The sequence below is a fragment of the Mesorhizobium sp. SP-1A genome, assembly GCF_032460275.1.
In the GTDB taxonomy this organism is placed as follows: Bacteria; Pseudomonadota; Alphaproteobacteria; order Rhizobiales; family Rhizobiaceae; genus Mesorhizobium.
The window spans coordinates 221,769-669,764 of the sequence record NZ_JAVXZD010000002.1 but is presented as its reverse complement, the minus strand read 5'-3'; the positions used below and the strand labels follow the sequence as shown (position 1 = coordinate 669,764).

The 447,996-nt window shown below is 50.7% G+C and carries 511 protein-coding genes, 1 other RNA gene and 2 pseudogenes (2 of these 514 running past the window's edge); 309 read left to right on the top strand and 205 right to left on the bottom strand.

Features of this window, described 5'->3' with window-relative positions:
• Together QU595_RS12220 and QU595_RS12215 are read right to left on the bottom strand one after the other, a co-directional pair.
• Nucleotides 1–488, bottom strand: partial view of a hypothetical protein gene (locus QU595_RS12220; protein ID WP_315922282.1) — the 5' portion only. The gene continues 169 nt to the left of window position 1, outside the view; 488 of the gene's 657 nt are visible here — the first part of the coding sequence; the start codon lies at nt 486–488; its stop codon lies off the left edge, out of view.
• A 67-nt stretch (nt 489–555) separates the two neighbouring features.
• Nucleotides 556–1,131: a GNAT family N-acetyltransferase gene (locus QU595_RS12215; protein WP_315922280.1), complete on the bottom strand. Its 576-nt coding sequence runs from the start codon at nt 1,129–1,131 to the stop codon at nt 556–558.
• Between the two features lie 106 nt (nt 1,132–1,237).
• Between QU595_RS12215 and QU595_RS12210 the strand changes: the two genes are divergently transcribed.
• Entirely contained in the window at nt 1,238–2,173 is a 936-nt protein-coding gene (locus tag QU595_RS12210) for a LysR family transcriptional regulator (RefSeq protein WP_315922278.1), read from the top strand.
• Nucleotides 2,174–2,635: 462 nt separating this feature from the next.
• Here the strand turns inward: QU595_RS12210 and QU595_RS12205 are convergent, their stop codons facing one another.
• Nucleotides 2,636–3,052: a hypothetical protein gene (locus tag QU595_RS12205; protein ID WP_315922276.1), complete on the bottom strand. Its 417-nt coding sequence runs from the start codon at nt 3,050–3,052 to the stop codon at nt 2,636–2,638.
• 306 nt (nt 3,053–3,358) lie between these two features.
• On the opposite strand from QU595_RS12205, the gene parE reads away from it, so the two are divergent.
• The 5 genes from parE (at nt 3,359) to QU595_RS12180 (ending at nt 10,960) form a co-directional block, all read left to right on the top strand.
• Nucleotides 3,359–5,401 (top strand): DNA topoisomerase IV subunit B, encoded by a 2,043-nt coding sequence (gene parE / locus QU595_RS12200; RefSeq protein ID WP_315922274.1) that lies wholly within the window; start codon nt 3,359–3,361, stop codon nt 5,399–5,401.
• Nucleotides 5,402–5,790: 389 nt separating this feature from the next.
• Nucleotides 5,791–6,471: a response regulator transcription factor gene (locus QU595_RS12195; protein ID WP_315922272.1), complete on the top strand. Its 681-nt coding sequence runs from the start codon at nt 5,791–5,793 to the stop codon at nt 6,469–6,471.
• A 168-nt stretch (nt 6,472–6,639) separates the two neighbouring features.
• The gene (locus QU595_RS12190; protein ID WP_315922270.1) at nt 6,640–7,134 is read left to right on the top strand and encodes a chemotaxis protein CheW; all 495 of its coding nucleotides are present in this window, start codon (nt 6,640–6,642) and stop codon (nt 7,132–7,134) included.
• Nucleotides 7,124–8,830, top strand: a complete 1,707-nt coding sequence (locus tag QU595_RS12185; protein WP_315922268.1) for a methyl-accepting chemotaxis protein — start codon at nt 7,124–7,126, stop codon at nt 8,828–8,830. The genes QU595_RS12190 and QU595_RS12185 overlap by 11 nt, the downstream gene beginning before the upstream one ends.
• Nucleotides 8,831–8,836: 6 nt before the next feature.
• Nucleotides 8,837–10,960 carry a response regulator gene (locus QU595_RS12180; protein WP_315922266.1) on the top strand — a complete coding sequence of 708 codons (2,124 nt, stop codon included), beginning with the start codon at nt 8,837–8,839 and terminating at the stop codon, nt 10,958–10,960.
• A gap of 3 nt (nt 10,961–10,963) precedes the next feature.
• On the opposite strand, the gene QU595_RS12175 is transcribed toward QU595_RS12180, so the two are convergent.
• The 4 genes from QU595_RS12175 to QU595_RS12160 form a co-directional block, all read right to left on the bottom strand.
• Nucleotides 10,964–11,929 (bottom strand): type II secretion system F family protein, encoded by a 966-nt coding sequence (locus QU595_RS12175; protein WP_315922264.1) that lies wholly within the window; start codon nt 11,927–11,929, stop codon nt 10,964–10,966.
• Between the two features lies 1 nt (nt 11,930).
• Nucleotides 11,931–12,929: a type II secretion system F family protein gene (locus tag QU595_RS12170; protein ID WP_315922262.1), complete on the bottom strand. Its 999-nt coding sequence runs from the start codon at nt 12,927–12,929 to the stop codon at nt 11,931–11,933.
• On the bottom strand, nt 12,929–14,341 hold the full coding sequence (locus tag QU595_RS12165; protein WP_315922260.1) for a CpaF family protein: 1,413 nt from the start codon (nt 14,339–14,341) through the stop codon (nt 12,929–12,931). Before QU595_RS12165 ends, QU595_RS12170 begins: the two co-directional genes overlap by 1 nt.
• Before the next feature lie 76 nt (nt 14,342–14,417).
• Nucleotides 14,418–14,591 (bottom strand): Flp family type IVb pilin, encoded by a 174-nt coding sequence (locus tag QU595_RS12160; protein WP_315922258.1) that lies wholly within the window; start codon nt 14,589–14,591, stop codon nt 14,418–14,420.
• Between the two features lie 230 nt (nt 14,592–14,821).
• Here QU595_RS12160 and QU595_RS12155 point away from each other — a divergent pair, with 230 nt between their 5' ends.
• The gene (locus QU595_RS12155; protein ID WP_315922256.1) at nt 14,822–15,337 is read left to right on the top strand and encodes a pilus assembly protein N-terminal domain-containing protein; all 516 of its coding nucleotides are present in this window, start codon (nt 14,822–14,824) and stop codon (nt 15,335–15,337) included.
• On the opposite strand, the gene QU595_RS12150 is transcribed toward QU595_RS12155, so the two are convergent.
• From QU595_RS12150 to QU595_RS12130, 5 genes are read right to left on the bottom strand one after another with little or no spacing between them, the layout of a single operon-like run.
• Nucleotides 15,331–15,732, bottom strand: coding sequence for a pilus assembly protein (locus QU595_RS12150; protein ID WP_315922254.1), 402 nt, complete (start codon nt 15,730–15,732; stop codon nt 15,331–15,333). The genes QU595_RS12155 and QU595_RS12150 overlap by 7 nt on opposite strands.
• On the bottom strand, nt 15,729–16,181 hold the full coding sequence (locus QU595_RS12145) for a TadE/TadG family type IV pilus assembly protein (RefSeq protein WP_315922252.1): 453 nt from the start codon (nt 16,179–16,181) through the stop codon (nt 15,729–15,731). The genes QU595_RS12150 and QU595_RS12145 overlap by 4 nt, the downstream gene beginning before the upstream one ends.
• Entirely contained in the window at nt 16,181–17,437 is a 1,257-nt protein-coding gene (locus QU595_RS12140; RefSeq protein WP_315922250.1) for an AAA family ATPase, read from the bottom strand. The genes QU595_RS12145 and QU595_RS12140 overlap by 1 nt, the downstream gene beginning before the upstream one ends.
• A gap of 2 nt (nt 17,438–17,439) precedes the next feature.
• Complete coding sequence (gene cpaB / locus QU595_RS12135; protein WP_315922248.1) at nt 17,440–18,213, bottom strand: Flp pilus assembly protein CpaB; 774 nt, start codon at nt 18,211–18,213, stop codon at nt 17,440–17,442.
• A gap of 35 nt (nt 18,214–18,248) precedes the next feature.
• On the bottom strand, nt 18,249–18,749 hold the full coding sequence (locus QU595_RS12130; protein ID WP_315922246.1) for a prepilin peptidase: 501 nt from the start codon (nt 18,747–18,749) through the stop codon (nt 18,249–18,251).
• Between the two features lie 234 nt (nt 18,750–18,983).
• Here QU595_RS12130 and QU595_RS12125 point away from each other — a divergent pair, with 234 nt between their 5' ends.
• Nucleotides 18,984–20,261, top strand: a complete 1,278-nt coding sequence (locus QU595_RS12125; RefSeq protein WP_315922244.1) for a TadE/TadG family type IV pilus assembly protein — start codon at nt 18,984–18,986, stop codon at nt 20,259–20,261.
• A gap of 3 nt (nt 20,262–20,264) precedes the next feature.
• Here QU595_RS12125 and QU595_RS12120 read toward each other — a convergent pair whose 3' ends face one another.
• From QU595_RS12120 to QU595_RS12110, 3 genes are read right to left on the bottom strand one after another with little or no spacing between them, the layout of a single operon-like run.
• The gene (locus tag QU595_RS12120) at nt 20,265–20,744 is read right to left on the bottom strand and encodes a tetratricopeptide repeat protein (RefSeq protein WP_315922242.1); all 480 of its coding nucleotides are present in this window, start codon (nt 20,742–20,744) and stop codon (nt 20,265–20,267) included.
• A gap of 16 nt (nt 20,745–20,760) precedes the next feature.
• Entirely contained in the window at nt 20,761–21,006 is a 246-nt protein-coding gene (locus QU595_RS12115; RefSeq protein WP_315922240.1) for a hypothetical protein, read from the bottom strand.
• Nucleotides 21,006–22,430: a type II and III secretion system protein family protein gene (locus tag QU595_RS12110; RefSeq protein ID WP_410000506.1), complete on the bottom strand. Its 1,425-nt coding sequence runs from the start codon at nt 22,428–22,430 to the stop codon at nt 21,006–21,008. Before QU595_RS12110 ends, QU595_RS12115 begins: the two co-directional genes overlap by 1 nt.
• A gap of 221 nt (nt 22,431–22,651) precedes the next feature.
• On the opposite strand from QU595_RS12110, the gene QU595_RS12105 reads away from it, so the two are divergent.
• Nucleotides 22,652–23,062, top strand: a complete 411-nt coding sequence (locus QU595_RS12105) for a hypothetical protein (RefSeq protein WP_315922235.1) — start codon at nt 22,652–22,654, stop codon at nt 23,060–23,062.
• A 59-nt stretch (nt 23,063–23,121) separates the two neighbouring features.
• Here the strand turns inward: QU595_RS12105 and QU595_RS12100 are convergent, their stop codons facing one another.
• From QU595_RS12100 to QU595_RS12080, 5 genes are all read right to left on the bottom strand, one after another.
• Nucleotides 23,122–23,622, bottom strand: a complete 501-nt coding sequence (locus tag QU595_RS12100) for a hypothetical protein (protein ID WP_315922233.1) — start codon at nt 23,620–23,622, stop codon at nt 23,122–23,124.
• A 136-nt stretch (nt 23,623–23,758) separates the two neighbouring features.
• Nucleotides 23,759–24,088 (bottom strand): hypothetical protein, encoded by a 330-nt coding sequence (locus QU595_RS12095; RefSeq protein ID WP_315922231.1) that lies wholly within the window; start codon nt 24,086–24,088, stop codon nt 23,759–23,761.
• A 21-nt stretch (nt 24,089–24,109) separates the two neighbouring features.
• On the bottom strand, nt 24,110–25,378 hold the full coding sequence (locus tag QU595_RS12090; protein ID WP_315922230.1) for a type II toxin-antitoxin system HipA family toxin: 1,269 nt from the start codon (nt 25,376–25,378) through the stop codon (nt 24,110–24,112).
• The gene (locus tag QU595_RS12085; RefSeq protein ID WP_315922227.1) at nt 25,378–25,641 is read right to left on the bottom strand and encodes a helix-turn-helix transcriptional regulator; all 264 of its coding nucleotides are present in this window, start codon (nt 25,639–25,641) and stop codon (nt 25,378–25,380) included. Before QU595_RS12085 ends, QU595_RS12090 begins: the two co-directional genes overlap by 1 nt.
• Nucleotides 25,642–25,855: 214 nt before the next feature.
• Complete coding sequence (locus QU595_RS12080) at nt 25,856–26,176, bottom strand: hypothetical protein (protein ID WP_315922225.1); 321 nt, start codon at nt 26,174–26,176, stop codon at nt 25,856–25,858.
• 192 nt (nt 26,177–26,368) lie between these two features.
• Here QU595_RS12080 and QU595_RS12075 point away from each other — a divergent pair, with 192 nt between their 5' ends.
• Entirely contained in the window at nt 26,369–26,881 is a 513-nt protein-coding gene (locus QU595_RS12075) for a hypothetical protein (protein ID WP_315922223.1), read from the top strand.
• Between the two features lie 9 nt (nt 26,882–26,890).
• Here the strand turns inward: QU595_RS12075 and QU595_RS12070 are convergent, their stop codons facing one another.
• From QU595_RS12070 to QU595_RS12005, 14 genes are all read right to left on the bottom strand, one after another.
• Complete coding sequence (locus QU595_RS12070; RefSeq protein WP_315922221.1) at nt 26,891–27,094, bottom strand: hypothetical protein; 204 nt, start codon at nt 27,092–27,094, stop codon at nt 26,891–26,893.
• 115 nt (nt 27,095–27,209) lie between these two features.
• Entirely contained in the window at nt 27,210–27,464 is a 255-nt protein-coding gene (locus tag QU595_RS12065) for a hypothetical protein (protein ID WP_315922219.1), read from the bottom strand.
• A 3-nt stretch (nt 27,465–27,467) separates the two neighbouring features.
• Entirely contained in the window at nt 27,468–28,907 is a 1,440-nt protein-coding gene (locus QU595_RS12060; protein ID WP_315922217.1) for an ATP-binding protein, read from the bottom strand.
• A 76-nt stretch (nt 28,908–28,983) separates the two neighbouring features.
• Nucleotides 28,984–29,868 (bottom strand): hypothetical protein, encoded by an 885-nt coding sequence (locus tag QU595_RS12055; protein ID WP_315922215.1) that lies wholly within the window; start codon nt 29,866–29,868, stop codon nt 28,984–28,986.
• Complete coding sequence (locus tag QU595_RS12050; protein WP_315922213.1) at nt 29,865–30,734, bottom strand: hypothetical protein; 870 nt, start codon at nt 30,732–30,734, stop codon at nt 29,865–29,867. Before QU595_RS12050 ends, QU595_RS12055 begins: the two co-directional genes overlap by 4 nt.
• Before the next feature lie 99 nt (nt 30,735–30,833).
• Nucleotides 30,834–31,535, bottom strand: coding sequence for a hypothetical protein (locus QU595_RS12045; RefSeq protein ID WP_315922211.1), 702 nt, complete (start codon nt 31,533–31,535; stop codon nt 30,834–30,836).
• 147 nt (nt 31,536–31,682) lie between these two features.
• A complete protein-coding gene (locus QU595_RS12040; RefSeq protein ID WP_315922209.1) occupies nt 31,683–32,438 on the bottom strand; it encodes a DUF6339 family protein in 756 nt (251 codons plus the stop codon).
• The gene (locus QU595_RS12035; RefSeq protein WP_315922207.1) at nt 32,438–33,295 is read right to left on the bottom strand and encodes a hypothetical protein; all 858 of its coding nucleotides are present in this window, start codon (nt 33,293–33,295) and stop codon (nt 32,438–32,440) included. The genes QU595_RS12040 and QU595_RS12035 overlap by 1 nt, the downstream gene beginning before the upstream one ends.
• Complete coding sequence (locus QU595_RS12030; RefSeq protein WP_315922205.1) at nt 33,285–35,270, bottom strand: hypothetical protein; 1,986 nt, start codon at nt 35,268–35,270, stop codon at nt 33,285–33,287. Before QU595_RS12030 ends, QU595_RS12035 begins: the two co-directional genes overlap by 11 nt.
• A gap of 173 nt (nt 35,271–35,443) precedes the next feature.
• Nucleotides 35,444–36,172 (bottom strand): hypothetical protein, encoded by a 729-nt coding sequence (locus QU595_RS12025; RefSeq protein ID WP_315922203.1) that lies wholly within the window; start codon nt 36,170–36,172, stop codon nt 35,444–35,446.
• 55 nt (nt 36,173–36,227) lie between these two features.
• Nucleotides 36,228–37,298: a hypothetical protein gene (locus tag QU595_RS12020; RefSeq protein ID WP_315922201.1), complete on the bottom strand. Its 1,071-nt coding sequence runs from the start codon at nt 37,296–37,298 to the stop codon at nt 36,228–36,230.
• A 101-nt stretch (nt 37,299–37,399) separates the two neighbouring features.
• Nucleotides 37,400–38,272 (bottom strand): hypothetical protein, encoded by an 873-nt coding sequence (locus tag QU595_RS12015; RefSeq protein ID WP_315922199.1) that lies wholly within the window; start codon nt 38,270–38,272, stop codon nt 37,400–37,402.
• Nucleotide 38,273: 1 nt separating this feature from the next.
• On the bottom strand, nt 38,274–39,332 hold the full coding sequence (locus QU595_RS12010) for a hypothetical protein (protein ID WP_315922197.1): 1,059 nt from the start codon (nt 39,330–39,332) through the stop codon (nt 38,274–38,276).
• Between the two features lie 85 nt (nt 39,333–39,417).
• On the bottom strand, nt 39,418–40,479 hold the full coding sequence (locus tag QU595_RS12005) for a hypothetical protein (protein WP_315922195.1): 1,062 nt from the start codon (nt 40,477–40,479) through the stop codon (nt 39,418–39,420).
• Between the two features lie 140 nt (nt 40,480–40,619).
• Between QU595_RS12005 and QU595_RS12000 the strand changes: the two genes are divergently transcribed.
• Nucleotides 40,620–40,922 (top strand): hypothetical protein, encoded by a 303-nt coding sequence (locus tag QU595_RS12000; protein ID WP_315922193.1) that lies wholly within the window; start codon nt 40,620–40,622, stop codon nt 40,920–40,922.
• A gap of 112 nt (nt 40,923–41,034) precedes the next feature.
• Here the strand turns inward: QU595_RS12000 and QU595_RS11995 are convergent, their stop codons facing one another.
• Nucleotides 41,035–41,682: a hypothetical protein gene (locus tag QU595_RS11995; protein ID WP_315922191.1), complete on the bottom strand. Its 648-nt coding sequence runs from the start codon at nt 41,680–41,682 to the stop codon at nt 41,035–41,037.
• 230 nt (nt 41,683–41,912) lie between these two features.
• Here QU595_RS11995 and QU595_RS11990 point away from each other — a divergent pair, with 230 nt between their 5' ends.
• Entirely contained in the window at nt 41,913–42,512 is a 600-nt protein-coding gene (locus tag QU595_RS11990) for a hypothetical protein (protein ID WP_315922189.1), read from the top strand.
• Between the two features lie 2 nt (nt 42,513–42,514).
• Nucleotides 42,515–43,015, top strand: a complete 501-nt coding sequence (locus tag QU595_RS11985) for a hypothetical protein (protein WP_315922187.1) — start codon at nt 42,515–42,517, stop codon at nt 43,013–43,015.
• Here the strand turns inward: QU595_RS11985 and QU595_RS11980 are convergent.
• Nucleotides 43,012–43,986: a hypothetical protein gene (locus tag QU595_RS11980; RefSeq protein WP_315922185.1), complete on the bottom strand. Its 975-nt coding sequence runs from the start codon at nt 43,984–43,986 to the stop codon at nt 43,012–43,014. The genes QU595_RS11985 and QU595_RS11980 overlap by 4 nt on opposite strands.
• Complete coding sequence (locus tag QU595_RS11975; RefSeq protein WP_315922183.1) at nt 43,979–44,443, bottom strand: aminoacyl-tRNA hydrolase; 465 nt, start codon at nt 44,441–44,443, stop codon at nt 43,979–43,981. The genes QU595_RS11980 and QU595_RS11975 overlap by 8 nt, the downstream gene beginning before the upstream one ends.
• Before the next feature lie 113 nt (nt 44,444–44,556).
• Here QU595_RS11975 and QU595_RS11970 point away from each other — a divergent pair, with 113 nt between their 5' ends.
• From QU595_RS11970 to QU595_RS11960, 3 genes are all read left to right on the top strand, one after another.
• Complete coding sequence (locus tag QU595_RS11970) at nt 44,557–45,207, top strand: L,D-transpeptidase (RefSeq protein WP_315922181.1); 651 nt, start codon at nt 44,557–44,559, stop codon at nt 45,205–45,207.
• A 70-nt stretch (nt 45,208–45,277) separates the two neighbouring features.
• Nucleotides 45,278–46,192, top strand: coding sequence for a hypothetical protein (locus tag QU595_RS11965; protein WP_315922179.1), 915 nt, complete (start codon nt 45,278–45,280; stop codon nt 46,190–46,192).
• 74 nt (nt 46,193–46,266) lie between these two features.
• Nucleotides 46,267–47,553 carry a hypothetical protein gene (locus QU595_RS11960; RefSeq protein WP_315922177.1) on the top strand — a complete coding sequence of 429 codons (1,287 nt, stop codon included), beginning with the start codon at nt 46,267–46,269 and terminating at the stop codon, nt 47,551–47,553.
• Between the two features lie 85 nt (nt 47,554–47,638).
• Here QU595_RS11960 and QU595_RS11955 read toward each other — a convergent pair whose 3' ends face one another.
• Complete coding sequence (locus tag QU595_RS11955) at nt 47,639–48,247, bottom strand: MucR family transcriptional regulator (RefSeq protein WP_315922175.1); 609 nt, start codon at nt 48,245–48,247, stop codon at nt 47,639–47,641.
• Between the two features lie 265 nt (nt 48,248–48,512).
• Here QU595_RS11955 and secA point away from each other — a divergent pair, with 265 nt between their 5' ends.
• The 5 genes from secA to QU595_RS11930 all read left to right on the top strand — a co-directional run bounded on the left by secA (nt 48,513) and on the right by QU595_RS11930 (nt 53,010).
• Nucleotides 48,513–50,975: a preprotein translocase subunit SecA gene (secA, locus tag QU595_RS11950; protein ID WP_315922173.1), complete on the top strand. Its 2,463-nt coding sequence runs from the start codon at nt 48,513–48,515 to the stop codon at nt 50,973–50,975.
• 549 nt (nt 50,976–51,524) lie between these two features.
• Nucleotides 51,525–51,914 carry a hypothetical protein gene (locus QU595_RS11945; RefSeq protein WP_315922171.1) on the top strand — a complete coding sequence of 130 codons (390 nt, stop codon included), beginning with the start codon at nt 51,525–51,527 and terminating at the stop codon, nt 51,912–51,914.
• 6 nt (nt 51,915–51,920) lie between these two features.
• Entirely contained in the window at nt 51,921–52,349 is a 429-nt protein-coding gene (locus tag QU595_RS11940) for a hypothetical protein (RefSeq protein WP_315922169.1), read from the top strand.
• 17 nt (nt 52,350–52,366) lie between these two features.
• Complete coding sequence (locus QU595_RS11935; RefSeq protein ID WP_315922167.1) at nt 52,367–52,540, top strand: hypothetical protein; 174 nt, start codon at nt 52,367–52,369, stop codon at nt 52,538–52,540.
• Between the two features lie 23 nt (nt 52,541–52,563).
• Nucleotides 52,564–53,010: a Panacea domain-containing protein gene (locus tag QU595_RS11930; protein ID WP_315922166.1), complete on the top strand. Its 447-nt coding sequence runs from the start codon at nt 52,564–52,566 to the stop codon at nt 53,008–53,010.
• A 4-nt stretch (nt 53,011–53,014) separates the two neighbouring features.
• On the opposite strand, the gene QU595_RS11925 is transcribed toward QU595_RS11930, so the two are convergent.
• Together QU595_RS11925 and QU595_RS11920 are read right to left on the bottom strand one after the other, a co-directional pair.
• Entirely contained in the window at nt 53,015–54,160 is a 1,146-nt protein-coding gene (locus QU595_RS11925; protein WP_315922164.1) for a transglycosylase SLT domain-containing protein, read from the bottom strand.
• A 15-nt stretch (nt 54,161–54,175) separates the two neighbouring features.
• Nucleotides 54,176–54,457: a hypothetical protein gene (locus tag QU595_RS11920; RefSeq protein ID WP_315922162.1), complete on the bottom strand. Its 282-nt coding sequence runs from the start codon at nt 54,455–54,457 to the stop codon at nt 54,176–54,178.
• Nucleotides 54,458–54,669: 212 nt separating this feature from the next.
• On the opposite strand from QU595_RS11920, the gene QU595_RS11915 reads away from it, so the two are divergent.
• Nucleotides 54,670–55,122, top strand: a complete 453-nt coding sequence (locus QU595_RS11915; protein ID WP_315922160.1) for an Hsp20 family protein — start codon at nt 54,670–54,672, stop codon at nt 55,120–55,122.
• 91 nt (nt 55,123–55,213) lie between these two features.
• Here QU595_RS11915 and QU595_RS11910 read toward each other — a convergent pair whose 3' ends face one another.
• On the bottom strand, nt 55,214–55,546 hold the full coding sequence (locus QU595_RS11910; protein WP_315922158.1) for a hypothetical protein: 333 nt from the start codon (nt 55,544–55,546) through the stop codon (nt 55,214–55,216).
• A 218-nt stretch (nt 55,547–55,764) separates the two neighbouring features.
• Here QU595_RS11910 and QU595_RS11905 point away from each other — a divergent pair, with 218 nt between their 5' ends.
• From QU595_RS11905 to QU595_RS11870, 8 genes are all read left to right on the top strand, one after another.
• Nucleotides 55,765–56,058, top strand: coding sequence for a hypothetical protein (locus QU595_RS11905; protein WP_315922156.1), 294 nt, complete (start codon nt 55,765–55,767; stop codon nt 56,056–56,058).
• Nucleotides 56,059–56,205: 147 nt separating this feature from the next.
• On the top strand, nt 56,206–56,586 hold the full coding sequence (locus QU595_RS11900) for a hypothetical protein (protein ID WP_315922154.1): 381 nt from the start codon (nt 56,206–56,208) through the stop codon (nt 56,584–56,586).
• Entirely contained in the window at nt 56,583–57,011 is a 429-nt protein-coding gene (locus QU595_RS11895) for a hypothetical protein (protein WP_315922152.1), read from the top strand. The genes QU595_RS11900 and QU595_RS11895 overlap by 4 nt, the downstream gene beginning before the upstream one ends.
• A 119-nt stretch (nt 57,012–57,130) precedes the next feature.
• On the top strand, nt 57,131–57,415 hold the full coding sequence (locus QU595_RS11890; RefSeq protein WP_315922150.1) for a hypothetical protein: 285 nt from the start codon (nt 57,131–57,133) through the stop codon (nt 57,413–57,415).
• A gap of 34 nt (nt 57,416–57,449) precedes the next feature.
• On the top strand, nt 57,450–57,842 hold the full coding sequence (locus QU595_RS11885; RefSeq protein ID WP_315922148.1) for a thermonuclease family protein: 393 nt from the start codon (nt 57,450–57,452) through the stop codon (nt 57,840–57,842).
• A gap of 2 nt (nt 57,843–57,844) precedes the next feature.
• Complete coding sequence (locus QU595_RS11880; RefSeq protein ID WP_315922146.1) at nt 57,845–58,276, top strand: hypothetical protein; 432 nt, start codon at nt 57,845–57,847, stop codon at nt 58,274–58,276.
• The gene (locus QU595_RS11875) at nt 58,276–61,032 is read left to right on the top strand and encodes a hypothetical protein (RefSeq protein WP_315922145.1); all 2,757 of its coding nucleotides are present in this window, start codon (nt 58,276–58,278) and stop codon (nt 61,030–61,032) included. Before QU595_RS11880 ends, QU595_RS11875 begins: the two co-directional genes overlap by 1 nt.
• Before the next feature lie 28 nt (nt 61,033–61,060).
• Nucleotides 61,061–61,315 carry a hypothetical protein gene (locus QU595_RS11870; protein WP_315922143.1) on the top strand — a complete coding sequence of 85 codons (255 nt, stop codon included), beginning with the start codon at nt 61,061–61,063 and terminating at the stop codon, nt 61,313–61,315.
• A gap of 100 nt (nt 61,316–61,415) precedes the next feature.
• On the opposite strand, the gene QU595_RS11865 is transcribed toward QU595_RS11870, so the two are convergent.
• Together QU595_RS11865 and QU595_RS11860 are read right to left on the bottom strand one after the other, a co-directional pair.
• Nucleotides 61,416–61,727, bottom strand: coding sequence for a hypothetical protein (locus tag QU595_RS11865; RefSeq protein ID WP_315922141.1), 312 nt, complete (start codon nt 61,725–61,727; stop codon nt 61,416–61,418).
• Between the two features lie 13 nt (nt 61,728–61,740).
• Complete coding sequence (locus tag QU595_RS11860) at nt 61,741–62,364, bottom strand: hypothetical protein (protein ID WP_315922139.1); 624 nt, start codon at nt 62,362–62,364, stop codon at nt 61,741–61,743.
• Between the two features lie 130 nt (nt 62,365–62,494).
• On the opposite strand from QU595_RS11860, the gene QU595_RS11855 reads away from it, so the two are divergent.
• The 8 genes from QU595_RS11855 (at nt 62,495) to QU595_RS11820 (ending at nt 73,075) form a co-directional block, all read left to right on the top strand.
• Nucleotides 62,495–63,517, top strand: a complete 1,023-nt coding sequence (locus QU595_RS11855; RefSeq protein WP_315922137.1) for a hypothetical protein — start codon at nt 62,495–62,497, stop codon at nt 63,515–63,517.
• Between the two features lie 182 nt (nt 63,518–63,699).
• On the top strand, nt 63,700–64,785 hold the full coding sequence (locus QU595_RS11850; protein ID WP_315922135.1) for a porin: 1,086 nt from the start codon (nt 63,700–63,702) through the stop codon (nt 64,783–64,785).
• 135 nt (nt 64,786–64,920) lie between these two features.
• Nucleotides 64,921–67,989 (top strand): hypothetical protein, encoded by a 3,069-nt coding sequence (locus tag QU595_RS11845; RefSeq protein ID WP_315922133.1) that lies wholly within the window; start codon nt 64,921–64,923, stop codon nt 67,987–67,989.
• A 61-nt stretch (nt 67,990–68,050) separates the two neighbouring features.
• Nucleotides 68,051–68,686 carry a hypothetical protein gene (locus QU595_RS11840; RefSeq protein WP_315922131.1) on the top strand — a complete coding sequence of 212 codons (636 nt, stop codon included), beginning with the start codon at nt 68,051–68,053 and terminating at the stop codon, nt 68,684–68,686.
• Complete coding sequence (locus QU595_RS11835) at nt 68,676–69,038, top strand: hypothetical protein (protein ID WP_315922129.1); 363 nt, start codon at nt 68,676–68,678, stop codon at nt 69,036–69,038. Before QU595_RS11840 ends, QU595_RS11835 begins: the two co-directional genes overlap by 11 nt.
• 49 nt (nt 69,039–69,087) lie before the next feature.
• Nucleotides 69,088–69,603, top strand: coding sequence for a hypothetical protein (locus QU595_RS11830; protein WP_315922127.1), 516 nt, complete (start codon nt 69,088–69,090; stop codon nt 69,601–69,603).
• 139 nt (nt 69,604–69,742) lie between these two features.
• On the top strand, nt 69,743–70,783 hold the full coding sequence (locus QU595_RS11825; RefSeq protein WP_315922125.1) for a GNAT family N-acetyltransferase: 1,041 nt from the start codon (nt 69,743–69,745) through the stop codon (nt 70,781–70,783).
• Nucleotides 70,784–71,008: 225 nt separating this feature from the next.
• Nucleotides 71,009–73,075 carry a hypothetical protein gene (locus QU595_RS11820; RefSeq protein ID WP_315922123.1) on the top strand — a complete coding sequence of 689 codons (2,067 nt, stop codon included), beginning with the start codon at nt 71,009–71,011 and terminating at the stop codon, nt 73,073–73,075.
• Nucleotides 73,076–73,119: 44 nt separating this feature from the next.
• On the opposite strand, the gene QU595_RS11815 is transcribed toward QU595_RS11820, so the two are convergent.
• From QU595_RS11815 to QU595_RS11800, 4 genes are all read right to left on the bottom strand, one after another.
• Entirely contained in the window at nt 73,120–73,335 is a 216-nt protein-coding gene (locus QU595_RS11815; protein ID WP_315922121.1) for a hypothetical protein, read from the bottom strand.
• Between the two features lie 87 nt (nt 73,336–73,422).
• Nucleotides 73,423–73,674: a hypothetical protein gene (locus tag QU595_RS11810; protein ID WP_315922119.1), complete on the bottom strand. Its 252-nt coding sequence runs from the start codon at nt 73,672–73,674 to the stop codon at nt 73,423–73,425.
• 637 nt (nt 73,675–74,311) lie between these two features.
• Nucleotides 74,312–76,045 (bottom strand): Ig domain-containing protein, encoded by a 1,734-nt coding sequence (locus QU595_RS11805; protein ID WP_315922117.1) that lies wholly within the window; start codon nt 76,043–76,045, stop codon nt 74,312–74,314.
• 356 nt (nt 76,046–76,401) lie between these two features.
• Nucleotides 76,402–77,385 (bottom strand): CBASS cGAMP-activated phospholipase, encoded by a 984-nt coding sequence (locus QU595_RS11800; RefSeq protein ID WP_315922115.1) that lies wholly within the window; start codon nt 77,383–77,385, stop codon nt 76,402–76,404.
• 123 nt (nt 77,386–77,508) lie between these two features.
• Between QU595_RS11800 and QU595_RS11795 the strand changes: the two genes are divergently transcribed.
• From QU595_RS11795 to QU595_RS11765, 7 genes are all read left to right on the top strand, one after another.
• The gene (locus QU595_RS11795) at nt 77,509–78,651 is read left to right on the top strand and encodes a CBASS cGAMP synthase (protein ID WP_315922113.1); all 1,143 of its coding nucleotides are present in this window, start codon (nt 77,509–77,511) and stop codon (nt 78,649–78,651) included.
• On the top strand, nt 78,644–80,317 hold the full coding sequence (locus QU595_RS11790; RefSeq protein WP_315922111.1) for a ThiF family adenylyltransferase: 1,674 nt from the start codon (nt 78,644–78,646) through the stop codon (nt 80,315–80,317). The genes QU595_RS11795 and QU595_RS11790 overlap by 8 nt, the downstream gene beginning before the upstream one ends.
• Nucleotides 80,317–80,808, top strand: coding sequence for a Mov34/MPN/PAD-1 family protein (locus QU595_RS11785; protein ID WP_315922109.1), 492 nt, complete (start codon nt 80,317–80,319; stop codon nt 80,806–80,808). The genes QU595_RS11790 and QU595_RS11785 overlap by 1 nt, the downstream gene beginning before the upstream one ends.
• 168 nt (nt 80,809–80,976) lie before the next feature.
• Complete coding sequence (locus QU595_RS11780; protein WP_315922107.1) at nt 80,977–81,426, top strand: LexA family protein; 450 nt, start codon at nt 80,977–80,979, stop codon at nt 81,424–81,426.
• A 53-nt stretch (nt 81,427–81,479) separates the two neighbouring features.
• Nucleotides 81,480–82,760, top strand: coding sequence for a Y-family DNA polymerase (locus tag QU595_RS11775; RefSeq protein ID WP_315922105.1), 1,281 nt, complete (start codon nt 81,480–81,482; stop codon nt 82,758–82,760).
• A 56-nt stretch (nt 82,761–82,816) separates the two neighbouring features.
• Complete coding sequence (locus QU595_RS11770; protein WP_315922103.1) at nt 82,817–83,407, top strand: hypothetical protein; 591 nt, start codon at nt 82,817–82,819, stop codon at nt 83,405–83,407.
• 99 nt (nt 83,408–83,506) lie between these two features.
• A complete protein-coding gene (locus tag QU595_RS11765) occupies nt 83,507–83,773 on the top strand; it encodes a hypothetical protein (RefSeq protein ID WP_315922101.1) in 267 nt (88 codons plus the stop codon).
• 38 nt (nt 83,774–83,811) lie between these two features.
• On the opposite strand, the gene QU595_RS11760 is transcribed toward QU595_RS11765, so the two are convergent.
• Nucleotides 83,812–84,132: a hypothetical protein gene (locus tag QU595_RS11760; protein WP_315922099.1), complete on the bottom strand. Its 321-nt coding sequence runs from the start codon at nt 84,130–84,132 to the stop codon at nt 83,812–83,814.
• 202 nt (nt 84,133–84,334) lie between these two features.
• Here QU595_RS11760 and QU595_RS11755 point away from each other — a divergent pair, with 202 nt between their 5' ends.
• A complete protein-coding gene (locus tag QU595_RS11755; RefSeq protein WP_315922097.1) occupies nt 84,335–84,517 on the top strand; it encodes a hypothetical protein in 183 nt (60 codons plus the stop codon).
• Nucleotides 84,510–84,752 (top strand): hypothetical protein, encoded by a 243-nt coding sequence (locus QU595_RS11750; RefSeq protein WP_315922095.1) that lies wholly within the window; start codon nt 84,510–84,512, stop codon nt 84,750–84,752. The genes QU595_RS11755 and QU595_RS11750 overlap by 8 nt, the downstream gene beginning before the upstream one ends.
• Before the next feature lie 50 nt (nt 84,753–84,802).
• On the opposite strand, the gene QU595_RS11745 is transcribed toward QU595_RS11750, so the two are convergent.
• Nucleotides 84,803–85,396: a hypothetical protein gene (locus tag QU595_RS11745; protein WP_315922093.1), complete on the bottom strand. Its 594-nt coding sequence runs from the start codon at nt 85,394–85,396 to the stop codon at nt 84,803–84,805.
• A 134-nt stretch (nt 85,397–85,530) separates the two neighbouring features.
• On the opposite strand from QU595_RS11745, the gene QU595_RS11740 reads away from it, so the two are divergent.
• From QU595_RS11740 to QU595_RS11720, 5 genes are all read left to right on the top strand, one after another.
• Nucleotides 85,531–85,656, top strand: coding sequence for a hypothetical protein (locus tag QU595_RS11740; protein ID WP_315922091.1), 126 nt, complete (start codon nt 85,531–85,533; stop codon nt 85,654–85,656).
• An 84-nt stretch (nt 85,657–85,740) separates the two neighbouring features.
• The gene (locus QU595_RS11735; RefSeq protein ID WP_315922089.1) at nt 85,741–86,406 is read left to right on the top strand and encodes a hypothetical protein; all 666 of its coding nucleotides are present in this window, start codon (nt 85,741–85,743) and stop codon (nt 86,404–86,406) included.
• 303 nt (nt 86,407–86,709) lie between these two features.
• A complete protein-coding gene (locus tag QU595_RS11730; protein WP_315922087.1) occupies nt 86,710–87,180 on the top strand; it encodes a putative phosphothreonine lyase domain-containg protein in 471 nt (156 codons plus the stop codon).
• Between the two features lie 55 nt (nt 87,181–87,235).
• Nucleotides 87,236–87,484, top strand: coding sequence for a hypothetical protein (locus QU595_RS11725; RefSeq protein ID WP_315922085.1), 249 nt, complete (start codon nt 87,236–87,238; stop codon nt 87,482–87,484).
• Nucleotides 87,477–87,722 (top strand): hypothetical protein, encoded by a 246-nt coding sequence (locus tag QU595_RS11720; protein WP_315922083.1) that lies wholly within the window; start codon nt 87,477–87,479, stop codon nt 87,720–87,722. The genes QU595_RS11725 and QU595_RS11720 overlap by 8 nt, the downstream gene beginning before the upstream one ends.
• Nucleotides 87,723–87,724: 2 nt before the next feature.
• Here the strand turns inward: QU595_RS11720 and QU595_RS11715 are convergent, their stop codons facing one another.
• Both QU595_RS11715 and QU595_RS11710 read right to left on the bottom strand, forming a co-directional pair.
• Nucleotides 87,725–88,153, bottom strand: a complete 429-nt coding sequence (locus tag QU595_RS11715; protein ID WP_315922081.1) for a DUF983 domain-containing protein — start codon at nt 88,151–88,153, stop codon at nt 87,725–87,727.
• Nucleotides 88,154–88,165: 12 nt separating this feature from the next.
• Complete coding sequence (locus QU595_RS11710; protein WP_315922079.1) at nt 88,166–88,981, bottom strand: DUF1963 domain-containing protein; 816 nt, start codon at nt 88,979–88,981, stop codon at nt 88,166–88,168.
• 182 nt (nt 88,982–89,163) lie between these two features.
• Between QU595_RS11710 and QU595_RS11705 the strand changes: the two genes are divergently transcribed.
• The 3 genes from QU595_RS11705 (at nt 89,164) to QU595_RS11695 (ending at nt 92,759) form a co-directional block, all read left to right on the top strand.
• Entirely contained in the window at nt 89,164–91,041 is a 1,878-nt protein-coding gene (locus tag QU595_RS11705; RefSeq protein WP_315922077.1) for a hypothetical protein, read from the top strand.
• On the top strand, nt 91,031–91,543 hold the full coding sequence (locus QU595_RS11700) for a hypothetical protein (protein WP_315922075.1): 513 nt from the start codon (nt 91,031–91,033) through the stop codon (nt 91,541–91,543). The genes QU595_RS11705 and QU595_RS11700 overlap by 11 nt, the downstream gene beginning before the upstream one ends.
• A gap of 67 nt (nt 91,544–91,610) precedes the next feature.
• Complete coding sequence (locus tag QU595_RS11695) at nt 91,611–92,759, top strand: hypothetical protein (protein ID WP_315922073.1); 1,149 nt, start codon at nt 91,611–91,613, stop codon at nt 92,757–92,759.
• Between the two features lie 74 nt (nt 92,760–92,833).
• Here QU595_RS11695 and QU595_RS11690 read toward each other — a convergent pair whose 3' ends face one another.
• Both QU595_RS11690 and QU595_RS11685 read right to left on the bottom strand, forming a co-directional pair.
• Nucleotides 92,834–93,787 carry an NUDIX domain-containing protein gene (locus QU595_RS11690; RefSeq protein WP_315922071.1) on the bottom strand — a complete coding sequence of 318 codons (954 nt, stop codon included), beginning with the start codon at nt 93,785–93,787 and terminating at the stop codon, nt 92,834–92,836.
• A gap of 501 nt (nt 93,788–94,288) precedes the next feature.
• A complete protein-coding gene (locus QU595_RS11685; protein ID WP_315922069.1) occupies nt 94,289–95,464 on the bottom strand; it encodes a hypothetical protein in 1,176 nt (391 codons plus the stop codon).
• A 231-nt stretch (nt 95,465–95,695) separates the two neighbouring features.
• On the opposite strand from QU595_RS11685, the gene QU595_RS11680 reads away from it, so the two are divergent.
• The 4 genes from QU595_RS11680 to QU595_RS11665 all read left to right on the top strand — a co-directional run bounded on the left by QU595_RS11680 (nt 95,696) and on the right by QU595_RS11665 (nt 98,638).
• Nucleotides 95,696–95,923 carry a hypothetical protein gene (locus QU595_RS11680; protein ID WP_315922067.1) on the top strand — a complete coding sequence of 76 codons (228 nt, stop codon included), beginning with the start codon at nt 95,696–95,698 and terminating at the stop codon, nt 95,921–95,923.
• Nucleotides 95,920–96,831, top strand: a complete 912-nt coding sequence (locus tag QU595_RS11675; RefSeq protein ID WP_315922065.1) for a hypothetical protein — start codon at nt 95,920–95,922, stop codon at nt 96,829–96,831. The genes QU595_RS11680 and QU595_RS11675 overlap by 4 nt, the downstream gene beginning before the upstream one ends.
• A 174-nt stretch (nt 96,832–97,005) precedes the next feature.
• Nucleotides 97,006–97,680 (top strand): hypothetical protein, encoded by a 675-nt coding sequence (locus tag QU595_RS11670; protein WP_315922063.1) that lies wholly within the window; start codon nt 97,006–97,008, stop codon nt 97,678–97,680.
• Nucleotides 97,681–97,894: 214 nt separating this feature from the next.
• Nucleotides 97,895–98,638 carry a hypothetical protein gene (locus tag QU595_RS11665; protein ID WP_315922061.1) on the top strand — a complete coding sequence of 248 codons (744 nt, stop codon included), beginning with the start codon at nt 97,895–97,897 and terminating at the stop codon, nt 98,636–98,638.
• A gap of 86 nt (nt 98,639–98,724) precedes the next feature.
• Here QU595_RS11665 and QU595_RS11660 read toward each other — a convergent pair whose 3' ends face one another.
• The 6 genes from QU595_RS11660 to QU595_RS11635 form a co-directional block, all read right to left on the bottom strand.
• On the bottom strand, nt 98,725–98,997 hold the full coding sequence (locus QU595_RS11660; RefSeq protein ID WP_315922059.1) for a hypothetical protein: 273 nt from the start codon (nt 98,995–98,997) through the stop codon (nt 98,725–98,727).
• Nucleotides 98,998–99,110: 113 nt separating this feature from the next.
• The gene (locus QU595_RS11655; RefSeq protein ID WP_315922058.1) at nt 99,111–99,506 is read right to left on the bottom strand and encodes a hypothetical protein; all 396 of its coding nucleotides are present in this window, start codon (nt 99,504–99,506) and stop codon (nt 99,111–99,113) included.
• Nucleotides 99,487–99,636 carry a hypothetical protein gene (locus QU595_RS11650; RefSeq protein WP_315922056.1) on the bottom strand — a complete coding sequence of 50 codons (150 nt, stop codon included), beginning with the start codon at nt 99,634–99,636 and terminating at the stop codon, nt 99,487–99,489. Before QU595_RS11650 ends, QU595_RS11655 begins: the two co-directional genes overlap by 20 nt.
• Nucleotides 99,633–99,959 (bottom strand): hypothetical protein, encoded by a 327-nt coding sequence (locus QU595_RS11645; protein ID WP_315922054.1) that lies wholly within the window; start codon nt 99,957–99,959, stop codon nt 99,633–99,635. Before QU595_RS11645 ends, QU595_RS11650 begins: the two co-directional genes overlap by 4 nt.
• 101 nt (nt 99,960–100,060) lie before the next feature.
• Entirely contained in the window at nt 100,061–100,219 is a 159-nt protein-coding gene (locus QU595_RS11640; RefSeq protein WP_315922050.1) for a hypothetical protein, read from the bottom strand.
• Nucleotides 100,219–100,371 carry a hypothetical protein gene (locus tag QU595_RS11635; RefSeq protein WP_315922048.1) on the bottom strand — a complete coding sequence of 51 codons (153 nt, stop codon included), beginning with the start codon at nt 100,369–100,371 and terminating at the stop codon, nt 100,219–100,221. Before QU595_RS11635 ends, QU595_RS11640 begins: the two co-directional genes overlap by 1 nt.
• A gap of 147 nt (nt 100,372–100,518) precedes the next feature.
• Between QU595_RS11635 and QU595_RS11630 the strand changes: the two genes are divergently transcribed.
• Genes QU595_RS11630 through QU595_RS11615 form a run of 4 tightly spaced genes read left to right on the top strand, consistent with a single transcriptional unit; the run spans nt 100,519 to nt 102,024 of the window.
• Nucleotides 100,519–100,842, top strand: coding sequence for a hypothetical protein (locus QU595_RS11630; RefSeq protein WP_315922046.1), 324 nt, complete (start codon nt 100,519–100,521; stop codon nt 100,840–100,842).
• A gap of 18 nt (nt 100,843–100,860) precedes the next feature.
• Nucleotides 100,861–101,298, top strand: a complete 438-nt coding sequence (locus QU595_RS11625; RefSeq protein ID WP_315922044.1) for an HNH endonuclease signature motif containing protein — start codon at nt 100,861–100,863, stop codon at nt 101,296–101,298.
• Entirely contained in the window at nt 101,291–101,479 is a 189-nt protein-coding gene (locus QU595_RS11620; protein ID WP_315922042.1) for a hypothetical protein, read from the top strand. Before QU595_RS11625 ends, QU595_RS11620 begins: the two co-directional genes overlap by 8 nt.
• The gene (locus QU595_RS11615) at nt 101,479–102,024 is read left to right on the top strand and encodes a hypothetical protein (RefSeq protein WP_315922040.1); all 546 of its coding nucleotides are present in this window, start codon (nt 101,479–101,481) and stop codon (nt 102,022–102,024) included. The genes QU595_RS11620 and QU595_RS11615 overlap by 1 nt, the downstream gene beginning before the upstream one ends.
• Nucleotides 102,025–102,067: 43 nt before the next feature.
• Here QU595_RS11615 and QU595_RS11610 read toward each other — a convergent pair whose 3' ends face one another.
• Complete coding sequence (locus tag QU595_RS11610) at nt 102,068–103,345, bottom strand: hypothetical protein (RefSeq protein WP_315922038.1); 1,278 nt, start codon at nt 103,343–103,345, stop codon at nt 102,068–102,070.
• A 186-nt stretch (nt 103,346–103,531) separates the two neighbouring features.
• Between QU595_RS11610 and QU595_RS11605 the strand changes: the two genes are divergently transcribed.
• The 3 genes from QU595_RS11605 to QU595_RS11595 all read left to right on the top strand — a co-directional run bounded on the left by QU595_RS11605 (nt 103,532) and on the right by QU595_RS11595 (nt 106,137).
• Entirely contained in the window at nt 103,532–104,650 is a 1,119-nt protein-coding gene (locus QU595_RS11605; protein WP_315922036.1) for a hypothetical protein, read from the top strand.
• A 304-nt stretch (nt 104,651–104,954) separates the two neighbouring features.
• Nucleotides 104,955–105,551: a hypothetical protein gene (locus QU595_RS11600; protein WP_315922034.1), complete on the top strand. Its 597-nt coding sequence runs from the start codon at nt 104,955–104,957 to the stop codon at nt 105,549–105,551.
• A gap of 76 nt (nt 105,552–105,627) precedes the next feature.
• Entirely contained in the window at nt 105,628–106,137 is a 510-nt protein-coding gene (locus QU595_RS11595) for a hypothetical protein (RefSeq protein ID WP_315922032.1), read from the top strand.
• Nucleotides 106,138–106,206: 69 nt separating this feature from the next.
• On the opposite strand, the gene QU595_RS11590 is transcribed toward QU595_RS11595, so the two are convergent.
• From QU595_RS11590 to QU595_RS11580, 3 genes are all read right to left on the bottom strand, one after another.
• Entirely contained in the window at nt 106,207–106,560 is a 354-nt protein-coding gene (locus tag QU595_RS11590) for a hypothetical protein (RefSeq protein WP_315922030.1), read from the bottom strand.
• Nucleotides 106,557–106,946: a hypothetical protein gene (locus tag QU595_RS11585; protein WP_315922028.1), complete on the bottom strand. Its 390-nt coding sequence runs from the start codon at nt 106,944–106,946 to the stop codon at nt 106,557–106,559. The genes QU595_RS11590 and QU595_RS11585 overlap by 4 nt, the downstream gene beginning before the upstream one ends.
• A 277-nt stretch (nt 106,947–107,223) precedes the next feature.
• Nucleotides 107,224–107,463: a hypothetical protein gene (locus tag QU595_RS11580; RefSeq protein WP_315922026.1), complete on the bottom strand. Its 240-nt coding sequence runs from the start codon at nt 107,461–107,463 to the stop codon at nt 107,224–107,226.
• A 2-nt stretch (nt 107,464–107,465) separates the two neighbouring features.
• Here QU595_RS11580 and QU595_RS11575 point away from each other — a divergent pair, with 2 nt between their 5' ends.
• Nucleotides 107,466–108,431: a hypothetical protein gene (locus QU595_RS11575; RefSeq protein ID WP_315922024.1), complete on the top strand. Its 966-nt coding sequence runs from the start codon at nt 107,466–107,468 to the stop codon at nt 108,429–108,431.
• On the opposite strand, the gene QU595_RS11570 is transcribed toward QU595_RS11575, so the two are convergent.
• The 6 genes and pseudogenes from QU595_RS11570 to QU595_RS11550 form a co-directional block, all read right to left on the bottom strand.
• Nucleotides 108,406–108,663, bottom strand: a complete 258-nt coding sequence (locus QU595_RS11570) for a helix-turn-helix transcriptional regulator (RefSeq protein WP_315922022.1) — start codon at nt 108,661–108,663, stop codon at nt 108,406–108,408. The two genes, QU595_RS11575 and QU595_RS11570, sit on opposite strands and share 26 nt — an antisense overlap.
• A 77-nt stretch (nt 108,664–108,740) precedes the next feature.
• The gene (locus QU595_RS11565; protein ID WP_315922020.1) at nt 108,741–109,898 is read right to left on the bottom strand and encodes a Wadjet anti-phage system protein JetD domain-containing protein; all 1,158 of its coding nucleotides are present in this window, start codon (nt 109,896–109,898) and stop codon (nt 108,741–108,743) included.
• Complete coding sequence (locus tag QU595_RS11560; RefSeq protein WP_410000505.1) at nt 109,885–112,362, bottom strand: SbcC/MukB-like Walker B domain-containing protein; 2,478 nt, start codon at nt 112,360–112,362, stop codon at nt 109,885–109,887. Before QU595_RS11560 ends, QU595_RS11565 begins: the two co-directional genes overlap by 14 nt.
• Nucleotides 112,363–113,223: 861 nt before the next feature.
• Nucleotides 113,224–113,394: pseudogene (locus QU595_RS30205) on the bottom strand (ATP-binding protein); the annotation flags it as partial.
• A 10-nt stretch (nt 113,395–113,404) separates the two neighbouring features.
• Entirely contained in the window at nt 113,405–114,079 is a 675-nt protein-coding gene (locus QU595_RS11555; RefSeq protein ID WP_315922016.1) for a DUF4194 domain-containing protein, read from the bottom strand.
• Entirely contained in the window at nt 114,069–115,544 is a 1,476-nt protein-coding gene (locus tag QU595_RS11550) for a Wadjet anti-phage system protein JetA family protein (RefSeq protein WP_315922014.1), read from the bottom strand. Before QU595_RS11550 ends, QU595_RS11555 begins: the two co-directional genes overlap by 11 nt.
• 225 nt (nt 115,545–115,769) lie before the next feature.
• Between QU595_RS11550 and QU595_RS11545 the strand changes: the two genes are divergently transcribed.
• Nucleotides 115,770–116,264 carry a DUF4262 domain-containing protein gene (locus QU595_RS11545; protein WP_315922012.1) on the top strand — a complete coding sequence of 165 codons (495 nt, stop codon included), beginning with the start codon at nt 115,770–115,772 and terminating at the stop codon, nt 116,262–116,264.
• A gap of 13 nt (nt 116,265–116,277) precedes the next feature.
• Entirely contained in the window at nt 116,278–116,772 is a 495-nt protein-coding gene (locus tag QU595_RS11540; RefSeq protein WP_315922010.1) for a DUF4262 domain-containing protein, read from the top strand.
• Here QU595_RS11540 and QU595_RS11535 read toward each other — a convergent pair.
• The 3 genes from QU595_RS11535 to QU595_RS11525 all read right to left on the bottom strand — a co-directional run bounded on the left by QU595_RS11535 (nt 116,769) and on the right by QU595_RS11525 (nt 119,295).
• A complete protein-coding gene (locus QU595_RS11535; protein WP_315922008.1) occupies nt 116,769–117,236 on the bottom strand; it encodes a hypothetical protein in 468 nt (155 codons plus the stop codon). The two genes, QU595_RS11540 and QU595_RS11535, sit on opposite strands and share 4 nt — an antisense overlap.
• Complete coding sequence (locus tag QU595_RS11530) at nt 117,226–117,957, bottom strand: hypothetical protein (RefSeq protein ID WP_315922006.1); 732 nt, start codon at nt 117,955–117,957, stop codon at nt 117,226–117,228. Before QU595_RS11530 ends, QU595_RS11535 begins: the two co-directional genes overlap by 11 nt.
• 66 nt (nt 117,958–118,023) lie before the next feature.
• Nucleotides 118,024–119,295 carry a hypothetical protein gene (locus QU595_RS11525; RefSeq protein ID WP_315922004.1) on the bottom strand — a complete coding sequence of 424 codons (1,272 nt, stop codon included), beginning with the start codon at nt 119,293–119,295 and terminating at the stop codon, nt 118,024–118,026.
• Between the two features lie 225 nt (nt 119,296–119,520).
• Between QU595_RS11525 and QU595_RS11520 the strand changes: the two genes are divergently transcribed.
• Nucleotides 119,521–120,450 (top strand): hypothetical protein, encoded by a 930-nt coding sequence (locus QU595_RS11520; protein WP_315922002.1) that lies wholly within the window; start codon nt 119,521–119,523, stop codon nt 120,448–120,450.
• A gap of 220 nt (nt 120,451–120,670) precedes the next feature.
• Here QU595_RS11520 and QU595_RS11515 read toward each other — a convergent pair whose 3' ends face one another.
• Complete coding sequence (locus QU595_RS11515) at nt 120,671–121,291, bottom strand: EF-hand domain-containing protein (protein ID WP_315922000.1); 621 nt, start codon at nt 121,289–121,291, stop codon at nt 120,671–120,673.
• A gap of 223 nt (nt 121,292–121,514) precedes the next feature.
• On the opposite strand from QU595_RS11515, the gene QU595_RS11510 reads away from it, so the two are divergent.
• From QU595_RS11510 to QU595_RS11470, 9 genes are all read left to right on the top strand, one after another.
• The gene (locus QU595_RS11510) at nt 121,515–121,859 is read left to right on the top strand and encodes a hypothetical protein (protein ID WP_315921998.1); all 345 of its coding nucleotides are present in this window, start codon (nt 121,515–121,517) and stop codon (nt 121,857–121,859) included.
• Nucleotides 121,860–121,930: 71 nt separating this feature from the next.
• Nucleotides 121,931–122,182: a hypothetical protein gene (locus QU595_RS11505; protein WP_315921996.1), complete on the top strand. Its 252-nt coding sequence runs from the start codon at nt 121,931–121,933 to the stop codon at nt 122,180–122,182.
• A 295-nt stretch (nt 122,183–122,477) separates the two neighbouring features.
• On the top strand, nt 122,478–123,071 hold the full coding sequence (locus tag QU595_RS11500) for a hypothetical protein (RefSeq protein ID WP_315921994.1): 594 nt from the start codon (nt 122,478–122,480) through the stop codon (nt 123,069–123,071).
• A 227-nt stretch (nt 123,072–123,298) separates the two neighbouring features.
• Nucleotides 123,299–123,898: a hypothetical protein gene (locus QU595_RS11495; RefSeq protein ID WP_315921992.1), complete on the top strand. Its 600-nt coding sequence runs from the start codon at nt 123,299–123,301 to the stop codon at nt 123,896–123,898.
• A gap of 197 nt (nt 123,899–124,095) precedes the next feature.
• On the top strand, nt 124,096–124,254 hold the full coding sequence (locus tag QU595_RS11490; protein ID WP_315921990.1) for a hypothetical protein: 159 nt from the start codon (nt 124,096–124,098) through the stop codon (nt 124,252–124,254).
• Nucleotides 124,255–124,386: 132 nt separating this feature from the next.
• The gene (locus tag QU595_RS11485) at nt 124,387–125,097 is read left to right on the top strand and encodes a hypothetical protein (RefSeq protein ID WP_315921988.1); all 711 of its coding nucleotides are present in this window, start codon (nt 124,387–124,389) and stop codon (nt 125,095–125,097) included.
• The gene (locus QU595_RS11480; RefSeq protein ID WP_315921986.1) at nt 125,094–125,291 is read left to right on the top strand and encodes a hypothetical protein; all 198 of its coding nucleotides are present in this window, start codon (nt 125,094–125,096) and stop codon (nt 125,289–125,291) included. The genes QU595_RS11485 and QU595_RS11480 overlap by 4 nt, the downstream gene beginning before the upstream one ends.
• A 98-nt stretch (nt 125,292–125,389) precedes the next feature.
• Entirely contained in the window at nt 125,390–125,758 is a 369-nt protein-coding gene (locus QU595_RS11475) for a hypothetical protein (protein ID WP_315921984.1), read from the top strand.
• A gap of 4 nt (nt 125,759–125,762) precedes the next feature.
• Nucleotides 125,763–126,140: a hypothetical protein gene (locus QU595_RS11470; protein WP_315921983.1), complete on the top strand. Its 378-nt coding sequence runs from the start codon at nt 125,763–125,765 to the stop codon at nt 126,138–126,140.
• A 13-nt stretch (nt 126,141–126,153) separates the two neighbouring features.
• Here QU595_RS11470 and QU595_RS11465 read toward each other — a convergent pair whose 3' ends face one another.
• The 4 genes from QU595_RS11465 to QU595_RS11450 are packed head-to-tail and all read right to left on the bottom strand — an operon-like array spanning nt 126,154 to nt 128,256.
• On the bottom strand, nt 126,154–126,318 hold the full coding sequence (locus tag QU595_RS11465) for a hypothetical protein (protein WP_315921982.1): 165 nt from the start codon (nt 126,316–126,318) through the stop codon (nt 126,154–126,156).
• A 34-nt stretch (nt 126,319–126,352) separates the two neighbouring features.
• A complete protein-coding gene (locus QU595_RS11460) occupies nt 126,353–126,625 on the bottom strand; it encodes a hypothetical protein (RefSeq protein WP_315921980.1) in 273 nt (90 codons plus the stop codon).
• 9 nt (nt 126,626–126,634) lie between these two features.
• Nucleotides 126,635–127,600, bottom strand: a complete 966-nt coding sequence (locus QU595_RS11455) for a nucleotidyl transferase AbiEii/AbiGii toxin family protein (protein WP_315921978.1) — start codon at nt 127,598–127,600, stop codon at nt 126,635–126,637.
• Complete coding sequence (locus QU595_RS11450; protein ID WP_315921976.1) at nt 127,597–128,256, bottom strand: hypothetical protein; 660 nt, start codon at nt 128,254–128,256, stop codon at nt 127,597–127,599. The genes QU595_RS11455 and QU595_RS11450 overlap by 4 nt, the downstream gene beginning before the upstream one ends.
• A gap of 168 nt (nt 128,257–128,424) precedes the next feature.
• Between QU595_RS11450 and QU595_RS11445 the strand changes: the two genes are divergently transcribed.
• Together QU595_RS11445 and QU595_RS11440 are read left to right on the top strand one after the other, a co-directional pair.
• Nucleotides 128,425–128,670 carry a hypothetical protein gene (locus tag QU595_RS11445; protein ID WP_315921974.1) on the top strand — a complete coding sequence of 82 codons (246 nt, stop codon included), beginning with the start codon at nt 128,425–128,427 and terminating at the stop codon, nt 128,668–128,670.
• A gap of 114 nt (nt 128,671–128,784) precedes the next feature.
• A complete protein-coding gene (locus QU595_RS11440) occupies nt 128,785–130,242 on the top strand; it encodes a hypothetical protein (RefSeq protein WP_315921972.1) in 1,458 nt (485 codons plus the stop codon).
• A 31-nt stretch (nt 130,243–130,273) separates the two neighbouring features.
• Here the strand turns inward: QU595_RS11440 and tilS are convergent, their stop codons facing one another.
• Together tilS and QU595_RS11430 are read right to left on the bottom strand one after the other, a co-directional pair.
• The gene (gene tilS, locus QU595_RS11435; protein ID WP_315921970.1) at nt 130,274–130,912 is read right to left on the bottom strand and encodes a tRNA lysidine(34) synthetase TilS; all 639 of its coding nucleotides are present in this window, start codon (nt 130,910–130,912) and stop codon (nt 130,274–130,276) included.
• Between the two features lie 211 nt (nt 130,913–131,123).
• Nucleotides 131,124–132,482 carry an Ig domain-containing protein gene (locus QU595_RS11430; RefSeq protein WP_315921968.1) on the bottom strand — a complete coding sequence of 453 codons (1,359 nt, stop codon included), beginning with the start codon at nt 132,480–132,482 and terminating at the stop codon, nt 131,124–131,126.
• Nucleotides 132,483–132,862: 380 nt separating this feature from the next.
• Between QU595_RS11430 and QU595_RS11425 the strand changes: the two genes are divergently transcribed.
• The gene (locus QU595_RS11425) at nt 132,863–133,669 is read left to right on the top strand and encodes a transglutaminase-like cysteine peptidase (RefSeq protein WP_315921966.1); all 807 of its coding nucleotides are present in this window, start codon (nt 132,863–132,865) and stop codon (nt 133,667–133,669) included.
• Nucleotides 133,670–133,799: 130 nt separating this feature from the next.
• A complete protein-coding gene (locus tag QU595_RS11420; RefSeq protein ID WP_315921964.1) occupies nt 133,800–135,059 on the top strand; it encodes a putative Ig domain-containing protein in 1,260 nt (419 codons plus the stop codon).
• A gap of 42 nt (nt 135,060–135,101) precedes the next feature.
• Here the strand turns inward: QU595_RS11420 and QU595_RS11415 are convergent, their stop codons facing one another.
• On the bottom strand, nt 135,102–136,031 hold the full coding sequence (locus QU595_RS11415) for a nucleotidyl transferase AbiEii/AbiGii toxin family protein (protein ID WP_315921962.1): 930 nt from the start codon (nt 136,029–136,031) through the stop codon (nt 135,102–135,104).
• Nucleotides 136,032–136,132: 101 nt separating this feature from the next.
• Here QU595_RS11415 and QU595_RS11410 point away from each other — a divergent pair, with 101 nt between their 5' ends.
• On the top strand, nt 136,133–136,582 hold the full coding sequence (locus QU595_RS11410) for a hypothetical protein (RefSeq protein WP_315921961.1): 450 nt from the start codon (nt 136,133–136,135) through the stop codon (nt 136,580–136,582).
• Between the two features lie 59 nt (nt 136,583–136,641).
• Nucleotides 136,642–137,280 (top strand): hypothetical protein, encoded by a 639-nt coding sequence (locus QU595_RS11405; protein WP_315921959.1) that lies wholly within the window; start codon nt 136,642–136,644, stop codon nt 137,278–137,280.
• Between the two features lie 134 nt (nt 137,281–137,414).
• Here the strand turns inward: QU595_RS11405 and QU595_RS11400 are convergent, their stop codons facing one another.
• From QU595_RS11400 to QU595_RS11390, 3 genes are all read right to left on the bottom strand, one after another.
• Nucleotides 137,415–139,751: a hypothetical protein gene (locus QU595_RS11400; protein ID WP_315921957.1), complete on the bottom strand. Its 2,337-nt coding sequence runs from the start codon at nt 139,749–139,751 to the stop codon at nt 137,415–137,417.
• A 753-nt stretch (nt 139,752–140,504) separates the two neighbouring features.
• A complete protein-coding gene (locus tag QU595_RS11395) occupies nt 140,505–141,815 on the bottom strand; it encodes an HlyD family type I secretion periplasmic adaptor subunit (RefSeq protein ID WP_315921955.1) in 1,311 nt (436 codons plus the stop codon).
• A complete protein-coding gene (locus QU595_RS11390) occupies nt 141,808–143,526 on the bottom strand; it encodes a type I secretion system permease/ATPase (protein WP_315921953.1) in 1,719 nt (572 codons plus the stop codon). The genes QU595_RS11395 and QU595_RS11390 overlap by 8 nt, the downstream gene beginning before the upstream one ends.
• A 172-nt stretch (nt 143,527–143,698) precedes the next feature.
• Here QU595_RS11390 and QU595_RS11385 point away from each other — a divergent pair, with 172 nt between their 5' ends.
• Both QU595_RS11385 and QU595_RS11380 read left to right on the top strand, forming a co-directional pair.
• Nucleotides 143,699–144,301 (top strand): hypothetical protein, encoded by a 603-nt coding sequence (locus QU595_RS11385; protein WP_315921951.1) that lies wholly within the window; start codon nt 143,699–143,701, stop codon nt 144,299–144,301.
• A 4-nt stretch (nt 144,302–144,305) separates the two neighbouring features.
• The gene (locus tag QU595_RS11380) at nt 144,306–147,935 is read left to right on the top strand and encodes a M10 family metallopeptidase C-terminal domain-containing protein (protein ID WP_315921949.1); all 3,630 of its coding nucleotides are present in this window, start codon (nt 144,306–144,308) and stop codon (nt 147,933–147,935) included.
• Between the two features lie 214 nt (nt 147,936–148,149).
• Here QU595_RS11380 and QU595_RS11375 read toward each other — a convergent pair whose 3' ends face one another.
• Nucleotides 148,150–148,491, bottom strand: a complete 342-nt coding sequence (locus tag QU595_RS11375) for a hypothetical protein (protein ID WP_315921947.1) — start codon at nt 148,489–148,491, stop codon at nt 148,150–148,152.
• A gap of 148 nt (nt 148,492–148,639) precedes the next feature.
• Between QU595_RS11375 and QU595_RS11370 the strand changes: the two genes are divergently transcribed.
• Nucleotides 148,640–149,068 carry a hypothetical protein gene (locus QU595_RS11370; RefSeq protein WP_315921945.1) on the top strand — a complete coding sequence of 143 codons (429 nt, stop codon included), beginning with the start codon at nt 148,640–148,642 and terminating at the stop codon, nt 149,066–149,068.
• 131 nt (nt 149,069–149,199) lie between these two features.
• A pseudogene (locus QU595_RS11365) lies at nt 149,200–149,628 on the top strand (methylated-DNA--[protein]-cysteine S-methyltransferase); the annotation flags it as partial.
• Nucleotides 149,629–149,707: 79 nt separating this feature from the next.
• Here QU595_RS11365 and QU595_RS11360 read toward each other — a convergent pair.
• The gene (locus QU595_RS11360; protein WP_315921943.1) at nt 149,708–150,025 is read right to left on the bottom strand and encodes a hypothetical protein; all 318 of its coding nucleotides are present in this window, start codon (nt 150,023–150,025) and stop codon (nt 149,708–149,710) included.
• Between the two features lie 148 nt (nt 150,026–150,173).
• Here QU595_RS11360 and QU595_RS11355 point away from each other — a divergent pair, with 148 nt between their 5' ends.
• Complete coding sequence (locus QU595_RS11355) at nt 150,174–150,482, top strand: hypothetical protein (protein ID WP_315921941.1); 309 nt, start codon at nt 150,174–150,176, stop codon at nt 150,480–150,482.
• 57 nt (nt 150,483–150,539) lie between these two features.
• Here QU595_RS11355 and QU595_RS11350 read toward each other — a convergent pair whose 3' ends face one another.
• Complete coding sequence (locus QU595_RS11350) at nt 150,540–151,061, bottom strand: hypothetical protein (RefSeq protein WP_315921939.1); 522 nt, start codon at nt 151,059–151,061, stop codon at nt 150,540–150,542.
• Between the two features lie 212 nt (nt 151,062–151,273).
• Between QU595_RS11350 and QU595_RS11345 the strand changes: the two genes are divergently transcribed.
• The 14 genes from QU595_RS11345 to QU595_RS11280 all read left to right on the top strand — a co-directional run bounded on the left by QU595_RS11345 (nt 151,274) and on the right by QU595_RS11280 (nt 161,140).
• Nucleotides 151,274–153,112 (top strand): DUF6531 domain-containing protein, encoded by a 1,839-nt coding sequence (locus QU595_RS11345; protein WP_315921937.1) that lies wholly within the window; start codon nt 151,274–151,276, stop codon nt 153,110–153,112.
• A 121-nt stretch (nt 153,113–153,233) separates the two neighbouring features.
• The gene (locus QU595_RS11340) at nt 153,234–155,729 is read left to right on the top strand and encodes an RHS repeat-associated core domain-containing protein (RefSeq protein ID WP_315921935.1); all 2,496 of its coding nucleotides are present in this window, start codon (nt 153,234–153,236) and stop codon (nt 155,727–155,729) included.
• Between the two features lie 54 nt (nt 155,730–155,783).
• Nucleotides 155,784–156,281 carry a hypothetical protein gene (locus QU595_RS11335; RefSeq protein WP_315921933.1) on the top strand — a complete coding sequence of 166 codons (498 nt, stop codon included), beginning with the start codon at nt 155,784–155,786 and terminating at the stop codon, nt 156,279–156,281.
• Between the two features lie 101 nt (nt 156,282–156,382).
• The gene (locus QU595_RS11330; RefSeq protein ID WP_315921931.1) at nt 156,383–156,775 is read left to right on the top strand and encodes a hypothetical protein; all 393 of its coding nucleotides are present in this window, start codon (nt 156,383–156,385) and stop codon (nt 156,773–156,775) included.
• Between the two features lie 47 nt (nt 156,776–156,822).
• Nucleotides 156,823–157,110 carry a hypothetical protein gene (locus tag QU595_RS11325; protein ID WP_315921929.1) on the top strand — a complete coding sequence of 96 codons (288 nt, stop codon included), beginning with the start codon at nt 156,823–156,825 and terminating at the stop codon, nt 157,108–157,110.
• Nucleotides 157,111–157,139: 29 nt separating this feature from the next.
• Nucleotides 157,140–157,358 (top strand): hypothetical protein, encoded by a 219-nt coding sequence (locus QU595_RS11320; protein WP_315921927.1) that lies wholly within the window; start codon nt 157,140–157,142, stop codon nt 157,356–157,358.
• 67 nt (nt 157,359–157,425) lie between these two features.
• Nucleotides 157,426–158,178 (top strand): hypothetical protein, encoded by a 753-nt coding sequence (locus tag QU595_RS11315; protein WP_315921925.1) that lies wholly within the window; start codon nt 157,426–157,428, stop codon nt 158,176–158,178.
• A 53-nt stretch (nt 158,179–158,231) separates the two neighbouring features.
• The gene (locus QU595_RS11310) at nt 158,232–158,984 is read left to right on the top strand and encodes a hypothetical protein (protein WP_315921923.1); all 753 of its coding nucleotides are present in this window, start codon (nt 158,232–158,234) and stop codon (nt 158,982–158,984) included.
• 47 nt (nt 158,985–159,031) lie between these two features.
• A complete protein-coding gene (locus QU595_RS11305) occupies nt 159,032–159,295 on the top strand; it encodes a hypothetical protein (RefSeq protein ID WP_315921921.1) in 264 nt (87 codons plus the stop codon).
• Between the two features lie 368 nt (nt 159,296–159,663).
• Nucleotides 159,664–159,915 (top strand): hypothetical protein, encoded by a 252-nt coding sequence (locus QU595_RS11300; protein WP_315921919.1) that lies wholly within the window; start codon nt 159,664–159,666, stop codon nt 159,913–159,915.
• Nucleotides 159,916–159,928: 13 nt separating this feature from the next.
• Nucleotides 159,929–160,234: a hypothetical protein gene (locus tag QU595_RS11295; RefSeq protein WP_315921917.1), complete on the top strand. Its 306-nt coding sequence runs from the start codon at nt 159,929–159,931 to the stop codon at nt 160,232–160,234.
• A 9-nt stretch (nt 160,235–160,243) separates the two neighbouring features.
• Complete coding sequence (locus QU595_RS11290) at nt 160,244–160,480, top strand: hypothetical protein (RefSeq protein WP_315921914.1); 237 nt, start codon at nt 160,244–160,246, stop codon at nt 160,478–160,480.
• Nucleotides 160,477–160,665 carry a hypothetical protein gene (locus tag QU595_RS11285; RefSeq protein WP_315921912.1) on the top strand — a complete coding sequence of 63 codons (189 nt, stop codon included), beginning with the start codon at nt 160,477–160,479 and terminating at the stop codon, nt 160,663–160,665. The genes QU595_RS11290 and QU595_RS11285 overlap by 4 nt, the downstream gene beginning before the upstream one ends.
• Before the next feature lie 271 nt (nt 160,666–160,936).
• Entirely contained in the window at nt 160,937–161,140 is a 204-nt protein-coding gene (locus tag QU595_RS11280) for a hypothetical protein (protein WP_315921910.1), read from the top strand.
• 36 nt (nt 161,141–161,176) lie between these two features.
• On the opposite strand, the gene QU595_RS11275 is transcribed toward QU595_RS11280, so the two are convergent.
• The 3 genes from QU595_RS11275 to QU595_RS11265 all read right to left on the bottom strand — a co-directional run bounded on the left by QU595_RS11275 (nt 161,177) and on the right by QU595_RS11265 (nt 176,239).
• On the bottom strand, nt 161,177–168,388 hold the full coding sequence (locus QU595_RS11275) for a putative Ig domain-containing protein (RefSeq protein WP_315921908.1): 7,212 nt from the start codon (nt 168,386–168,388) through the stop codon (nt 161,177–161,179).
• Between the two features lie 156 nt (nt 168,389–168,544).
• Nucleotides 168,545–175,369, bottom strand: a complete 6,825-nt coding sequence (locus QU595_RS11270; RefSeq protein ID WP_315921906.1) for an Ig domain-containing protein — start codon at nt 175,367–175,369, stop codon at nt 168,545–168,547.
• A 165-nt stretch (nt 175,370–175,534) separates the two neighbouring features.
• Entirely contained in the window at nt 175,535–176,239 is a 705-nt protein-coding gene (locus QU595_RS11265) for a type IV toxin-antitoxin system AbiEi family antitoxin domain-containing protein (protein WP_315921904.1), read from the bottom strand.
• A gap of 85 nt (nt 176,240–176,324) precedes the next feature.
• Here QU595_RS11265 and QU595_RS11260 point away from each other — a divergent pair, with 85 nt between their 5' ends.
• On the top strand, nt 176,325–177,326 hold the full coding sequence (locus QU595_RS11260) for an RNA ligase family protein (RefSeq protein WP_315921902.1): 1,002 nt from the start codon (nt 176,325–176,327) through the stop codon (nt 177,324–177,326).
• A gap of 8 nt (nt 177,327–177,334) precedes the next feature.
• Here the strand turns inward: QU595_RS11260 and QU595_RS11255 are convergent, their stop codons facing one another.
• Nucleotides 177,335–178,150, bottom strand: a complete 816-nt coding sequence (locus QU595_RS11255) for a hypothetical protein (RefSeq protein WP_315921900.1) — start codon at nt 178,148–178,150, stop codon at nt 177,335–177,337.
• A 243-nt stretch (nt 178,151–178,393) separates the two neighbouring features.
• Between QU595_RS11255 and QU595_RS11250 the strand changes: the two genes are divergently transcribed.
• The 4 genes from QU595_RS11250 to QU595_RS11235 all read left to right on the top strand — a co-directional run bounded on the left by QU595_RS11250 (nt 178,394) and on the right by QU595_RS11235 (nt 180,586).
• Nucleotides 178,394–179,419 (top strand): hypothetical protein, encoded by a 1,026-nt coding sequence (locus QU595_RS11250; RefSeq protein ID WP_315921898.1) that lies wholly within the window; start codon nt 178,394–178,396, stop codon nt 179,417–179,419.
• A gap of 81 nt (nt 179,420–179,500) precedes the next feature.
• Nucleotides 179,501–179,782, top strand: coding sequence for a hypothetical protein (locus QU595_RS11245; RefSeq protein WP_315921896.1), 282 nt, complete (start codon nt 179,501–179,503; stop codon nt 179,780–179,782).
• A gap of 89 nt (nt 179,783–179,871) precedes the next feature.
• Nucleotides 179,872–180,261, top strand: a complete 390-nt coding sequence (locus QU595_RS11240; RefSeq protein ID WP_315921894.1) for a hypothetical protein — start codon at nt 179,872–179,874, stop codon at nt 180,259–180,261.
• Between the two features lie 79 nt (nt 180,262–180,340).
• Entirely contained in the window at nt 180,341–180,586 is a 246-nt protein-coding gene (locus tag QU595_RS11235) for a hypothetical protein (RefSeq protein ID WP_315921892.1), read from the top strand.
• A 15-nt stretch (nt 180,587–180,601) separates the two neighbouring features.
• Here the strand turns inward: QU595_RS11235 and QU595_RS11230 are convergent, their stop codons facing one another.
• The 4 genes from QU595_RS11230 to QU595_RS11215 form a co-directional block, all read right to left on the bottom strand.
• Nucleotides 180,602–181,615, bottom strand: a complete 1,014-nt coding sequence (locus QU595_RS11230) for a hypothetical protein (RefSeq protein WP_315921890.1) — start codon at nt 181,613–181,615, stop codon at nt 180,602–180,604.
• A gap of 367 nt (nt 181,616–181,982) precedes the next feature.
• Nucleotides 181,983–183,143, bottom strand: coding sequence for a type II toxin-antitoxin system HipA family toxin (locus QU595_RS11225; RefSeq protein WP_315921888.1), 1,161 nt, complete (start codon nt 183,141–183,143; stop codon nt 181,983–181,985).
• Nucleotides 183,144–183,244: 101 nt separating this feature from the next.
• Complete coding sequence (locus tag QU595_RS11220; protein WP_315921886.1) at nt 183,245–185,077, bottom strand: hypothetical protein; 1,833 nt, start codon at nt 185,075–185,077, stop codon at nt 183,245–183,247.
• A gap of 303 nt (nt 185,078–185,380) precedes the next feature.
• Nucleotides 185,381–186,001, bottom strand: a complete 621-nt coding sequence (locus tag QU595_RS11215) for a hypothetical protein (RefSeq protein WP_315921884.1) — start codon at nt 185,999–186,001, stop codon at nt 185,381–185,383.
• Between the two features lie 238 nt (nt 186,002–186,239).
• Here QU595_RS11215 and QU595_RS11210 point away from each other — a divergent pair, with 238 nt between their 5' ends.
• Nucleotides 186,240–186,467, top strand: coding sequence for a hypothetical protein (locus QU595_RS11210; RefSeq protein WP_315921882.1), 228 nt, complete (start codon nt 186,240–186,242; stop codon nt 186,465–186,467).
• On the opposite strand, the gene QU595_RS11205 is transcribed toward QU595_RS11210, so the two are convergent.
• Nucleotides 186,456–186,860: a hypothetical protein gene (locus QU595_RS11205; RefSeq protein WP_315921881.1), complete on the bottom strand. Its 405-nt coding sequence runs from the start codon at nt 186,858–186,860 to the stop codon at nt 186,456–186,458. The two genes, QU595_RS11210 and QU595_RS11205, sit on opposite strands and share 12 nt — an antisense overlap.
• Before the next feature lie 252 nt (nt 186,861–187,112).
• On the opposite strand from QU595_RS11205, the gene QU595_RS11200 reads away from it, so the two are divergent.
• On the top strand, nt 187,113–187,535 hold the full coding sequence (locus QU595_RS11200; protein ID WP_315921879.1) for a hypothetical protein: 423 nt from the start codon (nt 187,113–187,115) through the stop codon (nt 187,533–187,535).
• A gap of 90 nt (nt 187,536–187,625) precedes the next feature.
• On the top strand, nt 187,626–187,964 hold the full coding sequence (locus QU595_RS11195; protein WP_315921877.1) for a DUF5406 family protein: 339 nt from the start codon (nt 187,626–187,628) through the stop codon (nt 187,962–187,964).
• Here QU595_RS11195 and QU595_RS11190 read toward each other — a convergent pair.
• Nucleotides 187,961–188,215 (bottom strand): hypothetical protein, encoded by a 255-nt coding sequence (locus QU595_RS11190; protein ID WP_315921875.1) that lies wholly within the window; start codon nt 188,213–188,215, stop codon nt 187,961–187,963. The two genes, QU595_RS11195 and QU595_RS11190, sit on opposite strands and share 4 nt — an antisense overlap.
• Before the next feature lie 222 nt (nt 188,216–188,437).
• Between QU595_RS11190 and QU595_RS11185 the strand changes: the two genes are divergently transcribed.
• Together QU595_RS11185 and QU595_RS11180 are read left to right on the top strand one after the other, a co-directional pair.
• Nucleotides 188,438–190,234: a hypothetical protein gene (locus QU595_RS11185; RefSeq protein ID WP_315921873.1), complete on the top strand. Its 1,797-nt coding sequence runs from the start codon at nt 188,438–188,440 to the stop codon at nt 190,232–190,234.
• A 366-nt stretch (nt 190,235–190,600) separates the two neighbouring features.
• A complete protein-coding gene (locus tag QU595_RS11180) occupies nt 190,601–190,972 on the top strand; it encodes a hypothetical protein (RefSeq protein WP_315921871.1) in 372 nt (123 codons plus the stop codon).
• 82 nt (nt 190,973–191,054) lie between these two features.
• Here QU595_RS11180 and QU595_RS11175 read toward each other — a convergent pair whose 3' ends face one another.
• Nucleotides 191,055–191,789 (bottom strand): hypothetical protein, encoded by a 735-nt coding sequence (locus QU595_RS11175; protein WP_315921869.1) that lies wholly within the window; start codon nt 191,787–191,789, stop codon nt 191,055–191,057.
• A gap of 339 nt (nt 191,790–192,128) precedes the next feature.
• On the opposite strand from QU595_RS11175, the gene QU595_RS11170 reads away from it, so the two are divergent.
• A complete protein-coding gene (locus tag QU595_RS11170; protein ID WP_315921867.1) occupies nt 192,129–192,476 on the top strand; it encodes a hypothetical protein in 348 nt (115 codons plus the stop codon).
• A 28-nt stretch (nt 192,477–192,504) separates the two neighbouring features.
• Here QU595_RS11170 and QU595_RS11165 read toward each other — a convergent pair whose 3' ends face one another.
• The gene (locus QU595_RS11165; protein ID WP_315921865.1) at nt 192,505–192,954 is read right to left on the bottom strand and encodes a hypothetical protein; all 450 of its coding nucleotides are present in this window, start codon (nt 192,952–192,954) and stop codon (nt 192,505–192,507) included.
• A 176-nt stretch (nt 192,955–193,130) separates the two neighbouring features.
• On the opposite strand from QU595_RS11165, the gene QU595_RS11160 reads away from it, so the two are divergent.
• A complete protein-coding gene (locus tag QU595_RS11160; RefSeq protein ID WP_315921863.1) occupies nt 193,131–193,331 on the top strand; it encodes a hypothetical protein in 201 nt (66 codons plus the stop codon).
• Between the two features lie 66 nt (nt 193,332–193,397).
• On the opposite strand, the gene QU595_RS11155 is transcribed toward QU595_RS11160, so the two are convergent.
• Nucleotides 193,398–194,627, bottom strand: a complete 1,230-nt coding sequence (locus QU595_RS11155; RefSeq protein WP_315921861.1) for a transposase — start codon at nt 194,625–194,627, stop codon at nt 193,398–193,400.
• Nucleotides 194,628–194,751: 124 nt separating this feature from the next.
• Between QU595_RS11155 and QU595_RS11150 the strand changes: the two genes are divergently transcribed.
• From QU595_RS11150 to QU595_RS11105, 10 genes are all read left to right on the top strand, one after another.
• The gene (locus tag QU595_RS11150) at nt 194,752–196,188 is read left to right on the top strand and encodes a PcfJ domain-containing protein (protein ID WP_315921859.1); all 1,437 of its coding nucleotides are present in this window, start codon (nt 194,752–194,754) and stop codon (nt 196,186–196,188) included.
• 14 nt (nt 196,189–196,202) lie between these two features.
• On the top strand, nt 196,203–196,538 hold the full coding sequence (locus QU595_RS11145) for a hypothetical protein (RefSeq protein WP_315921857.1): 336 nt from the start codon (nt 196,203–196,205) through the stop codon (nt 196,536–196,538).
• A gap of 155 nt (nt 196,539–196,693) precedes the next feature.
• Nucleotides 196,694–197,068: a hypothetical protein gene (locus QU595_RS11140; protein WP_315921855.1), complete on the top strand. Its 375-nt coding sequence runs from the start codon at nt 196,694–196,696 to the stop codon at nt 197,066–197,068.
• Between the two features lie 76 nt (nt 197,069–197,144).
• On the top strand, nt 197,145–198,455 hold the full coding sequence (locus QU595_RS11135) for a hypothetical protein (RefSeq protein WP_315921853.1): 1,311 nt from the start codon (nt 197,145–197,147) through the stop codon (nt 198,453–198,455).
• 60 nt (nt 198,456–198,515) lie between these two features.
• Entirely contained in the window at nt 198,516–199,820 is a 1,305-nt protein-coding gene (locus tag QU595_RS11130) for a PcfJ domain-containing protein (RefSeq protein ID WP_315921851.1), read from the top strand.
• Between the two features lie 2 nt (nt 199,821–199,822).
• Entirely contained in the window at nt 199,823–201,130 is a 1,308-nt protein-coding gene (locus QU595_RS11125; protein WP_315921850.1) for a PcfJ domain-containing protein, read from the top strand.
• Nucleotides 201,131–201,378: 248 nt separating this feature from the next.
• The gene (locus tag QU595_RS11120) at nt 201,379–201,732 is read left to right on the top strand and encodes a hypothetical protein (protein ID WP_315921848.1); all 354 of its coding nucleotides are present in this window, start codon (nt 201,379–201,381) and stop codon (nt 201,730–201,732) included.
• 311 nt (nt 201,733–202,043) lie between these two features.
• Complete coding sequence (locus QU595_RS11115) at nt 202,044–203,882, top strand: hypothetical protein (protein WP_315921846.1); 1,839 nt, start codon at nt 202,044–202,046, stop codon at nt 203,880–203,882.
• Nucleotides 203,883–203,912: 30 nt separating this feature from the next.
• Nucleotides 203,913–205,604 carry a PcfJ domain-containing protein gene (locus QU595_RS11110; protein ID WP_315921844.1) on the top strand — a complete coding sequence of 564 codons (1,692 nt, stop codon included), beginning with the start codon at nt 203,913–203,915 and terminating at the stop codon, nt 205,602–205,604.
• 78 nt (nt 205,605–205,682) lie between these two features.
• Complete coding sequence (locus QU595_RS11105; RefSeq protein ID WP_315921842.1) at nt 205,683–206,945, top strand: hypothetical protein; 1,263 nt, start codon at nt 205,683–205,685, stop codon at nt 206,943–206,945.
• Nucleotides 206,946–207,117: 172 nt separating this feature from the next.
• Here QU595_RS11105 and QU595_RS11100 read toward each other — a convergent pair whose 3' ends face one another.
• On the bottom strand, nt 207,118–210,357 hold the full coding sequence (locus QU595_RS11100; RefSeq protein ID WP_315921840.1) for a DEAD/DEAH box helicase: 3,240 nt from the start codon (nt 210,355–210,357) through the stop codon (nt 207,118–207,120).
• Between the two features lie 160 nt (nt 210,358–210,517).
• On the opposite strand from QU595_RS11100, the gene QU595_RS11095 reads away from it, so the two are divergent.
• Both QU595_RS11095 and QU595_RS11090 read left to right on the top strand, forming a co-directional pair.
• Nucleotides 210,518–211,147 (top strand): hypothetical protein, encoded by a 630-nt coding sequence (locus QU595_RS11095; RefSeq protein WP_315921838.1) that lies wholly within the window; start codon nt 210,518–210,520, stop codon nt 211,145–211,147.
• Nucleotides 211,116–211,577, top strand: coding sequence for a hypothetical protein (locus tag QU595_RS11090; RefSeq protein WP_315921836.1), 462 nt, complete (start codon nt 211,116–211,118; stop codon nt 211,575–211,577). The genes QU595_RS11095 and QU595_RS11090 overlap by 32 nt, the downstream gene beginning before the upstream one ends.
• Before the next feature lie 40 nt (nt 211,578–211,617).
• Here QU595_RS11090 and QU595_RS11085 read toward each other — a convergent pair whose 3' ends face one another.
• Nucleotides 211,618–212,361, bottom strand: coding sequence for a hypothetical protein (locus QU595_RS11085; protein WP_315921834.1), 744 nt, complete (start codon nt 212,359–212,361; stop codon nt 211,618–211,620).
• Nucleotides 212,362–212,541: 180 nt separating this feature from the next.
• On the opposite strand from QU595_RS11085, the gene QU595_RS11080 reads away from it, so the two are divergent.
• The gene (locus QU595_RS11080) at nt 212,542–213,393 is read left to right on the top strand and encodes a HigA family addiction module antitoxin (RefSeq protein WP_315921831.1); all 852 of its coding nucleotides are present in this window, start codon (nt 212,542–212,544) and stop codon (nt 213,391–213,393) included.
• Nucleotides 213,394–213,792: 399 nt separating this feature from the next.
• Here the strand turns inward: QU595_RS11080 and QU595_RS11075 are convergent, their stop codons facing one another.
• Together QU595_RS11075 and QU595_RS11070 are read right to left on the bottom strand one after the other, a co-directional pair.
• Nucleotides 213,793–214,209 (bottom strand): hypothetical protein, encoded by a 417-nt coding sequence (locus tag QU595_RS11075; RefSeq protein ID WP_315921829.1) that lies wholly within the window; start codon nt 214,207–214,209, stop codon nt 213,793–213,795.
• Entirely contained in the window at nt 214,206–214,811 is a 606-nt protein-coding gene (locus QU595_RS11070; protein ID WP_315921827.1) for a hypothetical protein, read from the bottom strand. The genes QU595_RS11075 and QU595_RS11070 overlap by 4 nt, the downstream gene beginning before the upstream one ends.
• A 151-nt stretch (nt 214,812–214,962) precedes the next feature.
• Between QU595_RS11070 and QU595_RS11065 the strand changes: the two genes are divergently transcribed.
• Nucleotides 214,963–215,301, top strand: coding sequence for a hypothetical protein (locus QU595_RS11065; RefSeq protein ID WP_315921825.1), 339 nt, complete (start codon nt 214,963–214,965; stop codon nt 215,299–215,301).
• Here QU595_RS11065 and QU595_RS11060 read toward each other — a convergent pair.
• Complete coding sequence (locus QU595_RS11060; protein WP_315921823.1) at nt 215,291–215,488, bottom strand: hypothetical protein; 198 nt, start codon at nt 215,486–215,488, stop codon at nt 215,291–215,293. The two genes, QU595_RS11065 and QU595_RS11060, sit on opposite strands and share 11 nt — an antisense overlap.
• Before the next feature lie 784 nt (nt 215,489–216,272).
• On the opposite strand from QU595_RS11060, the gene dsbD reads away from it, so the two are divergent.
• On the top strand, nt 216,273–218,057 hold the full coding sequence (dsbD, locus tag QU595_RS11055) for a protein-disulfide reductase DsbD (RefSeq protein ID WP_315921821.1): 1,785 nt from the start codon (nt 216,273–216,275) through the stop codon (nt 218,055–218,057).
• 314 nt (nt 218,058–218,371) lie between these two features.
• Here dsbD and QU595_RS11050 read toward each other — a convergent pair whose 3' ends face one another.
• The gene (locus QU595_RS11050; RefSeq protein ID WP_315921819.1) at nt 218,372–219,535 is read right to left on the bottom strand and encodes a helix-turn-helix domain-containing protein; all 1,164 of its coding nucleotides are present in this window, start codon (nt 219,533–219,535) and stop codon (nt 218,372–218,374) included.
• 302 nt (nt 219,536–219,837) lie between these two features.
• Between QU595_RS11050 and QU595_RS11045 the strand changes: the two genes are divergently transcribed.
• The 6 genes from QU595_RS11045 to QU595_RS11020 all read left to right on the top strand — a co-directional run bounded on the left by QU595_RS11045 (nt 219,838) and on the right by QU595_RS11020 (nt 227,417).
• Nucleotides 219,838–220,098 carry a hypothetical protein gene (locus QU595_RS11045; protein WP_315921817.1) on the top strand — a complete coding sequence of 87 codons (261 nt, stop codon included), beginning with the start codon at nt 219,838–219,840 and terminating at the stop codon, nt 220,096–220,098.
• A 1,043-nt stretch (nt 220,099–221,141) separates the two neighbouring features.
• Entirely contained in the window at nt 221,142–222,581 is a 1,440-nt protein-coding gene (locus tag QU595_RS11040) for a hypothetical protein (protein WP_315921815.1), read from the top strand.
• On the top strand, nt 222,574–223,392 hold the full coding sequence (locus tag QU595_RS11035) for a hypothetical protein (RefSeq protein WP_315921813.1): 819 nt from the start codon (nt 222,574–222,576) through the stop codon (nt 223,390–223,392). The genes QU595_RS11040 and QU595_RS11035 overlap by 8 nt, the downstream gene beginning before the upstream one ends.
• Nucleotides 223,389–224,684 carry a hypothetical protein gene (locus tag QU595_RS11030; RefSeq protein WP_315921811.1) on the top strand — a complete coding sequence of 432 codons (1,296 nt, stop codon included), beginning with the start codon at nt 223,389–223,391 and terminating at the stop codon, nt 224,682–224,684. The genes QU595_RS11035 and QU595_RS11030 overlap by 4 nt, the downstream gene beginning before the upstream one ends.
• Nucleotides 224,681–225,817 carry a hypothetical protein gene (locus QU595_RS11025; RefSeq protein ID WP_315921809.1) on the top strand — a complete coding sequence of 379 codons (1,137 nt, stop codon included), beginning with the start codon at nt 224,681–224,683 and terminating at the stop codon, nt 225,815–225,817. The genes QU595_RS11030 and QU595_RS11025 overlap by 4 nt, the downstream gene beginning before the upstream one ends.
• 91 nt (nt 225,818–225,908) lie before the next feature.
• On the top strand, nt 225,909–227,417 hold the full coding sequence (locus tag QU595_RS11020) for a hypothetical protein (protein ID WP_315921807.1): 1,509 nt from the start codon (nt 225,909–225,911) through the stop codon (nt 227,415–227,417).
• Nucleotides 227,418–227,482: 65 nt separating this feature from the next.
• On the opposite strand, the gene QU595_RS11015 is transcribed toward QU595_RS11020, so the two are convergent.
• The 4 genes from QU595_RS11015 to QU595_RS11000 form a co-directional block, all read right to left on the bottom strand.
• Entirely contained in the window at nt 227,483–228,148 is a 666-nt protein-coding gene (locus tag QU595_RS11015; RefSeq protein WP_315921805.1) for a thermonuclease family protein, read from the bottom strand.
• 123 nt (nt 228,149–228,271) lie between these two features.
• Nucleotides 228,272–228,523 (bottom strand): hypothetical protein, encoded by a 252-nt coding sequence (locus QU595_RS11010; protein ID WP_315921803.1) that lies wholly within the window; start codon nt 228,521–228,523, stop codon nt 228,272–228,274.
• A 46-nt stretch (nt 228,524–228,569) separates the two neighbouring features.
• A complete protein-coding gene (locus tag QU595_RS11005; protein ID WP_315921801.1) occupies nt 228,570–228,773 on the bottom strand; it encodes a hypothetical protein in 204 nt (67 codons plus the stop codon).
• Between the two features lie 3 nt (nt 228,774–228,776).
• A complete protein-coding gene (locus QU595_RS11000) occupies nt 228,777–228,965 on the bottom strand; it encodes a hypothetical protein (protein WP_315921799.1) in 189 nt (62 codons plus the stop codon).
• Nucleotides 228,966–229,184: 219 nt separating this feature from the next.
• Here QU595_RS11000 and QU595_RS10995 point away from each other — a divergent pair, with 219 nt between their 5' ends.
• From QU595_RS10995 to QU595_RS10980, 4 genes are read left to right on the top strand one after another with little or no spacing between them, the layout of a single operon-like run.
• Nucleotides 229,185–230,861 carry a class I SAM-dependent DNA methyltransferase gene (locus QU595_RS10995; protein WP_315921797.1) on the top strand — a complete coding sequence of 559 codons (1,677 nt, stop codon included), beginning with the start codon at nt 229,185–229,187 and terminating at the stop codon, nt 230,859–230,861.
• Nucleotides 230,862–230,863: 2 nt separating this feature from the next.
• A complete protein-coding gene (locus QU595_RS10990; RefSeq protein WP_315921795.1) occupies nt 230,864–232,057 on the top strand; it encodes a restriction endonuclease subunit S in 1,194 nt (397 codons plus the stop codon).
• Nucleotides 232,057–235,566 carry a type I restriction endonuclease gene (locus tag QU595_RS10985; RefSeq protein WP_315921793.1) on the top strand — a complete coding sequence of 1,170 codons (3,510 nt, stop codon included), beginning with the start codon at nt 232,057–232,059 and terminating at the stop codon, nt 235,564–235,566. Before QU595_RS10990 ends, QU595_RS10985 begins: the two co-directional genes overlap by 1 nt.
• On the top strand, nt 235,532–236,446 hold the full coding sequence (locus QU595_RS10980) for a hypothetical protein (protein ID WP_315921791.1): 915 nt from the start codon (nt 235,532–235,534) through the stop codon (nt 236,444–236,446). The genes QU595_RS10985 and QU595_RS10980 overlap by 35 nt, the downstream gene beginning before the upstream one ends.
• Nucleotides 236,447–236,476: 30 nt before the next feature.
• Here QU595_RS10980 and QU595_RS10975 read toward each other — a convergent pair whose 3' ends face one another.
• The gene (locus tag QU595_RS10975) at nt 236,477–236,905 is read right to left on the bottom strand and encodes a hypothetical protein (protein ID WP_315921789.1); all 429 of its coding nucleotides are present in this window, start codon (nt 236,903–236,905) and stop codon (nt 236,477–236,479) included.
• A gap of 79 nt (nt 236,906–236,984) precedes the next feature.
• Nucleotides 236,985–237,434 (bottom strand): hypothetical protein, encoded by a 450-nt coding sequence (locus QU595_RS10970; RefSeq protein ID WP_315921787.1) that lies wholly within the window; start codon nt 237,432–237,434, stop codon nt 236,985–236,987.
• A gap of 255 nt (nt 237,435–237,689) precedes the next feature.
• Between QU595_RS10970 and QU595_RS10965 the strand changes: the two genes are divergently transcribed.
• The 3 genes from QU595_RS10965 to QU595_RS10955 all read left to right on the top strand — a co-directional run bounded on the left by QU595_RS10965 (nt 237,690) and on the right by QU595_RS10955 (nt 239,918).
• On the top strand, nt 237,690–237,857 hold the full coding sequence (locus QU595_RS10965) for a YdcH family protein (RefSeq protein WP_315921785.1): 168 nt from the start codon (nt 237,690–237,692) through the stop codon (nt 237,855–237,857).
• Between the two features lie 554 nt (nt 237,858–238,411).
• Nucleotides 238,412–239,254 carry a nucleotidyl transferase AbiEii/AbiGii toxin family protein gene (locus QU595_RS10960; RefSeq protein ID WP_315921783.1) on the top strand — a complete coding sequence of 281 codons (843 nt, stop codon included), beginning with the start codon at nt 238,412–238,414 and terminating at the stop codon, nt 239,252–239,254.
• On the top strand, nt 239,217–239,918 hold the full coding sequence (locus QU595_RS10955) for a hypothetical protein (protein ID WP_315921781.1): 702 nt from the start codon (nt 239,217–239,219) through the stop codon (nt 239,916–239,918). The genes QU595_RS10960 and QU595_RS10955 overlap by 38 nt, the downstream gene beginning before the upstream one ends.
• A 124-nt stretch (nt 239,919–240,042) precedes the next feature.
• On the opposite strand, the gene QU595_RS10950 is transcribed toward QU595_RS10955, so the two are convergent.
• From QU595_RS10950 to QU595_RS10940, 3 genes are all read right to left on the bottom strand, one after another.
• Nucleotides 240,043–240,786, bottom strand: a complete 744-nt coding sequence (locus QU595_RS10950; protein ID WP_315921779.1) for a hypothetical protein — start codon at nt 240,784–240,786, stop codon at nt 240,043–240,045.
• Between the two features lie 36 nt (nt 240,787–240,822).
• A complete protein-coding gene (locus tag QU595_RS10945) occupies nt 240,823–241,587 on the bottom strand; it encodes a hypothetical protein (RefSeq protein WP_315921777.1) in 765 nt (254 codons plus the stop codon).
• A 158-nt stretch (nt 241,588–241,745) separates the two neighbouring features.
• Nucleotides 241,746–241,913 (bottom strand): hypothetical protein, encoded by a 168-nt coding sequence (locus tag QU595_RS10940; RefSeq protein ID WP_315921775.1) that lies wholly within the window; start codon nt 241,911–241,913, stop codon nt 241,746–241,748.
• 119 nt (nt 241,914–242,032) lie between these two features.
• On the opposite strand from QU595_RS10940, the gene QU595_RS10935 reads away from it, so the two are divergent.
• Genes QU595_RS10935 through QU595_RS10920 form a run of 4 tightly spaced genes read left to right on the top strand, consistent with a single transcriptional unit; the run spans nt 242,033 to nt 243,755 of the window.
• Nucleotides 242,033–242,470 (top strand): hypothetical protein, encoded by a 438-nt coding sequence (locus tag QU595_RS10935; protein ID WP_315921773.1) that lies wholly within the window; start codon nt 242,033–242,035, stop codon nt 242,468–242,470.
• Between the two features lie 14 nt (nt 242,471–242,484).
• A complete protein-coding gene (locus QU595_RS10930) occupies nt 242,485–243,105 on the top strand; it encodes a hypothetical protein (RefSeq protein WP_315921771.1) in 621 nt (206 codons plus the stop codon).
• Between the two features lie 23 nt (nt 243,106–243,128).
• Nucleotides 243,129–243,359 (top strand): hypothetical protein, encoded by a 231-nt coding sequence (locus tag QU595_RS10925; RefSeq protein ID WP_315921769.1) that lies wholly within the window; start codon nt 243,129–243,131, stop codon nt 243,357–243,359.
• Nucleotides 243,360–243,755, top strand: a complete 396-nt coding sequence (locus tag QU595_RS10920; RefSeq protein WP_315921767.1) for an MbcA/ParS/Xre antitoxin family protein — start codon at nt 243,360–243,362, stop codon at nt 243,753–243,755. It abuts the gene before it with no gap.
• Between the two features lie 57 nt (nt 243,756–243,812).
• On the opposite strand, the gene QU595_RS10915 is transcribed toward QU595_RS10920, so the two are convergent.
• Nucleotides 243,813–245,651, bottom strand: a complete 1,839-nt coding sequence (locus QU595_RS10915) for a putative Ig domain-containing protein (protein ID WP_315921765.1) — start codon at nt 245,649–245,651, stop codon at nt 243,813–243,815.
• A 144-nt stretch (nt 245,652–245,795) separates the two neighbouring features.
• Here QU595_RS10915 and QU595_RS10910 point away from each other — a divergent pair, with 144 nt between their 5' ends.
• The 4 genes from QU595_RS10910 (at nt 245,796) to QU595_RS10895 (ending at nt 248,292) form a co-directional block, all read left to right on the top strand.
• Nucleotides 245,796–246,251, top strand: a complete 456-nt coding sequence (locus tag QU595_RS10910; RefSeq protein WP_315921763.1) for a hypothetical protein — start codon at nt 245,796–245,798, stop codon at nt 246,249–246,251.
• A 28-nt stretch (nt 246,252–246,279) separates the two neighbouring features.
• On the top strand, nt 246,280–246,750 hold the full coding sequence (locus tag QU595_RS10905; protein ID WP_315921762.1) for a hypothetical protein: 471 nt from the start codon (nt 246,280–246,282) through the stop codon (nt 246,748–246,750).
• A gap of 195 nt (nt 246,751–246,945) precedes the next feature.
• Nucleotides 246,946–247,434, top strand: a complete 489-nt coding sequence (locus QU595_RS10900) for a hypothetical protein (RefSeq protein WP_315921760.1) — start codon at nt 246,946–246,948, stop codon at nt 247,432–247,434.
• Nucleotides 247,435–247,476: 42 nt separating this feature from the next.
• The gene (locus tag QU595_RS10895) at nt 247,477–248,292 is read left to right on the top strand and encodes an alpha/beta hydrolase (protein WP_315921757.1); all 816 of its coding nucleotides are present in this window, start codon (nt 247,477–247,479) and stop codon (nt 248,290–248,292) included.
• Between the two features lie 136 nt (nt 248,293–248,428).
• Here the strand turns inward: QU595_RS10895 and QU595_RS10890 are convergent, their stop codons facing one another.
• Nucleotides 248,429–248,836 carry a hypothetical protein gene (locus QU595_RS10890; protein ID WP_315921755.1) on the bottom strand — a complete coding sequence of 136 codons (408 nt, stop codon included), beginning with the start codon at nt 248,834–248,836 and terminating at the stop codon, nt 248,429–248,431.
• Between the two features lie 255 nt (nt 248,837–249,091).
• On the opposite strand from QU595_RS10890, the gene QU595_RS10885 reads away from it, so the two are divergent.
• On the top strand, nt 249,092–249,601 hold the full coding sequence (locus QU595_RS10885; RefSeq protein WP_315921753.1) for a DUF262 domain-containing protein: 510 nt from the start codon (nt 249,092–249,094) through the stop codon (nt 249,599–249,601).
• Between the two features lie 73 nt (nt 249,602–249,674).
• On the opposite strand, the gene QU595_RS10880 is transcribed toward QU595_RS10885, so the two are convergent.
• A complete protein-coding gene (locus QU595_RS10880) occupies nt 249,675–250,949 on the bottom strand; it encodes a HipA domain-containing protein (protein WP_315921751.1) in 1,275 nt (424 codons plus the stop codon).
• A 481-nt stretch (nt 250,950–251,430) separates the two neighbouring features.
• Here QU595_RS10880 and QU595_RS10875 point away from each other — a divergent pair, with 481 nt between their 5' ends.
• Nucleotides 251,431–251,946 carry a hypothetical protein gene (locus tag QU595_RS10875; protein WP_315921749.1) on the top strand — a complete coding sequence of 172 codons (516 nt, stop codon included), beginning with the start codon at nt 251,431–251,433 and terminating at the stop codon, nt 251,944–251,946.
• A gap of 26 nt (nt 251,947–251,972) precedes the next feature.
• Here QU595_RS10875 and QU595_RS10870 read toward each other — a convergent pair whose 3' ends face one another.
• From QU595_RS10870 to QU595_RS10860, 3 genes are all read right to left on the bottom strand, one after another.
• Entirely contained in the window at nt 251,973–252,197 is a 225-nt protein-coding gene (locus tag QU595_RS10870; RefSeq protein WP_315921747.1) for a hypothetical protein, read from the bottom strand.
• A gap of 141 nt (nt 252,198–252,338) precedes the next feature.
• Nucleotides 252,339–252,686 (bottom strand): hypothetical protein, encoded by a 348-nt coding sequence (locus tag QU595_RS10865; RefSeq protein ID WP_315921745.1) that lies wholly within the window; start codon nt 252,684–252,686, stop codon nt 252,339–252,341.
• Nucleotides 252,687–252,841: 155 nt separating this feature from the next.
• Nucleotides 252,842–253,570: a hypothetical protein gene (locus QU595_RS10860; RefSeq protein ID WP_315921743.1), complete on the bottom strand. Its 729-nt coding sequence runs from the start codon at nt 253,568–253,570 to the stop codon at nt 252,842–252,844.
• Nucleotides 253,571–253,732: 162 nt separating this feature from the next.
• Here QU595_RS10860 and QU595_RS10855 point away from each other — a divergent pair, with 162 nt between their 5' ends.
• The 12 genes from QU595_RS10855 to QU595_RS10800 all read left to right on the top strand — a co-directional run bounded on the left by QU595_RS10855 (nt 253,733) and on the right by QU595_RS10800 (nt 265,647).
• Nucleotides 253,733–254,296, top strand: a complete 564-nt coding sequence (locus QU595_RS10855; protein WP_315921741.1) for a hypothetical protein — start codon at nt 253,733–253,735, stop codon at nt 254,294–254,296.
• 9 nt (nt 254,297–254,305) lie between these two features.
• Nucleotides 254,306–255,802, top strand: coding sequence for a PcfJ domain-containing protein (locus QU595_RS10850; protein WP_315921739.1), 1,497 nt, complete (start codon nt 254,306–254,308; stop codon nt 255,800–255,802).
• 10 nt (nt 255,803–255,812) lie between these two features.
• A complete protein-coding gene (locus tag QU595_RS10845) occupies nt 255,813–257,333 on the top strand; it encodes a hypothetical protein (protein WP_315921737.1) in 1,521 nt (506 codons plus the stop codon).
• Nucleotides 257,334–257,484: 151 nt separating this feature from the next.
• On the top strand, nt 257,485–259,050 hold the full coding sequence (locus QU595_RS10840; RefSeq protein WP_315921735.1) for a hypothetical protein: 1,566 nt from the start codon (nt 257,485–257,487) through the stop codon (nt 259,048–259,050).
• A 93-nt stretch (nt 259,051–259,143) separates the two neighbouring features.
• A complete protein-coding gene (locus QU595_RS10835; RefSeq protein WP_315921733.1) occupies nt 259,144–260,649 on the top strand; it encodes a PcfJ domain-containing protein in 1,506 nt (501 codons plus the stop codon).
• A gap of 209 nt (nt 260,650–260,858) precedes the next feature.
• Nucleotides 260,859–261,539: a hypothetical protein gene (locus QU595_RS10830; RefSeq protein ID WP_315921731.1), complete on the top strand. Its 681-nt coding sequence runs from the start codon at nt 260,859–260,861 to the stop codon at nt 261,537–261,539.
• 118 nt (nt 261,540–261,657) lie between these two features.
• On the top strand, nt 261,658–263,175 hold the full coding sequence (locus tag QU595_RS10825; RefSeq protein WP_315921729.1) for a PcfJ domain-containing protein: 1,518 nt from the start codon (nt 261,658–261,660) through the stop codon (nt 263,173–263,175).
• 77 nt (nt 263,176–263,252) lie between these two features.
• Nucleotides 263,253–263,966 (top strand): hypothetical protein, encoded by a 714-nt coding sequence (locus QU595_RS10820; protein WP_315921727.1) that lies wholly within the window; start codon nt 263,253–263,255, stop codon nt 263,964–263,966.
• A gap of 103 nt (nt 263,967–264,069) precedes the next feature.
• Entirely contained in the window at nt 264,070–264,516 is a 447-nt protein-coding gene (locus QU595_RS10815; protein WP_315921725.1) for a hypothetical protein, read from the top strand.
• A gap of 368 nt (nt 264,517–264,884) precedes the next feature.
• A complete protein-coding gene (locus tag QU595_RS10810) occupies nt 264,885–265,076 on the top strand; it encodes a hypothetical protein (RefSeq protein WP_315921723.1) in 192 nt (63 codons plus the stop codon).
• A 54-nt stretch (nt 265,077–265,130) separates the two neighbouring features.
• Entirely contained in the window at nt 265,131–265,361 is a 231-nt protein-coding gene (locus QU595_RS10805; protein ID WP_315921721.1) for a hypothetical protein, read from the top strand.
• Entirely contained in the window at nt 265,351–265,647 is a 297-nt protein-coding gene (locus QU595_RS10800; protein ID WP_315921719.1) for a hypothetical protein, read from the top strand. The genes QU595_RS10805 and QU595_RS10800 overlap by 11 nt, the downstream gene beginning before the upstream one ends.
• A 77-nt stretch (nt 265,648–265,724) precedes the next feature.
• Here QU595_RS10800 and QU595_RS10795 read toward each other — a convergent pair whose 3' ends face one another.
• The gene (locus QU595_RS10795) at nt 265,725–265,898 is read right to left on the bottom strand and encodes a hypothetical protein (protein ID WP_315921717.1); all 174 of its coding nucleotides are present in this window, start codon (nt 265,896–265,898) and stop codon (nt 265,725–265,727) included.
• Nucleotides 265,899–266,084: 186 nt separating this feature from the next.
• On the opposite strand from QU595_RS10795, the gene QU595_RS10790 reads away from it, so the two are divergent.
• Genes QU595_RS10790 through QU595_RS10780 form a run of 3 tightly spaced genes read left to right on the top strand, consistent with a single transcriptional unit; the run spans nt 266,085 to nt 266,907 of the window.
• The gene (locus QU595_RS10790) at nt 266,085–266,363 is read left to right on the top strand and encodes a hypothetical protein (protein ID WP_315921715.1); all 279 of its coding nucleotides are present in this window, start codon (nt 266,085–266,087) and stop codon (nt 266,361–266,363) included.
• Nucleotides 266,360–266,707, top strand: a complete 348-nt coding sequence (locus tag QU595_RS10785) for a hypothetical protein (protein ID WP_315921713.1) — start codon at nt 266,360–266,362, stop codon at nt 266,705–266,707. The genes QU595_RS10790 and QU595_RS10785 overlap by 4 nt, the downstream gene beginning before the upstream one ends.
• On the top strand, nt 266,701–266,907 hold the full coding sequence (locus QU595_RS10780) for a hypothetical protein (protein WP_315921711.1): 207 nt from the start codon (nt 266,701–266,703) through the stop codon (nt 266,905–266,907). Before QU595_RS10785 ends, QU595_RS10780 begins: the two co-directional genes overlap by 7 nt.
• A gap of 206 nt (nt 266,908–267,113) precedes the next feature.
• Here QU595_RS10780 and QU595_RS10775 read toward each other — a convergent pair whose 3' ends face one another.
• Entirely contained in the window at nt 267,114–267,452 is a 339-nt protein-coding gene (locus QU595_RS10775) for a hypothetical protein (protein ID WP_315921709.1), read from the bottom strand.
• Between the two features lie 202 nt (nt 267,453–267,654).
• Here QU595_RS10775 and QU595_RS10770 point away from each other — a divergent pair, with 202 nt between their 5' ends.
• Entirely contained in the window at nt 267,655–268,311 is a 657-nt protein-coding gene (locus QU595_RS10770) for a hypothetical protein (protein ID WP_315921707.1), read from the top strand.
• A 732-nt stretch (nt 268,312–269,043) separates the two neighbouring features.
• A complete protein-coding gene (locus tag QU595_RS10765) occupies nt 269,044–269,592 on the top strand; it encodes a hypothetical protein (RefSeq protein ID WP_315921705.1) in 549 nt (182 codons plus the stop codon).
• 65 nt (nt 269,593–269,657) lie between these two features.
• Here the strand turns inward: QU595_RS10765 and QU595_RS10760 are convergent, their stop codons facing one another.
• Nucleotides 269,658–272,141: an AAA family ATPase gene (locus QU595_RS10760; protein WP_315921703.1), complete on the bottom strand. Its 2,484-nt coding sequence runs from the start codon at nt 272,139–272,141 to the stop codon at nt 269,658–269,660.
• A gap of 3 nt (nt 272,142–272,144) precedes the next feature.
• A complete protein-coding gene (locus QU595_RS10755) occupies nt 272,145–273,812 on the bottom strand; it encodes a hypothetical protein (RefSeq protein WP_315921701.1) in 1,668 nt (555 codons plus the stop codon).
• A gap of 814 nt (nt 273,813–274,626) precedes the next feature.
• Here QU595_RS10755 and QU595_RS10750 point away from each other — a divergent pair.
• The 10 genes from QU595_RS10750 to QU595_RS10705 all read left to right on the top strand — a co-directional run bounded on the left by QU595_RS10750 (nt 274,627) and on the right by QU595_RS10705 (nt 283,437).
• Nucleotides 274,627–275,172, top strand: coding sequence for a DotD/TraH family lipoprotein (locus QU595_RS10750; RefSeq protein WP_315921699.1), 546 nt, complete (start codon nt 274,627–274,629; stop codon nt 275,170–275,172).
• A 12-nt stretch (nt 275,173–275,184) separates the two neighbouring features.
• Nucleotides 275,185–276,285: a type IV secretory system conjugative DNA transfer family protein gene (locus QU595_RS10745; RefSeq protein ID WP_315921697.1), complete on the top strand. Its 1,101-nt coding sequence runs from the start codon at nt 275,185–275,187 to the stop codon at nt 276,283–276,285.
• 114 nt (nt 276,286–276,399) lie between these two features.
• Complete coding sequence (locus QU595_RS10740; RefSeq protein ID WP_315921694.1) at nt 276,400–277,602, top strand: type IV pilus twitching motility protein PilT; 1,203 nt, start codon at nt 276,400–276,402, stop codon at nt 277,600–277,602.
• A 53-nt stretch (nt 277,603–277,655) separates the two neighbouring features.
• The gene (gene icmT, locus QU595_RS10735; protein WP_315921693.1) at nt 277,656–277,994 is read left to right on the top strand and encodes an IcmT/TraK family protein; all 339 of its coding nucleotides are present in this window, start codon (nt 277,656–277,658) and stop codon (nt 277,992–277,994) included.
• Nucleotides 277,995–278,052: 58 nt separating this feature from the next.
• On the top strand, nt 278,053–279,147 hold the full coding sequence (gene parM, locus QU595_RS10730) for a ParM/StbA family protein (RefSeq protein WP_315921691.1): 1,095 nt from the start codon (nt 278,053–278,055) through the stop codon (nt 279,145–279,147).
• A gap of 109 nt (nt 279,148–279,256) precedes the next feature.
• Entirely contained in the window at nt 279,257–279,838 is a 582-nt protein-coding gene (locus tag QU595_RS10725) for a hypothetical protein (RefSeq protein WP_315921689.1), read from the top strand.
• Nucleotides 279,839–279,890: 52 nt separating this feature from the next.
• Complete coding sequence (locus QU595_RS10720) at nt 279,891–281,075, top strand: hypothetical protein (protein ID WP_315921687.1); 1,185 nt, start codon at nt 279,891–279,893, stop codon at nt 281,073–281,075.
• A gap of 78 nt (nt 281,076–281,153) precedes the next feature.
• Nucleotides 281,154–281,447, top strand: a complete 294-nt coding sequence (locus tag QU595_RS10715; protein WP_315921685.1) for a hypothetical protein — start codon at nt 281,154–281,156, stop codon at nt 281,445–281,447.
• A 108-nt stretch (nt 281,448–281,555) separates the two neighbouring features.
• Nucleotides 281,556–281,744, top strand: a complete 189-nt coding sequence (locus QU595_RS10710; RefSeq protein WP_315921683.1) for a hypothetical protein — start codon at nt 281,556–281,558, stop codon at nt 281,742–281,744.
• 1,258 nt (nt 281,745–283,002) lie between these two features.
• Nucleotides 283,003–283,437, top strand: coding sequence for a hypothetical protein (locus QU595_RS10705; protein ID WP_315921681.1), 435 nt, complete (start codon nt 283,003–283,005; stop codon nt 283,435–283,437).
• Between the two features lie 30 nt (nt 283,438–283,467).
• Here QU595_RS10705 and QU595_RS10700 read toward each other — a convergent pair whose 3' ends face one another.
• From QU595_RS10700 to QU595_RS10680, 5 genes are all read right to left on the bottom strand, one after another.
• Nucleotides 283,468–283,770 carry a hypothetical protein gene (locus QU595_RS10700; protein WP_315921679.1) on the bottom strand — a complete coding sequence of 101 codons (303 nt, stop codon included), beginning with the start codon at nt 283,768–283,770 and terminating at the stop codon, nt 283,468–283,470.
• 126 nt (nt 283,771–283,896) lie between these two features.
• On the bottom strand, nt 283,897–284,583 hold the full coding sequence (locus QU595_RS10695) for a hypothetical protein (RefSeq protein ID WP_315921677.1): 687 nt from the start codon (nt 284,581–284,583) through the stop codon (nt 283,897–283,899).
• The gene (locus tag QU595_RS10690; RefSeq protein WP_315921675.1) at nt 284,580–284,759 is read right to left on the bottom strand and encodes a hypothetical protein; all 180 of its coding nucleotides are present in this window, start codon (nt 284,757–284,759) and stop codon (nt 284,580–284,582) included. The genes QU595_RS10695 and QU595_RS10690 overlap by 4 nt, the downstream gene beginning before the upstream one ends.
• A gap of 39 nt (nt 284,760–284,798) precedes the next feature.
• Complete coding sequence (locus QU595_RS10685; RefSeq protein WP_315921673.1) at nt 284,799–285,092, bottom strand: hypothetical protein; 294 nt, start codon at nt 285,090–285,092, stop codon at nt 284,799–284,801.
• Nucleotides 285,093–285,155: 63 nt separating this feature from the next.
• A complete protein-coding gene (locus tag QU595_RS10680) occupies nt 285,156–285,386 on the bottom strand; it encodes a helix-turn-helix transcriptional regulator (protein WP_315921671.1) in 231 nt (76 codons plus the stop codon).
• Nucleotides 285,387–285,872: 486 nt separating this feature from the next.
• Here QU595_RS10680 and QU595_RS10675 point away from each other — a divergent pair, with 486 nt between their 5' ends.
• The 5 genes from QU595_RS10675 to QU595_RS10655 all read left to right on the top strand — a co-directional run bounded on the left by QU595_RS10675 (nt 285,873) and on the right by QU595_RS10655 (nt 289,421).
• Nucleotides 285,873–287,243, top strand: a complete 1,371-nt coding sequence (locus tag QU595_RS10675; protein ID WP_315921669.1) for a hypothetical protein — start codon at nt 285,873–285,875, stop codon at nt 287,241–287,243.
• Between the two features lie 7 nt (nt 287,244–287,250).
• A complete protein-coding gene (gene def / locus QU595_RS10670; RefSeq protein ID WP_315921667.1) occupies nt 287,251–287,766 on the top strand; it encodes a peptide deformylase in 516 nt (171 codons plus the stop codon).
• A gap of 7 nt (nt 287,767–287,773) precedes the next feature.
• A complete protein-coding gene (locus tag QU595_RS10665; protein ID WP_315921665.1) occupies nt 287,774–288,022 on the top strand; it encodes a hypothetical protein in 249 nt (82 codons plus the stop codon).
• A 179-nt stretch (nt 288,023–288,201) separates the two neighbouring features.
• Complete coding sequence (locus QU595_RS10660; protein WP_315921663.1) at nt 288,202–288,690, top strand: hypothetical protein; 489 nt, start codon at nt 288,202–288,204, stop codon at nt 288,688–288,690.
• Nucleotides 288,691–288,704: 14 nt separating this feature from the next.
• The gene (locus tag QU595_RS10655; RefSeq protein ID WP_315921661.1) at nt 288,705–289,421 is read left to right on the top strand and encodes a hypothetical protein; all 717 of its coding nucleotides are present in this window, start codon (nt 288,705–288,707) and stop codon (nt 289,419–289,421) included.
• A 140-nt stretch (nt 289,422–289,561) separates the two neighbouring features.
• Here the strand turns inward: QU595_RS10655 and QU595_RS10650 are convergent, their stop codons facing one another.
• Nucleotides 289,562–293,215 (bottom strand): hydantoinase B/oxoprolinase family protein, encoded by a 3,654-nt coding sequence (locus QU595_RS10650; protein ID WP_315921659.1) that lies wholly within the window; start codon nt 293,213–293,215, stop codon nt 289,562–289,564.
• A 168-nt stretch (nt 293,216–293,383) separates the two neighbouring features.
• Nucleotides 293,384–294,283 (bottom strand): LysR family transcriptional regulator, encoded by a 900-nt coding sequence (locus QU595_RS10645; RefSeq protein WP_315921657.1) that lies wholly within the window; start codon nt 294,281–294,283, stop codon nt 293,384–293,386.
• A 175-nt stretch (nt 294,284–294,458) separates the two neighbouring features.
• Here QU595_RS10645 and QU595_RS10640 point away from each other — a divergent pair, with 175 nt between their 5' ends.
• From QU595_RS10640 to QU595_RS10620, 5 genes are all read left to right on the top strand, one after another.
• Nucleotides 294,459–295,511, top strand: a complete 1,053-nt coding sequence (locus tag QU595_RS10640; protein WP_315921656.1) for an ABC transporter substrate-binding protein — start codon at nt 294,459–294,461, stop codon at nt 295,509–295,511.
• Nucleotides 295,498–296,286, top strand: coding sequence for an ABC transporter ATP-binding protein (locus tag QU595_RS10635; protein ID WP_315921654.1), 789 nt, complete (start codon nt 295,498–295,500; stop codon nt 296,284–296,286). The genes QU595_RS10640 and QU595_RS10635 overlap by 14 nt, the downstream gene beginning before the upstream one ends.
• Nucleotides 296,279–297,079: an ABC transporter permease gene (locus tag QU595_RS10630; protein WP_315921652.1), complete on the top strand. Its 801-nt coding sequence runs from the start codon at nt 296,279–296,281 to the stop codon at nt 297,077–297,079. Before QU595_RS10635 ends, QU595_RS10630 begins: the two co-directional genes overlap by 8 nt.
• A 107-nt stretch (nt 297,080–297,186) precedes the next feature.
• Nucleotides 297,187–298,953, top strand: a complete 1,767-nt coding sequence (locus QU595_RS10625) for a flavin monoamine oxidase family protein (protein WP_315921650.1) — start codon at nt 297,187–297,189, stop codon at nt 298,951–298,953.
• A 54-nt stretch (nt 298,954–299,007) separates the two neighbouring features.
• Nucleotides 299,008–300,369, top strand: a complete 1,362-nt coding sequence (locus tag QU595_RS10620) for an FAD-dependent oxidoreductase (protein WP_315921648.1) — start codon at nt 299,008–299,010, stop codon at nt 300,367–300,369.
• A gap of 43 nt (nt 300,370–300,412) precedes the next feature.
• Here QU595_RS10620 and QU595_RS10615 read toward each other — a convergent pair whose 3' ends face one another.
• Both QU595_RS10615 and QU595_RS10610 read right to left on the bottom strand, forming a co-directional pair.
• Nucleotides 300,413–301,834, bottom strand: coding sequence for an FAD-binding oxidoreductase (locus QU595_RS10615; RefSeq protein WP_315921646.1), 1,422 nt, complete (start codon nt 301,832–301,834; stop codon nt 300,413–300,415).
• 8 nt (nt 301,835–301,842) lie between these two features.
• Nucleotides 301,843–303,189, bottom strand: coding sequence for a VOC family protein (locus QU595_RS10610; RefSeq protein WP_410000504.1), 1,347 nt, complete (start codon nt 303,187–303,189; stop codon nt 301,843–301,845).
• Nucleotides 303,190–303,349: 160 nt separating this feature from the next.
• On the opposite strand from QU595_RS10610, the gene QU595_RS10605 reads away from it, so the two are divergent.
• Entirely contained in the window at nt 303,350–304,264 is a 915-nt protein-coding gene (locus tag QU595_RS10605; protein WP_315921644.1) for a LysR family transcriptional regulator, read from the top strand.
• Nucleotides 304,265–304,324: 60 nt separating this feature from the next.
• On the opposite strand, the gene QU595_RS10600 is transcribed toward QU595_RS10605, so the two are convergent.
• Genes QU595_RS10600 through QU595_RS10590 form a run of 3 tightly spaced genes read right to left on the bottom strand, consistent with a single transcriptional unit; the run spans nt 304,325 to nt 307,562 of the window.
• Complete coding sequence (locus tag QU595_RS10600) at nt 304,325–305,449, bottom strand: hypothetical protein (protein ID WP_315921643.1); 1,125 nt, start codon at nt 305,447–305,449, stop codon at nt 304,325–304,327.
• Nucleotides 305,446–306,900, bottom strand: coding sequence for a bifunctional DNA primase/polymerase (locus tag QU595_RS10595; protein ID WP_315921640.1), 1,455 nt, complete (start codon nt 306,898–306,900; stop codon nt 305,446–305,448). The genes QU595_RS10600 and QU595_RS10595 overlap by 4 nt, the downstream gene beginning before the upstream one ends.
• On the bottom strand, nt 306,897–307,562 hold the full coding sequence (locus QU595_RS10590; protein ID WP_315921638.1) for a hypothetical protein: 666 nt from the start codon (nt 307,560–307,562) through the stop codon (nt 306,897–306,899). The genes QU595_RS10595 and QU595_RS10590 overlap by 4 nt, the downstream gene beginning before the upstream one ends.
• 161 nt (nt 307,563–307,723) lie before the next feature.
• Here QU595_RS10590 and QU595_RS10585 point away from each other — a divergent pair, with 161 nt between their 5' ends.
• The 3 genes from QU595_RS10585 (at nt 307,724) to QU595_RS10575 (ending at nt 309,425) form a co-directional block, all read left to right on the top strand.
• Entirely contained in the window at nt 307,724–308,377 is a 654-nt protein-coding gene (locus QU595_RS10585) for a hypothetical protein (RefSeq protein ID WP_315921637.1), read from the top strand.
• Nucleotides 308,374–308,859 carry a hypothetical protein gene (locus QU595_RS10580; RefSeq protein WP_315921635.1) on the top strand — a complete coding sequence of 162 codons (486 nt, stop codon included), beginning with the start codon at nt 308,374–308,376 and terminating at the stop codon, nt 308,857–308,859. The genes QU595_RS10585 and QU595_RS10580 overlap by 4 nt, the downstream gene beginning before the upstream one ends.
• Nucleotides 308,860–308,936: 77 nt before the next feature.
• Entirely contained in the window at nt 308,937–309,425 is a 489-nt protein-coding gene (locus tag QU595_RS10575; protein ID WP_315921633.1) for a hypothetical protein, read from the top strand.
• Between the two features lie 340 nt (nt 309,426–309,765).
• On the opposite strand, the gene QU595_RS10570 is transcribed toward QU595_RS10575, so the two are convergent.
• Together QU595_RS10570 and QU595_RS10565 are read right to left on the bottom strand one after the other, a co-directional pair.
• A complete protein-coding gene (locus QU595_RS10570) occupies nt 309,766–311,067 on the bottom strand; it encodes a hypothetical protein (protein WP_315921631.1) in 1,302 nt (433 codons plus the stop codon).
• Between the two features lie 4 nt (nt 311,068–311,071).
• Nucleotides 311,072–312,208, bottom strand: a complete 1,137-nt coding sequence (locus tag QU595_RS10565) for a hypothetical protein (protein ID WP_315921629.1) — start codon at nt 312,206–312,208, stop codon at nt 311,072–311,074.
• A gap of 602 nt (nt 312,209–312,810) precedes the next feature.
• Between QU595_RS10565 and QU595_RS10560 the strand changes: the two genes are divergently transcribed.
• A complete protein-coding gene (locus QU595_RS10560; RefSeq protein WP_315921627.1) occupies nt 312,811–313,356 on the top strand; it encodes a hypothetical protein in 546 nt (181 codons plus the stop codon).
• A gap of 45 nt (nt 313,357–313,401) precedes the next feature.
• Here QU595_RS10560 and QU595_RS10555 read toward each other — a convergent pair whose 3' ends face one another.
• Nucleotides 313,402–313,818, bottom strand: coding sequence for a hypothetical protein (locus QU595_RS10555; protein WP_315921625.1), 417 nt, complete (start codon nt 313,816–313,818; stop codon nt 313,402–313,404).
• A gap of 206 nt (nt 313,819–314,024) precedes the next feature.
• On the opposite strand from QU595_RS10555, the gene QU595_RS10550 reads away from it, so the two are divergent.
• The 24 genes from QU595_RS10550 (at nt 314,025) to QU595_RS10435 (ending at nt 327,458) form a co-directional block, all read left to right on the top strand.
• Nucleotides 314,025–314,528 (top strand): hypothetical protein, encoded by a 504-nt coding sequence (locus tag QU595_RS10550; protein ID WP_315921623.1) that lies wholly within the window; start codon nt 314,025–314,027, stop codon nt 314,526–314,528.
• Between the two features lies 1 nt (nt 314,529).
• The gene (locus QU595_RS10545; RefSeq protein ID WP_315921621.1) at nt 314,530–315,213 is read left to right on the top strand and encodes a hypothetical protein; all 684 of its coding nucleotides are present in this window, start codon (nt 314,530–314,532) and stop codon (nt 315,211–315,213) included.
• Nucleotides 315,191–315,574, top strand: a complete 384-nt coding sequence (locus QU595_RS10540; RefSeq protein WP_315921619.1) for a hypothetical protein — start codon at nt 315,191–315,193, stop codon at nt 315,572–315,574. Before QU595_RS10545 ends, QU595_RS10540 begins: the two co-directional genes overlap by 23 nt.
• Nucleotide 315,575: 1 nt before the next feature.
• On the top strand, nt 315,576–315,956 hold the full coding sequence (locus QU595_RS10535; RefSeq protein ID WP_315921617.1) for a hypothetical protein: 381 nt from the start codon (nt 315,576–315,578) through the stop codon (nt 315,954–315,956).
• Nucleotide 315,957: 1 nt separating this feature from the next.
• Nucleotides 315,958–316,782: a hypothetical protein gene (locus QU595_RS10530; RefSeq protein WP_315921615.1), complete on the top strand. Its 825-nt coding sequence runs from the start codon at nt 315,958–315,960 to the stop codon at nt 316,780–316,782.
• Between the two features lie 226 nt (nt 316,783–317,008).
• Nucleotides 317,009–317,230: a hypothetical protein gene (locus tag QU595_RS10525; protein ID WP_315921613.1), complete on the top strand. Its 222-nt coding sequence runs from the start codon at nt 317,009–317,011 to the stop codon at nt 317,228–317,230.
• Nucleotides 317,227–317,373, top strand: coding sequence for a hypothetical protein (locus QU595_RS10520; protein WP_315921611.1), 147 nt, complete (start codon nt 317,227–317,229; stop codon nt 317,371–317,373). Before QU595_RS10525 ends, QU595_RS10520 begins: the two co-directional genes overlap by 4 nt.
• On the top strand, nt 317,363–318,712 hold the full coding sequence (locus QU595_RS10515; RefSeq protein WP_315921609.1) for a hypothetical protein: 1,350 nt from the start codon (nt 317,363–317,365) through the stop codon (nt 318,710–318,712). Before QU595_RS10520 ends, QU595_RS10515 begins: the two co-directional genes overlap by 11 nt.
• A gap of 116 nt (nt 318,713–318,828) precedes the next feature.
• Complete coding sequence (locus tag QU595_RS10510; protein WP_315921607.1) at nt 318,829–319,059, top strand: hypothetical protein; 231 nt, start codon at nt 318,829–318,831, stop codon at nt 319,057–319,059.
• Complete coding sequence (locus QU595_RS10505) at nt 319,052–319,315, top strand: hypothetical protein (protein WP_315921605.1); 264 nt, start codon at nt 319,052–319,054, stop codon at nt 319,313–319,315. Before QU595_RS10510 ends, QU595_RS10505 begins: the two co-directional genes overlap by 8 nt.
• A gap of 100 nt (nt 319,316–319,415) precedes the next feature.
• On the top strand, nt 319,416–319,667 hold the full coding sequence (locus tag QU595_RS10500; RefSeq protein WP_315921603.1) for a hypothetical protein: 252 nt from the start codon (nt 319,416–319,418) through the stop codon (nt 319,665–319,667).
• Nucleotides 319,668–319,737: 70 nt separating this feature from the next.
• Nucleotides 319,738–320,046 (top strand): hypothetical protein, encoded by a 309-nt coding sequence (locus QU595_RS10495; RefSeq protein ID WP_315921601.1) that lies wholly within the window; start codon nt 319,738–319,740, stop codon nt 320,044–320,046.
• 676 nt (nt 320,047–320,722) lie between these two features.
• Nucleotides 320,723–321,028 carry a hypothetical protein gene (locus tag QU595_RS10490; protein ID WP_315921599.1) on the top strand — a complete coding sequence of 102 codons (306 nt, stop codon included), beginning with the start codon at nt 320,723–320,725 and terminating at the stop codon, nt 321,026–321,028.
• Nucleotides 321,021–321,281 (top strand): hypothetical protein, encoded by a 261-nt coding sequence (locus QU595_RS10485; RefSeq protein ID WP_315921597.1) that lies wholly within the window; start codon nt 321,021–321,023, stop codon nt 321,279–321,281. The genes QU595_RS10490 and QU595_RS10485 overlap by 8 nt, the downstream gene beginning before the upstream one ends.
• On the top strand, nt 321,278–321,949 hold the full coding sequence (locus QU595_RS10480; protein ID WP_315921595.1) for a hypothetical protein: 672 nt from the start codon (nt 321,278–321,280) through the stop codon (nt 321,947–321,949). The genes QU595_RS10485 and QU595_RS10480 overlap by 4 nt, the downstream gene beginning before the upstream one ends.
• Nucleotides 321,946–322,989: a hypothetical protein gene (locus tag QU595_RS10475; protein ID WP_315921593.1), complete on the top strand. Its 1,044-nt coding sequence runs from the start codon at nt 321,946–321,948 to the stop codon at nt 322,987–322,989. Before QU595_RS10480 ends, QU595_RS10475 begins: the two co-directional genes overlap by 4 nt.
• Before the next feature lie 23 nt (nt 322,990–323,012).
• Nucleotides 323,013–323,138 (top strand): hypothetical protein, encoded by a 126-nt coding sequence (locus QU595_RS10470; protein ID WP_315921592.1) that lies wholly within the window; start codon nt 323,013–323,015, stop codon nt 323,136–323,138.
• 11 nt (nt 323,139–323,149) lie between these two features.
• Nucleotides 323,150–323,569, top strand: coding sequence for a hypothetical protein (locus QU595_RS10465; protein WP_315921590.1), 420 nt, complete (start codon nt 323,150–323,152; stop codon nt 323,567–323,569).
• 126 nt (nt 323,570–323,695) lie between these two features.
• The gene (locus QU595_RS10460) at nt 323,696–324,001 is read left to right on the top strand and encodes a DUF4326 domain-containing protein (RefSeq protein WP_315921589.1); all 306 of its coding nucleotides are present in this window, start codon (nt 323,696–323,698) and stop codon (nt 323,999–324,001) included.
• A 232-nt stretch (nt 324,002–324,233) separates the two neighbouring features.
• The gene (locus tag QU595_RS10455) at nt 324,234–325,031 is read left to right on the top strand and encodes a hypothetical protein (protein WP_315921587.1); all 798 of its coding nucleotides are present in this window, start codon (nt 324,234–324,236) and stop codon (nt 325,029–325,031) included.
• 4 nt (nt 325,032–325,035) lie between these two features.
• The gene (locus tag QU595_RS10450; protein WP_315921585.1) at nt 325,036–325,425 is read left to right on the top strand and encodes a hypothetical protein; all 390 of its coding nucleotides are present in this window, start codon (nt 325,036–325,038) and stop codon (nt 325,423–325,425) included.
• Nucleotides 325,385–325,726 (top strand): hypothetical protein, encoded by a 342-nt coding sequence (locus QU595_RS10445; RefSeq protein WP_315921583.1) that lies wholly within the window; start codon nt 325,385–325,387, stop codon nt 325,724–325,726. The genes QU595_RS10450 and QU595_RS10445 overlap by 41 nt, the downstream gene beginning before the upstream one ends.
• Nucleotides 325,727–325,839: 113 nt before the next feature.
• On the top strand, nt 325,840–326,202 hold the full coding sequence (locus QU595_RS10440) for a hypothetical protein (RefSeq protein ID WP_315921581.1): 363 nt from the start codon (nt 325,840–325,842) through the stop codon (nt 326,200–326,202).
• A gap of 95 nt (nt 326,203–326,297) precedes the next feature.
• Nucleotides 326,298–327,458, top strand: coding sequence for a hypothetical protein (locus QU595_RS10435; protein WP_315921579.1), 1,161 nt, complete (start codon nt 326,298–326,300; stop codon nt 327,456–327,458).
• A 61-nt stretch (nt 327,459–327,519) separates the two neighbouring features.
• Here QU595_RS10435 and QU595_RS10430 read toward each other — a convergent pair whose 3' ends face one another.
• Nucleotides 327,520–327,771 (bottom strand): hypothetical protein, encoded by a 252-nt coding sequence (locus QU595_RS10430; protein WP_315921577.1) that lies wholly within the window; start codon nt 327,769–327,771, stop codon nt 327,520–327,522.
• 568 nt (nt 327,772–328,339) lie between these two features.
• On the opposite strand from QU595_RS10430, the gene QU595_RS10425 reads away from it, so the two are divergent.
• From QU595_RS10425 to QU595_RS10415, 3 genes are all read left to right on the top strand, one after another.
• Nucleotides 328,340–328,525, top strand: a complete 186-nt coding sequence (locus tag QU595_RS10425) for a hypothetical protein (RefSeq protein ID WP_315921575.1) — start codon at nt 328,340–328,342, stop codon at nt 328,523–328,525.
• Between the two features lie 33 nt (nt 328,526–328,558).
• A complete protein-coding gene (locus QU595_RS10420) occupies nt 328,559–328,819 on the top strand; it encodes a hypothetical protein (RefSeq protein ID WP_315921573.1) in 261 nt (86 codons plus the stop codon).
• A 127-nt stretch (nt 328,820–328,946) separates the two neighbouring features.
• A complete protein-coding gene (locus QU595_RS10415; RefSeq protein ID WP_315921572.1) occupies nt 328,947–329,657 on the top strand; it encodes a hypothetical protein in 711 nt (236 codons plus the stop codon).
• A 42-nt stretch (nt 329,658–329,699) separates the two neighbouring features.
• On the opposite strand, the gene QU595_RS10410 is transcribed toward QU595_RS10415, so the two are convergent.
• Both QU595_RS10410 and QU595_RS10405 read right to left on the bottom strand, forming a co-directional pair.
• Entirely contained in the window at nt 329,700–330,263 is a 564-nt protein-coding gene (locus tag QU595_RS10410) for a hypothetical protein (protein WP_315921570.1), read from the bottom strand.
• A gap of 8 nt (nt 330,264–330,271) precedes the next feature.
• Complete coding sequence (locus QU595_RS10405; RefSeq protein WP_315921568.1) at nt 330,272–330,787, bottom strand: dual specificity protein phosphatase family protein; 516 nt, start codon at nt 330,785–330,787, stop codon at nt 330,272–330,274.
• A 288-nt stretch (nt 330,788–331,075) separates the two neighbouring features.
• On the opposite strand from QU595_RS10405, the gene QU595_RS10400 reads away from it, so the two are divergent.
• The 24 genes from QU595_RS10400 (at nt 331,076) to QU595_RS10285 (ending at nt 350,039) form a co-directional block, all read left to right on the top strand.
• On the top strand, nt 331,076–331,231 hold the full coding sequence (locus tag QU595_RS10400) for a hypothetical protein (protein ID WP_315921566.1): 156 nt from the start codon (nt 331,076–331,078) through the stop codon (nt 331,229–331,231).
• 82 nt (nt 331,232–331,313) lie between these two features.
• Nucleotides 331,314–332,477, top strand: a complete 1,164-nt coding sequence (locus QU595_RS10395; RefSeq protein WP_315921564.1) for a hypothetical protein — start codon at nt 331,314–331,316, stop codon at nt 332,475–332,477.
• A gap of 204 nt (nt 332,478–332,681) precedes the next feature.
• The gene (locus tag QU595_RS10390) at nt 332,682–333,356 is read left to right on the top strand and encodes a hypothetical protein (protein WP_315921562.1); all 675 of its coding nucleotides are present in this window, start codon (nt 332,682–332,684) and stop codon (nt 333,354–333,356) included.
• Complete coding sequence (locus tag QU595_RS10385) at nt 333,331–333,663, top strand: ASCH domain-containing protein (protein ID WP_315921560.1); 333 nt, start codon at nt 333,331–333,333, stop codon at nt 333,661–333,663. The genes QU595_RS10390 and QU595_RS10385 overlap by 26 nt, the downstream gene beginning before the upstream one ends.
• Nucleotides 333,664–333,912: 249 nt before the next feature.
• Nucleotides 333,913–335,250, top strand: a complete 1,338-nt coding sequence (locus QU595_RS10380; protein ID WP_315921558.1) for a hypothetical protein — start codon at nt 333,913–333,915, stop codon at nt 335,248–335,250.
• Between the two features lie 132 nt (nt 335,251–335,382).
• Complete coding sequence (locus QU595_RS10375) at nt 335,383–335,718, top strand: hypothetical protein (protein WP_315921556.1); 336 nt, start codon at nt 335,383–335,385, stop codon at nt 335,716–335,718.
• A 4-nt stretch (nt 335,719–335,722) separates the two neighbouring features.
• Nucleotides 335,723–337,237 (top strand): hypothetical protein, encoded by a 1,515-nt coding sequence (locus QU595_RS10370; protein WP_315921555.1) that lies wholly within the window; start codon nt 335,723–335,725, stop codon nt 337,235–337,237.
• An 88-nt stretch (nt 337,238–337,325) separates the two neighbouring features.
• Nucleotides 337,326–337,592 carry a hypothetical protein gene (locus tag QU595_RS10365; RefSeq protein ID WP_315921553.1) on the top strand — a complete coding sequence of 89 codons (267 nt, stop codon included), beginning with the start codon at nt 337,326–337,328 and terminating at the stop codon, nt 337,590–337,592.
• Nucleotides 337,593–337,679: 87 nt separating this feature from the next.
• Nucleotides 337,680–337,895 carry a hypothetical protein gene (locus tag QU595_RS10360; RefSeq protein ID WP_315921551.1) on the top strand — a complete coding sequence of 72 codons (216 nt, stop codon included), beginning with the start codon at nt 337,680–337,682 and terminating at the stop codon, nt 337,893–337,895.
• A gap of 20 nt (nt 337,896–337,915) precedes the next feature.
• On the top strand, nt 337,916–338,185 hold the full coding sequence (locus tag QU595_RS10355) for a hypothetical protein (RefSeq protein WP_315921549.1): 270 nt from the start codon (nt 337,916–337,918) through the stop codon (nt 338,183–338,185).
• Complete coding sequence (locus QU595_RS10350; protein ID WP_315921547.1) at nt 338,182–338,811, top strand: hypothetical protein; 630 nt, start codon at nt 338,182–338,184, stop codon at nt 338,809–338,811. Before QU595_RS10355 ends, QU595_RS10350 begins: the two co-directional genes overlap by 4 nt.
• A 184-nt stretch (nt 338,812–338,995) precedes the next feature.
• Nucleotides 338,996–339,262, top strand: coding sequence for a hypothetical protein (locus QU595_RS10345; RefSeq protein WP_315921545.1), 267 nt, complete (start codon nt 338,996–338,998; stop codon nt 339,260–339,262).
• A gap of 51 nt (nt 339,263–339,313) precedes the next feature.
• Entirely contained in the window at nt 339,314–339,700 is a 387-nt protein-coding gene (locus tag QU595_RS10340) for a hypothetical protein (protein ID WP_315921543.1), read from the top strand.
• 200 nt (nt 339,701–339,900) lie between these two features.
• Nucleotides 339,901–341,490, top strand: a complete 1,590-nt coding sequence (locus QU595_RS10335; RefSeq protein WP_315921541.1) for a Fic family protein — start codon at nt 339,901–339,903, stop codon at nt 341,488–341,490.
• A 107-nt stretch (nt 341,491–341,597) separates the two neighbouring features.
• A complete protein-coding gene (locus tag QU595_RS10330; protein WP_315921539.1) occupies nt 341,598–341,738 on the top strand; it encodes a hypothetical protein in 141 nt (46 codons plus the stop codon).
• 55 nt (nt 341,739–341,793) lie between these two features.
• The gene (locus QU595_RS10325; RefSeq protein WP_315921537.1) at nt 341,794–342,186 is read left to right on the top strand and encodes a hypothetical protein; all 393 of its coding nucleotides are present in this window, start codon (nt 341,794–341,796) and stop codon (nt 342,184–342,186) included.
• A 2-nt stretch (nt 342,187–342,188) separates the two neighbouring features.
• A complete protein-coding gene (locus QU595_RS10320) occupies nt 342,189–342,356 on the top strand; it encodes a hypothetical protein (protein WP_315921535.1) in 168 nt (55 codons plus the stop codon).
• A gap of 179 nt (nt 342,357–342,535) precedes the next feature.
• Nucleotides 342,536–343,630, top strand: coding sequence for an Ig domain-containing protein (locus tag QU595_RS10315; RefSeq protein WP_315921533.1), 1,095 nt, complete (start codon nt 342,536–342,538; stop codon nt 343,628–343,630).
• A 102-nt stretch (nt 343,631–343,732) separates the two neighbouring features.
• Nucleotides 343,733–344,047, top strand: coding sequence for a hypothetical protein (locus QU595_RS10310; RefSeq protein ID WP_315921531.1), 315 nt, complete (start codon nt 343,733–343,735; stop codon nt 344,045–344,047).
• 161 nt (nt 344,048–344,208) lie between these two features.
• Nucleotides 344,209–345,732, top strand: coding sequence for a BspA family leucine-rich repeat surface protein (locus QU595_RS10305; protein ID WP_315921529.1), 1,524 nt, complete (start codon nt 344,209–344,211; stop codon nt 345,730–345,732).
• A 149-nt stretch (nt 345,733–345,881) separates the two neighbouring features.
• The gene (locus tag QU595_RS10300) at nt 345,882–347,099 is read left to right on the top strand and encodes a BspA family leucine-rich repeat surface protein (protein WP_315921527.1); all 1,218 of its coding nucleotides are present in this window, start codon (nt 345,882–345,884) and stop codon (nt 347,097–347,099) included.
• Nucleotides 347,100–347,306: 207 nt separating this feature from the next.
• Nucleotides 347,307–348,638, top strand: a complete 1,332-nt coding sequence (locus QU595_RS10295) for a hypothetical protein (protein WP_315921525.1) — start codon at nt 347,307–347,309, stop codon at nt 348,636–348,638.
• Between the two features lie 154 nt (nt 348,639–348,792).
• Nucleotides 348,793–349,188, top strand: a complete 396-nt coding sequence (locus tag QU595_RS10290) for a hypothetical protein (RefSeq protein ID WP_315921523.1) — start codon at nt 348,793–348,795, stop codon at nt 349,186–349,188.
• Nucleotides 349,158–350,039 carry a DUF6036 family nucleotidyltransferase gene (locus QU595_RS10285; RefSeq protein ID WP_315921521.1) on the top strand — a complete coding sequence of 294 codons (882 nt, stop codon included), beginning with the start codon at nt 349,158–349,160 and terminating at the stop codon, nt 350,037–350,039. Before QU595_RS10290 ends, QU595_RS10285 begins: the two co-directional genes overlap by 31 nt.
• A 54-nt stretch (nt 350,040–350,093) precedes the next feature.
• On the opposite strand, the gene QU595_RS10280 is transcribed toward QU595_RS10285, so the two are convergent.
• The 3 genes from QU595_RS10280 to QU595_RS10270 form a co-directional block, all read right to left on the bottom strand.
• Entirely contained in the window at nt 350,094–350,492 is a 399-nt protein-coding gene (locus QU595_RS10280; RefSeq protein ID WP_315921519.1) for a hypothetical protein, read from the bottom strand.
• A 108-nt stretch (nt 350,493–350,600) separates the two neighbouring features.
• A complete protein-coding gene (recA, locus tag QU595_RS10275; RefSeq protein WP_315921517.1) occupies nt 350,601–351,692 on the bottom strand; it encodes a recombinase RecA in 1,092 nt (363 codons plus the stop codon).
• Nucleotides 351,693–351,805: 113 nt separating this feature from the next.
• A complete protein-coding gene (locus QU595_RS10270; RefSeq protein WP_315921515.1) occupies nt 351,806–352,222 on the bottom strand; it encodes a hypothetical protein in 417 nt (138 codons plus the stop codon).
• Nucleotides 352,223–352,359: 137 nt separating this feature from the next.
• Here QU595_RS10270 and QU595_RS10265 point away from each other — a divergent pair, with 137 nt between their 5' ends.
• The 3 genes from QU595_RS10265 to QU595_RS10255 all read left to right on the top strand — a co-directional run bounded on the left by QU595_RS10265 (nt 352,360) and on the right by QU595_RS10255 (nt 354,152).
• A complete protein-coding gene (locus tag QU595_RS10265; protein WP_315921513.1) occupies nt 352,360–353,154 on the top strand; it encodes a hypothetical protein in 795 nt (264 codons plus the stop codon).
• A gap of 532 nt (nt 353,155–353,686) precedes the next feature.
• A complete protein-coding gene (locus tag QU595_RS10260; protein WP_315921511.1) occupies nt 353,687–353,959 on the top strand; it encodes a hypothetical protein in 273 nt (90 codons plus the stop codon).
• Between the two features lies 1 nt (nt 353,960).
• Nucleotides 353,961–354,152, top strand: coding sequence for a hypothetical protein (locus tag QU595_RS10255; RefSeq protein WP_315921509.1), 192 nt, complete (start codon nt 353,961–353,963; stop codon nt 354,150–354,152).
• A 7-nt stretch (nt 354,153–354,159) separates the two neighbouring features.
• Here QU595_RS10255 and QU595_RS10250 read toward each other — a convergent pair whose 3' ends face one another.
• On the bottom strand, nt 354,160–354,813 hold the full coding sequence (locus QU595_RS10250) for a hypothetical protein (protein WP_315921507.1): 654 nt from the start codon (nt 354,811–354,813) through the stop codon (nt 354,160–354,162).
• Nucleotides 354,814–354,970: 157 nt separating this feature from the next.
• Between QU595_RS10250 and QU595_RS10245 the strand changes: the two genes are divergently transcribed.
• On the top strand, nt 354,971–355,138 hold the full coding sequence (locus QU595_RS10245; protein WP_315921505.1) for a hypothetical protein: 168 nt from the start codon (nt 354,971–354,973) through the stop codon (nt 355,136–355,138).
• A gap of 30 nt (nt 355,139–355,168) precedes the next feature.
• On the opposite strand, the gene QU595_RS10240 is transcribed toward QU595_RS10245, so the two are convergent.
• On the bottom strand, nt 355,169–355,429 hold the full coding sequence (locus QU595_RS10240; RefSeq protein WP_315921504.1) for a hypothetical protein: 261 nt from the start codon (nt 355,427–355,429) through the stop codon (nt 355,169–355,171).
• Nucleotides 355,430–355,588: 159 nt separating this feature from the next.
• Between QU595_RS10240 and QU595_RS10235 the strand changes: the two genes are divergently transcribed.
• The 9 genes from QU595_RS10235 (at nt 355,589) to QU595_RS10195 (ending at nt 363,547) form a co-directional block, all read left to right on the top strand.
• Entirely contained in the window at nt 355,589–356,056 is a 468-nt protein-coding gene (locus tag QU595_RS10235) for a hypothetical protein (protein WP_315921502.1), read from the top strand.
• On the top strand, nt 356,046–356,315 hold the full coding sequence (locus QU595_RS10230) for a hypothetical protein (protein ID WP_315921500.1): 270 nt from the start codon (nt 356,046–356,048) through the stop codon (nt 356,313–356,315). Before QU595_RS10235 ends, QU595_RS10230 begins: the two co-directional genes overlap by 11 nt.
• A gap of 99 nt (nt 356,316–356,414) precedes the next feature.
• Complete coding sequence (locus tag QU595_RS10225) at nt 356,415–356,594, top strand: hypothetical protein (RefSeq protein WP_315921498.1); 180 nt, start codon at nt 356,415–356,417, stop codon at nt 356,592–356,594.
• A complete protein-coding gene (locus QU595_RS10220) occupies nt 356,587–358,281 on the top strand; it encodes a hypothetical protein (protein ID WP_315921496.1) in 1,695 nt (564 codons plus the stop codon). The genes QU595_RS10225 and QU595_RS10220 overlap by 8 nt, the downstream gene beginning before the upstream one ends.
• Nucleotides 358,281–360,407, top strand: coding sequence for an AAA family ATPase (locus QU595_RS10215; RefSeq protein WP_315921494.1), 2,127 nt, complete (start codon nt 358,281–358,283; stop codon nt 360,405–360,407). Before QU595_RS10220 ends, QU595_RS10215 begins: the two co-directional genes overlap by 1 nt.
• Nucleotides 360,408–360,474: 67 nt before the next feature.
• Entirely contained in the window at nt 360,475–361,095 is a 621-nt protein-coding gene (locus QU595_RS10210; protein WP_315921492.1) for a hypothetical protein, read from the top strand.
• Between the two features lie 10 nt (nt 361,096–361,105).
• The gene (locus tag QU595_RS10205) at nt 361,106–361,819 is read left to right on the top strand and encodes a hypothetical protein (protein ID WP_315921490.1); all 714 of its coding nucleotides are present in this window, start codon (nt 361,106–361,108) and stop codon (nt 361,817–361,819) included.
• A 14-nt stretch (nt 361,820–361,833) separates the two neighbouring features.
• Entirely contained in the window at nt 361,834–362,496 is a 663-nt protein-coding gene (locus QU595_RS10200) for a hypothetical protein (RefSeq protein WP_315921488.1), read from the top strand.
• Between the two features lie 469 nt (nt 362,497–362,965).
• Nucleotides 362,966–363,547: a hypothetical protein gene (locus tag QU595_RS10195; protein WP_315921486.1), complete on the top strand. Its 582-nt coding sequence runs from the start codon at nt 362,966–362,968 to the stop codon at nt 363,545–363,547.
• A gap of 73 nt (nt 363,548–363,620) precedes the next feature.
• Here QU595_RS10195 and QU595_RS10190 read toward each other — a convergent pair whose 3' ends face one another.
• Nucleotides 363,621–364,091 carry a RidA family protein gene (locus QU595_RS10190; protein ID WP_315921484.1) on the bottom strand — a complete coding sequence of 157 codons (471 nt, stop codon included), beginning with the start codon at nt 364,089–364,091 and terminating at the stop codon, nt 363,621–363,623.
• Nucleotides 364,092–364,318: 227 nt separating this feature from the next.
• Between QU595_RS10190 and QU595_RS10185 the strand changes: the two genes are divergently transcribed.
• From QU595_RS10185 to QU595_RS10165, 5 genes are all read left to right on the top strand, one after another.
• Entirely contained in the window at nt 364,319–364,723 is a 405-nt protein-coding gene (locus QU595_RS10185) for a hypothetical protein (protein ID WP_315921482.1), read from the top strand.
• Nucleotides 364,720–364,998 carry a hypothetical protein gene (locus tag QU595_RS10180; protein WP_315921481.1) on the top strand — a complete coding sequence of 93 codons (279 nt, stop codon included), beginning with the start codon at nt 364,720–364,722 and terminating at the stop codon, nt 364,996–364,998. Before QU595_RS10185 ends, QU595_RS10180 begins: the two co-directional genes overlap by 4 nt.
• Nucleotides 364,999–365,073: 75 nt before the next feature.
• Nucleotides 365,074–365,472, top strand: coding sequence for a hypothetical protein (locus QU595_RS10175; protein WP_315921479.1), 399 nt, complete (start codon nt 365,074–365,076; stop codon nt 365,470–365,472).
• 229 nt (nt 365,473–365,701) lie between these two features.
• The gene (locus QU595_RS10170) at nt 365,702–366,067 is read left to right on the top strand and encodes a hypothetical protein (RefSeq protein ID WP_315921477.1); all 366 of its coding nucleotides are present in this window, start codon (nt 365,702–365,704) and stop codon (nt 366,065–366,067) included.
• A gap of 2 nt (nt 366,068–366,069) precedes the next feature.
• Nucleotides 366,070–366,612 (top strand): DUF1643 domain-containing protein, encoded by a 543-nt coding sequence (locus tag QU595_RS10165; RefSeq protein ID WP_315921475.1) that lies wholly within the window; start codon nt 366,070–366,072, stop codon nt 366,610–366,612.
• Between the two features lie 77 nt (nt 366,613–366,689).
• On the opposite strand, the gene QU595_RS10160 is transcribed toward QU595_RS10165, so the two are convergent.
• The 5 genes from QU595_RS10160 to QU595_RS10140 form a co-directional block, all read right to left on the bottom strand.
• Nucleotides 366,690–367,013 carry a hypothetical protein gene (locus QU595_RS10160; protein ID WP_315921473.1) on the bottom strand — a complete coding sequence of 108 codons (324 nt, stop codon included), beginning with the start codon at nt 367,011–367,013 and terminating at the stop codon, nt 366,690–366,692.
• Between the two features lie 70 nt (nt 367,014–367,083).
• Nucleotides 367,084–367,269 (bottom strand): hypothetical protein, encoded by a 186-nt coding sequence (locus QU595_RS10155; RefSeq protein WP_315921471.1) that lies wholly within the window; start codon nt 367,267–367,269, stop codon nt 367,084–367,086.
• A gap of 1 nt (nt 367,270) precedes the next feature.
• Nucleotides 367,271–367,663 carry a hypothetical protein gene (locus QU595_RS10150; protein WP_315921470.1) on the bottom strand — a complete coding sequence of 131 codons (393 nt, stop codon included), beginning with the start codon at nt 367,661–367,663 and terminating at the stop codon, nt 367,271–367,273.
• Nucleotides 367,664–367,845: 182 nt separating this feature from the next.
• Nucleotides 367,846–368,220 carry a hypothetical protein gene (locus QU595_RS10145; RefSeq protein WP_315921468.1) on the bottom strand — a complete coding sequence of 125 codons (375 nt, stop codon included), beginning with the start codon at nt 368,218–368,220 and terminating at the stop codon, nt 367,846–367,848.
• A 201-nt stretch (nt 368,221–368,421) separates the two neighbouring features.
• Nucleotides 368,422–368,679 carry a hypothetical protein gene (locus QU595_RS10140; RefSeq protein WP_315921466.1) on the bottom strand — a complete coding sequence of 86 codons (258 nt, stop codon included), beginning with the start codon at nt 368,677–368,679 and terminating at the stop codon, nt 368,422–368,424.
• 302 nt (nt 368,680–368,981) lie between these two features.
• Here QU595_RS10140 and QU595_RS10135 point away from each other — a divergent pair, with 302 nt between their 5' ends.
• Entirely contained in the window at nt 368,982–369,197 is a 216-nt protein-coding gene (locus QU595_RS10135; RefSeq protein ID WP_315921464.1) for a hypothetical protein, read from the top strand.
• Nucleotides 369,198–369,276: 79 nt separating this feature from the next.
• Here QU595_RS10135 and ssrA read toward each other — a convergent pair.
• Nucleotides 369,277–369,696, bottom strand: a transfer-messenger RNA (tmRNA) gene (gene ssrA, locus QU595_RS10130).
• Between the two features lie 206 nt (nt 369,697–369,902).
• On the opposite strand from ssrA, the gene QU595_RS10125 reads away from it, so the two are divergent.
• Together QU595_RS10125 and QU595_RS10120 are read left to right on the top strand one after the other, a co-directional pair.
• Nucleotides 369,903–370,886 (top strand): hypothetical protein, encoded by a 984-nt coding sequence (locus tag QU595_RS10125; RefSeq protein ID WP_315921462.1) that lies wholly within the window; start codon nt 369,903–369,905, stop codon nt 370,884–370,886.
• A gap of 29 nt (nt 370,887–370,915) precedes the next feature.
• Complete coding sequence (locus QU595_RS10120; RefSeq protein WP_315921460.1) at nt 370,916–372,205, top strand: hypothetical protein; 1,290 nt, start codon at nt 370,916–370,918, stop codon at nt 372,203–372,205.
• An 82-nt stretch (nt 372,206–372,287) separates the two neighbouring features.
• Here the strand turns inward: QU595_RS10120 and QU595_RS10115 are convergent, their stop codons facing one another.
• On the bottom strand, nt 372,288–372,638 hold the full coding sequence (locus QU595_RS10115) for a hypothetical protein (protein ID WP_315921458.1): 351 nt from the start codon (nt 372,636–372,638) through the stop codon (nt 372,288–372,290).
• Nucleotides 372,639–372,759: 121 nt separating this feature from the next.
• On the opposite strand from QU595_RS10115, the gene QU595_RS10110 reads away from it, so the two are divergent.
• Nucleotides 372,760–373,206: a hypothetical protein gene (locus QU595_RS10110; protein ID WP_315921456.1), complete on the top strand. Its 447-nt coding sequence runs from the start codon at nt 372,760–372,762 to the stop codon at nt 373,204–373,206.
• A 57-nt stretch (nt 373,207–373,263) separates the two neighbouring features.
• Nucleotides 373,264–374,565, top strand: a complete 1,302-nt coding sequence (locus QU595_RS10105; protein WP_315921454.1) for a hypothetical protein — start codon at nt 373,264–373,266, stop codon at nt 374,563–374,565.
• Between the two features lie 61 nt (nt 374,566–374,626).
• Here QU595_RS10105 and QU595_RS10100 read toward each other — a convergent pair whose 3' ends face one another.
• Genes QU595_RS10100 through QU595_RS10085 form a run of 4 tightly spaced genes read right to left on the bottom strand, consistent with a single transcriptional unit; the run spans nt 374,627 to nt 375,940 of the window.
• Complete coding sequence (locus QU595_RS10100) at nt 374,627–374,758, bottom strand: hypothetical protein (RefSeq protein WP_315921452.1); 132 nt, start codon at nt 374,756–374,758, stop codon at nt 374,627–374,629.
• Between the two features lie 16 nt (nt 374,759–374,774).
• On the bottom strand, nt 374,775–375,026 hold the full coding sequence (locus tag QU595_RS10095; RefSeq protein ID WP_315921450.1) for a hypothetical protein: 252 nt from the start codon (nt 375,024–375,026) through the stop codon (nt 374,775–374,777).
• A gap of 16 nt (nt 375,027–375,042) precedes the next feature.
• Entirely contained in the window at nt 375,043–375,624 is a 582-nt protein-coding gene (locus QU595_RS10090; protein WP_315921448.1) for a hypothetical protein, read from the bottom strand.
• 34 nt (nt 375,625–375,658) lie between these two features.
• Nucleotides 375,659–375,940 carry a hypothetical protein gene (locus tag QU595_RS10085; RefSeq protein WP_315921446.1) on the bottom strand — a complete coding sequence of 94 codons (282 nt, stop codon included), beginning with the start codon at nt 375,938–375,940 and terminating at the stop codon, nt 375,659–375,661.
• Nucleotides 375,941–376,054: 114 nt separating this feature from the next.
• Here QU595_RS10085 and QU595_RS10080 point away from each other — a divergent pair, with 114 nt between their 5' ends.
• A complete protein-coding gene (locus QU595_RS10080; RefSeq protein ID WP_315921445.1) occupies nt 376,055–376,813 on the top strand; it encodes a hypothetical protein in 759 nt (252 codons plus the stop codon).
• 48 nt (nt 376,814–376,861) lie between these two features.
• Here QU595_RS10080 and QU595_RS10075 read toward each other — a convergent pair whose 3' ends face one another.
• Nucleotides 376,862–377,701 (bottom strand): hypothetical protein, encoded by an 840-nt coding sequence (locus tag QU595_RS10075; protein WP_315921443.1) that lies wholly within the window; start codon nt 377,699–377,701, stop codon nt 376,862–376,864.
• Between the two features lie 197 nt (nt 377,702–377,898).
• On the opposite strand from QU595_RS10075, the gene QU595_RS10070 reads away from it, so the two are divergent.
• Complete coding sequence (locus tag QU595_RS10070; RefSeq protein WP_315921441.1) at nt 377,899–378,426, top strand: hypothetical protein; 528 nt, start codon at nt 377,899–377,901, stop codon at nt 378,424–378,426.
• A 58-nt stretch (nt 378,427–378,484) separates the two neighbouring features.
• Complete coding sequence (locus QU595_RS10065) at nt 378,485–379,759, top strand: hypothetical protein (protein ID WP_315921439.1); 1,275 nt, start codon at nt 378,485–378,487, stop codon at nt 379,757–379,759.
• A gap of 379 nt (nt 379,760–380,138) precedes the next feature.
• Here QU595_RS10065 and QU595_RS10060 read toward each other — a convergent pair whose 3' ends face one another.
• Genes QU595_RS10060 through QU595_RS10050 form a run of 3 tightly spaced genes read right to left on the bottom strand, consistent with a single transcriptional unit; the run spans nt 380,139 to nt 381,550 of the window.
• Entirely contained in the window at nt 380,139–380,318 is a 180-nt protein-coding gene (locus QU595_RS10060; protein ID WP_315921437.1) for a hypothetical protein, read from the bottom strand.
• Nucleotides 380,311–380,832: a hypothetical protein gene (locus tag QU595_RS10055; protein ID WP_315921435.1), complete on the bottom strand. Its 522-nt coding sequence runs from the start codon at nt 380,830–380,832 to the stop codon at nt 380,311–380,313. Before QU595_RS10055 ends, QU595_RS10060 begins: the two co-directional genes overlap by 8 nt.
• Nucleotides 380,833–380,848: 16 nt before the next feature.
• Entirely contained in the window at nt 380,849–381,550 is a 702-nt protein-coding gene (locus tag QU595_RS10050; protein ID WP_315921433.1) for a metallophosphoesterase, read from the bottom strand.
• 286 nt (nt 381,551–381,836) lie between these two features.
• Between QU595_RS10050 and QU595_RS10045 the strand changes: the two genes are divergently transcribed.
• The gene (locus QU595_RS10045) at nt 381,837–382,055 is read left to right on the top strand and encodes a hypothetical protein (RefSeq protein WP_315921431.1); all 219 of its coding nucleotides are present in this window, start codon (nt 381,837–381,839) and stop codon (nt 382,053–382,055) included.
• A 105-nt stretch (nt 382,056–382,160) separates the two neighbouring features.
• Complete coding sequence (locus tag QU595_RS10040; protein ID WP_315921429.1) at nt 382,161–382,724, top strand: hypothetical protein; 564 nt, start codon at nt 382,161–382,163, stop codon at nt 382,722–382,724.
• A gap of 63 nt (nt 382,725–382,787) precedes the next feature.
• On the opposite strand, the gene QU595_RS10035 is transcribed toward QU595_RS10040, so the two are convergent.
• Nucleotides 382,788–383,096: a hypothetical protein gene (locus QU595_RS10035; RefSeq protein ID WP_315921427.1), complete on the bottom strand. Its 309-nt coding sequence runs from the start codon at nt 383,094–383,096 to the stop codon at nt 382,788–382,790.
• A 280-nt stretch (nt 383,097–383,376) separates the two neighbouring features.
• Between QU595_RS10035 and QU595_RS10030 the strand changes: the two genes are divergently transcribed.
• The 5 genes from QU595_RS10030 (at nt 383,377) to QU595_RS10010 (ending at nt 387,596) form a co-directional block, all read left to right on the top strand.
• Nucleotides 383,377–383,754, top strand: a complete 378-nt coding sequence (locus tag QU595_RS10030; RefSeq protein ID WP_315921425.1) for a hypothetical protein — start codon at nt 383,377–383,379, stop codon at nt 383,752–383,754.
• An 11-nt stretch (nt 383,755–383,765) separates the two neighbouring features.
• Nucleotides 383,766–384,158 carry a hypothetical protein gene (locus QU595_RS10025; RefSeq protein ID WP_315921423.1) on the top strand — a complete coding sequence of 131 codons (393 nt, stop codon included), beginning with the start codon at nt 383,766–383,768 and terminating at the stop codon, nt 384,156–384,158.
• A gap of 368 nt (nt 384,159–384,526) precedes the next feature.
• A complete protein-coding gene (locus tag QU595_RS10020; protein WP_315921422.1) occupies nt 384,527–386,707 on the top strand; it encodes a hypothetical protein in 2,181 nt (726 codons plus the stop codon).
• Nucleotides 386,700–387,170, top strand: coding sequence for a hypothetical protein (locus tag QU595_RS10015; RefSeq protein ID WP_315921420.1), 471 nt, complete (start codon nt 386,700–386,702; stop codon nt 387,168–387,170). The genes QU595_RS10020 and QU595_RS10015 overlap by 8 nt, the downstream gene beginning before the upstream one ends.
• An 18-nt stretch (nt 387,171–387,188) precedes the next feature.
• Nucleotides 387,189–387,596, top strand: a complete 408-nt coding sequence (locus tag QU595_RS10010; RefSeq protein ID WP_315921418.1) for a hypothetical protein — start codon at nt 387,189–387,191, stop codon at nt 387,594–387,596.
• A gap of 177 nt (nt 387,597–387,773) precedes the next feature.
• On the opposite strand, the gene QU595_RS10005 is transcribed toward QU595_RS10010, so the two are convergent.
• The gene (locus QU595_RS10005; protein ID WP_315921416.1) at nt 387,774–388,256 is read right to left on the bottom strand and encodes a hypothetical protein; all 483 of its coding nucleotides are present in this window, start codon (nt 388,254–388,256) and stop codon (nt 387,774–387,776) included.
• A 109-nt stretch (nt 388,257–388,365) separates the two neighbouring features.
• Between QU595_RS10005 and QU595_RS10000 the strand changes: the two genes are divergently transcribed.
• Both QU595_RS10000 and QU595_RS09995 read left to right on the top strand, forming a co-directional pair.
• Complete coding sequence (locus QU595_RS10000) at nt 388,366–388,833, top strand: GNAT family N-acetyltransferase (protein WP_315921414.1); 468 nt, start codon at nt 388,366–388,368, stop codon at nt 388,831–388,833.
• 9 nt (nt 388,834–388,842) lie between these two features.
• Nucleotides 388,843–389,337, top strand: coding sequence for a hypothetical protein (locus tag QU595_RS09995; protein WP_315921412.1), 495 nt, complete (start codon nt 388,843–388,845; stop codon nt 389,335–389,337).
• A gap of 31 nt (nt 389,338–389,368) precedes the next feature.
• On the opposite strand, the gene QU595_RS09990 is transcribed toward QU595_RS09995, so the two are convergent.
• Both QU595_RS09990 and QU595_RS09985 read right to left on the bottom strand, forming a co-directional pair.
• Entirely contained in the window at nt 389,369–392,023 is a 2,655-nt protein-coding gene (locus QU595_RS09990) for a hypothetical protein (RefSeq protein ID WP_315921410.1), read from the bottom strand.
• A 246-nt stretch (nt 392,024–392,269) separates the two neighbouring features.
• Complete coding sequence (locus QU595_RS09985) at nt 392,270–392,623, bottom strand: hypothetical protein (RefSeq protein ID WP_315921408.1); 354 nt, start codon at nt 392,621–392,623, stop codon at nt 392,270–392,272.
• A gap of 190 nt (nt 392,624–392,813) precedes the next feature.
• Here QU595_RS09985 and QU595_RS09980 point away from each other — a divergent pair, with 190 nt between their 5' ends.
• On the top strand, nt 392,814–393,878 hold the full coding sequence (locus QU595_RS09980; protein ID WP_315921406.1) for a hypothetical protein: 1,065 nt from the start codon (nt 392,814–392,816) through the stop codon (nt 393,876–393,878).
• Between the two features lie 149 nt (nt 393,879–394,027).
• On the top strand, nt 394,028–395,464 hold the full coding sequence (locus QU595_RS09975; protein ID WP_315921404.1) for a PcfJ domain-containing protein: 1,437 nt from the start codon (nt 394,028–394,030) through the stop codon (nt 395,462–395,464).
• 251 nt (nt 395,465–395,715) lie between these two features.
• On the opposite strand, the gene QU595_RS09970 is transcribed toward QU595_RS09975, so the two are convergent.
• From QU595_RS09970 to QU595_RS09950, 5 genes are all read right to left on the bottom strand, one after another.
• On the bottom strand, nt 395,716–396,552 hold the full coding sequence (locus tag QU595_RS09970) for a prohibitin family protein (protein ID WP_315923271.1): 837 nt from the start codon (nt 396,550–396,552) through the stop codon (nt 395,716–395,718).
• A 291-nt stretch (nt 396,553–396,843) separates the two neighbouring features.
• Entirely contained in the window at nt 396,844–397,134 is a 291-nt protein-coding gene (locus QU595_RS09965; RefSeq protein ID WP_315921402.1) for a hypothetical protein, read from the bottom strand.
• Nucleotides 397,135–397,143: 9 nt separating this feature from the next.
• Complete coding sequence (locus QU595_RS09960) at nt 397,144–397,473, bottom strand: nucleotidyltransferase domain-containing protein (RefSeq protein WP_315923269.1); 330 nt, start codon at nt 397,471–397,473, stop codon at nt 397,144–397,146.
• Between the two features lie 88 nt (nt 397,474–397,561).
• Nucleotides 397,562–399,871 (bottom strand): VIT domain-containing protein, encoded by a 2,310-nt coding sequence (locus tag QU595_RS09955; RefSeq protein ID WP_315921400.1) that lies wholly within the window; start codon nt 399,869–399,871, stop codon nt 397,562–397,564.
• A gap of 4 nt (nt 399,872–399,875) precedes the next feature.
• Nucleotides 399,876–400,250: a MerR family transcriptional regulator gene (locus QU595_RS09950; RefSeq protein WP_315921398.1), complete on the bottom strand. Its 375-nt coding sequence runs from the start codon at nt 400,248–400,250 to the stop codon at nt 399,876–399,878.
• Nucleotides 400,251–400,413: 163 nt separating this feature from the next.
• On the opposite strand from QU595_RS09950, the gene QU595_RS09945 reads away from it, so the two are divergent.
• From QU595_RS09945 to QU595_RS09935, 3 genes are read left to right on the top strand one after another with little or no spacing between them, the layout of a single operon-like run.
• Nucleotides 400,414–400,707: a hypothetical protein gene (locus tag QU595_RS09945; RefSeq protein ID WP_315921396.1), complete on the top strand. Its 294-nt coding sequence runs from the start codon at nt 400,414–400,416 to the stop codon at nt 400,705–400,707.
• 2 nt (nt 400,708–400,709) lie between these two features.
• Nucleotides 400,710–401,501 (top strand): nucleotidyltransferase domain-containing protein, encoded by a 792-nt coding sequence (locus QU595_RS09940; RefSeq protein ID WP_315921394.1) that lies wholly within the window; start codon nt 400,710–400,712, stop codon nt 401,499–401,501.
• Nucleotides 401,502–401,538: 37 nt separating this feature from the next.
• Nucleotides 401,539–403,026 carry a BspA family leucine-rich repeat surface protein gene (locus QU595_RS09935; RefSeq protein ID WP_315921391.1) on the top strand — a complete coding sequence of 496 codons (1,488 nt, stop codon included), beginning with the start codon at nt 401,539–401,541 and terminating at the stop codon, nt 403,024–403,026.
• A 27-nt stretch (nt 403,027–403,053) separates the two neighbouring features.
• On the opposite strand, the gene QU595_RS09930 is transcribed toward QU595_RS09935, so the two are convergent.
• The 3 genes from QU595_RS09930 to QU595_RS09920 form a co-directional block, all read right to left on the bottom strand.
• A complete protein-coding gene (locus QU595_RS09930) occupies nt 403,054–403,281 on the bottom strand; it encodes a hypothetical protein (protein ID WP_315921390.1) in 228 nt (75 codons plus the stop codon).
• 72 nt (nt 403,282–403,353) lie between these two features.
• The gene (locus QU595_RS09925; RefSeq protein WP_315921388.1) at nt 403,354–404,382 is read right to left on the bottom strand and encodes an ankyrin repeat domain-containing protein; all 1,029 of its coding nucleotides are present in this window, start codon (nt 404,380–404,382) and stop codon (nt 403,354–403,356) included.
• Between the two features lie 11 nt (nt 404,383–404,393).
• A complete protein-coding gene (locus QU595_RS09920; RefSeq protein ID WP_315921386.1) occupies nt 404,394–404,810 on the bottom strand; it encodes a hypothetical protein in 417 nt (138 codons plus the stop codon).
• Nucleotides 404,811–404,924: 114 nt separating this feature from the next.
• Here QU595_RS09920 and QU595_RS09915 point away from each other — a divergent pair, with 114 nt between their 5' ends.
• Entirely contained in the window at nt 404,925–405,452 is a 528-nt protein-coding gene (locus QU595_RS09915) for a hypothetical protein (RefSeq protein ID WP_315921384.1), read from the top strand.
• On the top strand, nt 405,442–405,948 hold the full coding sequence (locus QU595_RS09910; protein WP_315921382.1) for a hypothetical protein: 507 nt from the start codon (nt 405,442–405,444) through the stop codon (nt 405,946–405,948). The genes QU595_RS09915 and QU595_RS09910 overlap by 11 nt, the downstream gene beginning before the upstream one ends.
• A gap of 148 nt (nt 405,949–406,096) precedes the next feature.
• Here QU595_RS09910 and QU595_RS09905 read toward each other — a convergent pair whose 3' ends face one another.
• From QU595_RS09905 to smpB, 3 genes are all read right to left on the bottom strand, one after another.
• Nucleotides 406,097–406,237 (bottom strand): hypothetical protein, encoded by a 141-nt coding sequence (locus QU595_RS09905; protein WP_315921380.1) that lies wholly within the window; start codon nt 406,235–406,237, stop codon nt 406,097–406,099.
• 138 nt (nt 406,238–406,375) lie between these two features.
• A complete protein-coding gene (locus tag QU595_RS09900; protein WP_315921378.1) occupies nt 406,376–406,657 on the bottom strand; it encodes a hypothetical protein in 282 nt (93 codons plus the stop codon).
• A gap of 36 nt (nt 406,658–406,693) precedes the next feature.
• On the bottom strand, nt 406,694–407,158 hold the full coding sequence (gene smpB, locus QU595_RS09895; protein WP_315921376.1) for an SsrA-binding protein SmpB: 465 nt from the start codon (nt 407,156–407,158) through the stop codon (nt 406,694–406,696).
• Between the two features lie 131 nt (nt 407,159–407,289).
• Between smpB and QU595_RS09890 the strand changes: the two genes are divergently transcribed.
• The 4 genes from QU595_RS09890 (at nt 407,290) to QU595_RS09875 (ending at nt 410,167) form a co-directional block, all read left to right on the top strand.
• Complete coding sequence (locus QU595_RS09890) at nt 407,290–407,850, top strand: hypothetical protein (RefSeq protein WP_315921374.1); 561 nt, start codon at nt 407,290–407,292, stop codon at nt 407,848–407,850.
• Nucleotides 407,851–407,954: 104 nt separating this feature from the next.
• Nucleotides 407,955–408,500, top strand: a complete 546-nt coding sequence (locus QU595_RS09885) for a hypothetical protein (RefSeq protein WP_315921372.1) — start codon at nt 407,955–407,957, stop codon at nt 408,498–408,500.
• Between the two features lie 11 nt (nt 408,501–408,511).
• On the top strand, nt 408,512–409,534 hold the full coding sequence (locus QU595_RS09880) for a hypothetical protein (protein ID WP_315921370.1): 1,023 nt from the start codon (nt 408,512–408,514) through the stop codon (nt 409,532–409,534).
• A 72-nt stretch (nt 409,535–409,606) separates the two neighbouring features.
• The gene (locus tag QU595_RS09875) at nt 409,607–410,167 is read left to right on the top strand and encodes a hypothetical protein (RefSeq protein WP_315921368.1); all 561 of its coding nucleotides are present in this window, start codon (nt 409,607–409,609) and stop codon (nt 410,165–410,167) included.
• 21 nt (nt 410,168–410,188) lie between these two features.
• Here the strand turns inward: QU595_RS09875 and QU595_RS09870 are convergent, their stop codons facing one another.
• From QU595_RS09870 to QU595_RS09855, 4 genes are all read right to left on the bottom strand, one after another.
• Nucleotides 410,189–410,503 (bottom strand): hypothetical protein, encoded by a 315-nt coding sequence (locus tag QU595_RS09870; protein WP_315921365.1) that lies wholly within the window; start codon nt 410,501–410,503, stop codon nt 410,189–410,191.
• A gap of 2 nt (nt 410,504–410,505) precedes the next feature.
• On the bottom strand, nt 410,506–410,862 hold the full coding sequence (locus QU595_RS09865) for a hypothetical protein (RefSeq protein WP_315921363.1): 357 nt from the start codon (nt 410,860–410,862) through the stop codon (nt 410,506–410,508).
• Nucleotides 410,859–411,008: a hypothetical protein gene (locus tag QU595_RS09860; protein WP_315921361.1), complete on the bottom strand. Its 150-nt coding sequence runs from the start codon at nt 411,006–411,008 to the stop codon at nt 410,859–410,861. The genes QU595_RS09865 and QU595_RS09860 overlap by 4 nt, the downstream gene beginning before the upstream one ends.
• 84 nt (nt 411,009–411,092) lie before the next feature.
• Complete coding sequence (locus QU595_RS09855; protein WP_315921359.1) at nt 411,093–411,305, bottom strand: hypothetical protein; 213 nt, start codon at nt 411,303–411,305, stop codon at nt 411,093–411,095.
• A 274-nt stretch (nt 411,306–411,579) separates the two neighbouring features.
• On the opposite strand from QU595_RS09855, the gene QU595_RS09850 reads away from it, so the two are divergent.
• Nucleotides 411,580–411,984, top strand: a complete 405-nt coding sequence (locus QU595_RS09850; protein ID WP_315921357.1) for a hypothetical protein — start codon at nt 411,580–411,582, stop codon at nt 411,982–411,984.
• A 305-nt stretch (nt 411,985–412,289) separates the two neighbouring features.
• Here the strand turns inward: QU595_RS09850 and QU595_RS09845 are convergent, their stop codons facing one another.
• Complete coding sequence (locus tag QU595_RS09845; protein WP_315921355.1) at nt 412,290–412,577, bottom strand: hypothetical protein; 288 nt, start codon at nt 412,575–412,577, stop codon at nt 412,290–412,292.
• A 218-nt stretch (nt 412,578–412,795) separates the two neighbouring features.
• On the opposite strand from QU595_RS09845, the gene QU595_RS09840 reads away from it, so the two are divergent.
• Nucleotides 412,796–413,041 (top strand): hypothetical protein, encoded by a 246-nt coding sequence (locus QU595_RS09840; RefSeq protein WP_315921353.1) that lies wholly within the window; start codon nt 412,796–412,798, stop codon nt 413,039–413,041.
• A gap of 27 nt (nt 413,042–413,068) precedes the next feature.
• Here the strand turns inward: QU595_RS09840 and QU595_RS09835 are convergent, their stop codons facing one another.
• Together QU595_RS09835 and QU595_RS09830 are read right to left on the bottom strand one after the other, a co-directional pair.
• On the bottom strand, nt 413,069–413,704 hold the full coding sequence (locus QU595_RS09835) for a hypothetical protein (protein ID WP_315921351.1): 636 nt from the start codon (nt 413,702–413,704) through the stop codon (nt 413,069–413,071).
• A 198-nt stretch (nt 413,705–413,902) separates the two neighbouring features.
• Nucleotides 413,903–416,056, bottom strand: a complete 2,154-nt coding sequence (locus tag QU595_RS09830) for a hypothetical protein (protein WP_315921349.1) — start codon at nt 416,054–416,056, stop codon at nt 413,903–413,905.
• Between the two features lie 275 nt (nt 416,057–416,331).
• Between QU595_RS09830 and QU595_RS09825 the strand changes: the two genes are divergently transcribed.
• The 3 genes from QU595_RS09825 to QU595_RS09815 all read left to right on the top strand — a co-directional run bounded on the left by QU595_RS09825 (nt 416,332) and on the right by QU595_RS09815 (nt 418,573).
• Nucleotides 416,332–416,874 carry a hypothetical protein gene (locus QU595_RS09825; protein ID WP_315921347.1) on the top strand — a complete coding sequence of 181 codons (543 nt, stop codon included), beginning with the start codon at nt 416,332–416,334 and terminating at the stop codon, nt 416,872–416,874.
• 159 nt (nt 416,875–417,033) lie between these two features.
• Nucleotides 417,034–417,348, top strand: coding sequence for a hypothetical protein (locus QU595_RS09820; RefSeq protein ID WP_315921345.1), 315 nt, complete (start codon nt 417,034–417,036; stop codon nt 417,346–417,348).
• 835 nt (nt 417,349–418,183) lie between these two features.
• Entirely contained in the window at nt 418,184–418,573 is a 390-nt protein-coding gene (locus tag QU595_RS09815; RefSeq protein WP_315921343.1) for a DoxX family protein, read from the top strand.
• A 65-nt stretch (nt 418,574–418,638) separates the two neighbouring features.
• On the opposite strand, the gene recQ is transcribed toward QU595_RS09815, so the two are convergent.
• The gene (gene recQ, locus QU595_RS09810; RefSeq protein ID WP_315921341.1) at nt 418,639–420,504 is read right to left on the bottom strand and encodes a DNA helicase RecQ; all 1,866 of its coding nucleotides are present in this window, start codon (nt 420,502–420,504) and stop codon (nt 418,639–418,641) included.
• A gap of 88 nt (nt 420,505–420,592) precedes the next feature.
• Entirely contained in the window at nt 420,593–420,910 is a 318-nt protein-coding gene (locus QU595_RS09805) for a helix-turn-helix domain-containing protein (RefSeq protein WP_315921339.1), read from the bottom strand.
• A 135-nt stretch (nt 420,911–421,045) separates the two neighbouring features.
• On the opposite strand from QU595_RS09805, the gene QU595_RS09800 reads away from it, so the two are divergent.
• Complete coding sequence (locus QU595_RS09800; RefSeq protein ID WP_315921337.1) at nt 421,046–421,468, top strand: hypothetical protein; 423 nt, start codon at nt 421,046–421,048, stop codon at nt 421,466–421,468.
• A 98-nt stretch (nt 421,469–421,566) separates the two neighbouring features.
• Here the strand turns inward: QU595_RS09800 and QU595_RS09795 are convergent, their stop codons facing one another.
• Entirely contained in the window at nt 421,567–421,812 is a 246-nt protein-coding gene (locus tag QU595_RS09795; RefSeq protein WP_315921335.1) for a hypothetical protein, read from the bottom strand.
• 233 nt (nt 421,813–422,045) lie between these two features.
• Between QU595_RS09795 and QU595_RS09790 the strand changes: the two genes are divergently transcribed.
• The 3 genes from QU595_RS09790 (at nt 422,046) to QU595_RS09780 (ending at nt 424,323) form a co-directional block, all read left to right on the top strand.
• Complete coding sequence (locus QU595_RS09790; RefSeq protein ID WP_315921333.1) at nt 422,046–423,008, top strand: hypothetical protein; 963 nt, start codon at nt 422,046–422,048, stop codon at nt 423,006–423,008.
• Nucleotides 423,009–423,072: 64 nt separating this feature from the next.
• Complete coding sequence (locus QU595_RS09785; RefSeq protein WP_315921331.1) at nt 423,073–423,753, top strand: hypothetical protein; 681 nt, start codon at nt 423,073–423,075, stop codon at nt 423,751–423,753.
• An 81-nt stretch (nt 423,754–423,834) separates the two neighbouring features.
• Nucleotides 423,835–424,323: a hypothetical protein gene (locus tag QU595_RS09780; RefSeq protein WP_315921329.1), complete on the top strand. Its 489-nt coding sequence runs from the start codon at nt 423,835–423,837 to the stop codon at nt 424,321–424,323.
• A gap of 17 nt (nt 424,324–424,340) precedes the next feature.
• Here QU595_RS09780 and QU595_RS09775 read toward each other — a convergent pair whose 3' ends face one another.
• Both QU595_RS09775 and QU595_RS09770 read right to left on the bottom strand, forming a co-directional pair.
• Complete coding sequence (locus QU595_RS09775) at nt 424,341–425,387, bottom strand: hypothetical protein (RefSeq protein ID WP_315921327.1); 1,047 nt, start codon at nt 425,385–425,387, stop codon at nt 424,341–424,343.
• A gap of 111 nt (nt 425,388–425,498) precedes the next feature.
• On the bottom strand, nt 425,499–426,284 hold the full coding sequence (locus tag QU595_RS09770) for a hypothetical protein (RefSeq protein WP_315921325.1): 786 nt from the start codon (nt 426,282–426,284) through the stop codon (nt 425,499–425,501).
• A 116-nt stretch (nt 426,285–426,400) separates the two neighbouring features.
• Between QU595_RS09770 and QU595_RS09765 the strand changes: the two genes are divergently transcribed.
• Nucleotides 426,401–426,706, top strand: a complete 306-nt coding sequence (locus QU595_RS09765; protein ID WP_315921323.1) for a hypothetical protein — start codon at nt 426,401–426,403, stop codon at nt 426,704–426,706.
• Nucleotides 426,707–426,776: 70 nt separating this feature from the next.
• Here the strand turns inward: QU595_RS09765 and QU595_RS09760 are convergent, their stop codons facing one another.
• From QU595_RS09760 to deoD, 9 genes are all read right to left on the bottom strand, one after another.
• Nucleotides 426,777–427,031, bottom strand: coding sequence for a hypothetical protein (locus QU595_RS09760; RefSeq protein ID WP_315921321.1), 255 nt, complete (start codon nt 427,029–427,031; stop codon nt 426,777–426,779).
• Nucleotides 427,032–427,280: 249 nt separating this feature from the next.
• The gene (locus tag QU595_RS09755) at nt 427,281–428,963 is read right to left on the bottom strand and encodes a DUF4116 domain-containing protein (RefSeq protein ID WP_315921319.1); all 1,683 of its coding nucleotides are present in this window, start codon (nt 428,961–428,963) and stop codon (nt 427,281–427,283) included.
• A gap of 74 nt (nt 428,964–429,037) precedes the next feature.
• Complete coding sequence (locus QU595_RS09750; protein ID WP_315921317.1) at nt 429,038–429,751, bottom strand: hypothetical protein; 714 nt, start codon at nt 429,749–429,751, stop codon at nt 429,038–429,040.
• Between the two features lie 104 nt (nt 429,752–429,855).
• A complete protein-coding gene (locus QU595_RS09745; protein ID WP_315921315.1) occupies nt 429,856–430,578 on the bottom strand; it encodes a hypothetical protein in 723 nt (240 codons plus the stop codon).
• Nucleotide 430,579: 1 nt separating this feature from the next.
• Entirely contained in the window at nt 430,580–431,407 is an 828-nt protein-coding gene (locus tag QU595_RS09740; protein ID WP_315921313.1) for a hypothetical protein, read from the bottom strand.
• 112 nt (nt 431,408–431,519) lie between these two features.
• Nucleotides 431,520–432,290, bottom strand: coding sequence for a hypothetical protein (locus QU595_RS09735; RefSeq protein WP_315921311.1), 771 nt, complete (start codon nt 432,288–432,290; stop codon nt 431,520–431,522).
• Nucleotides 432,291–432,421: 131 nt separating this feature from the next.
• On the bottom strand, nt 432,422–433,135 hold the full coding sequence (locus QU595_RS09730) for a hypothetical protein (RefSeq protein WP_315921309.1): 714 nt from the start codon (nt 433,133–433,135) through the stop codon (nt 432,422–432,424).
• A gap of 76 nt (nt 433,136–433,211) precedes the next feature.
• On the bottom strand, nt 433,212–433,649 hold the full coding sequence (locus QU595_RS09725; RefSeq protein WP_315921307.1) for a hypothetical protein: 438 nt from the start codon (nt 433,647–433,649) through the stop codon (nt 433,212–433,214).
• A 10-nt stretch (nt 433,650–433,659) separates the two neighbouring features.
• The gene (gene deoD / locus QU595_RS09720) at nt 433,660–434,376 is read right to left on the bottom strand and encodes a purine-nucleoside phosphorylase (protein WP_315921305.1); all 717 of its coding nucleotides are present in this window, start codon (nt 434,374–434,376) and stop codon (nt 433,660–433,662) included.
• Nucleotides 434,377–434,471: 95 nt separating this feature from the next.
• Between deoD and QU595_RS09715 the strand changes: the two genes are divergently transcribed.
• A complete protein-coding gene (locus tag QU595_RS09715) occupies nt 434,472–434,726 on the top strand; it encodes a hypothetical protein (RefSeq protein WP_315921303.1) in 255 nt (84 codons plus the stop codon).
• Nucleotides 434,727–434,847: 121 nt separating this feature from the next.
• The gene (locus tag QU595_RS09710; protein WP_315921301.1) at nt 434,848–435,681 is read left to right on the top strand and encodes a metallophosphoesterase; all 834 of its coding nucleotides are present in this window, start codon (nt 434,848–434,850) and stop codon (nt 435,679–435,681) included.
• 107 nt (nt 435,682–435,788) lie between these two features.
• Here the strand turns inward: QU595_RS09710 and QU595_RS09705 are convergent, their stop codons facing one another.
• Nucleotides 435,789–436,121 carry a hypothetical protein gene (locus QU595_RS09705; protein ID WP_315921299.1) on the bottom strand — a complete coding sequence of 111 codons (333 nt, stop codon included), beginning with the start codon at nt 436,119–436,121 and terminating at the stop codon, nt 435,789–435,791.
• Nucleotides 436,122–436,182: 61 nt separating this feature from the next.
• The gene (locus QU595_RS09700) at nt 436,183–436,452 is read right to left on the bottom strand and encodes a hypothetical protein (RefSeq protein ID WP_315921297.1); all 270 of its coding nucleotides are present in this window, start codon (nt 436,450–436,452) and stop codon (nt 436,183–436,185) included.
• A gap of 217 nt (nt 436,453–436,669) precedes the next feature.
• On the opposite strand from QU595_RS09700, the gene QU595_RS09695 reads away from it, so the two are divergent.
• Nucleotides 436,670–437,308 carry a hypothetical protein gene (locus QU595_RS09695; protein WP_315921295.1) on the top strand — a complete coding sequence of 213 codons (639 nt, stop codon included), beginning with the start codon at nt 436,670–436,672 and terminating at the stop codon, nt 437,306–437,308.
• On the opposite strand, the gene QU595_RS09690 is transcribed toward QU595_RS09695, so the two are convergent.
• The 3 genes from QU595_RS09690 to QU595_RS09680 form a co-directional block, all read right to left on the bottom strand.
• On the bottom strand, nt 437,309–437,503 hold the full coding sequence (locus tag QU595_RS09690; RefSeq protein WP_315921293.1) for a hypothetical protein: 195 nt from the start codon (nt 437,501–437,503) through the stop codon (nt 437,309–437,311).
• A 13-nt stretch (nt 437,504–437,516) separates the two neighbouring features.
• Nucleotides 437,517–437,705 carry a hypothetical protein gene (locus QU595_RS09685; RefSeq protein ID WP_315921291.1) on the bottom strand — a complete coding sequence of 63 codons (189 nt, stop codon included), beginning with the start codon at nt 437,703–437,705 and terminating at the stop codon, nt 437,517–437,519.
• A 90-nt stretch (nt 437,706–437,795) separates the two neighbouring features.
• Nucleotides 437,796–444,485: a putative Ig domain-containing protein gene (locus QU595_RS09680; RefSeq protein WP_315921289.1), complete on the bottom strand. Its 6,690-nt coding sequence runs from the start codon at nt 444,483–444,485 to the stop codon at nt 437,796–437,798.
• Between the two features lie 209 nt (nt 444,486–444,694).
• Here QU595_RS09680 and QU595_RS09675 point away from each other — a divergent pair, with 209 nt between their 5' ends.
• The 3 genes from QU595_RS09675 to QU595_RS09665 all read left to right on the top strand — a co-directional run bounded on the left by QU595_RS09675 (nt 444,695) and on the right by QU595_RS09665 (nt 446,593).
• On the top strand, nt 444,695–444,985 hold the full coding sequence (locus tag QU595_RS09675) for a hypothetical protein (RefSeq protein WP_315921287.1): 291 nt from the start codon (nt 444,695–444,697) through the stop codon (nt 444,983–444,985).
• A gap of 250 nt (nt 444,986–445,235) precedes the next feature.
• Nucleotides 445,236–445,982 (top strand): DUF2786 domain-containing protein, encoded by a 747-nt coding sequence (locus tag QU595_RS09670; protein ID WP_315921285.1) that lies wholly within the window; start codon nt 445,236–445,238, stop codon nt 445,980–445,982.
• Nucleotides 445,983–446,020: 38 nt separating this feature from the next.
• Nucleotides 446,021–446,593: a hypothetical protein gene (locus QU595_RS09665; RefSeq protein WP_315921283.1), complete on the top strand. Its 573-nt coding sequence runs from the start codon at nt 446,021–446,023 to the stop codon at nt 446,591–446,593.
• On the opposite strand, the gene QU595_RS09660 is transcribed toward QU595_RS09665, so the two are convergent.
• A protein-coding gene (locus tag QU595_RS09660) for a PcfJ domain-containing protein (protein WP_315921281.1) crosses the window boundary here: on the bottom strand, nt 446,590–447,996 show its 3' portion. The gene runs 438 nt beyond the window's last position; 1,407 of the gene's 1,845 nt are visible here — the last part of the coding sequence; its start codon lies off the right edge, out of view; the stop codon is at nt 446,590–446,592. The two genes, QU595_RS09665 and QU595_RS09660, sit on opposite strands and share 4 nt — an antisense overlap.

The window sequence follows — 447,996 nt, the reverse complement described above, 5'->3', positions numbered from 1 at the left end:
TTAATATCGAGGCCAGTTACCTCGACCGCTATGCCGGAACCAGAAGGTCTACTGGTCACCGTGATTGATGGCGGAATATCCTTGAGCGCTTCAGCCATCTCTGCCTTGTAACACTGGATCGTAGCCTTGATCTTATCCGCAAGGGCACTCGTTTCGGCAATTACGTCATTGAATACCGAAATGTTTTTTGTGAAATCAAAATCCTTGTTGTCGCAAACGAGCTGCGAAAGTTCCTTCTGGGCGTCGAGAAGCCTATTTTGTGCGAAATCGAAGTCATCCAGTTGTACGAGCATAGGATCACTTTCGCGACTATATGGGTCCATATGGTAAAGAATAGCACTCAGGTTTTCATGATGAACTGCGCCCGTTCTGTGATTTGCAACAACTGCGTGTCCCGCAGTCAGGCCATATGCTGCTATTTGAACGGTGTATTTCGCTTCACCTGCTGTATATGTTAGTCCCTGAAGACGTTCATTCTGCCTGCCCATTTATTTCTCCCAGGTGGTCGGCTGTTTTAACGAGCATAATTCCCAATAAAGCAACCGACCAAGATAATTAGGCGGCTTCATGCATCATTTCGGGGAGCGCGGATTCCGTCGCCATCAAATGATTAATGGTATGTAGTCCTTTCGCAGCGTAAGGCAATTCTGGTGCGTCGCCCTCCATCGGATAGGAAATCCGGCCAGCATATTCGACTTCAGCACCTTCGATCAGTCGAAATTCAGCATCCTTGGGAGCGAATTTTTTCCAGAACTCGACCATATTATCGCGGCTGACACCGAAGAATTTGGTGTATCCCTTCAGACGGCAGAAGTTCACGGCAAACTCGCCCAGTTCCCAGGCGACGCCCCTGCCACCGTAGCGCTTGAGACGAGCTTCTTTGAGGATCGCGAGGCGCTCCATGATGGCGACGCCGTCGAAAAAGCGCAGACGCATCGAGCCAACTGGCTTGCCATCTACCTTGGCGATGATATGTGTCGCGCAGAAATCATTGCCGTCTATCGCAACATCAAGGGGGATGCCGATTTCGCCAACATATACAGCGACACGGACCATCAATGCGAAGTTCATATCCTGATGGTTATCTGCTACATGGAGCGTGACCCTCTTTCGATAATTTTCTTTGGACATCAGTTTTCCCTATTATTATTATTGTTTACAAAAGCAATTAGAACATAAGTAGAACAGAAATTCCCGATGCAATTTCGCATCGCAAAATATCAGGAATGGATCATTCGTGACAATAGCACTTAAAACCCACGACCTCGAATCTGCCCGCTTCTTTATGGCAGCAATTAGGCACGGTAGCTTGAGGTCTGCGGCCGACGAACTTGGGATCAATCAGTCAACGCTCACGCGCCGCATACAGGCGTTTGAAGAGGCGATTGGTGCCAAACTCCTTATCCGCAGCGCAGACGGCATTGTTGCTTCGGACGTCGGACGGAGGGTTATTGAGGCCTGTGGCGATCTTGACGGGGTAACGGCGCGTTTGAATATGATCTCTGCAGGTCTTAATCGCGGTGCGACGGTGACGTTCTCCGCCTCGGACGGCATCAGTGGATATTGGCTTCCAATAATCTTGCATCAGTTCCCGAAAGAGCATCCAGGGATCACCGTGCAGACCCGCACGAGGGCGGTTGGGAAGTCCATCGACCTCGGTCATGCGCATGCCGATATCGACGTCACCTACGTGGAGCCAACCAATCCAGACGTGGTCGTGCTAGGAAAGGCGACTATGGAAGGTCGCATGTTCGCTTCCACCAAATATGTTGAGGAGCACGGGAAGCCTAGGACGATGGAAGAGCTGATCGACCATCCGGCATGCATCATGGACCACTTCCTGAATCCAAATCTTGGAACAGGGGATTGGTCTCGCTACGCGAACATTCTCGCGGAACACAAGAACATTACGTGGCAGTGTGACTCGGCATTGGCGCTGGGTTTCGCCATCCGGAGTGGATGGGGTCTTGGTTCGCAACCCTCACTGGTCGAGTTGACTGAACCCGGCATGGTGATGCTTGCCCCGGAGGTCTATAGCGTGAAGATGCAGTTCTGGCTCGTCGCTCACAAGGACATCAAGGACAATCCTGCTCCGAGAACCTTGGCCAACTGGATCAAAGAGAGAATGATCCCAAGCTTCATGGGACGCGCGCAGTTCGAAGTCATGATCTAAAAAAGTGGCGTGGTAGCATCCCCTGGTGAACACCAGCCCCCAAATGCTACCAACGCCATTACTCGGAAGGATCAGCTCAAAACCCTCCAGAGGAGTCACCAGGAAGGAATCCTGGGATGATTGAAAAACGACCACACCCCCAGACATTTATCTGCGCTCTCTCTTGGACCGCGCAGATGATGTCAAAAACGATTGTTCATCGATCACCTAGACTTACTATGACAAGTGGCTCGCCATTTTGCCAGAACGAAAAACGCATCACGCTTTGGCAAATCTGCATCACGAGCGATGCACTTTTGCAGCCGACGAACGCTAGTGTATCGAGATCGCTGCGGAAGCTATGCGAATCCGCATCACGGCCTGATGCAAAAATGCCTGTCCGAGGCGTCATGTAGAAGCAAAAAAGACGGCATTTCAGCCGTCTTTTAAATCCGTCGAAAACTAGGCAAGCGATCTGAAATATCAGGCCGCCTTTGTTTCCATGATCTTCTTGATTTCCTTCATCTTCTTATACGATGCGGCATCGAGGGTGTAGTGTTTGCCGTTCGACATGTTTTCGACGATCAACGGCTTCTTGCGAGCCTTCAAGTTGAGATCAACGAGTCTATATTCGACACCGTAATAGTCGAACGTGTTGTGGTAGTCTTCTGCCGAAAGGCCAAATAGAGAGGCATAGCACTCAAACTTTGCGCGAGCAGCCTCCGTTCCATCTTCCGTTTGATTGGCTTCAACTTCCAGCTTGTAGGAGCAGGAGAGGCCCATCGTATCATAGCGTGCACCGCCTACATCAATTTTTACGCCATATTTCTCGGCGACGGCCGCGAGCGCTTCGTTCATGTCATTGCGTAGAGCGATCAGGGTGTTTTTATCATTCAGCATGGATATTCGATTCTCCTTTTTCGTGGTGAGGAAATACGAAAAACGCGGATTGATGTCAATAATTATTCACGATATTTATGCAGAATATGTCTTTATCACATATTTAGATGGCATTAATTGGCTTGAAGTCTGGCTTAAATGCAGAGCTTTTTGTTGGTTAAAACATTTATGGAATTATCGAGTGGTGGCTGGAATATCGGCGGCATCGATAGAAAGGCGATGGCTCCTCAAAAGGGGGCGAATCGGCCGCAAAGGTTGCGAATCTGGACCCAAACTGGCAAAAGAGGTCAAATCGGAGGGTCGATAATGGCTGATCTTTTCGACTTGTTGCCTGAGCCGTCACCTAAGAAGGCTCAGACCGCTGGCAAGAAGTCTGCCCAATCAACTGCTTCCGCGCCTGCGGTTTCTGCAGAATCGGAGTACAATGCGTCGTCGATTGAGATCCTTGAGGGTCTCGAACCAGTTCGTCGCCGTCCAGGCATGTATATTGGCGGCACCGACGACAAGGCGATGCATCACCTATTTTCCGAAGTCATCGACAACTCGATGGACGAGGCGGTGGCAGGTCATGCCACTACCATTGAGGTCTCCCTCGATGAGAACGGGTTCGTGTCCGTTGCCGACAATGGTCGCGGCATTCCGGTTGATCCGCACCCGCAGTACAAGAACCAATCCGCCCTTGAGATCATCATGACCATGCTTCATGCGGGCGGTAAATTCGACGGAAAAGCATATGAGACCTCAGGTGGCCTGCACGGCGTAGGCGTTTCCGTGGTGAACGCACTCTCCGATGCCTTGATCGTTGAAGTTGCGCGCGGACGCAAACTCTATCGCCAGACCTTTTCGAGAGGCGTTCCCCAGACGGGGGTCATCGACCTTGGCCCTGTTCAAAATCGCAGGGGCACAACGGTGACCTTCCACCCAGATGCCGACATCTTCGGAGTCGGGGCGCACTTCGATGCTGCGCAGCTCTACCGGATGACGCGCTCTAAGGCCTATCTGTTCGGCGGGGTCAAAATTCACTGGTCTTGCCACCCTTCCAAGCTGGTCGGGAAGAAGGATATTCCAGAGAAGGCCGTCTTCCATTTTCCTGGCGGCCTGAAGGATTTCCTCGCGGCCGACATCGGCAGTGAACGTCAGGTTACGAAAGAGATGTTCTCCGGCACTGTTGGCAGCGCTGGCAAGCATGGATCGGTTGAGTGGGCCGTCACATGGTTCGGTGGCGACGGATTCGTCTCTTCTTATTGCAACACGATCCCGACCATCGACGGCGGCACGCACGAGGCTGGCCTTCGTACTGCGTTGTCACGCGGATTGCGAAACTTCGGTGAGATGGTCGGCAATAAGAAGGTGAGCGGCATTACGACGGACGACGTCATGATCTCCGCAGCCGCCATGCTCGCTGTCTATATCCGCGAGCCGGAATTCGTCGGTCAGACGAAGGATAGGCTGGCGACGGTCGAAGCGACGCGCATCGTCGAAAAGGCAGTGCAGGATCAGTTCGAACATTGGCTGACCTCCAACACCAATGAGGCAAACAAGCTTCTGGAGTGGGTGATCGACCGGATGGACGAGCGCCTGAAGCGCAAACAGGAGAAGGAGGTCAGCCGGAAATCGGCCACGAAGAAGCTTCGGCTACCAGGAAAGCTCGCCGATTGCGCCAACGGGTTCGCTGACGGAGCCGAACTCTTTATCGTCGAGGGAGACTCGGCAGGTGGCTCTGCCAAGCAGGCGCGAGACCGGAAGACGCAAGCCGTTCTTCCTCTGAGAGGCAAGATTTTGAACGTCGCGAGCGCTGGGCGGGACAAGATGACCGCGAATCAGCAGATTTCGGATTTGATCCAGGCGCTCGGAACGGGAACGCGTAGCAAGTACCGTGACGATGATTTGCGCTACAGCAAGATCATCATCATGACCGATGCGGACGTCGATGGTGCCCATATCGCGACCCTGCTGATTACCTTTTTCTATAAGGAGATGCCGCAGCTGATTGAGCGAGGGCACCTGTATCTGGCCGTACCACCGCTATACCGCATAAGCCAAGGCGGAAAAGTCGCTTATGCCAGAGATGATGCGCACAGGGAGCAACTCATAAAAAAGGAATTCAAGGGTAAGGGGAAAATCGAGATCGGCCGCTTCAAGGGGTTGGGCGAAATGATGGCCAGCCAGCTCAAGGAAACGACGATGGACCCGTCAAAACGAACACTTTTGAAAGTCCGAATCGGTCATGATGAGAAAGAAATCACTGATGAAATCGTGGAAAGCTTGATGGGCACAAACGCTTCTGAAAGATATCAGTGGCTCCAGACCCGCTCCTCCGTCGCTGAAGTCGACGACCTCGATATATGATCGGTCATATGTATGGTGATATCTAATTTGATATGAAAAATTTAAACATATTTTACCATACTTTAGGCGATAATCGCAGCTTAGGGGGTGATTTTAGAATTCTAATCCGTTAAATGAGATGTAACGGTTTCGAAATGGTGGTGGTGGCTTTTGGGGGCCTCTTTCGTAGACCGGAGTTTAGTGTTGCGACATGTGCTGTTGGAAAGGGATATCTGCTTTAAAGTAATTGGCTCGATTTATGTCTGATCGTTTAAGTTTTCCCATTGGGCGGACGAGTGCGTCTACTGTCGAAAAATCGAGCCATGCTTGTAGCTGATGTAAAAAGCTCAACTTGATCCGATGGCTGTTAGTACAAACAAGCGTGTCGCGCAAACGTTTAGGGAAACTAAATGGCAGAGACTCCAGAAAACACCGCCCTGATCGCTGATGACGACGAATATTTTCGTATGGCATTGAAATCGATCCTGACAAAACTCGATTTTACTAATGTCATCGAGACCGATTCATTGGACGCTGCTATTGATCGTCTTAGCGCTGTGAATGGTCAGGTGGCAATAGCCCTGTTCGACCTTGGCATGCCTGGCATCTCCAGCCCTGCCAGCCTTCGTGCGGTTAAGGAGGTCTATCCAGGCATCAAGATTGCGGTTGTTTCAGGGTCGACGAAGAAATCCGACATTATGTCAGCCATTGAAACGGGTGTTAACGGCTACGTGCCAAAAGGCCTAGGTGCTAAACAGCTGTCGGAAGCCCTAAAGCTGATTCTTGGCGGCATTGTGTACGTGCCTACCCTGATGGCGGAAGGAATGGCTTCAGAAGCAGAACCAAGCACCAATGCTCTGTCCGACAGCGACCAGAAACAAATTCTGGAAAAGCTTACGCCGCGTCAGGTGGACGTCCTGAAAATGCTGGTTGCTGGCAAGGCCACCAAGGAGATTGCCGCTGGGCTTGGTTTGAGCGAGGGAACCGTCAAAATTCATTTGAAGGCCCTCTTCAAGAGCCTGAATGTGCGCAACCGTGCGGCAGCTGCGGTCGCAGGCACCAAGATTCTGGTTGATAACGACCATCAGTAGTCTGGGTCCTGTGGATCATCATTTCCAGGTCGACACTTGAGAACTGGGAAGTTATAAGCCGCATAAACTGACCAATCGGTTCTGAGAATCCTGCAGAAATTCCCTGCAGGGTTCATGCCGATTGGCCTTTGAGGGCGTCTATTGTGATGCCCCTTGGAACACGTGCTCATGAGCATCTACACCGCAGAGGGGGCGAACAGCCCGCTATCCCTCGACGACGACGCTGGTGCGGTCGTCAAGGAACTTGTTGTTTTTCACAGCCTCGACAATCGATGGGCTGTAGAAACCCGTTACGTAACGGGGGTCAGGCTTGGGCAGACCATCACCCCGCTACCTGGGTCTGAAAGGCACGTATTGGGACTTGTGGACCTTCTGGGGACCATAGTCCCGGTTTTCTGTCTCTCAGAGCTTTTGGGCCTGGATCGAGACGCTACAGGTACTGGGATGTGCAATTTGGTCATTCTTGGTGAACATCGAACTGAGTTTGCCCTGCAATTTACGGGTAGGTCTTCGTTCGTGAAAGTTTCTGACGAACTCATCACCTATGGAAGCCCCGCGACTTTCCCTGAACCCAACTGGGTGGTCGGCCTGCTGAAGGATGGGACTACCGTCCTGGACGGCCGCGCCATATTAGACGACCGGAGTTTCACTGTTGGCCACTGAAATATCTTCCTCATCTCGCGCCTCTGAAGAAGGCGGAGATTTCATCCGATTGGAAACCCGTTCGCGAATTCCATGGTACCGGAGCCTTTTTGCTAAACTCTCGATGGGAATAATCGTGATTGCGCTGGCCATGGTCGCGAGCGTTTTGTTCGGGAATTTCACGTTCGATTATGTGCGCTCGGACTTGATAACCTCCAACAAATTGCAGGAGGCTAAGATTGGTTATCGAGTGAAAAGCCTCTTGGACCAGCTGATCGGCGGGACCAGCCCAGACAAGAAGATAGCCGAAGCCCAGATTCGCTCTTTCGTTTCGCGCGCTGATCAGATCATGTTTACGTTGGAAGATACTGAAAATCTGAAAGGAGGCTCTGCGACTTTCGAGATGACTCAAAAACTGAAGGAAACGTCAGATTATTGGCAAAATACCCTTCGGCCGATGATTCTCCAGAGCATTTTCAGTATGGAACGGCCGTCATTGCGTCCAAACTGGCACAATTTCAATGAGGTTGTCAGAACCTATACCGAGATGATAATTGAAAATGAGCGCCTCATTAATCGGTCGGCTATGGATCAAGTAAACAAAACGCGAAAGTTACAAACGGCTCTGTCGTTTGTGGCTCTCGGGATGATCCTGCTGATGCTTTGGATGATTCAGGACATATCCAAGCGCTCAAGGGAACTTGCCGTCATTTCAGATCGCATTGCCGATGGGCAGTTGAATATCCACGCACCAGTGGCTGGTGTCGATGAGTTGTCGCACCTGGGCGCATCTTTTAATGGTATGACAGCCAAGCTCGCGGGGATGATCGAAAGCGAGCGTAACGACAAGCTGTATCTTCAGAAAGTGATAGCGACGATCCGCGAAACGGCTGAGGCCCTCGCGGAATCTGCGTCCGAACTTCGTGACGGTGCTGCCAAACAGGCGCAAGGGATGAAGGGGCAGTCGGCGGAAATATCGAAGACCGTCGACAGCGTTCATAAAATTCAAGCCAAGACGAATGATGCCAATAAGACCGCCGAAGCTGTGGTTCAATCGTCTGGACGAGCTAAGGAAGTCAGTGAAGTTGGAAGAAAGGCCATCGATGAATCAGTGGAGGCGATGACTTCTGTCAAAACCACCTCGAACGCAATTGTCGATGGCATTCGTTCATTGAAAAACGACAGCAAGGCTATCGAGGAAATCGTCGCAGTGGTGAATGACATTGCCGACAAAACCAATATGCTTGCCTTGAATGCGTCCATTGAGGCATCCAGGGCAGGAGAGCAGGGGAGGGGCTTTACGGTCGTCGCAACGGAAATTCGTGCGCTGGCCGAGCAATCCAAGTCTACGACATCACAGGTTCGTCGCATCCTGAGCAAAATCAGCAAGCGCACGCAGGATGCGGTCTATTTGACGAGCCAAGGGAAAGAAACCGTCGAAAGGGCACTGGTGCTGGTGGAGCAAGCTGGAGACACCATTCGCACGCTGGAGGACATCATAGCTGAATCAGTCGATCTCGCCTCAAAGATTTCGGTGACGAGCCAGACGCAAACGAGCGGAATTAATCAGATACGCCAGGCAATCACACACATCAGTGAGGTCAGCGATCAAAATCTCGTAGCGACGCGCCAGAATGAGGAAATGGCCGTAAAGCTAAGCTCAATGGGTAATCGACTGAAAAACTTGACTGCGGTGACACCCGAGCAGCAGGCCTAACGACAAATGTCGGATGACCTCGTCGACAGACAACTCTTGATCCTCTTTTTCGAAGAGGCCAAGGAGAGAACTGTCGCTATCGAATCCAGCTTGCTCAAGCTCGAAAAGGCCGAGACACCCGCTGATCGCGAAGAAATCGTGATGAGTATCATGCGGGTAGCTCATAGTCTCAAGGGGTCATCCGGATTCGTGGAAATGCGATCCATCGAGAAGGCATGCCACTGGATGGAAGATGAGCTGACGGCCGTCAAAACGGGTAAAAAGAACCTCTGTAAGGAGATGTTCGAACGCTTGTTGATGGTCAATGATGCCATCAATCAATCGGCCAGGACGTCCCTTGCTGGAGCTGTGGACGAGTCGCTCGTCCGTGATGCTCTGGCATCGATCAAAAGCTCGAAGGCCAAGCCACAAATCGACAGGGCCAGTGAAAAGCCCGGTCTATCTGTGGTTCAGACGCCACTCCCTGTTGAACGTTCAGCCTCCCCTGTTGTTGCTGCACCAGCGAACGAGAGCATCCGCATTTCTCTCAGCAAGCTGGACGCGCTGCTGTATCGTAGCGAAGAGCTTTTGAAATCAAGAGAGCGGCTTTTGAAGCGTCGTCAAGAGGCTGCAGATCTCTATGAACTGGCGCTTGATTTCGACAAGGACCGTTCCAACAAGGTTCATGATCAACTCCTTTCCAAGATCATGTCTCTGACTGACAACTTGGACGAAGACTATCGAACCTTGGAGACGGCGACCTTCTTCCTTGAGGACGAGGTTCGGCGTGCTCGGACACAAGCCTTCAAGGACGCCTGCGTAGGGCTGTCTCGCGTCGTCAGGGATGCCTGTGGGAAATCGGGGAAAACTGCAGAACTGATTGTCGACGGGGATCATGTCGATATCGATCAATCCATTGTGCAGGGTATGAATGACATCCTGCGCCATCTTGTTCGCAACTCAATTGACCACGGGATTGAGAAGCCCGACGAGCGCGTCGATGTCGGCAAAAATCCAAGCGGAACCATTAGCGTCATAGCACGGACGACGGGAGATAGACTTCGCGTACAGGTCAAGGATGATGGTCGTGGCGTTCCTCTTCTCAGGCAGATAGCGGAAATCCGCAAAACCAGCACAGACGAACTGGAAGAGCGCCTTCTCATGCAGGAACTCTTCCGCCCAGGTTATACGACTGCCGCCTCGGTTACCGAGTTGTCCGGTCGAGGGGTTGGCCTCGACGTCGTGAAAAGAACTGTCGAGCGCTTGCGCGGCTATCTGGAAGTCTCATTGAATGAGGTGGGTGGTACGACTTTCACTATCGTTCTGCCTTTGTCTCTGACCGTTACTCGCGGCCTCGTTTTCAATGTCGCAGACCAGCGTTTTGCGATTGAGACCGCTACTGCACGCCGATTGATTAGACTTCCAGGTAGCTCAGTCCATCGGGATGGAAAGAAGCTGACTATCGAATACGGGACGCGACAGGTTCCAGCGCTCTACATCACTGAATGGTTGTTTGGCCATTTTTTCGATGCCCCAGAAAACGACGAATTTGATGTGGTCTTGATCGGCGACGACGACAACGAAATCGCTGTTTTGGTCAATCATGTCAGTGGCGAGCAGGAGTTGTTGGTCAGGCCACTCGGTCCACGCGCTTCTGGAAATCGAAAATACAATGGTGCTGCCACGCTCTCGAACGGAGAAATGATCCTGATCTTAAACCCCGTTGCTCTTCAGGAGGGGGCACTGGGGGTCAAAGCAGAGGGCAAATCTTTTTCGCATACCGTCCTTGTCGTGGATGATTCACCGACCGTTCGGAACGCCCATAAGCGACAACTTGAGGCTCGCGGGTTCGCCGTTGAGGTTACGGTGAATGGCTCAGAAGCGTGGGAAAAGCTCCAAACCCTGACGCCGGATATCATCGTCGCGGATGTCGATATGCCTGGGATGGATGGACTGACGCTCGCCGAGACTATCCGAGCCGATAAAGGTAAGAGAAAGATCCCGATCATCCTGGTCACGTCGAGGGCGAACAAGCGTGATCGGGAGCGTAGCAAAAAGGCCAAGGTCAACGCCTACATCATCAAGAATTCAGCCCAGCATGAAAGGCTTGGCGAGACCGTCAGTAAGATTCTGAGCAAAGCAAAGACATAAGCCTTACGCCCATCCCCATATGCGAATGAGCGACGGGATGATGAGTATGACGATCAGAACGGGCAGGAAAAAGATTACCATCGGGACGGTCAACTTGGGCGAAAGCGCCGCTGCCTTACGTTCCGCTTCTCGCATGCGCAGGCTTCTGCTTTCTTCGGCTAGAATGCGCAACGAACTTCCCAATGGAGTGCCATACCGTTCGGTTTGAATGAGAGCGGTGGTGGTTGCTCTGATTTCATCTGAGTCCGTTCTCGCAGCCAGATTTGCAAACGCCTGTTTGCGATCATGCAGATACGACAATTCGGCAGTCGTTATCGTCAGCTCTTCCGCAATGTCTTTTGAATAGCGGATCATATCATTGGCTGTTTTGCGGAAGGCGGCTTCAGTGCTCATGCCCGCCTCGACCGCGATCAGGAGGAGATCAAGCGTATCTGGCCATGCTCGGACCATCGCCTTCTTCCGTTTCATCGCCCGATTTTTCACGAATAAGGCTGGGATATAAAAACCCAGACAACTTGGTGCCCCTATTATGAAAGTCAGGAATGGTATCGGGACGTTCACTCTGAAGATGACCTTTACGTAGAAGAGGAGGATTATAAACACGACGATTGGAAAGATGACGCGAAACGCCTGAAAATTCGTCATGGCGCTAGGCCCACGAAATCCAGCCAACCTTAAAAGCCGGATAGCCTCTTCATCCGAGGTCACCTTGATGAAATCGGAGATGCGTGCCAGAAATTTCAGGATACGCTTTACCAGCGTTATCGAGGGTCGATTGATGCTCTCGCTCTGTTCCCTAAGGAATTCTCCCTGTCGATTTTGGCGATCCTCGTGAAGTTTTCGGAAGCGAATCTGGAAAGGATTTCGCTCCAGATAAGGCCAGGCGAGGCCTACTAGCGAGCAACTTACCGCAATCCCGATGAAAGCTGGTCGGAGCCATTCCATGGAAAAGAGTGACGAGACTTCCATATCAGAACTCGAAGTGCACCATCTTATAGATGATGAAAATGCCTATCATCATCCAAAGCCCTGAAAGGATCAGGGTGATCAATCCTGCTCGGGTCTGGAAAAGAAGAGCCAGATAGTCAGGGCTTGCAAAAAATACGATCCCGCCGACGATGAATGGAATTGACCCAATGATCGTCGCTGATGCGATTGCCTCAGAGCTGAGTGCTCGAACCTTCTCACGCATGTTTCTTCGGTCGCGAAGAATCTTCGACAAATTCGTCAGTGCTTCTGACAAAGAACCGCCCGTCTTGGATTGGCTGCCAATAACCGTCGCAAAGTAACTTGTCTCGTGGAGAGGGACACGATCAGCGAAACGATGGATTGAGATCTCCATTGGCAAGCCGAGAGCCAAGTCCTGACTGAGTTGTTTGAATTCAGATCGGACAGGCTCCGCAGTTTCGTTAGAGACGATTTTAATGCACTCACCGACTGGAAGGCCTGATTTCAAGCCACGTGCCATCATGTCTACGCCGTTCGTGAATTCAATGCTGAAACGCTTAAAGCGACGGCCGCGTAGATGAGCAACCGTCGCATATGGCAGGCCAATTCCGCCAGCTATGGCGAGAATTGCGGCCAAAATTATCGAGAGATTGAAGGCCCAAAAGCCGACAAACAGAAGGAACCCTGTGCCGAGACAGATTGATAGGTAATCCCTTTTAGTCCAAAATAACCCCGCCTGGCGCATTTTTGAAACCAGATTCGGTTTGGAAGTGTCTCTAGAGAATGAGCGCTGTTTTTCATCGATTTCGAGCAGTGTCTTTTCTACAGTTCGTTTCCATTTCTTGCCCTCTTCTATTTCCTTGAACATTCTCAGGTCGAAATTGAAGGCGGCAAGTCGGTGGTATCGCTCTCGAAATCGTGTCTTCTTGAAAATGTCGGGTCTCAAAAAGTAGACACCAAAGCAGGTAACGCAGATTGTTGTGAGGGCGAAGATGGTGAGCGCAAGGACGGTATCGCTCATCAGATGGTAAATTCCTCTGCGTAAGACTTCTCAAGCGCCGCTACAAGGCGGCGATCTTCATTGAAGTAGCGAGCACGATCCCAGAACGCAGGGCGGCTGATACCCGTTGAACGATGCTGACCAAGAACTCGACCCTCCTGGTCTTCGCCAGTGATGTCGTAGACGTAGAGATCTTGTGTGCTGACTACATCGCCTTCCATTCCGACGACTTCGGTAATGTGAGTGATCCGGCGAGAGCCATCCCGCAGGCGTGCGGCCTGGATGATGACGTCGACGGAAGACACTATCATCCGCCTTATAGTCGAAGCTGGCAGACTTGCGCCTCCCATGGATATCATCGCTTCAATACGTGAGATCGCTTCACGCGGAGAATTGGCATGAAGTGTCCCCATAGAGCCGTCGTGTCCGGTGTTCATGGCTTGCAGGAGGTCGAAAGCTTCGACTCCGCGTACCTCACCGACGATGATCCGCTCAGGTCGCATACGCAGGCAATTTCGAACGAGGTCGCGCATTGTCACCTCGCCTTCACCTTCGATGTTGGGCGGTCTTGTCTCAAGACGCACCACATGCGGCTGCTGCAATTGCAGTTCGGCCGTATCCTCGCAGGTGATAATTCGCTCCCTGCGATCAATGTAACGGGTCAGGCAGTTCAGTAACGTGGTCTTGCCGGAGCCAGTGCCGCCTGAGACGAGGACGTTACAGCGGACCCTGCCGATGATCTTGAGGATTTCGGCTCCTTCTTCCGTTACCGAACCCATGGTGACCAGCTGGTCGAGCGTGAGCTTATCCCGTTTGAACTTTCGAATTGTCAGAGATGGACCGTCGATAGCGAGCGGTGGGGCGATCACGTTCACACGCGATCCATCCGGCAAGCGAGCGTCACAAATAGGACTAGCATCATCCACGCGGCGACCAACCTGGTTCACCATGCGTTGGCAGATGTTCAACAGCTGTTCATTGTCGCGGAAGCGAATATCGGTTGCCTCCATGACGCCGTTGACTTCGATGAAAATGGAATTCGCTCCATTCACCATTATGTCGGCGATGTCGTCACGAGCCAGAAGAGGCTCCAGCGGGCCATAGCCAAGAATGTCATTCGTAATGTCGTCGATTAGTTCCGCCTGCTCGGTGTTGGAAATCGCGATTTTGCGAAGGGATATGATCTCATTCGCATAGCGGGCAATCTCTGCCCGCGCTTGCGATTCTTCCATTTGAGACAAACGGGCGACGTCAAGAGTTTCGATGAGTCCTGTAAAGACGACGCGCTTTTGGAGATAATAATGCTCGATCTTATCTCCTTTGATCGACGCCTCAGCGTCCTTTATTTCGGACCCAGGATTCGTGACATACCCATCGTTCTCCTCATGAAAGGAGTGATGAGGTTCTTCCGCGATTTCTTTTCGTCCGAACATCGGTCGCCTGAAACAAAAAAGGGTGAGCGGACGTTAATCCGCTCTAGTGCAAGGTGGATGCTATAGAAGAGGCCAGTTAGTTGGGCGCAGGCAGGGTATTGGCGATGTTCTGAAATACGTCGCGAAGGTCGTTACCGATCAGGCCAACAGATGTGATAATCACCACAGCGATCAGGCCCGCAATCAATCCATATTCGATTGCGGTTGCGCCGCGCTCATCTTTGATGAGTTTGGTGATGAACGTTGCCATTTGGGGTTTCCTTCATTTTATGGCCAGCTTGAGGATGCGGTGTGCATCCGGTGTTGGTGGCGAACATATGAGGACTTTTTTCACCAAAATCTATTCAGACAGATGGCCGTACCCTCTCTGGAAAAATGCACTCCCGATGGACTATTCCGAAAGGGATAGTTGGAGATAGCTCTAAAACTGTGTAGGTCTTCATTAAGGAAATATGGACTTGTCGACCCATGCGGGCATTTATGAAGCCAATCCTCGCCGTGACGGTGGGGGCAGCATCCCTTGCATTTGGAGCATCCGCTTCAGCCGCCGCTGACGGCGCGCGATATAGCAATCCCAATGCCATCGATCTCACTGTTACGGTTGATTTCGCAGAGATTGTAAAACTCGACCAACCTGTATCGACCGTTATTATAGGAAATTCCGGGGTTCTCGATGCCAATCTGGCCAATCCAGAAATGATGGTGCTGACAGGGAAGGCCGCAGGCGTCACCAATCTCTTCTTGGTCAATGGAGATCACACCATCGAGTATCTGGTTGAGGTGGTGTCATCGCGCCGCAAGTTGACGACTGTCCATCAAGGGGCAAAGATTCAAACCTACCAGTGCGGGGTGGACTGCAGGCCTGTCTTGTCTATTGGCGACTCACCAGAACACTTCGATGCGGCTAAATCGCAGATCGATTCCCGAAGCAAGTTTTCGGAGATAGAGGGAAAAGGACCAGCTCCGCTGGTGAATCACCCGATGCTGAATCAGTAAGGAAGTTGCCTGCTGGCCTCGATGTTGAAGCTGACGTCAATCATCGGGATGGTCAGAGTGATCGGCTGCCGCAGAACGATCTCGCGGTATTTGATGTTGTCTTGTTTCCCGACAGAACCCGAGACCTTTATCTGAGCAGGGTCTCCGTAGCGGTAGTGAATTCTGAGCCAGGTTTCAGTATCTCTCAGGAGTTGCGCTCTGTTGATGTCTTGCTCTCCGTAGGAGATGAACAGGTATCGGGCAAGCTCATCTGCGACGGCCTGAAGGCTGTGATACGTGTAAAAAGCGCGGCCAGTCTCAAAAGTGCCAAACACAAGCATCAAGATCGCAGGCAGAATCAGCGCAAACTCAATTGCTGTCGTACCATTCGTGGAATCGACAAGCCTTCTGATCATTCAATTTGAACTTCGATTGCGTTCGTTATTTTATATTCCGGGATCAAGATGCCATTGAATTTAGTCCCGCCGGTTATCCGGTAGAAAATGCTGGGCGCGACAGACATCGGGCAGCTGAGTTCACAACTGATTTTGGACATTTGGCCCGCTTCACTTTCGTCTGGGCAGGCGCAATAACGGATAGCTTTGTACTCAAAATTCAGGCTACCCGAAAACTGCTTTCGCGCCTTGAATGTGTTTAGGACGTCAGTTATTTTCTTCGTGCCGGGATCGCTCATCGCCGTCTGAGCTGCCATACGCAACGCACTATTTACGTCAGCGCGCTCGTAAAATAACTGACCAACATCGACCATTCCCACCAAGGCTGTCGCCACGATGGGTGCAATGATTGCGAATTCTACCGCAGCTGAGCCGGAATTGTCTCGAAGGAGGCTCTTGAGGAATTGCATCACTGTATGCGCTTGATCAGTCGGCCCCATAAAGACAAAGGTCTTGGTGCCTTTGTCGACATGGAATCGGAACGGTGTCGGGTCAGCAGATTTGCAATATCCGCCATGGCTTTTGATGTCGCACTTTTAGGCGCAGTTTCGTAAATGGTTCTCCCATTATTGGCGGCTTTTCCAAAAATATTTGCGTCGAAACCAACTGTCACGGAAGGGTTCAGTCTGACGGCGGCAGCAAAATCTTGTCGGTTGATTTCAGGCCGCTTCGGCATGCCCACTTGATTTAAAACAAGCAAGGGCAGGGGGTCATTAGGTCGGGTGCGGACACAATGTTCAACCAATTGCTTGGTGTTTTTCATCGAGCTGAGATCAGGCGTAGCGGTGAGGATGATGTCGTCAGCCGCCTTTAGGAACTGGGCTTCGCGTTCAGACCAGGTCGTTGGTAGATCAATGATCGCATGACAAGCACTGGCATGGATGGCGTCGACTATGTCGGTTACGAACTGTTTCCCGACTGAAAACACTTGGTCGAAACTGGCACCAGCACCGATGACACGGAGGTTCTTGCTATAACGGATAGATATCCGGTCAAGGAAGCCTTCATCTATGTTGTTCTGGTTCGACAACATCTCTTCAGCGCCGTGGTCGTTGTCGATGTTTAGGTTGATTGCCGCCGTTCCAAATGGGTAATCGACGTCAATCAGCATGATATTGCTGGTGGAATCCTGCGAAAGGATAGACGCCACATTATGCGCTATTGTGGAGGACCCTGATCCGCCTCGCGTGCCATAAAAGGCACTGATACGGCCCAGCTTCTGCTTCTTCTTTTCAGAGTAAATTTTGGAAATCGAAGAAAGCAGTTCTTTGTCTGACACAGGGGAGACCAGGTAGTCGTCCACTCCCTGTTCCATGAGGGTGCGATAAGTCGAGATGTCATTGAACGGGCCAATGACGATGACGTTTGTATTTTGCGGGCACTGGGAGGCCAGCCGATTTAGATGGCCAAACATCGCCTCTCGTTCGACGTCGGCTTCAAGAATGATCAGATTTGGGGTTTTATTAGTGGCATAGTGCTCGGCCGCTTTGCTGACGCCGTTCCCCTGAAAAGCAACCTTTGTCTTCGACAAGCGTCGATCATCTGCAACGACATGCATCGCTTCGTTCGCATTTTCAGACACCAAAAAGGTATCGATAGAAATACGGGGCAGGTATTGGACGTTTTGGCCAAAGGCTTGAGTCGCTTGTGGCTGCGGGGAGGTCACTTCTAGTCTCCAATCTCCGTCTTTGTGCGGACGATTTCCATCCTTCCGGATTTGATCATTTGAACTGTATTGCTTTTCACCAACGTAGGTGTGCGTATCTCAGTGTCGTCGGAGAACGGCCGCAGAGACAGTGATATGAGGCCGGATGCCTCGGCGGCGGAAATAATTTCCACCTGTGTCGGGTCAAGTTCGAGTGTCGCAGTTCTACCAGCAGCAGCAGCAGGCTTGTCTCCACCTTCTCCGTCGATGGCCAGAACACGAATGTTCGATAGTACCGTTCGACTGACCGAACCCTCTCTTTGATCACGTAGAGTGCGAAATCCGGTGTGAATGACATCCACACGATCATTCGGCACGATAAATCCGCCAGAGGCATTGCCTGCGGAGATTTTCACAGCGATGGCACGTTTGCCTTGCGGCAAGGATGCACTGAGAAGGCCGGAACTCTGTCCAACGAGCTTTTCCTTGCGGACAGGTTCACCCGCTGCGAATTTCGCCCGCGACGTCGTGCCAGCAAATTCCTCGACTGCCTCAGGAGCTTCCTTTTTTGTTATCAGACCTGGTCCGATTGCATCAGACGGCCAGCGCTGCCACTGGAAATCTGAGTGTTCCAATTCCTTTCCGAAATCTATTTCATTTGCGGCCACAAGGATTTCGTCCACTGGAACGTAATCCTGAATGTCCGTGACTTTGTGCGAGTGGGTGTGGCCCATCGAAAGATAGGAGGCCGCGCCGCCCGACACGAGGGCAACTGCTAGGATGATAGCTCGAACCATTTTGGGGCCTGTCTGTCAGTTGGGGCGTTTCAGACCTACGGGACCCAAAATGTGTTGGAGATTGTCATCAGAGCACTGATGGCCAAGGCGGCACCGTACGGCACGCCTTCGCCCTTCTTCAGTATCTTGGCACTCAGTGGCCAATGAGGGGCGAGCCACGTGTGGTAGCTACGAGCAATCATAACCGCGATTGTCAGGCCAAGCCCGATAATCGCCGCCGTGACGAGATATTCGTGTGTTGCGTAGTTGCCCATCCAAAGGCTCGTGACAGCCACAAGCTTTGCATCGCCGCCGCCGATCCACCCAAATCCAAAGAGGATGGATGCGACGACAAGCGTGCACAAAGCTATCAACCCGCTGGCAGCCATCGCATCGAACGACAGGCCCGCGAGAGGCGCACAAACTAGATAGGAAACCAGCAATACGAGAATAAACCCGTTGCCGATTTTCATGCACGTCAGGTCAGTGATTGCGACTGCTACATTGACCGACACGAAAACAATTATGGCTGCATGAGCCGCTATACTGGGGAGCATAGTTACACGCGGTAGTTTGAGCTGTTTTTGCTTTTGACTCTTTGGTCAAATTCGCAGGTGCGGGTATACCTTGCGTGATGCCGCGTTGCTATTCGGACAAACGGGATAGTCCAGAATGTCGCATAGCCCAAATGGGATAATTATTAATGAAATCTCTATCCCAAAAGGGACAATGGCCTTGTGGGAATGCTTCCGATAATCAGGCTGGCCCAATAGTTCCAGCCAGTAATCTCAATGCGGCCACGAATCAATCTTTCAGCCCTCATACAGCGTTTGTTAACGAGCGAACAGGGTGCAACTGCGGTCATATTCGCAATCATGATGCCTGTAATCATTGGGGGTTTGGCGCTTGGAGCTGAAACTGGCTACTGGTTCATGATCAAGAACACCCTACAGAATGCAGCGGACGTTTCCGCCCATTCCGTTGGCGTCAGGATGAGGCAAGGAGACCAACTGGCCGATCTCAGGCAAGCGGCAACCAGAATTGCTGTTAGCAGTGGTTTCCACCCCGACTTAGGTGAATTGCAGGTAAACATTCCGCCCCTGACAGGGGATTACCGAGGTAGCCGAGAACACGCGGAGGTCGTTTTGACTGAACGCTATGAGCGCCTCTTTTCTGCAATTTTTAGCAAGACACCTGTGGAAATCTCCACGAGGGCTGTCGTCACCATCAAAGGCGGAACCCCACTCTGTGTATTGGCTCTGTCTGGAGACGGTCGAAATGCGTTTCAGGTTGCTCCTCTGGTCGATGTCACGCTCGAAGGGTGCGGAGCCGCCTCAAACTCATCGTCGAATTCGAGCATAAGCTCCGTCCTGTACTCAGGAAGGCTCTTTGCAAAATGCGTCCAGACGTCTGGAGGCTTCTACATGATCAATGTGCTGGGTTTCACTGCATGTGGAGCAAATCTGACTGCTGCCGCACCAGTTTCAGATCCGTACAGGAATTTCGACGAGATCGACTCCACCAATCTTCCTTGTTCGAACCCTCCATCGTCAAAACAGAACGGGGAGGCGGAGAGGTCAACAGGTCGGATAGTGATAGATGGAACACCCGTCATGCGCTTCTGCGCCGATGTGGAAATCAAAGGGAGATACAACTTTGCTCCAGGCATCTATGTGATCGATGGGGGCAATTTTCGGATCGCGCCTGGCGCTACGGTCACGGGCGAAGAGGTCTCGTTCTTTATCCGAAGAGGGGGAGCGGTCAATATTTCCGCCGCGATTGTCATCCTGAGCGCGCCGACGTCAGGTCCTCATCGTGGCGTACTGTTTTCGAACAATCGCAACGACAACGAAGTCGCTCATAGGATATCGCTGATGAACGGCTCTGTGTTGTCTGGGGTGATCTACCTACCAACGTCATCATTGACGTTCTCAGGGGGCAGGAACTCGCACTGCCTTCAAATCGTAGCCAGCACGATCCAGTTCACTGGGAGCACTTGGGCGAACGCCAACTGCGCCAACGGTAGCCGCTCGCTGATGGCGGGGCAGACCGTAGCGCTGGTCGAATGAGTGTTAGTTCAGCAGTGCGAGATTGGCCCTAATGACAGGATCGTCAGGCGAGCTTTTCTGGGCTTCGAGATACAATCTGCGCGCAGCAGTATGATCGCCACGAAGGTACTGTGAGTATCCCATGTTGTTGAGCACTTTGGGCCTGCGGCCTTCTAGCCTCACTACCTGCTCATAGGCTCGGTCGGCCAGATCGAAACGCCGCAATCGGTCGTAGGACGCCGCCAGGCCGAGCCAGCCTTCAGCGCTCTGTGGATTGGCCTCGACTGTTTGCCTGAAGTGCCTTTCAGCAAGTCCGTAGTTGCCGTCTGCAAACTGATGTTTGCCCTTCTCCAGATCCGAGACGCTGGGGTCAACGCCTCCGGCCATCAGTGAAGAAGGAGCGACTTGTGAATGGTTTGCGTCCGATGCCGTTTGACAGCCAGCGACCGCGAGCGACAGAAGCAGCACACTACCCGTCAGGCATTTTGGGAATCGATTAGTCAATACATTCCCTCCAGTCCTACTCGGAAGTTGTCGACGGCACGGCGGCTCTCTGTTCCGTCTTCGCTCTCTCAGCAGGTACGATAAGCCTTGTTTCTGCCGAGCCGCGTGGCCAAGGATCGACGATTTGCATTGCAGAATTTGCGGCGACTGAGTCGCCGTTTCCATGGGTTACACCGTTGAAGCGGAACGGGTCCTGAGTGGTTTCACAGCCAGCGAGGCAAAAGGCGCTCAAGGCGATGACGGCGGCAAATTGCTTGGTCATCAGTTCAAATCCAGATAGTGCCCGCTGGTGGGCTTGTACGAGGACGCTCTCACTGTGGAGGGCGACGCGGCATAAGCCTGAGTGGCAGTCGCCTTGGGCCGCGCATTGACCTCTAGACTGTTGCCGAGGAAGTATTCGGTTTCATTCGCGGCGGCCACATTGTCCATGGGCGTGGCCACCTTCTTCGTCGGATCTATCGGTTTGACCAGATGGGGAGTCACGATGATCACCAGCTCTGTTTCCTTGCGCTGGTAGGACTTCGACGTGAAAAGCGGCCCGAGGACAGGGAGTTTTCCGAGTCCTGGCACCTGCTCGGTGGTCATATTGTTTTCGTTCTGCAGAAGCCCCGCGACCATGAAGCTTTGTCCGCTTTTGAGGTCGATGGACGTTTTAGCGCGCCGGACTGTGAAGCCTGGAACGGCAATATCTCCGATCCTGTATGAGGCGGTGGAATCGATGGCCGACACCTCTGGTTCGATGTCGAGGGAGATGACGCCATCCTGCATGACCATCGGCGTGAAGCTGAGGCCAACACCGAACTTCTTGTAGGATACGGTAATCTTGCCTTCATCCTCGGAGACCGGAATCGGGAACTCGCCACCTGCGAGGAAATTGGCGGTCTCACCAGAGCGGGCGATCAGGTTAGGCTCGGCCAATCTGCGCGCCACTCCTTTGTTCTCCAGCGTCCTGATCGCCGCATCGACAGACACGCCGCCGTCGACCAGCGTGCCGAGGATGCTGCCTGCCGATCCGATGCTTGTTAGTTGTGGTGTCGAATTGAAGCTTATGCCTCCCGAACCAGCTCGGTAGGTGGCGCTCAATCGAGTGCCGAGTTCCTTGGTTGCGAGCCGATTTATCTCGACGAATCGAACGTTCAGCTGGACCTGCTGAGACCCTGCAAGTTTGATCGAATTGATGACGGTGTCTGGGCCAGTGTACTGCTCGGCGATTTGACGAGCCTTCTCGGCCGATTGCGCATCGAAGGCCTCGCCTGACAGCATGACACCGTTGTTTGCGGCTCGGACGCGGATTTTGGAACCGCTCACGCCTTCGCGGATGGCAGAGGAAATCTGGCCGGAGTCGACGGTAACCTCGACGTCCATATTGCCGACCATGTTCATGGCGTCATCGAACATGGCGATGGTCGTCGTTCCGACCTTTTCCCCTCGCACATAGAAGGTCTTGTTCGAGAGAGGAGTCACGGTCGCGATCTGCGGATCACCGACGATAATTTCGTTGATCCCGTTGTCGGTTTTGACGGTACGCGTCTTGCCTTTAACGACAGTGATGAGCTTCTGTCCACGCACGTGGTCAGCGTTCTGCGCCAAAGCGTCAGACGAGATCGTGTTGACTGAGAAGGCACAAGCGAGAAGGGCGATGATCAGGTAAAGTCGGGGCGACAAGAACCTGACGCGGGAAAGCATGCTCCGCATCATTTTTTCCATATAATATGGGACGGCCATTGCTGGTCCGTCCTCACCCCGCGCTTCACCTATTGCGTAGGGACATGTACGTCAAGCTCGAACCTCGCGTGACGTTGCGTTAATTCTGGACAACGCTCTGGTGAGTTTCAAAAATGTCACATACAATTGGAAGCGAAGACAAATCAGCCGTTCAACCAGTGATTTAATTTCGGGAATTACATATGAACAACAAATCCGTTATCGAAATGGCCGCATCACGTGCGCTTGCGAGAAATCTGACGCCTGAACAGGCTGGATTGTTAAAGCTGGTTCTTGCCAACGATAATATGAGAGGCGATTTTCTTAATCAGATCGATTTTGAACATGGCCACAAGATTGCTCAGAAGGACGAAGACAATCTAAAGCTAATTGCAGCTCTCGATTATGCGCTGGGCCGTTCGACGACAGTGCCGCACACGGTGGCTGACGAGATCAAGGAACATTGGGATTATTTCACCAACCTTGAAAAGCAGGACATCGTCGAGAAAATCGAAAGCGCCATCTCCAAGAACCGCGCTGGCCACGACCTCGACGTGAGAAAGTGGCAGGAAGTCCTGGATCACGCCGATTTGGCATCAGCGCCTCGCATGTGAGGCATTCCTGCTCGCTGGCATCCGTTTCTAGAAGCCTATGGCGTCAGCGAGCATCAAATCTAGCGGAAGAGGTCCAGAACTCTGGAGACCATAGTTGGCTTCTTTTTGGGCGGCAATCCGTTAGTCGCGTCTTCAGCGTAAATTTTCCAGAGGCGATCAAACATACGTGCTGCGTAAAGGTCGTGATCGACGTCGCCGATCAGGTTCTCACGATACTGGATGCCTTTATACCCAGCTTCCGGCTCCAAAATCTCGCGAGAGAAATAATCGAACATGTCCTTTTCGGCCGTGCTCATCTTGTCATAGCGAGCCTGCCAGAACATCCGTTGCAAATAGATGAAACCTGAGCGAACAAATTCGGCAGCCTGATCGGCTTCAGGAGCGTCAATCTGGCCTTTCCACTTGTCGAAGTAGTAGGTCTTCAACGTGTCGGCGTGCTCCTGCGGAATCTCGCTAAAATGGTTGAACATCTTCACCTCATGGATATGCGCACTGCGCGGCCATTTTTTATTTAGTCGCCATCCATTTTGCAATAGTTTATTGGTGCGAAAAATAGCCATTATGGAAATTCAAAAGAAATCTCCTGTTGAAAACCTATCGTTGCGAAAAATTTCGAGCGATTTAATTAACTTGCCATTTAATGACAGGGTTTTCAATTGTCGTTCTGCCCAATTCTGCTTTGTGGAGGCGTGTCATTCATCGCTTCCTGACGCGGGTCACCTTTCCACCTTCGAACATAAAGCCTTCACCCTGTTTGATCGCGGCAGCGACGTCTTCGGATAGCTTGGGGTTATCATTGATTGCGCGACCAACGCCGTTGATGGCGTAACGTTGCACCTGACCCCCTTCATAGGACTTTACGATTGCGAGATGTTGGAGCAGTTCTTTGATGGCAGGGGGAGACACGCGGCGCAGGCCAAGCCGTGCGACATCTCCCTCGCAAACGAGTTCGGCTTCATCCCGTTTCCCCCTCTCTTCGGCCTGAACCATTATCTTCAGACAATAGAGGGCTGCTTTCGAAATCATACCAAGCCTTCTCGTTGAAGGTCATGAATACCAGCTCATGACCTGACGGCTTCTCAGCGTCAGGTCGTCGACGACGAGATCGCACAGTCTTGTATCAGCGACCGTTCCTTTGAACCTCTCACGAACAGAATGCACGGTCTCACCAATCCGATGGGCCATCTCTTTGATTTCTGAGTGAACGATATCGGATGTAACGCCTACCTCTTTCGCAAACCTCGTCCAATTCTCGGCGGTTAGGAGAGTTGGGTCTCTTTCGCCGCCGACGAACATTGCCAGGCGCGGACGCTGTTCCTTGTAGTGTTCGCGAAAGGCGGCGGCATTGTTAACGTCATAGAGCTTGCTCAGATGGGTGCCGTCAGCTTTGTAGACCAGAGAGTAATTTTTGGCATGCGCATCAGGATTGCCGATCAGAAACTGGAAGATCGCGCGTCTCAGTAGCTCCGTGATCGAAGTGATCGGATCTGCTGTCCTGCGCATCAAACCAAAGCACTCTTTCCAACCTGGGCCGCCTTCCTTTTCGTATTTCTCGCGAGGAAAACGCCCAAGGGCCTGACAGAAGTCTTCCTGGTGCAGGCGTCGGACGTAGCGAGTACCGTCAACATCCCCGATGGCGCGATCATAACGGTTGATGAGCAGGAAAGTGACATCCTCGGCCTGTTTGACGTCTGACCTGACTGCATCGATGCCCAATTCAGCGGCGATTTGAAGGCAGAAGTGCTCCACTTTCACAGAGTCTGGCAGACCATCGATGTCGACCTTGACGATATGGGTCGTCGGAGTCCTCCCTTTTGGGAGTGCAAGCTGATTTTTGACTAGGACGAGTGCCGCCTTATTGTGTACGCCTGCGAGCGAGAGCCGAATTTCTCCATCGACGTCTACGAAGAGCGGCTTCTGCGGCAATTCGCGGATGTGTTGAGCAAGCTCCGCTTCCGACATGATAATGAATTCAGGCGTTACCCTGTTCTCAGGGATGACCTCGGCTGCGAGCGGATGGATTGTGATAGCGCCAGGGCAATCGGCACCAAGCTCGTAAAGCAGTCCGTAGTCGTCGCTTACGTCGAGCTGAAAGTGGGCAGCGAGCTTTTTCCTTACATTGATGTTGTCTGGGAGAAGCCCGTCGAAAAATGGACCAGCGGCATCATGCTCATACCTGTCCTTGGAGAAAGGCATTGCGAGCGAAAGCGGATGGCTAAGGCTGTAGTCGTCGTCATATTGAAACGATAGGCGACCATCGTTGGCGACGTCCAAGGTGCCAACTGGTAAGCCGTATAGTCTGACAGATGCGGCCATCAGAGAGACAGCTCCTCATCATCGCCTTGGCTCTTTGATGGTTCTGGAGAGGCAAGCGTTTGGTAGAAAAGCTTGATCCCTAGCGTGTTCACGAGTTTGAAGACCATGTCCGCAGGAGGATTGACCTCGCCAGACTCAAACTGAGACAACCATTTCTGGGTGAAGCCAGTGAGGCCTGCAGCATGAGCTTGCGTCAGACCACGCTTCTTGCGTTCTGATCTGACCAGCTTTCTGATGTCATCTAATGTCTCAATCGGTTCCATAACGCCTCGGTTCGTTTGACCTCACGAAGAAGTCGAACCACAATTTATTACCGATCAGTTATAACGTCAATGGGAAAGGCGGATTATTACCGTTCGGTTGTAAAACCACCCTTGAGGGGAGTATATTACCGTTCGGTAATAGAAGGTTTCATCGTGCCAGCAGTGTCGTCCTCCGGTTGCCGTCACGCTCCGCCGTGGCCCTTCTGCTCGCGGCTCAATCGCTTGAGTTGTCGGCCCCTGTGAGAAGAACTCCTAAAGTCTGCACTTTCCCGTCCACAATGGTGAAGCTGCCTCCCTGCTTCAGGGCTTCCACTACATCGAGGGCGAGATTTGGATCGGCATGAAGTGCCCGCCCGACACCATTGATGACGTATCTTTGGACCGTGGAGCCATCGTTTGAATCCTTGAGCGCCAACACGCTCAACAGCTCGTTGACGGTCTTTTTTTGAACCCGTCGAATTCCAAGCCAGCAACTGTTGCCGTCGCAAACAAGCTCCGCATCCTCATATCGTTCATCGGTTTCGGCCTCGATCATCTCTCCGAGGCACCGGAGTGCGGCTTTGCTCAGCATGGCGTGCTTTCATATGACGGCGCTTCCAATCGGCCGCGAACTTATTTTCAGGATTAAATCCCATAATTTAATCTGTCAACATATTCGAGTTCAGTCGTTGATTGCCGTCTGATGAGAATGCTACAATTTAATTCCTTAATTCCAAAAGGCCAATGAATGGACAGCTCTGAAATATTCACCACAGCTATTTATGTCGCGGCAATCTATTCGACATTGAATATTTTAATCTGGGTTTTCTATCCCACTGTGACTGGCATCCTTTGGCAGGGGTTTCTTGGGAATTTTATCGCCAGTCGCTGGCCGAATTACAGTCAATCGAAAGAGATTTCCCGCTACTCGTTCATGATGGAAGGCCGTAAAGGCATTGTCTTGAAACTTGGCTTATACCCGGCTCCAATTTTCGAGCTATTTCGTTGGGTTCGAGATGGCTTTTCGGTAGCTGTCTTCTTTTGTGTTTTTCCGAGGGATTTAATGGCTGCGCTCATGGTCACTAGCCTGATGGTGTGGTTCACCTACCGGATGATCACAATAGGTTTTTCACCTTCGAATTTCGTTCGTGTCGACAGGTTCTTCGCTTCAGGGCGCGAGTTTTTGTTCATGGGAGCGCTGGTCTACGCGCTGGCCTCCGCAGGCCTTTGGGGCGCTGGCGAACACCTAATTCTTCAGTGATGACCAGCCTTAGCTGTTGTCGCCACCAAGCGCCGATTTTGCATAGCTATCCAGTTTATCTCGCATGCGGGACGATACCACGGCGAGTTCACCAGCGAGTTTTGCCAACTCCCCAGCCTCCTGTTTGAACCCCGCTTCATAGTCAGCTTCGGAAATCGCGTTAAGTTCATGCGCCCTGTTTAACAGGCGGTCGGCAGTCTTCGACGTGATCATTTATCTTCGTAGAATGCCGTCGTACCGACCCCGCATGAGTAGGGGGTCGGTGTGTTTTGAGGTTGAGCTTGTCATCAGGTCGGTCAAGATTGGCCAATGGCCTGATCTAACCTGGCTATTCCGTTGTCCTTTGGCCATCAGATGCAGGTTCTGCCGCTGGCTTTGGCGGGACGACGTTTGCCTTCTTAATCAAATAGCTGAGAGCTTGCGAGAGGGTCGGACGGAATCCGAGTTCGTCGGCCAGTGTGTCAGCGGTGGAACTGATGACTTCAAAAAGTTCTGGTTCGACGGTAATGGATCGTGGCTTAGCCTTTTCCGTAGCTTCCATATCACCATCGGTTTGGGTTTTGCGGGGACGTCCTCTTGGCATTCACTACTCCTTATGTGGGTTGTCTTCGAGCATCCAAGCGATCATCGCTTCTGGTGTAAGCGTGTGTATTCGTTCATCAGCATTTACTCTTTCCAGTAGATCGTCTTTAAAGCCCGATCTACTGAAGAGGATATAAATCTTGTCGGACTTGCCCTTGCCGTAGGCGGTCCTTTCCGAGTTCTCGATCAATCGGTTGAGCATGCCGATGTCCATGGGCGCGTTGAGCCATTTGCATTCGCCATAGAAGAAACGATTGTCTAGCGCGCGTCCGGCGACATCGATGTCGAAGTCTGCATGCCCCCAGATCGCGCCAACTTCGCTGGCAGGAACGCCAAGCAATGAACTGGCGCTTCGCATCATAAAATGGCGGGCGATTCGTTCAAACGCCGCTCCCATATAGGAAGCGAAGTCGGGTACTATGATGCTGGAATAGACTTCATTTCCGTGCCCATTGCTGATCGCAGACAGGTTCGTGCGCACATAGCGATGCCAGAAGATCATCAACGGGTCTGAAATCGAAAAGCGCTGGTTCCGCGACTTCGGTTCTGCATCGAGAGAACGATTCCTTTCAATGAGGTCGAGAGTGTCCAGCTTGGCGTAATAGGGAGAGAGGCTCGCGCCCTCCATATTCAGGCGACCAGTGATGTCCTTGTGCGTTGTGCAGCCATCGGCAATTGCCGCCAGTATGCTGGAATAGGTGCTGGTGTCGCGTAACTCGCTGGTCAGCGTCGCCATGGGGTCATCAATCAGCGGACCTGTCTCGGTCAACAAGAGCCGGATGATGTTTTCTCTCAACGAGAGATCAGGATCGCAGAGCTGAAGATAGTGTGGGACGCCGCCAAAGATCGCGTATGCCTCCAGGGCTTCTTGCGGTGAATACGAGGGGAAGAATTGGATGGCGTCCTTCAACGGAAGCTGCTTGAGGTCGATGCTCATCGTCTTGCGGCCGTAGAGCGGGTTTTTGCCCGCCATTAGTTCTTCCATCTGTGCGATGGCCGAACCGCAGAGGATGAGTTTCAAATTACCTTTCGATGGAGAGCCGCTGTCCCAGAATTTCTGGACGATTGAGGGCAGGGCGGGGTCTTCATCGACGATGTACGGGAACTCATCAATGATGACGCCGAGGCGAGGGTGCTGATCTGCCGCCTTCTCGCTGAGATAATGCAGGACACTATCCCATGAGGACAGTCCATCCAGAATAGGATCGTTCCCCAATGCATTGCCGATCTCAGCCTTGAAAGCAGAGAGATTGAGAGCGGACGTGACGCGTGTCGCCTGAAAGTAGATTGACGGGGTATCCGCGATGGCTTCAATCAGGAGACGGGATTTGCCGATCCGACGACGGCCATATGCAATGACCAATGAAGGCTTCTGCACCTTCAGCTCGGCGTGAAGCTGTTCAAGCTCTCGGGTTCTTCCGACGAATGGTCTGAGAATCGGCATTTAGGGTAATCCAGATTACAGTAATCGCGATTACCTTAATGCCTCAGAGATTGCAAGTGGCTACTTTCAAGCCATGCTACATCGAGAAGCTGGTTGGTGGCTCGTATCCGTGGGCCTCTCGAACTCTCATCACCCATCGATGTGCCTGTTCATAGGTATCGAAGTCCTCGAAGATGCCTTCCAGCTCTTCCCAGTCCTCTGGGTCGTCTCTTTTGAGTGCCACCGAGAACATATGAACGTCCTCTTTTGTCCGCTCTTCGATGATGGCGTGCCAGCCTTCATTCACATGTGGAATCTCTTCACGCGAAATAGGCTGCTCTTCATAGAGTTTCGCCCTGATCTCTTCACGTCGGAACAGTTCGGGTAGCTTTTCGCAGCGTGCGTGCCATAGCTTTCTAAAATCGTCGACGGTGCCGAATTCATCGACATATTTGATGATCTTCTCAGCGGCCCACTGGAGCTTTTCTTTGTTATCAGAGCCTTTGTAATTCATGAAATCTTCAGTGTAGATCAGGGAAGACGCTATGTCGTTGTAGTCGAGATCGATGCCGTGCAAATCTCGGGTCAGGATTACTTCCCAAGCCATGGCCTTGGCTTCCACCGTCGCTGATACGTTGCCCAGCATCATCCTGTTTCTCGGGTCATATGGATTCAAGTGCGACAGGACAGGCACGCCACCTCCGAAGCCAAAGGCCGTACGGATGCAGCGTTCTTCGGGAACGGTGATGAAGTGGCCCATTTCATGCTGAGATGCGGAAACGTCTCGTTTCCCCTGGCTGGCTCCATACTTTGTGGGGAACGCAAAAAATTCCAGCTTGTCGTCCTGCCAATGCTGCCGGACGCCGTCAGACCCGCTCAGTCGCAGATATTTGCTGTATGGCGCAATGAATTCGTCTTCGATCACCTTGAAGGCCTTCTCGGCGTCGTCGACGCTCCGGAATTTTCCGTCGATCTTCATCATGGCTTCGGCGCTTCTTTGAAGACCTGGCGGACTTCGGTAATCTTGATCTGCTCAGGGTTCCACACGACAGCATGAACCTGGCCGCCCTTCTCTCGATATAGGCCGTCATAGCCCGTCACTTCAGTCACCTTTGCCAAGAAAGCGGCTTCCTCACCGTCGAAAAAGTCGTTGTTCATGGTGTTCAATAGAGCAATAGCGTCTGGGCTGCCATTCATGTTCGCATACGACCTCACGGCGATGTCGAGTACCGAGTCCTGCGACTTGCTGCTCAGGTCGCCAAAATTCCAAAGAACGTCGTCAAGGTTTGGCGATGCCTTCAGAATTTTCCTAATGTCGTCGTTTGAGAAATAGGAGTCCATTTCGAGTGGTTTTTTGATTTCTATTTCGGCCTTAATCAGGAAACCTTCATCCACACCGCGCATGAGTGCGTAGTTATGAGCAGTTTCCTCCTCGTTGGTGAAATAGAAGCCGCTACCCAATTCATCGAGACCCTGACCGATAAATCTGGCATCGAATTTATCGAATTCCGCACTCGTGCCGTGGAACCAGCTCTGGCCTCTTTCTGGAGTGAAAGGCGCATTCACGACGTAATCTTCAAAATTTCCGCTTAGATCACCGATGATTTCTCCATTGAGATTGCATACGACGTCGGTTGGGATGTTGGAACCTTCTTCAAAACGAATTACGAAATTGGATTTGAGAGAGTCCTCTGCGTCGGCACTATCCGGATCGAGAAAAACGGTTCGCTCAATGACATTTCCGCCTTCGTCATAGGTCCACGGATCAGCATCTTCGACCAGATAAATAAAATCGAACTCGGAATAGATTTTCTCTGCGGTTGCGCGGCGGCTTTGCGAAAGGCTCATTGGTATCAGCTCCTTGAATGAATTCCATTTTCTGAATTCATTGCTGAAATCGACAAGCGAAATATTGGCGCGGATATCTACCTTCCGTTTCGAAAGGCGTTACATACGGAGTTGGGTATCCGGCGATTGGCCAGCCTCGGCCATCAGTTCGTCGATGATCTCGTGCTCCAGGTGCTCGAACGTATAGGCGACAAGCTCTCGTGCCAGATCAGACATCGGATCGATCTCGTAACCGCATTCGGCCGCAAGGCAGGCTGTCATGGCGGCGTATGCGCCTCTTGGGTAGTCGAAGCCAAGGATCTCGGAGGCAAGTTCTGCGGTCTCGTTGGTCGGATACAGATCTTGATAAAACTGGAAGACTGGGAATGCCGCTACAGTCGCGCTTCCATCAGCCTGCATTTTCCACTGTTGCTCCGCCATTGCGAGGTCGCGGTGGCCCTTCTCACATTCTGGATTAGCCGTCAGCTTTGCGCGGATCGCGCTTACAAGCAGCTGACCGACTTGGATGGCCGCATCTAGAGCTGATTTCATGGTTTCAGGTGATGCATGGCATTGAGCAGCATGAATGAACTCGTGACGGAGCACTTCTCGGCTTACGTCGCCTTCGGTGATGATGAGGACAATGCCGTCATCACGGAGCATCGTGCAAGCGAGGCCCTTGTTTCCGAAGTTTCCAGCAAAACCGCGCCAGATCATGTTCCTCTCGCTCTCAGGAATCTCTTCCGAGTGCTTGCCGATCATGAGCACCTTTCCGGCGTCTACGAGGCACTGTTGGGCTTCCGTCAGTTCGATTTGAGACAATCTTCTCTCCACTTTCGATCTCTCTGGCTAGACGCAGGATGCCGCCGAGCGTCTGCAAGGAACCAGAAATTCGGGTGTTGCATGCGAAAAGCCCGAGGTCGAAAATCCCACCTCGGGCTTTTAATTATTGGATTTATGATCGACCGATTAGCTCGCCATAGCGGGGGCTGCGTAATAACGTTCCCGGACTTCATCCGCGACCCCGGCAACGAGGCTGTCGACCTTCTGCTGCGATAGGCATTCAATCGCGAGATTGCCGAACAAATGATTTACCTCTTTCAGGAAGTCACGGTTCGGGTCACGGCTAACGAGAATTTCGTCGCCATTCTTGGATGCAATCATTTGACCAATCACAGCGGAAAAGAGCGTTGGCGACTGAATGATGCTTGGGCGTTCGACGAAGTTCAGACGGAAGTCGGAGAGGCTGAACAGGGTGTCCAGGACTTCTTCCATCGAATGGTTCTTTACGCGGCTGGCAAGTCGACCACCCCAGAAGAGGCGGGAAACAGCGTTACGAGATTCAATGAGACGGTGGGCGTCTGCAAAGAAGTGGCTCTTCACGTAGTTGACGGCCTTCTGGTCGTCCTCTGCTGCTACTTTCCAGCGAGTGCGGGAATATTCGAACAGATCGCCGTGGGTAAGCGATGCCCAGAGTTCTTCACGACGAGCCAGTTCAGGCGAAACGCCCTTCAGTGCATCGAAGATGATCTTGGCATTCTTGGCGTCGGATTTAGCGCCGCCAGTGTTGTCGAGACCGTCGAAATTGCCTTCGATATCGACATACGAACGTCGAACCAGCTTTAAATCTTTGAATGTGCCTTCGCCTCGATAGAGCGGGAGGTTCACGGCGATGTTTTCCTTCAGGACTTCGAGGCCTTCGGTGCTGATCATATAAATGCGCATTATAGGTAATCTCCTTCCACGTTGAGCAATGCCTTACCGAAGTCACCCATCGGGTTCTTTAGAAGGTGCTGCGCCACGATATGAGCTTCATCGTTGAGAACGATCTCATTGGAAGCTGCAATCATGTTCGAAATCACACGTGCCCATGGCAGCTCGATTTCCGGGTCTTTCTTCAGTTCGGCGACTGCGGCGACGAGGCCCTTTTCGTATAGACCGTTGACGAGCAAGGCCTGAATATGCGGATCCTTGAGATCACGCGCCTTCTGAACGGCGTCATGCGAGTCCTTGTCCAGAAGAATGTCGATAGTACCCTGACGAAGGTCAAAGTCGTATCGACGACCCGTTGCTTCGGGATCGACAAGCAGGTTCACAATCGATGTCGCGGCCTTGAAGGATTCACGCTCCATGTAGAAGGTGATCGGCAGCGAGAAGGCCAGAATTGCGCCTTCCTGAACGTCGTATTCGCCTTCGAAAAATTCGACGAAGTTATTGCTGGTAAATCCATCAATGTCTTCGTTGGCGACCACGAAGAGGGTGAACTCGGTCTTGCCCGTGACATCGCCTGCCGGAATGACGTGAACATGGTTGTTGTCTTCGATGAAGACGGCTTCCATGGACATCACTTCACGACAGTGGATGGACACGCCTAGACGTGCCTTCCCCTGTTCGATGAGAGCAGAAAGGGTCGGCTCCGTCACCGCATAATTGAATGTGCAGAACACAACTTCTGTGCCATCAGCGTCGCGCCCGTACTGAGGCTTTACGCTGAATGAGATGGTGCCGTCGCGATACGAAGGCATTTCTGCGCCCTGTTCAAGAACAGGATGAGAGTACATAGAGTCTTTCTTAAATCGCATGAGCTACAATCCCCACTGAACCACCACGAAAATCACGGTCAAACGTGACTTCAATTCGACTATTGTTCTGATCGAGTTCGACATGAACTTTGCCGTTGACCACCTCACCGACCGAGCTGGAAACGACTACCAGATCGTCGGACTCGGAAAGGCCATTCCGCTGGAAGGCGATTTCAAGCTTCACTGGCTCCTTCACCAGAGTTTCCAGCTTGAACTGGCGCTTGCCCTTAAGGACACCACGATGCTTCACATGCATGCGGACGCCCTTTTTGCCTTCACTGGTGCCTTCGACTGACTGATCGCCACCGAGGTCAAGAGATGCTGGCGAGCTGACATTGAAGCCATTGCCTGATGTCGGATCAAGCCCTGGACGGTCAGTAATCGGACCTGGAGGGTTTTCTGGCCCCTCGAAAGTTACCTTGCCGCCAGAAACCGTCTCGGTCTCGCCGTCATTGTTCAGCGTGCCTACAGACACACTGCCGTACTTGCGGCCGCCGAAACCGATTGTCTTGGTTTCATCGCTGATCTTCACTGCGCCATGGATGTTGTATTCGCCACGGTCGCCGTTCTGATCGTCGGTGGTGTCAGCGAGAAGGTCGCTAAGCTCGGTCACATTGCTTTCCTGCGAAGCCTTGAAGCCTGCATGAGTGTCAATGAACTGCTTCACCGTGGTTTCGAGCGCCTTCAGGATGCGACGGCCAACCGCTTCATCGGAAGCGTGTCCAGGCAAGAAATCATCATGAGCAGGCGGCTCCATCTGACGCAGAGTTTCACGCGCTTCCTTGTCAAGTGGCTCAACCACACAGGCGAACGGCTTCACCATACGGAAGCGCTTGAGACCAGCCATCTGATCGGTGATCTTCATGCCGTTTCGATTGAAAACAACCTGACGCGGCAGACTGCGATCAACGAGGATGGTCAATTCGACATCCCCGAGTTCAGGGATGTTGACGACTTCCTTGATCGAATTTTCCGAAGTCAATGCCTTGTAGTAGAAGTAGCTCATTTCGAATTCGTCGTATCGGCCGAAGTCGCGAACGGCATTGACAACGTCCAGATCAGTGAACAGGGACTGGATAGTGTCCTTGTTGATCACAACATCACCGATCTCCAGTTCAAGCTTGTTGTAGAGGATCGCGGCGAAGAAATTCTGGAGGGTTAGACCGATCATCAGCTCCTTCCAGTTCTCCTGATAATTGAATGCCAGAACGCTGATGGTCGTGCCTTGGGTGTCAGGACCAAGCGAACCGTCTCCACGACGGAGCCAATCTGGTAGATCGCCATATTCGTATGCGGCGTCAAAATTGCCGTCGTCAGGGCCAAAGAAGGATTCGTCCTTGTAAATGACGTCGCGGCCTAGAGCTTCGTCATAACGCTTGTGCGACTTCAGAATTGCCTTGCCCTGAACGAGCGGGCGATAGGTTCCGTCGTCTTCGCAAGACACGGATGTCACAATGGTGGCGCGAGCATTGGACAGGGTGTACTGAGCGAATTTACCGATGCCGAACGAACCTGTAGCGCCGATGTCCGCCTTATTGGTAACACCGTCAGCCTTGAGCAACGCGTGAGCAGTGGAATTCACGTCATTGACGGAACCCATAAGGCCCTTTGTGTTGTAATCAGCAAGCTGGAGAACGTGAATCTTATCCTTCGACAAATCAGCAATAGCCTTGTCGAGCGAAGCCAGGACCTTCTTGTCCTTCTCGCCGTCTTTACAGCGCGTGATAATGTCGACCAGGCCGTCGATATCAGGGATAGCACTGCGCAAGATTTCGAGGTGTTTGATAATAACGCGAATGAAGCCATCGCCACGGTTAGCGTCGAGGGCGTTCTGAAGCATTTCACGGATGAAGGCTAGAAATGCTTTTCCCTGAAAACCCATAATGCCTGGGTGGTTAAAGCCCTTCGTACCGCCAGAGAGTTCCGTGGCGCAAAGCCACTTGTTTTTGCATAAAACAGCGGGAGTTTTGCTCATAAATAGAGGCCTTTCTGAATTTGATGGTGAAGAATTATTCAAAATTAAGATGATTGTCAACATTATTTGCTTAAAAAATAGAAAATGTAATTGAAAAACCTCATTTAATGCAAAAAATAAGGCCGAGGCATTACACCTCGACCTGGAAGAAGCCAAAATGAACGATTTGGAGCTTACATTTTCGGGCTTGAAGAACCGAATTCCTGCTCCAGCTTTGCGATAGTCTCAGCGAATTTCTCATGAACGAGATCGTGCTGATGTTTCGGAACTGCGACTGCGAGAGTGAAAACCGTCTTATTATCGAAACGATAGCCGTAATTCGTCTTGGACGAACGAACGCGGGCATGAAAACCCTCGACCGCACCAAGCTTGTTGATTTCAGCCTGCAGGAACTTCCGTTCCTTTTCGAAGTCGTAGTGCCGTTCCTGTGGTTCCAGGTGCACGTCGGCAGTCATCAGCGCAAGACGAACAGCGTCTGCAGGCGCTTGCTGATCCAAGATATCCAGCAATGGTTCGACGGCGGCCAGAGCGACTTCGCCCTTGATCCTGTCATCACTGACACGAAAGCGTTTGTGGTCTGCCTCGACGATGAGCTTGTGTGCCTCCTGATTGCCGTAGCTCCGCTCTGTCTCAACAAAGACGTCGTAATGCGAGCAGTTCTGGATAGCCTTGATCGTGTCATACCAGACGTAGCCTTCGGCGCGACTGTATTTCGGAATTGGCAGGAACGAGCATAGCTGCTCAGTGATCTGCTTCATTCGCTCATAGTGAGCAGGGTTCGAGCTACACATTTTCGTTGTGGTCGTGCCAATCCTCATTGCGTCAGCGACCATCATCAGATCGCCTAAGTCGAATTCCACCAGAACCTTGCCGCTCATATTTGCCCTATCATCGTTTGACATGATGACTCCTTTAATATGGACATAAATAAATCGAAGTCTATTTACAATGGAAAATTCACATTGACGGAATATTTTCGGGTGTCGCATCGAAAAGAAAATCGAGTTCGATTGGCTTTGCCTCCCAGCGCTCGATTACCATTCTCGAATATGGGCCGATATTGGTGTACTGTCCGTAGTCCCGAAGCGTTTCTGCTACTTTGTTCAGGGCTTCATCGGAAAATTCATGAACCTCTGCGGCTCGCCATGCATCACGAAAATCCAGGTACGCGTCAATGTGACTGCGATCCCAGTCTCTCATTTTGTCCGTGTCATGCCTGATCCAATGCTTTGCTTCGCTTTTCAGCTCGGTCTTTTCACGACGAACCTCATTGACGTGACCAAAAATATAATCAGCATTCGAAATGACATTGACGTCGATCTGTTCAATAGTAGCCAAATGTGCGATCACTCGGTCTACTTCTTCGCGCTGGTCAATTGAATATACGAGCACTTTTTCCTTGTCATCGAATTCGGGTTCTCCAAATACAACGCGCAAGTTTACGACCGGATCGTCCTTTTTCGATGAGAAGTTGTACATCTCTTTCGAAAAATCGAACACGAAAACAGGCTCGGGCACTTCAGTATAAAGGACGCCATCGACAGCGATAACGTTGGCCGCAACCTTGTTGGCGAGTTTTGACAGCTGTTCTTCACGGCTATTGTTGTGAATGATTCTAAAGTCGTCGGGCTGCGGAGTCTCGATCTGACGATTGTTTATATTTTTAATGTCGTATTTTGAGAAGTTTTGGCTATCGAAAACGCTACTTTTTGCCATATCGATGAAAGTCGGAGGGCTGTTGTAGCCGTATCCTTCTATGACACCCAGATTGCCCTGTGTTCTGATGTAGCCTGAGTTTTCGTCATCTGGATTTGAGCTTCTGTCTGCAATGAACCAGCGCCCATCGAAATAGCGTAGGCGCTCAGTGGCATGTTCCGACGTCAGGATTGCACCCTCGGGGGCTTCGTATGGAGAAACGTCGGTGACCTCCAGTTCGACGAATTCCAAATAAGATTTGGCAGCTTCATTACGGTGACGAGGGAAAATGCCAACTATGCGGTATTCGAGAGGAAATTCGTGATGAGACATGAATAAAATCCTGATTTTGAGTTCGTCCTAATGTCACATTCAGGATCGCAATCGACAATGCCGATGATGTCGCCATATGCCAGCCTGCTGGAAGAGCGGTTCTAAAGCCTCAACGTGGTCGCCTTTGCCGCTTCCAGCATTTCCGGCACCAAAACCATTTCGGCTCCATTCAGACTCGTCAAATCACTGTAATGTTCGAACGGGTTGAGGCGGGTGCCGAAACCGATGACCGTCACGCCATTTGCATTGTCATCGAACTTGAATGTGTCCGTGATCCTGCCCTTGAAAGCGTCATAGCCTGCAGGACAGGTCTCAGGAGATGCGCCTCTCATGCACCCGAGGAACTTGTCCATCTGGTCTCGGTAGAGATCGAAGCCGCGTTCGAGCGAGGTGAGCTTTCGCACCCAATGCGGTGATGCCCATCCTTGGTTATTGCCTTCCGGATGGAAGAAGAAAAGTTCACCATCCCAATCCTGCACTGTTGGCTCTATCATGGCATGGAGGTGCCCAGCTGCAAGCTCAACTGCCGCCTCGTCCATGCCGAAGCATTCAGCTATCCCTTGGACGGCGTCTTTGGCCAAATCCAGGGACCATGCCGACGTAGCGTACTGGAAATCCTCAATTGAACTCTCGTCGTAGCCCAACACGGCCGCCAAATGGCACGACAGAGCAAAATGGACCTCGTCTTCATCGGGCACCATAGAAGACAACGGAACGCGCATGGCGTAGATGCGAGGTTCACCGCCAAAAACCTCTGCGGCTTGTTTCGCGTAATAGCATGCGGTGTTCTTTTCCAAGGCCACGTAAGTGCCGTCAAACGCAACCATGTGATCTGTTGCGCTATCGATGCTCGTGGATAGCTTTTGCGACAGCTTTGTCATTGGCCTTGAAAGGAAGCCATTTTCCTGGATCGAGCCGTCGAACGCGCTGGTCGTGCCATGGAAGGCAATGACGTAGGTTTCGTTGTCAACCATTTTAGATGCTCATTACAGGCGGTTGCTCAGGAGCCAGCTCGTCGAAATTGAGATCGAGGTCAATGGCTCTGCTCCGCCATTTGTAGATGGCGACCTGAGTGTGCAGGCTGATATCTTTGGCCTTGCCGAAGCCATCCAACTTATCGACGAGCTGATCGATAGCGTCATCTGTCGCCTCAGGCTTCTTTGCCTCTTCGAAGGCGTCGCGCAGTTCTCCCCACGCGGTCAGCCGAGGGGTTGGCCACGTCTTCATCCAGTCGATATCGCGAACAAGGGTTTCGGCCGCCGCGAGCAGATTGGTGCGGTCATCGTCAAAGGTCTGAAATTCGCCCCCGCCGTAATAGAACTCGCCATAGCTGGAGTTTTCGACCTTAATCCCCAGATGCTTTCCGATGTGTTCAACGACCTGGTCGAGTTCATCCCGTTTGTCGAATGGGAAACGGAAAACATCTTCGTAGCGAGTTGGCTTGAAGCGTGGCTTTGAGTAATCAAGCGCAAGACGGGCAAACGCTTGTGGTCCTTCGCTGTCATCATAAATGTGAAGTTCGAAAACGGGTTCTTTGACTTGGAAATAGAGGACGCCGTCAATTTCAATCAGATCGGCAGAGACGTTCTCGTGCAATCTTTCCAGGTCGTATACACGACTGTTATGAGTGATCTTCTTGAAGCCAGACATGCTTTCGTCAATGTGTGCTCTATCAAGAAAGCCCTGTTCAATCCGGTCATGGCCACGATGATCGCGAAACGCGCTTCCGCCGCGACCTAACTGGTTTATACGATACAGAGCAGAGCTTCGGAGGTCTCTGTTAGCCTCCGAATAGCTGTCCTTTATCCAGTATTTGCCATCATAGTAGCGGATTTCCTCCTGAGTGGTGTCGTTCTTGAACGAGCCAATGATTGAGGTTTCAATTTCGCTAACTTCCCTGACATGAAGTGATACGATTTCGAACGCTGCAAAAGAGTCGATGCCATCATCATACTCAGACTTCCGCTTTCTCGTTTTCTTATCGCTTTTTATGCCATAGATGGCATAGGCAAGAGGGAAATCGTGCGCGCCCATACTGTCTCTCCAAAATACCAAAATTCAGGCAATTATGGAGAGCTAAACCTGAAAGCGACAACTGCAACAATCGATGGGATCCGATTTAAATGGAAGGCTGCGTGTTAGGCTCAATTAGGTCAAGAGATTGCGACAAATCGATCTCTCTGGTCTCCCATTTATAGACGGCTGCACGTGCGTGCGTGCTCAAGCAAAGAACACCGTCCTTCCCTTGCAAGCCATCATATGCCTTTAAAGCCTCGGCGAGGGCGTCCAGAGTATCTTCTGGCGTTTCTTCTTTTTTAACGGCGGTCGCGTTCCTATAGGCATCGCGTAGATTTCCCCACGCAGTTAATTGGGCGACTGGCCAGTCCTCCCAATATCTCTTGTTTTCGACTAACACTTTTCCAGCATTAAGCAGGTTCTTTCGATCATCGTTGATAGTTGTGAACTCTCCGCCAAAATAGTGTTCGCCATCAGATATGAAGGCGGGTTCCATATTATGATCATTTCTCAAATGCTCGATCATAAGGTCTAGTTCGTCGCGCTTGTCAAAAGCAAAGCGGAAGCTGAAATCATAGTCGTAAAGTGAGTACCTTCCATGATAGGTGTCCTCGTACTTTAAAAAATTTACTTGAACCCAAGCCTTTGGATACTCAGGTTCTTTGCTGGCGTGTATTTCGTATATGGGTTCTGGGACCTGCACGTATAGCTCGCCGTCAATTTCAATGATGTTGTCTTGAACCAAGTTCTTCAGACCGTTTTCTGAATCGGTTTTCCCGTTTTCTGTAACCGACTTGAAGCCTAGGGTGCTCTCATCAATGGCTTCACCGCTTTTAAACTGGGCTGTGCTATTATGACAAAAACGATCTCTGAAAGTGCTTGCGCCTTCCTCCAGCGCATCTTGGCGCGATAAATTCCCAATGCGCCGTAAATTCATCCCATCTTCTGAGGTGTACGCATCTTTGATCCAGAACTTGCCTTCAAAGAACCGGATCGTTTCGGTGTGATCGCCGAGTTTGACGGCACCGATAATGCTTGTGTCGATCTCACTTACTTCTCGCACATGCAGATGCGCAATTTCGAAGGCTCTTTTGCTTTCTTCTTTTCGAGTCCCAGGCATTTTGCCTTTCACGGAATATGAAAGTGGAAATTTGTGCATGCCCATTGAGGCTCTCCCCGTATTGTCCTGTGCTAGTTCGAATATTGATCACCCGCCTGAAAGCAACAATTTCTCTGTTGAACTAACCTTTTCAAACCAATTCATTGATGAGATCATTGTCTCAATGACATTTTAAGGATGATTTCATGACGCCGCAGAAACCATGGGTTAGACAAGAAGATATTGAGAAGATGACTGCGGCCCTGGAGAATTTCAGAGGCGCAGAATGGTGGTTCCAGACCGAAAACTCGGAAATAGCGTCAAACGCGCTGTCGCCATTGGTAATGCAGAACATGAAACTACAGTTTCAGGCAGGCACCCTTGAACTCAATGTCCACAAATTCAAGAACGCTTTGAATTCGGCGATCCTTTATAATTTGGAAGCTCGCAAGCTGCAGCGTCGAGTGACTGAATTGGAAGAGCAATTGGCCAAGCTGACCGCCGATTGAAAAAGGCCCAGCTTTCGCCAGGCCTTCATCGCCCATTACCGTGGTTTACGAGACCAAAGCCGCTTGGCTTGGTTGGCCTGATGGTGACATTGAAGTCGACCCACCTTCATCATCAAAGGTTGCTGGTTTCAGCTTTGTCGTCAATCACGATATCGGCAAGCCATCCGTACTGATCGAAGTAGGGAACCGCGAAACGTTCTCTCATCGTCCTGTGCTGTTGAGCACGCTCGATATCGCCCTTGGACCTTGCAATACAGCGCTGGTCGAGAATGTCCGTTGCCGTGTCCACTATGATTGTGATGTCCAGTGCCTGCCTGATAGGCGGGTGAAGCAAATAGATGCCGTCGCAAAGGATGATCGCGGGCCGCTGGTTAGGCAGTGAGACGTCGTAGGTTCCGTCCAGATCACCTGTCTCGCTGTTCCACGCTCTTTTGTAGCTATGACGACCTGTTTGCTTCAGATCGGAAATCGCACTCGCTATGGCGTTATAGGCGTACCAATCGCGCGGGTTCTCGATAGCGTCAATTTGGTTTCGATCACCAGTAGCCCGAGCAACTGCAATCAGCTCCTGGCGCTCACGATAGCCATGGGTGGAGAAGAGATCGCAGTTCAGCCTAATGGTCGGGATTGAGGCCAGATAGATGAATTCCCTACACAGCGTCGACTTGCCCGCGCCTGCGTGTCCGCAGACACCAACAACAAGTGTCCCGTTCTTGGCGACATATCGTTCGAGAGTGCGGACGAGGTCGATAGTCTTCACAAGAGCGCCTTTGGACCATCGGCAGCCGAAACGATAAGCGTTTGACGCGGCGTGCCTGCGACTGCTCGAAGCTGCTCTGTTGATTTCAAACTGTTTTTCATGTGACCTCGTTGTTGCTTTTCTCATACATAATTCTAGTTAAATAATGAATATGTAAGCAGAAATGCGTAATTCCATTTGAATTTGCGAGCCGATAATGCTGAATAGACGAAACTTTCGGAGTTAGGCCAATGACTGTTTCATACACTATTTCCCCAGCGATCCCTTCCAAGCTCATGGAGCAAACGGTTCCAGGCCAGCTCCTACTGCAGTTCATGAGAAAGGAAGTCGTTGATGGGGTGACGATGTCCCGTCTTTATCGGATGGGGCCAGATTTCGATAAGCTTCAGAATTACTACTATCTCTCGTTGCAGAAGGATCATCAGTACCACGGTCAAATGGACATCCCTCATTCGCTCGCAAGAGAGATGATTGTTTTTACGGACGGAATGGCTGAAGACCATCCTCTTTACGATCTGCGCTTGGTCGCTGAAGCCAGTTTGGCTGAACCAGAAGGATTGCAGCGCGTCGACGATTACCAATTTGAAGAAAAACTCGAAGATCTGTTGCAGGCGCTGTGCCAAGCGGCCCCAGACAAGCTGCCTGTGGTCACGGTTGAAGGCTCGCGAACGGGCGATAAACTAACCATCGGCGAGCATGGCGGTTTCGCATCGGTTATCACCGCTGATGGATACGAGACCATGACGACGCAGCTGTTCATTCATGAAACCACAGCCCGTCTGAAGGCCAAGAAATCGGTCGAGGCTGAAGCTCCTAAGGCTGGCATGTGATCATGCAAGACGTCGGCGGTGAACCTTTGCCATCAGAACTCTGGCATGGCTCTCCAAACGGAGAAGTGCCTGATATCCTGCTTCCAGCTGCTGAAGGCGGGAATTGGTGGCGTGTCATCGACCCGTTGATGTTCGAGCGCCTCGATGATGAAGACCTGGATGCCGATGAGCGTCATGAGTTGGACCACGAATGCCGCACCGCGTATGGCAACATTGCTTATGAGGCTCTGAGGGCCTCCAGCGACCCACGGCACCAACATATTGCCTCTGAATACGGCCTGGAGCGCCTCGGAGAAGTCGTCAGCATCTTGTTTGTGTCGGCTGATCGCCACTACGTTGAGAGCACTTATGGGCCTGCTGTGGAGATCGACAGCGAGGCGGATGGCCTGCTCATGGCCATCTATGACGAGAATGCTCTGAAAGCAGATAGCTGGATACTGGTGTTTGAAGCTGGCGCGGAGTTCCCACTCAAGGATCGGCCAGCTCCAATATTCAACCGTTAGGCGACGACCGCCTTATCTTTTTCTCCGACAATTTCTTTCCAGAATACAGCCGCTGTTGCGGAGAAAACGATAGCGTGCATCGTCATCAGGAAATAAGTCAGTATTTGCGTCACAATTTGCGTAATCAGGTATGGCGTCCTGACATAGGTATAGCCGACCGCTAGCGCGACCGGCGGTGACATGACAAAGATAAGGGTAATCCAGAATGGGATATTACCCGCTTTCATGAGTTTCCAGCTGGCGACGAAATTCAGGGGTTTACCCGCCACGATCTCCGGCAAAACGAAAGCTAGTTTACGCGCAAAAAAGATGGTCAAGAAGAACGATGTTGTAATTGCGATCTTCTCCATGTCAGGAAAGCCATATGCTTCTGGTTTGATCCCGAGCAGGTTCATGAACCCGCCCCAGCCATTGACCACGCTCGCAAGCGAGAGCTTGAACGTCAGGAGAAAAGTCGCAGAAAGCAGGACAACGCCAAGAGCATAGATCCAGAAGCTCTTTGTCTTGATCATTTGTCGAATTGCTGGAGGCGTGCCATGAATCACGCTGCTTTGGGTGATATAGAACACACTGATCTGGCCAACGAGCAGGGTTAGAACCGAATAGGCGTTCGCAAATTCTTCGCCACCCGTTATCACGTAGTTCAGAGACGAGATGACCAGTCCGATGACAGTGAAGAGCAGGATTGAGAGATAGGCCTTTGGAGCAGCTTCGGCACTCTCACGGAATATGGTACGCACCCTGGCAGGTATAGAAACGTGTTTCGGTTTGCTCATCTTCCGGTTCCTGTTGATATTCTGATTAGCAGCGATTGCCTTGTAGTGATTGATCTTCGACTTTTGCCGTGAATTATTCTCGTGTTCGTTTAGATGTGTGACACATCTGCGCTTGCTGAAGCGAACTTTAGACCAAAGGTTTATGGTCGTGTGGCAGTAGGCGATGTCGCCATACAGCCGCTTCTGCTTACGCATCGTTTTCGGTGCTCCACCCAGTGAAGAGCTGGAGTTTCTTCACCCTCTTCGGCAAATCGTCGCGATAGCAAGGGCCGATAGCCCCAAGAGTCATGGTCGGCTCGTTGAACTCCGTTCGCCCCGCATCGGTGATTGTTGTGGCTTCAATGCCTGCCTGACGGCACAGTTCGATGCAGGTTTCGAGTTCATTCTGGTTTTTGACGCGCACCGAAATTTTCGGCTGTGCGTCAGCCAGGTATGCCTTCATCAGTTCAGGGTTCTTGAAAGCGACATTAACCATACAGGTGCCGAAGGCATGGCCCGATTGGACAGCCAGCTTCCCTTCCGTCATCGGGAGGTCCTTGCGCAGCAACAACCACATCTTCAGCTCGTTCTGAGGCTGATCACCAGATGCACGATGATCCTTCACGTCGCCGCTGAGAGCGGATTCTAGGTTGTTCTGCTGGATGTCGGACATTATGATTTCCTTGAATGAAGCGGGTTTTCAGACTTCGACTTAAAATCCCTCAATTTCCTTTTTGACAGAAAAATTTGATATGGCAAGATGATTTAAATAACCGGAAAACCAAAATGCACATCAAGTCGAAAATTATTGCCGTTTCTGTTTTGCATATTTTCTTTTCGGGAACCTTTGCATCCGCAGAATTCATGACCGAGGCCGAGCGTCGTGCGCAGCTCGTGGAAATAGCTGAGCAGGCAAAATATCGTCCTGAAACGCCAAAACCAATATCAGTAGCGTCCAAGAAGGACCTGCCTGTCGCGACGGCTGCTGTTTATGTCCACGAGGCCATGTTTGAGGATAATGCCTATCCTCAATATCAGCCAGGCACCATCGTCATTCGAACTGGCGAGCGCGTTCTGCATTATATCGAAGACGACTCCACCATGCGGACTTATCCGATTGCTGTCGGCCGTGAGGGCGCTCAGTGGGTGGGCACTACCAAGGTCACACATAAGCGCAAGAACCCTGAATGGCGGCCGACGCCGAATATGCGAAAGCGCAATCCAAAACTGCCCGAAGTTGTGAAGGCTGGCCCCTCCAATCCGCTTGGCATCCGTGCAATCTATCTTGCTGAGGGCTACCTTCGCATTCACGGCACCAATGAACCAAAATCCATCGGGAAGGCGGCTTCATCGGGTTGCTATCGTATGCACAACGAGCACGTTTCCGAGCTTTATGAACTGGTGCAGGGTGGGGCTAAGGTCGTTGTCCTCAAGTGAGTTAGGCCTACTCCATTGTAACATGCACAAGTCAGTCGGAATATTCTTTGACGAATTCAGAAGGTAGTGCATGATGATGGACAATGTTAACTCCAATAATACGCAAAAAAACGCATTGATGGAGCGGGTTCGCGCGAGAACCCTCGACCACGTAAGTCAGAAAAATCAAGACAAAACTCTCTCTGAGATCATGAGTGCTTTCAACGAAGCTGCCGAAAAGCACCGCAGGCAGGTTGAAGAGAACCGCATAATGAATAGCGATATGCTTCCAGATGCGAATGGGTTTCCTATGAAAACTCGCTCGTTTGCTGGATATGCAAAGGGAATTTTTTATGGAGCGAAGTATCTCTGGACGTCGAATTTCAATAGGGAGCAAAAGCAGTTTCAGGTTTCACAGCAGGTAGGCGCTTTCATTGACGGGAAAATTCTCAGTGTTGGCGGAAATATCGACGAATTGAATCATCTGATTGAGACCCACGGGTTTATGCGAGATTTGGACTCATCATTGTCACGGCTGAAAGAAGTGCTTTCAGAAGCGACGGTTGCCGCTACTTTCAATAACGTTACACCAATAGGAACTGGAGTCAAATTGGCGCAATCGGCGAACGTTGTTCTTATTTTTGAAAAAGCTAAAGAGATAGTTCAGCAGATAACTACTCTGGTCGACAGCCATCCAGAACTGAGAGATACGTTTCCTTCGCTGGAAGTGGGCGGTGTTGGGCATCTATCAGCCTTAGCGACACCATTCTCATCTGAGCAAAGCGAAGCTGTTGAGCAGGCTAAATCAGTGATCGAGAGCATCAATGAGTTTAGAAAAACCATGAACGAATGGGACGTCATTGAGGCCTATCACGGCGTTTGGCAAAAACGGTCGGAAATCTGCTCTCGTTTGGGTCTGTATGAAGAGTCGGAAGCAGCATCTAAAGTGGCTGAAGAATACGACAGATCCCATCTGGAGCGCCTTGAACAGGCATGGAAAATGTAGGGCAACTTTTCGTACATAGTTGAATGCAAGGACCGTCGATAACCTGATCAGAATATCAGGAGAATTTCGACGTGTTGTTTGAAGGTAAGCTTCGTTATCCAGAATATGGCTCGCTATACCCAACTTCGGTCATTGACAAGCTGGCCGAGCAAATGGGTGTCGAGCCATTTGCTGCTCTGGGAGATGGCCTTCAGGGCGAAGTCCTGGCGCTGGAGGACGGCCGAGTGATGAAGGTCACTGAATCGGTTTTTGACGCAGCGCTGTCACTATATCTCCAAAATAATCCTTGTTCTGTTTTCCCCGACGTCGATGCGGTTGATCAGGTCACGGTTCGCGGCAAAAAGGTCTACGGCATTGTTCGTTCCGATGTGGAGAGCATTTTTGAGGGGCCGGAATACGACACACAGAATGATCGCAAAGACTGTTTGAACCGCTATTGGTATTTTCTGCGCCACGGCCCCGAGCAACTGCTCAAGAAGGCCACAGAAGACCTCGAAGGCGACGTGGAGCTGCTTCAGAGAGCCGAACAGCTTCAGACCCTGTTGACTGATTTGAATGCCTTTAACGAGGCCACAGGCTTTGATGTTTCGGATATCAATCTGCCCAATATCGGTGTCTACAAGGATCGCCTGGTCGTCAGGGACTTTGGGATGAATTCGATTTGTCCTGACATCCTGAAATCTATGAGCACCAACAGATTGGTGGCTGGTCCGACATTCGGCACGTATGAGTCGAGCTTCCCGACCGCTTTCATCGATGAGGTTTGTGCGGAGCTTGGCATAGAAGCACAAAAGTCTCTCGGTCGCGGCCAGCAGGGAGAGGCAATTCTCCTGAATGATGGCTCTGTTGTGAAGATTACTCCGGTGGAGCGCGAGGCAGCGCTCGCCCTCTATCTTCAGGAGCATTATCAGGCGCAATTCCCTAAAATCTATGACGTGAAGCGGTTCGAGTTCGAAGGGAAACCACATTTCGCAATCCATCGGGAACAGATAGATAATTTCCTCCCCGACAATTCATCCCTAATCGAAACTATCGAAATGGAAGCCGATCTGGCCCGCCTCTGGATTAGTTTATTAAGCGGTGGTCAGAGCATGCGCTACATTCTGGATTTCGAACTTGAAGGTAAGCCGGATGTGCAGATGCACTTTAATCGCCTAGCAGATTTCCTCGAAGGCATACGCGAGTTCAATGCTGAAACACGTATCGACGTAGAAGATTACAATTTTTCGAATTTGGGGCTGGTCGATGATATGATTGTTCTGCGCGATTTCGGGATGAACTTCATCAATTATGCGCTTCTGAATGAAGATCAGGTAAATTTCTTGAAGGGCATGGATGCGGCCCCAAAACTCACAATGTGAGAGCACCACTTTCAAAAACGGTAAACAAAAAAGGCCGCCCCGAATTTCGAGACAGCCTTTTGATGAGAGAACACGAAGGTAGATGTTAAGCAGCCTTCGTGTTGCCGAGACCGATCCTGGCGGCGAACTGGCGCTTGGATTCCGAATGGTTCGGAGAGCAGGCCGGATAATCTGCCGGAAGATTGAAGTGGCGCTTGTAGTCTTCGAAGGTGATGCCGAAGTTCGTCTTCAGATAGCGCTTGATCATGACGACCTTGTTGCCATCGATGAGGCAGACCAGGTGATCAGGATGAATGCTGTCCTCGACCTTGACCTTCGGGGTCTTCGGGATGTTCACGAGGTTCGGCGAAGGGATATAGGGCTTCGGCGGACGTCCACGACCACGCTTCAGTTGCGGTTCAGCAGCAACAGCGACCGGAATGGCGTTCGTGGCGGCTGGGAGGGGAGCCTGGTTCATGAGACTTGCACCGCTGATGTCAGACTGTTTGTCCGACAGCACAGATGCCGTCTCCTGCGCGAAGTTCCCGACATTGACTTCCACAACTCCAGGAGACGAATAGGTATTGATCAGCTTTTCGATCAATTCCGGCAGTTCCTGATGAGGAACCTGGTGGGTCTGGACATACGTCGTCATGAATTCCAGAACCTTGTCGGCGACCTTTTCCGCCTTGGGCGGCTGCACGTTGATAGACATTATTTTTTACTCCTTGCGAAATGTCCTGCTCGTTTTCACCCAATTAATTTTGGGCTATCCGAAACTTCTCCATTCCTTAAAACTCATGTTCTCGCGAACGATTGGACTGGAGTTGCCGCTTACTTAGCACAAATGGGGTAGTCCGCAAGAGGTAATTTCCAGAAAAACGAAAAAAGTTGCTGAATAATGGTTTCTAGGGCGTGAAAATGAGCGTAATCTGGGCTTTGAACCCTTGGAATACCCCGTTTGGAGCCAAAATACCCCTATGTTTAAGCGCCTATTTGGAAGCCTGCTACCTTCAAAGAAATCGTTTCTGGATCGTTTCGACAATGAAATCGCTGAAATCGAGCGCCTTGAAGCGGAATTTATGCATCTAACTGACGATCAGCTGAAAGATATTGTCAGAAACCTCAAGGATGAGGCAATCGCAGGTGCGGATCTAAGCGGAGAAATCCGGAATAAGTCATTTGCACTTGTGAAAATTGCCTCGCAGCGCGTCACTGGGCGCAGGCCTCATAAGGTGCAGGTTCTTGCAGGGCTTGCTTTGTCTACGGGGAAAATTGCTGAAATGCGCACTGGTGAAGGAAAAACACTGGTCGCCGCCATGCCTTCTTTCTTGTTCGCTCTGAAGGGGAGGGGAGTTCATGTAGTTACGGTCAATGATTATCTCGCCCAACGCGATGCCGCCGATATAGGCCGGATTCATGAATTCCTTGGCCTCACTGTTGGCGTTGTGGTTGGCGGAATGGACGATTTTTCGCGCAGGGCTGCGTATGCTTGTGACGTTACGTATGCCACCAACAGCGAGATCGGTTTTGACTACCTGCGCGACAATCTTCGGCTTGAGGCTTCGCAGATGGTCCAGCGTGGACATCATTACGCGATTGTCGATGAGGCCGATTCCATTCTGATCGACGAGGCACGGACGCCGCTGATCATTTCAAGCGCTGACGAAGGCAAGCTTGGTCTTTACCCCGTCATCGATCAAATGGTGAAAGGCCTGCCAGATGGCTCCTATATGGTCGACCCGAAGGATCAGTCGGTCATCCTGAATGAAGATGGTGCGGACTATGTCGATGAGCGGTTGGAAGTCACTGGCATCACGACCCGCGAGAACAAACTGCACAACGGGGCCGACCTTTCGATCTCCCGTGCCATCGACGCAGCCCTGAAGGCTCATAAAATCTTCTTCCGCGACAAGGACTACGTCGTTTACGACGGCAAGGTTATGATCGTGGACAGCTTCACTGGCCGCCTGCAGCCGGATCGCCGTTTCAGTGACGGCATTCATCAGGCTCTGGAGGCCAAGGAGGGTGTCGAGATCAATGCTGAGACCGTCACGCTGACTTCCATCACCTATCAGAACCTGTTCCGCATGTACGCCCTTCTGAGCGGCATGACAGGCACAGCCGAGACCGAACGCGACGAGCTGGAAGCCGTCTACAAGATCGAGACCGTGGTCATTCCAACCAACAAGCCCGTCCAGCGTGTCGATGAAGACGATCAGGTCTATCTGAGCGAGAAGGCAAAGATCGCGGCCGTGATCGAAACTGTCGTCGAAGCCAATGGGCGTGGTCAGCCTGTCCTGATCGGTACGAGTTCGATTGAGAAGTCCGAACTGATTGCCCACCATCTCACCAAGGCTGGCTTCCATCGCCTGTCTGGAGCGCCGGATGAAGCTACGGAGAAGGCGTTTAGCGTATTGAATGCCCGCAACCATGCGAATGAAGCCGCAATCATTGCCCAGGCAGGTCTGCCAGGTGCTATCACGGTCGCAACCAACATGGCTGGCCGTGGCACCGATATCCAGTTGGGTGGACATAATGCGGGCGAGGGGGAAAGCAACCTGACCGCAGAGGCCGTGGTATCCGCTGGTGGCCTCCTCGTCATTGGTACCGAGCGCAACGACAGTCGACGTGTCGACAACCAGCTGCGCGGTCGCTCCGGCCGCCAGGGCGATCCAGGCCGGACCATCTTCTTTGTCTCCCTCGAAGACGAGATCATCCAGACTTACGGCAAAGCCATCGTGGGCATTGCACGTGGCCTTGGGCTTACCGACGACGCTGTGATCGCACACCCGATCATTTCCAAGTCGATACAGCAGGCGCAGCTACGTGTTGAGGCTCGAAACCGCGAAATTCGTCTGAACGTCATGAAGTATGACGACATCATCAATGAACAGCGCAAAGCCATTCGTGAAATGCGTCTGGACTACATGGACACTGATGATCTGCGGGAAGTCGTTGCTGAGATGCGCAGCGAAGCCGTCTCCTATCTCTGCGACAACTATCTGCAGGACGGGATGTATCCTGACGAATGGGACGGGGAAGGCCTGCAGGACGAACTGATCACCTATCTCAGTCTTGAATTTGATATCCCTGCTTGGCTCACGGAGGAGGGGATCACTGCTTCCGAGGTGAAGGCCCGCATCATGGAGGGCATCCGTTTGCGGCGTCAGGAGGTCGAACGAGCCATTGGCGAGGACCAGATCATTGTCGCGGAGAAGACAGCGCTGATGCTCGCTCTCGACAAGGTCTGGCGGAAGCACAATGAAGAGCTTGAGGAGCTGAAGGCATCCGTTGGGCTTCGCACGGTTGGCCAGCGTGACCCAATCGTGGAATTCAGGACTGATGCGTTCGCAATGTTCCAGGCGACGCTCAAGGAAATTGGTATTGAGGCGGCTGGGAATTCCATGCGCATTCGTCCTGTGGTGCAAATGGCTGCTTAAATCTAAGGACCTATGGGCTTCATCGGGGTAGCTCCATGAGAACGCTCCGGTTTCCCTTAAAATCAGGCGAGGATTCAATTAATCAACAAAATAATCGGCAAAATTCACATTTTATCCTTGCCAAAAAACAAAGGGTCTGGCATCTTAAAAACAAGCTCGGAGACGCTTCCCCCTCCCCCCAATGACTGATCCGAGCTTCAGAAAGACGTAACTCGTCTAAAATTGGAATGAACTAAGTCTTCTGAATTCAAATTTGGCCTGATGGGATTTCTCATCGGGCCATTTTTTGTCGCATTTTATGTGGGAACGGCTTGGGTAATTCAATCAGGATGCGCCCAGATTTAGCGCAAATGGCCGACACGGAATTATCTCGTACGTGTGCAATAGCAAAATATGTGGAATATCTGCTTTATATCCCATTTTTTCAGCGAAAAAACGAAATTGTTACTGAAGAACAAGCTTGAATTATCCCATAAATATCCTCAATATCGATAAAGTCTGAACGGCGCTGCCACAGGCACACAGTGTTGTTAAATGGAGAAAAATTATATGCGTTCCAATGATATGCCGTTCGAAGTCAATTCGACTGGCGCAGGAGCCAACACCCGCATCGACTATGCTCTGCACGATGGAGCACATCACGCGAGGGAGTCCATCGTTCTAGAAGGACGACTTTCGGAAGAGGATATCGCGGAAATCATCGAATCCCTCGATGGTGGTAATCTTTTCCTCCCGAACAAGGTTGGTATCCCTGATCTATTGTCGCGCATGCCGGGATCGTGGGTCGAAGGTGACAAGGATTATTTCCACACCATCGAACGCATTTCGTTCACGAACAACCCTGAAGGCGGATATGTTACGGCCGAACAGTTCGTTACCATGGCAGTTACGTCGAATTTGCCGACGTCCTGGTCGTCGGAAGCGCAACCTTCGTTGTGATCCTCTGTGGAAGCAATCGCGACTGCTGACCTTGTCAGGTACGTTCAACAGAGCCTCACCCATGATTTACTGACGCCGAAATGGCGTAAAATTGTGGGTGACTCTGCAGCCCTTTTTAAGGGGCATTGTTACGCCGCATCGGAAGCGATTTATCATATTCTTGGCGGCTCGGAAAATGGTTGGGTCCCTCAGATCGTAAATCATGCTCGTTGGCCTGAAGGCTTAGGGCAGGGGCAGACTCACTGGTATCTAAAGAATAAGAATACGGGCGAAATTATAGATGCCACTGCGGAACAATTTTCTCCATTGTTAGTTAATTATGAGAATGCGACGGGTTGCGGGTTTTTGACTTCCGCTCCGAGCAAGCGCGCCCGGATAATCATGGATCGTGTAAAGTCATTGGTGATCCAGAATTCTGGGAGCATTGAAAATTGACGTCGGAGACAATATTTGTGGTCACTGACAGTGAAGCTTTTGCCCGTGTGCAAAGCTTGGTTGCGCAGAAGCGCTCCAAAGGATTTAGTCAGAACTGGCTGTTTCAGCAAATTGACAATCTCGTTCGGCGAGATGGCGCGTCGTTTTATACCGAAGGCGAAATTTGGGAAATGATTGACGCGTTCTCCTGACGACAGTTTGAAGGAGAGATGCCATGTATGATGCCAGGCAAATTGCCAACTGGTTTATTAACAAATCGGCTGGAGCGTTGGATACGCTGACCTTATCGCAGCTGTTCAGGCTGATCTACATCTCGCATGAGCGCTATATCGAGAAATTCGGACGGCCTTTAGTGAGGAACAGGATCGAGGCCTGGTGGCACGGTCCTGTTATCCCAGATGTCTATGAGGCCTTCAGAGATCAAGGAGCTTATGTGGACGTTGAAGATCCCCACTATGGAAGCGGGGTCAACAAGGCAGACGATGAGCTGTTGAACGACGTCTATGCAGAGTACGGCCATCTGTCGATTCCGAAGCTGACCAGCGTCACCAACAGGCGGAATAGCCCGTGGGGGATTGCATTAGCACATGGGGCCTTCACGCCAATTTCGTTCGGGATAATCGCTGCCTTTAAAAGGACGGCCGTTACTGGCCGCCCCTAGGCTTTTAGCGACTGAATGCAAGCAGGAAGCTCCTGGAATTCTCGGGTGTTGGAGGTATGACGTCGGCAATAACGCTTTCGATGTCGTTGTACTTCATAGTGCGCTTTTCAATCGTCGAGACGATCTTGCTCTTGAACTGGCTGACAGTCAGAAGCCGTCCGCCCTTGCCTCGGAACATATCCCTATTGGCCTTGGCGGCAGCGGGAAATACCTTGGCAGCCGCTTTGTTGGGCTTAATAGCGCTCTGCTCAATCAGCTTGCCAGCTCCGTTCGTGCCAAGGAAGTGGGGTAGGTACAGCTCCTCATTCGAAAGCTCGGTATTTACGCGCGCTTCAATCTTGTTCTTGGCGTCAATGAGGTTGATCGCGGTAAAAACGGTCGAGAGATATGGGCTGGTTCGCAGGTCGAGAATCCGCTGTCGTGCGGTCTCGTTATTGACGTAATACTCCGTCAAGCCACCCGAAGAGCGCTCTTGGATGATGCTGGCCTCGTATTCCAATCCGTAGTCAGCGCCATGCAGCTTCACCATTTCGAGCCACTTCCCGTCGAGAAACTGCATGAGGCCGAACGCACTGCTGGTCTTTGGGCTGGCGGTGAGATCGAAGGCGGACTCCTTCTCGGCAATCGCAAACAGCGTCTCGACCGGGAAGTCGGTGTCCTTGGCTGCGCGGATGATTTCTTTCGCGACGTAGTGAGGTACCTTAAAGTTTCCGAATTCGTGCACCGTCAGGTTCACTGCGACTTGCTCTGCATGATAAGCCACATAGTCGGCCGCCTCCGTGATCACTCCTGTCACACCCGCTTCTACGGCCTTATGTACAGTGTCTACGACCACTTCCTTGGCCGCTTCCTCTCGTGCTTGCTCCCAGCTGTCCTTCAGAATCTGGATAGTACCATCGGAGAATTTTGAAGCGAGCCTGCGGATAGCTGGCTTGTTGAGCTGTGCGACATCGAACGCCTGCTTTGCGAGAGGCATCATCGACGGCTGTATGACATTGTTGAAGTCTGCCTTGGTAGCACTGGTAGGAAACACGGTAACGACAGCTGCTAGGCCCATTGCCTGAACGGATTTCGCCAGAAAATTATGCTTACTCGAAAAAATCATCCCGCCATCGGAGAAAAATTCCTTCGTTCTCTTCATCAAATCCATGGTTAATTCTCTCAATTATGGCGCAGCGTTCTTCCTAATCTGCAAATCAACTTCAACTATATCCCCCTCGGCGCTGAAAGCGACAAGCAGGATCGATGGGGCTTCCGAAAGGAATGAATATACGGCGGGCGGGATGAGAATCCGGGTCCGCAGAAACCAATCATATCGAATTATCAGATAGTTTCCATCTAAAATGGCATAATCAAGGCTCGATTTATGAAAACAGGGCAATGCGAGCATGACGTTACCAGCGTCATTTACAGCCCACTCACATTGATTTTGTGCGATTTCTTGCATTTCCAATTCCCTTGAATAACCAAATTATGTCGCGAAGAATACAGGGATTGCAACTCGTCATGCCGCAGCATGGGGAAATGCATAAAAAAAAAGAAAATTGCCTCTTGTAATTAAATCACCGATCACCGATATCTATTTATGCAGGTGCCAAACGGGCCTGTCGTCTGGATTTCAGGCGCAATTTCAAACAGTTGCTCAAGGAGAACTGAATCATGAACGCACGTAATTTCCCACATTCTTTGTTTGCACTCGACCGTCTTTTCGAGAGCCTCGGCGACATCGCTCAGGAGACGCTCAAGGGTGGTGGCTTTCCATTCCACGACGTCATCAAGGTAGATGATAACTCGTTCCGCCTGGTGTTCGCTCTCGCCGGGTATACCGAGGAGGAAATCGAACTGCAGCAGGAAGGCAACAAGCTCACCGTCGCTGCGACAAAGGTCGTTGCCACGCCGGATGCCAACTATCTTCATCGCGGCATCACGAAAAGCGCCTTCTCGCGGGCTTTCAAGCTGCCTCCGTATTCTGTCGTCGATAAGGCTGAATTGAAAAACGGCTTGCTGACGATTGATATCAAGGTCGAGGTTCCCGAAGAGCAGAGGCCGCGCAAAATCGAAATTTTGACCAAAAAGTCGGCAGATGCCGAAGAAGAACCATCTGGCGAATAATCTCGCTACATACTCTATAAAACGAAGGGGCCAAGTGGCCCCTTTTTCATTTGAAGATCAGCTATCAATAGCTCATTCATGTGCTACGTGCTTATCTTGGGCACGGAGTCTTCACGTTCGCATAAGAACCGCACTCGTAAGGTGTGAAAATGTCTTGTGTGGGGATGAATTGCATGCTGTTGCTGAAGTCAGCAAAGTTTCCAGTGACGCCACCGTATACCATTTTAGCTGGTACAGTCGTCTTGTTATAGCAGGTTTTGGATACAAATACATTCTTGTAGCAAATCTGGGTATAGCTGCCGCTACTGCCCTTTCCGCCGTTGCCACCTCCCCATTCACCATTAGGGCCGTCACCATCGCCAGCTGCAAATGCCTTGCTAGTGAGAAATGCAAGTGTAATTAATGGAACAATAATTCTGGTCATGATGATCCCCCTTAATTCATGGCCGTAAAGGCATATATGGCTGGGGGCAGCCATTAAGCAATTTTCATTTGACGAAATGTGCCGATGGGAAAAAGGAGTGAGCCTTTAGATCAACAAATTTGTTGACTATATCTTCAAATGACTTCAGGCTTTAAATCAGCGTGCGAATTTATTCAGTGCCTGCTTCAAGGGGGGATGCTTTGAATTACGAATATGCAATGCAGGAATTCTATTATGCGAAAATTCGCGGATTTGGGGACGCTGAGTTCTACAACACACTCGTTTTGGGCGTCCCCTTCTTCGTTACGTTTCTTATTGCCGCCATCTGGCTAAACACGAAATATTCGAAGCGTCTAAACGGCCGCTTTCCATCAAATGCTGTAATTCCTGGTGTTGCTATGGAAGTTATAGCCCTGCTTGTGATCTTTGTAGGAAGCCTTATCTATACGATTTCTATGTCGATTTTCGTGACAGAACGCAGGCTTGTGAGGTCGCAAAGCACCTGCTTCTAACGAAGGCGCTGGAACTTAAACATAATCCCAAGTCTCCAGTTCAAAACCCAGATTATTATGTTCTCAGGTATGGTGATATCCGTGAGCTTCGTCATCACTGTCCGAACGCCTATGCCGAAGCAATGGCCGAGATAAAAAAGAGGGGCTATGAACGAGTTTTATGATGCGATTCTGAGTGTCATCAGCAAAGGTATGTTGACGGGCGTCGTTACGATATTCCTGCTGATAGCTGTCCTGGCATATATCCAATATCGAGACATCAAGAGGTATCCTGCAGGCGACCGAGGGTCTCGCATTGCGATGGCTGTGTCGGTCTATTTCTACGCCCTCGCATTCACTTTCTATAGCGGAGGAAAGCGAGACTTGGTGATTGCGGCTGAGGCATGTCCAATTGCGCAGCGCGTGCTCACGGAGGGCGTTGGTGTCGCTGGTCTGGAATTCAACCATCGGCAGGCCATCGTCGACACCTGCGGAGTGAAGTTCTTTGAAAGATATTCTGGCATTAAATGGAAGGGACCCAAGCCATGACAGATACATTCCTTACGCTCCTGAGCAGCAATCTCAAACTCACCTATGTCACGCAGCCAGACGGAACGTTATTTAATATTTCTCTTGCTCTGCTCTTTGCCTCCTCGCTTTGGCTAATAGTCAGAAATTGGTCCAATATTTCTGTGCCCAATCTAATCTCAAACGTGCTAGTTGTCTGCATAATATCCTTCTCTATCGCAACGGCGTACGGTTTTTATGTTTACGAGAAGGGCAAGAATGCCGCTGTCGATGTTAAAGCCTTGGCTTGCGATAAGACGCTCACTGAACTGGATTTCGATGCCAGAAAGTTTGATGCCGATTTCGAGAAGGCGATCATCTGGAAGTGCGGTGTCGGCTCGTACCAGAAATTCATCATCGATGCTCGGGCTGAGTATTTGAAGAAAGGACAACGCGTCCCGGAATAATCTTTCGTCATTTTGATTCTCCGTTTTAAGGAATGTTCCTAAAAGTCTTGCGATTTCTGGCATTTTTGATTGACGATTAAATTTAAAAATGCAATAAAGCCAGCATTAAAGGTGGTATCATGGAGATTGAACTTAGCAGAGAAGCATTGGTTGTCGTAAAAGCCGTTTTCTGGAACGGTGAGCAATCCACTCTGAAAAGCGGTCCCACCTGTTTTTATCGTCCAAAGTATCAATCAGCGTTCGACGAACTCGTTGAAAATAAGCTGATTACCGTCGAAAAATTCGATGGCACTGATGTTTTCCTCTTTCGAGGTACAAACGAGTCGCGGGAAATCTGGAGGACGCGATTGTCTTCCGGTCTAGCGGCGCTCGAAGGCCGCAAATCTGAACTTCTCGCTCGTTGAATACTACGCCGACAGAAAAGGAAACAGGCTTAAAATGTCCATCGTTCTCGCAACCGTCTGCATCGCAGCCAATATGTTTACATGCCAACCGACGCATGTGCGCGTGATTGACGGCGACACAATCCAGATTAGGTCCGAGAAATTCAGGTTCGATGGAATCGATGCGCCAGAGCTAAAGGGCGCTTGCGAAGACGAAATCGCAGTCGCAAACTTGGCAAGGGATCGAGTGGTCGAATTATTTGCTGGTGGTCACGTTGTTATTGAGCGCACTGGCCGCGATAAATACCGTCGCACGCTTGCACAGATTTCTGTCGATGGAAAAGACATCGGCAAGATTTTGATGGAAGAAGGTCTGGCCCGTAGGTGGGAAAAGAAATGGAAACCGGGACTGGACGATGTCTGGTGCTCGGGCGCTCAGGGTAGGTAAGGATGCGGTTGCTCTATTTCTTGATGGCAGGTTTTGTCGGACTGGCTTCTGCGTCCCTCGCAAGGGCTGATGCCGAAGAGCCAGATGCTATGGAAGTCCTCATCAGCTCCTACACCGAAGTCCTGCTGATCGGTCACGCCTGCAAGGATCATGGAGCTGCCGGACATCATGCAATCGTTCAGCGCACGATCAAGGATTTTATCGAACTCGGCATGACTGAAGAGGTCGCAGCCGAAACTGTTGAGGGGCTGATCGAGACTGAAGGGCCGCGTGTTGCCGAGATCATTCGGGACGAGGCTAAGAACTCGCCTCAGGGCGCTATCCTCTATTGCACCACGGCATATCCGGCCGCTGTGTCGAAGCTCGACCAGGCTCGGATCGCAATCGCAAAGGTCCTGCGAGAAGCCGATCAGGAGAAAGAGCAGAAGAACTAATGGCTGGAACTGGTCACCCCTACGAGATCGTCAACCTACTGCAGGTCAAAAGCTATCTGATGCAGCGCGGACAATATCTGCGCACGCAGCTTGCCAATGATTGGCTGACTTCGAAGAAGGTGATCAAGTTCTTCACCCAGGAGAAGTTTACGGACGTGGTTTCTCCTGACAATTTCGACACGATGGTCGACATCTTTGATCAGGCAGAGATCGAGCATCTTCGGCGGAAAATGGACGCTGGCGAAACCCTCAGGCTGTTTTCAAAAATCAGGACTGAGGCAGTGGGTCCCGACTTGCCACATATGGTCGACTGGTTGCTCCACATCGAGCGCAATGATCGCAAACGGCTGTCCAAGCTCTATAAAATGACCGTTGATCAGGTCTCTGATGCAGCAACCAAGTGGACGTCGTGGTCTACTGATGATGTCGAGCGCGGCCGAGAAGAAGTGGTTCTCGAATTCGACAATGGCATGTTCTGGATGGAAATGCTCGACGAGAAGTCCATTAAGGCAGAGGGAGCAATTCTAAACCATTGCATCGGAGGCTATAGGCCACAACTTCAATCCGGCAATTATCGATTGTTCTCGCTACGTGGCGAGGGGAATTATTCGATTATTTCCGTGGCCATCTATCACAATCATTTAAGAAACCAATGGTGGCTGCAACAGGCTCGCGGTCATTCAAACAATCCAGTTCCCGTTCAGTGTGAGCAGGCGCTGGCCGATCTAATGAATCACCTGAAGATTCATGGGCCTGAAAACGTATCGGGCGCTGGTGTCACTGTTGGCGCAGATGGTGTCTGGAAGCGTGTAATCAATAGCCGTAAGGAAATTCGCTGGCAGGGGCACATCTGCTACGTAGATGGCTCAAACATGCTTGTTATGTCGAACCATGCGCCTGGCCTCTATCTCGCTGAGATCATCTTCTCGGATGAAAAGCTGATTATTGAAGACGGTTCTGACGATCATCTGGTGGAAAAAATTGATCCGAAAGCCATCGTAAAAACTACGGCAGACAGGCATTTCCATATTACCGAGCAACGCGCAGTTGCCGATCTGATGAACCGCCTTGGCACTTCCGAATATACATCGCGTGAACCCTTCATCGGTTATGCACACGGCAAGGCCGTGTCTCACCTGGATGTCTATGAGCGACGGTTGATTGCTGGCGTCGAATGTATCGTGATGACGAAGGGCAACCCCTTCTATGGCGACAAATATGGAATGGATGACTATGAAATCGCCATTCCTCATTCCCGTGACCTCGCTCGCACACTGGTAAGGGTCGGCAAGCTGAACAATAATCACGTAAGCAGGTCGTATGGAGAGTATGTCCGGAACAAATATGACCTAAGGGCTGCTCTGGTTGTCGATCCAGATCGCATGAATTCATTCGAGACCAACCGAGTCCTTTCTGTCTTGAACGAATTGGGGTCGGTTGAAGAGTTCTTCAATGAAAAAGCGACCGATGCTTCGTTCAAGGGATGGCAGGATAAATTCAAACCTCGACGAGTTATCAAAACGGGAAAATGGGTCTCGCTTAGCATTGATGGCGTAAAGGAAGCTGCGCTTACCGATAGCGGCAAGGACGGTTATTGGCTCCATTGCAATGGCCATGCTGAGTTCTTTTTTGGTGACAGGAGCATCTCTCTGCACCAATGGAAAGAAGCTGAACTCCTGAGCGTTTCGCAGCCCCACTATTCCTCAGTCGAAAATCTTAAGGTGGAGGCGATTGCCTTCCTCAACAAATACGGCTGGACTCCGTCTCCTGAATATTTTTGGACGAACTCATTTCCGTTCAGCAAAAACGAATATTACATCAGCGATATGACGGGCACTGTTAGTAGGATGATCTACCATTTGCACGGTACATGGCGACTTGCTGAAACGGACGACGAGTTGGTCAAGGCGTTTACAACCAAGCTGCCGAAAAAGCGCAAATATACGTTTACGCCAGCAGAAGCCTCGGTAATCCTTCGATTGTTGCCGATGGATTATGTTTCAGATGAGATGGATGAGGTTTTCGTCGCTGCACTGCAAAGTTGGTCAAAATCCGTCACTGCACGTTCCTGTGAGTATTATTTCCGGAGAATCCAGAAGGACTTTATCGTAAACTTGCTGAGACTATATGATAGAGTTCCCCCTGCAGCGCAGAAGAAATGCTCTCAGTTCCTGAGCAGGTTTCTCTTACAGAAAACTAAAGGAAAGAAGGCATTCCTACTGCAGAAGGAACCAGTGGAGTATTTGCTTATGCTTCATCAATATCTGTCAGACAAGGACTTCATGAAGTTGATGAAGAAAGCATGGACTTCATATAATTTGATGCCAGGTGGTCGTCGTGCCCCGCGCCCTGAATGGCGTGTGATGTATGATCGAATGGCATCAATCAGTGGCTATTACGCTCGCGATATTGCACATCAGATTAGTTGGGTGTTTTTCCACGTAGAGCCTCAGAAAATCTTCGCAGAAACCCCTATGACAGTGGATGAAGCTGTCGCATGGGTTGGCCTCGCCGAAGTCTCTAACGACGATTATTGTGCACACCGTGTTGAAGCTGGATGCAAAGGGTTGCTCGAATATATGCAGCTCGCTGCAGAGCACGATACCGCGAACGATTGGACGGTTCCAATCTCCAGGCTTCAGGTCGTCATCAAAGAGATTGGCGAAGCGGAAACTCGTAATGCAGAGAAACGCCGGAATGAGTTGGAAGAGCAAAAGCGCTGGTGGGAGGAACACAAATTGCGGAACGCAGCCTGAGTGCGATGCAAACAATCTGAGGATCGTTATGAAAAAAGCTAACTGTCCATTCGACATTTCACCAGAGCAGGTCATCCGTGACCTTGCCCGAAAGCATGACATCGTCGCAACGCGTACGGAGACTGATGAGCTGGCAGATGCAATTACCGCTCTTGCAGGCGATACGGTGGTGCGTGATGAGATTGAGGATCTTGTCGTAACCATGCGTCGTCAGGGCGTCATTTCGTCGGAACAAGCCACAGCGCTGTATGGCGATTATCTAGCGAATTTAGAGAGGCCCTGACATGATGCTGGGGCCTCTCTTTGTCGCCCAAAAAACAAAAACCTTGGCCGACGATGTGTCAGACCAAGGGTTTCAAACTGCGAATTATGAAATTTTCAGCTTACTTGAGTTGCCCAGCGATCTCGTCGTCCCAGAGATCCTCGGAATAGAGTTCTGGAGCGCCGCTGGTGTTTCGCTTCAACTGACCTGCCTTCTGCGCGATGTAGAAGGCTTCCACCCGGTTCACATACTGTCCATCAGACGTCAGAAAGCCCTGAAGGGGTTCGATGATCTTCTCATCATCGATACCCATCGTGAGCAGCATGGAATGCAAAATTGTATGGTGTCGCGCCGGAGGTGGAAGGCTGATAATCGCACCAAAATAGATAGCGGCCGCAACGATGCGGCGTTCGGTGTTTGGTTTGCCCGTCAAAATCTGCTCCTAGTTACGATGCAATTTTAAGGTCGCTGGTCTTCACCAAAGCGTTGAAAACCGTGTCGAAGCCTTCGTCATCCCAGCCTTCCATCGTAAGGTCGTGGTGATCCATCGCATTGTAAAGCTGGCGATATAGAACGCCGCGTACGCCGACATTCTGGGCGGCGCGCACGTTGGAAAGTAGATCATCGACGAACACGCTATTCGGCCCGAGCTTGGCAAGCTGCTCTGTCTTGTCGCCAGCGAGAGGAAGAACGTTGACTTCGTCAAACGGGAAAAGTTCCAGGTTCTGCTTGCGTAGACGAAGGGTTTCTTCAGACGTGCCTGCGCTGGTGATCGCGACGATGCGTAGAGAATCGCCAAAATGGGTCTTGATCCGATTTACAGCTTCAACCGCGCCTGGATATGCGGGCAGGCGGCCGAAACCTTCAGTCACCGAGAAATCAGTGATGAGTTTCTTGATGTCGGGACGCTCCAGGTTTGGGAACGCGCATTTGAAATCAAAGTTGTCGACTTCATGCGGCTTGCACGCAGGAATGACACCGATAGATGGCAGATACGAGAAAAACCCCGTTACGTAATCGAGGAGCACGCCATCGACGTCCAATCCCAGATTTATGACATTCTTTGGCATAATTAGCTCCAAGAAAATTAATTTCGTAAATTGTTCGCGCAATAATTAAGTCTGTCAACCATTTTTCCTATTTGTCTGTTGCTGAAAAATATGAGATTTAAGCGATAATGAGATATGGAAGGATAAATCAATGACTCGGGCGAGCGAATTCATTGAGAAAATCAACGATTACAGAAACCGCAGTTCGGCCGCTCGAAAGGCGGAAGAAGAAGCGTTGCTCCGCGCCATGGAAGATATGCACAACATCATGGGTGAGTTGCAGGCTTTCAAGGTAGCCAGCACGGATCGTTTCCCCGTGAATATCCATGATGTTTCCTATGCATTGGATGTGAATGAATTCGATGACCAGGAGTTTGGCGTTCGTATTCTGGTTCAGCGTGACGAAAACAGAATCTCCAAAATCTCTGTCCTTACGCGCACATCCAAATTTGAAGAGGAGAAGATCGTCACGATTGCACCTCGTCGGGTTGACGGAGTGAAGTGCTGGAAGGATGAAACCTACCGTCGTAGCGGTGAAGGGGTCGAAATGAGGGCGCAGGATTGCGTTTACTCTTCTGCCGAGCATGCCGCCCACATGCTTAGACGCTCGGTCGCAAGCGCCGTCGTTCATGAACTTTCCTATGGCCATGCCTTCATCAGCAAGCAGATTCCTGTAGAAGATAGGGAGGCTGCGGCTGTCGTCTCCCAGCTGGTCTCGTACGCCAGCGACGTTGGTCGCGACATTGAGCGCAATCGTCGAATTCAGAAGGACGAGCGCATGAAGACGAGCTTTGCGCTTAAAGGCATCTGGTCCGCAGCAGAGCAGGAACTCCGTTTCCTGGCTGATCTGGGCTTCACCTTTGACGATCCAGAGCGCGAATATTCGATCACCACGACATCGGACTCTTCTAGCCTCATGATCAACATCGCCCACTCGTTCGGATATCAGTCGTCGATCAAGCTCGAAGCGATGGACAATAATCCTGATTCCGTCTTGGTCAGTCTATCTGACAACGAAGGTCGTGATGAAGTGATTTCGAACTATCATGTTGGAGACGCGGATCAACTCAAGGAAGAGATCGTTTCCAATATCCTCAAAGATATCGAAGCGTCTGAGAAAATTTGGGTTCCAGAAGAGGATTTGGATCACGTCAGCTCGCCAACAATGGGATAATAATCCCCCAAAAACTCGCCGTTATAATGTGGTAAAAATGCCACAAATATTAATTCTGGACATTTTTAATTGTTAATATCCCTTCCGCCAATGATGGTTCGGCATTATCTTTAATCATACAAATTCGGTGTTTTAAGTGATTAAACGCTTAATTTTGGAACCAAACGGATAAGGAAAAACCAATGAAATTGAAGACTCTTCTTCTTCTAGCCGCCGCTTCGGTCTCGCTCTCTGCTGTTTCCGCAAAGGCTGCTGATGCGATCTCCGACGAAATTCCTGCCCCAGAAATTCCAGCTCCAGTTGCCAAGAATGACAATCTGTCGGTTTGTGACGTAGCTGGTGCTGGCTACTTCGTCATCCCTGGTTCTGATACCTGTCTGAAGATCGGTGGCGCTATCGATGCACGCTTTGGCTATGGCCGCACGAAGTACACGCTCGGTGGCATTCAGGTCGGCAAGGACAGCGGTGCTCGTTCGCGAGTTGAGGCTCGTCTCGATCTCGATACCCACACCGAAAGCGACCTCGGTGCCGTTAAGACCAAGATGCGCGTTGCTCTGAACCACGAACTCTACGACTCGGTCTTTGACAACGGTAACGACAAGGATTTCGGTGTCGAGCTGGCTTATATCAGCGTCGGACCTGCCTATGTCGGCTACAAGGAAACCCTGTTCAACACGAAGCTCGCCTACGGCGAATACATGAACATCGACGACCGCCACTCGCTCAACACGCTGACCGCTGGCGTCATGGTCGAGGACCTCGGCTTTGGTCTATATGGCGGCGTGGCCGTTGAAGACTGGAACCGGAACCAGTTCATTCGCAGCTACGAAAAGAACGGCGACACTCCAGACGTCGTAGCTCGTCTCGGTCTCGCTGGTCAGTCTTGGGGTTCGACCGATCTATCGGTCATCTACTCCGATCACTATGACACCTGGGCCGTCAAGTCGACCACGGACTTCAATGTCAGTGATGCCGCTCAGGCTCGTCTCTCGGCCGCCTACGCTGACGTTGATGGCTCTAAGGACGTCGTCCTTACGGGTGGCCTGAAGTATGCATTCACCGAGAAGGTTTCTGGTTTCGGTGGCGCTGGCTACGTCTGGAACAAGAACGATCAGGATGCATACCTTGCCAACGCGGGTGTGATCTACAGCGTCGTTCCTGGCTTCGATGTTTCCGGTGAACTTGGCTACAGCCGTTTCAAGGACAAGACTGTCGACGGCAAGCTGGAAGACGTTTCGGCTACCCTGCGCTTCCTGCGCTCGTGGTAAATCTCAAAATAAATTCATCGAAGGCCCTGAAGAAATTCGGGGCCTTTTTTGTTGGTCAAATGATTTAAACGACTTTCTAATAGCTTGACGAATTAAAGAGAATTCAATAAAAGCTTGGTTCGAAAGGGTCCGTTCATGTCCAAAGAAATCGAGGCTGTGCAGAATAATGAGTTCCATCGTGGCTCATCCGAGCAGATGGAGCGCGACTTTAGCCATATTGCTGGTCATTATTTCTATCTCGCCGAAGACCTGCCTGAGCGCAAGGAGACTTCTGAGCGTGAGCCTTCCTATTATGAAAAGGGTCATGACAAGCGTCTGATTGAGACGACCTATCAGGCGCGTCGCGCAGTAAAGGGCGATGTCACCCTTCTTGCGCTTCGTCTCCATTTTACGGACGACATTCTGCACTCGATTGAAATGGCGGCGCATCCGGCTGATCCAGATCAGTCGACGTTGCGTTTTATGGTCGATGAATTCTACACGCTCTTCAAGCCTGTGGATGGCGAGCCTATCCGCGCCGCTGAAATCGAGAAGGTCAATGAACACATCAGGGAAATCCAGCAGTCGTTGATCGCACCACCACCGCCGTCCTCGCAGACGCTCCTGACTGCGGCCCAGTACAAGCGCCCATCAACGACCGATCTGGTTCGCGCTGCTGGCCACAAGGAAGAAATGGTCGCCCGCGCCAACGCAGTCGCGGCTCAGGCAGAGGAACGTATGAAGTTCCTGCAGGACGGCCAGAAGGAGATCGAGAAGCAGAGCCGCGTCCTCGTCAACTTCTATCAGGAGAAGGCAAGCGCTGCTATCGCAACGGTTGGCGATCAGATCGCTTTTGCGAAGGATCTCACAGAGGGCCTCACGTCGCTCTCACTTTATACGGGCGACAGTGTCAACGTGCATAAAATCGTGGAAGGCCAGTCTGCCGATCCGTCGATTCCGCTCCATCTCTATCAGGATAGGCTCTATTTCGACGAAGAGCTGGCTGCTGAAGGCATTATTGGTGGGTTCGACTTCAGTCACGTCGGCAAACTCGACCAAATCTTCTCGCGCAACTTCAGGGTCATTGATCGCATGATCCCAGCCGAGCGCGGCTGTGTGCTTGTGCGAGTTCGCCGTGAAAATAAAAACTATGGCAGCGACGGCGCAAGTGCGATTGCTGAGGCGCTTATGAATCTGGAGAACCAGACAACCTACCTGCTCGTGCGCGACGGCGAGAACGTCTATATCGTCTATTCGGAGATCACGACTGATCAGGCTCATCATCTGTTCCCAAGCATGAGCGACATTGATCGCATTTTCCGTTATTCCGGCCGCGAAATCCGTCCTGAGCACCTCGACTACTCGAAGGCTCGGGACATGTTTGAGCGCAACACCGTCTTCTATAAGCGTATGCTTCTGCTCCTGTGGGGCTTGAGCGACCGTGAAAACCTGTTTGGCGACTTCTATAACAAGGAAGCTCACGGCAACTGGTACTCTGAAGAATTCCAGTCAAAGCATCTCGTCTACGTTTATGACGCGGAAGGCACCCTTACGGTGCAGCGCCCGTCGTTCAGCGAATGGGTACGGGAGCAGAACTCGAAAATTCAGATTGGATCGCGTTTGGCTGTTAACTGGCGTGCGCTGGTCAACAGCTCCAGCGCACCGGATTGCTATTCCAATCGTCCAGACCACAACAACAAATATTATCGCCAGTTTCCTCCGGTTGATGCGTTTGGCGTCGCTTTGGTCGACAAGAACAACAAGGATCGCCTTGTTGTTCGGACGCAGGCGCATGGTTGGGGTAGGTCTCCGAGCAAGAAGGTAGAGAAGACCGTTTCGGTAGACGTCGAGCTTGGTCTCTACGAAGACAGTATCGCTTGCGTCTGCCTCGATGACATCGAGATCGAGGACCTCAATTATTATCTCGAATCCCGCAAGGAGCGTCAGAGCTATCTCAGCTATTTCGAGCTGTTCAAGATGATCCGCGCGCAAATCACGACCGAAGAGGAAGAGCAGGCTACCACTCGCACCAAGCTCCTAAAAGACCTGTTGCATGGCGTTGCCGACGAGGTGAAGGCCAAGACTTCGCTCAAGACTGCCGTGCGTCTGTGGCGTGCTCAGAATGGTGGCCGACTGCTCGGAGATAAGCGCTGGTCCAAGGATGATCATGAGACGGTCTTGAACATCGCCTTTGCTCTCTCGGGCGCGCAGAACGATCTCATGGACCGTTTGAAGAAGACACACCCTGATCTGAGCGTGATCGAAATCCGTATCGACGGAAAGGGACAGTTCTGGGTCTATTCGGAGCCGACTGAAGCTGATCGGCGGGAAGCCAGCGCCAAGATCGCCGTTGTTCACGTAAACCGCGAACGTTTGAAGGTCTCGAAGCGCAATGTTTCGGTCGCCACACCGCGTAGCCGTGTTTACCTGACGAACCCGCTGTTCAACGTCGATGATCGTTCGGACAAGCGCCGTAATGCGTATTTCAATCCCGTTCGTGAAGAGACTGTCATTGGCGACTCATCCCTGATCGCAAAGTGGGCCGATCTCAAACTGCCGGAAGCGCCGACTATTGAGGACTTGTCAGCGATGGCTCGCCTGGCTCAGATCGACGCCAAGGAGGCCTTGGAAAAGCTCGACGTCGACGCTGTCGCGCAGCAAGTATGGGAACAAATTTGCAAACCGAACAAGGACAAGATGGTTCCTACCGTTTCAATGGTTCAGCCATTGGCAGTGGTCAACGTGAAGATCGAGCAGAGGGAAGCCTATTATGTGCTGGGCCTCTCTGCTAACGCACTGAACGCACTCTATCTGAAAGGTGAGCGCGGCAAACAGCTGTCGACCTGCATCGTGAACAATATCTATCGCTCACCAGAAGAACGTCTCAAGAGGCTGCAGGAAGTGGAGAGCAGGGACAGGTCAGCCTACGACTTCACCCTCATCAAGATGGATTCCGCAAAGGCTGTCCTGAAGACGCTGCCTGTCATCGCTTCCAGGGATTTCACGTCCATCAACGTCCACATGAAGAACTACAACATTATGTCTTCATCACATGGAGCGATCTACGAAACCTTGGAAGAGGCCGTTTTCAAGGCATTGAATGGCTATCGGGACGAACAGCGTAGCCAGATTGAATACCTCTGGTTCAATGAAGCCAACAGGGCGTTCGCCAAGGAGCACTTCGAGGCGATCAAGGACAAGCCGGACTTGATGTACATGAATTAATTGAGCATTGCCGTCGCTAGGTTTGCTCCTTAGCGGCGGCCGTCACATTCTGGAGGCTGTCATGATCGTTGATTACAATCTGGCGCGGGATTGTATTCGCGACATCCTAGACCGCCAGCTGGAGAAGCAGGGGGAAGTGCCGTCCCATGTTGTTCTTCTGGGCGAAACTGCCGCCATGTCCCATGGCATTCGGCCGCTTGCCAATAGCGTAGACTTCTTCGCCACTGATTGTGACTACGAGATCGTCGTTCGGGTTGAGGCCGAAATTCGGAAATCGCTAGGCGTCGAGTTCTCCATCAACGTCACCACGACGGAAATGCTCTATGGGCTGTTCCTGTTACGCGACATCGGAGCGTCGCCTGAGATCGATAGGCTTCAGCTTGGAAATACGACCGTTCAGATCAAAAGGCTGTCCTTGGTTGACCTTGCGATTTCCAAGGTTGCGCTCGGGCGACCAGAAGACCTACAGAATCTGAGTTCCATTCGGCCAAGGGTTTCAGAATCCGATCTGATTTTGCGATTCAACGCTATCCATCGAACGTTGGTTGACCGAGCCACTCAACCAGTTCTGGCGGATCAGTTCGTCCTCTTTGTTGCAGGAGGCATGGGGCTTGAACGGGAGTGCGATATTATCGAGCGGCTAACGGTTCCGGACTTAGTGAAGGCTATGCTGTTAGAGATGCGCCATGCGGAATAAACTGACTACACGTGAACAGCTTGAAACCCGTCTGGATGCGCAGGCTCAATTCATGGCGGCTATCGTCTACAACATTCGCAACCGATTGCCGTGGCAAGAATGGTCAGAGCATGATCGCGCTGTTTTTATCGCATCTTTGGCACCTATGGGTAAGAATGCGCGAGAAGAGCAGAAGGCGAGAGACTTGTTCAGACACATCTTTCGCATGCCAGTGATTGAAATTTCACGGGATGTCTTGGAGCACGAAGACCTTGCTGACAGGTTGCGCGCAGACATTATCGGGTTGGTGAGGCTTGGCTCTGGCCGATATTTCTACGAGGACTTTCTTCAGACTTTGAGAGCGCTTGTATGATGCGACGCAAGCCACAAACATTATCAAAGATCACTATTGGAGAGTTTTAATGGCATACGATACCGAAGAAGTTTTAGAAGCCTTTGGTTTTGAGAAGAAGGGCGATGCCTGGCGCTTTGATCGTGAGATCAGGGAGGGCGACCAAGCCGAGCGTGCTGTCGTGATCGTGAAGATCGAGGAAGATGGGGCCATGACTGGCAAGGTGCCTATGCATGGCACCTACGACTCGGATGAAGCGGTCAATTTCAACGCTGCGGGCCTCTATTACACAAGCGGAGACGTGGCCGATATGATTGCTCTCGCTCAAAACGAGGTCGGCAACTCGACAATGCAGGTAACAGGCACCGCGTCAGATACAGGCTTTGGGAGCGTCACGGGTGAATTCTGGGTCACGTCGCCATTTAATGGTGACCCTTGGGCTGACTACGATCTGGTGTCTGCGGAAGAAGTCAGCGGCGGCCGTAAGATGGTTCTGAAGAACCCTCAGGAAAACTTCCCTGAATACGACCGATGGAAAGCTGAGTTGGTTGAACAGCTCATGACCCCGCAAGCTCCTAAGCCGTGACTTCGGGGCCAAATTAAGCCGCTCTTTTGGGCGGCTTTTTTATGTTCCAGGCGCATAAGTCGGACACTCGTTTGTATGGTTAGAATTTGTTGTTTGCTCCTGACGAAACCACTATAGGCCAACGTCAGGAGCATTTTTCATGTCAGCCTACAACTTCAGCAATAACATCCGGCGTGAGGCTTTAGCGATCAGGATTGCAGTGTCCAAATTCGATCCTGCGAAGCTGCCGACCGCAGAGCACAGAGAGCTTGCAGAACTGTTGTCCGGCGATCTTCCGAACCATGTGATTAAAATGCTGAATATGCAGCTGCTGTATGCCCGCAATGGCGATGCCAAAGAAGCAGAAAGCCCAGTTGAAGAAATTATTATTGGACTGGGTCTCAACAGAGATGCCATTGCGATCAGTGGATATGACAGCGTAGCAACGATCAGAGCTTCTCTTGGCAAGGTGAAGGACGTTTCACCGCTTTTGGAAGCTGTGAAACTGAGGCTGCTAAATTCCCCCGAGTTTCAATCGGACCCCTATGACTACACACTGAAGGACGCGCTTGAGGCCAACCATTACAAGAACGGTGTTTCGCCTTGGGCTATGTATTCCATCGCAAACAGGTTCAAGGGTACAATCCCATTTGGTGAGAACGGCTTTAAGCTCAGAAAAGCGAGAGGTCCAAAAGATATCGCGGCTATCGCCGATATGATGGCAAGCGATTTCGAGAGCATAAGCCCATTGAACTACGATAGGTACAAAGGGAAGTCTCCAGAGGAAACTGTTAAATATCGACGGTATGCTGCCGAGGCCGCCGTAAAAGCGGGAACGACGTATGTCATCCTGAATGAAAAGGGCGAGGCGTGCGGTACAGTGGGCTATATGCCGACCAACACCAAAGGGACGTCAGCCGAACTCAACTGGTTCATTGCTCCAGAGCACCGAGAGAAAGGCCTTGCGACAGAAGCCGCCGCCACCTTGATGAAGAAGCTGATCGATAACGGGTTTGAGGATTTTGCGGCACATTGCATGGTATCGAACCACGCGTCCAAAAGCGTCATGCGCAAGCTGGGCTTTGTGGAGCGGGATGATCATGTCGCAACAGGATCGGAGTTCGATTGGGTCGATATGACGGCGTCGAAGGATCGGTTCCTGGAACTCAGGGAACAGGCGGTTTCTTCTCCAAAGCCGTAGCAGTCCTTTCTTTACAAGAAATCAATCACTTCAACAGTTGGATGCGAAATGTGGCCCAACTGTTGAATGCCTGCATGCGGTTGTAACACCTGAATCACATCTCATCGCTTTCTAATAATTATTTTGGCCACGCTTTACATAAATCCAGATTCAGTTATGAGGCGGTTGTGGCCGATGTCGAAAATTGCGACAATGCCACTGGGAATTATGTCTTGGGGTTAGAGCATGAAAAAATCTAAATTATTTGCAGCCTGTGCAATCGCCTCGATTGCAGCGGGTGTCAGCGGCGCGAGCGCGCAGGATAGTGTTTTCTACAGCGGCGAATATGCTTGCGAAGGGCAGATAAAATTCACCGACTGGCAGCTGACAAAGCTCAATGATCGCGAATATGCGGCCGTCGTTTACCAGGGTACTCGTGGCGAAACCCAATACATGGAATACAAGCTCAACGGCGTCGAAGAAGGTGGCAATCTCCGCATCTTTTATAACAACCGTCCATTTATCATCGCTCGGATGGCAGATGCGGATTCTGAAATATTCGCCCAATGGGTCGATTCTCAGGGCAAGCCAAAAAACAGTTGCTCTGACTTCAAGGTCTTGAAAGTCGACGCTGCCAAAGAGCGGTGGGATCGTACGCTCAATATCCTTGCGTCTGAATCGCCGACTGTCGAGCAGGCCTCCGAGGTCGCCGAACTTCAGCGCACGTTGCCGCCCGTGCAACTGCTCCCCGAACTGGATCAGAATGCTTACGATAATCGTTACAACGAGAGCTATCGTAGCTTCTGGTCCTCGTATCTCACAAATGAATGGGAACGGCTGAAGACCCTTCCTATCTCGACGGAGGACGAGCGTAAGAGCTTGATAGCAGAAATGCGCGTCGCGACGGGCTTCAATATGTCTCCTCGCGGGTCGCTCGCAAATGACGACAAGGCTCGCTCGGAGGCCTCAAACTTCTTGCGCCTCGTAGCCGACAGGCTTTCGGCTACCGATACCCCTGTAACCGCGTTCTCGCTCGATGACGCGAACGCATGTCAGCGTCTCACCCTGATGAGATATCCAAGCACAGCTGACATGGAACTGCTCGTTGGCTTGCCTGTCGATTATTGGGACCGCTCGTTTACCGAGAGCGTCCTGGCGAAGGCCAAAACCTGCGAGGGCGCTAACGGTGTCGTTCAGGAAATCACCAGCAACTATTCGGAATATGAGCGCCGTCGCCAGGCTCTGGTCTGGGCACAAGGAGAAATGGAACGCCTGAAGTCTGTGCCAAAAACACTGAAGGCTTTTCGTGAGTCCAACTGGTTAGCGGTTGATCTGGCAGCAGGTGAACGTAACGGTGCGGGGCCAAACGCTACCAAGCGGTTCCTTGGGCGAGTGGATCACTATCGTGCTGAACAGGTAGACTTGGCCCTGAAGGAAATTGAGGACACCTTCAAGTCTCACGATCTTAAGTCACTGTCGTTCGAGAAGGCTAAGTCGTTCTGCGGAGAGCAGCTGGGCAACCGCCCACGGGGCGATGAAACGCTGGTCAAACTCTTTGAAGGCTGTGATGTCGCGACTGAAAACTATGTGAAGTCGCAAGAGAGCAGCCTCTTGGATGCTCAGATCGAGGCCATCAACAATGCACCTCGCACGCTCGCAGGATTGAATTCCAACAACTGGTTCGCACTCAATACGGACGTTGCCGAAGGCTGGTACCCATCTCGCGAGGCTCGTGAGGACTTCAGTCAGCGGACTGGCGACGCTCTGCGCGAAGCTGTGAAGGTTGCCAAGGCGGAGATCGACACTGCATTCAGTGAAGCCGTCCCTGGTGAAGACACCGAACACAAGGCCATGGTCATGTGCGAAAGCATTGCGCCGAGTTCTGGCGAGACTGTGTACGAGTTGATATCGGCTTGCCAGAATGGCCACGAGGCATTGGCGAAGAAGGCCGAGGAACTCAAATGCGCTCAGGTCATCAAGGATAGCGATCTTGATAGCAGTCTGCTCGAAGCGTCCATTGAGCAAAGCGGTCTGGTCGATGACACTATCGGGGTCAAGGAACTCATTTGTGCTGCCGCTTCGCGTGAATTGAAGCTGACATTCCCGACGTCAGGCTCCCTGTTCTGGAAAAAGCAGGGCATTGAGATCAAGACTGATACTGCGAACACCAATGCATGGCGTCTGAGCGCGGATCTTGAGAAAACCGATAAGGCAGGAGTCCTGAAGCTTACGAACGTAAATCGCGTTGGACCTGACGCATTGCCGAGCGAAGACAAGCTTCTCGGGTGTATCGCTGGAAAGCGCGGTTGCTAAGCACCAAAAAGTACGAAGGCGGTCAGAAATGGCCGCCTTCTCATTTAGCACCAGCCGTAGCCGCTTTCTTTTGGCCCTAGGCTGCCATCCGGCTTCACCTCCTGCCAGCTCCAGAAATTGGAAAGGCCGTTTTCACCCCAGTATTGGCCTGACAGGATGTAGACCATGCGGCCGTCTGGATGGGTGAGCGTTTGACCGACTGCCATCTTCGAAGGCCCGAGAACGTCATCAACGATCTCCTTGACCCATTCCTCGACCATGCCCAATCTCCTTTGTCGGTCTCTTTGCTAACATGGAGGTGAGGGAACCGGAACAGAGTTTATGATCTCCTCACTGCTGATATGTGCTCACCAGTGGTGCCCGTGCTTGAAAATGAGGTAGTTCCACGGTTGGCGACGAACGCGCCTTGTGCTGCTCCACGTGTACGCGACGAAGAGGTTCGTGTTTCTCTCTAAGAACATCCTCGCTAGCCCAGCTGATCCTTCCATGTAGGCATCCGGCCAATGTTCCCTGACCTTCAAAAGAACATCGTCCAGCTCCTCGACCTTGCCCGAAGCTGCAAGTGGATACTCCCTGTATTTTTTGTGCAGAGGTAACATCACCATCTCATTCAGTGGAGCCAAGCGCGTCGTGTGGGCTTCCCTATTTTATAATGCTCGTCCAGGAAGTCAAAACGAGGTCTGCATCATGGGTTTGAGCGCAGCCAGGTTCAGGGATTTTTAAGCAGACAAAATTTCCTATAAATTGGCATGCCAATGGAATACACTCTATTAATAGACAATTCTGAGTGTATTAATATGAAGCGGAAAATCTCACTTATCTCTGCAGTGGCAATCATATCTGCAATAACCGCTGCTTCTTCAGCCTTGGCTGAAGGCTGCGGGAAGGAAGAAATAACGGTACCAGTCTATTGTGAACGCCAGGTTGTGACACAGGAGGCAAAGCTCTCTTGCGATACGACTGATTCAAAGTTCGCAGATTTCAGCCAAGGGTGCAGGATGATGCCTCGCGTTGTTCAAACGGAGAATTACGTTTGCGGCACTAAGACCATTTCAATTACTAAGATGTGCCCGCACGGCTAACGGCTTGAACGTATGGAAGCGACTACGGATTTCACTCTAAGCGCGGTCTCTCTTGCCTTCCCGCTAATTACGAAATTATATCCCTCAACTACGATTAACGTGATAAAAAAGCGCTCAGACTTTAACCGAGCGCTTTTTATTGGAATGTGCACCTTCAGCGGATGGCTTCAACGCTTACACTAGGAGCCGTGCTTTCCGTGATGGATATCGTAGATGTTGGTGCAGAAGGCCCAATAACACTCGATACGCTATAAGAAGCCGCCGTGGTGCTTAATGATGTATCGACCGATCCTGTGTATGAAATCGGATTCCACTTAATGCTTTCATCATCCAAAGTCGAAGGGTCATATTTCAGAACGACACTGTTCTTCGAGGCGTTCATTCCGATTACTACATCTTCGCCGTAGACATCTTTAAATGCAGCGATGTTCAACATGTCTGGGTTGGTCAGTATTCCCGCGTTGCTAACTGTGCCGTTCGTATTTAGGATGCCATACCCGTACGTTGTATCGGTATTGTGGAAGGTGATGTAAATTTCTCCACTAATTCCCTTTTGAACGTCATTGGCGATGCTGTTGAATACCCTCGACCAAGCGATTGATCCATTCGCAGAAAGGCTAAAAACCTTCGAGCTTGTCGAAATTATCACGCCGCCTGACGGATTTGCTGCCAGAGTTACCGACTGCAGTGGTTGGTTAAATGTGAAAGAATTCTCAAGGTTGCCGTCCCCGTCAAAAATCAAGGCGGATGCTGGCGAGCCTACGAAAATCACATATATTTTCCCATCTCCACCAAAGCTGATTTGTGCAGATGTGCTATTGAATGGAAGCTTTTTAACCCAGAATGGATTTCCCGAAGCGCTAAGTTTGGTGAGATAGTAAGCGCTTGAGATCGATCCGATGCCGATTAAACCGCCGTCACTGCTGGTAGCGATTGAGTGGAACAATATGTTTTTGGTGCCAGCCTTAACGTTCTTCTTCCATTGAACGTTGCCGAGGTCATCAATCTTAACGATATGTTCTCCACCTGCCATGTATAGAGAGTTGCTACTTGCTCTAGCCAGAATTGGAAGCGCTGCGCTCAAGGTCTTTTGGGAATAAATGTGACCGCTCGAATCCATTATGGTAGCGCTTGGTTCCCCGCCGTTAAAATTAGTCGTCATCAAGACTGTATTCTGGCTAATGAGGGGAATAGCTTTCACCCCAGTGAGACTGGAAAGCGCCACTGTGCTTTGCCAGTGTTCCGCCTTATCAATCGTCAAATTCAGTGCGGTCTGAGCGGTTTTGTTGCTAGCATCCGTTACGGTGATTTGTACTTGATAGTTCCCAGCTTGCGCCGTTCCGGATAGCTTCCCAGTCGCGGTATCAAGCTTGAGGGTCTCAGGGATGTTTGCGTCATCTGCGAAAGCAAAGGCGTAAGGAGCCTTGCCGCCTGTAGCGTTTATTTCGCCCTCTATTTCTTTCCCTTCAAGGGTTCTGAGATCAGAAGGTTTTTCCACTACCAAAATTGAGTACGCGTCCAGGTAAAAGCTTGTCGTAGCCGTCTTTTCGCCCGATGTCGCAGTGACAATGAATGGTCCCAAGTGGCCTGTTTCTGTTGTGGCCATTAACAGTTTGTCTTCTTGGATTAGATATTGGACTTCTGGTGGCACCTGAACTGAAAACGTAACAGGTTCGTCAGTGTTTTTGGTGAGCAGTTTTGTTTCCCAAAGTTCTGATGCGTACATTGGGTCTTTGTTGACCACCTCAACCGAAAATGCGTTTTCCTGATTCTGCACGAAGCTTCCAGAAGAGTTCGTGTGACGATACAGAAATTTTGTTTCGGCCATCGAGGGTGTTGCTGATGCCGCCAATGCGGCCGTGAGCGCGAGCAGCAGTCTGATCTTCATTTTGGTATCCTAACGGAAAACGAGCAATTTAGCACATAATCTTTTAAGTTGTAACTAAGAGCAATAGCCGAAGGAATTTTGTCGATATTAGTCAAAGATGTCCATTTTAGACAAAGCTAAAGATTATCGCTCAACAATCGCGTCGAGCGTTAAGTTCATCTATTATAATAACTTGTGAAGTGTTTGTATTCGCTTGATAAATTACTCTAGGTTTGACTGCCGTATAGCCATGTTTTAGAGCGGGGACGGCGTGCAAGAGAGAGATGCGTCGGCTAGCCGCCGACAAGTTGATCGGCGACGGCTACGGCCTCTGGTCGGCCGTAGCCTCAGCGCGGCGCTGAAAGAAGTACACGCGATTAAGCAGTGCTCAACGTTGTACGGTTCTCGTACCTGGGCGCTTCATGGTTGAGCATGTCTTGGAGCGTTTTGTTCGAGATAAACTCTTGATACGCGCCGCTTGCCAAGCCCTGAAGGGTAGACCGACGCTTTGTGTCCGCCACATCAAGTCCGAGATCGGAAGTCTGGTCTTCAGATGGAAGAGCGTCGATGCGTAGATATCGGTCGGTGAGCTGATGCTTCAACATGAAGTCTACGAGCTGCTGCTGCGCAGAAATAAGCGTTGAGGGGAGCCTGTCCTTTCGAATCCATCCGATACGGCCTAAATTCACGCCTATGGAGTTCGGCAGGGAGAACTTTTTTGTTGTCGTCCCCACGCTCAAGAGTCTGATGTCGCGGTGTTCCACACCACAATACTCAACCGCTTCATGAATGGCGCAAAGATCCGGTGCGTTGGCAACAATGCCTCCATCGATGAAGAGGGAGTCGTCGAACTTCGCCATGGGAAAGAAGGTTGGCGCGGCAGATGTCGCCAACGCAATGTCGACGGCCAGTCTATGTTGATCGACCTTTAGGTTGGGATGGTGTGGTGTCTTGAACATCTGGACCTGACTTTTCGTCATGTTGACCGCTGGCACGAGCAAGCGTGTCTTGGCCTGTCCAAGCTTAGTATTTTTGCCCACAACGTTCTCAATCACCGCGCGCAAGGGTGCGGCGCTGTATTTCGGACCCCATAGCATTTTCAGGAAATAGTACGGACTCTTGAACCAGTATTTCCTTGGGAAGATATCTTCCCCATGCTTCAGGAATTCGTCTCTTATGCTTTCGGCACTTTTCCCCATGGCCAAGCCTATGGCCACAATACCGCCAATCGACGTGCCTGCGATCATGTCAAAACACTGATGAAGAGGTTTTCCTGCTTCCTGTTCCAGCCGCGCCAGCACGTCGATTGTGAAGAGTCCACGATATCCACCGCCGCTCAAGGCCAGAATCTGAAATGCCATCTTGAACCCCTTTCCGTGACTTCCTAGATCACGCCTCACATAAGAGCGCAATCGCAAAAGTTGTAGGGTCAACATGCCGATGTTTTGTGCGGTGGGGACCGATATCGGAGACGGGGCACGGAAATGGCGAATGTTTCAAAGCTTTTGTATACGACGACTGACATCGAGTGCTTTTTGAATGGAATCGATCCAGAGGATGCCTCAATCCAGCAACTCCTATATGCGAAGACGAAGATCAGAAATCGCATCCGAGAGGCCTTCAAGGAGAAGAGTGAAGCGCACTTCGGCAGCAAGATTTTGCCGCGCTTCTTCACGCAGGGAAGCTACTCCTACAAGACTCTCAACTATCCGGCTTTCCCGCCTGAGCAGCAGATGGACCTCGATGATGGTTGCTACCTGCCCCTCTCATTCGTCAAAGAAGAAAGGCCTTCGAAGGCCGCTGCCGCATTCTTCGAGTTTGTCGATGCGGTGTTGATCCAGCTTGCTGATGAGGAAGGCTGGACGTTCGTCGAGAAGCCCACATGCGCTCGCTTGGTTATCAGCGGGGACGCTCACATTGACATTCCGCTATACGCGATACCAGATCGAGAGTTCGTTCTGCTTGAGAAAGCTATGGCTCAACGAACTGTCACGGCGTCAGCTGATCAGCGGCCGGATAGGTGGGATGCCTTACCCAGCAACGCTGTCCTGCTTGCGCATCGTGACGAGGACTGGAAGGTTTCGGACCCCAGGAAGATACGCAAATGGTTTGAGCAGGCAGTGGAGGTCCATGGCGAAAAGCTAAGAAGGGTTTGCCGCTACCTGAAGGCCTGGAGGGACCATAACAAAGATGACCTCGACAAGGTGTCGTCCATCCTGTTGATGGTCTGTGCCTTCTACGCGTTCGAGGAAGTCGGGCGTCAAAACGTTCCAGTGAGAGAGGATGAAGCCATGCTCATCGTTCTGGAACGGCTCTCAGGTTACCTATCGAAGAAGGTGGAGAACCCAACCGACAGGAATGAGGATGTAAACCGCATCCCCAACGAGAAGCGCTTCACCGTCTGCAATAAGGCTCGCGAGTTCGAAAAACGGCTTCGGATGACCATCCATGAATGTAACGTCGCTCGTGATGCTGTCGATAACATCAAAGCCTCATTGGGCGTCCGTGTTCCTGACCGACCCGATCTGGTAGGAGTGACGGCGGCTAGCCTTGCGAAGGCGGCAGTTCACTCCCAGCCGAAGAAGGAAGTGGCAGCTCCTATTGTGGGGCGCTCGACCAGTGGATGACGCTAAGCCGTCCGCCATATCTCAGATTCATAACGCGCTAGCTCAGCGTGGTTTTGTCCGAGATTGGTCTGAAACCGAGGTGCCGACATATACGGGCGTTCTCGATCCTCACGGATTGAAGGTGCCCGTATCCATTTCGCTACCTGATCTGGATTTCGTAAAACCGCCGCCGATCCGGATTGATCCTGCATTCGAGGTTCAGAAGAGGTTGTTCCCTCATTTGTCGAGCGGAAGAGCTATATGCTACTTCACGGCGGGTGCGGTCATCTTTGACCGCTATAAGCCTGCAGGTACAGTGTTGAGCTGCCTGAACCAAGCGGAAAAAGTCCTCGTTGATGCGTTGCGCGGTCGTTCTGATGGCGACTTCGCCAACGAGTTTCAAGGATACTGGGGCGAGAAATACCTTTCTGTCGACTTGCCTCCGGCATACACAGGAAAGGCGAAAATCCATTTTTACAAATGGAGAGCCGAGCAAAAGACCAAGTCCATCTTATGTCTGGAAGATTCTTGGCTCATCGCGTACTACGAAAATCAGCCAGGTTTCGAGCTGACCACAGAAGACTGTCTTGTCGTTCAGGTACGGGAGCCATTGACGCTCGATCCTGCTGAGAATTGGCCTCCTAAAACGCTTGTCGATCTAAATCGATGGTTATCGGTGGTGGCTCCCGCGCTTGTCGGTGAGGTTGAGAAACTGCTTGTTACGGCGCGCGAGGCATCCATCGCGGTTCGTGCACCCAACGGCATTTTTGGCTATAGAATCGGCATCCCTAAATTTTTGGAGACCGAGGAGTTTCTCAAGAGCAGGCGAGGCAAACTACCTTCGGTTATGAAAAAATATGAGGACAAGATAGAGGTCGAAAGGATCGAGGGAAGGCGAGCTGACACTGACTACATTTTCAGTCGGAACATGGGGCGCGCTGCCAATCTGGCTGGTAAGAAGGTGCTTCTTATCGGCTGCGGCACCATTGGCGGCTACGTCGCGCATCAGCTGGCGCAATCTGGTGCTGGGGCGGACGGCGGGGAGCTTCGACTCGCTGACCCAGACATACTGAACACAGCCAATCTCGGCCGCCATTTGCTTGGCGTGGATTACCTCTACAAAAATAAGGCTGAGGGGTGTCAGAAATTCATTCTGGCTCAACTGCCGATGTTGCGTGTTACCGCCTATTCAGACGATGCACGCAATTTGCTGAAGGATGCATCCAAGTTCGATCTCATTATCGATGCGACAGGCGAAGAAGGGCTGTCGCTCGCCATCAATCATATGGCTGTCCAGGCGAGACCGAATTGGCCGCCTGTTATATTCGGATACCTGATCGGTAATGGCGCACTCGCGCAGACCATCTTGGTCGATCAGCCTGACCGCGCGTGTCTGAAGTGTTTGAAGCCGGAACTCGCGGGGCCGCCTCGTTTCCAAGATCTAAAGCCTGGTGTCGAGGTCGAGCGTGTCGCTAACCTCGAATGCGGTGATGCCGAGCACATACCCTTTCCGGTCTCTCGGTCGGTGGGGGCTGCGTCGTTGATAGTGAACCTTGCCTTGGATTGGGCGAGCGGGAAAGCGAATAACCGCTTCAGGAACATGCTTTTTGACCCGGAACGAGCTTTCTTCATTAAGGATGGAAGCCCGTCGCCCTCGAAATCGTGCCCAACATGCCAGCAGACATAGTGTTTGAAACGCCGGATCATGAGTATGTGCTGGTTCACCCGCATGTATGGAGCGTCATGCAGAGCTTCGTTCAGAGCGCATCCACGCAGGCTGAAGCTGGCGGCATACTGATCGGTAGCTATCGCGGCAGTCATATTGAGGTTTTGTCGTGTACGACGCCCTTGCCGAAGGATGTCAGGAAGAGGACGCTGTTCGATAGGATAGATAGAGGGCATCACGACGCTGCATTCGAGGCCTGGAAGAAAAGTGGGCGCACGGAGACCTATGTTGGTGAATGGCACACCCATCCAGAACGAAATCCTTCTCCATCAGGTCTTGATCTCCGAACCTGGCGAAAGATCACCAAAAAACAGTCTGACCCAGTCGTGTTTATCATCGTCGGTACGGATGCGGTTTGCGCGTTCAAAGGCCTTTCAAACAATCTACACCGGATGCCGATGTTGAGTGATGCTTCAACAGCTGACGGATTTGGCAATATTCATGCCCCCTAATGTAGTGATGCCAAATAATTCGTTATCCGTTCACGCTTCGTCTCATCAAAGCTTTCTAAGCTTACCTTAGGGTAAGGGGCGCTTCCATCACCGCCTCGGCGGGGATCGGTCGAAAAAGGAGGCAATTCTCCGATTGAGAGAGTTGCCTGTTCGCGTTATGTTCCGCGAATGTCAGTAGCTACCAGCAACCCGAACCTCATTCCAGTTTCGTTATCCGCCCATGGAACAGTGGTTCCGATGGTGAATTCCCTCGTGCCAGCAGGATTCCCATCGCCAGCTGCTGACGACCTTGAGGATGAAATCGACCCAATAGCTTGGGTCGTCCGTCATCCCTCGGCGACGTTCTGGTGGCGTGTGTCCGGCGACAGCCTGGTGGATGAAGGTATCCATGATGGCGACCTCATTGCGGTCGACCGTGCAGGCAAGCGACGCATCGGCCGAATCGTACTCGCACTCGTCGATGGTTCGATCACGGTCAAAAAACTTGCCAAAAGAGAAGGCCGCTATTGGCTCGACCCGAAATCAAAGGGGAGGGAGTTCACTCCGATCTTGGTCACGGAGAGCACTGAAATCTGGGGCGTGGTTGCTGGGATAGTGCGAAGATACGAGGTGGATTGAGCAAACGGCCGCACACATCTGTCCATCCCGAATGCGGTTAGGCCTGTACCTCGATGCCAGACCCGATTGCTCTGATCGATTGCAACAATTTCTATGTCTCCTGCGAGCGCGTGTTCGATCCGAAACTGATCGGCGTGCCTGTGGTCGTGCTCTCCAACAACGACGGCTGTGCGGTAGCTCGATCCGAGGAAGCCAAAGTCCTCGGCATCAAGATGGCTCAGCCGCTGTTTCAGTTTCGGGACAAGGTTCGAGACCACGGAATTCGGGTGATGTCGTCGAACTACACTCTGTACGGCGACATGAGCAGGCGCGTTGTGGATGCGGTTGGCCAGTTCTCGCCCTCGTTCGAGGTCTATTCAATCGACGAGACGTTTGTGGATCTCAGCGGTTTTGGCGACCGATATCTGAAACAAGCCTCGGATATGCGATCCACCGTTCGGGAACTGACGGGCATCCCGACTTGTGTTGGTGTCGCTCCAACCAAAACGCTTGCCAAACTCGCCAATTACGCGGCCAAGAAAAACCCGATCTTCGGGGGCGTCTGCGATTTCACTGATGCCCGCGTTGCCGACTGGTGCATGGCACGCATTGCGGTTGGTGAAGTATGGGGCGTTGGAGCCGCCACCGAGGGTAAATTGCGGAACATTGGGATTGAGACCGTATCCCAGCTCCGCGACTTGCCGATGTCTCTCGCCAGGAAGGTGGGAACCGTCGTCCTTGAACGCATCGTGGCCGAGCTACAGGGCGTCAGGTGCCTCGACATCGAAGAAGTGGTACCGCAACGCAAAGGCATGGCTGTCACTCGGTCTGCGGGAGAACCGATGAGGACATTCGATGCCGTGATGCAGGCGGTAACGGCGCACGCAACGCAAGCGGCATATAAGCTACGGCAGCACGGGCTTGTGGCAGGCCAGGTGACTGTCTTCTTCCATACAAGTCCATTCTCTAAGACGGCTCCGCAACATTCGGCCTCGCGGACGATTCACTTGAAGCCGATGACCAACAACACCTTCGACATGATTCACGCCGCAAGTTTATGCGTCCAAAAAGCGTGGAAGGGTGACCGCCGAGGCAATGGCTATGCGTACGCGAAGGCTGGCGTGATTCTGGACGACCTGATCAGGGAAGCTGACACCCCGCAGCTCTTGTTCGAATTCGAACGGCCGAGGGATGCCCGCCTGATGACGGCCTTGGATGCAGTTAATGACCGTTTCGGGAAAAAGAAGATCGTTGTCGCTTCGGAGGGCTTTCACCGTCCATTCGAGGTCAAGGCTGAAATGAGGTCGCCCCGATATACGACGAGGATCTCAGAAGTGCCTGTCATCAAAGCCTAGTGACGTTCCGATTAACTGACGATACAACCCATACGGGTTTATCTAGGGGGAATGAAATGGGCTTTTGGGGTTGGTTCTGGCTTATCGTCATCGGTGTCGTCGTCTACAGCATAGTAGTGGCCAGAAATCAGGCGAACAAAGCCAAAGAACAAGGTAGTGCCTTGGCTGCCATTCCAGATTTCAAGTCTGCGGTGGTCTTCAAAGGGGCTTATGGCGGCGCTGGTGTGGCGATTGATGCAGAACGAGACAAGTTCGCGATCTCATACGGAGCTAACAACACCAAGGTGTTCGGGTTTGCCGACCTCGTGGCTGTCGAAGTCCTGCGCAACGGTTCGTCCGTTCACAAGACAAACAGGGGTAGTCAGGTCGCTGGTGCAGCGGTGGGTGCTGTTTTGCTTGGACCTGTTGGCCTTCTCCTAGGCGGTCTTACTGGGTCCAAGCGATCAGTCGAGAAGGTTGACCGCTTGTCACTGAAAATCTTCACGAACGACTTGGTCAATCCGGTTCACGAAATCGTCTTTTTCAACATACCGAAATCGAAGCCGGATTCATTGCTCGTGAAACAGGCATCGCAGGAACTGGATGCATGGTTTGGGCGGTTTCAGACGATCCTCCACATGAGGGAGCGACCAAGTCACGTCGGATGACCTCACAGCCGTTCAGCAATTTGGCGAGCGACAAATGGAGGCGACGGGGTCGTTTCAAGCGAGTATGCTCGGGAGCGGTGAGAAGAAGAGGGGAATAAAATGGTACAACTCGTATGGGAGCGCGATCCCGAAGCCGTCGAGGGTGAGACCGAGTTCATCGGCAAATCCGGGCAGGTGGTTCTGGGTTCGGTGCGCAAGTCAAACCGCAGCGATGATCGCTGGCGCTGGGAAATCTGCCTGATGCCAGGCTTGAGCGCGCGTCGAGAAGATCGTTCGGGTTGGGTGGCATCCGATGAAGAAGCCAAAAAGTGCGTCCAAGATATGTGGGACGGCTGGTTGGAAACTGCCAATCTGACAGCCGCCTGACCAAGCAGAACGCCTGCAGGATCAGGCGTAGCCATAATTCACGGTGCCGGATTCCGTGAAGCCTTGCGTTCTTCGATCTTCGCCAGGACTTCTGCGAAATCGTCTGTGTCGAGTAGGTCTTCGCGGTTCTCAGTTAGCATACCGTCTTCGGTAGTGATCAGGCTGAAACGAACCGTATCTTCATGTTCGCGCTTGGATGTGTCTGCGTAGTCAACATAGAGCAGAACATCGAGTTCTTTGTGCAGAAAGGACGGGCAGCCGTCGTTGCCCCAGGAGACGTCCTCAAATCCTTCAGGGATCGCGACATCCAATTCGAAGTCGGGGAATTCCTTTTTGTAGAGTGGCGTTTCGTTACTCATGATGATCCTCATACGTTTTCAATGTGGACATTATCAGGTGCGGACGAAAATGAAAAATCCAAAACAATGATCCCGCTCAGGAACATTTCCCTCAATTCTTTCGAAAACCGAATTTAATGCTCCCGAGCGGGATCATTGTTTTTTCCGAAATTGTTGACGACCGAAATAATCCGAATTAAAGAAGTCCCAAAGGATTATTATAATGGCCGATGCCTATGAAAACTCAAACGAGAGCAATCGCATCCAGGAACTCGAAGAGGTTCTGGAGGATGCCCGCAAGTGGCTGGCGGGCCAGCCTGAACGCTCTCAGTGCAAGGCAACGACGCTGACCGAGCTACTTCAGAACATCAACAAGGTCCTCGGCAAGGAGGATGCCGATGACTGACGAGGACGTGTTTAATGCTATGGAGAAAGGCAAGGACCGCTTTCAGGCGGTATCTGGGCGCATCTACCGCCTTGATCCGGCACAGCGCGAGGTCCTGAAGCCGTTTGGGAGCGGAGCACTGCTGATCGGCTACCCCGAGGATGCCAACCCCCGCAAAAAAGGCCGCAAGTGGGTCTGGCTGGCTCCCAAGAACCTGTCGCTTGCGGAGCCAGATCCAAAACGCCATCCACGATAAGCAAAAGGCCGCTCTCTCGAACGGCCTTTCTTTTTGTCTGCAGCTTGGAGCTATCGTCCAATCGCCTTCTTGAGTGAGTCGACGACGTCGCGATAGAACGTGTCGGGGCCGAAACGGCGGCGGCTGATTGGAGTGTCCAGCAGGCCCAGAGCGTTCTGGATGGCTTCTTCCATGTCATTGAAACGCTTGTGGTCGCGTTCCTGCAGATAGGCGAGGATGCGCTTTTCAGCTGTTCCGACACCTTCGTCGCCATTGAGCTGTGCGAGTGAGAAGATTGCGGAGGCGTCAGCCATCTGAGTTGCGGTTTCGCACGGCATCTGCGGCAGATAGGCTTCGACTTCGCTCATGGTGGCGGTCGAATAATTGGTGCGCCATTTGTCGAGTTTTTTGAGAACGATTCCGAGGAGTTCTTCTTCGGTGAGATCGGGCTTTTCCTTGAAGATCATGTCAATATTGCAAAGCATCATGTCGATGTTTTCGCCAATAATGCCGTCGCGACCATCGCCTGTTCCGTTGATTTCGCGCTGCAGTTCTTCGCGTTCATAATCGAGGTGCTGGAGGATGTCTGCGTTCGTGCGGCCATTCTTGATGGCCAAGCAGTAGGCGCGGCAAATATGGAAGAAGCTGTCGAAACCAATTTTCATGGGTAATTCCTTTTCGTTGCCAGCGTAATAGACATTTTGAAATTTAAAATCAATAGGAATATCGGAATAAATAGCTGTTTATTACGTAAAAAATTGGGTAAATATAGACCAGTGAAATTTGAATGGAGGCTCAGGTGGAAAATATTGATGCCAAAGAAATCGAATATGGCTTCGACTGGGATATTGCGCTGCAGGCGCTGGTCGGTCTGAGCTTGGGTGCGCTGTTTATGTCGGCCATCATCAAAGCCTTGTTGATTTAACGACTGAAAGGCCGTCGAAAGAACGCTCTGCCTGGTAAGTGAAAATAGACTTGCTTATCGTTTTGACATAGAAAGGAAAACTGCATGATCTCAAGGCGTCATTTGCTCACAGGAGCGGCAGCTACAGTTGCAGCCACTTCAATGCCATTCACTGATCTTACTTTTGCGGCCGAGATGTCGACCGCTGCCGAGCGAGATACTACGCGTTACCACTCGTTCGTCATTGGCGATACCTCACAGGCATTGGTGGACAGCGCGCTCAAACGCGAATTGCGTCGCATTGATCGAAACGGCATTACTCGACGTGGTCCTGTTTGGTCTATCGGGAACACCGAATTCAACGCTAATCTGGCTGATGGCATTGAAAGAATTCACCTCGCAACATCGCATGCCAACCCAGATGACACAGCGGCCATCGTAGCGAGGCCAATGCAAATTCTGAAAACGCTCCGTTCAAAACCGGACATCATCCTGGTGCAGTCTTATGGCCCAACTCATGGCTCTGGTCGCACCCTGATGGATTGCTTCTTTATCGGCCATTCGGTGATTTCGGGTGCCGTCGCGACAAATAAAGAGGAGTTTTTCGAAAATCACTTCATTTCTCGCCTGTCTGACTGGAACCGTTTTCACATGGTGAAAACCCGTGAAAATTTTTACGTAAAGAGGTCGTTTGCGCAGTGGCGTGGCCAAGATGTTTCAGCCGAACTACGGCAATATATTCTGGATGGGGTAAAAAACGTCGAAGTCTGATTGAGATGAGTGTTTGAATTTGGGCGCGAGAATACTTATTGACGCGATCAAGGCACGCTATCATCATAGAATTACAAAAATGAGTGTGCTGCTACTCTGAATGCAGAAGTGACTGAATAGGTGTTCCGCTTCCTGAAATGCGGGAATGACATGAATGGGTGTTTCGCCACCGAAAGTGCGAAAGTGAAAAGCTAGACGGGCGGTCGATTGGCCGCCTTTATCTTTTGACCTCAAATACCGAATTCGAAAATAGTTCGTTGCGTCACGTGATGCCATCATTTTCTGAATTACAGAATTCGGAGTATGGAAAAAATGGAAAACGCTCATCCATCTACGAAGAGAAAGCCGTCTCAAGAAAACTCCGGCGACTGGATATGGTCCAGCCGTCCGAAGGCGCGCGTTGATGCTTCCAAGGTCGGCAAGTGGCTGGTCTTCTGCAGCCCGCAACAGATCGACGACCTATGGGTGAAGATCGCAAATTCGATGGACGGAGGCGAGCTGGCAAAGGTCTCCATCGGATGCAAGGTGAACACTGCTGGCCGCGATGCCAACAAGCATGTCATCTGCGTCTACACGGCCAATTTCGCCAATAAGGACAGCGTCGCGGCATGTCTGGCCGTCCTTAGAGAGTTGGGCATCGAAGATACCTTGTATTATAAGACCGACAAGCAGACTCGAACTCGTCAGTATGCTTCGAAAGGCTATAAGTCGAGCATCTATAGCTCTGCAGATTTCGAACGCCTGAAGCCGACTGCGCAGATGGGGATGTTCTAATTGGCGACTCCTTTTTAGTGCTCGGGAAGGCTATATGGTTCCAGAGGAATGAACGATGACTGATTTTGTCTACAATTATAATCGGGAAAATCCTGTGACACTCTGGGACGCCTTGAACGGCTGGAGTGAAGGAGCTTTGACATGGGAACAGGCCATCAGGATTGGTGGACTGGATGACAGGTATGAGCTTATCGCAACGGCAACTCTTCACGGCGTGCCTATTCCAGTGGAATTGACGGACGATGACCGTGTGCGCGTCGATGAATTTATTCGGGTAATTCGGGCGGAGGAATCGGATGAGTAAATTCGCGTACGACCCGGATGTGCCTGTTACGCTTGGGGACGCATTGAAAAGATGGAGTGAAGGAAAACTAAGTGATCGACAGGCGATGGAGATCGGTGGGATCGAGGACACGTTTGAACTTATCGAGACCGCGATCATGCATGACGTATCCTTCCCAGGTAAGTTGACGCCAGAAGAAGAACGGCAGGTTGAGGAGTTCGTAGCTGCCGTCACCCGAGGAAAAACGCCCTCGTCCTGAGGCTAAATGAATTCTTGCTGCGCGCCCTTATCGAACCCATGCATCCTGTTCGCCCATTGAAGGCCAATCGTAGCGCCTTTGATGGGCTGAAGCATCGCGAGCGACATCAGGATCGTGATCGGCACCCAGATCGCAAGATGCGCCCACAGGGATAGGCCGCCAACGTTCTCGACCGCCATGAACAGGGCGACCACGATGTGCCCGACGATGACGACGGTCAGATATGCAGGCAGATCGTCTGCGCGTTGCGGCGTGTAGTCCTCATTGCATGCGGAGCAATTGGCGACTGGGCGCAGATATGAGCGGAATAGTTTGCCTTCTCCGCAGTGTGGGCAGCGACCGAGCAAACCGCGCTTCATGGCTTCGCTCAACTTGCGTTTTGGCCGCACATATGGGGCATGGGCTTCAACGGTTTCTGTAATCGTTGTCATGATCTTCTCCAATCAGGTGCACTGCCAACTGTGATGAAAGTCGGTTGGGTCTTTTGAATTCACGTAGATGTAGGCAAAACCGTCGCCCGCAAACATTCCAGGCGCGAGACCAGGAAACCTTTCTACGTCTTTATATGGGTAATCGTCGGCACTGAGCTGCAGGACTGGGACGTAGGTCGTTCCGTCATCGAATTCTGTAGCCATTTTGGGTTGCACCCAGCTCGACCACCCAAAAAGTTTATCACCCCAGAAATTTTGGAAACTTGGAATTTCACTGTACTCCATTCCAGAGTTGTAGAGATTCTCATATAGATCAGGCTCTTCTTCCCAGTCGGGGTATTCAGCATGCTCTTCCCATCCCACGACTAAACGAGGCCTTAAAAGGTGCGTGATACAGCCGTCTTCATCATCGATTAAATCGCTCAGGTCGATATCTGGGATTTCAGTTACGGACGTCGGGCCATCAGGGTGGACTGTGCGGACAAGCATGTCCTCGCCATAGTTAGCAGGATCAGGATGGTAGAAGAATTGAAACAAGCCCTTGCCGCCGAGATGCTCCCTGGTTGGAGAAGGCAACTTGTCGATCTCAAGCTGGCATATGAAGAGCATTGGCTCGCCATTGCATTCAGGCCATTTTTCGTCTCTGGCCAACCACGGCGTCCCATAATATTTGGAAACTGGCTCGTTGCTATCACCTTCTTCGAGAATAGGTCGCCAGACTGGGCGCTTCTGCGATTCAATATGAGCTGAAAATTCGGCTGCCAATCTGGCTTTTTCTTCAGCACTCAGGACTGGTCGTTCTTTCTCTGTGTAAGGTTGTAACGTCATCGAGTGCGCTCCCCAAGCGACCATTAAATTCAACACTAGGATGCCATTAAACCACACAGCAATTCAAATATTCCTTTTAGCCGAAAATAACGAAGATTTTTCATTGACTTGGCTTGCTTGACCAAAATCGGTGGCGCATATTTGGAGAAATTGTATTTCCATATCGAATTGGGGCGTCGGAAATGAAGTTCGGCAGTGCATTATTGGCAGCGTCTGTGATTTCCTTGTTGGGGACGGCCTCGGCGTTTGCGCGTGAGGATACATTCTACAGCGGTGATTTCATCTGCAATGGCGCTGTGAATTTCAGCGAATGGCATCTCGTGAAGACGGGAAAGAATAAATATTCGGCCACGATCTTTCAGGGTCGCCGTGATCAGGCCAATTTCACGAGGTACGAACTTAGTGGTGCGATTTCGGATGGCATGCTCCGGCTATTCAACGGCAATAAGCCTTTTCTGGAAGCAGATGCCCCGATTGGGCAGGACATGATCAACGTCAGCATGATCGATGATGCATGGCATCCATTCAGCGCAATGAACCGTTGCCCGAAATTCACGGTTGGAAAGACGTCGAGTGCCAAAGATCGTTGGCAGCACGCGCTAAATCTTCTGAAGACGACAGCACCGACCGCGAAGCAGGCTTCTGAAGTGGCATATCTTCGCCGTACTCTTCCGCCCGTGTCCATGTTGCCCGATCTGGATCAGAAGCCGTTCGAAGAGGCCTACAACGCCAGCTCTACGCCTTTCTGGACGGCCTATTACGCGGCCGAGGGTGATCGCCTCAAGACTTGGCCGATTGCCACAGAAGCAGACAGGAAGGCACTTATCGCAGAGATGCGGACGGCGACGACTTTTGACCTGTCGCCTGAAGGCACCCTGATTGACAATCGGAAGGCCCGCCAGCACGCGATTGATTTCCTGGGGCTGGTCACTGAGCGACTATCGTCAACGGATACGCCTGTTGCGCCACTCGAATTCACTGGGATGGAACGCTGTCAGCGGCTCACGTCGATGGCGGAACCCGATTCCGCGAGCGTTGGCTTTCTAGTCGGTGTGCCCATGGACTACTGGGACCGCACTCTGGCCGAAACCGTCATTGGACAAAGCCGTCAATGCGTAGGTGCTGAAGGCCTGACTCAGCAAGTAGCCGAGACTTATCCGGAGATCGAGAAATTTCGTGAGACCCAAATGGCGCGGGTCGACGAAGCCTATAAGGGCATGAACACCTCGTTCTCGAAGATCAATGAAGCCAAGAGCGCCTGTACTGCTTCCTTCAGGAGTGCTCAGGCCGCTGGTCTCAGGAATTCGCAGCTGTTCATCAAGGAGTGCGAGACACGAGCCAACCTTCTGGCCAAGGACCACGAGCAGACTCTTGTCGATGATCAGGTAGCCAAAATTCTGAAGGCTCCCAAGTCACTCGATGGTCTGAAGGACAATAATTGGTTCGCGCTTAATGCCAGCGTGGAAGAAGGCTGGGAACCATCTGCAGAAACGGTCGAAGCATTCGAGTCCCGAACGCAGGAGGCCCTCAAGGAGGCGCTGAAAGTTGCTGTGGATCAGATCGATGTCACGCTGTCTAGCGATGACCTAGAGCAGATCGAGGCGTCTAACGTGGTAGATGTTTGTGAGGACGTGATCGCGTCTGACGAAGCTCAAGTTGTGCCAGAACCACTCTACGAGCCTTGCAACAAAGGGTTGGCAGCCTTGAACGCCAGACGGGACGAGGCAGAATGCAAAATGGCCATGAAGGTCGCAAAAGTGAGCGATGACTTCATGCTTGGTGCTGTCTCTGAAGGCGATGGTGCTGTGGCGATCAAGGACATCGTCTGTGGCGCTGCACGAAGCGGCCAGAAGGTGTCCATCAAGACGACCGGGTTCTGGTTCTGGAAGAAAAACGTTTTGAGCGTCTCACCTGAATTAGGCGATGCAACCCGCTTCTATCTGACGCAATCGGATAAACCTCAAATCTGGAAGGCCGATCCTGCTGATGTGAAGCAGGGGCGCGATAGCAGGTATTTCGAGTGCCTGGCTAAAAAGGGCGGTTGCACAAATGAGCGATAAACGCGGCTTGCGAGCAACAGTCTTCGGCATATTTAAATACAGCCTAAAACTGACATTGGCTGAAATTAAATACAGCGATGGAATAAGATTGATCGACGCGGTTATTCAAGACGCAAAGGCTAGACAGCGAGGTCTTGATAATCAAATTGAAGACGCCGTGAATTCTTTAATCAAATCAGCGCAAATCATTGATGATTTGAATAAATCGCTGAATACTAAAAAAGAACAGCTAAAATCGGTGCAAAGCGAATATCACGAAACGCTGAGGTTGATATCTATTACAGATGAGCAGAAGGGTGCTATTGCTGGAGCGCTGGAGAAAGCAGTCAATAAGGACAGAAACAAAGAGCGCATCATTGCAGCTATAATAAGTTTTGGTGTTGGTTTGGTTTTTTATGTCGCGGGGGTTGTAACGTCTGATCCTGTCCGAGATATATTGAAACCAGAGGCCACGACAATAACAGATCGAAACCAGACATTAAAAACAAATGAATCGCGATAACTTCTAAATTGAAAGTCGCTAATACGACTATGCAGGCGACAGAAGGCGACATAAAGGAGTTCAATTAATGTCGAATACGAGAGTTTTTTATTCTTGGCAATCATCGCATGGGAGTAGGCGAGTTGTTGAAAAATATGTCAATAAAGCGCTCGCAAAATTGAACTCGCCACTTGTCGAGGTGTCGGAAATTGACGGTAGTGTTCTGCAGGATTTCGGACGCTATGAACTTGATCACGATACAAAGGGGGTCTCGGGCATGCCTCCAATCATGGACACGATCAAAGAGAAAATCCAGATTTGTGATGTCTTCGTTGCTGACATGACACCAATTGAAATCAATGATCGGTACTATCCAAATCCAAACGTAATGTTGGAGTTGGGATATGCATTGCATGCGCTTGGTCACGGAAGGATAGTTCTGGTTGCCAATGTATCGAAGGTTGATAATTACGATTTTTCCAAAATGCCGTTTGACCTAAAGCATCACAGAAAACCTATTGAGGTTGATGAAAATAATTTTGATGCGAGTAAAGTTGAACTGCTTGCTAGAGCTATGGAGCTGATTTCGCCAAGAGAGGGCGTGTTTAAAGAGAAACACGTTCCAAAGCCGACAATAAAACCAGGTCTAATCATCGATCCAAGTAAGCCATTTGCTTATCGGGTATTCAGTGATGGAGAGTTGCCATATAGGTTTTTGCCAAAGAAGTATATCTACGCACGTTTTTGGCCTGAGATGCAGACGGGGGTAGCAGAGGACCATCTCCATTTAATGTTTGAAAAATCTAACAGGATGCTCCTTCCTAACCGCATAGGGGCAGATAGAAGCCTTCACCTTCCTGATGGTGCATTGAGTGCGTTGAGCGCTCAAAGTAAAGACTGTGTTGCTGCTTCAATGTTCTCCAGATGGTTTTCAAATGGGGAGGTAAATTTGGCTGCCAAACTGGAGGGTAGAACCTTAGATATTGGGTTGTTTGAAACTGCGATTGTCGGTAACTTTGAACTCTATCAGGCTATTTTTAGTTGCAATCCTACTGTGGAAATCGGAATTATGTCGACCATGGGTATTAGGTATAGCCTACTAGGAGACGAAGAATATCATAAGCGTGAAGTCGTCTTGCAGAGTGAACACATCGCCTCTCTGCCTATTCAGATCAACAGTATCGACGAAATCGAGAAGATGATGCATTCGTTTGTGAAAAAGCTTGGTGTTCGATAGTTCCTACCCTACGAGATGCATTTCTTTGAGAATGAAGGCGGCCCGAAGCGCCGCCTTCATTCTATGTCATCCGTTCACGGACGAAACGTCACCGACTGCTCTTCAGCCCAGTGGTCGGTTAGCACGCTCATAGCCTGGCCGACAGATTCGACGTTGTTGAGATTGCCGTGTTCCAGTCCAAAGACGAAAAGCGTTGCGGCACGGACCTCGACAGAAGCCGATTGGGATGGCGCGATCCGAAGCACAGGAGCGCTTTCGAAGCCTTCGCTGGATGCAATGAGGAAATCGACTGCTTCCTGGCTGAGGTATTGGGTGGCGATCTCAATCGTTGCGATCATGTCGAGAACGTCGAACTCGTCAGCTTCACATTTCTGGTGAAGGTCTCTGAGGCTCTCGATGAACTGGCTTTCGTATTTCGGATTAACGGAATTGCCAAATTCAACAAATGTCGGCGGCACGAACGTCGCCTTGCCTTCCAACTCATCGGCCAGCTGCGGGAAATAATCGCGCAGGGCTACCTTGTAGAGTAGGAACTCGGCTTCCTTGAGGACCGCCTTTGCTCCGGTCGGTTCAAGCGTGAACGGCTCCAGACATTCGTCATTGGCCTCGTACTTGTCGATCCGGGTGGCGATGCCTGCAAAGAACTGCTGGCACGACACAGGGTAGGGGTAACGATAGTTTTCCGGCTCTTCGCCTTCGGTCACGCTCCGGAAGAAGCCAACGGGTGTAAGCTCGTCGACGTGAGCGCCTGTCTCTTCCAAAGCCTCTCGCTTTGCGCCTTCCATGGATGTCTCATCGCCTTCAATGTGGCCGCCAGCCACTTCAGGTCCACGACGACGGTTGTTGGCCATAACAAGCTTGCCATCTTCGGTGAAGACGAATGCGAATGTCGTTGGATTGATCTCGCGGGGGAGGAGGTCGTCTGACACGATAACATCGACCGTGTTCGGCACCAGGATGTAGCTGACGTCCTTGCGCTCGTGGATCGATGGCATATCAAGGACTTCGTCTTTAGTTAGAATTTTCATGGCGTCTCCTTTAATTTTATTATTTTCACCCTACGGCGCATTGAAGAAATCAACGAGCTTTAGATAGAAATTTTCCTCGAATTTATGGGATAATTAGAGAAAAAATTCAAACAAAATTATTGACCAACCAAGGCTGTTGAGGTCAGAATTTTGGTAATGTCATTTTAATTGGATTTTCCGAGGTGTCCTAATGTTCCAATTAATCGTAGCGATCTTGTCTATAGCGATGATTGCCTCCCTGGCTATTGTTTCAATTTTCCTTGGAGGGCAAGCATACAATGCGTCGGCTGAAGCCCGTTCGTCGTATGCTGAAAGAAACGCTTGGGAAGCTCCAGCGAATCCCCGGACTTCAAAGGAGCGTAGTTGGTCTTCGTCTGGTGAAATCTACTGATTGAAGGTTGGCAGCTGATAATCCCTGCATTTAGGAGAATGACATCTCCCTTATTAGGGCGGCTTTTGAGGCGGGAATTTTCGGTCCTGCCTCCGCCATATTTTTAGCGATCAAACGGGCTTGTTATTGCCGACATTTGAAGGGGTTTCATTTTCGGCAGCCCAGTAGGATTGCTTTGGTTCGACATCTTCGTAGTTCGGATCGTTGGCAATCACGAACCACCACGACATCGCGTTCAGGGCATTGTAGCCCTTAGCAGTGAAGGCCGATTTCGAGTGCATGCCCTCGATTTCCATCCTGTAATCAGCGGTAACCTCGCCTTTCATGATGGCTGATACCTGAGAGGCGACATCATCGCTTTGCTCAAAAACGTGCATTTCGAGTGTCTTCGCCTTTTCGCCATCGAGGCGGAACAGGATCAGTCCAGTGTTCTTTTCGGAAGCGGTGGCATGATCTGCATAGAAGATCGCCACTGCGCCATCCGAGCGAACGACACACACATCGGCATCGTCATCGCCAATAACCAGGCAGCCTTCGCCCCATTTGGCATTGAGGTTATCCAGCCTTTCGACCATTTGCTGATGATTGTTCACCACAAACGTCGCGATAGCCTGGCTGGCAAAATCTGCGGAGAGCGCGTAGTTCATCCAGCACAGCTTTCCAGGCAGACCGCCATCGGCATCGATCATCGGTCGCATCCTACTCAGGCGGCCTACGTAGTCATCAGGCACCGCCGTCGACGTGAATTCTTTGACGGCGTCAGGTATGTGCGGGGTGATCGCCTTGGTGAAGCGTGAGACATCCTTCAGATTGCTTTCGCTGGAAACGCTGCCAGTGACCGTGTTTGGATCGGGTGCCTGAAAGCCCGACTGCCAATCCTTCTTCTCGGTACCTTTCTTCCTTTCGTAGAAAGCGCCTTCGAGCAGCGGGGTTTCAAGGTCGCCCACGATGCTCGTGACCTTGATGTCTTCGACACCATATTTAGTCCCCCAGACGACCTTCCAGCTTTCGGTGCCTTCAGCTGGTTTCAGATGGCATGTGATTATGCCGTTGTGTTTGGTCCATTCGGCCTCAAGGCCTTCTGCTCCTTCAAACCGATCTTTCGTTTCGCGAAGCCAGGTGTGTACGCGGTTGAGGGTGTAGCATGCGGCAGCGGCAGAACGAGATCCAACGTCTCGCGAAATAAGATCGATCATATCGACGTCGAGATTTTCACTTGGATATTCTGGGAGGCCGCAATCTGCGACGAGTCTGTAGGCAGAGAGCGGAGCCTGATATGAGGACATAATATTCACCTTAATTTGTTACTTGCTCTTATCAATATTCTTTGAAATCGACAAATGAAATTTTCAGAGATTACAGCACTGTTTAATTGACACACTTCCGCAGGGCGTAGCCAATCTGGGTCTCATTTTGACCTTAATTTCGATCACAATTGACCCTACAAGGAATAGGATTCAATATTTAATTGACTTGAGGATTTGAATTATTTAGAAAAAGCTCGAAAGTGAGGGGACGTGCAATTCGATTTCGCGATGTTCTTTGCCTATTTTGGCTGCTTGTCATTTATTGGTGCCATGTTTGTCGTTATGGCTGTCGGGCTTGATAGAAAAATCACAGTTTTTGATGTGATTTCATATGTCTCCCTAGTCTTGATCGGAACATTTTGCGTTGGCGGCTATATGGCAGTCACCAAGCCGATCCCTACTGTCATCGTCGCAGCCGAGGAGCTGGCTTCGGAATGATCAGACAGATGGTCGTCGGAAACATTGATGACATCATTACGGATATGCGCGTTACGATCCGCTATTTTGCAAGAGGAACTCCTCTCCGACTTTCGGGCGTCGATGATGCTATCGCCGAGTTCCTTGGCTATGCCGACTTCAACAAGCTGGAAGACGCCATCGACCCTGAGAAGAAAACTCTACCGATCTCATTGAAGCCGCATCGACTGCGCAGCAAGGAGGGATTGGGCGGTATCTGGAACGGATTGCTGTATTTGGGAACTGATCACGATAGCGATTCAGTTATCACAGAGGTTCTCTACAAGCGTTTGATGTCGATTGTCATTGCTGCCAGAAAAGATCATGAAATTCAGTTTGGCAGTGTTCAGCTTGATGACCTTATTATGGATGAGCAGTCCCGCAGTATCTTGAACAAGATTGCTAGCGAGCGCCGACACGTGCTGGTGTTTGGCGGGGATACCTCTGAAGCACTGCTTGCAATTGAAGCCATGGTCATGGCCGGATCGAAAGCCGAGCGTTATGTTATTTTGGAAGTCGATCCGATTGTAGCCCTGCCGTCTTCCTATAAGACGTTAACTCCCGATGTCAGACAGGCTAAACCTCTCGACCCCAAAATTCTTCAACCGAGTGATTATTTAATCGACCGAAATATTCGACTTCACCATATCCAACATTTTTATTCGTCTTCCATGGTGGAACGATCACTGATGTGGCCAATGTTTGAGTGCTCGGAGCAACCTTTCAACGTTATTAGAAATCTCAAAGGCAAACAGAGCGTCATGTTCCCCAAAAGCAACCGAGAACCAGTCGGAATTGACACCCTCGTTCTATTTTCGAAGGAACAGGGGCGTCTGATTGATGGGGCCTGGGACATCGACAAAAATTGGAATATGTCGGAAATCAGATAATCTGCAGGCGTAGCTCATTATCGCCTTGCCCGTTTTAAAACGCTTATCTGAAATATAAATATTTAGCAGGAAAAAGTCGACAAATCCGCCTCAAATTCAAACGCATTTGACATTTATTCGGTTATTCCTTATTAAACCTTCAACAAATGCGGCCCGCCGCAGCCAGGAGATAATATGACTACTAAGCTTTATAGAGGTATGGGTTATGGAATGCCTTGGGAGCGCTTCCAGGAACTTTGCACACTACCTCTATCCGGTGATGATGACGACGAACTTTGGGAAGTCCTATTCAACACATTCAATGGCTTCAAGGAATCCGATCTCACTATGACCAAGGAAGAGCGGCGGGAATTCAGTGAAGGCCCGCTGCGTCCAGCAATCATTGATGGCAATCTGCTTCATCTGGATTTCAAAATTGGCAAAGGTGGTAAGGACGTCGAGGTCGGTCACGCAGGGGACTTGTTCACGTTTGTGAGCAACCCAGATTACACCACAGACGTGATCTTCTTCCCAAACCTCGTATGGGGTAAAAAGTGGCTTCGCACACGCGATAGCCTCGACCTTGTGTTTGACGCTTACGGTCATGACGGCGGGGAAGGCGTACAGCGCCATTTCACCAATTATCGCCGCTTTGGTTTCTACCCATACAGCCAATACGCGATGACCAAGGACGGAACGCCAGTCGAGGGCGAACCTATGGTCAGTTTCGAAGACAATCCTTTGTCTGATGACGATGAAATCGTGGGAGCAGTTCCAGGCGAAATCCGCTGGTACATGACCAAGCATGGCATCCTGACGAATGAAGGCGTCAACGAACTGCGCCCTGTTCTGGCTCAGTGGTGGACGTAGGCTGTGTGAAATAATTGAAACCACCCCATTTGCAGACCGTTACATGAGTGTGGCGGTCTTTTCGTTTCCGCATATAAACGCATTTTTAATACGAGATTAAATAAATTTGCAGAAACAAAATTTGGGGATACGCTATAGATGTAAGCAAGGCAGACCTTGGGTTTAATTCAAGGAATCTAAGGCGGAGCCATCCAAAATCCAATAGGGGTAATCAATGAAGGTAAAATCTTGTTTCGCGGCTCTAGGCATTGTTCTTGCTTTTGCAAGCACTTCTCACGCGACTAAATTCTCTTTTGGCAGACCCGCCATAACGCCCGAGTATGTCTCGGACGCGGCTAGGGTCGATATCCTTGGTATTAAGCCTGGGATGAAGGCAAAAGAAGTTAAGGCGGTAATTAGATTGCATTTTCCGGGAGAAAAGATCGAAGAAGCTAGTGCGGCCTTTGGTTCAGGCGAAAATCAGACTAGAAGATATCGTTCGGGACTGACCGTTAGCAAAACTACGAAATCGTCGAAAGATACGATCAGTGTGGAATTCGGTTCGCCTGGTATTGGAAGTGAAGCAACGTTGGTTACTCGCTCTTCCGAACTGAATTATAAGAGACAGAGACCTACGATTGACGCCATGGTTGCTCAGATGACCAAAGAATTTGGCACGCCAGCTACCGTAGATAAGACACGGAATGCCGTCTCTCTTGAATGGCATTATGGGTCTGGTAGCTGTAAACGAATCTCGAACCTCCATCCGTACGAGTTCTACTCGCCTCTCCAGGGCAAAGATTATATGAAGGAAGCAAAATCTGGTTGCGATGTAATCGTCAAAGCTTCTATTCGAGCGACGCCTTTTGCAAATGACGGCAGGGCCAGATTTGTTGATGTCGCGGTGTATGACATAAAGCGACGTGCGATTAATGCGAAGGTGGATGCTCGTCTCCTTAAGGTTATGCAGGATAATTAAAATCCTTGGCCGTCTTTAATGGTTCAAAATGTACAAAAGCCGCCCAGTTAATTCCAGGCGGCTTTTGTATCGTGAATCCAGCAATGTCAGAGGCTGTTCGCCAGCGTATCCTTTTGTAGATGGTAGTCCCATGCGCTTCCATTCCATTCAGCTACCGTGCTTTCGTCTCCGTAATCGACGAAGAAAATTTCGCGCTCAATGCCGTCATTAAGCTCTTCAATTTTCGCGGTAAGTCGTGCCAGGCGGTCGTTGCGCTCTTCTTCCGTGTCGTCAGTGAAATATTCAGCACCGAAAACCTCGCTGGACATTTTGATGGCAAATTCGATGGTTTCGATATCTTCGTCGGTCAGGTGGCTCACGATGGTCTCCATATAATGTTGAGACCTGATCATCTCTCTCGGGCGAGAAAGGCACAAATGTCCATAATACTGGTCACGAAAGCGCTTCGCGACCAGTATTATGGACATTTCGGTTAGCGCAGAACGTTTGGCTGCACGTCGAGCGATCCGTCCCAGCTCTTATCGATGGTCAGCTCTTCGTCATCTTCAAGTTCATCGATATCATCGGGTTCGGGAACCGGATTGAGCGCAGCATCGATAGCCCTGCGAGCAGAGTATTCGTAGGCCAACTGGCGTTCCTTGGGAACACTCATATGGTGCTCGATGATGATCCAGGCGACCTCGCCATCGTCGCCTCCAGGTGTCGGCTCATCGACGCATCGGGAATCCCAGCAGCTGTTTTCAATCAGGTCGAGGCGCGCTTTGTCCTTGCGCAACTCCAGGACTTCCTTGAACAGCTCATTGCGCTCTTCGCGAGCTGCATCGAGTTCAAGTCTAAGGCTCTCGACTTCAGTCGTTTCGGTCGTCATCGGGGTACTCCTTTTCGAGTTCGGCAATCAGTTTCTCGACGCGTTCGACGAACGGATCTCTGAGAAGTGAAGTGATTACAGCGCCGACAAGTGCGCCTATCAGCACGATCCACCAGATGATGTCACTCATACGGTTCCTCCCTGGAGTTCGCGCTCTGCCATCTCCTGCAGGACGACGATGCAGATTGAAATCGCCAGCTCGTATTGCTGGTCGAGGGTCGCTTTGTTCGCCTTCCAGTCGTATTTTTCAGCTAGGCGGTTCGTAGCCTTGGTGAAGAGGTCGATCAGCTTAGAGCCGTCATCGCCTTCGAGGATCGTGTTCTTGGCAAACGATAGGGCATCGTCGAGTGAGGTTGTGTATTCACGAATGCGCTCGCTCTGAACGTGCTTCAGGCCTCGATCCCACTCAGGAGCTTCGGTGTCGATGTAGACGCATCCTGCACCGTCCCACATGCGAAATTCCAGACGACCCCTAGTGCTCGCACACCAGATCATCCCATCGGCTTCACGAGACGGTCCTTTGGCTTCCAGAAGATGAATGGTCTCAGTTAGCTTCATTCTGGGGCAACCTCTTCTTGAGTAAGAGCTTTCGCCTTGGGAAGAGCCTGCACGCATTCGTATTCTTCAAACAGTTCTTTCGCACGAACATCCGATGCCTGAATCAATTCTGGTGTCATGGTCTTCGTAAAAACATCTTTAGAAAGTACAGCCATTATCGCTCCTCCTTCTTCTGTTTCAGAACCTTCAGGAAGCCGACAAACTGGTCGAAATTTTCGGCAGTCACTGGACGACCAGCTTCGCAATCCAGATCGGGGTCGTTCTCGATCTTCTTCTTCAGGGTTTCGCGGTTAATTAACAGCCTCATTCCAAGCCCTCATCTGCCATTTCTATACGTTTTAAATGAATAATATGGTTTTCACAATAAATACGTGCCTTTTTACCACGAAAAATATGTTGACGCACAATTCATTTAATTCTAATTATCTGCCAAATTGTTAGGAAGGAAAGCCCCATGCCCAAGAAAACCGATAAGACCGTGAAAAAGCCTGCCGCTGCCGAGCTAAAGACAAAGAAGACGACCAAGGTTGTCGAAGCCGCACCCGCAGTTTCCAAGAAGCGTGAAGCTTTTGTCCGCCTCGCCGTGGGTCGAACCGCTGCCGCGATCCAGGGCATTCGTCTAATCGGCAATCTTTCGAACACGTCGATGTACGAATACTCGGATGACGACGTGAAGAAAATTCTCCAGTCGATCCGTGAAGAGCTGGCGTCGACAGAGGCTCGCTTTGAAGCCGAAACACACAAGAAGTCCCGCACTCCTGTGAAGTTCGAACTCTAAAATTATTGCGGTAGCGGGATGGTCTCGCTACCGCTTTCACCTTTTATTCGGGGCATCGTGAGCAAATATCGGAACAAGCAGAAGCGCAATAAATTAGAAAATGCCTTCTTCAAGGCAACCCGCGTTGAAAGCCTGACCACTTTCGATAATAAATGTGCATACTGTTACGACCGCCTCACCTCTCGAACGGTGACCGCAGACCATTTCAAGGCACGCAGCAAGGGTGGGTTGGACCACGCAGAAAATATCGTCCCAGCGTGCAGGCCTTGTAATCGCCTGAAGGGTAGCATGACTGCTGGTGAATTCAAAAAGAGGATCAAGGGCGCGACCTACATGAAGGACGGCCTCGACTGGGTCCTCACGAAGGTTCGGCGCAATATAAACATCCGGCTCGATCACATGGAAGAACGTGTGATGCGTGCCGTCAGAGGAACGAAAGTGAAGTCCTATGAGTGACAAAACACAGAAGCCGATCCCTCGCTGGCAGCAGGGTATTCGTCCTGGCGCTTATGGCGATGTATGGGACAAGCTGTCTCCCTCGGAGCGTCGTTGGGCGTTCTTCAGTGACATTGCTATCGCCCTGCTCGGCGCAGCGGTGATCTTCGCGATCTATGCATACAAATCGGGAGGTCAATGATGACAGGTAGCGTATTCATGGCAGCTAACGGCGGTCTTCTGACCGACACGCTCGTTAAGGCAACCTACCTTCGCGATGAAGATTCGCATCCTGACGATCTTGCCTTCAAACTCTCCACAGGCACCTATGTGGACGACTATGGTGCCGAGTATTTCTTCCCTGCAAACGACGTTGCCCAGATGCCCGCGTTTGGCCTTTCGAGCGGTCGCTACATTGGTGACCCTCAGGCCTACTACTCGTTCGGCCGCGCTATTGTCGTGGCAGATCGCAAGCTGATGGTTGTAAATTCTGAGGGCACGGTCGAGGTTGAGCACGACATCGAGACCCCGATCTATAGCCTCGTTCATCTGGGTGGCCACGGTTACGCGTTAATTAGTGAACTGGCGATCAGCAGGCTGTCGCCCGATTTCGGGTCGTTCCAATGGACGGCAGATATGCCGGATGTGATCGAGGACTACAGGGTGCGCGCTGGCGTCCTCTATGTGACCTTGTTCGGCGGCATCGAGTATGAGTTAGACGTCGAGACTGGCAAATCCATAGACTGACAAGTGGCCAAAAGAGAACGGGGCAAATGGCCCCAAAATCGTATCACAAGCCTAATGTTGATCCCTCATATTCATCGTCAGGATGTGGCCCAATCAAGCTGAGCATGTAGTCGAATTCCTTCGAAATCTCGACGTCGTCGCGGTCTCTCATGTTGTTGAAGCTATCCAGCGCATAATAGATATCAGCACCGAGAGCGTAACCGCCCTGCGTCTCTACGAATGCATCGGAAAGAGTGAGCACTTCGCCATTGTCCGTCTTGTCGAAATTGTATTCGGCAAGCGGTACATCAAATTCACGTTCGCCAGCAATCCAGCGCTCGATCAGTTCGACGGCTTCGTTACCGCTGTCGAGATGATAAGCGGTCGCCTTTGAGGGCGTGCCTTTTGCTCCGTTCTCAACACAGATCAATGATACACTGCCGTTTGCGTACATCACGAGGGCGTCTTCGCCAGTAGCTGCGCAAGATGCCACGGTGACATAATTGTCGTGATCGTTATGGACGAAGTAGCGCTCGCCATAGACAGCCTTTTTTGACTTCAGCTTCTTGACTAGCTTGGAGAAGGTGTCGCCAGCGTTCTGGAAGCAATTAGAATATGCGACATCCAGCATCGTTTTCGCCGCAATCCTGCAAAGATCACCTGGCAAGCCGCCGTCGAGATCAATGACGGACTGATAAGTGGTCATGTCGAGCTGGTGACGGCTTATAGGCAAACTCAGGTAAGGTGGGCCGAGATCGACATTCTGGAGCTGCTCCTGCAGCGGCTCGCGCAGATGATCCATCACGTTCACCAGCTTGCGGAAGTCTGGAAGCCAGGCGGTCGCATGAGCACCTGGGCCGAACTCGGTTCCGGGGCGGTGAATTGTCGAGACGACAAGCCTGTTAGAGTATGGATAGGTTGGATTGTCGGCAGGGCATTCGGCTATCGTCATATCCACTCTGATGTCGTCATTCTTCTTCTCGAATTCCCATGACATCTGGCAGACCGGATCGCCTTCTGCCGACACAAGCATCGATGATACTTTCGATGTGAAACCTTCATTCTGCTCGCATGCCAAGTGCGTGAATGTCAGGCCGTGAATATTCACCTCAGAGAGACCCTCCTCGGCAGCCTTCTGGATATCGGAGGCCAGAATTTGGTCGAGTTTCATCGTTGCGTCGCCCGTCACCTTTTCCATGAAAGGACGGCTACCGGTAAGATATGAGTCGATTGAATTAGTCGTATTAGGAAAACGTTCCAGAAATATCTGACTTTTTAGAAAAACCTGTAGAGATTCCTCGATTGCCTTGCGTTCGATGTCGTTCAGTTCGGTCTTATTCATTCAAATTTCCACCTACCGTTTGTGTCATCCATGATAGGCGGGCGATGCCGAAAGCTTCAATGAAGAAGTCATCCGAGCGGTTGGCTTTCAGGAAATGTTGAAAACCATAGTTGCCGAGAAAATTTTCAAATGCTAGATCGAGATTGCCTTCTCTTACAGAGGCTTGAACGGGGAAAGGGGGAATTGATGTCGTTTCAGCAATCGATAGTAGTGGACCTGCAGGACGAAAAGCTTGTCCAGTTCGTTATCGAACATTCAGTAGGACAAGAAACCGAAATTATCCCAGAATTCCAGAACGATTTTTTCGTGGCTCGAACGCGGAAAGCTGGAAGTTCAAATCAAAAGGTCTACTGGACGGTTCTTGAGGAATGGGCCATCTGCTATGACCATAGAAATCCAAAAACACTCGGCACGAAGGAGGTACGGTGCTTCGCTTCGAAGCCTGTGGCCATAGATCTGAATACAAACCTCTTGGTGTCCTCGTCCATTGATGAAGGGACACAGAAGGCAATCGTAGATGCATTCCTGGCGTTTGACGAAACGGCGCATGGGGACCCGCAGGACTACATCGCTGAGCAGCTGAGAAACCATCCGGAAGTTACGAGGAAAATGTTCCAGGTGGCTCTCGGATATACCGTCCGCGTTGCTGGAAACGAGGTGTTTGATACCCGAGAGCGGGATATCTTCATCGACTCCTTCAAGGGTATGGGAAGCATCGTCACTGATCCGTCTGGGAAACGGGAGAACCGGAGCGAATACATTCAGAAGCATGACATCTTCCCTAGGCCGCTCGGTTCTCAAATTGTTCCAGGGATCATGCCAGTTCTGCCTGATCCCGATAAGATTGAGACGACTGATCCCCAAGCGACTGCGGAAGAAAGGGCACGCAAAGAGGGGCCAGAGTGTTCCCATACAAAGACGGAAGTCCACGATGTCGCTGACCTCCTTCACTGGATCGAAATCAAAGTCATCTGGTCTGAAGCCCGTGTCGATCTTGGCTGTGGGAACTACTTTACCTTCAAGTACCCTGAATTCCGGTCTCGCGAGGTGTCCTACATCCTGTGTTCGGCACTGACTGCGCCTGATCCGGTTGATCAACACGTAAAGCAGGCCGTCATGGACTGTTTCTGGATGTCCGCACTCTCGGCTGCGGTTGTAGGTGTCGCGATGGCCAATCCAAAGGCGGCATTGATTGCGTTCAAAGCGCTGTTCTCAAGCTGTGTGATTGCCAAGTTCAAGGCGATGATCGACTGTGTCAACGTCGATCTTTTCATCCAAGTGAGAGTGGTCAAGGACTGGCATTAAGGCATCCATGTCACATGCTGGCAGCATGTTAAGGTTCTGAAATAGTAGCCACCATTGCATGGCATCGGCACTCTGTTGATCGGGACTTAGTCGAGTTGATGCAGGTCACTGACTGTCTAATGGTCGGTGGCCTGCATTTTTTTGATTTCATCCTTTCCAAGCTCACAAGAGCGGCGCGCTCTTTGAGAAGCTTTGGTTTCCCGTCTGAGCCATTGGTCGGCGGATTTGTCATCAAAGGAATACCTCCCAATATTCGAAAGCGAGAGCTTAAGGTCCAATGGGGCTGGGATACGAGGGAGAAAACATGACTAGATTGATCGCTACGCAAATTTCCTTGGCGGCACTGTTCGCTGGACTTCTGACAATGCCTGCAATGGCTGCGGATAAATGTTATCAAAATCAAAAGGTGTTCGTTCCAGCAGAATTCAAGTGCAGCTCTAACGGGGGCAGTGGCCAAAATCGCTTTGATGATTTCAGCAACGGCTCATGTCAGAAAACTGATGCACGCTACGATGATGTAGAAGTAGAAGTGCCTTGTCCAAAAGTTGGAAAATGGGTGAACGCTACTTTTACCAATAAGACGATAACCGTCAGAAACGGTGGCAGAGACGGCGGCACAACAACCCAAACGATCTCCGTGGCAACATCACAGGCAGAGACCTGCGCTTCTGTTGGGCTTAAGCCTGCCAAGCTTGAAGACAAATATATCTGCGCGTCAGGGGAAGATCGTCCGACAAGAGGCACTGATTACAACAAAATAAAATATAAGTATGGCACTTGGGGAGGAACCTGGGGTGCTGGGGTGTCGACAACTGTCAACAATTACACATTCTGCTGGGCGAGTGGGCAGAAGAAAGACAACGATGCTACCGATAGGGTCGTCGCCTGGTATTGTGAGTGATGCACCGTACTCGGCTATCGTAGCTTGCTTCTGGAGCCATCAAGATTGGTCATGATCTCAAAATAGGATGAACATCATGACCAATCTAAACAGCATTGAAGACCTCATTTCGGAGCTGAAGGCTTATAATGCTGACGACCACAAGCATTTTGCTCCTACCGATCTCGTGGAATATGCCCGTCAGGCAGGAATGGCTGTCCTTCTGTCCAATTGGGAGGTAGCGCTGCGCAACGGTGGAACCACCTTGAACAGCCTGTTCCGTGATCTTGATGATGTGGTGGATCGGATCGATTCAATGAAGTCGGCCGTCAAAACCGACATTGATTATCTGCGGGAATTGAATTCTGACGACAACGAAACGTTCGGGCCAGACCAGCTAAGCGGGTATGCGCGGCAGGCGGTGATGGAGGTCTTGATCCATAATTGGTCAGAAGCTGCAAAGACTGATCCTCTCGATCTCAGGACCATGATTGCGGATATCGATTATACCCGCGCCGATCTCCTGAAGCTGCGGGCTGTCTTGCAGGCAGAATATCGTGACGTTCTCGACGACGAAATTGAGGAACAACCTCGCCCTCGCATGTAAGCGCATCGCCCGATATGCAAAAAGCCTCGACATCGCTGCCGAGGCTTTTTCTTTGGTTCATTTGAGGCGCTATTCGTCTGTCGGGTCGGCGTCGACATTTATGGTTTGCTTGCCACCGTATACTACTTCCATTGGATCAGGACCCGTGAAAGGCGTGTTTTCCTTCCAGCTGTGAATTGTCCAGCCCTTGTTCGAGCGCTCGGCCTTCTGATGCAAATAGAGCCGCGTGTCCGTTAGAATTGGCTCGTTCAGGGCTTCCATCCCATGCTTGCTGAGAGGGTTATCGATGGAAATCCCTCCTGCTCCGAGATTATGAGCGACCCACTCCATGATCTGCTCTTTGGTCGCGTCACAGGGCAGGGCGGTCTCGAAGAACCCCTGAATGATCGATGACCGTGGGAAGATTTCGTTATCGCCGCTCATTCGGAACCCGCCTCGGCTGGGTCAGTGCTTTCCGGTTCATTCAGCGAATTGAATAGTCCGTTGATAGCAAGCTGGCAGGCACGCTGATGCGCGGAGTGAACACCTCTTGCTTCGTGGCTTGCCTGTAATACAGAGCGGGCCTCATCTTCGGTATCGCAGACGGCACCAATCGATCTCAAATCGATGTAATTCTTGGCATCGGAAATATCTTCTGGCTCATCGCCAATGTGGATTGGCTCAATATGGACGCGGCTATTGGAGACACGTGTCACCTTGCCTGGCTTCCTGAAGGTACGGTACTTAAAAAAGCCAGTAGCGAGGATGTACTTGCCCTCAAGCTCCTGGGCAGTCGGATTTTGCGTAAGTTGATCGTAAAACCTGATCATCGAATTATCTCCAGTTGCGTGGTGTATATTTAATATAAATAAAAATAGCAATCATTTATTTAGAGATAATTTTAAACCTATCCACTTATTGCGCTGTATGTTCGTGGTTTTGGGGCGAATTGTATATGAAAAAGGAAGGCCGCTTTAATACGACCTTTCTTGCGGTCAATCCTCCAGTAATTGCTGGGTGACCTTTTTGGTCAGTTTCATTTCCGGCAACATCCAATCCGCCACCTGACCGATCTGCCCGTGCCAAACGCGCCAACCTCAAATGAGTTCAGGCATTGATCGTGGTTCTCTCACGCTTGGCGTTCTGACGACGTAGACGGCTGATGCATTCAACCAGGCCCAAGGCTGGAATTGCACCAAGTACATGGTAGCCGAAGAAGGGCAGGAATTGGTCAATGGCGCTGCCAATGGACGTAACGCTTGCAAAATTAATGGGCGCAAAAGTGTGCGCGACGGGAGCGCCTCCGATGAGGCTGATTGCCACGAGCTTGATGGGCGACATTTTCATTTATGAAGTCTCCTTATTTCGTGCGAATTTCTATAATTTTTAAATGGAAAACGCAACCAAAATTGGCCATTCTAAATAGAATATTCCCTTTGGAGCGCTTTGTGAATTCTCCTTTTGTCCTGACACCCACATATCCAACCACCAGTGTGGACTTGAAACGCATATACGCTCCTCGCGAGCGGAAAGTGTTGCCGAAGCGCTGGAGCAGCGAATGGCCGCCTAAAGGCATGATTGGGGTCATTGTGAGGTTGTATGATTTCAGCAACGTCCCTAAAGACGGCTTAGAAGGCCCCGACAAGTTCGGGCGCTATCATGTGACGCGTGCGGATATCGTGAAAGACGAATGGCAACCGTTTGCTCCATTCGTCGCCCGCAGGCACTTTGTGCCGTTCCATGTGGACATGATCCCTGCGACATCCTGGGGAGCATCGCTGGCGAACCTTCTAAGCCCGCATTCATGGAAGCAGGTGCGTCGAGAGGTCTTTCAGAGAGCAGGCTACGTCTGTGAAATCTGTGGTCAGGCTGATGGTCCTGTCGAGTGCCATGAACTATGGGCTTTCGATGACCAGAACACAGTCGATGGTTGGAACACGCAGACGCTCCGGAGCCTCATGTGTCTATGTCACGACTGCCATGAGATGTTCCATCCTGGCCTGGCGGATTTGAACGGCCGCGCCAAGGAATGCTCGGATCGACGAAAAGCGGTTAATGCATGGACGAAAAAGGACCATGATATCGCCGGCGCGCAGATGATGAAGAAGTTTGAGCAGCGCAGCAATAAACGCTGGCGATTGGATTTAAGTTCGCTCCCTCAGAATCTGACTTTGGAAATCAAACTCGGTTGGCGCAGGATAAACAAAGACACTGACGTTCTGCTGAATCTAGAGAAGCAGTCTCGCACACGAATTTCGGGAACGAAATATAAGCTGCTCGATCCCATAACTATGGATCATTTTCCACCTTTTTGACGGCCGCATCGATAGCGGCCTTGGGAATGCGAATTCCGTCGTCACCGATAATCACGAGGCCAATATTTTCCAAGGCCTCGCGTACCTTTTTCAGCGTTGATCCCTTGAGCTTCTCGCCTCGCTCAATCCGGCCAACAGTGTCATGAGAGATGCCTGTCAGGTCGGCCATTTCTCGAACTGTCAGCGACAGGCCGCCGCGAGCCATTTTCATTTGCACGAATGAAATTGCCATGATGCCCAACCCAGTTATCTGTATGTCGTACAGATTTTGCGCTTTGGAGGCAACGCTCCGAAGTCAGGTCGACCAACTCAATGAAAAGATGGGTGAGCTGGATCAATTTTCTCCTGTTCGAGAATCTTGGCCCCAGGCAAACTAAGGAACCGAGCTAGCGGTTCGAGAACTGTTCCCGCATAGTTCGCATTCGTTAGCGATATTGGCTCCGACGACACCCCGTGATCCTCCGCCAGATCGACATCCATCAGATGCAGTCGCAACGACGGGTTCAAGCTGCGCAGAGAGTTCGCAATCTCCAGCCCGCCGCCATCGACATCCGACCAATGGAAGAACGGCACTTTGCAGCCAAATTGCTCGACTAGCCTGCCATAATAGGTTTTGAACGCGGTCGACGGCTGGCCGCTGGTAAACAGCACCAAGCCCTTTCTGGGCATCAAGTTGATCTCGCTAGCGTGACGATGGAAAGACGTCATGTTCTCGATAGTCAGGACATACTCGATGCCCTCATCAATGGTCAGGTCATCCATCTGATGAAACGGGATCGAAAAGTAATCCAGCTCGCTGCCGATTGGCATGCTTCCAAGAGAGATCGGGCCTGACAGGGTGATCGGCAAAGCGATCTTCCTTGCGCCCTCGTCATTGATCAGGCGCTCCAGCTTCTCCAGCGGCTCGTTTTCGTCAGCAAACAGGTAGGCGGCCAGAAGCTTTCGTCTGGTCTCCATCAGCTTGCTGTCCCCGGCTTCCTTGGCCGAAAACGAACGCATGTCCTGTCCGACATGTTTGCCAGCCTTCAATGCACGAGCAAGCAGCTGGATCGGCTCGATCTGTGCGGCATCGCTTCGATCAATGCCCTGCCAGCGCTTGTTCCTGGCCCACGCGCTTTCGATCTCATTCAGGACATTGCTTTCCCAACCCTCGGCCTCGCGCCTCAGGGCCACCATGCTCTCGCGGGCAAGCTCTGCAGATGGAGTCCGGCCGAGCATTCGGTAAATCGGCCCCGCATCCTGAAGACTGACGCTCTCGATCTCCGCTCGGCGAGCATGACGACCATAATTGGCCTTCAACGCGCCTTCGGAAATGAGCTGGGCGATAGCGTATTTCAGCTTCTCAACTTCGTTGCTGTCCTCGAAATCGCGTTTGTCGATCCGCTTGGCTCGACCATTTGAATCCGGCCGCGCTTCGTAGTTGTCGATGATGCTGGCAAGCCAGTCCGCACACTTAAGCACGGTCACTGGCCTCCATGAGTACGGCAATCTCGGCATCAGTCTTCAAAGCCGGATCAAGAATCTTCAGCTCATGACGAGCCTTGTCCTTGATTTGCTCTGCGAAAATCTTCGTGCTTCGCGCATCCGCTGATTTGACGACCGTGAGCACGGTCTTACAATTGCGCTGCATCGTGATTTTCTTGTTCGACGGGCCGCAGATAATCATCTGCAATCCAAGCTGACGTCCAAGGTCGATAACCTGTCCGGTGACCTTTTCATCCATATTCGAGAACGCTTCATCGAAAATCGCGAGGCATAGACCGCCATCATCCTTCTTCAGGTTCTTGAATGGACCGCCGTAATAGACGTTCGACATCGCTGCGAGAATGCAGATGTAATACGGGGTCTGAACTTCGCCGCCCGAGCCTGTGGCTTTTCGTTCAACCAGAGAGGTTTTCGCGCCAGTGAGTTCGTTCGTCATTTCGAGGTCGAAAGTGTAATATTTGCGGTAATCCGTGAACTCATCGAGATCGAACATTTCATCGGACGAGAAGATCAGACGCTTGATTTCGTCCATCGCATCCTGGACTTCTGGGTCAAGGGTAGTCATCAGCAGGCCGCCGCCAGCGACTGCCGTGCTGATCTCATTCTCGTGCTGGACGACACGATGGAAAGCTTCGCGGCCAGGCGCATGGCTCCATTTGATCTTGTATTTTTCGCCGAGGAATTCGGTATTTCGAATTACTGCGTTCAGGCTGTTGATCTGACGCTCGACCTCATCGAATTTCGATGCGAGTTCGTTGATGAAGCTCGTTTTAAAGAGTTCGTCGGCACGCTTTTTTGTGACCTCGAATTGCTCTTCATAATCGATGAGCTTGTGGTTTTTCAGCAGCTCAAGCTTCGTGACGGCCCAAGGATACAGATGGTCGTTGACGCTGTATTCTTCAGGCAGCTCGCTGCGACCAGACAGGCTGTCGAGGACCTGCCCGATTTTGGTCTTGGTATCGAACGACGTCTTGCTCAGGTAATCCTGCGCCTTGCGATGTTCGCTGTCGGACTTGTTCTTGATGACGGTCAGCGCATTCTCAGCGTCCTTGAGACCGCCTTCGGCCTTCCAGCGCAATTTCAGAGTCGCAAAAGCTGCCTTCAAGAGATCGGAATGGATGTTGAGGGCGTTGATGCGGAATGCCTCATTCATCGCACTCATATGAGCGTTTGAGCCGAGAAGATGTACGGAGCCGTCGAGGTGCTTTCGAGCGTCTTCAATGTCTCGACCGTAGCCAAAGTCGGTTTTCTTCAGCTCATTCTGGCGATTGACCAAATCCGTCAGATCTTCCTTGTAGGCCTCGATCTCTTCATCGATCTGGGTGGTGTCGCATTCTTCCTTCTTGGCAGCGATCAAATCCTGGTATTCGCGGACTTTGGCGTTACCTGCGATGATCTCGTGCTTGGAAGTGCTGAACACCTTGTCTTGGTCTGCAAAGTTGCCTGCGACCGTGGAAAAACTCGATAGTAGTGTGATCAGCTTGTCGAATTCGAAATAGGCCTGACGAATGCCGACGAGTTCAGCAGCTTTCTCCTCCAGATCGTGCTTGAGGAGTGGAAGGCTCTGCTGAAGCCCGTTCTTCCCAATTTTAGGCCTCTCGGGACGGAGCACCGTGACGGAGGCACCGTCTTCGAACAAACCGCTCTTGGTCAGCCAACGGCCGTCCTTCTTGAAGTCGTCGCGGCTGGTTGCGAGCTGGACGCTACCGTACTTCATGTCGATGTAGGCCGAGGCAAGCTTGTTCTCGCTGGTCAAGACGCTGGTCAGCGTACCAGTACGCTGGCTCGTGGAGTGCCGCAGGAGCTTGGCGGTGGTTGCCAGACGAACCTTCTGGAATTCGCGCTGGTTCTCGTCCAGTAGCCGCGCCGCGAGGTCGAATCCATTAGCCGGAACGAAGACCGTGTCACGGCTACCGCCGAGAAGACGCTCGATGGCATCGCGCCATTCTTCGTCTGCGATCTCAGCGACCTCATAGAGGATGTCAGCTTCGATGCCGTTTTTGTGCAGCATGTTGACGAAGCTGTTTAGCCATTCGTCTCGGACGCTCTTCTGGCTCTCAATATTGCTGATCTGCGACTGCAAGTCCTTGCATTCCGCCTCGATACGGACGCTCGCGCCGCGAAGATCAGCATGCTGATCCTTCAGGGCAGGCAGGTGCTCAGCTACGGCCGCAACGGCATTGGTGAACGCGGTATCCGCCGCATTTGCATTGTCAGGCAGGTAGTCGACCGATGCGTTGCCTGTACCGTTCACGGCCTCATTCAACGACACGAACGCCGGAAGCATGCCGCTTTCAGGAGCGAGAGACTGGAGCTTGTAGCGGATATGATGAGCTAGACGCCCAATACCCTGTTCACCGAGCAGTCGACCAAGTGTCTGGTCAATGGACTGGCGCAAGGTCGCGATCTTGGTTGTCGTGGTGTCGATGAATGACGTCTCACCCATCTCATATTTGCGCTTTTGCAGAGCCTGGATATCGCTCTGGATGACGGTGCACTCGCGGGTGATGGAGGTCAACTCTGCCTCGATTGCGGCCTTTGCCGCAGTCTTCGAGCTGATGGTGAACAGCTGAAGGCGGTTCTTCCTGCGAGACATCACAGCCTCGCTCATGATCTTGACCGCCTTTTCGATAGCCTCCGAACGCTCTGCCGCGCGCTTCTTGTCGAGATCGACAATGAGGCCTTCGAGGTCAGTGATCTGAGACTTGATCATGTTCAGATGCTCGACGAGCTTGTTGAACGTAACAGCGGTCGAGCGCAGTGCGTGGATGTCGATGGGACCTTCTCGCAGAACGTAATCCTGCACGAATTCCGTCGCCGACTTCACCTCCTTCAGCGCGATGGCGTTCTCAAGGTTGCTGAGATACTGCTGATAGGCTTCGTAGTGCCCACGGTACATCATCGCCTGCAGATAGTGCTGGACGTATTCCTTCTTGGTCTGGGTAAAGGTCTTCAGCGTGCCGCCTGCAGCTGACACCTTCTTTTCGAGGATCGGCCGCAGTTCTGCCCACGGCAGCACCATCTGCTGACCGCTAACGTCCTTGGTCAGGATGTCCGTGGTCTTGATCAGCGCACCCCGAATGACTGCACGGGTTTCCAGATGGGCTTTCGAGTTGTCTCGTGCCGCATGGAAGGCCATCAGGAGGGTAACAGGCTGTTTCTTGCCCATTGGATCTTCGAAGCCAGCGAGCAGATAGGTGGTGCATTCCGTTCGGAGGGTGGTCTTCTCATTCAGTCGACCAAGGCAGTAGCTGTGGATCGATCTGCGGACGGTAGGCGCTTCAGAATTGGATTTGCCCTGTGCACGCTTGTTCATATTATTTTGGCTGCCGCCAGTCGCGACAACATAAAGAGCGTCGAGCAGGGTGCTTTTACCAGAGCCATTGTCACCGATGACGCCGATAATGTCGCCTTCGATCTTGATATCGATGGCACCGTAAGTGTGCCAGTTGATCATGCCGATATTGGTCAAAAACATGTGCTTGCCCTTAGTCTTCAGCGGTTTCAGCAGCTTCATCGGAAGCCTCATCGGCCTCTACGATCTCTGCGGTTTCGGTTGTTTCGTTGCCCGTCTTCTTGATGAGGAAGAGTTCAATTCTCTCCAAGGCGTCGATAGAAATTACGTCACGAATAAATGGACGGATTTTGATCTGGAGATCGTCGTCGTCATTCAATTTGCTCTCAATGCTGACAATCTGGTTGCCGCTCAACTTGGTCAGGGCATTTCGAATTTTAACGGTCTCGACTTCCCATCCGGCTTCCTTCGCGAAACCGGATAATTCATCGCAGAATTCGTTGATTGAGGTGTCCACGTTGGCTTTTTCGTCGAAATCGCCGCGATCAAAGCATTTGTCGTAGACGAGCTTCAGGCCAAGGAGAACGAAGGTCTCGATATCATTGAGATAGCGCCCGTCATTGATTTCGTCCGTTGGGACGATTCCAAAATAACCAAGCGTTTCCTGCGCAATAAATCGATATCCCATTAGATTAAAAGCTTCAGAAATAAACGTGCGCGACATCGGGTTGGTGAGCGCTTTACGTACTGCATTATTCGCCGCCGAATCATTGTGGAAAAACTGGAAGCGATTCAGGTGAGTGATCGCTTTACGAATATTCTTGATCTGCTCTTCCGAAAAGCGCTCTTCCATGATGTTAAGCAGCATGACGGTTCTCCTGAATCTTTCTAATGGTGACCTTTGGGCAGGCCATATATTCGGTGACAACCAGATCGAACTCGTCGTCGCAGGTAATGTTGTAATGGGCTTCGATATTGGGTGAAACTTCGCCAGAAATCGCCATCTTCACGACAGCGGAAGCGGCAATGAAGTCGTCAATCGTCGATAGAGAGCTTTCGTCGAACTCGAACGTATGCTGGTTTCCGATCATCCGGTCGATAAATGCTAGAACGCGATCATCAGAGGCATGAATGCGCTCCTGATATGCAGCATTAAGCTCCTGCCGAAACAGCGTTACCGGATCGACGGGTTCGTCCGGCAGAGCGGTTGCCTTCGGCTTGCGGCGAATGTTCGGGGTTCTAAGGGCCGCTTCAGATAGATGGAGGGTCTTCTCAGCAACGATGGCTGGAAGAGTTTCATCAGCGCTGTCGGATTGGTTTTTGCCAATGAACCCTGCGAATTTCGTCATGACGGCTTCGAGCTTCTCGGTATTGGTGCTCGAATGCGCCAGTCGGGCGGTCCCTTGAACCGCGAGCAACTCGTTCAGCTTCGATTGAAGGGCGGTAATCGACTTGGCAATCTCATCGATAGCGTTCAGCTCTTCCTTGATGGCATAGAAGCCGCTGTAGGCCATCTGACGGCCTTTCTCTTGGGCTTCCAGCTTCTCAGCAGCGGTGCCCTCGCTCATCGTCTTCTGGAAGTGGTCCAGCGCATATTCCATGCCGATGGTCATCATCTTGCTGTCGTCGCCCAGGAATTCTTCGATGACGCTCATCGTCTGCCTGCGCAGTTTCCACGGATGACGATCAGACATGATGTGCTCAATGTCCTGAATGAACACGCCACCGACATACCAGTTCATGAGGAAGTGGAATCTCTCGGTCTGGCCTCGGATTTTGAACACTTCACTGCGGATGCGCATCATCTTGGTTCGAGTGCCGCGCATGGACAGGCGGATATCGGCCAAATGGCTCGCGCACTGTGTCAGAGCCGCCGTGAGAGCGACATTGCCGCTTTTGAGGTTGTTCAGGATGGACCGCAAGGTCTGCATGACGCCTTCCAGGCGTTCGACAGAGCCATTGTTGATCTTCCATAGCGACTGCATGAGGTGGAGCGCGACGGGAGAGAACTCTAGGATAACGCGATAGCCAGACTTGTTGGCTTCGAACCATCCGCAATCCGTCAGGCGATCACAGATTGACCTGGCGCGAGCGCCCTGAAGCTTCTTGACGTCGGTCTCAGTAACTTCGTCATCATCCTCGCTCTGCCACATCTCGGGTTTTGAAAGCATGATTTCAAAAATTGTGGCAATAACTTCATCTCGCGTCGGAGCGTCACGCGTCGTGGAATAAAACGCGGCAAAAACCGTCAGTAGACTCAGCTCATATAAATGTCTGTTTTTCGAGGCAAAAGGCTCGAAAATTTTGTCTGGAAGATGAGTAAAAAGTGCCACGAAATACGCCCTCTAAGAGGGAATAAGATGCCTATTTACGTAAATAATTGTCAACATATTTATGTGAAGGTGCAGAATTTAATGAAATAATGGAGTTCGAGGCAAATTTGGCTGATGACGCTTTGATCGGATGTCGAAAAATGAACGGGTTCTATGTTGCTGGTTATTTTCCGGATGACGTCGACGCCTGAATGAGGTATGCCTCCTGACGATGAAGGAGACCAGATGAATATTTTCGATAAGCAGGCACTCCTGAAGAACGGCCGCGAGTTGATGCGTAAGCATGGCTGGATGGGGACGACTGTCCAATTCGATGACAAGATCACGTCCTACACGTATTCAATTGGTCTTTCCAAAAAGTTCAAACACCCCGAGATTTTTGTTGTTGGCGTTGGTGATCACTCTCTTCGTCTTCAATTGATCAATGCATTCGGAGGCATGCTTAAGAGCGCGGGCTTCCCTGAACCTTCTTCATATGTGGACTTGCCAGGTTTCGGGCACACCTTCGCGCTTGGACCCGTGATCCCAGAAGAGAAGGTGCGGCCGCACGCCAGATTTGGCACAGAGCTACTGGGAAAGCCGTTCTCGGCCATTCAGCTTTATCTTCCAGACCCCAATGGCCTGTTCCCGTGGGATGAAGGTGTCCACCCAGCCTATCGCGAGGCTCAAACTTTGCTGTTCGAATCGCCTGCGGCTATGCTGAAACCGAAGGCCAACTGAAGGGAGTCTCAAAATGAGCAATGAACGACGAGCGAAGCTCATCGAGCAATCTCGGGAGAGAATGCGGGAGTTCGGGTGGCTGTGCCAAGGCGTCTTCGATCCCGAAAGTTCCGATATCTTTACCTATACGGTAGGCATCTCGGAGAAGTTCGGTCACCCGGAACTGTTCGTTGTCGGCGTGGGATCGCCAGATCTTATGACATCACTGCTAAATGCTGTGGGCAGGCAGATCGCTGAAGGCCGTACTTTCTTACAGCCAGGGTATTTCGAGTTGCCGCCATTCAATGGAACATTCGCTGTCGGACCAGTGCTGGATGCGAAGACCGTTGCGCCGCACGCAGGAATCGGCACTGAGATTTTGAACCGCCCATTCGAAGCTGTGCAGGTCTACATTCCAGATCCCAATGGAAAGTTCCCTTGGGAAGATGGCGTGGACAAAGTGTTTTTGAACGCTCAGCTCCAGCTGTTCGAGTGCCCGACCGAAATCCCGACGAGGACGAGGCACTAGAGCTTAGGCGCTGGGCTGATGGCCTCGGCACGATCAATTTCCGCGTTCCGGCCGCGCAGGATCGCCTTCATCCACTTCCTATAATACGTAGGATTGAACGATCCCTTTGTGTCGTCGACATGGGCTAGGAACTCGTCCTCTGTGACTCTGACGAGCGAGCCGCCTTTACCCTTTGGGTTGTTCCAGCAGTAGTTGTCAATAAGGTGCTCCAGCAGCACTTCGCCTTCAATGTCGAACAGCCTGTCGTCTGCGACCCCAACGGCATGTCTCCAGACATACTGCCCATCTTTTGCGATCAGAGGCTGGCCTTTCTCGTCATTGAATACGATGAGGCCAAGCTCAATTTCTGGAAATGACTTTTTGAGCGCCAGTGCGAACGTGCCGCAGAAGCTGTTCGTGCCAGCATCGAGGTCGTATTCGTCGAATTCGGCCGCTCTAATGGCCTCTGCGATATCAGAAGCCACCGAATGATCCGCTATCGTAAGAAGACGAGGACGAAGAGCTATCGTAAGACGATGAGCTGTCGCTCGATGAGGAGTGGGAAGAGCTGTCATATGACGAAGAGTGATCGTCAGAATGTCTGCTACTCGCCGAATTATCGAGCGAAGACGATATGTCCATGTTCGAAGTCCGCTCTGTGAAATGTGTGTCATCTTCTAAAGCGGAATAAACTAGATAGCTTTGCGTCGCGAGCATGTCGGAATCTGAGGAAGTTCCAAGGGCAGGTCTGTCGAAATTACGTCGAGAAGCAATTTTTTTAGCCTCTGAAGCGGCTTGCATAGCCTCGAATTCGCGGCGTGCAGCAATTCGCCGTGCCAGAAATTCCGATCTCCGCCCCTGCTGCTCAGGGAAATAATCGCGCAGTTCCAAAGAATTATTCATGCTGATCTGTCTCAGGTCTTTAGCCATATCTTCGACGGTTTTATAGAACCTGCTGTGCTTTTCGTACGTAACCGTAATTATAGGCAGAGCTTTTTCGAGCTTGGATGCCAGAGAGGAAATTCCGGTTTCAAATCCCCGGCCTGACTCGATGATTTCCTGAAGACGATCAAATGCCGCCGCGACCTCATTGGCAGCGGCTACGCCAGTCTCATAGCAATCTCGGAGTGAGTGCTCGATGTAGCTTCGTTGCGCCATGTGCTTTTCGACTTGCTTTACGAGTTCGGCGCGGGTCGGTTTCTGCATAAGGTCACTCCTCGTTGATGCTGAATTCGATGGTAACGCTCCATTGAGAAAGCGACAAAGCGACCTCTACGGCTTTGGGGCCACCACGTAGTTTGGCCCGACCTCACGAGACAGCTCATTGAGCCGCCTGACACCTTGCTTCAGGTCATCGAACTGTTCGTAGCTCAGCGTCGACAGGTTATCGTCATAGGCCTCGACGACCATGGCGAGGTAATCGCCGCCTCTCCGCACGATGCGAGCTGCTGCTTTCAAGGCCTGTGAGCAGTCACTGGCTGGGTTGAAGCCGATATTCGGATCGGAAGTGAATTCGTTCGCCATGGTGAGCGAAACCCAGCCCTCTCTCATTGCTTCCTCGCGAAGCAGTCCTGTTTTGCGCCCCAGATGCTCTCCAAGCCATCTGATGTGGTCCTGGAAGGCCTGCATCGGATAAACAGTGCCATCAGGACCGAACCAGTAGCCATACGGTGAGTAGCCGTTGTCGATTTCGCTCTGAGCGAATTCTCTATAGGCTTCCTGACTGGCTTTGCTAATAGGACGGCTCTCGGTCGTCTTCTCTTTGATGTCGGTTGTTGCGTAGCTCTTGGTCGACCATTCGCTCCAGTAGTCAGCTCTTCCTCCTTCTCGATGTTGTTCCAGTGATCGTTTGAAATCGAAAGGGCCGCATGCCTGACCAAACTGCCTGCGCCAACTTTCGGCAGCACGATAGACGTGGAAGCGTTCGCTGCTATTCGTTTTGACCTCGTTTTCGAACTCCTCAACACTGACAAAGCCGTGACGACCCCCAAATGGGTTACGTGCGAGAAAACGCAGATTGTCGATCTGGTTGTCCGGCACGTCATGTTCGTGGAGAGCTTCCTCCATGAGATCAGCGGCATCGAATGCATGTTCATCGGAGAAGTGGAACGGATTGTTGTGCTCCAGAGCACGAAAGACGCCCCAGAAGCTTTCGACATCCGGCAGATCGTGGGCAACGGCGGCTACATCACCAGCAATCGCTACAAGCGCGGTACAGCGGTCTGGATCGTCATTGAAAGCGTAGCCGTTTGTTTCGCTCTCGATCTTCGCCAGGAAGGTGTCCATGACCTGTACGGCTTTGGGATCACGATCAAACAGTGTCGGGCGGCCGATACGGACAATGCGATGTGAATGGGTCTTATCGCTGAATTCTTCCATCATAAGCGACGACGCCTGATAGTGAGCATCGAGGTCGGCATCGAATATGCGATGGAAGCGCTCCACAACGCTGCGCGCCTGTCCTTCAGACATGGAGCTGATAGCCTTGCTGGCAGCATCGTAGTTTACATAAATCGTTCCGAGTTCAAGAAGGCCCGCCTGCATTCATCTATCCGTTCGAGATTGGTGTTCTGTGCTCAATCATTGCGCGAATGAATGACAGGGACAACGAGAAAAGGCCAACTCGCATTGATCTGGCCTTTTTAGATCGAGCGTAATCTGAGTTGGGTTCGACATATGAAGTCTCCAAGCGACAACGGCCAAATGCAAGCAAATGTGCCTTGCCAAGCTACCTCCTAGATTGGAGGAAAATCGAATGTGAATCGACCGATGGCACCAGAAGCAAATCTCTACGACAATCTTCCTCTGCTGGGCACGACAATTCGTTTTGTGACCCACCAACCTGTGCCACGGGATGAGCCTGAGAGCGATCCCAAACAGGTGCTCCTCACAGGTATTGTTGTTGGGCACGAAGACGACATCCTCGATCCAGTGCGGGTTTTGCTCTTACCAGGTCTCAAGCTCGAAGATGGCGAACTGCTCTTGGGCCACGATGCCTTGACGTTGAATATCGGAGGCTCTGATATCCGAGAGGTGATTTCGACAGCGCGTCTTTATGACGGCACTGATTACGAAGGTAAGTTCGTGCCAACGCATGCGAACGTGTCGTACATGGGAAGCGCAAAGATCACGAGCATGATCATGGAGGCTGATGGACTCTACCTGAGCTTCGAAGAAGAGCTGCACGGAGACGGCATCGGGCTGAGAGGCGTTGCCTCCAGCATGGACTCTCTTGGAATTGGAGGGGAGGTTCTTCGTCACTATCTCGACCAAGAGCACAAGGATCACTTCTCACGGCACATGCCTGTCGAATTCAACGAAGATGCAGAGCCTGAAGACAATGACTGGCTCTACAATGACGGAGATGTCTATGCCGAGTTCACCGCGTGCATGGACGGCAGAGCAGCAATCCATGTGCTCGAAGCCACCGACAGCGACAATCACGGTGCTCGCAAGGGCATAGGAAGGAAGGCCATAAAGGCGTTCCGCGAGCACTTCCCGCATATCATTGCGAGCGGCGTCGGCGATGGTCACATCGAGGGACTGCTCGACAATCCGGCTTTCCTGTTCTGGAAGAAGATGCTCGAAGAGGACCTGATCGACGGCATCGATTTGGTTGGCGATAAAGAGACGCTCACCCGCGAAAATATCGATGCCAAGATGGCGGAGATTGAATCGAAAAGCCTGCCGACACCGTGAATGCCAAAATCGCACGATAAAAAAAGGCTCCCAAAGAACCATTCCTTGGAAGCCTTTTTTATTTAAACGGAGTCGAATATCAAGTGTTGTTCGAATCCCCTGCGGCGATCTGAAAAACAATCTGGGACACCTCAGCTTGCCGGGAAAACTTTTGGTGTTGGTTCCGATTGGTAACGATTAGATGATCGCAGATATTTAGAATATTTGCAAATCATTCCTCTCAAAACGGCTGCGGCAAATTGCGGATCGGTCGTCTGTTTTGCACGGCATTATAAGCCGCCGCAATTTCCTTGGTGTCGATTACCCCATCGCCATTCGTGTCGAAACGGGCAAATGTAGCCTTCACAGCTTCAGTTGCCTCATCGACAGTAACTTTCCCATCCTTATCCTTGTCGAGGTCCATAACGCCCCCAAGGTTGGCGCTCCCGCCAAAAGAATTCATGTGGCCATGTAACTCCGAACCATCGACTGCTCTAAGTTCGTCCATCGAAATTACGCCGTCGCCATCAATATCCGCACGTTCGAAGCCATTTCGGCTGCCTTCGCCATTGCTTCCGCGACCGGAATTTGAATTCTGAAGTCGTTCAATGATTTCGACCTCTTTCCTGGTAATCTTGCCGTCGCCATTCAGATCATAGCGCGCCCATTGCTGCATGCGCATTGCAGCCACCTGTGCTCTTGAGGCGTTCGTCACATTGTCCAGGTCTGCCTGATCCAGTCCGTCACCGTCGATGTCATAGAGCCTGATAGGCCTTACCGCAGCGGAAACAGCGGCCTCGATGTATCTGTTCTGCTGCACGATATTAAGAAGATAACTGTCTTTGTCCACGACTTGCGACATTGGCCGTCCCTCTGGGAAGGCTGGGGTCATTGCACTTGCAGAAGAAGCTACCCCAATAACTAAGGCTGACGTAATAAGTATCTGTTTCAACATGATATCCCCCATTGCTGAACTTGATTCTTATAATTGAACATTATTTGTTCGGCGGCCAGCAGTTTCTTGATTTGGCTTCTGGATTTCATTTCTGCTCATTAGAATAACAAAAATTGAATGGAGATTAGGAATGAAACCGAAAACTGGAGTGCCATTTTCCATGACCGCATTCCGTGGAGCAGACACCGCTCAACTCCATCTCGATCTGGATCGCGGTGTGTTCTTCTCCAGCGACCAGGATTATGCGCGGAACTATGGCGAGGTCGTCTGCGAATACGAGATTTCCCTACAGAACCCGCTGGTCGTGACGGAAGAGCAGTCTCACGGCAATATCGAAATCGACCGCAATGTTTTGCTCGCTGCGGGTTACGACGGCCGCATCATTGCCTATGATGATGGAAATTTCGACATCGTTTGTTTCGAATTATCTCAGGCCACATTTGTTCGAGAAATCGCGAATTCTCCTACTCCTTGATATTATTTGTATAATAATTGACTTTACTCGCTCTATTTAGTAGGAACCAAACCTCAAACTAAGAGGTTGAAATGATCACTTTTGCAGAGGCCGAGCGTACTGGCGACAAGGAACTCCTAAGGGCTGTTGAGAGCGCTGAAAAGAAGTTCGGCTTCAAGACGGGCGTCAGGTTCTCTGAGAAGGGGCAGCATCTGGTAAAGGTTAACTTCTATCCGAAGACAACCTTTCACATTGCTGATACGGACGCCAACGGCATTGTTTCCGGTGAATTTCGGCCACTGACTCGCGAAGAGTTCGATTCAACGCACTCTATTATTCTTTGACGGCGACGAAGCTGCAGTTGACGAACTGATGAAGGCGGTCGACGCACATACCCGCTTTTCTCAGATCAATTTGGCGGTGTTTGGGAGTATGAATTCGAAGCGAAAATGAGCAGTCAAATCGTTTGTCGATGTGAGGCCAAGCTCGACGATAGTGTCTGATCCCTCATTAGCAGACTAGGCGTCCAACCGACCATTTCGCTATCTGAACGAAAAGTTTTGTCGGCGGATTGGACAGGTGCAAGTCGTTGCCAATCTTATGAGCAGGTCAAACGACGCCCGAGGGAGGGACCTAGTCATGTCGAAAATTATTAAAGGCAGCGTGGCATTCCTGGCTGCGCAAATGGTTGGATTAGGAGTTTCAAACTCAGCTGAGACGTGTTTTGAGCCAAGATATGTCCCAGCTAGTTATTCATGCAACACGGGTGCCGGAACGGGGAAAATTCAAGCATTTGACGACTTCTCAAGCGGTAGCTGCACCTTCATTGAAGCTCATACAGTCCAAGTCCCGATAGAATGCCCTAAGCCAGCTGGTAGATGGGTAAACGCAACGTTCACAAAGAAAATAGTGAATGGAGGAAAATCGAACCACAATATGTCCAATGTGGGAGTGACGGCTTATATCGCAACTGGACATGCCCAAACCTGCAGTTCTGTGGGGCTAAAGCCATCAAGTTTCGAAGGCAACATTTGCGCGTCAGGTGAAAATCGAGCGAACAGTGGCGGTAATGGTTGGAACCAAATTGACTATCGCTTTGGAACTTTTGGAGGCTACGTGACAGGTGGTGGCACGCTCACCGAACAACTTTATGAGCAAACTTTTTGCTGGAGAGCTGGTGACAAGCGCGACTGGGACAACTCAGATAGGCTCGTTGCATGGTATTGTCAGTAAAGGTTTCGGATCGCGCTTCGTCATAAGGCATGGCTGGTCAGGACTCCACTAGGCTCACGGCCTTCACACCGCTTGTCGGTTTGAGGCTGACGGACCATTGTCATAGGTGCTCCACAGCGTAGCAGCGATCTGTCTTCAGTTTTGTCGGCGAAATTGCAATTATTAGAAGCCCAGCAAATATCCTCGTATTCCAGTTTGGATTGAAGACTGAAAAATAGGGGGATACCATGTTTAGTACAAAAAAAATCTCAATCGCCGTATTGTTTGCTAGCGTAATTTCATTTCCTAGTTTCGCAGCATCGCCTGTTTGCACCGAGAAACAGTGGGTCCCTGAGAAATTCACATGCAAATCAGGCGGTGCAAATACCCTGCAGACATTCGACGATTTTACCGCTGGAAGCTGCACAAGGACGCCTGGTGAATATATTGATGTGGTGGTTGCTTGCCCTCCGCCCCCTCCACCTGAAGGACGATGGGTTAATGCGACTGTGGACAAAGTCACGGAGACCTACACCCAGCCGAGCAAAGACGGCCCTCGTACAATGACTAGGACTACCTACAAGGTGAGTACGCATGCGGCAACCTGCCAAGCGGCCGGACTTAAGGCTGCGAAATTCAAAGACCAATATGTTTGCGCTTCTGGTGAAGCTCGCCCATACGAAGGTAAAGACTATGGAAGCATCAACTACAAACTCGGAAAATGGGGTGGTGGTGGATGGGCTGGCAATCTGACACCGACTTCCGGATCGAGAATCAATTGTTACGGCAGCGGTCAGAAGCAAGATAATGATGCGACCGACGTAGTGGTTGCGTGGTTCTGTCAGTGATTACATTTGGCCGCCAAGCCTAATCATTCGAACTTGGCGGCCAAATGATTGGATATTTGTGATTCAACGACATTGATTTCATTGATTTCTGAAACGTCGAATACTTATGTAAGTTCAGAACAAAAATTAACAAACACTTCATTGTTGCCGTGGGTTGCTTCTGATAGAATAGGAATCTCTAAGCAAGGAGAAGCAACATGGCCAACACTACTCACGGCGCTGATAATCTTTTGAATCCAGCCAGTGATAAGAAGACAGAAATGGCTTATGTTATTGGCGGAATTTTCATCGCCACCCTCTTGGCTCCAATGTGCTTCCTCGGATGGTCCCTGATCAAGGCGATTTTCATCGGGTAAATGGCTGTGGTCATAGTCGCCTCATACAATTTTTGAAGCCGGATGAATGCAATAATAGTGGCCAGATATGTGCGCATGGATTATCCTGAATTTATGCTAGTTGAAGCTGACGCCAATTAGGATGGAGTATCCATGTCGCTCATTCACGATCTTCGTGATCTCGCAGTATCAATCCGCACGGACGAACAGGCCGCAGGATTTTTTGTCTGGAAGGACGTCCCGTTCACGGACTTCAATCGCCAGATCGTAGAACCTGGCACCAACCCGGATTTCCCATCTGGGGCGCTCGGCATCTACAGCGACGACGATTTCTATGCGGTCGCTTCGCTCCCATATCGATTCAAGGACCTTTCGTGCGCGGAGATCGTTGCCACCCTTTGGCCAGAGATCGAGAACCCTGTCATTCTGCCGGATCACGGTGACTATTGGTGGACAGCTCAGAGAGACGACAAGCTCGAAGTCCCAGGCGAACCGTGGGAGATGTGGTTTGTTGAAAGCGCTCGCGGAGCCATTCCTGACAATGTAGCCCTCCAGACGCCTCACTGCGTGCCTGAAGCCGACTCTGACGGCCGTCCCGCTAAGTATGATGCCGTGCGCTGGAGAACCTGTGCGACCGAAGAAGAGGCTCTGAAGGCGCGGTCCAGCATTGGTGGCTCTGTCTACAGGGAAGATTTCGAAAACCTGTCGATTGAAATCCGTCACTGGGATCAGGGTGTCCGTACGATCATCCATAAACTCGGCGTCGATCCTGAAAAATTCACGATCATCGAAACTCCGAAAGAGACAGACATCTACAAGCGGCTCGGGTTGACCGATACCGCCTTGGAAAGGGAAAATACATGAGCGCAGAAATGATCACCGTTACGAAGGAAGAGGCAACGCAGCTGCGCAAAGAGTGGCTGGAGGAGCATGACCCGCAAGACGGCACCGACTGCGTGACGCCGTATGATCGGTATTTCTACAAGGACGAATTCCCGATTGTCGTCGATAAGTCAACATTTGAGGGGCACGCAGAAGATTGCCTGCCGATTTATTGATTGATAAATGCGTAGCAATATTTTTGATGCATGGAGCATTATTTATTTACATTAATTCAGGTTTTTGCTAAATAGCCCGCAACAAAGGGGCTTTGCACATGAAATTCGAACTCGTTGATCAGATTGTTCTTCCACGTTACGGAGGGCGTAATGGCGGCATCGATTTTGGTGCAAACCGTCGCGTCCTCGTAATGAAAAAAGACAGTTCGGTTCTCCTCTATATTCGTGCAGGATACAGCGCTGCCCAATGTGGCGTCCGTGGCTTCGGCCGCGAATACAATCCCGCGCTGTTGCAGTTGCAGACACCAAACGATTCCAACTCTGCTTACTATCTCGGCGTCGGTCTCGCAGAAGGCCGAATCTCGAAACCCAGGCTGTTGGAGCGAGCGGATAAGATCGAGGAAGCTTTCGAAATGAAGGATTTCCTGCAGCACGTTGACATGAGGAAGACACTGGTTATCGAATAGCGCCATGAACAGTGAAAAACGCTTCGCAAAGGCTCTCTTTGAAGGCTTCAGATCGCCTGAAGTGCGAAAGCGCATCGAGCAGTTCAACAGCCCGAGTTATACAATCGGTGACGGCACGCCAGTGGTTCTGGGTGATCAGCTACGCATTCCTGAGGCAGTTGGCGGCCGACGTGCCAAAGAATGGGGCGAAGTCGTCCAGCTGTCCGATGAAGGTCTCGGTATTCGCTTTGAGGAGAAGATCGCTGGCATCACCCGAGAATTTTTTGAGTGGGACGAGCTAACAGGCGCAGCGGTGGTTGCGGTTCCGCGAAAGGGCAAGCGCGCTTCTATCGTTCCGCCAGTGACGCATGAAAAAGGAGCCAATCGGCTCCCTTCGCTTTAGTAGTCAGTGGCAATCACATGCTCGGGCCAGAAGGTGCTTCTTCAGGCTGCTTGAGCTTCACGTCGATGCCTTCGTCGACCAAGATGCTGACATTGTCGATGCAGTAGCCATCCATTGTGATATCGGAGGCTCCAGTCTTGGCTTTTTCGATTGCATCAGCTTCATCCTCGGCAGTCACAATGACGAGATGATCGCAACGTATCCGCCGCTCGTCACATGCCCGGACCGACGTTGCCGAGGTCGCCCTCGTGCTCTTCGCTGAAGTCATTTTCGGTACCAGGAGTGATTTGGTAATCGTCTTCGTCAGGGATGTAGGCGTTGATTTCATTGCCTTCGTCCAATTCCCACTTCACGCCATTTTTTGGGTCTGTGTGGAATGAAGCGCGCTGTGCGATTTCCTGCGCAGCTTCGATGGTGTTGGCCTTAACCTTCACCGTTGCAGACATCGTAACGTCGTGGGTGATGGTAAATTCAAATTCAGGCATCTTTGTCTCCTAAAGTCGTTGTGTCTGGGTATTTTCGATCCCTGCTATTTTCTCAAGGATCGGATTCAATTTTTCTCTAATTACTGAAATCGTATCATGCAGGCTTGCAGGTGCAGAGAAGTTTTTATCAGTGCCTTCCTTTTCCCATCGTGGAGCCTGCCTATCGATAAATGCCTGCGATAACGCACCCATATCAGCGACGTTTTCCGGTAATTCCAGCCCTTTAAATTCAGCATTCTGTTTTAGAATGTCGGCCGCTTTTTCGAGATCGATAAGGCCATTATTCAGGATGACGAAAACGTCGTTATAATCGCGAATTCGGTAGTTCTTTTCGCCCATAGAAGCCATGGCACAGACCTTGTCAGCAAGCACGTATTCCCATGGGGTCTGTCGGATCGTCACCTTGCCGAGACCCGAATGTGGCAACACGCTCTCATACTCGACAGTCGGGGCATCGAGATGCATGGCACGTCCGTCGAAAGTGACGTCGGATTTGATCTTCAGAAAGAGGTCGCCGATCTGGAGCGGAATGGTGATCGTGCCGCCAGTGTTCTCGCCGTCTTTTTCGCGGGCAACCGAGATGTCGTCGACATGAAAGCGGATGCCATCGTCTATGGTGCTGTCATCGTGCTTCAGCGCTTCACTGACGATCTCCGCGAACTTGTCTACTGATCCCTTGAAGCCTGGAATGTGGAGATCCGCATCTGAGGTCGCTCGGCTGTCGAGCGGGTTCTTGTCCTCCGCAATGCACATCAGCATGCCGCCTTTGACCGTGATCTGGCCTTCGGTCAGCGTCGTCTCGTTCATCGGGTTGTAGAGCAACTCGTTCTCTTTGGCGAATACGCGGCCCAGAAAACGCTCCAGTGCGAAACGCAGCGCGACGGCATGGATGTCCTTACCAGTCAGCTTCGCCTGCAGCTTCAGAGCCATGAACGTCTTCTTGCCGCTATCGCTGACGAACTCCTTCTTTTTCATAGGCCCATCCCTCTGCTCGTGGTGTTCTCTAGTCGCTGCTGGGCTTGCTCGATCTCCTGACTGCAGTCGAAGTGGAAGGCGGCCGCGATGTCGGTCAGCTCCTCAAGGTTCTCGCCGTTTTCGATGTACGAGTTCAGCGCATAGACGCCATGCCGATAGTCGTCTGCGCTGTGCTTCTCGTTGCGGAGGAGGTCGACGATTGTGCGTGCTGGAGATGTGATCCGGATATTCACTCCGAGTTCGGTCGGCCGATCTTCGACACCCACTTCGAAACTTGCCCGATGTAGCGATCTGTGAGGGGCGACGTTGAGGGTAGGGCTGATTGCGTTGTTGTTGCCCAAGATCGTGTAAGGCAGGATCACATCGACCGAATTTCGTATGCTGGTCGAAATGAAATGACGCATGGCGGCCGACTGGAAGGCGATAATGCCGCCTGTCGCTTCCATGATGACGCAATCATCGAATTCGGGTGCGTATTGGACATCAGAGGCCGCCACGATGCCTATCACGGGACCTTCTTTTTCGATCAGGATTGGCCTGATGAGAAAGCCCTCAGCGAGCGCCTGCTGGATATCATCCCGCCGAAATCCCATCTTGCTGAGATCGGATGTGCGATAAATCTTCTTTTCGGCAAATACATCTTCCAGCGGTTTCATTTCCAGCCTGTCTCCAGTCGATATCGACATTTAGAGTCGATTTATCGCCTGCAATGGACAAGCGGCCGACTGACATTATCCGGCCATTAATTCGATGCGGATTTTATTTAGCTTGAATATATTTTCCCTTCCTGTGTAATCGGATTATCAATTACAGGAGGAAACTAAGTGAAAATTCTAGTTTATGGTGCGAAGACGAGTGACATGCATTCGATTGCAAATCGGCTCTACAAGGACAACCAGGACTATCATGAGCCTGTCGAGCTACGCTCCGAGGGTAACAAAGCGCTTTTCTTCGCGACCACACGCAGGGTGATCGGCATCCTGAATGTCGAAAGCAAGGAAGCGATTGTCCAATATGCTCGCGAGCACAATTACTCATTGGAAGGAGTGCTACTCGTCGCAGCCAGTTAGGTGCAACCAAGTCGATGAAAATGAGAAAGTATCGGCTAAACGGATTCAAATGTGGGTTATGTTGACATTTATATTTATTGATTTAAATGTAAATGAAACGAACCGGGACATTCATTGCAAACCATCTCCATTCCATATCGCTGCAGCGCTGAAGATCGTGATTTTATTGTCGCGGTTCGGCGTGTCTATTCAGCGGCAGTGCGGACTGGATATGCAAATGCCGAGCGGGACGGAAAATCGCTCAAGGAAAAAGAACTGCGTGAATTTGTAAAAGCCAGGTTTGCAGGTGGGATTGTCGACGCATGGGTAATGCATTGTGCCACGCTCGAAGCGCGAGATTTGCGCAAGATCGTCCCAGATGGGTCGATGCTGTTTGGTGGCCGCAAAGATTTTGAACGACGTATCAAAGGGCTGATTGATAAAGCTGAATGGAAGAACAAACGTCTCAGACCATTCTGTTCAAGAGGCGACAAGATTTATGCGGGAAATAGGCATTTCAAATTGTCTGAGGATGGACTGAGTTGCACATTCTCGATGATGATGCCTCGTGTCGCTGGCCAGAAGATGCAGTGGCGTGTAGTTAAACTCGATCTGGCTCATATGCATGGCAATGCGGGTGAGATTGTCCGGCAGGCCGCTAAACTTGCGGCGGAAAAGAAAATCAACATCACGTTTCGGATCGATGATCAGAAGCTGCATGTGACGATTGATCCCGAGGATTTGCCCGATCACCCAGAGCGGCGTCAGCCGATCAAGGCCGTTCCAGGTCGTGCGCTTGGAGTCGACCTCAATCCGAACTTCGTTGGACTGAGTGTTGTGCAGAACGTCGACGATCCCACAAAACTGAGCGAGACGGAGCTGTTGGAGCATCAGCTCGTTCAATTCGATCTTCCGCTCGATGCATCGGCCGAGGCAGTACGTGAGGCACTGGCCAAGGTCTGCGACAGAACCATCCGGCTGTGCCGCAAATGGGGTATTGGCCTGATCACGTTCGAGAAGGGCCTGGGCAAGCTGCGAAGCGGCGGTAAGAGCAAGACTCGCAACAGGCTGATCAACTACTGGGCCAGGTCATTGCTCATCGCCATGATGACGCGCAAGGCGCGTCTTTGCGGGATTAAAGTCATTGAAGTTTGGGGTGGATATTCCACCACGATTGGGAATTTGGCGTTTGAGGTGCCCGACGCGTGCGCCTCCGCCGCAGAGATCGCCAGACGCGGCCTTGCCGTGACTGGCGGATATAAAGACGTTCTTCCGGCATTTGAGGAAGGGTGGTTGTCAGGCCGATGGAAGGATCAGACACTGCCCGTTGAATGCGGATGTTGGAAGGATGTTCATCAGGCAATAAAAACGGCGAAAATTGGCTATCGCCGTCCGCATCCGACGCGAGCGTCGGTACCTGATCCCCGCACAGGCCTGTCGGCCTGCGGCGGGTACGCGGTGCGCCGTTTAAACCATCGTCACAGACCAGGAACTGTCTATATGCCTGTCTCTCATGGCCATGGTTTAAACAGCGCAGATAACCGATTCCATGATGGGAATGGAAAGCCCCATTCCATATTTAAATCCGGTTAGCCAAAGTATCTAAGTGCCGACTGGGTGGAATTCAGTCGGTTTTGTTTTTGAGGCCGATTGTCCTGACAATGTTCCGCCGCTCCATCATCTGCGGCACCAGCACATTGCGAACCCAATTTCTCTCGTGGACCGTATCGTTGTTGGTCTCGTCTTCAGCCCATTCAAGCCCGAGATGGTGGGCGCGCTCAAGGATCACGTCCTTGGGGACTTCGAGGAAGGGCTTATAGCGGTTGCCATCTACTTTCTTCATCCGCAGCTGGTCATCGGGATAGCCGCGCATCAGGCGTAGCAGAACGGTTTCCACCTGATCATTGGCGTGATGTCCGGTGACCAGCATGTCGTTGTCAAGGCGGATCGTGTCATAGAAGGCGTAGCGCTGGTCGCGAGCTTCAGCTTCGAGGGAAGGGGCCTTACGCATCTTGTCCGGATCGCCATAGCCGACCAGGCATTCGATGCCGAGCTGCTCGCAGACCTTACGGACCAATGCTTCATCGCGTCCGGCCGTCTCACGCAGGCCATGATTTAAATGAGCGACGCGATACGACTTCTTGCAATTTCTCTGGAAGAAATTGAGCATGAACATGGAGTCGACACCGCCGCTCACGCAAAGCAGATAGCTTGGCGCGGTCTGGTTGATCTCGGCAGTAATCGATCTCCATGGGATATTCATAAATCACCTCGGCAATCTGCTTATCTCATTCAGCCAAAATAATCAACGAATTTGCCCCAATATTGCAGGTTTCTTTCCTGATTTGATTGCGATTTAAGCCATGCAACACTTATAAGGGTGCAGGCGAAATTTAACGCACTACGCTTGAAATGACCGAGGCCAGCGGAAACACAATCCGCTGGCCTCCTTCGTCGTAGTATCGTGGACTTGGTCAGCGTCCTTGAACAGCTCCGCCGCCGCTTCTAATTACGTTGCCGGGATTCTGGATTGCAAAGCCAGCGGGACCGCCGCCAGAGCCACCAGATCCACTTGTGCCTGATCCGTTGTTGCCATTGGCTCCAGGATTTCCTGATATCCCACCCGCGCCGCTGGCTCCCCAACCGCCACCGGAGCCTCCAGCACCACCACTACCACCATTACCAGCATTCTGCCCTCCAGCAGTACCCAGCGAACCGCCAGAGCCACCAAGCAAGCTGAGGGTGTATCCCTGTCCTCGACCGCCAGCTCCGCCGCTTCCGCCTGAACCTCCTGTGCTAACTTGTTGGGTCCCGCGTTCACGCCAGATGCCATACAGATCAGCTTTGGTATAGGTATCTCTGTGCCTATGAGAGCCGCGATAGTAAGTCCAGCCGTCGATTGTATTTACAGTTGGGTTGTTGGCCATGTACCACTGGTCAGCCCAGTAAATGATAATGCCGCCCGCGTCAAAAGTTTGCCACGTTCTCATATCGTAAACTGGGCTGTAGAGTTCACCTGATGCGGGTTCTCTTACATACGTGCCAAATATCCCGTCGCCACCTTTACCGCCGCTTCCTCCCATACCGCCACCTCCACCACCTGCTCGGATAGCTCCGCTGACAACGAGGTTCAGTTTCTGACCTGATTGCCCCGCCGTGTTGGCATTGAAGGCGGTTCCGCCAACACCACCATTCGGATTGCCTGATTTTCCTTGGATTTCACCCTTCACATTGAAGGTCAGGTCACCCTTCCATGCGCTACCGATGGTCACGACGGCATTTTCGTTGACCGTATAGCCTCTCACCTGGCCAGCGGGCAGTTCGACCGTTTTATTTATGCCTTGATGGGTCCATTCAGCAGCGGTGAACAGGTCTTGGAGAGCAACAGTCCCGTTCCCGCCACTGAGCTGACGTAGAATGCTCTTGGGCAAAACCTCAACGGCTTGCGTTGCGTCTGTGTATATTCCCCGGTCATCGGTCACTCGGAACGTGGCAGTAAAAGTGCCAACTATGTCTGGGGTTCCCGAAATTTGTCCAGTCGCCGAGTTCAATACCATTCCAGTAGGAAGAATGCCTGAAACTATTGAATATTTATATCCAGGTTTGCCGCCTGTGGCACTTAGGCTGCCAGAGTTTGCATCCGTTACCACCATTTGAGTGGGTAGATTTACGTTTAGCTGGAGCGCCTTGTACAACTCAGCTCGAATAGTGAAATCGTCGAAGCATCCATTCGTTGCTTTTTGGTCGCTCTGACAGAAATCCGCATTTGCCCGGGTTGATGAAATTGAGGCAAACGAAATCGATGCCAATAATATGCATGCCATTCTTATCATTGGGGGTCTGCTCCTTTTTATTACCGAGAATTATAAACTATTTATGGCCAGTGACAACAATATCCAACTACTTGAAGTTGCCGTCTATCACCCATGCAGGGTGTCAGCATGAAGGTGGAATTAAGCCGATCCTGTTGATTTGGAACATTAAAATTCTAGTCGGCAGCTCCATTCGTTGAGCCATGGGGCTAGGAACGCGATTTTCTTCAATGGTGCCAACGGCTATCCTGAGTAGCCGATGGAAATCCTCTCGTCATGTTTGTGAACGAATTTGGCATTGAGCAGTCTCGACCTGCTCTGGCCTGGTTCCCAAACGGCTGTGGCATTATTTTTGAATTAAAACACACCTGAACATAAGGTTTTGTTTCGGGACACGGCTTATGAATAAAATCACAATTAGCATTTCGGCATGGATGCTATTTCTATGGCCAGCTCTAGCGCAGCAGCCTGATGACCCAAAAACCATTGATCGAGTCACTTCGGTTCCCGCTACACAGTCCCCACCGACGCCATCAAAAACCCAGTCGCAAGCGTCTCCTCAGCAAAAGCCCCAGCCGACCGGAGCATTTTCGTCCATTCTGGTTCCGATAAAGAACCTTCCGGTGAGTTCGAAATGGAGAGAGGTCTATGCGGCCATTAAGCAAGCTGCATTTGCGGATTGCGAACCCACTTCCCGATGCGTTCCGATAGCTGCCAATCTGGCGCAGGTTATCCGTGATGCCCGACAGATGCCGCTTGTTCGAAAGCTCACCGCGATCAATCAGTCGGTCAATATGCTGATCGCCTACAAATCAGACATGGAAAACTATGGCGAATTAGATTTCTGGGCGTCCCCTATGCAAACGCTGGAGCACGGCAGCGGGGATTGCGAGGACTACGTCATTCTGAAAGTGTCGGCCTTGGCGGCTGGCGGCGTGCCGACCAACACAATGTCGATGGTGGTTCTCATGGACGTAGAGCGCCAAGTGTTCCATGCAGTCCTCGTGGTGACGGCTAGAGATGGCAATTACATCCTCGACAATATGAGCGATGACGTAGTTCTCGACCGTAAAATTACCGATTACCTGCCGCTCTATTCCCTGAGTGAAGACAGGTATTGGCTACATGGCAGAGAGCGAAATGACGGACGGATAGCAGCGCCAGGGGCTAAAATTGCCGAATTTTCAGGGGATTCGGCAAAACGTTGATGTTTGATTTGATTTATACACCAGTTAATTGTATTCTTTTTTTAAAGAAAAAACTAAGCATTGAGGCAATCATATGACTCCCCGAATTCTACATTACACGGCCCTTCTTTGCTCAATCAGTTTGACCACCGTGGCATACGCCGATGCCCAGTTTTATTTCCGTCAACCTGGATATTCAGTTACTCCTGCAACCGACAATGGGGGAGGCAATTCAGGTGGTGAAGAAACTCCCGGTAATGGTGAAGAGCCAAAAGGCGAAAACATCGTAGCGACGATGCAGTCGAGTACATTTGGTCTGGGGGACACCGTAAATTTGATTGGGTCTGTCACAGGCGCGAGCGAAGCGGTGACATGGACGGTTCATAGTGGTTCTCTAGGGCCATTCATTCTTGCAGAGAATGGCGTAATATCAGGAACCGCTAGTACGCCTGGAACATGGTCGGCAGTTCTAAAAGTAGCGAACTCCCGTGGTGAAACAACGACACCTGTTTCAATAACGGTCGCTGGCCCTCTACAAGCGCCACCGTTGGCATTTTACGCCATTAAAGGCTCTGAGATTGCACCCGTTTCAATATCAGCAACTGGCGGTGTTGCGCCCTACAGGTCAACAATCGTGAACAATAACCTCCCTGATGGGCTATCATTGTCCGGTTTGACCGTCTCTGGCACAGTCTCTTCCGGTGTATCAGCGGGAAATTATTCATCTCAAGTGAAAGTTGAAGATGATCGTGGACAGTCGAAAGACACTACGGTGACCGTTAACGTTGTTGATGAATTGAACATTGATGCTCCTGCCACTCCAAATAATGTTTATCGCGGCCGTACTTACAACTCGTTCCCAATCACTATCACTGGCGGAATAAACCCACAGGTAACATTTGCGAGCGGCAGTGACGCAGCGGGTCTCACTCTGAGCAACACTGCCTTGTCTGGATCAGTCTCATCGGTGCCAAATCTTGATCCAAATACGGGCGTGGGTTCGATGAATTTGACGTTCGATGCCACAGACGGTTCAGGTCAAAGCAAGTCAATTAGCAGAACATTTCAAGTATACGATTTTCCGTCGTTTCGTCTGAGTGAAGAGAAAATTTACAAGGCAGGTGACCAAGTCAATATTACATTCATGCCTACTGGTGTTAGTGCGGAGAGCGCCCCTGCTCGTTTCACGTTTCATAGCACCAGTTTTAGCGATGGGTTCGTTGGCATCTCGGTGAACGATGATGATTTTTTTCATACTCCTTGGCATATATCCTGGCTATCAGTTGACCCCTCTAAGGGAACGATAAAAGGTACTGTCCCAGCAGGTATATCAGGTTCTGTTACTTTTAGATTTCTGGTTGCAGATCGGTATCGTAACAAAGATACGCTATTCGATCTCAGATTTCAGTAATGGGCATTAGAAATAATAGGTCGTCGTCCAAATTTTGACCTATTAGTTCGGTCTTAATACTGCGCTATTCCATCCACCTGGCGCTTCCCATGTCTGGTTAAGCTCGGCCCCACTCCCTGCAGCTTCGATGACTGGAATGACCAGTTCAGCAATCTCCTCGACTACCTGTCCGAGATCGAGCTTAGAGCGGTGATCGATTCGCTTCAGGAACGCCTTCCATGCACCTTCCTGTTCGTCGACGAAGTCTTCACTTAGGCCTTCGATTGGAGTGGATGGGATTTCTCGCTCCTGCGCCTCGAATGTCAGGACGAGCGCATTGACGAGATCCTGTCCCTCGAACGAGTGCGTCTTCATCAGCATCCAGACGTCGAAATAGTCCTTCACGCGGGTATTCGAGGCTCCGAACTGCGCCATCGCATGGACCTTCTCTGCGATTACGGTCTCAAGCGGGTAGGCGAGGACCTCCGGCTGCGGTGCCACACCACCCAGAAGTGTCGGCATGATAATCTTGCGGACTTCTGGCGACACAGGGTTGCCGAAGCCGACGTCGACGCGGATATCGACCTTGGCGCTGTGGACGATGGCCTGCAACGCGATCTTGCCGCCTGGAATGATGCCAACTCGATCCTTCTTGACCGACATAGTGTTGAGCAGGAACTGAACGCCATCGTCTTCGACAGGCGTGGACAGAATAGCCTTCAGGGCCTTCTCGACGGTGGTGATGTCGGCATCCTTGTCGAATCCATTAAAGTCGATGTCTTCGGTCGGCCGCAGCAGATCGCCATTGTTGTAGGCAGATAGCAAGACGCCGCCCTTGATGCAGAAGTTCTGCGCTTCATCCGAAACCGAGAGACGGTATAGCAGTCGCTCCTGAGCGTAGCGGCGCAGCAAGGACATCATATCGACGCCGCGTTCTTTCGACAGGTTCTTCAACTTCGCGTGCACGCTGGCACCAATATTCTTCTCGGCCATGGACAAAACTCCTCTCAGACAAGAATGCAGGTTCGGACTGCAGGGAACAAATGCTCTTGTGTTCGCGGCATACCAATTATTGCATAATTAGACAATGAATAATGCCTGAAATTCCGCATAAATATGCGGCCCACGACATCGAGGCGTTCGCAAAAATATGGTTTGATTATCGATGTTATTTTGATATGGGAAATAAGCGCCCGCTGGTCGTGGGCATCAGAGGTTTAATGTACAAGACGATAGTCAGGGGCAATGATCCCGTATTTGGCCAGATCGAACACAGTTTCGAGACCGAGAATCCGTACGATCTCTTCTGGGCGATCATGAGCGACGCCGAGCTACGCGGATATGTTGACGGCAAGAAGCGGTTGTCGGTCATCCATGTCGACACGAACCAGTCGATGAAAGTGACTGTCGACTTCGATGGCGCTGACGAACAAGGCTTCTCCATGCCGTTGGTCGCCAACGAGGACAAATTCGACATCTGGCTGGCGCAGTTTGGTTGGACGCCGAACTGGCAGACGTCGTACCGTTTGGCGGATTGCTGGTGACTTCTGCTTTGCAATGAACGCCCCTACATCATATGCATCAATCTTCAGAGAGGCAGGACATGGAAATTAAAAAAGACGAAGTTTACCGTATGCATGAGGACAAAGTATCTGCCTCATTCGTCAGAGTGGATGCAGTCGGCGAAGATACAATTGTGTGCTTCCCATTGTCTGGCGGCTTCCAGCTGAACATTCCGGTATCTGACTTCAATGAGAAGTTCGTTCACGTGTCGAAAGCCGAACTGGAACGCCTCAGAAAGACATATGAGCAGAAGCATTTTGACTTCGACGATTGGTCTGAAACGCTTCCTGCCTGGACCAATGGAGATCGCTGGAATGGATGGGGTTGCCCGCATTTCGAGCGAGAGACCCTGCAAAATGCTCTCGATGAAGGCCTTCTCGGAAACGACATCAGCAGCAAGGTCATCATGCTCGAAGATGGCGTGATCACCATCATGGCTCTCGGAGGCGACCTACCTAAGGACTACGATTGGAGCGTCATCGAGGCCAAGCTCAGGGCTGGCGAAGAAGTTTACGACTTTGAGATCGCTCCAGGCGTGTCCATTGAAAGCGACTTCTTCCCCAAGACGGTCATCACCACCGCCGATGGTCGCGAGATCGAGACCTTTGCTGTGGGGGCCTACGCTTGGTGCTGGAACCAATACGACGAGCCGCAGGTCCACAATCTTCCGACGCCGTAGGGCCTCTCTCTCAACAGAGCTTCAAAGGCTGGGAGCCACTTCGGTCCCCAGCCTTTTCAATTGAACGCAGCATCGAACGCGAAGGCCTCGGTGCATTGACCGATGATCGGCATGGAAACCGACCCGGTGTGTTTTCAACCAAACCAATGCCCGTCATCATTCGAACCACGAGAATAATCTGGATGAGGATTCACGTAAAAAAGGTCGTCATCTCCCTGGTGAACGCTTGCGGGTAACCCAGAACTGAAAGATGGACCGTCATCAAACCACTCGTACGGTCTGTTATCAACTATCACTGTTTGGAAGCTCCGAGAGGAAGAGCTTACTACCTCCATTGTGTCTTCATAAATCAGGGAAATGGTTACGTAGCCAGAAATAAGGGTGTCTCCATCAAAATTAAAGCTGTCTAAAGCGCCGTATGGGGTGATGAAAAATTCGTTTGTAATACTATTGGTAAAAACAGGCAGTGAATAATAATTTCCATTTATTTCAGCTGTAGCTGCGTTATAGAATGAAATATACCTCATCCCCGGCGCGGCCTCAGGTAGCGTAAAACTGAAGATGTATTGGTTGGCATAAGACATTTTATCTGAATAGGCGGCAGCTTTTGTAATTGTGCCTATATCCCAGCCGGAATTGTAGCTATGTCCTCCAGTGTCGATCTGACCCGTGAGCGCCATGGTGTAAATGTCCAACTGATTGTAATAATTGGATGACAAATTATTACCCCAAGCAAATTCGTACAAATCAAAACCATTGCCAACTACGAAATTATGGATATTGCTGACGTGAAAGCCTTTTGCGTATATGTCCAACACCCCTCCATTATTTCTTATTGAAAAATCCGAAATTGAATTGGTATAAAGGCTGTTAATCGAATATTCGCCGTTAATCACGCCGTTGACGGAATTGCTACCGGAAGAATTGGGTGTAAAGTGGGTCAAGTCAAAAGAATCACTACCTCCCCATCCAAGATAATCGCCTTGTCCTTTTATTACTATGATGTCGTCATTGTCACCTGCATCAACGTAATTCCAATCTGACTCTGCTATGATGATGTCGTTTCCACCGCCACCTTGAATTTCTGTGTAATCTCCACGGCCAGACCAAATAATGTCATTGCCGTATCCGCCCCATATTTTATCGTTGCCATGGCCGCCATGCAGAACATCATCGCCTGACCCACCATAGATCATATCATCGCCGTCTCCGCCATAAATAAAGTCGTCTCCATCAAACCCACGGAGTAAATTGTCCAGTGAATTGCCAATAAGGATGTCGTCACCAGATCCGCCCCTGGCATCTTCTATCCCGGTGTCAAACACGTTAGGTTTAAAGCTATTCGCAATAGTGAAGCCACCTGGGCGGAACCCAGAAGAAAGTAGTCCTGTGTAGAATGTAGAGGATATATATCCGCCAGCAGCCAAACTATGATTGGTAAACTGCTCTTTAACATCAGAAGGCAAATCTGACCAGAACCTGGACTTTGTGATCATCTCTTCGACTTCTAAAGCGGCGTTGGTAGGGATGTTACTTAGTGTTGCTTCATTCAGATTGATTAAAACTCGATCTGAACCGTTATATTCAATACTGTCGACCCCTCCTGTATCCCATATCGTGTAATATGCGCGACCAACGCCAACATAGCCGTTTTCCGCATCGTCTGTTAGATATTCACCATCTTCAATTATTTCATAAAGTGTATCTGATTGAGCTTTGCTTTTTGCTCCATACATATTGTGCAAAGCAGCCACGTCTAACGCCATTGGAGTAATCGGAAATCCGTAATCATTTGGTTTGAACAAAGGATCATAGGCAAAATTCGCTGACAACACCGTGTATTTCTCGTTGTCAACGGATTCTGGCATGACCGTCGTCCCCATAGAAGTAGACTTCGGATGTGCTAAACCAAGGACGTGTAGCAACTCATGTATAGCCACCCTATCTCTGTAAGTGGAACCATCGTTGACCGCTACCTTTTCTGGATTATATCCCGTGTCAAGAAACTCGATCAAACTAGTCGTTACGTCTAATGACATCATGGCATTAGAATTATTATCCCTTGGATTGCCTGCCATGGCGGCAGCATTACTTATTCCGCCTTCGTCATCGGGATATTTCAGCCAATCCGATCCAAACATGTACAAGTAAGGGTTTTGTGATTCAGAGACATTGACGAATTCTATATTGCAGTATGATGTTATCTTTTCAATGGCATTAAAAATAGAAATCATCATTAATCCATATTGCGTCATATCTACAAAGTCACCGGAAAAACCTTCTGCTGACAACAAATCCATTACATTGGAACTTGTAGCAGTATGAAGCTGCCCATTCAAGGTGATAACACGCGAGAGCATCTCATTTGAGAGGATCGTGTATGTCACTGGTCCGTTTAACTTGTATGCCCCAGCAAGTGCTGTAACGTACTCATTTGATGTCTGAAGATTTGTTGAAGTAACATTTGTCATTTTTCACCCCCTCTAATAAGGCCTTCAATTTGTTGTATAAGTATGATGCGAGAATTGTTAGTCAGATGCGTGTTTCCCTTTTTTCTACTAATAACGAAGACGCTATCTATGGAGCCGTGCTTCGTAGCGAATAGAACTTCGTCAGCCGTATTATAGCCTGCAGGATTCTCACTTGGGGGGCGAGAGGCGTGGCTCAAATCTTGACCAAAAAGGACTATTTCTTCTAGCACCTCACTCGGATATTGGATCATGATTGTATTAGCGAGGGGGTCTTTATTCCATCGGTCGAAATGCAAGGTTTTGCCTTCTCTCACGTATGGTGAGAGGACCCTCCCCTTTCTTCCCAAGGTAGTTTTAGTTCGGGAATAGTTATCTTCATGTAATTGCCAGAACGTTGAAAAGTGCTCAGTTTCTAATATCGGACCACAGTTTTTGGCCAATAATGCTTCTATCGAACACAGCTCCCCGCTATACAGGTTTCCCTTGTATTCAAAAGTAAAAGATTTGAGTGAGATATCGTTTAGATAATTGGTTTTAAGGCCTGAGTGGAATGCAACGACTGCACACAAGATAACTATAGAAATATATGTTATCGTGGTAATTCTACTTCGCATACCTTCCCCCAATCAATCACAGCATACGTTCAAAAAGCTGTCGGCGCAATACAACAACATTTATACCTCGAACAACCATGCAGGCTTGGCTATGATTTAAATGTGCGTGTTTTATTCATAGTCAGCGCAGCAGTTATACCTATTTCTCCCTAAACGTCTTCGCAAATGCATCCGCAAGCGGTCTAACGAGGTAACTCATTACTGATCGCTCTTCAGTCGGAATTACGACTTCCGCCATCATTCCCGCTTGAAGCTTCGCAACCAGTTCGGCCGGAACGGTTTCCTTGAGCACTTCGATCCTACCTTTGAACGTGCTGCGCTGACCTTCTGCATCGGGCAGGGCATCTGGAGATACATCGATGACTTTGCCAAAGAGAACTGGTGTCGTTCTTGACGAGAATGACGGGAACCGCACCTCTGCGGTCATCCCTGCGTGGACCTGATCGATATTGAGGACTGGCAAGCTGGCTTCGACGATCAAATCATCGGTGACAGGCACCAGCTCCAGGATTGCCTCACTGGAATTGACGACTGCCCCCTTGGCGTGGAAACGAAGGCCTTGGACGACACCATCCTGTGGGGCGACCAGATCAGTTCGTGCCAGGACATCGCGTGCAAAGGCTATGCGCTCTGATAGGCCTGCATTGACCTCGCGAACCTTGGCGATCTCGGCGACCGCCTCATCGCGGTTTTTGTTGGCTATTACGGCTTTCTGGAGCTGCGCCTCGACAATGGAGCTTTCCGCAGTTGCGATCTCGGCGTCCGCATTGCTGATGGCCGATTGCAGGGAAAGGATACGGCGATCCAACTCGCGTTCGCTGTTCTTGGAAGCAAAGCCACTGGCTGCCAGAGTCGATACGCCAGAGCGCTGGGCATCGTAGCTGTCCATCTCTGCCTTCAGGCTTTCCTTCTGACGAGAGAATGCCTCGACTTTCTTCTGAAGGGTTTCAACACGACCGTCCAGAATCCGAATTTCGCGCTCTGCGGCGTCCTTGCGCGAAGCGAATAGCGTGGCCTGCGTATTCATCAGCTTCTCGGCATCGTACAAGCCTGCAGCCGCATGCTGATGAAGCAGGGCAGGGAACTCCACCTTCTCAAGCCCATCTTGCTCGGCTTCATATCGAGCTTCCAATGCCAGTCCCGCCACCTGCTGAGAGATCAGCTGCGCGTACTCTGATCTTGCCTTGGTGGTATCGAACTTGATCAGCACGTCGCCTTCTTTGACGTGGCTGCCGTCTCTGACCATAACCTGGTCAATGATGCCCCCTTCGAGGTGCTGGATGACCTTGCGATTGGATGAGACCACGACCGAGCCAGGTGCGATAACCGCAGCAGACAACTGCGCCCAGAAAGCCCATCCGAGAAAGCCACCGAGACCGACGATCACGAGAGCGTAGCCTGCCAATTTGTAAGCCTTGAAGTCCTTTGTGAAATCGCGACGATTATTCATTGCCAGCCTCCTTCAGCTCAGTGGCAGTCCTGTTCACCTCTCTTGGGCGCATCAATGTCGGCAAGACCTCGCTGGTCGGGCCGTATTTATGGACCACACCATCAGCCAAAATCAGAATGCGATCTGCGACCTGAAGAAGGGTCGGCTTATGCGTTGTGAAGACGACTCCGATGCCGTTCTGTTTCGCAGTCCGGATTGCATGCATCAGAGACATTTCTCCGGCTGCATCCAGATTGGAGTTCGGCTCATCGAGGACGAGAAGAACAGGATTTCCATAAAGCGCGCGGGCGAGGGCTATACGTTGCTTTTGACCACCAGACAGAGGAAGTCCACCGGGGCCGATCAGAGTGTTGTAGCCATCAGGGAAACGCTGGATCAGGTCGTGCAGGCCTGCGGCCGTCGCTGCCGCGATCACGTCCTCCATTTCGAAGTCGCCAAGTCGAGCAATGTTCGATGCCACTGAGCCGCTGAATAGCTCGACCTCCTGAGGCACATAGCCGAGCTTCGCCCCAAAGACGTCCGGCTCCCACTGATCAAGCGTGTAGCCGTCCATGCGTAAGCTGCCTTGAGACGGTGACCAAAGGCCTAACAGGGCGCGAACCAAGGTGGACTTGCCGGAAGCAGAAGGTCCGATTATGGCCAGCACCTCTCCCGGCTTCACTTCGAATGTGACTTCCCTCAGTGTCGGAACCAATGCACCTGTCGGGGTGATCGACACATTGTCGACTGTCAGGTGTCCCTTTGGCTCAGGGAGCGCTGGTCTGTTATCTTGGTTTGCCAACCCGCTGAATAGTTCATCCAATCGGCCGAACGAGTTGCGCGCAGCCAGAAAACCCTTCCAGTTGGCAACAGCCTGTTCGACTGGCTGGAGCGCGCGACCTACCAGAATGGACGCCGCGATCATCAGGCCTGGAGAAATCTCCTGCTTTATGGCCAGCCAAGCGCCAATGCCGAGTACGGCACTCTGCAGGAGCTGACGGAAGAACTTCGAGAATGTCGCGAGAGCGCCGCCTCTGTCATTCGCCTTCGTCTGATGTTCCATCAGGCCTTCGCGGGCACCGAGCCATCTGCGTTGCATTACTCCCGTCATCCCAAGCGCATGGATCGCTTCCGAATTTCGAAGGGCAGTGGAGACCTCGACCGATGTCGAAACGGATGCCTCACCAGCCTTCTTGATGGCCGCCCGCGTGGCATATTCGCTCGCAATGGCCAGACCGAACAGGACAACACCACCCAGCAAGGCTGTGACACCGATCAATGGATGAATGATCCAGCACGCAAATATGAAAAGGGGTGCCCATGGAGCATCACAGAAAGCTAGAATGCCGTTTCCAGCGATGAAGTCCCTGACGGTATCGGCGTCCTTGAGATACTGAGACGCACCCGAACGTGGGTTCTTTCTTTCGGCCTCGTTCACTGCCTTGAATAACCGCTCATCCATCTCGACGGAAAAATGTGCGCCGGATCGGGCGAGAATACGAGAGCGAATGAACTCGATTCCGCCGCTCAATGTCATCACGAAAACGAGAATTACGGATAGCGAAACGAGCGTGAATTCGCTTCTCGACGACAGAACGCGATCATAAATCTGCATCATGTAGAGCGGACTGGCGAAAAGCAGGATGTTGATGACAAAGCTGAAAAGAAAGACTGGCAAAGCTGCCGACTTCAAGAGGCCAAAAGCGCTCTTGGTGAACTTAAACCGTTCCATATATTCCCCATGACAAACTAATCGTACTTCATTACGACACATTATATACATCGATAAAACATAAAATAATATCGGCCGATGAGAAAGTATGTTAACTAAAAAATAGGGTAATGCTACGAAAAGGAGCAGGGGGAAGGCTTCGAAAACGAGCAAATGTCAAGTGGGGTAGCGAATGAAAAGTCGTAGCAGGCTTACAAAAAAAGAAATGCATTTGGAGATAAAAACAATTTCTATATTGCTACTTCTTGCTTTGTTGGTAGTCTCCGCCAACCATGTAATTGAATCTAGAAAGGAAAGCAGCTTGGAGGATATAGTGAAGAACTATTCACCAAGTGCTTCTTATAAGACGTATAAATTGAATAATAAGGGAGACGGAAAAGACAGCTTTCTCAGCTGGTACCTCTCTATTATAAAACAGGCAGACACGCCTTTGCCGCAATACGGAGAGATTACATTTGATGCAGGAGATATATCGCCACCAGTTCCGCTAATTAAAGGAACCGAAAGGTTACGTGGGTTCACAACCATAATTCGTTATCCATATGAACAGTCAGGAATAAAAAAACCTATACTATTTGGCTATCACTTTAATCGGGCAACAACATCCAAAGACCCGAGAGACTTTCGTACAAATGCTGAGGTGCTGTACGCGATAATAGATGAGAAAGGAGGAGAAATAATAGAAATCCAAAGGCCGTTTGATAGAGAACGTACAAAAACAAACAATGACAGAGTGAAGCTGATTAAAGCGATATCACGTTTCATGGAGGAGTAGTAAAATGAACAAAATCGTTGAAAACAACAATGTTGGCCAAAGCATATTCGTAACTTCTTTGGCGGGCGATAGAAAATTCCAGGGCACCTTCACTTGGTCTTTTGCGTTCGATTATATAATCAATGAGGTGGTTTCATACCAGGGCTTAGATGGTGAAAGCACGCTCGTAGAAACAAACAATTTGCAAGCAATTATTGGCGCAACAGGTCTTACTGGGACATTTATGGATATATCCCAGAAACCTCTATTTACTGACGCTGTTGTGACTGCATTTAAGACATTATCTTCATATATATCGGTAGACATACGTCAAACCACCACTGAAGTGGAAAATCCTTTCCTGTATATATTTGGGGCTTCAGATTTACAGGACCCAACAACGATGGCCACAGGAATCGCGACGGGTTTAGATGACAACAATTCTGCTGCGTTCATTATGTTCGATATCGAAAGAAACACTGAGCCAGAACATCTTGCTCTACAACAAGGATACAACCCAGATCACGCACGTGTATCTGATGGATTTGGATCACGTGATGACGTCGCTTTACACGAGATTCTTCATGCCCTAGGTCTTATGCACCCCCACGACATAGTTGTAGGAACGACCCTTTTGCCTCAAGAATATGACTTCAAGCGAAATACAATTATGAGTTACAATCGTCATGCAATTGATGGCAATGATCAAATTATTAATGAATATGGTCATGTAATGACCCCTATGGCATTTGATATTGCTGCACTTGGTCATATGTACGGTCTTAATACCACCCGCGCTACGGGCGACACAATGTACAGGATAATCAACGCTGGTGAGCAACTCGTCGATGATCATGTGAATGGAAATGTTGCGATTGGACGAGCATTTTATTGTATCTCGGATTTTGGTGGTACCGACACTATCTCTGCCGAAGGAGCAAATCAAAGAGCGCTAATAAACCTCAATGAAGCAACGTTGAGCACGTCTCCTGCATACTGGCAAGAGACCCTACGCGACCAAATTTTAAGCAGTAATGCTTGGTCGGGATTGCCTGAGGCAGTTAAACAAGAGTTTACCAATTTAAAGCTTGCAGCAGGCGGTGGTCTCTCAACACTCTTTGATGCTAATGGTATGAGAATTGGGGGTTTCACTATTGCACAGCATTCTAGGATCGAAGTCGCACGTGGTAGCGAAAATGATGATGTCATAATTGGTAATCAAGTGAGGGGAAACACTCTGTATGGCAACGGGGGTAACGATCTCATTGTTGGAGGAGACGAGAGCGATAAGATCTACGGAGGGGATGGCGATGATGAAATATTTAGCGGTTATGGGAATGATTTGATATTTGGAGACGGTGGTAATGACATCATTCATCTGGGTGGTGGATTTAGCATCGCGTATGGTGGCGATGGAAATGACACTTTCCATGTATTTAATATGTATAATTCTAGCTATCGCATAGTCGGCGGAAAGGGCTTTGATACTATGATGTTTAAGGCTTCAGAATTCAACTATCTTCGACTCGTTGACCTTGCTGATGGAAGGCTATGGCACTGGGGAATGCAGTTCAGCGAAATAGATAATTTTGCACTCGACAGTGGCAAATCTATAATGGCAACCCAAATTATGGACATACTCTATAGACAGGCAGCCATTCCTGATTTCATTTCTGGGCAGACTACATTCAATCAAGAATGGAAATCGGTAAGCGTTGGGTTTGGATATTCCGACACATCTTCTAAAATTGTCTTTAGAGCTACGCTACCTGACAACATCGATGGACATCGAATCAACGTGACGGGAACCGCGTTTTCTTCCAGCGACTTTTCAGTTCGTGTTGTAGGTCGGGATGTAATTGTTGAGTATATAGGAGATGCAAAAAATATAGGGCATATTGAAAAGAGCATAGGCATTTCAACCGAGACTGACGTTTATAGAGATGGCCAATGGGAAGTGGACAAGCATAGCTACTCCTTAAACGCTGCCACGAACGTCAAGCTAGCGTCAGTAAGAGATAATGCTACTATATCGGGACCAGACGAGATCAATCCCTTCTACGCGATTTCAGGTCAGTATTTTCAGTTTTCGATTGAAGGGTCTCGTCCAGAGCATCACTTCTCATTCGAGGTTATTGGTGAGCATGCCGATAAATTTGCGTTTGGCCATGGCTCGTTCTATACCTCTCTTTATCAGCTGAATGATGACGTGTTTGCCAATGGAGAGGGGTATTCAATTACGATCCGTGCGACAGACGGTACCATTGAGTTGTTCAAAGATGTTAAAGTCATGCTCGATAGAAACTTCGAGTTCGAGCCTGAAGTTAAATTTGACGATGCTGGGTTCCAATCTCCTGGGATAATGGATGCTGCAATCGGTTCGGTTGCGGGACGTGATTATCTAGGCAACAATTTCTATACAGATTGGGGCGATCCAAGAATTAAATTGACTGCCGAAATCATAGACGCACAAAACCCTGATGCAGCCGTTTATATCAAGGATGGATTGCTATACCTCGGCTGGTCTCCGAGCGTCCAAGAAGACGGATCGACGGTGAAGGTAAAACTCACCGCCACAGACAAAACTATGCTGAATTCCAGCATTTATGTTGAATTCACTATCTCCATGCCAGAACCGTATATTCCTACGGAGATCATTGGGCCGGACGTTTTGGATGCGGGATTTACTGACGAAATTGAAGGCATAGAATTGTTATTTGGAGATAATAATCCAGGACAAAACCCTGTTGTCTGGTCGATTTTGAATGACGAATCTGGACTGTTTGAAATTTCGACCTCGGGTATACTAAGAACGGTATCGCAACTTGATTTTTCAGCGAAATCGCATTTCACGGTAACAGTTCAGGGCTTCGACGGTGTCACCACTTTGTTGAAGACAATTACCATAGAACCACTCCATTTCATCAACATGATAGAAGGAACACCAGGCGATGACATCCTCTACGGAACCTGGAGAAGTGATGACATCTACGGCGGTGATGGCGATGACATCATTTATGCCTCAGGTGGCTACGACATCGTCTACGGTGGCGCAGGCAACGATACGCTCATTGCGACCGATTTCTACGTCGATTTTTATGGCGAGGACGGTGACGACATTCTGATAGGAAGCCACCGAGGCGACTACCTGTACGGCGGCGACGGCAATGACATTATTTATGGCGGCGGCCATAAGGATCGTATTTGGGGCGGCGCGGGTGCTGACGTATTTGTCTACAAGGATGTCACTGATTCAGATTACTATAATCTGGATTTGTCCGACCGCATTTTTGACCTCGAAGATGATGATGCATTCGACTTCACAGAGTTGGGCGACGTCTCATTTGATTGGGACAACGGTCCTGCTGGAAGCATCTATGTCGAGGTTAACTGGCAACCTAACAAACAGTACGGCTACCTTTCTATCGACGTTGATAGAGACGGCGAATTCGATATGGCCATTGACTTCGATGCGGGCGCTGCTGGCCTTACGCAGATCAACTTCGTAAATGGCCCAACGTATTATCTGAACTCGGCTTCGAGCTTCGGATTGGCTTCGACCTCATCTTATCGCCTCGTCGATGACGATCTCTTTGCGTCTCCAATCATCGACAATGCCCCAGACGTCTACCATCAATACCAGTGGGCGGCTTAAGTCGCCCACTGGTATCCGATAGCGTGAACCGAATGCTCGTCTGATGTCTAGTTGGGAGGGCGGTTCCGATTGAGAAATAAAAACGGGAGCGCGGATTGGTCATGGACACGCTCCCGTTTGCTATTCCAGACGTTGCTGACTGCCTTTACAAAGAACCTGAAGAAGACAGTGCAGCCATTGAACCCCATCATCATAAACAGGCGGTTAACGCCATCTAGAGCTTGATGACGTTCAACTTCTCGATGCGACCGCCGCGTCCCCAGGAGGACCAGCTCGCTTGGGAAACTGCCCAATTGATGGCCTGCTGGAGTGTACCTTCGACCGTTCCAAGGTGGTTATTGATCCGCATTTCGCAATCTTCGCCATCGACGTTCCAAACACCGAAATCAGTCAGTGAATGCTCCTTCAGGAGATTCTGGTAGTGATCGCTTTTCAAGAAGCGCTCGTACCACTCCTTTGTGCGAGCATCGATTTCTTGGTCGTGTCTTTCGGCATCCGCAATGCTGGAAAACTCCGTGCCATCAGATGCGATATAGGTCGTCTTTGTCGTAACCATCGTTGGAAAACCTTTCTTTGCGGACTTTCTATTTAATTCGCACAAGAAAGTCAATAAATAACCATATAAAATATGTTTGAAAATGGAGTTTCAGTCCGCTGATTTTGTGGTAGCGTGTGTTTAATCCAATTTACCGAAAGAGCCATTAATGGATAACTTTAAAATCGATATCGTCGCCGAAGGCCAAGCCTCACTGCTTAAAGCTCTGGAAATCGCATTTGCGCACAATGCTCCTGGCTGTAAGGTCGAGAGCTATCACGTCGTCAAGTTGGAGAGTAAGCCGTATAACGGCATTCCCGAAAGCCTAAATGGCGAGACTGCCCTTGTTCTGCGCTGGATTAAAGAAGACAAGCCGAAGGTCGATGGCCCTGTCAATCTTCCATTCAAGCTTGATTGTGCTGGCGCGGCCGACTTTGCGGCTAGATGGCTAGCTGAACAGGATTACGGCAAGCAGCCCGATCACGACGGTAGCAATGGTAAAGGCTGGCGTATCTGGACCGGAGGTTGGGGGCATGTTGGCGACGACCGTTGCGCGGTTTGTGCTATCATCCCTGAGTGGGCGATGTACGGGAAGTAAGCTTCGCGAACTCGGCACTGAGTGAATTTGAAGGCAAGAATCGGATTGTTGCCGATTGTGTCACAGCTATTATTTCCTTTTAAATAAAGGATACCGGACATGAACCTGATGACACACAAGCACGTCGCGTCGCAATCCTGATGGACGACGACCCGCAGGAGCTGATAGCCGATCTGGAGAGGCGCTTGCCGAAAGCCAATCTCATTGGTGTGGATCGCGTTCTCGAAAACACGGTTGCCAAGGTGATCAGCTTCGTCGAAGCGCCAGGCATCTGTCTGGACCTCCGGCTCGACCTGCGCGGCACGGCATTCCAGCTGCGCGTTTGGCAGGCTTTGCGCGAAATCCCGCTTGGCAACACCGTGAGCTATAGCGAGCTTGCTCAGACAATCGGGATGCCCAAATCAACGCGTGCGGTCGCTATGGCCTGCGGTGCCAACAAGATCGCCGTAGCTGTTCCATGCCATCGTGTCGTACGGAATGATGGCGGGCTTTCTGGATATCGATGGGGTGTCGAACGCAAGCGCGTCTTGCTCGAACGAGAGGCGTCTGGGCCTCAATGAGGGTGGCTCACGAAAGACTGCTATAAATGTTAAACAGAAAGAGGCGGCATGAGCCACCCCTTTGATCATTCTGAGATGTTTACATAGAAGGCGAATTTTCGAACTCAGCCTGCTCGGACAGAAAGTCTTCAAAGACGTCATCAGACTCTTGGTTCTGGATGTAGCCGAGTAGATGAATCACGACGGAACTATCCTCCCAGCCCATTTCTTCGGCGATTTCCGCAAGGTCCTGACCTTCAGCCTCGACGCCTTCATCAGCTGCAGCTTGCTGAAGATACTCGACGAGAGCTGAGTCGTCGCGCTGATTGTCAATGTAACGTTCAAGAACATCGCGTTGGCTAGCATCATTCCAGCCTTGTTCGTCCGCGAAACGTTCAAAAATGTTGTTCGTGCTCATTTGTAGTCTCCATGAAATGTTCTGAGACTTCATGGTTGATATTTTGAACGCAATCGACAATCGCTTTCGCGCTTGCTGCCCTCATTCGAGAGGGGTATTGTCACGTCCTCCGCATGAGATCGCGAATTGCGGAAACGCTTGAGGTACAATGTCCGATAACAAATCCCAGTTGCGCGACGAATCCGGTGCTTTGATCGGCGGCCTCGACGTCTTGGAGTACAACAAGGGCATCGAGGATTTTAAGCAGGGTGTCGCACCACCAGATGTGACTTCAACGAGTTACGACTTGGGACGACAGAGAGCGGCAGAACGTGCAGCCGACAGGCAATCCATCTTGGACCAGATCGAAAAGCGGGAGCAAGAGACGCGCAACCGCATGAGGGAGGCGCTGACTCCCGAGATGTTTGAGGCCTACGAGAAGAAGCTGGCCGAAATCGACGCGAAATACAAAAAGTGACGCGACTAAGGGCAGGGGCCGGACGCTCAGTCAGCTCCCGCCAGTCGTCTTTCAGCATTACATGAACTCAGCGACCTTCTCATCGAGGGCAGCCTTTAGGATCTTGTAAGCGCGGTCATATCGCTGGGTGATCGAGCGCTGGTCTTCTGGCAACTGTGCGATGCGTGCAGGGTCGTTGTTGTCCTCGTTGTCGGCCAGCTTCACCAGGATCGTCACAACGTCGCCTGCGGCCGCAATGCCCCTGATCCAATCCATGTAGGTAGACGTCTTGTCCAGCCGCGACAGGGCTTCCAGTCGCTTGATGAAGAGTTCGCTCGCTCCGAGCGCCCGAAGGTCGTCCTTCGTCTTTGAAGTGTCTTCCAGAAGATCGTGGGAGAGACCAAGCAGGATGGCCTGCTCTTTGTCCTCAGCTGACAGCATGCCGTCCGGCAGCTTGCTCAGGAGATAGGCCACTTTCGCCGATACGCGAGTGAGATGCCCAAAATACGGATGACCGCCCCTGTCTACCTGACCCTGATGGGCTTCTTCGACGAACTTGCTGACGGTGTGGAGATTAAATACGTTTTCTTTTTCTTTCATACAGAAGCATATACAGGGACAAGACATCTGCCGTCAATAAATTATATTCCCCAAGGTCGAGCAATTAATTCTCGTCGAGAGCAAATGAATTCACGCACTTAAGTCGACATTTTTCGGCATGTTTATTTGCTTTCTCAATTTACGAGTCATAAATGCCCTAGGAACTCAACTAGGGCGTGATATTCGCCATTATCCTCGGGGGTGGATAAGAGATGAAAATCAATACTCATTCCATAAATGCGGGTCTTTCTCGTTTATCTCGGAAAATAATCCGGTCTTCAGCCATTCTGTTTGCAACCATTGCAATGCCCTTTTCAGCACAGGCTGCAGGAGACGGGGTGCTGGGATGGGGATGGCTAGGTACCTACTATGGTTCAGCCGACGCTGCCTGCCGTGCGCAGTGGGAATGGGCTGGCATGAACAATGGCAAGAGCCGCTTTGTTGGTGCTTTTGATCGACCTGACAGTTGGATCTCGAAGGACTGTAAATGGACGAGCTTTCAGTGGTTAGCTCCTCAAGAAACTGGATGCGGAGTGTTCTCCTGCGGAACAGTGCTTCCTTCGATTGTGAGCTTTGCATGTCAGTCTGGCTACACCGCCGTTGCTGTTGGCCGTTGCGTAAAACCAGAGGATTTAAGACCGGAAAGGCCTCCTGCGTGCTACAATAATGGGGGGAATTCCAATCCTTCAACCGACAATCCGGTTATCCTAAGCACGGGATCAAAGGTACTGCATGCTACCGACTATCAAAGTGCTGACGGCAAGTTTCAGATAAGCCGCAATTATCGCAGCGTACCAGGTGGATATACCACCAGCCTTAAAAACTACCCGCTTGGTCTCGCGAAAGGGTGGCAGTTTGATTTCAACATGGAAATTCAATTGGGGGGTTTCTCCGGTTCCTTAGGCTCTTCGCCTACGGGGAATGTGACCATAATTGCTCCTGACGGTTCAGGGTATGATTTTGTGCTCACCTCGACTGGAGAATTCATACCTCGCGCAGCAAGTGGTGCGGAGTCACGGGATTACAAACTCACGTTCGTAGGAACTCTGCCAGCTACTTTGTCCAACATATACAACACCTCCACTAATTGGGAGGTGAAGGGTCCTGATGATCGCAAATGGACACTTAGCACCTTCGCGCATCCAAACTCCTCTCCTGAGAAATTTTACGTCGGCCGCCCGACAGGAATTCAGGCGCTTGACGGTTATAATTGGACGCTCAATTACAATGCAGATGGCTCTCTGGCTACCATAGTTGACAGCTTTGGCAGGTCGGCATCTTTCAGCTGGTATAATTTCTATGTCACTGCTGCGACAGGAGTGGCAAATACATCGCCATTCCCTGAAGCCGTGCGATCTATCACGTTTCCTGATGGAACAAGTGTGAGGTATCAGTACGATCCAGCACCTGCCACGAGCGCGCCGTCGACGAGTAAAATCCAGCGTCTCATAAAGGTCTCGTCTCATGATGTCACTGCGGCAGAGGTGAACTCGACGACGTACCTCTATGAGAATTCCGATTATCCTTCCTCGGTGACAGGAATTGTTGATCACCGGAACATTCGAATCGCAACGTATCAATACGATGGCCTTGGCAGAGCAATTTTGACCAAGGGCGCAAATGACCAGAACCAATATACAATCGAATATGGCACTTCGGGATCGACAATCACGAGACGAGTAACCAACCCACTCGGCCATAAGACGGTTTATCGATTTGAAAAGGTCGGCTCCAGCGTATCTGACATAAGGCTGGCTGGCATTGATGGTGAGGTCTCACCTAACTGTCCCGCTACCGCAGCAGGTGTTTCTTATGGACCAGACAAGTTCGTTAATCAGACCATCGACGAAGAAGGTCGAATTACGAAATTCACGCGTGACACAAGTGGCCGTCCTACGCAAATTATCGAGGGTTTCGGAACACCAGAAGCCAGAGAGATATCTATCGTTTGGCATCCAACCTGGAATGTTCCGACATCCATTGTACAGCCTGGCCTGACGACCACGCGCATACAATGGATCAGGGCAGCTGGTCACCCTTACAGAAACTGACACGACCACACATTCCGTCCCTTACGCGACCAATGGGCAATCCCGAGTTTGGACGTACACTTATACAACGGGCGGCCTGGTCGCGACTGTAGATGGTCCACTGCCAGGAACAGGCGACACCGTGTCGTACTCATACGACGCGAAGGGCTATCTCCAGAGCTACACGAACGAACTCGGACACGTCACCACCGTGCTCTCGGTTAATGACCGAGGACGGCCAACATCAACACGAGACCCGAATGGGACGATCCTGAATTTGGAATATGATGCACTCGGTCGCCTAACCAAGACCGTTGCTGATCCCGCAGGCATCAATGCTGAAACCAAGATCGAATATGACCTCACAGGGAACATCACCAAAGTTACGAATCCATCGGGATCTATAATTGAGGTGACTTATGACGGCAGCAATCGCGTTGTCGGCATAAAAAACAATTTAGACGAAACAATCACATATGCCTACGATGCGATGGGGAATAATACCTCGCAAGAGTTCCGAAACGATACGGCAGCTCTGGTATTCAAGGGCCAAAATGCCTTCGACGAACTCGGACGCGTAATGAATGTCATCGGGGTCGGTCCTGCCATATGGGCGTACGGATACGACAAAGTCGGGAACCTGACATCGATTTCCGACCCAAGTAGCAACGCAAAAGGCTTTGCATATGACAGCCTGAACCGGATTACGGCTTTCACCGATGAACGTTCTTCTGTGACGACTTCCGCCTATGGCAACACGTCAGAGAAAACCGAAACAGTTGACCCTCACGGTGTCTCAACTCTCTACGTCAGAAACGGTTGGGGAGAGGCGATACAGGAGAAGGGTAACGACATCGGTACCACTGTCATATATCGCAATGAAAAGGGGCAAATCACCAAGAAAATCGATGCACGTTCGGTTACGGTAGATAGCGAATACGACAATTCAGGGCGGCTTCTGGAGGTTCGTTATCCTGGACAACCATCACTGAACGTCACCTACACATACGATTCCACTGCTGGCGGCAATGTTGGGATCGGGCAACTGACTAAAGTGACCGATGCAGCTGGTGAGATATCCTATCGCTATGACGCCCTTGGTCGTGTTGTTGAGCAGGTCCGCTTAGTCGGCGGTCAGACCTACACACTCAAGATTGAGCGAAACAAGGCGGGTGTCATTACGAAGGTAATCTACCCGTCTGGTCGCATCGTGACCTATGGCAGAGACGCACTTGGTAAAGTTGAGAACGTCTTGACCCAGGAGTCCATTTCCTCCGGCACCGAAGGATTGGCATGGTGGGTTAGCTACACCCCATTTGGACCACGGCAGGGCCTTTTGCATGGCAATGAGTTGGTCGATTGGAGGGTGTTCAACAACGATGGCAATCTAGTCTCATGGTTAGTCGCAGACGAAGCGGCTCCGCTTGAGTACATTAATCGAGCATATGGCTATGTTGATAATCGAAACCTGACGACGATTGTTGACAATCTAAATCCGTTAAAGAACGAGACCTATTGGTATACGCCGAACAATTTCCTGCAGAACGCGTATGGTCCATGGGGAAGCCTGACTTACTGGATCGATGGCGCAGGAAACATAACGCATCGCATCCACGATGATGGCACTTCAACCAAAACCCAGAATTTTGGCATTCCATGGGATTCCAATCGGGTTGCGAATGAGCAAACAGACGGTGTTCTAACGCGAGAATTTGCGACCGACGCTGCAGGAAATATCAATTCCGAAAATGATATTTCTAAGTCCGGAACGAAGGAGTACACCTATAATCACGCGGGCCAGTTGGCCGAGGTCAAGGTAAATTCTAGTGTCGAAGGGAGCTACGTCTATGACTACCTCTCTCGCCTCACTGTAAGAACCCTTCCTGGCGGATCGTCATCTCAGCATTTCGTACATGATCTGCATGGGAACATCATTGCGGAATACAGTGCGACTGGGGCGTTGCAGCGAGAGTACATATGGCTGGATGAACGTCCGCTGGCGGTAATCGACCATAGCGGCACGACACCAAAGACCTACCACGTTCATACTGATCATCTTGGCCGCCCCGTCATGATGACAGACAACTCAAAGAGCAAGGTATGGGAGGTATCCTATCTTCCATTCGGTAGCGTAGCCTCAATTACTGGTCCGGCAACGTTTAACTATCGTCTGCCAGGCCAGTGGTTCCAGCTGGAATCGGGTCTCCATTACAATTGGCATCGCCATTATGACCCGACTATTGGACGGTATCTGCAGCCAGATCCGCTCGGCATGCCAGATGGACCCAATCGATGGGCTTACGCTCAGAATAGCCCTTTGATGTTCATTGATCCTGAAGGATTGCAATCGGGACTAGGAAAAGGCTTTGATAATTTTGTCCGAGCTTGTGCGCTGATCTACAACTACCTTACAGGTAACCCACAGTCGCCGCCTGACCCAGTTCCAGAGCAATATAAAATGGAGCCTGCAAAGCCAGGGACGACCGATGATGGGAAAAGAGGGCCTCCTCCTCCAGACCCGAAAAAACCTCCACAAATCAAATGGCCAAAATGGCCCCCAGTTCGGTTCGGTCCATTGATTTTGATGCCTCCTGGGCCAGTTTGCCCAGCCAGCCAAAGTTGTGGTAATGAAACATAGTCGTGGAAGTGGAGGAGTGGGGTAGCCCACTCCTCCACTTTGGAGGTGTATTGGATGACGGAACAGAATGCTCAAACCTGGCTGGCGCAGACCAGAGAACTGGCTGAACAGGGCGATCCTACCGCACTCATGAACCTTGGGCTGGCTCATTGGCACGGCCGGGTTGTCCCGAGAGATGTAGACAAATCGATATCCCTGATTCAAGCTTCGGAAGAAAAGCTCGGAGAGCCTGCTTGGGTTGAACGACTGCGGATACTTTGCTTTGAGAACGATCCCCGCATTGAGAAAGCCTTCGAAGAGAGGATGCCACACAAGAATGGCATGGCATGCTTCATGTATGGACAGTATTTGAAGTCCATCAACCCAGCAAAAGCCATTGAAGTTTACAAGCTCGGGGCAGATTCTGGTCACTATGGCTGTGAAACGCAGTACCATTTGCAAACCCACAAGGGCTTTCGCTCAATCCTCGGTTTGCCCAAACTGCTTTGGATTTTTGCTCGTGCGTTGCGCGCTGGGACGCGAGACCCTGACGACGTTAATGTCAAAGTTTGATGTCAAAAAATTATGAGAATGGAATTTTTTGATTAATTCTCATTTTTATTGACATCCTGTAATTTTCTGAATAAATAGCGCCCAACAAAGGGAAGCTATTTATGGAAATCGATCTGGAGCAGATTGCAGACAAGCTTGAATTTCTGGCGGCTCAAATCCGTAGCGGAAAGTTGAAGCCTAGCTGGGCCAATATCAACTACTCACTCAAATTCCAGAGTCGTCCTGACGAGAATAAGGACGGCTATCGTATGCAAGGCGGTCAGTCCTTCCGCGACAAGCGGCATGCGGCCGAATTCATGCATCGCGGCCTCGGCATTTTCCAAAAGTTTGACGGCGCGACGGGGATGCTGACGTTTGTCTTCGATCAGACTGAAGAAATCCAGAAGGAAATTCAGGCCTTGGGTCCTGTTCCGGTCAAGGATTGGATTCTCCAAACCCATCCCGATTTCACGCTTCCCGACTTCATGCAAGACATCGGATTTCTGCCTGAATGAAGATGCCCATAATTAATAGGTGAGAAAGTCGACGGGAGGAGAGTTCGATGGGTAAGCCGTTATGTCAGAAAATGAAATCCATGCCGCCGCTATTGTTGACGTCGGCTTTTTTGGCAACGGTCACGGCTTCCTTCGCACTGACTGCCGTCGACGGCAACGTCAAACATTCCCGCAAGATGGAAAACAAGGCAACTGAGCTGTGTGTTGCCGAAAATGGAATTGGCGCTCGCTACATCAAAAAGGACGGCGCATACCATTGCTACGACAAAGACGGAAATATTCTGAAAACCTATTCCGTCGACTTCATCGAAATCGCGATGAAGGAAAAGAACTGACGACTTCGAACGGTCCATAGGAGAGATCAATGACCACTGCAACTGAACCCACTTTGACCATGCGCGAGGGCATCTATGTCCGCAAACGCGATGGCATGCGCGTGAAAGCAGGCGACTGGTCGGACGGCAGTGTTTCCTGGATGCTCCATCCGCTCCCTGTCATTGCCATGGGCAAGGCCGTCAGCACCTGCTCGCTGAAGACATTCGAACGGAACCACACAGTTCTCGGTGCAGAAGCCACTCACTAGGCTTTTGCCGTCTCTGAATTCGCATATCATGGGCCGCAGCACCTGAGACTGCAGAGGATTTCGAACTATGAGCATTCTGGAGCACATCAAGGCTGAGGCCGATAAGCAGACCAAACTTGCTTACAACCCTGTCGTAGCGATGGACTGCATTGCTGCAGAGGGACGGGCCAAGCTCTGTAACGAGATCGCTGAAACGCTGGTCGGCCTCGACGAAGAGGCAGCTCTTGCGGAACTCAAGCGTCTCCGCGATGTGTTCCATGGTCGCTCAGGCGATCTCAGCAGCACCATCAAGTTCGTCTTTTCTCTGTCGCACGCAAGCTGGTTCGACAGTGTCGTCGATGCGGTCGCCAAGGAAAACACGGGTTGGATTGAAGTCGGTGATCACGGCTTCGATGGCCATCTCAAGAAGATGCTCCATCTGCCGTACTACCGTCGCATGCTCGGCATCAACAACTGCGCCACCTCGATTACGCGCCTGCGTGAGGAAACCGATGCGGCTTGGCTGGAGCGTCGTCAAAAGTGGCTCGGCCGCTATCATCCCGAAGTTCGTGTCATCCACAGCAATGAGCGCTGGACGCCAGAGGGCATGCAGAAGGTTGATCTCGGCACTGTCGAAACGTTCACGAAGCAGGAGCACCTCGTTGAGGCCGGAATGATCGCATTCCGTGGGTTCAACGCCAAGGACGCTCATTTCGAGATTCAGGAAGTCTATCTCGGCTACAAGGATGGTGCCTTGGGCAAGGTGCGCCAGACCTCTGGCCATCCGTGGGAACCTGGCGTTCACACCATCGCTGGCTATCCGGTTGAGCTGGTCGCCTGACCAGTTCTCCGACCGTCATGGGGCGCAGCACCTGAGACTGCAGAGGTTTTGTATTGGATATCGTAAAACTTATCGAAGCGGAGGGCGCAAGACAGATCGGTCTCGCCAACAACCCTCAGGAACCGATGGATGTCATTGCCGCTGAAGAGCGTGCCAGGACATGTGAGAAAATCGCAAAGAGTCTGGTTGGTCTCGGCGAGAAAGAGGCCGTGGCTGAACTAAAACGCATTCAGGAGCATTTTCACAATCTCGCCAGCGACCCTTCGTACGTTAATGGCGGTGTGGACGGAATGACAGACGCGGAGTGGTTTGACTGCCTCTTCGACAATGTCGCCAGGGAAAACAACGGCCTCATCAAGGTCCAGTCGACTGGCATCTGGACTGGGCCTAACGGAGAGACGAACATTCTAGCTCGGCCTGCGTATTATCGATACAATGGCAACGGCAAGAACACTTCATCTTTGTTCCGCGCACACGGCGAAACGGATGAAGCTTGGCTTATTCGCCGCAAAGAATGGCTCGACTGCTATCATCCAGACGTTCCAGTTCGCCATGGTTATAAGCGCGGCGACGTGACTGTCGAAATGGGCACGGTCGAAACTTTTACGAAGGTGGAACATCACGTCGAAGCTGATCTAGTCACGATTGGCGGGTTCATCATTTCGGGAAAAGCGGAATTCGACATCGTCGATGTGTTCCTGAATTATCGGAATGGCGCATTAGGGACGGTTCGACAAACGCGGGGAGAGCCATATCCGCCTGGAGTTCATTGGCTCTACGGAGTTCCCATGGAATTGATCGCCTGATCGCGGCGGGCCGCAGCACCTGAGACTGCACCAGAAAGGATATGAACTTGGCGACCAACCACCCATGTATGGGACGCACAAAGGCCCAGATTGAAGCATTCGAGGCAATTGCCATCAATGAGCAGCCGAAGTGCTCGCAGAAGACGCTCGACATCCTTGAAAAGGGAGACCTCATCAAGCGCATTGGTGATCGGGAAGTTGGTCGCGATGCTCTCGGCCCGATCACTGTTCCCGTCTACGAGGTGACTCTGCACGCACACATCCAGTGGTGCCAATGGGCGGCCGAGCAGTCGGACGATGAGGAGGTCTGATCGATGAATTATTCGGTCGCCCATTCAGGATACGGTGGAGTAGGTCTCACAAATTACGGCGAAATATCTGCGTCGGCCGCAATGGCTCGTGCAAGACGCCTTTCTAGGAGTGTGGAAAGCCGAGCGTCAGCACGCAAATGGAATCCCGTTATTCTGATCGGAACGAATGAGGACTGTGATTCAGCCCACTATCAATTCTTAAATGGCAAGCTGATTGAGAAGAACATCACACACGCCGAGTGTGTTTGAAAATCCCTCTATTGGATTTTCTCCCATAAATATGGATAAATCCGTTTTATTGAATAAATAAATCTGGACATTGTAGGTTTATTTGTTGTATTCAGCCTGTCAACAAAGGGAGAATTCAAATGCAGTATCGTATTGAGCATTCGCTTCCGAACGGACAGGAAGAAATCCTCCAGCTTGGCGCGACCTCGACGGCCGCAGCTCAGGCTCGTGCCCGTCGTCTTTCTGCGAAGGAAGGGGAACTCGGCCCTGGCATCCCTGGTCACTCCGTATATCTCTACGGCTTCGATGAAGAAGGCACTGATCAGGAGTATTATTCCTATTTTGGCGGCGGCCTTGCCGAGAAGGACCTCGTCAAGGACTGGGACAAGTAGGGCAGGGGGCGCTATGGGCTGGGCAACACGCCACATCGAACAATTGCAGGCAGGCGACACCGTCAAATTCAGACCTCGCGGCAATTCCATGGTCGGACGCATTTCGTCGGGGCAACTTTGCACCGTCGAACCGATCCCTGACCACAAGAAGCTGAAGGTGGACGACATCGTTCTCTGCCGCGTGCGTGGCACCCAGTACCTACACCTGATCAAGGCGATCAAAGGCGAACAGTTTCAGATCGGAAACAACCGTGGCGGTATCAATGGCTGGGTCTCGTCGAATTCGATCTATGGTCTACTGATCGACGTCAGAGATTGAGAGGGCAGTATGGCAAAGGCACTGACATCTGAACAGTTGTTCGCACGGTTCCAAGCCTTTGATGAGGCCGCAGAACACCTTCAGCTCGACTGGACGGATAATCCACTCGAACGCGAGCAGGGACTTATCGTGTCCCAACAAATTCGCCTTTTAGCAGACAAGGCGCGTAACAAGGCTCAAAAAGCCCTCAGGCGGGAAGAGGCTGCCGCCGCAGCCAAGCGAAAGTTCGAAAGTAGGAACCAATGAATTTTGATATCGACAGCAAACTCCTTATGGCTATCGCCGTTATCGTTTTCGGCCCTTCCTTGATCATGATCGAAGGCGCTTGGTCTCGCGCCAGACTTCGAAAGAAGCTGGAAGCAGTTCGCGCCGAACGCATTAAGCTTGAGCGCGAGCTTCAAGAGAGCCAAGCACGTGAAGTTGAGGCCTGAGCATTTAGCTCGGCTGGATATTTGAAGATGGAATTTTGAAGAGCGTGACGAAAGCCCGTCGCGCTCTTTGCATATCCACTCTTACAGAACACATCGGCATGAGATTTAACGACGGATCATTTCAGCACAGGAAATATCAGCGTTTCGGCTTGACTCTGAAAATGTCGTCAATACGCTGCACTACATGAGATTAACGAAGTCAGCGATTCAAGCCCATCACAAACAATATGGTCATATGGCTCAGATGCCGACGTCTCCTGTCGGAGAACTCATGGCAGAGCATGAAAGGATTGCAAAACCCGTCTACAAAACCGAAAACTACAATAAGCAGTCCAATCCATACATCGACAGCCCTTTTGCCAAGGCGCTGCAATTGCCCTTGAACGAGAAATCGCCACCTACTTCGTCCCGAGAATTGGGTGAGGCTAAACCAACGCAATTCATGAGCAGTCGATGGGGCTTTTTAACGCCCTAGTTCGTCTGGCAGAGCAATGAGGGCACTGAGCGTTCGTCAGTTCGCTCCCGTAGTTATTTGCATGCTACCAATCGTGTAGAAAGAGCCGCTCCTTTGATATCTCACGCTAATAGTTCGAGATGTATTTGCTGCATTTGGAGCTTGTATCCTCAGTCGCAGGTACCTGCCTGGATTTACGCTAGCGCTTGTCGTCGATGAATAAACAGCGATCCCAAGCCAACCAGAATCGAGGTTCTCACACTCAGCATAGGTAGCACATATTTTATAGGACGCAGCTGCCGCGCCAGTGTTCTGATACATGTTCAGGGTTGCTGCATCCAAGAACCCTGTAAGTTGCACGATATCGCTATAGACCATTGAGTTCAAAGGAACTCCAGTTTTGTTGGCTCCGAGATTGACAGGGGCGATATCGATACTCAGTGCGCGGGTAGACGCTTCAAAATTGCCAATATTTCTCGTCGAGCTACTCACTATATTTCTGAAAGTCACCCTCATGGAAGATGAGTACGCATTACTGAACTCGATCTTCGCACGCAAAAATTGTCCAGGCTCTACAGAAAATTTAGTCGTCGAACTATACGTTGCTAAAGGCAGCCACCCGCTCGCGACGTCATCACATGCTTCGTAGGTTTGACAGATCTTATAATAACCCTTTCCGCTACCGGAAATCTGATAGGCATCCATCGATGCCGTGTCCAAGAATCCAGTCATTTGAACAACTTCGCTATATGCTACCGAAGTAGGCTCAAGATTTGCTTGAGGAAGTCCAAGATCGACCGCATTCACAGTAACGCTTAAAGGCCTGGTTGAAGCCTCAAAGCTTCCAATGGTGTATGTGCTGCTTACGATGTTTCTCAATGAAACGCGCTGCGAAGACGAGTAAATGTTATTGAAGTCAATTTTCACCCGTAGGTATTGACTTGGCCTCGCCGTGAATTTGGTCGTTGTGGACCAAGTGGAGATTGACAGCCATCCGGTATTCTCTACGGCGCAGGCTTCAAACGTATCGCAAAGTTTGTAATACGATTTGGATGCACCACTCGTTTGATAGAGATCGAACGATGCGGCATCTAAGAAGCCTGTCAATTGAACGATGTCACTGAAAACAGTCGAGGTAGGCTCTAGCTCTGTCTTTGGGTTTCCAAAGGCCACAGCATCAGCTTTAACACTCGTGGCCCTTGTCGCAGCCTCAAAACTCCCGATGGTGTAGGCGCTGCTAACGATATTTCTGACCGAGACACGCACCGATCCCGAAAAAACATTGTTGAAATCGATTCTCACCCTCAGATATTGGCCAGGCTTGCCTTTAAAATTAGTCGTGCTGCTCCACAACGCTGTGCGAAGCCAGCCACTAGTTAGATCAGAACATTGAACCACGGTATCGCAGACTTTGTAGTAACCAGTACCTGTGGAACTCGTTTGATAAACGTCAAAATTGGCCTCATCTAAAAATCCTGTTAGCTGCACAATGTTGCTATATGCTGTGGAAGTTGGCTCCAGACCATTTACTGTTTCTCCGAAGTTAACGCTGTTCGCTGTTAAACTGATTGGTCTTGTAGATGCCTCGAAGCTGCCAATTGTGTACGTTGTACTACCAACTGTATTCCGCAATGACACTCGCTGTGATGTCGAATAGACATTGTTGAAGCCGATTTTCAATCGAAAGAACTTTCCTGGGGTTTGAACCTTGAAAGTAGTTGTTGATGTCCAGACAGCAATGCTTATCCAGCCGTTCTCAGTATCCAGACATTGTTCATAGGTGTCACAAATTTTGTAGTGACCCGTTGAACTAGAAGACGTCCTGTATAGATCGAGGTTTGCAGGATCGATGAAGCCATTAAGTTGGACAATTTCACTGAAAGCGGTAAACGTTGGCTCCAAATCGACTTGTTTCGGGCCGAAGTCGACTGCTGTTACCGCAGTAGACAGATTTCGGTTTTGAATTGTCCAATTCGAAGTCGTCCCATTAATCGTGACACGAATTGTACTTAATGAATTGTAGGTATTAGGTGAAATAGCCTTCAGTTGAACATACTGCTGCGGGTTCACTGAAATATTCGATGATGTGCTTGTAACCGCGCTCCAACTAGATGCTGCGCAATCTGAATTGTCGCAGATTTTGTAAGCGTAGTTTGAGCCTGATATCGTGCCGGAAGCCGTAACACGTAAGCCTTCAATCCGTACAGGCGACGTCACGTATTCCTGCCCAAGATTGGCATCTACGACTGCTTCGTTTGCGAAAGAAAATACTGCTTTTGGATTTTCGCTCGTTATGTTGATTCCAGTTATTGTCGTAGATCCTATATCGTCTTGCGCTACAATTGTGCGACTTGTGTACGATACAGTTGGAAGTATCCCGCTTATCACTCCAGTGTTAGGGTCAACCGTTAAACCTTCGACTTCGCTACCTGATTGCCAGGCGAATTTTGTTTTTCCGACTGCGTAACTCACGACAGGTGCTTCGTGTTCGATATAGTCGCCAATTGCACCTTTTATGGTCTTGCTCGCTAATGTTGCAGTTAATCCTACAACATTCACCGTGACACCGACCGTCTGCGAATAGGTGCGGACATCATCCTTGAACCTCAAGTACGCTGTCAGAGTTCGTGGAGATAGATTTGCCGGGACTGTCCCCCTAATTATTCCCGTATCGGCATCAAGTTTGAAGTAGCTTAGGAGAGAGCTGTCAGGATACCAAACAACTTTCCCAACCGTCTGACCTCTTGTCAGACGTGGTGCATCCGTCTCAAACGGCACTCCCGCCCGTGTATAAATTGGTGTGTAGGAAAACAGTGGCTGCGGCTCGGATCTTACCATCAGGGCGAACTCATTGCTCGTCGAGACGTTGCCAGCCGTGTCAGTCAAAGAGATTTCGTACCCTTCGTAGACTCCCAAACGATCACTGCTGACTGCGCCAGTGATCTTTCCGGTTACAGGATCAATAGACAATCCTGACGGCAAAGGCTTGTTGACGCTGTAGACGTCGCCCTCTTTCTTGGCGCTGACAGTCGGAGTGATATTCACCAGTGTCTTGCCGTCACCTGCGATCTCGTATGAGGCCGACATTTTGATCGTAGGCAAAATGCCGCTTGGGTATATTGTTATCGCAAATCCATTGCTGGTCGAGCGATCACCCACGCTATCGACCGCCTCTATGAAATACCCCGAAAACGTGCCGAGAATAGTAGGCAATCCATAAATTGCGCCGGAGGTCTCCGAGAATTTAATGCCCTTCGGCAGCTCTGGACCGATCAGTTCATATTTCACTGCGCCTAATGCGTATTCGACTGTTGGACGAACCGTCGTCATGTCAACGCTGGCGGTGATGTTGATCTGCTCTCGGATCGAAACCTGGATGTTCGGGATGACTTCGATAACGATTGGCTTCGATGTCAGACGGTTCGTGCTGTCGCTAACGTGGATATTGCCAGTGACACGAATAGGGCTGTCGAAGCGGCCGGAAATCACGCCCGTCACTGGATCGAGTTTGATGCCATAGCTGGCAAGATCGTCACTGTAGAATGAATAGTCGCCTACTGAGTTGCGCACCAAAGGCAATTCTGACGTGAACGGAAGGCCGCTTTTTGTTTTCACATTGTAAGTGGTCAATTGGATCGGCAAACCGTCCGTCGTCACAAGATAATCAATTGTCTTGGTCGCAGTACCGCCGACTGAATCCACGGCCTTCAGCGTGATGGAATAAGTGCCCAGTACGGTAGGAGTGCCAGTGATTTTTCCGTCTGCTGAATTGAATGCCAGCCCCTCAGGTAACGACCCGTTCGTTATTGTCCACGTAACCGCACCTACGGCGTTCCGAGCTGATGCAGTCTGCGTGTAGAGCCGATTGGCGAAAATGTTCTGTTCTTCGGCATTGGCGATTTCGAGCGGCTTGCGGGCATCGACCGTGACCGTGATGCTTCCAGTCGAATGTGATGCGTTTTGTGTTCCTTCATCCTTGGCAAGAACCGTGAAAGTCAGTGTGCCGACCGTGGTTGGTGTGCCTGAGATTACGCCCGTATTGCGGTCGATACTCAGCTCCCCAAGAGAGCCACTAGCGATACTGTACTCGACATTGCCGATTGCGTTTTTAACGACAGGTGTCAGAGAGACCTTCGAATACTGGCTTGCCGCCGTGTCGGAATAGCTCACATTCAGTGCATCGACGACCTTGAGCGTCACACGGTATGTTACCTTCCGGCCTGCAGCATCGGTCGCCTCTATCTGAACGACCTGCCCACCAATTGCAGAAGGAACGCCTCTAATCGAGCCAGTCGCGCTGTCTACGCTCATGCCGAGAGGGTTGGGCGGCGTGGCCCTGAAGGTTACGGCACCGACTGCGCCTTTGACGACTGCTGGAGGCGTTTCGACATAGGTGTTTACTCGGCCGCTTACGCTCTGGTCCGCGATGGTGAAGGCGGTCGCGGGAGCAACAGCGATCCTGATACTGGATGAGTTGGCTACTACCCCTTCCGCATCTTTTCCTGTAACAACGATGTTGTCGAAGATGCCAACCTGACGCGGCGTGCCGCTGAAGGCACCGTTCTTGGTGTTGAATGCCAATCCATCCGGCAGCTTTCCAGTAATCGAATAGACGACGTCACCGACTGCGTTCGTAGGTTCAAGAGGGTATTTCGGCAGACCTAGGGCAGAATTTTCCGTCAAAGGGGTGCTGAAATTATAGGTCACACGTAGCTGGTCGCGTGCGATTACTCTCAGCTTCGTTGAAGCTGATACCTGCACACGGGCATCATCCGTGGCGGTCAGAACGATGTTGGAAACTTCGCCTTCTTTCGTCGGCTTGCCGGAGATCGCCCCAGCACCTCCATCGAACTGCAATCCCTCCGGCAGCTGGCCTGACAGGCTGAATGAGACCTTTCCGATGGCATTGGTGATCTCGGGTCTAATCGCCACGGACGACATCCGTGGGAGGTCGTATGAGGCATCAACCGACATTGTCATCGGAGGAGTGAATTTCAGAGTTACTGGCTTCGCGTCAGATCGGCCGAGAGCGTCTGTGGCCTTTATCGTCACTGTAGTTTCTAGTGGTGCCGCCACCTTGCCCGACAAGGTGCCTGACGGCGAAAGGGAGACACCCGCTGGGAGCGATCCTGCACTGACTGCATACGAAACAGATTTCGAGTAATTTCTCGTGTCGAAAGAAATGCTGATCTCTTTGCCTGCAGCCCAGGTGATGTCTCTTGCAATCAGCTCAATCGGCTCTGGTGGCGTGATCTGAATGGCAAAAGGCTCGGACAAGGCGGTTGCGGCTTCTTCGTCTGTAGCTCTGACGACAATGCCAGGATAATTACCTTCCTCGGTAGCCTTGCCGACAATTGCACCATCAGGAGACAACGTCAGCCCGTCTGGGAGCGTGCCCTGTACCAAAGTCCAGGTCACCTTCCCTGCCGCGCTGACAGCCTTCACAAGCGGCGTCGAGATCGAAGAATACGTAGGGAAGCTGGTGTCGAGGACTTCAACCGACAACGAAGCCTTTTCAACCACCTTGATGGAGAACGGGTTTGAGCGAGCTGTCTCTCCCGAACCGTCCGTGACCTGAATGGAAAGCGGTCCATAGAAGCCCTTGGACTTTCCGAAGCCTGTGACTGCGCCAGTCTTGGAATTAAACGCCAGCCCCTCGGGCAAAGCGCCATCCAAACGAAAATCGCCTAGAGCTTCCTTCTCCCCAGGGATGAGGGTGTTGTCATCGATCTTCGGAGATATGGAGGCTACCGTTTGCAAACGGGTCAGCTCGATCTCATTTGGCTCTATGGCCAACGAGAGCGGATTGTAGACGGTTACCCCAACAAGGAACGGGGAAGAAACCGTTCCATTGGCGTCTCGAACCTGCAACGCAACCGTTTTGCTCCCAGCCGTCGAGTAGCTTCCAGAGATCACACCAGTGGTCTCATTCAAAGTGATGCCCGCATCCAACGTTTGCCCTTCAGCCAACGCGAATACAAAAGGGGCGCGTCCATTCGTTACTGTTGGTTCAGGCGTCGTGAATACCTTCTTGACCCGAACATGGGTTTGTCCAACAGCTACCTTGAGCGGTTTCTCCAGAACGCTCATTTTGAAAGGATTGGATCGAGCGTCGTAACCCGTCGATGACGTCACTTCGATTTGGATGCCATTTTTGACCTCCGCTTTGGATGGCGTTCCTGAAATCACCCCAGTTGAAGGATCGAGGATCATGCCCTCTGGGAGTTCTCCAGAGACCAGCTTCCAGTTGGGAACGCCATCAAGCTCACTTGCAGACAGACGCATGCTACTGAACATCCCGACATAGAACGTCCTGTCCTGGACATTTTTGATATCCAAGTCGGGCGAGCGGGTGCTGATGGTGAAATAATTGGAGTAGCCCACGGTCCCGTCAGTGTCGAATGCCACAAATCGCATGGAAGCAGAGGTGTCGAACGTGGAAATTGATCCAGATATTTCACCTGAATCACGATAAAATCTGAGATTGGATGGCAGTGGATCGCCCTCAAGCTTCCACACCAATTTTCCAACGACGTTCGAGGCCCTTGGAACAATGTAAGAGAGCCTTTTTGGCTCGATGTCGTAATTGCGGACAGGCGCGATCACGGGGCCAACGTTCACAATGATCTCGCCATAAACGAGCTTCGTATCTGCACCCGTATAACCCTTGCCCTGCATCGCGAAGGAGAACACGCCTTCCAGCCCTGCAGGGGGCGTCCCAACGACATTCATGCCATTCATGCGCGCCCATGATGGCAGCGGGATCACTGGCGACCAGGAATATGCCTCACCATTATTGGCCAGAGCTTGTTCAAAAAAACGATTGGAGTGGGCGAAAACTTTTACCTGCTTGGATTTTGGGTCGCGCTCCAAAGAGGTGATGTCAATGTTAACCTTGGAGATATCAGAGCCATCCCCCGAATAGCCGATCATGCTCAGGACGCTCTGCCCACGACGCTTGGCTACGCCCTCGATGATTCCCTTTTCAGCATTTAACGTCAGTCCATCGGGTAAAAAACCGGACTTGATAGTCCAGCTATCCGCTGTCTTTCCCGGCTTCAAAGGTATCTGAAACGAGTTTTGCTCGCCGATATAAGCCAGAAACGATGCTGTGATGTCATAATCGTTTTCGTTGATCGGCGGCTCAGGATCACCTGGAGTGAGTGAAAAATTGCCAGATTTATAGCGAAAAATGTACTGTTCAGCTATAACAGGCTGCGCAATCAAGCAGAACGACAATACGGCAGACAGAAGCGAGCGCATTTTCATCGATTAGGCCATCCCTCGTGGTTAGTCTAATCATTGAATGTATCTTCAAGAAGTCAAATGATCCCATTCAGTTTTGAAGTTAATTTGTTGCGCCTGCATAAAAAAGGGCGATCCGAAAACCGCCCCTTTTGTCGCCGAGTTATCTATAGCAATAGATCAGTTCCCTGCGGTGGCTTTCCACGTTCCAATCGTCACGTACTCACTGCCTCTCTTGTTAGCGACCACGATTTCGGCTGTGTTCCCCGCTGCGGTGAAATAGTTCACACGTAGACGCATGAACTTGCGTGTGGCGGCAACTGTAACGTCACTGTTGTTCGGTATAGGATTCCAACCAGTGGTTCCTTCACACACCGCAAGTGTATCGCACGTTTTATATTCAACTTTATTTGCGGAGGTATAGGTCATGCGAATAGTCGCCGTATCTTTGAACCCGCTTAATGTTGCAATTGCTGACTCTGTTGCAGCACCTAGTTGGGCATTAGCTACTTCTGGTCCGAAATCCAACGGGTCAATATTAGTCTGTAAACCGCGAGTTCTGAAGGTTATGGAACCGATATCTTGGAATATTGTCGTCGACCCATTAACCCCGTAAGACAAAGTAAACGTTCCCGTATCGTTGAAGCTTGATGTCGATGTCGATGTCTTTATTCGAACTCCAAGATATTCGTTTGGCTTAACAGTCGAAAACCCGGTTGTGCCTATGCTATTCCATCCCGTTACATCTTCCTCTGCAAGCTTACACTGCTCGTAGGTTTGACAAATTTTATACTGACCAGAATGACTGGTCCCGCCAGTCTTCACAAATCGGAGAGTTGGATTATCCAAAACACCTGTAATTTGCACAATGGCAGCCTTCGAATAAGAATTCAGGTCGATATCGGTTATTTCAGGTCCGAAATCTACAGGATCAACATTCACGCTCTTGGCACGTGTCGTAGTACTAAACGTTGCGTTTGGCCTGAAACCGCCTGTTTGTGTAACGAAATACTGAAGGTTTACTGAGGCTGGATTGCTAAGAGTAGTAGCGTGACCCGTGATCCTAACGCGCACGAAAGTACCCGGCTTGACCGTCCTTTCAGTGTGAGTGCTGGAAGTTATCCAGTTTTCATCTCCTTCGGCGTCACATGCTTCGCGGGTATCACATACACGGAACTGTGAAGCAGTGCTTGTACCAGTTGGAACGAACTTAATTCGTGTAGGGTCCAGAAACCCAGTGAGTTCGACCGTGTTGCTGTAAGCTGTTTCTTTTAGGTCAATGATCCTGTCAGGACCAAAATCGACCATGTCAACGATATTGCTAATGTCACGAGTTCCAACCTTCCAGTTGCCAAAGGGATACCAAGATCCGCCTTTGTAATATTCGGCTTTCATGGTGAATGACCCAAGATATTTATTGGTCATCACGACTTTAACCTTAAGGTACTGATCTGGTTTAACAGCGATCTGAACGTTTTGGTTCGCCAATTTAAAATCGCCAGCATCTTCCAGATCGCAAACTTCTATGGAATCGCATAGTCGATAGTAAGCCGTTCCATCGCCCGAAGTTGTAATTTTGATAGTCGACGGATCGATGAAACCATTTAGCTGGACCGTATTTGTATAGACAGTCGCTAATGGAGTTTCGGACAGAGGTTCTGGACCGAAATCTACGGGATTTACGTCCAAACTAGTTTTTCTAGTTGTGATGCTCCATTTTTTTGTGGTGCCATTGATCGTAACGGTGACCGTTTCATTTGTGCCCGCTTTTGAAGGCGCATTTTTCTTAAGCTGGATATATTGACCAGGAGTAATCGTATCCGTCCTACTCGTCATTCCAGTGATCCAAGCTTTGTCGCTGCAGTCCTCAAGATTGCAGATACGATGGCTATAAATCGCGCCACCTGACATCGACATATTTACGGTGGCCGCCATCGCGATCCCAGTCACTTGCACAGGTCGAGTTTGCTGTTCTGTGTTCACCTCAACATCGACCTTTTGTTCGGCATCGAAACTGAAAACCGCAGGGGGATTTCCACCACGGATATTGACGATAAAGGTCGCCGTTTCGGTGTCGTCCTTCACTACGATCTTACGGCCGTCGAAGGTGCCAGTTGGCATTGTCCCTGTGATAACGCCTGTTGTCGGGTTGACCGTCAGTCCTGGAACTTCGCTGCCTGCTTCCCATGCAAATGAGACGGGACCAACACTGTTTTTGACCTCGGGGGTGGCGCTGGTTACGGAAACTCCCGCATTACCCGTGATCGTTGCGGTTGGAATCGACACTGTGAGCCTCACTATGTCCATGCGCACCGTGTTGTTTGTGTAGGTACTTATTTCATCACTTGCAGAAAAATAAGGAACGTATGAGCCTTGGCTATAGTTCATCGGGAACGTGCCGCTCACTGCGCCCGTCTGCGGATCGATGCTCAAGTAAGCTGGGAAGTTCGTCCCCTTGAACGTCACAGTCCCAGCAGGCTTGCCCGCAGTCAGACGAGCCGGACCAGTCTGGAAAGGCACACCTCGACGAACATTGACGCTGTCGATGGTGTAGGCTGGCACTGGGTTCGAACGAACGTTGATGCTGAACTCGTTGCTCTTGGCCTCATTCCCAAGCGTATCGGTCAGCGTGATGACATAGCCATCGTTGCGGCCGACGTCATCATTGCTCAGATAGCCGCCAATCTCACCCGTTTCAGGATTAATCGCGACAGATCCCGGCAGCGGCTTATTGATCGAATAGACGTCGCCAACCTTCTTGGCAGTCACGGTTGGAGTGAAAGTCACACGCGAAGCACCAGCTTGCCACAGATAGGTCGGGTTGGTTTTCACCGTAGGCAGAATGCCGCTCGCGAACACCGTGATAGTGAACTCGTTGCTGACCTGGCGGTCGCCGACAGAGTCAATCGCTTCGATGAAGTAGCCCTTGAAGGTGCCAAGAGCAGTCGGAGTGCCGCTGATGCTGGCGCTCGTCTTGCTGAACGTAAGGCCCGTAGGCAGGGCAGGGCCAACCAGTTCGTATTTCACCGTGCCAATCGAATATTCGACGGTCGGCTTCACGACGGCCATATCCGTGCTCGCGGTGATGTTGATCTGCTCGCGCATCGTCACGCGCATATTCGGAACCACTTCCACCGTGATAGGCTTCGACGTCACGCGGTTCGTGCTGTCCGTCACGTGGATGTTGGCAGTGACCTTGATCGGCTCATCGAACTTGCCTGAGATCACACCCGTCACCGGATCGAGCCTGATGCCATAGGCTTGCAGCTCATCGGTATAGAAGCTGTAATCACCAACGGCATTCTTGACCAATGGCTCGTCCGAAACGAATGCCATTCCAGCCTTCGCCTGCACGCTGTATGTGGTCAGCTGGATCGGAAGACCGTCAGTGGTGACAACGAAATTGATCTCCAGAGAAGCCGAACCGCCAGCCGCATCGGTGGCCGAAAGCGTCACAGGGAAAACACCCAATACGGTCGGAGTGCCGGAGAATGTGCCGTTGGAGAACTTCACGCCAGCAGGCAGATCGCCCGTCAGGCTCCATGTAACCGCGCCTGTGGCGTTGTTTGCCTTGGCGGCCTGAGAGAACGAACGATTTGCAATCAGGCTCTGCTCAGACGCATTAGCGATCTCCAATGGAAGGCGATTGTCGACATTCAAGGTGATAACCGACGTCGTGAAGGTGTTGTTTTCCAAGCCTTCGTCCGTTCCCTTGATGCGGAACGAGAAAACGCCAGTCACAGTCGGGGCACCCGAAATTCGTCCAGTGCTCGGGTCTAGAGTCACACCATTTGGCAGCGAACCAGCAACCTCGAATGAGACGTTACCAATGGGATTCTCAACCTCTGGACTGATCGAAATCGGAGCATGCTGATTGACCGTATCAATAGCTGGATACGCAATCGTCATGCCATCAATGATCTTGACCGTTACGCGGTAGCTCGCGGTACGACCCGCGCCATCCGTGGCCGTCATATTGACCACAGCGCCGCCAACTTCAGTCGGGCGACCGGAGAGAACGCCAGTCGTCGTCGAAAGATCGAGGCCGAGCGGGCGAGGGGTGTCTGACTTGAAAGTCACCACGCCTACCGAGCCACTTACCTTTGCAGGCGCAGACTGGAACCATGAATTCACACGGCCCACAGCCGTAGCATTATCGACCGAGAATTGAACGCCAGGAACAACCGAGATCGCGAACGGTGCGGATGCGCCAGTGAAGCCTTCGCTATCCTTGGCGGAGACAACGATGTTCTCGAAGACCCCAGTAGCAAGCGGCGTGCCGGAGATCGAACCGTCTGAAGTGTTGAACTTCAAGCCGTTCGGCAGAATGCCCGTCAGAGTGTATTCGACCGCACCAACCGCATTGATCGGCTCCAGCGGGCGTTTTGGCAGTCCGGAGGGTGAATTCTGGCGCAGCGGCTCTGAGAAGTCGTAGACAACTCTGATCTGTTTACGAGCACCAACCGACAGCTTCGTCGTGGCAGAAGCCTGAGTGCCGGAAGCGTCAACCGCTGTGATCGTCACCGTGGCCGTCGCACCTTCGGTAGTCGGCTTTCCATAGATTTCACCGCTGGTCGAATTGAACGACAGGCCTTCCGGCAACGAGCCAGTCAGTGAGAATGTCACAGCGCCAATCGGATCGGTAATGACCGGAACAATGGAGGCGGCCGACATGCGATAAAGTTGGTAGGCATTGTCCAGAGCTAGCGTCATCGGATTCGTGAAGACGAGTCGAATTCGCTTCTCTGCCTCGCGGTTCATGCTGTCCTTGGCCAGGATGACGACCTCGCCATTGAACGGAGCCGAAGCACGGCCTTGCAGGCGACCTTCCGCCGTCAGCGAGATGCCAGCGGGCAGGGTTCCCTGGGCAGAGAACGTGACCGTATCGGCATAGTTCTTGGCTTCGATACGGGTGATGAAATCCTTACCCACTGGCCAAGAGAACTTCGAGGTGACGATCTCAAGGGCTTCAGGTGGGGTGATGTCGATGTCAAAAGGCTCAGTCTCGGCCGTAGCGCCTTCAGCGTCCTTGGCTTCGATAACAAGACCCGAGAACGTGCCTTGCTGTGTTGGAGTGCCAATGATCAATCCGTCTGGCGACAAAGTCATGCCATTTGGCAAGGTGCCGCTCTTCAAAGTCCATGTAACAGCACCTGCAGCGCTGACGGCCTTCACCAGAGGCGATTTCACCGACGCATAGACAGGGAATGCGGTGCGCAGCAGTTCAACCGAGAGCGGAGCCTTTTCTTCCACACGGATGGAAAAATCGTTGGAACGAGCACTTTCACCCGATCCGTCCGTGATCGTGATTGCCAGAGGACCGTAGTAGCCCAGCTTGGTTGCAACACCCGTAATCGTGCCGATGTTCGAGTTGAAAACCAGACCTTCCGGCAGGCTTCCAGTCAGAGCAAACGTTGCAAGCTTCTTGCCGTCGCTTTCGATCACAGTGTCCTTTGGATATTCGGCGCGGATGGCGACTTCCGTCTGCAGTCGGGTGACCAGGTTTTCCGCTGGCGTGACAGAGACAGAAAGAGGAGCGTAGACGTTGATGCCAACGAGGAACGGCGAGGATACCGTGCCGTTTGCGTCCGTCACGACTAGAGAAGCGGTCTTATTCCCAGCTTCGGCAATCTGCCCACTCAGAACGCCAGTCGAGCTATTCAGCGTCAGGCCATCAATTTCAGCCTGGCCTTGAGCATAAGAGTAGGCAAACGGGGCGCGGCCGTTCTTTACGGTCGGAACAGGGGTCGAAAATTGCTTATTTACGCGGACGTGTGTGCGTTCCACCGCCACTTCGAGCGGTTTTTCGGCGACGATGATCTTGAACTCGTTCGACGCTGCCGAATAACCAGTCGAGGTTGAGACAGAAATCTTCAGCCCCTCTGAAACACCTGCACGCGCTGGTGTACCGGAAATAATGCCCGTAGCCTCATCGAGAGATAGACCTTCGGGAAGAGTGCCGGATTCCAGCTTCCACGTCGGAGTGCCCGTCAATTCAGAAGCGGCCAACGTGAATGAAGTGGGCGTACCCACATAAAGGGTGCGGTCTGCGATATTACTCAGATCGAGGCTAGGATCGCGTGTGCTGACGGTAAAGTAATTCGAATAACCGACTGTCCCGTCTGTGTCATAGGCAACGAAACGCACGCGAAGAGACGTACTGAACGTGGCGATGGAGCCATTGAGGCGGCCGTTCTGGGCATCAACCGACACACCTGCAGGAAGCGGGTCTCCTTGAATTCCCCAAGCCAACTTGCCTGCCGTGTTGCGGGCGCTGGTCGAAATGGAGAACGCCTGCTTTGGGTTGAATGTCCTGTCGGCAACGGCTGCCACATCGGGGCCGAGATTTACGGTAATCTGACCGTGGACGAATTTCGAATTCGCTCCTGTGTAATCCTTGCCCTGGAATGCGTAGGCATAAACGCCTTCTAGGCCCGCTGGTGGCGTGCCTTCGATGTTTGGACCGTTCGCTCTCGCCCATGACGGAGGTGCGATCACTGTCTCCCACGAATAGGCTTCACCAAGGGTCGCGATCTGCTGCTGGAAGAAGCGATCAGCATGGGCAAAAACATTCACTTCCTTGGAAGTCGGATCAGCATCAAAAACGGAAAAGTCGACGTTGACCTTCGAGATGTCCGAGTTGTCTGCCGAGTACCCATACAGCAGAGCGGTCGTGACGCCGCGACCAGTCGCAATGCCTTCAATCTGACCAGTGTCCTGGTTAATTCGCAGGCCACTCGGAAGCGAACCCGAACGAATTTCCCAACGAGAGGCCGTCTTGCCAGGCTTTAACGGAATTCGATTGGCTGATTGAACACCAATGAAAGCGATGAACGACGCAGTGATATCGAAATCTTTTTCGTCGACAGGCGGCTCCGGATCGGTGCCAGTGTAGTCAACATAACCCGTTTTATAGCGGAAAATGTATGTATCTGCGCTAGCTGGAGGGACAATCATAAGGGCGGCGAGAATTGCCGAAATCGCTGACCTGAAAAAAATTTTCATGTTGGGGGTGCCTGCTTTTTATCATTTATATTGTCTTCTAAATAGTTACGAAAACAGCCAAAAGTCAATAAGCCAGGCATATTAAGCCGATTATGGGCACCAAGAGTGGTGACAACATCTGAAAATAATTTTTTATTATTTTGGCGCGCTAAATTTCAAATGAAATCAGCCGCGATAATCGCGACCAATCGTCATCGCAACCAGCTCGATCTGAGGTTTCATACGGTCCCACAAGCCAAGCGGTTTAGCCACCTTGCGTAGCTTCTTCATGCCCTCGGCAGGATCAGACTGCTTCTCGAAGAACCGCATCAGGCAATCATGGAAAGCCTCAGATTCGATCATTCGCTCTGTCCGGATTGACGCTGGTGCCATGGATGAATAGCGAAACATGTCGACAACGGTGCGCTCAGGGGATGTGATTCTGACATCGACCCCTTCGATCTTCACGGTATCCACACCGACAGCCAGGAAATCGTCGTTCCAGTAGAAGTAGTCGGCATCGACGCCGGAGGTCAGCTCAGTCGTAGCGGCTTTGGAGCGAACATGGATTGCGATATTGAGCTTGGGGGCCATCCCTTGCGTCAGGTGATGGAATGCGGCCGCACTTTCAAGGCAGAAGACGATGGAAGGATTGCGAATGGATGCCCATGCCCAAACCGCACGAGGGTCTTCGGGCATTGGTGTGTTGCTTTCGACTGCTTTGAAGATACCGCGTGCAACGCGCTCTAACACGCCAGCTTCGACCAGGCGCTTAAGAGCCATACGTGATACACCCTTGGCAGTCAGCTCAACCCCAGTCATAGGACGTCCAGCTTCAGACAAAGCCTGAAGTGCCGTTTCTGCTGATGGTGAGTTCAAACTGGCTGCCATTGCGTATCCTGACCTTCCTTGTTACGAAATTTCGCGAAACTTGGATCAGCATAGAGGTTTCGTAACAGTATGTCAAAGATAATTGGTGGCCGATGATGACAAGGCAGTTATCATGCCTCTTTGGGCAGATCGTCTCGGATTCGTCTACAAACTACCTGCATTGTTTGTTAAGCGGAGCATCGTTTTGGCAGAGAGACGCTTGAAATTCGTGCCTTTCATGAAGCCTCAGACGGTACAGACACCGCCTGAAGGAGCGGAGTGGGTTCATGAGATAAAGCACGATGGCTACCGCACTCAGCTCGTAATCGAGAATGGCAGTGTCATTGCCTACAGCAGTAGCGGTATCGATTGGTCTTCAAAATACCAAAATATCGTTGCCGACGCTCACGCCTTTCCCTGCACTACCGCCATCATCGACGGCGAAATCGTTGCCAATAACCCGAACGGTGTCTCTGATTTCAGTTTGCTGCCCCATGCTATCAAATGGGCACCAGAGAGCCTGATTTTCATGGCGTTCGACTTACTCCATCTCGATAGTAAAGACATGAAGGCGGCCCCGCTCCTTGATCGCAAAGACAGGCTGCACGACCTCATCAGCGGACATGCAGCCTCTATTCGCTATAGCGAGCATGTACATGCCAGCGGACAGAAATTCTTCGAAGCCTGTGAGAAGCTTGGCGTTGAAGGCATGGTCTCCAAGCAGGTAAACGGAGCCTATCGAAGTGGCCCATCAAAATTGTGGGTGAAGACCAAATGCTACATGATCGATGATTACAATGTGATTGGAACAAAGACCACGAGAACAGGTGAATATGTTGCGATTTTGCAATCTCGTGCAACTGGAGAATATGCAGGCGTCGCCTTCGTTAATCTGAAAAGCACTGAGCGAAAGCTGTTCAGGGAGCTGGTCGAGATTCTTCAGACGACAGAGCCACCGTCCAGGCATCCCAAGGACGGAACGGCAAACTGGCTTAACCCGGGCATCATTGCTTCAGTCAGGCATCTCAGAGGTGAAGAAAGCCTCCGCCACGCAAGCATCATCGGCGTCAGGATCGATCCAGATGTCATCAACCCTCCATCGGACTAGATCGCGCTTTAGCTTTTGAACTGCGAAGCACCCTTCCAATCTGACTGCTTAGCCTCGGGACTGATCTCGAATGGCAGCGGCCGTGGATAGAACTCGAAAGGCGCAGGCAAGGTAGGATTGATCGTGTTGCCGATGCGGTCGAACTTCTTCTTCGTGAAGTCCATGCGGATAAACGTGCGCTGACCTTCATGCTCAGGCTTGGCAACCGGAGAGCGGTGGAGCTGGTAGGCCGTCATCATCATGATATCGTAGGTTTCAGGCACAAACAGTTCGGTGTCGTCTGGGACCTGCTTGCCGAGTTCCACGAACCAATTGTCCTTGGCCTCGTCCAGCTGCGTGGCATCGACCACGACATTGCTGAATTCGGTCGGATTGTTGTCGCTGACCACGTACTGATGACAAACTTCGAGCTTCTCAGGGTATCGAATGCCCTGCATGCCATCGAAGTGCCAGCCGCCATTGCGGTGCGTGCGCCCTGCCGTGATCATCCGCTGATCTACGGTGATGTAGATGTAGTGGGTGTCGCGCCATGAGGGCATCAGTTGATCCTCATGAGCGACGGCCTGATTGATCACGTCCATGATCGCAGGATCGTACTTGTAGACCTCAGGTAGAGAGATTTCGCCGCCTGGAACGTAAATCAGCATGTCCAGGCAAGATGGCAGCGCGGTTCCGAAACGATGACTATCGAGACGACCGACCTTGAGCGGAAGACGAGAAATGGAAAAACGCTCAGGAGTGAATTTGTGTGTAATGTCGTCGAGAGCAATTTGAATATTAATGTCTGATGATTTGGACATATTTTCACCCTTAATTTTCAGCATCGTATACACGGTTAATTCAATTAATCCATAAAAAATCTGCTGCCCATAGAAATTGAATTGCTGAAGATTGTTACGAGTTGTCTACATTGACCCAGATAGCACGGCAATGTCGTAACATTGTCGGTCTCTTACTCCACCGCCATAGGTTCACCGTCTGCCTATTTAAGTGTAAACAAATTTTTCTATTTATTGACGGAAATAATTCTGCTAAAGGAAACGCAAATTGTGGAAAGGGTATTTCTGATGGACGGAACATTAATTTTTTGCTCGGATTCGGTCCTTCGCTTTCGTTCGGATTTCGACGAGATGACTGCATACCCGATGACTATGCTTCAGGAGGTAATCGAGAATGGCGAGAAGGACCCGTATTTCCTGCTGAGATATTTCCATCACAACGTTGCCATCGAAGAGGGGACTACGCTCGCCAACATCTTCTTCGCTATCGAGCCGTGGAAGGATTTGCTGACAGCCTATCTTGGCAGAAATGTTGGAGCTTACATCGATGAGACTCGAAAGCCGTCCAGCATTTCGAGTTGGGATATTGAATGGATTGGAATCTATCGCAGCACCAGTGTGCATCGTGCCTATGAGCACACCCCAATGAAAGATGTTGAAGACCTGATGGCCTACTTCAACCGGAAGCGCATCCCTACGAAGGAGTTCAATATTGAACATGGGTGTGATGCCTCCGGCTTTGTCAACGGACAGAATGAGCGCTACAGCATTAGCGGCGACATTCATGAAGTAAAAAATATTCCCGTCGTGCTCATTGGCAAGCAGACACTGGCCGCTCATTTAGGAAAGAACAAATCACTGTTCAAAAAATCGATCTTGGGTGTCGAAAGTGAAGAATATGCAAACTTCATTGTGGGAGAGACCTCATTCTGTTTCTCCGAAATGATGAAAGCAATTTTCGTCAGTGGCCTCTTTTTTGATACTCCGCAGTACGCCAAACAGACCCATGAGGAGGTCAAAGAAATTTCCAAAGCTTTGCACGAAAGCCTTGAGAGAGACGGTAAGGATGTTATCGAAGAAGCGGCCGAGATTGAAAAGCAGGGCAAGGCTGACGGTGACGAAGACAAGCCTATGAAGGTCGTAGTCGCAGACGGCGCTTTTGACTCCGTGATCAACCACATGGACTACGAAAGCGAATACTGGAAGCTTCTCAAGAAGAAAACCAAGGGAGTCGACGGTGCTCCAATCCGGATCGGCGAGATCGCTGAAGCGACACCGCCAGAAGTTCGCCTGTATGGAAAGCTCATCGAGTAATGAACAAGGGCACCTCATTGAGTGCCCTCCCTTCTTTCTTTATCGCCAATTTAGCCACAAACCCAGAACGGAGAGCTGCGCATGGCAACATCTACCCTCTATTACGTCAAATCCAACATGTCTTATCAGGACCCACGTCGCTTCATTCTGATTAACATGGGCGAAAATAATTATCGCAAGCGTCGCAAGGAATTGAACGACCGCGAAAGTCGCGACCGTATCATCATCCACAAGATGGGTCCAAACAGCTATCGCTTCCAGATTTATCGTTCGCGCCATGCATTCTGGAATGGTGCTCGGACTGGCAAGGGAACGACCGCCAAGCAATGTCTGCATCGGGCATACGCCGAGCTTCTTAAGTGAACGTTCAAAGCAAATAGACCTCCGGCCTGATTGCCCGTTGCGACCAAGCCGCTTAGGCTTGAAGTAACAATCCGAATCGAAGGTGGAACATGAATCCTGGATTTCAAACCTTAAAGGACTTACTGACGAAAAATATTGAGACTAGCCGTGGATACACGTCCGATCCAGCATCAGCTCCTGCGCTCTATTTGATAGAGGGAGAGGGAGAGCAAGGCGTAAGAAGATACTCCGAAAATTACGCAAATGGCATCCAGAAGGTGCTCGACAAGCTAACTCCCGCTATTAATGCGAACGATCTTGAAGCCTTTGAGGAGGCGCGACTGGCCATCAAAGCCGAGTATGATCGATATCTTGGAGCGGTATCCGACATCAACGCAAACGACACGTTCGTCACGGAAGGCATGGGCCGTGCTATCGACTTGGTCGACATCGTAGAGCGACAGATCGGTTTTACTGAGACATCAGCCCCGACGATGTAAGCGTTCGGTCGCGAGCGTCTTCTGGATTGCATTCCCAGTGCGTATGCTTATGGCAGGAAACAGACGAGGATTTATAACAATGGCAAATTGGCGCGACTATCTTGATGTGAGAGAGGCCAAAGGCGACGACGCAGCTTGGAAATTCGCTCAGAAAAACTTTCCTCGCGACTCTCAGGACTACGATAGTGCGCGCCGCTTCCACAAGCCTTCCAAACAGGACAGGCGGGAAAGCGAAGAGCGCCAACGGTCGATTGCCAACGTCAGTCAGCGCGAAATCCATGACAACTGCCAGTTTGACGGCTTGCCTGGGTTTGGCAAGAGGTAAGGACAAGTCTCTCTGCTAGAGGTCGTTTCGCCTCAACCGATCACCCTTGCCGCTCCTGCTTGGGCATCTACTCAGCGTTCTCAGTGCGTCGGCAAATGAAGAATATGAATTGTATTCTTTTTTCGGCCCATCAATGACTTCATTTACGTGAATCCAATATGGGCCGTCACCTAGATATGGAGACGTTTTCAGCTTATATCTAGGTTCTTCAAAAAACAGAGTTGATCGCTTGCCGTTTGAATCTAAATATTCGATCTGGATTGTATTGGAATTCCGTCTTCCCAGATCCCTTTTAGGCAGAGCTTGCAAGAGGGGAGCATTGTCCGAAAAACTCACGACCAACGCGTTATTGACGCTAGTCAAGGGTGAGTTGCGCAAGGGGTTGTCTATAGGCTTCCTTTCTAATTTATCATGCGCCAAGTAATATAAGTTGCCTTCTGGATCACCTAGCTCATATACGTATTCTTCATAAGAACCGCTTTTTATAGCTTCGCGAACGAAGTCTTTATTAAAAGCTTGAGGCGTGCCTGGGGCAGCACGTTCTATTCGCAGGACTAGCGTTGATGGTGAGTATGAACTCCCATATGGGAGACAGCGTGATTGGGCCTTCTCGATAGCCTTCTCGCGCTCTAAATAATAGTCTTTAACTGCTATATTTGCGGCGCTCATCAACAAAAAAGGAGTGCTTGCGGTCAGCATTATACAACTTCCCAGTAGCTTCCCAGCAGTATTTTTAACGCTTTTGAGCAGATATACACCTAACACAAATGTCGCTAATGCTGGAAGCCAAAGAGCCGATATTTTATGACCGAAAAAATTATCTATCGCCAGTGCGGCCATTATGTAAGGTATTGAGATCACGAATAAAATGGTGGTATAGACTTTTTTCCGACGTTTTGTGTCGGCATCAAAAAAGAAGGCGGTTAATAGACACAAGACAATAACTGCATATATGGGGAACGTGAAATAAGACCAAATAAAGCTTAAAAAGAACACTAATTCGATAATATCAGGTCCTTTGATGCCCATCCCCTTACCCCTTCCTCTTGCGATTAATGAAATGAGCCGCTGACAATCAGGAATGTGATTGCAGACACAATTATGACGACTGGGACAGCCAGAACGTAAAATATTACCTTTGCGACACACTTCACAGTTGGCCTAGACGATTTAGTAAAAGCAATGAGCGTAGCGAGCGGAAAAATACTGATGTAAAGAGGCCATGTCCATGCAAACCATATAATGGAACTGAACATAATTACAGCTACGCGGTCTTGACTCATTGACAGATCCCCATTCATCCATTTGTCCATTATGATCTAAAGAAACGTTCGGCGTAATGAGATTTTTAAAAACCATATAAATAGTTCACCCCATTATGCTGTATGTATTTTTATCATGCTCGCATAATATTCTGCATTTCCTTCGCCATCGTCACAGCCACATTGACATCAATCCCAAAATAGGGCGCGGCATCGATCACCGCTTCAATCGACGACTCATTTCCATGGATATCCGAGATCGCCGTCTTCAACGTCTGGCCTTCGCCTGGTGACGGATTGATGTCGAATGCAGGCGAGAGCCGCCATTTGCCACCAGCGCCCAGCAGGAAGCCGTGGTTGCGGAGATGATCGTCAAAGTTCGAGACCAGCACTGAGAACATCAGCCTGCGATACAGCTCCTCGATGTCCTGACGTGGCTGAGCGCCGTATTGTTCGATCTGCATGGCGAGGTCGACATAGTTGCCAGCCTCGGCTCCAGACAGCCCCATGAACGTCTGCGCACTGATGAAAGGCACTCTCTCGTCACCAACGCGGTCAAACCTCTTCACAAGGAGAACTGAGTGAGGAGCATCGATCCTGACAGTGCGAGCTTCAGATGCCGTAATCCCGACAAGAGCCGCCAGTCGTAGAGTGTTGGCTTCGACTTTGGCTACGTCGTAGTCGTCATCCGGCCGTGGCAGCTTGGCGATCCACAGAGAGCCGTCGTCGCCAACGACGTTCATCTTTGGCCTCGCGCCTCCAAGCGAGCCTAACAGGTGCGCCAGGCAGCTGAGATCGGAATTGCCCTTGAAGACCTCTGAATCTCTCTGGAATGCGTATGCGGCCTTGATGAAGCGACCAGCGTCTTTGACATGAGGAACGGCTGTGAGCGTGCCCCTAGACAGCGGCAGGGCTGTTTCGGTGTCGAAGAACCGCAGCGCGCCCAGCCGGAGCTGATCGACGGGTTCGACCAGGTAGTCGAGTTCAGTGACGAACAGGTGCTCATTCTGCTCGCGACAGCGGAGATGAGCCTTCAAAACCTTACGGCCCCATGAGTCCGGTGCTGCATCGGCCATGGGAGCGGGGAGGGCGGTCTTGTCGCCTGTATAGAAGAACGGGCCGCCATCGAGAGGCATCGAAGGCGCGAGGGCAAAGGCATCCGAACGAGCAATCCAGCTGTCGACATAGGAAAAACGCGACGACTGTTTTCTGCCAGCACCGATCTCGAAAATCAGTTCACCAACGGGAATTCCCATACTTCCATATTTGACATCGATTTTTCGATTAATGGACACAATACACCTCTAGTGTAGCACGTTCAACTTGGACAGTTGCGACGCTAGGACATGTATTGCTTTGAATGCAACAATCAATCCGCAAAGTGCTACATAAAATCTCAGCTAAGCCAATAGTCCTCTACATTAACACCCCTGTCACGAAAATCATAATCCTGAGTAAATGCAGTAGCATACTCGTCCTCGTAAGAATAAGGTTCTGTATCCATTATGACACCGGAGAATGTTTTTGTTTCGTACCCTGTTATGGAGCCTTGCGCGTCCATAATAGCAAATTGTGCAGTCCCGGTAAATAAAGTGTCGCCGTCGACATCAATCTCCACTCCATCTGCAAAACCAAAGTAGACTTGCGATAGGTCACCAGATCGCGCTCCGAACCCGTCATATTCTTGACTTCCCACGGTTATTTTAACATCAACAGGCCAGAATAGACTATTTGGATAAGGGCTAATAATCTCTGCAGCAAAGGCTATTGTGTTGTTACTGTACGCACCTTCGTTGATTGAAGCCCACTGGATATTGGCCCATTGTTGATTCAGGTGGCCTATGCCAGAACTTTCAATCTGGCCGCCAAATGCTAGATCATAAATGGCACCACGTCCTGTGTACGTTGAACTAGTCCCGTTTGAAACCCAGGCTCCGCCATTAACGTCATAACTTTTGCCAAAATTATAAACGAATATGTTTTCAATGATAAAATCGTTGCAAGAAATAGTAAATTCGTTGGCATAAAAGTCCACAAACATGTCACTTAAGCTATTTGCATACAAATAATTAACGTTGAACTCCCCGTTAATGTAGCCATATGCGTCACTTGCAACATTTGTTAAATCAAATGAATCATTACCACCCCATCCAAGGTATTCACCGCTGCCCCTTATGACAATAATGTCATTGCCGTTTCCAGCATCCACATAATTCCAATCACCTTCTGCTATGATAATATCATCACCATCACCTCCTCCGACCCATTTTGCCCCATCAGTTCCAGTCCATATTGTATCATTACCTAGTCCACCCCAAATGCTATCGTTGCCGACACCTCCATGGATAAAATCGTCGCCTGATCCGCCATGCAATTCGTCGTCACCTTGTCCACCAAAAATGAAATCGTTTCCTGCATTACCAAGTATTTTGTTGTTGAGATGATTGCCAATTATTATGTCATCGTTCCAGCCGCCAGCCGCTCGTTCTATTCCTGTATTAAAACCGCTACCTGCGACACCTGAATTTGCAATCGTGAAGCCACCAGCACGGACACCACTTGAGCTAAACAAAGTCGACAAGTAGCCTCCTGCCGCAGATGAAGAAATCGTAAACTGTTCTTTTATGCCATCAGGCAAACCTACCCAAAATTTGGATCCCATGATGATATCTTTGACATCAATCATACTTTGGCCATGTTGGTTCATCAGCGTTGCTTCATTCAGATTTATGATTGCGCGTTGATCGCCTTGGTATTCTATTTCGTCGATCCCACCTGTGTCCCAAATACTATAATACGCTCTGCCAATCTGGACATGGCCATTAACGTGGCCGTCATTCAGAGTGTCCCCAGCATCGATAATCGAATATTTTGTATCAGTTTGTGCTTTGGCCTTCGCTCCATACAAATGATGAAGCGCAGCTATATCAAAAGCCATAGGAGTAATTACGTGACCATAGTCATTGTTCGTTGAATGTTCATATGACAATGCCGTATACTTAGCGTTATCAAAAACACCGAAGAACATATCAGTACCGCCATCCTGATCATGTGGGTGGTACAACCCGACAGTGTGCAAGATCTCATGAATCGCGAGATAGTCGGCATATCCAGCTCCATCGCTGACGTAGCCTGAAAAAATTTTCGAATTGGCCGTTAAATCGACGGCAATAATGGAGTTGTCAAACTGAGTGTTAAGGTACGTTCCAAATCCGTCAGCACCATTCATATTTTTAGTTCCAGCAACATATTGGTAGGGATTGTTGTCTGGAGTCGTGTATTGGAAAGTTATATTCGCGTAAGATGATATTGTTCTGTAAGCATAACTAAATGAAGATTGGATTGAAGCGTAAGCTATGCTAGAAGGTCTTCATATATGAGTGGCGAAATACCGTTATTACGGAGGGAGTTCATAGCAAAAAGGATATCGCTTGTTACAATGCTACCCAATTGAATATTGTTGGTTTGCCACTGATCAGCAGCAAACGTCCATGTAAACACTCCATTGAATTTTTGTGTTCCAGCAATTGCGCTAATGAAGTGATTGCTGGATTTTTGAACTGTCGTTATATTTGTCATGATTCCCCCTATGATTTTTAGACATCGTTTTAGCGATGGATTGACGTTCCTCACTTGCTACTGATCGATGATCAGCGCCATTCCTGGTCAGCTCAAGGACTGACTTTATCGGTTTTTCGGTGTTATCGATTAGATAGTATGCCTCGTCGTATGTATTGGCATCTTTTAAGGAGATCGGTCCCGAGTGTGTTCTTCGCATCTCTCCAAACACAAAAATAGTCGAGTTTCCGAAATGGTACACCGTTAACAGGTCGTAACACCTATTCTTGCTAGCCAGACAAATCGCTTCAACGAATTGCTCGCTTTTAAGTTTTGGTTGAATAATTATGCCCTCAGGCGGGATTTCCTTCAGCTCTGCCACCAGTCCATTCTTAACAAGATGTATGAGACGTTCAGAAGTTTTGGGATTCTTGAAATCACAATACCGTTCTATATCGCATCGCGTTAAGCTGTAGACTAGGCCTTTGTAACTGAGAACATCTCCTTCCACTTGTGGAACCTCCCCTGACAGTCGCCACAATATAGCTAATGCTATTGATCCGATGATGATAAAGGCGTAATAAATTCTCTTCATGACTCCCCCTAATCTCAATACTATCAAATTATTCTATCGGCCAAAACGGTTTATTATTTATAGAGGAAATCGCAAAAATGAATGGACGGCACCGATTTTAAAAAAACAGCTTGGAAGCAGCATAAGAGTGCTCCAAGACAAAAGTTTATTCGCACTGTCCGGAATCGACATTCAATCATTCAACCTGGTTGCCTACTGACCAAAACTGTCATAGATAGACCGTCTGGAGGAAGTGACCATGACCGAACCTTTGCTCATTCGTGAGAACTGCCGAGTAGTCGATCTCAATGGCCCATTTGCCGTCGTTCGCTACGGAGACAAGATCACCGAGGTAGAGCACGTCAACCAGCCTTCCTTCAATCGCTACGCCGTGGGCGAGACTGGCAAGCTTCTCTATTTCGTTCAAGGCAACATGAGCTATTGGACTTTTGTGCGCCAGGAGCCTCATACGACCTCACAGTCTTAAAGCAGCGGCTTCCGGCTCTAGTCGCTTCTCGACGGCCACTATCTCGATCTGCTCGGGATCGAATACGGCGATCTCGTAGATAGCACCATCGTCGCCTGAAATGCCGTAAACGGCATCATAACCTTGTGCCTTGAGTTCAGCGATCCTGTCGACAGACAGAACCTGAGACTCGATCCCAAACAGGCGTATAGGATTTCGGATCGTGAGATTAGCGGTCATAACGGTCTGGACATCGCCTTCTTCGATGCAGCCAGCGTCCGCATAACACCAAGCATCGTCGATGTCTGGCGTGAAATAGATGCCGCCGACACCCTCATAGCGCAGCGGTGAAAACGCAGAGACCTCCTTGTACGAGCCGTGATAGCCGATCACTGGTTCAATTGTTTCCGTCATGATGCGTCCTTGGTGGCCGATAATGCGAGTTTCCGCATATGAAGGTCGGAGGTTGTCACGCAAGGGTCAATCGATAAGCACCAAATCGACCAAATCTCGGAGATTTATGTCTACCGCAGCGAGAGATGGATACTCCTCTCGGAGAGAAGCATTCTAAATCAAAAATATAAGCAAGAAGTCAGTAATGACAGTATATTTTGCTTGAAACTGTTGTCGGTTATCCGTATGCGAACACGCGAAGGGGAAGTGAATATGGCATATGGTTCCATTGAACTAACGTCCGCTGACATCGAATTTCTGAAAACCCAGAATGATGCGGCGAAATCGAAAATTTCTGCAAACCTCGCGGCCAGTTCATCTGATGAGGAACGAGCATTCTATGAGAAGGCAAGCCAGTCCGTCGCGAATATGGCCATCCAGTTGGGCGATTGGAAACCTGGGAACCATTCGTTTGACGAGGAGACGCTCTTATTGCTCCGTGGACTGGCCGCTCCCGCAAATCCAACGGAATACGCAACAAGGCTTCAGGTTGCCAGGAGGGCGCAAGACACCTCGGAAGAAGCCCGTGTCGAAGCTGAGTGGAACCTGTCAAATACCTTGAGAGCCAAGTTGGAGAAGCCGTTCCTCGACGACCATACGCAGGATGCCGAAGAAGACGAAGAATCTGATCAGTGATCTATAGGGATTGCAATTATCTGATTTTCGGCTTGCTCATTGATATTTAATTCGTCAACATTTTAATGTTCAACAAATGGAAGCATTTAAATGACGGCCGAAACCACAGTTATCAATTTCGATCCGAACATGAATTGTTCGGGAAACATGTCCACCAAGACGATCCGCATGACCTTCGGCGTCTGGGATTATCGTCTCATCAAGGAAATTACCGTTGGCGGCAACGGTGCTGGTTTCCACAACATCGATTCTGCCCTCATGCAGCTTTACGAGGACGTGGAGGAGACTGGTATCGTTCTCAAGCGCGAGAGCGATGGCGAGACTCTTCTCTGCGAAGACGATGATGATCAGGGCGAAGACTGGCTCAAGGACATGCTGATCGCGGCCGAAATCATTGCCATCGCTCCTCAGGAGTGGCCGAAGGACTAATCGCCTGGTGTTTCAATGGAGAGGATGTCGTCTTCGTCAAACACAATCTCTGCAACCGCGTAAGGCGGCCCAGCCAACCAGCTCGGGTCGCTTTCCATTTTTGGCTCCAATTTGATGGCCGATAAGGTGCGAGTGCCGATGTCAGTCACAATCCATTCGCCACCGCCATTCGTGAAATGACTGCCTATCTTCAGGTGAGCGAGATCGGAACGTAGATGGCCTGCATTCAGGTATGGGAGGTTAGGTTTCAATTGCCTGATCGCCCTCAATGGCGATTGTGTAGATGCCAATGTTTCATTGAAGTAGACCGGTGGCGGACAAATTACAAGGCAGTCGCAGCAGAATAGCAGACGGTCTAGCGGATATTATCCGGCCATCATCTGGACATTACCAAGCCGAGAAACTTCCGCTTTCGGCGACACTTGCGAGACCAGCAGATACGATATCGCTTTAATCACTTTTTGGACATCGTAATGACCGAGCATCTCGACAATCTGAAGAAAGCTGTCCTTCGCCTGCTGCACGCGCATGCCCCACAGGATGAGCAGGTAGACCCGCTTCTTGTCGTGTCGCTCGGCCGAGTTCTTTTCAACGCCGCAAAGCGCGGAGAAGACTTCAGGACCCTCGCGACGGGTTCGCAAATTCGCCACATCTACGACTGGCTAAAGGCCGAGGTTCTGAGCGGAGCGGAATGGCTATCCGTCGTCGACGAGAAAGGCCGCCCGCGCAAACTTCTGAAGTTCGGAAGCGTGGCTCAGATCGTCAAGGAAGCTGATAAGGCCATGGAGAAAGCCAACCAGCGCGCAGGCAAGGTTTCTCTGGTTGAGGGCGAGGAAGTCGTCATTGCAGAGCTGGAAGACGGCTACACGCTTGTTCGGATGCTCACGCCCGCAGCGCTCGACCGCGAGAGCCAGGTGATGCAGCACTGCATCGGGCACGGTTCGTATGATGCAAATCTGAACAACAGCCAGCTACTCTACCTGTCACTGCGAGATCCTTTCGGGAAACCCCATGTCACCATGGAAATCTCTGATTACGGATCAAACATGCACATATACCAGCTCAACGGAAAGCAAAACGACATCCCGCTAGGCAAATACCTCAGCCTTCTGCGTCCATGGTTCAAGGCTAACAACGTCAGTTTTCCCGGACTTCCACCAGTGGGCGTCATTATCTCAGACGAGGACGAAATTTATCATCCCGAAGAACTGCCAGACGGCTTCAAAACTAAGGGAGATTTCCAAACCAGAAATCTGGGAGACGGAAGAATCCCGGAAAATATGGTCGTTAACGGCGATATGTACGCCAACAGAAACGAAAACCAGTATCTTCAAACCTTTTTACCCAAAGGCCTGAAGGTTAGAGGAGACCTTCGCCTATCTTGGCCTTGGCCAGAGACAATTTCAGACAACACCATTGTGGCGGGGACGCTTTATGGCAGCCTGTCCATGCTGAAGGAGATCGGCGAAAACTGCAAAATCGGGAGAAACTGCAAACTGAATGGAACCACAATTTCAAAGCTGCCTGAAAAAATGATGGTCGGGGGCATACTCGACATAGCTTTGACGGACATCGAAACCATTCCAGACGGGGTCACTTTCGCAGGGCTTCATGCTGAAGAATCGAAATTGAAAGCCTTGCCCGAGCATATCAGGGAATACAACGAGCTTCATATTATGAAGACGGCAGTTTCCAAAATACCGGAGGGATTAAAGATAGGTGTTCTGGTGGGAACCGCACTCAATCTCACTGCGTGTCCCGAAAGTCTAGAAGTCGAATATCAGCTTTATATTCTCAATTCCAACATTTCCCTGATCAATGGGAATTGGAAAATGCCGAATTCAACGGGTTTTGAAGGCAGCACTATTGGTGAAATGAGAGGGGATCTTGTTTTCAGTGGTCCGCTATACGACATCGTCGAATTCACGAACACCAAGATCGGAAAGCTTCCCGATAGCATCACCTGCGAAAACGGAGGCTTGTCATTCGCGGGATCAGATATTTCCACGCTTCCGAAAATGGTAAATGTTCAGGGCGAGCTTGACCTGCGCGATACCCCAAATCTGAGAGAATTGCCTACTGATTGTGACGTGCGTTGTAAAACATTGGTGCTCAATAACAATCCACCCATGGAATTGCCTGAAAACTGGCAGGTTGAGACCGTCACACTAACTGACGGGGGTGAATTCGAGACCCAAATGTCTGCTGACGAATATCGTGAGAATGTAAGGACTGAAATAGCAAAATTGGAAGCTGCCCTGAAATTCTGAAATAATTTCAATTCATGATTGGGCATGCGGGTATTACAGGTGCACTCGACTTGCCGAGGGTCGCTGAGGGGGCATCGGCTGCAAGTGTCGATGTTGGCTGCACACCATCGGATGGACTCCTAGCGTCTGGTGCACACGCGGCCGTAAGGTCTGGAACGTCATCGTCAAACATGCGAAGGTAGCTGGCGACAGAAAGAGTTGCCTCCCAGTTCATCGTGGGCTTGCAGACCTAAAAATGACCTATTTGACGAGGCTGATGGGATTCGGTACCGACGATGTTCTGAGTGGGATTTTTAGTCCCGTGGCATTATCAGGTGTATGATGGAAAGTGTTCCGCAGATCGTTCCTCAAGAAGGCAAACTCGGTATGACCGTGAACGATCTCGTCTTTCACAAGCACGAGATGGCCTACGGTGCTGAGATCCTCGAAGATGCCCTGAAGACCATGCCTCCCAGCACACAGGAGTCCATGGATTCCTGGACCAAGGCCCTGAAGACCACCAAGCATGCCGTGGTCAAGTTCCCCAATGGAGCGACAGCAAGCATCATCACGGGCGTCCCCCAGACAGAGAAATCAGGCTTCGGGTTCGGCAACGTAATGTTCGCCAAAGCCGATGAGCGAGTTCCCACTTACGAGATTTCGTTCTCAATCCCCGGCAGGGACTCAATCATTCTGAACTACCAGACGCCTGACGAGGTGAATGGGATTCTTGACGAACTAGCCAGACTGCCAGCCTAGGGCAGGCGGGCCACTTCGACAGCTAAGGCGCTCGGGTGGCCCTTTCAATTTCTGGACACACCCAAGCGCAAAGTCGTGCAGATCAGATCGGTTTTGTGATCAGGTCTAAACAAGGGAAGCCAAGGACTAGCCCATTGGCATGATCAAAGTCTGGTCCGTTCAGGTCCAACGGCCCTCTCCAATAATGAACGCCATTCGGTGAATCACCTAAGACCGCCACCCCTACTGGCTGAAATCTTCGTCCCTTAAATCCTCCATATTGGATGTTTCCGCCGACGTCGTGGACGTTCGGATCATCGATGACTTGCTGAAGAACGTTGACGAAGTCTTTTTGGCTGGGATTTGATGGCAGTATCACTCGGGCGGCCTTTTCGCCACTGCCAAATACCTCCACGTCACCCACAGCGTGCAGCACCTCGACTATTGAAGCATTATTTTGCTTATCGAGCTGCATGCGAAACGCTCGTATGCGCTGTTCCACTTCGCAATAACCTGCAAAGACAACGCAGGTTGCAGCCTTTTCAAACAGGGCTGTGCTGATGCTCTTCGCAATAACCTTGAAGCCACGGAACATCACATTCGCAATTCCATCCATCCCGAAATCGTGGAATATAGGAACTGCCTGGAGGTTTGAGACTATCTCGGCAAGGGCCTCTTTCATCATAAGCGCAACAACGGAAGAACCCGCGAACCCCATGCCCAAGTCGCCAGAGGCGAGAACAGGGGCGCTACCATTAGCGGCACTTGGCCCGTAAATGGTGAAGGGCACTTTGCAGATTTTAATACCAGCGTCACAGGTAATGGAATTAAAGGACAACCGCGAATCCGAAGCGAAACAGACATTATCGTTAGTTCGCCATACCATACATAAAGTCATACACCCCCCTAACTGCAATCTACTCATATCCGAGCGGTAGCCAGCTAACACGCTTCCGTATTGCAGTCTACTCAGAGCTGCGCCGAGTAAAGCGGCTTCAAGAGTATATGAAATCCCATTTCAACAGCTACGGCGCTCGGCGCGTCGCCGCAGATCTGTGGATCAATCTGTCCATACGTCCTTGTGAAGGGACTCGTTTCTACGAATCTGAACTGAGATAGACTTGTTCCTTTCACAATCGTGCGTGACGCTCAGAATCATGAAGCACGAGGTAAGCCCATGGAATATGTCAGACTAGAAACACTCTTTCTAAACCCAGACACCATTTTGTTCATCGCGGAGACTGAAATACCAGATGACGAGCATTCTTGGTCCGAGTTTGAATTCCGAGCGACTGACTTCAAAGCCAATGCGTGGCTGACTTACAATCATGAAGACGAGACATGGTCTGGGCGGATTCAAACCGCACAAGGAGACGACGGGCTTGACGACGATCCAGAACCTGCTGAGCCTGATCAAGTAGCCGTCTTGCTATCTAAGTTGCCTGAAGCAGAACTCGCGAAAATCCCGATATACACAGCTGAACACAAAGCTCGGACGACTATGGCTTCCCCGCGTTTTCGCTGACGGCCTGCGCCTTTAGCCGCAGATAGGCTTAGTAGCCATCCTCTGCCAACATCTTCAGCTTCATCGGATTGCAGAAGCCGCCTTCCTGACCAAAAGGCCAGTAGCTGTCGTGATGCGTCTCAGCCCTGGGATCTACATAGGCCGCACGGACACCCATCAGGCGAACCGACATGTAATGGAGCAACCGCTCGGCGATCTGAGGATAGAGGGCGAGATACCCGATGTCCTTGGTCTCGATAGCCTGGAAGATGTCATTCGCCACCTTCTGGATCTCGTATTCCGAGAACTTGTCTGCACATTCAGGATGACGCTCGCAGATTGTCTCGAAAACGAGCTTGGCAGTCAGATCGCTACACTGACCACGGGTTGCCCCCTTGGAATCCTTTGATGAAGTCTCGACGAAATTCCTCACGCCCTCAGTTACGATAAACATGAGTTCGGCGTCGAGATTGGAATTAACAAACTGAAGAGGGTGCATAGGTTCGCCTTTCTAGAGCCAATTCCATATCAAACCAGAGGTATAATTACAAGAAAAATTCGACAGATTTTAACTCTGAATTTGCCACAAAAATCAGGAACGAGCTTATTGTTAATTGCATTAAAGCAAGGCAACTTTTGATGCGTAAATCTGATCAAATAAATAGGAGTTACCTGATGAATTACCTGCTGACAAATATCGAATGGGACACCGATGGAGTCGATCCCGACGAATTAGAACTCCCAACAGAGCTGTCTATCAATCTGGAAAACGACGGGATTGACGATCTGGACAACGTTTCTGATTGGCTATCCAACAAGTACGGCTGGACTGTAAATGGTTACTCCTGCGATGCCAACGAGGTCCTTAAACCTTAATTTGGTGGCGGACCAAATGGAAAGTGACTTCTCCCGGCCCTAAAGGACCAGGCTTCTCGGCCTCTGCTAGGCGGCGATAGCCGCTTTGCTCCTGCCTGAGAGTTCCTGCTTCCGACCGCTAACGCGGTTCGATCCACAGGCCAGCCCCGAAGGTCCTTCGGTTGTCAGGACTTTACGTCCCAATTCAAGAATGTTCCGCGCAGCATTATGATCTGCGCAAGCGGCATGACCGCAAGAGACGCACGAGAACACGTCCCGTTCGGGACGGTTCGATGCGTCGACGTGACCACAGACCGAGCATCTCTGTGAGGTGTAGGCCGGATTCACGTAAACAATAATTCCGCCTCTGCGGCGCAATTTGTATTCGAGATACATCTTTGTCTCACCTGGCGAGACATCGAGCATTGAGCGGTTTGAACCAGCCTTTTGAGCAACGTTCTTACCTGGCTCTTCGACCGTTCCGCGAGCGGAAGCGGTCAGATTCTTGACCTTCAAACGCTCCATATACAGCACATTGCAGCTGTCTGCGATTTTGGTCGTAGCTTTATGCTTTTGATCCTTGCGCCGACGCGCAATTTTGGCCTTGAAACGACGATAGTCTCGTTTGGCCTTGAGCTGGTTCTTCGAACCTTTTTTGCGACGCGCAATGCGCTGTTGCAGTGTTGCTTCTTTTTTCTTTTCCTTGTCGGACATGCGGGGCAGGTCAAAGACCTCACCATCGTCCATGCAAATTGGCTTGACGACCCCGAGGTCCATCGACCGTTCGACCATCGGACCAACAACAGGCTCATCAACCTCTTGCTCGACCTGAATCGCCACATACCAATGATCGCCGGAGGTCGAAACCGTGGCGTTCTTGATCGTTCCAATAATGGGGCGATGCATGACCATTTTCACCCATTTTGCCTTTGGCAGAAAAATAGCATCGTCCCGCACAAAAATCTGCTTCGGATCGGGGAAGCGGAAACTCTCGTTTTCAAATTTCTTGCGCGGCTTGGGATAAGCGGCACGGCCTTTGAAGAAATTCACGTATGCCTTTTGCAGATCGATAACGGCCTGCTGAAGACAATGATGCGGAACTTCTTTCAGGAATGGAGCAACCTCTTTCAGAACGCCCAATTCCTTATTCTGATCTACAGCTGACAGGCCAGTCGGATTCAAGCGGTTCCAGGCCATTTTTCTCTGTTCGAGACAGAGATTATAAATGAAACGGCAACAGCCAGCAGTGCGACGAAATAGTCGCTCCTGCCCTGCATCAGGATAAATCCTGAATTTGTACGCCGTTAGTTGCTTCATTGTCTGATTATATATTGCTACTTGAAATAATACTCAAGACGGAATCCGCAAATAACTATATGGTTTGCAGCGCGCATTTGATCAAACCACACTCGAAAGAGACCTGCATCTGATCGCGTCCCACATGATGCAAATTTCCATGTGGGACAAAAGAGTTGCCGAACTTCTGACGCTTTCGGTCGGCCGAGTCTTGGCCAAATTCGCTAAAAGAGGCGAGGACTGGAGGGCCGCATATGAAGCAGCGGATGTAAGCCACATTAGAGACTGGCTGAAGGCTGCAGTCATCAACGATGAGCTATGGCTCAAGCATTGCGACGCCAAAGGCCGCCCACGCAAGCTTATGAAATTCTCGACCATTGAGCAGATCACTCAGGAAGCTGACAAGGCTATGATGAAGGCCAACCAGAAGCTTCAAGGCGTCAGGCTGGCCGAGGGAGAGGAAAAGCTCATCGCCGAGTTGGAAGATGGCTATTACATTGTCGAGCTGCTAACTCCTACCGCTTTGGATCGAGAAGGCTCAATCATGCAGCATTGCGTCGGGCAGGGCGCTTATGACGACGATGTCGAGAGTGGTGACATCAAAATACTGTCGCTTCGGGACCAGTATGGGAAGCCTCATGCAACAATCGAGTTGAGCGTTCCAGAGACTGCGGTTTTCCGTAACTACGAAATCGCCCAGATACAGGGCAAGCAAAACAAGTTTCCTTTGGACAGCTATCTGAAATTGCTAGGACCGTACCTGCTTAAGAATACACAATATTTCACTGATATCGCTTCTTCAGCAGGGTATGTTGTGACGCAAAAAGGTCGCATCCTGAAGAAGTTCGATATCCCTGAGAACTCAACAATTATTGATTTCGAATATCATGGAAGTAAAGACATCGAACTTCCAAAAGGCCTAGTCATAAAAGGCAAACTGGACATCTCGCGAAGCAACATTAGTTCAATACCTGATGACATTGTCATCGAGGGGAATCTCGTCGTCGTTACAAGCAAATGCACCAAGCTTCCAGACAATCTCAAGGTTGGCGGGAATCTTATGATTGGCTACACGAATAACATAACCAATTTGCCAAGAGGACTGAAAGTCGGCGGCGGGATATTTCTTCAAAAACTCAAAATTATAGCAATACCCGCAGACCTTGAGGTCGGAAAATATCTAAAAATTCAGAATTGCGATATCCAGGAACCAATTCCTGCTTCCATTAAAATAGGGAGCGATCTACGCGTCGAGGGATGGAGCGGCATACGATTCGAAGACGGAATATCAGTTCCGCGTCTTTTTGAGATTAAGGATTATTCCTTCAAAACGCTCCCAAATGGTCTTGCTTGCAAAACGCTCGACATCAAAGAGACGTCTGTTCAGACGGTGTCTGAAGATGCAAAGATTTCCAATTTGCTTTGTGATCTTAATAAATTCGATGTGACGAGTCTTCCAGACAGTTTCTCGGATCGCGTTCTCTGTGGGCCGTATTCGTTCTCCACGAAATCTCTTGGGCAACTTCGTCAGGAGGCACGTGCAAAGCTGGACACCGAAAACAGCCAAGGGATGTCCATATAAAAATTGAGGCCGCCATGACACTGTCACTGACGGCCTCAATTTTTGATTTGTTACCGGATTATCGGCCGAGTGAACTCGAAAACATCCGGGACTTGGCAGCTTCCTGCTCTTCGTATTCCTCATTCAGCTTTTCTGCTGGCTCTCGGCCAAGGTTAGCCAGGTCAGCGAGCGCAGAGGCGATCCATATCGAAGCGGTCTTTGCGATAACAGTTCCTTCTGCATCCGATGAGATCACCGTCTGCGGAAACGGGAAGCTTTACAGACGCGAGAAGATCAAAATGGGCCATAAAATTACTCCTGAGTTTACAGAACACGCGACCAGCGCATTTGTTGATGTCCTTATAGATTAATTGGACGCCATTGCAAAAGAAAAGGTGGCGGTACGGAAATAAAATCGGCGGCCTGAATTGGTTTGCTTCGCGAGCATCACCGCCCGATTTCTTTTGTAGAATGCATGAACAAATAGGAATATAAAAACTCAAGCACTTTGAAAATGGAGAATGAGATGTCGATGAAAGAGCTGGAAAAACGCCTCAAGATTGCCTTGGACGCCGAATTCGAAATCTACCATACAGGTGGGGGATGTCTGGCACTGAGGAAGGACGACGGCGACCATTACTGGATGATTACCGTGAACGAAGATGCGAGCATCGACGGAAATCCTGAAGAGGCAGAGTGGGTAGTCGGCCGCTACTTCGAAAGCGAGCACGCCGATGCATTTCGTTGGATCTTGGTCGAAGAACCTATCACCCTTGCGCAGGCGTTAAGCGTCTACGCCAACATGCCTGAGCCGAAGAATGATGAAGAGGTCATTAAAAAGTGGTCTGATATCGGGATCGAAGTTCCGGGCCTAGAGGCCAGCGCACCAGTGCCACGGTAAAGGCCTTCTGGCATTCGTTCGATTTTTGCGAACGCATTCCTCATGATCATTCACAAAACTCGACATGGTCATTCACATGAAGGCACCGTTAGACAAGTCAACTCTCAACGCACAGAAGCACGAGATCGCAGGCGTCATGCTCAAGCATGCAGAAGGCAACGAGAAGCTGGCGGTACTCTTGACGCTTTCAGTCGGCCGAGTGCTCTCGAATTTGGCTCGCAAGGGCCAGAACTGGCGGGAGGCCTATGACCGCAGCTCCGTCAACCACATTGCGGACTGGCTTCGTGCTGCCATCGTCAACAACGATCCATGGCTCGCTAATGTAGATGCGAAAAACAGGCCCCTGAAGCTGCTGAAGTTTGGCGATGTCGCACAGATCACCAAGGAAGCCGACAAGGCCATGCACAAGGCCAACCAGAAGCTCGGCGGGATCACCCTTGTCGAGGGAGACGAGGAACTCTTTGCCGAGCTTGAAGACGGTTTCTACATCGTTCGCCTGATGACTCCGGCTGCTCTCGATAAGGAATCTGCTGAGATGCAGCATTGTATCGGTAACGGCGGATATGACAGGATGGTTGAGGCTGGGGTCGGATATTATCTTTCACTTCGCGACCAACATGGAAAAGCCCATGCCACTCTAGAAGTTTGTCAGTCTTATGATTACGAACTCCATGATAAAAAAATGCGAGTGGAACAGTTGCAAGGTAAGCAAAACCAACCTCCTTTGCAAAAATATGCAAAATATCTCTGGGATTTCATTGAAAGGAATTCTTGGGAAATCGATATTATCTCGCCTGAATTTGGTGTGGTTCAGGATAAAAGTAGAAAAATTTACTCAATATACAACCTTCCAGAAGGCTTTGTTAGCATGGGGAGCGTTGAAGCTCCGAGGTCTGGACCGGAGATAAATCTTCCTGCCAACATGGCTGTAAATGGATTTCTGGATCTAAGCAAAGCGCCAATTTCAGTTCTTCCACCGAACCTCCGCGTGAAGGATGATCTGAAAATCGATGAAACCAATATCACCGAGCTGCCATCGTGCTTGAACGTTGAAGGCGATATTTCAGCTGAAAATTGCGCTCTTAAAAGGATTCACTTGTCAAAAACACATATGAGCTTGCTTGTAGAAGGGTGCAAAGATTTAGAATTTGAAACCCCTATCCATGTTGGCGGCGACCTGTGGATAGGAGGCTCTGGCGTCACCTCATTTCCAACAGGTATGAAAGTCGACGGTGAGATTTACGCCCATCAAAATCAAATCGATCTTAACGCTTGGCCGAAATCACTCGGAAACCCCGCTAGCAAGCTTCATATCGATATATATGATGGTGTCGGCTATTTCCCGCCCGACAGTTTGGACGATCCAGAACACTATCCAGGCATGTGAATTCGACCTTTGCGACGGCCTGCGACATGCTGATGACAATAGCAACGAATGACAATCAGCATGACCACGCACGAAGCCGAAATCATTGAATTCCTGAAGCTTTTCTCCAAGGACGACCAGCGCGCTCTCGAACTGCTGGCGATGTCGCTCGGCCGAGTTCTCAATCGCTCAGCCAAGGCAGGCGAAAACTGGCGTTCTTTATGCACCGATGCCCAGGCCAGACATATCGCTGACTGGCTCATCGCCGACGTCAAAGCGGATGCGGACTGGCTCCAGAATACTGATGACCTCGGGAGAGCGAAAAAGCTCCTCAAGTTCGCCAATGTCGAGCAGATCACCAAGGAAGCTGACAAGGCTATGTTGAAAGCCAATCAGAAGCTTGGCGGTGTCAAACTGATCGATGGGGACGAGGAATTCTTCGACCATCTGTCAGATGGCTACTACCTCGTGAAATTGAAAACACCAGCGGCTTTGGATCGCGAGAGCGCTGTCATGCAGCATTGCGTGGGGCAGGGTGCTTACGACAACGAATTGGCCAAGGAAGGTTTTATGATTTTGTCTATGCGTGATCCTTATGGAAAACCACACGTCACTTTGGAAATAAACGGCTTTATATCGATTTATCAGATACAAGGAAAGCAAAACACTATCCCTCGGAGAGACTATCTCGATAAGATTATTGACTATTTTGCCATTAAAAACGGTGACAAGTATTTGGATTTAAGTGGCGCTCTCAGCGATCACAAGATGGCTTTATCCAAGGACAATGAACTCATGGATATGATGAATCTCCCAAACAATTTCTCATCAAAGTCCGATCTTAACCTTGGAAACATCAACGGCGCACGCTTGCCCAAGGGTCTGCATGTAAATGGGTCTCTAAATTGCACAGACAGCGAGATTGCCCGCATACACGATGTCCATGTTGAGGAGAGTGTGATGTTGCAAAGTATGCAGAAATTGAAATCAATTGGAAAAATAAAGGTAGGCAAGAATCTCACTGTTAATCATTGCCCAGAATTCACAACCCTTCCCGAAAACCTGAAAGTTCCAGGCTCACTAGTATTGACCAATTCCCCAAAACTCAAAAAATTGCCTGCCGGATTGGAGGTTGGAGAAGTATTGAACCTCTATGGAACATCTATTACGAAACTGCCGGACGACATTAAAATTGGCAGAAAGCTGATTACTAAAGGAACGAAAATAAATCTCGAAGAATTGCCCGCTTCATTACCCGATAGCCTGGTTATCCAGTATTCTCCGTTTGAAGAAGACATAACGCTTGGTAAAATCCGGAAGGCTGCAAAGCGTCGTCAAAAGAAGGAAGCAATGGAAGTCGAACAGTCGCTTGGGATGAGGATGTAAGCATGGCAAAGCAGATTCCAGCCTCTGAACTCCAGGCCATCGCTCGCCTTATGATCGAGCACGCAGACGGGAACGATGAGGTTGCTCGGCTTCTGACGTTATCGGTCGGCCGCGTGCTCAAGAACATCGCTGCCAGAGGTGATCAGTGGGCTTCGCACTATCGACCTGCAGAAGTCTCGCACATTGCAGACTGGCTTCGAGCCGCCCTGGTGAATAACGAGGCATGGCTGACGCATACAGATGCCAAGGACCGTCCACGTAAGCTGATGAAGTTCGCTTCCATTGCCCAGATCACGCAGGAAGCCAACAAGGCCATGGCAATCGCCATCCAGCAGCAGGGGCAGGTCACACTCGTTGTTGGTGATGAGGAGCTGTATGCGACGACATCAGATGGATTTCACCTAGTTCGGTTGAAAACACCTGCAGCACTCGACCGTGAAAGCGCTGAGATGCAACATTGCGTCGGCCATGGCGCTTATGATGGCTGGCTTAACATGAGCGGCTACATGGTCTTGTCCATGCGGGATCGGCATGGGAATGCGCATGCGACAATCGAGATCGAGAACGGTCGTGTGACTCAGATACAGGGCAAGCAAAACCAGATGCCTCGTCGCGACTATCTGGAAAGCCTTGTCCGCTACTTCGTCACAGAGAATGGCAAATCCTTCGACATGACTCCCGCACTGATGAATTGGGGCGCTGTCATGTCTGCAGGTTCTGAAATCGTCAACATTCATGAATTGCCGGACGGCTTCGAATCCTATTCAAGTTTAGATTTCACTGAAATTCGAAATGCACACATCCCATTGAATCTGGTCGTGAACGGTCATCTTAATCTGTGTGAGACAGACTCAGAAACGCTTGGGCCAGTGAGCGTTCGTGCCTCACTGAAAATAAGATCGAATTCGAACATTGAACGAATTGAAGGTGATATCAATGTCGGCTCTAGTCTTATTTTGTCGTCATGCGAAAAACTCTCCAGCCTGCCTGCTGGCACGAAAATTCCAGGTATGCTTCGAATCTGGTATTGTGAAAATCTTGTCGAACTTCCACGCGGCATGGAAGTGGGAGAACTCGATCTTCAACATTCGAGCATCACAAAATTACCGGATGACATCAAAATTGGAGAGCTGTTGGATATCTCACACTCCAAAATCGACAAGAATGAGCTGCCTGCTCACCTTCCAGACAATCTTATAGTGCGGACTAGCGTCTTCGAACGCGAGAAAACACTGGGAGAAATACGCAAAGAGGCAAAGAGACGGCAAAGAAAGGATGAAGAGCAAAGCACGGTCTCACCGAAAATGTGATTTCACCTGATATTCATCATCATAGAACTTCTTCCATTATGCGACCTATATTCTTGTCCCAAATCTCTTGCAAATTCCTGGGTTTAATATTTCTGGAGGCGGGAAATTTCCCTTTGAAATTCAGCGCATAATAACCTAAATGACATGTTTGGTCGCGCCTATATTGTGGGAAATCCTCATTTCCTTAAATAGATGATGCGACCAGGGCACTTCATTCTGAATTCAACACACGTAGGTAAACGTATATTATGTATTCGAACGACGAAGTTAATTGGTTTCTCGAAGAACTCTCGACCTCACCTGCACAGCTGCGGCTTCTGGACCTGTCGCTCGGCCGCTTGCTCAAGAAAGCTGCTGCGGACGCAGAAGATTGGCGCATGCTTTGCACAGACGATCAGGCCCGCCAGATCAGCGAGTGGCTGACCAAATCTATCCATGACGACGCCGCATGGCTGAAGAGCCTCGATGATTTCGGCCGCCCTAGGAAGCTCATGAAATTTACCACTGTTGCGCAGATCGAAAAGGAAGCCGCAAAGACTCTCCAGAAGGCTGCTAGACGTCCGCCAACACCTTCCATGATGATCGCGCAAGCAAGACCGTAGAGGATGCGGACGACCCAATCCATCTTCAATCTCGTTGCCAAGCTCGCAATCCTTCAGTCGTCCTGTGATGCGACGACCGGGTAAGCAGCAGAAGCTAACGATAATTGAAATATCAAAAGGCGGCTATAAATAGCCGCCTTTTTTTGTGGTTTAATTACCCTCACGCGTAAGAATGCCGATTCATTTAATACTGCTTTCCAATTGAAATGCAAAAATGTATACCAATAAATAATATACCAAAGATTCAACCGTTGAACCGTGCCAATTCCTCGGCGCAAACAAGTCTTTGGCCGCACATTTAGAGGCTCCAGATGTCGAATGAAAAGACCAGGGACTGCATGGTTCAAAAGTTGGTTGATGCCCACTTGAAGGAATCTTTTTTCGGTACGCAGGCTGAGTTTGAGGCCGTCAAAGCACTTTTTCAGTTCTCATTTGGCCGTGTGATTGCAAAGACCATTTCCGATGACTTCAATCCGAGCGTCGAAGGTATGATCGACAGCTTTGTCGCGCTGCGTGATCACTCTGACGATGACGTTCGGCATATCCTTGACTGGCTCCTTTCCTCAGTCCGCAACAATGAGGCCTGGATCGGACGAAAGGACGAGTTGGGTCGCCCCAAGAAGCTGATGAAGTTCTCGACGGTTAAGGACATCGTCAAGGAAGCTGACAAGGCCATGTTGAAGGCCAATCAGAAGCTTCTGGGTGTGCGCATCGTGGAAGGCGACGAACAGCTGGAAATGACGCTTGATGACGGCTTCTATGTCGTCCGGCTTCTCACGCCTGCAGCTCTCGACCGTGAGAGCGCTCAGATGCAGCACTGCATCGGACATGGCGGTTATGACCGTCGCCTTGAGGACGACGAATACCGTTTCTGGTCTCTGAGAGATTCATTCGGCAAAGCCCATGCGACTGTTGAAGCCAAGCGCCAGAGCCACGGCGGCACCTTCAAGGCATTGCAGATTTCCGGAAAGCAGAACAGGTTCCCTATCGAAAATTACGCCCTAATGCTCGGCCCGCTTTTCGCAAAACACCAGATCGACATTTCGAGATACGAACGCCAATACGGGATTAAAGTTCTTGGCTATGACGGCATTTTCCATGACAGGCGGAATCTGCCTGCAGGCTTCGTCACCGCTGGCGATCTGAAAATCGAAGCAGCTACGAATGCCGCCAAGCAGAAGGACAAGGTCAAGCTTCCAGAAGGCCTTCACGTTCGCGGATCGCTGACAGTGGAAAATGCTGACCTGCAACATCACCCAATCGACATCCGTGTTGAGGGCGATCTGATCATCAAAAACTCCACAAACATCAGGATTGCCAGCACAATCAAGCTTGCCGGGGACCTGAATATTGCTCTGTCGGAAGATGTTGCCATCGAAGACGACGTCACCATCGGCCGTAGCCTCACATTGGCTATGGCAGAGATCAACGAGTTGCCCAAAGGCCTCAAGATCGGTGGTGCGCTGTTCCTCAAACAAACGCCGATCACCATTATTCCAGAAGACATTGAATTTGACGGGAACCTAGCACTTTTTAAGACGCCAATCGCAAAGTTGCCAGCGAACATGACTCGTTTCGAAAGCCTTTTAATAAATGATGCAGGCATCACAGCATTCCCCGAAAAGATCGAGATCGGGAAAAATATGATCATCGAGAACATGAAGGTCACAAAAGGGCCGCGTGTGATTGAACAAGTTGGCGAGAAGCTCGATGTGCGCTTGGTTAAGGTCGAAATGGATATGGCTCCTCTAACTTCAAATCTTCAAATCAGCCAGTCGACAATCGACGCATTCCCTGAGGTCTACGAGACCGAAGGCGATCTCTGGATTATGAATTCCAAAGTCGCCAGGATGCCTGAAAAGGTTTCGGCCAACGTATTCGGACTTATTGGCGATCTGCCAAATATGCCAAAGGAAGTCACTGCCCGTTTCCTGTTGTCTCTCGATAATACCCCGTGGCAGGGGCTTCCAGAAGGAACGAAATACAACGTAAACTCACTGCATCTGCAGTCGGTTTTCCTAAGAGAGCTGCACTCAGACATCGATGACGAAACGCCCATCATTCGTTTCGACTTGATGGGGATGCAACACAAAATCACTGCAGGTGAGCTTCGAAAAGACCTCGCGGAAAAGATCGGCATTAATCTCTGAAATTCAGGAACGAAAACGGAAATATCCAACATGACCACAGTTCAGGATGCGCTCAAACAATTTAACGTACTTCGGCCGAACGATGACGACCGTGTCATAGAGCTGTTCAACGGCACAATGGAGCGCATCCTGACGAAGGACCATAAGCGGAACCCGAACTGGCTGCAGGATTATGCAGAGGCGCATTCTGATGGCCGCCTCAGCCATATCGCAGACTGGCTTCGTGCCGCAGTGGTCAACAACGACGCCTGGCTGGAGCAAGTCGATGACAAAGGCATACCCAAGAAGCTGATGAAGTGCGGGGACATTGCCAGACTGATGGTCGAGGCTGACAAAGCCATGCGAAAGGCGAACCAGCGTATCGAAGTCGCCCAACTCGATGCTGACCACGAACAGTTATACGCTCAGCTCGACGACGGGTATTCGGTCGTGAAGTTGCTCACTCCGGAAGCTTTGGATCGCGAAAGCAAGCAGATGCAGCACTGCATCGGGCATGGAGGCTATGACCAACGGCTGTTCACTGCGAGGGCGCTCTTTCTTTCACTGAGAGACCGATCCAACAATGCCCATGCGACCGCTCATATCGATGGAAACAGGATTGTCGAATTGCAGGGGAAGCAGAACAAGCCTCCTCTCCCAAAATATCTGAAATTGAGCCTGTCTTGTCTCTCGATTGATATGGACGACCTCTGGCGATATTATTGCAGCATCGGGGAAATCGTTGACGCCTATGGAAAATGGCACCCAATCGATGCCTTACCGAAGGGCTTTAAATATAACAGCACCCTCAATCTAACGAAATATAACAACATCCTCAATCTACCGAATTTCCATGACGGCGTTTTTAATCTGCCGGAGGATAGCCGTATCGTCGGGTCTCTTCAGCGATATGCTAGGGTAGGCGGCCAGCTGACAATCGGTGAAGGAACGCGTATCGAAGGCGATCTCGATATTCATGGTCGCTTGGCCCTTCCGGAAAATATGGAAATCACGGGTCGAATTCATCTGTACGACTCGAACCTGAAACGCATTCCAGATGGTGTGAAATTCGGTTCCAGCTTGAATGCGTTTTCAAGCGATCTTGAGAGCCTTCCTGAAAACAAAAAGTATTACGACGAGCTATTTATCGAAGGTTCAAAAGTGACCGACCTGCCGGAAGATTTGGATGTGGGATGCCTTCGCGTAGGTAGCGGGACCAAGAATTACCCGAAAAGGCTACGAGCACGAGACGAACTCCGCATCTGCTTCAATAAGGGCTGTCCTTCATTGGCAAAATGGGACATCAGCAACTCATTGAGCCTGGTAAGCGCCAAGATCGAGGCCCTACCTGAAAATCTGTCATTGTCACACTTCACAATGAAGCACTCGACCGTTGAGCGGTTTCCCGAACTGATTGAGGTCATGGGGAAAGCCACCTTTACAGGTTCTGAGATCACGCGACTTCCGAGAATGAAAATCCAAGGAACTCTAATTCTCGATAATACTGCAATTAGTACAATTCCAGATGGCACGTTGCCTGATTTCAGGGGACAAATTCACTGCGTCTACAGCGAAATCGCTTATTTCCCAGCAGAGCTAGACGATAATGTTGTGTTACATATCCAGATTTATGGGCAGGAACCGCATAAGACGACTGTGGGGCAATTTAGAAAGAAGATGGCGAAGGCGAAAACATCGAGCGTGAGGGTGCAAAACAATGACCAGATGTCGTTCGGGCTTTAACGTCAATTATTCTATTAAAATGTATTGACGAAAATGCATAAATATTGCATTTAATGCTGTAACAAAGGTTGGCTTTATATGAATAATCCTGTTTCTTCGCGCTCTTTCTTCAATGATCTCGGCTTCGCACAATCCTGGAAAACCGCTCAGGCTTTTGCTGGCGTCACTGGGCGTGTTGCGACCATGAAAGACATTGTCCAGGCTCGCGCCGCCAATGACACCGATAAGGAAGTCTGGAACCGATATTACACCACGACCTCGGCAGAATATATCGGCTTGTCAAAAACGGGCGTTCCGCTTGCAGTCGTCACCCATGGCAACGGACCTCTTTTCACGCCGGAAGATTGGGTGAAAGCTTACGAACAGATCGAAGGCTTTCACCCACAGGACAATGGCTACATCGACATTGCCAGTTTTCACGACCTTGTTGATGGCAAGTTCGGCGACGTGACGATTATCGACCTGTCAGCCTATGCGCCTGATGGAAATCGCAAATTCCGTGAATACCGCACTATGGATGAAGCACTTGATGATCCATGGACGGTGGCACGCATGGGCGGCGACGTTTCGTTGGCAGCATCCTATTTGCAGAATACCATCGACGCGGGCATCATCGAAAACCCTCAAGGAGCAAGCGACATCGTTTTCATTCATGACATTGGCCACGGTGCACTAATGCCTTGCGGAGACGATTGGGCGAGCGTCTGCATCCATAAGAACCTGTCGAATGGAGACCGAAAGCTAGCAGCTGCTCGTCTCCTATCGATTTCGCAACTCTCCAACACCCACGGAGTAGACAAACAAGGTAAGGTTGCTCTGCTTTCGGAAATTGATCATCACGGCCGTTCTAATGGATCACGCTTTGTGGGCATTCGCGGCAGTGCGCTTTCCAGCATCAAGGAAGGCGGCGACATCTCCAACATCGCCAGCAACTCGCCGGAAAAGATCACGGTTCCCCATACGGGTGAAGATGGCCGCACCTTCGAACAGCTACTTGAGCAGGGCGGCAAACTTTATATCCAGACTCGGAAGCAGGGGTGCGTGATGGACAGCGGCTATCCGCTTCATCACCTGAAATCGTCCAGCAAGATCGGCGATGTCGTCAGCGTCAATCTTGGAGAGCCTGCAAGCCCATTCTTCTTCAAGTACGACAATGCTGATGTCCTGCGCCACGCTCCAGAAGGCGCAAATGCCTACCTGACCGTCTCGAAGCATCAGAACGGAGGCGGCCAATCCATTGAGGTCCAGTTCTACCAGATCGAAGCCGACTACGAGACGCGCATTCTAGGTCGCGAGGAGGTCTATGCCGATATCGATCTGCTAATGAAGCTGGTAGCCTGACAAACTAACAGGCTATCAATCTGCTAACCTCACAGACAAACAATTTTGAGCCGCACACGAATGCGCGGCTCTTTGTTTATCAAGTGCTTTAAGACGTTTTGCTACCTGGAAATATTCCATCATCATTCCATCTTGGAATATTGCATGCTGATTTTGCCTGCTAAAACCATTCTCACCAACATAATTGGTTAGTTTTCGAATCTTTACGAAAATTTAAAGGAAGATAATTCGATAGCGACCATGGAAATTCAATCCCATTCAAGGCCTCAATTTCTTGAGGAGAAAGCCTGTTAGATTTATATTTTTTCCTCTGAGAATTGCACCATTCCCCCATTTCGGTCCCGTCTTCAAAAAGTTCTTTATTTTTCCTTCGGGGCCAATCACCAGTATTATTAAAATAAATAGATAGCTCCTCAACTCTTCTATAAAAAACCGCGTCACCCTTCACATGCCAATGGAAACCAATTTCATTTAAGGCATCGATCTGTTTTTGGTTGAGTTTTTGCTTCCTGTATTTTTCACGCAACAAGTTGCACCATTTTCCCATCAATGCACCATCTACAAATTTTTCATCTTTAGTTTTAATTCCGGTTGATGGCCACATTCCATATTTGGCATTGTACTCCTTTATTTCCTTAACCCTAATATCGAAAAGCAATGGAGTCTTGACAGACCACGGAAAACAAATGCTATCTAAACAGTCAATTTCTCTTTGTGACAGTTTGCATTTCTTATATTTTTGACGCTGATCATCACACCATCTGCCAATCTTCGTCCCGTCACTGAATTCAACATCGCTACGTTGGCTAGGAAGTTCATTTTGAAAAGATAGATATTCCATCAGTTCTTCAGCTCTTTTGAAAAAAATTGAGCTATCTACAAAAGCCCACTGGAACCCGATTTCATTTAGAGCATCAATCTGATCTTCAGAGAGTACATTTTTTTTATAATCTTGTCTCCTTGCATCGCACCATGCAACCATTGACGCTCCATTCTCGAACGCCGCATTACTATCATACCTAGGCCAGCTACCGTGTTGGGCAAGGTATGCTCTAAGCTCTTCAACTTTTTTATAAAATATAGAATCGCCTTGAAGGCTCCACTGAAACCCAATCTCATTTAGAGCTGCAATCTGATCTTTAGATAGTTTGTTGTTTCTGAAATTTCGTCTCTGGTGTGAGCACCACTTCCCCATTAATGCCCCATCCCCAAACTTCACGTCACTGGTCCCCTTCGGGAATGCCCCCTTTTCATCCACATATTTCTTAAGTTCCTCAAACCTGGCCCAAAATGACGATGTCAGTCGATCAACAATTCTGGTCTCGATCATATTGAAAAGACGCTCTTCAGAAATCAGCTGCTTCTCATGCGCGAAGCCTGCTTTTGAACCTGCAAAGCTGATGATCTTCCGCAGATTTTCACTCGCCATCTTTTGACGTTCGGTGTCCTTGCTACCACGCGCGGCCCGGACTTCACGCAAGGCATAGGCCAAATTCTCATCTTCCGACATCAATGCACTGATGACTTTCGCCATCGTGCTCAAGGTTTTTGACTCAATGATTTCGTCATCAGCCTGACCGGACTTCAGCGTGACATGAACTGGAAGCGTCACGTACCCATAATCTTTACCCGCTGCCGTACGCATAACGCGTCCGACAGCCTGGACGATATCAACTTCGCTGCTGACGTTGTCGATGAATGCAGCCATGTCGACGCGAGGAATGTCTACGCCTTCCGTTAATACCCGAGAGTTCGTAACAATCGCAGGATTGTCGGTTCCAAGGATAGAAACTCTCCTGGAACGTTCCTTGGTGTTCATGGTGCCGTTCACGTGGTCAACAGACCAGCCTGAAGGCATGATATCACCCAGAACCTTGGCCATGTTCTTTGCGTCCAGCGTGCGACCTTGATAGGTGATAATGTTCGTCGCGCCTGACATTTCCGCAGCTTTTTTGAGCGCTACAACTTTTATCGCAGACTTGTCATCCAGCGTCAGATTGGTCGTCTCCAGATAAGACCTCTGAATCTGTTTCACGTCATCGTCATAGACAACCGATAAAATAATCTTGAACGGAACGATGACCTTATCGGCAACAGCCTTCGCAAATTTGTATTCATGAGCGACAGGGCCATAAATCTCCTGGTTGTCCATCGAATAGGAATAGACTTCCTGATCGGCTTTCTCGCTCTTCGCTGAATTTCGAATACGAGGTGTCGCTGTCATGAACAGACGCTTCGCAATCGGAATGTTTTCGTCACTCAAAGGCAAAGTGAATGCACTCTGATTAACAGCTTCTACGTCGCCAGCAACCGCCGTGCGATGAGCTTCATCGAACAATCCAATGTCGAATGTCTTAATCGCAGAACCAGAGACAGCTTCAGCCAGAACAGGTGACGACTGATAAGTGCAGAACGTGACCTTCAGCTCCTTCTTTTTAGGCTGCTTGTTCAGGAACGTCCGGATATCAGCGACATTCGTCGATGTAGCAAACTTCAGGTCATCAACATGGATATCAGCATTATCTCCCACAATCCGAAGACCGCCGTCGATTGTGGTCGGATCGGAGCAAATTGCCTGAAAGCTGTAATGATTGAGATCCGACATCTCTTCCGCCCAGGCCTCGACCGTCTGTTTCATCAAATTCAGACTGGGCACAAAAACGGCAATGTTGCCGCCATGATTCGCAAAGCGTTCGCGGATGAGCCGAGATGACACAAATGTCTTTCCGGTTCCGCACGCTGAAATGTATTGAATTCGGTCTCCCAGATGATCGAAGCCCAATTCCAAATTCTTGAGAGCTTCAACCTGATCGGGGCGAGGGGTCTTTCGAGTAATGAGCTTTCGATCACCCAAGCGAATGTATTCCAAAATGACTTGGATTCTCTCAGGCGAGAGCGCTGACAGATCATCGTATGTCAGCTTGATCCGTGGCTTGGAGTCTGGGTCTTTATTCTGTTTGTCGATGTTAGCGCCCGTGGTGACAATAATTTCGATGTCAGCCTTCTTTGACTGTGAATAGAATGTCGACAGGCTGCTGAATGACACCGACCCTTTTGTATCGCTTAGAAACTTGTCCTGAACAGCGATAACACGGTCATTGCCGTCTACGAGAACGAGATCGATGCCGTTGTCCTCATCTTTGATGTTCAAGCGCTTCAATACGGTGTTTTTGATGTCTGAAACTTCTGAAGCATCACCAGGCTTAAACGCATACCTGACGTTATAAACCGGATCGGTGATCAGCATTGCATGCACGAACACCTCAAAAAGCCTGCCTTTGACCGCGTCCTGCTGTTTTTGTGAGCCATCCTCAATTCTAGAAATTGCAAGAAAAATGTCCTCGAATGACCTGACTTCATATTTGCTAGAAATTTCACTGTGAAAAAATTGAAATGCGGACGACCTTGCCATTATTCACCTTTAATTTTGTGAATAATAAGGATAAATAAATGGAGGGTTATGTCCACATTTATTTATCCCTTAAGCCCAAGAGTTGGCCGCCACCACGCGCTGAACGCTTTCCCTCCTAAGGTACATGTGTTATCTTGGGCTATTAAACGAGAGAGATCATATGGCAGAACGCAGGGACATTGATCGAAAGGCGTTGCTTGACGCTTTTGATCGTTTGGGCAAAGCAGCAGCAGAGAACGGCACGATTATCGAAATCCTCGTGTACGGAGGATCTGCACTTATGTTTGCAAGCAATTTTAGATACTCTACCGGAGATGTCGATATAGCTTCTTTGGGAGATTCCAAACCTGAATGGTTCGATGCAGCTGTTGCTGAGATTGCAAAAGACATGGGTTTTCAAGAGGAAGAAAACTGGCTGAATGATGCCGTGGATTTTCATCTTAGCCGCCTAGCCACAAAAGACGACGACCACTGGCTGTATAGCACCTTCCCCAGAATTGGTGAGAGCGAGGGAATACGGGTATTCGTCCCCACTGCTGAATACATGTTGGCGCTCAAACTGAAAGCGATGCGAGTTTTAGACCCCTCAAAGGGCGAACAGGAAAAACGTGACATTCAAAATCTGTTGGAAGTGAACAGCGTTCGTGATATAGAGTCCGCAATGGAGATACTTGGAAAGTATTTTCCGGTCTCAGCGAAGCATGACGACAAAAGATTCTTGATGAAACAGCTTTTTAACTTCGAAAGGTCAGAAGACGATGCGCCCTTTTACCCTGTTAGAGGTCTCTGAAAGGGTCCGAAATGGTGCGAATTCTGTTAAGGAATTCTCTGAGTTCCTAGATTATTTCTATGATCGCACCACCCAGGCGCAAATGATTGCTTGTCTTGCCGATGAGCCTCTGATTCTCGACGATCAGCGATTGAACGCTCTCTACGCTGCATCCGCAGACTATTTGTCAAAGAGGTATCGGCTTAGCTTCACACCGAAATGGGTCTATGATCCGAAAAGATTTCTCGATGAGCCTTGGTTTTCAACTACTGAAGAGGACTTGCGAGAGTATCTAACATTCACATCACCTTCGGAGTTCCGCTCCAGAAACATCTTTACAGAAGCTGTCCCTTTACGCAGAGCTAGGACTTGGCAGGCGGAACAGCGCGTCGAGCAGTGGCTGTCTGAGCCGTTGGATCATCCAGTTCATTCTCCAGCGTTCAGCCGTTGAAGTGTTTTGATACCCTTGGGAAAAGCGATGCTCAATGAGATCAAAGCTTCGGCCCCGAGATGCTGTCAGCCATGATCTCATTGAGTTCACAAAGCTCATCGTCATCGTCCACAGCGTCAAAGTCGATCTCGACCGCAGTCCATTCGGCGACCTTGTTCGGGAAGATGCCGCCACGAGGAGCGGAATAGCTGTCTGGATCGTAGGCCTCGTTCCACCAGATACCGTCGACGTCCATCACCTGACGGGCGTAGGCCATGATCAGGTAGTCATCGACGGCTTCAGCCACATCGAAATCGCGGCCGACGATCTGAGACAGCGCGGCTGTCCCGCCGAGGATCGTTACGGGTTCAATCGCCTTGTGATCTTCTGGATGCGGAAGAAGGTCGATATCGCCCTCATACTCACCATCCATGTCGAGTTCTTCGAGCGCTGCCTCTTCGCTTTCGAAATAGGTATAGGCCCACTCATCGTCCTCATTGCACTCCCAGCCCTTGAAGACCTGGCGATCCTCAACAAGGCCATTTGCCTTCCCCCAAGCGACGATCTCAGCGAAGTCATCCGAATTCCTGGTGGCATGCACGTCCACCAGCTGGCCGCCTTCCTTGGTCAGTTCATGGAGGTCGTAGCCGCCGAGCTTCGCAATCTGCTGCCAGGCGTGCGGAGTGACCGAGACGGAGAGGCAATTGCCTTCGTATGAATCTCGATAGTTGCGGCTCCTATCGTCGGCATTCAGCGTACCGATGTGAAATAGGTGGTCAAAAGACAGAATAGGGAGATCAGTCATTCTAATTACTCAGAGCCTGTTATTCTTGGATACGACGAGGGATCGCCATCAACAAGGCAATTGATAGCCAATGAATTGCGAGGTTTTCAGAAAATAGGCCCGATTGGTTCAGATGTAATGCCTGGCATTGTTGACGGCTCACCGTTCCTTCGGTAGCTCGACAAGGGCTGGAGACGCAAAATGATTAATTTGAAAAACCTTTCAAGGCAGGTTTCGCCACCTCCTGGTCCTGGTTCTTACCTTCGGAGGTTGCTCAGATATGCCAATGTGACGCAGGAAACGCTCGCTGACGCGATTGGCACCTCAAGATTTACGATCAACCAGATCGTAACTGGAAAACGATCAGTCACCCCAGGAATGGCTTTGCGTTTGTCGAAGGCGACAGGAACGAGCACCGATATCTGGCTCAACCTGCAGCGCGACGTGGACGTCTGGGAGGCATTTCAGGAGGTAAGGTCTACGATTGATGCTATTGAGCCTATTTGGGCACCCTCGGTCGATATCCAGTTATTTGATCCTGCAGCCGCCGAGGTTGAGCTAATTGCCAACTCGTACTTGGCAAGCAAGTTCCCAGCTTTGGAAGAAGCAAAATCGCCTGCGATCACTGGTGTGGCATCCTCTTATGTATCTGTCTTTTCAGTGGATGCACTGACAAACACCGTCGCCAAATTTGGAGTTGAGGCCGTAAAAAATATTTTGGCTACGTTCGCGACAAGCGTTCGAGAGCTTGAGCACGAAAATGAATTCAAGGTGTATCACTTCGGTTTCGAGGCTTTGGCTGTCATCGTCGGAAAAATAGATGGCAATCCAGTCGATTATTTCGAGGCTCTCTTTGAAGCAGTGCCAACAAGTTATTCATTTGCGGGGCACATAAACAAAATGACCATAACTGGCGGTGTAACCACCTTGGAGACCAAGGACCTGATCCATGATGTTGCCGTAAAGGCTGCCGATCTCATGGAGAACAAACAACGCTTCCGATCAGGCGTTGCCAAACATCTTTGGTCCAATCGGCTCATAGGTCGGGATTAATCCCCGATCCTTAACGGATGGACTTCCCGCAGTTCCGCACCGTGGGCGTCCGCGCAAAGACCGACATCCAGCTGGCCAAAAAGACCAAAGCGACCGTTTCTGCAGGCGTAAGCTATCGCAGGGCATCCAACAGCGTTCGTGGCGGGGGATCTCACGGCTTCAATGGCTCTGACGAGTTCACCATCCACGGTGCTCCGATTGCCAAGGACGCCCTGATGAAGCTGGGATGGACATCCCCGTCTCGAAGAAGTCGAATCAGGCTCAGATCTCTTCGAGGTCGGCATCGCACACGGTCGGGAGCGAGATTCGTTATCAAGTTCTGATGACGGGCCAAGGTCTGAGACCTCAAAAAAGGGCGGCCAAGTGGCCGCCCTTTTTTCCATGTAAGTTCAAGCCGACTTACAGCAGGGCCTCATAGAAAGAGCTGTCTTCAGTGAGCTTGCTAACGAAATCGTCAATTGAATCCGCGATGACCGTAACCTTGCCGTTGTACTCGTTGATGACCTGTCCAGCGGCGGTAATCAGAAAGTAACAAAGGTCGTATCGCTCGAAGAATGGAAGTCCACGCTTGTATGTTTCGAGGTCATCCTCATCCGCATTCTCCAGAATGTCGATGATTTCATCGGGGGACAACATGACGTTGAGTGCGTCTTCATTTACGAGTTCATCGTTCTCATCCCTATTGAAGAACGATGTTCCGTGCTCCACCCAGAAAAGCTTAAGACTTTCTGGAACAAAGACGATTCCCTCCAACCGAGAGATATAGTCTTTATTGACTGGATAGTATTTTGGAACTACAGAGAGTTTCTCACTCATTTCGATTTTCCCTTGTTCAACATTTTACTAAGGGGCGAATTCTTTAGATGGATTTTCCCCATATGATATGGTTTTGGAACAGGTAGCATATTCCAACCCTTATGTGGCCCACCTTTTGATTTGGGGATAATATGATGCCCATCATAGTTATCTCCAATTTTGGCGAGCGGACGACCACCGTTTGGGTTTGGCACTTCCTTTGTATAGCGCGGCCAACTCTCATTGTTGTCCCTTGCCCATTCTTTAAGGGCATCAGTTCTGGTCTTCCCGACGAAATCATCAGGATGTTTTTTTCCTGTATAGCATTTTGGATCTCGCAAGCACTTTTTCAACTCTGTAAGCTGCGATTTGGAAATTTTGCGGCCGGAATATTGTTCCATCTGGCGGATGTAGCGCCTTAGATCGCCCCTGAATTTTGGTGCTTCTTTAACGATCACAGCGGCTCCTTTGGCCGCCTTCCCAACCTTTGCCGCACCTTGAATGGCTTTGTAGGTTGTATATGCACCAACCGCTTTCGAAATTTTCCCCGCTTCCGCAATTTGCGGCATCAACATAGAAGCCGATACGATTGAGGCGATAAAAATATTCTTGAATAACTTCACATCCACCCTCCTTTTGGTCGATTTTGCGCTTAGATAAATAAATAATTAGAACAAGTCAACAAAATTGCATTTTATAAAATAAAAAACGCTTGAAGGGAGGCCTAAATCTTGTAAATAAATAAATGGGGTCAATTCATCGAGGACGAAAAAAATGATTGAAGTCTGCAATTTTGAATTGGATGACGAGACTGGGGCGCTTGTCGAACTATTTTCTAAGAAATGGATGTTGCCCAAAACTGCTGTCCCGACCCTTGCCATCCAGGAAGTCATTGTTCAAGAAGACCCCGAATTCGTCAAACAGCTCAAAACTGGCGAAGAATACCTTCTGCATATCGCCGACAGGTTCGAAAAGAACCCACCAAAAACCAAAAAAGAGAAGCACGAATTCGCTGAAATTCTACGCTACGCCGCTCAGTTCATGACGACGCGCCTTATTCATGCAGCTCCATTCGAAGACGAACGGCCTGCCAAAAACGAGGCTACGGCTTAGGCCCGAATGCTTCCTTGGCATCTTCAGTGAGGATGCCAATCATTGCGATAGCTTCCGCCTCCGTCGTCACGGGCACTAGATCGGTTTCGACTTCACGGTCGCCGAATTCGTCATACTCATAGGCGTAGACCATGTAGCTCTCGTTTTCGCCGTCGCCTTCCTTGCGATATTTGTAGCTGATTGTCATTTTCGACCTCCTTTAATCCCCGAGGACAGCTAAGGCACATCGGCGCATTAAACGCCAGACCTAAATTCGGTTCGCGGGTTAGGTTCGAATGTTTCCTTGAGGTATTCAGTGAGGATGCCAGCCCTTGCGATTACTTCGTATTCGACAGCTACTAAAGCTTATTGGACGGTGTGCCTAGGTCGAATTTCGGCCGACAGAATACTCCTGTTTTGATCACCTAATCTCCCGCGTAGTCCCATTGTTAAGCCTTCAAAGTATTGAAAAGGCTTAACAATTCCGAAGAAGACTTTCTCGTGATTGAGCGCCCCTTTAAATCGGAAATCATGAAAGCTTGATTTCCTATGACTATATGGCTACTCTCTATATTGTTACTGCTAATTCCGGCAGCGCGACGAATTAAGGAGGGTATTATCATGCAAGCGTCAGAAGGAGTCAAGAAACGAGCCAAATTGCCATTCAACCAGATTATAATCTTCATTATTATAATGATGGCGCAGTTTCTCATTACTGGTTCTGCTATTCTCGACAGGGTCAAGTTCGATATTAAATTTCAAGCCGAGTATAGCTCTCCAAGATAAGTCAGAGGTACTTTGAAATGACGGACATGGATCGATGACATCAAGACCATTTTAATTTAAGGAGTGCGAGCTTTTCTAACTCCTTAAATACGTCAATCCCGTTGTCTCACGGCTTGTGGCTTCACTCACAATTATTTGCACCTTAAGGCCTGCATAAGGTTCACATTTCAAGCTATATTCGTATCGCCAACCTTACAGGACGAATTATGCGAATTTTTATTTCAGCACTGGCCGTACTCGGATTTATGTCCATTGCGCAGGCCGCCGACCCGCTTCCGACCGATGAAGCTTTTCGTCTTTCCGTCAAATACGGGAATGACGGCATCACGTTCAATTGGAACATCGCTGACGGGTATTATCTTTATCGGGATCACATCGACGCCAAACAAGGCGACGAAACTCTCAGGGTTTATAGCGAACCTGGTGTCCAGAAAGACGACCCGAACTTCGGCCAGACCGAAATCTATCACAGCTTTGCAACGGCCTCATTAACACCATCGCAGTCCGGCCCCATCATTCTACAGTATCAGGGGTGCCAGGACGAAGGTATTTGCTATCCGCTTCAGACTCGCATTATCGATCCCGCTACACTCGAAGTCACGAAGCCGAGCAGCTCGGACAAATTCTCCAGCTTCACCTTCAAGCCATCGACCAGGGCCGCAGCGGCATCGTCCGAGGCAAAGCCGGATATCAAGGTCGAAGGGCCAGCAATCGAAGTGTCCAAGGAGAAGGGGCTTGTTCAGTCGCTCCTCGACGACGGGAACGAAGCCTTCGTCATCCTGTCATTCTTGCTCTTCGGCATCCTTTTGGCGCTTACGCCCTGCGTATTCCCCATGTACCCGATCATGGCGTCCGCTCTGGCTCGCGAGGGCGACAAGCTGACGCCCCAGCGCGGGTTCGTACTCTCGTCAATCTACGTCGTCTCTCTGGCATTCGCATTCGCACTCGTTGGCGCGATTGCAGGTTTCTCTGGACAGAACCTCCAAATGGTTCTGCAGTCGCCCTACACGGCAGGCATAGTCGCCACGATCTTCGGCGTGCTCGCGCTCTCCATGTTCGGCCTGTTCGATCTCCAGCTGCCATCCAGGTGGACAAGTGTCATTCACTCGAAGACCAGCGGTACCCGTGGCGGAAAACGCTCTGCGGCCATTCTAGGCTTCTCCTCTGCCCTGATTGTCGGCCCCTGTGTCACAGCCCCTCTGGCTGGCGCACTTCTGTTCATTGCTCAGACTGCCAACGTCGCTCTCGGTGCGGCCGCACTCTTCGCGCTCGGCATCGGCAAAGGCATTCCGCTCATCATCATGAGCACAATCGGCGGCTCGATCCTGCCGCGTGCAGGCGTATGGATGGAAAATGTGAAGCGCATCTTCGGCTTTGCCTTCATCGGCAGCGCGATCTGGATGGCGGCTCCGCTCCTCCCAATCGGCATAGATCTGCTCCTTTGGGCAATCCTTGCTCTGGCCATCGCCGCATTCCTGCTCAGCGAGAGCTGGAAGACCATCAATGCCAAGATCATCGCCCGTGCCATCGGTGCGGCCGCACTGATCTATGGAGCTACCCTGATCGTCGGATTTTTCAGCGGCGGCACAGATCCGCTGAAGCCTCTAGATCGTCTCGGCGGCGGCGCATCTGTTCAGATTGCCGCCCTGCAGTGGACGGCAGTGACGTCGATCAGCGAACTGGAGGCTAAACTTCAGTCCTCAAACAAACCATCACTCATCAACATTACAGCTGAGTGGTGTGCGTCATGCTTTACGATTGAGCGGCGCGTGCTGACAGATAATGCCGTACAAACCGCTCTAAGTGGATTTCAATTGATCAAATTCGATCTAACTCATTTAAGTGAGGAAAAACGGAATTTGATGAAACAACTAAATGTCGTTGGGCCGCCTACGATGATCTTTTTTGATTCCGAGGGGAGGGAGCGGAAAGGGACGCGTTTGTTAGGTGATATTACTATCGAACATATAATCTCCAGTGCCTCCCGTTAGGCTTGGTTTAATGCATTCGCAAGAGTTTAGTAGTCATAACAACGTGAATTTCTATGTGCGACTGATATCTAAAATCCATATAGGATATCAAAATCTGTGAGACACGCCGTGCATCACTCAGCCGTGAAGTACTTCTAAATCCTTATAGGAAAAAATAGTGAGATCGATACAAAGATAGCGTGACAAAAGATGAATTTCAAGCTACAACCACTCACGGAATGTGTAGTAGCTAAAAGCTAGCTTAGGCCGATAGGCGAGGTGAGGGCAGAAACGATTATATATTGCCAACACCTCACGCTAATTCTTCAACGCACTCAGCCTAGGGAGGGAGACTTGTCAGGCAGCTGATTTCTCAACAACTGAGCGGTAGTCTCGATGTGCCCAGCCACGAATTCGAGCTGTTCACTCCAAGCACCATCATCATCAAAAGACGCCCATTCTTTGTCTTCATGGACGTCAATAGCCTCCAGAAAGTCGATATCATCGTCTGTTCCCACTCGAAGACAAATATAACCAGCGTCTTTCTGATCTTCATCCACGGCAGGGCCAACCATCGTCAAAAATGCGTGGAAAATTTGATCGTCTTCACCCTCAATTTCAAACATGAAACCGACTTCATTCAAGTCACCTTCATAGTCCCGAATCTCGATATCTGTGCCAACTTTCTCAGCCAGAGACTCGATGATTCCCTTCAAATCTGCACGAATGGTGCTAAATCGCTGCTCAAATGTCGGCATCTCAATAGAGGCCAACGCCTGCTGCTTAGCTTGTTCCTTAATGCGCTGCCGACGATTTCTCTCGTAAATTTTCCTCTTCTCTCGAACAACAACCGGATCTTTCTTGTAAGGAGATGACGGAACTCGACCTTTACCCAAAATAATCTCGTTGTAATAACGCGAAACCGTTGCTTGACTGATTTCGAATTCGTTCGAGACCTCTTGCTGGGTAGCGCCTTCATTAAAGCGCTGCTTCATTCGAACGATCTGTTCTTCGCTCAACGCTGGAGGTCGTCCGCCCTTACGGCCAGAATTTTTCAAAATTGTATTCGTGCGCTCATTCTGAACTTGAGTTTCAATCGACGAGATCATCTCCAATACGAACATTTCGTTGCTGTTCGCCTTAAAGGACGTTGGCCTTACCAAGGGTTGCTCGTAATTACTTACAAATACGGGAGGTCGAACAACAGTGATGAAAGCCCCCTTCTGGATAGCCTTTGAACAACAATCATAAAACTTCCGCGCGGACCCCGCAACGCGATCTGGTGCGGCGACGATCAATTCGTCGCCATTCTCCAATTTGTCTAGCAACAGCTCAAGCTCTGGATATGACTGCGCTGAAATTGCGATTTGTTCTATAACAAAATTCACAGCTGAGATTTTGCTATCTCTCTCTTTCATGAGATTTCGAACGATAACCCCCTGTTCTTTAAACTGTTCATCTGTGTCGATTAATGAGCGTCTAAGGTATCCATAAATCATTTTAGGCCTCTCTATGATTGCAGTAATCTATATACTAAACCATAATTCACATTCGCCGTCAAATTAAAAATCATATTTCATGTTTTAAATGAAAAATTGAATGGCGCGACGAAGCCCAAATGAAGAATGTCTGCCTTGAGATTTCCAATATCGGGAAGTAAGTGATCAAGCCAAATGGAAGGGCGGAAACATGTCAGGGTACGAGGGGGGTGACTCAGGTGATGTCAAAAGCGTCGCCCAATAATTCGGCGGATTGGAAATCGGAATTTCTCTGGCCAATAATCCTTTGGAAGGGGAGGGCCATGACTGAATTATTTGCAAAATTTCTAAAACAAATTGTCGAAGAGCATTTCACTCGCAGGAATGCAACTAATCTGGCGATCCTCGTGCTTTTTTGTTTTGGCGTATGGCTCCCATCTCAATACGAATACGAAGGAATTATTCCAGAGCCAAATACCGACAGGCGTAAGGTGAACGGACAGTATCTTGTCTCGGATTGTCGTTTTCCGCGCCAGCCGACCTCTATGGAGAAAATATTTTTTTTTATTCGGGGAATTACCTGAAGGAAAAGAAAGCTCCGACTTTGGATTTTTGAAGAAGGATGCTCGAAATAGAGCACAAAATGAAAGGTTCTCAACATGCGTGATGAAAATTTCGAAGTTAAAATTAGCAGGCAAAAAAACAAGGGTTCGCGACCAAAACGACCGTTAACGAAGCGCACGAAGGCTGTCATCTACATTCTTGTATTCGTGGCTGTATTCATTCCGATGGGACTAAAAAACCCTTGCGAGGACGGCATCCCATTTAGATCTAGAATAGCGGCACTTGCCTTATCTCCGGCGTTTGCCAAGTGTCCAAGCAACCCTCTTGGTAGATTAGTCACATTTTATCTGACAAAACACTCTCCGATTTGGCGCTTTTTCAATCAAAAGGGCGCGACGGACATAGATCGTACCGAAGTCAATCCATGGCACAACCCAAAATTCTAAATGGCACACCGGAGATTTGAATTTGGCCCCCTTGCATCCAATAATTGGCTCTAAGGAGGGTAAGATGGAAAATGATAATCCAAAGCAAGGTAAATCAGCCTATCGGCTGCCAAAAGCCAAAATTTTGATGGCAGTTTCGTTTGCTGTGGCTCTATGTGTCGCTCCTCAGTTTTTTCGGTATGAAGGACTTCCCACTAACGACAGTGTGCCCTCAAAGTTTAAGGGGAAGGTTGCATTCTGCTTTACATCCCGGATGCCTACGCCGTACGAAAAGATTCATCTATTCTACACAGGTCGAGCAAAGTGGCCGTGGCGCTAAAGCGGTTGTATCGATGCCTTGGACATCTTCAACACCCATCCGGTTGTGCCGTTCCAAAACCGTCGTTTCGATATTGGCGATCAACTTCGCACTCGCTTCCCAAGCGATGTAGGCCGCTGGAAACGTCGGTATGTGAAACATAGATCGCAATTCAATATGGCTCAATAAAGCATAACCAAATTTATAATCGGGTGCTGTGGCTAAGCATTCGTGAGAGCCAGGTTTCCCCCTTGCATTTGTGCCATGGTTCGCTCTATTGGCTTTAGCATGCAATAGTTTGTGCCGGGGGGTGCATTTTTTGAGCGCGAGTAAGGACGGACTTAGCCAGTTTTGGGCAAAGGCCAAGCAAGCTGGGCATCCATTCCAGTCTTCAACCTACATCTTCCCAAGTCTCGACGTCGCGAAGGTCGAAAAGAAGCTCGACATCCATCGTGAAGCTGCGGCGAGGGGAGCCGAAGAGCAACCCGATGAGGCCGCGCAGTCGCTCGACGGAAAAGAACTTGAGATCATCCAGCTCGTCGAGGACGCCAAGAACGACGCCTATCAGAATCTGGAAGACCAGCTTCAGGTGTTTTCGCAGCGACTGACCAACCTGGATTTCCAAGGCCAGTTTTCAGAGATCGAACTCAGCAATGCCAACGCGGTCTCCAGCTTCAAGGCCGAGGTCGTCAAAGGAAAAGCCGAGCTTCACGACCTCAGGCAAAAGCTGTCGGACGCGACGCGGTCGTACAATGCCTTCAAAGCCAAGCACAAGATCACGCGTGCTCCACAGGTCACGGCCACGCACTGGTTCGTATTGAAAATCGCCATCCTGGTCGCCATCCTAGTCTTCGAGTTCATCGGCAACGGCTATTTCCTTTCCAAGGGCAATGAACTTGGCCTGGTTGGCGGCTTCACACAAGCAATGCTCTTTGCCTTTGTGAACATTGGCTTCACACTCTTTTTTGCCTTGGTATGCGTCAGGCGCATCTACCTGCCTTCGTTCTTCCAGAAATTGGTCGGCGTCGGCTCAATCGCGCTCTACGGATGCTTCGCCCTCGCTCTCAACCTGTTCCTCGCTCATTATCGCGAGGTTTCGGGAACGACATTCGAGGAGGCGGGCAGGGCGGCACTTGCGCAAGCCATCGCAAATCCAGTTGGCCTTCAAGACATTGAGTCATGGCTCCTGTTCGCAGCAGGCTTGCTGTTCTCTCTTATCGCATTCGTCGACGGATGGTCCCTGACCGATCCTTATCCTGGTTTAGCAAAGGCCTATAAGCAGATGCTGGCTGCTCGTGCCGAATACACGGAGCGGCAGGCCGAGCTGATCGATGAGCTGACCAGCGTGAGAGACAACCACGAAACGAAGGTCAAGGAGATCATCGAAAGCCTCAACGACCGCCGTGCTCAGCATAATGATATTACGGCTCACCGCGCAAAGATGCTTTCTCTGTTCACCACATATCAGGAGAACCTTGAGCGGGCGGCCAATACCCTGCTCAAGACCTACCGTGAGGCGAACAGAAAGGCGCGCAAGACGCCAACCCCGAAATACTTCGAGCAGTCGTACAAGCTGGTACGCGTCAAACCCAGCATGGACGGCTCTGTCGAGTTGACCAGCCAAGAGATTGGGCAGGCCATCCGCCAAACGCAGATCCAGCTTAGCTCTCAGATCAAGGAGATCACAAAACTCTGCTCTGAGGGCATCGACCAGTACCACGAACTCGACAAGCTCTATCCGGACGAAGCCTATGGCTAAGAAACGCAGAGGCAAAAAGAAAAGCCATATCGGCGCATACATGCTGGCCGGAGGCCTGTTCGCGGCCAGTGCAGCCGTTTTGGGTGGGATTGGGTATCTTTATAATGCGGCCTCCAAGGAAGCCGACATCAATAAGGAGACGCTGTGCCCAACATCGGGGCCAACGGCGGTGACAGCCTTCCTTATCGACACCACAGACCCGCTCTCTGACACGACGCTCCTCGACCTCAGGACAAACTTTCAGAAGACTTCGGCATCTATACCTGTCGGCTCCCTGCTCGAAATTTATGCCCTCACCGACAAGCCAGGGGACCTGAAGAAGCTATTCGGCCGCTGCAATCCAGGCGACGCCTCCAATGTCAGTGAATGGACGGCAAATCCGCGCCTCAGGCAAAAGAGGTGGCAGGAGCTGTTCAAGAACATCCTCGACCAGGTGGCGGAAGATTTGCCGAAGGCTGAAGGCGGGGAAGCGTCCCCGATCATGGCCGGAATCCAGAAGATCAAGCTCGCGGTTTTCGACCAGTACGATGCACACGACATCCCCAAGCAGTTGCTCATTGCCTCGGATATGATCGAGCACACGCCTTCTTACTCGCAATACAAGTCGGGCATCGACTATGCGACGTACAAGAAGAGCGCGGCACGCACCGAGTTCGCTACCTCGCTCAAGGGGATCGAAATCGGGATTTGGTACATTGATCGCCGCAACAGGAAATTCGGCAGCATTGAGCACAATGAATTTTGGGCCAAATGGGTGGTAGACAATGGGGGCGAGTTTCTCTCTCCAATTCGTCTGGAGGGCATGAATTGAACAGCGTCATCAACAGGCTGAGCGTTTTCAGCTATCGCAACCTGCCCTTGATTGTGTTCGTGATCCTGACCCTCGGTGGATGCATCTTTATTGTGTTCGCCAAGTTTACAGGGATGAATCTGGTTGTTGCCACGGCCGTTCCAGTCGCGCTCGTATTCGCCTATCTCGCGCTTGCATGGATGTTCTCAGCCATTCGCCTCCACGATGAGCAAACAGGCGACAACCTCTATTACATGGGCTTCCTGTTTACCCTCGCGAGTTTGGGAGCGTCCCTGTTTCTCTACACCAGAGAAAGTTCGATTGATGACGTTGTGCGCAACTTCGGCATCGCTATTAGCTCCACGATAACCGGAATAGCGCTCCGGATTTTTTACAACCAGACACGACGCGACGTTATCGAAATTGAACGTGCCACTCGCCACGATCTTGCAGCGGTAGCCCGCCGTGTTCGCACCGAACTGGAATCCTCCACACGCGAATTTGCATCTCTTCGGCGTGCTAATAATCAGCTCATTAATGAAGGCTTCGAGGGTGTAGTCAAACAGGTAAACAAAACCGGAGAACGGATTTCCAGCACCGTCACGAAGCTCGCGGAATCCTCTCTGAAACCGATTGAGCAGGTCTCGGAGAAATTCACTGGCATCGTCGACACGAGCCTTAAATCGATCACGTCCAAACTAGGCGATGTCGGCACTAAACTCGATGAGGTCGGCTCCAAAATCGATGAGTCCGGCAACGCCCTGTCGAAAACGAACCAGTCAATGGTCACGGCGGCCGAGGCACTGACCCGACAATTCGAGACCATTGTCAAAAAGCTCGAAGCCGTTTCTATTCCTGACGGGGTCCTGAAGGATGAGATGGCACCCATCATCAAAGATCTTCGCCAAACCATGGAAGAGCAGGCGGCGCAGAACGAGGCATTTGCCAAGGAACAATCCGCCCGAATCGAGGCCCTACTCGGTTCCATCAACACGATCAGCGAGGCGGTTACGAAGAACGTTCAGAATTCTGATCGGCTGATCCAATCAAACGAGACCCTTTCACAGCAGGTCAAAGAGCAACATTCCCAGATAGACAAGCTCATTAAGGAGCAAAGCACTCAGATCGATAAGCTCATTCGCGAACAGGCCGAAGCGAGGCTGAAGACCGAAACAATCGTTGTTCCTCAACCCGAACTGACAGCGGAACCGCGTATCGTCGAGGCGAACGGCTCACAACCAGATGCGCCACAGAGCGAGGGTGAAAGCGCCACAGAAGTCAAAGAGCGCAAATCCTGGTGGAATCTCCGATGAGTGACACCTCGATCCAAAGCAGCACTCCGGTTAGCGAACATCGTGGTTACAATCGCGGTCTGATCCTTGGCCTGACTATGGCCGAGTCCATGCTCCTGCTCGTTTTCTGCCTTTTGCTGATCACTGGCGCGATTATCGTCAAAGAGAAGGAGCGTGCGCAACAAGCGGAAGCCTCACTTGAGAACGCAAAAGCGGAACTCGTGAAGCTCACCGAAGAGCGCAATAACCTGATCAAGGTCGCTCTCAATAATACCAAATCCGAGGACACCTGGCGCAAACTCGTTCTTGCTCAACAGCAGATGGACGAAATCACGCGCGTCAAGCTAGTGCCCGAAGAGCTGACCAAAAATGCAGCCGTCATTCGTGCCGCTATCGATCAGAAGATCACACCGGAAGACATCGCCCAGATCGAGAAGCTGAAAGCGGATTCCAAAGCTCTGAGTGAGATCGACGTAGATCCAGAGCGACTCAAAGAACTTCTCGCGGCCATCAACTTGCTGGAGTCAATCCTATCGGAAGAAACTCCGCTTGAGGACCAGATCATGGAAATGGTGGCACTAGCCGAAAAAGGGAAAGCGACGGAAGGCAGCAAACCTCACGAATGGCCGCCCATTATCAACCTTAGCGAGACCAAGGACTACTATTTCAAGAGTGGTAGCGCGGAACTCAGCCCCGCATTTCGGCAACTGCTGCAAGATAAGACAGCTCACCAAATCATCGGCATCGCCAAGAAATACGGTGTCGATGTCGTCGAGGTCATCGGGCACACCGACGAACAACGGATCAACGGCGTGCGCTCAAATCTCGACACCGAGATATCGAGCGTCCTGAATAGCTCTAAAGACATCGCAGTCCTGAAGCCTGGCGACAATGCGGGCCTCGGCCTCGCTCGTGCGCTCGCAGTCACTCAGGTCCTGAGTTCGCTTCCTGAGTTGCGGGGGCTGACAATCCTGCCGATGTCCGGTGCACAGCTAACACTCCCCAGCGACCAGCTGACAGACGGCAAGGACGCAGGAAGCAGTGAGGGAAGACGCAGGATCGAGATCCGAGTGCGAAAGCGCAACGAGATCGCGACCGAACCAGGAACAACCGGACAACCAGTGCGGCTCGTGAAACCGTCTGAGACGGACTGAACCCGAAAGAACTCACCATGGTCAGGTCGCGGTTTTCTTGATTTGCTAAGCAGACCACTGCATGCAATCGTCTGCTCGACAAGAGGTTGCTATGACCACGTTCGTTTCCAGAAATGACTTCTACTATGTCTTCGACATGGTCACGATACGTGCATACTTGCGGGCGATCACGGTTTCGAGGTGGGAGACGGCCAGAGACTTCGGGAAAAGGTCAGGCCTCGGTTATCATCCCGCAATTGTCATGGCTCTCTTTCAGGAACTCGCGGACTCTGGCGTCATCCTGCAAGCAAAACGGCAAGGCATTTTCGAGGGCCAGCAACACTTACGACAGCTCACCGATCTTGGCATGGCTATCCTCTCTGCCACGGCTCAGAAGAGACAGCCCAAGACGAAAGCCCAAAAGGTCATTGCAGAGGTTATTTCTAACATCGAGGCCGCCAATCTCGATGATAAACTCCCTTTCTATGTTAGCCAGGTTTGGCTATTCGGGAGCATGGTCCGACCGGAAGCGACAGATGTTGGAGATATAGACATCGTCTTCGACATGAAATTCAGGGACGTAGCCAAGACAGCATTCTTCAGACAGCCATGGGATTACGTTAAAGAGCACTATCCGGGCCTAATGCCTGCCAGCTTCGGCGGGCATCCATTCGAATATCTTAGGCGAGTGAAGATTTTTAGCCCCAAACGCAATCCATTGCTCGCGCCTAATGAGCTTTCGAATCTCATCGACATGCATGTTCCTTGCCAGCTGATCTTTGACAAAGAGCGCGGCGGGATCGTCAGCGATCCTGTCCTTCCCCATCATCCGCTATCCAAGGAAAGGTCGGATCGGTTCGACGAGAAACTCCACATCCCAGATGCGGACGACCTGACGACCGAATTCAAACCCCTAAGCACCGATAGCGAAAATATCCTGCTCTGGCAGAACTGGCTCGCATTCAACGGCAGCGGGATCGAAATTGTCGACCCCGCGACCACAGTAGGGAAGAAGGGCCTCGACCTTCCCCAAGACGTCCTTGAGGGATTGGACGGACGCCACAAAACGCTGCTGATCTGCCAGTACGGAAAGGAGGTCGGCTATGTGCTGTTAGAGAAATCCCTATGCATCTCTGATGACGGAAACCAGCATAATTATGAGCTGAAAGCGAACTTCGTTTCGGGTAAGCAGCCGAAATCAAAATTCAGCAAAACCAGAATGTGTAGTGCTCACATCAAGCCGTTGGCGCAGATCGCTGTGACAGAATTGGCTAGGCTTCACCTCAGAAGAGAACATGAAGCCAGCGACTATGACATTGCCATAAAAATCTCAGGTGACGTCATAAGCGATCCCGAACACGTAGTTGGACTCGAACTAGAGCTGGCGCGGGCCTGCTTCGGCCACTTCAAGAACCACTCTGAAGGACTGGCGCGGCGAGACAGCTATTGGATTTGCCCGAACAGCGGTCTAACGGCCATCAGCATCAACGGACGATCCGTCATCGAATATGAGAGCGTAAATGGCTTAGACATGTCAGCGACGCTCACTGGCAACGTGCTGAGAAATTTCTGGAAAGACCGCCTCATAGGAGGCGTGACACACCATATGTATTACTCATAGCGCTTCGATCCTTATAATGACTTCGAACGCCCTCCTGATCGCGAAGGCGTCGAGTGCCTCAAGGGCTAATACCAAGATGCCGCCCGCCATCCGGCTGCTGCAGCTTCGGCCTCATCGCAGAACCACCGCTCGCCTTTCGACACATCAATCTTTGTCTTCGCATACCAAGGCGACCAGGGCATGTGATAAATCTTCTCGCCTTTGCGAGAGATGTTGCCCTTGATCGGGCATCCATTTGGTGCGGCTTCAGTGGCAACAGTCCACGAGCCATGCCGATAATCCCATGGTGCGACCGTCACGGCCTGCCAGATGCCGATGCCCTTCTCGCGGGCGGCGTCTTCTTCACTGGCGTAATCCATCGAGTAGCGACGGAAGGCCCAAGCCAATCCTTCTGCGACCAGCGCCCTGTTGACGTTGATGCCGTGTTTGTTCACGCAGGTTGCCAGATACCTGCGATAGAGGTCCATCTTATTGCTCTCGCAGATGACACCACCAGCAACTAGCTCGACGAGCCTATTCGTTGCTGCCTCGCCACAAGCCCATTGGCCGCCGCCTACCTTGGTGCAGGTCTGCCCAGTCTCTGCAGCATCAATGCCGTCGAGACGAATAGTGGCATCATCGACCTTGATCGTATCTCCATCGATCACGAGTGCATCGCCCTTAAAGGTGTCCGCGAATGCAAAGTTGGTTGTCGCGATCAGTGCCGCGACGACTGCCACAGAGATTTTCAATCTGATCCCCTCACTTCCCTATGGAAGCATTATAAGCAAGACGCCGATCAAGCAAGTTGAGGCCGCAAAAGAGCGGCCCATACTTAACTCTGAACTAGCATCGAGCGAGCTGAATGAGGAAAGTCAGGCTCCCAAATCCAGCCTAGCGCCAATGCGAGAAAGAGCGCCTTGCATCGCAAGCTGTTGATCAGCTCCCCAGCGGGTTTCCGGTGGATGCGAGTTATTCTCGCGAATACCATCGAGACGCGTTTTGATCTCTTTCATCAATCCAGCATCGTCTTTAGAAGCCCGCCGCGCGATGGAGACAACGAGCGTCTCAAGAACCTCAAGGGATGCATAGACGTAGTGATCACGTTCGAAATTATCAGATTGCATGTTTTCTCTTTCCGCGCCGAGGTCTGTTGATCTAGTACGAATGATTTCAAACGCCGAGCGGACGGATCACGAGTTCGCCCACCAAACCGCAGATAACCGCCATGAAAAGCGAAGCCGTGAGAATCCAGCTGCAGAACTCACGCTCACGCTTCCAGCTGGGGTGACCGTACATCCAGATAGCTTGCAGCGATCCGAACGTGCCGATGATGCCCAAGCCTGTGAAGAAGTGAATGACGAAAAGCCAATTCATTGCTTATTCGCCTTCAAGCGAACGCTTCACAGCGGCGACGGTGTCGAATTCCTCGCCGACCAGCTTTGACGACCCCTTCGGTTTATAGAAAAATTTGCCGCTTTCCTTGTTCTTCTTGATATCTCCGATGTGCTTGCGCCCAAGACGAACCTGAATGACGCCGCCCTTTTCCGTGTACGAATTCGTTTCCATGTAGTCTCTCCTTTTCAGGTCTGTAACGCGGAATGTTCATCGCGCCCGCCTGTTTGTGGAGCGGTATTGCCATAATTATTGAGTTCTTGTCAACAAATATAAGCCGATTAATTCCACTAAAAGCATTTTTTGAATTGCCTTCAATATCACTGAATTTAAATGAAAAGTGTTGACGAAAATGAATGTTAAAAATACCTTGCGAATAGATAGAGAGGTATCATGAAAAATAACGAGCTGACGTATTCGGACCTGCAAAAAATCGTTTGGATGATTGCTGATAAAATTCGAGACAAGGGTCGCGGCAACTCAAACGATTACATGGCAATCACGGTCGGAACCATTTTCCTGAAGCGCCTCATGGATATGCGTGCGGAATTTAAATACCGTTTTGTCGAAGCTGGTACGAATGAAAATTCGTACTATGAGATGAGCGGTAGCGACATTGATGAGGTGATTGAGAACCACCAGAGCCTAGGCGACGCATTTCGCGTCTCCCCAGAAGGTCTTTGGACCTACCGCATTGAATGGTCAGATATCGCCAACTTTGCAACCAATGAGAACTTTCTCGATCTAACCATTCCATATGGCGATGGCCTTGGAGGCAAAGATCTGCAGACGAACGTTGCGAACAAATTTGTTCTACTCCGCGACTGTTTGGAGGCGTTCTCAAACGAAAAAATTCATGAAATCTTCTCAACGTTCGACTTTCTCCCAAAAATTTACGGGGCAAACAATCGCGAAAACATTCTCGATGCCCGTGACTATGAACAGATCATCGAAGACCTGAACCAATACAACTTCGGGACCAAATACGCGTCCCAAGATATCTTTGCGGACGTCTATATGGATCTGCTCGGCCGCTTTGCGGCAGACAACGGCAAGAAGGGCGGCGAGTTCTTCACGCCAACTCCTGTTGTGCGGGGCGCTATTCCATTTCTGGAAGCAGAGTTCAAGGAACGACGCATCATGGTTGCCGATCTCGCATCAGGTGCGTGCACGTTCATGGTCGAATTCGGCAATCATTATAGAAAGCTGATGGACGCAGCGATACCTAATGACGCTGATCGTGACGTCAACAGTTATCTTCAGTTCAGGACTGGTGAGAAGGATCGCACATCGCATGCGCTCGGTGACGCCAACATGCTTCTTCATGGTCATGGTGACAACCACAAGTCCTATCACGCCAACAGCATCACGGAATATGAGGCACATCTAGGTAAAGAGACCAAGGGTAAGGTCGACGTTATCCTTGCGAACCCGCCATATGGACTTAAAGACTACGGACACTCCGAAATGTCCATTGAGAAATCTTCTCGATGGCTCATGGGCGTTCCAAATAAGGGTGACGGCGAATATGCCTTCCTCATGACCATTCTAGACATGCTGAATGACGAGGGTAGGGCTGTCGTTGTTATGCCACTTGGAACCCTTTTCCGTGACAGCACTGAGAGCTATCGCAAGCGCATTATTGAGAATGATTGGTTGAAAGCCATCATTGAACTCCCCAAAGGAATGTTCCTGACGACTCCAATTCCAGTATGTCTCTGGGTAATTGATAAAAAGAAAAAGCCTGACGATCAAGGTAAAGTCGTATTTATCAATGCGAGCCAGGATTTTGTAAAAAGTGGCAAAATTAACGATTGGCAACCAACAAATGCGGTTGATGCCTTCTTAGGTCGTTCAGATATTGATGGCTATTCACGCCGTGTGCTCTCGGAAGAGATTGCGCGCAATAAATATAATCTTACGACAGGAAGGTACATCCAGAAAAATGCAATTATCGAAAATGTCGACATTAAATCGACCCTTGCGGAATCGAACCAGCTTATGAAGGAAATTACCGCTGAGATGAACGAACTCGGCTATGTTTTTCGTGCGATGACTGGCGAGGCGTAACGATGGTTCAAATTAAGTCACGAGATAAATCTGTTTATGAAGTTTTCAGTGAAACTGGGAAACTGCCAGAAGGTTGGCAACTAAAAAAGCTAGATGACGTATTCATTAAGCAACCAAAAAGCCAAATAAAGGCTGGAGACGCCAAAACAAAGGGCGCGATTCCTTTCTTCAACTGCTCAAAAGAGCAAACAAAGTTTGTCGATTGTAGCACTATTGAAGGTGAAAACATATTTATCACAACAGGCGGCCAAACTATGTATACGCACTACTACAACGGCTCGGCAGCGTACTCAACCGATGTATATTGCGTGAAAACACCCCATGATGACGGGCGTTATGTTCATAATGTCTTATTAGCTATGCATGAAAAACTTCAAAACCATTTTCGCGGTTTTGACATTAAGCATCTCGACAAAAAGTCGTTCCTTCAAACCGAAATCGTACTGCCCACTCTTGCAATCCAGCGCCAAGTGGCGTCTCTCATTTCGCGTCAAGCAAATTTGATTGAAAAGCTAAAATCGCTTCATGACAGGCAAGCCCGTTTGAACTCGGCTTTGCGCTTAAAAGCTATCAATGGGGAAAAAACACAGCCTTGTAGAATATCAAAAATCGCGGATATTTTCAACGTTTTTAGTGGTGAAACTCCGTCGACCAAAAATGATAAGTTTTGGAACGGAAGTAATGTATGGTTGACACCAAAAGATTTGACGAATTGCCATACGCGCACCATCAGCGACAGTGCGGGAAAAATCACCGATCTTGCTGCAAACAAAATGGGTAAACGCCTCACCAAAAAAGGCGACGTGGTCGTAACCACACGAGCAACCATTGGTGTTGCAAAGCTAGCGGGATGTGACTTGTTCACCAACCAGAACTGCCACACCCTTTCGTTGAAAAATGATGAAGTTTTAAGTGAGTACATGCTATATTGGCTTCAAGTAAATCGCTCAAAGCTAATCTCCATGGGACATGGTTCCACCTTCTTAGGACTTTCTTCTACTGACCTGAGGGAAATTCAATTTTGTTATCCAACAAAAGAGGTTCAAGAGCGTGTCGTGAGAGAAATTCGAGCATCTGATGACCTAGTAACCAAAATTAAAGAATCCATTAAAATAGAAACACAGAAACTGAATTGGTTGCGCCGACAACTTCTGTCGGGCAAATTTGAAGTGACGGAGATCAACGAGAACGCATAATGTCATATAATTTAAATGAGATAGAGGACGAAGCAGGCATTCAAAGGATGCTTCAGAGTTTCCTAGAAACCGAAAAATTCGGCCCCATTCTCGAAGAACTTGTTCTCAACAGATATCCCGAGCTTCAAAAGCACCACCTGATCCTGGTCGACGACTTCATCGACCAGGTTTCTGTGTTGAATTCCAGCCTGTGGACATCAGGCCGATATCAGGAAAGTAAGGAAGAAATCATTGATCTCATCTGGCAACATTTCAGAAAGTGCCACGATGATGCGACGAATAATGCGGAAATTTATGATCTCATTTTCGCGGGTGACAAGCGCACGATCACGCTAACCTCCAAAGACAGCGGCAAGCCTCGCGTCGTCGAATACCGCGTTGTAGATACTGACTATCAAACTGGCTGCCGAAACAACGTTGTTAAGGTCATCAAAGAAAAGGTGATCCGTCTTCATCGCAATTCCGATCAAGTGCAGCGCCCTGACTTTGCGATATACCTCAACGGCATTCCGCTTATCATCATCGAGGTCAAGAACCCTCTCGCCTCTGGCGGTCTGATAGATGCCATTGAGGACTATCGCAACAAGCGGACCTATCACAAGTTTATGAGCTGTCTTTGCACGGACGGTACGAACGCAGGATTGGTGTCAAACCTGAACGCCACGACCGTAGATCGGTGGAGATCTTACGGCAATCACCTTAGGCAACGCCCAGAGGGTCAGGAAAGCGGCTTCTTCGATTTTGCAGAGGAAATCCTCTTCAACATTCGCAACCTCGTTTTCTTTTTCCAGTTCGGCCTGTTCAAGGTGCCTTCTGGACTCGGCAATCTGCGCGTCCAGCAATACTACGTGATGAAGAACGCAGTCAGAATCCTGGAGAACGCCGAGGACAACGAGGACTTCCGTGAAGTTGTCAAACAGCCGCCTCGCAGCGGCAAAACGATTGCCATTCGCAGTCTCATCAACGCCATCACCAATCGTTTCCCTTCACGCTTCGACAAAATTTTCATTCAGGTGCCGGACCTGACGATCTATCAACAGTTCATCAAAGAGTTTGGCAACTTCCCATTCAGCCACGGCTTCAAGTTGAAGGTTGTTAATCGACGCTGGAAATCAAGCGCAGATGAGAAAGATGGCGTCGTGGTGGATGCCAGCGATGTCATCTCATACGAGGAAGCGGTAACAGGAAGAACTAAAGCGATCTATGTCATGAACATGCAGAAGATCAGTGAGGACATGAGTTCCTTGCGTGATTACGACAGTCGCATTCTTGTCTTCATCGACGAAGTTCACACTCATCAGCTGGGCATCAATGCCAACGTACGCGAAAATAATTTCCCGAACGCTTCCTACATAACGTTTACGGCGACCACGCGCAAACAGGAACAAAAGGACAGAACTGTTGATCTAACATTGACGGAGTATTCCACCTCGCAGGAAGGCTACCTCGACGAACTCTTCAATGAAGACGCTCGAAACCTGAACATGGTTGTTCCTGTTGTCTATGAGAAGGAACGCTATAACGTGGTGTTTTCTGAGGAAAACGCTCGACGTTTTTCAAACCATGTAGAGGCCGAACTCAAAAGCATGATCGAGATCGATCCAAAGTTTGAGGGCATCCTTACGGAAATCGAAAAAGCAGTTGATGAATACGCTAAGGAGCTGCTGAAGGCCGAAGACGGAATAATTCAACAGGCAGTCTTTGATTTCGTTGTTGATTCCGATCATCTAGATTGGCGAAACCACCCAGAAATTGCAGATAAAGCAGAAGAACGCAGGTTCGAACTGATCGACGAAAAATCGAATGGATTCATTCGTCGAATTAAAACCGAATTTCACAATCGTCAAAAATTGCAAAGCATTCCCGACGTGGTCAGGCACATCATTCGCGATTTCAAGGCGAAAATCGATGAAAACTATTCGTTCACGAACGAAGTTTCAGGCGAGCGAGAACGTCGATTCAAACCCAAAGCGTTTCTGGTCGTTGACGATCAGAATATGGCTAACGCCATCGGAGAGTACATTTTTGATGTCACTAATGGGAACTGCACACTAGATAGTATGAAATTCGGAATCGATTATTCCGAAAACATGAAATTCAACGACGACAACCAGAGTTTCCTCGAAAAATTCAACGTAGTGAAATATGGTAATTCCATTAAGGACGACTTTGACTCGCAGGAATCAGACAGCACCGATATCTTGATCATCGTCGGAAAATACATGATGGGTTACGACAATAAACAGCTATGCAGCGTTTATTGTTTTACTCAATTTAAAGAGCCATCACGTATTTTCCAGCTCTACACCCGGCCTGGCACGAAAGTCGAACACAAAAAGGTTGGTTTCTTTGTAGATCTCAGTTTCACTGACGATAACTACGATGCTTATAAAAAAGCATTAGAATGGTATGAGAGCGGAAAGGAAAGCGCCGTACTTTTTTTGACTCCAAACGAGGTTGAACGTCAGCAGCGGATCTTAGGCTCGTTGATTGACGAACTTTGCAAGCTTCTCGGAACGACACGCGATGGGCTTCTCTCGAAGGGGAATGAACGGAATCTTTTCATCAAAAACGTGACGAAGGATCAACAGGATGCAGCCTTGAAAATCTGCACCAAGATCAACACGACCGTAAAGAACCTGCTCTCACCCAGATATTATCAGAAATACATAGGCTACCTCTTAGCTATCAGCAAGGGTTTCCTTAGCTTGATCAGCTATCTAAAAGCCAGTTCGAAGACGACCGTTTTCACGAACAAGGACATCGCAATCCTACTGAACGATTTCCTCGATAATCTGCATCTTAAGATCGATGATCTGATGTCTATTGAACTCGTGAATGGGAAGTTGGTGAAACAGTCCTACATCAAGCCGACGCTGCAGACAAAGATCACGAAGAAGATTCATAACGTCCGCGATCTCCTAACGTCATTTGCGCCGTTCGGCACTTCAGACCTATTTCAAGGGTTGAAGCGCATTGCCGACGATATCGAAGCGTCTAGTCAGTGGGATGACGAAACAGACCAACAGACAACCCAGCTGGAGGCAGACACCCAAAAGGCTATGGAAGCGCTCAAGCACCGTATCAACAACGATTTTGACGGTCGAACGGACTGGTTTATCGTCCATAGTATCGTTCGCAACTTCTGCCTAGCGGCATCAATCCCAGTTAGCGGAGACCATCAGGTTGGCTTCAAACAGTTTACGGCAGAGATAGCGAACTTGATTTCTGGGCATCTGGCGTCAAATTGGAGAGGTGGTCTGCTGACAATCGATCAGAACGACCTTAACGACCTTCGCAGGAAGCTTCCCCAAATCTGTTCGAAAATTCAAAAAGCGAACGAGCAGGACAAAAAAGTAATATCAGCTATTTACAAAGCGACTGCGGTTGACAATGCCAAGGAAGCGGCTGAAGATCTGCTGAGGAATTTGCTGGAACAGGTCCATAAAAAACAAAATGAATTCACGAAGCATTTTGGAAATCGATCAGCGCATCAAATCGCCGTATAGGCGGCTCATGAGCAGGCCATCCAAATGGCAGGGCCTGTTCAACATCAAGAATATCATCTCGAATTTTACCTGGGTCCAATCGCAAAAATTGGGCGGATGTTCAGTCACGATGACCGGAAGGACATTCACCTGTTATCCAATCGATTTTCAGCTGCCAGAACCTCGAATTGTCAACGCAATTCCAGGCTTGAAAACGGATATCCTGAGTAAGCTGCACACGTTCACCCCTGTTGAATTCAACAGGATCGAAGAGCTGTTACTCTACAGCCATCTTGATCTCATTTATGCGTATCTGACCCATGATGGAGATCAATTCCTCGAAATGGTAAAGCAGGACACCCGCTTCACGCCCGCGCGCAAAAAGTACCGCCCGTCATTGCTGGAGGTAAACCAGAACTCCATTCATATCGAAAGAAACGAGACGATCATATCGAGCAGCAGGAACGTACCTGATACGCTTCTGAGTGCCTTTGAAACCCTAGGCACGTCTTCGCTCGAACTTCCTGGCGATTACGACCTCAACCGTACCTTGAGTGCACTTAGATGGTATAACGACCTACTGACGGAAATCGGCTTTCCCGACAAAGAGAGAGGCTATCATCTAAAATTCAAGAGGCTCGGCACCTACAGCGACAACGGTTTCTATTCATTTGAAACCAATACGGTCATCGTGGACCCTAGGGAGATTGACATCTTCTTTCACGAAATAGGCCATCTGATCTATGACCGTGGCGTAATAATTAATCTCAATGTCGCGGCATCGAACAGCGAAGACTATGCTCAGCGGTTTTGGGATACCGTTGTGAGGGCAGGCGCTTCGTTGACTGAAACTGCTGACGTCGAGGCTGAAGTTCCTGCCTTTGCATCCTTCGCATCGTAGCCGATGTTCATCACATTCGAGATTAGATCATTAATCTTCTCGATGCCGCCGCGAACTTCGGCGAGCCTTTCGGCCGGACACCTGAGTTTCCAACCAACGCAAGCGATAGAGATGCCCAAGTGCGATGTAGCCAAACGACGTCTGGAAGCCTTCGCGCTGCGCACTCTCGGTTTCAGATTTAGCGAGATCGTGCGCAAACTGCGCGCCCTCAAGAGCCTTTCGATAGACGCTATCGAGCTTGTCCTTGTCGATGCCCGTCGCTGTGAGAGCGTCATCTCGTGAGACATTCAAATGGAACGTCAGACGCTCTAAAACGATCATCAAGCCACTCGCATAGGCCGCTTGAAGGTCCTCGGCCCTGTCGTTTTCCTCGATCTTTTTCTGGGCGATTCGGCGAATTGCACTGCCGTCGCAACGTCGTCTTCGATGACTTTCGCCGCTAGGATCGACATCAGCCATTTTTTCATGGATTTCTCGCTTTCAGTAAACTCGACATCGATTGTGTTCGGATTTTGCATCCATCACAATCAAGCAATAATTAGCTAGAATGCGTAAGGGCGTCGTCAGCTACTCGGCGAAGTTCGAACAGCTTTTGGCGGATGCGATAACGAGCGGCCCCTGCACTGCGGTTCAAATGCAGCTGAAGCATGTATGTAATTGCGAGTAGGAAACAGGCATATGCATCACCCAGGTATCGGGTGCGCTCATGATTTGAAAATTTAGTAGAGACCTCGGCCAAGCGTGAAGCGTTACGAGCATACATTCGTGCGCCGTCTTCGAGATCAACATTGTTGAGTCTCGCGCCATAAATTGCTTCTTCAAGACCACCAGCTGCATCAGCCATCACATCGCCGTAAGATAATAGGCCACGGCCCAAATAAGCGTTGATGTCAGGGCGTGTAGCGAACTTAATGACGCGATCAGCATTTTCGAGGTCAGTTAGAATCGAACCCGACCGGAAAATTGTATATAGCGTGCGACCGAACATCATTGTTTCCCCAAGCGACACTTCAGAGTGGAATACCCCTGTGGCACATATAGGGAATTTCTAAAACTTATCAATCAATATTTGTTGATGATATACGGATTAATAAGGTGATTCTATCATAATTTTTATTCTACAGCGGAACCAATCGATTTTCTAAATGTTTTTAATGAAACAAGCTTGAAGTCGACGACAAAAAGGCTTAAATTAAATAGGAACTTGAAGATAAAATATGTTCCAATAATCAAGGAGTTAGCTATGACCGTAGAAAACCGTATTATCTCGCTCAAAAAGAAACATGCCGACCTGGACGCTCTGATTTCCGCGCTTGAAGCTTCTCCCGCTGCCGACGACCTTGAGATTAAGGACCTGAAGAAGCAAAAGCTCGCAATCAAGGAAGAAATCGCCTCTCTCGAAGCGGCCTGATAGACTTCAAAATCGGCACTAACCGATGGCACCGAGATTATATCCGGTGCCATTTTCTTTAGAAAAGCAGTCGGCGGATTTCAAATCGCGCTTTCACAGACGTATCTCCTGAGCACAGTTCGAGAGATCGCGTTCGAGGCTAGAAATGCCAAAATTCCATTGGTTGGAGGTGGTAATGAAATTCATTCTAACAATGTGTTCCCGCGTATTTTACCTGACCAGATACCCATTGTGGATCAAGGTCACACTAATAATTGTCGCTGGGTTTCTTCTGTATCCTTTATTCGCACCATCAGGGCATCGGTTTTCGTCATATTGGGATATGTTCCAGCATCACTACTTTGGTCATAAAAAGAGCGATGCTGTCATAGGGTGCAATCCAGCCAACTGGTAAGACTCGTAAATACATCGTGTCATATCAATTCCATGTCAACCCATCTCATTTTGTGAAACTCAGGGTTAGTCACTTGCATCCTCTCCCAGCACAATAATTTAGAGGCTAGAAGGACGGGTTTGCATCTAAACGCAAACTCATGCTTTCAGGGAGAGGTGAGATGAATAAGGACCCGAATGTAATTCGTGACTTGGTTCAGACGAGAATCCTAGGCGCGATCTTTTCGAAAGCGGTAAAAAACGAGATCGCGCTCAAGGGTGGTTTCGCAATGCGTGTTCTGACTGGAAGCGCTCGCTATACAAAGGATATCGACCTGGCAGCGTCGCCTTCGTTGCCGCCATCAGTCATCCAGGGATTTATTCGCAAAGCTCTCAATGACATAAAAAATTCGGGGTTAATCCAGAACCTGATCGTCACTGAGCCGAAACAGACTGATACGACCCAGAAATGGAAGATCGGTGGAAATGTAGGATCTCACGAAGTCCACTTCACTATCGAGCTGTCCCGTAGAAACGAAATTTCATCCGAATTCCTTGAAACGGTGGCCTACAAGGGCACTTCTCTTGGAAAGCATGATATTCCACTGACGTGCATCAATCTCACTAAAATGGTGGAAGCGAAATTCGATTGCCTTAAGAACCCGACTCGTGAAGCCCCCAGAGACATCTATGATCTGTTTCTTCTCATCAACATGAATGTCAAACCGACGCTTGAAGCAATCCAGGCTTATGGCGAGGACGTCCTCAATGACATGAAGGACTATGTCTGGGCCAAGTTGGACAAAATGGACTACGCTGTCGCTCAGGAAAAGCTTTTGACCTTCATGCCGCCTGAAGCGGCAAAGCTCGTAACTGAAGAAATCTGGGAGGGAATGCGACTGAAGGTGGGCGAAAAACTGCAAGAATGGATCGCAGAAGCTCAGTCTTCTGGAGCTTGCGAAAATATACAGGGAAACGGAACCGACAATGAGCATACTTCGGAAGCAACTCTTCGAATCACTTAAGAACTTCGATGCTCCACGCGTTTTTTCTGTTGCAGAGCTGACGGAATTCGCTCGTGGTTTCATGCCAGACGTCAACGAGAGAAAAATAGCTCTCTTTATTGAACAAGCGACATCGTTCGATCTGCTTACGCATGCCAAGTACGGCCTCTGGATCAATAACAGCGCTTTTCCGACGCCGACTTTGGCCGAAGCTGCTCATCGCATACGAAAAGGGGCAGTCATCAGCCTGCACACGGTCCTTAGCGATGCAGGTGTGCTCAACAATTTTACGTCCGAGGTCTTTTCGGTTGTTCCTGTCCCCGAAAATGGTGCAAAGCCCAGCCTAGGGACTGTTGAAGGAAATTCGACGAAGTTCCACTTCAAAGGCATCAGACAGTCTATTCTAGAAGCAGGTGAAGAAGATGATCGCCTAGTGCCGATGTTGTCTTATGATCGCGCCACACCAGAAGCCGCAATCGTACACTGGATGTATCTGGCTGGGATCAACCGCTCCTCCATGCACGAACCCGACACTCAGTGCGATATGGATCAGCTCGACCTCAACCGCCTTGACCGCCTAGCTCGTGCGGCGAACTTGGAGGACAAAGTGCTTCCATGGGTCGAACGGTGCCAGCAGCGCGAGCGAGACGACGACAACCAAACGTATTGGCAACCAGGCATGTAATTGCACCGAGGCCCTAATACGAAAAAGCTCCCCATGTTTTCATGAGAAGCTTTTTGCCGGGGGCATTGTTGGATCAGCGATAAATCGCCAGCCAACACCGATGACCTCAATTGTCAAATAGACCCTACGGCTTAAGGGTGTTCTTCTCCAAGAGGCTGTAGTCGAACTCCAGCGACAGTTTGCGCCAAGTGGCATCGCGCTCTTCGACGGCCACGACTTTTGGCATCCTCACAACGGCCTTCTCGGGTTCCGCCTCGATCCTCCAGCCAAGTCTGCCGAACTCCGCTGTCAATTTGGCAATTTCGGAGGTCTCGCCCGTGAACCCGAAATAGCCTCCGCCTGGATGCCCCTCACAACTGACATATGTCTGGCATCCAGCCTGTTCGATCAGGTCGATGACGAAGTTCGCCCCACGGTCGATAGTCGTCTCCTCGCCCCCGTAGTTGACGGTGCGCCGCTCCTTGCGGGCTTCATCCCATGGCGTGTCCTTCAGCTTGGAGGCCTCGCGGCAATGAGACCACTGTTCGATAAATGGCCCCCAATTCTTGTGAACGATGAACGTTGTGAGCCTGTCCTTTTTGCCGATGCTATTTTCCACGCCAAGCCAAGCGCGACCGTCTGAGGACTCGATAACGAGGGTTTCCCACACGCTGTTTTCGACATCCCGCTCCAGAGGCATCAGGGCATCCAGCTCGCGCATAGCGGCCATCAACGCAATGAGGGACGGGCTGAAGCCTTCAATCCTATTTCGGAAGGCTTCGTCTGTTTCGTTGCCCACGAATGCCAGGTGGCGGACAAGGCCTCCGTCTTCAAGCTTTTCGTGAACCTTTACCAGCTCTGCAAAGGCCTTCTCTCGTTTTGTGGTCATTTGCCCTCCTTACCGTGGCACGCGGATAGCATCTGTCTATCGCGGCGTCAGCCCCGTTTGCAGCAAGATATCGTAATTGAAATCGCGAGCGAGTTTTCGCCATTCGGCATCACGAGCTTCCACTGTATGCACCTGCGGCATTCGAACGGTGACAAACGACGGCATCTCTTCATCGAAATGCACTCTCCATCCCACTCGTTCAAATTCATCGGTGAGTTCAAAAAAAGCTGACCCGCAGCCATCAAAGCAAATGAAAGCGCCGCCAGGGTGACCTTCAGAGCCTCCAGTAATTTCACATTCAGCTTTCTGGATCAGATCATAGGCAAAATTCAATCCGCGATCTATTGCGACCTTTCTCCCGATTTTCAGATCGACAACAAAACGTTCTTTCCGGGCTTTATCCCAAAGTGAATCTTTGATTTCTGAGGTTTCACGGCAATGCGCCCATAAATCGACCTCGGGGGCGTACGCCAAACTAGCTGGCCATTTCCGAACGATTTCACGAGCGCCCAAGGAATTTTCAACCCGCAAGATATCAGATGATGAAGTCCGATGATTCTGGAAGGACCTTTCAAGAACAAGAGTTTCTTGAACGTCATTCTCGATGTCGCGTTCCAGAGGCATTAAGTCATCGAGTTTTCGAAGGGCGATTGCGACCCGTCTCATTTCGGTTGTCAATGCGGCAAATTCTGGCTCAGATTCTGCTAGCTGAGCTGCGACGAGATGCACATCGTCCTCTTCGGGCAAATCTTCAATGGCCTCAACCAACTCAAGATAGGCCTGCACACGTGGAGTAGTCATAGTTACATTCTTTCTGGGGCACCTTTGATAGAAGCAATGCTATCGCATTTCTCTGCAAGCTTCCGGAAACTCCAATTCGCGGCCAATCTTAGGCAAGCCTGGACAGCGTTTATCAGCTGCCGGACGGCCTTCGTCCGTGTATTGGGAATTCTGGCTTCTTAGCGCGGCACGCTAAACCCGATCTCGATGTCAGAAGGAACAGAGCCTTCCAGCATTTCCATCGTACGACGCCAACGTTGATCAGCTTCGAAATCGGCAGATGCGCTTTCGGCGTCGCCTTTACTTAGGCCCGCTTTTCCACGCATTAGCCATTTTAGAAATCGCATTTTAAACCTCCGTATTTAATTATCAGAAATATGGCATTAATAATTGCTTTATTGAAGCCTTATTCATTGACAAAGCTCCTTAAATATTCAATAAAGCGCCCAACACAGGAGATTTAGGGATGCTTCTACAGCGTTTGATTTCGGACGATCAAATCGGCTTCAACTACGACTACATGGGCGCGGCCGAATTCGAAACGGGCGGCCAGCGCAACACGCGTGCTGTCCTGGCAACTGCTTGGCGGGAAGGCACTATCAAGGCTGTGAAGACGACCTTGAAGACGCAGTACGGCGACGCCGTTCCCATGGTCGTCTTCGGCACGGCAAGCGATCTCGAAAAGGTCGGCCCCGAATTCTACGTCACCCTGCAGAAGGCACATTTGCGCGCCAATGACGACAAGGTTCGCGGTTGGATCACTGTCGATGCTTCCGTCTACCTGGTTTTCGTGCGCGACGGCGACCGCGAAGCCATGAAGGCTCTCGAAGCGTTTTTGAAGCCTTTCGTAGAGCAGGCGGACGCCATTTCCCGCGTCGTTTCTCGTCTTGCGCAAACAATGTGACGGAGGGAGCTGACATGGACTTCGATGAGAAACTCGATCTGGATGAACTCCGCAATCTGGAAATGAACCTTTGGTCGCACGAAGATCGGTACGACAACGACGAGGAGTTCCAACCTCTGTTCGATGAAGAGAACGTTCTGGAACACGAATGGCCATCCATCGACGGCTTCAGCATCAATGAACTGATCTTCAATGCTGAAGGCTGTGGCGACCGTGTTCTGGTCATCCGCAACAAGGAAAGCGGCGAGATCATTCTCGACCGGAAGGAAGCAATTCTCGCAGAGGAACAGGCTTGGGAAGAAGCCATGGAAAACGAAGCCAGCAAGGTTGACGACGAACCAGACGCCGAGCTGGACGCGCCAATCGCCATCGAGACGTTGAAGCAGCTCGAAGTCTGGATGTTCAACCACGAAGCGGGCGGGCCAGACGGCGGCTTCAAAAAAGCTTGCGATGAATTGGATATCGAACACTTCGAAAAGTTCGATGTCGTCACGGTGCGTGATGTCCTCGACGACATCGAACTCGGTGGTGACCTCGTGATTTCGCTCCGCACGACGGACGGAACAATCCTTCTCGACCGCCAACAAGACTTTGCAGACGAAGGCCATAAGTGGGCCATGACACACGAACTCTAAAGGACATTTGAAAGGAAACTGGAATGCTTCACAAACCTGAAACCTACTCGCTTTTCGACACCGCTAAATTCATCGTCGGCTCCAGCGGCGACGCTCCAGAGCGCGTATTTACCGACAAGGCATCGGCAATCGAGAATGCTGCCGGATACGGCTTTCTCGATTTCTTCGACAAGGACGGCATGAACATCGGCGCGGTCAAGATCAAGGATGAGCAGGATGGTCTCGACGGCCTTTATTTCGAGGACAGCTTCTGAATGGGTGTTGTCCTCGCATTTCCTATTGCCAGCCAGCGGCACGTTCCGAATGATCGAGAGCGTGTTGTCACCTCGGCTGTCATTCGCGCTGCAGATTGGCTGGGCATCGACGATTCCGCACTCGCGGAAATCCTGACGCTTACCCGTCGAACTATGCAACATTTGAGAGTAGGGGGCTTACACCTCACAGAGAACAGCAATGGGTTCAATCGTGCGGTCAATCTTGTTGCTGTATTCTCGTCGTTGCACATTAAATTTGCAGCGGATCGTGAGATTGCTCGCAGTTGGATGCGAAATAGCAATACCGCTCTTCACCATGCTCCTATTGCCCTGATGCAAAAGCCAGGTGGTCTCGAAGCCGTAAGGGCATATGTCGAGAGGGCATCTATTCCGTAAAAACCCGTAGAGAGGCGAATCTCGCCTCTCTTTTCATTATCACTGTCGATCATTCCATCACGGCTCAATGGTGAGGGTCATCTCATTGGAGAAATGGCTTTCCCGATTTTCATATTGGTCAGTCGCCAAGACCCTTATCTTATAAACGCCTGTCTGTCTGGCTGTCCCATAAATAATTCCGATATTTGCGAAATTGGAATAGGGCAACGAACTTGACAACCCAGCTGGCAGCAGCGCTTTGCCATCCATGACCCCGTTTACTTCCAAATTGTACAAATACCAGCCAGTTCGCGGGTCGCCGCTTCTAACGGTAATTTCACTCCGCACATCGACGGCTTGGTCCAGTTTGAATGTCATGCTTTCTGGCAACTTGACTTGGAAGGCAGGCTGGGCAGCTCTTTGCTCAACAGACGCAAGCACTTCACTCGAATAATAACGTGTATTTGTGCTAAGATCGGTCACAACAAACCTGAATTTGAAAGGTCCCTCTTCCGTTGGCGTTCCTACAATTGATCCATCGATAGCGTTAAAATTCAGACCAGCAGGTAATGAGCCGCCGTCGACCTCGATATCAAACATGTAGAAGTATTTCCCTCCTTCGACTTGAGGTCTAACCGCATCAGCCCATGTCACTGTCTCGCCAACGTAATAGGTGATAGAAGAGGGCACCACGATTTCCAATGGCGTTTCAATTTTGATCTCGACCGTTCTAGATGCCGTTTTGCCACCAGCATCGGTTACCGTCAGCGTTACCGATTTTGAAAAGGATTCAGTTGGAGTGCCTGAAATCTGGCCAGCAGCAGCATCAAGACTCAATCCGTCAGGCAAAGGTTTACCGTCAGGAGCAGTGAGTTCAAAGGAGTACGGATATACCCCACCGGAGACGCTTAGATGCCCATAAACAAGCGGTTGCCCTCGCACTCCCTCTATCGAAGTAGTGTAAATGGCTGGAAGATTATAAGTGTACAACCACTCATATGGATTGGTTCGCGTTCGAGGGAACAGAGCGCTATCCGTGGCTTCCAGCTCGATTCCAAAACCGCGTACTTGCTGCGGCGTTCCTGAGACAACCACCTTCGAATCGTTCACTACCTGTATCGTCATTCCGTCTGGAGGATTCCCTAAGAGTCGGTAGGTCAATCGGACAGGTTCAACTCCGCCCGTGGTCTTAAAACTCCATGTATGAGCCTCACCGATATAGGAAATCTTATTGGTGCTATCGTCATCGATCACAATGCTCAACGGCTCGACTACAACTATGGGCATTATGACTGAAGCCGTGCGGCCATTACTGTCGGTCACCTGGATCGTCACATCCTGTAACTCTGTCGGCGTGTTGATTGCTCCTGCTGCCCCAGATAGCACACCACTGGCTGATAGCGTCAGGCCGTTCGGAAGAGTTCCACCAACTACAGCGAACGTATACGGTGCGACACCTCCCGACGCTGAGAGCGTGTTGCTGTAGTTGGTGTATGCGCTCACCTGCTGTGGGAGCACAGAGAGATGGACAGGGGCAACGACCTGCATGGAATAGGGACCAAAGACTTTACTCGCTCCCTTCGAGTTCGTGACCCTAAATTTGATGTTTGAGTAGGTTCCAGCCGTTGTGGCTATCCCAACAATGCTCGAACCCTGCAGACTCAAACCAGGCGGCAACGCCCCGCTATCACTTTCGAGGGCAATTGAATCCCCGCTTTTGATGAGTCCGCTTAGAGAAACGCTGTCATCGACATAATAGGCAGACGGGGAGAAATTCAACGTGATGTCTTCAGTGATCTCACTAACCTTTGTCATCCCGCTTGTCATTCGAAACATGTAGACAGGCTCGGCATGTGCGGCCGTCGTGGACAAAACCATCATTGATGCAATAATTTTCGAATAGAAATTCCTATTCATTGTCCGGGTCCCATCTCGATTTTCAGAAATATTGCGCCACCAGTGAAAATTTCAAGTTTGGGAACTCGCCGGAACGCCTTATTCATGAAAATAATGTCGACAAATCTATATTTTTAAGATAAATAGCCACCCAAGGAGAACGACATGGAACATCGCGTTATCGCTGGAAAAATTACGAATATCGGGGATCGCACCAGAAAATCTGGAAAAACCCATATCGACCACCTGGTCATTGTCGAGGAAGACGGCACGTCCTTGGCTTACAGCAACGTCGTTTGCGACCACGAGATTGCCAAGCTTCTGTCTGTCGGAGATCAGGTGAATATCGGCATTGCCGTCATTCGAAAGAGGTTCGGCGGCGCTGTATGCGTTATTACCGCCCTCAAGAATGGGCAGTTCGTTCACCGCAATACGGAACTCTCCGCCACGCCTGCAATCATGATCATGCTCGCGGGCCTCCTGATCGGAATCATGAGCCGTGGGTGGTTACTTCCTGTAGTGATCCTGCTCGGCTTCTATCTCTATTTCACATACCAGCGCGAGAAGGACATCAATGACCTCTCGCAGACCACTTACGACGCGCTCCTGAAGCTTCCGTAAGTCAGCACCACATCGAAAGGAATATCCAATGAAGAAGCAATTTCTTGAAGGCCGCATTGAGAGTCTTGGCGAACGCAAGCCGATCATGGGCAAAGACGTTCGTTTCAAGCATATCGCTATTAGGGATGCGTCCGGCGCGACGACTGCAGTCTCTAACGTAATCGTAGAACCGATGCTAGCAGACACCCTGTGGGTCGGAGAAGAGGTGAAACTCGCACTTGCAACCCATCGGCGGCTCTCTGGCGGCAAGGTCAACTATCTCGTGGCTGTTGGGCGTCCTTTGGGTGTCGAAGTCGCTCAGGACTGGCCAGTGCTCACATATGCCGTTCTGGCAATCCTGAGCATTCTTGTGGCCTTCTTTGTTGGCTCTTTCGGCTTCTACATGATCGCGGGGTTCCCAGCAGCCTTTGCGCTCCTCTTTGTGTATGCTGGCGTAAACTTCAAGCTCCAGAACCTTTTCAGCCAAGAAGCTTACGAGGATTTTCTGACGCGGACCTAACGGCTGGCAGGTGCGCCAGCTTATCACATCTTAAACGGCTCCAAGTTCTGACGGATTTGGGGCCGTTTGCGTAGTGTTATACACAAATCGCGAATTAGGAACTATGCGATGCCTAAAAACAGTGTCGGCACTCAATTTGTCTCATGCGCTCGCTCATATTATCTTATTTTAACAAAGAAATTATGTGAGATTTCAATGCCTGACGCCGAACTCGAAATGGTGATTAATAACCTCAGCAACGGTGATCGCAAAGCGGCTATCGATGCTTATAAATCCCAAATGCGCGCCCATTTCCGTAACAAGCTTGAGCGAGACAATGATAATGAAAAGGCGATCCTGAAACATTGGGGATACGCCTACAATTATGCATTCGATATTTTGCACACCAGATGGCCAGCTTTTGAACAGGTCATGCGGGAAGCCGAACCTCGCGTTGATTCACTGAGAGCGCGATCTGCTTACAACTATGCGAAGTCAATTGCGGGCGAGCGGATGCCAGAAGTCGAAAAACACATCGTCACCGATGCTCTAGCAGCCGTCGATTACGCAAAGAACGTTCTCGGCCGCGCCTGGAACTCAGACGACGAATACGGCGATATCGCCAACGAGACAATTTCACGGCATCCGACTGCGCTTTATACCTATGAAACGGAAGTCCCGCGTGGACGCGGCATAGGCATGTGAGAATGCGCGCAAGGTTGGCGTTTCGTGTTACTAGGGCCGCCGATGAAATTCACTCGACTTCTGATCATTGTGGCGGTGGCTTACGTCCTCACATGCGCGGCCTTGTTTTTCTTTCAGCGTACCTTGCTGTTTCCAGGCGCGAGCAACGAAGTCATCAGTTACGATGCCGAAGCCCCATGGGGACAATGGGTCTCCATCGATACGGCTGACGGGGAGCGCCTGGCAGCTCTCTATGAGCCGCCTGCACAGGGCAAGCCCGTTATCCTGCTATTCCATGGGAATGCCGACCGGATCAGCGGCTATTTCTTTCTGGCAGGGCTGGCCAAGGAGCAAGGTTACGGCCTCTTAGCTCCAGCCTTTCGAGGATACCCAGGATCGACAGGCAAGCCATCGGAGGATGGCATTCTGGAAGACGGCCGCAGCACATGGCATTGGCTACGGAGACAGTTACCAGACGCCCCTATAGCCATTGTTGGCTGGTCCCTTGGCTCCGGCGTCGCTGTAAACACTGCTGCCGAACACGATCCCGCCGCTGTCGTGCTTCTATCCAGCTATGACTCCATTGCATCCGTCGCGACCGACAAGTTTCCATTGCTTCCTGTGCATTGGCTGATCCGCGATCCGCTCCATTCCGACCAGCGCATCCGCAAAATCAGAGCGCCGAAGCTGTTCCTGCATGGCGAGTTCGATCCGACCATTTCGATGGCTCGCGGCAAGGCCCTGTTCGACCTCGCTACAGAGCCTAAGAAATTCATCGAGCTTAAGGGCGAAGGGCACGATATCTGGACACACGAGGCCTTGGAGAAACTGTTCGACTTCCTCAATGACAGCTTGCGCCGAACAGAGAACGATGAATAATAGATCTTAGGCCTAGCCTACGAGGTCTCCTTTGAGGCCGCATGAACGCTCCTTAGGGGCGTTTTTTGTTGCTATACATCAGCAACCTTCAATACGTCAGCTGTACCTACCTTAATCGACACTCAGGCCAAAGATGTCAAATCAGAGAGCAATACCACTCACCACTAGCCCGCTGTTTCAGGTGGACAAACCGTTCATAAGGACAACTGTACTCTATTTTGTAAGTTGTATACGGAACACTTACGGTTCGAGTTTTCGTGCAAGACTCTTGCCGGACGTCATTGTGTGCAGGGACGATTCGGCAGGTTTTTTCGAAATCGTCAAACGATTCCATTGACTTTGCGCCATCGCCACAATTCTCTGTATGGGCAGGGACAAAAACAACAACTGGGCAAGTATCGGTATATTGTTGAATTTCGTCGCGATATTCCGTTATTGGAATACGCGTTTCCACCGCAGGTTCCGTCTTGAGATAGGCGGAAGCCGCCATTGAGGACTGAGTGGTCAACAACAGGCCAGCAAAAACCAAAAATGACTGCCGCATAATTTTCCCCTTAGACAGAGCAATATTTTATTCCAAATTACGGAATTCATGACGATTAATCAAATATGGCAGTTTCAGGGGGAGAGAGTCTAATCGACGCTGGCCCAAATTCGTAATTAAAATCAATGGATTTTACTACATCGAAATAATCCACGTAAACGACGTGCGAATCATAATTCGCCGACGCCAAGCCACATTTATCTTGATTATTGAAATTATATCCGGTAGAAGCCTGACAACTTAAGGAGAAATCACATGACTGATCGTTTGATGCCGCAGCGCGTCGATCTTGGTCGACATTCCAATTCGGTTATGAGCCTTATTTTGTCGCGAAAGAAAGAAGTCGAAGAAGGGCATATCGTCAACCATCACGGTTATCGCGAGATGCTTGGTTTTTTCCTTCCCAAATGGCAACGCGGCCTTGTCTGGACCGAAAAGCAGAAAATCTCGCTTCTCGAATCCGCATGGAAGGGCGTGAATATCGGGACTTACACGTATAATACCGCCGACATCGGTCACCCGCTCGACAACTTATTGATCGACGGCCAGCAGCGCATGAGCGCTCTCGATGCTTATTTCAAAGATGAGTTCCCTGTGTTCGGCTACAAGTGGTCGGAAATTACAGCAGCTGATCGCCGTGAATTCATGTACTCGATTCATTTCGCAAGCTACGAAACGCGATCCGAAGACGAATCCTATCTGCGGGATTACTACAACCTCATGAATTTCGGAGGTACGCAGCACCAAGATAGCGAAAGGGCCTGATGGCCCTTTTTCTTTTTCTGCTATGCCAAGGTGTTCCGCGATCTGCAGGCTGTTTGCCAAGCGGTAGTCGATCTTAGACGACATAGGAAAACCCCTCATAGACGAAGGCTGACCGCACCTTCTCACAGTCGGCTTCGCTCACGCCTGCGGCGCGGAAAGTCGGATTCCAGGTCTGTTCGATCTGCGTCTTCATATCGTCGATGAGGGTTTCCGCTTGTCCAACCTCGATGCCGAAATGGCCGCACTGGGAAATCAGATTGTTCCTGTTCGCCCACCGACCATGAAATCCAACGGTCATCGCCAGGTCGCGCTTAGAGGCCGAATGTGATGGTGTCGGTGTCAGGTCATAAGCGGGAGAAAGCTGCCAGCCCTCGCGGCCAGCAATGAAGGCATGGTTGCGGGGATGATCGTCCAGGTTCGAAACCAGCGAAGAGAAGCACATACGGCGGAATAGCTCTAGAAGCTGGACCTCTACATTCACGACAGAAATCTGGCGTAACTTATTGGCAAGGCTTAGGTAAGACCAGCGCTCATCGTGGAACTCGTCGCATTCCAAAACCGTATAACCGGAGATCAGGCGTGTGCGCGTATAGCCGCCCTCGACGGCGTGACGGTCGAAGCGACGAACGAACAGAACGTCGTCTTCACCAAAGCATCGGACGTCGGTTTCAGCTACGTTGAGGCCGCACTGGCGAGCAAGCGTCATCGTGGCGTGTTCGACGCGGGCGTTGCTCCAGTGATCGCGATCCCGCTTCGGAAACTTCGTCAGCCAGAGAGCGCCATCGGCTTCGACTGTCGCCTTCGGCCGCATTCCACCAAGCGCGGTCTTCGACTTCACAAACCGCTGACACTCGGCTTCGCTGTCCTGCGAGCCGTCTTCATATGGCCCGCCAGGATAGAAGTCGTTTGCCAGCTGGATAAGTTCGGGCACATCGTCGAGCTGATTGAAGACGGGTTGACCAGTGGGCGGTATCTCCTCCAGACCAAAACTGAGCGCACCTGCATGGTCATCAGGGGCATTGAGCAGAAAATCGATCTCCGCTCTATCCCAATCGTGACCGCCGAGCACCTTGTCGATGATGCAGCGTCCCCAAGCATCGGGTCCGGCATCACGCAGTGCACTGAAAATACCTGTCTGCCTCTCGGTTTCGATTACGCCTGACGCGAGGCCAAGTTCGACAGGTGCGATCTCGACCGCGTCAGGGCGAGCCAGATAAGCAGGATCGTATTCAAACGTGCCTTTGCAAGCGGCGTAATCGTCTCGCTCTTTGAACTGAAAGCGACCAGCCAACACAGGCGAAATCTGATCGGGCAGAGTGATGTGAACGAAGGCTGATTTTGTGCTCATGGGTATCTGGAACAGGGCTACGCCTCAATGAGGCAAGTCGTCGTCATCGACCAGTTCAAGGTCATCGACATTCCAGTAGCGGCAACCATGGAGGTCGCGATCCATATAAACACCGCCATGGACCTTTGGCTCCAATGAAGCTCGCACGACAGCGGTGCCATTGTCTTTGCGCCCCTCAGGACATGCATGAACGACACCAGGCTTGAGCTTAACAGTTTGACCGACTTGAATCACAGGAACCTCCTAAAATTTATTCGCACAAAATGACATGAAAAATCGTGAATTTCAACTATTTTCTTGTGATCTTCCAGTTTCGTTAATGCCTGAATTGATTAGCCGTGTCCTTAAGATTAATGCACTGCAATCCAGACATTAATGCGTTATTTTCTGTGAGCGTTTCGACAATGGTCCCGCGTTTATTTGTGAAATTCGACGATTCGAAATACAAAGTTACATAGTGAAAATCCGAGACGTCAAAATTATGAAAGACCTCTACCACGGCACGCTGATCCGCCACCATGACACAATCGCTACAGAAGGCATTCAGCCCCGCATCGGTGACTTCACAAAGAATGCCTATGGCTCCAATGCAGAAGGTTTGCTGCCAGCTGTGTTCATGGCTGATGACGAGGGGCTGGAGCGCGTTGTCCATGCCATGGTTGCGGCGATCATGGACGAGGTAACTGAAGAAGACTTTGAGGAATGGGACATCGGCCCCGACCAGCACATCAACGACGCCCTGTTCTGCAAATACGGCGTCGTCTATGTAGTCAAGGCTTCCGACGACTTTGCACAGGCTGGAAACCCGAGGGAAGGCACCGTGGAGCCGCTACAGGCCGAGGACGGCGATTGGTACTCACTGACCGCCGTGAAGCCCATCAGAAGCCTCACGGGCGACGAGCTGAGGGCATTCCTGGAGGAAAGAGGCATGCTGCCATCCGACATCAACGACTTCGTCGATGAGGATCGCCAGAATGCGGTGCCGCCATTACGCTGACATATCGAATGGTCGTTACGATCTCCTCAGCCAACTGGGTTTGGAGCCTCGTCCTGTCGCTCATCCATTGCATTGCGAGCATAGGCATCGATTTTCTCGCGCATGCTTGCGCTGACACGTGCTAACTGGCCAGCAATTTTAGCCAGCTCATTGCATTCATCTTTGAAGTCGGCCTCATAAACAGCGTTTGAGATCGCACTAATTTCGTGCGCGCGGCTCATTAGAATGTTAGTTGTCATGGAAAGGATCATTAGAACTGTTCTCCTTTGCGATACGATTGAAGCTACACGTCTACGGTAGCTTCTGCATCGGCCAACGGACCCGCAATGCAGGCCCATTTCCCTTCGTGCTTCGTTACGGTTCTGCCGTCACTGGGTTGCGTGACATTGCGTTCAAACTTCCATCGGCAACTCGTCCGTCTCGCCACGTGCGTAGGCCAGCACATTGTCGATGTATTGAACATCGAAATCGTCAGGCTTCATAAAGCGACGCGCATAGGACAGCGCCTTGTAGAGGGCTGGTGATGCCTTGAACAGGTGAGCCGTCGCCAAGGCTTCTTCCTCGGAGACGTTCTGCTCCGCAACTTCGAGGCCTTCTTGATGATATACAGCGCCAACGGCCTGGCCTTCGCAACGGATCATCCGTTCATAGAATTTAGGGCTACCAGGCAGACCACCTGGAACCATGGTGGAACATTGGTCGACAACCAGTTCTTTGTCATTCTTCACGGTATTTGTCATGAAATCCCTCGCTTTAGTTGAGGGTTGATTTATTTAATTAGCCATTAAATGTCAACATAATTCAGAAGTTTGAATTCGAATAAATATAACGAACAAAGCCTCCCGAATGAGAGGCTTTGAATTCGTACTAAGAGGCTCTTTTTGCCGCCTAAAAATCAGACTTCAGCCTGAGTTCTGGTTTTTATCAACTCAAGCAACTCCCTCGCACCTTCACCTTGCTCGCTTTCCGGCCGGACAATGGCGTATTCGATGCCTTTGCCATCAAAAATCTTGACCACAGGGTTGTCGCCGAATTCCGTGACTAAAACGGCTTCCTGAATATCAACATAGCGAAGGCGTTGAACTTTAATTCCCTGAGTTCCGACATGGTCTATTGCGACATAGATAGCATTCTCTGTGAAGGCAAAGGCAGATCGATACGAAGAATTATCGTAAATCCTTTCGATCCTAAATTCTTCATTCTCCTTTTTAGAAGCGCGCACAGCAAAATACACAAAGGTTGACAAAGCAGTCATCATAAATATGCCAAAGAAAAACAGATTGGCATCTTTATGAGCTATTGCGCTGACACCAAAAATCAGAACAACAGGTATCGCTAGAAGACGTAAGATACTGGCGAAATCATCTATGGGTTCTGTTTTGTGAGTTTTGACGAGTCCAGCGCTTTTCGCGTTCCACTCCTCAGAATATCGAGATGGTGAAGGCAGGAACACCTTGTCAGCTGTCAGTCCATCAGATGCCATTCGTTTTTCAAGAGGTAGTGTGACGGATGCCTTGTTTCCCGAAATCATCGCTTCAATGAGTTCCAGTTCGCGGGTCGTCGCTCCCTTGAACGAAGTTTCGTCGACATTCACCGTGTCAGTCTTGAAGTGTTCACGAGCCACAGGATTTCCTAGGGTTTAAGGTCACGAAATTGGTTTGAAGTAAAAAATAATTTGAATTTCTAAGCCTGTCCACATTATTTGCCTAGACCCGGACAATTATTTTCGTGGTTTCATGCTTATCATTGATATTAAGATGGACTTAAATCTGTTGGAGTTCTTAATATGATGCTACGTAGACCTGAATTAATGACCGATCACGAGCGCGAGCATTTTGAACTAGGAAACAGGAAAGCAGATCCTTTCAAACACGAACCTCAACTATGGCAGGCACAGTGGGAGGGCGATGATATCGAAGCCGCTCTTAAAGGCATCAAGTGGCATGAGGGGTTCATCCGCAAAGGTTATGGTGCTGCCGAAGACGGCCAGTGCTACGTCGCCTGGGTCAATTACTGCCCTCTGATCGTGGTTGCGAAGCCGGAAGTTTGGGGCGAGGAAACTTCGTATCGCTTCATCGTGGGCGGTCACCAGTCTGGATCATCCAAGACGCTGGCTGGCGCAATCCAGAGTGCGGTCATTGCGGCCGTCCTAAGCGAGAAGATTGACAGCGACAGTGAATACGTAGTCGGCCCCAACAGAGGCCAGAACCGCTTTTTCACGGACCACCAGGTCGATTTCACCCTGAAGCCGAGGAAGTCCAAGGACTTCATGACCCCCGAGTTCATGACACCGTCAGCAGCCCCACAAGAGCCAGAACACGACGGCGCTCCTGCTGGCCCGAGAATGTGAGACCAAACCATGACGCAAATCGCATTGGAAAGCCTAGAGACGCTCCACATTGCCATCGCCGAAGAGATTGCCGCTCTAGGCAAGAGCGAGCGCGTTAACGAGCTTCTGGCCTTCAGTTTCGGCCGCGTGCTGACAAACGCCTACAAGCGGGGGAAGCTGACGGAAGAGGACTTCGATGTCGCCTGCATCCACCTAGATCACATTGCCGACTGGGTTCATGCCGCAGTGGTGAATAACGCGGATTGGCTTCAGAAGACCGATGAACACGGACGACCTAAGAAGCTGCTCAAATTCGCCGACTATGGACAGATCGTAGACGAAGCCAACAAGGAGATGGAGAAATTCGCGCAGAAGAGCAAGGATGTCGTTCTCAACGAAGGGGATGAAGCACTGGTAGCGATGTTGGAAGACGGATATTACGTTGTCCGCTTGCTAAAGCCCTCCGCTCTGGACCGTGAAAGTGCCTACATGCAGCACTGCATAGGGCAGGGCGCTTATGACGACAAGCTTGGAGACAACGAGCACGAATATTATTCTCTTCGCGACCAGGCTGGAAAGCCTCACATAACAATGGAAGTCAGCAAGAAAAGTGGTGGAAACCACGTTTTGCTTCAGTTCCAAGGAAAACAAAACAAACCGCCTCTCGATAAATATGTGAAGGCTGTTCTGCCATTCATGATGTCGGATCACATGAAAATTCATGAAGCCACGAATTCTTTGCCATATGTCGTCGACAATGCAGGCAATTGGCATCACATTCTTGCTCTTCCAGATCGCCTGGAAATAGACATTCTGCGTATCAACATCACCAAGAATGAGGCTGACAATTATCATGAAGCCGTCATCAAGATGCCAAAGCACCTCGTGGGAACTAAGCTGCTAAACCTTCGGGGCATGAATGTGCAGCTACCAGAGACATATCCAGATGAGATGGATTTCGTAATATGGAGCTGTTCTCTCGTCGAAGCCCCGAAAGAGATAATCACCAAGGGTCAGGTCACCATGTGTGACCTCTTTAGCGACGGCAAAATCGAAAAAATTGAAGCCAGGAACATCAATCTTTGGGAGAGATGTTTTTATGCATTCCCAAATGAAATGATAGCCACCAACAATGTGACCATTAAAACGGCTTTACCAGAAACACCGTCATCGATCCGTGCAAAAAGCGCAAACTTTGTTCTTCCAACTGTCGTTCGTGCAGATAAAGTTGTCCATGACATCATTATCGAAGAAGTTGCGAGCTTCAGGCAAAGCAAGCTCAAGACCTTGCCAAGAGGGATCAAAGCTGGCGCATTGGATTTGTATTGCACCAACATCACCAAAATTCCAGATGAGACAGAAGTCAGAGATTATATCGATCTTGTATTTTGTCCTATTGAAGAGATTTCAGATTCACTGCCAGACGATTTAAACATTCGGTATGTGGATGAAATTGGAGTGCCCTTGAGCAAATTCCGTGAGGTCCTTGCCAAGCAGCCACAGGACGAAGCCCAATTTCAAATGTGAGGACGATGATATGAGTGATGAATTCGAAATTGCTACTCAGAATTTGGAGACGCTTCGCCTGTCTATTGCCGAAGAGATCACGAAACTCGGCAAGAGCGAGCGCGTCAACGAGCTACTGGCATGCAGTTTCGGGCGCGTCATCGTCAATGAATTCAAGCGCGGAGAGCTGAGTGCTGACGACTACGGTGCCTATCTCGTGCTCCGCCTGGAACACATCGCAGACTGGATCGAGGCGGCCGTTGCCAATGACGAACCTTGGCTGAAGAACGTCGATGAACTCGGCAGACCCAAGAAGCTGCTCAAGTTCGCGAATGCCATGCAGATCGTAAGAGAAGCCAACAGGGATATGATGCTTTTCGCCCAGAAGAGCCGCAATGTCGTCCTCTCGCAGGATGACGAAGAGCTGGTGAAGCAGTTCGATAATGGCTATTCCCTCGTACGCTTGCTGACGCCCAGAGCATTGGATCGCGAAAGCGGACAGATGCAGCACTGCATCGGGCAGGGTGCTTACGATCAGCATCTTGAAGGCGGGGAATACGAATATCTCTCTTTGCGCGATCCGGCCGGAAAGCCTCACGTCACCATGGAGATTGGCGTAAACAGGCGGACTGGCGCACGCGATCTCAAGCAGTTTCAGGGCAAGCAGAACCAGCCGCCGATTTCCAAGTATCAGGATATCCTGATCCCTTATCTGCGCGAGGCAAAGGTCACTATCAGGGATGCGTCCCCCAGCTTGCCTTACGTCACAGACGATCATGGCACCTGGCACAGCGTATACGACCTCCCTGAGGAGCTTGAAATCAAATCGCTCAGGTTCATCGATTACGCAGTCTACGAGGAAGGCGCAGAGCCTGACGGCACGAAGCCAATCAGGCTTCCAAAGCGCTTGATTGGCACACACTCGCTGAGCATAAACGGGGCCTGCTTGTCCGGCGAGATTGAAAGCCATCCTGACGATATGAATATTTCGTTGAATAACGTCCATTTCACAGAGAGACAAACCTTCCTGAAGACGACTGGAGATATCCATTTCACTTCAACGACGTTTGTTACACCCCCTGAACTCATCGAAGCCAAAAACTTCATTGTTCACGCGACGATGCCGGAAAGCTGGCCAAAAATGATCGTCGCCTCAGCCTTGTTGGATTCATATGGCGGCAGCCTTCCGAATTTCCCCATGAACGTCCGATGCGGACACTTCAAAGCCAACTTGGGCTTCGAACCCAATGATCAGGTTCACGATATTGAGGTATCGGGATCGCTTGTCATCATCACAACTCCAGACTTTCAAGCCGCCCCCAGAGGCGTCAAAACCAATAACCTCGTCATCTATGCGAAAAACGAGCCAAACCTGGAACACGTGATGCCTGATTTTCCAGAAGTGTCTGGCATCATCGATGTGAAAGGCTTTGATGGATGTGCGTTTCCAGAGAATCTTCCCGATAGCACACGAATAATTTTCGGTGGAGAAATCACGCTTGGCGAATATCGGAATAATCAGCAAAGAATGCAGCAGTTGCCATTCAATTAAGCTGAAATAAGCGCCAAATTCGTCTGGCGATATACGCTCGTATCTGAAGGCCAAATGATAAAGAGGCGTATGTCAGAACGAATCATGGATTTTCATTGAAATTTTGCGAAATTCGTTTAATTACGTAATCGCGAAAGGGCATTAATTCACGATGAAGCTGTCTAAACAGGATCAAGAACTTTGGGAAATTATCGAGACCTCCATCAAAGCAGCTGAACGCGGTGACGTCGTTCATCAGCTATTGATGCTCTCGCTTGGCCGCGTCTGGTTCAAGCACATGAAGAGCGCGCCTCAGTTCCTCGATGTTCCTGGAACAGAACAGATGATGGCCTTCCATGCACAACTGGGACACATCGCTGACTGGATCGACGCCGCCGTCATGAATGATGAGCCATGGCTGAAGAATGTCGATACGCAGGGCAGACCAAAGAAACTGATGAAGTTCAGCACTCTCGACCAGATCGTCAAGGAGGCCGACAAAGCTATGCTCAAGGCCGCCCAAACGGGGCGTGGTCTCGACTTGACCGGAAGCTCCGAAAGCCTTGTCGCAGAGCTTGCAGAGGGCTTCTACCTCGTCGAGTTGCACACTCCTGAAGCGCTCGACCGCGAAAGCGCATTTATGCAGCACTGCATTGGGCAGGGTGCTTATGACAGACACTTAAAGGATGGGAAGCATCGTTATCTCTCCCTGCGTGATCCTGCAGGCAAAGCCCACGTCACTATTGAGCTGTTCCGATCTCCTGCGCAGGTGTCGAACAAAGAAGAACTGAGTTCCCTCGTTTCAGAAGAAGCGGCACCAGATGGACATTATTGGACCATTAAACAGTATCAGGGGAAACAAAATCGGGCACCGATTACAAAATATACCGACATTCTTGTTCCCTATCTAAAGGATTGCAAATTCGGAATCTCAGACCAAGCTAATGGTTTAAATTACATCGTGGACAGGAACCTGAACTGGCACCCTGTTAGCAATCTGCCTGATACGCTAGATATCGCAGCATTCATTTTCTCCGGTTCCAATTATTATCGCGACAATGACCGCCACCGCGAAAAATTACGACTGCCCAAGACCCTTTTGAACACGTCACATATGTGTCTAACTCATGCTATTTTTGAGCACTTCCCTGCGCACAGTCTACATAATCTTCTATTGAGTTCATGCATTATCGATAGCTTCGATTCTAAGGCGCTCATCGGCGAAAACCTCAAAGTCAGTCTTATAAACTGCAAACTAAAGGCGCTTCCAGAAGTTATCGATTGCTTGACTGCAGCACTTGATTTGAGGCATGTCGAGCAATGGCCTCACACAATTAAAACAAAAGGCCGCGCCATTATTCGAGACTTAGATCAGGTGTCTACCCCAATTAAGGTTAACTCAGAACACATTGAGATTTTTTTAACTACAAACCAAAATATTGATGTAGAGCATAATCTTGTTTCTGACGGGTTGGGCGTACATCTGAGCAAAGATGCAGACATATTGCCACGAGGTATCAATGTACAAAAATTGACAGTAGGTCCTGGAAATTCAAAGAATGTCTTTATTCCTGATGGAACGAAGGTTTCTTTGAAAATTCATATCGAAGGTCTCAGTCAGATCGACCACATTCACTTCCCATCCAGCATTCCAGATCGCGTCTTGCTCACTGATGGTTACACGATGAACATGCATGTCGGCGAATATAGGCGCATGCGAAGGCAAGCTGCCGCATAGAAGTCAATTGCAAGCGAAGCATGAGAGCCTTTGGCGTGTCGATTGCAGGCTCCGGAGATAATCTGGGGACTGACAAATATTGAGACCGGATGCATGAACGATATCGAGTGGACTCGGCTAATCGAGCAGGAGATTTATCAGTACCTCTATGACGAGAACGGAGACATTGATGCGGCCCTCGAACGATTTATGACGATAAGCCTGGGCAGGGTGCTTTCTAAAAATTCGGCCTCTGATGATCGTCGCAGACCTGCTGACACTGAGATTTACCACATATCCGACTGGCTTATAGCAGCTGTCCGCAATAACGAGCCATGGCTTCAGAACGTTGATGAACAGGGAAGGCCGAAGAAACTCATGAAGTTCTCGACGGTCGGACAGATTGTCGCCGAAGCTGACAAAGCCATGCTTAAGGCGGCACAGAAAAACAGGGAAATCGTCTTAAACGAAAATGACGAACGGCTTTATCAGAAGCTGGATGACGGCTATTCGATTGTTGAACTGCTTTCTCCGGAAGCCCTGGATCGCGAAAGCGCGTACATGCAGCATTGCATCGGGCAGGGCGCTTATGACCACAAAGTTGGTTCTCAGCATTTCAAATATCTTTCACTCCGCGACCACACAAACAAGCCGCATGCCACTATGGAACTCATGGCGGGCGAGAATGGCAAATGGGAGTTAATACAGCTTCAAGGCAAACAGAACAAGTCGCCTCTGCCTAGCTATGTGAAGGCTTTGACCCCATTTCTGAAGAATGCCGATCTTCATGTCAGCGAACCAATTCAATCACATATTCCTTATATCATCGATGAAGACGGTATCTGGCATGACATTGGCGACCTTCCATCATCGTTGAAGTGCAAAGATTTCAGGCCACTACATTTCGACAATGATATGAGGACGATCAAAATGCCTGAACGACTTCATCTAGAAAGAAGCCTCGAACTCAATCACAAAAAACTATTAGGGTTTCCGTCATCTATTTTGATCGATGAATATCAGTCAAAAAAACCAAAAATTGAGCTTAAAGCTGTCGAAATTAGCGACTGCCCTGAGAACGTCGAAATTGGAGGTTCTATCCGATGCGTCAGAATGACGTTCAATTCGGCACCCGAAAGTATTACGGTGGATGGGAATTGTGAAATTGGTTTTACCCCAGAGTCGAAACTCCCGAATTCAATTGCAGCAACTGGATACATTGTCATCGCCCACGCATTTTGCGATATCTTTGAAACCAGGCTGAATTCTGGAGGCGATATTTCGTTTTGGAATACAAAAATCAACAAGATAGAGCACGGGATGGAGGTAGATGGACGCTTGTCGTTTTACAAGGTTCCCATCCGAGAGCTGCCTGACGGCATTGTCGCCAAGGAGCTTCAGCTTATATACACCAACGTCACTTCGCTGCCTGAAGGCATCAAGGTTTCAGAGAAGCTTATTCTCGACAATCAGGTTTTCTTTGAGCACTTCCCCGATTCCATTGATGACGATGTGATAATTGAATGGAAGGATTCCCATAAAGGACCAGTCCTGGAAGATGAGAACGGACCTGCCACGGTCGGTGAATGGCGGGCAATGCGTCAGCAGATGAGCATGTAGGTGTCCACTAGTGTGGTGGACGGAGCGCGCACCGCCGCGTGTTCCTTGCAGACGAAACACAACCACGATGCATTTTTATGTTTGGTGTACCGCCTCCAGCAACAGCAAAAAGACGCGCAACCTACGATAACAGCCGCTGCCGAAAATATTAGTGCCGACGCTGAAAATATGCGAAACCTACATAGCGGTCATAAAAGGGGAAACATCTCGTGAAATTAAAAATCAAGATTGCAACGGTTGTTTTTCTAATTTCAATCTCACTATTGGTGGTGACGATGCAATTCGGGCCGCCTCGACAGGATAATAGTCTTGAAAGCAAAATTGAACATTTTAGAAAAACGTATAAAACAAAATACACGCGAGATGAATATCGGTTTGGGCGGAAAACTATTCACTACACCTGCGACGGCAATACAAAGCGGCTTATTAAGCAACGAGAAAAACACGAAAGACTTTATGGCTTGGAATGCAAAGGTGAATATATAAATGAACTAAAAGCCTTTAACAGACCTAGAAAGAAGATCCCATTTCCTGAGTCCGAATTTAATGAACCTAGTTACGGAGTATCCGCTCTAGAAGAGGAAATTGTTGGCGAGCTAAACAGCAACAAGCCAGTGAATGAGACAATTGTATTAAATAGGATACTGGCAGGTATAGATTTTCATTTCGCGGCGTATTATGAGCGGCAAAACGAAAGCGGGAGTTCTGAAACTTACAAATTCATCAGAGAATCTCTGAGGGTAAAAGCAACGACTATAAGAACGGCTGAAGCTGAATCGAAGCTATTCCTCGGTCCTTACACGGAGCATATATTCGTACGAATTGAGCACGGGCCAGACGCATCAATTGTGTCTGTTGACTACTCTGATAATGAAACATTCATTCGATAGCACCAACTGAGTCGAGGTGTTTAGCTTTTCGCCGGAGAACAGTATCTCGGCGTGATTGTCGCATGTGGATTGCTACACATACCGATAGACTGGATAGAAATATCGGTATGGAATTCAAATGTCGCAGGAACTGGACGCCTTCAAATCGCAGCTCGCCGCATTATTCAGGAAGACGGACAACAACCCGGAAGTCAGTCGCCTGCTGATGCTCAGCGTCGGCCGCGTTTGGTATAATGACATCAAAGCCAGTCCCGAACGCATGCCCTCTGTAAATTTGACATCCACAAACAACTTGGATGTCACGATCCTGCACTCGACCCCGCACATTTCAGGCTATCTGCGCAATATCCCTCATATCGCTGACTGGCTTCGCGCTGCCGTAGTCAATAACGCCCCTTGGCTTTCAAATGTGGATGACCGGGGCCGCCCCAAGAAGCTGATGAAATTTGGATCTCTCGACCAGATTATAGCCGAAGCCGATAAAGCCATGCTGAAGGCTGCTCAGAAGGGCCGGGACATCCAGCTGGACGAGAGCCAGGAGAAGCTCATAAGGCCCCTCAGCGACGGCTATACGCTCGTAGAACTGCTATCGCCGGAAGCCCTCGACCGCGAGAGCGCTTACATGCAGCACTGCATAGGAAATGGCGGTTACGATTTCAAACTCGGTGAAGACTATTTCAGATACATCTCCCTGCGCGATAGCAGCAACAAGCCTCATGCAACGATGGAGTTGGAACGCGATGAGAACGGCGAATGGGAAATCACTCAGTTCCAAGGGAAACAAAACCAATCGCCAGTTCAAAAATATTGCGACGTCCTGGTCCCATATTTCAAGGAAGAGAACTTTAGGCTGAGCAGGAGCGTGAAGAAGCGCCTGCCATATATGATCGACACAGACGGCAATTGGCATGGCCGGGAGACATTGCCTCGCACCCTGATTTGTGACGAGTTCACGACATCGAGCGATGAATACGTTAATGTCAGAAAAGAGGAAATTGAAAGCATCATAAACATGCCAGACCACCTCACAGTGCTAAAGAAATTTGGCATCAGCTTCAAAAAGCTCACAAATTTCCCATCGGTTATTGAAATGAACTCGAAAGCGGCCGGAGGTAAAGATGCCAGCCTATGGGGATGCGATTTCCGCAAATTCCCAAAAGAAGTCAAAATCGTAGGCAATCTGAAAATCATTCATGGGATATTCAATGCAGTGCCTGAAAGCATCACTGCTACAGGCGACATCGATATATCATTAATCTCGGCCACGGATTTTCCGAAATCGCTGAAGGCAGAAGGTTCGATTAATTTAAATCGTCTACCGTTCAAGGAACTCAACTGCGGCATCTCGGCAGGAAACAGCCTGTCGATTTATGACTCTGACGTGGAGAAGCTTCCTGAGAACCTCATGGTAGTCGAGCTATCCCTAAAGAAGACAAAGATCACCTCTCTGCCCGACAGCATTCAGGTGCAAAAGGCGATAACTCTCGACAACCTTGATTTCGAGCATTTCCCGGACAGCATCGACGATGAGGTCGCCTTGATATGGGTGGACACGGAGGCATTCGTCGAAAAATCGGTAGACGGTCCAGCTACAGTAGGTGAATGGCGAGCTATGAAGCAGGCAATGACGATGTGACCGGATCAAATAAATAGAAATATTTCGCCGACGAAAAAACAATGTAAAACAGTTAGATAGTGTTTGGGGAAGTTGGCATGAGGGGATTTCGTTACGTCGCCATAGGCGTGGCTGCAGCTCTAGCTGGCATGATTGAGATATCTGCCTATCCACTCCCATATCCGTACTTCTTTGTTAACCCGCTGAGAGTGGTCGATCCATTTATTCCAAGTCAGATCAAATGGAACATTGGCAGAAAGCGAAACCAAAAAGTTGAATTTCTAAACGCTCAAGAAACACTCTCCGACATAAAATTTGCTGCAGCAAAAGTGTCAGACAAAGAAAGCAAAGCCAGCATGAGCAGGATTGCTTTTTCATGCGTTGTCGAACGAAGAGAGATTCCGCTGCCTTGCACGGTTGGGTCAAAAATCTATTTCAATGGCATTAGACCGAGCATCGACAGGTCCGGCACGGGACCTTATGTGAGTGGCCCTTACGGACTAAGGATTATTGAAATAGAGCGCGGTATATCAAACATTCTAAATCACTCATCAAATCATAACGTAAAAGAGGTTCTTGTTGACGCCCTTTCTGGATACGGTGTCACATATACTAGTGGTGGAACTTGGGGAATGACCAAAAGCAACCAAGACAAGATGCAACATATACAGAGCAAGGTGTACGTAGCAAATTTTTCAATCAACATCAGTCTTGAAAATAAAAATATTGAAGGTGCAAACCTTTTCATAAACTTGCTACGTAATGGAAAAGTGGCCGACGTAAGAGTGACTATCCAACCATACAACCATTAATGTGCAGTTTGTAATTGACATTGATATGAGTATTTGAGAATAAGCCCTCCAAATATCGGTCACAGGTGAAGTCACTTGTTTCCCGTTTTAGAAGGATTTCTCCATGACGCTCTCTAAGTCTCTACGCATTGCTCTTATCGCTGCTGTCGGTTGCCTTGGACTCTCCATCCCGCCAACGAGCCAGGCTGAAAACCTTACAAACGAAGAAATCGCTGAACAGCTCGGGTTCGAGACATACGACACTCGATTCATGGAGCGTCTATCTGGAATGGTGCTCACAAACCTTTGCACAGGTTTTGGCATGGATGTTTACTACAGCCCATTTGACGCTTGGACCGAACTGAATTGTGCAGTCGATAGGGGCTATATTTTGGTGCCAAGGCATTCCTACACTGAAATCTACCGAGATGGACAATTATTGTTCTCAGTCGACACGCACAAAGCGCAACGTCGAACTCTTCGACTCGAATTCGGAACACTTGCTGATTTGGCTAAATTCAAAGAAGCATTCAAGTTGGATGATAAAAAATTCGCCGTCGAGCTTGATTGAGAAGCGAGGCATCCTGCTCTCAAATAAAAACCCGAGGCACGATTAATTCGGCCACTGGTTATCAAGATATTTGACATTAATTCGAATAACTGGCATTAACCGCGCCAACTAGGAGGTATTTCATGGCATATAAATGTACGGATACCCGCTGTCCCTATGGCCCTGAATGGGACGAAGGCAACGATGTGACGCGGAATGCTGATGGAACCGTGATGGAGCATCTTCGTGCGGACTCGTATTCGCAAACTCCAAGCTTCCAGGACCCAAGCGTCAGTGGATTCGATGGCCTTTGCCTCAACTGCATTGCGGACAGAGATCTGGATCGTCGTTTCGAAGCCGTTGAATGTTACTACTGAGGAGGATGACTGATGACAGTTCAAGACACAGTTAAAACCATTCGCTCGGAAGTACGGCTTCCAACTCTGGAAGAAGCTGCGGCAGCTGCAGAAATTCTTCTCCTGTGCAACGGCATGGACCTCTCTGATTGGTCAGAAGATGTATTCCCATGCAACGAAATGGAAGAAGGCCTCAAGGCCATCGTCAAGACGGCCAAGAAGTAAGTCGCTTTCGGGCGACTTTTCTGTATTATCCGGATTTCAAGGAAAGGACTCTAAATGTCTCGTATGCCTGCTGCCGATGAAAAGATGATCCGCGATGCCCTCAAGGAGCATGGCACCGTCACCCCGACAGGCATTCAGGTGTCGGGGAACTTCTTTGGCGATCTCAATGCGAAGCTGAACGAAGGCCAACGCACGCTCAGTGACCTCATTGGCGACATGGCGGCTCACGCCAAGCAAGAGCGCGAGCGCAAGGAAGCGGAGGCGAAAACCAACGATGGTAGCTAACGCAAAACTTCGCATCGTCATCGACAACACCATTCCGAAGACCGACTACGAACAGCTGCTCGATTTCTGCGCAACGCTGGATCGCGGCGTCGTTCCGAAGTGGAAGGCGATTATGCTGCTCAACCTCACGCACCGCCTGCCAGACCTGATTGAGGACGAAGACCGTGGCCCAGCGTGGGTGCGGCGAGTTCTGGCTGGTGAGAACTTATCGGAAGTTGGCTACTTCCATGTTTACACATGGCTTCGCGATCACGCGAGAAGTGCCAGAAAGCCCTATTTTGCGTAAAATAAAGCCCAACGAAAAGCCCAGCCACAATTTCCGTGACTGGGCTTTCGCAATTCAGATGAGCTGGTGGAGTGAGCTTAGGCGGCTGCGCGATTGTTCTTCTCGTCTGACTGCTGATCTGCGATCTTGAACAGTTCGTCGACCAGGCTGGAAAGCTGATGCTCCGAGCACTGATCCAGCGCCTGCAGGATTTGCAAATCGTCAGATTCAGTCCGCTCCCATGGGGAGTAATTATTCTGCGTTGAAGCCATTTGGGGGTGTCCTTTTTGTTCGGCGTCTTCTACATATTTTCAAGCGAATTGTCAAATCTAAAGACAATTCAGATGCACAAAAATTATAGGATTTAAGATTGAAAAATCAAACCAATATCTATTTATTTTATTTCCGTGATATTGTAAGAGTTCTTCCAAAGGACGAATAACCGGGAAGGGAAGACAATGAGCAGCCTGTTGTTCAGATTTCAGAATTACGCGAACAGCTTCGATTATCCGTCAGAGCGCGGTCATATGGAACCGCAGATGGCAAGCGGCATGCTGATGACGTTTCGCATGATTGAACCGTTGCAGACCAACCGTGAGCGTCGGCTAGCCTGGCTCAACAATCATCTCGGCCAACTCGGCTTCAAACCCGAGGTCTGTGATAAGATTTCCGACTGGCTGGTAGAGAACTTCGAAAAGGAACAGGCGGAAGCCCAGCTTGCAGAGGTGACACAATGACCGACGTCAATCATCGGCGAAAGAACCGCGCTCCCGTAAACAGTCGCTATACCGAGAAGGCCTATCACAATGGCTATCCTGTCGGCAAAGAGAACGAGCGCGGAGACATTCAGCGCGTCGGCAACACGGACTATCTGGACAAATCCCTGCATGGGTGGGGCAATGTCGATACGTTCAGCGACGAGGTGATCGGAGCTGGAATCGGGAATGATTTCTCCAATGGCCATCGCGGGATGGCTAAGGCCGTGCGCGGAGCAAAGAAGTACGTCCGGTCTCGCACTCGCTTCCATGCGAATGCCAAGACCAAGCAGCTTGCCACCATGGAGGCGGAGGACCAATGGTGACGAATGCGTTCAAACTCATTCAGCTCTATCTCGCTTACGCGCTGATTTCGGCCTCCGTCCTAGCAGGCGGCCGCCTACTCCTCGGATTGAAGTACACAGCCCCTCAGGAATTTCTGATTTCGCTCGGATTGGCTGCGGTCCTCATGCTCGCTCTGAGGCCATGGCGTCACTTCAAGGAAAAGAAGGGCCGACCGATCTAAATCGAACAGCCGACCATGTGAAATCGAAGCGCTGACCATTTGAAAGCCAGAATACAAAAAGGGAGCCGGAACGATGCGTTCGGTTCCCTTTTTTCGTTACAGCGTGAAGCCCGCTGAAGCATCCAAGTTATCAGCAGGGGCAGGGAAGAACCGCCCAAGGACCGCCTCAGCCCTGCTACGATCCATTCCGGCAGCGGTAAGACAGTCTACATCGAAGTCGGGCTTCTCATCGTTCGATGCCAGAACCTCGTGCTTGCCGTCAAAATAGACGTCGAAGGATGCGGGGCCGACAAGTTCGCCATCCGGTCAGTCGCTGCAACCATCGCACAATACTGCGCTCCGACATCCTGCAGCATCTTCACCAGAGACTGGCATAAAGGCAGGGGGTCGTGTTCTTCCGGATCGATCTCGACATAGCCAAGCCCCCGGTAGGCGCTGTCGCCATTCTCGAACTCAACATGGGTTAGCCCGCGCTTCGCCAGCAAGAACGCATCGTAATGTTCCAACTTTTCCGGCCTTTCGAAAAGAATGCAGATATGAGACATGTCGCCCTCCTGACTTTTTTGAGATCCAATAAATATCTGATTTTGTAGAATGGCAAAAGGTTTTTAATTTGGATGTCGTTTTATTGATGGAGACTCGTCGGCGACAATTTCCTGAATTTTGCGCCCGTCAACAATCTATGAGACAATAGCAATCAAAAATAAAGACTTACAAACTCTGACAACCCCCAAGGAGACCACCAATATGAAATCCCTACTGCTTTCTGCGGCAATGGTTGCGTTGACCGCTTCAACGGCTTTTGCTGCCCGTGGTGACAATGGTGAAGGGCAGGGCGGTGGCAGCTCCACTCCTCGGCCACAGCTGGTGACGATATATTACACTGAATACCAGCAGCAATGGGTTACGGAATATGTGACCGAATCTTACCAGGAAACGCGCTACCGAACTGAAAATCGTCAGCGTGAAGAGATGCGGACGGAGACACGGACCAGAACCGTTGAGGTTCCAGAGAAATATGTAGAGGTTCTTTTACATACCGCCCGCCTGTCTGACGAATGCACTATCGAAAAGGAAAATGAGCGGTTCGATGATTTCTCTACTGGATGTAAAATCATTCCAGCATGGAATGAAAATATTGAGAAAACCAGAATGGTGGAAGTACAGCAGCAATATACCGTTCAGGTTCCTGTAACAGTAACATATCAGGTCCAAGTTCCCTATCAGGAAACTCTATATCGTCAGGTCCCGGTTCAGAAGCTGGTTGATGTTCCAGTTCAAAAATCCAGACAGGAATGGCAGTGCCCTTCGCCGTATAAAGTGTCGTCGTATACAGAAAAAGGGAGAACCACGAGAACATGTGTCTCGGGTGTCCCTGACCGTGGCAATAGCGGCAATCGCTAATCGAGCTTAAAGACAAGCCCAAGCCCCGCAGTTTCCTGAGGGGCTTCTTCTTTCCTACTGATGGCGATTCAATGGAAGTTGGAATAATGCATATTTTTTGTTATATTTATTAAAGCTGAATAATACACATCAACCGAGCGAGGTACTAAATGAAGAAGTTTATTATAGCCATGGCCCTATTGGCATTCTCGACAACAGCAACTCTCGCCGAGCGCGGGGATGCGGGTGAAGGGAACGGCGGCGGCAACGGTACACCATCACCTAAACTGGTCACGATAGATGATACGAGAACAGAAACTTACGATTACTCGTGCCCAGTAGAAGTCTGGATGCCTGCATCGATGTCTTGCGGTCCTAGAGATGAAAACGACGAAAAAAAGTTTGATGATTTCACGCGACCCTGCACATACGTGCCTTCTGGTCCTAGAACAATAGACAGAACATGTCAGGGCACACGCGAAGTAGTAGTTTCTTCTCGAACAGAATGGCAGTGCCCAAGCCCATATATCTACTCAGAGTATCGCGATAAACATGAGGTGACCAGAACTTGCCGCCTGCGAGATTCTGATCACGGTAATGTAGGTAACCGATAAACATTGTTAGTCAGCTCGTAAGAAGCCCCTCAGGAAACTGCGGGGTTTCTTTTTTGCTCATTTTTGGTGGTTATTTATTTAAATATTGACGATGCCAATTTTTCCCTTTATTCGAATTCCAAATTCAAAGGAGATTATTGTGACGGAAGATGGCATGCATCTATTAGAGCCGCACCTATCAAGCCGTAAAGTCAATGGCACAGCATTATGGTGCGTGCGTATCAAGAACGGCGCAGGAGATATCATTACCCTTTCCCAAGAGACAGTGTACAAGCCAGTCGCTGCGCGTGACTTGCGGCGTATCCACCAAGAAATGTCAGAGCTGTGGCTTAAACGAAATGCCGCGAGGATCAAGGAATACAACCCAATTGCCATCTCCAAGCGTGACGATTTCCTCAAATTTCGGATGTATCTTTACGACCGTTATAGGCCGTTAGAAAACCTTCCTTCTTCTGAACCTTGCACTGAATACATTGCAGAAGGCGACCAGAAGATGTGGAAATCGAAGACCGACGTCTTCACTGCTGCCTATATCTCGACCAAACATCCATCGTGGACAGTTCAGTCTGTCTCACAAACAAGCAGTATTCTCCATGACCGGGAGGTAATTGTTGAAAAGGACGCTGTACAATGCAGAATTCTGTTTTGGGTGACAAACAATGCTTTTCACCACAAAGCGGTTTCTTGAAGCTATAAACCGATAAAATAACCAATTATCTAGGCACCTCAATCGGGTGCCTTTTGTTTTTGGATCTATTTCACCACAGTGAGATGGGTTTTCGGCTTCCAGATATGTTTGGCGACCGCATCACTGATTGCGCGTTCGACCTTTCGAAGTGAATCCCCGCGAGACAAGCAATCCATGCCAAGGTCCGTCATCTTGTCCATCAGAGCCTCGGCATCAGCAATGTCCAACAAGGCTTCCTGTGCTGCATCCATGACCATGCCTCGCAGAATGACAGGATAATCCTTCACACTGGGGCGAGAGACGTTGAACACGTCCAGACGGTCGAGCAGTGGCGTTCCAAGCTTCGAAATCGAGTTGGCCGTGAAGATGAAGCTCGCATAGGACACATTCACCGAACCAAGCAGATAGGCGTCCGGATAGGTCGAGTTGGTTTCTTTCGCGAGCATCGGCAGCAAGGCGGCAAAGGGATCACCGTTTGAGCTGGCGTTCGCCTTATCCAGTTCATCGACCATGATGATTGGATTGACAACCTGGGTTGAACTCAGAGCCAGCACAGGCAGAGAAGGGCGAGCGTTTGACCATCCGCGTTCACTACCCATGATCGCCTTCGAGCTATCAGATCCAGCCACACTGATGAAATGCATGGGGATTGAACTCAGATGCGCGACACGCCGCACCCATCGCGTCTTTCCGACACCAGACGGCCCGTTCAGCAACATAGGCGGGATCGTGAAGCATTCGCCAATGTGACGGGAGCCGAGCGCGGCCGCACGAGCTACCTCTTCGTTGATTTCCGCCATCCAGGGGAATTCAGTCATGAGGGTGCTGTAGAGCTTGTCAGGATCAGGAGCAGGTAAGATTGGCAACGGACGCAACAGATGACCGTAGTTCCGCTCTGCCGAGCTGTTACCGTCACTGCCAGCAATGCGATCCAGAACACGGATGCGAATGCTATCGTCCATCGGGTTCGTGACAATGACATCAGGCTCCGGCGAGATTGGAACTCCAATGCTGTCGCTATAGCCCTTGGCAATCTGGTTGAAGAATTCCTGCTCGCTCGGAGACAGTTCATTTGGAGCGGTTGATACGACGTCCGTTATGGCGTTGATCGCGTCATCGCTCATAGGTGGGTCGACAGGATCATGAAGACCAGGTCTAACGCGGCGGGAAATATTGAGCTGCGCACAAAGCTCCAGAAGGTCATCGCTCGGTTCTGGCAGGACAACACGGCTATCGAATTCGATGTTGCCAGTCTTCCCGGTCAGGTCGAGGGTTTCAATCGCCAGGCGCTGCTCGAAAGCTTCGAACGAATTGTCGCTACCAAAATATTGGGCATGGGCAAGACGATGCCAATTGTCGGCAACGTGCGCCATATCGACCATGACGCTCTCAGGCTCAATCATGTCATCGCCAAGCAAGGTTTGGATGGCATCGGAAATTCGAACCATGGCAGCCCGATCACCAAGACAGGCGCAAACGTAGTCGAGCGAAGATGCCATCGTGTAGGCCAACGGAGTTTTGAAACTTCGAAGAACCTGGATGACGTGCTGCAGATCGGAACGCGAGGCACTTCCCAACTTGGCTTCGAATTCGGCCTGCGTTTTGGCGAAAGTCTCAGACAGACCAGCCTTCAACAATGTTTCGAATTTCAAACTATTGCAGATTTTCGGTGCGAGCTTGCCAGCCAGAATCATTGCGTCGAATGAATTAAGCTTAATTCGAGACATCCAAGGTTCGGAAAGCAAATACATCGTTCGACCGACGTTTTCGGCAGAGATCGTTTCAGCCATCACTTTGATATTGTCGGAGTCCAGCAGAACGCCACGATTTCGAACAGCGACCGCCAGCTTCCCGACGAAATCCTTGATCGTCGACAACTCCCGTTTGGTCCAATCGTTTTCGATAGTCCACAAGATCGGGTTAGCCAGTCCGTCCGTCCAGCGGATAGCACTTCCAATTCTAGATGCTTCCGGTTCGAAATCGGCAGGGTCAAATGGACGATCATCGACCTCGATGTTTCCATCGTTCAAGGCGTCGCCCATCTTTTCCCAGCGGTCCAGAGAGTTCGGATTTTCACTAATCTCATTTTCCAGACTGGCTTCGATTTCGTACGAGACGAAAGGCTCCTTCTCGAAACCCTTGGAAGGATCGACTTCAACCTCGTCCGTATTTTCGACTTCTGGAAATTCATCGTCAGCGATGGCCGGATCAGCCATGCCTCCCGCAAAACGACCGTCCCCAGCTTCGAGTTTGGCTTTTCCGATTTCGCCGATGCAGGAAATAGCAGACTCGATCTGCTCAGGCGTGAAGCGCTGTTTCAGAAATCCGGTCTCAGGGTCGATCTCATCATCTTCGAGTTCGACTTTTTGTTCGAGTTCCGATCTCGAAACAGGATCGACTTCGACCATGCCATCGACTTCGACGCTCGAAACAGGATTCGAACCCTCGGGGGCTTTCTCACCGAAAAGAGCGTAATGATCGTATTCGGGTTCGTCCCCCGTTTTCGGGGCTTTCGACTTCGAACTGAATATCTTGCCGATCCATTCCATGCATTAGTCCTCCGAGTTCGAACGTCTAGTCGGGCGGATCAGTCCAGCCTCTTCCTGAAGCTTGATCCGGTTTTCGTAGAATTCGAGCGACTGCTTGACGGTGGCGACTTCGTCCGCGACCGCGTTCGGACGTTCTGGAATTTCGTCGGGTCCCCAGCTCGACCGCTTCTTGCCGTAGTTCTCGGCAGCCGTCACTGTCACGCCATGTCCGACGATGGCCGCAATCTCTTCCGGCTTCTGGTACGACTTGGCGTTGGCGATGAATTGGTGTCGAAGCGAATAAAGGGAATAAACTCGAACTCGACCAGTGAAGAGCTTTTGAGATGTCGAATAGAGCAATTGGGCGACCTGACTTTGATTAGTGTCGTATTCTCCACTCGACAGCCAGTCCGCTCCGTTCGAACTCATATTTCGAATTGCTCTAAGGGTCTCGTCACTAAAGTTCGAGAGATCGATAGTTCGAACCACACCGTTAGCTCGACCGTTCGTCGATTTTGCATTCAAGACGTAGAGCCAAACTCGACGCCCGTTCGGAGCGGTCGGGTCTTCCCGAATTTCGAGATCGGTCGTCGCCCATTCGATTGGTCGAAGTCCAGTTGAAATTCCGGCCACCATCCAGTCGATCAAAATCGGTGCCAACTTCGAACGGGAGAAGTGCCGAAGGTACGAGATGACTTTGTCGAAATCCGCTTTCGGGAATTTCTTCTCTTTTCGAGCGGAAGTCTTGCGCGGCAGCTTCTTTCGATCCCCTTCGAAATTCGAAACCAATTCGGACTTCGGCATCGGCTGATCCGTCATCTCGATTTCGACAATGTCGGCATCGATCAAAGCCAAAGCGGCTTCGGTATTGTCGTGCGGGATCGAAGACAGAATGGCTTTAGCAGCCTGTCGATATGGACGCCATGTCGAAGACTTGACCGTGGGCTTCAAGCTGAAGAACCATTTCGCGAATTCGAGCGGGTCGAGGTTCTGGAGGGAACCTTGGTCTCGACCAGTCTCCTTCTGATATCGGTTCACCAAAGATCGACCGCGTTCGAGATATTGTTCGTGCGTCTTCGCAGACCTGGTCAGGCCGTCGTTGACTTCGACCGATCCCGCGCCAGGGTCTCGACCGCGAGCTTTGGCCCGATCCGCCACTCGGCGTTTGGTGGCATCCCGAAGCCTTCGAAGGACTTCGACATTCGGACCACTCGGTCCCGTAAAGTTCGACTTGTCGAAATCGCGCAGCTTGGTCGGAACGGGCCTCGAAGATGGAGATGGCATCGGTGCCGCTTCAAAATTATCCTCGGTGTCAACATTGGAATTGCTGGATGTCGAAGACGGACGGTTCAGGCCGGAAGCGGAAGCTGAGCTGTTGGACGCCGAAGAAGGGCGACCAGCCTTGGTGTCAACATTGGAAGAGAGGCGATCTCCAAACTCGACATCCTCGATGTCAACATTGGAAATGTGAGGGCTTCCAGCCTGATTGTCCTTGGTGTCAACATTGGAAGGGCGGGTGCGAAGCGGAGCGACGCGCCAGCTGCCAGGGGCGTGGGGGTCGGGACTGCGGCGCAGCACGACGCCTGCGTCAGTGGGCTTGGTGCCCAGGCCCGCAGGGCGGCTGAAAGCCTTCGTTTCTGGTCTGGCTTGATGCCCGTCCTGACGGGGCTGAAAGCTGGTATTCTCGGTCATGGGCACCTCGGGTGGCTATGACAGGGGGGGCGAAAGACCCCCTTTCGGGGGTTGGGACGCGCTAGCGGACCAATTCCCTGTTTGTTTTTGTATTCCCCCCATTACTCCATAAAAAAACAACCTGTTTCAAGAGTTTTGAATCGGAAATATAGACGGACTTCGAATATCGAAATAAAAAATGTTACCAAGACTCGAAAAACACGCTTGTTTTCAAGAAAACCGATTCGGATTTCGAAACATCCGATTCGTGTTTTATTAAAGCCTAGCATTTACTAGGGTTTTTGGTCGGCGGTTAATTCGGGCCGTTTTTGGCAGCTTCCGCAAAAATAGCCTTTTTAGGTCTTTCAGCAGCTCTCAGCCTAGTCTGATCCCGACATGACAGTCAAATGGGTCAGTGACGTGTTTTTGAATCGATGCTGCGTTGCTGCGCTGATTCAGAATTTCCCCCAAGAGAAAAAATCACCCTATGGGTGGAGATGGCCTGGAGCTGAATTTCGCTCCAAGGGGATTGTCAAAAATCGAAACGACCAGACAATGACTCAGATATCGCTTCGAAATTCGAATCGAATGCATCGAGTTTTGAATCGTTTTTGAACGTGTTTGAATCGTATTTCCAGATTTATGAATCGTATTACTGCAAATTTTTTCGAGTTGCAGGTAAGTCACATAAATTCGCTGGCAAATCGCCGACAAATTAAATGAAGTCACCGGCAGAGTTTTTTGGGTTGCACGGCAATTAATCCGAGGTCACCATAAATCATAACGAGTTGCCTGCAATGCAATGTGGGTTTTGCGTAAATCAGGAGAAAGCCAAATGATTTCATATGGAACGAAGAAAGCGCTTCTGGCGGCTGGGGCAGGGCTTTTCCTGGCTTCCTGCGCCTCTACTGGCACCAAAACACCAGTAGATACGGGATATCGAGGCGCTGCAGAGATCGAACAGAAGATCGCTTCGGCCACCATGACTGCCGCAAAAGCTCAGGAAAACCTGGCTCGCGTCCAGATTGCCCGCACAAAACCCGCGCCTCTTCCACTGGATGAAAGCAATTTGCCGCCTGAATTGCTGACGCCAGCGACGATCAATTGGACTGGTCCTGCCCATGAAGCGGCCAAGCGCATTGCTGCCCTGATCGGATACAGCTTCGCAGTTACGGGTAATCCTCCTGCAATTCCGCCATCCGTCAACATTTCTCTCGTCGACGTTCCGGCCGCCAAGGCTCTCGAAAACATCGGCCTGCAGGCATTCCCGTTTGGTGAAGTCTCGGTCGATCCGAACGTGAAGCGCGTGGAATTCCGCTATCTGCAACAGCATCAGCAGCCGCGTAGCGTAGCTGGATCGTCGCCGAAGTTCGGCAAGTAAGAGGTGCAGAATATGCGTATCAGCCATCTAGCAGCAGTTTCCCTTCTTGCGATTGCGGCATCGGGTTGCACAGTCATGTCGGGCGATGTCGCTCCAACGCCGGATGCTGTACGCCCTGGTTCTGAAGCCAAGCAGCGCGCTGACGTCAATCCCGGTTACAAGACCGGAGCGGGTCAAATTCCCACGAAAAGGACGGCTACTCTGGGCGAAATTATCGCGAAAACCGACCGCGCGCCCAAGAAAGAAAGCCCTACCAGCAAGGAAGATCGCCTTCGCGAGCCTGCAATGCGTGAAGCCGCAACGGCTTACGGCGCTCGTGCAGGCCTCGCCTACGCTACCCGAGAGATAAATCGTCGTCTGGAAGCCCGCGCTGCCGAGCTTTCGACGTCGTATAATTTCCAGAGCCTCATGATTTCCGGCCCAAATGGCGTGATGGTAAATCCGCCAATTATCGTAGAGGCTCAGGAAAGCTGGGAATCCTCTGATGCTGGCAAAACCCTTCGTGTAGCTGACACTGTCTACGAAATTGTCGAACAATCCCGCTTCACGTCAGTTGCCCCGATGTGGCAGTCCTACCTGATTGCTAACTTTGATGAGGCAGAAACTCCTCCAGACGCCTTGCTTCCGCGCACTGCTGGCGAAAAGGAAAACTGGAAACGTTGGGTTTCCGAGGGCTGGAGACAGGGTGAAGAGCAGGCAAACGAGATTTTCCAAGCAAATCTCGACCGTCTGAACCGCGATTATACGGGCATGGTCCGCTATAAGGCGCTCCTCGAAGAGGGCAAGGTTTCGCCAGCACGCCTCGCAGAAGCTGAACTCGGCAACACTGGTACGGGTCAGGATATGCGCGTCAACGACCGTGCGATCCGCATCACCGAAGATCCGGCTCTTCAGGTCAGTCCACGTGGCTGGTCGGCCTCGGCAACGACCAAGTCGAAGGACGGCGAGGACAAGGGCGCAGCAGTCCAGGCCGAAGACATGCCAGCGGCAAAGCCGACACGCAAACCTTCGAATGTCAAAAGAACTCCGCCAAAGGCTTCGAATTCGGCCTCTTCGGCGTCGTCCAACAAGTCTGTTGACGCGCCCAAGCCGAAGAAAGGCGGACGGTTCTAATTGAATCGAAAACATTGGGGATTGAATCGAAACTTTCGAAATTCGAATCCCGATCCCCAATGTTTGAATCGGTGGTGTCAAAATTTGAATCGAATATTTCGAAAGTGGAATTAAATGAGCGAGCAGGATAAAAAGAAAGAAACCATATTTGCCGAGACCTTCGATGGCGAGGTTTTTGGTGACTGGAGCCTGCATCTCAACCGCGATAATTTCGACGACCTGCTGGAATTCGCTGCCAATCGCAAAGCGTCGGACATCACCATTCAGCCCGACATGGTGGTCATGGCAGAAATCGGCGGCCAGATTGTGCCGATTACGGAAAAGATCATTTCGAGTGCGGAAGTCGATGATCTGGTTCGATACGTCTATCAGGAAGATGGTCCTGCTCAGTTGGCATCGGGTTACGACCTCGACCCTGCTCACGAAGTTCGAATTAAAGGCGTAGGCCAACGTCGATATCGCGTGAATATCACGAACGGTCGAATGATCGGCGGGCAGGGCGCTCAGTTGACCATTCGTACCTTGCCGTCTCAGCCAATCGAAATCAGCAAGCTCAACATTGAGCAGGCGATCCTCGACAACTGGCGTCCAGAGCAAGGCCTGGTCTTCGTAACGGGGCCGACTGGTTCGGGTAAATCGACGCTGCTCTCTTCGGGCATTCGCATGCTCGTGGAACGTCCGGATGCCAACGAGAAGATCCTCGAATATTCTCGACCAATCGAATACGTCTACGACGGCATCAACATGCCATCGTCCGTTATCCATCAGGTTCACGCAGGCAAGGATTTGCGCCCGCGTATTGGCGATGGCGACGAAGGCTCGATCTTCGCTTACTGCGTGCGAAACGCTCTTCGCCGCAAGCCGACCATCATCCTGATCGGTGAAGCCCGCGACAAGGCGACTATCGAAGCTTCTGTCGAAGCTGGCCTGACAGGTCACCTCGTCTACACGACCATGCACACCATCGGTGTCGCTGAAACTCTGCGTCGTGCAATCATTCCATTCCCTGAAGGGAGCCGCCGTGCAATGGGCGTCGATATCATGGAATCCATGCGCATGATCGTGACCCAGCTGCTGCTTCCAAAGATTGGCGGCGGCAAGGTCGGTTGCCGTGAATTCATGGTTTTCGGCCCGAAGGTCCGCGACCGCTTCCTGAATGAGAAAGACGTGGACAGCTGGCCGCGCTTGGCTCGCCGTCTTCTGGCAGAGCAGGCCGCAGTTGGCCAGACCATGCAGCAGGCCGCTCTAAAATTGCTCTACGACGGACAGATTTCCAAGGAAACCTACAAGCGCGTCGCGTCAAAGGGCAAGAGCTGATCGAATTTTGTGAGATTCATTAAACCGAGAATAATTAAAGAAGGAGGTGATAAATGGCTCATTGGAATAATACATACCGCCCTGCGCGCTTCTTCTTTCTCGACGTTCGCGTCGGGGTGATCATTCTCGCAAGCCTGATGCATGTGCGTCTATGGACGCTGACGACCGACGTCATTGTCATCATGCTTGGATGGTGGATCGAACGTGTTGGGCTTGGCTTCATGGGCGCATTGCGTGCTGTCCGTGAAAATATCGCAGGTGCGTACCGTCCAGCGCTTCCGAAATACAAAATTCGCGGGTGGGTCGATTGCAGCCATCGTCGCATGGCCTGGGAAAAACCGATTGACCAGTCTCCTGTGAAGCTCACGCCGCTCAAGAAGGACGGCTTCTGAATTAATAAGGGAAAATCCCGCTCAGGGGTCCCACTGATATTCGCAGTCAACGCTGCGCTTGCCCACCAGCCTGAAGGGCCATTCGAAATTCAGGCTACGAAATGTTCTTAAAAGACGGAAAGGGAAAAAGATGTCTGAGAACGAAAATAAGAAGTTGCTGGTCGCAATTGACGACGGCTACGCACAGACCAAGCTCTACGGTCAGGCCGAAGACGGCAGCATCGTGAAGTTCTGCATGCGCTCATCGGTTCGTTCGGGCCGTTGGGGTCTCGGCGAGATTTCCGGTTCTGGTTCGGTCGGTCTCTATGACACGGCTGAAGAAGGACCGTTCACTGTTTCGGAAGATGTTGCTTCTGAAAACACCCAGTTCGACGGCTTCCACCTGTCGGCCATGAACCGCGTTCTGGTCAACCATGCTTTGGTTGGCGGCGGCTATGGCGGCAAGGACGTGGAGATCATTACGGGTCTTCCTGTCGCCGACTATTTCGTCAACGGCCTCAAGGACCAGGAAAAGATCGACGCCAAGCGCGTAAACCTCCTGAAGAAGGTCAGCGTTTCCGGTGAAGGCTCCGTCGCGACAATTCACGATGTCCGCGTCGGTTGCCAGGCTGTCGCCGCGTGGGTCGACTACATCTACAACGATGACCTGACCGAGCGTCACGAGGCTGAAGGCGCTGTCGCCATTGTCGACATTGGCGGCCGCACGACCGACATTGCAACGGTTATCAGCCAGGACGAGCAGCCTACCAAGGTTGACTATGCCCGTTCCGGCACCGCCAACATCGGTGTCCTCGACGTGTACAAGGCAGTTGAATCGGTCATTTCAGCCGAATTCAAGATCAAGGACACGTTCGCGACGAAGGTCATTGACCGTGCTGTTCGTGAAGGCGTCGTCCGCCTCTGGGGCAAGGACAACGACGTCAGCAAGCTCGTCGAGCCGATCATTCGTGAGCATGAAGCCAAGATCGTTCGCGAGATCGAACGCCGCATTGGCTCTGGTGCCCAGATGAATGCTGTCGTGTTCGTCGGTGGCGGCGGTGCGCTCTTCCAGAAGATCGCGGCCAACTTCCCGAACGGTCATATGATCGCGGACCCTGAATTTGCCAACGCTCGCGGACTGTTCAAGTTCGCACGCTCTCTGCAGCTGGGCTAAGGCATGACGAGTTGGACGTGTGCGGCAGGATCAAAACGTATGTTGGTAGTTTTGTTCCCTTTCGGCCCACATACGCCGCCGCGCACGTCCAAACCTTTTGAGGCAAGAAATGTTTGAACGCTCTCGTTCGCTTCAGATTTATGTAAAACCAGGCATCAAAGAGGATGACATCCTCATTGGTGTGTGGGAGGCCGCGAAGAAGCTGGATCGTCCTCAGGACGTTTTCCGGTCGATGTTGCGTGCTGGCCTGATGGCGATGCTGGAGTCCGGCGAGCTGCCCGAGAGCATCATCGACGAGTGCGACCTGGATATCATTCTGGAAAAACGCATGCGTCGCAAAAACCGCAAGAGTGGTCAGGAACATCCATCTCATATTGCGGCCAATGCGTACCAGGCCCCGTTGCCAATACCTACACCTTGGCCTCAGGCGGCCCCTGTGATGCATCCGACACCTGTTTACGCTCCGATGCCAGCACAACCGCATCAAGCGCACGAAATGCCCGTTTACGCGCCCTCTGCGCCTCGTCGCGAAGAGGCTCCATCTCCTGTGCCAGCACACCCACGTGTCGAACAGGCTGCGCCCGCGCCAGCACCTGCTGCCGTGAAGCCCAAAGAAACCGCCGATGAGAACAAGCCGAAAGCCCCACAGGTGGCGGGTTCCAAGGTAAATCGAATGAAAGATTTGATGTGACGATTAAACAAGGCAAAAATTGATCATCACGTGAAATTGGAGATATTTGCAGATGTCAGCAAATCAGAGACCAGAAGAAGCCAACACGACAGAAGTGGTAGCGTTTGTCACACTGTTTGTTATTGCAATGGTATTGGCGCTCATCTGGTTTTTTGCTCGCCCCTTGATTCTCTACCCTGCCTTCGCTCTCGACTACGTTTCGATCAAGATTATCGAGTTTGTGAAGGGACTGGGGCCAACAGGGCAACAGACCAGGGACTATGTTACGTCGATCTTTGACGGCCGCACCAACCCGAATGACGGTGTCTCGCTGACTGATTTTTATGCCATCCGCAACATAGTCGGAACCCAGACGCGCTGGATCATCGTCCCGATCATTTCCGTGCTGGCAGGCATCGTACTGTTCCGCATGAAGGGCAAGGGCTACAGCCGAGTCTTTTCTCTCGGCGGCTCTAAAAAGTTTGTTGGCTTGAACCATTACCAGTCCGAACACTGGAAAGTCACTGCGGTTTCCGCCTACTTCGATCCTGACGGCCGCGACAAAAACATTCTTCCGGCCCGTACGCCCATGGAATGGCTGCGCGACAACAACATCGAATGGGAAAACAATATTCTCGACCGTGACGCCGCTGAAGAGGCCTTTAAAAAGCAGCTCGGCAAGCCATGGACAGGATTTGAGAAGGCCGAACTCAAGTATCAGGTCGTCGCTATCCTATGCGCCCTTCATTATTCGCGCAGAGTGGTCGAGATCGATGGCGAAAAGAAGAACCTTGGATTGCTGGAGCGAGAAGCCATCTCGATTGCGTGGGCTGCTGGCAATGACGGCACAAAAGCCATGCAGGAACTCGTCGCAAAATATGCAAAGGACGAAAAGATTCAAAAAATCATTTCGGATATCATGAGCAAGCACGCCTGGTCGAATACGGCTCTGTTCTCAATCTTGGACAAAGCACGCGCCAAAGCAGGCGTTCTGGCCACTGCAGACATGCTTTGGCTTCGATATATCGACCGTGACCTCCATTATTCTCTCAATAATTGCGGTCGCCGTCGCTTCCATACCGAAGGCGCGGGCACCGTCAACCACTACTTCGCCGAGTTACAACTTGACAATCCAATTTACGAGCCACATCTCGAACAGGCGATTGACGGCATCGAAGATGGAATGATCGAGCACGGCATTTCTTCGTTGACGGAATTCTGGGAATATCGAGCCAGAATCGATGCGATGAAAAACTGATTGGTCACGAATATGAAGAAAAAGGGGGCGACAAGCCTCCTTTTTTAATGGATATTCGTTCACAGAAAAGAGGACCACATGATTACAGCCGAACAGAGAGCGGAGAAGGAAGCCTTTACGGAGGCATTTATAGCTGAAGTAATGGCCGCGATTCAGGGTGCGTATCTCGTCGCCATTGAAAACGGGATGACGCTTGAAAAGGCTGCGCAGGAAATGGACGTGACGCCTGAAGAGCTGGAAGACATCATTTGGGGCCGCAGAGGACTGGAGCTGCGCACCGTTGCCGAACTCGCTTTCGTGCTGGGATTTGAGATTCATCTCGAAGTGGTTCCGATGGAGGATGTGAACAAGCCGCTTATTTCGCCAAAATAATTTCAGAAAAATTCATGCGGTGTGTTGACAAAAATAGCCGACATGACAATATTCAATCATCGACAGGCGATAACTGCCGCGACTGCCGAATTAGCCGGAAATGAAGTCATGAAGGAAGCGATGAGAAAGCTTGATAATTCAAACTGCCTTATTGCTGACGTCACGCGCTTCAAGACCTTCTCTTCGGAAAAGGAGCCTACGCTGCGTCCCGATAGGGCCGATAGCTTTAGTTTCCTGAACAGTGCGGAAATGATCGAACTGTCGGGCAAGCGACTTGCTGCTGAAGAAGCACGCTAGGGCCTTGCCGAGAATACCACGAAACGACGGGTAGCCGTGTTTCGGTTTTGAATTGGGTGACCAGCGACAGGCGGCTGGTTAGTGCTGGCATGTTAAGCAACCCATTCAACAAGGGGTATAAGCCGCGAAGCGGCCATGACTTGCCCGAGTTGCGTATTCGGCAAGCGTGATGGTGGCCCAGAGACAATGTGCTCTGGTTGATAGCCATCCCCTAGTGTCCGAAGGCTGGATTCCGGTCTTCGTTGTGGACGGTCCCGACCTAGGCGGGATCAGGTAGATTATTGCCCGACCTAGGCGGGCAATTTGGTGGGCGCGGTATCCGGTGTGGGATCGCAACCCAGCGCAGACCAGCCTGTGACGTCTGGCCGCCCACCCGCCGAATGCGAGGTCAATCCATCTTTAAGGGATGGGGATGTCTCGGCTGAGGATAGTGAAGACAAGCTCTTCTGGACCTCGCATTCGGCACCACTCATGCGAAGGGGTGAAAATCCATTCGCGTAGAGGCTAACGGCGTGTAGCCCCCTCTAGCGCGGTTTGGGACATTCCTTCGCTTTGTGAGCGATGGCTATCTGGATAGATCGACTTCAGTCGTGCTCTGGTGACGCTACCTCAATGAGTGTTGGGATCGAGATAGACTGGAGGCGTGCCCAGGTTTTCGGGCGCTAAACGTCTCGGTGGTTGAATCGGCCCCATTCGCTACTTCTGTGAGCCAGAAGGGAGCAAGAGAGCGGACATCACCTTGTGAGTTCGGGAAATGTCTGACTGTAGTTCGGCCCGTTGGGCTTGAATGAAGGCGCTCTTGAGAACTTCACGCCTCAGATCACGGTTTTAGGCCGTGGTTTGTGAGCAAACAGGATGGACTTAACCTGATGGGTTCGGGGGACGTCAAAACCGTAGTGTCAATCTGAGTAGCGCTCAAAGGTTGATGGCAAAGGCATCCTTGAAGAACCCACAGCTCGCAGGCTGGTGGTCTCGGCGACGGTCGAACGTAAACCCAGTCTGCAACGCTGCTGGCCAGGTGGCAGTGTCGGGAGACGGCATCGTAAGCCCACCTCGCTACTTAACGACCCACGGAACGGCTCCCAAACGGGGTTTTTAAGCGGTTCCGTCGTCTGAGCGAACCGAGAGGCGTCTCCTGCGTTTGAAACGCGGAAAAGCGGCCAAAAAACCTTGACGCAGATTGCGTCTATGGCAATCGCCGCGAAGGCCTCTCGGCCTGCCAGACCCTCCTCCTAATTTCCCCGAAAGCGAGATACCGATGGCGAAACGCAAATCTCGCATGCAATCCGGCCCACGGCCCGAAAGCCTTTTCTCCCAGATCGTAAAATCCGCGCCACCGCCAGATACGAGCTTTCTTGGCCGCATCTATGCCAATCTCACCTACGATGGCGTTTACCATCAATACGCCATCGTTGACGGAATGCGGTTCATGGTTCGAATAGTCGGAATGAAGCCACTCAACTTCCTAGCCAACATGGGCTTAGAAGTGGAAGGCGGGCACATATTCCACCTGGAAAGCGGCAAAGTCAGAATCGACGTCATCGCAAATCATGAATTTATTCCACTACTGAAGGTAGGCGCAAAACTCGAACTCTATGATGGTCCCATGAGTTTGAGAGCACATGGAACTGTGACATTGTTCGACTTCAGTCCTGACCAGCCTCTTTCAAACAAAGCCTACAACATGGATTGAAGCGTCATTTGATCGGCTACATCTGAACGATCAATGCATCTGGTATTTGACTGGCTTCTCATCTTCCATCGGCCAACGGTTAACGCCATGGCCTTTCGCCAGCAAAAACGAAGCCTTCAAAAGCTCCATGTCTTCGCTGACGCATCTCAAGCTCTCGACATCGAACATTCCGTCTTTCAGATAGCGTTCCTCAATATATTCGAAGCCGATCACAGCGTAATCGAATTCCAACTTCTGCTTCTTGTTCCGGATTACGGTCATGACCGTCTGTGGGATCGGGAACGAAATGCCATAGAAGTGAAACTGCTCGTCTTCGTTTTCATGCGCATCCATGTCTTCAAAATCATTCCCAGTATGGTCTACGAGGGCGAAAACATTCTAACAATGCCGTAGCGCAACGACCCCGATCCAACCAATTGGCAGGCCAAGCGACCTGCCACGCCTTCCCGTAGTAGTACCTCAGTGCCGAGCGCTCTTGGGTGGCGCAGCTTCGTTGGGCGGCCAGCGAAAGAACCCGTTCAACGTAGCGACGACCAGAACAGAAATGAATTCGAGTTGCGTCTCTCTCGGCTGTTTGTCCCACTTCTCGTCATCGAACTTTCCATTGACGACATAGAGAGCCTCCATGTCTTTCAATCTCATCTTCGCGTAGGTCTCATCGACGTCGTTGGGAGCAACTGTCTTCATGAATTCCAGCATCTCGATGGGCAATGGGAACGATGCTCCATGGAATTCAAAAAAGGCTACCTTGCCTTCCTTGAGTAAGAGGTCAGGCTCTTTGACTTTCACCCTGCCCTCAATGAACGACAGGACCGTTGCCACAATGAGATCACCAAACTTTTCGGCCTCCTCACGTGTTTCGCACGGCGAGGCGACGGGAGTTCCCAAGACGCTATTGATACCGGGAGGCATGCCCCGAAGTTCAATGTCGGCATGCCACCCCCCAAGGTCGGCTTCATAGATGTGCAACGCTTTCATTGAGTTCTTTTTGAGGTGCGGAAGCATGCTTTGAGCCAAAAGCGAATGTGCGTCGGCGCTATACCTGCCTTCTTTGTAGTTATCGCTCGCTTTGACCCGCTTAATAGCTTTCTCCAGCCGCGCCTTTGCTACCTGCAGGTTCTTGTAGTCCTTGGGGTTATACTTCAATGCTTATTGCCCTTAATCTGCCCGCGTTCGCCCTTGTCCTCGATCACAAGGAAGTCGGCGAGCCGCTTTAGACTGATAGCGCATGAGAGAAGCAGAACCAACTGCGCATCCTCGTTGGACGGCACCGATTCAGCCGCTTTTGGCTCCAGAAGATGCTGGATTTCGTCGATGTTCATGGTTTCGCCTTCAGATTGGTTTCCACTCGGCATCGAAGCCTAGTGGACGAGGGTTGTCAAAGGCCAGCGAGTGTATCCGCCAGCTACAATCGTGCAAATCAACCGCACCATGCGGGCAGTCTCATCATTCGAGAAATTTTGAATGATCTCGGTGTCGACTCGTCCGTCACGAACCAGCCAATCTTCAAGATCCTCAATAGCTTCGATGAAAATCTCTTTATCCAGAGACCTCATGGAATCGATAACACCGGAAACGTTCACCGGAGGTAGCGTGAAGGTGAAATCGTAGAACGAGAAGATTACGATGTCGTCGCCTTCAATGTCCTCGATCATTAATTGCCCCGCCTCAACACAGAAACATTCTCTAGCACCCGAACCGCTTAGATCCAACTGCCCTTATTGAATTTCGTCTGAGGCCGAAAATTCAATCTTGACGTCCAGTTCTAGCGCCAGACCAATAAGTGTCACGAATGAGGGATCGATAACGCCCCTCTCGAAATCCGATAGCCATTTGCGGCTACGGTTGACCCTTTTTGCAAGATTGACCTGAGAGATGCGACGCCTGATCCGCTCAGCTTTGAGCAGATCACGAAATTTCGTCGCCATCTCAATTGCTGCATCCGACATCGAGATCAGCGCTTCCAATCACTAGGAAGATTGGATTCGAAGCCTCCGTCCTTGCGACCAGTCTCCCAGCCGTTCTGATAGGAAGGCGACGACTTCGGTTCCTGGTGACCAGCGCCAAACTGATAGCCGTGATAGCCATCGCTATAACCAGCAAAATAATTCGACCGCTGCTGCGGACTCAGTTCATGGTCAGGTCGCGGGTTCCAATTGCTCATTTTCTGATCACTGCTCCTAAAATAGCCTCCAACTTCATATCACCTTTAGGTTACAAATTCAAATCAAAATAAATCATCTCAATTTATTTCCGACCCAATTCAAATTGCCGATTTGCACGTTTTTGGCGACTTTTCGTCAACTTTTTTCGTCTCGTCGGATGTCATTAATTTGCAAAAAAATTCGTGATTTTCCTTTGTTCTTGGCGCTTCGCTATGGCATTGGCGGAAATATGCCTTTATTGTTTTTGGTAACAACTAAAGGAAATCGAATATGCCCGCGAAAATCAGACTTGCCGATGTTATCAAAGGCGGTGGCGCTGAGTTTATCTTCCTCGGCTCCGGCGCTCCTTTAATCATCTCTGGCGGACAGCGTCTTTCCCTTGAGATGCGTATCAACGGCAAAGAGGCGTCAATTTTGCTCGTCCTCGTTGATGCTAAGGGTGAAGTTGAAGTCTGCAGCGGTGGCGTGGCCGAAGTGAGCGAAACCTATCAGGGCTTGATTGCTGAATTGCGCGCCAAAAGCTCTTCGTCCTTCATCAAGAAGCATTCCAAGTTTCTGCTCGGAACCGTGGTCGGCATCGCCGTGGCATCGGCCATTGCCTTTCTCTCAACGTCATCAGTTTTCGGCATCGGCAAGAAGGCTGGTGATGAGTTGACGAACGAGGAGCTTCTCCAGCTGATGCAGTTGGTTCAGCCCAACAACGGAGTGAAGCGAGATATTCCGGGAATCCCTCTTATCGGGCAGATTGAGCCAAAGCCTCAGCCTGCATTGCCGCCAATCCTAGATCGCCCCGACTTCCTGAAGAAGCCGGATGTCGTCGCGCCTGTAGCTAACCCTGCGCCTGCCGCCGCACCTGTTGAAGCGACTGCCGAAGCTGCTGAGCAGGAACTCGATTCCGAACCTGCGTTTGGCCTTCCTGCCTTCGATCCCGACGCTTTCAAGGCTGAGGCAGAGAAGGTGAAGACTGACGCGGCCGAAACCAAAACCGAAGCCCCGACCGAACCGCAGAAGGAAGCCGAAGTAGCGAAGGACGAAGCTCCCGCCAAGGCAAATGAGCCAAAGCCTGCCGCAGAGGCCCCGAAGGCTCCAGAGCCTGTTCCGACGCCTGAAAAGGCTCCAGAGGCCGAAAAACAGACCAAAGCTGAGACGGGTGCAAACCCGCAGTCGCCAACTTCCGATAAGTCAGCGAATGCGTCTACCGAGGGTGAGTTCAAGCCAATCAGTCAGGAAGAGGCTCAGCAGCAGGCAAATGCGGTCGTCGACCGCCTCATGCAAAGCGGCATGACCACTGGCCAGGCTGGAGACGTCCTGAAGACGCTGGAAGCGTTGGCCGCGACCGACTACTCGGAGATCACGCCCGAAATGATCTCGAAGCTGCCGCATGAGGTTGCGCTGCTCCTCCGTGAAAGCGGGATCATCGGTGATGTCATGGAGCCAGCCTATACCGATGGCGTTCCGCATCGCATCATCCGTCTACCCGATAGCGTTGTCGAAAAATACCGAGGCAAGGACGGCATCGCCACTATCCCTGAAGCCAATTCATGGGCGGCGACTGGCAACGTCGTCCGCATTCCGCCACCTGGCGGCGGCGACCTGAAGTCTCCTGAAGACTTTGCCCGTTTCGGCATCCAGGCACCTTGAGGCACATATGAGCGATTTCAATCTCACCCCGACAGGGGTCGTTATTCATCCGCATAAGGTCCTTCGTGACAAAGCCGAAGCTATCGGTGATGTCGCACAGGAACATCGCGATCTGGCACGCAGCATGATCGAAACGATGACCCTTTCTCGCGGAATCGGCCTGGCTGCACCGCAGATCGGCAAGTCAATCCGCATGCTGGTCATGCTTCATCGTTCGTCCGTGAATGAAAATCCGAAGCATCTGGTGATGATTGATCCAGAGATCATTTCATCTGGGTCTGAGGAAACTGATCTCGTCGAGGGTTGTCTATCCATTCCTAGCAGACGTTTTGTCGTAAAGCGGCCATCAGTTGTGCGCATTGGCTTCACGTTCTTGGATAACAAACGCTATAAGATGGAATTTACGGGGATTTCGGCCAAGTGCGCGCAGCATGAGATCGACCATCTAAATGGCATTCTGATCTGTGATCGCGGACCTGAGTTTGTTCCGGAACCTGAGATCGACCAGCCGTCTCCGAGATAAATGAATCATGTCCAGCAAGCGCAACAGGTTCGCGAAAGCGATTAAGGAAAATCCATTTTCTATCGTCTTTATGGCACTGCTACCGTTGCTGTTGGTGATCCTCGTCCTGAATATTCTAATCGCTTTTGAAAATAGGCGGTTGGTTGGCGAAATTGCCCCGAAGCTCGATGCCGTGGGCGACAAAATCAACGATAACATCGACCAAATGAATGACGACATCAAACAAATGATCGTCACACCGCCGAAGGCGAAATGATTGCATCGATAATTAAAGACAGCAAAAAGCCATTTTCGCTGCGAGCCTACACCAAAAAACTGCTTTCTGAACCCAGCCTTAACTTCAGTATGGTATTTTTCAACACAATAAATTCTAGGGGTGGAATTTAAGCAGTGTTGGCAATTTATAAAATGCCATACATAGAGGGGGTAGAATTAATGAAAAAATCTCTTGGAACTGTTGTTTTTGCAGCGACACTCGGCATCGTTGCGGCGCTAAATGCAGCGCCAGGACATGCAAATGACACAATAACCATTAATGTCAAAAACAATACAGGCCAATCTTTGAGCCGAGAGTTCTCCTCCGGAAGCTGTTATCCTAGTGGGAGTTGCACCGCTCCCACCTCCATTAACAATGGAGCTACTGGAGTTTTGAAGAACTCTGCCCTCAGCAACACCTACATCAGGTCCGTCAGTGAACGGTATTATTATTATGACGGCGTAACCAAAAAATCATGTCAGATTTCTGCATCTGCATATGGACCAAGTTCGACGTTTCCTGGACCAGGATGTGAGGAAACTAAATTCACCTATTTTTCATCACCTAGAAGTGGCACTGGAACAAGTCCGGATTGCGGAACTCTAGAAATCGTAACTCAGCAACATGCCACTTGCACGTATGTGCTGAATGTCACCATAAATAACTAATTTGGAGAAAAACCATGTCTACGATCAACACTTCATATTCCAGGGGAATATCCGCATTAAAACTATTGAAGCCCGTTGACACAGCTCCACAGAACACCATTTCCATAGCCGACAATAAAAGGTCAATTGGAGAAGCCGTTAGCGGCTTACGCCTCCAGTTGTCGTCAGGTGTCCAGAACGCATTATCTGAAATTAACCGCCTCATCAACACCAATGGCTCCAACGGCGCGGAGAGAGTTGCTGCCGCTTACCAGAAAAATAGTCAGGATGGACCGACTATCTTGGAAAGTGGTCGGATATTAGGACCAAAGATTAGTGTAAAAGATTTAACTCCTTACCAATATGAACGCATGAGGTCGATGGGCATAAACGCCGAATACGTCTCGGAAATAATTACCCCAGAGATCAGCGACGATGAATTTTATAAATTAATGCTTACTCAAGCAAAGGAAAGTTATAAAGACCTCCCTGGCTTCAAGGAGGCTTTAGAGAACGGCACTTTAAAAATTCAACGTGCGCGTGACGCCCCTGGACTTGGAACTGAGGATGCCACTTTCGCGGTCTACTCTGGCGACCGTACCGTTGGCAGTTTTGGTTTTGGCGACCGAGATGGCACCTTCAACAAAGAACTGTATTTTCAGATACAATCCCAAGGTATTCGCCAAGCCACTGGATCGATCAACGGTCATGGATTTTACATAACTTGGCCGGACGAGAGTTTGAAGGCTTAAGCTGGCACTCAGATAAGACCGCCAAGTGAATAAAAGTGCCCCAGCTGTCAAAAAAATGGGTCTGATAACACCAGCTCGGCGTCATCAGACCCTAGGGGCAAATTGTCGGTTACAAATTTTGGCGACTTATGGGGTCTTGGCTATTCCGCCGCTATCAATCGCTCCGCCACTGGACCAAAACCACCTCCAGTTGGCGTTATGATCGTGATCTTTTCATCGGCGCTGAGGTGCGTCTGGGCGCAGCCGGGAAGTTCCTCAATTGTCCCGCACGCTCTTGTAACCAGATTGCGGCCCATCTCGCCTGGCTCGCCTCCAGCCAAGCCGAATGGCCTCTCTATCCTGTGGTTGGACAGGATAGCACAGTCCATAGCCTTCAGGAACTTGATAGTGCGGCTCGTGCCGTCTCCCGCGTTCCATTTTCCTTTGCCGCCCGACCCCTTTCGAATGTGGAAGTCTTCGAGCATTACAGGGAAACGCGTTTCCAGAATTTCCGGATCGGTGAGGCGCGAGTTGGTCATGTGGGTGTGAATTCCCGCAATGCCATCATAGCCGTTTCCGCGAGCATCGACGCCAGCTGGAGAGCCGGAGCAAATGGTCTCGTAATACTGGTACACCTCGTCGCCGAAGGTCAGATTGTTCATCGTGCCCTGAGATGATGTCATGACGCCCAGAGCACCAAACAGGGTGTCCGTAACAGCCATGCTGATTTCGACGTTTCCAGCGACCACGGCTGCAGGATATTTCGGGCTTAGCATCGTGCCCTCGGGGATCACGATCTTGATCGGCCGCAAACATCCTGCGTTCATCGGGATGTCGCTCTCGACCATCACGCGGAATGCGTAGAGCACTGCGGCTCTGGCAATCGGGGAGGGCGCATTGAAATTGTCAGGCTGCTGAGGAGAAGTCCCAGTGAAGTCGACAGTTGCCTCTCGCTTTTCGTGATCGACCGAGATTTTGACCTTGATGACGCACCCCTGATCGAAGGGATAGACGAAGGTGGAGTCAGAGAGGCGATCAATGACACGCCTGACGCTCTCGGCTGCGTTGTCCTGGACGTGCCCCATATAGGCTTGCACGACATCGAGACCGAATGTGGAAATCATCTTGCGAAGCGCGGCGACGCCCATTTCGTTGGCGGCGATCTGCGCCTTCAGGTCGTTGATGTTCTGAACAACGTTTCGAGCCGGATATTTGCCACTCAGCAATAGCTCTCTGATGGCCTTTTCTTGGAAAACGCCCCGATCAACGAGCTTGAAGTTGTCGATATAGACGCCTTCCTCCTCAATGTTCGTGGCAAGAGGAGACATCGATCCAGGCATGATGCCGCCGATGTCAGCATGGTGCCCGCGTGAGGCCGCCCAGAAAATGACCTCTTTCCCTTTCTCGTCGAAGATCGGCGTGCATACTGTGAGGTCGGGCAGGTGGGTTCCGCCGTTGTATGGCGCATTCAGCAGGAACACGTCACCGACATTGATATTCGGGTTTTGCTTGATGACGGTCTCAACCGACTTGTCCATCGATCCCAAATGAACGGGCATGTGCGGCGCGTTTGCGACCAGCGCTCCTGTCGCATCGAAGATGGCGCACGAAAAGTCGACGCGCTCCTTGATGTTCACTGAGTAGGCCGTGTTCTGCAGCGTGCTGCCCATCTGCTCGGCAATGGACATGAACTGATTGTTGAACACCTCCAGCATGACCGGATCGGCATCCGTACCTACAGCCCTTGCGAATTCCAGAGCTTCGACACGGGTCAGCACAAGGTTGTCGTCTGCCGTAAGCAGGGCTTCCCAGCCGGATTCAACAATGACGGTCTGATGAGACTCAACGATAATCGCAGGACCAGACACCTTGTAACCTGGCTTCAAATTCTCCCTGCGATAAATCTTGCCGTCGCGGTGTTTCCCCTGCGAATAGAAGGCAACGTCCTGCGTTGCGGTTGGAGGTTCATCAGTCAGCTTTACGCCTGACTTTCTTTCCGCGTTCGCGCCGCCGCCGATCAGCTCGGACTCGACAGATTCGATGACAAGGCCCTTCGATCCATCAACGAAGCCAAAACGTTGGCGATGAGCGGCTTCAAACTTCTGCTTGAGATCGAGTGCGTTGTCGTGGGTCTCGACAATGATAGGCAGAGAGGTGTCCGTTCCCGCGTATCTGATCTGCGCCCTCAAAATCTCGACGATCTCGGCTTCAGCGACACCTTGAGAGGTGAGTTCGTTGCGGCATTCGTCTGCTAGCGGCTTTGACCGCTCTCGGAGATGCGCGACTGCCTGATCATCAAACGGGATTTCCATCGATGCCTGACGATTGGAGCGCAGTGAAGCAAGGCCCATTCCGTATGCCGACAGCAGGCCTGAGAACGGATGGATCAGGACCTTCTTCATGCCCAGAGCATCCGCCACAAGGCATGCGTGCTGGCCGCTCGCACCACCAAAGGAATTCAGGACATAGCGAGAGACGTCATATCCACGCTGAACCGAAATCTTCTTGATGGCCTCCGCCATATTGGCAATTGCGATGGTGATGAAGCCGTCAGCAACGTCTTCAGGAGTGCGACCGTCACCGACTTCGACCGCGAGCTTTGCGAACTCCCGACGCACGGATTCGACATCCAGAGGCTCATCCTGGTTGGGTCCGAAGATCGACGGGAAGAACTCGGGACGCAATTTGCCGAGCATGACGTTGGCGTCTGTGACTGTCAGCGGACCACCTCGGCGGTAGCAGGTCGGGCCGGGATTTGCGCCTGCGGAATCTGGCCCCACGCGGAACCGTGCTCCGTCATAGTGCAGTATCGATCCGCCACCTGCCGCGACCGTGTGAATAAGCATCATCGGCGCTCTCACTCGAACGCCCGCAACGACGGTATCAAACGTCCTTTCGAAATCGCCACTGAAGTGTGCGACGTCGGTTGACGTTCCGCCCATGTCAAAGCCGATCACCTGCTCGAAGCCAGCTGCACGAGCTGTTTCGGCCAACCCGACCACGCCTCCTGCAGGGCCGGACAGAATTGCGTCCTTGCCTTGGAAGAGGTCCGATGCCGTCAGTCCGCCAGAAGACATCATGAACATCAGGCGGCAGCGCTCGTCGTCACCAGCGCCCTTGCCAAGCTCGCGCTCGACCTGACTGACATATCGACGCAAGATCGGCGAGAGGTAAGCGTCAACGACTGTCGTATCACCGCGCCCGACGACCTTGATCAGCGGAGAGACCTTATGGCTGATCGAGATTTGGCTGAAGCCGATGTCCTTCGCGATCTGTTCCGCGATCAATTCATGCTTGGGGAATTTATACGAGTGCATGAGGCAGATGGCGACAGACCGGATGCCGTCAGCATACGCGGCTGACAAAGCCTTCCTAACCTCTGCTTCATTGAGAGCAACATCAACCGTGCCGTCCGCACGAATGCGTTCGTCCGCTTCGATGACACTTTCATATAGCTCATGTGGTTTTGTGAGCCGCCGCGCAAAAAGGTCTGGTCGCGCCTGATAGCCAATGCGCAACATGTCCTTAAAGCCTTTGGTGACGAGAAGGACGGTCCTGTCGCCTTTCAATTCGAGCAGGGCATTCGTGGCGACAGTCGTACCCATCCTGATTTCGCGGACGACAGAATGCTCAATCTTTTCGTCTGGCCCCAAGCCGAGCAAGCGACGAATGCCCTCGACCGCCGCGTCTGGGTACACTTCAGGATTATCCGAGAGAAGCTTTCTCGCATGCATTTTACCGTTCGGATCTTTGCCGATGATGTCGGTAAAAGTGCCGCCGCGATCAATCCAAAATTCCCACTGCGCACCAGACATATACCCTCCAGGCCCCATCAATGAAATTATGGCCCGATACTATTCTGGGAGCAGGGAGAGGGCTAATTGTCATTTTTGATGCCCGAAAATAAGAATAGCTTATCCAAAACCCGCATTTGATAGGGCGCGGACCAACAGTTCACGTAGGCCTTGGTGGAAAATTCAGGCTCACCTGGCCTTCTTGGATGACTGCCGCGCCAGTTCGACAGCCAAATCGGCCACAAGTTCGGATGCCAATGAATCGGGCGAGTTCATCCATGTGGCCGTAAACGACACGTCGGGGATTTTGGCATCGACGGTTGGAATGATTTCGAGTTCGCCTGACCGGAGTTGTTTCTCGACAATGATGGGAGGAACAACAATGACGCCAAGGCCTTCGAGCGCCAATGGAACCAGTGTCATCAGTGCGTTGCTGCTGTGAATTCGAACAGGCGGCAAATTGGTTTCATTGAAAATTGTTCGCAAAACTTCATATGGCTGTGTTTTTCTTGGAAACGTCATAATGCGAAATAAAGCGAGATCAACAACGGTCGCAGGTTTGGGGACTTTTAATCGTGGGCTTGCAATAAAAGCCACAGGGTAGTCGCAAAGAAATCTGTTCTCCAACATGGAGTCGTTGAGCGGCCCCATCACGAATGCAAGGTCCAACTCCTGGTTGAGCAGTTTTGTTCTCATAGTGAATGTGATGTCACTCTGTATCTCCAGACTGAGGTTTGGATAAACGTTGCTTACGCGACGGATCAGATCAGGCAGCCATGCATGGACGATGGTTTCAGTGACGCCGAGACGCAGAACTCCTTCGATGGCTTTTGGATTTCGTATCGAAGTAAGCATCTCCGTTCGCATAGTCATTGCTCGTTCCGCATAGGACAGCAACTTTCTGCCGGGAGCTGTAGGCATTACATTTCTGCGGTCTCGTACAATAAGTTGCACTCCGAAATCCTGTTCGAGTTGTGCTATTCTCTGCGAAACGGCGGGCTGCGTTGTGCCTAACTTTACGGCAGCTCCATTAAAGCTGCCGAGTGTCACGACCCACCAGAAAGTTTCCAGGGTCCTGAAATCAATCATGCATCCGCGCCTTTTTGAATAAGCTGACCTTATGCAGCGAAATAAGAACTTTCGATTTGCGTTTATCGTCAGGGTTGAATAATTGCAACCATGGACGCTCGTGTTACGGTTCCAAAAATGGTCGGTGGGGTCCGGTCATGCCATCAAGCACGAAGCGGGAAAAATGGGGAAAAGAATGTTCGTCAATCGTCGCTCTTTTTTGCACTTGGGGGCGGGAGCCATAGCGTCGCCATTGGTTCTGCGATCTAGTTTTTCCCATGCTCAATCACTCGAAAAAGTCTCTGTTCGTCTGGATTACACGCCTTGGGGCATTCACGCTCCTTTCCATCTTGCGAATGCAAAAGGATGGTTCAACGACGTCGGCATTGCTCCCGAATTTGATGACGGCAACGGCTCGGTTTCCACCGTCCAGATCGTCGGCAATGGCCAGTATGATGCCGGCCATGCATCGCTCGGGCCGATGTCAATCGCCCGTGGCAAGGGCATCCAAATCAAGTCGTTCGCCACATTGTTCGGCCAGAATGATATCGCCCTGCTTATCGATACGAACGCGAACGTGAAAACGGTCGCTGACCTGAAGGGCAAGAAGCTGGCACACACGCCTGGCTCTCTCGAAGCTCCTTTTATCGACAAATTCCTCGCAACTGGCGGCCTCACACGCGACGACATCTCGCTCGAAAGCGTGGATGCTTCGGCAAAGGTCGGACTTTATGTGAACCAGCGCGTCGACGGCATTTTCTCCAGCCCGACTTTCACTCTTCCGCAATTCAAGGATCAGCGAGCAGCGGACGTTCTGCGGTTCACGGACGCCAAACTCGATTTCCTCGGGTACGGGCTATTCGCAACCGACAGCACTCTTTCTGAGCGCGCGGAAGTTTTGGGTCGGTTCGCCAGCGTCGTCGCTGGAACTTGGGATTATGTCCTCTCTGGTCATGAAGATGAAGGTGTGCAGGCCATTATCGATGCACGCCCGCAGGCACGACTTAATCCAGACGTTCTGCGCGGGCAGATCGAAGAGCTACGCAAGTTCGTATCTTTGCCTAATCAGTCGGGATCACCGACACTGGCACTCTCTGCCGCTGACTGGCAATCCACTTTGAAGGTCTTGGGAGAAGTCGATCTGGTGCCGAAGGACGCCGTCGCCAGCGACTATTATACGAATGACCTCCTGAAGCCTGAAATCATAAGTGCCGTTGGCAAAGGGGAGCGCCCTGATGCTCGCATCTAACGAAGCGTATGCAGTGGATACGGTGATCCGCGCATCCACTCTGACGAAACGCTTCGGTGAGGTACTCGCTCTTGATCGGGTAAACCTCAACGTCAAAAAAGGCGAGTTTGTCAGCTTCGTTGGTCCTAGCGGATGCGGCAAAAGCACATTGATGCGCTGCATCGCGGGCTTAGAGACAGCTAGCGAAGGAATGCTGGAAGTCGGAGGAGGGCCAGTCGATGGCCCTCCCAAGGATTTGGGCCTCGCGCTTCAACGTGATGCCCTCCTTGATTGGGCAGACGTTCTCGACAACGTTCTGCTCCCAGCCGACTTTCGCGGGGAACCTCGGCAGCGTTATGAAGCGCGAGCGCGAGACCTCCTCAATCGTGTAGGCCTTTCCGAATTTATCCATGCCTATCCCCACTCCCTCTCGGGCGGCATGCGTCAGCGAGTGGCCATCTGTCGTGCGCTTTTGCTTACGCCTGGCCTGTTGCTCATGGATGAGCCATTTGGCGCTCTCGATGCACTGACGAGAGACCAGCTCAATGTCGACCTCCACAAGCTGTGGGAGGCGGAGCGGATGACTGTGATCTTCGTCACTCACAGCATCACTGAAGCAGTGTTCCTGTCATCACGCATATTGGTGTTCCGTCCTCGCCCTGGCCAGATCACGGACGAGATCGACGTACCTCTCGGCGACCAGCGCAGGCTTTCGATACGCGAGACGTCCGAATTCGGTGAGCTGACACGCAAGCTCAGAGGCTCATTCGAAAAAATGGGGATCATCCATGAGTAGTTTGGACGCCTCGGTGAAAGGCAACACCGCTACGAACATCCACACCGCCGCGATTTCAATTCTCGGGTTCTTTGCTTTCGCGCTGGCGTGGGAGATCGTTGTTCGGCTTTTCGATGTGCCGATCTTTCTCGTGCCGCCTCCGAGCCTGATCCTCGGCGACATCTTTCAATTCCCAGGCTGGTTTGCGCAGCAAGCCATGTACACCATTTTCATCACGGTCGGCGGGTTCATCGCCGCGACAGTGATTGGTGTCGCATTCGCAGTCGTGCTGGTAGAGTCGCCGTTACTCCACCGCCTGCTGTTTCCTCTGTTTATTGCACTCAACAGTGTCCCCAAGGTGGCAATCGCACCTTTGTGCATCATCTGGTTTGGCATGGGGTCATTCACCAAGATCGCCATCGCATTCATGATCGCGGTTTTTGCCATCGTCATTGACGCCCTGCTCGGCCTGCAGTCGGTTTCGAAAGACGTCCTTGATATCGCTAAAGCCCTTCGTGGATCGCGATGGAAGGTCCTGACCCGCATCCGCATCTACGCCGCGCTGCCATCCATCTTCGCGGGGATGAAAGTCGCTATGTCGCTTTCCCTCGTCGGGGCAATTGTCAGCGAGTTTGTCGCATCACAGAACGGTCTTGGAAACGTCATTCTGGTCGCTCAAGGCCAGTTCGATACGCCCCGCGTATTCGCGGCCCTATTAATTCTCTCACTCATCGGGGTATTACTGATCGGGTCACTTGATATTCTTGAGAGATACGCTATGCCTTGGAAGTACCGATCAAAACGGAAGAGCTAGGTACCCCCCACTCAACCGTTCGACGGGACTGGAGCGCTCATGCTGAAAGGCATGGGCGCTTTTTTGTATTTTAGCTGCTTGTGATACGCGAACCTGGATTCGCGCCGGTGGCGACACCAACCAATTATGTTGTCGGGGAATATCAGCAGGCAAAAGCGCCTCCTGATCAGATCAACATAATTGGGGGTAATATCATGCCTAATACTGTAATCGATAATCTCATCGTTGGTGGTGGACCTGGAGGCCTCTATACAGCTTGGCGTCTCGCGAATGAAAAGGCATCAGGGTCTGGCAAAGTAACGGGCGATATCCGAGTTTACGAATGGGGAAATCGCCTCGGAGGTCGCATTTACACGAAACACTTCGACACTGGTCAGTTCATCGAACTCGGAGGAATGAGATTCTCCGAGGGCCATAAGCTGGTAAATAAAACAATTGACGAGTTAGGAATTCGCGACCAAGTCGTCGATTTTAACATGGTTCAGGATCGCCTTTATTTCTTGCGGGGCGTTAATGTCTACGACAGCGAGATTCCCACCAAAGGAGTCCCGTACAATACCCCAGACAACACCAAGTCATCCGACGATCTCTTCGCTCAAATTTCAGATGCGGCGACTGGCGGGAACGCACCTAACACGCGTCGGGGCTGGTGTGAATTCTTCGATAATGCAAGGCTGCCAAGCACTTTTGATAGTCAGGTCTATAATCCTGGAGATCTGATTGGAAATATTGGATATTGGAACCTTATGTTTGACCAGCTTGGTAGTGAGGGCTTCCAATATGCAGCAGATGCTGGCGGATATACGTCCAACGTTATCAATTGGAATGCTGCGAACGCTATCCCGTACAATGGAGAGTTCGGCGCTGACTATAAATATCTCAGACTGAAAAATGGCTACAGCACTCTGATCAACGCTCTCCAGGCGGAGGCCACAAATAAAGGTGTCGTTATCCAACGTGGAATGTGCCTAGAGACCTTCGAATGGGACCCCGCCAATAGCGTATTTGTTTGTACATTCCAATCGTATTCTGCAGGCGAACCATCTGGTAACAAGACAATCGTAAAAGCAAAGAAACTATTCCTTTGCATGCCGAGAAATTCAATCGAACTCATCGCCAACAATTCTGGCGATGATCACATTCTCAAGAACCGAGACGTCAAATACTATGTCGAATCTGTCATTGAGCAGCCGTCATACAAAATTGCCCTTCTCTTTGATACAGCGTGGTGGGAACAATCCGACTACCCGCCCAAGCTGAATTACACGGTAGATGGGCAGCCTGTGACTGGTTTCGGCCCAACAGTAACAGACCTTCCATTGCGTCAGATTTACTACTTCGGGAACAATGCTCCAGCTAACAGACCTGTCGCGTACGGTCTTTTGGCGAGTTATGACGATATGTGGTATACGCAGTTCTGGCAGGCGATGGAGACGAACATCACCCAGCGAGAAACTTCTGCAGATTCAGATAATCTGCAGCCGCTTTCGGAAGGAAGTCCTGCTTCAGGTGAAATGATCAGAATGCTGAGACATCAGCTGGCGCAGGTACATTTCTCGGATGGTGATATTTCCCATGTGCCACAACCTATTCAGGCGCTGTTCATGGATTGGGGACGCAATCCATACTACGCTGGGTACCATGCCTGGAAGGCACATTACAGCCTGAAGGACTCGATGCAAAAGGTCCGAGCACCTTACAAGATCGTCAACCAGAACGATCATACACCGCTGTATATCATGGGGTCTGCTTATTCGAACGACCAGGCATGGATTGAAGGTGCATTCTGCACGGCGGACTCAGTCCTTCGTGATTTCTTCAACATCACGCCAATTGTGAACGACCCGACCTATCCTTTGATCTCTGGCGACTGACAATCCAGGGACTTGTTTTAACCCGAATATCAACGATTTTTTTGGAGAATAAAAATGCCACAAAAATACAAAAACAGCGAACTCATCAATTTCAGTCAGATTTATGACATGGTTATTGTCGGCGGCGGCACTATTGGAATTAGCGCTGCGTACTACGCCACTCAAAGAGGGCTGAAAACAATCCTCATTGAAAAAGCAGACGTCCCAAGCTCTGTAGGCAGTTCCAAGGGCTACGAGCGTATTTTCCGCATTATGTATTCCAACGCCAATGAGGTTCGGCTTACTGAAGCATCTTATGCTCTATGGAAAGAAATCGAAAAAGCATCAGGTGAGACGCTTCTTTTCGAGGATGACTTGCTCTTCTTTGGTCATTCGCATGCGCCTGTTACTCCGGAAGGAGATCTTCAGAGTATGATCAAGACGATGAACGAACAGGCCGTTCCTTACGAACTTCTCAATAGCCCTCAGGAAATTCAGAACCGTTTCCCGGTTTTCAATGCTGCAGGAATGCCTAGTGACTATATCGGCCTCGTGCAGAAAAACTCCGCCACGATCAACGTTCAACAAACCATGAATACTTTTTTGAACATGGCACAGGAAACCGGACTGCTGACTATTGCGGCATATACTCAAGTCACAAATCTGGCAGAAGCTTTCGTTGACCAAGATTATGGTTTTACAGTAGATGTCGCAGCCGCTCCCGGCCCACTAGGAGCATCTTATGGTCAAGCTGGCACGATCACAACCAGGCACCTTATTCTCGCACCTGGTGTGTGGGCCGGAAATCTATTCAACAGCCTTACAAACGGGCAACTTCAGCAGAATGAGAAGTATCGCATTTGGCAGATGTCTCTCGCCTTCTGGAAGCAAACTACCAGCGACAAAATTCCGCTGTGGTATGAATTCGGTAATACCGCGACCAATGACAGAGGCCTATTTTACGGCTTCCCAGATTTGGGCCTCTCTAACGAAACCAAGGGTCGCGTAAAAATCGCGGCAGATTATACAGATACTTTGTTCACTGATCCATCGCAGATTACCGGAGTGCCGGATCAAAACATCCTCAACGAAATTAAGACGCATATTTCTAGCCTCTTCAAACCGGGGGTCGTGGATGTAAATGATTATACGTCTCAAAACGCATGTCTCTACTCAATGCCAAGTGACGGCAAGATCGTCATTGGTGGGATTCCTCGGAAACCAATGGGAGCTAGCGCTTATAAAAACGCAGCAATGTCTGTGATGGAGGCAGGGCGCGGCTTCAAATTTACGCCGTTGTTTGGGCGAATTCTCGTGAACATCGCGATGAACCCAAATATCCAATACAGCGGTCCTAACGATTGGGGAAGCGGATATGATGCCGACATCGCCGACTTCACTCCATGGAGGCCGGGTATTTGGAAGGGATGGGGCTGATCCCCCAAAAAGAAACGGAGGCTTAATCGCCTCCGTTTTGCTTTCAACCGAAGCGCACCGCTCCGAGGTCACCAGGCGAAAATCGCTCTCTCATGTCCTTCGTCATTTCCCGCAATTTCTGAGGTGTATAGAGATCGTAGTAGGTTTGGTTTTTGCGGCCAATAGCATGTTCCGCGCTGTAGCTGCCTCCAAACTCGTCGACCACGATACTGAACACGAAATCCCGAAGTTGCTTTTCGAAGTCAGGATCTGAAGCCTGCTTGCTGTTTTTGGGCAAGACAAGGTTGAGATGGACACCGCCATCCCCAATGTGACCGAAGTCGCAGATTGTCAGATCAGGACAGCAGAGGGCCAGGTCGCTACGGATCTTGGAAAGAAACTTCATGACGTCTCCTCTGCGAAAGGCGAGGTCGAACGCTATCAGCTTTCCAGAATGCGAAACGCCTTCAGATAGTGCGTGCCGAAGAGACCACATTTCATGCGGCGGGCCGACAAACGCATCTGCCAGCGGCTCTCCCTCCATCTCCCATATTTCCGCAAGCGCGCCTTCCAGCGCCGCATCCAAGGTCTGTTCGCCCTGACGCGGCTCCCAACTCCTAGTGACCTCGGCCAAAATCACAAAGGACGGCACAATGCCTTGCTCGAATGGATTGCGAAGAGAAGGAACATGCTGGATCGCTGCCGTTATGGCGTTTGCCGACATCCCTTCGAAGGCCGAAAGCTCGCTTCCAAACCGTTTCTCCATCGCCCGCAACAGCGTCATGACGTGCTCATCCGACTTCGGCACCAGGTAGGCAGTCGAAATTTGCTGGGGCAGGGGTTCGACGTTCAGAACGCACTCGGTGACAATCCCAAAGGCACCAGACGTGCCAATGAAGATCTGTTTCCAGTCGACACCCGTGTTATTTTTCCGTAGCTCGTTGTTTAGGTTGAGGACAGTGCCGTCCTCATCGGCGAGAACCACCTTCAGCCCCAAGGTGTTTTTGCGCACGTCGCCATATTTCAGGAATCTTGAGCCACCCGTGTTCGTTGCAATCATCCCTCCAAGCCTAGGATCGGCACCGAGATCGATGGGAAAGAACAATCCATTCGCTTCGAGCTTGTTGTTGACGTCGGAGAGACGCCAACCAGCGCTGGCTGTGAGCGACCGATTGTCTTCGTCGAGTCTGAATACCTCATTCATGCGATCAAGGCTGAGAACCACCTGACGTCCGGTGTTGTCTGGCGTGGAGCCGCTGACAAGCCCAGTGTTGCCAGATTGAGGAACCAGGGGAATTCCTTGGCGCACACAATAGGCCATCACTGCCGAGACTTGATCGGTAGTTCTCGGCCTCAAGACTGCGGCCGCCCGCCCTCGGTCATACCTTGCACCGTTTTGGTAGGCTTCGAGATCGGCCGGAGCCGTAAGGACACCAGCATCTCCAATCAGCTTCGCTAGCTCGGTAACGTGGTTCTGCTCTAGCATGACCCATCCTATTCGGCAGCGACCTGCTGAGCGCAGATGACGCCCTTGCATGCCTCAATGGAAGCTCTCTCGATCTCGGCGTAATGCTCGAACTGATCGAGAACGGACGCCCCAAGATCGCGTTCGAATTGGACTTGGTTCGCACTGGCGACTGCGACTTGGCTTGCCTCGTCTCCAAGGTTCGACTGGAAGATTCCTGCGGCGCTTACGGGGAGGAAGTCCTCGTAGACGATGGGGTCAAACCGAACGAGACCTTCCGATATCCATTGCTCCAGAGATGTCCCGCCGAAGCCCACGCTGGCTTTGCCCTTTTCCGTGAGTGAATAGCTGAAGTAGCCCAAGCCCTGCTCTCGAATGGCGTCCCAGCTGTCTGGGAACGTCTGGAAGGCTTCTTCAAGGCACTTCATGTACTCGGTAGCATTCGAGCCGTCTGCGGCCGGACGCATGACCTCGCGGGAGTTGTTGAGGAGCGTATCATACAGAGCGCGTCCCTTGGGAGTGAGGGCGATACCGCGCTGCTCGATCTCACCAAAGCGGGCAGTATGCGATCCGATCTGCCAGGCACCGTCTTCGGACTGGAACGAGACGGCTTCTTCCAGCGCCTTGAACGATGTCTGGCGCAGCAGGATCGGACATTTCCGAGTAGGAGGCCCTTCGACGACTGCCTTAGGCGAAATCGCGTGAAGAGGCATCCGCTGCTGGACGAGATCGATGTCGAGCGTGCGCGGGGTCAGGTGGTTGATATGAGGCCCCTTGAAGGAAACCACATCGGCTATCAGACGATGCGCATCATGAAGCCTTCGATAAAGCGCGGCGCTGACCTTCGCCTGGTCGTGCCACCGGAAGGTCTCAAGGACCTCGGATATGAAAGTGGTTGCATCCTCATGGCTCAGACCACCGTCGCGCTCGGCCTTCTCGGTCAACTGGATCGCACCATCGGTGAATATCTGGCGCTTTGCCAGAATGGCGGCCGCCTCATCCCGCAGGGCTTCGTCCGTGATCAGGTCAAGCCGCAGGAGAGACGTGAACACGCGAAATGGGTTTCGCTTCAGCGAAGCTTCGCTAGTCGGCCGAAACGCGGTGGCATGGACGGGAACGCCCGCGATAGAGAGGTCATAATACCCGACCGGATACATCCCCATTATCGCGAAAACGCGGCGCAGCATGGCGAGTTCAGCCGCCGTGCCGACGCGAATAGCTCCATGTCGCTCTTCAGAAATGCGGGCAAGAGACTCCGTCTCCTCCAACTGATTTTGAAGTTCCGGATTGGCTTGAAGCGTTTCCTCGTTCACCTCGTAGACGAGGTGCATCAGCGTGGAATAAGCGGGCACTTCTTTTGCATACATTTCGGACATCGTTGCCGAAAATGCAGCGCGAATTTCATCGGGCGACTTAAAGCGGTCAGACACGACAATTTCCCTCTCGTGAGCAATCTCTGAAATCGCGTCTACAGATTGCATCCCCGCCTGTCTCATGACATCACTGGCTGGGTTGATACGAAATAGGAATAGCTGAATGCGCCGCCGCCTGATCCCTGACATTGTCAGCGTCCAAGCCTTCGAATGCGCGGCGAGGCACGGCAATTTCACCCGAGCTGGCGAAGAATTAAATCTTACCCAGAGCGCGGTCAGCCGCCAAATCATGGAGCTTGAGCAACAGGTTGGCGCACGTCTTTTCGAAAGAGTGCGTCAGCGCGTCGTGCTATCTGATTTCGGCAAGCGATTTTTGCCAGAAGCGCAGAAATTGCTGTCGCAGTCAGAGCGAATGATGACACTGGCTGTTTCTACGTCCCACATGAAGCATTCGCTCTCGATTGCAACGCTGCCGAGTTTTGGATCACGCTGGCTTATTCCTCGCCTTCCCAAATTCCTAAAATTGAGACCTTCAACTGCAATCACGGTGGAATCCAGAAGTGTTCCTTTTGATTTCGAGGAAGAAGGTTTCGACATCGCCATCCATTATGGACAGCCAACCTGGGCGAAGGCCACTTCAACCTTTCTAAGCAGGGAAGTGGTCATTCCTGTCGCCAGCAGGGAGATCGCCGAACTCTATCACGACTGCTCCCCTGCCGATCTCATCAACGCTCCGCTAATTCACCTCATGACGAGACCAAAGCTATGGCATCAATGGTTTACGTTCCATGGCGTCGAGCCTGAGAACGGGTTTCGCGGAAACAGGTTCGATCAGTTTTCAATGATCATTGGCGCTGCGGTTTCAGGATTGGGCGTTGCTCTGATACCAACCTACCTGATTGAAGAAGAAATCAGGACAGGTGCGCTCGTGCCGATATTCGATAAGCCAATGGCAACCGAGTTTGGGTATTATATTGTTCTTCCCGAAGAGCTTCGCAGCCATGAAATTACAAATGCCTTCAAGGATTGGCTTATAGAGCAAGCGGATATGGGGATTTCGCTTCCACAAGAAGAGTAAAAAGGGGCGCGCGGCCCCTTTATGCCCGCATATTACGAGCCACTAATTGTGTGCGGATTATCAGGCATCCGTCCCCTTGATATTGATATAGGTAGCACGAGCCTGACGCAGGTGACTTCCGAGAATATAAAATTCGGGGCCAGCTGCCGGATTATATACTGTTTCGTCATATTCAGAGATTGATGGGCCGAACAGCTGCCCCGCCTTGGCGAAAGGTTTGAGAGCCTTTATCGCCTGATGGAGCATTTTGCGCTCAGTCTTCATATGTTTGATCAGAAGCCCGAGTTGGACGGCATCATCGTTCTGACCTGCATCCTTGAAGGCCATGGCAAGCCCGCGAACCCAACCGTACCAATCGACCTTTTCCTCGAACTTCATAGCGACCCGATAGATCTGACGATAGAAACCAACCGAAACTTCCAAGTAGTCAGTGATCTTCTTTTCGGCATTCTCCGCGAGGAGCTGGGCGAACAGAACGACAGCGGGATGATCCTCCGCATGCTTCACAATCTCAAACAGGTCGCGCATGTGGCCGACGCTAAGCACCAGGACCTCGGTTGTCGCCATGTGCTTGGAACCTTGGACCGTCTGGATAGCGGTACGCAGTGGCTCGATCTCGAAGGTTTCTGTTCTCACGGTCTCATCGCGCTCACTGGAGACCTCTCCTGTGCTAGAGACGCTATCGTGATCTTCAGAATCCTCATTCTCGATTTGCTTATTGAGCCTTTCGATCTCGGCCTTGAGGGTTTTGATTTCTTCGGCCGCTTCCTGAACGCGCCTGTTGGCATCCTTCAGGCCTTCTGACAGCTTTTTGCGCAGAACAGCTCCTTCCTCGAAAGCAGTCTTCCACGTTTCGATGATCAGCTCGTGCCTGACCAGCGCACTGCGAACGTCATCAGCATCTACGAGTTCTCGAACATCGGTCTTCCACGCATGATCCTGCTTGAAATAGTCAGGATCGGTGGTCATCTGCCATTTTCCGTTCTCGTTTAGCATCTGATATTCCGCCACAGGAATACCATCGATAGGAACCGCGCCCAGAGCTGCCAAGGAGGCAAGGTTGAACGTCTCCTCGATTTCCAAAGTGATATCGACCGACTTCGCGTCAGTCCAATGTGAGCCTTCGGTTGTCGCGTCGAACCACTTATTCAGAAATGCGTCTCGGGCGTTTTCAAGATTAGTCATTTCGCCTTCCTTTTCACGGCCTTATTATCGCGAAATGGAACGAACGGCTTGATTTGCGCCGTCTTCAATTTCTCGGCAATACGATTGACCTTCGATTCGACTTCGTGAATCAGGTTGTCACCCTTCCAGCGGTCTGGGCATTCTGCAGTGTCATTAAATTGCTGAACAATGATTTTGATGAGGGATTCTCGACCTTGAAGGGTGGTCGATGTTCCTGGGTTGGCCGTTACGAAACGGAAAGCAAGGCGTGTCAGATAGATTTCATGGCCGTCAACGACCTTCCCGTTTTCATCTTCAATCCAATCTCTGGCTCCCGCAGCAGAACGGATCTTAGGCACGTTGATTTGAGCGTCTTCATCCCATTTCTGTGTAGCCATTGTTCCTTCGAACGAAGCAGACCTCGAAAACTGACGAAGGCTGTCGACGGCATCGAAAAAATCATTGATCTGTTGCGAAGTCACGAGGGGCGCGTCTTCAGGCCCAAAGAACTGAGGGTTAGCGTCCAGCCAGGTGAAGTAGCGACCAGTTTTGTGGTGCTTGCCGAAGAACGTCATCGGCTTGCCATCAGAGATCACTTCGAGGCCCTGATCGACCCCGTCCGGGTTTTCAGGGGTGTCGAACGGTACAAATTTCGGCGAGCGGTTTGGGATTTCGTCGTCGGGATCATGACGATAAACGAGAGCGATCTTTGGGAAGTTACCGACACGGCGAAGTGGGGTATATCCGAACATCTTGTCGGCCAATTCCTGAACCTGACGGCTCAATTCATTCTCCACGATGTCAACGTCGAGTACGAGGGAGTGGCCACTACCAGCCCCAAGAACGACAGCCACGTTGAGGCCAGCGCACTGCGCAGTCCATAGATCGAGTGCTTTTTCAGTTGGCAGCTGGGTGGCAAGTTTGTGTTCTTCTGACCACTTGATCATCTGGCCGTTGACGGTGCCAGGTCGACGATTGCCATCGATCTCCTGAGGGAAAATAGACCAGCCAGCTTTGACCATATCACGCGCAACCGCGCCAAAGATCGATTCATTAGGTCGGTACATGTGCTCGACCGCAGGCTCGAAGTCATTTGCTATGGCTTCCAGAAAGCTCTTTGCTTCTTCGACATTAAGTTTCTGGTCTTTGGCCTTGTAGACCAAAGCATTCAGATCGCGCAGGAAGCCGAGGCTCACGGACACAACGTCGGCGTCATCCTTGCCTTCGTTTTTGGTAAGAATTTCATCTGCGACGGCGCGAACATCCTCATGGGCTGCGTTACCCGGCAGTTCCGAATAACCGAACAACGGTTCCCACTCAACCTTCGCCGCATATTCAGAAGTGAAGCCAAGGTCAGGCTTCTTTAGCGTGTAACTTGTGCTCCATTCATCGTCATGCGGCCTTTTCCATCGCCATCCGACGTGTACGAAACCGCTTGGAGCAGTTACATCGATTGCTTCAGGTGCGCTCAATTTGAACCCCCAGGACTTCCGATTTTGTGACCAGCATCGATTGTTGAATTCACGCTCTCAGCGAACGTTTTGAGAAGCTTCAACACAATTTCCGCGACTTCCCCGCGAACGACAGTCCCGCTCGCCAAAGTCAGCGTAGGACCATCCTCGTGGTTCTCAGAGATCGCGCTGCGAATGACGTTTTGGAACTCACGAAGGGCTTTCTCGTAATGCTCTGAGCGCCTGATATAGGTTCTGCAGTCCTGTAAGACTTCAATCATGTCGCTGACGTGCGATTTCGCTTCGCCTTCAAGCTTGGCGACCAGCGACTGAAGGCTCTCGAATTCTTCCTTGGAAGCGCCAGCCTTGCGCTTGGAAGCCGCCGCCACGACCTGGCGCAGGAGACCAGCGCTGATCTCGATGATCTCGGTGTCTTCCTTGTCCTTCTTGCCGTCTAGCAGGCCAACAGCGACTTCCACTGGATCAACCAGCTTCCGCTTCGCTACATCTTCATTGATATCGTAAACGGCTTCGATCTCAATCTTCATCCCCTGCCTCAACGCATGATCGATGATGTGAGTTGGCTTTTCTGGATTATTCCAAAGCTGCCAAAAGCCGTCGCCAGAAACCTTATAAATCCAGCCGACGATCTTAAGAATGTGAGGGGTGTTAATAGCAGTCAAAATAGCTCTCCCTTTCAGTAAAAATAAATAAATTTTGTCAATAAAAATGTCAATGGATAATTCGGCTCGACATCTGGCTTCAAGAAATATCCGATGGCACGCTTAAAAAGGTTGAAAAACTTCGGAATAAATGGCATTAAACCGCCTCCAACGGAGGGGCCATGTTCAAACTGGTAACGAAAGCCATTCTTATTTCCGCTATTTCATTGTCCGCAACCGCATCGTCGGATGCAGGTGTTAAAGGTAAGCTTGCACTGGTGGCGGGTGGCCTCGTTGCCAGAGGAGTAGTTCAAGGATGTCTGAAATCCCCCCAATGCAGGGCGACAGGTGCTCGGAAAGCGGGTGAAGTGGCTATGGCTATCGTCAGCAAATATGGCCCAGACGCCGTCAAGACATGCATGTCGAATTCGGCATGCATGAATACGTTGTTTGCTGCGATGGCGGCTGGAAGTGCCAGCATCCCACTTCTCAAGCAGCCTGACGAATCCGACTATGTGACTGACAACGCTGGAAACAAGCGATACAGCCCAGGCGAAAATATGCAACCTCCAGGACGGTGTGGGCCAGAAGAATTGGCTATGCTTTCCGGCCGAATTACTAAATATTGTAAGCAGGTTAGACCAAATAAATGCTTACCAACGGATGATATCTTTGATATCGACATCAAAATCATGGGCATCACGCAGTGCATGAATGCTCGAACTGAAAGAGAAGACCGATGCTTCAACGGTGGCAATAGCACTCATCGCGAAGAAATTGCGAACACAAAAAAGCAATTGCAAAACTGTGAAAAGCTCAAAGGAGGTGTATATTGAGCCTACTCCAGGACATCGAACAAAAGTTTTCCGACGAGATCACTACGCGCCATACCATTCAGGAACTAGCAGGTGAGTTATGGGATGACGCTGAAGTTGCAAAGCTGTCAGGCGTCAAAGATTGGAAAGACATCTTAGCTCTGGATGTAGAAAGTATCTCAGAATTCGGATTCGGCGGTATTTTTCAGTTTATGGAAGCGGATATGTTGCGGGCCTATTTGCCTGCGTTGTTGTACTTCGCACGGTCTGAACCATATCCCTATGCCAATATCGTGACTAGTTTGGTGGCGTTGCTCGACCCCGAGAAAAAGGTGCCACTGGTCGATGTAGATCGGGTCGCCTATCTGCAAAAGCATCTGTCGAGCGAACAGAAGTGCTTTCTGGCAGAGACGTTCACCTATATTGCAGAACGTGACTTCCAAAATCAGTCACTGCTTTTCGAAAGAGTTAAACGACTGTCCTCATTTTGGAGAGAAGTGTAGTTAAAACGGTTTCCATATTGGCCATGTCTCAAAAGGCTTTTTCGGAATCCCCGATAGATTAGACGAAAGGAGCCATTTTGGAAACTGATAATGAATTGTATGGCATCTTCAAACTAATAAATGACACCGAATATAACATTTTCGACCTGGCTTCCATATTTTGGGACGACGATGAAGTTTCTTCACTGAAGCAAGTTGAAAGTTGGCCCGACCTGATCAAGGTCGATGTCCAAAACGTAGGTGATAGCGGGATCGGATACCTTCTCAGTTTCATGGATGGGAATATGTCTTTCGCGTATTTGCCTGCCTGGTTGTACTTCGCACGAAGAAATCCGCATCCTTTTGCCAACATCGTGATGTCTCTGATCGCAGTCCTTGATCCAGACCTACAGATTGAGGACATTGAAAAGGAGCGGTTCCAGTGTTTGAAGTCCGATCTGAACGAAGAACAGAAGCTTTTCATTGCTGATACGCTGTCCCTTATCGCAAAACGAGATTTCAAATCGGGAACAGAATTTTTCGAGAGGGTGCGGCATCTGGCCGAGGTTTGGCGGGGTCTTGTCTAGTATTCGGGAAGCTCACACATGTTTCGAAATCTGTGAGCTTCCGCCTCCAGGTTGGTCCTGAAGACGATGATTAAATCTCGCTACTTATCAACGATGTCTAGCGTGTCTGGCACGGAATCGTCGCACTCGATACCGTGAGGACTGCTCCTGAGTGAAGGATGTTGACAACGGCAATAGTCAGTCCATTCAGTGATTGCTCAAGGAGAGCCTATGCGGTGCGCCCGCGTGCCGTCACTTCGGCGATGGAAACTTTACCGATGTTCGTCTTGATTGCAAGAGGTCATGAAAAAGGCCCCAGTCGGGGCCTCCTGATTTGTGCAACTGTCACTCGACGCTGCCACTATCTGAACAATGCCCGCAAATCCATTGATGCAATAGGAAGCGACACAGCTCCAATAAAACTTGCGTTTTCAGGCAGTTCGACATCGACCTCCTCAAGTGCATGGGAGACGTAGTCGCACAGATAGTAGGCATCGTTATCTGCATTTGTCGAATTGCTGAAGGGCATGAAAGCCACCGAAACGTCCACAGTAGGAGTGATTTTCAGGGCCGAACTTGTCAGAGTCTGAACATCGCAGATCACCTGTGAAATCACGGCGTCGCCGACAAGCCTGATCGTTTCGGGCATGACGATGTTAGATGTTTGTGTGTAGTTTGGATTGTAGAGAATAACGATCTTAGCGTTACCACCCTCATCAATTGAGACATCAATGCTCCGATTGACAAATAGCAATGCAGCTAAAGCATTGCTGTCCCGTTTCCAGAGGTTCATCACAAGTGAGTTCCCTGCGGCAACGTCACTTAACATCAGCTTGAGGCCAGAGATTGCCATTGGGTTGGAAGAAGATGCCAAGAGAGCTTTTTCTAAGACAGCAGCATCGGCAATCGCCTTTAGGTCACACCTGGCTTCGTGACGTGGGCTGGTCCTGCTTGTCTCGAACTGAAAGACATCCGTCAGTCGCTCCTTTGGCATAGCTTCGATGCCTGCAGTGGTGTGCGCGAGTTCAATCGCTTCGAAGAATGCCTCCTCCTCGTCCGCATCTCCTTCGGGCCAGCCGAGCACTCGACCAATTCCAGATCGGATCTTTCCAATCGACTCTATGCCCTCGATAACACCCAACTTGTCGATAATACTTTCGAGGATTTCGCCATTCAAAAAAACTGGAACGCCGGACGAGATAGAGGACGTAGCCTTAACGCCCATTTCGATTTGCTGCGCGATGTCCCCCTTTCCTCTGACATCAACAATAAGCTTATCGCATTTAGATGCCGTAACAACGGTGCGGAACTCAACGACGCGTGACACGACCTCTTTGATAAGACTGTCGACGATCAAATTACATTCTCCTCCGCGACGTATCGGACTGATCGCCAGCTTGGGAGTAATCAGGATTCTCGGCTCCTTGCCGAGGATTTCCTTGTAACCAACGACACCGAACTGGTCTATGTTATTCCCGATGCGACGTAACATTATCAGGTCGTTACGCTCGCCCAAGGTGGTGTTTTCCAATGCCGCCTTAATACGTGACCATTGTCCATTTCCTGAAGACTGCTCGCGAAGAGCAATTTTCAACTGCTTCAGCATGCTGTTGCGGTAGACTAGGCCCGTTTCCTCGTATCTTCCGCCTAATGCATTAAACACTGATCTACTCTCCTTGCCCTCTCGGCTGCACAACATGGATTTTGCCTCTGCTAACCATTGCTGCGCCCTTTGGATTAACGATAGTGGGTTGAAACAGCCGCCACTCGCGGCCTGATCGCCCAACTCCAACGACAACCCTTCGCCAGTGCCCGCGCCGCCAATGAGGTTCTACAGCAGATCGCGCCCCAGAAGCTCGCGCCTGTCTTACTTCTTCGGCAGTTCTTGCATGCGCTCGGCCGACAAAATTGACACGCACCCAACCGAGACTAGTCAGTCGGTTTTCAGCCCGCTCGGCGTCGATGGGTAGCTCTACGCGTTTCGCTTTCGCGACGAGATCTTTTGGAGCGCGCTCGCTATAGTCGTACTCGACATCGGCTTTCGGCAAATTGAGATACAGGATGCCATTTACGGCAAGCCTGACAGCGGCTGCCAATGCCTCCTTGGAAGCTATGATCGCAGGATCGCCAGCGAACGATAACGAAGCCACGTTTTCGGACATTTGAGCGTTGCGTTCGATCTGCGTTGTGACTGCAGACGTCACGCGCTTCATCATTTCGCCGACTGGAACTTTATCTGCGATCTCAGCTTCGGGGATGTTTGAGACGAATGTCAGCACGAAACGAGAGCCAGTTCCCTTCACATAGACGCCATCAATCCAGCGCCCGTCTCCGTATTCCAGTTCGGGCAGGGAGCCAAAATGCATATAGATAGCATCGTACGGTAACTCGGTATCCTCAATGACAATGTCATCGACATCGACTTTGTTCAGCATCGCCGAGACCAGCGCCATATCAAAAATGTTCTGACCTCTCTGGAGAAATGCAGATTTTGCCTCCTGGATAGCTTCTTTTACCCGAGTTCTCCACGGGGACAGAGCATCGTCGTCGATACCTTCTGCAGCACTCTGCTCCTGAGCGAGAGAGTCATCCTTCAACAATTGAATTGAACTCATTTTTTTGTTGGACATCATCGCCAACATCTTCCGCTGTAGCTGAGCGACGTTATCGTCTTCCCGACGACTACGCATGGATTCTGCAATTTCCAGCCGGATCGGGTGATAGTGCTTGATCGAATCTAAGTTCATCGGATTGCCGCCATGGTCCAAAACCAATATCCTGGCCAAATCCAAAGTCAACAGCATTTCATGAGTGACTTCTAAAAGTTCCAGTAGGTAGCACAAAAGTGCCTGTTGGTAGCATGTAAATCCATTTGGAGTGCATTCACGTGCATTTATAGTGCGTTTGCGTGCATTCTGGATGCATCTCAAAAATCATAGATTGGCGTCTTTCATGCGAATATTTGCACGTTCCATGCAAATCTGGCCATCAAGCGGACTGTACGTCGTCTTATGCGGCATCACCTGACCATTTCGATGTCAGAGCCATTATCAAATAGGATGGCAAAAATGACCGCGTCCCAGGTCAGGCGATCTCTCGAATCTCGAACAGTACTCCTCTTCCGAGATTGCCGTTTACCTGCGCCAATCTCCGAATCTCCAAAATGCCGACTTATCATTCTTTGGCGTGAAATATAAGTCACAGATATCACCAAAAAAGTAGACCAACATTGTAAATTACGAGCCTAAATATTATAACATAAAATCATCTACTTGCTAGAATAACACTTGACTATTGACCGATCATAATATTCGAAGCCATCCTGTTTTAAAGTAATCATATCAAGATAAATAACATTCGACATCAAATTTGTGTTGAATCCTAAAATATCATCCTCGGGGGTATTATGTTCCAAATAATTATATCTGTCATTGTGATAGCGCTCATCGCCGCTCTTGCGATTGCTTCGATATTCTACGCTGGCGAGGCATTCACGGCGGCTTCAACAAGGACAAACGTGGCTACCCTTATGACACAATCACAGCAAATTGTCGCTGGTGTAGCCGTGTACAAGACCACCACCGGGGTTGAACTCGTAAAAGATAAAACATGGACAGAAAGAATTCCAGTCGATGAAAATAATGCTTTATACACTGAAAGATATTTACATAAATTGCCTTTAGGTGTCCAACGTTTAACTTATGGCCCATGGGAACTTACCCTTAATGGAACTGTTCTATTCATTCCGTTTAAAGACGGGTCTCCAAATGCCGGGGGAAGACTTTCAGCCCAAGAGATCGTGGATATATGTGCTGAAGTATACAGGCTGCGCGGGGCTACTGGTTCTTATTGCAGCACAAGTCCTGATCTTCCAACGGCGGCAGCGGGTGTTTACCCTGTCACTCCAGACAATGCGTATGAAGTGAAAGGTTTCGCATTAGCCTTTAATTAATCTTCTCCCGGTCGTAAACGACAGGGATTCCCGCGCATAGATGTCTTAGCGAAACGACTTAATGTCTTTCATGGCGAAGTAGCGCTGTTCGCCAGTTTCAACGTCAATGCCGACCAGGAACCACTGCGGCTCTGAATGCCATTCATTTGAGCCGTAATCGAATCCCTGCGGCCGCACGTGACGCTCACGGGTCTCGCCACGCCAGTTCTTGTAAATGAACCGCATATCTGGAGCCGAATGAGCTTCTTCGGAAGGCATATGCAGACCAAGAGCGCCCACGATCTTTTCAACAGCTTCGAACTCCATGCGCCGCATGTCGAGAGGGCTTAGTGGAGTCCGCTGCTGTTCGGCCTGCTCAATTCTGGCACTCGCATACGAGAACTGAGCGCGAGCCTTATTGATAGGCTCGTCGGATTTAAGCAACTCGATTAATTTGTCGTTTGAGAGTTTCTTTGCGGACATCAAAATTCCTTTCTTAACCAGGATTTTAAAATTCATAATTATTCGCAGCTCGTCAATTTAATTTGCGCCGCAATCAAATAATGCGCCGAATTTGAGGCTAAATAGAAATTATTGATTGACAAATGTGGTCATAATTTGCGATTAAGGCGCGAAAATAAGGTGCGGCTATATTGCATTATTGCAATTAATCACCTTGGGGAGAATTTATGGGCGACAAAATCGTATTCGATGGTGAGCTGAGCAAAGATTTCGTGCAGGACAGCGATATCGTTGTTGTTTCTGGAGCTGACGGCAACTATCGCACGATTCAGCGAGATGCGTTGAACGTAGTGATCGCTGAGACAGATGCAAATGACGTCTCTAATGACGAGGCATATGCGATTGATCGCCCAGGTTTCCGCATCACTCTTGATCGTGATGAAGAAACCGAAAAGCGAATTGCCGATTTCGGTGCCGTGTTGCGTCGGGAGAGTGATGAGCGCGAGCGTCGCAGACGCAATGGTTTTGATGCGGCCGCCATTGCTTTGGTTGCCGCAATGTCCGCGTCTTCGCATCGCGGCGGTGAACCTTACCGATGGACACAAAAATCCATCTACTCGCCGCCAGAACCGGATCATGAAGCGCACATGAGCGCGGCCGAACTCAAGCGAAAGCGAAAAGCTGAAAAGCGGCAGAAAATTGCCGACAAGAACCAAGGGAAGGGTGCCTAAAATGACCAATCAGATGAATTCTAAAATGCTATCGCCTGCAGAAATCTTCACGGTTCTCAAGGCCGCACAGGACAACGGCCGACTTGAAGACAACCTGGCGCAGGTCGCACGCGAGATTGCACAGCTCGATCCGGCCTATGTTGCGCATTGTGCTCAGATCGACGCCGATTATCCAGAACCGCCAAGCGCTATCGAACCTGCACTGGAGGCTGCGCCCACCAGCGGAGTTCAAATCCGCAAGCTGGAATGGGAACAGGTCGGCGAGACATGGAAGTGCTACAGCAATGATGAATACACAATCTATTGCTGGTGGGAGACCGACTACGTCAAGACTCCGCGTGACCCGAACGACCCTCATTACTTCGTTATCGATGACGACGACAATGAACGTTACGATACCGTCGAGGAAGCCATGGAAGCCGCTCAGACGATGTTTGAGGCGGCGGCAAATTCGTATCTGACCACGCCTATCGCCACACAGTCCGATGACGAAAACTTCAAGGCTGGCCGCGTAAAGGGCCTGCGTGAAGGCGCAAAGATCGCTGCGACCTTCGTATGGAAGCTCTACAAGAACGATGGCGTTGTGACCAGCCACGACTACGAGAAGGTCAGTGAAACCATCCTCGAACAGATCGAGCATTCGACAGCGGAGGAAGAGCCGAATGGCGCAATCTCTCCGCGATAAGATTACGCACGAGCAGGCACAAGCTGATCACGATTACCTGTGGCAGACCTACGGGCCTGCCTACGACATGACAGGTGCATATGACGAACATCGCGATATGGAAATGCTTTTGCGAAAGCCTTCCAAGAAAACAGCGATTGAGTGCTACTGCAGTCGTATTCGGTACTGGTTTGAGGTTGGACCTCAAGTGAATTCACCGACTGGCGACCTCGGGAGTGGCGATATCGACTGGCACGATTTTAAGGTGATCGATATCGCCGTCCGTCATGGATTTATCTCAGAAGAAGATTCAATGGATGCGGATTTTCTCACCGATCTGTATCTAAACAGAAGCACTCTTCTCAGAAAGAAAAGGGATTAAAATGCCAGGAAAAATCGAAAAGTCCGAAAAGGCATTGCTCTCGGCGCTCGCTCATGCAGGCGTCAACCACACTCAGCGCAATCGAATTGCGAACGCCGTCAATAACGTGGTTCAAGCTCATGTTGAAGGCAGTTCTCGGGCTGAAGATGTCGACGCGGTTCTTGCTAAGAAAGATGCGGTAATCTCCCGCCTGAATGCACGTTTGAAGGTGCTCACCGATGGCATTTCCCAAATTCGGGAGGAACTCGCCGACGAACTTGGAAACAACGAGAACATCGAAAGTGGATCAGTCGCAGAAAGCCTTGCAGAACGCGCTGAGGAGCAATGCCGCGCGCTGCTCATGGCGGACCAGAAGGCGACTTTAACGACGGGACATCAATGACATGAAGAATGTTGAACCTAGTTATGATCGGCCAGGCTCCGAACTCCTTGAGTCAATCAAGGAATGGAGCCGATTGCATGATCTGAACGAATCCGTGATCGCGGAAAAGGGAACTCCAAGCGACAGCGAAATCGACTTCGAAGTCGAGGCTTGGTCAAAGATTGAAAAGGTGGCTTCTGATCTCGTCACCCGCAAGAGCGTCGAAGATATCATTGCCGCCAAGGTAGCCGAAGCTAAAGCCGAGCTGAAAGCCCGCTTTGTCGCGCTCTGCAAGGATTACGCAGAAGATGCGGGACCAGCGACTTCGTATCGACAGGCAATGGAAGACCTCGTTGAAGCGCTCGAAAACGGCGATGAGAACCTGATGCAGCCAGAACCATTCGAAGCGTTATATGTTGAAAATGACGAGGTTGCTGAACTTGGCGAGTTTTTGTTTCAATCAGAATATCAGGAAGATGCCAAGAGGCTGGCCTATCCGAAGAAGCATTTTGAACGAATGGCAACCGAGGTCCTGGCCTATTTCAAAGATAACAATCCTGATGCGGACGCATATCGCGAAAAATTTCTTGCCGCTGACGAACGCGCCGTAAAATGGCGCAATCAAAGTGAAGCCATGCGGTTGCGTTGTGAAGGCAATGAAAAGCTGTTGGAGACCGTAGCTGACGTGCTGATGCCGTTCGCCCGCAATGAGGCATTCATTCCGGCCGGATATCTGGACGATAACCAGATCGATTACCTCAACAATCACACCGCAGGTGAATATCGCAGGGCGTCCCATGTGCTGAAAGAGGTCCAAAAGGCACTCACTCAGAAATCGGGAAGCTAATTGCCAAATGCCAAGCTATGAATTCATCCTCGCCATCTGAAAAAATGTTGGCGGGATATAGTTTTACATTGAACATATGATTTATTTACGTTAAACATCACCTCGAATTTATTCTGAAATCGAAATGCGTGAATTTTTGCTCCCGAGTTTGAGCGCGCCAATTCGTTTTCTCAACAGAAAGAAGATTAGATGACCAACACTTCCAATTTGAAAAGGTGAAGCCGTCATGAGCGAGAATTGCAAACACTGCCAAAACGGTTGGCTAGACAACCGCTTTGGCCAAGACGTGGAATGCGTAAATGGCATTCTTATCGATATCGATGTTTACCAAGAAGGCTATCAGCGCGACGCTATTTATCCTGTTGCGCCTTGTCATCCGGATTGGGAACGTCAATGCGCTGGCGAGGAAAACGTTGGCCTTGATTGTCAGGAAAGGCTAGGTCGATGACCTCGATCCTTGACCCTCTCTCCAAGCTAGACGCGCCTGACGCGACGATTGCCGCGACCAAACAGAAAATTCGCGATGCTTTCAAAGGCGTTCGTCCATGCATCGCAATCCTGCGCGCAAAGGAGGCCAGCAATGCCCAGTAATGACAAAAAGAATGCGCTGCAAGCTCTCGTAGACGAAGCCCGCAAGACAGGGGCCGCTGTGGCTGAACCCAAGCCGTCTTCCAATCTTCCGAACGAGTATCACGTCTACGACCCGAACTATGGCGGCAACAACATCGTTGCAAGCTATCCATCCTTGCTGGCCGCCGTCGCCCTGGCTCAGGAAACCCTCGAAGAATACCGCAAGGACGCCCGACAGGACGGTGAATGGCCTGTGGAGGTCGAAGACATCAAAGTCATCCGTGCGCGCTTCCCAAGCGAATGCGAAGATGCTGGCGTTGTCTATGCGAAGGCAACGGCCGTCACCAAGATCGGTGAGGACGATGAAGGCACCGAATACGTGATTGCGCTTACCGATAACGCCGCTGTCGCAGCGCTTCACTCCAATAACACCGAACTGACGAAGGCCCAGCTCATTCTTGCTGGTGTCGACGAAGACAAAGCCGGAAAAGTTGCCGAAGCTCTCACGCAGCAGGGCATCGGGTATGTCGCTGACGCCCTCGCACCTCTTGAGAGCGCAAACCTCGAACTGCGCCGGAAGCTATTCCCATTCGCAGACGATAACTCGATCAGCGGCATTTCGTGGGACGGATTCAATCTGATCGGCAACAAGGAAAGCATCAAGGAGTTCACGCGATTGCAGAACCGCGCCCTCCAACTCGATGTTTTCATTCACGCTTGGGAGGAAAAGGTCGCCGTTGCTGAAGCCCGTGCGGCCAAAGCGGAAGCTGGCAACGAATTCTCGTTCTCTACTGATCTGACGACCGAAGTTTGGCGATGGACTGATGGCGGTGGCTACAATGCCGACTACCGCTATTCGAAGGTTGACCCCCGTGAGGATGACGACGAATGCGAAATGCAGGGCGCGTCCTCGGTCGGCAGTGTGAAAGAATTCGTCAGCCGTGAAAACGCGCAGGCGGCTCTCGCTGCCAAGGACGTTGTCATTGCAGCACTGCGCGCCGAGATCGAACGCTGGAAAGAGATTTCGGACACTGACAATGTCGATCTCGTCGCTGAAGTGAAGACACTGACAGAAAAGTTGGCAAACAGCGAAAACGCGAAAGAAGCCGTCCAAACGAAGTTCTACGACTTCGCCAATGGCATTGGTTCGCTACTGGCCAACGCGGCAAAAGACGGCAGCACTCCTGCCAATGCAACCGAACCACTCTTCAACGATTGGTTCGTCGGCCTTGAAGCAGGCCATCAGAAAGTGTTGCGTGAAGACAAATGGATGCTAGCTGACAATGCTTACAGAGCAGGGATTGCAGAAGGCAAACGGATTGCTGTCAGGCGAGAAAACACCGATCAAAGCGGGAATTAATTGACATCGATAATGTCGGTAGTGAGAGGTCATTTTCGGCATTATTTATTTGCAATAATATTGACAATGCCCTGATATTTAAATAAGCAGAACCAACGAAAAGAAAGGCGGGTGGGATGGCTGAACTGACAATCACTGAATGCTCGGTATTAATCCGCGTTGGTGCAAATTTGCAGCCGTCTATTGGCTTTGTCACATTTTCTGACTTTAAAACCTACACGTGGCTAGTGTCCTCAGACGGTTCAATTAATTTGGAGGGGCACCGCTGTCCATTCAGCGGAGAGATTTCTTTTCCGCATCAATCGCAGTCGCAACTGGTAAAGGAATGGTTGGGGAAAAATGGCTGAGATCACAATCGAAAAGGTAATCGTTGTTTCAGTAGCTGGCGCAAACAAATCGCCTGTATCGGGTGATGTCCTCTTTTCCGATGGAAAATACTACGGCTGGTGCAATCATGGCGGCGAAGTACGGTTCGATACGAGTCGAAAGATGCCGGGGGCCGTCGAACGGTTCTCTTTCTCGTCGGAGAAGCGTGCAAAGCTACTGGTAGACTGGTTGAACAACAATGACTGGTCGGTTCACGTTTTCAAGATTTCGACCTAGGAGTTCTGGTTAATCGCCTACTTTTAATATGACCTTCAGGTTGACAGCCCTATCCTTGGTTCGTAGGGTTCTTCGATAATCGGGGCGAGGGGGCAGCAATATGAAGCTTTCCGTAACTGATGTCACTCTTCGTGACAGGTATGTGAAACACAAGCAGGCGTTAGACGGACAAGTTACTTTCTCTGACGAGAAATCATACGAATTTCACATCAGCCACGGCGGAATTCGATTTTACTTCTTTCCAGAACGATATGGGAATAATTTTGCCCAAGGCTTTTTCTCGCGGGAACGAGAGATACTCCTGAAAGATTGGTTAAGGCAGAACGGAAAGGATATTTTACTAAGGAAGTAGTTTCTCACTTTGTCGATTGCACGCTTGAGTGTGATCTTAAACGCGCGACGAAAAAGTCGATACCAGCCGAATGTTCCTCGATGCCGAGAAGATCAACTTCTATGAAGCTTGGCAGAAACCCAAGCTAGAAAACCCATATGCAAATTTCGAGTTCGAAGAAGGGGATCTGAAGACAACGGCTACACTGACATACGATTTCGAGACTGATGGCTGGAACGGCATCATTCGCGTTTCTGAAACCGAAGAAAGCGAATTCGATGAAGGCACAGCTCTCACTGACACTCAGATCAAAGTCCTGAAGGGCAAGCTGACGAAGGCGCAGCTCGACATGATCGAAGAATTCAAGGCAGAATATTCTGAGCCAAAAATTGGCATGTGATTGCGAAATAAAGGCGGCCAATTTCGACATTGGTCGCCTTTATTTTTTTTTAAGAAGCCGCCTGTTCGGCGGATAACGTTCTCACCGAGAAGCTGGAAGCACGCGAGAAATTCAGAGCCGCCTATGCGGCGGATAACAATCTTCCGGAAACTCCTCTGGATCGACAGGTATTCAGAGCCGCCTATGCGGCGGATAACCCTCTTTTAATGGACGTCCTTGATGACCACGAATTCAGAGCCGCCTATGCGGCGGATAACGATAACTTCGTTCATGATTTCAATCCTCTCTAATTCAGAGCCGCCTATGCGGCGGATAACATTAGAAAGAAAAAAAAGAACCCTCGCCGTTAATTCAGAGCCGCCTATGCGGCGGATAACCCTTATTCACAAGGAATGCGCGCTCAGTAAACATTCAGAGCCGCCTATGCGGCGGATAACTCTCCATTTCTGGAGAAAAATGTAGATATTGCAACGATTTCAAAGAACTTGGGCATCTGACCCGATTTTTCGGCGATAGGATAAAATCCGGTAAAATCAAGGATTACTTTATCGCCCCGAAAAATCGGGGTCTAGACGCCAATGAAATATGGCTTCCATTCTCTTCGTGAATTCGATAAACATATTTTGCGAATTAAATTGCAGGCTTGCTCTTGCGATTAATTCATTGAAAGGAAGCCATGAGCGAAGCTGAAACAGGTATCGACATTTCGAAACTCTCTGATCGCGAGAAGCGAGTGTTGCTTGCGATTGCGAAGGGGCTGAACGGGCAGAGTACTGCGCAGGACATCGCATATCGTCTTCGTTATCGCCCTGCGCGCTCTGGAACGCTTGCATGTACGAAGACACTTCGTTCGCTCGAAGCACGCAAGATTGTCGGCCGTATTGCACCGCGTGACCAATGGTCATCCGCGTTATGGTTCCTGTCGTCAAAGGCAAATGCCGTAATCCAGGCAATCAAAAAGGAGATCGAGAACAATGGGTAAGAGCGCAGCATACTACACAGAGCGCGCCCAGGCACGTGAAGCCGCATACAAGTACGTCAACAATCCGTACCCAGAAGGATCTCGACAAGCGCGCTTCTTCGAGAAAGCCAAGCAACACAAGGCGTCGACGGATGCCCATTTCGACGACATGGAAGAAATCTACGGCACGATTGGAACGAAAAAGCCAGTCATCGACAACGTGCCTAACTCATTCAGCCCAAAGGCCAAGCCACAGGAAATTGAACACGCATGAGCAGACCCTGGAACAAACAGACTTCAGCATCGCATCTTGAACCCGTCATCATCGGGCAATTCAATACGTTTGACGAATGGGTCTCCTTCGCTGATCAAGCTCTAACGAGCATTACTGACGAACGTGGAAGGCCATTAAAAGCAATCTGCGTCGATGATGTCGGCCGTCGTTGCAACATTGGCGCTGACTTCATGCGCGCCCGTGATGAAAACACGTTCCCAGTGCGCTATTTCACCGAGATGACGGAACGCGCACTGGTAGACATTCCGAAGCCGGACATTGAAGTGGTGGCACATCGATACATCTACACGCAGACGCAACTTCTTCGAGATCCAGATGGCACAGGTTACAGTCATCAGCCTGTTCCGAGCCGTGGCATCGTTCATGGCTGTGAGCCGTCACACCACAACGGATACCCAGTTACGGACGTCGAAGGCCTCTATTCGACGCCTGAGGTCGATAAAGTGATTGCTCTAATGCAGACTGATATCGACATGTTGCAAGAAGGCTTTCGCCACTTGTTAGCGCTCTCAATTGAGCGAGCACGCCAGAAAGACTTGGCGCTGGAACTCGCAAATACGCGCATTGCTGAACTTGAAAAAGAGTTAGCCGAGGCGAAATACAACTTTTTAGCGAGGAACCAAGCTCAACGGGAGAAAACGGAATGACCGAAACCGACATCGCAGCTGGAAAGAAATGCCCAAAGCCAGGCTGTGGCGCTCGTGAGATTATTGGGAAACCTTGCACGGATTGGGACTGTCCGCAACAATGGCTACATTATTCTCGCGTTAACACCACCCTGAACTCGCCTCAGATGGCATCTTACGACAATAGTCATGTCGTGGACACTGCCTACAGCCTGAAAACGACAAGATTTGGAAAACTTGGAAGGCTTATTGAAATGGTCGAGAAGGGCCACGGCCCGGACATCAAGCTAGACTCTGATATCGTTCGAGAACTCGGTCTGGCAGAGACCTGCCCATATTGGTTGCATGCGACGACACGGGTTACGCCCATGCGTCTGACTTCTTCGATTAATGCAGTGCAGTCACTCTTTGAAGATTTGATGCCGAACCACGGCATGATCGTTTCCATTTCGCCTGACGTATCGATTGCGCGTATCGGAAAGCAGGTGGGCGGATCTGTCGAATATTCTGCTGAAGGACGGAATAAGTCGGAAGCTCGCGCTCGTTTGACGGCGATCTTGAAAGCTGTCGCATCCACGCGCCAGAAAGATGCAGAAGAGCAGGCAAGAGTTCAAAATTCACCAGGTTATGTTTTCACGACCCACGAAAGGGAACTCTGGAAGCACGATCTTTCATCGCTGATCAAGCATGAAGATAAAGACAATTATGTCGAACAAGACGCGTTATCTATGGCCGACGACCGTAAGCAGCTTCGGGAAATGCGCGCGGTTCGTCCAGAGCTTGCGTGCTTTGGGAACCAATTGCTTCTAAATTTATGGGACGATTTCTCTACTAATTGGCTTCATGTGGGTCATGAGTCCAATTACGCCCATGATGATTTCCTGCGTTATTTGTTTGGCGTAATCGCTGGAGAAAAACGCGAGATTTCTTTTGGTTCGCTGGAAGCCCGAGCAGGTGAGATCATGGCGAACTCACTTCTTCATTGCAACGACCTGGTAAAGGCAAAAGGAGCCGCACGCGTTTGGCTCCACGCTGAAACCGAAAAGGAGAAAGCAAATTGATCAAACAGAAGAGACAGCGCCTCATGCGGCCTCTGATGATCACCGCAACCGTGCTCGCGACCACGCTTGCCGTCTTCATGACGGGTGTCATCAGCTACGGGCAGTACCAGCAGGCTCACCGCATTAAATACATTCATAGCCAGAATTAAGGAGAAAAATATTGAAGCACACGCTTTCCGATCTAAAGCGATACGACCTCCATCAGTATCACCCCTGTGGCCAGCAACAGCACGGCATCATGAAGGAGCACGAAGATGGCGAGTACGTGGCGTTTGAAGACGCTGAGCGTCTATTCGGGCATCTAACTGCCAGGATCAGACATCTGGAAGCCACGATGGAAGACCTGCAAACACAAGTGGCAGCCGATGATCAGAAGGAGGCGGAAGCGCTACGACAGGCGAAGGCTCTCGCCAACGACGTGACGGAAATCACGCGGAGGCTGAAACTGCAGCGCAATGTACTGAAGCGCGCTCGCGTCTATCTCGAAATGATCGTCACCGACCAGCACTGCAACACGGGTACGGACAAAGATGATCTCGAACTCATCGATCTTGTTTTGGGTGATAATGTCGATGAATAATCAACCAAATCGCACCTCTCCCTCGAATTCGAAGTGATGATCTAGGTAATTGCGGCAAAGCCTTTTCGCAGCAGTCGCCCGAATTTTTATCTCGGTTATCTCAACCAATTTTCAGGAATGCGTTTTATGGTCAATATCAGCAGACTGCACAACAAATACCACGGCACCGCACCCAAGGGTGCAAAGTACATCGGGCGCGGCTCTCCGTATGGCAATCCATATGTGATTGGCAAGGACGGCGACCGTAACGATGTCTGCAACAAGTTCGAACAGAATACGCTGCCAACGCTCGACCTGCGCCCGCTAATGTTCCAGCACGTGATCTGCTTCTGCAAACCGCAGCGGTGTCACGGAGAATCCATTCTCAGGGCGCTCGAAGTTCTGGAAGCTGAAGAAATTCATTTGAAAAATAATGTTGACCAATCCCTATAAAATAGCCAGCATTTATATGAAAAGGTTTTAATCAAGCAAATTGGAAATCTTTTTTATGATGAAAATATTTAAGGAAACCCGTCAAAAAAAGAGATCGCCAGGGTATCGTTCTGGCTTTTGTGGGGTCAACGCTGCCGCCAGCGCCCTCGATCCAAAATTTAGATGAATCGAACTCGGCAATTCAAAGTGAAAATTCGTTCAATCCTTTCGAACCCACAAAGAGGCGTTGCAAATGTTCAATAATGAGGTGAATAGAGAATTTCAGGCTGATCTCACTGTCGGCTCTCAAGATGTGGTTGATGAGCGCAATGGCGATTGGATTCAGACATATTGCTCTCGCCAATTCTGGGCGCTGGACCCTCGACCAGAAGATTTTGATATCAGGGATATAGCGCATGCGCTTTCCATGATTTGTCGATTTAATGGCCATTGCCTGCGCTTTTATTCGGTCGCAGAGCATTCGATCCTGATGGCGATTCATTTCATCAAAAAGGGCGAGTATTCGAATGCACTTTGGGCGCTTTTGCATGATGGCACCGAAGCCTACCTTTGCGACGTTCCGAGGCCGATCAAGCCATATCTGACTGGCTACAAAGAAGTCGAAGACAGTCTGATGTCAGTTATCGCGACAAGGTTCATGCTGGACGGTGACATCATGCCGAAGGCGGTTAAAGACGTGGACTATGCGATCCTGTTTGCTGAGGCAGCGCAGAACATGGGTCCTGCACCCGAGGTGTGGAGCAGCCCAGTCGAACCGCTCAACGTCAAGCTTCAGTATTGGACGCCCGAACAGGCCGAACGCAATTTCCTTCTGGTCTACGAGGCAATCACCAATCCAGAAATTGAACTCGACTACGAGTTGATTTTCGCGAACGACAATAAGCCTGCCGCCCAGGTCGACATTTCGGACATCGTAGAGGTCAATGATTGGTTGAAGGCACTCGACACCGAAGGAGGCAAGGCTTCTCTACCGCGTCAAGCTATCGAGGCTCTTCTAAGCGCGGCTCGTGCCAACCAGCAGGCCGCCTGACAATATGCAGGATGATGTCGATATCAAGCAGAAGTTTGGCTACTCGCACCACGTAGAGATGGAAGAGATCAAGGCCGCGCTGCGCGCTGAAGGCGAAACCGACCAGGCCATGATCCATTTCAAAGCTGTCGCCGAATATGAGCGTCGGCACAAGAATGACCCGACATTCGGCCAGAAACAGGCTGCAGCGCGTGCCAGAGGCGAAAAGTGGGTTTCGTCACTCCAGAGCGACCAGCCTTCGCTTCTCGATCATTTCAGGGCCGCTCTTGAAGCAATCAGGGACGGACACAACGACCCCCGCGAGCTGGCGCGAACGGTTCTCGAAACCAACACATACAAAAAGGACGCAGACTATGACGACGAAGCTGACTTATCGACCCAACGACCTCGATGACTGGGGCTTTATTCGCACTCTGGAGGGCAAGCTGTTTGCCACGGTGAGCCGACCGCTTTCTCAGGAAGATATGAGCTATCATCGCGAGCGTAAAACCGACCCCTTCGAGGACCTCGGCCGACGTCTAATCGCATCGTTCGATGAAGACGGCACCTATGAAAAGCTTCAAGCGGCAGAACGCCGAGCTGCAGATGCCGAACGTCTTCTGGCGGAAGTCGAAAAGCGCTTCCCGAACTGGGGGGCTTACCGCGATCTGCTGGATTGCATAGATGTCACACTCGATCAGAAGGCCGAATATTAAAGGGAAGGGCGGTTAGCCCTCCTTTTCGGAGAAATAAGCAATATTTATCCATAATCTTGATTGCTAATCCTCAAATTATTCGTATATTCAACCCTCAACTAAAGGGACGAATTATGACCGACAAGGCAGTCAATGTTGAGGCTTCGCAGTTTTCTGGTTTTCCTGCTCTTGAAGGCGATGCGCAAAATGACGCATTCGAATATGTGAGGGACATTGAAGGTGTCCCTGAAGATATCTGGAATGAATATTCCCTCGTGTATTACGGGTCGTGGTCGACCTATGAAGAGAGTGGCAGCCTTCTAATCCTCTATAAAAAAGGCCGATATTTTACCCTTGAAGGCGGCCATTGTGTATTGGACGAGAACCTTGGGGAAGAAACATGGGCCGACCTTCAGGCCGTTTCGAAGGCTGACGCCATTGGTCATTTGAGCTGGTTTCAAGAGACCCTCGACGCTACCTCATCCTGCCTCGCTTGAGGCACCCCTGCACCCACAGCTACGACGACGAAAGATTTGGAGAGAAAACGATGTTTAATTGCCCTGCTAGCCACAAACAGATTGATAGCGCTTGCATGTCCTACCGCCACGATTTCGGTCTAATGAAGCCGGAAGATGTCGCTAGCCTCCGTATTCAGGCCCAATACTGGCTCGAAGCATGGATGAAGGAAGGGCTAGTCTTCGACGTCGACGGCAAGCAGCAGGAAATCGATCAGCTGCGCAAGGAAGTCGCTGAACTCAAGGATAAACTCGCCGTTGCAGAAGCTTCGACAACGCCGGATGTTGGTGGAGATTTCCGCACTCAGATCATTCTGCTGAAATCTGAAAACAGCGAACTCAAGCGTCAGCTCGAACAGGCGACCGATCCCGAATACCTGGCAGCAGCGCTTGGAGCCATTGGCGCGACCGACATGGAATGGAAGGACATCGCTGAGAAGCGCACCGAACAGGTTGCCGCTCTCAATTCGGCCCTCAAGGTCGCTCGACAGGGCATCGATGATTGGATGCACGTCTACGCGCATGATCTGTGCGACGAAGCCGATGTTAAGGCTGCTCGTGATCGGGTCTATAAGCACGGAACTCTGGCCTACATCGCCGAGATCAATCAGACCATCAACGAGGCACACAAGGTCGCTTCATACGAAGACGTGCTTCCTGAGCATGACGTCATCGGCAAGGTGGCTGACGCTCCGGCCCTTCCAAATATGGCATACCTGACCACCGACAAGGACGGCTCAACGGTTCTGTCGACAATCGAGAGAGCATGGTCCGACGAAGACGTCCAGAATTTCGGAATCCATACGACGAACCTCGTCGACGGCGAGCATGCAAATGCGATCATCAGCTCGCTGCGTTACGAAACTCTGCAGCTTTACAATGCCATCTATGGAAAAGTTGAGAGTCTGCGTGAGAAGTGGGGCAAGGCCAGCGGAACGCAGGCAGAGGAAGCTGCGTGGGATATGGGCAACCGCGTTATCTCGCATCTCAAGCAGATCAAGTTCGACGCTAGCGGTGCCTTCAAGAGCGGCGTGGTGGTCAGCGATGAAGATGCGGATGCCATCAAGCGGGTTTTGGAGAAATTCGATGAGACACTCGAAAACCAGAAAGACAACGGGCCAGATGCCAAGCTCGCAGTCATTGCCAACTATGGCGACATCGCCCTGAACGCCCTCCGCAAGATCGTGAATCAGGCGGATTCGATGACATTGTCATTTTCACAGTCGGCGCGAGATTGAATTCGGAAGACAAACGTGGGGCATTCGCCTTTAAGCGCAACGCTCCACGTTGGCGGACTCTCTATCCGATCTTGCGGGCCTTCTCGTAGCCACTGGCGTGTTCAAAATGAGTTGCCTTCACGACTTCAACAGAGGTGCCTTTCGGCGCTTTCAACGAAACTTTCGCGCCCCATCCCCTCTGTGAACTCGGGTCGAAATTGTTCGGAAGATAGTCAGCGGATGCATTAATCGCCTCGTCTGCACTGTCGGCTTCGACTGCAATGCGGACCTTGAAATGGATAATAAGACTGGTTGTAACAGCGTAGGTTGCCATTATCATTATCCCCTAATCAACTTTTCCCAAAGGCGCATATATCTCGCGCATATGTAGATAGGCATCATCCATATTGTGCTGATTGTTTGCACAAGTTTGCTGATCAACGGAACGCATGGCCCGTATCCTCCTTCACTAATATTATAAGATTCTTCGCCGCGAGCGACGTGAAGCCAATATGCATGCTTGCCCGACCGCTTCAAGAGGGCTGAAAGTGGCTGTTATTGGCGTCCAGGTCGGGTTTTCGGCGTTTGGTGCGGGACGAAAAAATGAAGATTCCTGCGTGATTTTTTGCCCGAGTTTCAAATTCAGACCCGCGTTCGAACGTGAGTGCGTTCCAGAAGCTCTGTGAGTTGTGTTTTCGCAATGATTCCGAGTTTGCAGAAATCAGCTTGAAAAGGTTGGTGCTAGGAAAATATGCCTATGTTTTGCTCCAACTTTTCCATTTGACTTATTTCCTCCACTTTGCTCAAACGCGTTCATGCTTCGAGTTACCCGAACGATATTCAAGGTCTATACGACGCTGAAGGGTAGGGATTGGGTTAGCGCACCCAGGATCGCGGATGCCATGCTTGTCCCGCGCCAAAACATCAACTACGCACTCTTTCAGATGGTCGAGCACGGTATCCTTGAAGTGAACGAAGAAACCCGACCGAAGTTTTATCGCCTACCGCCCCATCCGTCTCCAGAGGTGAAAAGCCTTCACGAAAGGATCGAGCGCGCTTCTATCGTCTATGCGCCCGAAGAGGCGTGACCACTGCTAACAGCTGCGGAATGGAGGGCACATATGTGGGTCTTTGAGAAGTCTGGAGGCGAGCCGCAAGGAGGTCCCGAAGAGTTCCATGAGGTCTGGTGGATCGGCAGCAGGCGCAAAGAGCCTTGGGCGGGCTTGAGGATCGCTCATTTCCGCAAAACCTCAGACGGCACCCTGATCTTCTTCATCATGGGCGACACGCCAGATCGCACAGGCCCCAGAGTATGGAGCGACGTGTCCGTACGAGAAGGCTGGAAGATGATCGAGCAGATACCGATCCCCAAGGAGTGGTGATTTAATTCGATATTCATCGCCAGCATAAGTTCAAAACCCTATTGCTTTGGACTTTGTTGATTTTGATGTTGATACTGACGCTTTGATTCCAGAAAATGGAAGGCACCACAACGCCATTAGGTACTCTATGATCATCAACATCACCCCTAGAGAAATGAACGCCCTCAAATCAATTGATTCACGCGAACTCGATAGACTTATCGAGAAAGCTGTACATGAAGAGAAACTTGGGCCTATTTCCCAACTACCTCTTTTCGAGTGTGGCGAATATGTCGCTAAACACCTGCGTGCTTTCGAGGATGCATTGAGAGCAAGTGCAAATGCACGGTCAGCAAAAAACATCGAAGACAAGAGATACAGAGCAATATCAGCAGGGACCAGACTTTCCCATGCCTTCTTCAATATGAAGGCCCGAATGGAAGCCGAAGAACGCAATGGGGAGCTATTCTTCATTGACGATCACATTCGTGACCCCTTTACCTTCAGCGCAAGAATGGAACTCAACATCAGCTATAAATGGCGACGATCCATTGATGAAGAATGGAACCATCACCGCATCACCTTTCTTCACACTGTGAGAGAGCGTCCCAACCCATATCCTAGCAGGAATTCACGAAAATTGAGCGCTGCAGCACAGTCACGCGAACTTCAGAAAAAACTCTTCTACGAGTGGGATCATCTAAAACAAACAGCTCTCTACACGCTCCGCGACTACTTCGAGGGCGGAGGAGATGGCAGCAAAATCCCAGAAACCTTTAAGGTCAAATCCGATCCCTATGATGGATCGCTCAACAACCAAAGCGCAAAATTTTGGGTCGATGACGCTTCTCGATCTTAAAGTGCGTCAAATAGTAAGCCCCGCGTTTAGCGAGGCTTACTGTTAACGCCAGCGTCTCTTGCTTTTCGTCAGAGAGGGCTTGGACCTGAGCTTTTCCATCTCGGCTTGTTTCTCCTCAGCGCGCTTGTCCTTGACGAGGTAGTAGCCGCAGGCGAGATCACCGGAACGGTCGAGAACATGGTCTGCGATCTCGATCACTCTCGTGTTCGGCTCGATATCCTTGTAGGTGTCGAACAGGTATTGAACGGCGTCATCTTCGCGACCAGCGCCAAGGCGGTCGGCAATGATCGCCAAGGCAGTAGCTGGAGATCGCCGTTCACCTGCGCCGCAATGAACCAGCAGCGGGACGTCACGATGCTCACGGGCGAACTCGATAGCCCGCTGCAGATGCTCGAAAGTTACGATCTTTGAGTTGCCGTGCATGCTGATCGCGTCGTCGAACTCCAGAATGAGCTGTTTGACGCCGGATTCCTCTGGAACGACGAATTGCTGGCAGCCTGGATCGCCAATGGTGATCACAGCGCCGAAGCCCTTGTAGTTCTGCCTTGCGAAGTCTCGCGACGAAACGGTGATCTCGCCAATTTCTTCTTTGGTGACCGTGGTCATGGAGCCTCCTACCAGCAGAATTTTTCTTGAGGCTTCGACTTGGCAACCTCGGCCGACTTCCTGCGGAACGCTCCGAGCAATGCCCTGTCGCGCTCCAAAATTCTGTCCGCGCAGGCGACGACGCGCTCATTGGGTTCGATGCTCTCGAACGTAGAAAACAGATATTCGACAGCCTCAGTCTCGCGACCAGCGCCAAGGCGGTCGGCGATGATAGCTAGAGCCGTCGCTGGAGAGCGAGACACGCCAGCAGCACAATGAATGAGTAGCTTGCCATCCTTGTGTTGGCGGGCGAATTCGACGGCCTGTGTGATATGTTCGAGAGACGGCGCGATCCAATGGTGGTCCATCCTGGTGACGTCGTTGAAAGCGAGAACCAGCTGCGGCATTCCGTTCTTTACTCGAAGTCCGAAGCCACAGTCAGGGTCTTCAATGGTGATGACCGCGTCATAGTTTTGATGCCTAGATTGTGCTTCCGCTAGGGAAACGACGTTGATTGATCCGATTTCTTCGGAAATATTTCCCATGCAATAATCTCCTTAATTCGAACGCATCCATACAGGAATTAATGCAGAATATCTATTGTTATTTTGATTTATTAAGGTATTTATTCCATCATCAGAAAAGGAGATCAGAATGTCAGCTTTAGCAATCGTACTCACCTTTGCAGTCGTTAGCGTAATTTTTGCCAAGAAAGCGCGAGGTCTACGCCGTGATGACAAGCGTATGACGATGTGGGTCCTGATTGGCCTATATCTCGTATTCGCACTCATCGCCTGCGGAGCCGTCGTGTATTCATCATAGGCGGCGCGCGAATGATGCTCGACACCATAGTTCTAGGGATTGCCATGCTGCTTGCAGAAATGGCTTTAAGAGCGCTCGATGTGCCCGCAACGAGAGGTTTCCGGTTTCTTGTATTTGTGGCGATTTCGATGTTTTGGGCGATTATCAGATTTGCGATTAATTTATAAAAAATTGGACGCATACAATTTCCAAATTCGTTGACAATTATTTATTTATTAAATATTCGATTATTCAACCAAGGAGATCGATGTGACCGCAATTAAAGAGAAAGCTGTAATCAAGGGTTCTGGTTTCAATCCCCAAGGTGGAGGCTTCGCTGAACTGATCATCAACGGTCACGTTTATCCGGCCGACCTGGTTGCCGCCGCCGTGCGACATTATGAATTGCCTGTGGCGGACATGACCGACGTCCATCGATTGAAGGCTTACATCTGGAAACGAAAGAGCACTGAAGAATGGGTGCTGGAACTTACAGGCGCGATCAACGGCACTTGGTTTAGCACCAGGCACACTCAGCCGCTTCATATTGCTCCTGAAGATGTCCCTGGTCTGCCTACGCTCTATATGGAACCAGCCGCTGAAGAAGCGAATAGCCGCGAGATGATCGCCGACCTCGTCGAGCTGGTCCAACAACAGGATGCTCTTCTGCACAATCTTGGCGATTTCATTCGTGAGAATGACGAGAAGTCAGCCAAGCTCGTAGAACAGGTTCGCGACGTCCTAAGCATGAACCGGACTGGGGGACACTATAAGCTTGCGTCCTATCTCAATCAGATCGAAGAACTCGACGTTGCTGCAGCTAAGGCTGTCGCAGATGCTGCTGATAAGTATAACGGCTCTCAAGAGAATGAAACTGCCTTCGAACAGGTTGACCTCTTGGAAGCCTTTTACGAACTTGGTTCCGCATCGCCGAACGATGATGCCGTGGGCATCGTCAAAGCTGATGCGGGCGATTGCTGTGGGTGCGGCTGCTCGGCTCATGCTACTGAAGAAGACGGCGGCTCTGACGCTGAACTCGAAAAAAGCGATGAAAGGCCTCTCGCCGCGATGTTCAATGATGATCTGGAGAAGGAACTTCTCGAACACATTAGCGATGATGATGATGCGCCTATCATCCGGCATGATGACAATGTTCGAGTTTTGAGGCTGAATTCTGTACCAGTGATTGCCAGAGATCTTTCGAACGACAAGTCTGTCGAGGACATGGCCAAGTTGCTGCCGCCAGAAAGCCTTGGCACCTTTGATAGGATGTCCGCAAACGAACAGCAGAGTTGGCTCGATTACGTCAATTCGGAACGGCTAGCCTACAAGGACAAATATGGAATTGACCCCAAGAGCATCAATGGCTGGCTCCCGCGCAAACCTGTCGGTGATTGGCTACTCGAATATCGCGGTGAATTTAGCCCCGAATGATTGCCGATGACGATAATGCAAATGCCCTTGGCTCCGGCCAGGGGCATTTCATTTTGAATAAAATTTTAAATTTTGTGTTTCAAAACGGAACAAGTGCTTGCAAAAGAAAAATAGAGCCACGACACTTGATCTGTAACCAAGATGTCGAGGCGAGGGTAATGGTGCCGTAAGCCGCATCTTATATCCAAGGGACTTTGCGGTCTCATGTTTCAGTCCAAACCGTCTCCAGTCGTCAAAGGAGTGGGTGTTAATCCCGAGGTTGGTGGGTTCGCCACGATCATCATCAATGGAAAGCCATACCCCGCGCATGTCGTCGCGGATGCAGTTGAAGCGCTATCGCAAAGCGAAGATGACAGTGTCGAGCGCTATCCGCTCCATGCTGTCGTCTTCAAATCCCATAATGGGCAACACTGGACCCTGAAACTCAGCGGAACCATCAATGGGGTATCGTTCGAAGCCGAGCACTATCAGCCTCTTACGGTTGCTCCTGAATGTGTCGCTGAACTCAAATCGCACTATGACGCTGTCGGCTTCATTGAACGCCTGCAGCATCAGATTGAGCCGAGCGAAAACAGGCTCCCTCTTGAAATCGACGTCGACGATGTTCCCAAGGAAATCCTTCAGCCAAATGAGCAATTTGCAGTCGCCAAACCAGAAGATATCGCTATTCGCGATGCTCGCATTGCCGAGCTGGAAAAGGTGATCGTACAATTTGAGGAGCAGCGCGGAAATGACTGGCTAGAGCTTCACGATCAACTTATTATTGCCGAAAAGAAGGCCGCGATTTTTCAGGAAGACATCATTCGCCTAAACAATCGCAGCAAGACATTCAATTGGCTTATCGGAGAAATAGGTGAAGAACCTGCAGCTGGCACTTAATGGTGAATATTTCGATGCGATCAAGTCGGGCGAGAAGCTGGAGGAGTTCCGCCTAGCAACGCCTTACTGGACCCGTCGCCTGACAAATGCGGACGGTGACCCCGCCCAGTTCGAAAAGATCATCCTAACAAAGGGCTATCCGAAGGCTGGCGATCCTGAAAGAACACTTTGGCTTCCCTATCTCGGATGGCGGAGGATCACCCTGCAGCACAAGCATTTCGGTAGCGATCCGGTTGACGTGTTCGCTATCAATGTCTCGCAGAAGCCAGAACTACAAGAGCATTGGCTCCGGCAGTATCCAGGTTGATTTCAAAGGGCAAAATGTTGGCATGATATCCTCCGCAATTAATGCTGACCTTGACCCCATCACAGTTGAAATTCCGACCCATTTCTTTCTTATATGTCTCCGATTTACGAAACCTACGAGAAATTACGAAAGAAAACTCGCTGCGCATTAAATTAGTACGCTGATAAATGCGTATTTGTATAAATTGCGCTTTATTTAATTCGCAGAATATGCGAACTGATGTCCTGAAAAATTATAGGAGAATACGAAGTGTATCTAAACATGCGGCTGTGGCAGTATTACCCAATTGAAATGCTGTTGAATAAGGATGGCCACGGCCCGTGCAATGTAGAGGAAGCCCATGGCCTGGTTTACGAGGTCTGGGATCGCACTTGCAATTCGCACTCCACACACAAAAGCCTTGCTGACGCCATCAACGCAGCCATCGATCTCAATCTGATGAACGATCCGGACTTCCTACGCCCGACGATTCAGTATCCGCTGGAACTGATCGAAGGCGCGTTCGGCGTTACCACAAGCCCTGTCGTCACCCGCGAGGACGAAAAGGCTATGTCCATCGACAGCATCGCCGCCGCCTACGCTGTTTCTCCTGATAGCGTGAAGAAGACTCTTCTCGCGCTCACCAAGTACGCGACCGTCGCCAAATCCGTTCTGGACGCTGAAACCGCTCGGGTAGAAGTCGAGCTGGCCAATGCATGCCTCGAACGCGATCACTATTCCAAGTCTCTCGCTGACGAGATCAATCTGGGCAACAAGCTCGGACGCGAATTAGAGGCGGCGAAAAAGGAAATCGAGGCTCTCAATAGCCGACTGGATGCCGTGACCAAGGAACGAGACGACCTCAAGATGGGCAAGGATCTTGAAGCCGTGCTGACCATGGAATTTGGCGAAACAACTACGCATGAGGACGCAAACCTTATGCAGAAAATCGAAGACAACAACACGGAGATCGAAAAGCTCCGCGACGCGAACATCAATCTCGATGATACGAACAAGAAGCTGGAAGCCGAAGTCGATGGTCTGCGCGCCATCGTCGATCAGTATCAGGCTTCCCTCAATCAAGCGCCGGAAGCTACCGCAATCGCAGGCAACAATCCATACGACGTCGATCTTGGCGACATGGAAAGCCAGATTACTGCCAGCATGCAGGAAGAGTTTCTGACTGGTGCGCAGCTCGCTCTATCGCCGCAGCTGACTAAGGCTCGCTGCCAGTACCTTGTTTCGTTGCTGAATGACATCCAGGTGACGCCCGCTGCCGCGCGATATGATAGCGTTCGTCAAACAGTTGGTGCCATCACAACTCGGTACGTCAAATTCTGTGGCGAGGACTTTAATGAGGGTTTCGATGAAAAGCTGGCGGTTCGCGATCAGACCCTAGCTGGAATTGAAGCCGACACCTTCGCCCTGAAGGAGATCGTTGACAATCTGACCGCAATCGGAGCAGACGCGGAGCAACCGAGCAACGCAGACATAGAGGCAGATATTGCAGATTTCATCTTCAAGCGTCTCGGCAACTACAGTCTGGGCGGCCTGCCTGCCCATCTGCGTGAACATTGGCCGTCGATCAAAAAGCGGATCGACCAGTAATCGAAAAAGGCCAGCATTTGAATTCGATGCTGGCCTTTTATTTGCGCAATAAATGTGAATTGATTGACGACGGGAACTAAGCAATAATTGATCTAGTAAACTAATTTTGGCATCAACCGACAGGAGGGAATAATGTCAACAGACAGCGAATTTCATCGTGAATTTGGCACCTGCTGCTGTGGAAAATTAGAATGCTTGTCTGTCAGGCAACATGCTCGTCGGGTCGCGATCATGGGGCTGATTTTCCTCGGCACCCTCGCATATCTTTATCTGATATTTCTCGTGAAATTCTTCGATGAATACGCGACGAATGATGTCTTCAACCTGATCCAGTCGCTGGTCACGTTCGCATCGGTTGCGGTCCTGGCGATCAGCTCATGCCGCCTGATCCATTCAGTGAAGGCAATTGCGACGGCACTGAGTGCCAAGGTCGAGGAACCACTCGACGCCAACAACGAAGGAAATTGACCTCTTGAACGAACTCCACGAACTCCGGTTGAAGCCTTGTCCTTTCTGCGGCCGTGAAGCTGCACGAATGCGCGACACCAAGCCTGATGAATGGCAATTCGTCTGCGCCGATTATTACGAAGATGAGGCCGAGTGCTACTCGCAGCCGATGACTGGCATTTACGACATCGTGCATGATGCCGTGAAAGAGTGGAACAAGCGCTATAACGACCGTCCGCAAGGCAAGCTCGTGGGCTATCTGTCGCCGAAGGCCGAAGATGGCAAAGGCAATGAATTTCGCGCTCTTGAAGACTATGATTCTGAAATCCATTCGACGGAATTTTCGATTCCAGTCTATGCGGACGCAGTCGCGGACCTGCCTCCATATCCGGCCATGCCGATTGCCTATCGCTGGCTGTCGAAGCCGGATCAGTCGGACGATATCTGGAGCTATGTAAATGCGGACAGCAAGCCGCCCTTCACCCCAGAATTCAAGAAAGAGCACAAGTTCCAGGCCGTCTATGCCGAGGACTTGCGCACGCAATGCAGTGACCTGCTGAAGCGCCTTGCGACGTCAGACTGGGCCTATGAGGCACAGGCACTGCAGCTGAAGGCCGTGCAGGACGAGACAGCGGAGCACAAGAAGCGGATTGCACAGCTTGAAGCTGAGATCGCCAGATACAAGGCTGCGGGCGTCATCCCTGCGGAGCATGTCGGGGATGATGGAGAAGTTCCAGTCATCGACAGGAATCTGAAGCCTAAGGACTGCCCGTGGTGCTTCTCGACGCCAAAGGTCATATCACCAGATCATACAACTTACAAAGTGGTATGCGGCGCGGCCTCAAACGATGAAAGCTGTATCTGCGCACCTGAGACCGCTCCTCATCACTCCAAGGAAGCGGCAATTGCCGATTGGAACCGAACCATCGACCAGAAAGTCATCGACAGGTTTACGCGTGGCGAAATTGCAGAAATCCTCAAACCATTTGCATCGTTCGCCGGATGGAACGTCGATGACCATGGCTGGACAGACACCAACCAGCGACAACCGATCACGACCTGGTTTGGACCGAGCGATTTCCGAGCGGTCATGAAGCTGGCAATCGCGCTCAAGGATTTCAATCCGAACATGGCTTATCGCGATTCCGATCTTCTCACTGAGATCGGCATGCTGAAGCGTGAAATTCAAAAACTGGAGATGAATGACGTCTGGACACGTGAATGGTATGCGATCCGGCTCCGGAAGATCGAAGAGATTGCCAAGCGCGAAAACATTTGGGACGAAGTTGCAGCTGTAATTGCGAACGGACAATCCAGCCGAATGTTGCCAGATGGAACGTATTTCATTGATCCAGACAATTTCGGGCTGATGCTGAATAGGGCAAAATGGAGAGCCGATGCGGCCGACCAGAGAGCAGACCGTTACAAGATTGCTCTCAAGATCATCAAGCGTGCAGCCCATCAACCAATGACGCCGTCATCGATCATTTATCAGGTGATCGATGCAGTTGAGCACGAAGACGGGAAACAGGAGAATTAAATGGTGCTAAATTATGCGCGCCATTTAAGTTTTATCTAGATTATTCATTTAATTGTTGGTATAAATCCGCCTCGACAAAGGAACGACAATGAAGACCATTTCACGTAAGACTGGAATTATCGGTGCATTTATTGTTTTCGGGGCAGGGGTTTTCCTTGGTTCCAAATGGGGCGGCATGGAAGAAGCACGTGCACACCGAGACAAGATCGAATCCGAACTTTGGGTTCAGCGTCAGATGGATTACATTTTTTCTGGCGTCGACAAGTGTCACATCTACGTTGACGACAAGAAGCGAAGGGAAGCCGAAAATGCACGGAATGACATCGAAAACACCAAAGTGAGACCTCGGACTTGATCTCGAAACAGGCGAAATTCTTGGACGATCTGGCTGCACCATTACGCCCGTATCGGCAGGCTCCATCGGTTTAAAGGGAAATAGTCAATGATTCTATTCAAAATGACCATGCTCACTTTAATTGGTGCGTTTGCATCTTTTTTCGTGAAGGCTGCTTTTCAATTATACGCTCCAGATTTTGAATTTCTTGGTGGCGCATTTTTTGGTGCCTCTATCGTATTCATCGCCTGCTACATCTTGGATAAAGAGGAGGCGAAAGTTGGAAAAAGAGCCGGAACCGGACGGAGTATTGATCACGATTGAGAACCAGGAAGGCAGACACAATGCAGAACGACATCAATGCATGTGACTTCGGGCGCTGCTCATGGACCCGTCCTGAAACATATACAGAGCGCGCAATTCGCGAACAGGCCGAGAAGGACTACGCGAAGGCGGTGTCCGATTTCAATCGGTCTTCCGATCAGATTACTTTGCCTCGAAAGCCCGAAACGGCTGCAGAGCGGCTAGTTCGAGAAGCCGCTCGAAAGGCATATCAGGACGCGGCACGTGAGTGTGGCATCTTCTACTTCCACAAGCGAGCCGATCTTCAATGACGACTGATCTCGCAGAGCAGTTGGCACAGGCCAACCAACGGATTAAAGAGTTAGGAATCGAGTTGGATATGGCTCAGGACATCATCGATGTTTACAAGCATCGTGTCGAGAGAGCCTACACCGAACGTGCATATGCATCAGCTGCACTGGCGCGCATGGCCCTGCGTGCTGGCTACGATGCGGGCACGGGCGTTGACGATACTCCCGGCATGGACGAATTCAGCACAATCCTTTACGTCGACACGCCCGCTGGTCAGGTCAGCTGGCATTACAAGGATGATGACCTCTGGCTGCTCAATGGACTTCCAACTTACGACAAGGATTGGGATGGCACGTCAAGAAGCAAGGACGGCTCATTCGCTGTTTGGAAAGAGGACGGCAAGGAAGCTAATGACGCCGCTGAAGCGACCAAGGCTTTCAATTTTGGCTATGTCATGGCCTGCTGCACACTATCAAACCTGCATGACCAGCCTGGTATGGCTCACGATGTGCTGAAAGACCTCGGCCTCACGCGGCAAGAGGTGAAGGCCATGGGCCTCAGCGAATACGACGCCAAAGCCCTTCGAAAGATTGAGCGCTATCCAGGTCACGGCCAGCTCTACGAAAAGAAAAAGCGGAAGGCCTGAATTTCGGAGGCATACCAGCTTCCTAAAACGTCAGGAAAAGAGTTTCCAATTCAGGTCACAATTGCAGCTCTTTCCGTGGTCGAAAATAGCCAAATAATCGATTTTTCATTTATTCGAATACTGCTAATTATTCTCTTGATTAATTGCTAAAAATTCGGTATTAAGCCCGCAAAGGAGATTAATTATGAATAAAAACAACAACGAGATCCAACCAATCAGCGAGCGTGAACAAATTCTTCTGAACGCTCTCAGGCAGATCATGATCGACGGTAATAAGCAGCCAGAAAATCTGCATGAAGCACAGGTCGTCCGCTACTCGGCGGGCGCGACGAAGGTCGCTACTGACGCTCTCAACGAATACATGAGCCACCTTGAAGGTCAGATTGCGCAGGCAAAAGCCCAAATTTGCGCTGAAGCCGAAGTTGCTCGTGCCAATGGTGAACTTCAATAAGCCATTGATGTTCGAGTCGACCTGAATTAATCTGCACATAAGGAGAGCACTGTGAAAAAAGAAGAACTTGAGTCCCTCAGAGAGGTCGAGGCTGTGAAGCGGACGTTGCCAGCGATGGACGGCGAAACCCGTACATTGCTGTTTGGCTATACCGTCGAGCGCGAAACCCATCACGTGTACCAGGAGGACGGCGAACTCCACTTGGTCGTCTACAAGGGCGATGTACTGATCCATCATGAAAGGGGCGCATCCCTTCCGGCCGAAAACCTCGTCCCGAACAAGCGTCTCTATCCTGAACGCTGTGACTATGTGTTCTCACGCATGCTCAAGACACTCGGTTTCTCGTTGCCGTTCACGAACTACGCGGCTGAGCGCACCAAGAACGACAAACTTCATGGACTACGGCTACAGGACCTTAAACGAGCCGAAGCCGCTTAGACCTTTCTGGTGGTCCTACTGACTATTCGACGGCTGGAGGCAACTCCGGCCGTTTTCATTTAGAAACGAGACGGAGGTCACAGCACGTTTCTATTGTGCCTACACAACGCCAAAACATTGCAATTGAACGACACAAAAACATTGTAATTGCGCAGCATCAAAACATTGTGATACAACGAGCTAATGGATGGAGAGAGCAAATGGCATCTCGCAGCAAACCTAACCCATTAGCAACTTCCCTAGAGGAATTGCATAAAGTTACCCAGGACGGAAAAATCACCGTCATCAAGAGTTCGTCGATCTCACGAGCACATAGAGAGAGGCTTCAAAGGAATGGGTTTCTCGAAGAAATCATCCGTGGCTGGCTTGCTGTAAATTCTCGGCCAGGCCCCAGAAAACGCATTGACGAAGCTTGGTCGACCGTGTTTTGGGAGTTCTCAGAGGCATATCTGAACGACAGGTTCGGAGACGATTGGTCACTGTCACCAGAGAACTCCGTGGCGGTTCTTGCAGGCAATCAATCAATTCCGCCTCAGCTTATCATTCGATCTCCGCTCGGCGGCAATGAGCTATTAAGTCTGCCTGGAGGAACTTCAATGTTCTTTCACAGGACACCCGTTCCAACGAGTTCCCACCGCATCGATGGCTTGCGTGTCATGAGCGCCGAAAATGCGCTGATCAACCTTGCCCCTCACTCGTGGAAAAGCATGCAGACAGATGTAGTCAGCGTGCTGGCTTCCATTCGGGGAACGAGATCCGTTCTCCACGAACTACTTTCTGAAAGCAGAACCAGCATCGCCGGACGCATGGCTGGAGCGCTGAGAGCAATAGAGCGCGAAAGAGACGCTGACGCGATCATCTCCACGATGAGAGCTGCAGGATTGAACCCACGTGAGGAAAACCCGTTTGAAGAAACGGCCAACCTCACAATTGGCTTAAGCAAGGCTGGCACTAATCCCGCCGCCACACGGATCAGGTTGCTTTGGGCGAAAATGAGAGATGACGGCCTTCGGACGTTCGACCTGCCAGTTCAACCAATCAACGACAAGGATGCATATTTAACGAGCGTCGATGATCGCTACGTCTCAGATGCCTACAACTCACTCTCAATCGAAGGATATCACGTTTCACCGGATTTGATCGAGCGGGTGAGATCAGGAGCATGGAATCCGGATCAGAATACGAACGATTGGAACATGCAAAACGCTTTGGCCGCGAAAGGTTATTGGGAAGCGTTCAAGGCCGTGAAGGAAGACATCGGCAAAATCATTTCTGGCGAACCAGCTGGACCTCTCCTCTATGATAGGCATCAGGAGTGGTTCAGGCAGATGTTCTCCCCTTCCGTTGAGGCTGGTATCCTGCCACGGCACGCTCTTGCAGGTTACAGAGGCCACCCGATCTATCTGCGCGGCAGTAATCATGTTCCCACGCCTCACAGTTCAATCAGTGATGCCATTGAGGTTCTGTTCGAATGCGCAGAGATCGAAACCGATCCGAGGGCTAAGGCCACTTTGGCTCCGTTTCTCTTCACGTACATTCATCCATTCCATGACGGCAATGGTCGCATCGCTCGCTTTCTGATGAATGCCTTTCTGGCAGAGGGAGGTTTCCCCTGGACAATTGTCCCGTATAATCGGCGAGATGAGTATTTGGCCACTCTTGAAAGCGCAAGCCAGGATCAAAACATCCAGCCCCTAGCGTCCTTAGTCAAAGAACTGGTGAGTTCTCCACCACCACCACGTCCGAAGGAAACGGCTTACAAGGGCAGTACGAAATCTCAGGACAGGTAGATAGCCTAGACGGCGAGCCATCACAATTGTGCAACAGGCTGTTGCACAATTGTGGGTTCTCAAAAATTCGCCAATTACCATCTGATTTAAATAGAAAACGACATTGGATGGAAAAAATGGAGATCGTTCAATCTACTGCTGCCGTCGCTGTTCTCGCTCTTGGCGTGGCTTCAATTTACGCATTCGAGAAATCGCGCCAGTCCCTGATTATTTTACGCGCAAAGATCGATGCTAAAAGCGGAAAATAAAGCGTGAATTTGCTATTCAGAGATGCTATTTTGAAGCCAATAAGGAGAAATTGTTATGGCTTCTGAATCTCTTCAAAGAAAACTCGATGCGGCCCTTGAGCGTGCTCATCGCGCTGAAAAGGAGGTGCTTGAGCAGGCCCGACTTAACGGCATGGGTTCGGAGCGTGAAGCGCTACAGCTTGGCAAGATTGCTGAACTCGAACGTGCGCTGCTGAAGGCGAACGGTGAGGGCGGTCTTATCGACCAGCTCCAGAAGCTTGTCCGCGATGCGTACAATGAGGGCTTCTTGGAAGGGATGAACGAATTCCAACGCGCTGTTTCTGGCGGCAAGCCATGGCCAGACTCTGGATCGCGCAAGAAGCTGGAGACGTTGGCTGACCTTCGCAAGCGCACTCTCGGAGAGCCTGCTGTCGCCGAGGTCGACGCCCCACAGGCAGGTTTTGTATGAGTATGAACGCCAAGAACACCTACCGTTGGTGTCTGCTTATCGTGACGGTCGTCTCGCTCTATTTGGCGGTCGTCGAGCAATCCTACCCCGCCCTCATTGTGTTCCTGATCACGGGTGCGCTCGTCGGCGCATGGAAGCCCTATCTGCGGGCAGGTTTTACCAGGAAATAGTATTTTAATGGCCGTCAAAAAATGAGAACACGTTTAAAGCCATGAAATGGCATGAAAAATTTGCAAAGTAAAAATTGAGTTTCTTCTGACAACCTTCTGTGATTGGATTTTCCGCATATTGGCAGTTCGCAAAAATACAAGTGGGATACGCGAAGAGTTCAATATGATCGGAGGGGGAAATGTCATTGAAAGCGATCATAGTCAGCGTAGCTACTGTGGCAATAACAGCATCTTTGGCCTACGCAGAGCCTGTTTATATGTTCCGTTTCGGGTACTACAGCAGATCCGCCGACAAGGCGAGCGCGCCCCTTGCAATTACAGAAAAGATGCCCTCGACCGTCACCACGGGACAGAATTTCTCATATACCTTTAGCGGGACTGGAGGCAAATTGCCTTACCGCTGGTCAGTATCAGGGGGTGCGCCATCTGGTTTGGCCATAGACGAATACACAGGCGTTCTTTCGGGAACCATCAGTGGCTCAGGAACTTATAACTATGTAATCCGTCTGACTGACGCGGACGGCAATTTTATTGAAGAACAAGTTTCTCAGGTTGTTGATGCACCCGATCCCGTCGTGGTTTCCATGGTCTCTGGCGGCACGCCAATAACCTTAAGTTCTCAGGTACAACCACCGAGCATCTGGACTGATCCAAACGTTCCCAAAATTATCAATCTTCCTTCTGGAGTAATTCGTGGAACATCCAATCCCGGTGTTGCGGCCGTATCAATTGGGACTCCATGGGCTGGCACCCTGACATTCAATGTAAATGGCGAAATCCAAGGTGCGCCTGGAGCAGGCAATGGTGGCAAGGGTGGCGACGCCTTGAATATCAACACCACAGGCCTGAACGGAGAGAAGATTGTCATCAACAGAACAGGTCTAATCCGAGCTGGAGGCGGAGGTGGTGGCCGTGGCGGCAACGGAGGAAAAGGTGGCGATGGAATTGACAATGGTACGGTGACCCCAGGCGGTGCAGGTGCAATCGGCAGTTCTGGTGGAGGAGGAGTCGGTTACAATGTGCCGTATCCATTGTTAGGCATACTCGGTTCGCCTGGGCAAAATGGAGGCGTCAACGCAGGTCAAGGCGGCTGGTCAGGCATGGGCGGCAACGGCGGGTTCTGGGGAGCCAGCGGATCACCAGGCAGCACGGGCCAGAAAGGCAGCGACGGCAACCACCCAACTAACGGCACCGGAGAAGCTGGTACAATCGGAAGTCCAGGTGGTCCTCCTGGGATCGCGATTGTAAATATTTCAGACGCCATCATAAATTAGCATCGAAATATCGGCGTAAATTCATCATTGGACTGCCGAAATTATTCGTGCCACGATTTTGTTATCCTTTAAATGGATAAAAGCTCTCGAATGGGCGAGTGCTTGGAAACCAAACCGGAGAAAGGCTCCGAGAAAGAGGAAGCAATGGGTGCCACGGCCACAGGCGTATGGGTAGCAGTTTCGCTCCTGTGCTCCAGCAAATCCGCATATGACTGCAATATCGTAACTCGTCTCTTCGACAATCAGCAGACCTGCGTAACCGCTATCAGCACAATCGAGAAGGACTATGCCCGTCAGGGCCTGTTCGGAAAGAGGCTGGTCGCAGAGCGTCTGGTCGTCAAGAAGAACAACATGTGCCTTCCGCTTTCGGAAATGCCTGTCATGCCTGATAATGGTCTATATGTCGGAGTACGATGAACCTTCCTGCAATTTGGATCAGATCGATTTTGGCCTAAGAAAGGAGCCTTTTGGCTCCTTTAACCGCAAGTTTTATTGAAGTCGGTATAAGACATTTATGGTTTTATTTTAAGCTGCAAGTAATGGTATATTTACGCATTCACCAAATCTAAAGTCAGGTCATGAATTACAAATTCCTCATAAAGAGGCTAGCTGTAGTGGGTTTGCTAGCGCTATTGGCCCAACCCTCCGTCGCGGAACCTCAATTCTTCTTTCGCGCCAAACCAGGCTTGATCACAAAGACAACCACGGGCAACGAAAACGGTTCTGTCAAAATCGTATTCAGTGAGTTTACGTTCGGACCTTACTACATCGGACAAGAAATCGTCCCTGTACTCTTAGCGTCATTAGTAACTGTCTCCGGAGACAGCGACGTTTCCAGCAATGAGCTTGAGTGGACCGTCACGGGGCTACCCGAAGGGCTAGCAATCAGTAACGGCGTCCTTTCTGGCACCCCAGCCCAAGCCGGATCTACGTCAATAACGATTACTGCATCCCATCAAGACGCAAAAGCACCCGCAAGCAGGACTTACGACATCTCAATTCGGGCTGAACAGGTCGCCTGCTATGACCCAAGCAGCATAGGGAAAGTGGGAACTGATCCTGAATGCGACGACATGCTCATTGTCGACAGGGCGATGCTGACCACCGCCGTAGCCAACGGATATCTGATCGAACACGAAGGAACTGACTATACGCTCGCCAACGGAGAGCACAGGGTTTTCACGGGGCAAGTGTCAGATTTCTCCAAGTTATTCATGAATACTAATTTCAATGGAGATATCTCTTATTGGAATACGTCGAGTGCAACAAATATGAGTTATATGTTCGCTTCGGCTCCCGCTTTTAATCAACCCATCGGCACTTGGAATACATCGAATGTGACGAACATGCGCGACATGTTCAACGGAGCAAGTTCGTTCAATCAAGCCTTAGGCGGATGGAATACTTCTAAAGTAACGAATATGGCATATATGTTCAACAATGCCAGTTCATTTGATCAACCAATTGGCAGCTGGGTTGTTTCCAGCGTGACGAGCATGAATTACATGTTCGCCAATGCAACATCATTCGATCAATTTATTGGGGGATGGAACACGGCAAATACTGTGAACATGAATTACATGTTTTCAGGTGCAGTTTCGTTTAGTCAGCCTATCGGCAGTTGGAATACTTCTAAGGTAACGTCCATGGCAGGGATGTTTGATAGAGCCACCTCTTTCAATTTTGGCATAGGCGGATGGGACACTACAAAAGTTACCAATATGAGCTTTATGTTTTACAAAGCTAGCTCCTTCAACAAGCCTCTAGATACTTGGAAAACGTCCAACGTTACAAACATGCAAGGCATGTTTCATGAAGCAATATCGTTTAATCAGCCCCTCGCCACTTGGAACACATCGAAAGTGACGACCATGGGCGACATGTTCCATGACGCAAAATCATTTACGCAGTCCATTGGCGCATGGAACGTGTCCAGCGTTACAGAGATGCGCAAGATGTTCGAAAACGCCTCGGCTTTTAACGGTGATCTCAGCTGTTGGAATGTCGCGCATATTTCTGCGGAACCATTAGACTTCGCTACAGGAGCGACAGCTTGGGATGTAGCCCGAAAACCTCATTGGGGACAGGCACCTAGTTGCTAAGTCCTACGGCGAACACAGGCATTTTGCCAACGGCGGTCAATGAATAGGCTTCTCATAGCATATACAGATGTCGGGCGAACAACGTAAAGCTTTACTTTCTATTTCGGGAACCCAATATCTTTGTACTCGACAGAATAAAGGTTCCGACGATGCTGAATAGATCTATCATTCGCGTTCTGGGAATAGCAGGGGTTCTTATGTTTTCCGTTTGCCATGCCGTGGCTGAACCCAAATTTTTCTTCCGCGTTAAGCCAGGCTTGGTTGAAGCGTCAGCAACGGACACCGATTCAATCAGAATTATTTTCAATGATTTTACCTTCGGACCCTACCACACCGGACAGGAAATTACTCCTATGTCCTTAGCGTCAATTATAACGATCAGCGGAAGCAGTGAAGTTGCCGCAGAAGACCTCGAATGGGTTGTCACAGGCCTCCCAGAAGGATTGGTGATAAACAACGGGATTCTTTCAGGCATTCCGACCCAAGAGGGATCCGTTTCAACAACGATCACCGCATCGCATAAATCGGCGGCATCCCCCGTCAGCAGGACATATGATATATCTATTAATGCTCCCCAGGTGGCCTGTTATGACCCGAGTAGCATAGGCAAAGTTGGGACTCATCCTGAATGTAAGGGCATGCTGATAGTCGATAAGGAGATGCTGATCGCAGCTGTCTCCAACGGATATCAGATTGCACGAGAAGGAATCTCATTCACACTCGCGAATGGTGAACACAACGTCTTCACAGGGCAGGTTGAAGATTTTTCTATGCTGTTCTTCGGAACTGATTTCAACGGAGACATATCCTACTGGGATACTTCAAATGCAAGAGACATGAGCATGATGTTCTATACTGCCTCGGCATTTAACCAAAACATCAATTCCTGGGACACGTCGAATGTAATAAACATGAGCTACATGTTTGCTTCTGCTACTTCCTTTAACCAGCCCATCGGTAGTTGGGACACGTCAAAGGTAAGGAACATGAGTGATCTGTTCAATTTCGCAATATCATTCAATCAGAACATCGGTTCTTGGAACACTTCGAGCGTAACGAATATGAGTAACATGTTCAATTCAGCTATATCGTTCAACCAATCTCTTGAGGACTGGAATACCTCAAATGCAACAAACATGCGTTCGATGTTCTACTATGCATCAGAGTTCAATCAAAATATCAACTCTTGGGATGTATCTAGAGTAACAGATATGAACACCATGTTTTCCTACGCAACGCTATTCAATGGCGATCTCAGTTGTTGGAACGTTCAACACATCTTTGCAAAACCGACTTTCTTCGATGAAGGAACGAAGGCGTGGGAGCAAGCTCGAAAACCTCGCTGGGGGCAAGCACCTGCTTGCTAGATATGCCATCCCATTATTGACACATATTGATAGACAGCAGGATTTTCTCACTCAATAATTATTAATGCCGCTAGGGCACTTCCTGTTGATCCTATTATCTTCGATGTGGGAGTGAATAGCATGTGCATTCCGGTCGCTGGCGAACCAATTCTTCCACCCGACAACGTCCTTCGTGGCGGAAATTAAAAAAGCAGAAGGATCTAGAAAATGACGGATACGACCGAATTTAAATGCAAGAACTGTAAGGATCATGGCGTTATTGGCGGCATGTACCGTGTCGGCGCGGCCGATGTTGATGTCTGGGAAGAACCTTGTCCTGATTGCGGTTTGTCCGATGAACTGGAACAGCAACTCGCTTATAGATGCCTGGGCTATTTGGGTGAATCGGCCACTTATTGCCTCGCCACGGCCGAGAACGACCCAACAATCGAGATCAGCCTAACCCGCAAGCTGGATACGAACTCTCAAGAGGACTTATATCCAGTCTATGGCAATTCCGTCCGCGAGCTGCTCGTAAAGCTTGAAACAGAGCGCGATGCAGCGCGACAGCACGCCGCAGAAGCTCGTATTCGCGAGAACAAGGCCGAGGATGCTCGCATCACCGCATCGGATAAGGCAACCAAGCTGGAACTTGAGGTCGAGGAGCTGAAGAAAGCTCTGGAAGCCGCAGAGGCGCGTGCGACTGCTGCCGAGAAGGACAAGGCCGAGATCGAGGATATCAACAATGAAGCCCTCGAATATCTGGTGAGTTTACATGTTGCTCGCAGAAAACTTGGCCACGAAGACATCGACACGCTTGAGGTCCTCAAACTTTACGACGAACTCAGAACCGAAAATGAGCGTCTACGCCAGCTCGTGTCGATGGCTGAAGCCTTCACCATCACCGACGACAGCAAGCGGCGGACTCATGGCTATGACCACATCGAAGTCGTCCATCGCGGAGACAATCTCTGGTGCGTGTCGAACGGTTCTTCCGTCCTGAACAAGAACGGTGAATGGGAATGGGAGCCACAACCATCCAGTCGCACCGATGAATTCATTGCCTCCAGCCGTTTCTCGCTTGATGAAGCGCTCGCTCGTGGCTTTGAGGCAATCGCGAATGATCCTTTGAAGCGGTCTATCCCTCGTTCAGGCAACGAACTGCCGCTGCCTGCGTGGAATACGTTCGTCACCTATCAGAAGCGCGTTGGTGCCTGGCTCGAAGACTGCTTCGGCCACAGGATTGCGCATGACAAGATCGAGCGCATTGACCGCTTCATGGAAGAGGCCATCGAACTGGCACAGTCGCTTGGCTACTCGGCCGACCGCGCTCATGCGCTGGTCGAATATGTCTTCAGCCGTGATATCGGTGAGCCTAATCAGGAACTCGGTGGCACAATCGTGACGCTGGCCTCGCTTAGCTACGCTCATGGACTCAGCATGGCCGAGGCGGGAGAAACCGAACTTCGCCGAATCTCACAGCCGGAGATCAAAGAAAAGATCAGGGCCAAGCAGAAGACGAAGCCGACTGGCTCCGCATTGCCGATTCCGGTCAATTAATGGACTAAAGGTCGCTCATTCACGTGAGCGTGGATTGAAACTGGGACAAGCCGACCATTTTAGACAGGGCAGTCAAAGGATGCATAGGACGGGCTATCGTGTTGCTTTTACACGGCGGCCCTACTACATTAACCGAAACGAGCCTTTGAAAAACATGACCAAAGTCGACCTTATCAATGAGGAGTTCAAGTTGGCCGCGCACAGGATTATTGCGCGGCTGATTAAGCTTGACCCTTCATTGCTTGAAAAAGCTCGTAAAAAGATATCAACCATGGAAGAAAAGCATGGCGAGGTTGACTTCATACTTGAGTGGAAAGAAATCCTCTCAAAAGACTCAATCTTTGATATCCAAAAAGAGCTTACGTCGAGAGACGAAGACAATTACAGATTAAGAATATCATCCCCCTTTAACACGATGTCATTCCCACCGTTCGATTCCGAAGCCTACCGTCGAAGAATATGGAAGGCGGCAAAGCGACTGGTTGAGGATAGACTCAATCGACTTGAGGGAGATAAATTATGTCACGATCATCGGTTCGGACCCAGGTAGACTTAGATCGTGTGGGACGTGCTCTCGGCGAGCACTTTAAGACCGACTTGGTCGTGGTAGTCGGAAGCCAATCTGTCTTGGTCGGCTGGCCAGAAGCACCCGTTCTAATGAGAACGTCCAATGAGATTGACGCGTATCCCGCCAATTTCAAGCAGTGGGAAGCTCTCCCTGCCAATGAAGGCCTTGAAGCTTCAGAGGAAATCGCAGCGATCTTTGGAGCGCTTTCTTCATTCTCGGAAACGCATGGTTTCTATATCGACGGCGTAGATAGCTCCACAGCTGTCTTGCACAAGGATTGGAGCAAGCGGGCAGTTTTTCGCGACGTAGCCTCCTACGGCAAGACGGTGACTATTATCGCTCCTTCCGTAGAAGACATGGCCGTTTCAAAGCTGATCCGACTGGTGGAAAAGGACCGAGGATGGCTTACCTCGTGTCACGAAACGCGGCCATTCGAAAAAGAGAATCTCCTGCGTCTGGTTTCTGAAACCACCGAAAGGAGCGAAATTGTCGCTAACGTAAAATCGTTTCTAGACACGCTACCAGACAAGAAGCCGTATAGAACACCGACCATCGAGGAGATACCCAATCACGACCCTGAAACACACTGCGTGACTATCTCAGGGAGAGAAGGCGCATTGTTCGTTCGAGCTTGGGACGCAAGATATGGCCTCTACAACAAGGTCGATAATCATCTTGGCCCCGCCGTCGTCACCAAGGAAGACAAACTCTATTTTTTGGATGGCAAAAAATATCCGTATGACGAGTGGCTGAACCAGCCAAGAGTGGTTGCAACTCGCGAGAATGCGAACGATGGGCAGTCAGAAGATTTCACACTTCCCAAATTCAGGTAGGAACTGACGTACATTTATGAAAGTGACACGCTTGGTCGACAGCGTTGCGGGAACTCATCTTCCTGACAGGATCTTTCTGCCCACTGCTTCAAATCGAGCGATCAGGGCCTCGTCTATCTCTGGAGGATTCCATGAACGAGTTTCATTCATAGCTGATTTTGCAAACCCTTCGACGAACGGGATGTTCGTCATGTTGGTCAATGCAGTGTACGTGACATTGAATGCTTCGATTATTAGTTCCTTCATCTCAGCTTGGGTAATGCGAGAAACTTTCGTCCATGGGATTTCGCCATCGGGTGTGACAACCTTTACGTCCGAAAAATCACCAGTGCGAGAAACAGGGTCCTCCCCTGAGTGGATGTTTTCAAGGACTGTGTCTCGAAATCCGTTAAGAACAATGGCCCTTGCAAACTCATCCGAATATCTGTCCTTCGGCCGTCTTTTCAAAGGCATCTCATCGCTCCTTTACCCGAGAAACTACACGAAATAGTTCCTACTGCAAAAAGGTAAAGGCAGGCTCGATCTCTCAGCCTGCCTTCGTCATCTCAATGTAGTGAAGCCTTAGTCGTCGTTCGGCTCGATATCGTCGCCTTCGCTCCCCTCAGGGCCGCCATTGTCGAGCAACTGTTCAGCGATCAGCCCCGCATCCTGGCGCAACTTGGCTTCGATCTCGTTGCAGAGGTCAGGGTTGTCCTTCAGGAACTGCTTGGCGTTCTCACGCCCCTGTCCGAGCCGCATGGAGTTATAGGAGAACCACGCTCCAGACTTTTCAACGACGCCAGCCTTCACGCCGAGGTCGATGATCTCACCCGTCTTGGAGACGCCTTCGCCGTACATGATGTCGAATTCCACCTGCTTGAAAGGTGGTGCCATCTTGTTCTTGACGACCTTGACCTTGGTCTGGTTGCCGACGACTTCATCACGGTCCTTGACGGAGCCGATGCGACGGATGTCCAAGCGCACGGACGCATAGAACTTGAGAGCGTTGCCGCCTGTCGTGGTCTCCGGAGAGCCATACATGACCCCAATCTTCATGCGAATCTGGTTGATGAAGATCACGAGCGTGTTCGACCGTGAGATCGTGGCAGTCAGCTTGCGCAGCGCCTGAGACATAAGGCGAGCCTGCAGGCCGGGGAGTGAATCGCCCATCTCCCCTTCGATTTCTGCCCGTGGCGTAAGAGCCGCGACCGAGTCAACGACCAGGACGTCAACAGCGCCTGAGCGAACGAGCGTGTCTGTGATTTCCAGAGCCTGCTCGCCAGTGTCAGGCTGAGAGATCAGCAGATCATCCAGATTGACGCCGAGCTTCCGTGCATAGACAGGATCAAGAGCATGCTCGGCGTCTACAAAGGCGCAGATGCCTCCAGACTTCTGAGCCTCGGCAATCACCTGCAGAGCCACAGTCGTCTTGCCCGAGCTTTCAGGCCCGTAGATTTCGACAATGCGTCCTTTCGGAAGGCCACCAATACCAAGCGCGATATCGAGAGACAGAGATCCTGTCGAAACGACCTCGGTCTCGACGACCTGATCGTTCTGCCCCAATCGCATGATCGAGCCTTTGCCATATGCACGCTCAATCTGTGACAGCGCGGCATCGAGCGCCTTCGCCTTGTTGGTGTTGTCCTCTACAAGCTTGAGTGAAGCTTTTGCCATTCTGACCGCCTTTCTTATCTTAGGCGATGTGATGTACCCGTTTTGTTCTCATTAGGCAAGGGGAATTAAAAAAAAGAGCACCAGAATAATTCTCTGACGCTCTCTTTTGTGAATTATCGCTGAAGGATGCGATCTACGTCAGTCTGGACTTTAACGAGGGTCACCAATCCATCGAGTCGGCGTAGAACAATCATATCAGGATGTGCAGTTAAAAGCTCGTCCATGGCGTCATACACCTTAGGTTCGAGATCATAGCGCTTGACCTCGTATTGCTCACGACGTGCTACCAGGCAGGCGATATCGTTCGGAGCGCTTCGCGACATTGCCCAATTTCCTGGCTTGAAGTCCTTCTCGATACGAACAGCAAGCTCGTGATTATAGGAATGCCCCTCAGGAAAGGGTGCGGGCCACTCCATGAAAGCCAGTCTTGCCGTGCCGTAACGCGCAGCAAGCGCTAGCTTGTCCTCATCGGTGAGCTTGAGTGTTTTCGGTGGAAGGCCAAGTTCCTTCCGGCGTTTTGCCTCGCCCATATTATTCCCTTTCAAAATCGAAAATTATCCCTCTTATCTAGAATTCTGGCAGGAATAGTCGTTGTTTCAAGCCTTAAAACGTGCAAAAAGAAACCCAACACAATCGATATGGCATCGACAGATTTCAGGGGAGGGCAATGGGGAAAATTCCGGTAGTAGGCACCACGGTTAAAATCGATCTCGACAAGGGCGAACGAGGTTGGGCAAACAAGGGTATTCAGCACGGCAGCGTCGTAAAAGTCGTCGAATACTCGCAGATTCACTACGGCCGCACCTGCGGTCACGATAAGGGCGGCCTCTATGAAAACGACAGTTACGCCCTCGTCGAGAACGACAAAGGCACCCGCTTCCAAATCTGGACGCCTTCGCTTGCCGCTATCGACGGCGTATCCGAAATGATGGACAAGAGAAGCAAGGAAGAGCGTCGCATTGGCGATTTGCCGGATACGAAGTTCTGGGAAATGGACATCGTTATGGACGAGGAAGGTGAAATCTTCAAAATCCAGCACATCTGGTATGACCAGATTGGCGAATTTTGCAACGATGGCGTGACCCCTATGCCAATCTACGCCTGTGGAACAGATGGAAACGGTTACTCTCATCGTCGTGAAGGTTCTCTTACACTCGTCGAGCGCGGCAATGTCTGGAAGAGAGCGCACGGTGAAGAAATGGCATTTGCATCCACGAAGGAAGAGATCGACTTCTACATCCTGGTTGGCGACATCCAGTACATGAAGAATCCCCGCCTAACGACGGGACAATACCACTGGCCGCAATTGGACGCGCTTGAATCAATTCGGGATGGCTATGGCGACTACTGCTTTGGGACAAGTCATTCAGTCGTCAAATTCGATGACCCCAAGATTGGTGAGATGGCTCGTGATTACTGGCTGAAGCACAATGATCCGAAATATGATTGGCTTGTTTCATAATTCGCCCATCAGGTTGATGGCTTTAATTGCGCTGTTAAAAAATTTATAAACAGAAAGAAATAAGTTGACATCATTTTAAATAAGGCCATGTTGGTGAACAGCATTAAACAAATGTGTCTTATTTGCACAGTATGTTTGATAGCTGCTCGACCAAGAACCGCAGATGGTTCGTTCGTTGCAGAGACGTGGCTACAATGAGTGGATTATCAAGGGCATACTAATATGCATAATGCATTGTCCGTTTAATGCGTAGAATATCTGTTCTATGCCTCAAAGCATGGTGCAGATGCGTCATTGAGGTGCTTCATAGCAAGTCAGTGGCAAATTTAGATCCCCTCAATGGCGGTGGGGACATAGTTCGAAAATGAATTATGAAACAAGCCAGATCACGATAAGGAAGCAGGGCCTTCGATGTAGGGCAAGGCGCACTGAATTGATGATGATATAATGAAAAAGCGTTGCTTCGGCAGCGCTTTTTCATTGCGAATAATTCTCAATTTCGATATGCAGTTGCACAACGACGGGAGCAATCATGATTCCACACGCATCCTCTGAACCGAACGATGGAGCCAGCCTTTCTGCGGCTCGCAACGAAATGTACAAGCAGGCAGCTGCAGCGCTGGGCTGGAACTGGTCAGCAGCTCATGATGGGTACATTAGCGAAAACCACCGCGCACGTAATGGCGATCCGAAGTGGTCGGACTACAAGGTGGCCAGCGACGCCGAAGAAGCCTGCTTCTGGGACGGGATCGAGACGGAAGCAGATGCCCTTCACGAGATCAACCGCTTCAAGGATATGAACTGAGATGGCTGAACGTCCCTTTCAAAACACAGGAACCGTCCTCGATGAGATCGAGGGCGAGTTCAAGGACGGCAAGTTTGTGGCTTCAAACTGGCCTGGCGTTCGCGTCAGCGGCAATCCAAACCTCCTGAGCGATCTGGTAGCGGCACTCGACCGTGAAAAGGCGGAAGAAGAAGCCGTAGCTGACAAGGGTTGAGTTCGAGCTACCAGCCTGGCGCGGCCAGGTAATCCAATGTCTGGATGGCTTCATCGAACTGCCTATCGAGTTCTGCCCACGTTTCGTCGGTAGCTCGAACTCGCCAGCCGACTTCATTTGCGAACTTGGCTTTGAATTCAGTGACAGCCTTGATTTTGGCTTCGTCTGGATCGAGGGAAGCGTATTCGCGAAGCTGAACCATCATCTCAGCGATGGCGAGCTGGACGTCAAAATCGAAAGTCCTTGTTTGCTTCACCTTGTTAAGCCACTCACCGTTCAGGTTCCAGACTGCAAAGGCGTCATGAGCGCGAGAAGTGGCTTCCACCAGGTCGACACCAGCAGCTTCCAGGCGCTCCTTCTTTTCCCAGTGCCGCATGAGGCGGAAATGCAAGTCATAGCCGTCTTTCAGAACCGAATGCGGAGCGAACTTTCCGATACCAATCGCATCCTGCCGGATAGCATGTGCGCAGCGCTCGGCCGCCTGCTCACGAGTTGCGCCGTAGCCATATGGACTGAAATCAGGATCTGAAACCTGATCATCAAAGCTGCAATCCAGGACGGCATGCCAATTCCCATCCTTGCGCTGTCTCTGGCGCGTAATGATGTGATCGGCAAAACTGTCCAGCGTGCGTTTATAGAATGGTGTCCGTTCAGTCGTCATGGTGGTTCCCTTATTGCGCTCCTCGAAAGCAGGAGGCGGAGGCCTTTTACCAACTATGGTTGAAGCAGACGAAAGCCACACCTGATATAAATTTGCAGCCGAACCGCACATTTTGCCTCCTGCTTAGCCTTAGTAAGAGGCAACCAAGGAGAAGACCATGCGAGTTCGGCTAACAAAGAAACGGCTGGAGGCCATCATCGAGGCGCTCACATCGCGACTGGCAGGCGAGATCGATATCAGCCAGGACGATGGTTCACCCTCCGCCGAGGATTATGAAATGGCTCTTGAATGGGCGATGCAGGAGCTGACTAAGCGAGAGACTTAGCGGAGATGCCCCCAAGCCATCTCATAGGCGTCAGGCTTCCAGTTTGCGTTCGTAGTTCCTGTAGGCCTCGTATTGTTCCTGCGGCGACAGTTCCGGCTCATGGCCGCAATAGCGGTTGTACGACGCCTTGTCAGCGAAGTGCGCGTAGACCAGACGATTGCCGTCCTTGAAGCCCGCTACAAAATAGGAGCCTGCCTCAGCGAAGGTGGATGTGATGTCGCACTCCTGCAGCTTCAATGCGACTGCGCGGGAAAAAGGCACGGATGTCGTATTGGTAGGAGACATCAGCATGAAAATAACCCTTTCAGTTGCCTGACTTATATCCACATTTCAGAGCTATTCAACATATTTATTCGAAATTCAATAGATTCAAGTAGCAAATTTATTGACAACAATTTTTAAATAGCGCAATAGGGCAGGGCGGTCAGAGATCGCATTCTTGGGGTATCGATGGGAAAATATTGCGAACTGATCAAAAAGCTTGAGAACCTGGAAGGACCTGATCGAGAAATCGATCTTGAGGTTCTGAACGCGCTCGCTCCGCATAAAAGTGGCGATGTCTGGGTCTGGGGTGCTCCGCTTGTGCCAATGGCGAAACATTCGTTTGCTGTCGTGCAATTGACCAATGAAATCGAGGCCGAAACGGTAGAGCGACTTGAGTTGCACGAAGCCTTCAACGGCTTTGCCCGCAAGGTTCCGCTGGTTACTGACAATTTGAACGCCATCATCAAGCTCAGCCGCGAGAGCTATCCGAAGGCTGTTTTCACCATTCATGATTATCCAGAGGCTGGAAATTCTGGCGTCGCATTGAACCGTTTCGAACATGATGTCGTGACAGGCGACGGAACAGCTGCAAACTCCGCAATCGCGTCCTGCATCGCGATCCTGAAAGCAAAGGAGAGCGCTCATGCTGAATGAGATTTACAGCCCTACGCACATGTGGCATCCGCTGAACATCTACAATCCAACAAACCATGACAGATCGGACCCCGAGCCACCTGCCATTGCGTGCCTTAAGCCTAAACATCAGGGCGTCGTTCGAACGGTAAAGGGTCTTGAAAAAAGACTTGAGCCGAAGACAGAAATTTCCTCTGGCATGACCATCGGTGTTGTCATGGCCGCCGCTCTGGTTATGGCTTTCCTGTTGCCTGTCGTCTCCCCGAAATTTCAGAAATAAGCACGACGCTTGAAAGCTGAATATCCCTGAATCAATCGTTGGCGCACATTGATACGCTGACGAATCTAATTTCCATGGCTGCCGACGTTGGCCCCAGTCATGAGAATTCTCAAAACGGGAATGACAGATTTATTGGCGATTGAGCCAATAAAACGCGTTAAATATGTTGACAAGCATATCTATTTAATACCACATACAACCAACATTATCGATGCCGCTCTTAAATCGGATTTTGGCGTCGATAACCGCAAACAAAGGAAAGGAACCTTAGATGAGTGAAGCATTCAGCCCCAAACTGTCCACGACACAGAGCGAAACCCCGTCCGAGCGCGTGCGTTTCCGCAGCCGCACGGCGACTGAAGAAGGCCCGCTGGCCAATATTCAGGAAAATACGTTCTTCAAGATTATCTTTAATCCTGAATTCAGCCCTGAGCAGAAAATGGAAAATGCTGCCAAGGCGCTGGAATTCACGGAAAATAAGGAAGAAAACCGCACGCGCCTGAAGGAGTTCGACTCGTTCAAGGAGTATATGAATGCGGTTTCCGAAAAGATGTCCAAGGACCGTATCAAGCTGACTGACACCGAGGTTTTTGCTGAACTTCAGAAGAACTATGGTCAGCTCAACGACGACCTTGAAGATTTCTTCAACAAGATTCGTCCGCTGAACGAAATTATCGACGCGCTTTACAAGCTTCGTGTCGACGGCAAGACGCGGGCGGTTCTCGATCAGATTCGGGAAGACCAGGAATGGGAAGCCAACATCAAGGTGCAGAAGGACGAACTCGACAGCAAGATCGCTGGCATCTTGAATTCGATCCGTCAGGCGGAAGCCTCCATCAAGGATCTTGAGGTCAACAATGTCGCTCTCGCACAGGACAAGGGCTTTTTCGGCTATGGCCAGATCAAGGCCGCTTCCATGACCCAGATCAAGGTCAACGAAAAGCTGATGGAGGATCGCCGTCAGGAGATCGTCAAGCTTCACCAGGACGTTGAAGCCGTTCGTGATCAGCTGAACAAGCTCGATGCCGAGATTGCTGAGCGCAATGAAAACCGCCCTGACTCATTCGAAATCGGCAAGCTTCGTGAGCTTCTCGATCTGACCAGTGAACAGCACACTCAGCGGCAGGCTGACATGGTGGCCGCTGCGCTCAAGTTCGTCGAGTCCGGCAAGGAACGCTTTGGCTCCATTCGCACGCATCTGGACAAGATGGTTACCCAGATCGACGGTCTTAGTGACAACAACACCAGCATGATCCAGATCACCGCTGTTCTCAACGAAGCCACCAAGGCTGCCGAAAATGCCAACCAGAAGAAGCGTGAGGAATATTCAAAGATTCCGGAAGACGCAAATCTGATCGAAAAGATGCGGCTCGAAACGCTTCGTCAGGATATCGACGAGCACATCGACGTCTTGTCGACTGCGGCTGTTGATACGATGCAGTCGTACGGCGAACTGACGACCGAAGCGATCAAGATTCGCAACATGCAGGCCGCGACCAAGAAGCAGGTTGAATCGGCTCGCGCAATGCACTCTCGCGGCATTTCCAGCGTCGCCAGCCAGCTTAGCACTGTGCTTACCGCCGTTAACGCGGCAGGCATCAATGAAGCTCAGGCGATGGCGGCAAGCACGCTTAGCGAAATGGCTCGTGTGACCAATGCAATCGCACAGAAGGAAGCAATCCGCATTGCGACCTCCCGCGATGAAGTCAACAGCGACCTCGAAGCCCAGCTGAAGACGCTGATGGAATTCGGTGACACTCAACGTGAAGCAACCGAGATCAGTCGCGGTGCGCTTGCGGATATGCGGCACAATCTGGCTGCATTGGAAGATCTGTCGCGCGACGTTCAGGACGACACCCGCGAATTCGTCGGTGTGGCCGCTGATGTCGTCAGCAACGACAAGTCGAAGGCTGAAAAGCCTAAGAGCACTGGCGCGACCTCGCCATTCAACATTTCGGGGGTATAATGAAACATACAGTTCGCGGCAGTGAATATCTGGCTGACTTCACGAACTTCAAGCTGAAGGGGCGTGATGCTGATCTCGAACGCATCTCGTCAATCCTGATGCGCAAGACGTCGAACTCTCTCCTGCTGGTAGGCCCAGCAGGAGTAGGGACCTCGGCACTGATGCTTGGCCTTCAGGCCTCTAAGAGCGATCCCGAAGCTCCATTCGACATCGTATCCAAGAGGCTCTTTTGGCTCGACACTGACTCTCTCTTTGCCAGCGGTGACGGCGCTGAAATCAATTCCGACTTCCAAAAGATTCTTCGTCAGCTGGAAGCGACGACGGAATCCGTGCTGATTATCGAAAATACGTTCAACTTCATCGAAGCGGCGCGTAACACTGGCAACCCGCACTTCATCAATGCGCTCAATCTCCTCGTCCGCAAGCACAAGACGCAAGTCATCCTTGAGGTCCGTGATGAGCAGCTGACACAGGTGCTTAAATGGCATTCTGACGTCGCAGAGGCCTACACCCTCTATGACGTGCGGGAACCTGTTGGCACGATCCTGCAGGAGATCGTCAGTGAGGTCTCAATCGGACTGAGCGATTTCCACAAGGTCAAGATCGATGACAGCGCGATCCTGGAAGCGATCAAGCTGACCAGCAAATATCGTGACAGCATGGGTCTTGGTGGCGCACAGCCTGCACGAGCTATCTCGCTGCTCGACCGTGCGCTTTCGAGCTATCGCCAGCAGTCTCATCGCAAGCATCCAATTCTGGCAAAGCTGGAACTGGACATCCAGAACGAAACCGACAGGGCGAAGAGCCTTGAGTTGCAAAGCAAGCATCTTCAGTTCTCGAAGGATTGGGACGTCCTGCAGACCGAAATTCGCAAGACCTACAAGTCTCAGCGCGATGGCGAAGAGCTTCTGTTCAAGCTTCATGACGAGCTGGAAACCGCTCGCAAGAAGAAGCAGCCAGAACCTGAGATGCCCGCAGCACCTCAGTCGTTTGCCCAGCTTGCTGGTTCGGGTCTTGATTCGCCTGAAGTTGCCAAAATCAATACGAATATTCGTGCGATTGAGGCAGAGGTCGCCGCAAATCGGGAACGGCACAACGAGCTGGTTTCGATTGCCAATCGTGATTTGCTTCTCGACAGCAAGGCGGTCGTCAGCGAGTTCAGCAAGATTTCTGGGATTGCAGCTGACAAGCTCGATGCCAACGAAATGGAAAACTTGCGAAATCTCGAAAGCAATTTGCTCTCGCGAATTTTCGGTCAGGATCATGCCGTCAAGCATATCGCCAATTCGATCAAGGTCGCCAAGATTGATGACCTGGATGAATCTGGTCCGGCCGCGAGCTACCTGCTCCTTGGCCCGTCCGGCGTCGGCAAGACCGAAATCGCCAAGGCTTTGGCGCAGTATGTGGTCGGTGATGAATCCGCACTGGTTCGCTTCGACATGTCCGAGTACATGGAAAAGCATGCCGTTGCGAAGCTTATCGGCGCACCTCCAGGCTATGAAGGTTTCGAAGCGGGCGGCATTCTGACCAATACGGTGAGAAAGAAGCCTGTCGGGATTTACCTGTTCGACGAAATCGAAAAGGCTCACCCTGACGTCTTCAACGTTTTCCTTCAGATTCTGTCTGACGGACGATTGACGGACAATATCGGCCGCACTGTCGATTTCAGCGAAGTTATCATCATTATGACTTCGAATATCGGCCAGCCGTATTATCTCGACGTCAATCTCACGGACGAACAGGCTCAGGCATATGCAACTGAAGAGCTGAATAAAACGTACCGTTCGGAGCTGCTCAATCGCTTCAATGGCCGCGAAAACATTCTGCACTTCAATCGTCTTGGTATTGATAACATCAAGAAGATCATCAAGCGGGAAATTTCCAAGCTTAATAAGGCATACGAAAAGCGCGGTCTGGTGATTAGCATCACTGATGAGACGATCACGCAGTTCTGTGAATGTCATTATGATCCGACGAGAGGCGCACGCGGCTTGCCTGGTTACATCAAGGCAAATCTTCGTCCGATTATTGTCAATCATATTCTGGAAAACCCAGAACAGACTGGCACTTTCGACGTGACATTTAACGCCGAAACCAAGAACTTTGTTGTAGAATTTAAACAATAAAGTCGACAAATGAAGCGTCACGTTATAAAGCCTGACGCTTCATAGTTAGAGCGAGGCAGAGGATAATATGGAAGAGATCAAAAAGTTCCTGGCGAACAGTCGGTTTATTATCCAGTTTCTGGCTGGATTGCATTTCGTGTGGGATCGGGTTCTCGGCCCACCGCGACGACTGTTGATGAAAATTCTTGGCCGTCTCTTCCATTGGTACAAAGCCAAATGGAACACTTATACCTACGATAAATATGGCGGGTTCGTTTACAAGCGCGCAGGGATTATGACCACCATCACCTTATTGGTGCTGTTCATGATCCCCACATTTATCACTCTGTCGTTCCAGACTGCGATGTTTTTGACCACATATCGCAGCGAACGCGTGTACCTCTTCCACGCTGAGGAAATTTATCCCGACGATAACATCTGGTCGATCCGTGGCTGTGAAATGGTGAATTGCGCTACCGAGAGCCTTTATTTCCGTGTTGCGCCATCGCTGTTCAATCATATCTGGAGCGTCTTCTATAAGCAGGAATTGTTCCTCGCTGATGATATCGCTTCGGGTGTCCCCCCTGGCAAAACCGAGTGCCACATTATTTCGTATGGCATTCGCTTGAAGACGCTGATGAAGCGATACGAAATCTATCCAGACGCCCTCTACATCGCCTGCGATGGCAAGAGATTGGTAGACAACTAAAGGAGCCGCCATGAGTAATTCCGATCTGAGAACAATTGCGCTCAGCGCCTTGGCAGCGGCCAATGTCCCTGTCGATGTTCAAGAGCTTCTGCTTCACGGCAATGCCAGACTTGGCGTCGCTAGTGGCGCTCTCGACAAGGTCATTGAGGCATTGACTGGTGAGACGGAACTCAAGGTGCTTAGAGAGGCACTTGCCGCGCATGAATTCGACAAGGAAACCCTGATCGGCTACGTTTCTGCAGAGGACGAATGCGGTTCTGACCCCGACCACCCATGGAGCGAGTCCGTGTTCATCAGCGACCGCAAGACAGAGTTGTATGAATACCCCGTCTATCGCGCTCCAGTGACCCGCAATCGCATTCTGGAAGGCGTCCAGGCAATTTGCGATGAGATCATCAAGCCTACGGTGAAAGGTGACCCTGACACGGACTTCTGGCGCGCAAATGCCGCTCGTGAAATTTGTGAAAAGATCGATGCACTCAAGAACCATGAGTTCTTCGCGTTTGAACGCACGGAAGTCCATCTGATCGAGCACGAGGACGATGCGTTTCTAGCGGTTCGCAATATGCTCGTGCCTTCATTCACTGGACTGTATGTTATCGCTCGGCGGCCGAAGCTGATGACCAATGACGAATGGCGGCCCGTTGCACAGACAATCATCGATGCCCTGCGCCGAAAAGGTCCCGTGAATTATCCGGTCACAAAAGCTGGGTCGGATATCTGAAAGCAAGGGGAATTATGACCAGAACAATCGATTACGTCGAAGGCTTTCGCAACGCAGCGCTACGCGCTTGTTCGTTCCTGCAGATGCGGGCTACTCAACTCCAAGATCCGGCTTCACGGATGGCCGCAAGCGTGCTGGCTGTCGATCTCGATCTACACATGTACGATGAGTGCGATCCTGATCATCCAGAAGCCCAGAGCGACCCTGCTGTCTATCCCCCTGACGTGCCGACACCACAGAACATGGCAGAAGCTCTGCTGATGATCCGCCAGCTAACGACGGAACGTGACGTAGCGCGCAAATTCTGCTCGGCTGCGGCCCATGACTATATGCTGATGATCATCTTCCTTGAGACGAATACGACATTCGACGGGACGATCTATCAGGAGGTTATGCGCGATACCGCCAAAGAATGTCGCGACAATGGCCGCTTTCTAGGCGCAATTGCTGACGGCAAGATGGACAGCGTCGTCTATGAAGACCAACTGACGATGTGCAAGCGCAAGGTATCCGCACTCCGTCAAATGATCCGCGATCAGCGAGAAACTCTGATCAAGGCTTCCAACTCGATCCACACCTATTCCGAAATAAATGAGAACACCATCGAGACCATGCGTCTGATCTCGGATGCCGTTGTCGAAAGCCAGGAAGAAGCGGAGATGGCCGATGGCACGTAAAGAGCAGGACGCACTCGATCTGGTGAGCTTGAACGAAGCTGCAACGCACTGGCTATCTATGAAACGGCGACGAGGGATCGCCGCTCCTGATTGATTACCAGCACTTGCCCATCTGTCCGAAGCCGCTCGGCGAGCAAGTATATCGATAACCAAGCGTTCCATCCGGCTTCCGCTCCAGCTTCTTTTCGGAGCGGGCAGGGGTCTTCGACTTCGGCGGTTGTGACTTCTGATGTTTGGAAGAGACATAACCATGCTTGTTTGACGGCGTAGCCTCTTTAGCTGCGATAGGGGAAGTCGACACGCCGATTATCAATGCGAATGCCAACATGCAGGAAATTTTCATTTTTCAGCCCTTAAGAATATGGTTTAAATAATGATAATTCGGAAATGCATTGTAGCAAATCGAATTATTCCTATTGATTTTGCGATTATTCGGCGGTATTAAATCGAAACAATTAAGGAGAACGATATGAAGGGCAAGGACCTGCTGGAAGCTGGCTACAAGCGCATTGATGCCAAGGGAAATAATTTTCTAAAAAACGACTACTGCATCGCCCTGTGGCAGAAGCGTGTAGATGACGAGAACGGCACTCGCTATTTCATCAACTTCTTCGAATACGACATGAGCAATCTGAAGGGCGTTGCTCCTGGATTGTCCTACGATTGCGAGGTCCAGTTCCATCGTGGTGAAAACGACGAACAGACACTGTCTTCACATATTGCTCTTGGCAAGGATGCAACCGTCGCCGAGTACGAAGCCTTCATTGAAGAGCTGTTCCTGACCATGGGTTTTAATCACTATGATGCGACCACCTACGGCCTTAAAAACCGTCCGGTAGAGCCATACAAGAGCCTCCAGATGGCGGCTGAGTACGCACGCAACGAGATTGCCAGCTGGCTGACCAAGAACGGGACCTATGATGGCGCTGCAGCCGATGTCGGCGACCTGCCTGTCGAGGCGGCCGACATCATCGCCAAGCATGTGAAAGCGATGCAGGAAGAACTCGGCCTCAAGCTTGGGAACGAAGCATCTGCCGTGAAGTTCGGCTGATATCGAAGAAGGCCTCGAAGGTCCAACACGAACGAAGCCTGACGTAGCTCTACGTCAGGCTTCTCTGTTTCACTCACTCAATCTCGAAAACGGCCTCGACCTCAACCGGAATGTTGCCTGGTAGCGAAGGGCATCCCACGGCTGTTCGCGCATGTGCTCCAGCATCGCCTAGAAGGGCGCACAGCAAGTCAGACGCACCATTGAGCACTTTTGGATGGTCTGTGAAGTCCGGCGTCGCATTGATGTACCCATTCACCTTCACACAGCTCACGATCCGCTGCAGGTTTCCATCGGTGTAAGCTTCGAGTTGCGCCAACACATTGAGGACGCAACGTCGCGCCGCCTCCTGTCCGACTTCAATGGAAATGTCATCCCCCAGTTTGCCAGTGTAGAGATAGGTCCGACCTTCTCTCGGAGCCTGACCTGACACGAACAGCAGATTGCCAACCCGTTTGACGGGGACATAGTTCGCGGCTGGCGGTGGCGGTTCAGGAAGGTTGATTCCTAATTTGTTCAGGGCATCGTAGACGCTGTGGTTTGTCATAAAACCTCTTTCAAGACGATTTGATCTGACTGTCCGAGCAAATTTGTAGAGGTCATTTAATTATGACGCAAATTGGCATATTTTATTCGCCTCTATAAGGCTTGCTTATCGACAACGAAAATTCGGAATGAGAGGAAATAAAGGGGCGGGGGATTTTGTTGTGGATTTTCTTTAAATATTTCTATATCAAACGTCGCAAGAAATAGTGAACTTTTAACGAGGATATGATGGAAGTCAAAAAACCAAAACTTTTCGTAGGCTTGGCCAAGCTCACCAACGTTCTGCATGACGGCAGCGAGCAAGCTGCTGGATTTAGCGTTCGTGTTTCCCTCCGCTACGATAACACGGCGAATCCAAGTGGCTCCATCTGGGACGAGTTCTACGACATCCCCGTTCGCGCCAACGAGAAGGGCATTTTCCCCGATCTGGAAAAGGCGTCGACCGTTGAACTGATCGACTACGTTCTGACCAACCAGCCATCGAATGATAAGTTTCTGACGACCATCGAGTTCTCCGAGCAGAACATCGACGGTATGATCATTCGCGGCCAGCACCACACTTGGGATCAGTTGACCGAACTCGGCTACAAGCACCAGTCTCAATCATTTGCACCGACACCAGGTGGCAGATGACCGCCACTTCGGACAAACTCGATCTCTGGCGCAAGCAGGCAAACGATGTCGCTCACCATCTGAGCGGCACGACCAAATCGCTTGAACAGGGCATCAGCGACGTTTTGGGCGAGGAATTCCTGCATCTTGAGGACAATCGGGAATTCCTCCTGAACATTGACGACAAGATTTTCACCTGTGTAACTTGTGGCTGGTGGTATGAAAACTCGGAAAATGCAGGCGAGCGACAGAATGGTTTTTACTGCTTCGATTGCGACGACGGATGGGTGAAATGACTACAATTAGGTCCGTTCCGAAAATGCCAAAGGAAATCTTACTTGCGCAACTCGCAAAAAATGGAGTGGTGATCGATGAAACCCAAATTGAAGCGCAATGACATCGTCTGCGAAAAAGACGTCGCTTGGGTGGTATACGGTCGCGTAAACCGTGTCATCGATGCCGAAACAGTCGAATGGATTGACTGCTGCAAGCACATCAACATCTCCAAGATGTCCGATCTCGTGCTTTCCAATGATTACAAGGGTCGTCACGATGAAATCCGTATTTACCATCGTGACCGATGCGGTGAAATCATTTATCCGGACAACTGGATGAACGACGAAAGCGTTCTCTACAAACTCGTGATCAATCGTTTCTATCGGATGCCGACGTTGCGCAAGCTGAAACAGCGGGCGTCGTATTACGTTGGTCGGAACGCCTGGCGTGTGGATAAGCGACCTGATGCGGAATATCGCACGTTTAAGCAATAATTTTGGCTTTTCCGCTTCATATTTTTGGCCCATCATTAGTTATCGAAAGGGCCTTAATATGGACGTCATGAATAACAAAACCGAGAATTCATATCTATTAGCGGCCGCATTTGGCCATACCTGCATCACCAGCACAAGCCAGGAGGCTGGTCTGGAGGCTGGTCTGGAGGCCTTCAAGAAGTTGGAATCCGAATTCGGCAAGATCGACCGAATTTTGCGGGTTCGATAAATGGCTTCAGCTCTCCCCCAAGCGAAGCCAAATGTAATCGCATGGATGAACGTTGACCGAAACGGCATCATGCTCGACGCGTCCATTCATCGAGACCAGGCCGAAGAGCAGGCGGAAGACGAAGGCAACGCAGTCGTGGGCCTTTGCTGCGTTGACGACACCGAAGAGCTGATCGACGCCAAGGACCGAGAGATCGCGGCCCTGAAGACGCACAACGAAGAACTCCTACAGGCCCTCAGGAATGTCGCTGCCTCCGGTAAGCGCGTCTACATCAATCCGAACGGCACGGAGATGTTTCTGGTCGGTTCCGATGCAATTGCCGAGGCCCGCAGGCTTGCTTTAAACGAACCCCAATCCGAGGAGTAAGGATGTCTCATGATTTGCACGATCCAGGCGGCAAGGTCCGTCTGAAGGTAAAGGACGAAATTCGAGGTGATGCCGTGTTCTCGGACTGCGGCAAATATCGCCGCTTGCTGACCCGCGAATGGGACGGTGCCGAAAAGGAAGGCTTCGTGCTCTGGATTGGCATGAACCCCAGCACGGCAGCTATCGACGTCGATGATCCGACCGTCTTCAAGGAACAGAAATTCACGCGTCGCTGGGGCTACGGCCGCTACGTGAAGTGCAATGTCATGGACTACCGCGCCACGCACCCCAAGATGTTGCTGGAGCCAGGTGTGGTGCCGTGCACGGACGAGAACATGCGGACCATCGTCGAGCAAGCCAAAAAGGCAGAAATCATCGTTATGGCCTACGGATCGCTTCATAAGAAGCTGGCTCATCATGGACAGGCTGTTACCGACGCGCTTCGCGCCGCTGGCCTCAAGCTTCATGCGCTCAAGATCACGAACAACGGATCTCCGGGACATCCGCTCTATCTGTTGGATACGAGCGAGCTGCTCGATTACTGATGGCAACGAAACAGGGCGGGAGACCGCCCTGTTCGTATTTGGCATTCATCAAAAATTCGGCGAAAAGACCCTGCTGGTCAGATGCCAAACATGAGCCGAGCGGTGTCGGCCTTACGTGCATGGAGTTCGGCCGCTACACGGGTTCGGAAGCCGTCCCATCCAGCCAACTTCTCTTTGAAGCGATAGGTTCCGCGTAGCAGAGTCACGAGCGAGGACTCGGCAAGGGCTGAGATCGGAACATCGGTGAGCACGCTGTCGATTTCTTTCCATGCGCCAGATCGCGCCACATTGGCGATGCAAGTTAGCACGGCGACACGGTGGGATCGTTCTGTTCCTTCGAGACCTGCATCAACCAGATCTTTCGCCCAGTCGGGAAACGCCTGTTTTTCAGAAAGAGGCATGTGAGTTCTCCTATTGCCTTTTATCCTTCGCTGGCCGATTAGGAAACGCCTTCTAGGCGAAATTCCACGGTTAGCTCTCGTTGCTCAGATTCGCATATTCTTTCATCAAAGCCTCGCGTTCATCCAGCAATACTTCTCGTTCCGCGTTGCGCTGTCCCTGCTCTTTGCGTGAGCTGACTGGATTCAAAAAAATGAACGCGGCCGCGCACGCCATAATTCCGATGACACCGAGGTAATGAATTGCCCCTTCACTCATATCACTTTCCTCCTTTTGCTTTTTTGCTAGGAAACGTATTCTTGGCGAATTCCAAAAATTCCTTCTGAGCCGCATCGGTCTTCTTTCCGCGTTCCTTCTCAGGCACGCCTTCCAGCCGCAGGCGTTCGTCGACGCAATTCCAGACCGCATACGCCGTATCGCGCAGATAGCTGTTCAAGTGGATGTAGTAGAAAACGCCATGGTCATAATCGACGTCGATCAATCCGAGTGTGCGGCTGACGACCCACTTGTAGAAAAGTGTCTGCTCATGGCCATTTTCAGCAAGCCATGCCTCGACAGCAGCCTGGGTGTCGTCCTTGGCGGAGCGCACGACCGAAGTCTCATTGAAATAGTCGAAGGACCATTCGAATTTCGGCGGGAAATAATACTGCATTTTCCTTCTTTCCAATTTCTGCCTGCAAATTGGGGCCTGCAGGGCTTAGTCCGAAGGTTATTTATTTAAATAATTGCATTATGTCAATAAATATTAGTAGCAACGACGGACATATGACCTGAAACAGAAAAGGCTCGGAACCATGTGGAACCGAGCCTTCACGCCGAAGCAAAGTCGTAATCTTATCGCCTCGGATGGGTTCGCGGCCATCCAGCACAATGAGCAAGTTCATGCTTCAAGATCATGGATGGAGTGATGACGGGGATCGGCGGGAGAGGGAACCCGACGTTAACGACGGGGCTTTTGGGGATGAATACCGCGCATCGATCAGGCCCTTTGAGCGTCTTGGAACATCCATAAACAAGGCCGAGTGGAAACTTATTAAAACACGCCTTTTGCAATTCTGACATTGATAGACGATATACCTTAACAGGAATTTTCGGCTTCACTTGGTACTTAACGGGTGGTTCGAGCGTGAAGAACGTCATAACCCCTGCACTGGCAGGAGCGACCGAAGAAAACATTGCCAAGGCGATCAGCATCATAATAACGCGCATTTTCATCTCCTTTTAAAAATAATTGCGGCTTTTATTTAATAAAATATGGACTGTCAACGCCTTCTTCACGAAAAACGGGAATATGCAATTATTATTTTCATAATTGGGGAGATTAATAGGGCGACATAGCGGAACAACACAAACTAAAAAAGGCTCGACACGCCAGGTTCGAGCCTTTTGCTTTTCCCTTCAATATCATGATCAATGAGGATGCGACTTTGGCCATCCATTACAGTGCGCCTTCTCATGCGTCAGGATCATTTTCGGAGTGACCACCAGGACACCGCCAATGGGCCACGCGAGGTTCGGAACCGACTTGTCCGGAATGAAGACGACACAATGCTTCTTGGGTTTCTCACGGACTACGGCGCATCCATAAATGACGTTGTACCATCTTTTGAAGGCCGAGCAATGCTTGCCAATTTTAAATAAGGGCAGGGCGATGATCGTGACAGGCATATTCGGCTCGCCTCGGTATCGCTCAGGGGGAGCGAAACCCCAACCACCATATGCGAATGCTTGAGTTGGCAAAAGGATTGCAAGTACCAGAATAAAAATGCGCATAAAACCCCGCCGTAAGTTGTGTGAAAATATTGGGATTAACCATTGGAAAAGCGAAACGATGGCCTGTCAATGAGTTTGAAGCGCCTTCGCTCTGCTTCGCCGTCATGCTGACGCAGGTCATACTAGGGCCGCAAATGCCGATTGAACGTAAGGGTGCCGATGGTCGTCTATCAGGAGCCAACACAAAGGAGAGTGTGATGGATGTCGACGCAGTGGATGCCAGTAATCGCCTTCAGGAAAGGATGCAGTCACAATTCACCGCTCTCATCGATGCGGCCGAGCAGCAGGGTGTGAGCCAAGAGGACGCTTCCAAGGCGGCTCTGGCGCTTGCAGTCGCTCAGGTCAAGTCAATCGGACTGGACCTTGTGAAAACCATTGCGGAAACGGAGCTGATCGTGGAGGGAGAAGTTTAAGCTTAGGGAAGATGCCTGATCGCAAGTCTGAGGTTAAGCCTCAACGACAGAGGGCGATAAGAGCAGGCTGGAAAAAGAAAATGGTGGCGTTCTGTTGCCAGGTGCCACCAAACCCCGCCTTAAGGTGCTAACCAGAAGGACTTGAGCGGATCTCCCGCACTGCGGTTAGGCAGCGAGAGCGCGATCCATAGCGTAATTGTCGTTTGCAACTACAGTTTTGACCCGATAACGGCGGATATCATTCCGAGCACAACGAGATATCTTTCAGCCCATGTCGAACCTAAATCACCCCCATCATAAACACATCTGACGTTGCTGCCAGGTTGCGATCCTTACCAGGTCCGTCGCGGGAAAGCGGCTTAATCCTGGCGATGTGCTTATGGTGGAGGTGGCGGCGTCGCAGCCGCGTCCATGAAACCTATTGCATATTCGGTTTAGCACCATAGTCTCTCGCGAGACAATTAGAGAGATAATAAATCGTTGGGATAAAGTCAACCGCGATTCCAAGAAATAGTCCGAAAACACAAAAATTCTTTTCTCGATCTGGAGTTGATGACTTGGCGAGTATAATTCAGAAAACCGATCCGCTAAATTCGATACAGCCAATTTGCATGGTGCCTCGCTAAAGGACATGTCACGCTGTCCATATGGAATTTATAAAGTATGCCTGACAAAACAACGGGGCATCGCGAGGAGCAATTGAGAATGGCCGAGCAAACCAACGTAGTCCCCCTAAAGAGGCAAATCGAGCTGTTAGTAAAATACATTGATCGAGACCCAGTATTGCCTCGGCAAATCGCAAGGCATCTTGATCCTCTTAGAGATGCCCTTAGGAATGGCGATGGTAACGAATATTTATTGGAGCAAGCGCTTAATGCCGCGATGAAACGCTGGAACGACAAACGCGACTATTTCCAAGTGAATTCTTTCGAAGGGCTATCATACTACAAAAATGGAGTGCGGATAAACAAGGAGCAGGATCTTCTGCTGATCGACCTCCATGAAATGGCATCGACTCTCGGCAACGCACTGGAGTGGCATGCCCTGGAATACACCAGACGAAACACTAGGCCGCACTATTCTCACGAGGCCGTTCCTCGGATCACAGCGCTCCATGGAAGCGCCGACGATGAAATTGCCCGAAGGAATGTCCGCTCAGTGCCAACTTTCCGCCGAGATGAAATTACCCCCTTCAACGTTCAGCTACAGTCTCTGATCGAAATCTATGGGGACAGTCCGAGATTCATCCTCTATGGAAATGCTACTCGTATGTTGCTCGAAGGCCTAGAAAATGGCGATGAAACAATCGGTACTGACCAAGCGGAAGAAATCTTGCGAGGGGCAATCAATTCGGCCTTTGCTCTGACGGACCCCACTGAAATTTATCACCATATTACCCGCAAATTTGGGAGGTCTGGCTTCACCTATCGCATCGACATGGTGAACATGTGGGACGACTACGAAGGACGGCCAGGCGGCGGGTTCGGCACCCTTTTAGAGACTGCCATTAAGAAGCCTGAAGGCCTGCATTGGCAGGCTCTTGAATGGTTCAAACGCAATGACTTTCCGAGTTACAGGAGCGCAATGTCTGGCCTCCCTCGCGAAGAATTCATGAATGCCGCGCCCGACGTTACAAATTATCGTTATGATCCGGAAACAGCTAGCCAAATGAGATCTCGATATCTCTAATCACGAAATTAACCTCAGAAAGTGGGAAAATGATACTGACCGCAGAACAGAACGAACTCGTTAAGGACGCCCTTTGGGGTCACCGTTATACCATGGAGCAGTTCGAGAAGGGCGAAAATCCCCTTGATGATGAATTTGGCTCGCACGTTTTTCACGACCAGTATGACACCCAAGGTTCATTTGCGTCGTTGTCTTTTTTCAATCTCATGGACCCTCTGACCGCTCTGCACGAGAAGGCGAAAGCTGAAGGACATGTCGTGATTGGAGGGACGACGCTCAAGGTGACAACAGCCCTCGAACGCAAAAGCATCTATCAGAAGAAGAGTGAATCCCTCTTCTCGCTCGATATCTATCCAGATGTCGGCCTCGATGATGTTCCAGCCTATCGCATTACATACGAGATCGAGGCCCTAAAACCTGGTGTGAGCGATTACTCAGCCAAACTCTATCGCATCGACCCGAACAATCCAGATGACGACTTGCCAGAGAGAGTAGGAAACGGTTCTTTTATCGAGCACAGCAAGGAAGGCAAAGAAGTTCGCTATTCATTTCGCTCGCCTGGTCGCTATATCGTATTTTCGGAATTCGCTGTCGTTATGAATCTGCTACGACCTGCTCTGGAAGGTTATGAGCGTCGAACAGATGATATGAGCTTTGGCATGATAAGCAATTCGGGAGCACTTGATGTTCTGAACGCAGATGGCGGACTGCCTGGGCCTCTGACGCTTTATACTTTGAACCTCGCTCGAACCGAGCTTTCAGAAAAGGTGCTACCTTGGCTGGCCGATAAATCGGACAAGGTATACGCAGCTCTCAAGGAACGGGGCATGATCTGGGGTGAAAAGATGATGCTCTACAACGATCTTGATGATCACGTTTTCGTCGTTCCGACATCAAATCCAAGCCAGCAGGCTCACTTGCACGAAAACACGTCACTAATTTCGGACTATTCCGCACATATAATCCTGACTCGCAAGAACGAAGCTGGACAGAATACCGATATCAAGATCTATCCAATTGACCGTTACAAGGACTTCCTACCAAAAATCATGGAAGCAATTAACAACGACACCTTTGATCGGCAACCAATGATCCATTTTGATCTTACGACGAATTCGTTCATTCATTTCTCGGACGAATGTCCTGATCTGCTGGACATGGCGGCTTTCAGCAGCACTTGTGACCTCAAGCAGATTAATGAAGGCAAGATCGACAAGCTGGAAAACCAATCCACCGATTTTGATCGTTACCATGAGGAACCAGAAGACGAGATGAATGACGATCTCGAAGAGGACGATACGCCTGCGATAAAGATGTGACCCTGTCTCTCACAGGTCTGCCCAAAAGAAAAGCCAGCGGATTCACCACTAGCTTTCCTTTTGTCTATCAGCAACTCGTGAATTACGCTGCTTTTTTGCCAAATAGCGCTGACATCTTTTTCGCGCGTTCGATTTCCGCAAGGATTTCCTTCTTCGTGAAGCGATCCACCATGCGGTAGTGATAGGCATCGTAGTAGGGCAGGTGAATGAGGATCAACGAGCGAGCTTCGCCAACCATGTACTGCGCGTACCCGTCACCCACCGGGAAGGAAACGACTTCGCCAGTGTTCTTGCCTGTGTAGCCCTGTCCGATCAGCCAGGCTTTCAACTCGTCCTTGTGCTTCTGAACGCGAGCTTCCTCAACCTTTAGGTCGAAATTCCGGTAATCAGGCTCAGCAAACTTGACTTCTTCGGGGCAGCCATAAACCTTCATGTGTCTCTCCTTGTTTGTTGGCGATCTATTAGCAAATTCATTTTTGAAATGCAATAAATAATCTATTCATTTTTCAATAAATATTGTGTATACGATTTTGGCAAATGAGAGAGGCCCCAAAATGTTCAATCGAGACCAAATTATTTCTGCTGACGATCAGATGTCGAAATTGCTGGATTTCTTCAGGGATAACGAAACTCTGAATCGCATGGATTGCATCACCGCAATCTATGGATTGAAGAATCAATCCCGCCATGGTCCAAAGTTCACAGAAATTGCCATCAGAGAAGCATTGAATTTCGCTCTCCAGTTGATCACCACCGACAGGAGCTGCCACCACATCTACATCGATGAGCAGCAACGGATCAGCGTTGGCTTCAAGGATCGTTCGACAGACCAAGATCGCATCAACAGCGACGCTTTCGATACGCTCTTAAATCGTGCCCTCGCAGAGCCGGATGGCTTTCATTGGCACGTCATCGAATGGTTCAAGCGCAACGATTATGCAGGCTTCCGCAGCGCTCTGTCCGGCTGTCCTCGTGAAGAATTCGAGAACCTCGTGGCATAGTCGATTGCGCCATTCACCCATAGGATGACGGCGGGTGTTAATGCGAAGGAACAGATAATGAAAATTACAGAAGACCATAACAAGCTCGTTGCGGAGGCTCTAAGAGAACACAAAAAACTCATGAGCAGATTTGCGAAAGACGAAGACATTCTTGCCGACAGATACGGGGTAGAGGAGGTCTTTCGTCCGCAATATGAAACCGTTGGGTCTTTTACCGCGCTTTCCTTCTTCAACCTTCTCGGCCCGCTGAGTGACCTGACGAAGAAGGCAGAGTTGGAAGGCCAGGTAGTGGTCGGCGACACCATCCTCAAGGTCTCCGAAAGGCCTGAAAGGAAGAACATCTACAACAGTGGTGAGCGAGAGCTATTTTCTCTGGATATTTATCCAGCGGATGGCCATGAATCCGTGCCCGCATATCAAATTACGTACATGATCGAAGGCCCCAGTGATAACATCACTGAATACAACGCGCATATTTACAGGATCGATCCCGAAAAACCGAATGACGAATATCCAGAACGGATCGCATTCGGCGCACTGTTCGAGGACAGAAAAAAGGGGAAAGAAAACATTCGCATGTCCTATCGTCCCGATGGCCGCTTTGATTGTTTCAGCGAATTCGTTTCGGTCATGGACATGTTGCGTCCTGCTCTTGATGGCTATCAGCTCCGCTCCGACGCAGAAATCGGCTGGCGGCACACGAATTCCGGCGTTCCCTTGGTCCTCAAGGAAGATGGCGGACTGGCTGGGCCGCTGGCAGTTCATACGATTGAAATCGCACGAAATGAGCTGCTTTCGAAGCTGTTGCCTTGGCTCGCAGAGAAGGCGGACAGAGTCCACTCAGCGCTCAACGAACGCGGCATGGTTTGGAATGAGAAGATGCTGACCTATAACAACTGGAACCAGCAGGTCTTTACGGTTCCGACATCCAATCCGCTTCAGCAGGCGCATTATCACGAAAACATTTCCCTTGTGACTGACTTCTCGGCTCACATCATCCTCACAGACAAGGATGAAACAGGGAAAACCATCGGTGTCGAGGTTTACCCGATCCATCGCTACAAGGACTTCCTGCCTGATGTCATTGAGGCTATCCGGAATGGCACATTTGATCGAGAACCATCGATCAAGTTTGACGTCGGCACGAACACTCTCGTCAGGTTCTCTGACGCATGTCCCGACCTCCTGCATATGGCGATGCTCTACAGCTACGACGATATCGGCATGATCGACGATCAAAGAATTGATGACCCTCAATTCCATGACGATGATTTCAGCAGATACTTTGAACGTGACGAAGAAGAAGATTGGGACGAAGACCTAGAAGAGGAAAACGCACCAACTGCACCTTCGATGTGAACGCAAAAAAGCCCCGCAGAATGGTCGAGCGGGGCTTTTTTGCGTTCAATTTCGCTGGTCGTCAGCGCTTAGGCTTCCTTTCCACGCGGACCTTGATCCGCTTCAGCTTTCGATCAGCCTGTGCGACCGAGTAGAGGCCGTAGAACCCGATGCCGACAACGACGGTTGCTATGACTGCATGCGCTAGATTCATTGTCACCTCAAGCTGGTTATGCGGCGATCAGAGCCAGGCCGATTTCGGTCGGTTCGAACATTCGCTTCGTTGCTTCATAATCAGACGGCTGCATAGCGCCTTCCGGCAGAAGGCCCTGAGGAATGAAACAGTCGTTGGAGTCATTCCGCAAAACGAGGCCCTGTTGCTCGTTGCGTGTGGCAACATAGCCTTCGAAATGCTCATTATCTCTAATCCACTTCAGCGCCTCCGCAGCGGTCTGGGGATAGAAGCTCTTCATTTTGACCATTTCGCTCTCCTGTGGATTAAAGCCCGATTGCGTACTGGATGATTTTTGCTCGTTCTCTACGGATTTGCTGGAGGCCTTGCGGAATTTTCCAGCTTTCGACGCCGTCCAGAATGACTGCTTTCGGATATTTTGCCTTTAATTCCTTGATCGCGTCAATTGGATTGGGAATGCGAGCATAGAGTGCGTCATGAGTGTTCCACTCGATCTCAGGACCGTCCCACAGTTCGCTGACAACAACGGATTGTCGTTTTCCATCCAGCTCGTAATTGACATCGAATACCAGGCTTTCACCAAACACATCCCATGCCTTCGGGAAGCGGGGCAGGGCGTTGATCTCTTCGAAGGCCTCGGTGCCGCGCTTCGGTCGTGAAAAGCCATGGCGTCCTTCACGTTTCGTCCAGCCTTCAGGAGACTTTTCGTCAAAGAAGAGGCCATTCCCGCCAGGAGCGATGGCATAAGCGCCATATTTCTCGCGGAACTCATTCCATTTATCGAGAGCAATTTGAGAAGTGCGCCGGAATTCAACGGCCTTGGACAGGAAGGGTTCGCCTTCAATGATGACGTCCATTGTATGGTTTAGATGCATATCTGCCTCCATATTACGCCTCCATGATAACTGCTTAATTCCTTTTTCAAAGGGATATTCGCAGGGTGTCGGCCATTAAATGTATTGAAAATAAATGCAGATCATTTAAAATATTCGCAATCAACAAAAGGAGAGAAATTTGTCCGAGGTAAAAGTCACCTGCGTTTGCTGCAAGACCGAATATCCAGCCCTCTGGGACGATAGGCCCGAAGCTAACCAGGCTATGCACTGCGCGGCTGAGATTAGAGGCGATCAGCTCACGGGATATTACGGGAGCACCGTTGTTGATATGGAACTCCATATTTTCAAAGGCGGTCGACCAGACCACCTTCCGGAAGGAACGGTTTGCGACTCATGCATCGTGAAATTCCAGGAAGACGGACTTCTCGAATTCAAACAAGACGGGGTTTGGTAAGTCCAGACCAGATGAAAGGTTGTCGACATGAAGGACCGTAGCGCTCTATATCAAGAAATATTCGCGGCAATCTTCAATCCTACAGCGCTCCAAGGCGAACAGGGCGAGCGGACGCTTACCCAATGGCAAGCGGATTCCGTTTTAACCGCTCTCCAGAAGTTCTACCCGCACATCGAGCAGGTCTACGCTGGTCATCTGGACAAGCTTCACACCGAACCCGAGAACTACAAGGTGGCTGAGGATCTCCGCCGCCTTTCTGATCTGATCAGTTGCCAAGCAAACCTGGATGCAATCGATCAGACACAGCTTGCGAACACACTCGAAGAGATCGGGCACCAGGCCGCGAGAGAGCTTGCGCATCGTGACGCCCTTCTCGACACCGCGATCCGCGTCCAGGGTGCGGTCATTCAGCTTCTGAACTCCAATGACGTGTTCATCGGCACCCATTGGCTAAACGATATCAAGACCGAAAGCCGCCTTGGTCAACCAGCTCTCTTCGCTCACGTCTGGTCGTTCGGCGCTGATACCGAGGAGATTCCGGCTGAGAAGCTTCTGTTCGTTGCCGATCTGCTGAGACGCTTTGGCCCTCACGCCATTCAGGCTTGGGTTTGCCACGTTCGTGGCTGGGCGAAGCCAATCAAGGGAGATCTCAGCATCGAGGGGATCGCCGCTTTGAAATACCTCAACAGTCTCGCGCCAGAGGCTCAGTCTTTCAGTCATGGCAGCGACGGTGAAAATGATATCGTCGAGGAGCCAGAGGCTGCGGCAAACGATCCTCAGGACTGAAAAAAGCCCCAGATCGATGATTTGATCGCTCTTTCCGTTTGTTGAGATTCACATACGAAATTCGCTGGCTCGGATGCTCTCAATCCATTCTTCGAGCTGCGGTGTCACAATTGGAGCGCTGATGGTGTCGAGGCCGAAGTTCACCGCAGGGAACGACACCCATTCTCGGCTTGCCAATCCCTTGGCATTGAGTCCGTAGGCCACGTGCCCATAGTTGCCAAAGGCTTCCACCTGAGCGAAATCGTTGATGATCACCCCGTCATAACCTTTGTCGGCCGCCTTCTCGAAAAGGTCGTAGCGACGATGATCAGGATCGCTCAAGTCACCTTCTGAGGCCCTGCGGAGGTCGAGCAGATTCAGGCCATCTGACAAGGTCATGTAGACCTCACCAGGAATCTTCCACGACGCTGGCTTGAAGACTTCCTTGCCGCCCTCAAAGCGCGTCTTTAGCCAAACGGAGCCATTGCCGTTGAATTCGTAGCCCAGCTCATTCTCGATGTAGTCGACGATCTCTCCGTTGGTCGGCCAGCCCTTCGGAAAACCCCACGACATCAGGTCGCCACGGCTATCTCGCTGAATGTCAGTCACTTCGCTGCCAGTCATCTGCTTGGAGACCAGATAGAGCGAGTTGCCATCGGTCGGACGAGGACGGCTATCGAATTCGTAAGAGTATGGCTTAGAACAGGCCATGGAGCCGCCAGATGCCGGAATATACTCCTGAGCGATGACGGGATTGTCTGCCGTCCAGAGAAGGCCGTCATGGGTTCTGGAATGCAGTGACCCGATGATTGGCTCGCAAGTCCCATGGAACAGCACGCCTTCAATCGGTCTTCCGCTCTCGATGGCGAATGACACTCGCTCCAGGATTTCACGTTCAAGATCGGTCATCAGGTTTCTACACTCCATGCCGCCAGCCATAGGGCAGGGCGGTTGTCAGCTCCATATCCTGTCACCATCTCAGCTGGCGCTGCATTCTTCAATTGTTTTAGGGCGATAATGATCAATTGGGGCCAGTTATCAGAATAAAAATAGGTGCAATATCTCAATAAATAATGTAAGAACTCAGTTCGATTTATGGAGATGGCATGCGTCTATTTTTCAAAGGAAACAATTGCTGGTTTGATAAGGGCGTCTTCGCAGACAACATGCCCGAGGACGAACTCAAGGCAGTCCTGAGGGACGAGATTCTGAAGCACAGCAGCTACATTCGGGATACAGTAGCCATTCAGGGCAATGAGCATAGTCTCCTCTTCCCAGAGGATTTTGCCACCGAACCTGAAAATCTGGTCCGTGCCTACAGATACACCGAAGCAGTAGTCCGCGCAAAGACAGAGAGCTGGCGAACGATCAATTCCTATGACAAAGTCCAATATTCGCTCGCGGCAGATGGATGTTGCAGACATTGCGGCGGCACGGGAAGAGACCCAAGCACGATCTTGTCCTGTTGCGCATATTGCGACGGAACCAAGGTTCAGATTCGCAAGGCGATCCCGGAAAATTTTATGCAGAAACCCCTAGACGAACACACCTTTGCGAAAAAGGAATACGAAAAATGGCTTAAGCGCCATCTGAAACTTCGCGAAGCCTTAGCTGAGTGCCGTCAGATCGAATAGGCGTGATCATTGCCAAAAATTCGAATACCCTTGATTAAGCGCCTCAGGAGATCGCATCGTGCATTATTCATTCAGAGCAAATACCGAAAACCTAAAGCCAGGCAAAACCGTCGTTTTCAGCAGCTACAACAGCCGTGAACTCGTCTTCGGCAAGGTCATCACTAATGATAACAAAAATGGTTTTACGGTCGATCTGTCGGATGGTCGCAAGCTAAAGTTCCATACAGAAAACTGGAGCAACACATGGAAGGACCAGGACGGGAAATCTGGCTACTATATCAAATGGACCAACCTCATTCCAAATTTGCCTGATAACGAAGTTTTCGGCTATTTAAAGGCAATCGACTCCGCGAAAGAACGACCAATTTTCATTCATGTCGATAGCGTTGAAGACGGCAAAATCACGGGCCGCTTCATTACTCGTACCCCTGACCCTAAGGAGACTGAGACCGATGACGAGCTGCTCGACGTAGCCGATGCCGATGAAGATTACGTCCGACTCGACTGTGTCGATCAGGACGGTGTTCGAACAATCGATCTTCCAGCTGTCATCAACACTTACTCGAAACGTTTCCCTGAGGGCACCCGTCCCGTCAGTGCAATTTTCTGCAATCAGGATATCGAGCCTGGCGATCTGATCATCGCTGACGACATCAACATGTACTATGTCGGCGATGAATTGATTACCGTGATCAACAGCACGAACAGTGTCTCAATCAATCACGGCATCAATGTCGTGAAAAAGAATGCATCGCTCGATGATATTCGTGCGTTCCTGCTTCTCAACGTTCGCCTGGAGGACGTCCCTGAAAATTCGGAACCCGATGTGGGAATGTCCCTTACAAGCCGCGAAAAGGCTATGTTCATGCCCATCGACGAGATCGAGAACAAACTATGGCAAGCCCGCCTGCGCCTGCAGCCGGATGAAGCTATCGTCCTGTGGCTGAATGATGACGTTCGCGAAGGCGACACCAACCCGTTCATTCTCGGTTTCACGGGTCATCTGTTTAATGTGGTTGATGACTTCAGTGACTACATTGAGGGGCATGGCGTTAGCGAAGGCCTGTGGCTGATGAAAAATCCCCGTTTCAACGGAGGATACGACTACGAAGGCAACTACGACTGCGACCTCGACTGCGAATACGTTGCTGCAACTCCTGATGATTTCCAGCGCCTCGGCATCGCCATGGAGAGCGTCGTTGAAGACATCATCGACAGCCTGGACGGCCGAGAACTCGATGAAGGCGTGACAGACGTCGCTGCTCATTTCATGGAAAAGGCGCGAATTGCTCATGAAGAGGAGTTGGAGCGGCAAAATTCCATGAAGCCGTAAGTGGCAGAATGTCGCGGAGAAACTGGGAAATCAAAGATTGCCTCAAAATTAGCTCGATTTTCCTGTAAAAACGAAATTACTCCAAACGAGATAATTGGAAAAAGAGATAATTAGGCCATTCGGGGTAATTGACTTAGGTGTTAGGTCGGGACATCATGACCATATTGCTGGTGTGTTCCAGCTTAGGGTTTCGACCTTCGGGTCGGAAGCAATGGCAAATCGACATTAAGTTGGATTGCCCTAGAGGGCGGGAGTTTTCCCCCACCCCCATGACGGCTCCCGTCCTCTAGAACTTTCTGATTAGCATCCTCCCAAAAGATGCAAAACCCGCCAGAGGCTTTCGCTTTTGACGGGTTATTTTTTTGGCCCTGAGTTTCTGTCAGTGATTGCCAAGCAGTTTGTTCACGCGATCCAGCCAGAACTGACCTTTTTCGTAGAGCTTTTCAGCTTTCTCGTGATCTCCGCGCTCGGCTGCTTCATTGGCATCAGCGAGATAGCGGCCGCCACGCGCATCTGCGTCGGCAATCCTTTCTGAGAGCGACTTCTTCGGCTTAGCCATTCGACTTCGCTCCCAGATCGACATGTGCGAATTCGATGTTCAAGATCCGCATGTTCGGCAGAAGAGTAGCGAGTTCGGCCATGACCTTTGCCAAGACTTCTGCGTCGCTACCTGGCATCTCCACGCTCAGATTGAACCTGCCACCATCCTTGTCGGTCGTGGAGCCGCTTAGCAAGGTGTAGTCCCAGAACGTGGTCTTCAGGATGACCGCTTCAACATCGTCGTAGTGGGCTTGCCAGTCCTTGCCATTGGATGGCACCTGGAACAACAGATCGAACTCTGCTTCTTCTGGGAGAGCGATTGGCTGGATCGTCAGTGGCCGCAGCTCAATGGTCTTCATGTACCAATCCACATTGTGGTGATCGAGAATCTGGGCAAGCTTACCCTTGTCTTCGAAATCCGCCTTGCTGATTGGCGTCGCATTCTCGCGTGAGGAATGGAACCGTGCATTGCCGGGGATCAGCTCCAGAAACTTGCCGCTTCCGGTTTCGTACAGAACGCCTTTATCTTCCATGAGTTTCTCCTTGTTCTTAAGCGGCCAATGCCGACGCAGGTAGCGTCACGACTTCGGCCTTGTCCAATCCGATCACCTTGATGCCGCAAGGCAGTGTGGCCTCGTAGCTCTCGTGATGGTGACCATGAATAATTGTCTTCGCGCCCATCATCTGGGCGACGAGGTCGATCTCCGCAAAGCCGTAGCGATGACATGACGGAGCTTCATGCGAGACCAGAACGTCCGCACGCATGTTTGCAAGCTTGTCGACGTCTTCCGGATAGATCGTAGAACGCTGTCCGAGCGGCATGCCATCGCGCCAGGTGGCACGACGATGAATGCGCAGGAACTCTTCGCGGCTCGTGAACTTCTGTTCACCCTTGCCGTCCCTCGGATGCCAAACCTTCGAGCGGAACACTCCGGCAAGGCCAGCAACGCGAACGCCATGGATGTTCTCGACGCGCACATTCAGATTGCGCTGCTTGCCGAGTTCGCTTTCAAACAGATGGTCGTGCCATTCTTCGCGATCAGTGTCGTGATTGCCGTGGATATACCAGCTCTCAACGCCAGCATTCGTCAGCGGCTTCACTTCTTCATCGAACGAACGCGACAAGTCCATGTCGCCGAGAAAGACGACAGCATTCGGGCGCGCAGCAGCAATGGCCTTCAGCGGGCGATAATCGCCGTGAGGGTCGCCGTAAAAGGCAATATTTGCTTCTGCTTGATTGCGCGGAGACATGACACGAGTTCCTTTCGTGCTCTAACTAGCAATTACCTATCGAAAACACAAGCAAAATAATGTATATTTGCGGACAAATACGATATTTATTGACTGCCAGAATGTGTGGGAATACGATTAATCCATCAAAGGGGAGCGGGCAAAGCTCGGCTGCGAGCATTGTTCTCGACAGGGGCCGCTCCTCATTGAAATTATCCAACAGAACAAATAATGCATGATTTGCGGATATTTTGATATTGAAATTCATTCAAATATTCTATATTCACACCGCAACAAGGGGTGAAAAATGCAAACTTACGATCCAAATCATGAGATTTTCAGCGCCGTGATGACTTTCGTCCGCGCAACGCGTTACGACGACCGACTGCAGGCAGGAACGCTCATGCAGCGCGAACGCAAGAAGATCATCAAGCAGATCGCTGACGACGTGGCAAAGCTTCACGATGTCGATGCCGATGAGCTGATCAAGGTCACGGCTCGTCAGATGTCCGGCAGGCTGAACTAATCCAGCCGATCTCAATCGTTCAGAGGACAGGGTTTCATAGCGATCCGTCCTCTTTGCCTACATAGGCGAGCTGGCCGCTCTGAAGGCCAATCAATGGAGTTTACGATGTCGAAATCCGACAAGCTCAAGGCCGCTGCAAGCGCCTTCTTTACCGCCTTCCAGAACGAGCCGCGCATGGATGCGGAAGCTACGACGTCGACCGATGATCGTATTGCCATCCTTGACGAGCTGGCAGACAAGGTCGCTACCGAGCATGGCGTTGACCGCAACAAGCTGCTCGACGCGATTTCCAAGCCGATTTTTGCCCTGCAGAACATGATCGACAGCGTGTCGAAGTCTGAACCTCTGTGCAAAGACGCTATCCTGAAGCTCGGCCGCCCGTTGCCCGACAAGGGCTATGCGCTTGAATTCAGGACGCTCAAGAAGTCCGATGTCACGGTCGATCTTTCAGAGCGGTTCAGCGTCCTTGCGACGATCAAGCTACCGCGTGAGGCCAGCCCGTTCCACCAGAGCGGCGTAACCCCCGATGGACGACCGAGCGATTACCACATGTTCGAGTTCTGGAACTTTGAAAAGCACGCCGCTTCGGTCTACGAGGCGGCTACAGAGATTGCCAATGAACTCGGACTGAAACTCGTAGTCAGCGATGAAGTCGAGGCCATGCTGTAATACCGACCTCCGTCCTTCAACAAAAAAAGCCTCAGTTTCGTAGAGAGACTGGGCCCTTTTAAATTATGTGCGCTTGCGGAAATAGCCGTACACGCACCTGGTCCCGCCACGAGACGGGTCTTCAGTGTCGTGAACTACGCCGTCGATGACAGCGACCAGGTGCTTTGAGACCTTTGCGATCAGACGTCCAGACGGAAGCTCCTTGGCGTTCAGTCGCATCTGACAGCCGCTTCCAACCTTCATTGTCGGAACCCACTCCCAGCCAATCGCCTCCAGGAATTGCTGATAGTCGTCACGGTACATGCCTGTGCGGGCTGATGTCTTTTTTGGCGTGCGCTTTGTGATCTTCGCATTCTTGGCGAGATCGTTCATCGCATCATAGACCTCCTTGTAAGGAAGCTCAGTCGCAATGGCGATTGCCCGTGTCACGCAGTCTCTTGTGTCGCCTTTGAATCCAGCGGCACTACGACCGCCGTCATTGTGTTGAAAGCTGCCCTTCGATATCGAACCAGGTTGCAACATTCTCATCCAAAATCGTTGTCGATATTTGCACTATCACTGACCTGAAAATTGGTCAACCGAACCACTTCGCCCGTATGAACTCCTGACTTGCAACCTCCCATGCGATCCTGAGATCGAACTGGAGGGCATTATGTCGAAGGAACATGTCAAAGAATATTTATACGAGAAATGGCACGGTCATTACGAAGATGGTATGCCTCCCATGCCATTCAGGAATGTCGTGGGCTATCCGGTTTTGGAAAAGGACGGCGTCACCCTCTATACGGCCCCGAACAATATTTCCGAGCGTGTTCTTTCATATGGAATCGGAGAATTCGAATTCGAGAAAGAATTTGGCGTCACTTATTTCTTCCTGAATGAACAAGGCGAGGCAGTCGATAATTTCGAGGGCGACAAACGCTTTTGCTCTCCGATGATTGTCACACTCGATCAATTCGCAGATCATCATGGGAGCCACTTCGATGAGCTGGAACTCAAACCTCAGCAGAACGTCTGCTTCTATCTCTGAAGGAATGCAAAATGGATGCGCATGAACTGGAAGCCACTCTGCTGAAATTGTCCCACGATACCGAGGCCACCAAGATCGAGTGCGGCTTTAAAGGGCATCTGATCCTGTCAGCAAACGGGACCAAGGTATTTGCCACTCCGAAGACAATCCTGCGCGCAGCTCCCAACTCCGGGCGTCCTTCAACGCATTCCGGACTGGCGTTTGTCGTCACCCATGAGGACAATTCTCCGCTGACGGATTACCAGGGCGTTGCCGATTTAACAGCGACCCCAAGGCCCATCGGTGTCAAGGAACTCACTTACGTCGAATTTGTCGACAAGTTCGGCTCGCTCTTTGCCTACAATGAAGTGGATTTTGACGAAATCGACGATCCATTCGCTTCAATGCTGGCGCGGCTCCCTTAATCTGGCCGTGAATTATTTTTGCCTTTTTGAATTTTCATCATTGACAGTTTCGAAGCCAATAATTAGCTTATGGATAGAGCGTGAGGCCCATGGATGTGCTTCCTTCTAATTTCTTTTGGATGAAAACTTAGCTGTTCGCTTTGCTTCGCGCTTTTTCCTCTGATCTCCTTTGTTTTGTGTAAAAAGGGCGCTGATTTCGGTCAGCGTCTTTTTTATTTTGCGCATAATTCCAATTATCGTTGACAGATAATCCGTGAATATGTAATCAGACAGTCTGAGCGGGAGACCCATGGAAGGGCTTCCTTCTATCATTTGTGCTGATCCAGCTATCCGCTACGTCTTCCGCTCACCTACCAGGGGATTTTCAGATGAACGATTTACTGATCAAGCTTTTCGAGTGCCTGCATGTGAATGTGGATGCGGAGCCTGTCAGCAAGTCCAGAGGCCATGTCCTCAATGCTGAAGTGGCCGCATTCGGCTATACGCTCGCGCCGGAGCTGATCAAGGCCGTATCGTCTCTCTCGGAAGATGCCTTTATTGGCCTTCGCGGTTTCACCCTCAATTCTCTTGGCGAAATTTCTGGCGCAAATGTGCGTTACCAGGCGCTCTTTAAGGGCTTCCCATATTCAACGCCGGATCAGTTTGAATACATGCATAAGCGCGTTATGCAGCATGTTCAGAACACGTTTTTCGGTCGTCAAAACAGCAATCATTTGATGCTGTCGTGCGGTCACGTTATCGACCCTTCGATTTTCCCGAATGTGGAAGAAGAATTCGGCGCTTGCCCTGTCTGCCAGTTCCAGGTCGACGAACTGCAGGACGACGCGCTCCCGAAGCATGATTTCAACTCGATCACGCCTCTGAAGGTCCTGCACCTTGCTGACGACGCCTTCATCACCAAGGCAGCAACACAGCTGGTGGCACGCAATTCCTCACTATCGGCTGATGAGCGCCGTTTTGTTCTGGAAGTGGTCAAGACACGCGACATCGCGATCCCGAATGAGATCTATCGCGAGAACTTGCCTCTGGCCTATCTCGTTGCCAAGGGCGACGTCGAGAAGGTGCGCCACCTGTTCAAGGGCGCAACCGACGTTCTTCGTATCGCGACTTTCCTTTCGGACAACGAAGCCGATCTTTCCCTGTCGGGAAACACGCGCCTGTCGATCAAGCGCGGTGACGCGAAGCGACTGCTCGATATCCTGAATGGCATGCCGAATGCGGCCGAAGACATGTTGCGCCACCGTGAGAAGTGGAAGCGACTGCTTCATGCGGTTCATGCGGGATCGGAAGCCAATCGCAAGCGCTATCCAAACGCGGCCAAGTCGGCTGATATCGTTCGCAGCAATGGCGAGGGCTTTACGACGTTCAATGCGAAGTCAGAACAGCTGACGCGCTCGAAGGCGATCACGGGCGAGCAGGGGCTGGCAAGCCTCCTGACGGCACGGCCAGGCGACTTTGTCCGGAAGCTGGACTTCATGCTGCTCAACGCTGGTGAAGACGGGCAGGGCGAAGTGCTGGCCAACCTGACGAAGGTCGTCAGCAATCTCTCGACCGACGTCCTCTTCACCATGTGCAAGTACCTGCCCACCCGCGTTGTACGCGGCGAGAAGCGTACCTTCATTCCGAAGGGGGTCACGACGAAGGCCAAGGTGGTAGAAGACAAGCGTCAGGCGCTCAACAAGGCATCGGTTGAGATTGCTCTGGCCGATATGAGGCACGAGCTGCACAATCGGTTCTCATCGATGAAAAATCTCGGCAAGGTCTATATCGACCCGATTCTGTTCAAGCAGCTCGTGCCGTTCAATCGCCGCGCTGACTCCTCGACATCTGTATCGGTCGTCAAGGGAAGCCGTTACCCGCTGGGCGACGCTCCGGTCATTCGCCTGTTCACGTGGTGGAAGGGCAACGTGGACGTCGATCTGTCTGCAGTTCTCTACGACGCCAATTTCGACGTCGTGGACTCGATCTACTACGGGGATTTGTCAAACCACGATCTTCAGATTCAGCATTCCGGTGACATTCAGAACGCACCGAACGGCGCGGCCGAGTTCGTCGACTTCGTACCCAATCGCTTGCGAGAAATGGGCGTGCGCTATGTGCTGTCACACCTGATCTCGTTCCGTCGCGAAGGCTTCAACACGTTCCCATGCTTTGCAGGGTTCATGGAGCGCGACAGCCTGCGTAGCGGTCGCAAGTTCGAGCCAGAGTCAGTCCAGTTGAAGTTCGACGTCAACACGCCTGCGTCCGAGATTTCTGCGCACATCTTCGACCTCGAAACCAACGAAGTCGTCTTTGCCGACCTGACTGGCGGAACCAGAATCCATAATAATGTCCGCAAGTCGCAGCAGTCTCTTCAGGAGAAGGTTGAGGCGATCCTGAGCCTTCCAGCGACGAAAACGACCCTCGGTGATGTGTTGCTGGTGCATGCGACGGCTCGCGGCACCATCGTGGATAATCGCTTCGAAGCCGACACGATCTTCGATCTGGAGACCGTGAAGGGCGTTGATGTGATGTCGGCCGAACAGATGGGAGAGTTCGGACATGAATGACCCGATCACGCAGGCGAACATCGACAGCCGCGAAATCTTCGACAAGATCGGCGACCAGCTCTCTGCAGCTGTCGTCGACGCGATTGAAACTGCTATCCCCGGCAAGCTGGCTGAAGTCCGGCTTGAAGCGGCTATCGAGCGACTGGATCATCTGGCCGCCAAAGAGGCTGGCTGGAAGGGACCGGACAGCGTTCCGATGCCGAACACAGTCAGGGATGCCACCGATACCTTCCTGAGAGCAAACTTCAGCAGCGGCTGGATGCCATCATTGTTCATCGGCCTCGATGCCGATGGCGATGTGACGATCTTCGCCAAGAGCGAGCGGATTTCGCTGGACTTGAGCATCGGCACCGACCAGCTCTATTCCTTCTGCGCTGACTTGGCAGATGGACAGGTCGCGAGCGGAGAAGACATTCCAGTGACCCAGCCATTACCAGACGCAGTCATGGGCGCTCTACGATAACGACCGGGAGGCGATCTGATGCCAAAGAAAATCTATGTTGAGTGGTTGAACGGGAACAAGGCGGAAGCCCTGTTCGACAAAAGGCGCGCTCGTGAAATAGCCAAGGCACGAGAGATAGATCCTGATCGCCCCGAAAGCGACATCGTCAGCCCACGCGATCAAGACTCCTGGTGGGATTGGGTGGAAATGGACGAATGCATGGAAAACCGAGCATTTCCGTCCCTCGCATTGGCCAAGGGTTGGGCGAAACGTAATTACAAGCTCGACTACTTCGAGAAGCCCCGTATCAATCAGAATGAGTGGGCGGACAATCAGGCAGAGTGGGAATCTGAAACGACGCTTACCCTCGAATACGAAGGCAATGGCGAATGGCTGAATATCCACACTGGAGAGACGGAACGGGAAGGCAAGCCATCTAAAAAGTAACCCGCCGGGGTGCGCAGTGCGGAGCCAAAGCTCTGCCCGAGGCGTGGCGGGGCTTGTTGTGACAATGATGGGCACATTCCCTATTTATTTCAAGCCAAAGAGCTTCTAATTATCCCACCAGTTTCGCAGAATTATTAAAACAGGGGCGGAGATCATTTCGCTGCCCTTTTTCACTCTTCAAAACCCCGACGCCAGGAGGCCAGCCAACAGGGCATTCGGCTTTCCTTTTTTCGTATCACCGACAGCTTCAATCTTACGACGGCCAGCGATCCATTCCGCGACCGCCCGCGATCTGGAACGACCGAATTCGCAGATTGTAACGAAGTCCCATCCTTCTGGAACGGCATCGACGAATTCCCTGATCCGCCTCGCATCGTCAGCCAATGGAGGTCGCCATGGCCAACCGCCATTGTCACCCATAAAAGTCCGGTGCAGCCGTACGCATAAATCTGGCTTCCCACCGAACATTCGTGCGACAGCACCTTCCTTGAAGTCGAGTTCCGTGCGATCCCAGAAACTGAGTACGAGCTGCCGCTCGCATCGGATATCATACGGGATCATTCCAGGATTCAGAATTTGAACAAGCGCTGTCTTCTCGCCGAAATCTTCGGCAAGAATCGCTCCCCATGACATGAATCTCGACGTGGCGGGTTTTTCCATATCCGAATTTTCGACCACCAATCGCATCGGCACAACGACAAAAATTCTGCTTTGTTGTTCCCTTGTCCCGCCTCTAGAATGGTCATCACTGGACCAGTGAACGCGAGCGATGGCAAAGATTACACCTGAATATACCTTTACAGACGGCACCGCGATGTATCGTCGTTTCGTACATGAAGGCCCGCGCTCGAACCGCAATCTGTTTGAGCGGATCAAGTACCTCAACGTCACTGAGATGCAGAGAGAACAGCACTTCGTCTGCCACACACCCGAAGGGAAGGTGATCGGCGACCTCGCTCTCCAGCAGTCCCCTTGGGAGCAGAACACTATCTGGCTGAAACATATTGCTGTCGACAAGGCTTATCAGAACCAAGGCATCGCCACAGAGCTTCTCAAACGCGGGTTTGAACACGTCGAAGCCCAGGGCAAGATTTTGGAGTTCAGCTCGTTCTCAGACGAAGGCAAGAAATATCTGAAGCCTTTGATCCAACGCCTGAGAGCCGATTTCCCCAGTTTGGAAATGAAGCTGTCCGATCCGCTGGATGACGACATGTTCGCCATCCACCCTCAGCCGTGAGCGTCTGCGATGAAGCCGTATCTGCTCGTAGATTTTGAGGCCGAGACCGACACAAACGGACGGATGTTTCCCGTTGAGATCGGCATGTGCCCGCCAGGCAAGGCTCCGAAGTCAGCTCTGATCCGGCCGACTGCAGGTTGGGAGATCGACCGCACAAAGATCTTCAACCACGCTCTCTGGGAGCAGGCGAGGGAGCAAGGTCTGGACGCGGCCTCGCTGGCGAGACAGGTTCATGCGCTGACGGAGAAATACACGCTGGTCAGCGACGCTGTCTTCATTGACGGCCCTTTGCTGGACCGTCTGATGTCGATCTCCTATCACGGCTACAAGTCACAGGCGGTCGAGTTCTTCCCACTACTGCAGTGTCTCGCAGACGAGAGAGGCATCACTCGGGATCAGGTGAACAAGTGGATTGCCGAGATCGATGAAAAGCGCGGTACCGCACACAGGGCAGGGGAAGATGCCCGCGTGCGTGCCGAATTGATAGCGCGAGTTCTGAATTAAAGGGGAGGCGGCCGCAAAACGCGGCCTTTCCTTACATGCTGTAAGACCGTTCTAGGACTTCTTCTTCGAATTCCGGCTCCGCTTTGATGGTCTCACCAATAACGTTCTTGAAGTCATTAAGGCGAATAATGGCTGGGCCAACATTATTTTCAATTGCCCCGGTCTCAATGTTTTCGAATACGATCACATCATCATATACGCTATAAGTGTGTGTATTCCTGTCGAACAAATTGCCTAGACTCCGCTGCATCTGATCAGTCCCCAGTGCTTCAAGGAGAGAAAGCTCCTTCCTGCCGCCAAGCATAGCCGCATGCAAATATGTACCGAACTGAGAGGCCTTTTCCTGATCTGACATAGCATCCGTAAAGGCATGCCCTAGCACAGGCGACAATTCAGTCACGCCTGGGTTATAATGCTTGACCTGTCTCTTCAAAAGAAAATGGATTGATTCAAAAACAAACTTTCCGAACTGATCCGGCTCTACTTTCTCGCCAGCTTCATTCTCCTTCACAACCGTAATAACGGGTGTAATGGAGCCACGTTCCTTACCAATAGACTGATGCGGCACCGCATAATTCTGGCTTCGAGACCTGCCTACAGCTCTCTCATCTGCCTTGGAAACGTTCACTCGGCACTGAGTTTTGTCATCCGAGAGATCGTACCCAAGCATCGACCGATGCCGAATGCCATTGTCGTCTTTCTTATTTGAAATATGCTCGACTTGCTCATTAAAGGGCACGATTTCGATATCCCCTATGAGTTCCGGAGCTAATCGATGAGCGTTTTCTCTCACGTATTCGATTATGTTATATTTTTCCATAATCTCAGGAAGATTCAGATAAAGATCGTCTCCATATCGCTTGGGAACATGTTGATTACTTGTCGGTTGTGACAGCTTTTGCGATTCCAAATATCTCACCGTTTCGAACCGCAGCATATGCAACGGACTGTCTGCAGGCTCATTATCAATCATATCGTTTGAAATCATGAAATAGCTGACTTTTTTATTTTTACCTTTTTCGACAACTCGTTCAACGGCATGCCTGCTTGATTTGAAGCTTGCCATCTGTCCCAAGGTGGTGCTGTATTCCTGCCACATTTCTTTATTCAGGTCCGAGACGATAACAACAGGCTCTTTCTTTCCGTAGCCACACATACGGCCAAAAACACCTTGTAGAAAGGCGTTCGCGTCACTCGATTTATGAGTGAGATCCATCGATATACAGCAGCCAGTCGGGAACGCATCCCCCATTCGGCCTTTGCCGACTGCCACGACGATATACGGCCTAGGATCATCTTTCGTATGACGCCAAACCAGTTCCTTGATATCCTCACTGTTGTCATAAAATCTAATTACATTGTAAGGGGAATCAGGGCTATTCAAACCCATCTCGTCCAGTATCACATCAGTCTGGTATCTGTTATTACTCAAACGTAATAGTGCTCCTATATGGTCATCAGGATAGGCTTCTTCCTTTTCGTCGACCAAAGCATCTAAAAGCGTCCGGACAAGTTCCGCTCCATGCCGAAGGTTTTCAGACATTGATCTGAAAGATTTATTCCCGTCCTTTGCGACCTTTATCGATTGATACTTTGAGTTAATAGGATTTTCTCTGTTGCCCAGAAGGTATGACAGTTCTGTAAAATCTTTCTGCTCCAGCAGATGCCCAATATCGCTAAAGGAATACACATTCGGAGCTTTATTGGATATCGACGGATCAATTGCCTGGCCGTCGAAAAAATTTGGGCCTATATAATTCTCGTTCAGCCTCTGCCGCACTTTGAACAAGCTGTCGATTCTGGCGGAATCAAATGGAGTTGCAGACAGCCCGACCATAAAATTAGGAGTGTAGGGCGAGAAGAAGTCATCATCGATCTCGTCGATAATTTTCGAAAGCAGGCATTTTACGTTTTTACCGTCTCGCGAAAATCTATCGCTTGCACCGAACTGAGGCTCGTCGACTATCAACATAACGCCATGACCATTCTTCTTTGCCTTGTCACAAAGTGACCTGATCTTCGTGTTAATGTCCTTGTTCTGCCTCTTTACCGTCATTCCCTCGACAAGAGCGGAAACCACGTCCTTGCCTTTGCCAGGATACATATCTCTGACAAGTGCGTACGAGTAATCTTCCAGAGTTATTTCTTCTATATCGGAAGCCTCGGCCAAATCGACGTCGTATTCTCCATAATAGTCAATGAGGCTGTTTTTTCGGCCGTCTGATATAATCGAAATATCGCCATACAGCCTGAAAAAAGCACGCATGGCATCCTGGGTCTGCTGAAGATGGCTGTTCTGATTTGTCGTCAGGAACATAGGGACATAGCTAATTTTAGACTTAAGATAGTGGATAGGAGCCGCAAAAAGGCTTGTGAATGCGGTTCCAGTCTTGCCCGATTGAAGCGCCCCGATTACAAGGCCAGACATTCCTGGATTTTCAATCGTGTTATGTATCACCTCTACAGCCGTAAGTACCTGCTCCTTGTGGACCATGTGGTATTGCATTGCATCATTTAATTCCTCTATTTCTCTGCCTCTTTTTGCTTCAATACTCTTATTGACATCAGAACCGTCTAGTTGAATACCGAGGCCTTTTTTAACAGATGCCTCATTAAACCATGTGCAAAAATCCGTTATATGCTTCTGTATGGCGGCTTTATTGTGATTTCTTGGTGTAATTTTCATGGGTGTTCTGACTCCGTTTTTTTTACAATACGCAGGCTTAGTGCAAGGAACTAAGCAGTCGAAAAACGCATTCTCAAATATTTCTTTGTGTCTGCTCATGCCTGCCGTAAAGCCGCAGATATCTGATAATCTCAATCTTTAAACGCGGGCTAGGCCTTCGCCATCAGCCAGATCGAGTGCTTTCAATCGGCATTCCATCGCATACCTGGAGACATCAAAAATATTGCACTGCTAAAGCTTTGACGATTATTGTGCACCATCTCCCAGGAGATCCGCGGTGGCTGGTCGCTCGATCACATATGCCTCAGATAGGAAATCCTTGATCGCCACATCAGCGTCCACGGCGCACCTCCAGAGCAAGGCAGCACCAGGCTGACCATGTTCATCAATATGGACGACGATGATCCGACCGTTCCTGCGAACAGTTTCCAGCGTCAGATGTCCGTAGGTTTTGTCGTGGGTGCTACCGTCTGTGGCACACAGGACGATGCTCGTATCCGCAACTAAGAAATCCTCGAAAATCGAGCATGTCACCATCCACGAAGAATGATGACTTCGCCCTTCGCGTTCACTGCACTGGTTCCGGGTTACATTATTCATCCTGACGATCTCCACGGGAGAATTTTACTCGACGGCGTTGCCGTGCACAAAATAAGGGAAATTGTGGCCGTTCATATGAAAAACAACTGAAAATCATTGACAAAATAATTCGAATTAAATAGATATTCGACCGAAATATCATGACGTCAAAATCTGCAGGAGTGACGTTGATGTAGAAATAGGAGTTACAATGCCCATTAAGACTGAGATTGTCGACTTTCTCGACAAAAATCTTTCTCCGAAATCGATGGTAGAGCGGAACATCGACGTCGTTTTGTATCACTACGGCTTCACGGGCGAAGTTGCTCCAACATTGGAAACTACGGCGCAACATTTCGGTATCGGCACGCGCGAACGCGTCCGCCAGATTCTAAAGCAGTCGCTGCTCAGCAAGGCAAATCTCGACCTGCTTCCAACACTCAATGCCTGCAACAAGGTCATTGGTCGGAAATCACTCTGGCTCTATTCCGAACTCAAGGAAGCGATTAAGGCTGAGATCGGCGACGCTTTCGGAACCAGTCTGCAGGATCTGATCTATCTCATTCAGGACCTAGGCGGTGCCAAGGGCCTCACCTTCTTCGGCTGCAAGTTCATTGAACTGACGCGTCCGGCCGTCTCTCGATCCGATGAATGCTTCATCACGTCCAAGGCCGAAGCAAAGGTCTACCAGAAGATCATGCGCTCCACACGCACCCTGCCAGGCGTTCTGGGCATCGCAGCTGTCGGGTTCATCGATCCAGCACCGTTGTTGATGGAATACTACCGCAAGGCAATCGAGATCGATCCAACGTCATGGGTCTATCACGATGGCGACAAGATGTTTTTCATGTACGAGGAACGCGACAACTTCCTAATCAACTCGGCCGAGAAGGTGTTTGCCGTTCACAGGGAAGTCGACGTCAAGCGACTGGCTAAGGCCATGCATAATGGTCTGACACGTCGAGGCACTAAATATGCCTTTCCGGCAGTCGATCTCGTTGAGCGATATCTACGCGAAAGCCGTCATTTCGATATCGACGGCGATACGATCCGGTTTAAGGGAGAGCAGGGCGGTTTGACCGATATCGAATTCGATACGGTGGACTTCCTGAAGCAGGTGATTACCACCTCGTTCCGCCCGCTGCGCGACTTCCTGCTGTCCAAGGGCCACACGAAAATGAATATCTACATTGCTACGAACTATTCACCGCTTGTTCACGTAACGCGCAATGAGAAGGACGAAAAGCAATATGCGCTGGTTGGCGAACCAGGCTGATCGGCGTAGCACTAGGAACTACAGGTAAGCCTAACCCAAGAGGTCGCCCGCGAAATGCTGGCGGTCTCATTCGTTTGTGCGGGCGGCGTTTGTGGGTGGCCAGCCATCGAGCTAGCCTCAAGCCATAATAAGATCGCCTGAGAATTACGATGTCCCGACATGACGAACTGGTTGCCTTGGTGGCCGAAAAAATTGCTCGCATTGTGAAAAAGTTCGACGCCGCGTCGGTCGAGCATGAACTCACGCTTTCAATTGGTCGAGTGATGCTGAAGCAGGCAAAGAAGGATGAGTTCATTGAAGCCAGCATCGCTCTCGACGAACAGGATGAAAGAGAACTCGATTGCTCGATTCTGCCAGACGAAAAGGCGCGGCACATTGTAGACTGGCTAAAGGCTGCCAAGATCAACAATGAGCCATGGCTACATAATCTCGACGACATGGGCCGCATCAAGAAGTTGATGAAATTCAGCTCGCTCACTCAAATTCACGACGAAGCCGACAAAGCCATGCGCATCAAGGCACAGCAATCTCTTGGAGCCACTGTGTCCGCAGGTGAGGAGCGGTTAATCAAAGTGCTGGAAGAAGGCTATCACATCGTGCAGATGCTGACGCCGACCGCACTGGATCGCGAAAGCGCCTACATGCAGCACTGCATCGGCAATGGGGCCTACGATGAAGGTCTGGAAGACAGCAAGGTCGAGTACCTTTCGCTGCGAGACAAAATGGGAAAGCCTCATGCAACGTTAGAAATTCATGATGACCTCGTGGTCCAGCTCCAAGGGAAACAAAACAAATCGCCTGCTCCGAAATATTTCGGTCTGATTATTCCATACCTGAAAGACAGAAAATTGGGCTGGAGCAACGATGTTGCGAAGCAGGGCGGGATTTACGACAGCGACTACAATTTCCATTCGCTTGATAGACCTTTCCCGGATGAATTATGTGTAGATGGAAATATCGACTTCATTGAGACGAACATCTCCGCGCTCCCAAAAAACTTCAAAGTCATAGGAAATCTTTCACTGGATTTCACTCGCATCAAGAGTCTTGAAGACGGCCTGGATGTTGCATTTGACATCTCGTTGGAGGATTCAGACATCGAGTACATATCGCCGAATATCAAGGTTGGAGGCGACCTCATGCTAGCAAATTGTCAGATTACAGAATTGCCTGATAATTTAAAAATCGGAGGAGACCTTATCCTTGGAGGCAGCAGCTTGGAGCGCCTTCCGAACGGCTTAAACGTAGGTGGTGATATCTATGCTTACGACACAGGAATCATAGACATACCATCCGACCTCAAATGCGGAATGTTGGTGCTCAATGAGTTAGTGGACACGATCCCGGAAGGCTTATCAGAGGATATGATGATTTGTATCCCGAACTCATCTCCATTATTTTTCGATCCCTCAATTGCCTTGCACCCTTCTGACGCAAAAATTTTGTCATTAATTCCGCCCGAGGCTGAACCCGTCTATCGTCGGCCAAATGTCAATTCCGCCCCTAGGGAAGTCATCGTAACCATCGGATATTTGCGTCAGCAATTGGAACACGTGAAGTCAGTGAGCATGTCTCCATCCATGTAAGCAACAAAAAAGGCCCCATCAGGAGCCTTTTCCATGGCGTTACCGCCGAACGAGTGCCCCTTACCGTGGTATACTGGCCTCTAGGGCGGGCTTGTGATGGCGTCCATTTCTGAAAGCCTCGTTGTCCATCACTGATCTAAGGTTCGATTTTTGGCCGACGCTGTCAAGGATTAATGAAAATATTGCTCCCAAAACAGAAACGGCCGCCCATGGGCGACCATTTTTCTCTGTAACGATAACTGAAGCCTTATTTATTCGGCCGTCTTCAGATTGAGCATCGGGATCGAGCCGTTCGGCAACATGGTCGCCGGAAGCTGCCCGTTCCAGCGTTCTGCCTGAGTTAGAGCAACGAGACCTGGATTGTCCTTGAGAGCGTCACCACGAGCCTTGATAGCGGTCGCTTCCGCTTCACCCCTGACGCGGACAGCTTCTGCTTCAGCAGCGGCCTGCAGTCTAACAGCATCTGCCTGCGCCTGAGCTTCTGCACGACGAGCGTCTGCCTTTGCACGTGCCTGCGTCACAGTGATTTCAGCCTGAACAATTTCACGTTCTGCGTTCTGACGGAGCTTCTGGACTTCGACTTCGGCGAGCATGCGCTGCTCAATGGACTGCTCATAGGCATCCGAGAAATCGATATTTTCGATCTGCACGCCTTCGATTTCGACCGGACCAACGATGGCTTCCTTGATCGCCGAAGAAACTTCATGGTTCAGACGCGAACGTTCCTGAATGGAGGTAACGGCATTGAACTTGCCAAACACGGTCTTCGACATTTCCTGCACACGACGTTCAACCAGACGCTTTAGAAGGCCGTCGATGCTGCCGTATTTGGTATAGAGTTCCTGCACACGGTCGGCAGGGACTTTGAAGTTCACTGACATGTTGAGCGTAGCAGGCTGCTGATCACGGCTGTAAGCTTCCAGCTTCTGGTACTGAATAGCATGCGACTGAACAGACACGCGAGAGATCGCATCAATAACCGGAATTTTCAAACCCAGACCTGGTTCAGCGATGCCGACGACCTTACCATTTCGAAGAATAACCCCGCGCTGGCCTTCATCAATCGTATAGAACGACGAAAAAAGCATAATAAGGCCGATAATTGCCGCGCAAGTGAGCAAAACGCCCTTGAGACCGAAGCCCCAGCTCTTGGTTGACACATACTCAGAAACTGAACCGATGTCTTTTCTCATTAAATATCCTTCTCCTAGTTGTTTCGGTAAACAAATTACCGCTAGGGGATACTTAATTAAACGATATTTATAATTCAACGTTTAATTCCGAGACCTGAAATAAATGGTGACTATCTCTGTATTAAGTGAAAAAAGCGGGAAATTCCCGCCTACACTGAATTTCACCGATTAAATCCCGCTCCCTTTTCAGAGATTGCAGCCCGAAACGTTCAGCCAGGAGAATTCCGTTCCTGATGCATCGATGCTGGCGGATGATCCGTCATCGAATTTCAATTCGAGCGAGGTCTCTGTGATCTCCGCAGAGGCGATTGTCTTTCCGATGAGGTCGTCCTTATCCACATTGATCCAGGATTCCTCGGTGCCGCTGACGGAAGCATCCAGAGAAGTGCCGTCTGTGAAAAACATTTCGGCTGAGAGATCGTATTTCTCCAGGTTCTCGATGGTCTTTCCGCACAGGTTTTCAGTTAGATCCGACATTGCTATCTCCTAAATCGTAAGAACCACTCCCTCACGACGAATGTTGTTCACCAGGGATGGATTTGAATGAATACTCGGATCATCCCACTGATTGCGCCACAATGGCAACGGTGAAACCAGCTCACCAGTCTCCACCATCACATCATATGCGATACCAGAAAGCTTGTTATTCACCGCCCAATAGTCAAATTCCGCCGAAGTTCCGCTCAGGACGACCGCCACATCAATGTCGCTGTCAGGTCCTGCATCACCGCGTGCACGGCTTCCAAAGAGCCAAATGCTATCGATCTGCCATTCACCCGATACGGCTTCGGCAAACCTCGATAGAGCAGACTGAATTTTTCATCGCCCATTCTCGTCTTCACGCTTGGCCTCACCTAGGCCAATGTAATAAGGGGCGCGGCTTCCCGCACCCCTTTGTTTTTTTTTAGAACAACCCCAACGCTTCATTCGCATTCGCCAACTTCTTTGGTTTGACGTCTGCGAGCACCGCCCGAGCGATACGAGCTGCAGAGCGGTTCCTGACCTTATTAGCCAAAACAGCGATCAAGGCAACCATTTCCGTGACATTCAGGGACTTCGCGAGCTTCTTGATGGCCTTTTCCTGAGAGAGACCGAGCATCTGAGCCTGCGTCGTCCGCGAAAGGCGGCTGATGTCGCCCTTCAAGAGCAGATCCGGCGCGTCTTCCCAATTGATGTCGTGCAGTACCAGTTGGGCGACGGCCTTCGGATCGTATGCCTTCTTCAGGTACTGGCCAGGGAACTGGAAGTCGTCGTTGAGGCCGAGCATCTTCTTGGCGTAGTCGTCGATATCCAGCTTGTAGTCAGTCAGCTCATCGTTCTTCGGCTTCGAAGGAACGACAGGGAGACTAGGCTGCGGGTCTGGAATCTGCGAGAAGTCGTTCCAAGGATTGACCGCCGTCGTGTCCTTGCCACCCATCAGAGGCCCCATGCCGACCAGAATTGGGTTTGCACCACCCCAACCTGCAGGCTGCGCGCCCATTACTGCGTCTGACATTCCGCTGGCGGCCGATGCCATAACAGTCTTGGCCTCAACATGACGGCTTGCAGACATGAGGGATGCGCCAGCGCTGGAAGCAACCAGGTTGAAAGACTGAGGTGCCGCGCTTGCGTACGTCATGCCTCGCATTGCCGTCAGACCACGTGAAGTCGCTGGATCAGGAAGAGCAACCTTGCGGGTCGCCGGAATGCCTTCGACTGCCTCAGCTTCCTCGTCAACGAGAACAATGGACGTCAGATGGGTCACAAGACCTGCTTCGGCCGCGTAAACGGCACCAGCTTCCGCTTCCATTGCCTGGACTGCAAGACTTGCGGCAAAGGCCCCAACCGCTTGCTTGACGGCATCATTGGTCATGCCTGCTGACCCCTTGATGGACTTCCAGCTTGCATTGATCTCAACACCTGCAATCTGACGCGTCAGCTGGGCAGGCGCTGCCTTGATCGGGACAATCGGCGACGAAACGTTGCGCATCGACTTGATGGCCGCACTGATCGCTTTGCGGACGTTAGCGCCACGGACGATGAACATCTGGCCGCCCGTCATGGCAGCGAGATAGCCGACATTGATCTCAAGTGAATCCTCGCCGACCAGAACCACGGTGAAACGTGCGCCGCTCGCAATTGCCGACTGGACATCGATCTTGTTCCAGCTCTTGCCATCGGTCACGAGAAGGATATTGGCCTCCCTTTCATGGCTCACAACCTTGGCGACGGCTTCCGGCAGATGGGTTCCACCAGACACAAATGGCAGGGATCGAACATAGGAGCTGAGATTGTCGCCAGTAGTTGAACCATGAATGGTGCAATGGCTTGCGAACGTCGAAACCGTGATGCGATCCGAAGACTTCACAGCTTCACCCGTCGCTTCATCGACGCCGCCTAAGACGGCTTCCCATTTGGTTTTATCGCCGTTGGCGTTAGAGGTAACGCGCTCGCCCATCGAACCTGACACGTCGAGCATCAAATGCATGTTGAGCGGCGACTTCACCTTGGCGAGCGGTTTGAAATCCAGACTGACGAGTTTGCCGTCCGCAGAGACACCCGATAGCGACGATGGCTTGTCCTCATAGAGACCGATGACACGAACCTCGATTGGCTGGTTTGACTGCACCTTCGTTCTTTTGGGGACGTCTTTACCGCCGATCTGGATAGTGCCTCTATCGGCCTTGATCGTCACAGATACCGACTTAACGTCACCGCCAGTTGCAATGCTGTCGCTATCTTCCAGCGGAGTGACGCCATAGATCTGACCGACCGTCAGCGGGATACGGAACGATCCGTTGCCCTTGGTGAGCGCGACCGGGACCACATAAGCGGCAGTGACTTCGATCTCGACGCCTGGTGCGACATTGCCGACCGAGAGCATATGAAGACCGCGCAGGAGTTCTTCATGAAGAACAGCACGCTTGCCGTCATCGATTGCAGCTTCATAGGTCTCGCGAGCTTCGACAGCGGCCTGAGCCTTGCCAGTCAGAATACGCCCGTCGACCTTGGCCTGGATTTCATAGACGGCGGCGTCGAACGGAACCGGGAAGGTCATCGTCGCTTCAATAGGACGGTCCTCGACGTTCTTGAACACACGGGTCGAACGAACGATTGCGAGACCGGAGACGACTTCGATGTCGTAGCTGGTCTTCTTCAGAGGCACCGGATGCTTGGCACATGTGCGCTGAGAAATGAACGTTTCCAGAGGGTGCTTGATATCAATTGCAGGCATCGATTTAACCTTTCTTGACGGCTTCGCGCCGGATTGTTTCAGTGATTTCCTTGATCAGATTTTCGACACCCAATTTTTGGAGCGTTGCCTGATCGATTTTGATTTCCACCCCTTCAATGTCGTTGAGCACGAGGGGAGGGAGGTCTTCGGCCGCACTCAGGATTTTGCTTCGAATAATATCGAGGGAACTGACGCCCGATTTCTTCATATCCGCATAAATCTGAAGCGAATTAATGTGTTCAGGCCCATATCGCGCCCAACGTTTTTGCCCATGAGGCTCGGGGACGACACCTTCGGAGATCAGATAGCGAATATTTCTTCGCGGAACCCCCGTTAGTTCTTCGAGCCGTTCAATCGAAATTTCGTCTTCTTCCGACATTTTCCAGTCCGTAATTCATCTAATAGACAGTAGGGTGTCGCATAGAATTAACGGTGTCAATCATAAAAGACAGTTCGCTGTCGTTTATTTTTCAAATGCACCGAATAAATGTTGATTTTGAGGCCTTTATTTAATAAGTACCGACCAAACAAGGAGAGCCATTATGGGTGTCGGCAAATATTCGCCTACTGTCACTTTTTCGTATATGAAGGATCAAAATTGGTGGAACAAGAACAACACCAAGGACGACGTCAATTACGACGATGACGGCTACGACAGGTACGGCTATGACTGTAATGATCGGGATCGGGCGGGTGTCTACGAGAATGACTACATCAGCGATGGTCGGTGGGAGGGTGACAACTTCGTATACCCGCTCTACGAAGACATCTCTAGCGAATGGTCTGGACGCCTGTGCGCTGGTGTGAAGTTCGAAGCTTCAGAACCGAAGGTCTGACGATGGCGCTAAGCGAAGTTTTGAGCGCCGAAGAGCAGACAGACGTGCAGGCGGTAGTGGATAAGATTGTCGAACTCTACGATCCGGTTGAAGTCTATCTGTTCGGCAGTCGCCATCGTGGAACTGCAAAAGAAGGCAGCGATTGGGATTTCCTCGTCCTTGTTGACGATCATCGCATCAATGAGATCGATGAATATTCAAACGAGTCCGCAATTAAGAATGCAACGTCACTCGACGTCCAGATCGTATCTGAAGGATACATCTGGTTTTCCGACACTTCTCTCGTCGAAAACACGCTGCCTTTCGGCATTCGTGATGATCGTACACTTCTGTTCAAGCGTGACATCCGCAACCAAATCCTTGCTAACATTATTCGCCATGCCCACGGCATGTGGGAAGCCGCCCAATGTCTCACTGCACGAGATCATTCGGGTGGCGACATGCATTATTTCGCTGTGAATAGCCTTATGTCTCTGGTGCTGACCTCTGAACGAATTCACTTCGATGTCCGCAAACATGGGAGAGTAAGTCTCGCAAGGAAGCTCGGGCTTGTTCCAGAGACTCATCATTGGAAGGCAACTCTCGCTACACTGACGTTCCTCGACCTCTATGCGCCAGGCAATGATAGTCGCGCCGAGATGACATCCGAAGAGCGGCTGGCACTCGATCTTCGGTCAAAAAACGCGAACAAGGCGATTGGAGATCTGGTTTTCTCGGCAGCTGAACATTTCCGAGTCGACCTCAGCGCAAATTCTGTAGCCCCTGCCAAGACGAACGAGCCTGTCGGGCGCTAGTCAAAGCGGCAGAATAAACGGCTCCGATGTGAACGAGATGTCGCTATTTTCGGTGCCCGTTTTTTTGTTATTCAAACAACTAATTCCTTCTAAAGTTTACTTTTATTCAGGGCGGAATTATTATTCAACGACCCAAATTGAAGAACTTGCTATGCTGAACAAATATGTCATACACGGCCTGGGAATGGCATGCTTCCTTGCGCTCACTATCAGCCATTCCGTGGCTGAGACTAAATTCTTGTTCAGAACCAAACCAGTCCTCATCGAAAAGGTCGCGACGGACAAGGAAAACCATCCTCTAGAAATCACTCTTAATGATTTCACGTTCGGGCCATATTACATCGGGCAAGAGATCACCCCTGTACCATTGACATCCCTGGTTACTGTTAGTGGGCGTAGCGATGTTTCCAGCGCAGACCTTGAGATATCCGTCAGCAGCCTTCCCACAGGGCTAGTCGTTAATAACGGTGTCCTTTCTGGTATTCCGACCCAAGCTGGACATGGTTCCATAACGATCACCGCATCGCATAAGGATGCGAAAAGACCCGCAAGCAGATCATATGACTTGTCAATCTATGCTGAACAAGTCGCCTGCTATGACCCAGAAAACATTGGAAAAGTTGGGACTGATCGTGAATGCAACGGCATGCTGATCGTCGATAACGGCCTGCTTTGGCATGCTGTTTCCAATGGATATAAGATCGTGCTTGAGGGCACCTCATTTACGCTCGCTGACGGTGAGCACAAGGTTTTCACAGGTCAAGTTACAGACATGTCCTGGATATTTTCCGGAACGGATTTCAATGGAAATATAAACTATTGGAATACGTCGAACGTTACGACCATGAAAGGCATGTTTGCCAACGCAGAATCATTTAACCAACCTATCGGCAACTGGGACACGTCAAAAGTAACAGACATGGAGACGATGTTCTTTAATGCCATCTCGTTTAATCAGCCTATTGGTAGTTGGAACACCTCGAAAGTAAAAAGCATGGTCACCATGTTCTTTTACGCTAGCTCATTCGATCAACCTATCGGTAACTGGAACACTTCGAGCGTCGTGAACATGGCAGGCATGTTCGGCGGAGCCGTCTCATTCAATCAGCCTATCGGCAATTGGAACACCTCGAATGTGGGGAATATGGCGGGTATGTTCGGCGGAGCCATCGCATTCAATCAGCCTGTCAGCGCTTGGGATACATCGCAGGTAACGGACATGGACGCGATGTTCTTGGGAGCGAGTGTCTTCAACCAACCAATTGGAAATTGGAACACGTCAAAGGTGACGAACATGGAAAGTATGTTCTACGCTGCCAACGCTTTTAATAAACCCATCAGTGGCTGGAACATTTCGAACGTTTCAAAAATGGATACTATGTTCTATGACGCCAAATCCTTTAATAACGATCTCAGTTGCTGGAACGTCCAACACATCACCTCGAAACCAAATCATTTCGATTCAGGAGCGTCGTCATGGGAGGAAACTCGGAAACCTCGCTGGGGGCAGGCACCAAGCTGCTAGAGGAGTGCCTCAACGCAAGCACTGATGTCAGGCATTGAAGCGACGACATCCGCGCACCAGGTAGAACCCGCTCACAGCCATACCAAGACTTGCCAGCAGCACCTGTTCCGCGAATGCGTTCCCTCCATTGAAGAGAAGCCAACCCGCAACTGAGGCGACGACAAAGCTGACCACAAAATCGGAAATCCAGCCCTGTTTGAGGGAGACCATATCGGATTGAGCATTTGATATCGGGAATTTCAATTTCGAGACCATTTTACACCTTCGTCGATTGAATGATTGCATGCATGAAAAAGGCGGCCGTTTGGACCGCCCCGATTGGTTCTATTAGCTCAAGATTTCGACAAGCGCTTCGAGCACCTTCTTGTTCTTGGGACTGGTCTCCCGAAGGAGCACGCTTTCTCGCAGTTCCTGAACCGCCGTTTGGCCGCGATCATTGACCGCCATTTTGTCTGCGCCGTATTTAATCAGCATCTTGGCAACCTCGATCACGCCGTCCACGTCTCCCCATTGATGGATGCCTCGACTGTTTAGCCGCCAGGACAGGGCATGCAGGGATGAACCAACAGAGGTCGTTAGGCTTGGAGACGCTCCCGCTTTCACGACTGCCTCGACGTATGGCTGACGCTGATACGAGATCGCATAGAGCAATGGTGTCATGCCAATCGGATCGACAGCATTCGGCGAAGCCCCGAGATCGAACAAGGCTTTGATGAACCTGACATCGCTATCCATTGCAGCCTGAATCGAAACAGGGAAGCGCTTATCGAAGGGCAAGAGCTTCTCATCGAGATCAAGATTTGCTGTAGCCGCCCATCCCTTGTAAGCGGCGATAAAGCCATCGACATCTTCAATGCCAAACGCATCCGTCAAATTGCGCCCGTGACCCAGAACACGGCGAGAAACTTCAATCGGAACCGCATTCAGAATTTCAGGCAACAGAGAAAAATCACCGTCCTCGAAAGCATAGAAAAACGGAAGAATGGTCGCAGCAACCTGCTGGCTTGGATAGCATCCCATAGCCATTAGAACCCACTTTTCCATATTCGCCGCCTTGCCAATCGGGTTCTGAGGACTGGTTTCACGAAGATCGTAGATTCCGTCCTTGAACGGGTCGAACTGGACGCTCCAGACACCATCCTTGCGGACGTATGAGAAATGCCGCGTCTGCGTCAAAACCTTATCAGGAAAGCCTTCGATCCGAGCTGCGACACCAGCAATGGTCAGAAGCGCCACTACACCACTAAGACTCGTAAGCGTTCGATAAGCTTTCGTCTTCATGGCTTTGAGGTCAAACAGCTCTGGCGTATCGTTCGCGGCAATTTTCTGCAGATCAGAAAGGATCAGCTTTGACATGAATCTCTCCCTTACGCCTTCACGCCAGCGATGCAGATATCGTGAAATTCCTGATAATCAGCACCATAACTGTAATAAGGTTTCATCCTATCGGTTGTGGCGTGAAGCTTTTGGATGCGCTGACCGCTCATGGCATTGTAGATAGTCAGGCCGGATTCATTATCGGTGGCTGCGCAGGTTGCCGTACCGTAACACTTTGTGGATTTCACTGGAACGCCAGTGTCGATACGTCTAATGGCTTCACACGAAGCAACATATTTTTCGCCCGTCATTACCTGATGGATTTTCATAGCTTCAAGAGCATAGCGCTCTTTATCCCTTTTCAATTCAAGCAAAGCAAGCCCGACCGCTACAGCAATTACAACGACGATCAAAACCACAGTATGGATTTCAGATTTATTCAGCTTTTCCTCGACTGCCTTCGACATTAAACTTCCCCTTTCGAACCTCAATCCATAATGAATATTATATATTTGGTCAACATTTTATTTGATTAATAGAGGCTACATGCATAGAATTTGCGGTAATCAGGATCAAATTAAATGGCAATCAAAAATTACGAACACGATATCTGGGACATGGTGCTGGAAGGCATCGACAAGACAGTAATTGCAAGCGAAATCGTCCATAGCAGGGAGGGCTATCTTGAAAAAGTCACCCGAAATGACGTGTACAGAATTATTGATGCCGGATTCCCAGATGAATATAGGAACGATCCGCGTCACATCTACAGCGTGCGAGCTTTCTGGATTTTTCTGGAAGACTGGGTCAATCCTGCCACTGGCGTCAAAGACGCATTTATCGTCGTGTTCACCCTAGGGGGCATAAGCAAGCTTCCAGATGACATCAAGGAAAAAATCCTGATTGATTTTCAGTCAACCAGTGACACTGGAAACCTGGACTTATCCATCACCGAGCACCTTCCAATTCAGTACGCGATCAAATACGCTCATGAGAAATGCTATCTCGCATGGATCGTCGACGAAAATGACGACGCCATTCGCTACGACGGGCGGTATAATCCTGACGAAATCGCAAAGAAGCTGGCGGAGCGCGCGAATGGTAAGTGAAGCATTCAAACTTAGCATCTGGAATGAATGGCTCGCAGGCGACTCCATTAACAGGATCGCGGAATACGCTTTTGACGTCGAAAACGGCCAGAACGTTTCAGTTCGCCAGGTCAATAAGGTTCTGGCAGAAACCCCGCCTGAAGTTATTGTCAACGACCTGCGCTACATTCACGGTGTCCGATCATTTTGGATTTATGCAGAAGGCCGAATGAATGAGGCGACGGGCAAGAATGATGCCTTCGTAGTCGTCTTTTGCCCTCTTCGTCACACCTCCAAGGCCTTCCAGAAGGCCATAAGGGCGATTTCCCGCGACTACAAAACGTTTGGTGAGAGCTGCCGCCTCAATCCTTACGTCATCGAGGGGTTCGAAATGGAGGCCGCGCTCAAATTCGTTCACGAACATGGCTATCTCGCCTGGTCATTTAATGAGAACGGCGAGGTCACTCGCTACGATGGCCGCTTCATCCCAGAGGAAGTCGCATCTCCTACGCCTTGAAGCCTGAGATTTGACGTTCGCGAGCGGTCGCGCGCACACGCATGCGACTTCAGCACTCCAGATGTGGTGGCCATCCATAAAACGACAAGAAAGCCTGTCAAACTTCATGCCTGGCAGGCTTTTTCATTTTTGCTGGTCGGGACCTTAATTACCAGTTGGTTCCTTTTTCCTTGGTCAGCTTCACAGTCTGAAGTAGCGTCTGTGCTGAGTGGCTGTTGCCGTCGACCAGATTGTTCAGGAGCAGGGCGACGATGTCCGCAGTCGTCTCGTCCTTATACAGCGCGTACATATTTTCTTCCGGATAGCATTCCTGTCGAACCACTGGACATGAGCGACAACGAATTTTCGATTGGTCGACGCCCATAGAACCAGATAGTTTACGTCGTTATAATCTTCTTCAGCCATTGTTTTAATCCTTCTTCTGGCTCTAGCGCACCTGCGCCCACGGAGAAGTGGACTTCCGCCTTTCCTTCTCTTCTGCAGTCAGTCGATCATAAGCGACGCCCTCTACCTCACGCTGGAGGCCTGCCAGCGTTTCCTCGGCTGGATGAATCGTCCGGCAGGCATAGGTGCCGAAGCGGTCGATCAGATACTCATTGCCATCATTATCGACGAGAAACCCGTCCGCATTTGCTTTGCAGAAATGAAGGCGAGCGATTGCTGCTCCAATGACGTCATTGTTTGCGACTTTGATCCGTTCACGTTCCATTGTGGCTCCTCATGATCTGTTTTTGGCTCATTCGTCTCAGCTGTTGGCCTTGAGCAGGCGAGACTTCTCCCGCTGCCAGTCACGCTTCTTGTCGGCATCGCGCTTGTCGTGATTCTTGCGACCCTTCACGATGGCCAGCTCGACCTTCGCGCGTCCCCTTTCGTTGAAATAGATCTTCAGCGGAACGATAGTCATGCCTTCGCGAGCGACCGCATTCTGCAACTTGGTAATTTCGCGACGGCTCAACAGAACCTTGCGGTGACGACGCGGGTCATGATTGAAGCGATTGCCCTGCGTATATTCGGGGACATACGAATTGATGATCCAGATCTCATTGCCTTCGGGGCTGGCGTAGGATTCAGCGATATTGGGCGAACCATTACGCAGAGATTTGACCTCGGTGCCCGTCAGCACGATGCCCGCTTCGAACGTCTCAACGATATCGTAATTGTGGCGAGCCTTTCGGTTCTCGGCGACAATCTTGTGTTTTACAGCGGTCATAAGTCTCGATCCTTTATTTTGTGCCAGCATAAATACCTTATTTGTCCAATTATTCAAACTTATTTTGTGATACTCGGGTTGATTTTTTATTCTTGTTTTCATATGACATTTTCAACAAAAGGAGATTGGTTATGGGTGTGACTTCGAAGGCGATTCTTTTCGGGGATGTGACTGCTGCTGAAATCGCTGCTGTTCTTGAAGCGGCGTTCCCGACAATCGACAAAGTCGATACCTTGCATGACAAGGGAGACAGCCATTTTGTTCTGATTTTCCCTGAACCAAATTTAGAATATCGGGGGAATGGAAATGCCACCCATCGTCAACTTTTTGTTTTTCCACCTGAGTCCATCGGCGACGATGCCGATGTTTATGACGGTAAACGTACTATTATCAGCTTTAGCGGTTGGGGCAGCGACCAGGAGATGCTTGAAATCTTAGCCAAGGAATTCGGCGGTTTCGTCAGCCTTCGCGACAGCAGTGAATGGGCGACCTATGAGCCTTCGACCGACATCATGACGACACTGTCTCCAGAGTGCCGCCTGAAGGTCAAGCTTTCGCAGACACTTCCCCTTGAGCAGGCGACCCTCTTGGCGAAGCTAGTCGATACACCAGAACTGATTGAGCAGGTCGCCCAGCACTTCGCAGACTACACCGAAGCTAAGAACGTAGCCGCAGCCACTCCGGCTCCTTAGTCGTCCTGAATTTCGAGAGGTCAGCGGGGGCGTAGTCGCCCTCGCTCTTTTTGTTTCATGCAGCCGGAAGAGGTTTCATGGGTTATCAGAATTGGAGAACCCAGATGATTGAGAAAATCGAGCTTCGCGACGGCCACTACGCTGAAATTCATCACGACAGCGACGTCGAACAGCCCTACGCTAACGACGAAGGCGTTCATATCGTCGTTCTACACGGCAAATATAAGGACCCTTCGGAGGGTGCCTGCGGAAAAACGCCTGATGAAGTGGCCAATTGGGAAAAGAAGAACGCCAAGTCCTGGTATACGATCCCGCTCTGGCTGTACGATCACAGTGGCACTGCATACGCTGTCGGTGCAGACAACCCTTTCAGTTGCCCTTGGGATTCCGGCCGTGTCGGCACCATTGCATTGAAGCGTTCCGAATGGGGCAACGGAAAAGAGGCCGATGAGCAAATGTTCGAATACGCCCAGAACATCGCGAAGGAATATAGCGCATGGGCAAACGGTGAAACCTACTCCTACAACATCTGCGACGAAAACGAAGAAACCATCGATTCATGTGGTGGCTTCGTTGGCCTCGACATCGTCAAGGCAGAGATTGAGCTACAGGCAGAAAACCTGCTGAGCGGCCCTCGCCAGTCCATGTAAGGAGACCACCATTGGGAATCTCATATCTCTCCGACGCGATCACTGGCCGTTGCCTGTCCGAGGACGAAGAAGCCGTAGCGGTGGTTATCAAGCCAACGACTGGCGGTTATCCAGATGCCGTGGCTACGGTTGCCCGACCTGCACTCTACTCTCAGGATCGCTTTACAGCGGTTTCCCTGCTTCTGCGTGGCCATGCGGGTGAGTATGGGGATTTCGTCCCTCACGAAGGCCAGATGACCCTAGAGATGCTGCTAGGCGCGTTCAAGAAGGACAACTGGGAGTCTTTCGCGTCGGAAGCATTCGAATACGTGCACGGCGGAAAAGGCATCGCATTGCCTACCATCAAGTTCAACAAAGATGCACCCGACGAGATGGCGTATCTCGGAGTTTTTGTTATCGCAGAAAGCACTTACAAAAACATCGTCTCCAAGAATTTCGGTTCCACAACCGACGATGAAATCGACACTGTTTTGGAGATGCTCGTCGACGCTAAACTGCGATTCAAAGCTGGGGACGACAAGTTCTATAATGCGGCCACCTTCTCAGGTTTCCACGAAGACAAATATCCTTTCCTCGACGGCCGCGAAGTCGTGGTTCCTGAGTTATTCAGGACCAAGGAGTCGGGCAGAGGCTGGTGCGAACTCAGCTACGAACAGAAACTTGCCATTGACAAAGCGGCCGCAATAGTTCGCGCCGACCTGACAGATCCCGAAGCAGATGAAAAATTCCGTGAGATGCTCGTAGCGCTCGCCGATTTCCGGCACTTTATGGGTGGCCTTTACGTCCATGACCTGGTTCTGTCACCTTCGAGCAACGGGGGCCAGGGGCGAAATCCCGTCACGACTGCTTCTTTTCAAGCGGCCAATCTCGTTTCAACTTTGGACTTCATCAACAACAATGAACGGTTCGGACCTGATTATAAGGTCGAGCCAGCGAAGGGCTTTGATGAAATTCGCGCAAAGCTCGAAGCAGCGATTGCGGCTATCGACGAATACGAGGCAAAGTTCCGCAGCCATAAAAACTACGGAATGTAACGTTTTGTCGGCTATTTTGCTTATTTGACATCCAAGCCCCATCTTCTCAATTCGAACGTGAGGAGATGGAAAATGTACAATCGCACAACGCTGCTGATCACTTTTGGAATAATTATTGGTTCCGCCGCAACGGCCACCGCTGCTAGCGTGTCGGGTTGCCAGAAAGAAGTCTTCATTCCTGCGGCATTGGATTGTGCTGGTAACACTGATTCCAAGTTCGCGGACTTCTCGACCAAGTGCACCCACGTCCCAGCTCGCGTAGAATATATCGACATCGAATGTCCAGGACGCTGGGTTCAGGTGACCAACATTGCCGTACAGGGCTTTTCTCACGCTAATGCGTGCAAAGCGAGCGGCTTAAAGGCTTCAAATCTGAACGGCAGAGTATGCGCTTCTGGAGAGCGCCGTCCTCAACAGGGCGGTGACTGGTCGAAGATCAAATACTCGTATGGCACAAAAGGTAATGGCAACGGCTTCGTCGGAGGTAACAAGATCGAGCCGAGATCGTTTAGCTCTGGAAGCTTACGCGATGGCAATAGAACTACCTACTACAACACCTACTGCTACGACACCTACACTTCCAAGAAGAATAATACCCGTGAGGATCAATTGGTCGCCGTCTACTGTGAATGAGCCGACATCGGCTCATTCACCTCAATCCCCATGTCGATATGTGCCTTGTTCAACCTTCACCGTCTTCGCGCCTGCGGCCAGCAATGCACGCTGCAGGCTTGCGGCAAGGCCTTTCGGAGAAGTGAAACCGCCAAACTGCTTTTCCATTTCATAGAACCATCCACCGTGGCACCCAGGGTAAAAATCCCAGAAGTTGCCAGCCATTACGAAAGCATCCTCAATAAAGACCTCCGCCATTTCGCAACTCGCGTCGATCCTGCAATGGACGCTCACATCCACGCCCTCGAAGAGATTGAGATCCGACAGGTTTCGAATGACCTTTGTTTCCGTAGCCAATCTCAATACTCCTTGACCTGGGTAAGCGTCATCACCATGACATGACGGCCCATAGCGCGAGCTGCAGCATCGGCTTCGCCTCGGGCGTAATAGAGGGCTACGCCTTCCAGCAGATCGCCAGCGACTTCGTAATTGGTATTCAAGAAGCTGAGACCATTGTCGCACTCAGTAGCGAGGATAAAGACATCGCTATTGATGCGAAGGGCTTCAGCGACCTTGTCTGGATTAGCCAGCGACGACAGAAGAAATGCACTACCGAGCGCACGCATCATAGGCTCGTCTGAGAAAGCCTTCTCGTTGTCGATCACGTAGCCTTTGAGTAGACGTGTCGAAGCCAGGCGGAGGTCCTTAGCCTTCATTTACGGTTGTCCTTTCTGGTGAAAATCCCCGCGAACAGGCTTTTGAGGGCGGATCGCAAAGGTGCAAGCGTATAGACGTCGTCCACGCCGCGCTTGAATGGCGACTTGTAGAAAACGATGGTTTCCTGATTTTGCTTTTTCGACATATTCCGCCCCAAAAAATAGGAGCCAATTTCGGATGAAACGGCTCCTTCAATTATGTCTGCTGAGATATTTAATGCAATAAATCATTACGGCTTCATAGATGCCACTGGTTCGTATGCCAAGGCTTCGGCAACGGTCATGACACGAGCGTAGTCTTCGCCAAGTGCATCGATTTCCTCGTTGAGGTAATAGTCGTCACATCCGAGCTTAGGCTCGCCAGCATTGTCATCAAAAGGCGCAAACGTCTTTCCATCGGTCGTCAGGACGTGGAGCTTGCCATCGACTTCCTTGACCACCATAGACAGCTCATAATCTGAATGGAACGCGTCATGCAGATCAGCTGAACCGGAAATCAGTTCTTTGATTAGAGCAGCCGAGACGTTCTGCTCCTGCTGGGTGGCATCATTTTTTCACCCTTGACGATAGAGAGCATAAGGTCGCGCAAGGCTTTAGCTTTCATTTGAATACTCCTGTTTTCAAATTTCATTGTCGAAGTTCTACAAGCATCAAACAAGTTTCATGTTTGCAGGGAGCGCAATTATTCTGTGACAAGAAATCCGACAGGAATGAATTATGCCGATGGACCGCGATCAGATGATGGAATACGCCCGCGTACTCGGTGACTGCAATGACGAGCAAACACCGATTGCCGATTTCGAATGGTCTGAAACTGAACTATCGGTCGAGGCACTGTTGACCCTTATGTCGGCCGAGGAGTGGAAAGAATTCTGGATCCAAGAACTCGATATCGCGAAGTACGATCTAGAAGATGAATTGCGCTGGTCTCGACTTGCCGTCGAAGAGATTGAGGAGCCGATTGTTGTGGTTCAGAAGGATGACGGTAGTTATTCGATTTGGGACGGCTGGCACCGCAGCGCGGCAACCGTTGTCACGGGGAGGGCGACGATCAAGGCTGTCTTTGGAAAGCACCATCCCCTGTCTGCTGACCTGGATGAACCCGCAGCGCCACGCATGTGAAGGAGACCTGGCTGTCGATGATGCTCTCCATTTTAGTTTAGCGATCTTGTCAGAGAGTTTGTGGAGTTGGAAGACGGGTGGATTTCGACCAACCATAAAAAGCAAAAGGAGCCAGAAGACATTGCCCTCAAGCTCCTTTTAAATGTCCAAGGTCGCCCACCCCAATCGACTGACTCTGCGAAAAGCATATTAGCACGGTTTACAGCTCATGGCTCTTTCGTCACTACCTTCGATCCATTGCCGTGCTCGGATCTCAAGGACATATTTATGATCAGTTGTAACCCGCATCCTGTCAACGGATTATTTTAAATCTGAGGACCGCTGTCAGGACCGTCCGTCGAGATGTCGATGACATCTTCGAGGACTTCGAATGGCTTGTCCGGCAAAAGCCGCTCAGGACGATTCTGAATTTCGATTGCATCGAGTTCGACGACGTCGCCAGCAACGTTTAGCGTCGCGCACGAGAGCGAATGTCCATTGCCGCTATTGCAGATCGGGCAAATCTTACGTTCGCGCTCCATGTCCTTCCGTAGGCTTTCGGCCGGATCATAGTCGTCGTCGTAATTGCTGATATTTGTGATCTCGTCGGGCATCAAGGAACTCCTGGTAGGAAACTACATACTTAATCCCATTTCTTTCGTCAACAATCTGGTTGGAAATATATAGAATATTTGAAAATTATGTAGCGGAATTCGTTTATTCATTTATTGCATCCCAAGTGTTAAATTCAAAAATCGCTTGACTGGGTTTGGCAATAGACAAACAATTGCGATTACGGATAGAACCTCTCTGGAAATTGGGATAAAGAACTATGGGTCAAATCTACTTCTCAGCGCAGGAAAGAATTTCACTCGCAAGACGCTATGCTATCTTCGGATTAGCACTGTTTATCGCTTGCCTAAGCGGCATCGCATATGTTTCCAGCAAGATCGGTGGCACACCTGATTTTAACGGATTTATGTTTGCAGCGTCGTTCCCAACGCTCTTTGCATTTGCAGTTCTATGCTGGAGCCTTCGACATTTGGCGCGAATTAAATCGACGACGCCAACTGAATAAAAAACGGGGCCGAAGCCCCGTCTGTTTTTACATCCCTGGTGCGCTCGGAGTGTCTTCTTCCGGTTTCACCAATTCGCCCGTTGCGGCATCAAACTCAGGGAACCCCGGATCGAGATCAGCATCTTGATCGAAGTCCAGAAGATCTGCGCCGGATTCGCGAGCGGCCGCCACGAGTGCCAAGAACTCATCAGAGAAGCCAGCAGCCTTCAGATCAGCTTCTGGACCAGCAGACTTGACGTCGACAATCCAGCCATAACTGTGATCGTAGGCATGGATCGGAGCAGGGTTCAGGTCATCTGAAACGTCTTGCAGCAGATGGTAGTCGTTATGACGAAGATGCCCCGTCGAGAGATCCGCGTGCGGCTTGGTCGTCGGAACCGCAGGTCCATCCTTACTGAGTTCGAGGTAGAAAGCACCGTTTTCAGCTGCCTTGGTCATGACATCGATCAACTCAGCCGATAGGCCGTAACGCGGGCCAGCTGGCGCTTCGTCCACCGAGAACTTGCCAACAGCGATGATGAAGCCGTCGCCCTTGGCATGATGAACGCGGATCGGGTTATCTTCGGATGTGCGATTTCCCATTCGCTTGAGTGTGGCGATATCGGCGGCCGACACCTTATCGAGTGCAAGCGCGACGTTTGAACTTACATTAGCAAGACCCATATTCTCTCTCCTGGTGACAATTCCTTGTGTCTTGAGACCAAGCTAACCTGCAGAATTGCAAGCGAGAACGACTATTGGCCGAAATCCCCTGCAGAAATAAGCGACGCATATTTAAGAAGCGAGCAAATGGCTTGGATAAAAAATGAGAAAGCCGCCAACAGCAGCTGGTAGCTTTCTCGTTTGGTCAGATTGGAGGCCTTACGCCGCCTTAGACGGCTTCGCCTTCAGGATTTCTTCGACATCGATCTGCTCGACATTGTTCTCGGCGTTGAGACGCTTGAACACGTATGCCGAACCATTGATCTCCAGACCTTCGTCATCAGCGACAACAGGAATACCCTTGTCGTTGATCGCGTGGCCGAAGAGTTCAGCAATCGATGGCAGCGAGTCCAGATGCTCGACGATGGACGGCATCATCTTCGACATCCTGTTTTCGTTGGCGCGAGCCGAGTGAACGGAACCACTCAACCCGATGTCGAGATAGACCAGCTTGCGCTCGATCAGGTCGATGTAGGCTACGAACTTCGTCAGAGCCTTGCCTGTGATCGGGAACACCATCTGAGCACGTGAAGGCTCATAGAGCGCGCCAGACTCGGCATCTTCGCCCCACTGGAGCGAGGCAACGAGGTCTTCCGTGTCCGAGAACATGATGTTGCTGTACGACAGAATGTTCCAGACTGCGTAACGCACGCCCTTATCAATCAACGCCTGAGGGTAGAGGTCGATCATCTGGCAAGCACGGCCCTTCAGCTCCTTGGCATTCGTCGGATCGCCTGAGAATACGCAAGCGGGATTCTTTGGCTGTTTCCGCCCCCAATGTTCTCCGTCACCGAAAGGATTGGTCGAATTCCAGCAGATCGATCCCTTCGGAGACCAGTCGTGGCCGAAGAAGTTGAAGCCGTTGTCAAACCAAACGTAACCATACTTCCTGTCGGTTCGCCAATAGCTTGCCGTCCGCATGAAGGTGACGTTCTCCGGAATTTCGAAGACCGTGCCGCGACCATATGAAGCCAATTCCTGGCCGTTGCCCTGCAACTTCAGATTCAGCGTATCCGCCGCCACCGCGAAGCCCTCAGGATGGATGTCCCTGAGACGCTTCCCGATCTCGGCCGAGATGGCACTACGGATGAACAACAGGTCTTCCTGCGCGACCTGAGCCTTCTTGTTATCGATGATCTGAGCCTTCGCCCACGATCCAGCTGGCGTCACGATATACGCCTTGCGGGAGTTTACGGTCGACAGGTAGCCGTCAAGCTTGACAAGCTGGGAAACTGACAAGCTGTCAAACACGCAAACAAACATTTCCAGCGCTGCACGACCAAATACCGCGTAGGCCTTGTGCAGACGGCGCAGGAACTCGCCAGGACGCGTCTTCAGAACCTGAAGGACCGCGACATCCTTGTTCAGCAAGCCAGCCTCGATAGCAGAAGCCACGGTCTTCAGCTCACCCTTGTAGAGCCGATCATAGGCAGCCTTGACCTTGTCGAACTTGAATTCGCCTGGCCGAAGGAAAGACAGCAGACGCTTCCACCGCTCAGCCCGCAGCGCGAAGTCCCCTTCGAGGTTCGACGCTCCATCCAGAAGCGAAACCAGCAGACGGCGCTCAGAACGCGAGAACTTGCGGAACTTGCCTACAGCGCGCAGAGACACGTCGATATCCGACAGGGCAGCAGCAAGGCGCATGACATCGGTCGCGGTCGAAACCTTGACCGTGCGTTCGCCAGTCAGGACGGCCGACCACGCAGATGCAATCAGCTTGATGCCATTCGTCTTATGCGTGAACGCATCGAGATCGATGACAGCAGACGGAAAGGACTTCATCAGGAAGCCAGCCTGCTCCTTCTGGAAATCCGTCCAGTCAGACGACTGCTTGGTGAGCTTGTCGAAAATCTTGAGGCGCGTCTCATCGTTCGCCAAATCGAGGACCTTAGGCGAAATCTTCTCATAGATCGGCTCGCGAGCCTTCTCTTCCTCCGCGAAGAGTTCGTTCGGAAGTCCCCAGTACATGAGAATCTGCTTCAGCCAATACTCGGCGTCGCTCATCGACAGGACTTCTTTTGGGAAATTCTTGTAGACGACGAACTTGCCCATCTTACGGTCGTCAGCCGTGACGTATTTGAGAGCTGGCTTGAGCTTAGCCCAAAGGGCTTCGAGATCGACATCCGTCAGTGCGGACATAGCGTCGACGACTGCCTTGGACGGAGCGAAACCAAAATAAGCCATGTTGGCGACAATAGTGCCCACGGCGACCTCGTTGCCCGTGCGCGGAGCGCCTTCAGGCACGTCGATGAAACCATTCTGCAGAAGCAGGATCGCGTCGTTCATTTTGATGGCTTGATTGGTCTTTGTCATTTATCGCTCCTTTTTACAGGCCGACCGCGCGAAATGAAAAATGGCACTCGAAAGTGCCATGATCATTAGAGCAACGGAAAGCGGGAACGGTGTTTCGTTTTCAAGACAATGAATAGAAGGAACCGCGCCCATGGCCGTTGATATCTGTATATAGAACCCATAATTCCCCGTCAACATATTTATCGAATAAATCCACGAATGATTCCGTCATCGATCAATTGGATTATTGCTACCGCATTAAATAAGCTCAGAGGCATCAAATCAGGATAATTTTGATGCCAAAAATCACGCTCTTCCACGGCACCGCTCACGAGTTTGACGCCTTCGATGACCGTTTTATCCTGCGAGGCAACGACCCGAATAGCGCTCTAGGAATCCATCTGACGGAAGATCCTACGGTGGCTGCGGAGTATGCACGTCTCTCAGCGCGAGATATTCACGGTACCACGCCACGAGTCATTATGGTCGAAGCCGAGGTTCGCCAGGTCGGCATCGTCAGTGATCCCGCAGACTACCTCGGCCGCGATCCTGACTTCGAAGATCGCGAAAATGATGTAACCCGTGTTCGGTTCATCGAACGCCGCTTTGAACTGATCGACCAAGGCTTCGACGGACTCTGCATGGACGAGAACTCACGAGAAGATCTGAGAGGCGCATGGGTCATCTTCGATCCCAACAACCTTACCATTGTGAACTCGATGACGCTGGAAGAAGCAGAAGCGTTTGCTGAAGAGTACGAAGGCAGCTTCAATCCAGAGATTGAATTCGAGGAAGTGACATTGTTTGAAGGCCGACTGGATGCTAACCTGAAGCCATAATTGCTGATCCACAACATAACTGATAATCGGGATTACAGGTTAAAGTGAACAATTATCGTTGTTCTCTTAATTAGCATAATTATCTATTGACTTATTTCCTGATAATAAATATTACCTCCATCAACAATGGCGCGTGGGCCATATTTTCAGGAGAGAACATTGAAAAAGATCATTCTAGCATTGGCATTCGCAGCTCTGACATCATTCGCTCACGCTGAAGACGATGATTTCGACCTCGAACCGATGTGCAAAGTCGAAGTCTGCAACAAAATTGAACGCTTTTCGCTCGATATCTGGTCTCACATGAAAGACTCGATGGGCAAGACCTGCATGGATATCGTAATCCCGAAATCACAGGCAATCGTTGGTGAAAAGCTCAGCGATGAATCTCGCTGGTATCAGGGGTCTTCGATCAATCCAACCAAGCGATCCGTCACCCGTGTTTCCAAAATCTACAAGTGTCAGAAGGGCTAGAACCGTTACCGATCCGCACTTCCCAAAACACACAAGGCTCCCGAAGGAGCCTTGAAACGTATGGCGGTTAGGCTCCGCTGCAATTGCAACAACATGTTGCTGAACTTATTGTTCTCGCCACCAGGCCCTCGTGGTCCCGTTGCAATCCGTGATTGGCAGAGTACCTAAAGCTTTCCGTTGATGGCGCTGGTGGCAACGCGCTGATTTCGCCTGCAACCATTTGACCCCACCCATGATTTTGCCTACCTATTGTCCATGGCAGAGATCATCCCGCTTGGGCAAAACAACTCGTCGGAAACGCTTGTCGAATTCATCAGGCGCGAAGGATCAGTCACGACTGATGCCGTAGCCTATCGGTACGGATGGGACCGCAAGCAAGCGTTCAAGGAGCTTTCCGCACTCAGGAAGTCCGGCCAGATCGTCTCACAGACGGAGAACTACAGCACTGGAGAGGCTGGAGGCCGGATAAATGGTTGGAAGATAGCACCAACCGATGAAACGACCTCTTAGTCGCGCTCGCGGACCTTTCCAGTGCCATTGCAACAACCGCATCGCGGTGAGCCATTGTGGTCATAGCGACCAGAACCATTGCATGCGGTACACGTCACCAGCTTGCGACCGTGCTCAGCCTCGAAACGCTTTTTACGCTCAAGTTTCCTTAGCTGATAATCATCTAGTTCTCGCAACATGACATCCTCACGTCGGCAACCATTAATTCCGGTGCCGAATTATTCTGTCCTGTTATCAATTCATTGACTGTTTGTCACCCCGAAATCACATTTTCGTTGGTTGTTTCGACGAGTTTTCGGGGCAATGTTCGAATCATCATCGCATTATGGAGTTATTGATGACGGAAAAATTGAATTCTTTTCAGCCATATACAATTGCCGCACTTCGCATTATGGCAGCATTGCTTTATTTTGCGCACGGTTCGCAGAAATTGTTTGGCTTTCCTATCGCTGGTCCTGAAAGCCTGTCCACGCTCGCGTTGATCTCGGCCCTCCTGGAAGTCGGCGGCGGCATCCTTCTGGTTCTCGGTCTCTTCACGCGTCCAGTAGCTTTCTTGCTCTCTGGCCACATGGCGTTCGCCTATTTCATCGCGCATGCGCCCCAGAGCTTCTATCCAGTAGCCAATGGCGGCGACGCGTCGATCCTGTTCAGTTTCGTCTTCCTGCTGCTCGTCACCACGGGCGCTGGCAAGTTCGCGCTCGATAACAAGCGCTAAAACAAAGAAGGCGGCCACCATTTGATGTCCGCCTTTCCCCCACCCCGTCGCCCGTTACGTAACGCTTATGCCGCGTACCGCTCGATCACGTTCAGGAACGCGGTGCCGAAACGATCAATCTTCGCCTGGCCAACACCCTTGATGGCAATCAGCTCAGAGCCGTTACGCGGGCGCTGTTCCGACATTTCCTTGAGGGCGCTGTCGTGGATGACGTAATACTTCTTCACTCCCATCTCGCGGGCGAGACGGTTACGTTCCCGACGAAGAGCTTCCAGAAGAGGTGACCCCTTCGACGACTTGCGACGGCTGGTGCCTGACGACACGTAGTCACCGTCTTCACGCGGCTTGCGAGGCGCGGCCGAACGAGCAGACGGCTTGCTGCCAACCTTCTTCACAGTGGTCTCGATCTGAACCTTCTCGGCATTCAGCTCGAACGCGGCACCGTTGAGAACGGCCTGTCCAGCTTCGGTCACGCTGATATAGCCGTAGTTCGCCAGATTGACCTTCAGCAGGCCCGACGACAGCATCTGACGGATATACGATGACCATTCATGGCCCTTCGCATCGATGGCGTTGAAAGCGTCACGGATCGCCGAGCTGGCCGTCTTGATCTTCGATGTCGACGTGCAGGCGTACGAGACGATGTCATAAGCGTCGTAGCGGTCGCCGACTTCGTTCAGCAGATTGACGACTGCCTTGGCCTCGGCCGTCCCGTCACGGGTCTGGACTGGCGACTTGCAGATATCGCAGTTGGCACAGGAGGTGGCAGCATAGGTCTCACCGAAATAGCTCAGGACGGCCTTGCGGCGGCACGATACGGTCTCGCAGACACCGAGCATGGCGTCGAGCTTGGCGTAGCTAGTACGCTTGTTGGAAGTAGAGCCATTGCCCTTGTGGATCATGCGACGGCGCTTGGAAATGTCGCCCGCATTGTAGAATGTCAGGGTATCGGCATTGAGACCATCACGGCCCGCACGACCAGTTTCCTGATACCAGGCTTCAAGGCTCGACGGCAGGTCGGGATGAACGATGAAACGGATGTCCGACTTGTCGATACCCATGCCGAAGGCAACAGTGGCGACCAGAATGTCCACCTGGCCGTCCATGAATGCCTGCTGGTTGTCGTAACGGTCAGCGTCAGACATGCCAGCATGATACGCAAGGGTGGTGAAACCTTCGTCCTTGAGCCACTGAGCGGTCTTTTCAACGGTGTTGCGGCCGATGCAATAAACGATGCCGCTCTCGCCTTTGCGAGCGGTCAGGAAGTCGATGATTTCCTGCTTGGACTTCTTGCTCTTTGGCTTGATCGTGTACGAAATATTCGGGCGGTCGAAGCTGGTCTTGAAGACCTTCGCGTCAGCCATGTCGAGCGACAGCAGAATGTCATCAACGGTTTCAGGATCGGCCGTGGCGGTTACGGCGATGACGGGCACACTCGGGAATTTCTGCTTGAGTAGACCAAGATTACGGTAATCAGGACGGAAATCATGACCCCACTGCGAGACGCAGTGCGATTCATCGATGCCAAAAAGAGCGATGTCGATTTCGCCCAAAAGCTTCTGGAACTGCGCATTCGAGAAACGCTCAGGCGTCACATAAAGAAGATCGAGTTCGCCAGCGAGCAGGCGTTCCTTGACTTCATTCTGATCCGACAAAGACATCGAGGAATTAAGCGATGCAGCTTCAACGCCATGGAACTCCAGGAAGTCGAGCTGATCCTGCATCAGAGAGATCAGAGGTGAAACGATGATGCCCACGCCATCACGGCAAATAGACGGCACCATATAGCACATGGATTTCCCACCACCCGTAGGCATCAGAACCAGAGCATCATTGCCGTCAATGACGTGATTTACGACTTCTCCCTGCAGAGGACGGAAACTGTCGAAACCAAATGCCTGCTTGAGAACGGTGAGGGGGTTGAGAGCCATTTTATACGGTGCCTTTCTTTGAATTTTGTTTACGAATTTAAATTGTAAATGTCAATAAATAAAAGATGACATTTGCCAACTATTTTGCTTATTTTTCAACGACTTTGACCCCGATTTTGCCATTGTCAAAAACGGGCTTGAATTCGAACCCGAAACACTTCGCATAGTAGATTAATTTGTCAGACGACATCTTTGAAATCTTCCCACGCATGAGTTCGCTCACTCGGGGCTGGGGAACGTTGAGTATCTTGGCAACTTCCTTCTGTTTCAGGCCACGCGCCTCAATCAGGTCGGTCAAAGCCATCACCATGTCGGCACGGAATGTGAGGTCTGAGACTTCGATTGGATCGTCGCAGATGGATTCGAATACGTTGTCGTACGGCCCTAAGAATTCTGCCTTGCCCATCTCAATCTCCAATTTATACAAGATTATGTATATCTGGGATTTGCTTGTAATTCAATTTTTATCCCAGGCAATAATTCACTGGAAAACATGGAAATTCAAAGAGACAATGTCTCTGACACAACAGAGAGGTATCCGATGTCTGAAGATAAAGAATTTGGCGATTTTCTTTATGAGTTGATCAAGAAGGTGAACGAGAACAAAACTCTATCGCCCACGCTGCGCTCGCAGCTCGAAAACTATATTCGCGCATTCGACCCCAAGCAGGAGACAAACACCGCCAAAGGCGTAGTGGCTGTAGCCATCAACCCCAATGGTGCTGTTGTAGCCGAGGGGGTTTGCTTCGAGCCAACCGCACCTGGCGGGATGCGAGTGCACGAAAGTCAGCGTCGACGCGCCCTTGAAAGCATGAAGCTCGATTTCGCTCGGGCGCATCTCAATCACTTCATGACAGGCAAACTGGATATTTATTTTGCCTCAGATTACTGGGAGCACGCGACGAAAAATGGATATCGGGCCGAGATTATCGACGTCGGCTATCCAAAGAGTGACCGAGATTAATGGATCGAAACCATCCAGAAAGAAAGCCGACCGCAGTGATGTGGTCGGCTTTCTCATTTGTCGACGAGTTGACTTCTAAATCACCGCCTCTTGATGTATCAGCCTGGAAATTCGGACTTGGGCTGCTTCTTATACCGCTTTTTGGCCTGAGGCTTTGACTGCTGCTGACGCTGCTTTTTCAGCTGAGCACACTGCTGTTCCCACTTCTGGCCCTTCAACACACATGGGTCAACGATCTGAATTCCAACGTTAAATTGCGCGGACTGCGCCGCACCAGAAGCCGCCGCAATGCCCATTGAGCAAACAGTCAGCGCAACACCTAGGGTCTTATTAATCTTTTTCATGGGAAACTCCTTTTATCGGCCATTTTTCTACCAGATTTTATTCTAAATAACAAACATTTTTGCGGATTTATTTTCCCTTTTGAACCAGAGGGTTATCTATAATTTTAAGAAAAGAGACATTTCCTACAAGTTGAGAAGCTAAATTGGTTCTATTATCTTATACCAATTATGAATGCGAGCATTTTCGACAATCGGCTCACATCGCCCCTTCCGTTATTCCAGGACTAGAAGTTATGACTAAAATTGTCGCCGTAGCATTAGCATCCTTTTTCACTACCGCAGCCGTCGTACCTGCCTTCGCTGAAAACACCATTATATTTCGGTATAACTCTCAGGGAGGAACAGGATCACAAAAACCCGATGCTGGAGGAGGCCCCGGAGAACCTAGATTTATTGACCTTGTTCCCGTTTTTTCTGGTTCAGGAATGCAGTCTGCTGACCAGGATTATGTGAAAGTCTATGGAAACGGACAATTCGCAGGGCAGGGCCTTATGCGTTTTGTCGTTACTGGTTTCAAATCTGAACCTTCTGTATCGACGAATGTGCCGAGCAGCTACGCGGCGACGATGCCCTTGCCTGCAGGTTCACTTCCTGGGGTCGATGGGGATGCCTATTATTACATGCATATGGTCGACTTCCACTACGGAGAGGGCCAAAAAACGGGTAGCATTACCTTTAAAGGTGACGGGAAAGAGCTAACCCGCACCTTCAACATCGGGCGTCGTGATTTCAATCACGAACCGTTATCTATAAACACTGCCTCATGGCCAAGTCTCGTCGATGTTACAGCGTCCCCAGACCTCATGTTCGAAAGCAATCGACTGATCGTCCGTGGCGGTGTGCCACCTTATCAGGCGACACTGACAGTCAGTGGCCAGGCATTTTCCAATGATCCTGGTTTAATGGAGCCATTGTCGTCACAAGGGCTAACTGAGATCATGAATTATGCGGCAGATAGAGGTGCGAACTTTGCAATACCGAATTTGCCAATGACCGAGGTGAACGCTACTATTCGCCCAATCATTGCGGCAAACAATTGCTCTGGTGAAGATGGCACAATCGCTAACACTAGGATCAGCATGACGATCCAAGACTCGGTCGGGGCTACTGTAAATTCACCTGTCCAGACAATCCGATACACGCCTGATGGCCCACACTGCATTCGGTTTTGGGGCCTTCCACGGACGTCTGAATAATCGCCACGCGTTCGTTGGTTGCAATGCCGAGGCCTAAACTCGTCTAACAAACAGAGTTCAGGCGATGGACATCTCCAAGCTTCCGCTGATGGCGGACGGCAAAATCGATCCCAACTCCATTCCACTTCCGGACACCGAAGAGCGGGTCAGGATGCTGGAGGCCTCGCTTGGGTTACAAATCCTAGCTGAAATGGGTGCTGGGATTCAGGGGCGTTGTTACCTGCTCGACGACCAGAAGGTATTCAAGATCACCGATTGCGAAGAAGAGGCCGTTTTCGCCTCACATCTCGTCGACAACCCTCACGTTCTCTTCCCTCAGGTCGCAAGCGTGCATCGCATGGAAGACGAATTTGGGGCATTTTTTGCCATCATCCGTGAGGAGGTTGGCGACCTTTTTAACGAAATGAATGACGAAGATGGAAGTCTGCACCGCATTTGTCGCATCGTCTGGCCTTTCCTCACAGGCGGGTACGATCTGAGCAACGAGCCTACATTCCAAATCGCGATGCGGAAGTGCCCTGAGGACATCGAGAAACTGGCTGCGATCTACAGAGACCTGAAAGCCTATACCGACGTCACAGGCCTGAGTGTATCGGATCTAGTCTTTTCCAACATTGGTCGAGCTGACGACGACAGGTTTGTAATTCGAGATTTCGGCCGTAACACGATCCTGACATCGGAACATGCAAAGAAGGCGGCTGCCAGTATTCAGGACGTGCCCCAACCTTCTATGAAGATGTGCTAACTCGCTGGAGATTGTCACTTTGAATTTTGCGGAGCGATTAAGGATAATTGGCCAAGATAATTTTAGCCTGGGTAATTATCAATGTCGGACATCGAAATCGCTGAACAGAAAATAGCTGAGGCCATTATCGGGCTGCGTGAGGAATACCTTGCGACCGGGCAGGCACCCGATGTCATGACCATCAACCACGGCCTCTGCGATAGCTTCGCGGATGACATCACAGCGCAGCTCCCGGAGATCGAGGGACTGGTAGCCGTCGACATCGCAAGTTTCATCGAAGTCGATCCAGATACAGGCTGCAGCTACGACAGCGGAGGACCATTCGACCTTGAGCTAATCGGCGAGCACTGGCCGAAAATTACGCCACCTGAAGGCCTAACATGGGAGGACATGAACCAGCTATCCGAAGACGCTGGCTTTTCCTGCGGCACACACGTCTTCCTGACCTTCAATGGCAAGTTCTACGACGCCGAAGCAGAGCAAGGCGTCGACACTCCGTTCGAGCTACCGTTCTTCCAGAGAGTGATCTCCTCGTGGCTGGAAGAGCGGCCGCAGCCGCCAAGGCTCTAGTTGATACCCGCCCGCTACTATCGAGTGACGAAGTGGTTCCAGCCTCCAGCATCTTCCGCCAGGAGGAAGGCCTCTTCGTCATCCTCCTCGTCGTGATCATCGTCTTGGTAGTTGAGCGCCTTATGCAGGTCGATGAAGCGCGCCAAAGCGGCTTCGTAGCCATATTTCATCGCAAACCGGACTGATGGCTTCCCACCCTTGAATTGGCCTCGTTGCTTGAAAACGTCTTCGAACCCGGCATTCGGCCGCAGAACGAAGTTCCACCACTCGCCATCCTGAAAAGCCATCCCGCCGTAAAGAAGTTGTAGCTTGGGATCATCGCGATCCTTTGCCACCTTTGTATTGCATGTCGGCTTCGAGAAAATCACGATTGCCCGATCCCGTGGAGACTGGTGTTCGATGTGTTTTTGCAGCTCGTCAATTTCACTGCTTTCCATTGCAGGCGAATGCTGGAATGACGTCATGAAGATGGGAAACACATTGCCATCCAACGCCCTTGTCTCGCCGACTTGGCGGAACAGAAAAGTCTTTACACCTTCAACAGGACGTACGAACCAACCAATCTCGGTAGCAAGGAAATCCAACCAGACTTTAGGTATCTGTTTGATAGCCGCAATCGATTTCGCGAAGCTAACCTCGTCCTCCGACGTCAAATCGAAGCCTATATTCTCTCCAACATCGATTGCATGGAAAAGGACTTCCTTCAGCCTGCGCAAAGAGGGCTTCCGAGAACTTCCAGTTGGCTCCAGGCAACCAACTACGACATGGCTTAGCGCCATACCTTTGATGCCGCAATCGGCCAGAACCTGCGCCTGAGCGAACCTGCGTTCGATCATGACTTTACGATCCACCTGTTCGTCAGGCGTGCTACTGGCGGTACGAGGATCGTTATAAGAGGCCTCAAGCTTCTTCCATGATTGGAAGCCGAACATTCGCGAGGTCATCTCTCCAGCAAGCTCGTCCGCCATCCCAAACTCATTCAGCAGGGCGGTCTTGACCTGATGTGGTCTCTTCCTATCGGAATGAACGAAGGTATATGGCAGGATTGCCTTGTCGCCGCTCATTGGTCCTCCAGATTCGAAACTTCGACAATCATAGCCATCTTGAGCCTGCTTAGAAAGACGAAAGGCCGCCAACGGCAGCCTTTAGTATTGATTTCAATCGAGGATCGAGCGCTATGCGAGCGTAGCGCCTCGCGCTTCCTGAATTCGTTTTTCAAGCACTTCTGCTAGATCGAGGCCTTCAGGTCTCATCATGAGAGAACTCAGTTTGAACATCTCATCTCCAGAGACATCGATAGCTGTGTAGATAAGCTCTCCTTCGACATCAGATCGAACGACACGATGGATGTCCTTGAATGCATGTCGCCGGAAACCCAAAGCCTTCCCATCGCTCTCATTGAAGCAGAAATAAATGTAATTCGGGGTGAAAGCGACGAGATTGACGCCATTGGCTTCCAGCTTACCGATGACCGAAGAATAGTAACCCGTCTTCCATCGAAACCATAGTTCATATGATAGCCGTACCACCCCAATAAGAAGACTTAAAGACGCGACAATCCACAAGACGACACCTAACAAGGCAAACAAAGAAGGGCCAAATTCGCCAACCTGTTCTCCAATCATCGTCGCAAACCAGCCACAAACGGATAAAACTAGTGCCGCAAAGATCCAGATCACAGGATCATCATCTGATCCGCCTCCCAAACGGGAAGCATCCTTATCACGCTTTGATGCCGAGACTTTGTACCCTGCAACCGCACCGACAACACTCTCAAATGCAAAGAACTCGATTCTCTCATTCCCGAGATCGGCCTGACGCTTTAGAAAATTCTGCGCAACAGACAGCAGGCTACGGCCATAATATTCGACAGCTTCCCGACCTAATTCAGTGCTGAAATATACTCTCTCTCGGGCAGAGCGAGAAGATCCACAGGAAGCAGCTTCAATAATTGAACTCATCTGAATTCTCCTTTGGGCGGAAAATACAAATTTATCAGATAAAGTCAATGAATATTGGATTATTTATTGACACAAATCCCGTGTAGCACTAATCAGTCCATTAACAAGGAGATTTTATGAGCGGTCCTCTGATCTGGTTCTTTTTCGCTATGAACTGCCAAGGGCAATACACGACATGCCAAAGCGAAATGCTGACATTCCCGACGCAACAGGAATGCGTCGACAACCTTTATCATGACGACGGTAGAAGTCGTTATCTAAAACCACATGCGATGTGTCTGCCGCTCGCTGGTGAGCCGATCACCACCAAGTCCGATGAAGCCATCCAAGGCCAGTACAGAACGAAGCCAGGCTGCATTGGTCTCTGTGGTGACTACCCGACAGAGCCTCAGCGCTTGTACTACAAGGATTGGGACAAGTGAGAAAGGGGGCCGTGGCCCCCTTATTTCGTTATGGCCCACTCTGGTGGCGAATTGTAATCAGAGCTGGCTGTCAATCAAGCTTGCGGGACTCCAAGGTCGCGCAATAAACCTTGCGGCCATAGTGCTCTCCGACTTCCTTCCATTTGAAGTCCTTCGACAGCTTCTGCGCGGCGGTCGGGCTGCAATAATAATCCTCTCCACAAACATACACGCGCGGAGAATAATAGGTGCTCGGCTGATAGACGCCATCTTTCACGTCATTAATATCCCAGCCCAAATGAAATCCGATAATCTCAGCGGCTTGCTTGCGAACTTGCTTCACCATTTGCGCTCTCCTTTGATAAATAAGGAGTTACCCAGGCTTTTTATTCCCGTCAACCGGGGTAGGGGATCGCTATCAGTGCCAATGCAAGCAGATAATTCACTAGACGAGTACAAATAAGTTCCCATGGGATATTATCTAAACCTCCCATGGGAAATTCGAACTGGGCCAAATGATGTCGAAACCGCCAGAATCGAACCCAAGCAGGCCACGCAAATATATTTTTCGATTACCTCATATTTTTTATCGAGGTCACATTCCCATCGACATTGAACGCTCTTCGTCCAACTCCGGCTTGCGAACAAACACGGCCTTCAGACCGTCAATGAACGTCTCATCCTTCTGCCAATCGGGACGGTAATCGAATGCCTTCATCTGCTCTTCGACAGCCTTATAAAAGGCCATGGGAACATGCTGCAGATTTGCCTTGTTTGCTCGAACCGCACCAAGGCATATCTCCAAACTAAGCTGTTGTTCGCGAAAGTATGAAAGGAATCTGCCGTCAGCTTCAACGACTTTCCCAATGAGGTCAGGTGGCAGATCACCATATCCAATTACTGAATAGACGGTTGGATCTTTCTCGATGGCGGTTCTGACCACATCAGGAGTTCTAGCGGTCTCAGGGAGCCAATGAATTGCTCTCGGATAAGTTTCCATAGCCAATTCGACGAGTTCCTGGCTTCTCATATGACTAGGAACCTCACCAATGGCCTGACCATTGGCGGTGACAGCCACCGTGTAATATTCGCGGTCTTTCCATTTTGGCGAGACGCTATAATTTAGTTCCCGGAAAAACCTTGCAGTAGAGGCCGCCTTCAAAGTCATTTCACGGGTCACAAAACGTTCTGGAACATATTGGAGTGCGTTCCCATTTTCCTCAATCGCGGCATTCACGATCTCTCTGTGCATGAATTCTTCAAAGAACAACTTCACGCCTTCCAAAGCAGTCCCGTCTCTTCGCACGATATCTAGGAATAAGTCACGGGACGCGAGATGAACTGGCAACTCGTTCAGCGCCTGCGGGTTTGTCGCGAGAGCCTTCAAATACATGTCGTCGCTCTTGAATTTCTCTGGGACGAATGAGATGCCACGGCCACTTATAGCCATGGCAAGATCCACCATCTCTTGCGTGATCATGTCCTTCGAAACGTGAAACAGGTTTGCCTTCGGAGACCTAAGATAATCGAAGATAATTTCGTCGTCGACGATTGCCTCAGGAACCTTTTCAAACGCGACGGCATGCTGTTTTACCGCCCAATGAAGAAGCGGCTTCAGACGATCTTGATATGCGACGATCCACTCCTCCTGCACAGGTTCATCATTCTCGTTCATGAACTGGCACTCTTTTTCGTCGACATGAAACTGAACCTTGGTGCCATCGTTCATTACAATTACGATCAGAGGACCTGTTTTGTTGTATCCTTCGAACATGTTGTCGTTGTCGGCTGCGGTACACCACTGCGTGCCCTTACCCCACCATTTGGCCGCTTCCACGGTTAGAGGGACGGCAACGGTCCAGTCGTCGGTTTCGGCTAGGATCAGGCTGTCGGCATAGGACTTGGCACGTTCCGACCGCTTCTTGGCTTTCCCAGAAAGGCTCTCATCTGCCTCTGGCTGGTCTACAAACGGCTTCACGGACTTCCAGACATCTGAGAGCCTTTCATGGCGATTGATGTCTCGTTGGTCTTCAGGGAGGCGCTGGTTGAAGGCCACGAAATGCTCAAGCGTGCTTCGCGCCCTTGAAAGGTCCTCGAAACGGAAACCACCCTTAATGAGAGTGGAGATCAACCACTGAGAATAGCGCCCTGTTCTTGTTGGATCGTATTCCATGACGTGACTGACAGCGCCCGCTACGTCAAAAGTCACGCCCTGATCCGAGAGATTTTTTACGAGCGCTTCGCCATATGTGGAGATCAGCCATTCCGTGCGGGTCATCAGTAGACTTTCATTTAGAAATCATTCTGATGATTTTCGTTGGAGGCACTGCATCGGACAACGCCTCGCCCTCATTACATTGACGGAGCAGGGGCTTCGTTCTCCTCAACGATAATCGGGTTTCGGATGTGGCCGAAATTGGAGCCTTTCTCCTGCAGAAGCTTGCCCTCAAGCGCCATACGGGAATTAGAAGGCACCAATTCGAAATCGGAGCCATTCGTAGCGTGCTTAGCGAGCACGAGAACAGGCTCTGAGACCTCATACCATATTTGTCCTGTCTCCTCGTATATTGCGAGATTGAGCGCGCCCCAAAGTTTCACTGCAGCCTTCTTAGAGCTTTCGTAGTCGATGCAGTCGCGTTTATCCGGCTTCTGGAAAGTGTCGTTTGGCCGCTGCTGTTCAAGCATCGCGATCATGATTTCCGAATTGCGAGCGTTTGTGATGTCGGGGCAGGGTGCAAGCGAAACCGTCCCCCACAGATTGTCGGTCTCGACCGCAGGCACATAGCCGTGCGCTGCGAGATGGATCAGATCGTCAAGCGTAAAGGCTTCAGTCTGCCCATAACGGCCGAACCCCAATGGCCTGCGCCAGGTGTCGTCATCCTTGCGATAGGTGATGGAGCGTGCGCCGACCTTATCGAGCTTTACGGTAAGAGCAGGGGGTTCTGGAAGGATCGAAATTTCGAGTTCAATCTGGTCTGTGAGCTTTGGCTCCAAACTGGCTGGCATCATGTAGCGAGCTTCGCTCGTGAGCTTGGGAGTGAATGCGAAGGGAACTGTAAGCTTCATGACCATGTCCTCCGGTAGGGAATTTCATGGTCATGATTGTCGGCGAATGAAACAAACAAAAAAGGGAGCCGAAGCCCCCCGATCTTGCAATGATAAATATCAGCTCAGACCTCCAGGACGACGTCCCGTTGCGGGATGCGAATCCTCATCCATTCAGCGACGTCATGAATGTTAGCGAAGCCAAAAGCCTCAACCTCAGTGGCGAGTACGGGGTCTTGGACATGGTCGGCTCCAATTTCGACGCCAGACAATAAAAGCGACTGCCGACCTGGAAGGCTCTTCACATCAACGACGGAAATATCGGAGTAGGGGTCCACTGAAAGGACAACTTCGCCACGGAGATATTTATCAGCGTTAGGCTCCAGCTTGAGGGAATAAAGATATTTCTCGCCGACACCTACCACGCGAACAGCAGCAGCAAAAATATCGTCAAACTGCTCAAGGTCGAAACCATGCTGTTTGAACCATCGATATTTCAATCGACCGTCCGCAACCAGAACTCCCAAAAAAAGGACAATCATTCCGGAAAAATAGAGTTGTCCCGTATGACGAACGGCGGCATCAGGTTCATTGTACGCTGCAACCAAAAAAGCGGAAGCCATGAAGATCAGAAACCCGATAGCAACAAGTCGGCTCTTCAACAAATGCCAAAAATATTCGCTTAGAGAAAGCGAACTCAATGATCGAAATACCTTCATCCCGTATTCACCAGCCTGAACAAAGCAGACAATGACATCATCATTTTCGGCTGCGAATTCCTTCACTTCATTTTGTGCAAGCTTGCGCCGAACATCGATGAAATCCTGCAACTTTTCTGCGTTGGCCATCTCACTCATCCTCCACGTTTTGCTGGCGTTCAGGGCTATTCGCGGCCGCAAGCTTGTCCTTCAGAAAATGGACTGCATCCACTCCAACAGACGAGTTCTTGCGGTCGATGCGGAAGAGTTCAGTTCCGGCCTTGTCGTAAACGATGGTGTCTCTAGAGTTGTAGTCTTCATGAGTACCACGAAGCACCTGCTCAACGCGTCCGATCTCATTGTAGGGGATCACGCGAAGGCGTGTTGCCGACTCCGCAGCTGTCTGCAGGTGCTTGTCCTTGGTGCTCGGCGACGACACGTAAACCGCATTGGCACCAAACAGAACGTAGCGCTTAGCCACTTTCATCATCTCAGGGATCATCCAGTCGTAATCGTCTGGCAACTGAGCCTCTTTCGGATGCAGCAGGCCCGTCAGATGCAAGGAGAGCAATGCGACCATGATAACGCCCGACGTCAGCAGAGTATTCTCCATGCCGATGAATCCAGCTTCCACGAGCGCACGGGCGGTCAAAGCGGAGACAAGCGCGAACAGCATCGCCAGATGAGGACGCTTCAGCTTGTAGAGCCAGGCCACAAACAGAGCCTGAGGACCACTCTGGCCATCGATCTCTTTCGGAAGGTACAGGCGGGCGTCAAACCAATCCTGCACGACAGCTGTCGTCGGTCGAACGGAGACATGAACCTTGTCGCCTTCGCGTTCAACCATTCTCGTACCGAGGGTGATTTCCACATCAATCATGGCTTCGAATGTTTGTCGCGTTTCCGCGTTTTTACGCTGGACCCGCTCAATATTCTTGGAACTATTCCGTGCGAAAAATCGCTTGAACGTTTTTACCAAAGGAAATCCTCACTTTGAAAAAAGGATTACATATTTAATTACAGATCGTCAACGCAATTACAATATAAAGCGCCGCACTATGGCGACGCTTTGGACATCTATTTATCACAATTTACTGGGCCTCATCACGCCGACGCTTTAGCTCACCGATGACATCAACATCTTTGTCAGCCGTGAAATTCGTCATATTCAAGCCTACACGGCCGAACCGATCAAGGATCGTAATTTCGTTTTCGATCTCCTGTCCTTCGCGATCATGCTTCTGAACTGAATATGCAACGGCATCGATATCACCAATGGCATCGTATTCGATCTTCCGGATATCGGTCTCATAATCATGTCCAGAATTATTCACATGACCATAGAGGCGATCTCGTCCAACTCCAATTACGTTATTAGCCTTCCATTCAAGCTCATTAAGGAAATATTTGGCATAGCCTTTCCTCCAGCATGAAATTAGGTGTTTTCCTCCTCCTACATCCCAGGCGAAATAACCAAAAAATAAAACAACAATCGTTCCGATCAAAAACCCGAACAGGAGCAACAGAACCGTAGTTAACACACCAACCTGATTCACAGTATCCTGATAGCCATCGTTTAGCGCCTTCAAAAACACAGCAGGTACAGCTAACATCACGAACGATGAACACAATAAGAACGACAGATAAAAATCCTTGCCATGCCGGAAATATTTCCAAGCGCTCATAACATTGTTTTTAACAATCTGATTGAATTCCACTTCACTGTGAGTGATGAAGAACTCAATGCTATCACCGCAGTCGAATGCCTTCTTTCGAATTTCGGCCTTCATTTCTTCTGTTGATTTGACGGCAGAGTTCTGAGCTTCCGCTACTGCGTTAATTGCCAACGTTGAATTAGACATCGATTTCTCCTTTTCTGTCGGGCTATATACCCATTTAATTATCTATCGTCAACATTTATGCTTGTTCATAGCAATTAAATACGAAAAAGGCGGGAAATTCTCCCGCCAATCAATTTCCAATTGTTCATGTTTTATTTGGTTGCTTCCAAGTGCCTGTTCATAATGTCTGAAACCACATCACCCTTATATTCGCTCTCGTAATTGTAGACCGTCTCAATAACCTGCCCACCACGAGATACGATATTCAACATGCCATTCTGGTCGCGAACATGCTGAATCTGGTCGTAGCCGATCTTGTTGACTGTCATATCCTCGCTCATGGGAGCGGCGAAAACATAGAGGCTGTCTCGACCGACACCGATCATGTTCCGGCTGTATCGTCGTGCTGTTGGTAGAAAGTCCTTTTTGAAACCAAATTTCTTGATATGGCTTACGGAAGACAAATCATTTTTCAATTCTTTCCATAAGAAGCGCGCCAAACCCAAAACGAAAGCTGTAGCCGCAGCCGCGATCCATGGCGATAAAGTTCCTTTGGTAGGATGCCCAATGATGGCAGCTACCCACACAATCAAAATCAATGAAAGACCCATAAATAAACTCCATGCCCCCGCAATACAGGGGAGAGGCTCTTTCAGAAACTCTTTCCAGAGCGTAGTGACACTACTCCGCTCCAGCTCTTTGTATGTACGGTTCCCTAGATAGACGACATACTCGATCTCATCACCAAAGCGCTCTGCTTCCTTACGGAGAGCAACAGCGGCCTCGTTTCGGCCCTGACGTACCACATTCGCGGCCGCCTCTGCAGGGGAGAGAGCGACTGCGCCCGTATTGCTGTCGTAGATCACACATGCATTCATTTTCTCACACCTTTCCTTGTCTAGCGGTATAGAGGTGGCCACGCCACCAGCTCACTTCACCAAATTATTCGCCGTCTTTTAAAAGGACCCACGTGCGGCCCTTTTTGTCGACAAACCTGTCGTTGGAGTTCATATACTCTGCATCCAGTTCCAACACATGACGAAGGAACGCACGTGTTGCCGATACGATTTCTGGGATAATTACCTTTTCGGCAATGTTCTGAGGATCGAAGAAGACATAGCCGCGACCAGATTGATGGAGGACGCCTGACACTGTGCGGTCAGGCTGCCAGCTATAGTTTCCATCTTCGATTTCGATTCTAAGATCGATATCGCCACAGATCACAGCCTTATATTGCCGTTTAAACGTTGGAGCATCCTCTGGTTTGGTAATAATGCTCACTCCGCTAAACAATGATGCACCTTCGACAGCGACATCTTCATTAATGACATCAGGCACTGCTTTTTTGACGAATAATTTATTCCAAAGACTTGTAATCATGTCGCTCTCCTTACGCCACCACTGCCGTGTAAAGGGCGATTTTGACCATATCGTCTAGACTGCTCTGGCGGTCAGAGGCTGGGATTTCCGTCTTGGTGACAAGGCAATCCGTCATGGTGCAAACGGCGACTGCGCGAGCACCGTACTTGGCTGCGAGCGTGTAGATCGTCGCGGCTTCCATCTCGACGCCGAGTACGCCGTGTTCTGCGAGCTTGCGATAGCCCTCAAAACCGCCTTCCTGGTAGAACGTGTCCGACGACAGTAGACTGCCCACATGATAGGGAACGCTCGACAGCTCGCCCGCATATTCGATCAGAGAGGCCATCAGCTTGTAGTCAGCAATAGGCGCATAGTTGAAGGCACCGAAGCGATTGGTGACAATCGAGCTGTCGGTGCAAGCACCCATGCCGATGATCAGATCACGAACTTTGATCTTTTCTGAAAAACCACCACAAGTGCCGACGCGGATCAGGTTCTTGACGCCATAATCGCGAAGAAGCTCTTCGACATAAATTGCGGCAGATGGTTGCCCCATACCCGTGGCTTGAACGGAGACCAGACGATTGTCGAATAGACCCGTGTAACCGTAGCAGCCACGCACATCATTCACGAGCTTTACGTCGTCCAGATAATTGTCCGCGATCCATTTCGCGCGCAGGGGATCACCTGGCAATAGAACGCTCGGAGCGTAGTCTCCGTGATTTGCTCGATTATGTGGCGTTGGCATAGTTACTCCTAATTTGTCGAAAAATAAATATTCCAAAATTATTGACAACGCAATGGTTATTTGCGAATTAAGCCCGCACTTTTCTGGAGAAACAAATGTCTATCGAGGATTACCTGAATTTCACTGGCAAACGTGCTTCCCCCTGTAGCGAGCGTGCGTTGAAACTGGCCGAGGCCATTCTGGCTGTGCAGGAGACCAAGGCGGATTTGGATAAGGCTATGAATGGCGTTCCTGGCTATACGGGGCAACACGATCCCCAAGACTACTACCAGGACGAACAGCAGGCCTACTACAATGCCTGCGCCGCCCTCGAAGCAATTATCTTCCCTTCAGACGTCCTTTCGGAGTAAATCCAATGACCCTTAGCAGGGCTGGAATTTTCCATAAATTTATGGGATATTTCCGCATATTTGGCTTTTATTTCTTGAATAAATCAGATATGACAACCGGGAATTATGAAGGGATTGCGCAATGGCTGCGGTAAAATCGAAATATTACATTGGCGACGTTCACGGTCGAGCTGATCTGCTCGAAAATATGCTGGTGGGTATCGAGTCCCATGCGGCCGAACGCGGTGCAGTCCCTGAAATCGTTTTTCTTGGAGACCTGACTGATCGTGGCCCTGAAAGCCTCGGCGTCATGGAACTCGTTCATCACGCTCTCAACAAGTGGGAAGGCTCAACGCTCGTTCTCGGAAATCATGACGAATGGTTCCTTGAAACGATCCGTCACGAAGACGAATATCAATATTCTGAAAGCTGGATCGCCAATGGGGGCATCCAGACTATCATGTCGTATTTCGACGGTGAGCTGCCGCGAGATGCCATGGAACAGATCAGGACCAAGTATCCGCATCATGTTGAGATGCTGGCCAACGCCAAGCGCTTTACGATCAACGGCGCGTTTATCGGTGTGCATGCAGGCGTAGACCCAACGCGTTCGCTCAACAATCAGCGGCTTTTTGACCTAAACTGGATCAGAGAGCCGTTCTTGAACTTCGCCGAGCGAAAACTGCCTCCGGTCATCCACGGACATACAATCCTTGGCCCCACTCCGATTGTGACTGAAAACCGTATCTCCATCGACACGGGTGCCTATCATTTCGGCCTGCTGACGACTTGCTTTGTCGACGCTGAAAACAAAACGATAAACCTGTTTCAGGCTTCAAAACGGGGCTTTGATGAAGTCGAGCCTGTTCTCATCAACCGTGGCTATGGCACGGTCTATGACCGCCTTGAGGAAATCTTCGGGGAACCGGAAAAGGTTCTCGCACCGATGATGCAAGAGGACGGAGTCCATGGCTGATACCAAGGCAAGCGAAGTCTTCTTCCAAACCCCAATCGAAGTCGTTCGGGCGCTTAACGGCGCTCGAAACGTTTCACCCAACTGGGAGCCAGCTCCAAGCCGTCCGGCTACGGATTGATGTATTGGGCCGCTTCGATGCCATCGGGTCTGCGGCGGCCGCTGTTTGGATGACGATGCCATCCAGACGGCTCCGTCCCTGATGCGCCATCCCACTTGTCGAAGGCCTTCATGGCAGCTTCCATGTTTTCGTAGCACCACCTGTCTTCATAAAAGGTGGGATTTCGACTGTCTCCGACAATGATCGCAGTTGTGTAGAGGAAAGGGATGATCGCCATGTAGCGATTCCTCTTCAGATATCTGAAGCGAACATCCTCGGGCTTTACGAATTCCTCATACTGCTTGAACCACTCGGGGTAGGGGCGGGAAGCTTCTTCTGACACGTTTTGTCTCCCTAAAGGCGTGGAGCAACATACAGATTCGGCTTCCCTCCAACAAGGCAGGCTAGCGCCGCTTGCGCACGACAGACGGCCGCTTCAGCTCTCCCTTACGGATCACGACGTCGGGCACACGGCTCTCCAGCAGCTCGACCTCGATGACCAACCTGGCGCTGAGGGCAAACTGCTTTCCAGCGTGATCGAAGCGAGCGAACTCGACACCTGCTGGAACGAGCAGGCCGGAAGCAACGGCCTCAGCCTGCTTCTGCAGTTTCTCTTGGTTGTGAACGGAAGCCTTGGCGGAAGATCCGAGGACGACATTTGCAGTATTACGCATTCTATTCTCCTAGCGATTGGACACATTTCGCCCGTCAATTCGACTGGTGCGATTATCGGGGTCTTGCTAGGAGATCTGCGGCTACATGGTCGGGTCCTTGAGTTCGGATTAATTTGGACAGGATTTCATCGTAGGCGAGCAGTGCGTCGGCTGCAAGCTTCTTTAATGCGAGACATCACTGCACAATCCCGCTAAGGAATAAATGTAGGAGATTTAGATGCCACGCGAATTGAAAAACGCAAAAGAGATTAAAGCTTATTTCCAGGCTGAAGCCGCCAAGATCATTGAAGAGGCCGCTGGTGAACCAATCCGGACTTTCGAAAACACTCGCGAGTTCGAGGTCATGACCAAATACGGACGCATGCGGGCCTCCACACATGACACGTTCATTGCGTGCCGCTTTGACCGCAGAAACCTGGCCAGCTCGATCCTGAGCGGCATGAGTTCAAAGTGGAACCATCACGCATTCAAGATTGGCACCGTTGGTCACGGCTTCGACTACGTTGATCGGGTCTTGGAGCAGTTCAAGAACGAATTCTCCCGCATCGAGCCGCGCAAATGGGAGACCTATGACGTCCAGATCACGGAAGACTACCTGAAGGAAACTGGCATCGAAAAGCTGCGCGACAGGGAAGCGCTGGGCGAGAGGTTTGTGATCGAAGGGTTCAACCCGACCGAAGCCGCAGCGGAGATCGTTGCAGAAGTCACGGACACACATGGCGAGCGACCTGACTGGCTGATCAACAGCGTTCGAGACAAGCTCGCCTCCGAGTCCCCGCTAGAGGTCTATGATAGCTACAGAAAATGGCGGGAAATCAATCCAAAGCCGGACGAGACGCCCGCCATACGGATGTGATCAGAAGAAGATCGCTTTCACAACAAGGATGGTCGATAGGCTAAGCCCGACAGCGATACTGACAAACAGAGGCAACGTGAGCATAATCTCACGGATGCCTCTGAAATGACCGTTGATACGGTCCAGCGTGGCGTTTGCTTTGCGCAATTCAGCCATGCAGGCTTCAAAACCAGGACTTTTAGATGCCTCTGACATGAGGACCACTTCCTCAGTCAATCTGGGTAACGAGACGGGCCTTGCCCGAGCGAATAGCATTCTCAGCATCGATGACCTGCTGGGCCAGCTGATTTGCACTGACGGTGCGACCACGGCCAGGTGCCGCGAACTTGATGTTGCGCACCTGCATGCGAGAATTTTCACCGAACAGCATGTCGGCAGCTTGAGAAACAGCGTTCATTATTCACCTCATAATTTTGGATGCATAGTTATCTGATTTTCAGCAATAAAAATCAACAAATAAAAAAGGAGGCGAACCTCCCTTTCGTTGTTATGGCGCGGTGGTTAGTGTCCAATCCGTCGTGTAATCGCCTGCCCTCACTCGAATAATGACCTTTTCGCCTGGCGTGACCGAACTCGTAGCATATAGCCTCAACGTCATTCCCGTTTTGTAGTTGTATGTGAGCGTCGTTCCCGGGAAGGATGTCAGAGTACCGTTGACGATAATATATTTAGGCTTAGTCGCATCTGGCCCAATATATGTGAACGTGAATGGGATGCTATCCGGAATTCCCGCTACAGTAATCGTATCGCTGTAAAACTGTTTGTTCCCAGCAAGCCCGCTCTGCTCTGTGAACGTAAACGGCTCTGGTGTCGTAACCAAAGGACGCGTCACGATCTTGAACGTTCTTGTTAGCGTGCCGACCCTAAGAGTATAGATTGCTTCTGTCTCATTGCCCCTTGGCGCTGTGCCACGGATGAGAATCTTATCTCCCGTTTTGACCGTCATGCCATTCATCTGAACCGACCCCATTTGATAGATGGAGCCATTTTTTTGAAAATAGGATGTCGATCCATTCCCAACGGCTGTTAACGTGACAGGGACTGGATCAGGAACTCCCTGGACAGTTACTTCTGCAGAGAGAATTGCAGCAGTAGCAGTTTCATAAGGAGGCTGGTTTACAGCATCTGGAAAGTTGAAATCCTCTGGCGTATCCACGTAAACACGCGTCTTTAGCCTGAATTCTTTCGTAACTGATCCAATTTTTACCGTGTAGAAGCTCTCTAAACCCCCTCCATTTTCTGAAAGAGCTTTGATCGAGAATTTCTGATTATTGGATATCGTACCAGTGATCGTATTTGTCTTGAAATACGATGATCCGCTTCCATACACAACACTATGTTGGGTGTTGGTGTTGGCATATGGGTTCGTGCCGTAATAGGTGACTTCGAAAGGAACTGGATCAGAAATACCTGTAACGGTTATTTGGTTTGAATTAATAATTGCGCTAGGCGCAACATCACTCAATGTCGGGAACTCGAAATCATCCGGCGTGTCATCGAGTTCTCTTGTGGTTACTCGGAATTCTTTCACCATCGTTCCGATTTGGAGAACGTAATAGCTCTCCTGCAAGAACCCCGTTTCAGAAAGCCCGTTGATATATATCTTGTTACCATTCGAAAGCGTTCCAGAGACCGTGTTGTTAACAAGGCGCTTTGCGACACCGTTGACATAAAGCCCATGACTCGCCAACGAGTTCGCTCTTGGATTGGTGCCGTAATATGTCAAGGTGAACGGAAGAGGGTCCGGCATTCCCGCGAGCGTAATGGTGGCTGACGCGACCGAAACATCGGGTGCGCTGTCGACGATATTTAAGAAATTAAAGTCGTCTGGTTCAGTTTTAGCTTTTCTGGTCGTTACATTCCAGACAGCGGACTGATTTCCAACGAACACACGAACCGTCTTTGTTTCACCAAGAGTGGTCGATGGTATCATTGAAACTTCGATAATCCCGCCCTCTCCGACCTGTTTAGGCTGAGTTGTTGTAGAATTAATATTGTAGCAAATCCCACCTGGATTGCTTGGGTAGCATACGCGGGTGGTCACATCAGAAGGGCCTTCAAACGTAAACGGCACGTTGGCCGTGTTACCTACAATTGGAATTCTGGCACTATATACGCGTGCACCCGTATTATTCTGATCGACAAGATCAGGAATATCGAATGCTGCAACCGCCGTGGACTGGACAACGAGATCAAAAGCATTCGACGTTGCCGAGCCATATTTATCCGTTGCCTTGACTGAAATCCTAGACGTTCCTGACTGCGTTGGAGTGCCATAGAATTGACCCGACAGTGTGTCCAGCTGAAGGCCTTGCGGAAGCGTGCCTGTCGAAATTTCGAAAGTCAGATCGCCTTCAGCGTTCGTCAGCGTTGGCTCTGCTGTTAAAGCATACTCGCCAACTTCCAGATAGTACTTATCGTCATAAGTTGCTTTCAGAAGCAGTGGATTGATCGTGTACCTGGCTGACGTAGACCCCAAAGCATCGGTTGCCGTAAGATCGAAGTAAGCTGTAGACACTCCATTCTTAATTGTTGCCCAAGCCGCTCCCGTTTTAGGGTCAACGCCAACGTCCATATAGGTTGTGGTTGAAGGGTTCTTCCCTGTAACGGAGTACGTTATGTCGCCAACCATCCTGCTTTGGTCATATTCAGGCTTACCAAAGTCAACAAGCTGATTATGTCTGGCAGGTATCGTCTTTGCTTTATAGACGCCAGTTCTAGAAGACGGCAGTACCTTGATCAGGAATTCATTTGACTCACCCTTTTGTTCAGCCAAATTGACCACGGTCACGATGTAACCTTCGTAGATACCCGCGCTTCCAATGGAGAGGCGTCCACTGATCTCGCCTGTGTCTTCATCAAATGCCAAACCGTTTGGCAGACTCTTATTGATCGAATATTTATCGCCACTTTTCTGGGTGTTGTAACGTGTAGGAGTAATTGTCCCGAAGGTATTATTCTCGGTATAACCAGTCCCTGAAGTCGAATATTGGACCCTTGGCAGCACGCCATCGTCGTGGACAGTTATGACGAACGGCTCTGTATTGGCACTATCATCGGTCGCGTCGACAACGCGAATGATCAACGGATCGCTTACTCCGATGACCGTTGGCTTACCCGAAATCGTGCCAGTCTTGTTGTTGAACACGAGGCCAGCTGGCAGATTCCCCAGAAGCGTGAAATTCACTGCGCCCACCGCGTAGTCGACTGTCGGCTTTACAGGATTGATATCAGCGCCGACTGTAGCGTCGATTGCAGCGCGCATGACGATCCGGATTGAAGGAACAATCTCGATCAGGATGAACTCTGACGTCAGTCGATTGGTGCTGTCAGTTACCCGAATGTTAGCCGTAATCTTGATCACGCTATTGACTGTTCCAGAAATCACACCTGTGACAGGATCGATAGTCAGCCCGTAGGAAGTGAGATCAGGAGACGAGAAGCGAACTTCGCCGATTGCGTTCAGCACTGAAGGTTCGCTGCTCGTGAAGGGAACCCCAGGCTTTCCCTTCACCGAGTAGGTCGTCAGGAGAAGCGGATTACCGTCTGCAGCAGTGGTGATCTTGATCGTCTTCGTCGCCGTTGCACCCTTGTCATCAACAGCGCTAAGCGTGATCGATGGCCATTCGCCAATTGTCGTCGGCGTGCCGCTGATCGTACCAGTGGAATTGTTCGCCGAAAGCCCGTCTGGCAGAGATCCGCTAATAGTCCATGTCACATTGCCGACAGCATTCAGCGCCTTGGCCTTTAGCTGATAGGTGTGATTGACGAGCGCCAGATTTTCATCTGCGTTGTCAACTTCCAGAGCCAGCCTCGTCCCCACAACAATGGAAAATGGGTTCGAGCTTGCAGCGTAGGATGTCTGACCACCGTCCGTAAGGCGAACGACGATATTTCCAAACGTTCCGGTCTGATCTGGTGCGCCTACGATCCTACCCGTCGCAGCATCGACCCTCATGCCGGAAGGCAGAGTTCCAGACGCAAGCTCATAGGAGGCCTTCCCAACCAGGTTGTCGACGGATGGCTCAATTAGAGCTTCTGTAAACTGGTTGGCGTTCGTTGTGGCTGGATATGAAAGTTTAAGATCACCAACGACGACAATCGTCACCTTATAGGTTGCTGTCTTGGCGACGCCGTCCGTGGCTGTCACGATAAAGCTGTGCGTTCCTGCAGCGGTCAACGTGCCAGACACGGAGCCGTTCACGAGGTTCACATTAATGCCCGAAGGTTTGCCTGCCCCTGCAGTAAAGGACATCGGTGCGACGCCGTTTTCAATATCTGGAGCGCCTGTGTTGATGAAATCTCCAACTCGGGCAGTGACCATCAGATCCTTGATCTTGAACTGACCACCCTTTTCCACACGAATGGACATCGCGCCAGTTTTCGCGGTTGCTCCCTCGCTATCGGTTGCCGTGACAACGATATTGTCGAACACACCCGCAACAGTTGGCACGCCCGCGAAAGCGCCTGAACTCGCATTGAAGGTTAGCCCAGCTGGCAGAGTTCCCGCTACCGAGTAGCTCACATCACCGATTGCATTGGTTGGCTCAATCGGGAATTTCGGAAGACCAGTCGTTGAACCCTCAATGAGGCCATTTGAAAAATCATAGGCGATTGCCAGCGTCTTTCTCTGGCCGACAATAAGCTTGGTCGTCACAGAAGCCGTGTTGGAAGCGTCATCGCGAGCGACAATCTGAATGTTCGCCCATTCACCTTCTTTGGTCGGAATTCCCGAGATCGAACCATTCGACGGGTCGAATGACAGGCCATCAGGCAATGCGCCTGTCTGGGTGAATTTCAGAGTGCCAATAGCGTTTTCGACGGCCGGGGTGACGTTGGCCTGCGAGCCACGGCTGAGATTGTGCTCTGAGGCAAGCTGCATTGCCATCGCGTCTTTGATCGTCAGCGTAATCTGGACAGTCGAAGTACGAGACTGCTTATCTGTGATCGTGACGGTTCCGCGATAGGTCCCTGGCGTCGCCACAGTTCCAGTCAGTTGCCCCGAAGACGACATCTGCACGGCTGCAGGAAGCGTGTTTCGGTCAGCAAAGACATAGGTGACTGGATTATCTGCGTTAACAGCCTTCAGATCAAAGCTGAATGCCTTACCCGTAGTCCATTCAAAGGCATTATCGACCAGTTCAATTGCCTTTGCGGGCGCTACCGTAATCTTGAAAGGTTCAGTCGTCGCCGTCTGGCCCTCGGCATCGGTAGCCTTGATGGTGATGCCCTCAAAAACGCCGACCTTGGACGCCGCACCCTGCAGATATCCGTCTTGCGTCAACTTTACGCCTTCAGGCAACACGCCAGTGCCAACGAGTTCGTAGGTGACCTTACCGACGCTATTGTCGACTTTGACGGGGCGGCTGTTGAACAGGCTCTGCAGAGCGTAGATTGTCAAATCGGGCGCGGTCGCCGTGAGGGCTTCGCGTGGACCTACTTCAATTTGAAACGCATTGGACGTCGCGCGCTCCCCGTTGCCATCGATGACAGAGATCGTGAATGGGCCGTAAGAACCTTCAACCGATGGAGTGCCATAAATGCGGCCGCTGGTCTTCGCGAAGGTCAGCCCGACAGGCAACGTTCCAGCAAGCTCATACTCTCCAAACGGATTGGCTTTGGAAGGAATAATGCTTTGCTCAGCGACTGCGACGGTTGGAGAAACGATTTCCTTCAACCTTGGCACATTGGTCGTCTGAGGCGAAACGGAGATTGCCAGATTGTTGTAAGAGGTTATGCCGAGCGAATATGATTTGGACACTCGCCCTTCTGCATCGACAACAACCAATGGCAGTGAGTGCGAAACCGCTGACGGCAACACACCAGAAACCACGCCATTCGCTGGATTGAGGGTCAGACCAGCAGGCATAGTCTCGCCGTTCGCCAGGCGGATCGAATATGGCTGCATCGCGCCAGTTACGACCAGAGGGGGGCTAGAAAAGTTTTTGCCAACTCGAACATGGGTCTGTTCGCCAGCAATAGTGATCGGGGCGGGGAAAACCGTCATCGAGAACGCGTTGGACGTCGAGCTGCCGCCATTGGACGACGTGACTGCAAGAACGATGTTTTCCTTCGTTTCCAATTTCGCCGGAACACCAGAGATCACTCCCGTCTTTGCGTTTAGTTCCATACCCTCAGGCAGCTCACCCGACTGAATCGACCAGTTCTTTTCCCCTTGAAGGTCGCTTGCGGTCACAACCAGCTGGAAAGGCGTACCAAGAACAAGCGACTGGTCATCGATATTTCCGATATCGGTGTCAGGCTCACGCGATGCGATTGCGAAATAATTGGAATATCCGGTCGTTCCATCGACATCACGAGCGACGAAACGCATCTTTGCACTCGTATTGAAATTACGGAGTGAACCACGAATAGCGCCTTTGTTATCAAAAGCTAGGCTCTGGGGCAGGGCATCGCCTTCGAGAGACCAGGTCAATTCACCAATGGCTCGATTCACCTTCGCTGCAATCGTTGTGTACGTATTCAAATTAAGCACTTGATCAGGAATAAATGCGATTGTCGGTCCATTCTCGATGAGAATATTACCACGAGCAGTGGCCACTTCCGTTCCTGAGAAATCATAGCCCGTAAGGTTGACCGCATAGACACCTTCGGACCCAAGGGGAGGCGTGCCCTGAAGCAGAGACCCAGAAGCTTTAAGCCAAACAGGCAAGGCTTCATTGGCGGTCCAACGATCAACCACGATGCCCGATGGAGAGATATTGACGGCCATGTTACGGTCGACGTGACCATAACCGTCGACCCTGACCATTTTCTCATCTGGAGCAACGACAGAGAACGTGACCTTCGCCTTCGTACCTTCAGCGCCCGCTGCCGTGTACCCAACAGCATCAAAGCTTACAGCTTGAACGCGCGCTGGTGTTCCGCTGAGTAGTCCGCTTGCCTGGTCAAAGCCGACACCCTGTGGCAGCGATCCATTCGTGATCCGCCAGTAAGCGATAGGCTGCGCGCCCTTTACAGGAATGCTCTGTGAGAAATCCTCGCCTGGATATCCGACAAAGTTGGCTCGGATGTCATAATCTTCTTCTCCAGGGACTTCGGGTTCGACTGCAGAGACTTGAAAGCCATATTTATATCGGAAGATATATTGATCAGCGAATGCAGGCGGGATTGCGATTGAAAATGCGGTAAGCGCGACAATTATTTTTCTTAGCATTTTGTTTTTCCTTGGAGCTACCCTAAAAATGCACCAACTCAAGGAATAAAGCAATTGGGCAGCAAATCAGGTCATCGGTCTCCTTCGCTTTATGCGCCGATAAATTGCAATCAGTTATAGGGCGCAATTCGACAATCAAGTTCGTTGTCATTTCACCTTTCACAGTAATCTGCTACAAGTCTCTCAATGCCCACAACGAGGAGCGCGCAATGGATTTCGATAGCATTACCTACCCACTGGACGGCCATGCATATGTCTGGGTGAAGCCCGCAGAAGGAACGAACTGGAGCGACGTTCTGAGCGACGACCGCCACAGCAACCGTGGCGACGAATACCGACCAGCCAAGCTTGGAGGCACTCCGCCCGAGGATAAGTATCGTGGCACCCAACTTGACGGACGCCGTATCGAACTCATCGGACAGCCCTACAGTTACCGCCTCGAAAAGTTCGAACTCGGCGGCGAGATGAGTTTCGATAATCACCCTGCTCCAAAGATGTGAGCGAGGCGTACAGATACAAATTCTACATTCGATAATTGCTTTAAAATTCAATGGGGTAGAATTTCCAAGGATAAGTCCGAGACAAAATAATGAAAAATGTTGATTTCCATTTGACATATCTATGGAATTAAGCAATAAAAGAATCACCACTAGTCATGTGGTGAGTCTCCTCCCTTGTAACTCGGCCGCGCTCAAAAGGCGTGGCCATTTTTTCATCAAGGGGGTACGGACTTTTCCTGATGAGGTTTTTATGACAGAGACGAACAAGGAAAAGCGTGAAGCGCTAATCGCCAAGATCAAGGCGTTGCTCGCGAAGACTATCGAGAACGGCGCGACCGAACAGGAGGCGCTGACAGCGGCTGCGAAGGCTGCTGAACTCATGGAAAAGTATGACATCGAGATCGGTGACGAAGAAGACGTCGACGACGAGGTCATCAACAACGATCACACGTTTCCACCAGAATTCCACAACCACATCATGACCGTCAGCATGGCTATCGCGGAGCTTTGCGAAGTCGAAGTCATCGGCCTTGTGAATGATGCCCGTCTCAGAACCGGATATCGCATCTATGGTCTTCCAGTAGATGTCGAAATTGCGCAATATCTACACGAAATCATTATCACTGCGATGAAGTATGAGATGACGCGAGCATCTGGCGGATGGATGCTGTACGTGCCGCGCAAGCGCGAGATTGCACAGCATAGCTTCCTCGATGGATTGACAGAACGCCTGGCGGAGAGAATCCGCGAACTCGCTTGGGCACGCCAGCACAAGAAGACGGGCAATGCGCTGGTCGTCGCCAAGGACGCTTTGATTAAGGCGGCCATGGAAGATGTCGAGACCTTCAAGACAAGAAAGAGACGACGTGATGTTGACGGCAAGGCACTCCTCAATGGCCTAGAAGCTGCTAACCGCATCAACCTCAATCCGGCACTCGGCTCTGAGCGCGGCCCGAACGGCGGCCAGCTTAAGAGCGACAGCCGCTTTGCAAACTGATTTTAAGGCGACCCTCGAACTTGCGAAGGACATGTTGAATGCCGAAGATCGATGTTGGAACGCTTTCGTTACACAAGAGCGAAAGATATGACCGTATGTGGTGGGTGCAGTACGAACTCAACGGGGAACGTCACATCATCTCGCGCGTCTTGTTCAACATCAAGGACACTTGGCAGACGATGCCAAAGCTGTTTTTGGCGGTCAATGCCAAGCCAGCATTGTTTGCTCGTGTCTCTGAGGCTTTCGCACCCCAAGCCCTTTCAATTGTTCGTGGCGTGAGTGAGTACAACGACACAATATTCGGTGCCGCAGATGAAGAGCAAGAAGCCGAACAGGTCGCTCGGATTCGCGAAGCTCTTCTAGCTGCGCTACCTGCGGACGATGCCTTTTGTTCAACTCAGATCTTCTGCTCAAAACTTCGCATCAGCGGCTGTGACGATCTGTACTTCGCGTTCTACAAAGAGTTCAGGCCTGCGCTTGAATTCACGGACAAAGAGCTTCTCGCTTCGGCGCGTCATATGGAGGATGAGTTGAAGTCTGAGCACAAGGAATGGGCGCAAGACATTGAAAAAGTTCTGTCTTCGGACGAACAGGCTTTAGCGCCTCGCTAGAGGCGCATTGCTGGATATCGCGTCGGCCGGACAACAGGATCAGCCGACAAGCGCGGCGCACGCTGGGGTTTCACATCCTCGAACGCCACCACAAAGCTATTACTGCCGAACTTGGTTGCGGCCGCATTATTGATCCTAGCCTCGTAGCCGTCATTCAACATGTTGCGCAGAAGGTTGATCCCCTCAGCAGTCAGCTCACCAGATGGACGAGCCTTCCTGATCGACATGCGGATTTCACCCATCCTCGACTTTACGCCTTGAATGACCTTGGAGCGTGCTTCGGCGTATTCAGCTGCCAGCCCACAATAGAGATAGGCCTGCCTGATGTTGTCCGGTGTGACGCCGCTATAGCTCGACTGGACGACATGGACGCGTTCAGGGAATTTTCTCATCACCCTGACGGACTCCTCCAGGTGAGGCTTGATCAATTCCATAACGGTCGCTTCCTGCCCTTCAGCAAAGCCGTTGGCCAAGAGAGCCAATGGAGCAAGCGGAAGGCTATGCAGGACGACATCGAGTGCCTTATCGATCCCCTTGCTGCCGAGAAGTTGCTGTCTCGCATAATGTGACTGGCCATTCTGCTGACCGCAAACAGTCTGGAACATGACATTCTTAACGTCATCGACATTGAGACCAAACTTGCCAGCAATCTTGGTCAGAAGAGAAATACCGGAGCGAGTTGCTGCCGCAGCGAATGGATGTTTCTCCACCATTTGTTCGAAGCCCGAAACCACAGCTGGCGTTACCGCGTCGATAAAACTTTGCACGATTTCCGGACTGCCGTGATGTTGATGAAGGGAATTCAAACCGAGGCCACGGTAGGTGTTCTCAAAGTTGAAATTTTGAGCTGGCTTCGAGGCATACCTCGCCATCTGTTCGCAGGCGATATGATGAGCGATATTGGGATCGGTGTAATTTACACCTTTATCCCCGCCGACATTATAAACGAAAATCATGCGGTCAGGTCGGGCATCGGGAAGCTCTTCACCGTATTCAACCCATGGAATATCGTGCTGCGCAAACCATTTTTCGATCTGATCGACATATTTATCCAGCGGACGCATATTCTGCTTGCCACGAACCTGGACGGCAACCCAATTGCTATCGGTTAGATAAAGGTAATTCACCCCAGGCCTTGGATGCGTTCCTACGCGGACAGATGAGCCGTCAGCCAAAATCACTTCTGGGGTGCGCCCCAACTCGATGGTGGCATGCGGATAGCCGTCTGCGTCACGCAATGAATAGATCTGCGTCTGACCGGAGTTCACTCGGTTCCAATACCCACCGACACAATGCCCCATCATTGCGCCTTCAGCCTTCAGTGCTTTTGCTGTCACCAGCTTGCCCATGAATGCACCGTCGTCCAGCTCGGCTACCTTCACGACACCGTTCATTCGAGCCTT

Bases quoted from the DNA above. Each gene is read 5' to 3' on its own strand.
- QU595_RS12215 (WP_315922280.1), bottom strand. From the start codon at position 1,131: ATGTCCAAAGAAAATTATCGAAAGAGGGTCACGCTCCATGTAGCAGAT.
- QU595_RS12205 (WP_315922276.1), bottom strand. From the start codon at position 3,052: ATGCTGAATGATAAAAACACCCTGATCGCTCTACGCAATGACATGAAC.
- parE (WP_315922274.1), top strand. From the start codon at position 3,359: ATGGCTGATCTTTTCGACTTGTTGCCTGAGCCGTCACCTAAGAAGGCT.
- QU595_RS12195 (WP_315922272.1), top strand. From the start codon at position 5,791: ATGGCAGAGACTCCAGAAAACACCGCCCTGATCGCTGATGACGACGAA.
- QU595_RS12190 (WP_315922270.1), top strand. From the start codon at position 6,640: ATGAGCATCTACACCGCAGAGGGGGCGAACAGCCCGCTATCCCTCGAC.
- QU595_RS12180 (WP_315922266.1), top strand. From the start codon at position 8,837: ATGTCGGATGACCTCGTCGACAGACAACTCTTGATCCTCTTTTTCGAA.
- QU595_RS12175 (WP_315922264.1), bottom strand. From the start codon at position 11,929: ATGGAAGTCTCGTCACTCTTTTCCATGGAATGGCTCCGACCAGCTTTC.
- QU595_RS12170 (WP_315922262.1), bottom strand. From the start codon at position 12,929: ATGAGCGATACCGTCCTTGCGCTCACCATCTTCGCCCTCACAACAATC.
- QU595_RS12165 (WP_315922260.1), bottom strand. From the start codon at position 14,341: ATGTTCGGACGAAAAGAAATCGCGGAAGAACCTCATCACTCCTTTCAT.
- QU595_RS12160 (WP_315922258.1), bottom strand. From the start codon at position 14,591: ATGGCAACGTTCATCACCAAACTCATCAAAGATGAGCGCGGCGCAACC.
- QU595_RS12155 (WP_315922256.1), top strand. From the start codon at position 14,822: ATGAAGCCAATCCTCGCCGTGACGGTGGGGGCAGCATCCCTTGCATTT.
- QU595_RS12150 (WP_315922254.1), bottom strand. From the start codon at position 15,732: ATGATCAGAAGGCTTGTCGATTCCACGAATGGTACGACAGCAATTGAG.
- QU595_RS12145 (WP_315922252.1), bottom strand. From the start codon at position 16,181: ATGCAATTCCTCAAGAGCCTCCTTCGAGACAATTCCGGCTCAGCTGCG.
- cpaB (WP_315922248.1), bottom strand. From the start codon at position 18,213: ATGGTTCGAGCTATCATCCTAGCAGTTGCCCTCGTGTCGGGCGGCGCG.
- QU595_RS12130 (WP_315922246.1), bottom strand. From the start codon at position 18,749: ATGCTCCCCAGTATAGCGGCTCATGCAGCCATAATTGTTTTCGTGTCG.
- QU595_RS12125 (WP_315922244.1), top strand. From the start codon at position 18,984: ATGCGGCCACGAATCAATCTTTCAGCCCTCATACAGCGTTTGTTAACG.
- QU595_RS12115 (WP_315922240.1), bottom strand. From the start codon at position 21,006: ATGACCAAGCAATTTGCCGCCGTCATCGCCTTGAGCGCCTTTTGCCTC.
- QU595_RS12110 (WP_410000506.1), bottom strand. From the start codon at position 22,430: ATGCTTTCCCGCGTCAGGTTCTTGTCGCCCCGACTTTACCTGATCATC.
- QU595_RS12105 (WP_315922235.1), top strand. From the start codon at position 22,652: ATGAACAACAAATCCGTTATCGAAATGGCCGCATCACGTGCGCTTGCG.
- QU595_RS12100 (WP_315922233.1), bottom strand. From the start codon at position 23,622: ATGGCTATTTTTCGCACCAATAAACTATTGCAAAATGGATGGCGACTA.
- QU595_RS12095 (WP_315922231.1), bottom strand. From the start codon at position 24,088: ATGATTTCGAAAGCAGCCCTCTATTGTCTGAAGATAATGGTTCAGGCC.
- QU595_RS12090 (WP_315922230.1), bottom strand. From the start codon at position 25,378: ATGGCCGCATCTGTCAGACTATACGGCTTACCAGTTGGCACCTTGGAC.
- QU595_RS12085 (WP_315922227.1), bottom strand. From the start codon at position 25,641: ATGGAACCGATTGAGACATTAGATGACATCAGAAAGCTGGTCAGATCA.
- QU595_RS12080 (WP_315922225.1), bottom strand. From the start codon at position 26,176: ATGATCGAGGCCGAAACCGATGAACGATATGAGGATGCGGAGCTTGTT.
- QU595_RS12075 (WP_315922223.1), top strand. From the start codon at position 26,369: ATGGACAGCTCTGAAATATTCACCACAGCTATTTATGTCGCGGCAATC.
- QU595_RS12070 (WP_315922221.1), bottom strand. From the start codon at position 27,094: ATGATCACGTCGAAGACTGCCGACCGCCTGTTAAACAGGGCGCATGAA.
- QU595_RS12065 (WP_315922219.1), bottom strand. From the start codon at position 27,464: ATGCCAAGAGGACGTCCCCGCAAAACCCAAACCGATGGTGATATGGAA.
- QU595_RS12060 (WP_315922217.1), bottom strand. From the start codon at position 28,907: ATGCCGATTCTCAGACCATTCGTCGGAAGAACCCGAGAGCTTGAACAG.
- QU595_RS12055 (WP_315922215.1), bottom strand. From the start codon at position 29,868: ATGATGAAGATCGACGGAAAATTCCGGAGCGTCGACGACGCCGAGAAG.
- QU595_RS12050 (WP_315922213.1), bottom strand. From the start codon at position 30,734: ATGAGCCTTTCGCAAAGCCGCCGCGCAACCGCAGAGAAAATCTATTCC.
- QU595_RS12040 (WP_315922209.1), bottom strand. From the start codon at position 32,438: ATGCGCATTTATATGATCAGCACCGAAGGCCTCGAAGTCCTGAAGGAA.
- QU595_RS12035 (WP_315922207.1), bottom strand. From the start codon at position 33,295: ATGCGATTTAAGAAAGACTCTATGTACTCTCATCCTGTTCTTGAACAG.
- QU595_RS12030 (WP_315922205.1), bottom strand. From the start codon at position 35,270: ATGAGCAAAACTCCCGCTGTTTTATGCAAAAACAAGTGGCTTTGCGCC.
- QU595_RS12025 (WP_315922203.1), bottom strand. From the start codon at position 36,172: ATGTCAAACGATGATAGGGCAAATATGAGCGGCAAGGTTCTGGTGGAA.
- QU595_RS12020 (WP_315922201.1), bottom strand. From the start codon at position 37,298: ATGTCTCATCACGAATTTCCTCTCGAATACCGCATAGTTGGCATTTTC.
- QU595_RS12015 (WP_315922199.1), bottom strand. From the start codon at position 38,272: ATGGTTGACAACGAAACCTACGTCATTGCCTTCCATGGCACGACCAGC.
- QU595_RS12010 (WP_315922197.1), bottom strand. From the start codon at position 39,332: ATGGGCGCGCACGATTTCCCTCTTGCCTATGCCATCTATGGCATAAAA.
- QU595_RS12005 (WP_315922195.1), bottom strand. From the start codon at position 40,479: ATGGGCATGCACAAATTTCCACTTTCATATTCCGTGAAAGGCAAAATG.
- QU595_RS12000 (WP_315922193.1), top strand. From the start codon at position 40,620: ATGACGCCGCAGAAACCATGGGTTAGACAAGAAGATATTGAGAAGATG.
- QU595_RS11990 (WP_315922189.1), top strand. From the start codon at position 41,913: ATGACTGTTTCATACACTATTTCCCCAGCGATCCCTTCCAAGCTCATG.
- QU595_RS11985 (WP_315922187.1), top strand. From the start codon at position 42,515: ATGCAAGACGTCGGCGGTGAACCTTTGCCATCAGAACTCTGGCATGGC.
- QU595_RS11980 (WP_315922185.1), bottom strand. From the start codon at position 43,986: ATGCGTAAGCAGAAGCGGCTGTATGGCGACATCGCCTACTGCCACACG.
- QU595_RS11975 (WP_315922183.1), bottom strand. From the start codon at position 44,443: ATGTCCGACATCCAGCAGAACAACCTAGAATCCGCTCTCAGCGGCGAC.
- QU595_RS11970 (WP_315922181.1), top strand. From the start codon at position 44,557: ATGCACATCAAGTCGAAAATTATTGCCGTTTCTGTTTTGCATATTTTC.
- QU595_RS11965 (WP_315922179.1), top strand. From the start codon at position 45,278: ATGATGATGGACAATGTTAACTCCAATAATACGCAAAAAAACGCATTG.
- QU595_RS11955 (WP_315922175.1), bottom strand. From the start codon at position 48,247: ATGTCTATCAACGTGCAGCCGCCCAAGGCGGAAAAGGTCGCCGACAAG.
- secA (WP_315922173.1), top strand. From the start codon at position 48,513: ATGTTTAAGCGCCTATTTGGAAGCCTGCTACCTTCAAAGAAATCGTTT.
- QU595_RS11945 (WP_315922171.1), top strand. From the start codon at position 51,525: ATGCGTTCCAATGATATGCCGTTCGAAGTCAATTCGACTGGCGCAGGA.
- QU595_RS11930 (WP_315922166.1), top strand. From the start codon at position 52,564: ATGTATGATGCCAGGCAAATTGCCAACTGGTTTATTAACAAATCGGCT.
- QU595_RS11925 (WP_315922164.1), bottom strand. From the start codon at position 54,160: ATGGATTTGATGAAGAGAACGAAGGAATTTTTCTCCGATGGCGGGATG.
- QU595_RS11920 (WP_315922162.1), bottom strand. From the start codon at position 54,457: ATGCAAGAAATCGCACAAAATCAATGTGAGTGGGCTGTAAATGACGCT.
- QU595_RS11915 (WP_315922160.1), top strand. From the start codon at position 54,670: ATGAACGCACGTAATTTCCCACATTCTTTGTTTGCACTCGACCGTCTT.
- QU595_RS11910 (WP_315922158.1), bottom strand. From the start codon at position 55,546: ATGACCAGAATTATTGTTCCATTAATTACACTTGCATTTCTCACTAGC.
- QU595_RS11905 (WP_315922156.1), top strand. From the start codon at position 55,765: ATGCAGGAATTCTATTATGCGAAAATTCGCGGATTTGGGGACGCTGAG.
- QU595_RS11900 (WP_315922154.1), top strand. From the start codon at position 56,206: ATGAACGAGTTTTATGATGCGATTCTGAGTGTCATCAGCAAAGGTATG.
- QU595_RS11895 (WP_315922152.1), top strand. From the start codon at position 56,583: ATGACAGATACATTCCTTACGCTCCTGAGCAGCAATCTCAAACTCACC.
- QU595_RS11890 (WP_315922150.1), top strand. From the start codon at position 57,131: ATGGAGATTGAACTTAGCAGAGAAGCATTGGTTGTCGTAAAAGCCGTT.
- QU595_RS11885 (WP_315922148.1), top strand. From the start codon at position 57,450: ATGTCCATCGTTCTCGCAACCGTCTGCATCGCAGCCAATATGTTTACA.
- QU595_RS11880 (WP_315922146.1), top strand. From the start codon at position 57,845: ATGCGGTTGCTCTATTTCTTGATGGCAGGTTTTGTCGGACTGGCTTCT.
- QU595_RS11875 (WP_315922145.1), top strand. From the start codon at position 58,276: ATGGCTGGAACTGGTCACCCCTACGAGATCGTCAACCTACTGCAGGTC.
- QU595_RS11870 (WP_315922143.1), top strand. From the start codon at position 61,061: ATGAAAAAAGCTAACTGTCCATTCGACATTTCACCAGAGCAGGTCATC.
- QU595_RS11860 (WP_315922139.1), bottom strand. From the start codon at position 62,364: ATGCCAAAGAATGTCATAAATCTGGGATTGGACGTCGATGGCGTGCTC.
- QU595_RS11855 (WP_315922137.1), top strand. From the start codon at position 62,495: ATGACTCGGGCGAGCGAATTCATTGAGAAAATCAACGATTACAGAAAC.
- QU595_RS11850 (WP_315922135.1), top strand. From the start codon at position 63,700: ATGAAATTGAAGACTCTTCTTCTTCTAGCCGCCGCTTCGGTCTCGCTC.
- QU595_RS11845 (WP_315922133.1), top strand. From the start codon at position 64,921: ATGTCCAAAGAAATCGAGGCTGTGCAGAATAATGAGTTCCATCGTGGC.
- QU595_RS11840 (WP_315922131.1), top strand. From the start codon at position 68,051: ATGATCGTTGATTACAATCTGGCGCGGGATTGTATTCGCGACATCCTA.
- QU595_RS11835 (WP_315922129.1), top strand. From the start codon at position 68,676: ATGCGGAATAAACTGACTACACGTGAACAGCTTGAAACCCGTCTGGAT.
- QU595_RS11830 (WP_315922127.1), top strand. From the start codon at position 69,088: ATGGCATACGATACCGAAGAAGTTTTAGAAGCCTTTGGTTTTGAGAAG.
- QU595_RS11825 (WP_315922125.1), top strand. From the start codon at position 69,743: ATGTCAGCCTACAACTTCAGCAATAACATCCGGCGTGAGGCTTTAGCG.
- QU595_RS11820 (WP_315922123.1), top strand. From the start codon at position 71,009: ATGAAAAAATCTAAATTATTTGCAGCCTGTGCAATCGCCTCGATTGCA.
- QU595_RS11815 (WP_315922121.1), bottom strand. From the start codon at position 73,335: ATGGTCGAGGAATGGGTCAAGGAGATCGTTGATGACGTTCTCGGGCCT.
- QU595_RS11810 (WP_315922119.1), bottom strand. From the start codon at position 73,674: ATGTTACCTCTGCACAAAAAATACAGGGAGTATCCACTTGCAGCTTCG.
- QU595_RS11805 (WP_315922117.1), bottom strand. From the start codon at position 76,045: ATGAAGATCAGACTGCTGCTCGCGCTCACGGCCGCATTGGCGGCATCA.
- QU595_RS11800 (WP_315922115.1), bottom strand. From the start codon at position 77,385: ATGGCATTTCAGATTCTGGCCTTGAGCGGCGGTGGATATCGTGGACTC.
- QU595_RS11795 (WP_315922113.1), top strand. From the start codon at position 77,509: ATGGCGAATGTTTCAAAGCTTTTGTATACGACGACTGACATCGAGTGC.
- QU595_RS11780 (WP_315922107.1), top strand. From the start codon at position 80,977: ATGTCAGTAGCTACCAGCAACCCGAACCTCATTCCAGTTTCGTTATCC.
- QU595_RS11775 (WP_315922105.1), top strand. From the start codon at position 81,480: ATGCCAGACCCGATTGCTCTGATCGATTGCAACAATTTCTATGTCTCC.
- QU595_RS11770 (WP_315922103.1), top strand. From the start codon at position 82,817: ATGGGCTTTTGGGGTTGGTTCTGGCTTATCGTCATCGGTGTCGTCGTC.
- QU595_RS11765 (WP_315922101.1), top strand. From the start codon at position 83,507: ATGGTACAACTCGTATGGGAGCGCGATCCCGAAGCCGTCGAGGGTGAG.
- QU595_RS11760 (WP_315922099.1), bottom strand. From the start codon at position 84,132: ATGAGTAACGAAACGCCACTCTACAAAAAGGAATTCCCCGACTTCGAA.
- QU595_RS11755 (WP_315922097.1), top strand. From the start codon at position 84,335: ATGGCCGATGCCTATGAAAACTCAAACGAGAGCAATCGCATCCAGGAA.
- QU595_RS11750 (WP_315922095.1), top strand. From the start codon at position 84,510: ATGACTGACGAGGACGTGTTTAATGCTATGGAGAAAGGCAAGGACCGC.
- QU595_RS11745 (WP_315922093.1), bottom strand. From the start codon at position 85,396: ATGAAAATTGGTTTCGACAGCTTCTTCCATATTTGCCGCGCCTACTGC.
- QU595_RS11735 (WP_315922089.1), top strand. From the start codon at position 85,741: ATGATCTCAAGGCGTCATTTGCTCACAGGAGCGGCAGCTACAGTTGCA.
- QU595_RS11730 (WP_315922087.1), top strand. From the start codon at position 86,710: ATGGAAAAAATGGAAAACGCTCATCCATCTACGAAGAGAAAGCCGTCT.
- QU595_RS11725 (WP_315922085.1), top strand. From the start codon at position 87,236: ATGACTGATTTTGTCTACAATTATAATCGGGAAAATCCTGTGACACTC.
- QU595_RS11720 (WP_315922083.1), top strand. From the start codon at position 87,477: ATGAGTAAATTCGCGTACGACCCGGATGTGCCTGTTACGCTTGGGGAC.
- QU595_RS11715 (WP_315922081.1), bottom strand. From the start codon at position 88,153: ATGACAACGATTACAGAAACCGTTGAAGCCCATGCCCCATATGTGCGG.
- QU595_RS11710 (WP_315922079.1), bottom strand. From the start codon at position 88,981: ATGACGTTACAACCTTACACAGAGAAAGAACGACCAGTCCTGAGTGCT.
- QU595_RS11705 (WP_315922077.1), top strand. From the start codon at position 89,164: ATGAAGTTCGGCAGTGCATTATTGGCAGCGTCTGTGATTTCCTTGTTG.
- QU595_RS11700 (WP_315922075.1), top strand. From the start codon at position 91,031: ATGAGCGATAAACGCGGCTTGCGAGCAACAGTCTTCGGCATATTTAAA.
- QU595_RS11695 (WP_315922073.1), top strand. From the start codon at position 91,611: ATGTCGAATACGAGAGTTTTTTATTCTTGGCAATCATCGCATGGGAGT.
- QU595_RS11690 (WP_315922071.1), bottom strand. From the start codon at position 93,787: ATGAAAATTCTAACTAAAGACGAAGTCCTTGATATGCCATCGATCCAC.
- QU595_RS11685 (WP_315922069.1), bottom strand. From the start codon at position 95,464: ATGTCCTCATATCAGGCTCCGCTCTCTGCCTACAGACTCGTCGCAGAT.
- QU595_RS11675 (WP_315922065.1), top strand. From the start codon at position 95,920: ATGATCAGACAGATGGTCGTCGGAAACATTGATGACATCATTACGGAT.
- QU595_RS11670 (WP_315922063.1), top strand. From the start codon at position 97,006: ATGACTACTAAGCTTTATAGAGGTATGGGTTATGGAATGCCTTGGGAG.
- QU595_RS11665 (WP_315922061.1), top strand. From the start codon at position 97,895: ATGAAGGTAAAATCTTGTTTCGCGGCTCTAGGCATTGTTCTTGCTTTT.
- QU595_RS11655 (WP_315922058.1), bottom strand. From the start codon at position 99,506: ATGACGACCGAAACGACTGAAGTCGAGAGCCTTAGACTTGAACTCGAT.
- QU595_RS11650 (WP_315922056.1), bottom strand. From the start codon at position 99,636: ATGAGTGACATCATCTGGTGGATCGTGCTGATAGGCGCACTTGTCGGC.
- QU595_RS11645 (WP_315922054.1), bottom strand. From the start codon at position 99,959: ATGTGGGACGGTGCAGGATGCGTCTACATCGACACCGAAGCTCCTGAG.
- QU595_RS11640 (WP_315922050.1), bottom strand. From the start codon at position 100,219: ATGGCTGTACTTTCTAAAGATGTTTTTACGAAGACCATGACACCAGAA.
- QU595_RS11635 (WP_315922048.1), bottom strand. From the start codon at position 100,371: ATGAGGCTGTTAATTAACCGCGAAACCCTGAAGAAGAAGATCGAGAAC.
- QU595_RS11630 (WP_315922046.1), top strand. From the start codon at position 100,519: ATGCCCAAGAAAACCGATAAGACCGTGAAAAAGCCTGCCGCTGCCGAG.
- QU595_RS11625 (WP_315922044.1), top strand. From the start codon at position 100,861: ATGGTCTCGCTACCGCTTTCACCTTTTATTCGGGGCATCGTGAGCAAA.
- QU595_RS11620 (WP_315922042.1), top strand. From the start codon at position 101,291: ATGAGTGACAAAACACAGAAGCCGATCCCTCGCTGGCAGCAGGGTATT.
- QU595_RS11615 (WP_315922040.1), top strand. From the start codon at position 101,479: ATGACAGGTAGCGTATTCATGGCAGCTAACGGCGGTCTTCTGACCGAC.
- QU595_RS11610 (WP_315922038.1), bottom strand. From the start codon at position 103,345: ATGAATAAGACCGAACTGAACGACATCGAACGCAAGGCAATCGAGGAA.
- QU595_RS11605 (WP_315922036.1), top strand. From the start codon at position 103,532: ATGTCGTTTCAGCAATCGATAGTAGTGGACCTGCAGGACGAAAAGCTT.
- QU595_RS11600 (WP_315922034.1), top strand. From the start codon at position 104,955: ATGACTAGATTGATCGCTACGCAAATTTCCTTGGCGGCACTGTTCGCT.
- QU595_RS11595 (WP_315922032.1), top strand. From the start codon at position 105,628: ATGACCAATCTAAACAGCATTGAAGACCTCATTTCGGAGCTGAAGGCT.
- QU595_RS11590 (WP_315922030.1), bottom strand. From the start codon at position 106,560: ATGAGCGGCGATAACGAAATCTTCCCACGGTCATCGATCATTCAGGGG.
- QU595_RS11585 (WP_315922028.1), bottom strand. From the start codon at position 106,946: ATGATCAGGTTTTACGATCAACTTACGCAAAATCCGACTGCCCAGGAG.
- QU595_RS11580 (WP_315922026.1), bottom strand. From the start codon at position 107,463: ATGAAAATGTCGCCCATCAAGCTCGTGGCAATCAGCCTCATCGGAGGC.
- QU595_RS11575 (WP_315922024.1), top strand. From the start codon at position 107,466: ATGAAGTCTCCTTATTTCGTGCGAATTTCTATAATTTTTAAATGGAAA.
- QU595_RS11570 (WP_315922022.1), bottom strand. From the start codon at position 108,663: ATGGCAATTTCATTCGTGCAAATGAAAATGGCTCGCGGCGGCCTGTCG.
- QU595_RS11560 (WP_410000505.1), bottom strand. From the start codon at position 112,362: ATGGGTGAGACGTCATTCATCGACACCACGACAACCAAGATCGCGACC.
- QU595_RS11555 (WP_315922016.1), bottom strand. From the start codon at position 114,079: ATGCTGCTTAACATCATGGAAGAGCGCTTTTCGGAAGAGCAGATCAAG.
- QU595_RS11545 (WP_315922012.1), top strand. From the start codon at position 115,770: ATGAATATTTTCGATAAGCAGGCACTCCTGAAGAACGGCCGCGAGTTG.
- QU595_RS11540 (WP_315922010.1), top strand. From the start codon at position 116,278: ATGAGCAATGAACGACGAGCGAAGCTCATCGAGCAATCTCGGGAGAGA.
- QU595_RS11530 (WP_315922006.1), bottom strand. From the start codon at position 117,957: ATGCAGAAACCGACCCGCGCCGAACTCGTAAAGCAAGTCGAAAAGCAC.
- QU595_RS11525 (WP_315922004.1), bottom strand. From the start codon at position 119,295: ATGCAGGCGGGCCTTCTTGAACTCGGAACGATTTATGTAAACTACGAT.
- QU595_RS11520 (WP_315922002.1), top strand. From the start codon at position 119,521: ATGGCACCAGAAGCAAATCTCTACGACAATCTTCCTCTGCTGGGCACG.
- QU595_RS11515 (WP_315922000.1), bottom strand. From the start codon at position 121,291: ATGTCGCAAGTCGTGGACAAAGACAGTTATCTTCTTAATATCGTGCAG.
- QU595_RS11510 (WP_315921998.1), top strand. From the start codon at position 121,515: ATGAAACCGAAAACTGGAGTGCCATTTTCCATGACCGCATTCCGTGGA.
- QU595_RS11505 (WP_315921996.1), top strand. From the start codon at position 121,931: ATGATCACTTTTGCAGAGGCCGAGCGTACTGGCGACAAGGAACTCCTA.
- QU595_RS11500 (WP_315921994.1), top strand. From the start codon at position 122,478: ATGTCGAAAATTATTAAAGGCAGCGTGGCATTCCTGGCTGCGCAAATG.
- QU595_RS11495 (WP_315921992.1), top strand. From the start codon at position 123,299: ATGTTTAGTACAAAAAAAATCTCAATCGCCGTATTGTTTGCTAGCGTA.
- QU595_RS11490 (WP_315921990.1), top strand. From the start codon at position 124,096: ATGGCCAACACTACTCACGGCGCTGATAATCTTTTGAATCCAGCCAGT.
- QU595_RS11485 (WP_315921988.1), top strand. From the start codon at position 124,387: ATGTCGCTCATTCACGATCTTCGTGATCTCGCAGTATCAATCCGCACG.
- QU595_RS11480 (WP_315921986.1), top strand. From the start codon at position 125,094: ATGAGCGCAGAAATGATCACCGTTACGAAGGAAGAGGCAACGCAGCTG.
- QU595_RS11475 (WP_315921984.1), top strand. From the start codon at position 125,390: ATGAAATTCGAACTCGTTGATCAGATTGTTCTTCCACGTTACGGAGGG.
- QU595_RS11470 (WP_315921983.1), top strand. From the start codon at position 125,763: ATGAACAGTGAAAAACGCTTCGCAAAGGCTCTCTTTGAAGGCTTCAGA.
- QU595_RS11460 (WP_315921980.1), bottom strand. From the start codon at position 126,625: ATGCCTGAATTTGAATTTACCATCACCCACGACGTTACGATGTCTGCA.
- QU595_RS11455 (WP_315921978.1), bottom strand. From the start codon at position 127,600: ATGAAAAAGAAGGAGTTCGTCAGCGATAGCGGCAAGAAGACGTTCATG.
- QU595_RS11450 (WP_315921976.1), bottom strand. From the start codon at position 128,256: ATGAAACCGCTGGAAGATGTATTTGCCGAAAAGAAGATTTATCGCACA.
- tilS (WP_315921970.1), bottom strand. From the start codon at position 130,912: ATGAATATCCCATGGAGATCGATTACTGCCGAGATCAACCAGACCGCG.
- QU595_RS11430 (WP_315921968.1), bottom strand. From the start codon at position 132,482: ATGATAAGAATGGCATGCATATTATTGGCATCGATTTCGTTTGCCTCA.
- QU595_RS11425 (WP_315921966.1), top strand. From the start codon at position 132,863: ATGAATAAAATCACAATTAGCATTTCGGCATGGATGCTATTTCTATGG.
- QU595_RS11415 (WP_315921962.1), bottom strand. From the start codon at position 136,031: ATGGCCGAGAAGAATATTGGTGCCAGCGTGCACGCGAAGTTGAAGAAC.
- QU595_RS11410 (WP_315921961.1), top strand. From the start codon at position 136,133: ATGCCTGAAATTCCGCATAAATATGCGGCCCACGACATCGAGGCGTTC.
- QU595_RS11405 (WP_315921959.1), top strand. From the start codon at position 136,642: ATGGAAATTAAAAAAGACGAAGTTTACCGTATGCATGAGGACAAAGTA.
- QU595_RS11400 (WP_315921957.1), bottom strand. From the start codon at position 139,751: ATGACAAATGTTACTTCAACAAATCTTCAGACATCAAATGAGTACGTT.
- QU595_RS11395 (WP_315921955.1), bottom strand. From the start codon at position 141,815: ATGAATAATCGTCGCGATTTCACAAAGGACTTCAAGGCTTACAAATTG.
- QU595_RS11390 (WP_315921953.1), bottom strand. From the start codon at position 143,526: ATGGAACGGTTTAAGTTCACCAAGAGCGCTTTTGGCCTCTTGAAGTCG.
- QU595_RS11385 (WP_315921951.1), top strand. From the start codon at position 143,699: ATGAAAAGTCGTAGCAGGCTTACAAAAAAAGAAATGCATTTGGAGATA.
- QU595_RS11380 (WP_315921949.1), top strand. From the start codon at position 144,306: ATGAACAAAATCGTTGAAAACAACAATGTTGGCCAAAGCATATTCGTA.
- QU595_RS11375 (WP_315921947.1), bottom strand. From the start codon at position 148,491: ATGGTTACGACAAAGACGACCTATATCGCATCTGATGGCACGGAGTTT.
- QU595_RS11370 (WP_315921945.1), top strand. From the start codon at position 148,640: ATGGATAACTTTAAAATCGATATCGTCGCCGAAGGCCAAGCCTCACTG.
- QU595_RS11360 (WP_315921943.1), bottom strand. From the start codon at position 150,025: ATGAGCACGAACAACATTTTTGAACGTTTCGCGGACGAACAAGGCTGG.
- QU595_RS11355 (WP_315921941.1), top strand. From the start codon at position 150,174: ATGTCCGATAACAAATCCCAGTTGCGCGACGAATCCGGTGCTTTGATC.
- QU595_RS11350 (WP_315921939.1), bottom strand. From the start codon at position 151,061: ATGAAAGAAAAAGAAAACGTATTTAATCTCCACACCGTCAGCAAGTTC.
- QU595_RS11345 (WP_315921937.1), top strand. From the start codon at position 151,274: ATGAAAATCAATACTCATTCCATAAATGCGGGTCTTTCTCGTTTATCT.
- QU595_RS11335 (WP_315921933.1), top strand. From the start codon at position 155,784: ATGACGGAACAGAATGCTCAAACCTGGCTGGCGCAGACCAGAGAACTG.
- QU595_RS11330 (WP_315921931.1), top strand. From the start codon at position 156,383: ATGGAAATCGATCTGGAGCAGATTGCAGACAAGCTTGAATTTCTGGCG.
- QU595_RS11325 (WP_315921929.1), top strand. From the start codon at position 156,823: ATGGGTAAGCCGTTATGTCAGAAAATGAAATCCATGCCGCCGCTATTG.
- QU595_RS11320 (WP_315921927.1), top strand. From the start codon at position 157,140: ATGACCACTGCAACTGAACCCACTTTGACCATGCGCGAGGGCATCTAT.
- QU595_RS11315 (WP_315921925.1), top strand. From the start codon at position 157,426: ATGAGCATTCTGGAGCACATCAAGGCTGAGGCCGATAAGCAGACCAAA.
- QU595_RS11300 (WP_315921919.1), top strand. From the start codon at position 159,664: ATGCAGTATCGTATTGAGCATTCGCTTCCGAACGGACAGGAAGAAATC.
- QU595_RS11295 (WP_315921917.1), top strand. From the start codon at position 159,929: ATGGGCTGGGCAACACGCCACATCGAACAATTGCAGGCAGGCGACACC.
- QU595_RS11290 (WP_315921914.1), top strand. From the start codon at position 160,244: ATGGCAAAGGCACTGACATCTGAACAGTTGTTCGCACGGTTCCAAGCC.
- QU595_RS11285 (WP_315921912.1), top strand. From the start codon at position 160,477: ATGAATTTTGATATCGACAGCAAACTCCTTATGGCTATCGCCGTTATC.
- QU595_RS11280 (WP_315921910.1), top strand. From the start codon at position 160,937: ATGGCAGAGCATGAAAGGATTGCAAAACCCGTCTACAAAACCGAAAAC.
- QU595_RS11275 (WP_315921908.1), bottom strand. From the start codon at position 168,388: ATGAAAATGCGCTCGCTTCTGTCTGCCGTATTGTCGTTCTGCTTGATT.
- QU595_RS11270 (WP_315921906.1), bottom strand. From the start codon at position 175,369: ATGAAAATTTTTTTCAGGTCAGCGATTTCGGCAATTCTCGCCGCCCTT.
- QU595_RS11265 (WP_315921904.1), bottom strand. From the start codon at position 176,239: ATGGCAGCCAGTTTGAACTCACCATCAGCAGAAACGGCACTTCAGGCT.
- QU595_RS11255 (WP_315921900.1), bottom strand. From the start codon at position 178,150: ATGCTGAAAATTAAGGGTGAAAATATGTCCAAATCATCAGACATTAAT.
- QU595_RS11250 (WP_315921898.1), top strand. From the start codon at position 178,394: ATGGACGGAACATTAATTTTTTGCTCGGATTCGGTCCTTCGCTTTCGT.
- QU595_RS11245 (WP_315921896.1), top strand. From the start codon at position 179,501: ATGGCAACATCTACCCTCTATTACGTCAAATCCAACATGTCTTATCAG.
- QU595_RS11240 (WP_315921894.1), top strand. From the start codon at position 179,872: ATGAATCCTGGATTTCAAACCTTAAAGGACTTACTGACGAAAAATATT.
- QU595_RS11235 (WP_315921892.1), top strand. From the start codon at position 180,341: ATGGCAAATTGGCGCGACTATCTTGATGTGAGAGAGGCCAAAGGCGAC.
- QU595_RS11230 (WP_315921890.1), bottom strand. From the start codon at position 181,615: ATGGGCATCAAAGGACCTGATATTATCGAATTAGTGTTCTTTTTAAGC.
- QU595_RS11220 (WP_315921886.1), bottom strand. From the start codon at position 185,077: ATGAATGGTGCTGACGGATTTGGAACGTACCTTAACACTCAGTTTGAC.
- QU595_RS11215 (WP_315921884.1), bottom strand. From the start codon at position 186,001: ATGAAGAGAATTTATTACGCCTTTATCATCATCGGATCAATAGCATTA.
- QU595_RS11210 (WP_315921882.1), top strand. From the start codon at position 186,240: ATGACCGAACCTTTGCTCATTCGTGAGAACTGCCGAGTAGTCGATCTC.
- QU595_RS11205 (WP_315921881.1), bottom strand. From the start codon at position 186,860: ATGACGGAAACAATTGAACCAGTGATCGGCTATCACGGCTCGTACAAG.
- QU595_RS11200 (WP_315921879.1), top strand. From the start codon at position 187,113: ATGGCATATGGTTCCATTGAACTAACGTCCGCTGACATCGAATTTCTG.
- QU595_RS11195 (WP_315921877.1), top strand. From the start codon at position 187,626: ATGACGGCCGAAACCACAGTTATCAATTTCGATCCGAACATGAATTGT.
- QU595_RS11185 (WP_315921873.1), top strand. From the start codon at position 188,438: ATGACCGAGCATCTCGACAATCTGAAGAAAGCTGTCCTTCGCCTGCTG.
- QU595_RS11180 (WP_315921871.1), top strand. From the start codon at position 190,601: ATGACCGTGAACGATCTCGTCTTTCACAAGCACGAGATGGCCTACGGT.
- QU595_RS11170 (WP_315921867.1), top strand. From the start codon at position 192,129: ATGGAATATGTCAGACTAGAAACACTCTTTCTAAACCCAGACACCATT.
- QU595_RS11165 (WP_315921865.1), bottom strand. From the start codon at position 192,954: ATGCACCCTCTTCAGTTTGTTAATTCCAATCTCGACGCCGAACTCATG.
- QU595_RS11160 (WP_315921863.1), top strand. From the start codon at position 193,131: ATGAATTACCTGCTGACAAATATCGAATGGGACACCGATGGAGTCGAT.
- QU595_RS11155 (WP_315921861.1), bottom strand. From the start codon at position 194,627: ATGAAGCAACTAACGGCGTACAAATTCAGGATTTATCCTGATGCAGGG.
- QU595_RS11150 (WP_315921859.1), top strand. From the start codon at position 194,752: ATGATGCAAATTTCCATGTGGGACAAAAGAGTTGCCGAACTTCTGACG.
- QU595_RS11145 (WP_315921857.1), top strand. From the start codon at position 196,203: ATGACACTGTCACTGACGGCCTCAATTTTTGATTTGTTACCGGATTAT.
- QU595_RS11140 (WP_315921855.1), top strand. From the start codon at position 196,694: ATGTCGATGAAAGAGCTGGAAAAACGCCTCAAGATTGCCTTGGACGCC.
- QU595_RS11135 (WP_315921853.1), top strand. From the start codon at position 197,145: ATGAAGGCACCGTTAGACAAGTCAACTCTCAACGCACAGAAGCACGAG.
- QU595_RS11130 (WP_315921851.1), top strand. From the start codon at position 198,516: ATGACCACGCACGAAGCCGAAATCATTGAATTCCTGAAGCTTTTCTCC.
- QU595_RS11125 (WP_315921850.1), top strand. From the start codon at position 199,823: ATGGCAAAGCAGATTCCAGCCTCTGAACTCCAGGCCATCGCTCGCCTT.
- QU595_RS11120 (WP_315921848.1), top strand. From the start codon at position 201,379: ATGTATTCGAACGACGAAGTTAATTGGTTTCTCGAAGAACTCTCGACC.
- QU595_RS11115 (WP_315921846.1), top strand. From the start codon at position 202,044: ATGTCGAATGAAAAGACCAGGGACTGCATGGTTCAAAAGTTGGTTGAT.
- QU595_RS11110 (WP_315921844.1), top strand. From the start codon at position 203,913: ATGACCACAGTTCAGGATGCGCTCAAACAATTTAACGTACTTCGGCCG.
- QU595_RS11105 (WP_315921842.1), top strand. From the start codon at position 205,683: ATGAATAATCCTGTTTCTTCGCGCTCTTTCTTCAATGATCTCGGCTTC.
- QU595_RS11100 (WP_315921840.1), bottom strand. From the start codon at position 210,357: ATGGCAAGGTCGTCCGCATTTCAATTTTTTCACAGTGAAATTTCTAGC.
- QU595_RS11095 (WP_315921838.1), top strand. From the start codon at position 210,518: ATGGCAGAACGCAGGGACATTGATCGAAAGGCGTTGCTTGACGCTTTT.
- QU595_RS11090 (WP_315921836.1), top strand. From the start codon at position 211,116: ATGCGCCCTTTTACCCTGTTAGAGGTCTCTGAAAGGGTCCGAAATGGT.
- QU595_RS11085 (WP_315921834.1), bottom strand. From the start codon at position 212,361: ATGACTGATCTCCCTATTCTGTCTTTTGACCACCTATTTCACATCGGT.
- QU595_RS11080 (WP_315921831.1), top strand. From the start codon at position 212,542: ATGATTAATTTGAAAAACCTTTCAAGGCAGGTTTCGCCACCTCCTGGT.
- QU595_RS11075 (WP_315921829.1), bottom strand. From the start codon at position 214,209: ATGAGTGAGAAACTCTCTGTAGTTCCAAAATACTATCCAGTCAATAAA.
- QU595_RS11065 (WP_315921825.1), top strand. From the start codon at position 214,963: ATGATTGAAGTCTGCAATTTTGAATTGGATGACGAGACTGGGGCGCTT.
- QU595_RS11060 (WP_315921823.1), bottom strand. From the start codon at position 215,488: ATGACAATCAGCTACAAATATCGCAAGGAAGGCGACGGCGAAAACGAG.
- dsbD (WP_315921821.1), top strand. From the start codon at position 216,273: ATGCGAATTTTTATTTCAGCACTGGCCGTACTCGGATTTATGTCCATT.
- QU595_RS11050 (WP_315921819.1), bottom strand. From the start codon at position 219,535: ATGATTTATGGATACCTTAGACGCTCATTAATCGACACAGATGAACAG.
- QU595_RS11045 (WP_315921817.1), top strand. From the start codon at position 219,838: ATGACTGAATTATTTGCAAAATTTCTAAAACAAATTGTCGAAGAGCAT.
- QU595_RS11035 (WP_315921813.1), top strand. From the start codon at position 222,574: ATGGCTAAGAAACGCAGAGGCAAAAAGAAAAGCCATATCGGCGCATAC.
- QU595_RS11025 (WP_315921809.1), top strand. From the start codon at position 224,681: ATGAGTGACACCTCGATCCAAAGCAGCACTCCGGTTAGCGAACATCGT.
- QU595_RS11020 (WP_315921807.1), top strand. From the start codon at position 225,909: ATGACCACGTTCGTTTCCAGAAATGACTTCTACTATGTCTTCGACATG.
- QU595_RS11010 (WP_315921803.1), bottom strand. From the start codon at position 228,523: ATGCAATCTGATAATTTCGAACGTGATCACTACGTCTATGCATCCCTT.
- QU595_RS11005 (WP_315921801.1), bottom strand. From the start codon at position 228,773: ATGAATTGGCTTTTCGTCATTCACTTCTTCACAGGCTTGGGCATCATC.
- QU595_RS11000 (WP_315921799.1), bottom strand. From the start codon at position 228,965: ATGGAAACGAATTCGTACACGGAAAAGGGCGGCGTCATTCAGGTTCGT.
- QU595_RS10995 (WP_315921797.1), top strand. From the start codon at position 229,185: ATGAAAAATAACGAGCTGACGTATTCGGACCTGCAAAAAATCGTTTGG.
- QU595_RS10990 (WP_315921795.1), top strand. From the start codon at position 230,864: ATGGTTCAAATTAAGTCACGAGATAAATCTGTTTATGAAGTTTTCAGT.
- QU595_RS10985 (WP_315921793.1), top strand. From the start codon at position 232,057: ATGTCATATAATTTAAATGAGATAGAGGACGAAGCAGGCATTCAAAGG.
- QU595_RS10975 (WP_315921789.1), bottom strand. From the start codon at position 236,905: ATGGCTGATGTCGATCCTAGCGGCGAAAGTCATCGAAGACGACGTTGC.
- QU595_RS10970 (WP_315921787.1), bottom strand. From the start codon at position 237,434: ATGTTCGGTCGCACGCTATATACAATTTTCCGGTCGGGTTCGATTCTA.
- QU595_RS10965 (WP_315921785.1), top strand. From the start codon at position 237,690: ATGACCGTAGAAAACCGTATTATCTCGCTCAAAAAGAAACATGCCGAC.
- QU595_RS10960 (WP_315921783.1), top strand. From the start codon at position 238,412: ATGAATAAGGACCCGAATGTAATTCGTGACTTGGTTCAGACGAGAATC.
- QU595_RS10955 (WP_315921781.1), top strand. From the start codon at position 239,217: ATGAGCATACTTCGGAAGCAACTCTTCGAATCACTTAAGAACTTCGAT.
- QU595_RS10950 (WP_315921779.1), bottom strand. From the start codon at position 240,786: ATGACCACAAAACGAGAGAAGGCCTTTGCAGAGCTGGTAAAGGTTCAC.
- QU595_RS10945 (WP_315921777.1), bottom strand. From the start codon at position 241,587: ATGACTACTCCACGTGTGCAGGCCTATCTTGAGTTGGTTGAGGCCATT.
- QU595_RS10940 (WP_315921775.1), bottom strand. From the start codon at position 241,913: ATGCGATTTCTAAAATGGCTAATGCGTGGAAAAGCGGGCCTAAGTAAA.
- QU595_RS10935 (WP_315921773.1), top strand. From the start codon at position 242,033: ATGCTTCTACAGCGTTTGATTTCGGACGATCAAATCGGCTTCAACTAC.
- QU595_RS10930 (WP_315921771.1), top strand. From the start codon at position 242,485: ATGGACTTCGATGAGAAACTCGATCTGGATGAACTCCGCAATCTGGAA.
- QU595_RS10925 (WP_315921769.1), top strand. From the start codon at position 243,129: ATGCTTCACAAACCTGAAACCTACTCGCTTTTCGACACCGCTAAATTC.
- QU595_RS10920 (WP_315921767.1), top strand. From the start codon at position 243,360: ATGGGTGTTGTCCTCGCATTTCCTATTGCCAGCCAGCGGCACGTTCCG.
- QU595_RS10915 (WP_315921765.1), bottom strand. From the start codon at position 245,651: ATGAATAGGAATTTCTATTCGAAAATTATTGCATCAATGATGGTTTTG.
- QU595_RS10910 (WP_315921763.1), top strand. From the start codon at position 245,796: ATGGAACATCGCGTTATCGCTGGAAAAATTACGAATATCGGGGATCGC.
- QU595_RS10905 (WP_315921762.1), top strand. From the start codon at position 246,280: ATGAAGAAGCAATTTCTTGAAGGCCGCATTGAGAGTCTTGGCGAACGC.
- QU595_RS10900 (WP_315921760.1), top strand. From the start codon at position 246,946: ATGCCTGACGCCGAACTCGAAATGGTGATTAATAACCTCAGCAACGGT.
- QU595_RS10895 (WP_315921757.1), top strand. From the start codon at position 247,477: ATGAAATTCACTCGACTTCTGATCATTGTGGCGGTGGCTTACGTCCTC.
- QU595_RS10890 (WP_315921755.1), bottom strand. From the start codon at position 248,836: ATGCGGCAGTCATTTTTGGTTTTTGCTGGCCTGTTGTTGACCACTCAG.
- QU595_RS10885 (WP_315921753.1), top strand. From the start codon at position 249,092: ATGACTGATCGTTTGATGCCGCAGCGCGTCGATCTTGGTCGACATTCC.
- QU595_RS10880 (WP_315921751.1), bottom strand. From the start codon at position 250,949: ATGAGCACAAAATCAGCCTTCGTTCACATCACTCTGCCCGATCAGATT.
- QU595_RS10875 (WP_315921749.1), top strand. From the start codon at position 251,431: ATGAAAGACCTCTACCACGGCACGCTGATCCGCCACCATGACACAATC.
- QU595_RS10870 (WP_315921747.1), bottom strand. From the start codon at position 252,197: ATGATCCTTTCCATGACAACTAACATTCTAATGAGCCGCGCGCACGAA.
- QU595_RS10865 (WP_315921745.1), bottom strand. From the start codon at position 252,686: ATGACAAATACCGTGAAGAATGACAAAGAACTGGTTGTCGACCAATGT.
- QU595_RS10855 (WP_315921741.1), top strand. From the start codon at position 253,733: ATGATGCTACGTAGACCTGAATTAATGACCGATCACGAGCGCGAGCAT.
- QU595_RS10850 (WP_315921739.1), top strand. From the start codon at position 254,306: ATGACGCAAATCGCATTGGAAAGCCTAGAGACGCTCCACATTGCCATC.
- QU595_RS10845 (WP_315921737.1), top strand. From the start codon at position 255,813: ATGAGTGATGAATTCGAAATTGCTACTCAGAATTTGGAGACGCTTCGC.
- QU595_RS10840 (WP_315921735.1), top strand. From the start codon at position 257,485: ATGAAGCTGTCTAAACAGGATCAAGAACTTTGGGAAATTATCGAGACC.
- QU595_RS10835 (WP_315921733.1), top strand. From the start codon at position 259,144: ATGAACGATATCGAGTGGACTCGGCTAATCGAGCAGGAGATTTATCAG.
- QU595_RS10825 (WP_315921729.1), top strand. From the start codon at position 261,658: ATGTCGCAGGAACTGGACGCCTTCAAATCGCAGCTCGCCGCATTATTC.
- QU595_RS10820 (WP_315921727.1), top strand. From the start codon at position 263,253: ATGAGGGGATTTCGTTACGTCGCCATAGGCGTGGCTGCAGCTCTAGCT.
- QU595_RS10815 (WP_315921725.1), top strand. From the start codon at position 264,070: ATGACGCTCTCTAAGTCTCTACGCATTGCTCTTATCGCTGCTGTCGGT.
- QU595_RS10810 (WP_315921723.1), top strand. From the start codon at position 264,885: ATGACAGTTCAAGACACAGTTAAAACCATTCGCTCGGAAGTACGGCTT.
- QU595_RS10805 (WP_315921721.1), top strand. From the start codon at position 265,131: ATGTCTCGTATGCCTGCTGCCGATGAAAAGATGATCCGCGATGCCCTC.
- QU595_RS10800 (WP_315921719.1), top strand. From the start codon at position 265,351: ATGGTAGCTAACGCAAAACTTCGCATCGTCATCGACAACACCATTCCG.
- QU595_RS10795 (WP_315921717.1), bottom strand. From the start codon at position 265,898: ATGGCTTCAACGCAGAATAATTACTCCCCATGGGAGCGGACTGAATCT.
- QU595_RS10790 (WP_315921715.1), top strand. From the start codon at position 266,085: ATGAGCAGCCTGTTGTTCAGATTTCAGAATTACGCGAACAGCTTCGAT.
- QU595_RS10785 (WP_315921713.1), top strand. From the start codon at position 266,360: ATGACCGACGTCAATCATCGGCGAAAGAACCGCGCTCCCGTAAACAGT.
- QU595_RS10780 (WP_315921711.1), top strand. From the start codon at position 266,701: ATGGTGACGAATGCGTTCAAACTCATTCAGCTCTATCTCGCTTACGCG.
- QU595_RS10775 (WP_315921709.1), bottom strand. From the start codon at position 267,452: ATGTCTCATATCTGCATTCTTTTCGAAAGGCCGGAAAAGTTGGAACAT.
- QU595_RS10770 (WP_315921707.1), top strand. From the start codon at position 267,655: ATGAAATCCCTACTGCTTTCTGCGGCAATGGTTGCGTTGACCGCTTCA.
- QU595_RS10760 (WP_315921703.1), bottom strand. From the start codon at position 272,141: ATGGAATGGATCGGCAAGATATTCAGTTCGAAGTCGAAAGCCCCGAAA.
- QU595_RS10755 (WP_315921701.1), bottom strand. From the start codon at position 273,812: ATGACCGAGAATACCAGCTTTCAGCCCCGTCAGGACGGGCATCAAGCC.
- QU595_RS10750 (WP_315921699.1), top strand. From the start codon at position 274,627: ATGATTTCATATGGAACGAAGAAAGCGCTTCTGGCGGCTGGGGCAGGG.
- QU595_RS10745 (WP_315921697.1), top strand. From the start codon at position 275,185: ATGCGTATCAGCCATCTAGCAGCAGTTTCCCTTCTTGCGATTGCGGCA.
- QU595_RS10740 (WP_315921694.1), top strand. From the start codon at position 276,400: ATGAGCGAGCAGGATAAAAAGAAAGAAACCATATTTGCCGAGACCTTC.
- icmT (WP_315921693.1), top strand. From the start codon at position 277,656: ATGGCTCATTGGAATAATACATACCGCCCTGCGCGCTTCTTCTTTCTC.
- QU595_RS10725 (WP_315921689.1), top strand. From the start codon at position 279,257: ATGTTTGAACGCTCTCGTTCGCTTCAGATTTATGTAAAACCAGGCATC.
- QU595_RS10720 (WP_315921687.1), top strand. From the start codon at position 279,891: ATGTCAGCAAATCAGAGACCAGAAGAAGCCAACACGACAGAAGTGGTA.
- QU595_RS10715 (WP_315921685.1), top strand. From the start codon at position 281,154: ATGATTACAGCCGAACAGAGAGCGGAGAAGGAAGCCTTTACGGAGGCA.
- QU595_RS10710 (WP_315921683.1), top strand. From the start codon at position 281,556: ATGAAGGAAGCGATGAGAAAGCTTGATAATTCAAACTGCCTTATTGCT.
- QU595_RS10705 (WP_315921681.1), top strand. From the start codon at position 283,003: ATGGCGAAACGCAAATCTCGCATGCAATCCGGCCCACGGCCCGAAAGC.
- QU595_RS10700 (WP_315921679.1), bottom strand. From the start codon at position 283,770: ATGGATGCGCATGAAAACGAAGACGAGCAGTTTCACTTCTATGGCATT.
- QU595_RS10690 (WP_315921675.1), bottom strand. From the start codon at position 284,759: ATGAACATCGACGAAATCCAGCATCTTCTGGAGCCAAAAGCGGCTGAA.
- QU595_RS10685 (WP_315921673.1), bottom strand. From the start codon at position 285,092: ATGATCGAGGACATTGAAGGCGACGACATCGTAATCTTCTCGTTCTAC.
- QU595_RS10680 (WP_315921671.1), bottom strand. From the start codon at position 285,386: ATGTCGGATGCAGCAATTGAGATGGCGACGAAATTTCGTGATCTGCTC.
- QU595_RS10675 (WP_315921669.1), top strand. From the start codon at position 285,873: ATGCCCGCGAAAATCAGACTTGCCGATGTTATCAAAGGCGGTGGCGCT.
- def (WP_315921667.1), top strand. From the start codon at position 287,251: ATGAGCGATTTCAATCTCACCCCGACAGGGGTCGTTATTCATCCGCAT.
- QU595_RS10665 (WP_315921665.1), top strand. From the start codon at position 287,774: ATGTCCAGCAAGCGCAACAGGTTCGCGAAAGCGATTAAGGAAAATCCA.
- QU595_RS10660 (WP_315921663.1), top strand. From the start codon at position 288,202: ATGAAAAAATCTCTTGGAACTGTTGTTTTTGCAGCGACACTCGGCATC.
- QU595_RS10655 (WP_315921661.1), top strand. From the start codon at position 288,705: ATGTCTACGATCAACACTTCATATTCCAGGGGAATATCCGCATTAAAA.
- QU595_RS10650 (WP_315921659.1), bottom strand. From the start codon at position 293,215: ATGTCTGGTGCGCAGTGGGAATTTTGGATTGATCGCGGCGGCACTTTT.
- QU595_RS10645 (WP_315921657.1), bottom strand. From the start codon at position 294,283: ATGATTGATTTCAGGACCCTGGAAACTTTCTGGTGGGTCGTGACACTC.
- QU595_RS10640 (WP_315921656.1), top strand. From the start codon at position 294,459: ATGTTCGTCAATCGTCGCTCTTTTTTGCACTTGGGGGCGGGAGCCATA.
- QU595_RS10635 (WP_315921654.1), top strand. From the start codon at position 295,498: ATGCTCGCATCTAACGAAGCGTATGCAGTGGATACGGTGATCCGCGCA.
- QU595_RS10630 (WP_315921652.1), top strand. From the start codon at position 296,279: ATGAGTAGTTTGGACGCCTCGGTGAAAGGCAACACCGCTACGAACATC.
- QU595_RS10620 (WP_315921648.1), top strand. From the start codon at position 299,008: ATGCCACAAAAATACAAAAACAGCGAACTCATCAATTTCAGTCAGATT.
- QU595_RS10615 (WP_315921646.1), bottom strand. From the start codon at position 301,834: ATGCTAGAGCAGAACCACGTTACCGAGCTAGCGAAGCTGATTGGAGAT.
- QU595_RS10610 (WP_410000504.1), bottom strand. From the start codon at position 303,189: ATGTCCGAAATGTATGCAAAAGAAGTGCCCGCTTATTCCACGCTGATG.
- QU595_RS10605 (WP_315921644.1), top strand. From the start codon at position 303,350: ATGCGCCGCCGCCTGATCCCTGACATTGTCAGCGTCCAAGCCTTCGAA.
- QU595_RS10600 (WP_315921643.1), bottom strand. From the start codon at position 305,449: ATGACTAATCTTGAAAACGCCCGAGACGCATTTCTGAATAAGTGGTTC.
- QU595_RS10585 (WP_315921637.1), top strand. From the start codon at position 307,724: ATGTTCAAACTGGTAACGAAAGCCATTCTTATTTCCGCTATTTCATTG.
- QU595_RS10565 (WP_315921629.1), bottom strand. From the start codon at position 312,208: ATGCTGTTGACTTTGGATTTGGCCAGGATATTGGTTTTGGACCATGGC.
- QU595_RS10560 (WP_315921627.1), top strand. From the start codon at position 312,811: ATGTTCCAAATAATTATATCTGTCATTGTGATAGCGCTCATCGCCGCT.
- QU595_RS10555 (WP_315921625.1), bottom strand. From the start codon at position 313,818: ATGTCCGCAAAGAAACTCTCAAACGACAAATTAATCGAGTTGCTTAAA.
- QU595_RS10550 (WP_315921623.1), top strand. From the start codon at position 314,025: ATGGGCGACAAAATCGTATTCGATGGTGAGCTGAGCAAAGATTTCGTG.
- QU595_RS10545 (WP_315921621.1), top strand. From the start codon at position 314,530: ATGACCAATCAGATGAATTCTAAAATGCTATCGCCTGCAGAAATCTTC.
- QU595_RS10540 (WP_315921619.1), top strand. From the start codon at position 315,191: ATGGCGCAATCTCTCCGCGATAAGATTACGCACGAGCAGGCACAAGCT.
- QU595_RS10535 (WP_315921617.1), top strand. From the start codon at position 315,576: ATGCCAGGAAAAATCGAAAAGTCCGAAAAGGCATTGCTCTCGGCGCTC.
- QU595_RS10530 (WP_315921615.1), top strand. From the start codon at position 315,958: ATGAAGAATGTTGAACCTAGTTATGATCGGCCAGGCTCCGAACTCCTT.
- QU595_RS10525 (WP_315921613.1), top strand. From the start codon at position 317,009: ATGAGCGAGAATTGCAAACACTGCCAAAACGGTTGGCTAGACAACCGC.
- QU595_RS10520 (WP_315921611.1), top strand. From the start codon at position 317,227: ATGACCTCGATCCTTGACCCTCTCTCCAAGCTAGACGCGCCTGACGCG.
- QU595_RS10515 (WP_315921609.1), top strand. From the start codon at position 317,363: ATGCCCAGTAATGACAAAAAGAATGCGCTGCAAGCTCTCGTAGACGAA.
- QU595_RS10510 (WP_315921607.1), top strand. From the start codon at position 318,829: ATGGCTGAACTGACAATCACTGAATGCTCGGTATTAATCCGCGTTGGT.
- QU595_RS10505 (WP_315921605.1), top strand. From the start codon at position 319,052: ATGGCTGAGATCACAATCGAAAAGGTAATCGTTGTTTCAGTAGCTGGC.
- QU595_RS10500 (WP_315921603.1), top strand. From the start codon at position 319,416: ATGAAGCTTTCCGTAACTGATGTCACTCTTCGTGACAGGTATGTGAAA.
- QU595_RS10495 (WP_315921601.1), top strand. From the start codon at position 319,738: ATGTTCCTCGATGCCGAGAAGATCAACTTCTATGAAGCTTGGCAGAAA.
- QU595_RS10490 (WP_315921599.1), top strand. From the start codon at position 320,723: ATGAGCGAAGCTGAAACAGGTATCGACATTTCGAAACTCTCTGATCGC.
- QU595_RS10485 (WP_315921597.1), top strand. From the start codon at position 321,021: ATGGGTAAGAGCGCAGCATACTACACAGAGCGCGCCCAGGCACGTGAA.
- QU595_RS10480 (WP_315921595.1), top strand. From the start codon at position 321,278: ATGAGCAGACCCTGGAACAAACAGACTTCAGCATCGCATCTTGAACCC.
- QU595_RS10475 (WP_315921593.1), top strand. From the start codon at position 321,946: ATGACCGAAACCGACATCGCAGCTGGAAAGAAATGCCCAAAGCCAGGC.
- QU595_RS10470 (WP_315921592.1), top strand. From the start codon at position 323,013: ATGCGGCCTCTGATGATCACCGCAACCGTGCTCGCGACCACGCTTGCC.
- QU595_RS10460 (WP_315921589.1), top strand. From the start codon at position 323,696: ATGGTCAATATCAGCAGACTGCACAACAAATACCACGGCACCGCACCC.
- QU595_RS10455 (WP_315921587.1), top strand. From the start codon at position 324,234: ATGTTCAATAATGAGGTGAATAGAGAATTTCAGGCTGATCTCACTGTC.
- QU595_RS10450 (WP_315921585.1), top strand. From the start codon at position 325,036: ATGCAGGATGATGTCGATATCAAGCAGAAGTTTGGCTACTCGCACCAC.
- QU595_RS10445 (WP_315921583.1), top strand. From the start codon at position 325,385: ATGACGACGAAGCTGACTTATCGACCCAACGACCTCGATGACTGGGGC.
- QU595_RS10440 (WP_315921581.1), top strand. From the start codon at position 325,840: ATGACCGACAAGGCAGTCAATGTTGAGGCTTCGCAGTTTTCTGGTTTT.
- QU595_RS10435 (WP_315921579.1), top strand. From the start codon at position 326,298: ATGTCCTACCGCCACGATTTCGGTCTAATGAAGCCGGAAGATGTCGCT.
- QU595_RS10430 (WP_315921577.1), bottom strand. From the start codon at position 327,771: ATGGCAACCTACGCTGTTACAACCAGTCTTATTATCCATTTCAAGGTC.
- QU595_RS10425 (WP_315921575.1), top strand. From the start codon at position 328,340: ATGCTTGTCCCGCGCCAAAACATCAACTACGCACTCTTTCAGATGGTC.
- QU595_RS10420 (WP_315921573.1), top strand. From the start codon at position 328,559: ATGTGGGTCTTTGAGAAGTCTGGAGGCGAGCCGCAAGGAGGTCCCGAA.
- QU595_RS10415 (WP_315921572.1), top strand. From the start codon at position 328,947: ATGATCATCAACATCACCCCTAGAGAAATGAACGCCCTCAAATCAATT.
- QU595_RS10410 (WP_315921570.1), bottom strand. From the start codon at position 330,263: ATGACCACGGTCACCAAAGAAGAAATTGGCGAGATCACCGTTTCGTCG.
- QU595_RS10405 (WP_315921568.1), bottom strand. From the start codon at position 330,787: ATGGGAAATATTTCCGAAGAAATCGGATCAATCAACGTCGTTTCCCTA.
- QU595_RS10400 (WP_315921566.1), top strand. From the start codon at position 331,076: ATGATGCTCGACACCATAGTTCTAGGGATTGCCATGCTGCTTGCAGAA.
- QU595_RS10390 (WP_315921562.1), top strand. From the start codon at position 332,682: ATGTTTCAGTCCAAACCGTCTCCAGTCGTCAAAGGAGTGGGTGTTAAT.
- QU595_RS10375 (WP_315921556.1), top strand. From the start codon at position 335,383: ATGTCAACAGACAGCGAATTTCATCGTGAATTTGGCACCTGCTGCTGT.
- QU595_RS10365 (WP_315921553.1), top strand. From the start codon at position 337,326: ATGAAGACCATTTCACGTAAGACTGGAATTATCGGTGCATTTATTGTT.
- QU595_RS10360 (WP_315921551.1), top strand. From the start codon at position 337,680: ATGATTCTATTCAAAATGACCATGCTCACTTTAATTGGTGCGTTTGCA.
- QU595_RS10355 (WP_315921549.1), top strand. From the start codon at position 337,916: ATGCAGAACGACATCAATGCATGTGACTTCGGGCGCTGCTCATGGACC.
- QU595_RS10350 (WP_315921547.1), top strand. From the start codon at position 338,182: ATGACGACTGATCTCGCAGAGCAGTTGGCACAGGCCAACCAACGGATT.
- QU595_RS10345 (WP_315921545.1), top strand. From the start codon at position 338,996: ATGAATAAAAACAACAACGAGATCCAACCAATCAGCGAGCGTGAACAA.
- QU595_RS10335 (WP_315921541.1), top strand. From the start codon at position 339,901: ATGGCATCTCGCAGCAAACCTAACCCATTAGCAACTTCCCTAGAGGAA.
- QU595_RS10330 (WP_315921539.1), top strand. From the start codon at position 341,598: ATGGAAAAAATGGAGATCGTTCAATCTACTGCTGCCGTCGCTGTTCTC.
- QU595_RS10325 (WP_315921537.1), top strand. From the start codon at position 341,794: ATGGCTTCTGAATCTCTTCAAAGAAAACTCGATGCGGCCCTTGAGCGT.
- QU595_RS10320 (WP_315921535.1), top strand. From the start codon at position 342,189: ATGAACGCCAAGAACACCTACCGTTGGTGTCTGCTTATCGTGACGGTC.
- QU595_RS10315 (WP_315921533.1), top strand. From the start codon at position 342,536: ATGTCATTGAAAGCGATCATAGTCAGCGTAGCTACTGTGGCAATAACA.
- QU595_RS10305 (WP_315921529.1), top strand. From the start codon at position 344,209: ATGAATTACAAATTCCTCATAAAGAGGCTAGCTGTAGTGGGTTTGCTA.
- QU595_RS10300 (WP_315921527.1), top strand. From the start codon at position 345,882: ATGCTGAATAGATCTATCATTCGCGTTCTGGGAATAGCAGGGGTTCTT.
- QU595_RS10295 (WP_315921525.1), top strand. From the start codon at position 347,307: ATGACGGATACGACCGAATTTAAATGCAAGAACTGTAAGGATCATGGC.
- QU595_RS10290 (WP_315921523.1), top strand. From the start codon at position 348,793: ATGACCAAAGTCGACCTTATCAATGAGGAGTTCAAGTTGGCCGCGCAC.
- QU595_RS10285 (WP_315921521.1), top strand. From the start codon at position 349,158: ATGTCACGATCATCGGTTCGGACCCAGGTAGACTTAGATCGTGTGGGA.
- QU595_RS10280 (WP_315921519.1), bottom strand. From the start codon at position 350,492: ATGCCTTTGAAAAGACGGCCGAAGGACAGATATTCGGATGAGTTTGCA.
- recA (WP_315921517.1), bottom strand. From the start codon at position 351,692: ATGGCAAAAGCTTCACTCAAGCTTGTAGAGGACAACACCAACAAGGCG.
- QU595_RS10270 (WP_315921515.1), bottom strand. From the start codon at position 352,222: ATGGGCGAGGCAAAACGCCGGAAGGAACTTGGCCTTCCACCGAAAACA.
- QU595_RS10265 (WP_315921513.1), top strand. From the start codon at position 352,360: ATGGGGAAAATTCCGGTAGTAGGCACCACGGTTAAAATCGATCTCGAC.
- QU595_RS10260 (WP_315921511.1), top strand. From the start codon at position 353,687: ATGATTCCACACGCATCCTCTGAACCGAACGATGGAGCCAGCCTTTCT.
- QU595_RS10255 (WP_315921509.1), top strand. From the start codon at position 353,961: ATGGCTGAACGTCCCTTTCAAAACACAGGAACCGTCCTCGATGAGATC.
- QU595_RS10250 (WP_315921507.1), bottom strand. From the start codon at position 354,813: ATGACGACTGAACGGACACCATTCTATAAACGCACGCTGGACAGTTTT.
- QU595_RS10245 (WP_315921505.1), top strand. From the start codon at position 354,971: ATGCGAGTTCGGCTAACAAAGAAACGGCTGGAGGCCATCATCGAGGCG.
- QU595_RS10240 (WP_315921504.1), bottom strand. From the start codon at position 355,429: ATGCTGATGTCTCCTACCAATACGACATCCGTGCCTTTTTCCCGCGCA.
- QU595_RS10235 (WP_315921502.1), top strand. From the start codon at position 355,589: ATGGGAAAATATTGCGAACTGATCAAAAAGCTTGAGAACCTGGAAGGA.
- QU595_RS10230 (WP_315921500.1), top strand. From the start codon at position 356,046: ATGCTGAATGAGATTTACAGCCCTACGCACATGTGGCATCCGCTGAAC.
- QU595_RS10225 (WP_315921498.1), top strand. From the start codon at position 356,415: ATGAGAATTCTCAAAACGGGAATGACAGATTTATTGGCGATTGAGCCA.
- QU595_RS10220 (WP_315921496.1), top strand. From the start codon at position 356,587: ATGAGTGAAGCATTCAGCCCCAAACTGTCCACGACACAGAGCGAAACC.
- QU595_RS10215 (WP_315921494.1), top strand. From the start codon at position 358,281: ATGAAACATACAGTTCGCGGCAGTGAATATCTGGCTGACTTCACGAAC.
- QU595_RS10210 (WP_315921492.1), top strand. From the start codon at position 360,475: ATGGAAGAGATCAAAAAGTTCCTGGCGAACAGTCGGTTTATTATCCAG.
- QU595_RS10205 (WP_315921490.1), top strand. From the start codon at position 361,106: ATGAGTAATTCCGATCTGAGAACAATTGCGCTCAGCGCCTTGGCAGCG.
- QU595_RS10200 (WP_315921488.1), top strand. From the start codon at position 361,834: ATGACCAGAACAATCGATTACGTCGAAGGCTTTCGCAACGCAGCGCTA.
- QU595_RS10195 (WP_315921486.1), top strand. From the start codon at position 362,966: ATGAAGGGCAAGGACCTGCTGGAAGCTGGCTACAAGCGCATTGATGCC.
- QU595_RS10190 (WP_315921484.1), bottom strand. From the start codon at position 364,091: ATGACAAACCACAGCGTCTACGATGCCCTGAACAAATTAGGAATCAAC.
- QU595_RS10185 (WP_315921482.1), top strand. From the start codon at position 364,319: ATGGAAGTCAAAAAACCAAAACTTTTCGTAGGCTTGGCCAAGCTCACC.
- QU595_RS10180 (WP_315921481.1), top strand. From the start codon at position 364,720: ATGACCGCCACTTCGGACAAACTCGATCTCTGGCGCAAGCAGGCAAAC.
- QU595_RS10175 (WP_315921479.1), top strand. From the start codon at position 365,074: ATGAAACCCAAATTGAAGCGCAATGACATCGTCTGCGAAAAAGACGTC.
- QU595_RS10170 (WP_315921477.1), top strand. From the start codon at position 365,702: ATGGCTTCAGCTCTCCCCCAAGCGAAGCCAAATGTAATCGCATGGATG.
- QU595_RS10165 (WP_315921475.1), top strand. From the start codon at position 366,070: ATGTCTCATGATTTGCACGATCCAGGCGGCAAGGTCCGTCTGAAGGTA.
- QU595_RS10160 (WP_315921473.1), bottom strand. From the start codon at position 367,013: ATGCCTCTTTCTGAAAAACAGGCGTTTCCCGACTGGGCGAAAGATCTG.
- QU595_RS10155 (WP_315921471.1), bottom strand. From the start codon at position 367,269: ATGAGTGAAGGGGCAATTCATTACCTCGGTGTCATCGGAATTATGGCG.
- QU595_RS10150 (WP_315921470.1), bottom strand. From the start codon at position 367,663: ATGCAGTATTATTTCCCGCCGAAATTCGAATGGTCCTTCGACTATTTC.
- QU595_RS10145 (WP_315921468.1), bottom strand. From the start codon at position 368,220: ATGCGCGTTATTATGATGCTGATCGCCTTGGCAATGTTTTCTTCGGTC.
- QU595_RS10140 (WP_315921466.1), bottom strand. From the start codon at position 368,679: ATGCCTGTCACGATCATCGCCCTGCCCTTATTTAAAATTGGCAAGCAT.
- QU595_RS10135 (WP_315921464.1), top strand. From the start codon at position 368,982: ATGGATGTCGACGCAGTGGATGCCAGTAATCGCCTTCAGGAAAGGATG.
- QU595_RS10125 (WP_315921462.1), top strand. From the start codon at position 369,903: ATGGCCGAGCAAACCAACGTAGTCCCCCTAAAGAGGCAAATCGAGCTG.
- QU595_RS10120 (WP_315921460.1), top strand. From the start codon at position 370,916: ATGATACTGACCGCAGAACAGAACGAACTCGTTAAGGACGCCCTTTGG.
- QU595_RS10115 (WP_315921458.1), bottom strand. From the start codon at position 372,638: ATGAAGGTTTATGGCTGCCCCGAAGAAGTCAAGTTTGCTGAGCCTGAT.
- QU595_RS10110 (WP_315921456.1), top strand. From the start codon at position 372,760: ATGTTCAATCGAGACCAAATTATTTCTGCTGACGATCAGATGTCGAAA.
- QU595_RS10105 (WP_315921454.1), top strand. From the start codon at position 373,264: ATGAAAATTACAGAAGACCATAACAAGCTCGTTGCGGAGGCTCTAAGA.
- QU595_RS10100 (WP_315921452.1), bottom strand. From the start codon at position 374,758: ATGAATCTAGCGCATGCAGTCATAGCAACCGTCGTTGTCGGCATCGGG.
- QU595_RS10095 (WP_315921450.1), bottom strand. From the start codon at position 375,026: ATGGTCAAAATGAAGAGCTTCTATCCCCAGACCGCTGCGGAGGCGCTG.
- QU595_RS10090 (WP_315921448.1), bottom strand. From the start codon at position 375,624: ATGGAGGCAGATATGCATCTAAACCATACAATGGACGTCATCATTGAA.
- QU595_RS10080 (WP_315921445.1), top strand. From the start codon at position 376,055: ATGAAGGACCGTAGCGCTCTATATCAAGAAATATTCGCGGCAATCTTC.
- QU595_RS10075 (WP_315921443.1), bottom strand. From the start codon at position 377,701: ATGACCGATCTTGAACGTGAAATCCTGGAGCGAGTGTCATTCGCCATC.
- QU595_RS10070 (WP_315921441.1), top strand. From the start codon at position 377,899: ATGCGTCTATTTTTCAAAGGAAACAATTGCTGGTTTGATAAGGGCGTC.
- QU595_RS10060 (WP_315921437.1), bottom strand. From the start codon at position 380,318: ATGGCTAAGCCGAAGAAGTCGCTCTCAGAAAGGATTGCCGACGCAGAT.
- QU595_RS10055 (WP_315921435.1), bottom strand. From the start codon at position 380,832: ATGGAAGATAAAGGCGTTCTGTACGAAACCGGAAGCGGCAAGTTTCTG.
- QU595_RS10050 (WP_315921433.1), bottom strand. From the start codon at position 381,550: ATGTCTCCGCGCAATCAAGCAGAAGCAAATATTGCCTTTTACGGCGAC.
- QU595_RS10045 (WP_315921431.1), top strand. From the start codon at position 381,837: ATGCAAACTTACGATCCAAATCATGAGATTTTCAGCGCCGTGATGACT.
- QU595_RS10040 (WP_315921429.1), top strand. From the start codon at position 382,161: ATGTCGAAATCCGACAAGCTCAAGGCCGCTGCAAGCGCCTTCTTTACC.
- QU595_RS10035 (WP_315921427.1), bottom strand. From the start codon at position 383,096: ATGAACGATCTCGCCAAGAATGCGAAGATCACAAAGCGCACGCCAAAA.
- QU595_RS10030 (WP_315921425.1), top strand. From the start codon at position 383,377: ATGTCGAAGGAACATGTCAAAGAATATTTATACGAGAAATGGCACGGT.
- QU595_RS10025 (WP_315921423.1), top strand. From the start codon at position 383,766: ATGGATGCGCATGAACTGGAAGCCACTCTGCTGAAATTGTCCCACGAT.
- QU595_RS10020 (WP_315921422.1), top strand. From the start codon at position 384,527: ATGAACGATTTACTGATCAAGCTTTTCGAGTGCCTGCATGTGAATGTG.
- QU595_RS10015 (WP_315921420.1), top strand. From the start codon at position 386,700: ATGAATGACCCGATCACGCAGGCGAACATCGACAGCCGCGAAATCTTC.
- QU595_RS10010 (WP_315921418.1), top strand. From the start codon at position 387,189: ATGCCAAAGAAAATCTATGTTGAGTGGTTGAACGGGAACAAGGCGGAA.
- QU595_RS10005 (WP_315921416.1), bottom strand. From the start codon at position 388,256: ATGGAAAAACCCGCCACGTCGAGATTCATGTCATGGGGAGCGATTCTT.
- QU595_RS10000 (WP_315921414.1), top strand. From the start codon at position 388,366: ATGGCAAAGATTACACCTGAATATACCTTTACAGACGGCACCGCGATG.
- QU595_RS09995 (WP_315921412.1), top strand. From the start codon at position 388,843: ATGAAGCCGTATCTGCTCGTAGATTTTGAGGCCGAGACCGACACAAAC.
- QU595_RS09990 (WP_315921410.1), bottom strand. From the start codon at position 392,023: ATGAAAATTACACCAAGAAATCACAATAAAGCCGCCATACAGAAGCAT.
- QU595_RS09985 (WP_315921408.1), bottom strand. From the start codon at position 392,623: ATGAATAATGTAACCCGGAACCAGTGCAGTGAACGCGAAGGGCGAAGT.
- QU595_RS09980 (WP_315921406.1), top strand. From the start codon at position 392,814: ATGCCCATTAAGACTGAGATTGTCGACTTTCTCGACAAAAATCTTTCT.
- QU595_RS09975 (WP_315921404.1), top strand. From the start codon at position 394,028: ATGTCCCGACATGACGAACTGGTTGCCTTGGTGGCCGAAAAAATTGCT.
- QU595_RS09970 (WP_315923271.1), bottom strand. From the start codon at position 396,552: ATGCTTTTTTCGTCGTTCTATACGATTGATGAAGGCCAGCGCGGGGTT.
- QU595_RS09965 (WP_315921402.1), bottom strand. From the start codon at position 397,134: ATGTCGGATCTAACTGAAAACCTGTGCGGAAAGACCATCGAGAACCTG.
- QU595_RS09955 (WP_315921400.1), bottom strand. From the start codon at position 399,871: ATGCCTGCAATTGATATCAAGCACCCTCTGGAAACGTTCATTTCTCAG.
- QU595_RS09950 (WP_315921398.1), bottom strand. From the start codon at position 400,250: ATGTCGGAAGAAGACGAAATTTCGATTGAACGGCTCGAAGAACTAACG.
- QU595_RS09945 (WP_315921396.1), top strand. From the start codon at position 400,414: ATGGGTGTCGGCAAATATTCGCCTACTGTCACTTTTTCGTATATGAAG.
- QU595_RS09940 (WP_315921394.1), top strand. From the start codon at position 400,710: ATGGCGCTAAGCGAAGTTTTGAGCGCCGAAGAGCAGACAGACGTGCAG.
- QU595_RS09935 (WP_315921391.1), top strand. From the start codon at position 401,539: ATGTCGCTATTTTCGGTGCCCGTTTTTTTGTTATTCAAACAACTAATT.
- QU595_RS09930 (WP_315921390.1), bottom strand. From the start codon at position 403,281: ATGGTCTCGAAATTGAAATTCCCGATATCAAATGCTCAATCCGATATG.
- QU595_RS09925 (WP_315921388.1), bottom strand. From the start codon at position 404,382: ATGTCAAAGCTGATCCTTTCTGATCTGCAGAAAATTGCCGCGAACGAT.
- QU595_RS09920 (WP_315921386.1), bottom strand. From the start codon at position 404,810: ATGTCGAAGGCAGTCGAGGAAAAGCTGAATAAATCTGAAATCCATACT.
- QU595_RS09915 (WP_315921384.1), top strand. From the start codon at position 404,925: ATGGCAATCAAAAATTACGAACACGATATCTGGGACATGGTGCTGGAA.
- QU595_RS09910 (WP_315921382.1), top strand. From the start codon at position 405,442: ATGGTAAGTGAAGCATTCAAACTTAGCATCTGGAATGAATGGCTCGCA.
- QU595_RS09905 (WP_315921380.1), bottom strand. From the start codon at position 406,237: ATGTACGCGCTGTATAAGGACGAGACGACTGCGGACATCGTCGCCCTG.
- QU595_RS09900 (WP_315921378.1), bottom strand. From the start codon at position 406,657: ATGGAACGTGAACGGATCAAAGTCGCAAACAATGACGTCATTGGAGCA.
- smpB (WP_315921376.1), bottom strand. From the start codon at position 407,158: ATGACCGCTGTAAAACACAAGATTGTCGCCGAGAACCGAAAGGCTCGC.
- QU595_RS09890 (WP_315921374.1), top strand. From the start codon at position 407,290: ATGGGTGTGACTTCGAAGGCGATTCTTTTCGGGGATGTGACTGCTGCT.
- QU595_RS09885 (WP_315921372.1), top strand. From the start codon at position 407,955: ATGATTGAGAAAATCGAGCTTCGCGACGGCCACTACGCTGAAATTCAT.
- QU595_RS09875 (WP_315921368.1), top strand. From the start codon at position 409,607: ATGTACAATCGCACAACGCTGCTGATCACTTTTGGAATAATTATTGGT.
- QU595_RS09865 (WP_315921363.1), bottom strand. From the start codon at position 410,862: ATGAAGGCTAAGGACCTCCGCCTGGCTTCGACACGTCTACTCAAAGGC.
- QU595_RS09860 (WP_315921361.1), bottom strand. From the start codon at position 411,008: ATGTCGAAAAAGCAAAATCAGGAAACCATCGTTTTCTACAAGTCGCCA.
- QU595_RS09855 (WP_315921359.1), bottom strand. From the start codon at position 411,305: ATGGTGGTCAAGGAAGTCGATGGCAAGCTCCACGTCCTGACGACCGAT.
- QU595_RS09850 (WP_315921357.1), top strand. From the start codon at position 411,580: ATGCCGATGGACCGCGATCAGATGATGGAATACGCCCGCGTACTCGGT.
- QU595_RS09845 (WP_315921355.1), bottom strand. From the start codon at position 412,577: ATGCCCGACGAGATCACAAATATCAGCAATTACGACGACGACTATGAT.
- QU595_RS09840 (WP_315921353.1), top strand. From the start codon at position 412,796: ATGGGTCAAATCTACTTCTCAGCGCAGGAAAGAATTTCACTCGCAAGA.
- QU595_RS09835 (WP_315921351.1), bottom strand. From the start codon at position 413,704: ATGGGTCTTGCTAATGTAAGTTCAAACGTCGCGCTTGCACTCGATAAG.
- QU595_RS09830 (WP_315921349.1), bottom strand. From the start codon at position 416,056: ATGACAAAGACCAATCAAGCCATCAAAATGAACGACGCGATCCTGCTT.
- QU595_RS09825 (WP_315921347.1), top strand. From the start codon at position 416,332: ATGCCAAAAATCACGCTCTTCCACGGCACCGCTCACGAGTTTGACGCC.
- QU595_RS09815 (WP_315921343.1), top strand. From the start codon at position 418,184: ATGGAGTTATTGATGACGGAAAAATTGAATTCTTTTCAGCCATATACA.
- recQ (WP_315921341.1), bottom strand. From the start codon at position 420,504: ATGGCTCTCAACCCCCTCACCGTTCTCAAGCAGGCATTTGGTTTCGAC.
- QU595_RS09805 (WP_315921339.1), bottom strand. From the start codon at position 420,910: ATGGGCAAGGCAGAATTCTTAGGGCCGTACGACAACGTATTCGAATCC.
- QU595_RS09800 (WP_315921337.1), top strand. From the start codon at position 421,046: ATGTCTGAAGATAAAGAATTTGGCGATTTTCTTTATGAGTTGATCAAG.
- QU595_RS09795 (WP_315921335.1), bottom strand. From the start codon at position 421,812: ATGAAAAAGATTAATAAGACCCTAGGTGTTGCGCTGACTGTTTGCTCA.
- QU595_RS09790 (WP_315921333.1), top strand. From the start codon at position 422,046: ATGACTAAAATTGTCGCCGTAGCATTAGCATCCTTTTTCACTACCGCA.
- QU595_RS09785 (WP_315921331.1), top strand. From the start codon at position 423,073: ATGGACATCTCCAAGCTTCCGCTGATGGCGGACGGCAAAATCGATCCC.
- QU595_RS09780 (WP_315921329.1), top strand. From the start codon at position 423,835: ATGTCGGACATCGAAATCGCTGAACAGAAAATAGCTGAGGCCATTATC.
- QU595_RS09775 (WP_315921327.1), bottom strand. From the start codon at position 425,387: ATGAGCGGCGACAAGGCAATCCTGCCATATACCTTCGTTCATTCCGAT.
- QU595_RS09770 (WP_315921325.1), bottom strand. From the start codon at position 426,284: ATGAGTTCAATTATTGAAGCTGCTTCCTGTGGATCTTCTCGCTCTGCC.
- QU595_RS09765 (WP_315921323.1), top strand. From the start codon at position 426,401: ATGAGCGGTCCTCTGATCTGGTTCTTTTTCGCTATGAACTGCCAAGGG.
- QU595_RS09760 (WP_315921321.1), bottom strand. From the start codon at position 427,031: ATGGTGAAGCAAGTTCGCAAGCAAGCCGCTGAGATTATCGGATTTCAT.
- QU595_RS09755 (WP_315921319.1), bottom strand. From the start codon at position 428,963: ATGACCCGCACGGAATGGCTGATCTCCACATATGGCGAAGCGCTCGTA.
- QU595_RS09750 (WP_315921317.1), bottom strand. From the start codon at position 429,751: ATGAAGCTTACAGTTCCCTTCGCATTCACTCCCAAGCTCACGAGCGAA.
- QU595_RS09745 (WP_315921315.1), bottom strand. From the start codon at position 430,578: ATGGCCAACGCAGAAAAGTTGCAGGATTTCATCGATGTTCGGCGCAAG.
- QU595_RS09735 (WP_315921311.1), bottom strand. From the start codon at position 432,290: ATGTCTAATTCAACGTTGGCAATTAACGCAGTAGCGGAAGCTCAGAAC.
- QU595_RS09725 (WP_315921307.1), bottom strand. From the start codon at position 433,649: ATGATTACAAGTCTTTGGAATAAATTATTCGTCAAAAAAGCAGTGCCT.
- deoD (WP_315921305.1), bottom strand. From the start codon at position 434,376: ATGCCAACGCCACATAATCGAGCAAATCACGGAGACTACGCTCCGAGC.
- QU595_RS09715 (WP_315921303.1), top strand. From the start codon at position 434,472: ATGTCTATCGAGGATTACCTGAATTTCACTGGCAAACGTGCTTCCCCC.
- QU595_RS09710 (WP_315921301.1), top strand. From the start codon at position 434,848: ATGGCTGCGGTAAAATCGAAATATTACATTGGCGACGTTCACGGTCGA.
- QU595_RS09700 (WP_315921297.1), bottom strand. From the start codon at position 436,452: ATGCGTAATACTGCAAATGTCGTCCTCGGATCTTCCGCCAAGGCTTCC.
- QU595_RS09695 (WP_315921295.1), top strand. From the start codon at position 436,670: ATGCCACGCGAATTGAAAAACGCAAAAGAGATTAAAGCTTATTTCCAG.
- QU595_RS09690 (WP_315921293.1), bottom strand. From the start codon at position 437,503: ATGTCAGAGGCATCTAAAAGTCCTGGTTTTGAAGCCTGCATGGCTGAA.
- QU595_RS09685 (WP_315921291.1), bottom strand. From the start codon at position 437,705: ATGAACGCTGTTTCTCAAGCTGCCGACATGCTGTTCGGTGAAAATTCT.
- QU595_RS09680 (WP_315921289.1), bottom strand. From the start codon at position 444,485: ATGCTAAGAAAAATAATTGTCGCGCTTACCGCATTTTCAATCGCAATC.
- QU595_RS09675 (WP_315921287.1), top strand. From the start codon at position 444,695: ATGGATTTCGATAGCATTACCTACCCACTGGACGGCCATGCATATGTC.
- QU595_RS09670 (WP_315921285.1), top strand. From the start codon at position 445,236: ATGACAGAGACGAACAAGGAAAAGCGTGAAGCGCTAATCGCCAAGATC.
- QU595_RS09665 (WP_315921283.1), top strand. From the start codon at position 446,021: ATGCCGAAGATCGATGTTGGAACGCTTTCGTTACACAAGAGCGAAAGA.